Origin of the sequence: Mesorhizobium sp. B2-4-2 (assembly GCF_006442845.1) — a bacterium.
Lineage (GTDB): Bacteria > Pseudomonadota > Alphaproteobacteria > Rhizobiales > Rhizobiaceae > Mesorhizobium.
In genome coordinates, this window is record NZ_VFVM01000002.1 from 278,752 (window position 1) to 683,425 (window position 404,674).

The 404,674-nt window shown below is 63.3% G+C and carries 402 protein-coding genes, 2 tRNA genes and 10 pseudogenes (1 of these 414 cut by a window edge); 201 read left to right on the top strand and 213 right to left on the bottom strand.

Translation table 11 applies throughout. The annotated features are described in order from the left end of the window. Both FJ942_RS05035 and FJ942_RS05040 read right to left on the bottom strand, forming a co-directional pair. Positions 1–359 carry the 5' end (the start) of a histone deacetylase family protein gene (locus tag FJ942_RS05035; protein ID WP_140897300.1) on the bottom strand. Its footprint begins 673 nt before the window's first position, so 359 of the gene's 1,032 nt are visible here — the first part of the coding sequence; the start codon lies at positions 357–359; the stop codon falls past the left edge of the window. A gap of 22 nt (positions 360–381) precedes the next feature. Further along, the gene (locus tag FJ942_RS05040) at positions 382–1,035 is read right to left on the bottom strand and encodes a TetR/AcrR family transcriptional regulator (RefSeq protein ID WP_140560339.1); all 654 of its coding nucleotides are present in this window, start codon (positions 1,033–1,035) and stop codon (positions 382–384) included. Positions 1,036–1,281: 246 nt separating this feature from the next. Between FJ942_RS05040 and FJ942_RS05045 the strand changes: the two genes are divergently transcribed. The 8 genes from FJ942_RS05045 (at position 1,282) to FJ942_RS05080 (ending at position 11,896) form a co-directional block, all read left to right on the top strand. Continuing rightward, positions 1,282–2,961 carry an amidohydrolase gene (locus tag FJ942_RS05045; protein WP_140897301.1) on the top strand — a complete coding sequence of 560 codons (1,680 nt, stop codon included), beginning with the start codon at positions 1,282–1,284 and terminating at the stop codon, positions 2,959–2,961. Between the two features lie 153 nt (positions 2,962–3,114). Further along, positions 3,115–4,209: an ABC transporter ATP-binding protein gene (locus FJ942_RS05050; protein WP_140897302.1), complete on the top strand. Its 1,095-nt coding sequence runs from the start codon at positions 3,115–3,117 to the stop codon at positions 4,207–4,209. Next, complete coding sequence (locus FJ942_RS05055) at positions 4,209–5,129, top strand: ABC transporter permease (protein ID WP_140496195.1); 921 nt, start codon at positions 4,209–4,211, stop codon at positions 5,127–5,129. Before FJ942_RS05050 ends, FJ942_RS05055 begins: the two co-directional genes overlap by 1 nt. After that, positions 5,122–5,922 carry an ABC transporter permease gene (locus FJ942_RS05060; RefSeq protein WP_140496194.1) on the top strand — a complete coding sequence of 267 codons (801 nt, stop codon included), beginning with the start codon at positions 5,122–5,124 and terminating at the stop codon, positions 5,920–5,922. Before FJ942_RS05055 ends, FJ942_RS05060 begins: the two co-directional genes overlap by 8 nt. 23 nt (positions 5,923–5,945) lie before the next feature. Continuing rightward, positions 5,946–6,980, top strand: a complete 1,035-nt coding sequence (locus FJ942_RS05065; protein ID WP_140496193.1) for an extracellular solute-binding protein — start codon at positions 5,946–5,948, stop codon at positions 6,978–6,980. Between the two features lie 64 nt (positions 6,981–7,044). After that, on the top strand, positions 7,045–8,241 hold the full coding sequence (locus FJ942_RS05070; RefSeq protein ID WP_140897303.1) for a serine hydrolase: 1,197 nt from the start codon (positions 7,045–7,047) through the stop codon (positions 8,239–8,241). 33 nt (positions 8,242–8,274) lie between these two features. Continuing rightward, a complete protein-coding gene (locus FJ942_RS05075) occupies positions 8,275–9,453 on the top strand; it encodes a serine hydrolase (protein WP_140897304.1) in 1,179 nt (392 codons plus the stop codon). Positions 9,454–9,574: 121 nt separating this feature from the next. Continuing rightward, positions 9,575–11,896, top strand: coding sequence for a Tex family protein (locus tag FJ942_RS05080; protein ID WP_140897401.1), 2,322 nt, complete (start codon positions 9,575–9,577; stop codon positions 11,894–11,896). Here FJ942_RS05080 and FJ942_RS05085 read toward each other — a convergent pair whose 3' ends face one another. Next, the gene (locus FJ942_RS05085) at positions 11,897–12,808 is read right to left on the bottom strand and encodes a LysR family transcriptional regulator (protein ID WP_140496190.1); all 912 of its coding nucleotides are present in this window, start codon (positions 12,806–12,808) and stop codon (positions 11,897–11,899) included. Positions 12,809–12,912: 104 nt separating this feature from the next. Between FJ942_RS05085 and FJ942_RS05090 the strand changes: the two genes are divergently transcribed. The 8 genes from FJ942_RS05090 (at position 12,913) to FJ942_RS05125 (ending at position 25,528) form a co-directional block, all read left to right on the top strand. Next, complete coding sequence (locus FJ942_RS05090; RefSeq protein ID WP_140658530.1) at positions 12,913–14,109, top strand: acyl-CoA dehydrogenase; 1,197 nt, start codon at positions 12,913–12,915, stop codon at positions 14,107–14,109. 104 nt (positions 14,110–14,213) lie between these two features. After that, the gene (locus FJ942_RS05095) at positions 14,214–17,573 is read left to right on the top strand and encodes a transglutaminase family protein (RefSeq protein WP_140897305.1); all 3,360 of its coding nucleotides are present in this window, start codon (positions 14,214–14,216) and stop codon (positions 17,571–17,573) included. A gap of 6 nt (positions 17,574–17,579) precedes the next feature. Next, entirely contained in the window at positions 17,580–19,991 is a 2,412-nt protein-coding gene (locus tag FJ942_RS05100) for a circularly permuted type 2 ATP-grasp protein (protein ID WP_140897306.1), read from the top strand. Between the two features lie 14 nt (positions 19,992–20,005). Beyond that, positions 20,006–20,890, top strand: a complete 885-nt coding sequence (locus FJ942_RS05105; protein WP_140897307.1) for a transglutaminase family protein — start codon at positions 20,006–20,008, stop codon at positions 20,888–20,890. Between the two features lie 130 nt (positions 20,891–21,020). Then, positions 21,021–22,124 (top strand): DNA topoisomerase IB, encoded by a 1,104-nt coding sequence (locus FJ942_RS05110; RefSeq protein WP_140632602.1) that lies wholly within the window; start codon positions 21,021–21,023, stop codon positions 22,122–22,124. A gap of 84 nt (positions 22,125–22,208) precedes the next feature. After that, entirely contained in the window at positions 22,209–22,583 is a 375-nt protein-coding gene (locus FJ942_RS05115; protein WP_140513613.1) for a YciI family protein, read from the top strand. After that, positions 22,580–23,842 (top strand): RNA polymerase sigma factor, encoded by a 1,263-nt coding sequence (locus FJ942_RS05120; protein ID WP_140632605.1) that lies wholly within the window; start codon positions 22,580–22,582, stop codon positions 23,840–23,842. The genes FJ942_RS05115 and FJ942_RS05120 overlap by 4 nt, the downstream gene beginning before the upstream one ends. Positions 23,843–24,013: 171 nt before the next feature. Then, complete coding sequence (locus tag FJ942_RS05125; protein WP_140897308.1) at positions 24,014–25,528, top strand: aldehyde dehydrogenase family protein; 1,515 nt, start codon at positions 24,014–24,016, stop codon at positions 25,526–25,528. A gap of 188 nt (positions 25,529–25,716) precedes the next feature. Here FJ942_RS05125 and FJ942_RS05130 read toward each other — a convergent pair whose 3' ends face one another. From FJ942_RS05130 to FJ942_RS05210, 17 genes are all read right to left on the bottom strand, one after another. Beyond that, positions 25,717–26,571 (bottom strand): hypothetical protein, encoded by an 855-nt coding sequence (locus FJ942_RS05130; RefSeq protein WP_140496181.1) that lies wholly within the window; start codon positions 26,569–26,571, stop codon positions 25,717–25,719. A 382-nt stretch (positions 26,572–26,953) separates the two neighbouring features. After that, positions 26,954–29,845 carry a nitrate reductase gene (locus FJ942_RS05135; protein ID WP_140816684.1) on the bottom strand — a complete coding sequence of 964 codons (2,892 nt, stop codon included), beginning with the start codon at positions 29,843–29,845 and terminating at the stop codon, positions 26,954–26,956. Positions 29,846–29,848: 3 nt separating this feature from the next. Further along, the gene (gene nirD / locus FJ942_RS05140; RefSeq protein WP_140522291.1) at positions 29,849–30,178 is read right to left on the bottom strand and encodes a nitrite reductase small subunit NirD; all 330 of its coding nucleotides are present in this window, start codon (positions 30,176–30,178) and stop codon (positions 29,849–29,851) included. 211 nt (positions 30,179–30,389) lie between these two features. Beyond that, positions 30,390–32,840: a nitrite reductase large subunit NirB gene (gene nirB / locus FJ942_RS05145; RefSeq protein WP_140897309.1), complete on the bottom strand. Its 2,451-nt coding sequence runs from the start codon at positions 32,838–32,840 to the stop codon at positions 30,390–30,392. A 20-nt stretch (positions 32,841–32,860) separates the two neighbouring features. Then, positions 32,861–34,162 carry a nitrate/nitrite transporter gene (locus tag FJ942_RS05150; RefSeq protein ID WP_140556650.1) on the bottom strand — a complete coding sequence of 434 codons (1,302 nt, stop codon included), beginning with the start codon at positions 34,160–34,162 and terminating at the stop codon, positions 32,861–32,863. Positions 34,163–34,230: 68 nt separating this feature from the next. After that, positions 34,231–34,551, bottom strand: coding sequence for a hypothetical protein (locus FJ942_RS05155; protein ID WP_140496176.1), 321 nt, complete (start codon positions 34,549–34,551; stop codon positions 34,231–34,233). Positions 34,552–34,761: 210 nt separating this feature from the next. Then, the gene (locus tag FJ942_RS05160) at positions 34,762–35,988 is read right to left on the bottom strand and encodes a CmpA/NrtA family ABC transporter substrate-binding protein (protein ID WP_181169826.1); all 1,227 of its coding nucleotides are present in this window, start codon (positions 35,986–35,988) and stop codon (positions 34,762–34,764) included. Between the two features lie 2 nt (positions 35,989–35,990). Then, positions 35,991–36,593, bottom strand: a complete 603-nt coding sequence (locus tag FJ942_RS05165) for an ANTAR domain-containing response regulator (protein WP_140665783.1) — start codon at positions 36,591–36,593, stop codon at positions 35,991–35,993. A 125-nt stretch (positions 36,594–36,718) separates the two neighbouring features. After that, positions 36,719–37,051: a hypothetical protein gene (locus FJ942_RS05170; RefSeq protein WP_140496173.1), complete on the bottom strand. Its 333-nt coding sequence runs from the start codon at positions 37,049–37,051 to the stop codon at positions 36,719–36,721. A 112-nt stretch (positions 37,052–37,163) separates the two neighbouring features. After that, a complete protein-coding gene (locus FJ942_RS05175) occupies positions 37,164–37,964 on the bottom strand; it encodes an endonuclease/exonuclease/phosphatase family protein (protein ID WP_140513604.1) in 801 nt (266 codons plus the stop codon). A gap of 107 nt (positions 37,965–38,071) precedes the next feature. Continuing rightward, positions 38,072–39,535: a phosphatidylserine/phosphatidylglycerophosphate/cardiolipin synthase family protein gene (locus tag FJ942_RS05180; RefSeq protein ID WP_140897310.1), complete on the bottom strand. Its 1,464-nt coding sequence runs from the start codon at positions 39,533–39,535 to the stop codon at positions 38,072–38,074. A 120-nt stretch (positions 39,536–39,655) separates the two neighbouring features. After that, entirely contained in the window at positions 39,656–40,681 is a 1,026-nt protein-coding gene (locus FJ942_RS05185) for an ABC transporter ATP-binding protein (protein WP_140897311.1), read from the bottom strand. A 9-nt stretch (positions 40,682–40,690) separates the two neighbouring features. Then, a complete protein-coding gene (locus tag FJ942_RS05190; protein WP_140556658.1) occupies positions 40,691–41,533 on the bottom strand; it encodes a carbohydrate ABC transporter permease in 843 nt (280 codons plus the stop codon). Next, positions 41,530–42,450 (bottom strand): sugar ABC transporter permease, encoded by a 921-nt coding sequence (locus FJ942_RS05195; RefSeq protein ID WP_140496454.1) that lies wholly within the window; start codon positions 42,448–42,450, stop codon positions 41,530–41,532. The genes FJ942_RS05190 and FJ942_RS05195 overlap by 4 nt, the downstream gene beginning before the upstream one ends. A 23-nt stretch (positions 42,451–42,473) precedes the next feature. Then, positions 42,474–43,718, bottom strand: coding sequence for a sugar ABC transporter substrate-binding protein (locus FJ942_RS05200; protein WP_140496168.1), 1,245 nt, complete (start codon positions 43,716–43,718; stop codon positions 42,474–42,476). Between the two features lie 79 nt (positions 43,719–43,797). Beyond that, positions 43,798–44,586, bottom strand: coding sequence for an SDR family oxidoreductase (locus tag FJ942_RS05205; RefSeq protein ID WP_140632626.1), 789 nt, complete (start codon positions 44,584–44,586; stop codon positions 43,798–43,800). Next, positions 44,583–45,341 (bottom strand): FadR/GntR family transcriptional regulator, encoded by a 759-nt coding sequence (locus FJ942_RS05210; protein WP_140513598.1) that lies wholly within the window; start codon positions 45,339–45,341, stop codon positions 44,583–44,585. The genes FJ942_RS05205 and FJ942_RS05210 overlap by 4 nt, the downstream gene beginning before the upstream one ends. A gap of 133 nt (positions 45,342–45,474) precedes the next feature. Here FJ942_RS05210 and FJ942_RS05215 point away from each other — a divergent pair, with 133 nt between their 5' ends. The 4 genes from FJ942_RS05215 to FJ942_RS05230 are packed head-to-tail and all read left to right on the top strand — an operon-like array spanning position 45,475 to position 48,711. Next, the gene (locus tag FJ942_RS05215; RefSeq protein WP_246679665.1) at positions 45,475–46,614 is read left to right on the top strand and encodes a mandelate racemase/muconate lactonizing enzyme family protein; all 1,140 of its coding nucleotides are present in this window, start codon (positions 45,475–45,477) and stop codon (positions 46,612–46,614) included. A 52-nt stretch (positions 46,615–46,666) separates the two neighbouring features. Further along, positions 46,667–47,533, top strand: coding sequence for a DUF6772 family protein (locus tag FJ942_RS05220; RefSeq protein ID WP_140522704.1), 867 nt, complete (start codon positions 46,667–46,669; stop codon positions 47,531–47,533). Further along, positions 47,533–47,868: a hypothetical protein gene (locus tag FJ942_RS05225; RefSeq protein ID WP_140496164.1), complete on the top strand. Its 336-nt coding sequence runs from the start codon at positions 47,533–47,535 to the stop codon at positions 47,866–47,868. Before FJ942_RS05220 ends, FJ942_RS05225 begins: the two co-directional genes overlap by 1 nt. 54 nt (positions 47,869–47,922) lie before the next feature. Continuing rightward, positions 47,923–48,711 (top strand): SDR family oxidoreductase, encoded by a 789-nt coding sequence (locus FJ942_RS05230; protein ID WP_140566314.1) that lies wholly within the window; start codon positions 47,923–47,925, stop codon positions 48,709–48,711. Between the two features lie 141 nt (positions 48,712–48,852). Here FJ942_RS05230 and FJ942_RS05235 read toward each other — a convergent pair whose 3' ends face one another. The 6 genes from FJ942_RS05235 to FJ942_RS05260 form a co-directional block, all read right to left on the bottom strand. After that, a complete protein-coding gene (locus tag FJ942_RS05235) occupies positions 48,853–49,155 on the bottom strand; it encodes a DUF982 domain-containing protein (RefSeq protein ID WP_140496450.1) in 303 nt (100 codons plus the stop codon). 153 nt (positions 49,156–49,308) lie between these two features. Further along, complete coding sequence (locus FJ942_RS05240) at positions 49,309–49,776, bottom strand: hypothetical protein (RefSeq protein ID WP_140556667.1); 468 nt, start codon at positions 49,774–49,776, stop codon at positions 49,309–49,311. Positions 49,777–49,842: 66 nt separating this feature from the next. Next, positions 49,843–50,307, bottom strand: a complete 465-nt coding sequence (locus FJ942_RS05245; RefSeq protein WP_140897313.1) for an Hsp20 family protein — start codon at positions 50,305–50,307, stop codon at positions 49,843–49,845. A 354-nt stretch (positions 50,308–50,661) separates the two neighbouring features. Then, the gene (locus FJ942_RS05250) at positions 50,662–52,431 is read right to left on the bottom strand and encodes a thiamine pyrophosphate-dependent enzyme (RefSeq protein ID WP_140897314.1); all 1,770 of its coding nucleotides are present in this window, start codon (positions 52,429–52,431) and stop codon (positions 50,662–50,664) included. A gap of 49 nt (positions 52,432–52,480) precedes the next feature. Further along, the gene (locus tag FJ942_RS05255; protein WP_140496159.1) at positions 52,481–52,921 is read right to left on the bottom strand and encodes a DUF2267 domain-containing protein; all 441 of its coding nucleotides are present in this window, start codon (positions 52,919–52,921) and stop codon (positions 52,481–52,483) included. Between the two features lie 147 nt (positions 52,922–53,068). Beyond that, positions 53,069–53,671 carry an alpha-ketoglutarate-dependent dioxygenase AlkB gene (locus FJ942_RS05260; RefSeq protein ID WP_140897315.1) on the bottom strand — a complete coding sequence of 201 codons (603 nt, stop codon included), beginning with the start codon at positions 53,669–53,671 and terminating at the stop codon, positions 53,069–53,071. Between the two features lie 164 nt (positions 53,672–53,835). Here FJ942_RS05260 and FJ942_RS05265 point away from each other — a divergent pair, with 164 nt between their 5' ends. From FJ942_RS05265 to FJ942_RS05285, 5 genes are all read left to right on the top strand, one after another. Continuing rightward, complete coding sequence (locus tag FJ942_RS05265) at positions 53,836–56,223, top strand: phosphoketolase family protein (RefSeq protein ID WP_140897402.1); 2,388 nt, start codon at positions 53,836–53,838, stop codon at positions 56,221–56,223. An 18-nt stretch (positions 56,224–56,241) separates the two neighbouring features. Continuing rightward, on the top strand, positions 56,242–57,432 hold the full coding sequence (locus FJ942_RS05270) for an acetate/propionate family kinase (protein ID WP_348642130.1): 1,191 nt from the start codon (positions 56,242–56,244) through the stop codon (positions 57,430–57,432). Between the two features lie 106 nt (positions 57,433–57,538). Further along, positions 57,539–57,997, top strand: a complete 459-nt coding sequence (locus FJ942_RS05275; RefSeq protein ID WP_140496157.1) for a DUF2231 domain-containing protein — start codon at positions 57,539–57,541, stop codon at positions 57,995–57,997. Continuing rightward, positions 57,984–59,330, top strand: a complete 1,347-nt coding sequence (locus tag FJ942_RS05280; protein ID WP_140897316.1) for a sorbosone dehydrogenase family protein — start codon at positions 57,984–57,986, stop codon at positions 59,328–59,330. The genes FJ942_RS05275 and FJ942_RS05280 overlap by 14 nt, the downstream gene beginning before the upstream one ends. Positions 59,331–59,503: 173 nt before the next feature. Next, positions 59,504–59,701: a hypothetical protein gene (locus FJ942_RS05285; protein WP_140496155.1), complete on the top strand. Its 198-nt coding sequence runs from the start codon at positions 59,504–59,506 to the stop codon at positions 59,699–59,701. 99 nt (positions 59,702–59,800) lie between these two features. Here FJ942_RS05285 and FJ942_RS05290 read toward each other — a convergent pair whose 3' ends face one another. Continuing rightward, positions 59,801–61,504: an HAD family hydrolase gene (locus FJ942_RS05290; RefSeq protein ID WP_140897317.1), complete on the bottom strand. Its 1,704-nt coding sequence runs from the start codon at positions 61,502–61,504 to the stop codon at positions 59,801–59,803. 269 nt (positions 61,505–61,773) lie between these two features. Here FJ942_RS05290 and FJ942_RS05295 point away from each other — a divergent pair, with 269 nt between their 5' ends. Together FJ942_RS05295 and FJ942_RS05300 are read left to right on the top strand one after the other, a co-directional pair. After that, the gene (locus FJ942_RS05295; RefSeq protein WP_140496153.1) at positions 61,774–62,583 is read left to right on the top strand and encodes a nucleotidyltransferase family protein; all 810 of its coding nucleotides are present in this window, start codon (positions 61,774–61,776) and stop codon (positions 62,581–62,583) included. Then, a complete protein-coding gene (locus FJ942_RS05300; RefSeq protein ID WP_140496152.1) occupies positions 62,576–63,325 on the top strand; it encodes a metallophosphoesterase in 750 nt (249 codons plus the stop codon). Before FJ942_RS05295 ends, FJ942_RS05300 begins: the two co-directional genes overlap by 8 nt. Before the next feature lie 24 nt (positions 63,326–63,349). On the opposite strand, the gene FJ942_RS05305 is transcribed toward FJ942_RS05300, so the two are convergent. After that, the gene (locus FJ942_RS05305; protein WP_140496151.1) at positions 63,350–63,535 is read right to left on the bottom strand and encodes a hypothetical protein; all 186 of its coding nucleotides are present in this window, start codon (positions 63,533–63,535) and stop codon (positions 63,350–63,352) included. A 202-nt stretch (positions 63,536–63,737) separates the two neighbouring features. Between FJ942_RS05305 and FJ942_RS05310 the strand changes: the two genes are divergently transcribed. Beyond that, entirely contained in the window at positions 63,738–63,911 is a 174-nt protein-coding gene (locus FJ942_RS05310) for a hypothetical protein (RefSeq protein ID WP_140496150.1), read from the top strand. Between the two features lie 121 nt (positions 63,912–64,032). Continuing rightward, the gene (locus FJ942_RS05315; protein WP_140496149.1) at positions 64,033–64,470 is read left to right on the top strand and encodes a CBS domain-containing protein; all 438 of its coding nucleotides are present in this window, start codon (positions 64,033–64,035) and stop codon (positions 64,468–64,470) included. Positions 64,471–64,524: 54 nt separating this feature from the next. On the opposite strand, the gene FJ942_RS05320 is transcribed toward FJ942_RS05315, so the two are convergent. The 3 genes from FJ942_RS05320 to FJ942_RS05330 all read right to left on the bottom strand — a co-directional run bounded on the left by FJ942_RS05320 (position 64,525) and on the right by FJ942_RS05330 (position 67,055). Then, the gene (locus FJ942_RS05320) at positions 64,525–65,715 is read right to left on the bottom strand and encodes an NADH-quinone oxidoreductase subunit D (RefSeq protein ID WP_140556680.1); all 1,191 of its coding nucleotides are present in this window, start codon (positions 65,713–65,715) and stop codon (positions 64,525–64,527) included. A gap of 77 nt (positions 65,716–65,792) precedes the next feature. Beyond that, positions 65,793–66,179, bottom strand: coding sequence for a hypothetical protein (locus tag FJ942_RS05325; protein WP_140897318.1), 387 nt, complete (start codon positions 66,177–66,179; stop codon positions 65,793–65,795). 162 nt (positions 66,180–66,341) lie between these two features. Next, positions 66,342–67,055, bottom strand: coding sequence for an MgtC/SapB family protein (locus tag FJ942_RS05330; protein WP_348640451.1), 714 nt, complete (start codon positions 67,053–67,055; stop codon positions 66,342–66,344). Positions 67,056–67,206: 151 nt separating this feature from the next. Between FJ942_RS05330 and FJ942_RS05335 the strand changes: the two genes are divergently transcribed. Beyond that, the gene (locus FJ942_RS05335) at positions 67,207–67,824 is read left to right on the top strand and encodes an NAD(P)H-dependent oxidoreductase (protein WP_140671484.1); all 618 of its coding nucleotides are present in this window, start codon (positions 67,207–67,209) and stop codon (positions 67,822–67,824) included. Positions 67,825–67,870: 46 nt separating this feature from the next. Here the strand turns inward: FJ942_RS05335 and FJ942_RS05340 are convergent, their stop codons facing one another. Then, the gene (locus tag FJ942_RS05340; RefSeq protein ID WP_140897319.1) at positions 67,871–68,152 is read right to left on the bottom strand and encodes a hypothetical protein; all 282 of its coding nucleotides are present in this window, start codon (positions 68,150–68,152) and stop codon (positions 67,871–67,873) included. Positions 68,153–68,513: 361 nt separating this feature from the next. Here FJ942_RS05340 and FJ942_RS05345 point away from each other — a divergent pair, with 361 nt between their 5' ends. Next, a complete protein-coding gene (locus FJ942_RS05345) occupies positions 68,514–68,852 on the top strand; it encodes a DUF427 domain-containing protein (RefSeq protein WP_318012459.1) in 339 nt (112 codons plus the stop codon). Between the two features lie 77 nt (positions 68,853–68,929). Here the strand turns inward: FJ942_RS05345 and FJ942_RS05350 are convergent, their stop codons facing one another. From FJ942_RS05350 to FJ942_RS05360, 3 genes are read right to left on the bottom strand one after another with little or no spacing between them, the layout of a single operon-like run. Next, positions 68,930–69,346, bottom strand: coding sequence for an HD domain-containing protein (locus tag FJ942_RS05350; protein WP_140513578.1), 417 nt, complete (start codon positions 69,344–69,346; stop codon positions 68,930–68,932). Between the two features lie 14 nt (positions 69,347–69,360). Then, entirely contained in the window at positions 69,361–70,416 is a 1,056-nt protein-coding gene (locus FJ942_RS05355) for an ATP-dependent DNA ligase (RefSeq protein WP_140897403.1), read from the bottom strand. After that, positions 70,368–70,784, bottom strand: coding sequence for a GFA family protein (locus FJ942_RS05360; protein ID WP_140584373.1), 417 nt, complete (start codon positions 70,782–70,784; stop codon positions 70,368–70,370). The genes FJ942_RS05355 and FJ942_RS05360 overlap by 49 nt, the downstream gene beginning before the upstream one ends. A gap of 238 nt (positions 70,785–71,022) precedes the next feature. Between FJ942_RS05360 and FJ942_RS05365 the strand changes: the two genes are divergently transcribed. Then, complete coding sequence (locus FJ942_RS05365) at positions 71,023–71,631, top strand: isochorismatase family cysteine hydrolase (protein WP_140566345.1); 609 nt, start codon at positions 71,023–71,025, stop codon at positions 71,629–71,631. A 19-nt stretch (positions 71,632–71,650) separates the two neighbouring features. On the opposite strand, the gene FJ942_RS05370 is transcribed toward FJ942_RS05365, so the two are convergent. From FJ942_RS05370 to FJ942_RS05390, 5 genes are all read right to left on the bottom strand, one after another. Then, positions 71,651–72,094: a PPC domain-containing DNA-binding protein gene (locus tag FJ942_RS05370; protein WP_140897320.1), complete on the bottom strand. Its 444-nt coding sequence runs from the start codon at positions 72,092–72,094 to the stop codon at positions 71,651–71,653. A gap of 145 nt (positions 72,095–72,239) precedes the next feature. Beyond that, complete coding sequence (locus tag FJ942_RS28425) at positions 72,240–72,404, bottom strand: hypothetical protein (protein WP_181165226.1); 165 nt, start codon at positions 72,402–72,404, stop codon at positions 72,240–72,242. 101 nt (positions 72,405–72,505) lie between these two features. Beyond that, positions 72,506–74,104 (bottom strand): DHA2 family efflux MFS transporter permease subunit, encoded by a 1,599-nt coding sequence (locus FJ942_RS05375; RefSeq protein ID WP_140732230.1) that lies wholly within the window; start codon positions 74,102–74,104, stop codon positions 72,506–72,508. Then, complete coding sequence (locus FJ942_RS05380) at positions 74,101–75,267, bottom strand: HlyD family secretion protein (RefSeq protein ID WP_140556194.1); 1,167 nt, start codon at positions 75,265–75,267, stop codon at positions 74,101–74,103. The genes FJ942_RS05375 and FJ942_RS05380 overlap by 4 nt, the downstream gene beginning before the upstream one ends. Positions 75,268–75,687: 420 nt before the next feature. Further along, positions 75,688–78,156: a membrane-bound PQQ-dependent dehydrogenase, glucose/quinate/shikimate family gene (locus FJ942_RS05390; protein ID WP_140897321.1), complete on the bottom strand. Its 2,469-nt coding sequence runs from the start codon at positions 78,154–78,156 to the stop codon at positions 75,688–75,690. A gap of 195 nt (positions 78,157–78,351) precedes the next feature. Here FJ942_RS05390 and FJ942_RS05395 point away from each other — a divergent pair, with 195 nt between their 5' ends. The 12 genes from FJ942_RS05395 to FJ942_RS05450 are packed head-to-tail and all read left to right on the top strand — an operon-like array spanning position 78,352 to position 90,253. Then, positions 78,352–79,008: a cytochrome c3 family protein gene (locus FJ942_RS05395; RefSeq protein WP_140496135.1), complete on the top strand. Its 657-nt coding sequence runs from the start codon at positions 78,352–78,354 to the stop codon at positions 79,006–79,008. Further along, positions 78,992–81,967, top strand: a complete 2,976-nt coding sequence (locus tag FJ942_RS05400) for a TAT-variant-translocated molybdopterin oxidoreductase (protein ID WP_140897322.1) — start codon at positions 78,992–78,994, stop codon at positions 81,965–81,967. The genes FJ942_RS05395 and FJ942_RS05400 overlap by 17 nt, the downstream gene beginning before the upstream one ends. Next, a complete protein-coding gene (gene nrfD / locus FJ942_RS05405; RefSeq protein WP_140518004.1) occupies positions 81,960–83,333 on the top strand; it encodes an NrfD/PsrC family molybdoenzyme membrane anchor subunit in 1,374 nt (457 codons plus the stop codon). Before FJ942_RS05400 ends, nrfD begins: the two co-directional genes overlap by 8 nt. Then, complete coding sequence (locus FJ942_RS05410) at positions 83,330–83,857, top strand: DUF3341 domain-containing protein (RefSeq protein WP_140518005.1); 528 nt, start codon at positions 83,330–83,332, stop codon at positions 83,855–83,857. The genes nrfD and FJ942_RS05410 overlap by 4 nt, the downstream gene beginning before the upstream one ends. Continuing rightward, positions 83,854–84,390: a cytochrome c gene (locus tag FJ942_RS05415; protein WP_140518006.1), complete on the top strand. Its 537-nt coding sequence runs from the start codon at positions 83,854–83,856 to the stop codon at positions 84,388–84,390. Before FJ942_RS05410 ends, FJ942_RS05415 begins: the two co-directional genes overlap by 4 nt. Continuing rightward, positions 84,387–85,517 (top strand): hypothetical protein, encoded by a 1,131-nt coding sequence (locus tag FJ942_RS05420; protein ID WP_140518007.1) that lies wholly within the window; start codon positions 84,387–84,389, stop codon positions 85,515–85,517. Before FJ942_RS05415 ends, FJ942_RS05420 begins: the two co-directional genes overlap by 4 nt. Then, positions 85,510–86,010, top strand: a complete 501-nt coding sequence (locus FJ942_RS05425; RefSeq protein ID WP_140496129.1) for a hypothetical protein — start codon at positions 85,510–85,512, stop codon at positions 86,008–86,010. Before FJ942_RS05420 ends, FJ942_RS05425 begins: the two co-directional genes overlap by 8 nt. Beyond that, the gene (locus tag FJ942_RS05430; protein ID WP_140518008.1) at positions 86,007–86,759 is read left to right on the top strand and encodes an SCO family protein; all 753 of its coding nucleotides are present in this window, start codon (positions 86,007–86,009) and stop codon (positions 86,757–86,759) included. The genes FJ942_RS05425 and FJ942_RS05430 overlap by 4 nt, the downstream gene beginning before the upstream one ends. After that, positions 86,756–87,715, top strand: a complete 960-nt coding sequence (coxB, locus tag FJ942_RS05435) for a cytochrome c oxidase subunit II (RefSeq protein ID WP_140518009.1) — start codon at positions 86,756–86,758, stop codon at positions 87,713–87,715. Before FJ942_RS05430 ends, coxB begins: the two co-directional genes overlap by 4 nt. After that, a complete protein-coding gene (ctaD, locus tag FJ942_RS05440; protein WP_140518010.1) occupies positions 87,712–89,355 on the top strand; it encodes a cytochrome c oxidase subunit I in 1,644 nt (547 codons plus the stop codon). The genes coxB and ctaD overlap by 4 nt, the downstream gene beginning before the upstream one ends. Next, complete coding sequence (locus FJ942_RS05445) at positions 89,352–89,993, top strand: cytochrome c oxidase subunit 3 (RefSeq protein WP_140496125.1); 642 nt, start codon at positions 89,352–89,354, stop codon at positions 89,991–89,993. Before ctaD ends, FJ942_RS05445 begins: the two co-directional genes overlap by 4 nt. 5 nt (positions 89,994–89,998) lie before the next feature. Continuing rightward, a complete protein-coding gene (locus tag FJ942_RS05450) occupies positions 89,999–90,253 on the top strand; it encodes a cytochrome C oxidase subunit IV family protein (protein ID WP_140522223.1) in 255 nt (84 codons plus the stop codon). Positions 90,254–90,281: 28 nt separating this feature from the next. Here FJ942_RS05450 and FJ942_RS05455 read toward each other — a convergent pair whose 3' ends face one another. After that, positions 90,282–90,719, bottom strand: coding sequence for a GFA family protein (locus FJ942_RS05455; protein ID WP_140496123.1), 438 nt, complete (start codon positions 90,717–90,719; stop codon positions 90,282–90,284). 642 nt (positions 90,720–91,361) lie between these two features. Here FJ942_RS05455 and FJ942_RS05465 point away from each other — a divergent pair. The 10 genes from FJ942_RS05465 to FJ942_RS05510 all read left to right on the top strand — a co-directional run bounded on the left by FJ942_RS05465 (position 91,362) and on the right by FJ942_RS05510 (position 101,817). Next, a complete protein-coding gene (locus tag FJ942_RS05465; RefSeq protein ID WP_140897323.1) occupies positions 91,362–92,897 on the top strand; it encodes a sugar ABC transporter ATP-binding protein in 1,536 nt (511 codons plus the stop codon). Continuing rightward, positions 92,894–93,886, top strand: a complete 993-nt coding sequence (locus FJ942_RS05470; RefSeq protein ID WP_140518011.1) for an ABC transporter permease — start codon at positions 92,894–92,896, stop codon at positions 93,884–93,886. Before FJ942_RS05465 ends, FJ942_RS05470 begins: the two co-directional genes overlap by 4 nt. Beyond that, positions 93,883–94,911, top strand: a complete 1,029-nt coding sequence (locus FJ942_RS05475) for an ABC transporter permease (protein ID WP_181168393.1) — start codon at positions 93,883–93,885, stop codon at positions 94,909–94,911. Before FJ942_RS05470 ends, FJ942_RS05475 begins: the two co-directional genes overlap by 4 nt. A 102-nt stretch (positions 94,912–95,013) precedes the next feature. Next, entirely contained in the window at positions 95,014–96,234 is a 1,221-nt protein-coding gene (locus tag FJ942_RS05480; protein ID WP_224618028.1) for a sugar ABC transporter substrate-binding protein, read from the top strand. Positions 96,235–96,299: 65 nt separating this feature from the next. After that, the gene (hisD, locus tag FJ942_RS05485; protein ID WP_140518013.1) at positions 96,300–97,589 is read left to right on the top strand and encodes a histidinol dehydrogenase; all 1,290 of its coding nucleotides are present in this window, start codon (positions 96,300–96,302) and stop codon (positions 97,587–97,589) included. A 23-nt stretch (positions 97,590–97,612) separates the two neighbouring features. Next, complete coding sequence (locus FJ942_RS05490; protein WP_140624208.1) at positions 97,613–98,656, top strand: LacI family DNA-binding transcriptional regulator; 1,044 nt, start codon at positions 97,613–97,615, stop codon at positions 98,654–98,656. Further along, entirely contained in the window at positions 98,649–99,266 is a 618-nt protein-coding gene (locus FJ942_RS05495; protein ID WP_140897324.1) for a hypothetical protein, read from the top strand. Before FJ942_RS05490 ends, FJ942_RS05495 begins: the two co-directional genes overlap by 8 nt. Then, a complete protein-coding gene (locus FJ942_RS05500; RefSeq protein ID WP_140686453.1) occupies positions 99,238–100,113 on the top strand; it encodes an N-acyl homoserine lactonase family protein in 876 nt (291 codons plus the stop codon). The genes FJ942_RS05495 and FJ942_RS05500 overlap by 29 nt, the downstream gene beginning before the upstream one ends. Beyond that, a complete protein-coding gene (locus FJ942_RS05505; RefSeq protein ID WP_246679677.1) occupies positions 100,113–101,051 on the top strand; it encodes a 3-hydroxyacyl-CoA dehydrogenase in 939 nt (312 codons plus the stop codon). The genes FJ942_RS05500 and FJ942_RS05505 overlap by 1 nt, the downstream gene beginning before the upstream one ends. A gap of 16 nt (positions 101,052–101,067) precedes the next feature. Continuing rightward, complete coding sequence (locus FJ942_RS05510) at positions 101,068–101,817, top strand: SDR family oxidoreductase (RefSeq protein WP_140556170.1); 750 nt, start codon at positions 101,068–101,070, stop codon at positions 101,815–101,817. A gap of 96 nt (positions 101,818–101,913) precedes the next feature. Here the strand turns inward: FJ942_RS05510 and FJ942_RS05515 are convergent, their stop codons facing one another. The 7 genes from FJ942_RS05515 to FJ942_RS05545 form a co-directional block, all read right to left on the bottom strand. Further along, positions 101,914–103,050 carry a succinylglutamate desuccinylase/aspartoacylase family protein gene (locus FJ942_RS05515; protein WP_181168392.1) on the bottom strand — a complete coding sequence of 379 codons (1,137 nt, stop codon included), beginning with the start codon at positions 103,048–103,050 and terminating at the stop codon, positions 101,914–101,916. Then, complete coding sequence (locus FJ942_RS05520; protein WP_140818221.1) at positions 103,040–104,056, bottom strand: ABC transporter ATP-binding protein; 1,017 nt, start codon at positions 104,054–104,056, stop codon at positions 103,040–103,042. The genes FJ942_RS05515 and FJ942_RS05520 overlap by 11 nt, the downstream gene beginning before the upstream one ends. Then, positions 104,053–105,072 carry an ABC transporter ATP-binding protein gene (locus tag FJ942_RS05525; RefSeq protein WP_140582226.1) on the bottom strand — a complete coding sequence of 340 codons (1,020 nt, stop codon included), beginning with the start codon at positions 105,070–105,072 and terminating at the stop codon, positions 104,053–104,055. Before FJ942_RS05525 ends, FJ942_RS05520 begins: the two co-directional genes overlap by 4 nt. Next, the gene (locus tag FJ942_RS05530) at positions 105,069–105,962 is read right to left on the bottom strand and encodes an ABC transporter permease (RefSeq protein WP_224680319.1); all 894 of its coding nucleotides are present in this window, start codon (positions 105,960–105,962) and stop codon (positions 105,069–105,071) included. The genes FJ942_RS05525 and FJ942_RS05530 overlap by 4 nt, the downstream gene beginning before the upstream one ends. Before the next feature lies 1 nt (position 105,963). Further along, positions 105,964–106,902 carry an ABC transporter permease gene (locus tag FJ942_RS05535; RefSeq protein WP_140496109.1) on the bottom strand — a complete coding sequence of 313 codons (939 nt, stop codon included), beginning with the start codon at positions 106,900–106,902 and terminating at the stop codon, positions 105,964–105,966. A 131-nt stretch (positions 106,903–107,033) separates the two neighbouring features. Further along, the gene (locus FJ942_RS05540) at positions 107,034–108,608 is read right to left on the bottom strand and encodes an ABC transporter substrate-binding protein (protein WP_140496108.1); all 1,575 of its coding nucleotides are present in this window, start codon (positions 108,606–108,608) and stop codon (positions 107,034–107,036) included. 189 nt (positions 108,609–108,797) lie between these two features. Then, the gene (locus FJ942_RS05545; RefSeq protein WP_140686459.1) at positions 108,798–110,822 is read right to left on the bottom strand and encodes a CocE/NonD family hydrolase; all 2,025 of its coding nucleotides are present in this window, start codon (positions 110,820–110,822) and stop codon (positions 108,798–108,800) included. Between the two features lie 107 nt (positions 110,823–110,929). Here FJ942_RS05545 and FJ942_RS05550 point away from each other — a divergent pair, with 107 nt between their 5' ends. Then, positions 110,930–111,742 (top strand): helix-turn-helix transcriptional regulator, encoded by an 813-nt coding sequence (locus tag FJ942_RS05550; protein ID WP_140556161.1) that lies wholly within the window; start codon positions 110,930–110,932, stop codon positions 111,740–111,742. A gap of 120 nt (positions 111,743–111,862) precedes the next feature. Here FJ942_RS05550 and FJ942_RS05555 read toward each other — a convergent pair. Continuing rightward, a tRNA-Met gene (locus tag FJ942_RS05555) sits at positions 111,863–111,939 on the bottom strand. A 240-nt stretch (positions 111,940–112,179) separates the two neighbouring features. On the opposite strand from FJ942_RS05555, the gene FJ942_RS05560 reads away from it, so the two are divergent. After that, entirely contained in the window at positions 112,180–113,145 is a 966-nt protein-coding gene (locus FJ942_RS05560; RefSeq protein WP_140518052.1) for a Gfo/Idh/MocA family oxidoreductase, read from the top strand. A 37-nt stretch (positions 113,146–113,182) separates the two neighbouring features. On the opposite strand, the gene mnmA is transcribed toward FJ942_RS05560, so the two are convergent. Next, positions 113,183–114,373: a tRNA 2-thiouridine(34) synthase MnmA gene (mnmA, locus tag FJ942_RS05565; protein WP_140496104.1), complete on the bottom strand. Its 1,191-nt coding sequence runs from the start codon at positions 114,371–114,373 to the stop codon at positions 113,183–113,185. Positions 114,374–114,661: 288 nt separating this feature from the next. On the opposite strand from mnmA, the gene FJ942_RS05570 reads away from it, so the two are divergent. Further along, positions 114,662–114,937: a DUF1153 domain-containing protein gene (locus FJ942_RS05570; protein ID WP_006203587.1), complete on the top strand. Its 276-nt coding sequence runs from the start codon at positions 114,662–114,664 to the stop codon at positions 114,935–114,937. A gap of 67 nt (positions 114,938–115,004) precedes the next feature. Here the strand turns inward: FJ942_RS05570 and FJ942_RS05575 are convergent, their stop codons facing one another. Continuing rightward, positions 115,005–115,931: an NADP-dependent oxidoreductase gene (locus FJ942_RS05575; RefSeq protein ID WP_140897326.1), complete on the bottom strand. Its 927-nt coding sequence runs from the start codon at positions 115,929–115,931 to the stop codon at positions 115,005–115,007. Between the two features lie 89 nt (positions 115,932–116,020). On the opposite strand from FJ942_RS05575, the gene FJ942_RS05580 reads away from it, so the two are divergent. Continuing rightward, entirely contained in the window at positions 116,021–116,419 is a 399-nt protein-coding gene (locus FJ942_RS05580; protein WP_140518299.1) for a helix-turn-helix domain-containing protein, read from the top strand. A gap of 61 nt (positions 116,420–116,480) precedes the next feature. Here FJ942_RS05580 and FJ942_RS05585 read toward each other — a convergent pair whose 3' ends face one another. Next, positions 116,481–116,858, bottom strand: a complete 378-nt coding sequence (locus FJ942_RS05585; RefSeq protein WP_140496101.1) for a flagellar export protein FliJ — start codon at positions 116,856–116,858, stop codon at positions 116,481–116,483. A gap of 451 nt (positions 116,859–117,309) precedes the next feature. Here FJ942_RS05585 and ctrA point away from each other — a divergent pair, with 451 nt between their 5' ends. Then, positions 117,310–118,005 carry a cell cycle two-component system response regulator CtrA gene (gene ctrA / locus FJ942_RS05590; RefSeq protein ID WP_006203583.1) on the top strand — a complete coding sequence of 232 codons (696 nt, stop codon included), beginning with the start codon at positions 117,310–117,312 and terminating at the stop codon, positions 118,003–118,005. A 92-nt stretch (positions 118,006–118,097) separates the two neighbouring features. On the opposite strand, the gene FJ942_RS05595 is transcribed toward ctrA, so the two are convergent. Together FJ942_RS05595 and FJ942_RS05600 are read right to left on the bottom strand one after the other, a co-directional pair. Further along, entirely contained in the window at positions 118,098–118,466 is a 369-nt protein-coding gene (locus FJ942_RS05595; protein WP_140496100.1) for a response regulator, read from the bottom strand. A gap of 242 nt (positions 118,467–118,708) precedes the next feature. After that, complete coding sequence (locus FJ942_RS05600; RefSeq protein ID WP_140496099.1) at positions 118,709–119,338, bottom strand: histidine phosphotransferase family protein; 630 nt, start codon at positions 119,336–119,338, stop codon at positions 118,709–118,711. A gap of 386 nt (positions 119,339–119,724) precedes the next feature. Here FJ942_RS05600 and FJ942_RS05605 point away from each other — a divergent pair, with 386 nt between their 5' ends. Together FJ942_RS05605 and FJ942_RS05610 are read left to right on the top strand one after the other, a co-directional pair. Next, positions 119,725–120,261 (top strand): EipA family protein, encoded by a 537-nt coding sequence (locus FJ942_RS05605; RefSeq protein WP_224704666.1) that lies wholly within the window; start codon positions 119,725–119,727, stop codon positions 120,259–120,261. 187 nt (positions 120,262–120,448) lie between these two features. Continuing rightward, positions 120,449–121,597: a hypothetical protein gene (locus FJ942_RS05610; protein WP_140897327.1), complete on the top strand. Its 1,149-nt coding sequence runs from the start codon at positions 120,449–120,451 to the stop codon at positions 121,595–121,597. A 2-nt stretch (positions 121,598–121,599) separates the two neighbouring features. Here FJ942_RS05610 and FJ942_RS05615 read toward each other — a convergent pair whose 3' ends face one another. From FJ942_RS05615 to FJ942_RS05635, 5 genes are all read right to left on the bottom strand, one after another. After that, positions 121,600–122,403: an RNA methyltransferase gene (locus FJ942_RS05615; RefSeq protein WP_140524945.1), complete on the bottom strand. Its 804-nt coding sequence runs from the start codon at positions 122,401–122,403 to the stop codon at positions 121,600–121,602. Positions 122,404–122,542: 139 nt separating this feature from the next. Next, positions 122,543–122,887 carry a metalloregulator ArsR/SmtB family transcription factor gene (locus FJ942_RS05620; protein ID WP_140496438.1) on the bottom strand — a complete coding sequence of 115 codons (345 nt, stop codon included), beginning with the start codon at positions 122,885–122,887 and terminating at the stop codon, positions 122,543–122,545. A 156-nt stretch (positions 122,888–123,043) separates the two neighbouring features. Then, complete coding sequence (locus tag FJ942_RS05625) at positions 123,044–123,823, bottom strand: HugZ family protein (protein WP_140897328.1); 780 nt, start codon at positions 123,821–123,823, stop codon at positions 123,044–123,046. A 67-nt stretch (positions 123,824–123,890) separates the two neighbouring features. After that, a complete protein-coding gene (locus tag FJ942_RS05630) occupies positions 123,891–124,652 on the bottom strand; it encodes a 3-hydroxyacyl-CoA dehydrogenase (RefSeq protein ID WP_140564028.1) in 762 nt (253 codons plus the stop codon). 59 nt (positions 124,653–124,711) lie between these two features. Next, a complete protein-coding gene (locus FJ942_RS05635) occupies positions 124,712–125,248 on the bottom strand; it encodes an N-acetyltransferase (RefSeq protein ID WP_140496094.1) in 537 nt (178 codons plus the stop codon). A gap of 289 nt (positions 125,249–125,537) precedes the next feature. On the opposite strand from FJ942_RS05635, the gene FJ942_RS05640 reads away from it, so the two are divergent. Next, the gene (locus FJ942_RS05640) at positions 125,538–126,530 is read left to right on the top strand and encodes a glutathione S-transferase family protein (RefSeq protein WP_140897329.1); all 993 of its coding nucleotides are present in this window, start codon (positions 125,538–125,540) and stop codon (positions 126,528–126,530) included. Between the two features lies 1 nt (position 126,531). On the opposite strand, the gene FJ942_RS05645 is transcribed toward FJ942_RS05640, so the two are convergent. Further along, complete coding sequence (locus tag FJ942_RS05645) at positions 126,532–127,029, bottom strand: NUDIX domain-containing protein (RefSeq protein ID WP_140657048.1); 498 nt, start codon at positions 127,027–127,029, stop codon at positions 126,532–126,534. A gap of 53 nt (positions 127,030–127,082) precedes the next feature. Between FJ942_RS05645 and FJ942_RS05650 the strand changes: the two genes are divergently transcribed. Further along, positions 127,083–128,006: a metallophosphoesterase gene (locus FJ942_RS05650; protein WP_140897404.1), complete on the top strand. Its 924-nt coding sequence runs from the start codon at positions 127,083–127,085 to the stop codon at positions 128,004–128,006. On the opposite strand, the gene FJ942_RS05655 is transcribed toward FJ942_RS05650, so the two are convergent. The 4 genes from FJ942_RS05655 to leuA all read right to left on the bottom strand — a co-directional run bounded on the left by FJ942_RS05655 (position 127,990) and on the right by leuA (position 133,542). After that, a complete protein-coding gene (locus tag FJ942_RS05655) occupies positions 127,990–128,607 on the bottom strand; it encodes a hypothetical protein (protein ID WP_140897330.1) in 618 nt (205 codons plus the stop codon). The two genes, FJ942_RS05650 and FJ942_RS05655, sit on opposite strands and share 17 nt — an antisense overlap. A 110-nt stretch (positions 128,608–128,717) precedes the next feature. Further along, entirely contained in the window at positions 128,718–129,521 is an 804-nt protein-coding gene (locus tag FJ942_RS05660) for an alpha/beta fold hydrolase (RefSeq protein ID WP_140897331.1), read from the bottom strand. A 329-nt stretch (positions 129,522–129,850) separates the two neighbouring features. Then, a complete protein-coding gene (locus tag FJ942_RS05665; protein ID WP_140897332.1) occupies positions 129,851–131,626 on the bottom strand; it encodes a hypothetical protein in 1,776 nt (591 codons plus the stop codon). Between the two features lie 182 nt (positions 131,627–131,808). Next, positions 131,809–133,542, bottom strand: coding sequence for a 2-isopropylmalate synthase (gene leuA, locus FJ942_RS05670; RefSeq protein ID WP_140672482.1), 1,734 nt, complete (start codon positions 133,540–133,542; stop codon positions 131,809–131,811). Positions 133,543–134,149: 607 nt separating this feature from the next. On the opposite strand from leuA, the gene FJ942_RS05680 reads away from it, so the two are divergent. Then, positions 134,150–135,172, top strand: a complete 1,023-nt coding sequence (locus FJ942_RS05680) for a siderophore-interacting protein (protein ID WP_246679680.1) — start codon at positions 134,150–134,152, stop codon at positions 135,170–135,172. A gap of 40 nt (positions 135,173–135,212) precedes the next feature. Here the strand turns inward: FJ942_RS05680 and FJ942_RS05685 are convergent, their stop codons facing one another. The 5 genes and pseudogenes from FJ942_RS05685 to FJ942_RS05705 form a co-directional block, all read right to left on the bottom strand. Then, positions 135,213–136,316 carry an AbrB family transcriptional regulator gene (locus tag FJ942_RS05685; protein WP_140582196.1) on the bottom strand — a complete coding sequence of 368 codons (1,104 nt, stop codon included), beginning with the start codon at positions 136,314–136,316 and terminating at the stop codon, positions 135,213–135,215. Positions 136,317–136,378: 62 nt separating this feature from the next. Next, positions 136,379–136,636 (bottom strand): annotated as a pseudogene (locus tag FJ942_RS05690) (type II toxin-antitoxin system prevent-host-death family antitoxin). 5 nt (positions 136,637–136,641) lie between these two features. Further along, positions 136,642–136,950 carry a putative quinol monooxygenase gene (locus FJ942_RS05695; protein ID WP_140496083.1) on the bottom strand — a complete coding sequence of 103 codons (309 nt, stop codon included), beginning with the start codon at positions 136,948–136,950 and terminating at the stop codon, positions 136,642–136,644. Positions 136,951–137,013: 63 nt separating this feature from the next. Continuing rightward, entirely contained in the window at positions 137,014–137,805 is a 792-nt protein-coding gene (locus tag FJ942_RS05700; protein ID WP_140879191.1) for an SDR family oxidoreductase, read from the bottom strand. A gap of 67 nt (positions 137,806–137,872) precedes the next feature. Further along, on the bottom strand, positions 137,873–138,310 hold the full coding sequence (locus FJ942_RS05705) for a DsrE family protein (protein WP_140524937.1): 438 nt from the start codon (positions 138,308–138,310) through the stop codon (positions 137,873–137,875). A gap of 102 nt (positions 138,311–138,412) precedes the next feature. On the opposite strand from FJ942_RS05705, the gene FJ942_RS05710 reads away from it, so the two are divergent. The 3 genes and pseudogenes from FJ942_RS05710 to FJ942_RS28770 all read left to right on the top strand — a co-directional run bounded on the left by FJ942_RS05710 (position 138,413) and on the right by FJ942_RS28770 (position 140,196). Next, positions 138,413–139,504: a hypothetical protein gene (locus FJ942_RS05710; RefSeq protein WP_140567143.1), complete on the top strand. Its 1,092-nt coding sequence runs from the start codon at positions 138,413–138,415 to the stop codon at positions 139,502–139,504. A 66-nt stretch (positions 139,505–139,570) separates the two neighbouring features. Continuing rightward, entirely contained in the window at positions 139,571–139,816 is a 246-nt protein-coding gene (gene vapB / locus FJ942_RS05715) for a type II toxin-antitoxin system VapB family antitoxin (protein WP_140561430.1), read from the top strand. Continuing rightward, a pseudogene (locus FJ942_RS28770) lies at positions 139,813–140,196 on the top strand (type II toxin-antitoxin system VapC family toxin). The gene vapB and the pseudogene FJ942_RS28770 overlap by 4 nt, the downstream one beginning before the upstream one ends. 6 nt (positions 140,197–140,202) lie before the next feature. Here FJ942_RS28770 and FJ942_RS05725 read toward each other — a convergent pair. The 6 genes from FJ942_RS05725 to FJ942_RS05750 all read right to left on the bottom strand — a co-directional run bounded on the left by FJ942_RS05725 (position 140,203) and on the right by FJ942_RS05750 (position 147,927). Beyond that, positions 140,203–141,150 carry a cation diffusion facilitator family transporter gene (locus FJ942_RS05725; protein WP_140516968.1) on the bottom strand — a complete coding sequence of 316 codons (948 nt, stop codon included), beginning with the start codon at positions 141,148–141,150 and terminating at the stop codon, positions 140,203–140,205. 5 nt (positions 141,151–141,155) lie between these two features. Continuing rightward, positions 141,156–143,345: an anthranilate synthase gene (locus FJ942_RS05730; RefSeq protein ID WP_140516966.1), complete on the bottom strand. Its 2,190-nt coding sequence runs from the start codon at positions 143,343–143,345 to the stop codon at positions 141,156–141,158. Positions 143,346–143,567: 222 nt separating this feature from the next. Further along, positions 143,568–144,623: a succinylglutamate desuccinylase/aspartoacylase family protein gene (locus FJ942_RS05735; protein ID WP_140657054.1), complete on the bottom strand. Its 1,056-nt coding sequence runs from the start codon at positions 144,621–144,623 to the stop codon at positions 143,568–143,570. 95 nt (positions 144,624–144,718) lie between these two features. Then, on the bottom strand, positions 144,719–145,894 hold the full coding sequence (locus FJ942_RS05740) for an MFS transporter (protein ID WP_140879190.1): 1,176 nt from the start codon (positions 145,892–145,894) through the stop codon (positions 144,719–144,721). Between the two features lie 198 nt (positions 145,895–146,092). Then, positions 146,093–147,469 (bottom strand): FAD-containing oxidoreductase, encoded by a 1,377-nt coding sequence (locus tag FJ942_RS05745; RefSeq protein ID WP_140897334.1) that lies wholly within the window; start codon positions 147,467–147,469, stop codon positions 146,093–146,095. Then, positions 147,466–147,927, bottom strand: coding sequence for a DUF4126 domain-containing protein (locus FJ942_RS05750; protein WP_140516958.1), 462 nt, complete (start codon positions 147,925–147,927; stop codon positions 147,466–147,468). The genes FJ942_RS05745 and FJ942_RS05750 overlap by 4 nt, the downstream gene beginning before the upstream one ends. A gap of 133 nt (positions 147,928–148,060) precedes the next feature. Here FJ942_RS05750 and FJ942_RS05755 point away from each other — a divergent pair, with 133 nt between their 5' ends. After that, positions 148,061–148,618 carry a sugar O-acetyltransferase gene (locus tag FJ942_RS05755; protein WP_140897335.1) on the top strand — a complete coding sequence of 186 codons (558 nt, stop codon included), beginning with the start codon at positions 148,061–148,063 and terminating at the stop codon, positions 148,616–148,618. Positions 148,619–148,633: 15 nt separating this feature from the next. On the opposite strand, the gene FJ942_RS05760 is transcribed toward FJ942_RS05755, so the two are convergent. Beyond that, complete coding sequence (locus tag FJ942_RS05760) at positions 148,634–149,629, bottom strand: helix-turn-helix domain-containing protein (RefSeq protein WP_140897336.1); 996 nt, start codon at positions 149,627–149,629, stop codon at positions 148,634–148,636. Between the two features lie 132 nt (positions 149,630–149,761). Between FJ942_RS05760 and FJ942_RS05765 the strand changes: the two genes are divergently transcribed. Continuing rightward, the gene (locus FJ942_RS05765) at positions 149,762–150,406 is read left to right on the top strand and encodes a cysteine hydrolase family protein (protein ID WP_140631792.1); all 645 of its coding nucleotides are present in this window, start codon (positions 149,762–149,764) and stop codon (positions 150,404–150,406) included. A gap of 69 nt (positions 150,407–150,475) precedes the next feature. Here the strand turns inward: FJ942_RS05765 and FJ942_RS05770 are convergent, their stop codons facing one another. From FJ942_RS05770 to FJ942_RS05810, 9 genes are all read right to left on the bottom strand, one after another. After that, complete coding sequence (locus FJ942_RS05770) at positions 150,476–152,155, bottom strand: formate--tetrahydrofolate ligase (RefSeq protein ID WP_140496069.1); 1,680 nt, start codon at positions 152,153–152,155, stop codon at positions 150,476–150,478. A 392-nt stretch (positions 152,156–152,547) separates the two neighbouring features. Next, the gene (locus FJ942_RS05775) at positions 152,548–153,672 is read right to left on the bottom strand and encodes a DUF2333 family protein (RefSeq protein ID WP_140496068.1); all 1,125 of its coding nucleotides are present in this window, start codon (positions 153,670–153,672) and stop codon (positions 152,548–152,550) included. A gap of 105 nt (positions 153,673–153,777) precedes the next feature. Continuing rightward, positions 153,778–155,079, bottom strand: coding sequence for a DUF6638 family protein (locus FJ942_RS05780; protein WP_140567122.1), 1,302 nt, complete (start codon positions 155,077–155,079; stop codon positions 153,778–153,780). A gap of 109 nt (positions 155,080–155,188) precedes the next feature. Next, the gene (locus FJ942_RS05785; RefSeq protein ID WP_140524926.1) at positions 155,189–155,605 is read right to left on the bottom strand and encodes a DUF559 domain-containing protein; all 417 of its coding nucleotides are present in this window, start codon (positions 155,603–155,605) and stop codon (positions 155,189–155,191) included. A gap of 102 nt (positions 155,606–155,707) precedes the next feature. Further along, on the bottom strand, positions 155,708–157,618 hold the full coding sequence (locus FJ942_RS05790) for an ATP-binding protein (RefSeq protein WP_140897337.1): 1,911 nt from the start codon (positions 157,616–157,618) through the stop codon (positions 155,708–155,710). Positions 157,619–157,642: 24 nt separating this feature from the next. Next, a complete protein-coding gene (locus tag FJ942_RS05795) occupies positions 157,643–158,788 on the bottom strand; it encodes a hypothetical protein (RefSeq protein WP_140496065.1) in 1,146 nt (381 codons plus the stop codon). A 40-nt stretch (positions 158,789–158,828) separates the two neighbouring features. Next, positions 158,829–159,917, bottom strand: coding sequence for a hypothetical protein (locus FJ942_RS05800; protein WP_140496064.1), 1,089 nt, complete (start codon positions 159,915–159,917; stop codon positions 158,829–158,831). A gap of 324 nt (positions 159,918–160,241) precedes the next feature. Further along, the gene (locus FJ942_RS05805; RefSeq protein WP_140567119.1) at positions 160,242–160,631 is read right to left on the bottom strand and encodes a cytochrome c family protein; all 390 of its coding nucleotides are present in this window, start codon (positions 160,629–160,631) and stop codon (positions 160,242–160,244) included. 136 nt (positions 160,632–160,767) lie between these two features. Then, the gene (locus FJ942_RS05810) at positions 160,768–161,379 is read right to left on the bottom strand and encodes a thymidine kinase (RefSeq protein ID WP_140516940.1); all 612 of its coding nucleotides are present in this window, start codon (positions 161,377–161,379) and stop codon (positions 160,768–160,770) included. A 75-nt stretch (positions 161,380–161,454) separates the two neighbouring features. Here FJ942_RS05810 and FJ942_RS29000 point away from each other — a divergent pair, with 75 nt between their 5' ends. The 4 genes from FJ942_RS29000 to choV all read left to right on the top strand — a co-directional run bounded on the left by FJ942_RS29000 (position 161,455) and on the right by choV (position 164,725). After that, on the top strand, positions 161,455–161,580 hold the full coding sequence (locus tag FJ942_RS29000) for a hypothetical protein (protein ID WP_263483040.1): 126 nt from the start codon (positions 161,455–161,457) through the stop codon (positions 161,578–161,580). A 37-nt stretch (positions 161,581–161,617) separates the two neighbouring features. Continuing rightward, positions 161,618–162,553, top strand: coding sequence for a choline ABC transporter substrate-binding protein (locus FJ942_RS05815; RefSeq protein ID WP_140496061.1), 936 nt, complete (start codon positions 161,618–161,620; stop codon positions 162,551–162,553). 139 nt (positions 162,554–162,692) lie between these two features. Continuing rightward, positions 162,693–163,547 carry a choline ABC transporter permease subunit gene (choW, locus tag FJ942_RS05820; protein ID WP_140897338.1) on the top strand — a complete coding sequence of 285 codons (855 nt, stop codon included), beginning with the start codon at positions 162,693–162,695 and terminating at the stop codon, positions 163,545–163,547. Then, entirely contained in the window at positions 163,544–164,725 is a 1,182-nt protein-coding gene (gene choV / locus FJ942_RS05825) for a choline ABC transporter ATP-binding protein (RefSeq protein WP_140496059.1), read from the top strand. The genes choW and choV overlap by 4 nt, the downstream gene beginning before the upstream one ends. 15 nt (positions 164,726–164,740) lie before the next feature. Here choV and FJ942_RS05830 read toward each other — a convergent pair whose 3' ends face one another. Beyond that, the gene (locus tag FJ942_RS05830; protein ID WP_140567108.1) at positions 164,741–166,150 is read right to left on the bottom strand and encodes an ATP-binding protein; all 1,410 of its coding nucleotides are present in this window, start codon (positions 166,148–166,150) and stop codon (positions 164,741–164,743) included. Beyond that, positions 166,147–166,863, bottom strand: coding sequence for a response regulator transcription factor (locus FJ942_RS05835; RefSeq protein ID WP_140496057.1), 717 nt, complete (start codon positions 166,861–166,863; stop codon positions 166,147–166,149). Before FJ942_RS05835 ends, FJ942_RS05830 begins: the two co-directional genes overlap by 4 nt. A 280-nt stretch (positions 166,864–167,143) precedes the next feature. On the opposite strand from FJ942_RS05835, the gene FJ942_RS05840 reads away from it, so the two are divergent. The 4 genes from FJ942_RS05840 (at position 167,144) to clpS (ending at position 168,659) form a co-directional block, all read left to right on the top strand. After that, positions 167,144–167,446 carry a hypothetical protein gene (locus FJ942_RS05840; RefSeq protein WP_140556114.1) on the top strand — a complete coding sequence of 101 codons (303 nt, stop codon included), beginning with the start codon at positions 167,144–167,146 and terminating at the stop codon, positions 167,444–167,446. Positions 167,447–167,484: 38 nt separating this feature from the next. Next, positions 167,485–167,718, top strand: a complete 234-nt coding sequence (locus FJ942_RS05845) for a hypothetical protein (RefSeq protein ID WP_140496055.1) — start codon at positions 167,485–167,487, stop codon at positions 167,716–167,718. Between the two features lie 211 nt (positions 167,719–167,929). Then, positions 167,930–168,253: a hypothetical protein gene (locus FJ942_RS05850; protein ID WP_140496054.1), complete on the top strand. Its 324-nt coding sequence runs from the start codon at positions 167,930–167,932 to the stop codon at positions 168,251–168,253. Positions 168,254–168,353: 100 nt separating this feature from the next. Beyond that, positions 168,354–168,659 carry an ATP-dependent Clp protease adapter ClpS gene (gene clpS / locus FJ942_RS05855; RefSeq protein ID WP_140897339.1) on the top strand — a complete coding sequence of 102 codons (306 nt, stop codon included), beginning with the start codon at positions 168,354–168,356 and terminating at the stop codon, positions 168,657–168,659. Between the two features lie 103 nt (positions 168,660–168,762). Here clpS and FJ942_RS05860 read toward each other — a convergent pair whose 3' ends face one another. The 4 genes from FJ942_RS05860 to FJ942_RS05875 form a co-directional block, all read right to left on the bottom strand. Further along, a complete protein-coding gene (locus FJ942_RS05860) occupies positions 168,763–170,841 on the bottom strand; it encodes a hypothetical protein (protein ID WP_140897340.1) in 2,079 nt (692 codons plus the stop codon). Positions 170,842–170,904: 63 nt separating this feature from the next. Next, positions 170,905–173,727 (bottom strand): DUF4159 domain-containing protein, encoded by a 2,823-nt coding sequence (locus FJ942_RS05865; RefSeq protein ID WP_140728540.1) that lies wholly within the window; start codon positions 173,725–173,727, stop codon positions 170,905–170,907. After that, positions 173,724–174,737, bottom strand: coding sequence for a DUF58 domain-containing protein (locus FJ942_RS05870; RefSeq protein WP_140524921.1), 1,014 nt, complete (start codon positions 174,735–174,737; stop codon positions 173,724–173,726). The genes FJ942_RS05865 and FJ942_RS05870 overlap by 4 nt, the downstream gene beginning before the upstream one ends. Next, entirely contained in the window at positions 174,737–175,741 is a 1,005-nt protein-coding gene (locus FJ942_RS05875) for a MoxR family ATPase (RefSeq protein WP_140496049.1), read from the bottom strand. Before FJ942_RS05875 ends, FJ942_RS05870 begins: the two co-directional genes overlap by 1 nt. 135 nt (positions 175,742–175,876) lie before the next feature. Here FJ942_RS05875 and FJ942_RS05880 point away from each other — a divergent pair, with 135 nt between their 5' ends. The 3 genes from FJ942_RS05880 to FJ942_RS05890 are packed head-to-tail and all read left to right on the top strand — an operon-like array spanning position 175,877 to position 178,414. After that, positions 175,877–176,506 (top strand): DUF1285 domain-containing protein, encoded by a 630-nt coding sequence (locus tag FJ942_RS05880; protein WP_140517010.1) that lies wholly within the window; start codon positions 175,877–175,879, stop codon positions 176,504–176,506. 13 nt (positions 176,507–176,519) lie between these two features. Then, positions 176,520–177,152 (top strand): CoA pyrophosphatase, encoded by a 633-nt coding sequence (locus FJ942_RS05885; protein ID WP_140524963.1) that lies wholly within the window; start codon positions 176,520–176,522, stop codon positions 177,150–177,152. After that, positions 177,149–178,414: a CCA tRNA nucleotidyltransferase gene (locus FJ942_RS05890; protein WP_140567097.1), complete on the top strand. Its 1,266-nt coding sequence runs from the start codon at positions 177,149–177,151 to the stop codon at positions 178,412–178,414. The genes FJ942_RS05885 and FJ942_RS05890 overlap by 4 nt, the downstream gene beginning before the upstream one ends. Before the next feature lie 58 nt (positions 178,415–178,472). On the opposite strand, the gene FJ942_RS05895 is transcribed toward FJ942_RS05890, so the two are convergent. From FJ942_RS05895 to hemF, 3 genes are all read right to left on the bottom strand, one after another. Next, positions 178,473–178,658, bottom strand: a complete 186-nt coding sequence (locus FJ942_RS05895) for a DUF1059 domain-containing protein (protein ID WP_140496047.1) — start codon at positions 178,656–178,658, stop codon at positions 178,473–178,475. 215 nt (positions 178,659–178,873) lie between these two features. Further along, the gene (locus FJ942_RS05900; RefSeq protein WP_140567094.1) at positions 178,874–179,134 is read right to left on the bottom strand and encodes a DUF1344 domain-containing protein; all 261 of its coding nucleotides are present in this window, start codon (positions 179,132–179,134) and stop codon (positions 178,874–178,876) included. Positions 179,135–179,443: 309 nt separating this feature from the next. Next, positions 179,444–180,358, bottom strand: a complete 915-nt coding sequence (hemF, locus tag FJ942_RS05905) for an oxygen-dependent coproporphyrinogen oxidase (protein ID WP_140556107.1) — start codon at positions 180,356–180,358, stop codon at positions 179,444–179,446. A gap of 119 nt (positions 180,359–180,477) precedes the next feature. On the opposite strand from hemF, the gene FJ942_RS05910 reads away from it, so the two are divergent. Then, entirely contained in the window at positions 180,478–180,735 is a 258-nt protein-coding gene (locus FJ942_RS05910) for a hypothetical protein (protein ID WP_023770299.1), read from the top strand. A 68-nt stretch (positions 180,736–180,803) separates the two neighbouring features. Here FJ942_RS05910 and soxR read toward each other — a convergent pair whose 3' ends face one another. Both soxR and FJ942_RS05920 read right to left on the bottom strand, forming a co-directional pair. Then, a complete protein-coding gene (gene soxR / locus FJ942_RS05915) occupies positions 180,804–181,274 on the bottom strand; it encodes a redox-sensitive transcriptional activator SoxR (protein ID WP_140567091.1) in 471 nt (156 codons plus the stop codon). A 150-nt stretch (positions 181,275–181,424) separates the two neighbouring features. Further along, positions 181,425–181,898 carry a tRNA (cytidine(34)-2'-O)-methyltransferase gene (locus tag FJ942_RS05920; protein WP_140516924.1) on the bottom strand — a complete coding sequence of 158 codons (474 nt, stop codon included), beginning with the start codon at positions 181,896–181,898 and terminating at the stop codon, positions 181,425–181,427. 283 nt (positions 181,899–182,181) lie between these two features. Here FJ942_RS05920 and FJ942_RS05925 point away from each other — a divergent pair, with 283 nt between their 5' ends. From FJ942_RS05925 to FJ942_RS05945, 5 genes are read left to right on the top strand one after another with little or no spacing between them, the layout of a single operon-like run. Beyond that, the gene (locus tag FJ942_RS05925) at positions 182,182–182,703 is read left to right on the top strand and encodes a hypothetical protein (RefSeq protein ID WP_181168391.1); all 522 of its coding nucleotides are present in this window, start codon (positions 182,182–182,184) and stop codon (positions 182,701–182,703) included. A gap of 28 nt (positions 182,704–182,731) precedes the next feature. Next, complete coding sequence (locus FJ942_RS05930; RefSeq protein ID WP_140897341.1) at positions 182,732–184,633, top strand: ABC transporter ATP-binding protein; 1,902 nt, start codon at positions 182,732–182,734, stop codon at positions 184,631–184,633. Between the two features lie 13 nt (positions 184,634–184,646). Further along, entirely contained in the window at positions 184,647–186,530 is a 1,884-nt protein-coding gene (locus FJ942_RS05935) for an ABC transporter ATP-binding protein (RefSeq protein ID WP_140666157.1), read from the top strand. A gap of 4 nt (positions 186,531–186,534) precedes the next feature. Further along, positions 186,535–187,002, top strand: coding sequence for a GNAT family N-acetyltransferase (locus FJ942_RS05940; protein WP_140897342.1), 468 nt, complete (start codon positions 186,535–186,537; stop codon positions 187,000–187,002). Between the two features lie 2 nt (positions 187,003–187,004). Next, positions 187,005–187,316 (top strand): DUF6665 family protein, encoded by a 312-nt coding sequence (locus tag FJ942_RS05945; protein WP_140496039.1) that lies wholly within the window; start codon positions 187,005–187,007, stop codon positions 187,314–187,316. Here FJ942_RS05945 and FJ942_RS05950 read toward each other — a convergent pair. Continuing rightward, the gene (locus FJ942_RS05950) at positions 187,297–188,181 is read right to left on the bottom strand and encodes an alpha/beta hydrolase (protein ID WP_140897343.1); all 885 of its coding nucleotides are present in this window, start codon (positions 188,179–188,181) and stop codon (positions 187,297–187,299) included. The genes FJ942_RS05945 and FJ942_RS05950 overlap by 20 nt on opposite strands. A gap of 145 nt (positions 188,182–188,326) precedes the next feature. Further along, positions 188,327–188,671 (bottom strand): cupin domain-containing protein, encoded by a 345-nt coding sequence (locus tag FJ942_RS05955; RefSeq protein WP_140496037.1) that lies wholly within the window; start codon positions 188,669–188,671, stop codon positions 188,327–188,329. 311 nt (positions 188,672–188,982) lie between these two features. Between FJ942_RS05955 and petA the strand changes: the two genes are divergently transcribed. The 5 genes from petA (at position 188,983) to FJ942_RS05980 (ending at position 193,831) form a co-directional block, all read left to right on the top strand. Continuing rightward, a complete protein-coding gene (petA, locus tag FJ942_RS05960) occupies positions 188,983–189,543 on the top strand; it encodes a ubiquinol-cytochrome c reductase iron-sulfur subunit (RefSeq protein WP_140496036.1) in 561 nt (186 codons plus the stop codon). A 16-nt stretch (positions 189,544–189,559) separates the two neighbouring features. After that, positions 189,560–190,861 carry a cytochrome b N-terminal domain-containing protein gene (locus FJ942_RS05965; RefSeq protein WP_140496035.1) on the top strand — a complete coding sequence of 434 codons (1,302 nt, stop codon included), beginning with the start codon at positions 189,560–189,562 and terminating at the stop codon, positions 190,859–190,861. Between the two features lie 27 nt (positions 190,862–190,888). Further along, a complete protein-coding gene (locus FJ942_RS05970; RefSeq protein ID WP_140524913.1) occupies positions 190,889–191,761 on the top strand; it encodes a cytochrome c1 in 873 nt (290 codons plus the stop codon). A gap of 186 nt (positions 191,762–191,947) precedes the next feature. Further along, the gene (locus FJ942_RS05975) at positions 191,948–193,093 is read left to right on the top strand and encodes an alpha-hydroxy acid oxidase (protein WP_140897405.1); all 1,146 of its coding nucleotides are present in this window, start codon (positions 191,948–191,950) and stop codon (positions 193,091–193,093) included. 192 nt (positions 193,094–193,285) lie between these two features. Beyond that, complete coding sequence (locus FJ942_RS05980) at positions 193,286–193,831, top strand: adenine phosphoribosyltransferase (protein ID WP_140496033.1); 546 nt, start codon at positions 193,286–193,288, stop codon at positions 193,829–193,831. A 44-nt stretch (positions 193,832–193,875) separates the two neighbouring features. Here the strand turns inward: FJ942_RS05980 and FJ942_RS05985 are convergent, their stop codons facing one another. The 4 genes from FJ942_RS05985 to FJ942_RS06000 all read right to left on the bottom strand — a co-directional run bounded on the left by FJ942_RS05985 (position 193,876) and on the right by FJ942_RS06000 (position 197,506). Further along, the gene (locus FJ942_RS05985; protein ID WP_140897344.1) at positions 193,876–194,337 is read right to left on the bottom strand and encodes a MaoC family dehydratase; all 462 of its coding nucleotides are present in this window, start codon (positions 194,335–194,337) and stop codon (positions 193,876–193,878) included. Continuing rightward, complete coding sequence (locus FJ942_RS05990) at positions 194,334–194,804, bottom strand: MaoC family dehydratase (protein WP_140897345.1); 471 nt, start codon at positions 194,802–194,804, stop codon at positions 194,334–194,336. Before FJ942_RS05990 ends, FJ942_RS05985 begins: the two co-directional genes overlap by 4 nt. A gap of 124 nt (positions 194,805–194,928) precedes the next feature. Beyond that, positions 194,929–195,903: a magnesium/cobalt transporter CorA gene (gene corA, locus FJ942_RS05995; protein WP_140516906.1), complete on the bottom strand. Its 975-nt coding sequence runs from the start codon at positions 195,901–195,903 to the stop codon at positions 194,929–194,931. A gap of 268 nt (positions 195,904–196,171) precedes the next feature. Then, the gene (locus tag FJ942_RS06000) at positions 196,172–197,506 is read right to left on the bottom strand and encodes a solute carrier family 23 protein (RefSeq protein ID WP_140556094.1); all 1,335 of its coding nucleotides are present in this window, start codon (positions 197,504–197,506) and stop codon (positions 196,172–196,174) included. Positions 197,507–197,641: 135 nt separating this feature from the next. Here FJ942_RS06000 and guaD point away from each other — a divergent pair, with 135 nt between their 5' ends. After that, a complete protein-coding gene (guaD, locus tag FJ942_RS06005) occupies positions 197,642–199,006 on the top strand; it encodes a guanine deaminase (protein WP_140897346.1) in 1,365 nt (454 codons plus the stop codon). Positions 199,007–199,031: 25 nt separating this feature from the next. On the opposite strand, the gene FJ942_RS06010 is transcribed toward guaD, so the two are convergent. From FJ942_RS06010 to FJ942_RS06030, 5 genes are all read right to left on the bottom strand, one after another. Continuing rightward, on the bottom strand, positions 199,032–199,937 hold the full coding sequence (locus FJ942_RS06010; protein ID WP_140524960.1) for an EamA family transporter: 906 nt from the start codon (positions 199,935–199,937) through the stop codon (positions 199,032–199,034). 143 nt (positions 199,938–200,080) lie between these two features. Then, on the bottom strand, positions 200,081–201,184 hold the full coding sequence (ychF, locus tag FJ942_RS06015) for a redox-regulated ATPase YchF (RefSeq protein WP_140496027.1): 1,104 nt from the start codon (positions 201,182–201,184) through the stop codon (positions 200,081–200,083). A gap of 95 nt (positions 201,185–201,279) precedes the next feature. Continuing rightward, positions 201,280–201,993 carry an aminoacyl-tRNA hydrolase gene (pth, locus tag FJ942_RS06020; protein WP_140496026.1) on the bottom strand — a complete coding sequence of 238 codons (714 nt, stop codon included), beginning with the start codon at positions 201,991–201,993 and terminating at the stop codon, positions 201,280–201,282. A gap of 23 nt (positions 201,994–202,016) precedes the next feature. Further along, entirely contained in the window at positions 202,017–202,655 is a 639-nt protein-coding gene (locus FJ942_RS06025; RefSeq protein ID WP_140496025.1) for a 50S ribosomal protein L25/general stress protein Ctc, read from the bottom strand. Positions 202,656–203,034: 379 nt separating this feature from the next. Next, the gene (locus FJ942_RS06030; protein WP_140567070.1) at positions 203,035–204,069 is read right to left on the bottom strand and encodes a class I SAM-dependent methyltransferase; all 1,035 of its coding nucleotides are present in this window, start codon (positions 204,067–204,069) and stop codon (positions 203,035–203,037) included. 321 nt (positions 204,070–204,390) lie between these two features. On the opposite strand from FJ942_RS06030, the gene FJ942_RS06035 reads away from it, so the two are divergent. The 7 genes from FJ942_RS06035 (at position 204,391) to FJ942_RS06065 (ending at position 211,450) form a co-directional block, all read left to right on the top strand. Continuing rightward, entirely contained in the window at positions 204,391–206,361 is a 1,971-nt protein-coding gene (locus FJ942_RS06035; RefSeq protein ID WP_140897406.1) for an EAL domain-containing protein, read from the top strand. Positions 206,362–206,535: 174 nt separating this feature from the next. Beyond that, a complete protein-coding gene (locus tag FJ942_RS28430; RefSeq protein ID WP_181169813.1) occupies positions 206,536–206,754 on the top strand; it encodes a hypothetical protein in 219 nt (72 codons plus the stop codon). Between the two features lie 49 nt (positions 206,755–206,803). Further along, entirely contained in the window at positions 206,804–207,361 is a 558-nt protein-coding gene (gene msuE / locus FJ942_RS06045; protein WP_140649713.1) for an FMN reductase, read from the top strand. A gap of 34 nt (positions 207,362–207,395) precedes the next feature. Beyond that, positions 207,396–208,754: an LLM class flavin-dependent oxidoreductase gene (locus FJ942_RS06050; protein WP_140897347.1), complete on the top strand. Its 1,359-nt coding sequence runs from the start codon at positions 207,396–207,398 to the stop codon at positions 208,752–208,754. Positions 208,755–208,778: 24 nt separating this feature from the next. Then, the gene (locus tag FJ942_RS06055; protein WP_140897407.1) at positions 208,779–209,627 is read left to right on the top strand and encodes an ABC transporter permease; all 849 of its coding nucleotides are present in this window, start codon (positions 208,779–208,781) and stop codon (positions 209,625–209,627) included. A gap of 48 nt (positions 209,628–209,675) precedes the next feature. After that, positions 209,676–210,674: an ABC transporter substrate-binding protein gene (locus FJ942_RS06060; protein WP_140897348.1), complete on the top strand. Its 999-nt coding sequence runs from the start codon at positions 209,676–209,678 to the stop codon at positions 210,672–210,674. Positions 210,675–210,691: 17 nt separating this feature from the next. Next, the gene (locus tag FJ942_RS06065) at positions 210,692–211,450 is read left to right on the top strand and encodes an ABC transporter ATP-binding protein (RefSeq protein ID WP_140897349.1); all 759 of its coding nucleotides are present in this window, start codon (positions 210,692–210,694) and stop codon (positions 211,448–211,450) included. A 40-nt stretch (positions 211,451–211,490) separates the two neighbouring features. Here the strand turns inward: FJ942_RS06065 and FJ942_RS06070 are convergent, their stop codons facing one another. Beyond that, positions 211,491–212,714: an MFS transporter gene (locus tag FJ942_RS06070; protein WP_281406720.1), complete on the bottom strand. Its 1,224-nt coding sequence runs from the start codon at positions 212,712–212,714 to the stop codon at positions 211,491–211,493. Positions 212,715–212,865: 151 nt separating this feature from the next. On the opposite strand from FJ942_RS06070, the gene FJ942_RS06075 reads away from it, so the two are divergent. Further along, positions 212,866–213,735, top strand: a complete 870-nt coding sequence (locus tag FJ942_RS06075) for a helix-turn-helix transcriptional regulator (RefSeq protein WP_140556082.1) — start codon at positions 212,866–212,868, stop codon at positions 213,733–213,735. Between the two features lie 117 nt (positions 213,736–213,852). Here the strand turns inward: FJ942_RS06075 and FJ942_RS06080 are convergent, their stop codons facing one another. The 7 genes from FJ942_RS06080 to FJ942_RS06110 all read right to left on the bottom strand — a co-directional run bounded on the left by FJ942_RS06080 (position 213,853) and on the right by FJ942_RS06110 (position 220,326). Further along, positions 213,853–214,788 carry a ribose-phosphate pyrophosphokinase gene (locus FJ942_RS06080; RefSeq protein ID WP_019860650.1) on the bottom strand — a complete coding sequence of 312 codons (936 nt, stop codon included), beginning with the start codon at positions 214,786–214,788 and terminating at the stop codon, positions 213,853–213,855. 239 nt (positions 214,789–215,027) lie between these two features. Continuing rightward, entirely contained in the window at positions 215,028–215,657 is a 630-nt protein-coding gene (locus FJ942_RS06085; RefSeq protein WP_140897351.1) for a hypothetical protein, read from the bottom strand. Positions 215,658–215,700: 43 nt separating this feature from the next. Beyond that, positions 215,701–216,852 carry a Xaa-Pro peptidase family protein gene (locus FJ942_RS06090; protein WP_140897352.1) on the bottom strand — a complete coding sequence of 384 codons (1,152 nt, stop codon included), beginning with the start codon at positions 216,850–216,852 and terminating at the stop codon, positions 215,701–215,703. Continuing rightward, complete coding sequence (gene pgeF / locus FJ942_RS06095) at positions 216,852–217,646, bottom strand: peptidoglycan editing factor PgeF (protein ID WP_140897353.1); 795 nt, start codon at positions 217,644–217,646, stop codon at positions 216,852–216,854. The genes FJ942_RS06090 and pgeF overlap by 1 nt, the downstream gene beginning before the upstream one ends. A 354-nt stretch (positions 217,647–218,000) precedes the next feature. Further along, complete coding sequence (locus tag FJ942_RS06100) at positions 218,001–219,098, bottom strand: class I SAM-dependent methyltransferase (protein ID WP_140897354.1); 1,098 nt, start codon at positions 219,096–219,098, stop codon at positions 218,001–218,003. Beyond that, the gene (lgt, locus tag FJ942_RS06105; protein WP_140496012.1) at positions 219,095–219,955 is read right to left on the bottom strand and encodes a prolipoprotein diacylglyceryl transferase; all 861 of its coding nucleotides are present in this window, start codon (positions 219,953–219,955) and stop codon (positions 219,095–219,097) included. Before lgt ends, FJ942_RS06100 begins: the two co-directional genes overlap by 4 nt. Positions 219,956–220,086: 131 nt before the next feature. Beyond that, positions 220,087–220,326, bottom strand: coding sequence for a BrnA antitoxin family protein (locus tag FJ942_RS06110; RefSeq protein ID WP_031250360.1), 240 nt, complete (start codon positions 220,324–220,326; stop codon positions 220,087–220,089). A gap of 216 nt (positions 220,327–220,542) precedes the next feature. Here FJ942_RS06110 and FJ942_RS06115 point away from each other — a divergent pair, with 216 nt between their 5' ends. The 3 genes from FJ942_RS06115 (at position 220,543) to FJ942_RS06125 (ending at position 222,038) form a co-directional block, all read left to right on the top strand. Beyond that, positions 220,543–220,845: an accessory factor UbiK family protein gene (locus FJ942_RS06115; RefSeq protein ID WP_140516880.1), complete on the top strand. Its 303-nt coding sequence runs from the start codon at positions 220,543–220,545 to the stop codon at positions 220,843–220,845. A gap of 316 nt (positions 220,846–221,161) precedes the next feature. Then, a complete protein-coding gene (locus FJ942_RS06120) occupies positions 221,162–221,662 on the top strand; it encodes a YbjN domain-containing protein (protein ID WP_127855850.1) in 501 nt (166 codons plus the stop codon). Between the two features lie 16 nt (positions 221,663–221,678). Continuing rightward, positions 221,679–222,038, top strand: a complete 360-nt coding sequence (locus FJ942_RS06125; protein ID WP_140496010.1) for a tRNA-binding protein — start codon at positions 221,679–221,681, stop codon at positions 222,036–222,038. 13 nt (positions 222,039–222,051) lie between these two features. Here FJ942_RS06125 and FJ942_RS06130 read toward each other — a convergent pair whose 3' ends face one another. The 4 genes from FJ942_RS06130 to FJ942_RS06145 form a co-directional block, all read right to left on the bottom strand. Next, the gene (locus tag FJ942_RS06130; protein WP_140897355.1) at positions 222,052–223,074 is read right to left on the bottom strand and encodes a glycosyltransferase family 1 protein; all 1,023 of its coding nucleotides are present in this window, start codon (positions 223,072–223,074) and stop codon (positions 222,052–222,054) included. Between the two features lie 249 nt (positions 223,075–223,323). Further along, the gene (locus tag FJ942_RS06135) at positions 223,324–224,739 is read right to left on the bottom strand and encodes an ATP-binding protein (protein WP_140496008.1); all 1,416 of its coding nucleotides are present in this window, start codon (positions 224,737–224,739) and stop codon (positions 223,324–223,326) included. A gap of 48 nt (positions 224,740–224,787) precedes the next feature. Then, positions 224,788–225,507, bottom strand: coding sequence for a response regulator transcription factor (locus FJ942_RS06140; protein ID WP_140496007.1), 720 nt, complete (start codon positions 225,505–225,507; stop codon positions 224,788–224,790). Next, complete coding sequence (locus FJ942_RS06145; RefSeq protein ID WP_181165219.1) at positions 225,494–226,027, bottom strand: MarR family transcriptional regulator; 534 nt, start codon at positions 226,025–226,027, stop codon at positions 225,494–225,496. The genes FJ942_RS06140 and FJ942_RS06145 overlap by 14 nt, the downstream gene beginning before the upstream one ends. Before the next feature lie 258 nt (positions 226,028–226,285). On the opposite strand from FJ942_RS06145, the gene FJ942_RS06150 reads away from it, so the two are divergent. The 3 genes from FJ942_RS06150 to FJ942_RS06160 all read left to right on the top strand — a co-directional run bounded on the left by FJ942_RS06150 (position 226,286) and on the right by FJ942_RS06160 (position 228,449). Next, positions 226,286–227,179, top strand: a complete 894-nt coding sequence (locus FJ942_RS06150) for a branched-chain amino acid aminotransferase (RefSeq protein WP_140496006.1) — start codon at positions 226,286–226,288, stop codon at positions 227,177–227,179. Positions 227,180–227,325: 146 nt separating this feature from the next. Then, positions 227,326–227,640 carry a hypothetical protein gene (locus FJ942_RS06155; protein ID WP_140496005.1) on the top strand — a complete coding sequence of 105 codons (315 nt, stop codon included), beginning with the start codon at positions 227,326–227,328 and terminating at the stop codon, positions 227,638–227,640. A 170-nt stretch (positions 227,641–227,810) separates the two neighbouring features. After that, positions 227,811–228,449, top strand: coding sequence for an MBL fold metallo-hydrolase (locus FJ942_RS06160; protein WP_140496004.1), 639 nt, complete (start codon positions 227,811–227,813; stop codon positions 228,447–228,449). Positions 228,450–228,536: 87 nt separating this feature from the next. On the opposite strand, the gene FJ942_RS06165 is transcribed toward FJ942_RS06160, so the two are convergent. From FJ942_RS06165 to FJ942_RS06175, 3 genes are all read right to left on the bottom strand, one after another. Continuing rightward, positions 228,537–228,959 carry a BA14K family protein gene (locus tag FJ942_RS06165; protein ID WP_140516874.1) on the bottom strand — a complete coding sequence of 141 codons (423 nt, stop codon included), beginning with the start codon at positions 228,957–228,959 and terminating at the stop codon, positions 228,537–228,539. 190 nt (positions 228,960–229,149) lie between these two features. Beyond that, on the bottom strand, positions 229,150–229,362 hold the full coding sequence (locus tag FJ942_RS06170) for a cold-shock protein (protein ID WP_006202521.1): 213 nt from the start codon (positions 229,360–229,362) through the stop codon (positions 229,150–229,152). Between the two features lie 322 nt (positions 229,363–229,684). Beyond that, on the bottom strand, positions 229,685–229,897 hold the full coding sequence (locus FJ942_RS06175) for a cold-shock protein (protein ID WP_006202520.1): 213 nt from the start codon (positions 229,895–229,897) through the stop codon (positions 229,685–229,687). 581 nt (positions 229,898–230,478) lie between these two features. Between FJ942_RS06175 and FJ942_RS06180 the strand changes: the two genes are divergently transcribed. Continuing rightward, complete coding sequence (locus tag FJ942_RS06180) at positions 230,479–230,883, top strand: Kazal-type serine protease inhibitor (protein WP_140516872.1); 405 nt, start codon at positions 230,479–230,481, stop codon at positions 230,881–230,883. Positions 230,884–230,961: 78 nt separating this feature from the next. Here the strand turns inward: FJ942_RS06180 and FJ942_RS06185 are convergent, their stop codons facing one another. The 5 genes from FJ942_RS06185 to FJ942_RS06200 all read right to left on the bottom strand — a co-directional run bounded on the left by FJ942_RS06185 (position 230,962) and on the right by FJ942_RS06200 (position 232,378). Then, positions 230,962–231,186, bottom strand: a complete 225-nt coding sequence (locus FJ942_RS06185; protein ID WP_140897356.1) for a hypothetical protein — start codon at positions 231,184–231,186, stop codon at positions 230,962–230,964. Between the two features lie 89 nt (positions 231,187–231,275). Beyond that, positions 231,276–231,413 (bottom strand): hypothetical protein, encoded by a 138-nt coding sequence (locus FJ942_RS28435; RefSeq protein ID WP_181165218.1) that lies wholly within the window; start codon positions 231,411–231,413, stop codon positions 231,276–231,278. Positions 231,414–231,455: 42 nt separating this feature from the next. Then, the gene (locus tag FJ942_RS06190; RefSeq protein ID WP_140556070.1) at positions 231,456–231,737 is read right to left on the bottom strand and encodes a hypothetical protein; all 282 of its coding nucleotides are present in this window, start codon (positions 231,735–231,737) and stop codon (positions 231,456–231,458) included. Further along, positions 231,734–232,003, bottom strand: coding sequence for a hypothetical protein (locus FJ942_RS06195; RefSeq protein ID WP_140516870.1), 270 nt, complete (start codon positions 232,001–232,003; stop codon positions 231,734–231,736). The genes FJ942_RS06190 and FJ942_RS06195 overlap by 4 nt, the downstream gene beginning before the upstream one ends. Before the next feature lie 168 nt (positions 232,004–232,171). Beyond that, positions 232,172–232,378, bottom strand: coding sequence for a cold-shock protein (locus FJ942_RS06200; protein ID WP_140495998.1), 207 nt, complete (start codon positions 232,376–232,378; stop codon positions 232,172–232,174). A 322-nt stretch (positions 232,379–232,700) separates the two neighbouring features. Between FJ942_RS06200 and FJ942_RS06205 the strand changes: the two genes are divergently transcribed. Both FJ942_RS06205 and FJ942_RS06210 read left to right on the top strand, forming a co-directional pair. Continuing rightward, complete coding sequence (locus FJ942_RS06205; RefSeq protein WP_140897357.1) at positions 232,701–232,925, top strand: hypothetical protein; 225 nt, start codon at positions 232,701–232,703, stop codon at positions 232,923–232,925. 187 nt (positions 232,926–233,112) lie between these two features. After that, positions 233,113–234,747 carry a tetratricopeptide repeat-containing sulfotransferase family protein gene (locus FJ942_RS06210; protein WP_140897358.1) on the top strand — a complete coding sequence of 545 codons (1,635 nt, stop codon included), beginning with the start codon at positions 233,113–233,115 and terminating at the stop codon, positions 234,745–234,747. A gap of 51 nt (positions 234,748–234,798) precedes the next feature. On the opposite strand, the gene FJ942_RS06215 is transcribed toward FJ942_RS06210, so the two are convergent. The 9 genes from FJ942_RS06215 to FJ942_RS06255 all read right to left on the bottom strand — a co-directional run bounded on the left by FJ942_RS06215 (position 234,799) and on the right by FJ942_RS06255 (position 245,621). Further along, positions 234,799–235,152 carry a DUF1428 domain-containing protein gene (locus tag FJ942_RS06215; RefSeq protein ID WP_140495995.1) on the bottom strand — a complete coding sequence of 118 codons (354 nt, stop codon included), beginning with the start codon at positions 235,150–235,152 and terminating at the stop codon, positions 234,799–234,801. Positions 235,153–235,265: 113 nt separating this feature from the next. Further along, positions 235,266–235,691, bottom strand: coding sequence for a glyoxalase/bleomycin resistance/extradiol dioxygenase family protein (locus FJ942_RS06220; protein WP_140495994.1), 426 nt, complete (start codon positions 235,689–235,691; stop codon positions 235,266–235,268). A 153-nt stretch (positions 235,692–235,844) separates the two neighbouring features. Then, positions 235,845–236,027, bottom strand: a complete 183-nt coding sequence (locus FJ942_RS06225; RefSeq protein WP_140495993.1) for a hypothetical protein — start codon at positions 236,025–236,027, stop codon at positions 235,845–235,847. A 127-nt stretch (positions 236,028–236,154) separates the two neighbouring features. Continuing rightward, complete coding sequence (locus tag FJ942_RS06230; RefSeq protein WP_140567050.1) at positions 236,155–236,463, bottom strand: HigA family addiction module antitoxin; 309 nt, start codon at positions 236,461–236,463, stop codon at positions 236,155–236,157. Between the two features lie 27 nt (positions 236,464–236,490). Next, entirely contained in the window at positions 236,491–236,769 is a 279-nt protein-coding gene (locus FJ942_RS06235; RefSeq protein WP_140897359.1) for a type II toxin-antitoxin system RelE/ParE family toxin, read from the bottom strand. Between the two features lie 64 nt (positions 236,770–236,833). Then, entirely contained in the window at positions 236,834–238,360 is a 1,527-nt protein-coding gene (locus tag FJ942_RS06240) for an ABC-F family ATP-binding cassette domain-containing protein (RefSeq protein WP_140897360.1), read from the bottom strand. 414 nt (positions 238,361–238,774) lie between these two features. Next, positions 238,775–241,936: an excinuclease ABC subunit UvrB gene (gene uvrB, locus FJ942_RS06245; RefSeq protein WP_140897361.1), complete on the bottom strand. Its 3,162-nt coding sequence runs from the start codon at positions 241,934–241,936 to the stop codon at positions 238,775–238,777. 127 nt (positions 241,937–242,063) lie between these two features. Beyond that, entirely contained in the window at positions 242,064–243,749 is a 1,686-nt protein-coding gene (locus FJ942_RS06250) for a DUF2778 domain-containing protein (RefSeq protein WP_140897362.1), read from the bottom strand. A gap of 618 nt (positions 243,750–244,367) precedes the next feature. Then, complete coding sequence (locus tag FJ942_RS06255) at positions 244,368–245,621, bottom strand: hypothetical protein (RefSeq protein WP_140631861.1); 1,254 nt, start codon at positions 245,619–245,621, stop codon at positions 244,368–244,370. 142 nt (positions 245,622–245,763) lie between these two features. On the opposite strand from FJ942_RS06255, the gene FJ942_RS06260 reads away from it, so the two are divergent. Together FJ942_RS06260 and FJ942_RS06265 are read left to right on the top strand one after the other, a co-directional pair. Continuing rightward, entirely contained in the window at positions 245,764–246,792 is a 1,029-nt protein-coding gene (locus tag FJ942_RS06260) for a CapA family protein (protein ID WP_140897363.1), read from the top strand. 164 nt (positions 246,793–246,956) lie between these two features. Then, positions 246,957–247,925, top strand: coding sequence for a DUF3137 domain-containing protein (locus tag FJ942_RS06265; protein WP_140567164.1), 969 nt, complete (start codon positions 246,957–246,959; stop codon positions 247,923–247,925). Positions 247,926–247,941: 16 nt separating this feature from the next. Here FJ942_RS06265 and FJ942_RS06270 read toward each other — a convergent pair whose 3' ends face one another. The 3 genes from FJ942_RS06270 to FJ942_RS06280 form a co-directional block, all read right to left on the bottom strand. Then, positions 247,942–248,436, bottom strand: coding sequence for a DUF2314 domain-containing protein (locus tag FJ942_RS06270; RefSeq protein ID WP_140495986.1), 495 nt, complete (start codon positions 248,434–248,436; stop codon positions 247,942–247,944). 151 nt (positions 248,437–248,587) lie between these two features. Then, a complete protein-coding gene (locus tag FJ942_RS06275; RefSeq protein ID WP_140495985.1) occupies positions 248,588–249,103 on the bottom strand; it encodes a hypothetical protein in 516 nt (171 codons plus the stop codon). A 208-nt stretch (positions 249,104–249,311) separates the two neighbouring features. Further along, a complete protein-coding gene (locus FJ942_RS06280; RefSeq protein WP_140897364.1) occupies positions 249,312–250,442 on the bottom strand; it encodes a hypothetical protein in 1,131 nt (376 codons plus the stop codon). Positions 250,443–251,238: 796 nt separating this feature from the next. On the opposite strand from FJ942_RS06280, the gene FJ942_RS06285 reads away from it, so the two are divergent. After that, on the top strand, positions 251,239–252,177 hold the full coding sequence (locus tag FJ942_RS06285; protein ID WP_140896664.1) for a diacylglycerol kinase family protein: 939 nt from the start codon (positions 251,239–251,241) through the stop codon (positions 252,175–252,177). Between the two features lie 90 nt (positions 252,178–252,267). Here the strand turns inward: FJ942_RS06285 and FJ942_RS06290 are convergent, their stop codons facing one another. Genes FJ942_RS06290 through FJ942_RS06300 form a run of 3 tightly spaced genes read right to left on the bottom strand, consistent with a single transcriptional unit; the run spans position 252,268 to position 256,009 of the window. Continuing rightward, positions 252,268–253,185 carry an NAD(P)-dependent oxidoreductase gene (locus FJ942_RS06290; RefSeq protein ID WP_140897365.1) on the bottom strand — a complete coding sequence of 306 codons (918 nt, stop codon included), beginning with the start codon at positions 253,183–253,185 and terminating at the stop codon, positions 252,268–252,270. After that, the gene (locus FJ942_RS06295) at positions 253,182–254,396 is read right to left on the bottom strand and encodes a mandelate racemase/muconate lactonizing enzyme family protein (protein ID WP_140495981.1); all 1,215 of its coding nucleotides are present in this window, start codon (positions 254,394–254,396) and stop codon (positions 253,182–253,184) included. Before FJ942_RS06295 ends, FJ942_RS06290 begins: the two co-directional genes overlap by 4 nt. Then, positions 254,393–256,009, bottom strand: coding sequence for a GMC family oxidoreductase N-terminal domain-containing protein (locus FJ942_RS06300; protein WP_140897366.1), 1,617 nt, complete (start codon positions 256,007–256,009; stop codon positions 254,393–254,395). The genes FJ942_RS06295 and FJ942_RS06300 overlap by 4 nt, the downstream gene beginning before the upstream one ends. A gap of 206 nt (positions 256,010–256,215) precedes the next feature. Between FJ942_RS06300 and FJ942_RS06305 the strand changes: the two genes are divergently transcribed. Beyond that, a complete protein-coding gene (locus FJ942_RS06305) occupies positions 256,216–257,157 on the top strand; it encodes a phosphoribosylaminoimidazolesuccinocarboxamide synthase (protein WP_140556048.1) in 942 nt (313 codons plus the stop codon). A 128-nt stretch (positions 257,158–257,285) separates the two neighbouring features. Further along, on the top strand, positions 257,286–257,681 hold the full coding sequence (locus tag FJ942_RS06310) for an acyl-CoA thioesterase (protein ID WP_091579483.1): 396 nt from the start codon (positions 257,286–257,288) through the stop codon (positions 257,679–257,681). A 94-nt stretch (positions 257,682–257,775) separates the two neighbouring features. Here the strand turns inward: FJ942_RS06310 and FJ942_RS06315 are convergent, their stop codons facing one another. After that, positions 257,776–258,144 carry a helix-turn-helix domain-containing protein gene (locus FJ942_RS06315; RefSeq protein WP_181165214.1) on the bottom strand — a complete coding sequence of 123 codons (369 nt, stop codon included), beginning with the start codon at positions 258,142–258,144 and terminating at the stop codon, positions 257,776–257,778. 104 nt (positions 258,145–258,248) lie between these two features. Here FJ942_RS06315 and FJ942_RS06320 point away from each other — a divergent pair, with 104 nt between their 5' ends. Further along, the gene (locus FJ942_RS06320; protein WP_140495977.1) at positions 258,249–258,854 is read left to right on the top strand and encodes an NADPH-dependent FMN reductase; all 606 of its coding nucleotides are present in this window, start codon (positions 258,249–258,251) and stop codon (positions 258,852–258,854) included. A 53-nt stretch (positions 258,855–258,907) separates the two neighbouring features. Here FJ942_RS06320 and FJ942_RS06325 read toward each other — a convergent pair whose 3' ends face one another. Next, the gene (locus FJ942_RS06325; protein ID WP_140495976.1) at positions 258,908–259,309 is read right to left on the bottom strand and encodes a helix-turn-helix domain-containing protein; all 402 of its coding nucleotides are present in this window, start codon (positions 259,307–259,309) and stop codon (positions 258,908–258,910) included. A 97-nt stretch (positions 259,310–259,406) separates the two neighbouring features. Between FJ942_RS06325 and FJ942_RS06330 the strand changes: the two genes are divergently transcribed. Beyond that, on the top strand, positions 259,407–260,384 hold the full coding sequence (locus FJ942_RS06330) for a zinc-binding dehydrogenase (protein ID WP_140728563.1): 978 nt from the start codon (positions 259,407–259,409) through the stop codon (positions 260,382–260,384). A gap of 61 nt (positions 260,385–260,445) precedes the next feature. Here FJ942_RS06330 and FJ942_RS06335 read toward each other — a convergent pair whose 3' ends face one another. Further along, positions 260,446–260,967, bottom strand: coding sequence for a hypothetical protein (locus tag FJ942_RS06335; protein WP_181165213.1), 522 nt, complete (start codon positions 260,965–260,967; stop codon positions 260,446–260,448). 40 nt (positions 260,968–261,007) lie between these two features. Further along, positions 261,008–261,532, bottom strand: a complete 525-nt coding sequence (locus tag FJ942_RS06340) for a gamma-glutamylcyclotransferase family protein (protein WP_246672626.1) — start codon at positions 261,530–261,532, stop codon at positions 261,008–261,010. Between the two features lie 277 nt (positions 261,533–261,809). Between FJ942_RS06340 and FJ942_RS06345 the strand changes: the two genes are divergently transcribed. From FJ942_RS06345 to FJ942_RS06360, 4 genes are all read left to right on the top strand, one after another. Continuing rightward, entirely contained in the window at positions 261,810–262,688 is an 879-nt protein-coding gene (locus tag FJ942_RS06345; RefSeq protein ID WP_140524956.1) for a DMT family transporter, read from the top strand. A 407-nt stretch (positions 262,689–263,095) separates the two neighbouring features. After that, positions 263,096–264,520 carry a family 16 glycosylhydrolase gene (locus tag FJ942_RS06350; RefSeq protein WP_140524887.1) on the top strand — a complete coding sequence of 475 codons (1,425 nt, stop codon included), beginning with the start codon at positions 263,096–263,098 and terminating at the stop codon, positions 264,518–264,520. 45 nt (positions 264,521–264,565) lie between these two features. After that, entirely contained in the window at positions 264,566–266,308 is a 1,743-nt protein-coding gene (locus FJ942_RS06355; RefSeq protein ID WP_140556043.1) for a type I secretion system permease/ATPase, read from the top strand. A gap of 3 nt (positions 266,309–266,311) precedes the next feature. Further along, on the top strand, positions 266,312–267,628 hold the full coding sequence (locus FJ942_RS06360) for an HlyD family type I secretion periplasmic adaptor subunit (protein WP_140897367.1): 1,317 nt from the start codon (positions 266,312–266,314) through the stop codon (positions 267,626–267,628). 67 nt (positions 267,629–267,695) lie between these two features. On the opposite strand, the gene FJ942_RS06365 is transcribed toward FJ942_RS06360, so the two are convergent. Both FJ942_RS06365 and FJ942_RS06370 read right to left on the bottom strand, forming a co-directional pair. Beyond that, positions 267,696–269,006, bottom strand: a complete 1,311-nt coding sequence (locus tag FJ942_RS06365) for a hemolysin family protein (protein WP_140556040.1) — start codon at positions 269,004–269,006, stop codon at positions 267,696–267,698. Between the two features lie 81 nt (positions 269,007–269,087). Then, positions 269,088–270,002 carry a LysR family transcriptional regulator gene (locus FJ942_RS06370; protein ID WP_140556038.1) on the bottom strand — a complete coding sequence of 305 codons (915 nt, stop codon included), beginning with the start codon at positions 270,000–270,002 and terminating at the stop codon, positions 269,088–269,090. Between the two features lie 124 nt (positions 270,003–270,126). On the opposite strand from FJ942_RS06370, the gene FJ942_RS06375 reads away from it, so the two are divergent. Then, positions 270,127–271,149, top strand: a complete 1,023-nt coding sequence (locus FJ942_RS06375) for an NAD(P)-dependent alcohol dehydrogenase (RefSeq protein ID WP_140556036.1) — start codon at positions 270,127–270,129, stop codon at positions 271,147–271,149. A 9-nt stretch (positions 271,150–271,158) separates the two neighbouring features. Here FJ942_RS06375 and FJ942_RS06380 read toward each other — a convergent pair whose 3' ends face one another. The 4 genes from FJ942_RS06380 to FJ942_RS06395 form a co-directional block, all read right to left on the bottom strand. Then, entirely contained in the window at positions 271,159–271,866 is a 708-nt protein-coding gene (locus FJ942_RS06380; protein WP_140897368.1) for an LssY C-terminal domain-containing protein, read from the bottom strand. 61 nt (positions 271,867–271,927) lie between these two features. Next, complete coding sequence (locus FJ942_RS06385) at positions 271,928–272,743, bottom strand: extensin family protein (protein ID WP_140897369.1); 816 nt, start codon at positions 272,741–272,743, stop codon at positions 271,928–271,930. 109 nt (positions 272,744–272,852) lie between these two features. Next, positions 272,853–273,833 (bottom strand): extensin family protein, encoded by a 981-nt coding sequence (locus FJ942_RS06390; protein ID WP_246679698.1) that lies wholly within the window; start codon positions 273,831–273,833, stop codon positions 272,853–272,855. Between the two features lie 199 nt (positions 273,834–274,032). Then, the gene (locus tag FJ942_RS06395; protein WP_140524880.1) at positions 274,033–274,458 is read right to left on the bottom strand and encodes a DUF3775 domain-containing protein; all 426 of its coding nucleotides are present in this window, start codon (positions 274,456–274,458) and stop codon (positions 274,033–274,035) included. A gap of 150 nt (positions 274,459–274,608) precedes the next feature. Between FJ942_RS06395 and FJ942_RS06400 the strand changes: the two genes are divergently transcribed. Continuing rightward, positions 274,609–275,142 (top strand): tetratricopeptide repeat protein, encoded by a 534-nt coding sequence (locus FJ942_RS06400; protein WP_140495965.1) that lies wholly within the window; start codon positions 274,609–274,611, stop codon positions 275,140–275,142. 267 nt (positions 275,143–275,409) lie between these two features. Next, positions 275,410–275,883, top strand: coding sequence for a transcription elongation factor GreA (gene greA / locus FJ942_RS06405; protein WP_008877613.1), 474 nt, complete (start codon positions 275,410–275,412; stop codon positions 275,881–275,883). Between the two features lie 221 nt (positions 275,884–276,104). On the opposite strand, the gene waaC is transcribed toward greA, so the two are convergent. Genes waaC through rfaD form a run of 3 tightly spaced genes read right to left on the bottom strand, consistent with a single transcriptional unit; the run spans position 276,105 to position 279,021 of the window. Beyond that, the gene (waaC, locus tag FJ942_RS06410; RefSeq protein WP_140897370.1) at positions 276,105–277,094 is read right to left on the bottom strand and encodes a lipopolysaccharide heptosyltransferase I; all 990 of its coding nucleotides are present in this window, start codon (positions 277,092–277,094) and stop codon (positions 276,105–276,107) included. Further along, positions 277,091–278,098 carry a lipopolysaccharide heptosyltransferase II gene (gene waaF, locus FJ942_RS06415; RefSeq protein WP_140897371.1) on the bottom strand — a complete coding sequence of 336 codons (1,008 nt, stop codon included), beginning with the start codon at positions 278,096–278,098 and terminating at the stop codon, positions 277,091–277,093. The genes waaC and waaF overlap by 4 nt, the downstream gene beginning before the upstream one ends. Further along, positions 278,071–279,021 carry an ADP-glyceromanno-heptose 6-epimerase gene (gene rfaD / locus FJ942_RS06420; RefSeq protein WP_140495962.1) on the bottom strand — a complete coding sequence of 317 codons (951 nt, stop codon included), beginning with the start codon at positions 279,019–279,021 and terminating at the stop codon, positions 278,071–278,073. The genes waaF and rfaD overlap by 28 nt, the downstream gene beginning before the upstream one ends. Before the next feature lie 216 nt (positions 279,022–279,237). Here rfaD and FJ942_RS06425 point away from each other — a divergent pair, with 216 nt between their 5' ends. The 4 genes from FJ942_RS06425 (at position 279,238) to gmhB (ending at position 282,709) form a co-directional block, all read left to right on the top strand. After that, entirely contained in the window at positions 279,238–279,870 is a 633-nt protein-coding gene (locus FJ942_RS06425; RefSeq protein ID WP_140524876.1) for a LysE family translocator, read from the top strand. Positions 279,871–279,992: 122 nt separating this feature from the next. After that, complete coding sequence (gene rfaE1 / locus FJ942_RS06430; RefSeq protein ID WP_140495960.1) at positions 279,993–281,486, top strand: D-glycero-beta-D-manno-heptose-7-phosphate kinase; 1,494 nt, start codon at positions 279,993–279,995, stop codon at positions 281,484–281,486. Positions 281,487–281,493: 7 nt separating this feature from the next. Beyond that, positions 281,494–282,066: an SIS domain-containing protein gene (locus tag FJ942_RS06435; RefSeq protein WP_140556028.1), complete on the top strand. Its 573-nt coding sequence runs from the start codon at positions 281,494–281,496 to the stop codon at positions 282,064–282,066. Then, positions 282,059–282,709 (top strand): D-glycero-beta-D-manno-heptose 1,7-bisphosphate 7-phosphatase, encoded by a 651-nt coding sequence (gene gmhB / locus FJ942_RS06440; RefSeq protein WP_140560641.1) that lies wholly within the window; start codon positions 282,059–282,061, stop codon positions 282,707–282,709. The genes FJ942_RS06435 and gmhB overlap by 8 nt, the downstream gene beginning before the upstream one ends. Before the next feature lie 15 nt (positions 282,710–282,724). Here the strand turns inward: gmhB and FJ942_RS06445 are convergent, their stop codons facing one another. Both FJ942_RS06445 and FJ942_RS06450 read right to left on the bottom strand, forming a co-directional pair. Next, positions 282,725–283,519 (bottom strand): glycosyltransferase family 2 protein, encoded by a 795-nt coding sequence (locus tag FJ942_RS06445; RefSeq protein WP_140556025.1) that lies wholly within the window; start codon positions 283,517–283,519, stop codon positions 282,725–282,727. A 173-nt stretch (positions 283,520–283,692) separates the two neighbouring features. Further along, a complete protein-coding gene (locus FJ942_RS06450) occupies positions 283,693–284,172 on the bottom strand; it encodes an Lrp/AsnC family transcriptional regulator (protein ID WP_140495956.1) in 480 nt (159 codons plus the stop codon). A gap of 249 nt (positions 284,173–284,421) precedes the next feature. Here FJ942_RS06450 and trxB point away from each other — a divergent pair, with 249 nt between their 5' ends. Beyond that, entirely contained in the window at positions 284,422–285,396 is a 975-nt protein-coding gene (gene trxB, locus FJ942_RS06455; protein ID WP_140495955.1) for a thioredoxin-disulfide reductase, read from the top strand. 89 nt (positions 285,397–285,485) lie between these two features. Beyond that, positions 285,486–286,382 carry a LysR family transcriptional regulator gene (locus FJ942_RS06460; RefSeq protein WP_140495954.1) on the top strand — a complete coding sequence of 299 codons (897 nt, stop codon included), beginning with the start codon at positions 285,486–285,488 and terminating at the stop codon, positions 286,380–286,382. Between the two features lie 19 nt (positions 286,383–286,401). Here FJ942_RS06460 and FJ942_RS06465 read toward each other — a convergent pair whose 3' ends face one another. Then, positions 286,402–286,899 carry an isoprenylcysteine carboxylmethyltransferase family protein gene (locus tag FJ942_RS06465; RefSeq protein WP_140897372.1) on the bottom strand — a complete coding sequence of 166 codons (498 nt, stop codon included), beginning with the start codon at positions 286,897–286,899 and terminating at the stop codon, positions 286,402–286,404. Between the two features lie 873 nt (positions 286,900–287,772). Beyond that, on the bottom strand, positions 287,773–289,824 hold the full coding sequence (locus FJ942_RS06470) for an elongation factor G (RefSeq protein WP_140495952.1): 2,052 nt from the start codon (positions 289,822–289,824) through the stop codon (positions 287,773–287,775). A gap of 323 nt (positions 289,825–290,147) precedes the next feature. Here FJ942_RS06470 and FJ942_RS06475 point away from each other — a divergent pair, with 323 nt between their 5' ends. Continuing rightward, positions 290,148–290,543 (top strand): cupin domain-containing protein, encoded by a 396-nt coding sequence (locus FJ942_RS06475; RefSeq protein ID WP_140495951.1) that lies wholly within the window; start codon positions 290,148–290,150, stop codon positions 290,541–290,543. 56 nt (positions 290,544–290,599) lie between these two features. Here the strand turns inward: FJ942_RS06475 and FJ942_RS06480 are convergent, their stop codons facing one another. Then, positions 290,600–291,802 carry a pyridoxal phosphate-dependent aminotransferase gene (locus FJ942_RS06480; protein WP_140897373.1) on the bottom strand — a complete coding sequence of 401 codons (1,203 nt, stop codon included), beginning with the start codon at positions 291,800–291,802 and terminating at the stop codon, positions 290,600–290,602. 215 nt (positions 291,803–292,017) lie between these two features. On the opposite strand from FJ942_RS06480, the gene FJ942_RS06485 reads away from it, so the two are divergent. The 3 genes from FJ942_RS06485 to FJ942_RS06495 all read left to right on the top strand — a co-directional run bounded on the left by FJ942_RS06485 (position 292,018) and on the right by FJ942_RS06495 (position 294,474). Beyond that, the gene (locus FJ942_RS06485) at positions 292,018–292,908 is read left to right on the top strand and encodes an EAL domain-containing protein (RefSeq protein ID WP_140728572.1); all 891 of its coding nucleotides are present in this window, start codon (positions 292,018–292,020) and stop codon (positions 292,906–292,908) included. Then, a complete protein-coding gene (locus FJ942_RS06490; protein ID WP_140631918.1) occupies positions 292,905–293,753 on the top strand; it encodes an EAL domain-containing protein in 849 nt (282 codons plus the stop codon). Before FJ942_RS06485 ends, FJ942_RS06490 begins: the two co-directional genes overlap by 4 nt. Before the next feature lie 112 nt (positions 293,754–293,865). Then, entirely contained in the window at positions 293,866–294,474 is a 609-nt protein-coding gene (locus tag FJ942_RS06495; protein WP_140631921.1) for a glutathione S-transferase family protein, read from the top strand. Positions 294,475–294,576: 102 nt separating this feature from the next. Here the strand turns inward: FJ942_RS06495 and FJ942_RS28775 are convergent. The 3 genes and pseudogenes from FJ942_RS28775 to FJ942_RS06510 all read right to left on the bottom strand — a co-directional run bounded on the left by FJ942_RS28775 (position 294,577) and on the right by FJ942_RS06510 (position 295,507). Next, positions 294,577–294,830 (bottom strand): annotated as a pseudogene (locus tag FJ942_RS28775) (hypothetical protein). Further along, positions 294,827–295,027 (bottom strand): iron-containing alcohol dehydrogenase, encoded by a 201-nt coding sequence (locus FJ942_RS06505; protein ID WP_140556015.1) that lies wholly within the window; start codon positions 295,025–295,027, stop codon positions 294,827–294,829. Before FJ942_RS06505 ends, FJ942_RS28775 begins: the two are co-directional and overlap by 4 nt. A gap of 267 nt (positions 295,028–295,294) precedes the next feature. Further along, entirely contained in the window at positions 295,295–295,507 is a 213-nt protein-coding gene (locus FJ942_RS06510; RefSeq protein ID WP_010910991.1) for a cold-shock protein, read from the bottom strand. A gap of 275 nt (positions 295,508–295,782) precedes the next feature. On the opposite strand from FJ942_RS06510, the gene FJ942_RS06515 reads away from it, so the two are divergent. Next, positions 295,783–296,112 carry a hypothetical protein gene (locus tag FJ942_RS06515; RefSeq protein ID WP_140671223.1) on the top strand — a complete coding sequence of 110 codons (330 nt, stop codon included), beginning with the start codon at positions 295,783–295,785 and terminating at the stop codon, positions 296,110–296,112. 28 nt (positions 296,113–296,140) lie between these two features. Here the strand turns inward: FJ942_RS06515 and FJ942_RS06520 are convergent, their stop codons facing one another. Then, positions 296,141–296,710 carry a methylated-DNA--[protein]-cysteine S-methyltransferase gene (locus FJ942_RS06520; protein WP_140495944.1) on the bottom strand — a complete coding sequence of 190 codons (570 nt, stop codon included), beginning with the start codon at positions 296,708–296,710 and terminating at the stop codon, positions 296,141–296,143. Positions 296,711–296,890: 180 nt separating this feature from the next. Here FJ942_RS06520 and FJ942_RS06525 point away from each other — a divergent pair, with 180 nt between their 5' ends. The 10 genes from FJ942_RS06525 to FJ942_RS06575 all read left to right on the top strand — a co-directional run bounded on the left by FJ942_RS06525 (position 296,891) and on the right by FJ942_RS06575 (position 305,877). Then, positions 296,891–297,802, top strand: coding sequence for a lytic transglycosylase domain-containing protein (locus tag FJ942_RS06525; protein WP_140897374.1), 912 nt, complete (start codon positions 296,891–296,893; stop codon positions 297,800–297,802). Between the two features lie 5 nt (positions 297,803–297,807). Continuing rightward, on the top strand, positions 297,808–298,296 hold the full coding sequence (locus tag FJ942_RS06530) for a GNAT family N-acetyltransferase (protein WP_140516793.1): 489 nt from the start codon (positions 297,808–297,810) through the stop codon (positions 298,294–298,296). A 147-nt stretch (positions 298,297–298,443) separates the two neighbouring features. Continuing rightward, complete coding sequence (locus FJ942_RS06535; RefSeq protein ID WP_140897375.1) at positions 298,444–299,712, top strand: ABC transporter substrate-binding protein; 1,269 nt, start codon at positions 298,444–298,446, stop codon at positions 299,710–299,712. Between the two features lie 98 nt (positions 299,713–299,810). Further along, positions 299,811–300,725: a sugar ABC transporter permease gene (locus FJ942_RS06540; protein WP_140524954.1), complete on the top strand. Its 915-nt coding sequence runs from the start codon at positions 299,811–299,813 to the stop codon at positions 300,723–300,725. Between the two features lies 1 nt (position 300,726). Then, positions 300,727–301,551 carry a carbohydrate ABC transporter permease gene (locus FJ942_RS06545; RefSeq protein ID WP_140524863.1) on the top strand — a complete coding sequence of 275 codons (825 nt, stop codon included), beginning with the start codon at positions 300,727–300,729 and terminating at the stop codon, positions 301,549–301,551. Between the two features lie 93 nt (positions 301,552–301,644). Next, entirely contained in the window at positions 301,645–302,388 is a 744-nt protein-coding gene (locus tag FJ942_RS06550) for a DUF899 family protein (protein WP_140524862.1), read from the top strand. Positions 302,389–302,466: 78 nt separating this feature from the next. Beyond that, entirely contained in the window at positions 302,467–303,018 is a 552-nt protein-coding gene (locus tag FJ942_RS06555) for a DUF4142 domain-containing protein (protein WP_140495937.1), read from the top strand. A 296-nt stretch (positions 303,019–303,314) separates the two neighbouring features. Further along, positions 303,315–303,779, top strand: coding sequence for a cupin domain-containing protein (locus FJ942_RS06565; protein ID WP_140897409.1), 465 nt, complete (start codon positions 303,315–303,317; stop codon positions 303,777–303,779). Between the two features lie 143 nt (positions 303,780–303,922). Then, positions 303,923–304,315, top strand: a complete 393-nt coding sequence (locus FJ942_RS06570; RefSeq protein ID WP_140495935.1) for a RidA family protein — start codon at positions 303,923–303,925, stop codon at positions 304,313–304,315. Between the two features lie 104 nt (positions 304,316–304,419). Beyond that, a complete protein-coding gene (locus FJ942_RS06575; protein ID WP_140897376.1) occupies positions 304,420–305,877 on the top strand; it encodes a hypothetical protein in 1,458 nt (485 codons plus the stop codon). 72 nt (positions 305,878–305,949) lie between these two features. Here FJ942_RS06575 and carB read toward each other — a convergent pair whose 3' ends face one another. The 4 genes from carB to FJ942_RS06595 form a co-directional block, all read right to left on the bottom strand. Beyond that, a complete protein-coding gene (carB, locus tag FJ942_RS06580; RefSeq protein WP_140686115.1) occupies positions 305,950–309,441 on the bottom strand; it encodes a carbamoyl-phosphate synthase large subunit in 3,492 nt (1,163 codons plus the stop codon). A 263-nt stretch (positions 309,442–309,704) separates the two neighbouring features. Next, the gene (locus FJ942_RS06585) at positions 309,705–310,577 is read right to left on the bottom strand and encodes an SH3 domain-containing protein (RefSeq protein WP_246679688.1); all 873 of its coding nucleotides are present in this window, start codon (positions 310,575–310,577) and stop codon (positions 309,705–309,707) included. A 230-nt stretch (positions 310,578–310,807) separates the two neighbouring features. Then, positions 310,808–311,566, bottom strand: coding sequence for a metallophosphoesterase family protein (locus tag FJ942_RS06590; protein WP_140897377.1), 759 nt, complete (start codon positions 311,564–311,566; stop codon positions 310,808–310,810). Positions 311,567–311,637: 71 nt separating this feature from the next. After that, positions 311,638–311,994, bottom strand: coding sequence for a helix-turn-helix transcriptional regulator (locus FJ942_RS06595; protein WP_140495932.1), 357 nt, complete (start codon positions 311,992–311,994; stop codon positions 311,638–311,640). A 194-nt stretch (positions 311,995–312,188) separates the two neighbouring features. On the opposite strand from FJ942_RS06595, the gene FJ942_RS06600 reads away from it, so the two are divergent. Continuing rightward, positions 312,189–313,367 carry an MFS transporter gene (locus tag FJ942_RS06600; protein ID WP_140897378.1) on the top strand — a complete coding sequence of 393 codons (1,179 nt, stop codon included), beginning with the start codon at positions 312,189–312,191 and terminating at the stop codon, positions 313,365–313,367. Positions 313,368–313,408: 41 nt separating this feature from the next. Here FJ942_RS06600 and FJ942_RS06605 read toward each other — a convergent pair whose 3' ends face one another. Then, positions 313,409–313,873, bottom strand: a complete 465-nt coding sequence (locus tag FJ942_RS06605; RefSeq protein WP_140495930.1) for a MarR family winged helix-turn-helix transcriptional regulator — start codon at positions 313,871–313,873, stop codon at positions 313,409–313,411. Positions 313,874–314,066: 193 nt separating this feature from the next. On the opposite strand from FJ942_RS06605, the gene FJ942_RS06610 reads away from it, so the two are divergent. Further along, the gene (locus FJ942_RS06610) at positions 314,067–314,861 is read left to right on the top strand and encodes an SDR family oxidoreductase (protein WP_140897379.1); all 795 of its coding nucleotides are present in this window, start codon (positions 314,067–314,069) and stop codon (positions 314,859–314,861) included. Positions 314,862–314,923: 62 nt separating this feature from the next. Here the strand turns inward: FJ942_RS06610 and FJ942_RS06615 are convergent, their stop codons facing one another. After that, the gene (locus FJ942_RS06615; RefSeq protein ID WP_140495928.1) at positions 314,924–315,523 is read right to left on the bottom strand and encodes a LysE family translocator; all 600 of its coding nucleotides are present in this window, start codon (positions 315,521–315,523) and stop codon (positions 314,924–314,926) included. 87 nt (positions 315,524–315,610) lie between these two features. Here FJ942_RS06615 and FJ942_RS06620 point away from each other — a divergent pair, with 87 nt between their 5' ends. Continuing rightward, positions 315,611–316,489: a LysR substrate-binding domain-containing protein gene (locus FJ942_RS06620; protein ID WP_281405509.1), complete on the top strand. Its 879-nt coding sequence runs from the start codon at positions 315,611–315,613 to the stop codon at positions 316,487–316,489. A 60-nt stretch (positions 316,490–316,549) separates the two neighbouring features. On the opposite strand, the gene FJ942_RS06625 is transcribed toward FJ942_RS06620, so the two are convergent. From FJ942_RS06625 to FJ942_RS06635, 3 genes are all read right to left on the bottom strand, one after another. Continuing rightward, complete coding sequence (locus FJ942_RS06625; RefSeq protein WP_140495927.1) at positions 316,550–317,200, bottom strand: dihydrofolate reductase family protein; 651 nt, start codon at positions 317,198–317,200, stop codon at positions 316,550–316,552. Between the two features lie 102 nt (positions 317,201–317,302). Next, positions 317,303–318,145, bottom strand: a complete 843-nt coding sequence (locus FJ942_RS06630) for a protein-L-isoaspartate O-methyltransferase (protein WP_181169820.1) — start codon at positions 318,143–318,145, stop codon at positions 317,303–317,305. A gap of 46 nt (positions 318,146–318,191) precedes the next feature. Then, positions 318,192–319,556, bottom strand: a complete 1,365-nt coding sequence (locus tag FJ942_RS06635) for an Nramp family divalent metal transporter (RefSeq protein ID WP_140555994.1) — start codon at positions 319,554–319,556, stop codon at positions 318,192–318,194. 232 nt (positions 319,557–319,788) lie between these two features. On the opposite strand from FJ942_RS06635, the gene mntR reads away from it, so the two are divergent. The 3 genes from mntR (at position 319,789) to FJ942_RS06650 (ending at position 322,798) form a co-directional block, all read left to right on the top strand. Beyond that, a complete protein-coding gene (mntR, locus tag FJ942_RS06640; RefSeq protein ID WP_181165236.1) occupies positions 319,789–320,238 on the top strand; it encodes a manganese-binding transcriptional regulator MntR in 450 nt (149 codons plus the stop codon). A 204-nt stretch (positions 320,239–320,442) separates the two neighbouring features. Beyond that, positions 320,443–321,375 carry a neutral zinc metallopeptidase gene (locus tag FJ942_RS06645; protein ID WP_140555992.1) on the top strand — a complete coding sequence of 311 codons (933 nt, stop codon included), beginning with the start codon at positions 320,443–320,445 and terminating at the stop codon, positions 321,373–321,375. A 121-nt stretch (positions 321,376–321,496) separates the two neighbouring features. Continuing rightward, complete coding sequence (locus FJ942_RS06650; RefSeq protein WP_224680421.1) at positions 321,497–322,798, top strand: TCR/Tet family MFS transporter; 1,302 nt, start codon at positions 321,497–321,499, stop codon at positions 322,796–322,798. A 13-nt stretch (positions 322,799–322,811) separates the two neighbouring features. On the opposite strand, the gene carA is transcribed toward FJ942_RS06650, so the two are convergent. Then, positions 322,812–324,023 carry a glutamine-hydrolyzing carbamoyl-phosphate synthase small subunit gene (carA, locus tag FJ942_RS06655; RefSeq protein ID WP_140555988.1) on the bottom strand — a complete coding sequence of 404 codons (1,212 nt, stop codon included), beginning with the start codon at positions 324,021–324,023 and terminating at the stop codon, positions 322,812–322,814. Between the two features lie 278 nt (positions 324,024–324,301). Between carA and FJ942_RS06660 the strand changes: the two genes are divergently transcribed. Further along, positions 324,302–324,751: a GatB/YqeY domain-containing protein gene (locus FJ942_RS06660; RefSeq protein ID WP_140524847.1), complete on the top strand. Its 450-nt coding sequence runs from the start codon at positions 324,302–324,304 to the stop codon at positions 324,749–324,751. 36 nt (positions 324,752–324,787) lie between these two features. Here the strand turns inward: FJ942_RS06660 and FJ942_RS06665 are convergent, their stop codons facing one another. Continuing rightward, positions 324,788–325,714: a LysR family transcriptional regulator gene (locus FJ942_RS06665; protein WP_140686119.1), complete on the bottom strand. Its 927-nt coding sequence runs from the start codon at positions 325,712–325,714 to the stop codon at positions 324,788–324,790. A 100-nt stretch (positions 325,715–325,814) separates the two neighbouring features. On the opposite strand from FJ942_RS06665, the gene pcaD reads away from it, so the two are divergent. Next, the gene (gene pcaD, locus FJ942_RS06670) at positions 325,815–326,606 is read left to right on the top strand and encodes a 3-oxoadipate enol-lactonase (RefSeq protein ID WP_140582023.1); all 792 of its coding nucleotides are present in this window, start codon (positions 325,815–325,817) and stop codon (positions 326,604–326,606) included. Positions 326,607–326,652: 46 nt separating this feature from the next. Here the strand turns inward: pcaD and FJ942_RS06675 are convergent, their stop codons facing one another. Further along, positions 326,653–327,642, bottom strand: a complete 990-nt coding sequence (locus FJ942_RS06675) for a hypothetical protein (RefSeq protein ID WP_140897411.1) — start codon at positions 327,640–327,642, stop codon at positions 326,653–326,655. Between the two features lie 290 nt (positions 327,643–327,932). Here FJ942_RS06675 and FJ942_RS06680 point away from each other — a divergent pair, with 290 nt between their 5' ends. Both FJ942_RS06680 and FJ942_RS06685 read left to right on the top strand, forming a co-directional pair. Continuing rightward, positions 327,933–328,637, top strand: coding sequence for a DNA helicase (locus tag FJ942_RS06680; protein WP_140897380.1), 705 nt, complete (start codon positions 327,933–327,935; stop codon positions 328,635–328,637). Positions 328,638–328,689: 52 nt separating this feature from the next. Then, the gene (locus tag FJ942_RS06685) at positions 328,690–329,247 is read left to right on the top strand and encodes a GNAT family N-acetyltransferase (protein WP_140582017.1); all 558 of its coding nucleotides are present in this window, start codon (positions 328,690–328,692) and stop codon (positions 329,245–329,247) included. 114 nt (positions 329,248–329,361) lie between these two features. Here FJ942_RS06685 and FJ942_RS06690 read toward each other — a convergent pair whose 3' ends face one another. The 4 genes from FJ942_RS06690 to FJ942_RS28440 all read right to left on the bottom strand — a co-directional run bounded on the left by FJ942_RS06690 (position 329,362) and on the right by FJ942_RS28440 (position 332,901). Further along, entirely contained in the window at positions 329,362–330,546 is a 1,185-nt protein-coding gene (locus tag FJ942_RS06690) for an MFS transporter (RefSeq protein WP_140686120.1), read from the bottom strand. A 122-nt stretch (positions 330,547–330,668) separates the two neighbouring features. Then, positions 330,669–330,878, bottom strand: a complete 210-nt coding sequence (locus tag FJ942_RS06695) for a DUF2061 domain-containing protein (RefSeq protein WP_140495915.1) — start codon at positions 330,876–330,878, stop codon at positions 330,669–330,671. A gap of 218 nt (positions 330,879–331,096) precedes the next feature. Then, positions 331,097–332,758 carry a Na/Pi cotransporter family protein gene (locus tag FJ942_RS06700; protein ID WP_140495914.1) on the bottom strand — a complete coding sequence of 554 codons (1,662 nt, stop codon included), beginning with the start codon at positions 332,756–332,758 and terminating at the stop codon, positions 331,097–331,099. Then, positions 332,755–332,901, bottom strand: a complete 147-nt coding sequence (locus FJ942_RS28440; RefSeq protein WP_181165210.1) for a hypothetical protein — start codon at positions 332,899–332,901, stop codon at positions 332,755–332,757. Before FJ942_RS28440 ends, FJ942_RS06700 begins: the two co-directional genes overlap by 4 nt. A gap of 247 nt (positions 332,902–333,148) precedes the next feature. Between FJ942_RS28440 and FJ942_RS06705 the strand changes: the two genes are divergently transcribed. The 8 genes from FJ942_RS06705 to FJ942_RS06740 all read left to right on the top strand — a co-directional run bounded on the left by FJ942_RS06705 (position 333,149) and on the right by FJ942_RS06740 (position 340,684). After that, the gene (locus tag FJ942_RS06705; protein WP_140495913.1) at positions 333,149–333,544 is read left to right on the top strand and encodes an RcnB family protein; all 396 of its coding nucleotides are present in this window, start codon (positions 333,149–333,151) and stop codon (positions 333,542–333,544) included. A gap of 141 nt (positions 333,545–333,685) precedes the next feature. Next, positions 333,686–335,620 (top strand): DNA primase, encoded by a 1,935-nt coding sequence (gene dnaG, locus FJ942_RS06710; protein ID WP_140897381.1) that lies wholly within the window; start codon positions 333,686–333,688, stop codon positions 335,618–335,620. A 521-nt stretch (positions 335,621–336,141) separates the two neighbouring features. Next, positions 336,142–338,166, top strand: coding sequence for an RNA polymerase sigma factor RpoD (gene rpoD, locus FJ942_RS06715; protein ID WP_140495911.1), 2,025 nt, complete (start codon positions 336,142–336,144; stop codon positions 338,164–338,166). Positions 338,167–338,375: 209 nt separating this feature from the next. Continuing rightward, positions 338,376–338,669, top strand: a complete 294-nt coding sequence (locus FJ942_RS06720) for a GYD domain-containing protein (RefSeq protein WP_140495910.1) — start codon at positions 338,376–338,378, stop codon at positions 338,667–338,669. A gap of 106 nt (positions 338,670–338,775) precedes the next feature. Next, positions 338,776–339,045 (top strand): DUF333 domain-containing protein, encoded by a 270-nt coding sequence (locus FJ942_RS06725; RefSeq protein ID WP_140495909.1) that lies wholly within the window; start codon positions 338,776–338,778, stop codon positions 339,043–339,045. Positions 339,046–339,065: 20 nt separating this feature from the next. After that, positions 339,066–339,434: a DCC1-like thiol-disulfide oxidoreductase family protein gene (locus FJ942_RS06730; RefSeq protein ID WP_140496404.1), complete on the top strand. Its 369-nt coding sequence runs from the start codon at positions 339,066–339,068 to the stop codon at positions 339,432–339,434. 168 nt (positions 339,435–339,602) lie between these two features. Then, on the top strand, positions 339,603–340,277 hold the full coding sequence (locus FJ942_RS06735) for a PadR family transcriptional regulator (RefSeq protein WP_140897382.1): 675 nt from the start codon (positions 339,603–339,605) through the stop codon (positions 340,275–340,277). Positions 340,278–340,390: 113 nt separating this feature from the next. Next, on the top strand, positions 340,391–340,684 hold the full coding sequence (locus tag FJ942_RS06740; RefSeq protein ID WP_140495907.1) for an HlyU family transcriptional regulator: 294 nt from the start codon (positions 340,391–340,393) through the stop codon (positions 340,682–340,684). A 77-nt stretch (positions 340,685–340,761) separates the two neighbouring features. On the opposite strand, the gene FJ942_RS06745 is transcribed toward FJ942_RS06740, so the two are convergent. Continuing rightward, positions 340,762–341,964, bottom strand: a complete 1,203-nt coding sequence (locus FJ942_RS06745) for an MFS transporter (RefSeq protein ID WP_140897383.1) — start codon at positions 341,962–341,964, stop codon at positions 340,762–340,764. Positions 341,965–342,110: 146 nt separating this feature from the next. Continuing rightward, the gene (locus tag FJ942_RS06750) at positions 342,111–342,569 is read right to left on the bottom strand and encodes an Lrp/AsnC family transcriptional regulator (RefSeq protein ID WP_140897384.1); all 459 of its coding nucleotides are present in this window, start codon (positions 342,567–342,569) and stop codon (positions 342,111–342,113) included. 171 nt (positions 342,570–342,740) lie between these two features. Here FJ942_RS06750 and FJ942_RS06755 point away from each other — a divergent pair, with 171 nt between their 5' ends. Both FJ942_RS06755 and FJ942_RS06760 read left to right on the top strand, forming a co-directional pair. Beyond that, entirely contained in the window at positions 342,741–343,478 is a 738-nt protein-coding gene (locus tag FJ942_RS06755; protein WP_140555975.1) for an AzlC family ABC transporter permease, read from the top strand. Then, positions 343,475–343,774 carry an AzlD family protein gene (locus FJ942_RS06760; protein ID WP_140495903.1) on the top strand — a complete coding sequence of 100 codons (300 nt, stop codon included), beginning with the start codon at positions 343,475–343,477 and terminating at the stop codon, positions 343,772–343,774. Before FJ942_RS06755 ends, FJ942_RS06760 begins: the two co-directional genes overlap by 4 nt. A gap of 55 nt (positions 343,775–343,829) precedes the next feature. Here FJ942_RS06760 and FJ942_RS06765 read toward each other — a convergent pair whose 3' ends face one another. Continuing rightward, positions 343,830–344,465, bottom strand: a complete 636-nt coding sequence (locus FJ942_RS06765; protein WP_140495902.1) for an FMN-dependent NADH-azoreductase — start codon at positions 344,463–344,465, stop codon at positions 343,830–343,832. 108 nt (positions 344,466–344,573) lie between these two features. Here FJ942_RS06765 and FJ942_RS06770 point away from each other — a divergent pair, with 108 nt between their 5' ends. After that, positions 344,574–345,527 carry a LysR family transcriptional regulator gene (locus FJ942_RS06770; protein WP_140897385.1) on the top strand — a complete coding sequence of 318 codons (954 nt, stop codon included), beginning with the start codon at positions 344,574–344,576 and terminating at the stop codon, positions 345,525–345,527. Positions 345,528–345,569: 42 nt separating this feature from the next. Here the strand turns inward: FJ942_RS06770 and FJ942_RS06775 are convergent, their stop codons facing one another. Beyond that, positions 345,570–346,163, bottom strand: coding sequence for a TetR/AcrR family transcriptional regulator (locus tag FJ942_RS06775; RefSeq protein ID WP_140555972.1), 594 nt, complete (start codon positions 346,161–346,163; stop codon positions 345,570–345,572). A 66-nt stretch (positions 346,164–346,229) separates the two neighbouring features. On the opposite strand from FJ942_RS06775, the gene FJ942_RS06780 reads away from it, so the two are divergent. Continuing rightward, entirely contained in the window at positions 346,230–346,655 is a 426-nt protein-coding gene (locus FJ942_RS06780; RefSeq protein ID WP_140818113.1) for a VOC family protein, read from the top strand. Between the two features lie 8 nt (positions 346,656–346,663). Here the strand turns inward: FJ942_RS06780 and FJ942_RS06785 are convergent, their stop codons facing one another. Beyond that, a complete protein-coding gene (locus FJ942_RS06785) occupies positions 346,664–347,614 on the bottom strand; it encodes a trypsin-like peptidase domain-containing protein (RefSeq protein ID WP_140675495.1) in 951 nt (316 codons plus the stop codon). A gap of 168 nt (positions 347,615–347,782) precedes the next feature. Here FJ942_RS06785 and FJ942_RS06790 point away from each other — a divergent pair, with 168 nt between their 5' ends. The 3 genes from FJ942_RS06790 to FJ942_RS06800 all read left to right on the top strand — a co-directional run bounded on the left by FJ942_RS06790 (position 347,783) and on the right by FJ942_RS06800 (position 350,397). Continuing rightward, the gene (locus FJ942_RS06790) at positions 347,783–348,655 is read left to right on the top strand and encodes a S1C family serine protease (RefSeq protein WP_140686124.1); all 873 of its coding nucleotides are present in this window, start codon (positions 347,783–347,785) and stop codon (positions 348,653–348,655) included. 8 nt (positions 348,656–348,663) lie between these two features. Then, positions 348,664–349,344: a helix-turn-helix transcriptional regulator gene (locus FJ942_RS06795; RefSeq protein WP_140516725.1), complete on the top strand. Its 681-nt coding sequence runs from the start codon at positions 348,664–348,666 to the stop codon at positions 349,342–349,344. A gap of 186 nt (positions 349,345–349,530) precedes the next feature. Then, a complete protein-coding gene (locus FJ942_RS06800) occupies positions 349,531–350,397 on the top strand; it encodes an NAD(P)-dependent oxidoreductase (RefSeq protein ID WP_140897386.1) in 867 nt (288 codons plus the stop codon). 364 nt (positions 350,398–350,761) lie between these two features. Here the strand turns inward: FJ942_RS06800 and FJ942_RS06805 are convergent, their stop codons facing one another. After that, the gene (locus FJ942_RS06805) at positions 350,762–352,948 is read right to left on the bottom strand and encodes an OmpA family protein (RefSeq protein WP_140897387.1); all 2,187 of its coding nucleotides are present in this window, start codon (positions 352,946–352,948) and stop codon (positions 350,762–350,764) included. A gap of 197 nt (positions 352,949–353,145) precedes the next feature. Here FJ942_RS06805 and FJ942_RS06810 point away from each other — a divergent pair, with 197 nt between their 5' ends. Together FJ942_RS06810 and FJ942_RS06815 are read left to right on the top strand one after the other, a co-directional pair. Next, complete coding sequence (locus FJ942_RS06810) at positions 353,146–353,592, top strand: YcgN family cysteine cluster protein (RefSeq protein WP_140897412.1); 447 nt, start codon at positions 353,146–353,148, stop codon at positions 353,590–353,592. A gap of 280 nt (positions 353,593–353,872) precedes the next feature. Next, the gene (locus FJ942_RS06815) at positions 353,873–354,229 is read left to right on the top strand and encodes a hypothetical protein (protein ID WP_140897388.1); all 357 of its coding nucleotides are present in this window, start codon (positions 353,873–353,875) and stop codon (positions 354,227–354,229) included. A 56-nt stretch (positions 354,230–354,285) separates the two neighbouring features. On the opposite strand, the gene FJ942_RS06820 is transcribed toward FJ942_RS06815, so the two are convergent. After that, complete coding sequence (locus FJ942_RS06820) at positions 354,286–354,480, bottom strand: hypothetical protein (protein WP_140897389.1); 195 nt, start codon at positions 354,478–354,480, stop codon at positions 354,286–354,288. Positions 354,481–354,496: 16 nt separating this feature from the next. Next, complete coding sequence (locus tag FJ942_RS06825; protein WP_140524832.1) at positions 354,497–355,207, bottom strand: SIMPL domain-containing protein; 711 nt, start codon at positions 355,205–355,207, stop codon at positions 354,497–354,499. Positions 355,208–355,352: 145 nt separating this feature from the next. Between FJ942_RS06825 and FJ942_RS06830 the strand changes: the two genes are divergently transcribed. Further along, positions 355,353–355,428: transfer RNA gene (locus tag FJ942_RS06830), tRNA-Ile, on the top strand. Between the two features lie 191 nt (positions 355,429–355,619). Here FJ942_RS06830 and FJ942_RS29085 read toward each other — a convergent pair. The 6 genes and pseudogenes from FJ942_RS29085 to FJ942_RS06860 form a co-directional block, all read right to left on the bottom strand. Further along, positions 355,620–356,612: pseudogene (locus FJ942_RS29085) on the bottom strand (tyrosine-type recombinase/integrase); the annotation flags it as partial. 12 nt (positions 356,613–356,624) lie between these two features. Beyond that, positions 356,625–356,873: a hypothetical protein gene (locus FJ942_RS06840; RefSeq protein WP_140671369.1), complete on the bottom strand. Its 249-nt coding sequence runs from the start codon at positions 356,871–356,873 to the stop codon at positions 356,625–356,627. 795 nt (positions 356,874–357,668) lie between these two features. Then, a complete protein-coding gene (locus tag FJ942_RS06845) occupies positions 357,669–358,064 on the bottom strand; it encodes a tautomerase (RefSeq protein WP_140671252.1) in 396 nt (131 codons plus the stop codon). Positions 358,065–358,075: 11 nt separating this feature from the next. After that, complete coding sequence (locus FJ942_RS06850) at positions 358,076–359,398, bottom strand: amidase (RefSeq protein WP_140671255.1); 1,323 nt, start codon at positions 359,396–359,398, stop codon at positions 358,076–358,078. A 16-nt stretch (positions 359,399–359,414) separates the two neighbouring features. After that, positions 359,415–360,593 carry a hypothetical protein gene (locus tag FJ942_RS06855; protein ID WP_140671257.1) on the bottom strand — a complete coding sequence of 393 codons (1,179 nt, stop codon included), beginning with the start codon at positions 360,591–360,593 and terminating at the stop codon, positions 359,415–359,417. Positions 360,594–360,619: 26 nt separating this feature from the next. After that, positions 360,620–361,600 carry a nitrilase family protein gene (locus tag FJ942_RS06860; protein ID WP_224619673.1) on the bottom strand — a complete coding sequence of 327 codons (981 nt, stop codon included), beginning with the start codon at positions 361,598–361,600 and terminating at the stop codon, positions 360,620–360,622. A 57-nt stretch (positions 361,601–361,657) separates the two neighbouring features. Here FJ942_RS06860 and FJ942_RS06865 point away from each other — a divergent pair, with 57 nt between their 5' ends. Beyond that, positions 361,658–362,089: a helix-turn-helix domain-containing protein gene (locus FJ942_RS06865; RefSeq protein WP_140671372.1), complete on the top strand. Its 432-nt coding sequence runs from the start codon at positions 361,658–361,660 to the stop codon at positions 362,087–362,089. 166 nt (positions 362,090–362,255) lie between these two features. On the opposite strand, the gene FJ942_RS06870 is transcribed toward FJ942_RS06865, so the two are convergent. Both FJ942_RS06870 and FJ942_RS06875 read right to left on the bottom strand, forming a co-directional pair. Further along, complete coding sequence (locus FJ942_RS06870; RefSeq protein WP_140671259.1) at positions 362,256–362,453, bottom strand: hypothetical protein; 198 nt, start codon at positions 362,451–362,453, stop codon at positions 362,256–362,258. A gap of 100 nt (positions 362,454–362,553) precedes the next feature. Then, the gene (locus FJ942_RS06875; RefSeq protein ID WP_224619675.1) at positions 362,554–363,210 is read right to left on the bottom strand and encodes a hypothetical protein; all 657 of its coding nucleotides are present in this window, start codon (positions 363,208–363,210) and stop codon (positions 362,554–362,556) included. 661 nt (positions 363,211–363,871) lie between these two features. Here FJ942_RS06875 and FJ942_RS06880 point away from each other — a divergent pair. Genes FJ942_RS06880 through FJ942_RS06890 form a run of 3 tightly spaced genes read left to right on the top strand, consistent with a single transcriptional unit; the run spans position 363,872 to position 369,334 of the window. Further along, a complete protein-coding gene (locus FJ942_RS06880; RefSeq protein WP_140671263.1) occupies positions 363,872–364,636 on the top strand; it encodes an ImuA family protein in 765 nt (254 codons plus the stop codon). Continuing rightward, positions 364,548–366,071 carry a DUF6504 family protein gene (locus FJ942_RS06885; RefSeq protein WP_140671266.1) on the top strand — a complete coding sequence of 508 codons (1,524 nt, stop codon included), beginning with the start codon at positions 364,548–364,550 and terminating at the stop codon, positions 366,069–366,071. The genes FJ942_RS06880 and FJ942_RS06885 overlap by 89 nt, the downstream gene beginning before the upstream one ends. Beyond that, entirely contained in the window at positions 366,068–369,334 is a 3,267-nt protein-coding gene (locus FJ942_RS06890) for an error-prone DNA polymerase (protein WP_140671268.1), read from the top strand. The genes FJ942_RS06885 and FJ942_RS06890 overlap by 4 nt, the downstream gene beginning before the upstream one ends. Before the next feature lie 84 nt (positions 369,335–369,418). On the opposite strand, the gene FJ942_RS06895 is transcribed toward FJ942_RS06890, so the two are convergent. The 3 genes from FJ942_RS06895 to FJ942_RS06905 all read right to left on the bottom strand — a co-directional run bounded on the left by FJ942_RS06895 (position 369,419) and on the right by FJ942_RS06905 (position 371,730). Next, entirely contained in the window at positions 369,419–370,273 is an 855-nt protein-coding gene (locus FJ942_RS06895; protein ID WP_140671271.1) for an alpha/beta hydrolase, read from the bottom strand. 147 nt (positions 370,274–370,420) lie between these two features. After that, the gene (locus tag FJ942_RS06900) at positions 370,421–371,077 is read right to left on the bottom strand and encodes a hypothetical protein (protein WP_181169836.1); all 657 of its coding nucleotides are present in this window, start codon (positions 371,075–371,077) and stop codon (positions 370,421–370,423) included. Between the two features lie 59 nt (positions 371,078–371,136). Continuing rightward, positions 371,137–371,730 (bottom strand): SOS response-associated peptidase family protein, encoded by a 594-nt coding sequence (locus tag FJ942_RS06905; protein ID WP_140671272.1) that lies wholly within the window; start codon positions 371,728–371,730, stop codon positions 371,137–371,139. A 226-nt stretch (positions 371,731–371,956) separates the two neighbouring features. Here FJ942_RS06905 and FJ942_RS06910 point away from each other — a divergent pair, with 226 nt between their 5' ends. From FJ942_RS06910 to FJ942_RS28450, 5 genes are all read left to right on the top strand, one after another. Then, positions 371,957–373,153, top strand: coding sequence for a DUF932 domain-containing protein (locus FJ942_RS06910; RefSeq protein ID WP_140671274.1), 1,197 nt, complete (start codon positions 371,957–371,959; stop codon positions 373,151–373,153). A gap of 145 nt (positions 373,154–373,298) precedes the next feature. Beyond that, positions 373,299–375,416 carry a ParB/RepB/Spo0J family partition protein gene (locus tag FJ942_RS06915; RefSeq protein ID WP_140897390.1) on the top strand — a complete coding sequence of 706 codons (2,118 nt, stop codon included), beginning with the start codon at positions 373,299–373,301 and terminating at the stop codon, positions 375,414–375,416. A 70-nt stretch (positions 375,417–375,486) separates the two neighbouring features. Further along, on the top strand, positions 375,487–376,536 hold the full coding sequence (locus FJ942_RS06920) for a toprim domain-containing protein (RefSeq protein WP_140671278.1): 1,050 nt from the start codon (positions 375,487–375,489) through the stop codon (positions 376,534–376,536). Between the two features lie 355 nt (positions 376,537–376,891). Next, positions 376,892–377,821 carry a DUF2493 domain-containing protein gene (locus FJ942_RS06925; protein WP_140671280.1) on the top strand — a complete coding sequence of 310 codons (930 nt, stop codon included), beginning with the start codon at positions 376,892–376,894 and terminating at the stop codon, positions 377,819–377,821. A 349-nt stretch (positions 377,822–378,170) separates the two neighbouring features. Continuing rightward, the gene (locus tag FJ942_RS28450) at positions 378,171–378,338 is read left to right on the top strand and encodes a hypothetical protein (RefSeq protein WP_019863578.1); all 168 of its coding nucleotides are present in this window, start codon (positions 378,171–378,173) and stop codon (positions 378,336–378,338) included. 49 nt (positions 378,339–378,387) lie between these two features. Here the strand turns inward: FJ942_RS28450 and dinB are convergent. The 4 genes and pseudogenes from dinB to FJ942_RS06945 form a co-directional block, all read right to left on the bottom strand. After that, positions 378,388–379,472, bottom strand: a pseudogene (dinB, locus tag FJ942_RS06930) (DNA polymerase IV). A 208-nt stretch (positions 379,473–379,680) separates the two neighbouring features. Continuing rightward, complete coding sequence (locus FJ942_RS06935; protein WP_140897391.1) at positions 379,681–381,387, bottom strand: DNA polymerase/3'-5' exonuclease PolX; 1,707 nt, start codon at positions 381,385–381,387, stop codon at positions 379,681–379,683. Positions 381,388–381,492: 105 nt separating this feature from the next. Continuing rightward, a complete protein-coding gene (gene ligD / locus FJ942_RS06940) occupies positions 381,493–383,433 on the bottom strand; it encodes a DNA ligase D (RefSeq protein ID WP_140671282.1) in 1,941 nt (646 codons plus the stop codon). 14 nt (positions 383,434–383,447) lie between these two features. Further along, entirely contained in the window at positions 383,448–383,633 is a 186-nt protein-coding gene (locus FJ942_RS06945; protein ID WP_140671283.1) for a DUF3606 domain-containing protein, read from the bottom strand. A gap of 607 nt (positions 383,634–384,240) precedes the next feature. On the opposite strand from FJ942_RS06945, the gene FJ942_RS06950 reads away from it, so the two are divergent. Beyond that, the gene (locus FJ942_RS06950) at positions 384,241–384,567 is read left to right on the top strand and encodes a DUF736 domain-containing protein (RefSeq protein WP_140671285.1); all 327 of its coding nucleotides are present in this window, start codon (positions 384,241–384,243) and stop codon (positions 384,565–384,567) included. A gap of 45 nt (positions 384,568–384,612) precedes the next feature. Here the strand turns inward: FJ942_RS06950 and FJ942_RS06955 are convergent, their stop codons facing one another. After that, positions 384,613–384,888: a helix-turn-helix domain-containing protein gene (locus FJ942_RS06955; RefSeq protein ID WP_224619678.1), complete on the bottom strand. Its 276-nt coding sequence runs from the start codon at positions 384,886–384,888 to the stop codon at positions 384,613–384,615. A gap of 174 nt (positions 384,889–385,062) precedes the next feature. On the opposite strand from FJ942_RS06955, the gene FJ942_RS06960 reads away from it, so the two are divergent. From FJ942_RS06960 to FJ942_RS07000, 10 genes and pseudogenes are all read left to right on the top strand, one after another. After that, positions 385,063–385,677 (top strand): hypothetical protein, encoded by a 615-nt coding sequence (locus FJ942_RS06960; RefSeq protein ID WP_224619680.1) that lies wholly within the window; start codon positions 385,063–385,065, stop codon positions 385,675–385,677. A gap of 122 nt (positions 385,678–385,799) precedes the next feature. Beyond that, positions 385,800–386,000 carry a DUF6499 domain-containing protein gene (locus FJ942_RS06965; protein ID WP_224671764.1) on the top strand — a complete coding sequence of 67 codons (201 nt, stop codon included), beginning with the start codon at positions 385,800–385,802 and terminating at the stop codon, positions 385,998–386,000. 55 nt (positions 386,001–386,055) lie between these two features. Continuing rightward, positions 386,056–386,556 (top strand): DUF2285 domain-containing protein, encoded by a 501-nt coding sequence (locus FJ942_RS06970; RefSeq protein WP_140671287.1) that lies wholly within the window; start codon positions 386,056–386,058, stop codon positions 386,554–386,556. A 342-nt stretch (positions 386,557–386,898) separates the two neighbouring features. Further along, positions 386,899–387,741 carry a hypothetical protein gene (locus FJ942_RS06975; protein WP_140671288.1) on the top strand — a complete coding sequence of 281 codons (843 nt, stop codon included), beginning with the start codon at positions 386,899–386,901 and terminating at the stop codon, positions 387,739–387,741. 532 nt (positions 387,742–388,273) lie between these two features. Next, positions 388,274–388,600 (top strand): DUF736 domain-containing protein, encoded by a 327-nt coding sequence (locus tag FJ942_RS06980; protein ID WP_140671285.1) that lies wholly within the window; start codon positions 388,274–388,276, stop codon positions 388,598–388,600. A gap of 304 nt (positions 388,601–388,904) precedes the next feature. After that, positions 388,905–389,186, top strand: a complete 282-nt coding sequence (locus FJ942_RS06985) for a helix-turn-helix domain-containing protein (RefSeq protein ID WP_140671290.1) — start codon at positions 388,905–388,907, stop codon at positions 389,184–389,186. A gap of 17 nt (positions 389,187–389,203) precedes the next feature. Next, positions 389,204–389,743, top strand: a pseudogene (locus tag FJ942_RS06990) (replication initiator protein A); the annotation flags it as partial. Between the two features lie 33 nt (positions 389,744–389,776). Continuing rightward, positions 389,777–390,028 (top strand): TrbG/VirB9 family P-type conjugative transfer protein, encoded by a 252-nt coding sequence (locus FJ942_RS28785; RefSeq protein ID WP_246676629.1) that lies wholly within the window; start codon positions 389,777–389,779, stop codon positions 390,026–390,028. Beyond that, a complete protein-coding gene (locus FJ942_RS06995) occupies positions 390,025–391,161 on the top strand; it encodes a TrbI/VirB10 family protein (RefSeq protein ID WP_140897392.1) in 1,137 nt (378 codons plus the stop codon). Before FJ942_RS28785 ends, FJ942_RS06995 begins: the two co-directional genes overlap by 4 nt. A gap of 1 nt (position 391,162) precedes the next feature. Next, positions 391,163–391,384 (top strand): DUF2274 domain-containing protein, encoded by a 222-nt coding sequence (locus tag FJ942_RS07000; protein WP_140671343.1) that lies wholly within the window; start codon positions 391,163–391,165, stop codon positions 391,382–391,384. A gap of 193 nt (positions 391,385–391,577) precedes the next feature. Here FJ942_RS07000 and FJ942_RS07010 read toward each other — a convergent pair whose 3' ends face one another. The 3 genes and pseudogenes from FJ942_RS07010 to FJ942_RS28790 all read right to left on the bottom strand — a co-directional run bounded on the left by FJ942_RS07010 (position 391,578) and on the right by FJ942_RS28790 (position 392,894). Then, positions 391,578–391,796 carry a DUF982 domain-containing protein gene (locus tag FJ942_RS07010; RefSeq protein ID WP_140897394.1) on the bottom strand — a complete coding sequence of 73 codons (219 nt, stop codon included), beginning with the start codon at positions 391,794–391,796 and terminating at the stop codon, positions 391,578–391,580. Positions 391,797–392,238: 442 nt separating this feature from the next. Continuing rightward, positions 392,239–392,490: pseudogene (locus FJ942_RS07015) on the bottom strand (type II toxin-antitoxin system HipA family toxin); the annotation flags it as partial. A 164-nt stretch (positions 392,491–392,654) separates the two neighbouring features. Beyond that, positions 392,655–392,894 (bottom strand): DUF4142 domain-containing protein, encoded by a 240-nt coding sequence (locus FJ942_RS28790; RefSeq protein ID WP_246675685.1) that lies wholly within the window; start codon positions 392,892–392,894, stop codon positions 392,655–392,657. Here FJ942_RS28790 and FJ942_RS28795 point away from each other — a divergent pair. Further along, entirely contained in the window at positions 392,820–392,975 is a 156-nt protein-coding gene (locus tag FJ942_RS28795) for a hypothetical protein (protein WP_246675686.1), read from the top strand. The two genes, FJ942_RS28790 and FJ942_RS28795, sit on opposite strands and share 75 nt — an antisense overlap. Positions 392,976–393,191: 216 nt before the next feature. Here FJ942_RS28795 and FJ942_RS07030 read toward each other — a convergent pair whose 3' ends face one another. Next, positions 393,192–393,749 carry a DUF1003 domain-containing protein gene (locus FJ942_RS07030; RefSeq protein WP_140671349.1) on the bottom strand — a complete coding sequence of 186 codons (558 nt, stop codon included), beginning with the start codon at positions 393,747–393,749 and terminating at the stop codon, positions 393,192–393,194. A 227-nt stretch (positions 393,750–393,976) separates the two neighbouring features. After that, entirely contained in the window at positions 393,977–394,987 is a 1,011-nt protein-coding gene (locus FJ942_RS07035; RefSeq protein WP_140671351.1) for an alpha/beta hydrolase, read from the bottom strand. A 515-nt stretch (positions 394,988–395,502) separates the two neighbouring features. Between FJ942_RS07035 and FJ942_RS07040 the strand changes: the two genes are divergently transcribed. From FJ942_RS07040 to FJ942_RS07070, 6 genes and pseudogenes are all read left to right on the top strand, one after another. Then, positions 395,503–396,078 carry a hypothetical protein gene (locus FJ942_RS07040; protein ID WP_140671352.1) on the top strand — a complete coding sequence of 192 codons (576 nt, stop codon included), beginning with the start codon at positions 395,503–395,505 and terminating at the stop codon, positions 396,076–396,078. A 41-nt stretch (positions 396,079–396,119) separates the two neighbouring features. Further along, a complete protein-coding gene (locus FJ942_RS07045; RefSeq protein WP_140671354.1) occupies positions 396,120–396,515 on the top strand; it encodes a phage holin family protein in 396 nt (131 codons plus the stop codon). Then, positions 396,512–397,426 (top strand): hypothetical protein, encoded by a 915-nt coding sequence (locus tag FJ942_RS07050; RefSeq protein WP_140671356.1) that lies wholly within the window; start codon positions 396,512–396,514, stop codon positions 397,424–397,426. Before FJ942_RS07045 ends, FJ942_RS07050 begins: the two co-directional genes overlap by 4 nt. Before the next feature lie 260 nt (positions 397,427–397,686). Next, positions 397,687–398,031, top strand: a complete 345-nt coding sequence (locus FJ942_RS07055; protein WP_224620011.1) for a SemiSWEET transporter — start codon at positions 397,687–397,689, stop codon at positions 398,029–398,031. Positions 398,032–398,111: 80 nt separating this feature from the next. After that, positions 398,112–399,026, top strand: coding sequence for an NAD(P)/FAD-dependent oxidoreductase (locus tag FJ942_RS07060; RefSeq protein WP_246679689.1), 915 nt, complete (start codon positions 398,112–398,114; stop codon positions 399,024–399,026). Between the two features lie 546 nt (positions 399,027–399,572). Then, positions 399,573–400,761: pseudogene (locus FJ942_RS07070) on the top strand (IS3 family transposase). 158 nt (positions 400,762–400,919) lie between these two features. On the opposite strand, the gene FJ942_RS07075 reads toward FJ942_RS07070, so the two are convergent. Further along, positions 400,920–401,144 (bottom strand): hypothetical protein, encoded by a 225-nt coding sequence (locus FJ942_RS07075; RefSeq protein WP_140516719.1) that lies wholly within the window; start codon positions 401,142–401,144, stop codon positions 400,920–400,922. Positions 401,145–402,104: 960 nt separating this feature from the next. On the opposite strand from FJ942_RS07075, the gene FJ942_RS28680 reads away from it, so the two are divergent. Together FJ942_RS28680 and FJ942_RS07085 are read left to right on the top strand one after the other, a co-directional pair. Then, a complete protein-coding gene (locus FJ942_RS28680; RefSeq protein WP_210239747.1) occupies positions 402,105–402,299 on the top strand; it encodes a Na+/H+ antiporter NhaA in 195 nt (64 codons plus the stop codon). A 197-nt stretch (positions 402,300–402,496) separates the two neighbouring features. Then, positions 402,497–402,900 (top strand): annotated as a pseudogene (locus tag FJ942_RS07085) (host attachment protein). Between the two features lie 759 nt (positions 402,901–403,659). Here FJ942_RS07085 and FJ942_RS28800 read toward each other — a convergent pair. From FJ942_RS28800 to FJ942_RS28810, 3 genes and pseudogenes are all read right to left on the bottom strand, one after another. Further along, positions 403,660–404,115 (bottom strand): hypothetical protein, encoded by a 456-nt coding sequence (locus FJ942_RS28800; RefSeq protein WP_246679700.1) that lies wholly within the window; start codon positions 404,113–404,115, stop codon positions 403,660–403,662. Continuing rightward, on the bottom strand, positions 404,061–404,483 hold the full coding sequence (locus FJ942_RS28805; RefSeq protein WP_246679691.1) for a hypothetical protein: 423 nt from the start codon (positions 404,481–404,483) through the stop codon (positions 404,061–404,063). Before FJ942_RS28805 ends, FJ942_RS28800 begins: the two co-directional genes overlap by 55 nt. Positions 404,484–404,496: 13 nt before the next feature. Beyond that, a pseudogene (locus tag FJ942_RS28810) lies at positions 404,497–404,674 on the bottom strand (cytochrome c oxidase subunit I); the annotation flags it as partial.

The window sequence follows — 404,674 nt, forward strand, 5'->3', positions numbered from 1 at the left end:
GTGGCGCCGCCATCGAAGGAATAATAGCCAAGCAGGGCGTCGATGCGCTTCGGCGGCACGTCGCCGCGCAGGCCGCGTGTCGGCCAGGTGAAGGGCATGGCTGTGCCTGTGTGGCCCTCGGCGATCCATTGCGGCCAGACCGTCGGCAGGAAATCGACGTAGTCGGCCCTGTGGATGCGCTTGGCGGCGGCAAGATCATGCTCGGCCGGCGCGATGATCGGCCCGAGTTTCTCGCTGTTGACCCGCGCCTTGATGAACTCGGCGCGCGAGGGTTTTTCGAAACCCGGCACGATCGCCGATGTGACCAGTTCCATCTGGCCGGCGTGGCCGGCGTGAAGCGGCGAATAGACAGTCTTCATGAAATTCCTCTCGAATGCGAAATCAGTCAAGGTTGAGATAGGGGGTCACCAGAGCGAGCCACATGGTTTCGACATCGTCCTCGATGAGGTCGTATGTCCGGCGATCCCTTTTCAGGCCGACAAGACGGCAGGCGTGCCCGACCTCCATCATCAGCAGGCCGAGCCGGCTGGCGACCTTGTCTTCGAGAGCCGGGTTCACGTGCCGCAGCCATGCCGCATAGAGGGCGATGATCTGGTCGTCATATTCGTTCTGGATCGGCCTCAGGTCGGCGTTGCCTGAAATCGCCTCGATCACCGGCATCAGGCTGGCATTGTCGAGATAAAGCCTGGAGGTGTCCGTGAAAAGCCTGCGTACCTCCCGCCGAAACTCCTCCCGGTTGGTGGGCGGGTCGACCCTGATGCGCCTCGCGATCACTTCGGGAAAGGATGACAGCCAGCGCCGGGCGAGGTCCAGGAGAATGGCTTCCTTGTTGGGGAAGTACTGGTAGACCGAACCAACCGACAGGCCCGCGCGCTGCGCTATGGCGAGCGTGGTCGGCGTCCTTGTGCCTTGCTCGCGGGTCAGGATCAGCGCCGCGTCGAGGATCCGGTCCACCACCTTGCTCGACCGTTGTTGGCGCGGCTGCTTGCGCGGTTCGAGCGCTATCCTGGTTTTGCGATCGAGACTGCGCTTCACGGCTTGACGTCCTCGTTCCCCGCCCAGTCCCAACATCGGCGCAGAGTGTTGTCCACAATACATTGCAAATTCCGCATGTTGACAAACGCGAATGATTAGTCGCATTCTTTTATCCACGCTGCCTTGGGGATAACAAGGGGAATTTCGAAGACAGCGCGCCGGCATCATCTTTCTCCATCGCCCCTCCCGCGGAGCGGCAGCTCGTGGGCAGTGGTTGTCGGTCTCAGTCAAAAGCGCGGAGTCGCGATGTCGGTCACGGGTGCGGGTCACAAGGCGGATCTGATCGTCATCAATGGTCGTGTGTTGACCATGGACGATGACAATCCGACCGCCGAAGCCGTTGCCGTCAAGGATGGCGCCATCGTCGCTCTCGGCAGCCACGCCTCCATCGAAGAGTTCAAGGGCCCGGCCACCAGGGTCATCGACGCCAGGGGCGGTTCGGTGATCCCGGGTTTCATCGAAGCCCACATGCATCTGTTTTCAGGCGCGGCCGAGCTTGCCCATCTCCAGTTGTCGGGCGTCCACGGTTTCGAGGCGCTGCAAAAGGCGATCCGCGACTACGCGTCGACGCACCCCGATGCCAAGATGCTGGTCGGACAGGGCGTCGACTACACCGTGCTCGATGACGAGCGAGTGACGCGCCATCATCTCGATGCGATCCTGCCGGACCGGCCCTTCGTCATGGCCGCGCCCGATCACCATACGATGTGGGCCAACAGCAGGGCGCTGGATATGGCCGGCATCCTGAATGGGCGCGCGCTTGGCCCCGGCAATGAGATCGTCATGGGCGACGACGGCCTGGCCAATGGCGAACTGCGCGAGGGCGAGGCTTTCGGCCCGGTGCTCGATCTTGCCGGCGAGGGCCGGGTGCGGCTCGGGCTGGCGACGGGCGGCGAGCCAGACCCGATGCCATCGGCGGAAGAACGCGCCGCCGACCGCGACATCATGCGGCGCGGGCTCGCCTGGTGCGCGCGCCACGGCATCACCTCGATCCAGAACATGGACGGCAATCTCTACCAGCTCGAATTGCTGGCCGAGATCGAGGCCGAGGAGGGTCTGTCCTGCCGGGTGCAGATACCCTTCCACTACAAGAATTTCATGACGCTCGACATACTCGACAAGGCCTCGGCGATGGCCGAGCGCTACAATGGCGAGTGGCTGTCGTCAGGCATGGTCAAGGTGTTCTACGACGGCGTGCTCGATTCCTGGACGGCCGTCATGATCGAGCCCTATGCCGACCGTCCCGACTGGGTGGGTGAACCACTGTTCACGCCCCAGCAATTCATCGATCTCGCCGTCGCCGTCGACAGGCGCGGCCTGCAGATCGCCGTGCATTCGATCGGCGACGGCGCGGTGCGCGCCGTCCTCAACGGCTACGAGGCGGCGCAAAAGGCCAATGGCAGGCGCGACAGCCGGCATCGTGTCGAACATATAGAGGTCATCGGCGCATCTGATGTGCCGCGTTTCGCCGAACTCGGCGCCATCGCTTCGATGCAGCCGCCGCATCCGCCCGGCGCCATGGATTTTCCGCTGGAGCCGACTGTGTCGCGCATCGGGCCGGCGCGCTGGCCGCTGAGCTATGCCTGGCGCACCCTGAAGAATGCCGGCGCGCATGTCGTGTTCGCGTCGGACTGGCCGGTGTCGCCGATCGATCCGATCCTGGGCATCCAGGCGGCAGTGATGCGCAAACCATGGGCATCAAGCGATCCGGACCAGAGCTTCTCGCTGCGTGAATCGCTTGCCGCCTACACGGTCGAGGGCGCCTATGCCGAATTCGCCGAGCACCGCAAGGGCACGCTGAAGCCGGGCTATATGGCCGATCTGGTGGTTTTGTCGGCCGACATCGAAAAGACTATGCCGGCCGACCTGCACAAGGTGCGCCCGGTAACAACGATCTGCGGCGGCAAAGTCACCTACCAGGCCTGACATGGCATGCGGCTTGCCTGCTGAAATGGCGGACTGAAATGACCGACTGAACTGTGATTCAATGCCGGACTTGCCAACCCATCGGCCGTGTGGTCACATCCAACAGGGGAAAAGCTCCGCCAGCAAGAGCGGGGTCAACAGTGAGGCGTAATCGTGCCGGACAAACCGGATCGGAATGCGATTGAAGTAGTAAACGTCAGCAAAATTTTCGGATCGGGTGAGGGGCAGGTCGCTGCCCTCGACAAAGTCTCGGTATCCATCCGCGAAAACGAATTCTTCACACTGCTGGGACCATCCGGCTGCGGCAAGACCACCTTGCTGCGGCTGATCGCCGGCTTCGACTTTCCAACCGCCGGCGAAATCCTGCTTTACGGCCAGGACATCGCGCCATTGCCGCCCTTCAAGCGGCCGGTCAACACCGTCTTCCAGTCCTATGCGCTGTTCCCGCACATGACGGTGGCAGACAATATCGGCTTCGGCCTGGAGATGCTGGGCAAGCCCAAGGCGCAGATCAAGGCGCGCGTTGCCGAGATGCTGAAGCTGGTCAAGATGGAGGCGCTGGCGGGCCGGCGCACCGGCCAGATTTCCGGCGGCCAGCAGCAGCGCGTGGCGCTGGCCCGGGCGCTCGCGCCGCAACCGAAGGTGCTGCTGCTCGACGAACCGCTCTCCGCCCTCGACTACAAGCTGCGCAAGGAGATGCAAATCGAGTTGAAGCGGCTGCAGCACGAGACCGGCATAACCTTCATCTTCGTCACCCATGACCAGGAAGAAGCGCTGACGATGTCGGACCGCATCGCCGTGATGTCGTCGGGCAAGATCCTGCAGGTCGGCTCGCCCTGGGATATCTACGACAAGCCTGCCGAACGCTTCGTCGCCGACTTCATCGGCGAGACCAACTTTCTCACCGCGGCCATATCGGGCACCGGCAACGGCAAGGCGCGCGCGACGCTCAAATCCGGCACCACCATCGAGGCGACCGTCGCCGAAGGTTTTCAGCCGAAGGACAACGCCACCGTGGTGGTGAGGCCGGAGCATGCCAAGCTGACCAGGAGCAAGGGCGACCTGGCGGGCAGGGTCGACAACATCGTCTATTTCGGCACCGACACGCATATCCATGTCCAGCTCGACAGCGGCGAAGCCTTCACCGTGCGCCAGCAGAACACGCGCAGCGCCGGCTGCGGTTTCGAGCGCGGCGACAAGGTCGGCATCCTGATCGGCAACGACGCCGCGCAAGTGCTGAGGGACTGATGGCCACCGCCGAAGAAGTCGCCAAGGCAGCGGAGCGGCGCGACGTCCGCGACCGCTGGTTGCTGTCAGCGCCGGCGCTGCTGGTCATTCTGCTCGCCGCGACCGGCCCGTTGCTGATCGTGCTCGTCTATTCGTTCCTGACGCCCGGCGCCTATGGCGACGTGAAGTGGCAATTTTCGCCGGAAGCCTGGGTGTCGGTGTTCATGGAACGCGACATTTTCGACGACACGCTGTCGCTCGCGGCCGCCCACGTCACCATCTTCCTGCGCTCGATCAAGCTCGCGGTGGTGACGACGCTGGCGACTTTGGCGCTCGGCTTCCCGACCGCCTATTTCATGGCGACGCGCAGTGAAAAGACCAGGGATCTCTGGCTATTCCTGATCACCATTCCGTTCTGGACCAACCTCCTTATCCGTACCTTCGCGGTGCTGCAGATCATCCGCAACGAAGGCATCGTCAATACCATCCTTCTGAAGCTCGGCATCGTCTCGGCGCCGGTGCAGATCCTCTACACCGACACGGCGATCCTGATCGGCATGGCCTATGTCTACCTGCCGCTGATGGTGCTGCCGATCTATGCAAGCATGGAAAAACTCGATTTCCGGCTGGTCGAGGCTGGCTACGATCTCTACGCGACGCGCTTCAAGGTGCTGCGCAAGATCATTTTCCCGCTGGTCAAACCCGGGGTCATCGCCGGCTCCATCCTGGTCTTCATTCCGGCCCTTGGCGCCTATGTGACGCCGAGCGTGCTTGGCGGCGGCAAGAACATGATGCTGTCCAACCTGATCGAATTGCAGTTCGGACAGGGCCGCAACTGGCCGCTTGGCTCGGCGCTGTCGATCACGGTCATGATCATCGTCATGGTGGCGCTGCTGGCCTATGTGCGCAACGCCGGCAAGTCGGGGGTGCGTCATGGCTAGCAATTTCTCCATCAAGCACCAGCCTGGCTTCACCGCCATCGCGGCAACCTGTTTCGTCGTGCTCTATTTGCCGATCATCGTGCTGGTCATCTACGCCTTCAACGCGGCGAGCTCGACCTCGGAATGGGGCGGGTTTTCGCTCAAATGGTTCCAGTCGGCCTGGCAGAACACGCAGGTCATCGATGCGACGATGCGTTCCTTCCAGATCGGCGCCATAGCGGCGGCCCTTGCCACCATCTTCGCCACCATGGCCGCGCTCGCCACCACGCGCACACCGCCCTATCCCGGGCTGACCTTCAAATACGCGGCCATCAACCAGCCGCTGATGGTGCCCGAAATCGTCACCGGCGTGGCGCTGCTGATCTTCTTCTCGCGCATCAAGATCTTCACCGGCTATTCCGGCCTTGGCTACCTGATCGCCGCGCATACGGCGTTCTGCATCCCGTTTGCCTACCTGCCGATCCGGGCGCGGCTGGAGAATATGGACCTGACGCTGGAACGCGCCGCCGCCGACCTCTATGCGACGCCGTGGAAGACCTTCCGCCGCATCACGCTGCCGCTTTTGTGGCCCGGCATCCTCGCCGGCCTGATGCTGGCTTTCGTCATCTCGCTCGATGACGTCGTCATCACCGAATTCGTCAAGTCGGGCGGCCAGGACACGCTGCCCACCTACATGCTCGGCCAGATCCGCCGCGGCATCACACCCGAGATCAACGCGATATCGACCGCCTTCCTGCTGCTTTCGGTCGCGATCGTCACGTTGTTTTTCTTTGTCAGCAGGAAACGAGACTGAAACCGATAATGGGAGTTAAAACGATGAACTGGAAGACAACGGCGTCCGCCATGGGGTTGGCGTTGCTCGCTTCGACGGGCCTTGCCCGCGCCGACGGCGTGCTCAACATCTACAATTGGGGCAATTACACCAGCCCCGACGTGATCAAGAAGTTCGAAGCCAAATACAACGTCAAGGTGACCATCACCGACTACGATTCCAACGATACCGCGCTTGCCAAGGTGCGCCAGGGCGGCACCGGTTTCGACATTGCCGTGCCTTCGCAGACCTATGTACCGATCTGGATCAAGGAAGGCCTCGTTCAGGAAACCGATCCGGGCAAGATGGAGAACTTCAAAAACGTGGCGCCGGAATGGGCCAATCCTGAGTTCGATCCGGGCCGCAAATACACGGTTCCGTGGGCCTGGGGCACGATCGGCGTCGTCGTCAACACCGACGCCTACAAGGGCCCGGCCAACACGTGGGGCATCATCTTCAACACGCCCGACGAGTTGAAGGGTAAGGTCAACGTCGTACCGGAGATGGGCGACGTGATGTTCGCCGCGATCAAATATGTCGGCGGCCAGCAATGCACCAACGACAAGACGGTGCTGAAGAAAGTACGTGACCTGCTGGTGGCGGCGAAGCCGAACTGGATCGCCATGGAATACAACACCATAGAGAAGATGGGCGCCGGCGACTTCAAGGCAACCAGCGACTGGAATGGCTCGGCTTTGCGTCAGCGCCTCGCCAACCCGGCCATCCACTTCAATTATCCGAAGGAAGGCTATGGCCTGTGGAGCGACAACGTCGTCGTCCTGAAAGAGGCCAAGAACGTCGAGAACGCCAAGCTGTTCCAGAACTTCATCATGGATCCGGAAAACGCGGCCGGCCTCTCGGCCTTCCATCGTTACGCCAATGCCATCGCCGGTTCGGACAAATACATGCCGGCCGACATGAAGGACGCGCCGGAAGTCGTCATTCCGGCCGACGCCAAGCCGCTTGGCGAACTGCAGCAGATGTGCGCGCCAGAGACGCAGGAACTCTACACCAAGATCTGGACCGAACTGCAGAAGTAATCGCCGCATGACGGACCCGGCGGCACATGCCGCCGGGTCTTTTCCGTTTCCGGGAATAGCTTTCATGGACTCCTATCGCAACAGCGATCCGCGGCCGCCGATCATGCAGGGCTCGCCGCCCGCCATGGTGCCACCAAGGCTCGACTGGGACAGGCCGCCCTGGAACCGCTGGGCTTTCCAGCACATCAGGGAAATTCTGCCGACCGTCGAAGTCTGGCGCGGCAACGGCCACCGTCACCGCCTCGAACGCGCCGAGGTCGATCTCGACGGGCTGCCGGTCGAGGACAGCACGGGACGGAAGACGACGCTCGCGGGCCTGCTGGACGAGACCTATACGGATGGCTTCCTGGTGCTCAAGGACCGCAAGATAGCCTATGAGCGTTACTTCAACGGCATGGACGAGCGCACGCTGCATCTGTCGCAGTCCATGGCCAAATCGGTCACCGGCTCGGTGTTCGGCATACTGGCCGGGCGCGGGCTGGTCGATCCGACAAAACCGCTTACCGACTACCTGCCGGAGCTGAAGGCAACCGGGTGGGCCGGCGCCAGCGTCCAGCACGTGCTCGACATGACGAGCGGAGTGCGCTTTTCCGAGGAATATACCGATCGCTATTCCGATATCGGCCAGGTCGATGTCGCCACCGGCTGGAAGCCGGTGCCGCCGGGCAGCGACCCGGACTTTCGCTGGCCCGCGCACATGTTCGAGCTGATCCTAGGCTTGAAGGACATTGTTCGGCCACATGGGGCGGCATTCGAGTACCGCTCGGTCGAAACCGATGTGCTCGCGTTCATCATGGAGGGGGTGACAGGCAAGCGGCTGGCACAGCTGGTTTCGGAAGAACTCTGGCAAAAGCTCGGCGCCGATGAAAGCGCCTGCTTCACCGTCGACAGCGCGGGCTACGCACTGGCCGATGGCGGCTTCAACGCGACGCTGCGCGATTATGCCCGCTTCGGCCAGCTGATCCTCGACAATGGCGGTGGCATCGTGCCTGCCGACTGGATCGAGGCGACGCGCAGCGGCAGCCACGGGCCGGGCTTTAGTCCGAACCTGCCAGAGGGCAGCTATCGCAACCAGTTCTGGATCGAGAATCCGCATTCGCGGGCGCTGATGTGCCGGGGCGTGTTCGGGCAGATGATCCACATCGACTGGAATACGCGGATGGTCGTGGTCAAGCTTTCGAGCTGGCCGGATTTCAGCAACGTCGCCTATTCCATGGCGACGCTGAAGGCCGTGCATGCCATCGCCGCCGCGCTGAGCTGAACCCCCACAAGACACGACCTGGAAGGAAATGCCATGACCGGCAAGACCGCGTTCGAGACCCGTTACGGCTTCCGCCGCAACCAGGTGCTGCTCGCCAACTGGCGGGAAAATCCGTTCAACCGATGGTCATTCCAGAACGTCAGCGAGCTGGTGCCGAGCGCGCGTGTCGCCGCCCTGCCGGTCAACGAGGCGCCGGCCGAGGATTTCGGCGGATTGCTCGACGAAAAGGTCGCGCTGGCGAGCACGCCGGAAACCGTCGCGGCTTTTCTCAGCCGCTCGCACACGGATGCGCTGACCGTCATGAGAGGCGGCAGGATCGTCGGCGACTGGTTTGCGCCGCATATGGATTTCGGCGCCCGCCACATCATCTTTTCGATCAGCAAGTCGGTGACCGCGATCATGGCCGGCATATTGGAAGGCGAGGGCGTGTTCGATCCGGAAGCGCCGGTGACGGCCTACATACCGGAAGCCGGCGATTCGGCCTATGGCGAGGCTACCGTGCGGCATGTGCTCGATATGAGTGTCAGCCTCGATTTCGAAGAAGCCTATCTCGATCCCGAAAGCGCCTTTGCCCGCTACCGGCGCGCCACCTTGTGGAACCCCGGCGGCGGCACGGAAAGCCTGCGTGAATTCCTCCTGACGCTGCAGCGTCTCGCCGAGCCGCACGGCCAGACCTTCCGTTACCGGTCGCCCAATTCCGACCTGCTTGGCCTGCTGCTCGAACGGGCGTCTGGCCAGCGCTTCGCCGACCTGATGCGCGAGAAACTGTGGCAGCCGCTCGGCGCCGCCAGCGAAGCTTCGGTGGCGGTAGATATGGAGGGCACGGCGCGCACTGCCGGCGGCATCTCGGTGACGCCGCGCGATCTGGCGCGCGTCGGCGAGATGATGCGGCAAGGGGGCACTGCGAATGGCCGCCGCATCGTGCCCGAGGCCTGGGTGCGCGACACCACGGTAACCGGCGGCAGTTCTGAAGCCTGGCAGCGTGGCGCCATGCTGCCGCTGTTTCCCAAGGGCCGCTACCGCAACAAATGGTACCAGACAGGACATGAGAACGGGGCCTATTGCGGCATCGGGATCCATGGCCAGTGGCTCTATGTCGACCCCCGGACGGAAGTGGTGATCGCCAAGATGTCGTCGCAGCCCGAGCCGGTTGACGATCCGCTCGATCTCGAGATCGTCGCATTCTTCGAAGCGCTGAGCCGGATGGTCTGAGCGGCCGCAACATTAGGGCGCGCTTTCCTGTGGACCTCTGTCGCCGGTGAAACCGCGAAGGTTGGCGGGCAGGATAACTGCGCCTATGGTCGCCGCTCTTTTCGAGAAGAGCAGGAACGGCATGGCATCCGACATCAAGCGCATCGCAGCCATTATCGCGACCGAGATCACAGCGCGGCCCGAACAGGCCGCCGCTGCCATCGGGCTGCTCGACGAAGGCGCGACCGTGCCGTTCGTGGCGCGCTACCGCAAGGAGGTGACGGGCGGGCTCGACGACACGCAATTGCGCCTGCTGTCGGAGCGTCTTGCCTATCTGCGTGAGCTCGACGCGCGGCGTGACACCATCCTTGGCTCGATCCGGGAGCAAGGCAAGCTGACCGACGAGCTTGAAACCAAGCTCGCCTCCGCCGTCACCAAGGCCGAGCTCGAAGACATCTACCTGCCCTACAAGCCCAAGCGCCGCACCAGGGCGGAGATCGCCCGGGAGCGTGGGCTGGGGCCGCTGGCAGAAGCCATCCTGGCCGACCGCTCGCTGGTGCCGGCGGAACTCGCACTGGCCTATCTGACCGAGGACGTGGCCGACGCCAAGGCGGCACTTGAGGGCGCGCGCGACATAGTGTCGGAGCAGTTCGCCGAGAATGCCGACCTGGTCGGCAAGCTGCGAAGCTACATGAAGGAACGCGCCTTCATGCGCGCCAGGGTGGTCGACGGCAAGCAGGAGGCGGGTGCGAAATTCTCCGATTATTTCGACCATGTCGAGCGCTGGGCCACCGTTCCGAGTCACCGCGCGCTGGCGATGCTGCGCGGCCGCAACGAGGAGGTGCTGTCGCTCGACATCGAGGTCGATGCCGACGACTCTTCACCGGTGAAGCCGGTAGAGCGGATGATCGCCAATGCCTACGCCATCGGCGGCAGCCTGCCGGGCGATCGCTGGCTGATGGAGGTCGCAGGCTGGACCTGGCGCATAAAACTATCCCTGCACCTGACGCTCGATCTGATGCGCGACCTGCGCGAACGGGCCGAGGAAGAGGCGATCCACGTCTTTGCCCGCAATTTGAAGGATCTGCTGCTCGCCGCCCCCGCCGGATCGCGGCCGACGATGGGGCTCGACCCTGGCATCCGCACCGGCGTCAAGGTCGCGGTGGTCGACGGCACCGGCAAGCTGGTGGCGACGACAACGGTCTATCCGTTCCCGCCCAGGAACGATGTGCGTGGCACGCAGGCGGAGCTCGCCAAGCTCGTTCGCCTGCACAAGGTCGAGCTGATCTCGATCGGCAATGGCACCGGCAGCCGCGAAACCGAGAAGCTGGTGGCCGACATGCTGTCCGACATGCCTTCCGACGGCGGGCCGAAGCCGCTCAAGGTGATCGTCAGCGAGGCCGGCGCTTCGGTCTATTCGGCTTCGGCGACGGCGGCGGCGGAATTCCCCGGTCTCGACGTGTCATTGCGCGGTGCGGTGTCGATCGCGCGCCGCTTGCAGGATCCGCTGGCCGAACTGGTCAAGATCGAGCCGAAATCGATCGGCGTCGGCCAGTATCAGCACGATGTCGACCAGTACCGGCTTGGCCGCTCGCTGGAGGCGGTGGTCGAGGACGCCGTCAACGCGGTTGGCGTCGATCTCAACACGGCTTCGGCGCCGCTTCTGGCGCGGGTTTCAGGGCTCGGGGCGTCGCTCGCAGACGCCATCGTCGCGCATCGCGATGCCACCGGCCCGTTCGCCAGCCGCAAGGATTTGCTCAAGGTCTCCCGCCTCGGGCCGCGTGCGTTCGAGCAATGCGCCGGCTTCCTGCGCATCCCGAACGGCTCCGAGCCGCTCGACGCCTCGGCCGTGCATCCGGAAGCCTACGGCGTGGCCAAAAAGATCGTCGCCGCCTGCGGGCGCGATGTGCGTTCGCTGATGGGCGACAGTGCGGCGCTGAAGGCGCTCGATCCGCGCGTTTTCGTCGACGAGCGGTTCGGCCTGCCGACGGTGCGCGACATTTTGACCGAACTGGAAAAGCCCGGCCGCGATCCGCGCCCCGGCTTCAAGACGGCAACCTTCGCCGATGGCATCGATGACATCAAGGATCTGAAGCCCGGCATGCTGCTGGAAGGCACCGTCACCAATGTCGCCGCCTTCGGCGCCTTCGTCGACATCGGCGTCCACCAGGACGGGCTGGTGCACGTTTCGCAACTGGCCGACCGTTTCATCAAGGACGCGCATGAGGTGGTCAAGGCCGGCGACGTGGTCAAGGTGCGGGTCGTCGATGTCGACATCAAGCGCAAGCGGATCGCGCTTTCCATGCGCAGGGATGGTGGCGAGGGCGGCGCATCGCGCGGCCCGCGCGACAATGGCGGCGGCAGGCCGGCGCCACGCTCGCCCGCGCCGCAGCGCCAGCCGGAGCGACCGGCGCAGCAAGGTGCGTTCGGCGCGGCGTTGGCGGATGCGTTGAAGCGGAAGTAGCTACCACGCCAGAACAGCCGGGTCCTTTTCAACCTGGCTCGTCAGCCAATCTCGAAAACTCGCGACCGGCGGATGGCCGCGCTTGTCGTGCGGGACGACTAGATAATAGGCGCTGCGGCTGTGCATAGGCTGGCCGGGCGCGGGCACCAGCTGGCCGCGCTGCAACTCGCCTGAGATGAGGATTTGCGGCAGCAGAGCCACGCCCAGACCCGCCATGCAGGCCTGGGCGGCGGTGCCGAACTGTTCGAACTGCATACCCGGTCCGGTCGGCGCGCTCAGGCCCTGATGCTCAAACCATTCTGTCCAGGCGCCAGGCCGCGTCGCCATGTGCAGCAGCGGCAGACGGCCGATGTCGGCCGGCGTGGCGATGGAGCGCTCGGCGAGAAATTCGGGCGACACCACCGGGGCCACCACCTCCCGCACCAGCAGCGTCGAGTCTGCCTCGGGCCAGTCCGGCAGGCCATAATGGATGGCGGCGTCCAGCCGCTCTCTGGCGAAGTCGAAGCGGCCGACGCGGGTGACGAAGTTGATGGTGATGTCGGGATTGTTGTCGACGAAGTCTGGGATCATCGGCATCAGCCAGCGCGTGCCGAAGGTCGGCAGGATTGCGAGGTTCAGGATGCCGCTATGCCGATTACTCATCAATCCAAGCGCTGCGTCGCGCAATTGGCCAAGTGCCGAACGGACCACTTCGGCGTAGGTTTCGCCCGCCGCCGACAGCCGGACATTGCGGCTGTCGCGCTCGAACAGCCGGCGGCCAAACTGGTCCTCGATCAGCCTGATCTGCCGACTGACGGCGCCCTGGGTTAAATCCAGCTCCTGGGCTGCAGCGGTGAAACTGCCAAGCCGGGCCACCGCTTCGAAGGCGGCAAGCGCGTTGATGTTAGGCAAAAGACGACGTTGGACGCTCATGATCTATTCCTAACGCTCATTGATCGGTGAAGCAATTTCGTTTGATTTTTTCAGGCCGTGGGCCGATAAGCCGGGCTTCACCCGTTTTTAAGGATCGAGACGCCATGGCTGCCGACAAGAATGCATTCGTCTGGGAAGACCCGTTCCTGATCGAGGACCAGCTTTCGGAAGACGAGCGCATGGTGCGGGACGGGGCGGCGGCCTTCGCCGCCGACAAGCTCGCGCCGCGCATCGAGGAGGCCTATCTCAACGAAACCTTCGACACGGCGATTTTTCGCGAGATGGGCGAGGCCGGCCTGCTCGGCATCAACATTCCGGAAGAATTCGGCGGCCTCGGCGCCAACTATGTCACCTACGGCCTGGTCGCCCGCGAAGTGGAGCGCGTCGATTCCGGCTATCGTTCGATGATGTCGGTGCAGTCGTCGCTGGTGATGTATCCCATTTATGCCTATGGCTCGGACGAACAGCGCAGGAAGTATCTACCCAAGCTCGCCAGCGGCGAGTGGATAGGCTGTTTCGGCCTGACCGAACCGGATGCCGGCTCCGACCCCGGCGGCATGAAGACGCGCGCCGAGAAGACCGCCAATGGTTACAAGCTTACCGGCTCCAAGATGTGGATCTCCAATGCGCCCGTCGCCGACGTGTTCGTCGTCTGGGCGAAGCTGAAGGGCGAGAACGGCAAGGATGAGATCCGTGGCTTCGTCCTGGAAAAGGGCATGAAGGGGCTTTCGGCGCCGAAGATCGGCGGCAAGCTGTCGCTGCGGGCGTCGATCACCGGCGAGGTGGTTATGGAAGGCGTCGAGGTCGGCGAGGATGCTCTGCTGCCCAACGTGTCGGGGCTGAAGGGGCCGTTCGGCTGCCTCAACCGGGCTCGCTACGGCATTTCCTGGGGCTCGATGGGCGCGGCCGAAGATTGCTGGCATCGCGCGCGCCAGTATGGCCTCGACCGCAAGCAGTTCGGCAAGCCGCTGGCCAGCACGCAGCTCTACCAGAAGAAGCTCGCCGACATGCAGACCGAGATCGCGCTCGGGCTGCTGGCCTCGTTGCGCGTCGGGCGGCTGCTCGACGAAGGCAAGATGGCGCCGGAGATGATCTCGATCGTCAAGCGCAACAATTGCGGCAAGGCGCTCGACATCGCCCGCCAGGCGCGCGACATGCATGGCGGCAACGGCATCCAGATCGGCTATCACGTGATGCGCCATGCGCAGAATCTGGAGACGGTCAACACCTATGAGGGCACGCATGACGTGCACGCGCTGATCCTGGGACGGGCGCAGACGGGGATCCAAGCGTTTTTCTGAGGTTCGGTAGCCGTTTAAGTTAGGTGCAGCGCAACATCCGCTTGGAGAATGACGGCCAGATGTGTCAGGGTTCGGCCAGCTAAACGCCGATCTTCCGGGGCTCCATGGCAATTCTGGCCGCCGTCTATCACCTGACCCATTACAAATACGACCGGCCGGTGGTTCTTGGTCCCCAGGTGATCAGGCTCCAGCCGGCGCCACATTCGCGCACCAAAGTGCTCAGCCATTCGTTGAAGGTCGAGCCGGCGAACCACTTCGTCAATCTCCAGCAGGACCCCTACGGCAATTTCCTCGCCCGTTTCGTCTTTCCCGACCCGGTGAGCGAACTCAAGATCGAGGTCGACCTCGTCGCCGACATGACGGTCTACAACCCGTTCGATTTCTTCGTGGAGGAGACGGCGGAAAATTTCCCGTTCGAGTATCCGGAAGAGACACGCAACGACCTCGCCATCTATCGCACACCGGAACCGGCAGGCCCGCTGCTGTCGGCGTTCCTGAAAACCATCGATACCAGCCCGAAAAACACGGTCAATTTTCTCGTCGACCTCAATGCCCGGCTGCAGCGCGAAATCGCCTATATCGTGCGCATGGAGACCGGCGTGTTCTCGCCGGAGGAAACGCTGGCGGCCGCCAAAGGGTCGTGCCGCGATTCGAGCTGGCTGCTGGTGCAGATCCTGCGCAATCTAGGCATCGCCGCGCGCTTTGTCTCGGGCTATCTGATCCAGCTCAAGCCCGACCTCGTCGCGCTCGATGGGCCGGCCGGTACATCCGTGGATTTCACTGACCTGCACGCCTGGTGCGAGGTCTATCTTCCCGGCGCTGGCTGGATCGGTTTCGACCCGACTTCGGGTCTGCTTACCGGCGAGAGCCATGTACCGCTTGCCGCCACCCCGCATTTTCGCAATGCAGCGCCCATTTCCGGCATGGCGAGCTTTGCCAATGTCGAGTTCGGCTTCGACATGCGGGTCGACCGCATCGCGGAGCATCCGCGCATCACCAAGCCGTTCTCGGATGAAAGCTGGCATGCGCTTGATGCGCTCGGCAACAAGGTCGATGCGGCGCTGGCGGACGGGGATGTACGGCTGACCATGGGCGGCGAGCCGACCTTCGTGTCGATCGACGATTTCGAGTCCGCCGAGTGGAACACCGCCGCCGTCGGCCCGACAAAACGCGAAAAGGCCGATGCGCTGATCCGGAGGCTGCGCGAGCGCTTCGCGCCTGGCGGCTTCCTCCATTATGGCCAAGGCAAATGGTACCCCGGCGAAAGCTTACCGCGCTGGACCTTTTCGCTCTACTGGCGCACCGACGGCCAGCCGGTGTGGAGCGACCCGTCGCTGATCGCGCGGGAGAAAAGCGAAGCCAATATCGATCCGAAGCAGGCCGAGAGCCTGCTGACAGCGATCGCCGGCGAGCTCGGCATCGAAACGTCCATGGTCAGCGAAGCCTATGAGGATCCGGCCGAGTGGCTGCTCAAGGAAGGCAAGCTGCCGGAGAATGTCGATCCGTCCAATTCGAAGCTGGAGGATCCCGAAGAGCGCAGCCGCATGGCGACGGTGTTCGAACGCGGGCTAACCAAGCCGTCGGGCTATGTGCTGCCGGTGCAGCGCTGGAACAGCCAGGCGTCGGGCCAGCGCTGGCGCTCGGAAAAATGGACGACGCGGCGCGGGCGGCTGTTCCTGGTGCCGGGCGATTCACCGGTCGGCTACCGCCTGCCGCTCGGCACGCTGCCTCACGTGCCGCCGGAGCAGTTTCCCTATATCGTTCCGGTCGATCCGTCGCAGCCGCGCGGTGCGCTGCCCGTGCGGGAGGCGATCTTGCCCATGGCGGCTCCGGCCGATCCTCAGGGCGCCGATGAAATGGCACGCCGCCAGCAGGCGGCATCGTTCACGGCCGCGACCGCCCAGCAGGACCGGGTCGAGCAGGAGATCACCGAGATCGGCGGTGCGGTGCGTACCGCGCTTTCGGTCGAGCCGCGCGAGGGACGGCTCTGCGTGTTCATGCCGCCGGTCGAGGCGCTGGAAGATTATCTTGAGCTGGTGGCAGCAGCCGAGAACGCGGCCAAGGCGATCAGGTTGCCAGTGCACATCGAGGGCTACGGCCCGCCGCATGATCCGCGCCTCAACGTCATCCGCGTCGCGCCGGACCCTGGCGTCATCGAGGTCAACATCCACCCGGCTGCCAACTGGCAGGATTGCGTGGCGACGACCACGGCGATCTACGAGGAGGCGCGGCAAACGCGGCTTGGCGCGGATAAATTCATGATCGACGGCCGCCACACCGGCACCGGCGGCGGCAACCATGTTGTGGTCGGCGGCGCGACCCCCAATGACAGCCCGTTTCTGCGCCGCCCCGATCTTTTGAAGAGCCTGGTGCTGCAATGCCAGCGGCATCCCTCGCTGTCTTATCTCTTCTCCGGCCTGTTCATCGGCCCGACCAGCCAGGCGCCGCGCTTCGACGAGGCGCGCCACGATTCGCTCTACGAGCTTGAAATCGCCATGGCGCAGGTGCCGCGTCCGGACCAGGGCAGCGTGCCTTTGCCATGGCTGGTCGACCGGCTGTTCCGCAACCTTTTGACCGACGTCACAGGGAACACGCATCGCTCGGAAATCTGCATCGACAAGCTGTTTTCGCCTGATGGACCGACCGGACGGCTGGGCCTGGTGGAATTCCGCGGCTTCGAGATGCCGCCCAATGCGCGCATGAGCCTGGCGCAGCAACTGCTGGTCAGGGCGATCATCGCCCGTGCCTGGAAGAACCCGCTCGACGGCCGTTTCGTGCGCTGGGGCACGTCGCTGCACGACCGCTTCATGCTGCCGCATCATGTCTGGGCGGATTTTCTCGACGTTCTCGACGACCTCAAGCTCAACGGTTTCACGTTCCGCCCCGACTGGTTCGACGCGCAGCTCGAGTTCCGCTTTCCCTTCTGCGGCGAGGTCCAATATGCGGGCGTCAAGCTGGAACTGCGGCAGGCCCTGGAGCCGTGGCATGTCATGGGCGAGCAGGGGGCCATCGGCGGCACCGTGCGCTTCGTCGATTCCTCGGTCGAAAGGTTGCAGGTCAAGACCGAAGGGCTCAATCCGGAGCGCCATGCCGTCGTCTGCAACGGCCGCATCGTGCCGATGAAGGTTACCGACAACAGGGAAGTCGCGGTGGCGGGCGTGCGCTTCAAGGCGTGGCAACCCGCTTCGGGCCTGCATCCGGCACTGCCGATCAATACGCCGCTGGTGTTCGATATCTACGACCGTTGGTCGGGTCGGGCGGTTGGCGGCTGCGTCTATCATGTCGCGCATCCGGGCGGGCGCAGCTACGACACTTTTCCGGTCAACGGCAATGAGGCGGAAGCGCGCCGGCTCGCCCGCTTCGAGGCGCGCGGCCACACGCCGTCGGCCTATGTGCTGCGCGAAGAACAACCCACGGAAGATTTCCCCATGACGCTTGACCTTCGGCGTCCACCAAGACTCTGATCTGACATGGCAAAGGGGAATCACAAGCGGGTACGCGGCAAGGCGCAGATCCATCGCCTGCTGGAGCACTACCAGCCGATCGACGGCGTCGTCGACGAGATGGTCGACGCTTCGGGCAATCCCCGTCCGGCCTGGAAGCGTTTCATCGAGGCGCTCGACGATCTCGGCGCCGAAGAACTCGCCCAGCGTTTTGCCCGTGCCGACCAGTATCTGCGCGACGCCGGCGTCTACTATCGCGTCTACGACAAGGCCGGCGCCAACGAGCGCGAATGGCCGCTGGCGCATGTTCCGGTGCTCATCGAGGATGCCGAGTGGGCAGCGATCAGCGCCGGCCTGGTGCAGCGCGCCGAGCTGTTCGAGGAGATCATCGCCGATATATACGGGCCGAACCGGCTGGTCGAGAAGGGCATCCTGCCGGCCGGACTGATCGCGGCAAGCGCCGAATATTTGCGGCCCGTGGCCGGAACCAGGCCGGCAGAGGGGCATTTCCTTCACTTCTGCGCTTTCGAACTTGGCCGCGGGCCGGACGGCCGCTGGTGGGTGTTGGGCGATCGCACTCAGGCACCATCCGGCGCCGGCTTCGCGCTGGAGAACCGCGTCGCCACGACGCGCGCGCTGTCCGATATCTATGGCGAGATGCATGTGCATCGCCTCGCCGGTTTCTTCCGGCGTTTCCGCGACGCGCTGATCGGTATGGCCAGGGAAGCCGACGGCCGCGTCGCCATATTGACGCCTGGACCGCTCAACGAAACCTATTACGAACACGCCTATATCGCCCGCTATCTCGGCATCATGCTGCTCGAAGGCGAGGACCTGACCGTTTCCGGGGGCCGGCTGATGGTGCGCACCGTTTCCGGGCTGATGCCGATCAGCGTGCTGTGGCGGCGGCTGGACGCGGCGTTCGCCGATCCGTTGGAACTGCGCTCGGAGTCGCAGATCGGCACGCCGGGACTGGTCGAGGCGATCCGGCAAGGCAGCGTCTCGACCGTCAATGCGCTCGGCTCGGGCCTGATGGAAACGCGCGCGCTGCTTGCCTTCCTGCCCAAGATCGCGCGTGAATTGCGGGGCGAGGAACTCAAGCTGCCCACCGTCGCGACATGGTGGTGCGGTCAGGCATCCGACCGAGCGCATGTGCTCGCCAATATCGACCGCATGGTGATCGGGCCGGCGCTGTCGACGAGGCTGGCCTTCGAGGACGACGACCAGACTAGGCTTGGCTCCGCGCTGTCGGCCGGGGAGCGGGCGGACCTGGTGGCGCGCATCGAACGCGACGGCGACGCTTTCGTCGGCCAGGAAGCGGTGACGCTTTCGACGACGCCCGTCTATGTCGGCGGATGGCTGGAGCCGCGGCCGGCGAGCCTGCGTGTCTACCTGGCGCGCACGCCCGAGGGCTGGACGGTGATGCCGGGCGGGTTCGCCCGCGTCGGCCTGTCGCTCGATCCGACGGCAATCGCCATGCAGCGCGGCGGCCAGGCGGCCGACGTATGGGTGGTCAGCGATCGGCCGGTGGAGCGCGAGACGCTGCTGCCACAAGAGGGTGACAGCTTCAGCCGCACCAGGCCGGGCAGCCTGCCCAGCCGCGCAGCGGAAAACCTGACCTGGCTCGGCCGCTACATCGAACGCTCGGAAGACACGGTGCGCATCCTGCGCGCCTATCATGTGCGGCTCGCCGAAACTTCCGATCCGGATATGCCGCTGCTGGCCGACATCAGGGATCATCTCGAACCGCTCGGCATCGATGTCGAAACAGCGATCCCATCGGGGCTGATCGGCACGCTGGACAGCGCGGTCTACAGCGCCGGCCAGATCCGCGACCGTTTCTCGCCGGACGGCTGGCTGGCGCTCAAGGACTTGTCGAAGACCATCCATCAGTTCGCGACGACGGTGGCGCCGGGGGATGACGCGACGCGGGCGATGACCGTCATCCTGCGCAAGCTCGCCGGTTTTTCCGGCCTGCTGCACGAGAACATGTACCGCTTCGCGGGCTGGCGCTTCCTGGAGATCGGCCGGCGGCTGGAGCGCGGCATACAGATCGCCAGCACGCTCGCCCGGCTGACCAGTGACAAGGCGCCGGACGGCGCGCTCGACATGATGCTGGAGATCGGCGACAGCGTCATGACGCACCGGCGGCAGTACCCTGTGCAAGCCGGCCGCCGCACGGTGATCGACCTTCTTGCGCTCGATCCGCTCAACCCGCGTTCCATCCTGTTCCAGCTCGAACGGCTGAAGGCCGAGATCGGACTGCTGCCGGCGATCGGTGGCGAGGGGCACATGTCGCCTGCTGCCAAGGAAATCCTGCAGCTCAACACAGCCATCGCCATCAAGGAGCCAGCGGACATGACGGTGAAGGCGCTGAACGATCTCGCCGGCGAGATAGGCGGGCTCTACCGCAGCCTAGCCAAGGCCTATTTCGGATAAGGCGGCGCTCCGGCATGCTCTACGACATCAGGCTTCACCTTCACTATGACTACGCCGCCGTCGCCGGCGGCGGCCGTCACCAGGTGCGCGTGTTGCCGCCGACCATCGACGGCGTGCAGCGCGTCGTCGCAGCGTCGCTATCCTTCGCGCCGGCGCCAAACGAACGCTCGGATTTTTCCGATTTCTTCGGCAACAACATCACCTCGATCGCCTTCCGCGACGCGCATGACGCGCTCGACATCAGGATGAGCGCGCGCGTGGCGGTGTCGCGGCCCGAGCCCGGGCTCGACGTGTCGCCCGACCTTAGCCGGCTGCGTCAGGAGCTCGCCGCCGTGCGCTCGCTGGCGCCGGATACCCCCCACCATTTCCTGGCCGCCAGCGGTCACGCCGGCATCGATGCGGCGATTACCGCCTATGCGCGCGACAGCGTCGGCGGCTCCGCCGCCGGTACGGCGATGAACCTCTGCAATCGCATCCACCGCGATTTCACCTATGACAACGAGGCAACCACCGTCCGCACCAGGGCAGGCGATGCCTTCCGGCTGAAGCGCGGCGTGTGCCAGGATTTCTCGCATATCATGATCGCCGGCCTGCGCGGGCTTGGCATACCGGCCGGCTATGTCAGCGGCTTCCTGCGCACCATTCCGCCCAAGGGCAAGGCCAGGCTGGAGGGCGCCGACGCCATGCATGCATGGGTCAAGGTGTGGTGCGGGCGCGATGCCGGCTGGCAGGAGTTCGACCCGACCAACGGCATGCGGGCCTCCAACGATCACATCACCGTCGGCTATGGCCGTGACTATTCGGATGTCGCGCCGATCGTCGGCGTTCTCAAGACCACCGGCGGACAGGTCGGAGAGCAAGCCGTCGACGTTATTCCGGTGGTGCTGGAGAAGACCTGACGTCAGGCCTGCTTGCGCAAAGCGCCTTGCAGGGTTCCGCCCCGGCGTGGGTGGCCGCCGACTTTTCGGACAGGAATGGAACCAGTGCTCGGCCCAGAGGCTTATCTACGGGTGTTTCCGTGGGGCCAGCATGCTGCAGAAATCCGGATTGACTATCGACGGCGAGGCCGCACCAAAGAACGGCGCTCAGATCTCTGCCGAGGATGCCGCACTGATCTATGTCAGCGATACCGAGCCCGGTATCCGCCGACTGAAAGCGGGCAAGGGATTTTCCTACAGGGGACCTGACGGAAGGCCGGTCTCGGATGCCACCCGAGCGCGCATCGAGGCGATCGTTATCCCGCCGGCCTGGACGGATGTGTGGATCTCGCCCGAGGCGGACGGCCATATCCAGGCAACCGGCAGGGATCAGCGCGGGCGCAAGCAATATCGCTACCATCCGCGTTGGGCCGAGGAACGCGACAGCGCCAAATATTCGAGCCTTGTCGCTTTCGCCGAAAGCCTGCCGGAGCTTCGGCGTAGGATGGACAGCGACCTGCGCCGCCATGGCCTGCCGCTCGAACGCGTCGTCGCCGCGATCGTCTGGCTGCTCGACAACACCATGATCCGAGTCGGCAACGCCGCTTACGCCCGCGACAACAAGAGCTTCGGCCTGACGACGCTACGGGACCGCCATGTCGACATCAAGGGATCGAGCCTGCGGTTCGCCTTCAAGGGCAAATCGGGCAAGGAATGGAAATTGAAGCTGGTCGATCGCCGCATCGCGCGAATCGTGCGCGGCGCGCAGGATCTGCCGGGCCAAAAGCTGTTCCAGTATCTCGACGAGGACGGCAACAGACACCCGGTGCGCTCCGAGGACGTCAACCGCTACATCCGCGAGGCCATCGGGGATGCATTCAGCTCGAAACATTTCCGTACATGGGGCGGCACCATCCACGCCGCGTCGCTATTTGCGCAAACGGTGCTGCCCGACAGCCAGGCACAGCAGAAACGGGCGATGAACAGCGTCATCGACAGGGTCGCCGAGCGGCTGGGCAACACGCGCGCCGTCTGCCGCCAATGCTATATCCATCCGCAAGTCTTCGAAGCATGGCTGCAGGGACGGCTGCTTGCCGAAATGGCGGAAGCCAACAAGCGCAAACGATCGATAGACGGTCTCGATGACGAGGAAGCGCTCGTGCTGCGATGGCTGAAGACGCACGAAAGCGGACCCGCGGCAACCAGCGGCCGCTGAATCCGCGGCGCCTCGATTTTTTTATCGACGCCGTGTCGGGATCGGTCCTAGTGTTTCGTCCTTTGACACAGAAGAGGACAAACCATGCTCTACGCGATCTTGTGCTATGCTTCCGAAGACGTCGTCTGCTCCTGGAGCAAGGAACAGGACGACAAGGTCATGGCCAACATTCTCGATGTCCAGCAGAAATACGCGGACGCCGGCCGGCTTGGCCCGGTGGCGCGGCTTTTGCCGACGACGGCGGCGACGACGCTGAGGAAGGTCAAGGGCGAATCGATCGTCATCGACGGGCCGTTCGCCGAGACCAAGGAACAGTTCCTCGGCTTCTACACGCTCGAATGCGCCGATCTCGACGAGGCGGTGGAGTTCGCGCGCGAACTTTCCGAGGTCAATCCGAGCGGCGGCTCCTACGAAATCCGGCCGGTATCCATCTTCAATCCCACTAGGGCCGCCGTATGACCGAACTTGCCTGGATCAGCTCAGCGATCAGCGCCGCCCGCCCGCAGGCGATGGGTGCGCTGCTGCGCTATTTCCGCGACCTCGATACGGCGGAGGAAGCTTTCCAGGACGCTTGCCTCAGGGCGCTGAAGAACTGGCCGCAGAACGGTCCGCCGCGCGATCCGGCGGCCTGGCTGATCTTCGTCGGACGCAACAGCGGCATCGACGCGGTGCGCAAGCGCGCCAAGCAGGCGCCGATGCCGGAAGAGGACCAGATATCTGATCTCGAGGACGCAGAGAGCGACATCGCCGAGCGGCTCGATGGCGCGCACTACCGCGACGACATATTGCGACTGCTGTTCATCTGCTGCCATCCCGACCTGCCGGCAACGCAGCAGATCGCGGTGGCGCTGCGCATTGTCTCCGGCCTTACGGTCAAGCAGATCGCGCGCGCCTTCCTGGTCGGCGAAAGCGCCATGGAGCAGCGTATCACTCGCGCCAAGGCACGTATCGCCGACGCCGGCGTGCCGTTCGAGACGCCGGGCGCGGTGGAGCGCTCGGAGCGGCTCGCCGCGGTCGCGGCCATGGTCTACCTGATCTTCAACGAGGGCTATTCGACCAACAGCGGCGAGGCGCCGGCCCGCGCGCCGCTGTGCGAGGAGGCGATCCGGCTGGCCCGGCTGCTGCTCAGGCTGTTCCAGACCGAGCCGGAGATCATGGGGCTGACGGCGCTGCTGCTGCTCCAGCATGCGCGCGCACCGGCCCGCTTCGATGCGGACGGAGAGATCGTTCTGCTCGAGGATCAGGACCGCAGCCTGTGGAGCCGCAAGATGATCGATGAAGGGCTGGCGCTGGTCGACAAGGCACTGCGCCACCGAAAGCCCGGCCCTTACCAGGTGCAGGCGGCGATTGCCGCGCTGCATGCTCGGGCTGAAAAGGCCGAGGACACGGACTGGGTGGAGATCGACCTGCTTTACGGCCTGCTCGAACAGATGCAGCCGTCGCCCGTCGTCACCCTCAACCGTGCGGTCGCGGTTTCCAAGGTGAGCGGACCGGAGGCCGCGCTCGCCATAATCGAGCCGCTGGAGCAGAGGCTTTCCGGCTATTTCCACTTCTTCGGCCTCAAGGGCGGGCTTTTGATGCAACTCGACCGGGGCGAGGAGGCGCGGGTCGCCTTCGATCGCGCCATCGCGCTTGCCAACACCGCGGCGGAAGCGGCCCATATACGCATGCACATCGACCGGCTGATGAAGGACAGCGCAGCGCGCACCGCAAGCTGACCCTGGTTCAATGGTCTGGCCCGAGCTTGGACCATGCCGGGGTGGCGATTTTTTCCTGAAACCGCTATTGGCACGCCAAGACAGCGCCACCCTGCGCCTGACCGCATAGGGAATGCACGGCGCAATGCTTTGACCACGCCACATGAATGGCGGGATCTGAAAGGGACAGACATGACGATAGCGAAGGAAACCGCCGAGCTGCTGGCGAAACTGGGTGTTGCCAAGGAGGCGCTTGTCGGCGGCGACCTGATCGTGCGCAGCCCGGTCACGGGCGAGCAGATCGCGGCATTGAGCACGATCTCGCCGACCGATGCGGCCAGGACCATCGATGCCGCGCACAAGGCGTTTCAGGCCTGGCGGCTGGTACCGGGCCCGAAGCGCGGCGAGCTGGTGCGGCTGCTCGGCGAGGAATTGCGCGCGCACAAGGCCGAACTTGGCCGGCTGGTGTCGATCGAGGTCGGCAAGATCCCCTCGGAAGGGCTCGGCGAAGTGCAGGAGATGATCGACATCTGCGACTTCGCCGTCGGTCTTTCCAGGCAATTGTACGGACTGACCATCGCCACCGAGCGCCCAGGACACCGGATGATGGAAACCTGGCATCCGCTCGGCGTGGTCGGCGTCATCTCCGCCTTCAACTTCCCGGTCGCGGTGTGGTCGTGGAATGCGGCGCTGGCGCTGGTCTGCGGCGATGCGGTGGTATGGAAGCCTTCCGAAAAAACGCCGCTGACGGCGCTGGCCTGCGAGGCGATCTTCAAGCGCGCCGTCAAGCGCTTCGGCACTGATGCGCCGGAAGGGCTCGCGTCGGTGCTGATCGGCGACCGCGCCGTCGGCGAGATTCTGGTCGATCATCCCAAGGTGCCGCTGGTCTCCGCCACCGGCTCGACCCGCATGGGCCGCGACGTCGGCCCGCGCCTGGCCAAGCGCTTTGCACGCGCGGTGCTGGAGCTCGGCGGCAACAATGCCGGCATCGTCTGCCCGACCGCCGATCTCGACATGGCGTTGCGCGCGATTGCCTTTGGCGCGATGGGCACGGCGGGCCAGCGCTGCACGACGCTGAGGCGCCTGTTCGTGCATGACAGCATCTACGACGCCTTGGTACCGCGGCTGAAGAAGGCCTATCAGAGCGTCTCTGTCGGCAATCCGCTGGAGACGTCGGCCCTCGTTGGGCCGCTGATCGACAAGGCAGCCTACGAAGCCATGCAGAAGGCGCTGCAGGAAGCGTCCGCCCACGGCGGCAAGGTGACCGGCGGCACGCGGGTCGAGAATGGCCATCCGGACGCCTACTACGTGCATCCGGCGCTAGTCGAAATGCCCAGCCAAGTGTCGCCGGTGACCGAAGAGACGTTCGCGCCGATCCTCTATGTGATGAAGTATTCCGATTTCGACGCCGTGCTTGACGAGCACAATGCGGTGGGAGCGGGGCTGTCGTCGTCGATCTTCACCCGCGACCTGCAGGAGTCCGAGCGCTTTCTCGGCGTCGACGGCTCGGACTGCGGCATCGCCAATGTCAATATCGGCACGTCGGGCGCCGAGATCGGCGGAGCCTTCGGTGGTGAAAAGGAAACCGGCGGCGGCCGCGAGAGCGGCTCCGATGCGTGGAAAGCCTATATGCGCCGCGCCACCAACACGGTGAACTATTCCAAGGCGCTGCCGCTCGCCCAGGGTGTGTCCTTCGACATCGAGTGACATTGCGGGTTCCGGCTCGGGTGACCTTGCGCACCCGGGCCGTTCTGCGGCCTGAGGTTCACTGCTGAGGGCAGTTATGCTGTCATTCTTCGTATGGTGCTGACGTCCCGCCGCCGAGGCGGTTTTTTTGTTTCAAAGGATACACAGCGGCACGGACCGCCTTCATAGCCTGGGCAGCGGCGAGTCTCTCAGTGGTCGGTGGAAAAGCATGCTGCGAAGGCGGCATCCACGATGGCCAGCTTGGCGGCCTGGACGGTCATGTATTCCTGAAAGAAGCGGTGCGAGACCCACATCACGGAATTGCCGCGCTGGCCCAGCCAGCCGATGCTGCCGAGCGCCTCGGCATCGCGTAGTTTTCGGGCGAGGTGGGTGCGCGACAGTTTGAGCCAACTGGCGAATTCCGCCACCGAGACCACGCTGGTCGGAATCCGATCTAGGCCGGCATGGTCGGGGTCGATGCCGGACATGAGCCGATCCATGACGATGCCGCCATTGTTGAGCCAGATGAACAGGGAAAAGGTCTGGTTGGGTTCGCGCACCGGTTTGGACGAAAGCAGGCCGTCGGCCACGAGGGGCTGCAGGGCGGCGAGCATATCGGGCCGCTCCAGGTATCTCGCCAGCCGGTCCGCGCCGTCGAGTCGGTCAAGGGTCCGTAGATGTGCGTGCACCCATCCGGTGAATGTCCGCACCGTGTCCGCTGTCGGCTGCAACGGGTGGGTGCGCCCGTCTCCGCCCGCGACGTATTCGGCGATGCGGTAATTCAGCATCTCCTTGATGAAAGCGTCGGCGGTGTTGCGGCTGGCGACCTTGTGCTGATGCACGAACTCGATGAAGCGCGACACCGTCAACGCGGTGCGACGGTCGCCCGGGTCGCGCCTGAAATGCATGGCAAGGCCGACATGGCCCATCAGCCAGCGCTGCTGCGTGGCGAATATGGAAGCAAGCCGCGGGCTGGCTTCGTAGATGTGGATCAGCGCCAACGACTGCTCCTGGACGTGGCGGTGCAGATCCGGATGAGCGGCTATGTCCTCGATGTCCAGCATCCGCCTCCTTCTGGTTGGCCAAGCTTACTGCGCTCCAAGAGCGGGTCGCGTCGAAGCGGATTCATGCGACGCGCTTTTGGCTTTTTTCGTGCATGTCGTCCTCCCAAAACCGAGGTTACTTTTGGGCGACATGCATTAAGACATTTTCAGCCTTGCGCTTTTGTGTCCAGATGAGACAGCTCGGACTAAAGTCCAGTTCTGTAGCCAATGATGGCGGCGAGACGTCGGCGGCAACCCACACGGCGGCAAGTACGGCGCGCTTAGCGATCTGGACAACCGCAGCTACGCCCCGGGTGTCGTCCTGCCGCCCGGCCATGATGGGCTGACGCGGGGTCCGCCGGCGCATACGCATCGGGAGGCCGCCGATGGCGGGTTCTGCCGCCTACTCGGCCGCCTGAACGCGATGTGCCTGGATGATGGCGCGGATCTCAGAGCGGCAGGAGCCGCAATTGGTGCCTGCCTTCAGCGCGGCGCCGATGGCTTCCACGTTCGTGCAGCCGGAAGCCACCGCCGCCGTGATCTGCTTGATCCCGACGTTGAAACAGGAGCAGACGGTCGCGCCGGCATCGGGCCGTTCGGCGCCGGCGCGGCCGGCGACGATGCGGAAGCGCTCGCGTTGGCTGGCATGGGCCTCTTCGAGCTGCTGCGTTGCCCATCCGCGCGACACGGCGACCGGGCCGGGAGCGACGAACAGGGCGCCCGCGAGCTGTACGCCATCGAAGGCGGCGATGCGATGCTGGCCGGCATCGCGGTCGTGATAGGCGAGTATTTCGGCATCGGTCGAGGCGCCGAACAGGGATTGGGCAAAAGTCGTCCAGTCGATTTTGTCGTCTGCAAAGGCGAGCTCGACCCGCCAGCCATCCCTGCAGCGGGCCACGGCCCAATAGTCGCCGGCGATCGCTTCGGGCCTTTGTCGGGTCACGGCGAAGCCGAACGCCATCGCGGCGAATTTCTCGATGTGCACCGCGACGTGCTTCAGTGCCGGCTGGCCGGAAACTGGGTCGGTGAGTGGCGCGGTGAGCGTGTCGAGCCGGCCCTTGGCGGTGAACTGGTCCGTCCAGTGCATCGGCGCGAAGATGCTGCCCCGGCGCTGGCGGGACGTGATCAGCGCGCGCACGAGCACGGCGCCGCGCGGGCTGGAAACGCGCGCGATGTCGGCGTCGCCGATGCCGTATCGCGCGGCGTCGTCGGGATGAATCTCGACGAAGGGTTCGGCGATGTGCTGCGACAGACGCGGGCTTTTGCCGGTGCGTGTCATGGTGTGCCAATGGTCGCGGACACGGCCGGTGTTGAGGATGAGGGGGAATTTCTCGTCCGTGCGGGTTTCCGTGACAGGGCGGACGGCGATGAAGCGCGCCTTGCGGTCGGGCGTGTAGAAATTGCCGTCGGCGAAGAAGCGGGTGTTCGGTGGCCCTGCTTTATCGTTCTCCGGTTGGGGCTCAGCTTGAACGTTCCCCTCCGAGAGATGTCGAGCCCAGGCGCCCCCCTCTGTCCTGCCGGACATCTCCCCCTCTAGGGGGGAGATCGGCAGTTTTGTCGACGGCGCTCGTCCTGCGGTATCGGCGATTGGCGAAGGCCGTCGTGGCATCCAATCTCCCCCCTTGAGGGGGAGATGGCCGGCAGGCCAGAGGGGGGCGCCTGGGCTCGGCGCCGGCCATTGGAATGGCGCAAGCGCTTCGTAAGCTTTCTCATCGACACCGGCATACCAACCAATATCGAAATCGCGCGCGCCATCATTCTCGAAGCCCGACAGCGCCGCGTGCTCGGCGAATATCCCGGCCGGCGCGTCATAGGAAAACGCCTCGCCAAACCCCATCCGCCGCGCCACTTCCGCAATGATCCACCAATCTGGCCGCGCCTCGCCGGGCGCGGCCAGGAACGGGCGCTGGCGCGAGATGCGGCGCTCGGAATTGGTAACGGTGCCGTCCTTCTCGCCCCAGGCGGTGGCCGGCAGCCGGACATGGGCATGGCGCACCGTGTCTGTGTCGGCCTGCACGTCCGACACCACCACAAACGGGCAGGCCTTGATCGCTGCTTCGACGGCGTCGGCATCGGGCATCGAATCGACAGGATTGGTGGCGAGGATCCACAGCGCCTTGATCCGCCCGTCGGCGACCGCCCGGAACATGTCGACCGCTTTCAGGCCGGGCTTTTGCGCGATGTCAGGTGCATTCCAGAAGCGCTTCACGCGTTCGCGATGCCCCGAATTTTCAATCTCCATATGCGCGGCCAGCATGTTGGCCATGCCGCCGACCTCGCGTCCGCCCATGGCGTTGGGCTGGCCGGTGACCGAGAACGGCCCGGCGCCGGGCCTGCCGATGCGACCGGTGGCGAGGTGGCAGTTGGTGATGGCGTTGACCTTGTCGGTGCCGGACGACGACTGGTTGACGCCTTGGCTATAGACCGTGACGGTCTTGGCGGTCGCGGCGAACAGGCCGTAGAAGCGGGCGAGCTCGTCCTCGCTCAGGCCCGTGGCGGCAGCGATGCCGGCAAGGTCGAGTGCCGAGGCGGCGAAAAGGGCTTGTCCGAAGCCGGTCGTGTGAGCGGTGATGTAGGCGCGGTCGAGCGCATTGTGCTGGCCGAGCCAGGCGAGCAGGCCGGTGAACAGGGCGACGTCGCCATCCGGTGCGATCGCCAGGTGCATGTCGGCGATATCGGATGTCATGGTGCGGCGGGGGTCGACCAGGACTATCTTCATTTCCGGGCGCTTCTCACGCGCGGCAGCTATGCGCTGGTAGAGCACGGGATGGCACCAGGCGAGATTCGAGCCGACCAGCACGATGAGATCGGCAAGCTCCAGATCCTCGTAGGTTCCGGGCACCGTGTCGGAGCCGAAGGCGCGGCGATGGCCGGCGACCGAGGAGGCCATGCAGAGGCGCGAATTGGTGTCGATATTGGCCGAGCCGATGAACCCCTTCATCAATTTGTTGGCGAGATAATAGTCCTCGGTCAGCAACTGGCCGGAGACATAGAAGGCGACCGCATCCGGCCCATGTTCGGCAATGGTTTGCGAGAAGGTCGACGCGACAAGATCGAGTGCCTCATTCCAGGAGGCGCGGCGGCCGTGGATCTCGGGGTGGAGCAGCCTGCCGTCGAGGCCGATGGTCTCGGCAAGAGCAGAGCCCTTGGAGCAGAGCCGGCCGAGATTCGCGGGATGGTCGGGGTCGCCGCGGACCGACACCTGTCCGTCCGCGGCGACCTTCGCCAGCACGCCGCAGCCTACCCCGCAATAGGGGCAAGTGGTCCTCACCTCGCGTGCTTCGCCAATCTGCATGGGTCAGGCCGCGCGGCTTGCCAGCGCTTCGAGCGCGATGAACAAACGCTCGCCCTCGATCTTCACCGGAATGGTGCGCACCGCGCCCTCGTCGGCGCCGAGCGCCTTGCCGGTCTCCAGCGAGATGACCCAATTGTGCAGGGGGCAGGTGACCGCCGCGCCATGCACGATGCCCTGGCTCAGCGGCCCGCCTCTGTGCGGGCAATGATCGTCGATGGCGAAGACCTGATCCTCGGCGGTGCGGAAGATAGCGATCTTGCCCTGCGGCGTGGCAACACAGCGCGCGCCCCGGCGGGGGATGTCGGACAGGGAGCCGATCGGTGTCCAGGTCATTGGGTCGCCTTTACTTGATACGAATGCGCCCAGGCGCCCCCCTCTGTCCTGCCGGACAATTCCCCCTCAAGGGGGGAGATCGGCAGTTTTGCTGATGGCGTCCGTTCTGCGAAGTTGGCGATTGGCAAAGGCCGTTGTGGCATCCAATCTCCCCCCTTGAGGGGGAGATGGCCGGCAGGACAGAGGGGGGTGGCTCGCGCGAACATCTCCATCACTCCGCCGCCTCCGCGAACCCGACCGAGGCCATCGGCCGGAACTCGTGCTTGTCCTTGCCTGACACGCGTTCCGACCACGGATCGACCTGGGCGAATTTCTGGGAAAAGACGAAGCGGTCGTAGAAGGCCTTGCGCTTGTCGCCATCGTTCATGATCTGGCGCTTGATCTCGGCGATGCCGACGCGCTTGGCCCATTTGTAGATGCGTTCGAGATAGCGGGCCTGCTCGCGGTACATCTGCGTCAGCGCCACGATATGCTCCAGCGCTTCGTCCTCGGTCTTGACCAGGCCAAGCACTTCGGTGCCCTTGATGTCGAGGCCTGCCGCACCCGCGAAGTGGATCTCGTAGCCACTGTCGACGCAGATGACGCCGACGTCTTTGCAGGTCGCCTCGGCGCAGTTCCTCGGACAACCCGACACCGCCATCTTGACCTTGGCCGGCGTCCACGAGCCCCACATGAATTTCTCGATGCGGATGCCGAGGCCGGTGGAATCCTGCGTGCCGAAGCGGCACCAGTCGGAACCGACGCAGGTCTTCACCGTGCGCAGTCCCTTGGCATAGGCGTGGCCGGAGACGAAGCCGGCCTGGCCGAGGTCGGCCCACACCGCCGGCAGGTCTTCCTTGCGGATGCCCAGCATGTCGATGCGCTGGCCGCCGGTGACCTTGACCATCGGGATATCGAACTTATCGACGACATCGGCGATGGCGCGCAGTTCGGCGGCATTGGTGACGCCGCCCCACATGCGCGGCACCACCGAATAGGTGCCGTCCTTCTGGATGTTGGCGTGGACGCGCTCGTTGATGAAGCGTGACTGGTAGTCGTCCGCGTATTCGTCCGGCCAGTCGCAGACGAGATAATAGTTGAGTGCCGGCCGGCATTTGGCGCAGCCGCAGGAGGTTTTCCATTCCAGTTCCTGCATGATCGCGGGAATGGTCTTCAGCGCCTTGGCCTTGATCAGCCGGCGCACCTCGTCATGGCCGAGCGTCGTGCAGGAGCACATGGGCTGTACGGCGGCCGGGTTGTACTTGTCGCCGATGGTCAGCACCATAAGTTTTTCGACCAGCCCGGTGCAGGAGCCGCAGGAGGCCGACGCCTTGGTGTGCGCGCGCACGTCGTCGAGCGAAGTCAGCCCCTTGGCCGCGATCGCGCCCGTGATCTTGCCCTTGCAGACGCCGTTGCAGCCGCAGATTTCCGCATCATCCGGCAAGGCTGCAACGGCCGCCATAGGGTCCAGTGGGGCACCCCCCTGGTAGGACTGGCCGAAGATCAACGTATCGCGCATTTGCGATATGTCTGTTTGCTTCTTCTTGAGGTCGTTGAACCAGGCGCCGTCCGCGGTCTCGCCGTAGAGCACGGTGCCGATGATGCGGTCGTCCTTGAGCACGAGGCGCTTGTAGACGCCGGCCGCCGCGTCGCGCAGCACGATCTCCTGGCGGTCCTCGCCATCGGCGAAGTCGCCGAGCGAGAACAGGTCGATGCCGGTGACCTTGAGCTTGGTCGGCGTGTCCATGTGGACAAAACCGGCCGCCTCGTCGCCGGCGAGCTGGCGGGCGGCGACGCGGGCCATCTCGTATAGGGGGGCGACCAGCCCATAGATCTGGCCGTTGACCTCGGCGCATTCGCCGAGCGCGTAGATGTCCGGGTCGTTGCTGCGCATGCCGGCGTCGACGACGATGCCTCTGTTGACGGCGATGCCAGCCTCCTTCGCCAGCGCTGCGTTCGGCCGGATACCGACGGCCATCACCACCAGCGTCGCGGGGATGACGGTGCCGTCGACGAGTTCGACCTGCTCGGCCTTGCCGTTGCCCGTGATCGCCTTTGTATTGGCCTTGGTGACAACCTTGATCCCGCGCTGCTCGACGGCGCGCTGTAACAGATAGCCTGCCGCCGGATCGAGCTGGCGCTCCATCAGCGTCGGCATGACATGCAGCACGGTGACGTCCATGCCTTGCGCGTTGAGGCCCGCTGCTGCTTCCAGTCCGAGCAGTCCGCCGCCGATGACCACAGCCTTGGCGCGCGACTGGGCCGCGAGCATCATCGCCTGGACGTCGTCGAGGTCGCGATAGGTGAGAACGCCGGGCAGGTTGTGGCCGGGCACCGGGATGATGAACGGCACCGAGCCGGTGGCGATGACAAGCTTATCGTAGGGTTCGGTGACGCCGTGGTCCGACGTGACGGTCTTCGCTGCGCGGTCGATGGCGACGATCTTGTGGCCCTTGTAGAGGGTGATGTTGTTGGCGATGTACCAGCCGTCGCCATGGATGATGATTTCTTCGTAGGCCTTCTCGCCCGAGAGGACCGGCGACAGCATGATGCGGTCGTAATTGACGCGCGGTTCGGCGTTGAAGATGGTGACGCTGTAGCGGTCCGGCGCCTGTTCCAGCAGGTGCTCCAGCATGCGCCCAGGGGCCATGCCGTTGCCGATGATGATGAGTTTCTCGGTCATGTTCCTAATCCGCTCCGGTGTCACTCTGCAGCATAGGAAAGGGTCGACGCCTTGGTTGATGCGGCCCGCCCCATCCGCCTGACGCTGACATGCATCCAGGCAAAGCAGGCGACGACGAGGACGAAGAGCAGCATGAAGCAACTCGACCAGACGCCGGTGAGATCGTTCAGCGCGCCAAAGGCGATCGGCAGGATGAAGCCGCCAAGGCCGCCGATCATGCCCACGACGCCGCCAACGGCCCCGACGCTCTGCGGATAGTAAGCCGGGATATGTTTGTAGACGGCGGCCTTGCCGAGGCTCATGAAGAAGCCGAGCACGCAGGCGACGGCGATGAAGGCGAGCGGGCCGATCTCGAAATGGAAGGCGATCGGCCCGCTGATGCCGCGCACCACATAGTCTGCCGAGGGGAGAGACAGCACCAAGGTCGCGACGGCACAAACGGAGAAGGTCCAGTAGAGTACGGTACGAGCGCCGACGCGGTCGGACAGCACTCCGCCATAGGCGCGGAAGATGCTCGCGGGAATCGAATAAGCCGCGCCGATCATGCCGGCGGTCGCCAGCCCGAAGCCGTAAACGCCGATCAGGTAGCGCGGCAGCCACAGCGACAGCGCCACGAACGCACCGAAGGAGAAGAAGTAATAGAAGGCGAAGCGCCAGACCTGCGGGTTCTTGAGCGGCGCGAATTCCTGCCAGAAGCTCCTCGCAGGCGTGGTCTTGCCGGCGCGGCGCTCGCGAATCACGGGATCGTCGCCGGTCGTGAACCAGAAGATGGCGGCCATGATGACGAGTGCTGCCGCCCAGATCAGCGCGACCGATTGCCAGCCCCAGGCGAGAAGCACGAAAGGCGCCAGGAATTTGGTGACAGCGGCGCCGACATTGCCGACACCGAAGATGCCGAGCGCCGTGCCCTGCCTGCCCGCCGGGAAGAAGCGCGAGACATAGGCGACGCCAACGGCGAAGGAGCCGCCGGCAAGCCCGACGCCGAGTGCAGCGATCAGCATCTGTCCGTAAGTGTGCGCAAAAGCGAGCAGGAAGGTCGCTACCGCCGCAGCGAGCATGGTGGCGGTGTAAACCAGCCGTCCGCCATAGCGGTCGGTCCAGACGCCGAGCACCATGCGCACGAGGGAGCCGGTGAGGATCGGCGTGCCGACGAGCAGGCCGAACTCCGTCTCGTTCAGCCCAAGTTCCTGCTTTATGCGCACGCCGATGATGGAAAAGATCGTCCACACCGCAAAGCAGACTGTGAACGCGATGGTGGACATCAGGAGCGCCTGCCGGGGGGCATTGTCCTGGCTGGGCGCGGCTGGGAGGATTGCGGTCATGTCAGGCTCCGGTTTGCGATGGAGAAGCACCGCGCGTGTTTTCTTGATCGATGGTCAGCGGCGCGGCATCAGCGCGGCGAGCTTGGCGCGTTCACTTGGGCACCTTTGCCCTCGGCCACGGCGCCAACCGGGAACAGCATCTTCGCTGCGACGAACAGCGCCGCCGCCAGCGCGCTGCTGGCGACAAAATCGCGGCGCGTGAAATCCTTGAGGGTTGTTCCAGTTCCGATCCGTTTCGTCATCGTCGTCTCCGGTTGGGCGCTGCCTGGGACCAGCACCGTCGATTGCGTGTTCGGCCAAACAAAAAAGCCGCCGGCCAGGTCTTCGCGTCCGGGAATCCGGATCGCGTCTTGACCTGAGCGGCAGCTTTGCCTGTGGGCGCCCGCCATTGGACGCCTGTTCCGTGACCCACTAAGGGTCTGGTTATTTCAATGCAGGAACCGTGCCAGTCTCGCCTTAGAAAGGAATTTCGAATGAATTCAGCTGAATAGCCGATTCACGGGCAGATCCGGCCACCAGGTGACAAGGCCAAACATTGGTCAGCTATGCGATCAGTCCGCATAAATTTTGTGCAATGCACAAGAACGGCGCGGAAATGATCACCCTGGCCGCTGCGCCCCGATATAAGCGTCGATCTGGTCCGGATCGAAGATGCGGCCGTCGAAGAAACCGTCGGGGCCGAGCACCAGGCTTGCCCCGGCCGAGCCGACGGGCGTTGCGATCTTCAACGCCCCCTCGACCTTGGCATTGGCGCCCGGCAGCGCCACGCCGAGCGGCTTCAGCGCCGCCCGATAGAGGTCGGGCCGGTAGCAGTCGCGGGCGACGGCGAGGTTTTCAGGCGTGTGCGCGATATCGCCCCAGCGCACCATCTGGGTGTAGAACCACAGCGCATGGCTCTTCCAGGGAAAGTTCGCCGCCTTGTCGAACGGAACGAAGAAGTCCTCGACGTTCCGCTCGGCGCCGCTGCCGAGGCGGAGATGTCCGGTCAGGACCGGCATCTGGATCTCGGTGGACTGGCCCAGGAAGCCGGGCTGCGCCATCAATGCCGCCAGTTCGCCTCGATTGGCCGGGTCCTGGCACCAGCGGGCGGAGTGGTGCAATGCCCTGAGCAGCGCCGCCAGCGCCTCCGGCTGCGCTTCGGCCCAAGCCTTGCGCGCGCCGATTACCTTTTCGGGGCTGTTGCGCCACAGCAGCGCCTTGACGGTGACGATATGGCCGGTGCCGGCCGAGACGGAGGCGCTGTTCCAGGGCTCGCCGACGCAATAGCCGTCGATGCGGCCGGCGGCCAGCGCGTCGGCCATGAAGGGCGGCGGCACGATGACGATCTCGATCTCACCGTCGGGGTCGATGCCGCAGGCGGCGAGCCAATAGCGCAGTTCGTAATTGTGCCCGGAATGCGGATGCACGACGGCAAAGCGCAGCGGGTCGCGGCCGGCCGCCGCGCGTTCGCGGATAAACGCGCCGAGCGCCGCGCCGGCGCGGGCCGGATCGAGATCCGATACGGCGCCGTGCGCCGCCATGCCTTCCCAGACGGCGTTGGAGATGGTGACGCAATTGCCGCCGAGGCCGAGCGAATAGGGCACGATCGTCTCGGATGCCAGCGGCGTGAGCCCGAGGTTGCAGGCGAGCGGCATCGGCCCAAGCATATGGGCAAGGTCGAAATGGCCAATGGCGATGCGGTCGCGGATGTTGGCCCAGGAGGTTTCGCGGTGGAGGACGAGATCGACGCCTTCGCGCGCGGCAAAGCCCATTTCGCCGGCCGCGACCAGCACGGCGCTGTCGAACAGGGGCATGAAGCCGGCGGTGATCTGATGCGCAGCTGTCATGCTCATTCATCCTCCAGCGGCCCGAGCAGCCCGGCTGTCGTCACCAGGCTATGGGCGATGTCGCTGATCTTGCGGTTCTGGTTCATCGCCGTCTTGCGCAGCAGCGTGTAGGCCGCGTCTTCGCTCAGACCCCGCGATTTCATCAATATCCCCTTGGCGCGGTCGATGACCTTGCGGTTCTCGAGTTCGCTGCGCGCTTCCTCCAGTTCGCGTGCCATGCGCGAAAAGGCGTTGAAGCGGCTGACGGCCATGTCGAGGATCGGCTTCACGCGTTCCTGTCTGAGGCCATCGACGACATAGGCGGACACGCCGGCATCGACCGCGGCCTCGATAGAGGCCTTGTCGGAACGGTCGACGAACATGGCGATCGGGCGCTTCACCGCGCGCGACAGCTGGAACATGTTCTCCAGCATGTCGCGGTTGGGGTTTTCGAGGTCGATGACAATCACGTCGGGTTCGATCTCGGCGATGCGGCGCGCAATGCCCGCCACGTCATGGACGACGGTCACCCGCTGATGGCCGGCCTCGCGCAGTCCCGCCTCGATGATCGAGGCGCGGATACGGTTTTCGTCGATCACCAGGACGGCTAGGGAGGATAGGACCATGCCCCGCATTGTGGGCAAGGTCGCGGAATTGTGCAATGCGGCATAGCCAGTGCAGCGGAAGGGGCGTGGCCGCAGCTTACCGCATTGCAATCAGGCCACGCAGATGCACTTCAGCGATCCTCGGGTCAGGTGCAGACACGAACCTCTTCGATCACCCTGTGATGGTGGCGCCAGTGTTTCACCAACTCGATGTGGCAGCGGTGGTGACGATGGTAGCGGCGGTATTCGCGGTCGCTGTAACGAACATCGCTGTCCTCGTCGTCGTTATAGCGATTGTCGATATAACGCTGGCGATCGTGATGGCGGCGCACGACGACCTCGCCATTGTCATAGTCGTCGTCGGGCGAATACTGGGGCTCGTCGCCGGACTGGATGGTGACGCTCGCGGCCTGCGTCGGCGCAATGACGGAAGCCGAAGCGGCCAACGCCATCATCGAGGCCAGGAAAAAGCTTCTCATGTCTCGTCCTCCTGTTGTCCAAGCCATATCAACTCGCAAAAGGAGCCGCCGTTCCGATACCGCCCTACACGCTTTCCAACGCGGTCGACATCAAGGCGTTATCGGCGCGTGGCTACAGGCGGACAAAGGCGGTCAGCGGCAGATGGTCGGAGGCGACCCGCGACAACGGCGTGTCATGCGCTTCGACGGCCGCGATCATTCCGTGCCGGTTGGCCATGATGCGGTCGAGCGCCAGCAGTGGCAGATTCGAGGGGAAGGTGGGAACAGCCGGCGGCAACGGTCCAAACGTCAGATGCAGCGTGTTCAGCGCGGAGCGGTTTCCGAGGCGCCATTCGTTGAGGTCGCCGAGCAGCAGCGTCGGCTTCTCGTCGGGGCTGTTCATGATATCCAGGACGACCTGTGCCTGCTGCGACCGCGAACGGCGCAGCAGGCCCAAATGCGCCGCGATGACGCGCAGGGACTGGCTTCCGTCGAGGTCGATTTCCGCCACCAGAGCGCCACGCGGTTCCAGCCCGGGAAGCCTGATCTGATGCACGTCGCGCACGACACCCTTTTTGAAAAGCAAGACGTTGCCGTGCCAGCCATGGCCCTTGCCGGTTGCCGAAATCGGCACCGGCACCAGGCCGGTTTCCAGTTCGAGCCGGGACAGGTCGAGAAGTCCGGTCCGGTCGCCGAAACGATTGTCCGCTTCCTGCAGGGCGATGACATCCGGGTCGATCTCGCGGATGACGCGGCTGGTGCGGTCGGGATCGAATTTGCGGTCGACGCCGATGCATTTGTGGACATTGTAGGAGGCGACCAGCGTTCCGGTGGCGTCAGCCTTGTTCGTAGACGTGGCATTGGCCTTCCGCATCCGCTTGTCGCGAATGGACAAAAGCATGCTTGCCGGCAGGCTGCGCCCGTTCACCCGCATCGTTTGCCCGCCATTCCTGCTGCTTGCACCATGCACCTCAAAGAATAGAACCTTTCGGCATCTGTTCCATCATCGATTTCAAGCTATCTGGCAAACACGTCCTTTTGTTAAAGATAGGGCGAGCCCAGCCACAGGATGCGATCGAACAGACGGATGACGAATGGCCGCGCCCGCAATACTTCCAGTGTGACAGGGACGGCCGTCTCGATCGCCGCCGCGACCCGCTTTTCGACCTCGCTGGCGAAGCCGGCGTCGAGTACCTCCAGGTCGATCTCGAAATTGAGCCGTAGCGACCTGGCGTCCAGGTTGGAAGACCCGATATAGGCCCATGCACCATCGATCGAAAGCAGCTTCGAATGGTCGAAAGGTCCTTCCGTGCGCCAGACGCGGCAATAGTGCTTCAGAACCTGGTCGAACTGCGCCGTCATCGCACGGTCGACAAGGAAAAGATTGTTCACCGCCGGCACCACGATGTCGATTTCGACACCGCGTCTTGCCGCAGTCGTCAGGGCGCTGATCAGTTCGCGGTCCGGCAGGAAATAGGGCGACATGAGGCGGATCGATTTGCGCGCGACGGAGAAGGCGCCGATCAGCAGCTTGTGATTGGTCTCGACGCTGGCGTCCGGGCCGGACGCGACCGCCCGCACCAGCATGGGCGTGGCGGGCGCCGGCGACAGCGGGGCAATTCGCCAGGCATCGCCCTTCAGCGCCTCGTTGCTGGCGAAACGCCAATCTTCGGCGGCAACCGAAAAGAGGTCGGCTACCACTGGACCGGTCACGCGAAAATGCGTGTCCCTGGAACTGTTGGAGCCGGCAAACTCGGCGGAAAAGCCCTTGCGAATGTTCATGCCGCCGGTAAAGGCAACCGTACCGTCGACCACCAGGATCTTCCGGTGGGTCCTCAGATTGGCATAGGGCAGGTGCAGGCCCATGACGATGTTGCCGTTGAAGAGCCCGGCGGTGACGTCGGCGCCGCGCAGGTGGCCCAATATGCTGGGCACGGAATAGCGGGCGCCTACGGCGTCGATCAGCACGCGCACGCTGACGCCGCGCCGGACGGCCCGGGCAAGGGATTCCACGAAGAGCAGGCCGACGGGGTCATTGTCGAAAATATAGGTTTCGAGCAGGACGCTGCGTTCGGCGCCGTCGATGGCCGCGCACATCGCGGTATAGGCTTCGTCGCCTGTTTCCAGGACCGTGATGGCGTTTCCCGGATGAAGCGCGCGCCGCGCGACCCTGTCGCCCAGCGTCCTGAGGCCGATGAAGCGCGGCCCGTATCGTTCGATGATCAGGGCCTCCTCGGCGGCAATGTCGCGGTCGTGCCTGGCGGACGCCAGATCGCCGGCAAGCGAGCGCTGTGCGCTGATCGAGGCGCGACGGATGCGGTTGATGCCGGCCACGGCATAGATCAGCACCCCCAGGATCGGCGACAGCACCATCACGCCGACCCAGCCGGTGGCGGCCCGGACGTCCTCCTTGGTCATGACGGCATGGGCAATGCCAACGCTCGCGATCATCACCGAGATGATCGCCAGGATTTGAGGCCAGTGAGTCGTCAGGCTCTGCAGCATGGCCGGAACTATCCAGCGAGCGGGTACAGAAGGCAATGCGGCGGGTCATTCGCCCGTTCTCATGCTTCCGCGGGTTATCGCGTCCGCACGCCGGCTACGCGCTGGCCATTCCTGATCGCGTCAGACCGCGCGGCCCTCGCCGTCGAAGAAGTGCAGGTTCGTCGGGGCTGCGTCCAGGCCGATCTCGGCGCCGATCTCGGGCGCCGTTCCTTGATTGTGGATGACAAGACAAGTCTGGCCCGCGTCCAATTCCACGTGGATGAGCGTGACGGCGCCAGTGTATTCGGCAAGCTTTACCTTGCCGCGCAGCGTGGCGGACGAAGGCTGGGCCAGCGACAGGTGCTCGGGCCGAACGCCGATCGAGACGGCCGCCGCAGGCACGGACGCCCCGTGGGTGATTGGCCGCCCATCGGCGAGCGGCAGGATGTTCATCTTCGGGCTGCCGATGAACTGGGCGACGAAAATGGTTCGGGGGCTGTCGTAGAGCTCGCGCGGTGAGCCGACCTGTTCGATCCTTCCGTCGCGCAACACGACGATCTTGTCGGCAAGCGTCATGGCCTCGATCTGATCGTGCGTCACGTAGATCATCGTCGTCGACAGGCGCTGGTGGAGCGCCGCGATCTCGGAGCGCATGTGCACACGCAGTTCGGCGTCGAGGTTCGAAAGCGGCTCGTCGAAAAGGAAGACGTCGGGATTGGCGACGATGGCGCGGCCGATGGCCACGCGCTGGCGCTGCCCGCCCGATAGCTGACGCGGGAAACGGTCGAGCAATGGCTCGAGCTTCAGCGTCGCGGCGGCCTCCGAGACGCGCCGGGCTCGCTCGCCGGCCGGCACTTTGCGGACCTTGAGGCCGAAGCCCATATTGTCGCGGACGGTCAGGTGAGGGTAGAGCGCGTAGGACTGGAACACCATGGCCACGCCGCGCCTGGCCGCCGGAACCTCATTGACCAGACGGCCGCCAATGTGGAGTTCGCCCTCGCTGAGATGCTCGAGGCCGGAGATCAGCCGCAAGAGCGTCGACTTCCCGCATCCCGACGGGCCGACGAAGACGACGAACTCGCCATCCTCGATCTCGAGATCGACGCCACGGATGACCTCGACCGTTCCGAACCGCTTGCGGATGTCCTTGAGCAGAAGCTTTGTCATGACTCCCCCTTATCCCTTGACGCCGGAGAGGGCGAAGCTCTCGATGATCTGGCGCTGGGCGATCAGATAGATGATGAGGATGGGAACCACGGCCAGGCTGGTCGCCGCCAATTGCAGATTCCACAAGGGCAGGCCGTAGCTGTCGTTGAAGTTGGACAGCGCCAGCGGCAGCGTGAATTTTTCGAGCGAACTGAGGAAGATCAGCGGCTCGAGGAAGAGGTTCCACGAATGCAGGAAGGTGATGATAGCAACCGCGGCGAGCGCCGGCCGCGCCATGGGCAGGGCGATCTTCAACCAGACTCCGAACCGCGACAGGCCATCCATCTTGCCGGCTTCTTCGAGTTCCCTGGGCAGCGCCAGGAAGAACTGACGCATCAGGAAGGTCGCCACCACGCCCTGCGGGCCGAAGACCGGCAGAAGGATGAGCGGCCAGTGCGTGTCGATCAGGCCCATGGCGCGGATCAGGAAGAAGTTAGGGATGATGGTGACCTCTTCCGGCACCATCAGCGCCATCACCAGGAACAGCATCAACAGCCCGGCGCCGGCAAAGCGGATGCGCGCCAGCGCGTAGCCCGCGAGCGAGGCGATGGACAGGGTCAGCACCGTCACCGTCGCGGCGATGTAGAGCGAGTTTAAATACTGCCGCGCGAAGGGCTGATAGGTGAACACTTCCGCGAAGTTCTCGAAGCGCCAGACGCGGGGAATCAAGGTCGGCGCGCCGAAGATTTCGGTGGTGCTCTTGAAGCCGCCGGAAATCATCCACAGGAACGGGAACACGAAGGGCACGGCCAAAAGCAGCAGCGCCATGGTCCAGCAGATGCGATAGAGAATCTCGGTCCGGCGCTGGGTCACTCCATCTCCTTCCGCCGCAACATCACCTGCACGAGGGTGAGCGCCATCACGATGACGAACATGATCAGGGCCAGCGCGGCCGCGTAGCCGACGTTGAAGAATTTGAAGCCTTGCTGATAGATGTAGAAGGCCAGCACCAGGGTGCCGTTTTCCGGGCCGCCGCCGGTCATCTGGTAGATGTGGTCGAACACCTTGAACGAGCCGATCGTCGTCAGAACCATGATGACCAGCGTCGTCGGCGCGAGCAGCGGCCAGGTGATCATGCGAAAGACCTGCCAGCGCGAGGCGCCTTCCAGCGCCGCTGCCTCCTCGTAGTCGCGCGGTATCGATTGGAGCGCGGCGATGTAGAGGATCATGTTGAGGCCGACCATCTTGATGACTCGGGTGACGATGACGGCCGCCATCGCCCAGTTGGGCTCGCGCAACCAATTCGGGCCATCGATGCCGATCCAGGCGAGCATCTGGTTCACGGCGCCGCCTTCGCCCTGCAGCATGAATTTCCAGACGATGGCCCAGGCGATTGCCGATGTGACCACCGGCGCGAAGAAGACCGTGCGAAAGAAGACGACACCGAAGAACGGCCGCGAAAGCGCCAGCGCGAGGGAGAGCGCCAGCGCCATGTTCAGGGGAACGAGCCCCAGCGCGAAGATCACGGAATTGCGCACGACATGCCAGAAGTCGGGGTTCTCCAGCAGCGCATTCTGGAAATTGCGAAGCCCGACGAAGGTCGCCTGCTGGCTGAGCAGGTTCCACTCGGTCGTCGAATAATAGAAGATGGCGACCAGCGGCCCAAGGAAGAAGACCAGGAAGCCGATCAAGGTCGGGCTGACGAACAGCCATGCCTCCAGCATCTCCCTGGCCTTCAAGCTCAGCCACGGCGCGCTGGCAGGGCGCGCCGCATTGTCCCGGGATGCCATGCCGGCCATGAACCGAAATCCTGTCAGAGCAATGGCTGAATGGCGGCGCAGACGCCCTTCAGCGCCTCTTCGACATTGGCGTCGGCCCGCCACAGCGCGTCGACGCGCGGCGCCATCGCGGCGAATATCTGCGGCACATGCTCATGCGAAGGGTGAACGCGGCCGTTGACGATCGCTGCGGCGACGCTTTTCATCTGCTCGGGCGGGATCAGCTTGTTGGAGTTGACGAAGGCGTCGCTCTCCAGGACGCTCTTGCGGGCCGGCGGAAAGAACTGGGCCATGACAGCCACATTGTCCTTGCTGGTCATGTCGGCCACCAGTTGCGCGGCAAGCTCCTTGTTCTTGCCGGACGCAAAGACTGTCAGCGCGGCCTGGCCGATGACCGGAGCTTCGCCGGCGGGTCCCGAAGGCAAGGGGGCGATGCCCCATTTGAAGCCTGCCTCGGGCATCTTCGAGGCTCGCGAGATCTGGTTCACGGTCATCGCCGAATTGCCGGAGAAGTAGTCGCCCTGCTCTCCCGGCGGCACGATCGACCTGTCCTTGAACACCATATCATGGAGCTGCTTGATGGCAGCCACCGCTTCAGGCTTGTCGAGGCCGCACTGGCCGTCGGCCCACAGATCACCGCCGTAAGCGCGCACGGGCGGCAGCAAGGCGTGCGTCATACGCGATGCGTAACCTTCGCCATCCTTGAATTCGAAGCCCCATTTGCCGGGATTGGCCTCGGTGATCTTCTTGGCGACCTCCTGGAATTTCTGCATGTTCCACTCGCCCTTCGCGGCGAGCTGGTTGGGATCTTCGACACCTGCTTTGTCGAACATGTCCTTGTTGTAGTAGATCAGGAAAGGCGAGGTGGAGAAGGGCACGCCGTAGACCTTGCCGTCCTTCTGCCAGAGCGCCATGGCGGGCTGGGAGAAATCGTCGAAATTGTATCCCTCGGTCGCCTTGAGCGTCGGGCCGATGTCCATCAGCAGCCCGGCGTTCTCGAAGGCGGGTGCGGCATCCTCCATCATCCAGGCGATGTCGGGGGCGTTGCCCCCGGCGACCTGGAAAGTGAGCTTCTGCGTGTAGTCGGCGACCGGAACGGTCTCGAATTTCACCGTGACGCCCGGATGCTTGGCGATGAAGCCCTGGGCGATGCCGTTCAGCATCTTGAGGTGGGCCTCGCTGCCCGTCCACACGGTCACTCGGAGTTCCTGGGCCAGCGAGTGCGCCGACAGGGCGCACAGCGCCAAGGTCGATAGTGCAAGCTTGATTGCGGTCTTCATGGTTTCCTCCCGAAACGCCGATGGTCCAATCAACAACTGCGGGCGCGCAACGAACGGGCCGGCAGGCGGCGGCGACTTGTCATGCCGTTGTCCCCGGCAGCGCGCCGGGCGCGTCGCCGATCGTCCAACCGCCGTCAACGGGCAGGTCAGCCCCGGTAATGTAGCCGGCGGCGTCGCTGCACAGAAAAACGAAGGCGCCGACGAGGTCGTCGGCCTGGCCGTGGCGGCCGGCGGGAATCTTCGCGGCGACCGCTTGGCGAAAGGCGGCGTCCCGGTAGCGCTCGGCCGTTGCCTCCGTCTCGATCGCGCCGGGCGATACCACATTCATGGTGACGCCATGCGGCGCAACCTCGCGCGCCAGGGCGCGCACCGCCGTAAGTTGCGCCGCCTTCAGCGAGGCATAGACGATCGTTTCCGCGCGCGGACGCCTCGCCATCACGCTGCCGGTCGCGACCACGCGTCCCCATCCGCGCTTGGCCATGGCGGGAACGAACCGCGTGGCCAAGGTGAGCAGGGCCGTGAAGTTTGCCGCCACATGGGCCTGGATATGCGCTTCGTCGATCTCGCTCCATGCACGGCGCCGCTCGATCGCGCCGTTCGAGACGAGGATGTCGATGGGCCCGGCGCCGGCGGCTTCGTCGGTAAAGGCCGACATTGACTTGCTATCGGTGAAATCGGCCTCGAGAACCGCGGTGCCCGGGCCGATGGCGGCAGCCGTTTCGCGCGCGCCGGCGGCGTCGCCGAAGTGATGCAGCGCGACGCTGGCACCATGCTGCGCCAGGGCGATCGCAACCGCGCGCCCGATGCCGGAGCTGGCGCCGGTCACCAGCGCCCGCCGTCCGGCAAGGGAAAAACGGTCCTTGCTCACGGCGACGGCTCCCCGAGCTTGCCGGCCACCTCGAACGAGGCGATATCGGCCGCGTCGAAATGCTCGTGAATGCGCCGGTCCGCGAGATCGGTGTCGCCCGCCATGATCGCGTCGTAGATCGCCTGGTGCCGTTCGACGGTCGCCCGCCAATCCGCTTCCGTGCGGTTGGAGCGCTGGGAGAACAGTTCAGAAACCTCGCGTTGGACAGACCGCATCCCTTCCATCTGAATACGGATCATGGAGTTGCCCGTGGCCGTCGCGAGGCCGAGGTGGAACAGAATGTCGGCTTGCGTGAAATCGCCAGGCCTGCCGATGCCGGCGTGCATGTCGAGCACGGCCTGGCGCATCATTTCCAGGCCGCGCGGATCGCGGCGCTCGGCGGCCAGCCTGGCTATGCCAACCTCGATGACGCGGCGCATCTCGTTGGCTTCCTGAAGCCGCGTCAGGCTCGAACGGACCGCATAGGCGTAGATGCGCTCCATCGGCTCCCCGCTGAGTGCCTTGGCGCGGGCAACTTTTCCTTGCTGCGTCGAAACGAGGCCGGCGCTGGTCAACTGGCGCAGCGCCTCGCGTGCGATGGGCTTGGAGACGCCGAATTCCCGGGCGATCTCGCCTTCCGGCGGCAGCGCTTCGCCAGGCGCGATGCGTCCGTCGAACAACGCCGCGGCGATCGCATCCGAGACGCCGTCCGCGAGGCGGGAAGGGCTCGCGAGTTTCGCGGAGAAAATCGGCTTGCGTGCTTCGTCCAGGGGCATTCGGAATCCTTTCAGAGCTCACTAGCACGGTTTTCCCGAACATAGCAACTAAGTTTTTTGGTTGCTAAGTTTACAAGTGAAAGCTATGAAGGCGGTGCGAGAGGACCAAGGGAGAAATCTGGAGCCGATGCACGTGAGCGATCCAATCGCGGCGGGGCCGCTGAAGATTGCCGAGGTGATTGCCCATCCCCTCAGCCAGACATTGCCCCGGCCCACGGTCACGTCCTGGGGCGTCTATGAAAAGGTCTCGCTGGTCCTGGTCGAAGTGCGCACGAGCGAGGGCATTGTCGGCGTAGGCGAAACCCTGGCGCGGTTCTCGCCCAAGGCTTATGTCGAGCTGATCGAAAGCTCGCTCAAGCCGCGCCTGCTCGGCCAGGACGCGCGCAACATCGGCGCCCTATGGCAGTCCATGCGCCGCGTGCTTTCGGGCAGGGCGGGCGGCGTGCTGATCGAGGCCATCGCCGGCGTGGACATCGCGCTATGGGATATATTGGGCAAGGCGACCGGGCAGCCGATCGCGAAGCTTCTCGGCGGTGTCGGACGCGACCGCATCGACGTCTATGCCGCCGCGGTCAACTGGGTCGACGACGATGCCGCCGACGCTGAACTCGATCGTTATCTCGGCGAGGGCTTTACGCGCATCAAGGTTAAGATGGCGCGGCCCGTGCGCGAAGCCTGCAAACGGATCGAGCGCATCCGCAAGCGCGCCGGCGATGCGATCGGGCTCTGCGTCGATGCGAACTGGGCCTACAATCTGGACGAGGCGGTCGAGGTAGGTCGTGCGCTTTCGGCAAACGGCTATTTCTGGTTTGAGGAGCCGCTGCAACCGGAAAACGAGCAGGGTTATGAGGAACTGCGCCGGCGCTGCGACGTGCCGCTGGCCGCGGGCGAGAGCAATTTCACGTTGGACCAGGCGCAGCGCCTGATCGCCAACCGGACGTTGTCCGTGCTGCAGCCCGACGTGGCGCGCGCGGGCGGCATCTCCGAGACGCGTCGCATGGCCGACTACGCCGCGGCGCATGATGTCCGCTACGCGCCGCATATCGGCATGTCGGGCATCGTCTGCGAGACCGCAAGCGTCCATCTGGCAGCCGCGATGCCGAATTTCGGCGTCATGGAGTGCGAGTGCGACGCCAGCCCGTTCAAGACCAGTCTGGCCGATCTCGCGCCCGGTTGCGTCAGGCAGAAGAACGGCACGCTGGACGTCCCGCAGAAACCGGGGCTCGGCATAGAGATCGACTGGGACGCCGTCAAGAAACTGAAAGCCGGATGAGGCCGAGATGAAGAACCAGGTTCCAAACCAGGGCGCTGACCTCGCCGAGGCGATGCGGCTGGCGTTGTTGCGCGCGGACCCCGCGCTCAGCCGCTTCGACCCGCTGCCGCGGATATTGTCGTTCGACGATTTCGCGCGCGGCCATTGCGGCTGGTCGCAGCTTGTCGGCAACTATGAGGACGATCTGGACACCATGCTGCCGGGCTACGCGCAACATACCAGCGCCATGCTGTCGACGCTCGCGCACTGGGACGCCGGCTCACACGGGGGGATGGATTCATCCTATGCGTTGAAGGTTGCGACACGTCCCGCGCCGGGAGCCCGCAACGTCGCCATCAAACGCCACACATTCAGGAAGCGCGGACCGATCCGCTTCGAAATGTATTTCACCTTCAAGCCCGAAGCTAATGCGCTGAAGCTGTCCGAAACCGATGTGCGCTCCGTCGGCTTCCTCTTCGACCTGCAGGGCGGAGACCAGGATGGCAACAGCGATCGGGTCATGCCGCATCTGCGCTTTTTGAACGCGCTCGACGGCCAGCACTTGCAAAAATGGCAATACAAGCGCGAGACCGAGAAGATCATCCCGATCGGCAGCGACGACAAGACGATCAGCCACTATCACCTGTCGCCGGAGGGATGGCTCGACCTTCCCGGCGGATCGCAGCGCCTGTGCTACAACGAGATCCCCACCAAGGTGAACTGGACTTATCTGTGCTTCGATTTCGATCTGGAATCGATGACGGCGCTCGGGCTGCGCTGCAACGATCGCAGCTTCGATCTCTCGGGATTCGATTCGATCCGCATTCCGGCGATGAAGAACCTGTGGTGCATGCTCAATTTCGGCCTCTTCGCTGAAACCGACGTTGCCAAACGGGCCTTCCTCTATGTCGATTCCATCTGCATTTCCGGAGACTTCTGATGCTGCCCGAGAACATCACCGCGGTCGTCTCGCGCAACGAGCGCTGGCGCGGCGAGGCCGCCAGCGAGCCTTACGAGGCAGGATGGGCGCGCGAGGCGATCTTCTTCGTGCGCGCGTTGAAGCAACCTGTCGGCCCTGCGGCAACGGCGTGGATCGAGATCTCGCCGGATGGAATGCACTGGCTGCGCGAAGGCACCGAGTTTGTCATGCCGGCCGAGCGCGACGGCATGGCAATGGCGCGGCTTAGCCATTTTGGCAACTGGCTGCGCGTCGCGGCGCGTTTCGACAGCGGCGCGGAGTGCAGCGTGCTCGTGACGCTGCACCTGAAGGCCTGAACACGCCGTGCCAAACCTTGCCGCCGGCCAACCCTTACTGTTCACGGAGACATCATGATGGGCCCCTATGCGACGTTTGCCCAGGACAGTTTTGCTGGCAAGACCGTGCTGGTGACCGGTGCCGCGAGCGGCATGGGTTTCGAGACCGCCCGTGCCTTTCTCTCCAAGGGCGCCGAGGTCGTGATGTGCGACCGCGATACCGAGGGGTTGGCGAAGCGCCATGACGAATTGAGCGGAACGGCCGGGACACCACCGCACAAGGTGGTGGCCGACATGGGCGACCCCGACAGCATCGCGCGCATGTTCGACTATTGCGACGCCAAGCTGGCGCGGCTCGACAACGTCGTGACCTGCGCGGCGATCATTACTGCCAAGAGAATCGCGGAGCAGGATTGGGCGCACTGGCAGCGCGTCCTCGGCGTCAATCTGCTGGGCACCTTCTTCACCGTCCAGGGGGCGGTGCAGCGCATGCAAGGCAATGCCGGCGGGGGGAATATCGTGTGCGTGGCCTCCGACGCCGGTGTGCATGGCGGCGGCGGGCTCATCGCCGACACCGCCTATGCGGCGTCCAAGGCCGGCACGCTGTCGCTGGTGAAGTCGGTTGCGCGCGAATTGGCGGGAAAGAAGGTGCGCATCAACGCCCTCAATCCGGGGCCGACCGATTCGCCGATGCATTCCCATATCGACCAGGCTCTCAAGGACCGCATCGCGGCCAATTTGCCGATGCGCCGCATGGGCCGGCCCGACGACATGGCCGCCGCGATCCTATTCCTTTGCTCGGACGCCGCGAGCTTCGTCTATGGCGCGGCGCTCGACGTTGATGGCGGCTCGATGTTCCGCTGACCGGCACCGCCAAGCATGGTGACCGGCGTTAGCACCGGTCACCGCACCCTGCCGGCGGCACGACCTACGGAATTAGGCGCTCTCCATGACTTTGCTCGGAACCTGACATACTTGAAACCGAAGGTTCGGCGAACGTTCTCCTCAGGCGGAAATGCCGCCTCTGCCCGTCTTGATCCCCGCCATCCAGGGTATGGAGGTCGAGACGTCTTCAAGGATCCTGGCCGAGCGCGCAAAGCCGGCAAAAGCATCGCGTGCCAGCGAGGCTGGGACATGGCCGTCATAGGCGCGTTGACACGCGCGCAGGGCGGTTTCGAAAATCGGGCCTCTGCGGTTCCGGGGCCAATTCTGCAGAAACTCGAATGCATCTTCGAGGCACGCTACTTCCTCGATCATGAAATCCCCGTTCTTCACCAGAACAGGCTGCTCGAACATTTTGTCATTCATGAACTTCCTCCATTGGCTGGATGCTTTTGAGGGGTTGGACCCAACCCCTTCATTCGGGCAGTTCATCGTTTCACGAGACGCCGAACTGCTCTAACCGTCTGTTTCCACGTAATTTCCAGGGAAAAAGCGGTATGCGCTTTTCTCGGGATTGCTCTAGGCTGCTTCAGGTTCCGGCAGGGAAAATGCCCCGCCACCACCTGCCCTCGGCGGGATCGCCGCGCAGACCGGGCTCGGAGGTGGATCGTCATCATCGTCTTCACCTCGGATGCCCGCGATCCAGCGGGACCAACTCCCTCGACGGAAGCGGCCGAAAGAACGCCGCTGGGACCGAGACGCCGCCCTGTGCGGCGGATGCCCTTGCTCGCGCTCATCCAGTGCCTTCAGCGCGCGAAGGATCTCATCCACATTCATGACCGAGCCGTCATCCAGCCTGCGCAGCGACGGAGCGTCGTCAACCGCATGCGCGTCCGAGGCCCATGAGGCAAGCAAGGCACGCTTCGCCTCAAGGCTCATGGTTGAGCAGTTGAGAACGTCGCCGGGGTTTTTCGGCACCGGCGAGACGTCGATGCGGGTCGGTTTTCTTGTGCCGGCTTGAAGAAAGATATCAGCTTCGCTTCTCATCTCCGTTCTCCGCAATCTTGGCTTCCCGGCGTTGCCGGGAGGCGGACCGCAGGTTGTTGCGACATTCTAGGCCGCCTTGCGCGACACATCCTGGCTTATCGACTTCGTTATATTTTCAGGGTCGCGGACGCCAATCTCGATGCGACGCGGCTTGAGTTCCTCGGGCACCTCACGCACGAGCTCGATGGCGAGCAAACCGCAGTTCAGCGTCGCAGCCTTCACCCCTACGTGGTCGGCCAGCCTGAAGGCCTGTCTGAAATTACCTATCGCAAGGCCTTGGTGGAGAACTTGCCGCTGCTCTGGATCTGGCTTCTTGCGTCCGGTAACGCACAGTTCGGCGCCGTTCTGCACGAGTTCGAGCTCGTCCAGGTCGTAGCCTGCTACCGCCATGGTGATGCGGTAATTGTTCTCATTCTTCTTTTCAATGTTGTAGGGAGGCCAGTCCGAGCGAATGCTGCTGTCGAGCATGTCGAAAAGACGGTCGAAGCCGACCGTCGTGCGGTAAAGGGGTGCAAAATCCACGCTTCTCATATCCATATCCTCCGAAAAGCAACATGGGACGCCGCAGGTGTCGCGACGCCTTTTTCATCGAGCCGAAGCCTCGACGCGAAACGATCTGGGAACGGCCAGAAATCTCTTCAAGAGGGGTCCCAAAAATTTTTTGATGCTAAGTTGCCATGCAAGAACAGTGGCTTGCGGTAGTTCTGCCGCACGACCCTTTCACTCTTGCAACAGCAGGATCTGCCCCGAAGCGGTACATGGCCCGAGACTTCCGCGATGGTCGGGGCGCCGATACCGATCCCACGGACTCGGTAGAAGTATCCCTATGCAGTGTCGCCGCGCACACCGCCATCCGTCGCGGACGTGGGGCGAGATCGGCTGTGCCTACGCTTCCTCGGAAACTTCGTTCATCATGGACTTCAGCGGCTCCTCGCCGACATTGTCCTCGATCTGGTCGTGTCCAGGCGTGTCCGGCAGCGCCTTGCGGAAATTCCTCGCATAATCCGGTGGCATCCTGGGCGGCATCATTGGCTCATAGGCGTCCACGACGGCCTCGATGATCACCGGTCCCTGCGTGGCGAAGGCCGCCTCAAGCACGCCCTCGACCTCTTCCGGCCGCGAGACGCTGTAGCCGATGCCGCCCATGGCCTCGGCTGCCATGGCGAAATCGATGGGCTGCAGCTCGCAGCCGAATTGCGGATTGCCAAGGAACATCATCTGCTCCCAGGCGATCTGGTTCAGCATGCCGTTCTTGAGCACTAGGACCTTGAGCGGAATGCCGTGCCGGACCGCGGTCGAGAATTCGCCGAGTTGCATGGCCAGTCCACCATCGCCGACCACTGCGAAGATAGGGCGCCCCGGAAAGGCAATGCCGGCGGCAATCGCATAGGGAAGGCCGCAGGCCATAGAGGCGAGCGCTCCAGAAACCCCGAATGCCTGTCCGGCCTTCATGTCGATGTGCCTGGCAGCCATCTCGGTATTCTGTCCTGAATCGGCTGCCAGGATCGCGTTCTCAGGCATACGCCTGCCGAATGCCTTGACCACGAGTTGCGGCTTCAGCGGCACATCCGGCTTGGCTTCGGATAATGCCATTGCATCGCGCCAGCGGGTCATTTCCTGCCGCGCCTTTCCCAGGAAGGAGCGGTCGCTCTTGCGCTCGAGGCGTTCGTTGAGAAGACGCAAGGTTTCGGCGGCATCGCCTACGAGCCCTGCCTCGACGGGATACCGCAGGCCGATCCTCTGCGCGTCACGGTCGATCTGGACGCCGCGCGCCTTGCCGGGTTCAGGATAGTATTCGATGTAGGGGAAGGTCGATCCGATGATCAGCAGGGCGTCGCATTCGCTCAGCGCATCCTGCGAGGCGCGGGTGCCGAGAATGCCGATGCCCCCGGTCGTATTCGGATGGTCGTCGGGCAGCACGGCTTTGCCGAGCAGCGCCTTGGCGACGGGCGCCGCGAGCAGGTCCGACGCGCGTTCAAGTTCTTCGCGCGCGCCGAGTGCGCCGCGTCCGGCCAGGATAGCGACTTTTTTCGCTGCATTGAGAATCTCAACCGCCTGGTCGAGCTGGTCGGCAGCCGGAAGCCGGCTGCCTTCGAACCATCGATCGGGGGTGTGCGAGGGCCGGTTTCGCTTCGAGCGGTCCGCCTCGGGCAACTCGTTTTCCTGTACATCGCTGGCAATCGACAGATGGGCGACGCCGCGCCGGGCAAGGGCCGAGCGGCAGGCGAGACCGGCCAGGTTTTCCATATGGGCGGCATCGGAGACCTGTGCGTTGAAGATCGCTACGTCGTTGAAGGCGCGGGTCAGGTCGACGTCCTGCTGCGTAAAAGTCTCGATAAGGTCGTGGAACTGCATGCCGGTGATGGCAAGCACGGGAGCCTGGTCGAGCTTGGCGTCATAGAGCCCGGTAAGGAGGTGTGTGCCCCCCGGTCCCGAGGTGGCCAGGCAGACGCCCAGCCTGCCGGTCCATTTGGCATAGGCGCACGCCATGAAGGCGGCAGATTCCTCGTGCCTGACCTGGACGAACCGGATGCGGTCCTGACGGGTGCGCAACGCCTCCATGATGCCGTTTATGCCGTCGCCCGGCAGGCCGAAGACGACCTCCACTTTCCAGTTGATCAGCGTGTCGACGAGGATTTCGGCGGCATTGGGCATGGCGGATTTCCTTTATTGAGCACGCCGGCCTCTCGAACCGAGAGGAGGTTCAGTGTTTCGTATCGGGATCGGGACAGAGCTGCCGTACGTCCGCAGGCAGCGAGGCGCGGACCTTTCTGATCTGGCCGGGGTCGATATGATGAAAGAGGACTTTGAAGACCGATTGAACCGCAGCTTTCGGGTCGACGGGACGCGTATCGTCCATGCCCTGCTCAACGGGGCCGAGAAACTCTTCCAGGGAACGGCTCTTTTGCGGCATGCGTGACGGCTCGAACTGCTCATAGTAGGTGCCGCGCACGAGCAGCGGCAACTGCGCTCCAAGATGCGAAGCCATGTCGACCGGCAGCCGGTCCCTGACGGTGCGCAGGACGACGCCGAGCAGGTGCCAAGCGAACTGGCGATCCTGTCCGTGGTCGGCCATGATCTCGTCCAGCCAGACGTTGGTGGTTTGGGTGGTCTTGTCGAAAATCTCGAGTCCGGTAGCGCTCATCGCCGCCTCCTCAATCGAATCGCTCACCCGCAAAACCCGTCGGCAAAACCATCGGTGGCAGGGAAAGTTTCATGCCCGGCCGAAATTTCTTCGCTTCGGCAGTTTACGCGAGACGCTGCACCGGCTGTCGCAGTCGCTGTCCGACAATCACAACGGCCGGAGCGTCCGCAACGTGATCGAATAGCGATGCTCTTTCATCGGCGGTATGCTGTGCTCCCACTCGGTCCGGGAGGCGCCCGCCATCAGATATGCGGATCTCGGCTCGACCGTGACGGTTTCGCGGTCCCATTTCGCACCGTTCCTGCGGCGCAGGCGGAAACTGCAAGCAGCCAACAGCGACACTCCGGCGACAATGCCGAAGTGCGGCTTGTCGCGATGCCATCCGATGCCGGCGCCCGGTCGATATTCGTTGATCAGGACCTGCACGAAATCGGCGGCAGGCAGGCCGGAAAAGCCGGCTACCTTGTCCCTCAAGGGCAGCAAGAAACCTGGTATGGGTGGCGCCTCCATCACCTGGCGCCGCTCATAGTCGTAGCGCAGGCCGAAGCCTGCCACGCGCCTGTTGGCGAGATAGCCGTGGAAATCGAATGGCTGGAAGGACAGGCTCTCGAGCTCCCGCACCAGTTCAGCTTCCTGCGCCGGCGTGATCAGTTCGGGCCGGTAACGAAATCCTTCCGGTAAGCTGTCGGGCGCACCAAAGAGGTCGTCCTGGCGAGGGTCCGTGGGATTGCTGGATCGGGGCGATGGCATCGCCTTTAGATGGTGAAATCCGCGGCTGAGGCAAGATTTCCCCGGCCGGCTGCGTGGGGCGGCTCGCATTTGATGGGAACCTCGACTTCGCTGTCGGATTATTCAATGCGGGCGGCACGCATCGTATTTCAACCAGCTTTGCCAAGGAGAAACTCGTGCGGGCAATGCGTAGCCGGCCTGAACAAGGAGAGCTCGATCTCATCGACCGTTATTGGCGGGCGGCGAATTTTCTGTCGGTCGGACAGATCTATCTGATCGACAATCCGCTGCTGAAGGAGCCGTTGCGGCCGGAGCACATCAAACCTCGCCTGCTTGGCCACTGGGGGACCACGCCCGGGCTGAATTTCATCTACGTCCATCTCAATCGCATCATCAGGCAGCGTGATGCCGACGTGATCTACATTTGCGGCCCAGGCCATGGTGGACCGGGGATGGTCGCCAATACCTATCTCGAAGGGACCTACAGCGAAATCTATCCCGAGGTCAGTCGCGACGAGGATGGGCTGCGCAAGCTCTTTCGCCAATTCTCCTTTCCGGGCGGCATCCCGAGCCATGCCGCCGCGGAAACGCCGGGGTCGATCCATGAGGGCGGCGAACTCGGCTATGCGCTGGCTCACGCCTATGGCGCCGCGTTTGACAACCCGGACCTCGTCGTGGCCTGCGTGATCGGCGACGGCGAGGCGGAAACGGGGGCGCTGGCAGCCTCCTGGCATTCGAACAAATTCCTCAATCCGGTCCATGACGGCGCTGTCCTGCCGATCCTTCATCTCAACGGCTACAAGATCGCGAATCCGACGGTGCTCGCCCGGATCGACGCGCAGGAGTTGCGAAGCTTGCTGACTGGATATGGCTATGAACCTTTTTTCGTCGAAGGCGACGAACCGCGGGCGATGCACCGGCTGATGGCCGAAACGCTCGATACTGTCTTCGATCGGATCGATGAAATCCAGAAGGAAGCGCGCGAGACCGGCAGAGTGGATCATCGGCCCCGCTGGCCGATGATCGTGCTGAGAAGCCCGAAGGGCTGGACCGGCCCGAAGGAGCTGGATGGCAAGAAGGTCGAGGGTTTCTGGCGCGCGCACCAGGTGCCGATCACCGACCCGCGAAACGATGCAGGCCATCTCGCAGCTCTGGAAAATTGGATGCGCGGCTATCGGCCCGAGACGCTTTTCGATGAAGCGGGCAGGTTTCGAAACGAGCTACAGGCCCTGGCGCCGGACGGCGAGCGGCGCATGGGCAGCAATCCACATGCCAATGGAGGGATGCTCAAGCAGGAGTTGCGATTGCCGGATTTCCGCCACTTCGGGGTCGCGGTCCCGAAACCCGGCGGCGCAAGGGCCGAGGCGACGAAGCTCATGGGAGCGTTCATCGAGGAGGTCATACGGCTGAATGCCGATGCCCGCAATTTCAGGCTCATGGGACCGGACGAGACATCGTCCAACAGGCTGGATGCGGTCTTCGACGCGACCGAGCGCGTCTGGATGGAAAAGATCGAGCCTTATGACGAGCATCTGGCGCGCGACGGCCGCGTCATGGAGGTGCTGAGCGAACATCTTTGCCAAGGCTGGCTGGAAGGATACCTGCTGACCGGCCGGCACGGCCTCTTCTCATGCTACGAGGCGTTCATCCACATAGTCGATTCCATGTTCAACCAGCACGCCAAATGGCTGAAGGTCTCGCGTGAACTTGTCTGGCGGCGGCCGATCGCGTCGCTCAACTATCTGTTGACCTCCCATGTGTGGAGGCAGGACCACAATGGTTTCAGCCACCAGGATCCCGGCTTCGTCGATCTCGTCGCCAACAAGAAGGCGGACATCGTGCGCATCTACTTCCCGCCGGATGCCAATACGCTGCTCTGGGTCACGGATCACTGCCTGCGAACCTACAATCGGGTCAACGTGATCGTTGCCGGCAAGCAGCCGGCTTCCCAGTGGCTGCCGATGGACGACGCCATACGTCATTGCGAGGCCGGCATCGGGATCTGGGATTGGGCGGGAACCGAGCGTGGAGAAGAGGGTCCCGACGTGGTGATGGCCTGCGCGGGAGACGTGCCGACGCTGGAGACGCTCGCGGCTGTCGACCTTCTTCGCCAGGCGATACCGGATCTCGCCATACGCGTCGTCAACGTAATGGACCTGATGGCGCTGCAACCCAAGGAGCAGCACCCCCACGGCCTGGCGGACGCGGAATTCGACAGGCTGTTCACGACCGGCAGACCGGTGGTCTTCGCCTACCACGGCTATCCCTATCTCATTCACCGGCTGACCTACAAACGGGCCAATCACGACAACTTCCACGTTCGCGGCTACAAAGAAGAGGGCACGACGACCACGCCCTTCGACATGGCGGTGCTCAACGAACTGGACCGTTTTCACCTAGCCATCGAGGCGATCGACCGGGTGCCGGGGCTGAGCGCCAGGGCAGCCGATGCGAGGGCCCGATTTGCCGACGGCCTGAACGAGCACACGCGCTATGTTCGCGAACATGGCGAGGACATGCCCGAGATCCGGAACTGGGCCTGGCGCGACAAAGCGGGCGCGGCGGATGGTTAAGGCTGTGCCCGCCGGGGAGTGCCGCTCGTGACCAGCGCAATACTCGCCCTCAATGCAGGCTCGTCCAGCCTGAAGTTCGGCCTGTTCGAAGCCGGATCACAGGAGGGGCCGGTGCTCACGGTGAGCGGTGCGTTCGAAGACCTGGATGACGAGCCAAGCCTCGTCGCCAAGGACGCGTCGGGCAAATCCATCTTCAAACGCGCCGTCAAGCCCGCAAGCCCGCCCGTAGAGGTTCTCCTGCGGGACTTGTTCGATGTTCTCGATCCGTATCTTGCGCAGGCTCCGCTGAGCGCGGTCGGCCATCGCATCGTCCATGGTGGCAAGCGGTTTTCGACTCCGGTCCTGCTGACCGGCGAGATCGTCGAGGCGCTCGACGCGCTGACGCCGATGGCACCGCTCCACCAGCCGGCCGGCCTGGCGCCGGTTCGTGCGATCTCCAAACTGCTGCCCGGCCTACCCCAGATCGGTTGCTTCGACACCGCCTTTCACCGCACGCTGGAGCCGCCGGTCAACCGCTATGCGCTGCCGCGCGAGTTCGAGGAAAGCGGGATCCGCCGTTACGGCTTCCACGGCCTTTCCTACGAATTCGTCGCAGGCCAGCTGCAGGCGCTTTCGCCCGGACTCCGGGGCAAGCGTTGCGTGGTCGCGCATCTCGGCAGCGGATGCAGCCTGTGCGCCATGCGCGAAGGCAGAAGTCTCGACACCACCATGGGGTTCACCGCGCTTGACGGGTTGATGATGGCCACGCGGCCGGGCGCCATCGACCCCGGCGTGCTTCTCTACCTTCAGCAGGCGCGCGGCATGTCCGTGAAAGAGTTGGAGACCTTGCTCTATCACAAGTCCGGCCTGCTCGGCGTTTCGGGAGTGTCGGCAGATGTGCGGACCTTGCTTGGCAGCAAGGATCCTCGTGCGGCGGAGGCGATCGATCTCTTCACGTTTCGGATCGCCCGCGAGATCGCGGCGATGGGAGCCACGCTCCAGGGTATCGAGGCGCTGGTGTTCACGGGAGGGATCGGAGAGCATTCCTGGCAGATACGTGAAGCGGTTTGCGAGCGCCTGCGATGGCTGGACGTGTTGCTCGACGCGAATGCAAACCGGTCGGGAAAAGGGCGGATCACCGGCGAGGGCAGCGCGGTCGATGTTTACGCAATCGCCACTAACGAAGAATTGATCATCGCTCGCCAGGTGCTGGCGACCGTGCCGATCTGACCGCTGAACTCGGTCCGCGGCGACCCGCCGGGACCATCAGGCAGGAACCTCCGGCCTTGGGGATTGTTTATGGGCCAACCAAGAGTTGATATGGAAGGACTTCCTCATGGCAAGGGAGAATCCGGCTTCCACGGCCAGCATCGCCGGCCATCCCATCCATCCGATGCTCGTGCCCATTCCCATCGCCTGCTTCGTCGGCGCATTGCTGACGGACCTGAACTACTGGCGGACGGCGGAGATGATGTGGGCGAATTTCTCCGCCTGGCTGCTGACGGTCGGGGTGATCGTCGGCGTCCTAGCCGCCATTGCCGGCTTCACCGACTTCCTGGGCGATCGCCGGGTGCGCGCACATAAAACTGCGTGGCTGCACATGCTGGGCAATGCGCTGGCGGTCATACTCTCCTTCTTCAACATGCTCATACATACCCGTGATGCCTGGACCTCGGTCCTGCCGACAGGCCTGATCCTGTCGGCGCTGGTGGTACTCATCCTGATATTTACCGGCTGGCTGGGCTGGGCCCTTGTCTACCGCCACCACGTGGGAGTGGCCGATGAAACCGTTTGATCGATCCGGCAAGCGACGCGCTTATGGTACAGGGCTTGCGTTCCTTTGCTTTGCCACGCTCGGCGCCGCGGGCTGCAGCGACGACGCCGCCGACCCAAGCACTCAGATCGGCCCCAACCCGAATTTGCCGGAGATAAAGCAATATCTGTTCCCGCCGATGCATCTTGCATCCGTCGTCGGTTGGAAGAAGGACGAAACGCCGACGGTAGCGCAGGGCCTGCAGATCCATGCGCTGGCGACCGGGCTTCAGCATCCGCGCTCGCTCTACATCCTGCCGAACGGCGATGTGCTGGTCGTCGAATCGAAGGCCCCGCCGGAACCGCCAGCCAAACGGCCGAAGGATATCGTGATGGGCCTGATCGAATCGCTTGTCACCTCGGGCGGCGATACGGGACCGAGCAACCGCATCACCTTGCTGCGTGACAGCAATGGCGACGGCGTGCCTGACGTCCGGGATGTGTTCCTCGATCACCTGAATTCGCCCTTCGGCGTCGCCCTGGTGGGAAACGACCTCTATGTTGCCAACACCGACGCGATCATGCGCTACCCCTACAAACCAGGCGACACCAAGATCACCGCGCCGGGTGTCAGGTTGACGGAATTGCCGGGCGGTCCGATCGATCATCATTGGACCAAAAGCCTCGTCGCCAGCCCGGACGGTTCGTTGCTCTATGTCGGCGTCGGTTCGAACAGCAACATTACCGAAAACGGCATCGGCGCGGAAAAGGACCGCGCCGCGATCTGGCAGGTGGACAGGGCCACCGGACGATCGCGCATTTTTGCCAGCGGATTGCGCAATCCGAACGGCTTGAGCTTCGAGCCGCAGACCGGAGCACTCTGGACTGTCGTCAACGAGCGCGATGAACTCGGACCAAATCTAGTGCCGGACTACATGACATCGGTGAAGGACGGCGGCTTCTACGGCTGGCCGTACAGCTATTACGGCCAGCATGTCGATCCCCGGGTAATGCCGCAGCGCCCGGATCTGGTCGCCAAGGCGATCGTTCCCGATTATGCGCTGAGTTCGCATGTGGCACCGTTGGGCATGGCTTTCTACACCGGAACCAGCCTGCCGCAGATATATCGGGGCGGCGCCTTTGTCGGCGAGCACGGCAGCTGGGACCGTCCCGGGCTGAATGGCTACAAAGTCGTCTTCGTGTCGTTCAGCGGTGGCCGCCCCAGCGGCATGGCTCAAGACGTCGTCACAGGTTTCCTCAACGACCAGGAGGAGGCGCGTGGTCGGCCGGTCGGCGTTGCCATCGACAAAACCGGAGCGCTGCTGATCGCGGACGATGTCGGAAACACAGTGTGGCGCGTCACACCCTCGGGGTGATGATCGCTGCTTCAGGCATGTCGCTCTCCCGCCGGTCGGCATCAAGCTCGGTCCGCCTTCGTCCCTTTGGCAGGATGTCACGAAATATTACGTGAGGGAACGTCGGCGCCGAAATCTGCATTCTCCGGGGGAGACGACCGTCGTCTCGAAGTTGGATTGAAAGGAGAATTACCATGCCCAATCAAGGTGGTAGCCACGAGCAACATGTGAAGGCGGGCCAGCAGAGCCACAAGAACACGGAAAACAAGAACCGCCAGCAGCAACAGGCCGCAGGCAACAATGAGCGGCAACAGGGCGACGGCTCCAACATGCGGGGCGGCTCGCACGAACAACATGTAAGAGCGGGCCAACAGAGCCACAAAAACCGCTAGGCATTTCAGCCAGGCGCGCTGACGCTCGCTCCGTATCATGACATGAGAAAGGTCCATCCCGAGGAATCGGGATGGGCTTGTGTCTACCCCGGCTCAAGGTCAGTCCGCGGGAGCAGTGTAACGGCGGCCAATGGCCTCGGCGATGGCCGCGCGGCTCTCCTGCATGTCCGTGCCGGTATCCGTTTCTATGTCCGCCACCTCGTCGGCGAGGTTCTTGTCCTTGATCTTGCTGCGGAACCATTTCGAATAATCGCCGGCGCGCAGGTGATGTTCCCAGGTGCGATCGTCGATGCCTTCTGCGATGTGAAGGAACATCATCAGGTTCTGCGCTTTCAGGTTAAGCGCTCCGTCCGGCCCCCGGAAATAGAAGCTGTTGTCGCCAAGGTCGCCCTCGGCATATTTGCGCATGTGCCGCTTGCGAACCTGGCGAGGCCGTTCGACCTTGACCGTCCTGATCGGCTCGCCCGATGATCGGTTCCAAAACAGGACTTCGTCCTTTGGAGGCGGCACGGCGCCGTCGGGAACGTCGATGCCGGTAGCGGCACAGAAGCTTGCGACGATCTTGTCGGCTTCCGGTCCAAGCGCCAGAACGGTTTCGACGCCAGCCAGGACGTCGCGCGAAACCAGATCGGGGTGCACGGTGATCAGAATGGTCGCGGGGAGGCTCTTGGGCAGCGCGAAAGACGCGCCGTCACGGGCCTGGGGCAAAAGATGATGCGCCTCATCGATGATCAGCCAATGCGGTCGGCCGGTGCGCGCGCGAATGCTAGCCATGTCCGGCAGCAGCTTGGCAAAATTGCCGGGCCGTTCGGCGGTCTTCAGCCCCAGCATGTTAACAGCGACATTGTTGGTTGGCTTGGACAGAAGATCGAAGACCTCACGCGAGATCGGCGGGGTCTTGGCGTCGCCAACCACCACCACATTCTCGAGTTCCTGATAGTCGCCTTCGGGGTCGAGAACGCAAAACTGAAAACCCTTCTCGACAAAGCGCTCGGTCAACGCGGTGGCAAGCGTGGATTTGCCGATACCGGATGTGCCGGCCAGCAGCACGCCGCCGCCATGCGGTGAAAGGTGCACCTGCGCGCCCGATATGTCGGTTCCCACTTCCACATGTTGGCGAGCCGTCTCCACGAAGCCGGCATCGCGCGATATGAGCTGTTCGATCAGTTCCACCACGCCGGCACCTCGAGGGCTGGCTGTGACGAAATCCGCCGTCTCCTTAACGGTCGGCAATGCGTTGGCTACGGCGACGCCGAAGCCGACGGCGCGCAGGAATGCATGGTCGTTCTCGGCATCGCCGACACCGACGACGTTGTGGGCGGAAAACCCCAATTCCTCGAGTGCGCAGGCAAGGCCGGTGGCCTTGTTGACCCCGCTTGGCAGCACCATCACCGCGCCCTTGTTGAAGATGATCTCGAGCTCAAGTCCAAGCTCCTTGATTTCCGACAGCACGGCGGCTTCCTGTGGTTCCCAGGTGGCCACGACGCAGCGTCCGACCGACAGGGGCGCGACCCCGCGACGCTTCAGCCTGTCGACGAATTCAGCCGGGGGCGCCGGCGCCAAAAGCCGTTCCTTCTTCGAAGCGGGCGTATAGATCAACGCGCCGTTTTCGGCGACCACCCTGTCGAAGATGTCGAGTGCCGGAAAGACCCGCTCGAGATCGGCAAGCTCGCGGCCGGTCACCATGATCAGCTTGCGGCCCGTCTGCTTCAGCCGTTCGAGCGCAGCATAGGTCGCATCGGAGACGACCCCGTCTTCGGCGAGCGTGCCGTCATAGTCCGTCGCTAGGGCAAGAACATACATCCTGGATATCGTCTGCGCTTGAAACCAGACACCCCGATCGCCCGAAGGCAGCTCCGGCTGTTCGGGCTAACGATGCCGAATGGCGATGGTTCCATGCAGGGAAACGGCCCTTGCAACCATATTGAAACCCAGGACTCCGCGGGTAATTTTGCCCGTGGCGCCCGATTTCCTTCAGGCCGCAACGCGACCGTGGCGGAACCAGGCAGGGTTCCCGCTGTTAACAACGCGGGCGATCAATCGGTTGCCGATGTGTGGGAGCCATGCGTGCCATGATCAACGATCCGTTGCCGGGAACTGTTCCGGCATCCCTTCCCGCGATCGACGCAAAGGCCGCCCCGACGCTCAAGAACGCCGAGGCGGAGGTGTTCTATACCGAAGCCATTCGCGAACTCGCCGCCACCGACATTCCTTTCCTTGTCGCCGGAACCTACGCGGTAAGCGCCTACACCGGCGTCATCCGTCAGACCAAGGATCTCGATATCTTCTGCAAGGCAGGCGACTTCTCGCGCATCCTGGCCCATTTCAAGCAGCTCGGCTACGCGGTCGAAATCGAGGACGACCGGTGGCTTGGAAAGGTCTTCAAGGGCACGCATTTCTTCGACATCATATTCGCCTCGGCGAATGGAACGATGCCGGTAAGCGACCAGTGGATGGAGCATGCCCGCCAAACCGAACTGCTGGGAAGCCGGGTGAGGATCGTCGGCCCGACCGAGCTCATATGGTCCAAATGCTTCATCCAGGACCGAGGGCGTCATGACGGGGCGGACATCGCCCATACGATCCTCAAGGCGCAGGACCAGATCGACTGGCACAGGCTGCTCTCCTACCTGGAAGTCCACTGGGAAGTGCTGCTGATGCAGATTCTCAGTTTCAGATGGATCTATCCGAGCGAGCGCGACCGCATCCCCACATGGCTGCTTGACGAACTGCTCGACCGCCTTGCCAAGCAGCGCCAATTGCCTTCCCCCAGAATGAAGATCTGCCGCGGGCGCCTGCTTTCGCAGACCGACTACGAAATCGACGTCAAGGAATGGGGCTTCGCCGGCGTCGGCGGTACAGGAGAATTTCGTGATGGCTGAACGGACCGAAGACGCTCCGGCGATGGAGGGCACCGCCACGATCAAGGTGGCGGCCGTTGGCGACCTGCATGTGAAGGAGGACGCCCAGACATCGTATCGCGATCTCTTCGGCGAAATGTCGCGCGAGGCCGATATCCTCGTTCTTCCAGGCGATCTGACCAATCTGGGCAAGCCCCGCGAAGCCGAGATCCTCGCCGAAGACCTGCGCGCCTGCTCTATCCCGGTGGTCGGCGTGCTCGGCAACCATGATTATGAATCCGGCGCGGTCGAGGACGTCGCGGAAATCCTGCGTCAAGCGGGCGTCCATCTCCTCGACGGGCAGACGACCGAAATAGAGGAGGTCGGTTTTGTCGGCGTGAAAGGGTTCGTCGGGGGGTTCGGTTCACGCATGCTCGGCTCCTTCGGCGAGCCGGCCATCAAGTCGATGGTCGCCGAGAGCGTCAGCGAGGCCATGCGGCTTGAGAACGCGATGCGCCAGGTTCGCGCAAAACGCACGCTTGTCATTTTGCACTACGCTCCGATCGTCGAGACCATCGCCGGCGAACCCCTGGAGATATTTCCGTTTCTGGGCTCGTCGCGGCTGGCGGAAACGATCGACCGGTTCCAGGTCAGTGCTGTCGTGCACGGCCATGCGCATCGGGGAAGCTATGAGGGCCGCACGCCCGGCGGGGCGAGGGTCTACAACGTCGCCATGCACGTTTCCAAACCGACCGGCCGACCCTATGCCTTGCTTGAAATCTGACGGAGTCGGACGCCGTCCCGACGGTCAGCTTACCGCTTTGATAGATTTTGCCAGTTCTTCGAGCTTGTGCGGATCGTTGCCGTGACGGCGCACGAGCTCGCGTGCCTGATTGGACGGCAGATCGGCTGTCGCCACCAGTTGCCGGACCTGTTCACTGTCGACCGCGACTTGGGGCAAGTTGCTGCCGGAAATTCTCTCGTCACCAGCCATCGTCTTTCTCCTCGATCGATGCCGAGACAACGGATTGGAAAACCGTCCGGTTCCGAAAGACGGGGCTGAAGTCGACCGGCGGATCCGATCGGCAGCGCGCCGTCTCGATCCGTGGCGGCAAGGCCGGAGGCGACCGCGAATTGGCGATGGAACAAATGACGCCGGCCAGGAGTTGCGTCCCGAATGAAGGGAGGTGATCCCGATGCCAAACCCAGGAAAACCAGATCCCAATCGCGACGTGCCGATGCCGGCGCCGACCTGGAAGCCCGAACCGATCGAGGAGCCTGATCCGGAACAACTCCCGGACGAGACGCCTCTGCCCAATCCCGACGAGAACGAAGAATCGCCGATGCATGCCGGGAGCCGCGTCGTCTGAACGTGCGACGCATGAGATCCCGATCCCGTGGCAATGGAACGTCTTGGGCCGGCGCCATTGTCCCCCCATCGTGTTTCCATCGCAGCAACGGCAAGGGGCGCTTCAACCAAAGGAGAACATCATGAAAGTTGGCAACTGCATGACGCAAGGCGTTCAGGTCGCCAGTCCGGACCAGACCCTGCGGGAGGCCGCCGCCGCCATGGCCAGCCTCGATGCCGGCGCTCTGCCCGTAGGCGAGGACGACCGGCTGGTCGGAATGATCACTGATCGCGACATCGCCGTCCGTGGCGTCGCCCAGGGTAGGGGCCCGGATACGCGGATACGCGAAGTGATGAGTGCCGAGATCAGGTACTGTTACGACGACGAGGAGATCGAGGACGTGCTCCAGCAGATGGGGGACCTTCAGGTTAGACGGCTGCCGGTGATCAGCCGTGAAAAACGGCTGGTTGGCATCATCTCGCTTGGCGATCTCACGAAAAACGGCGAGGCAGCACGAGCCGGCGAAGCGCTGAACGGCATCTCACAGGCAGGCGGCGCGCATTCGCAGACGGCACACTGACCATCGATGACATTGCGAGAGCGCTGCCCGCGTCCCGCGGGCGGCGACGGCGGTTCAGCGATCGATCTCTCCAAAGACGATGTCGAGGGAGCCGATGATCGCCGAGACGTCGGCGATCATGTGCCCCCGGGACAGATAGTCCATCGCCTGCAGATGTGCGAAGGACGGCGCGCGAATCTTGCACCGGTAAGGAACATTGCCCCCATCCGAAACCAGATAGACGCCGAACTCGCCTTTCGGCGCCTCGACGGCGGCATAGACCTCGCCCTCGGGCACGTGATGGCCTTCCGTGTAAAGCTTGAAATGATGAATGGTCGCTTCCATGGAGCGTTTCATCTCCGCGCGGCGTGGCGGCGTGATCTTCCGGTTGGGAATTGCGACCGGTCCTTGGCCTTGCGGCGACCGTAGCTTGTCAAGACATTGCCTCATGATCCGGACCGACTGGCGCATCTCCTCCATTCGTACGAGGTAGCGGTCATAGCAGTCGCCGTTCTTGCCGATGGGAATATCGAAATCCATCTGCGGGTAGCATTCGTAAGGCTGCGCCTTGCGCAAATCCCATGCCGCGCCCGACCCACGCACCATTACGCCCGAAAATCCCCAAGCCCAGGCATCGTCGAGACCGATGACGCCGACGTCGACATTGCGCTGCTTGAATATGCGGTTTTCGGTGAGCAGTTCTTCGAGATTGTCGCAGACCTTGAGGAACGGATCGCAGAAATCCCAGATATCGTCCAATAGGTCCGGGGGAAGATCCTGATGTACGCCGCCGATCCTGAAATAGTTGGCATGCATGCGGGCGCCCGATGCCCGTTCATAAAACACCATCAGTTTCTCGCGTTCGGCGAAACCCCAGAGCGGCGGCGTGAGGGCGCCGATATCCATCGCCTGCGTGGTGACATTGAGCAGATGGGACAGCAGCCGGCCGATCTCGCAATACAGCACGCGAATGAGCTGGCCGCGCTGTGGAGCCGAGATCCCGAGCAGCTTCTCCGCCGCCAGGCAGAAGGCGTGCTCCTGATTCATCGGCGCCACATAGTCAAGCCTGTCGAAATAGGGCAGGGCCTGTAGGTAGTTCTTGTACTCGATCAACTTCTCCGTGCCCCGATGCAGCAGCCCGATATGCGGATCGACGCGTTCGACGACTTCGCCGTCGAGTTCGAGCACCAGCCGCAGGACGCCATGCGCCGCAGGGTGCTGCGGCCCGAAGTTTATCGTGAAATTGCGGACCGTCGCGTCAGCCATGACGCCCTCCTTCGACCGTTGCCGCCTGGCACCGGGAATGGGACATCCGCCGAAGCACCGGGTTCTGCCCCACGCCGTCAGGTCGTGGTCTGGATGATCAGCGTCAGCGTGCCGTCGCCGTCAATGTTGGCCGCCACCACTTCGGAGGCGTCAAGCCCATTCGCGGCCAGGACCGAGGAAGCTTCCGGCGATGCGCTGACCGAACGCTGCAGGACGTGAAGGTCTTCCTGGCTGGTCTGGGCAACCACGGTCTCGACCTTGGCCTTGAGGTCGGGTGGCAAGTCCGCCAATGCGACGATGGCTATGTTGGTGAATGTCTGTCCGGTGATGCCCTGGTCGGGGCCGGTCTGACCTGGCACGGCTTCCGGTGCCGGTGCGTCCGGGGGAAGGGGTGCGTTTTGGGACTGAGCATGGGCAGGCCAAGCCAGAGTGAGTGCCGCCAGGATGATGATTGCCTTGTTCATGATATCTTCCTTCCTTGTTCGAGGAGGGTCGATCGGGATGACGCGCGACAGGGACAGCAAGGCATCGCCTCGAACAGTGTTGCGTGTTCAAAGCGCGAAGTCCGGATTTGTTCCGGCTCCGATCGAATCCAAGGCAGGGACGAGGACGCATCGCTGCCCTGCCTATGGTCGGGGACCTTTATCGCTGATCGCGTCAAACCGTTCGATGTCGTAGCGCGGACTGATCCGCGCCAGTATCTCGACGGAGGGTTTGGCCGCGTCGGGCTGTTTCCAGCTCAGCTCGAAGGAGAATACGAACCGGCCGCGCTCGATGTCGTGCTGCATTCCGAGAAAGCGCCAGCGATAGCCCAGCGGTTGAACCAGCGCGTCGAGGTCAGGCGGAACGCCGTTCGCCGACGAGATCGCCAGGATCGCATGATGGGTTCGTGGGACCCACAGATCGACCTGCTTCAGCACCTGAAGCGTTATCAACGTCAAAACCGTCCCCGCTGTGCCAAGTGCCAGTTGCCCGCCGCCGAAGGCGAGGCCGATTGCGGTCATGACCCACAAGGTGGCGGCCGTGGTGACACCCGTCACGAAATCGCCGCGGCGGAGAATGGCTCCGCCGCCAATGAAACCGACACCCGTCAGCACGCCCAGCGGAAAACGCAGCACGTCCATCACACTGAACGAATCCGCATCCTTGCCACCCACCTCGAGCAGGATATTGGCCTGCATCATCGCGATCGCGGCCGCCAGGCCGACCAGAACGGTTGTTCTGAGCCCGGCGGTGTGGCCGCGGGCTTCCCTGTTCATTCCGATGATCCCGCCGGCAACAAAAGCAAGAGCCAGGCGCAGGGCTAGGTCGGTCAAGGTTGGATGAAGCGGCATGGTCATAGCGGGGACGACTCACGCAATGGGCTCGTTCTCCAACACCGCGGAGCGTTCGATGGTTCCCAAGGATGGAAGGTGAAGCTTCTTGTCGGGTTTCAGGAAACCCATGACGTCCCGCTGCGTTTGGCACAGAACTCACTCGGGAGATCTTTCCATGCCGCTCACCGCCTTTGCGCTCAATTGCACCTTGAAGGCCTCCGACGACGCCGAGAAATCGTCCACGGACCGCCTGCTGGCGGATCTGCTGGCGGCAATGGTGCCGCATGGGGTCCGCGGCGAGATTGTTCGCGCCCTCGACCATGACGTCAAACCCGGCGTGCTGTCGGACATGGGCGAGGGAGACGGTTGGCCGCAGCTCCGCAGGAAGATCCTCGACGCCGACATCTTCGTGCTGGGCCTGCCCATCTGGCTCGGCCAGCCGTCGAGTGTCGCCAAGCGCATCCTGGAGCGCATGGATGCGTTTCTATCGGAGACCGACAAACAAGGCCGGATGCCGGCCGCCGGCAAGGTCGCGATCGTGGCGATCGTCGGCAATGAAGACGGCGCTCACGCCTGTCACGCGGCGTGCTTTCAGGCGCTAAACGACGTCGGCTTCACGATTCCTGCCAATGGCGGCGTGTATTGGGTTGGGCAGGCTATGGGCGACGTCAACTATGTCGACCTGCCCGGAACGCCGAAAGCCGTGGTCGAGATGATCGAAATGACGGCTTCGAATGCGGCCCATCTGGCCAGCGTGCTGAAGGAAAGGCAGTATCCCGGCGTCGGAAAGTGAAGAGATTTTCGTGACGCACGGAGTGCCCGTGTCGGCGCCCTTGGGGTCAGGGCTCGTCAAAAGGCCCGGCTCGCCTGGCCAGATCGCGCGATATGGCACCTTCCTCTTCGTCATCGGGCAATGCCTCGTCGCTGTTCTGGTAGGCGTTGTCATCGTCCTCCTCCGGCAGGTCGCCTTCCTTCTCGACGTCGACGACGGCGTCGACATTGTCGGACACCTTGTCTGGAAGAACCCTGCCGCCCTTGATTGCATCCCAGTCCGCCTGCTGGATTGCCGGGGCTTCAGTTTCGTCCCGTTGTTCGGATCGTTGCTTCTTGCGCGGTCCCATCTCATGTCTCCGATATGAACGGGTGCCTCATGTGGCCCCTTTGTCACCAAGTGTCGCTTTCCGCCGCCAGAACTCGGCTATCCTGATGGGTCGTGGAATCGGAAAGGCTAACGGATAACCGCCGACCCGGCCCATTGTTCCTCTCAGCGGGATCGGTTGGTGTTCCGCCTTGGGCCTGGGATGCAGCATCGCGGGGTAGCCGCCGCATTCGCGCAACCAATCCCGCATTACCTCGTTTTGCCTTTGAGACCGCCCTTGAACTTTACCGATTGGAAATCTCAGAGACACTCAAATGAACCCTTCAGCCGAGCCCCGATCACCGTCGGGAAACAATCTCCATATTCAGCCTTTCCATGGAACGGTGACTGTCAGATTCTCCGACGCCATCATCGCCTCCACCGAACATGCGCTGCAGGTCCAGGAAACGGGGAGGGATCCTGTGTTCTACATCCCGTTCCAGGACATCTATTTCGACCTGCTCGAGAAAACCGATACCACCTCGATATCGCCAAAAGGCACTGCGAGCTATTGGCGCGTGCATGCCGTTGGCGGATCGGCGGATGATTTCATGTGGGCGTATGAAGAGCCCGAGGCGCCTGTCCGGGTGCTTGCTCGCCACGCTGCCTTCGATCCCGGCAAGGCTCGCATAGACGCCGATCCCGCTGAAGACGAGCGCCACACGCCTCACATAGTGGAATAGCAGGGCAGCGGCAGGATTTATCCAAGGGAACCGATTCCATTGGGTTGTCGTGCGATGACACCGGGCCCAGGTCGCCTTCACGCTGCGCGGTCTTCGTCGAGAATGCGCAGGCCCTCTTCAAATTTCGCGAGGGGAATCCCGGCCCGCCGCGCTTGCCACAGGTTGTCGGCCAGATCGGCACGCTTGACCGGCCGCGCCAGGGGATTTGACGCAGCCCGGCGCACGAAAGCGATTTCGTTCTCGCCAGGCCTCTTCGTCAGTGCATCGACTGCGGCGACAATCGAGGGACCAAAGCCTGCGGATTTCAGCCTCGTCCTTGTCCAGCCCTCCCCTTTTTCGAGGACGTCATGCAGATATGCCACGATCTTCTGGTCAAGGGTTTCGACCGTGTCGACCACGCGCCTGCAGTGTTCGATATAGGGTTGCCCGGTCTTGTCGGTCTGCGATCGATGCGCGTCCTCGGCAATCTTGGCCGCCCGGTAGAGCATGCTCATTGCCAGCCCTTTCTTCATTGGATCTGTTCAAAGCGGCATTGCCGCGGCGCCTTGTCCGGCCGCCATCGCAGCAGTTTCGTTCCATGGCGAAACCGATTGCCGGTGACATGATCGAAACGGACTTCGACCACCAGCTCCGGCCGCACGGGCTCCCACTCCCCGCTGCGTTCGGTGCTCCAGCGGCTCGGTCCGCCGGGAGCCTTGCCGGTAAAGCCGGGTCCGCCTCTCAGGTTCTCGAGCTTCGCGGTAATTTCTGCCCTGTCGTCCTTGCCGATCGTCGACGTAAACCCGACATGGTCGAGCTTGCCGTGGTCGTCATAGAGTCCGAGCAGCAGGGATCCGACCTGGCTGCTGCCCGTCAGGTAGCGGAACCCGCCGACGACACAGTCCGCGGTGCGCAGCCGCTTCACCTTGATCATGGTGCGCTCGCCCGGCCGATAAGGGTCCGTCAGCAGTTTGGCGATAACTCCATCGGTGGAGCCGTGGCCGGCCTCGCCCAGCCAGCGCCTGGCGGTGGTCACGTCGGTGGTGCGCGGCGACAACCGCAACGAGGAAACGCCCGACCTCGTGACGAAGCGCTCGATCGCGGCCCGTCGTTCCGTCAAGCTCTTGTCGAGCATGATCCCGCCGTCCGGATCGGCGAGAATATCGAACAGGACGAGATGGGCCGGGGTTTGCGCGCTCAGCATGCGAATCCTGCTTTCGGCAGGGTGAAGCCGCATCTGCAAGGCCTCGAAGGAGGGATCGCCATTCACCTCGATGACTATCTCGCCGTCGAGAATGAAAGACTGGGTATCGAGATCGCGCAACAGTGTCGTTATTTCCGGAAAATACCGGCCGAGCGGCTTGCCGGACTTGGCCCTGAGATCGACGCTTGCGCCGTCTTTGAAGGCCAGGCAGCGGAATCCGTCCCACTTCGGCTCATACTGCCAGAGACCGTCGTCGCCCGGCAGCGCGTCGGCCGCCTTGGCCTCCATGGGGCGGGTATCCAAAGGCAGCGGAAAAGCAGCGGCCACGGCCTCTACCACCGCTCTTCGGCGTCGTGGTGCGGCAGGTCCACACCGCAGCATGTCCATCCGAGCCGTTGCGCGGATCCGTAATTGTAGCGTGGCTCGAGATCGGCGGGATCGTCGAAGGTTCCGACATGCAGGGCGATCTCATCCGGCGATGCATCGTAGGCCAACGCGATGGGCGATCCGCAGTCGCGGCAGAAGCTTCTTTGTGCGATGGGTGATGACCTGCGGCAGAAAGGCTTGTTGGAAAGCCATTGCAAGCTGGCCGATGGTACCCACGCCAGGACTGCGAACGCACTGCCGGTCGAGCGTCGGCACATGTCGCAGTGGCAATAGTGAGCGCGCGGCCTGGAGATGGTGCGATAGCGGACGTTGCCGCACAGGCATCCCCCGGTTCGTTCTCTCATTTCTTGCTGCGCGACCATTGGCCGATCTCTCGAACCTCGATGCTGGTCAACGTTCCACCGATGATGTGGTTTCCGAAAGCCCAAGGGGAACGAGTTTCGCTGCCTCGCGTTTGGTCGGCACTCGAGAAACTGGGGACTAGCGCAAGGATGTCGACTTGAACGGAACCCCTATGCGGCTGGCATGTGCGTTCAGGTATCCGTCCCTGGCCGCCTTGTGCCGGCTCGACGCCGAAGACGACAAAGCGGGTCGCTGCTGATGTCGGTTCCGGGTCTGGCATATGGACCTCTGGGCGATCATTGCGCCCATCTGTGTGTCGACATGCAGCGGCTGTTCGCCGAGCCGTCGGAGTGGGCGACACCCTGGATCACCCGTGTCCTTCCCCGGATCGTCAGCCTTGCCGAAAGATATCCTTCACAAACGATCTTCACTCGCTTCCTTCCGGCGCGAAGCCCGGGGCAGGGCGCCGGCACCTGGAAGCGGTACTATGAACGCTGGGCATCGATGACCATCGACAGGATCGGCGAGGAGATGATCGAACTCCTGCCGCCGCTGGCGGCATGCTGCCCGCCGGCGATCGTTGTCGACAAGCATATCTATTCACCGTGGCCCGAAGGGCATCTGCACACGCTGCTTTCATCCCGCCGGATCGACACTCTGGTCATCACCGGCGGCGAGACCGACGTCTGCGTTCTGGCGACAGTGCTTGGCGCGATCGATATCGGCTACCGCGTGGTTCTGGTGACGGATGCCCTGTGCAGCTCTTCGGATGCAACACACGACGCGCTGATGACCGTCTATCATCAGCGGTTCGCGCAGCAGGTCGAAACGGTCGAGATGGAGACGGTTCTTTCCAACTGGACCTGATCTCGAAGCAATGTCCAGGTCAGGCGCTCAGGTCGATCAAGGCGATGCCGAGATCGGCGTGTTTCCTGCGGCGCAGATGAGCGGGGGACTCGACCAGTGTGACCTCCAGGGTCGGTCGCACGACGCCGCCCAGCAGATGTCCGCCCCGCGTCGCTCCGTCGCTCAGTCCGAGCACGGCATGCAGGTAGAGGCTGGGCTTGCCGTCATCGCCCAGGGCAATGTCGCCGATCGCGCTGAGAACCTCGCACTGCTCGTTGACCGGTATCTTGCGATAGTCCTTTGCCTCGAAATCGAACCAACCGACCGCTGCTCGCTCGAACGCGCCGAGCGCGGTCAGCGATGCGCCGTCGATCTGTTCTTCGCTGGCAAAGGCAGTGAGCACGCCAATCGCCTCTTCGCCAGGCTCGAGCACCACCACGAAGGTCCTCTGTCCCGCGACTTTCGAAACCAGTTTCGATTTCATTGCCGTTGTCCTGTGGCCAAGGTGCAGAAACCTTGGCGGTGAATTTTCAGGCCGGCCCACTTATTCGAACGAACCGTTCGCGTCCCGGTTCCATATTGCGGCAGGCGCGCGGCGTCGAAGCGACCGGCAGTATCCGCCCGAACGCCTACCCCTCAGCCTTGAAGTTCTTGGCTTCCTTTTTCACCTCTTTCCTGTCGTTGTCGTGCTTGCGGATGAGATCTTTCGCCTGCTTGGGCGAGACGTCGGTCGTTTCGGCCAGATGCACGGCTTCGCGATCTTCGTCTTGTGGCCGGATCTTTTCCTTGGCCATCGGTCTGTCTCCTTTTTTCCGTGTCATGGGACGTAACCAGACAAGCGCCGCCCGGTTCCATGAAACTGCCTTGCTCGAAGGAGCGCCTGCCTCGGTAGAAGCTATTTCGCGGAGGAACTCGACTTGGGAGAGCGCAGCAAAAGTGCGAGCGGCACGAGCAGGGCGGTCGCGATCGCGGAGTAGCGAAACAAGTCCACGTAAGCCAGAAGCGTCGCCTGCCGGCCTATCGTCTGGCCAATCCAGCCGACCGCCTGGACTTTCGCCTCGACCGCGGGCGAGCCCTGAGCGACGAAATAGTCAGTCATGCGCCGAAGCATCTGCTGATAGACAGGCGAGGACTGCGCCGTGTTGCCGATCAGATGGGTCTGATGCAGTTGTGCGTTCTGCGCCACGACGGTGTTGGAGAGCGATACGCCGACGCTGCCGCCGATATTGCGGGCGACATTGATCAGCGCCGAGGCCTGGTTGGTCTTTTGCGGCGGCAGGCCGACATAGGCGGCCGTCGAAATGGGGATGAACAGGAAGGGAAGCCCTACCGTGATGAAAATGCGGGCATAGGTGAAATAGCTGAAACCGGCATTCGGCGACAGTGAAGTCAGGTGCCACAATCCCACGGCAACCGCCGACATGCCGATCATGATCAGGTATTTCGGCTGCACGAAGCCGGAGGCGAAGCCGGAAATCGGCATCAGCATCAGCATGGCGATGCCGCCAGGCATCATCGAAAGTCCCGAAAGCGTCGCGGTGTAGTCGAAGGTGGTCTGCTGGAGCTGCGGCAATATCTGCGTGGTGCTGAACAGCACCGCGCCGACCGCCATCATCACCAGGAAAGATGTGCCGAACTGGCGGGTGAAAACCAGCCGCATGTCGACGATCGGATCGCGATGGCGAAACTCCCAGGGGATCAGGAAAAGGAACGAGACGGCCGAGATCACGGCGAACGTCGTGATGAAGCCCGACGCAAACCAGTCGTTGCGCTGGCCCTCGTCAAGGAAGATCTCAAGGGATCCGAGCGCCAGCACGACGAAGATGAAGCCGACCCAGTCGATCTTGAGGCCATCCTTCAGCCTCTCCTGGCGCTCGCGCTCCAGCACGTCTGGTTCGACCAGCAGCCATTGCACAAGGGCCAACGACATGATGCCGAAGGGCACGTTGATGAAGAAGATCCAGTGCCAGGAGAAATGGTCGGTCAGCCAGCCGCCGATGGTCGGCCCGACCGTCGGTGCAACGATGACGGCGATGCCGTAGAGCGCGAAGGCCTGCGAGCGTTTTTCGGGCGGGAAAGTATCGGCGAGGATCGACTGCTCGCTGGGTGCCATCCCACCGCCGCCCAGTCCCTGAAGGATGCGAAACAGGATCAGCATTTCCAGGTTCGGCGCGAGGCCGCAGAGCAGCGACGCGAGCGTGAAGGTAGCGACGCAGATCATGTAGTAGCGTTTGCGGCCGATCACGCCGGCGAGCCAGCCGCTGATCGGGATGATGACGGAATTGGCGACCAGATAGGTGGTGATGATCCAGGTGCTTTCGTCCATTCCGGCCGCGAGGCTGCCGGCTATGTTGCGCAGCGCCACATTGGCAATGGACGTATCGAGCACCAGCATGAAGGTGGCGATGGAGACGACGATGGCGATAAGCCAGGGATTGCGCCCGCCCGCGGCGGACCGGCTTTCGCCGGCTTGCGCGGTCGCCTGGCCGGTCATCGCACCTTGACCGTCGGCACGACGGACATGCCGGGCCCGAGCAGCAGGCCGGTCTTCTTGTCGAAGACGATCTTCACGGGCACGCGCTGCACCACCTTGACGAAATTGCCGGTCGCGTTCTCTGCGGGCAGCAGGCTGAAAGCGGTTCCGCTGCCGGCCTGGATGCTGTCGACGTGGCCCCTGAAGGTCTGCTCCGGGTAGGCGTCGATATCGATCTCGACGGGCTGGCCAGGCCGCATAAGGTCGAGTTGTGTTTCCTTGAAGTTGGCCTTCACCCACACGTCCTCGGGCACGAACATCATCAGCACTTGCCCCGGTTGGGCATATGCGCCCACGGCGGCGGATATGTTCGTCGCCCGTCCGGCCACCGGAGCGGTGATCGAGGTGCGGGAAAGCGCGGTGCGGGCCTGCTCTTCGCTGGCATGGGCCTGGTCGAGTTTTGCCGCCACGCTTTTGCGCTGGGCCTCGAGGACGGCGACTTGTCTCTGGGCCGCCACGACGTTCGCCTGCGAGCTGTCGAGCGTCGCCTGGGCCTGGCGAAGCGTCGAGGCAGCCTGTTGCGCCTGCTGCAGCGTTCCGGTTCCCTTGGCAAGCAATTCGCTGTTGCGCTGATTTTCGGCTTTCGCGAAATCAAGCGCTGCCCGGCCTTGCGACACCTGCTTCTGGGCTTGGTCCACCTTGGCCTGCTGCGCTTCGATCTGGGCTGCGATGTCAGCGGTTTCGGCGTCGGCCTGCGCCACCTGCGCCTGAACCTGCTTGAGGGATGCCTGATAATCCCTGTCATCGATGCGCAGCAGGACATCGCCGGCCTTTACGCTCTGATTGTCGGTCACCGCCACATCGGTGATGCGGCCGGCGATTTCGGCACCTATGGTTACGGTACGGGCGTCGATGAAGGCATCGTCGGTCCATTCATACTGTCGCGCCTGGAGCCACCAGATTATCGCTGCGGCCGATGCCAGCAGCAGAACAAGGATGACCGCCGCGGTGACGTAGGGGTGCCGCCTGAGCGAGCCGAACAGGCCCTCTTTGTTCCCGGCGGAAGCATCGAGGTCCTGTTTCGGTTGTGGGCGCGACGAGGCGCGCTTCGGTCGTGCATCGGGGCGACGTTTTGTTTGAGGTCTTTCGTCGACCGGTGCGACGTCTGGAGAGTTCGTGTCCACGTTAGCGGTCCGCGGTAGGGTTGGTGCGGCAAAAGCCGCGTACTGGAAGGACGTAAATCAACGGACCCGCGTCCGAAAAAGTTCCTGTTTCAGATTGAGGGTTTGTGGCCGGCCGCGCTAGGCGAAGTGCAGCAGCATCATCACCAGCACGATGCCGACAAGTCCCGCAATGAAGATGATACGGCGCGTTCGCGTTCGCAGGATAATCTCGCCTTGCCGCGCATCCTCTGCGGAAAAACAGGCCCCTCCTTGTCGGGATCGTTGCTCATGAGCTGCTCCTTCCGACGAATTTGGAGTGTCTCAGGCAGCTAAACCTGCTCATCCCGGCAAGGTTCCCCAGAAATCACGGGGGCTGACGGCCGGGGTCACGCTTTGCCAGCCGACAAGCGCAAGCCAGTCCGGGCCACGCCGGGCGCGCCATCAGTCGGCCGGCAACGCATAGGCGATCACGTCGTCGCCGACCTTCGTCTCCATGAAATGATGACCGCCGGGCGCGATGACGACATATTGCCGGCCGCCGACCTCATAGGTCATCGGGGTGGTCTGGCCGCCAGCGGGCAGATCCGTCTGCCAGACCACCTTGCCGGTCTTGATGTCGATGGCGCGCAGCTTGTCGTCCGTCGCCGCTGCGATGAAGATCAGGCCGCCGGCGGTCACGAGCGGCCCGCCATTGTTTGGCGTGCCGATATCCAGCGGCAGCATGGACGGGATGCGCCAGGGGCCATTCTCGACCGCCTCGCCGAGCGGCTTGTCCCAGAGCGTCTTGCCTGTCTTCAACTCGATGGCACGGATATGGCCGTAAGGCGGCTCGGAACAAAGCAGCCCCGTCGAGAGGCGCCAGCCCGCGTTGACGGCAATGGCGTACGGCGAACCCATCTGCGGGTCACCCATGTCCTTGGCCCTTTTCGAAGCGCCGCCCTGTTCGATCGACCTGAAGCCTATCTGGTCCGCCTTTTGGCGCGGTATCAACTGATCATAGTTGGGCATGTCGTTGTAATTGGCGACCAGGATGCCGGCGTCGGTGTCGACGGCAACGCTTCCCCAGTCGGAGCCGCCATTGTAGCCGGGATATTCGATGAAAGGCTTGTCCACCGTGGGGGGCGTATATTCGCCCTGGTAGGAAGCCTGCCGGAACTGGATGCGGCAGTAGAGCTGGTCGAGCGGACTCATGCCCCACATATCCTTCTCGGTCAGCACAGGCTGGTCGAGATGGGCATAGCCGGAATAAGGCTGCGTCCTGGACAATTTCTCTGGTTCGACGCCGCCCGACGGCACCGGCCGTTCTTCGACCGGGAACAGCGATTTTCCGGTCTTGCGGTCGAGCACGTAGATCTGGCCCTGCTTGCTGGGCACGATAATTGCGGGAACCTTTCCATTAACTGACGGAAAATCGACGAGCGTCGGCTGCGAACCGAGGTCATAGTCCCAAAGGTCATGATGAACGGTCTGAAAATGCCAGACCGGCTTGCCCGTCGTGACATCGATGGCGACGATTGAGGAATTGTATTGGTTTTCGAAGTCCTTGCGATCGACGCCGTAATAGTCGACGGCGGCGTTGCCGAGCGGCAGGAAGACATAGCCGAGCTGCGGATCGGCGGCGGCCACGGTCCACATGTTCGGCGTGCCGCGCGTGTAGGTATCGCCCTGGGGCGATGCGCCCGTGCGGTCCGGATGGCCCATGTCCCAAGCCCAGACCAGTCTCCCCGACATCACGTCATAGCCGCGCACGACGCCTGACGGCGCATCCTCGGCCTGGCCGTCCTGCACCTGGGCGCCAAGCACGGCAATGCCGCGCACGACGGTCGGAGGCGCCGTCACCGAATACCAGCCGGGCACGGTCTTGCCGAGCCCCTGGGTGAGATCGACAACGCCCTGCTGGCCGAAATCGCCACATGCCTTCCCGGTCCTGGCGTCGATGGCAATCAGCCTTGCATCGAGCGTGCCCCACAGGATGCGTGTTGCGCATGGTCGATCGGCGCTTGCGCCTGGAACGGCGTAGTAGGCGACGCCCCGGCAACTGGCGCCGTATGGGATGGCGGCGTCGGATACCTTCGGATCATAGCGCCACTCCTCCTTGCCGGTTGCCGCGTTGGCCGAGATGACGATGCCCTTGGCCGAACATGCAAACAGGTGCCCGTCCACTTCGAGGGGGGTGTTTTCCGGGGAGTATTTGTCGGTCGCCGCCTTGCTTGGCATATCGCCCGTGTGGAAATCCCAAACTTTGGTCAGCTTCGCGACGTTGTCGGCGGTGATCTGTTTGAGGGGAGAATAGCGGGTGGCAAGTTCCGAGCCGCCATAGACGGGCCAATTCGGTCCAGCCTGGTGTATCGCGACATTGGGCTGAGGGCTGACCGGAGACTGACCAGATGCGCTTCCTGCGGCGGGTGGCGTGACCGGGGCAACCGGGGATGCCTCCTGGGATTGTGCCGAGGGCGTGAAATGCTGAAGCCCGATCGCGCAGCCGACAATGAAAAGGGCAGCGGATGCGGTCGCGCAGCCGCGGTCGCGAACCCGTTTCGCGTGCCCGGCGCGAAAGGCAGGCAAGGTCAAAAGAACGAAGATCAGGATGACCGTCGGCGCGAGCACCCGGGGCATCAACCCCCAGCCGTCCATGCCGACTTCCCAATAAGCCCAGGCGAGCGTCGCGATCCAGGTCAGGACGTAGAGCCAGACTCCGGCGGCATTGCCGCTCAAAAGCAAAACACCCGACGCCAGGAGAGCCACTCCGGTGGGCAAATAGTACCAGGAGCCGCCCAGCGCGACGAGCCAGGCGCCGCCTGCGCCGATCAGCAAACCAAGTATTGCCAGCAGCACACCCACGAACATGGTCCACCAGAAGGCGACGCCGGAGCGACGCCTGTCGGCGAGATTCGGATTGGCAGAGGTCATGACAGCATTTCCATTACGACAGGCCCATGATTGTTTCGAACGCTGGCCGTCCCGCATGGTTGCGATCGGCCGCGGTTTTCGAGGGTGCTCCCAACTCACCATTTTGTGAGCATTCCGCGCCGACGGAACCTTTGTCGCTTTGCCGCCGTTAGGCGCTCGATCCAAAAGCTTGTTCCAAGCGAAAAATCGGCGAGGATGCCGCAGGTCTTTTCCAGCAACGCCAATGGGATTGCCCGCTTCTTTCTGTGGGGTGTTTGCTGTTTCGCGCTTCTGGCGGCCGTCGGCGGCACGGCGTTTTTGCGTTCAGGGTTCGTTACCGGCGTGGGGCAACCGGTGGCCCAGGCCGTTCCGTTCAGCCACAAGCATCATGTCGGCGATATCGGACTGGACTGTCGTTATTGCCACAACGGGGTCGAGACATCAGCCTCGGCGGGGCTGCCGGCGACAGAAGTGTGCATGACCTGTCATTCGCAGCTCTTCACCAATGCCGAGATGTTGGCGCCGGTGCGCGCAAGTCTCGCTTCGGGACAGCCGCTGCAATGGCAGCGGGTCAATTCGGTGCCGGATTTCGTTTACTTCAACCACTCCATCCATATCGCGAAGGGCGTCGCCTGCGAGACCTGCCATGGCGCGGTCGACGACATGCCGCTGACGCGACGGGCGCATTCATTGTCGATGGAATGGTGCCTTGGCTGCCACCGGGACCCAGGTCCCAACCTTCGCCCGCCGCGGGACGTTTTCCTGATGCACTGGAAGCCGCCTGACGACATCGAGCAGATCCGGCGTTCCCTGATCGGCGTGCTCGACATTCATCCCGAGACCATGACGGATTGCTATGTCTGCCACCGTTGACCGAAATCCGGCTTTCGATCTTGCGGCATTGCGGCTCGCCGCGGCGGGGCGCGAGCCATGGCGAAGCATGGGCGAACTGGCTGACACGGCGGAGTTCCAGCGCTTTGTGGAGGCGGAATTCCCCGCGATGGCCGATCGCCTTCAGCCTGGCTTCGACCGGCGCACCGTCCTGAAACTGATGGGTGCATCGCTGTCGCTGGCCGGACTGGCCGCCTGCAGCGAGGCCGAGAGCATCGTGCCTTATGTCCGCCAGCCGGAGAACATCATTCCCGGCCGGCCGCTCTACTACGCGACAGCCCTCTCCAGCGACGGCTACGGCATCGGAGCCGTGATCGAGAGCCATGAGGGCCGGCCGACAAAGGTCGAGGGTAACCCGGATCATCCGGCATCGCGCGGCGCCACCGATGCCGTCATGCAGGCGGCGGTGTTGTCGCTGTTCGATCCCGAGCGATCTCGCACGCCGCTCAAGCTGGGCGAGCCCGCAAGTTACGATGAGTTCCTGAAAGATATCGCCGAACTGGCTGGTGGATTCCTCGCTTCAGGCGGGCAAGGGCTGGCATTGCTGCTCGAGGCGACGACATCGCCGACGACGAAGGCGCAGATCGCGGCGCTGAGGGTGCGCTATCCCAGACTTCGCGTCTTCCGCCACGATCCGCTTGCGGCCAATTCCGGTGAACAGGCAACGGGTACATTGTTCGGCAGGCCGTTGACGGCGATCTACCGTTTCGACCGCGCCGATGTGATCGTCAGCCTGGATGCCGATTTCCTGGGCGATGGGCCGGGGCGCCTGGCCTATGCTCGTGATTTCGCGCAGCGGCGGCGGGTGCGCAAATCGACGGACACGATGAGTCGCCTCTATGTCGTCGAGACGACTCCCACCATCACGGGTGCTGCCGCCGACCATCGCCGAGCTATCAGGTCAAGCGCCGTCGCAAGCGTTGCGGCGGCGATCAAGGCCGCCCTCGATGGCGACAATGCCGCGGCCGGCTTGTCGCCGCTCGATCCGGAGTGGATAAAGGCGCTTGCCGATGATCTGCACAGTGCCGGCCGCAATGCGCTTGTGGTGGCCGGAGCGCACCAGGCACCGATCGTGCATGCCTTGGCCCTAGCGATGAATGCCAGGCTTGGTGCCCTTGGCAACACGCTGCAATTGATCGAGCCGCCTGATGCCATGCCGGTGGATGGCGATCTTGCCACGCTCTGCCGGGCCATCACGGATGGTTCGATCGACAAGACCGTCGTGCTCGGCGCCGATCCCTTGCACACGGCGCCATCGGACATCGATGCGCGGAAGGCTCTTTCGAGCCTGAAGCTTCTTGTCCACTGGGGACTCTACCGCGATGAGACGGCGTTTCTGGCTCGCTGGCATATCCCAGCCGCGCACGAGTTGGAGAGCTGGAGCGATATCCGGGCCTATGACGGTACGGTCTCGATCGTGCAGCCGCTCATAGAGCCTCTGTTCGGTGGCAAGAGCCTGCATCAGTTGCTTGCCGCGCTGGGCGGTGAATTCGGCCCCAATGCGCAGGCACCGGTGCGCCGGACGTGGGCCGCCATGGACGAGGTGGCCTGGCGCAAGGCGCTGCGCGAGGGCATCGTGCCGAACACTGCTGCTGGTCCCGCTGCCGTTTCGGCACCGCCGGATAGCGATGGCTCGGCACCCAATGCCGCCACCAAGGGGTTGGAGGTTCGCTTCGTCGCCGATCCCTGGCTTCGCGACGGCCGCCACGCCAATTCATCCTGGCTTCAGGAATTGCCCCGGCCGTTAAGCAAGCTCGTCTGGGGCAATGCGGCGCTGGTCTCGCCAGCCACCGCGCAGCGCCTGAGGCTCGAAAACGGGCAGGTGGTCAACCTGGCGCGGGACGGCAGGACGCTGGACGCACCCGTCTGGATCACGCCGGGACAGCCTGACGACACAGTGACGCTGTCGCTCGGTTTTGGACGCAAGGCCGGCTCGGTGGCGGCACTCGCGGGCGGCTACGATGCCTTCGCGATCCGGACCAGCGATGCGCCATGGTTTGCCGACGATGTCGTCCTGAGCCCGCGCGGCGGTTCGGCGCGTGTAGTCACGACCCAACATCATCAAGCGATGGAGGGCAGGGCGATCATCCGCCATGCTTCGCTCGATGCGTTCAGGGCAAATCCCCATTTCGTGCGCGACCACGCGCCCCCAGCGCCCGTGGAATCGCTCTACCCCGACTGGAGCTACGACCAGGAAGCCTGGGGCATGTCGATAGACCTGTCGGCCTGCATCGGCTGCATGGCCTGCGTGTCGGCCTGTCAGGCCGAGAACAACATCGCAACGGTGGGGCCGGACGAGGCGGCACTCGGACACGAAATGCACTGGCTGCGCGTCGACCGCTACTATGCGGGCGGGATCGACGATCCGGACATGTTCTTCCAGCCAGTGCCGTGCATGCATTGCGAGAAGGCCCCCTGCGAGGTCGTCTGTCCGGTCAATGCGACCATCCATACGCATGACGGTCTGAACGCGCAGGTGTACAACCGCTGCATCGGCACGCGCTACTGTTCGCAGAACTGTCCCTACAAGGTGCGGCGGTTCAATTTCCTGGAGTACCAGGAGTTCGACAATGACAGCGCGGGACCGGAGCAGGCCGTCCACAATCCCGATGTCACCGTGCGTTCGCGCGGCGTCATGGAAAAATGCAGCTACTGCGTACAGCGCATTTCGCAAAAACGGATCCGCGCCCAGATCGAGAACCGGGAGATCGAGGACGGTGAGATCGTCACCGCCTGCCAGCAGGCGTGCCCGACAAAAGCCATCACCTTCGGCGATCTCAACAGGAAGGATTCGCAGGTCGTCCAGGAAAAGGCCTCGCCACACAATTACGCGCTGCTCGAAGAACTGAACACAAGACCGCGCACCACCTATCTGGGCAAGGTCAGCAACCCTAACGACAGGCTCGCCGCGACATCCGGCTCGGAGGGCGGCGATGGCTGACGTGGCCGCCCGCAGGACGAGCAAAGGCATGACACCTGTGCTGCGCGGGCGTCACGATTTTCCAGAGATCAGCGGCCGTATCAGCGCGGTGGTCCTGCAAGGGAAGTTGCCGCGGTTCTTCTGGTCGGCGTTCTTCGTCTGCTTCGCATTCGTATTGCTGTTCCTCTATTCCATCACCTACCTGGTCTCGGTCGGCGTTGGCGCCTATGGGGTCAACATTCCCGTGGTCTGGGGCACGATGATCTCGAGTTTCGTGTGGTGGATCGGCATTGGCCATGCCGGTACGCTGATCTCAGCGGTGCTGCTGCTGCTGCGCCAGCCCTGGCGCGCCTCGATCAACCGCTTCGCCGAGGCGATGACGCTGTTTGCCGTGGCGATGGCCGGCCTCTACCCTATCCTGCATCTTGGCCGGCCGTGGTTCTTCTATTGGCTCCTGCCCCTGCCCAACACCCACATGCATTGGCCACAATGGCGCAGCCCGCTGGTCTGGGACTTCGCCGCGATTTCCACCTACGCCACCGTCTCGCTGCTGTTCTGGTACACGGGATTGCTGCCTGATCTCGGCGTGCTGCGCGACCGGGCGAAGTCGCGTGGCGGGCAACTTTTCTACGGCGTCCTCGCGCTGGGCTGGCGCGGCTCGGCCTATCATTGGGCGCGCTATCGGACGGTCTATTTCCTGATGGCGGCACTCGCAACACCGCTGGTCGTTTCGGTTCATTCGATCGTCGCTCTCGATTTCACCTTCGCCATCACGCCGGGCTTCCATTCGACGATCTTTCCGCCCTATTTCGTCGCCGGCGCGCTCCTCTCCGGCTTCGCCATGGTGCTGACCATAGCCATTCCCTTGCGCTGGGCATTCGCTGTGGAAGACCTGATCACGCCGCGCCACATGGACAACGCCGCCAAACTGATGATCGCGGCCGGCATGGTCGTCATTTACGGCTATGCATCGGAAGCGTTCTTCTCCTGGTATTCGGGTGAGCCTTACGAGCGCGCGATGATGGTCCAGCGCGCCGTCGGCCCTTATGCGCCGCTGTTCTGGACCATGCTCTTCTGCAATTGCGCGGTGCTGCAACTGCTTTGGTTTCGCCGTGTGCGATCCAATATGCCGCTGCTGTTTTCGATCGCTCTGGTCATCAACATCGGCATGTGGCTCGAACGCTACATCATCGTGGTGACCGGCCCGAGCCGCGACTACCTGCCGTCGTCCTGGGGCGAGCAGTCGCTGACCTGGCTCGATTTCGGCATCCTGTTCGGATCGATCGGCACCTTCTTCGCGCTGGTCTTCCTGTTTATCCGCATCCTGCCGGCGATAACCATCTTCGAGGTCGAGGAACTGGCCGAGCAGAAAGGCGGCGCGGCATGAGCGTCCATGGCGTCATCGCGGCTTTCGCCGATCCGGATGCGCTGACCAGGGCGGCGCAAGCGATGCGCGACAAGGGGTACCGGCATATGGATGCGTTCTCGCCGTTCGAGGTGCACGGCCTGACAGACATATTGGGCATGCGAAAGACACGGCTGCCATGGGTCATGCTGGCGGGTGGCGTCGCCGGCGGCGTGCTGGTGTATGCATTGATCCTTTATTCCGTCGAGATCGACTATCCGGTCAATGTCGGCGGCCGGCCGCTGCATTCCTGGCCGCCGTTCACGGTCATCGCCTTCGAAGCCGCGATCCTGGCCAGCGTGTTCGCCGGCTTCTTCGGCATGCTGGCCGAGAACCGGCTGCCGCAATATTATCACCCCGTCTTCAACGCCGAGAGCTTCACCTACGCGAGCGGCGGCAAGTTCTACCTGCTGATCGAGGCCACCGACCCGAAATACCGCAAGGGCGTCACCAAGGGGCAGCTGACACGGCTTGGCGCCGAGACGGTCGAAGAGGTGGCGATATGAACCCGCGGCTGCTTTTGCCGGTTTGCCTGCTCCTCGGCGCCTGCAAGCAGGACATGGCCGACCAGCCTCGCTACGATCCGCTCGAAACCAGCAGAGAGTTCGCCGACGGCATGTCGGCAAGGACACCGGTCGAAGGCACGGTGACGCGCGACGCCGACCTGGCGGCGACGCCGGACAAATTCCCGTACCCGATCACCATGGCGCTGCTTCAGCGTGGGCAGCAACGCTTCGATATATTCTGCTCTCCCTGCCATGGCCGCACCGGCGACGGGCACGGGATGGTGGTCAGGCGTGGTTTCCCGCCGCCTCCGACCTACCATCAAGATGCGCTGCGCAAGGCGCCGGACCGGCATTTCTACGACGTCATCACCGACGGTTACGGTGCGATGTATCCCTATGCCGCGCGTGTCGAGCCGCGGGACCGCTGGGCGATCGTGGCCTATATCCGGGCGCTGCAATATTCGCGACATGCTGCGGCCGGCACGCTGCCCGAATCCGTTCGCGCGAAACTCGATGCCGAGGCGGCACGATGAAGCGCGCCGCCCGGCCCGACGACCACCTCGTCCTGCTGCTCGCAGCCGCCGCCGCAGGGCTCTCTCTGTGCGCGGCCGGGCTGTTCGTCGCCCCGCGCGCGACACTGGCCGGCTGGCTGATGACGGCGGTGTTCCTGCTCGGATTGCCGCTTGGCGCAATGACCCTGCTCATGGTGCACGGGCTGACCGGGGGGCGCTGGGGCGACGCGTTGCGGCCGCCGCTGCGGGCCGCCGTCGCGACCTTGCCTGTCGCGCTGCTGTTGATGCTGCCGGTGCTTGCGCGGCTCGATCTGGTCTTTCCCTGGGCAGGAGCCGACCCGGCGCTGACGGAAGCGGTGCGCCAGAAAATGACCTATCTCAACGTGCCATTCTTCGTCGTTCGTTTCATCGTCTATGCTGTCGTCTGGCTGGCGCTGGCCTGGCTTGTACTTGGCTGGACGGCGCCCGGTTCGGCCGCAAGCAGGACCGGCGGCGGCTACGCCATCGGGCTCGTCGCGCACGGCTTTGCCGTGACGGTGTTTGCCATCGATTGGATGATGTCGATAGAGCCGGATTTTTCCTCCACCATCTATGCGATGCTCGAAGCGGCGGCCGAGGTCGTCGGCGTGTGCGGGCTGGCGCTGGCGGTGCTCTCGGCCGGCCGTGCGATCGAGTCGGCGCCGGGTGGCGAGGAGGACGTGGCGCTCGGCGAAGACCTCGCCAACATGATGTTCGGCTTCATGCTCATCTGGGCCTATCTGGCATTCATGCAGTGGCTGGTCGTCTGGGGCGGCGACCTGCCCGACGAAATCCATTGGTATGTCATCCGTGGTCGAAATGGCTGGCAGTATCTGCTTTGGCTGCTGATCGCGCTGCAATTTGCCTTGCCCTTCGCCGGTTTCCTGAACCGCTCCGTCAAGCGCAGCCGCGTTGGCCTGATAGGGCTCGGCGCGTTCCTGCTGGCCGGACATTTCGCCGATGTCGCCTGGCGCGTCCGGCCGGCTTTGTCCGCCCTCGGTGCAGGAGTGTCGTGGCCGGACCTCGCGGCAATGGTCGGCGCGGGCGGCATCTGGTTCGGGTGCTTCGTCTATATCTGGACCAGGCCTGATCGCATCGTCGTCTGGCGCGGGAGGCTGGCCCGTGGCTAAGGTCGTGCGTCATCCCGAAACACGCGATGTCTGGCCGAGGGCGCTCGTGCTCATTGGCCTCGGCCTGCTTGTCTTCCTGGCGCTCGCCGCGCTTGGGCTGAGACTGATTTTCGATACGGCCCCGTTCTGGCCACTTGCGGGCACGCAGATGAACGGCAGCGCCGCAGGTCCCGCCTTGCAGGATTTCCCCGGGGCCGATCTTGCCGCGTTCCGTCAGCAGGAAGATCGTGAACTCGGCATGCTTGCATGGGTCGACCGCAATGGTGGCATCGCGCGCATTCCGATCGACGACGCCATGAAGCTGATCGCCGCGCAGGGACTGCCGGAGGCGGTAACGCCCGCTGCGGCCGGTGAGGACTGCGCCTTGCTCGAAGGCCAGGTTCCGCGCGCGCCGCAGGCCGGCATTTGCCGCGCCCGAGCGGACGCGGCGCAGCCAAACGCCAGGGCGCCGCAGCAGGGCCAGGCCGCACCGGCCATGGGGGCGAGGCCATGAGGCGTTTGGTCCTGCCGCTCGTGCTCCTGGCTGCAATGACCGCCAGCGTGCGCGCGCGGCCGGTTTTCGAACCGCAGATCGGCGCGCAGCTCAGCCTCGATACAGTCTTCCGCGAGGCTTCGGGCGGACGGCAGACGCTTTCCGGCATTCTCGGCGGGCGGCCGGCGCTGCTCATCTTCGGTTACGACAAATGCCCCAACCTCTGCGGCGTGACCCAGCAGGCGGTTGCCTCGGATCTGAACAAGACCGGCCTCGATCCCGCGACCTACCACGCTCTCTTCGTCTCGATAGATGCTTCCGAGACCGTCGCGGATGCGGCGTCCATCCAAGCCGAAGTCGGGCGGTCCGCCGGTCAGGCAGGGTTGTCCGCGTGGCGCTTCCTGACCAGCGAGGATGGCGCTGGCGCCGCCCTTGCCGTGGAGGCCGGCATCACATTCGACCGGCGCGACCGGATCTCGCAATATGTCCACCCGATCGCGGTCATCGCGCTGACGCCGCAAGGCCGCATCGCGCAAGTACTTCCGGCGCTGAGTTTCGAGCCGCGAGATCTCAGGCTTGCCCTGGTCGAGGCGTCGGCCGGGCGGCTTGGCTCCATCGCCGATCACGTCTTTCTGCTGTGTGCCGGCTTCGATGCATCAAAGGGCCAGTACACGCCAGCGGTCTGGGCAGTCGTGAAGGTGACTGGCATGGCGACGCTGCTTGGCCTTGGCGCCACCATCCTCGTTCTGTCGCGAAGGAGGCCGATTTGACGTTCGGCATCCCTTTTACGCCGCCGCAGGCCTCCTCGATTGCCGGCAGTGTCGACGCCCTGTTCTACGTGCTGCTTGCCTTCACCGTCGCGCTGGGCGTCTTCCTGACCAGCCTGGTCGTTTTCTACGCCATCAAATATCGCGCCGGCTCCAAGGTGGAGCGAACGGGGGAGCGTGCGCGCAGCACGCCGCTCGAGGTGACCTGGACAGTCGCCAGCCTGCTGATCGCTTTCACCATCTTCGGATGGGGAGCCGTGCTGTTCCTGCGCCGCGAACACCCGCCCCTTGACGCACTCGAGATCGCCGGCCTTGGCAAGCAATGGATGTGGGAGTTCCGTCATCCTGGCGGCCAGCGTGAAATCAACGAACTGCATGTGCCGGTCGGCAAGGCGGTGATCGTGTCGCTGGCATCGCAGGACGTGATCCACTCATTCTTCGTACCTGCCTTCCGGGTCAAGCAGGACGCGGTGCCGGGGCGCACCACGCATGTCTGGTTCATCGCCAGCGAGCCCGGGCGGTATCATTTGTTCTGCGCGCAATATTGCGGCACCCAGCATTCGGAGATGGGCGGCTGGGTGACCGTGATGCCGCCGCAAGAATATGCGGCGTGGCTGGGCAACCAGGGCCAGGGTGAAACGCTTGCGGCCGACGGCGAAAAACTCTTCCGCGCGCTCGGCTGCTCCGGCTGCCATGGCAATTCCAGCAAGGTGAGGGCGCCGGATCTGGCTGGGGTCTTCGGACGGCCGGTGGCCTTGGACAATCAACAGACCGTCATCGCCGACGACCGCTATTTGCGCGATTCCATCCTCAATCCGAAGAAGGAGATCGCCGCCGGGTATGAACCCGTGATGCCGAGCTTTGACGGCCTTGTCGACGAGCAGGAGCTACAGATGCTGCTGGCATATCTCAAATCCCTGTCGCCGCGAGCAACCAGGGAAAGCGGGGCGACCCAATGAGCAGGCAAGCCTTGGCGCCTTCGAGCTATCTGCATGGGGAGGCCGGACCTGCCGCCTGGCTCTTGACCACCGACCACAAGCGCGTCGCCTGGCTCTACCTGATGTCGCTGACGGCGTTCTTTTTTCTTGGCGGTGCCTTTGCCGTGATGATCCGGATCGAACTCGCGTCGCCTGCGGGCGATCTGGTGTCGGACGATGTCTATAACAGGCTGTTTTCCCTGCATGGCATCATCATGGTGTGGTTCTTCCTGGTGCCGTCGATCCCCGCGACGCTCGGCAATTTCCTGCTGCCGCTGATGATCGGCGCGCGCGATCTCGCTTTTCCGCGGCTCAATCTCGCCAGCTGGTACGTGTTCATCTTCGGCAGCGCCTTTGCCCTGGCCGCGGTGCTCGCCGGCGGTGTCGACACGGGTTGGACCTTCTACACGCCGCTCTCGACGCTCTATGCCAACGGCTTCGTTTCGATGGCCGCGCTGGGTGTCTTCATCGTCGGCTTCTCGACGATCATGACCGGCATCAACTTCATCGTCACCGTCCACACGTTACGCGCGCCGGGGCTGACCTGGTTCAGACTGCCGATCTTCGTCTGGACGATGTATGCGACCGCGCTGGTCATGGTGCTGGCGACACCGGTGCTGGCCGCCTCGCTGATCCTGATCGTGCTGGAGCGTGCCTTCGGTATCGGCATCTTCAATCCCGCTCTGGGCGGCGACCCGCTGCTGTTCCAGCATCTGTTCTGGTTCTACTCACATCCCGCGGTCTACATCATGATCCTGCCCGGCATGGGCGTGGTTTCCGAAGTGCTGCCCTGCTTCAGCAAGCGCCCGCTGTTCGGCTACAAGGCGGTGGCGATGTCTTCGATGGCGATTGCCGTGTTCGGCTTCCTGGTCTGGGGTCACCATATGTTCGTATCAGGCCAGTCGGCCTATGCCGGCATCGTGTTCTCGTTCCTGTCGTTCTGCGTCGCGATCCCCTCGGCGATAAAGGTGTTCAACTGGACGCTGACGCTGCGCAAGGGCGAAATCACTTTCGAGACGCCCATGCTTTATGCGCTGTTTTTCCTGGCGCTGTTCACTTTCGGGGGGCTGGCCGGCCTGTTCCTGGCCGCTCTCGCCGTCGACGTCCACGTTCATGACACCTATTTCGTCGTGGCGCATTTCCATTACATCATGGTCGGCGGCATGGTGACGGCCTACATGGCGGGGTTGCATTTCTGGTGGCCGAAGATCACCGGCCGCGTCTATTCCGAAACCTGGGGCCGTATCGCCGCGACCGTGACCTTCCTCGGCTTCAACCTGACTTTCTTCCCGCAATTCGTGCTCGGTTTTCTCGGCATGCCGCGGCGCTATCACACCTATCCGCCGGAGTTTCAGTTCTGGCACGTATTGTCCTCGGCCGGCGCGGTCGTTCTGGCCGTCGGCTATCTTATGCCGCTGCTCTATCTCGGCTGGTCGCTGTTTCGCGGGACGCGGGCGCCGGCCAACCCGTGGGGCGCGACCGGCCTTGAATGGCAGACGGCTTCGCCGCCGCCCCCGCATAATTTCGACACCATGCCCGTGGTCAGGCGGCCGGCCTATGATTATGCCATGAAAGGCCTGAGGCACGAGACGTTCAGCCCGCACAGGGACGAAGCCTCATGAGCGGGCCGACCGAAAGCATTGCCTTCGATACACGGGCCCGCGAGAAGGCGGCCGATGCGTTCGGCATGTGGATTTTCATCGGCTCCGAGGCGATGCTGTTCGGCGCGATCGTGCTGGTGTTCCTCTACGCCCGATTGAGCTATGGCGCGGCATTCGCCGCGGCGTCGCAACATCTGTCATTGCCGCTCGGCACGCTGAATACGGCGGTTCTGATCACCAGCAGCTTCGCGATGGCGCTTGCCCATATGTTCACGGCTGCCCGGCGTTGGCGGCCCGCCTTCTGGGCCTTGATGTCCACGAGCCTGCTTGGGTGCATCTTTCTGGTGATCAAGGCCGTCGAATACAGCAAGGAATTCAGCGAGGGCCTGGCGCCGGTGCTCGGCGCGTCGTTCCGCTTCGCAGGCCCAGATCCGGCCCATGCCGAATTCTTCTTCGCGCTCTATTTCGCCATGACATCGCTGCACGCGCTGCATCTGATAGGCGGCATCGCGGTGATTGCCGGCATGCTGTTGCTCTGGCCGAGGACCGCGCAGGCGAGCCGGGCGCGCCGCGTGCAGGCGATCGGACTCTACTGGCATTTCGTCGACATCGTCTGGGTGTTCCTGTTCCCGGTCCTCTATCTGATCAACCGGGCCTGATGACGATGAGCGACCTCGCCAAGCTCACATTCGCCTATCTCGCGCTGCTCGCCTTGCTGGCGCTTACCGTCGGCTCTTCGTTTGTCGACCTCGGTGGGTTCAATTCCGCGATCAACCTTGCCGCGGCGGCTGCCAAGACAGTGGTGATCGCGCTGCTGTTCATGCATCTGGCGGGCGAGGGCATCCTCCCCAGGCTCGCGGTCGCGGCGGTGGGCCTGTGGCTGGCCATTCTCTTTGGCCTGACCCTGATCGGGCAATAGCCTGCGGGGCCTAGTGTGGCGCGCGTCATCAACGGTCACGCGGATTGCCCAAGGCTGGATCGCGGCGCCTCGTGTAGCCGTCGACGCGCGGCAAGCCGTCGGCCATTTCGATGAATGGCAGGCGCATATCCCAATAGGCCTGTGCCTGTGGCGGAAACCGCTCCGGAGCGTCCATGAAGCCGATCGAGACATAGAGTTCGTCACGCAGGCCTTCGTCGGCGTAGAAGATCGAGGTACCGCAATCGGCGCAGAAGGAGCGGACGACCCCCTTCGTCTTCGAAAAGGTCTTCGGCTTCCCGGCGGTCAGCTCGACCTGGTGCGGACGATAGCCGATCCAGATGGTCATAGGTCCGCCGATCGCCCGCCGGCAATCGTCGTCATGGTCGAAGCAGGTCCAGAAGGGCTCTCCTTCCATCACCGCCGTGACGGCACCGCAGAAACAATGTCCGCGCTCGATGCGAGCCATGTTGCTGCCCGTTGTCAGAGACTGTCGGTCGTCAGGACGGCGCTTCCGCTGCGGTCGAGCATGAATTTTCTCCGAAGCTGTTGGGGGATCTGATCCTGCGGGGTCAACGCAGCGCCGCCAAATTGGTTTCCGGCCATAGGAGCGGCGGCGGATTCAAATCTGCGCTTCCGGCCTAGCCGCTGGAACCTGCCGGTCGAACCCAGGTTAATGACTGTGCCAAAGGAGGACCGGCCATGACTGGAAGCGAAAATCGCCGCGAGACTGGTGCCACCAAATATCCGGCCAGGAGCGACGGCGATCCCGCCGATTCATTCTCCCAGGACGCCGCAGGCAACAAGCCGCCGGCGTCCGGGCAAGGCCTGACGCGCCCTTCAGGCGAGGTGAATGAGAAAACGCATCAGTCCGAGGGGCAGAATCCATCCCGGCGGGCGCCCCCCGACCAGCCGCCCAGAAAAGGCGCCGGCTCAGCCACTTCTGAGCACTCAAAAGACGGCCAAGTGCCGCCCGGAGGCCGGGAGCCTGGTGCGTTCGACAAGAAATGAACGATTCACAATTGACAAGCCGGCGGTGCTTGTGGATTAGTGAGAACGTTCTCAGAGAACGTTCTCACCGCTGCGGCGGACTTACCTTTTGGGAGGAGGTATGGGTACCGACGAGATCCGGCTGGCTGTTCGCATCGCGAATATTGCAAAATCCTACGGACCCACAGTCGCACTCGATTCCGTCTCCATTGATCTGCGGCCAGGGGAAGTCCATGCGCTGTTGGGCGAGAACGGCGCCGGCAAATCGACGCTCGTGAAAATCCTCAGCGGCGTCGTGACGCCTGACGGCGGATCCATGTCGATCTTCGGCAAGCCTTATGCGCCGCGTGGCATCATCGATGCGCGGGCGCAGGGCGTGGCGACGGCCTTTCAGGAACTCAGCCTGCTGCCGAATCTCAGCATCGCCGAGAATCTCGTGCTGCCGAAAATGCCGAAGGGAAAGCTAGGTCTCGTCTCGCGCCGCACCGCCACGGCATCAGCTGGCAAGGTTCTTAACGACTACGCTCTCTCCCACTTTGATCCTGACACGCCCGTCGGCGTGCTTTCGCTTTCGGATCGTCAGCGGCTTGAGATCGTGCGCGCCTTCAGCCATGCCTCGAAGCTCTTGATCCTCGATGAGCCGACGGCCGCGCTGGCGGACGTCGAATGGCTGTTTGAGCTCGTGCGCCGGCAGAAGAACCTGCAGACCGCCATCCTCTACATTTCCCACCGCCTCGGCGAGGTGCGCACCCTGTGTTCGCGCGCCACCATCCTGCGCAATGGCCGCAGCATCGGCACCGTCGAGTTGTCCGGCGCTTCGGACGCGAACATTTTCGAGATGATGGTCGGCCGAAGCGCGCGTGAGACGACCGCCTCGCAGCCTTTGGTCGCCGACACCGCGCCCGTCGCGCTCAGCGTTCGGGGCCTCTCCGGCGGCATTTTGCGCGACGTGTCGTTTGATGTCAGGCGAGGTGAGATCGTCGGCATCGCCGCGCTCGAGGGGCAGGGCCAGCGCGACCTGTTCAGGACGATGATCGGCCTCTCCAAGGCGAAAAGCGGCGGCATCGAGATCGACGGCGTGCCCGCCCAGATCGCTAGCCCGGGCGCCGCGCTCCATTTCGGCAACGGCCTTGCCTACCTGCCGGAGGACCGCAAGTCGGAAGGGATTTTCGCCGGCCTCAGCACCGCCAGCAACATGGTGTTGCCTATCATTTCGCGTATCGCGCAGGGTGGCGTCGTCTGGCCGGCCAGCGAGCGTCGCATTGCGAAAAAAACCGCTGAGGCGGTCGAACTGCAGGAGCGCTATCTGCAGTTCAAGATCGATGAGCTTTCCGGTGGCAACCAGCAGAAGGCGCTTCTGGCGCGCGTCATGATGACGGGTGCGCGCACTCTACTGCTTTTCGATCCGACGCGTGGAGTCGATGTCGGAACCAAGCAGTCGATCTACGAGGCGATCCGGAAGTTCGCTGCCGATGGCGGCTCGGTGCTCTTTTACTCGTCCGAACTGCCGGAACTCGTCCATCTCGCGCATCGCTGCATGGTGCTCTATGGCGGCCGCGTCTTCGCCGAATATCAGGGCGATGCCATCGATGAGCCGACTATCGTCGGCGCGCTGATCGGCCACGCTGCGGGCGCGGTGAATGGAGTGGCCGCATGACCGCGGTCCAGGCAAATCCCGCGCCCCGCCGCTCCGCGTTATGGAGGGCTGTCATCAGCGGCACCGGCATCGTGGCGATGATCTATGTCCTGCTTTATGCGCTCTACGCGTTCTGGCAACCGGATGCGCTTTCGGTCTACACCTTCACCGATCTCGTCAACAACTCGACGCCATTGGCGCTCGCGGCAGCGGGCGAGACGCTGGTCGTCATCAGCCGCGGCTTCGACTTGTCCGTCGCAGGCGTCGTCTCGCTGACCAATGTGCTGATGGCGGTCTATCCGTTCGATGGTCCGGGCGGTGCGCTGGCCAGCCTCCTGATGTGCTGTGCGATCGGCGGTGCCGTCGGGGCAATCAACGGCATTCTCGTGGCCAGGCTTGGGCTGCAGACCATCGCGGCGACGCTCGGCACGATGATCGTCTGCCAGGGGCTTGCGCTGGTTATCCTGGACGCGCCTGGCGGTATGGTTGCCGACTTCGTCACCTACACGCTGACCGACACCCTGTTCGGTATCATCCCGATCGCCGGGCTGTTTCTGGTTGCCACCATCGCGCTTTGGCTTGCCTTCCGGCGGACCAATACCGGGATCGGCCTCTATGCGATCGGCGCCGACGAGCAGTCGGCTCGCTTCTCCGGCGTGCCCGTCGCAGGGGTACGCATCACGGCCTTTGTCGGCGCCGGCATCCTCTACGGCGTCGCCGGCTTCATGCTGAGCGCCCAGACGGCGACAGGAAATCCGACAGCCGGCACGCCATTCCTGATGCTCACCTTTGCCGCGGTGGCGCTCGGCGGCACGCCGTTGAGCGGCGGCCGAGGCAGCCTCGTTGGCTCGATCCTCGGCGCCGGTACGCTGATGCTTTTGCAGAAGGTGCTTTTCTCGGGTGGGGTCTCGTCCTTCTACACCGGCATATTCCAAGGTTTCGTGCTGGTGCTTGCGATCGTGTTCGGCAGCGCCGTGGCGCGCCTGCTCAAGAAGGAAGAGATCCGGTGAACGCGCATAAGGACGTCGCAACGCGTTTCGAGGCCAATTCCGACCGGCGCGGCAGGCAAAGGCTCGACCGGGAGGTGGTGAATACGTTTGTGGTGTTTGGGCTGAGTGTCGTGCTTGTGGTGTGCTCGCGCTTCATCAGTCCGGCGCTGGGTTCCTGGGATCAGGTGCTGACGGTTCTTATCCTCGCGTCCTTCCTGATCGTTTTGTCGTTCGGGCAAGGGCTCGTCATCCTGATCGGCGGGCTCGACCTATCGGTCCCCGCCCTCATCACGCTCGGCGGCGTGTTGACGACGACTTGGATTGGTAGCGGCAACGCCGGCATCTGGTACATGCTGCCGGCCATTCTGGTCATTTGCGCGCTGGTCGGCACGATCAGCGGACTGGGAATTGTCTGGCTGAAGGTTCCTCCCTTCATCATGACCATGGCGACCTCGATCGTCGTGGCTTCGGTGGCGCTGGGCTATACCAGCGGGACGCCGCGCGGCGGTTCCCCGTCCGTCTTGCTATGGCTGATGAAGGAATGGTTCCTCGGCGTGCCGCTGGTCATCTACTTCACCGTCGTTTTCATCCTGTTCGGCTGGTTCTTGCAGAACTTCACTGCGCTCGGCCGCCGGCTCTACGCCCTTGGCACCAACAGGAACGCCGCCCTTATCGCCGGCGTCGCTGTCAATCGGCTCGAGCTCGCCCCCTATGCGATCAGTGCCACCTGCGCAGGGTTCGTCGGCATGATGCTGGTGGGCTATTCGAACGGGGCGACGCTGAGGATGGGTGACAGCTACATGCTGCCTTCCATCGCTGCCGTCGTGGTCGGCGGCTCCTCGATCCTCGGCGGCAGCGGAACTTTCATCGGGACGGTCGGCGGCGCAATTCTTCTGACGACGCTTGGCACCGTTATCTCCGCCATCGGCCTCAACGAAGGATGGCGCACCGTCATAGAGGGCGCAATCATTGTCGCCGCCCTGCTGGTGCTGCGCGGTGAATTCCTGGCCGATCTCGGAAATCGAATGCTGACGCGGAGGAAGTGACCATGCCTGTGCGTGAAATGCGTTTGTCCAATTGTGAGAACGTTCTCACAAGCTCTGGTCCGGCACCTGCAAGGGCCAAATTCCAACGGGAGGTTGATCGAAATGAGGCTGTTAAAAAGACTGGGACTGGCCGCGTCGCTGACGCTTGCCACCGCCATGGGCGTTGGGATGGTTGTCGACCATGCCCAAGCGCAGGACAAGAAGTTCAAGATATATCTGTCGCTGAGCTACAGCGGCAATTCGTGGCAGTCGGAGGCCGCGAACATCGTCAAGGCGTTGGCGCAGACGCCGCCCTACGACAAGACGGTGGAGCTGAAGGAAGTCATCTCGGGAACCGACCCCCAGGCTCAGATCTCGGCCTATGAAAGCATGATACAGGCTGGCGCCGACGGCATCATCAGCTTCCCGATCTCGTCGACGGCGCTGAACCGCACGGTCCATCGCGGCTGCCAGAAGGGCGTGCTCTTCTTCATGTACGACGCCACGGTGACCGAGCCTTGCGCCTACAATGTCAGCTATATCACCGCAGGCTTCGGCGAGAACACCGCCCAGGCCTTGGTCAATATCCTGGGAGGCAAGGGCAAGATCTTCCTGAGCCGTGGCGTCCCGGGCAACTCGGTGGATAAGCGCCACACCGACGGCGCGATGCACATTTTCAACCAGTATCCCGGCATCAAGGTCGTCGCGGAATACTACTCCTACTGGGATGACCGCACCACACAGCAGGAGACGGCCAAGGCTCTCGCTGCGCATCCCGATGTTGACGGCATCTGGGCTCAGGCAGGCGAATATGGCGCCGTTCAAGCGCTGCTCGACAAGGGCAACAAACTGGTTCCGATGACCGGCGAGAACTCGGACGGTTTTCGTCTCGGACTGGCAGACCCGAAGATGCAAGGCATGGGTCTCAAGGGTGTGTCCGCCGGTTCGCCGCCTGCTACGTCAGGCTATGCCTTCAAGCTGATGATGGAGATCCTGACCAAGAAGCGCGACCTGAAGCCGATGAACATCGAGTACCCGCTGCCTTGGGTGCCAGCGGATCAAGTAAAACCCTGCAAAGGCGATACCTTCGCCGACGGGTGCAATGTTTTCCCGTCCGACAAGGTCCCGAGTTCCTTCGTCACCGAGGTCTTCAATCCCGATTTGCTGCCGGAACTGTCGCTGCAGTCGGCGCTCGAGGGCAAGCCAACACCAGGAGCGACCATTCAGGCGTTGCCCGCGGACGTGAAGCAGGCGCCCGATGCCCCTGGCATCAACTGCTCATCGTGCAAGGCTCCGGCCGACGAATACAAGCTCACCAAGATCGAGCCGACGGTAAAACCCTGACGATCAGCAATGCAACAGGTGGACGGCATCCTGCCGCCCACCTGACTCAACATAAGGATGAGAATATGCCGACTTTTCTGAAACGGGGCAGGGATCCCGAAGCTGTCGCCCAGAGCGATGCGGCCGTCCGGACGACCGTCGAGACGATCCTTGCCGACATAGAAAAGCGAGGCGATACCGCTGTCCGGGAGTTGTCGGAGCGTTTCGACAAATGGTCGCCGCCAAGCTTCCGGCTCAGCGACAGCGAGATCGAGCAGGCGATGTCCAAGGTGTCGGCAAGCGACATCGAGGATATTCGCTTCGCCCAGGCCCAGGTTCGCAATTTCGCCGAGAAGCAGCGCGCCTGCCTCCAGGACCTCGAAGTGGAAACGCTTCCCGGCGTTGTCCTCGGCCACAAGAACATTCCCGTGGAAACAGTCGGCTGCTACGTGCCGGGCGGGAAATACCCGATGGTCGCCTCCGCGCATATGAGCGTGGTGACGGCCAAGGTCGCCGGGGTGAAGAAGATCATCGCCTGCGCGCCGCCGTTCCAGGGCGGTCCGCATCCGGCTATCGTGGCCGCGATGCACATGGCCGGCGCGGACGAGATCTACGTTCTGGGCGGTGTGCAGGCCGTCGGCGCCATGGCGCTCGGAACCGAAACCATCGGGCGCGTCGACATGCTCGTCGGTCCTGGCAATGCCTTCGTCGCTGAAGCCAAGCGGCAATTGTACGGCCGTATCGGCATCGACCTGTTCGCCGGCCCGACCGAGACGCTGGTCATTGCCGACGACAGTGTCGACGGCGAGATCTGCGCGACCGATCTGCTCGGCCAGGCCGAGCATGGTCCGACCAGTCCCGCCGTGCTTTTGACAAACTCGGAGAGGCTCGCGCGCGACACCCTGGCCGAGATCGAGCGGCAGCTGAAGATCCTGCCGACCGCCGAGATCGCCGCCAAGGCATGGGCGGACTATGGCGAAGTGATCGTCTGCGCGTCCTACGAGGAAATGGTCGCGGAGGCCGACCGGATCGCATCCGAGCACGTCCAGGTCATGACGCGCGATCCGGACTACTTCCTCGACAACATGCGCAATTACGGCGCTCTGTTTTTGGGAGCGCGTACGAATGTTGCCTATGGCGACAAGGTCATCGGCACCAACCATACGCTGCCGACCAAGAAGGCGGCCCGTTACACAGGCGGTTTGTGGGTTGGCAAGTTCATCAAGACCTGCACCTATCAGCGCGTTCTGACCGACGAAGCGAGCGCCATGATAGGCGAGTACTGTTCGCGCCTGTGTGTCCTCGAGGGATTCTATGGGCATGCCGAGCAGGCCAACATCCGGGTCCGCCGCTATGGAGGTCGCAACCAGGCCTAAGCCAGCGCGCCAACGGAGTTTTCATGTCGATCATCGCCCGCAACAAGAACAGCAAGCCCCGCCTGACCGTGAAGGATCTGGCGCGCGATCTCGGCATGTCTGTTTCGACCGTATCCAGGGCCTTTCACGCCGATGCCGTGATCGCCAAGAATACGCGGGACCTGGTGCTGAACCGTGCGAGGGAGATCGGCTATTCGCCGAACCCTTTCGCGCGCAGCCTCATCACCAAGAAGACGCGTATCGTGGGTATCGTCGTCGCGGACATCAAGAACCCGTTCTATCCGGAAGTGCTGACGCGGCTGACCACCGCCCTTCGTGCCATCGACATGAACGTGATGCTCGTCGCCGCCGACCAGTCGGGAGACGTCGACCAGGCGCTACGCCTGCTGCTCAACTACCAGCCAGATCTTGCCATCATCCTGGCGGCCACCCTGTCTTCGGCGGCCGCGCAGGAATGCCGTAGGGCCGGCACTCCGGTGATCTTTTTCAACCGACTCTCGGCCGACGACCACGCGTTCGGCATTTCCTGCGACAATATACTCGGCGGCCGCAGCATCGCCGACTATCTCGTCGATACCGGCCACCAGCGCCTGGCCTACATCGCCGCCTTGCCCGATGCCTCCACCAATGTCGCACGCCACAGGGGCTTCAGCGAACGCGCCGTCGAGCGTGGCCTCGCCGCGCCGATAGTTATCGAAGCAGGCCAGTTCAGCTATCACGCCGGCTACGAAGCGGCGCGCAAGCTGCGTGACCTGAAAGAGGTTCCCGACGGTGTCTTCTGCGCCAACGACATTCTCGCCATTGGCTTTCTCGACGGCGTGCGGCGAGAGCTGGCGCTCGGCGTGCCGGACGACATTTCGATCGTCGGCTTCGACGATATCGAGATGGCCCACTGGCCTTCGCACGGGCTGACGACCGTCCGGCAGCCCATTGACCAGATGCTCGAGGCCACGGTCAGCCTGGCGAAGGAATTGAGCACGAATTCCGGCCGGGAGCCGATCGTTCAACTAATCCCGCCCGGCGCGGTGATCGAGCGCGCGACGACGCGAAAAAGGCACCATGGCTGATATCCCGGGAAAGCGCTTCTTCGAGCGGGCGGTAAGCGTCCACCGCTATGACTGCGAGGTCGTCGCGGCGCCCCATGTCTCCGTCACCGGAAGCGAGAAACCCGTCGCGGCCGTCAACGATGCCGCGTTGGCCGACGAAGCCATCGTCCGCTACGTCGTGGCAATCCGCCCCGTCTACGAAGGCCTGCGCCGGCTGATCGGCCAACTCGCCGGCCTGCTGGTCCTGGCTCAGGCCGGCGGACGCCGCGACGTGCTCGATCTGCCTGACATTCCGGTGGCCCGCGAACGGTGGACGGAGGTGGAGCAGCGGCTGGGCGCCTTGCACGCGCCGCATGGGCTCGAAAGCCATTGCGCGCGTCTGGGGGCCGCTCATGCAACGCTGGGCGAGGTCCTGGACGATTTCGGTTCGGCCCGACTGCGGCGCGACTGGCAGCAGGAGCTCGACCGGGCCGGGGAGAGGATCAAACGCGCCTACGCCGGGCTGCAGGCGGCGTCGGAACCGCGGGCCGGTATGACGCCGGTCGATTTCAATCACGCCTGCTGCAGCTGTGCGCAGCGTTGGCGACAACAGGGAGGAAGCAATGGGCCAATATTCGATCTGGGTGCTTGAGTACAGCTATGTCAGCAACTACCACAAGAGCGGCGTGCTCTACGGCGCCCACAACCAGGGTTACGTGAAACTTCCCTACTGCTACGCGCTGATCAAGGGCAACGGTCGCGTTGCCATGGTCGATGTCGGCTACAACAACAAGGACTACGGCAAGCATCTCGCCGACAAATTTGGCGTCGAGAACTGGCACTCGCCCGACGCCGTTCTTGGCGAAATCGGCCTCTCGCCCAAGCACGTCGACACGGTTTTCGTCACGCACGCGCATTTCGACCATTTCGGCAATGTCGAGGACTTCCCGAATGCGACCTTCTACATCCAGGAGAGGGAGATCGCGAAGTGGGTCTGGGCGATGTCGCTGCCGGACCGCATGCGCTGGATGAACGTAGCCGTCGACCCCGGCGACATCGTGCGCGGCGTCGACCTGGCCCGTCAGAAGCGGTTGGTAACGATCGACGGAGCGAAACAGGACGTCCTGCCCGACATCGATCTCCATGCCGCCTTTGACAGCCATACCTACGGGTCGATGTGGGTCACCGTGCGCAACGGCAAGGACGACACCTGGGTGCTGGCTGGCGATCTGGTCTACGTCTTCGACAACATCGAGGGCTCGGGAGCTGCCGTCGATATCGAGACGCTCTACGTTCCGGTGGGGCTTGCGGTCGGCAGCCAGACCAATCTCGTTCTCGCCACCGAGGAGATGATGAAGCAGGTGGGCCACGAGGCACGGCGGGTCATTCCCATCCACGAAGAGCGGTTGAAGGACCGGTTCCCATCCCGCATCACTCAGGATGGCCTGCGGATCACCGAAATTTGCCTCGCGGACGGCGAGACGTCACGGGTGCAATGATGGATGCAATCCGCAAAGTCGCCATTGTCGGTGCCGGACTGGTCGGCCGTGGCTGGGCGATCGTCTTCGCCCGGGCCGGCCATGATGTGACCATCTATGACGGCAGCGCCGACATCCGCGCCGCGGTGCTCGACAAGATCCGGGCCAGCCTTGCCGATATGCAAGAGGCCGGGCTGGTAGATGCCGTCGATGCAGTCATGCGGCGGCTGAACGTTGTCGATACGCTGGAGGGTGCGGTAGCGGATGCCGACTACATCCAGGAGTCGGTGCTGGAAGTGCGCGACATCAAGGAGGCGGTCTGTCTGGAGATTGACCGGGCGATGCGGCCCGACGCGGTCGTAGGCAGCTCCAGCTCCGGCATTCCGGCCTCGGCCTTCACCGGGTCCTGTGCCAACCGCCGGCGTTTTCTCGTCGCTCATCCCGTCAATCCACCGCATTTGATCCCGTTGGTGGAACTGGTCCCGGCGCCCTGGACCGACGCGGAGGCCGTTGCGTGGCTGCGGGTGCAGATGGAGGCCGTAGGGCAGGCTGCCGTGATCGTGCGCAAGGAAGTCGAAGGGTTCGTCCTCAACCGGCTTCAGGGGGCATTGCTGAACGAAGCCTGGGCCCTGCTCGAGGAGGGCGTGGCAAGTACCGCCGATATCGACCTTACGGTATCGCATGGGCTCGGCTACCGGTGGTCCTTCATGGGGCCTTTCGAGACGATCGATCTGAATGCGCCCGGCGGGATCGCGGACTACGCGAGACGTCTGGGACCGCTCTACCATTCGATCGCCCTCGCCAGGCGCGATCCGGCCCCCTGGTCGGAAGGGCTGGTTGCCAAGGCCGAGGAAGCGCGCCGCGAAAAGTTGTCAGCATCCCAACTCGCCGAACGCAGCGCCTGGCGCGACCGCAATCTAATGGCGCTGGCCGCCCATAAGCGAAGCACCGGGGTTTGACACTCAGGAGACGGCCATGACAGCCACACTCACAGGCAAGGTTGCCCTGGTCACTGGAGCAACCGGCGGCATCGGCGCGCGGATCGTATCCAGGCTTGCTGCGGAAGGGGCTTCGGTTGTCATCGGCTACAACCGTTCGCGGCAGACGGCCGACGATCTGGTTTCGTCATTGGCGTACGGCGATCACTTCGTCGCCGAGGCGACCGTGACGGACAGCGATTGCCTCGCGCGCCTCGCTGGTCAGATCGAGAAAAGCTTTGGCCGGCTGGATGTCCTGGTCAATTGCGCCGGGACAACCCGCTTCGTGCCACATCCGGATCTCGACAGCCTGGACGATGAATTGATCGACCGCATCTTCAGCGTCAACGTGCGCGGTGTGATTGCTGCGACGCGGGCCATGCGGCCGCTGCTCGATCGCACCGGCAGCGGGGTTGTTGTCAACATCTCGTCGATCGCAGGGGTCACCGCCATGGGAAGCAACGTCGCCTATTGTGCGTCGAAAGCCGCTGTCGATAATCTGACCAAGTCGCTGGCGCGTGCCCTGGCCCCGAGAATCAGGGTCGTGTCGGTCTCGCCCGGCGTCGTCGACACCGACTTCATCAAGGGCCGTGACGAATCCTGGCGGGACGAACAGGCAAGCCGGACGCCGCTGGGGCGGCTGGGCACGCCCGACGATGTCGCCGAGGCGGTTTTGGCGGCTGCGACCCATCTCCGTTTCGTGACCGGCGTTATCATTCCGGTCGACGGCGGTCGGCCCCTGGCCTAGAGCCCGGGACAGGATCAGGTCGAACGGACCTCGTTTCTACGCGTGGCCGCCAATCATCGATCTGCGGTCAAGAAGTGCCCGCGCCCGCTGATCGATCTAATCCTCCAGCAGATAGCCTGTCCGGTGGGCGAGGGGCTTTTGGCCCACCACCTTGGCAATGACCTGATTGGCGGCGACAAGTTTCTTCAGCCTTCGCGTCACCACGAGCCCGTCGGTGCGCGCCCGTACCGTCACGCGCGCCTCGCGGCCCAGCGAAGAAGGCACGATGATGTCCGCGATCGGCTGTCCACAAGTGACGCGTTCACCCAGTTCGGCGCGGTAGACGATGACACCGAAAGCGGGCGTGCGAACCACATCGCACGCATCGAAGCCGGTGATCTCGCAAAGCGCGGCGGGCGGCAGGCCCGCTTGCCCCGCGACGTAGCCGCGGCGGCGAAGCACGTTGAGCAAGGCGGAAGCGTCAGCCGACGCCATCTCATCACTGATGTCGATGAAGCCGCGCAGTTCCACCGTCGCGGCGAGGCAGCCGATCGGGATCACCTTATCGGGAAGGGCAGCCGCAAGCCTGATCCAGGGCTCGACGCTTGCTTCGGCGAAGGTTGAGCCGCCCGACGAACCCTGTGAGAACACCGCCCGGCAACCGAGTTCCCGCGCAAGGTCGGACAATTCGGCCGAGATCTCGGGCCGCACGAACAGATGCATCAGTCCTTCGTCGTCGCAGTGCAGATCCAGCACAAGATCGGAATCGAAAGCCTCGCGTGCCAAGGCGGTGTAAAGGGAATCGACAGGCTGCCCTGCGCCGCGTTCGTCGAGAATTTCGCGGATCGTGTTGCGGATGAGCACCGTGTTGTCGTCGGCGCTGCTTCCGAGCCGATCGGCAAGCCGGATGGTCAATTCGCCGGCGACATCAGGCCATTTGCGGTTGAAATTCCGGCCGCTGGCCAGATCGTAACGCCCCAGATGATCGCCATTGACGAACTGCGCCAGGCCGAGCGGGTTGGCGTAGGGAACGACGACGATTTGGCCCCGGATTTCGCCGCGCGCGTCGGCGGCGTCAAGCTGCTCGACCAGATGGTGTAACACCAGCAGGCCGGGCGCTTCGTCGGCATGCAGCGCGGCATGTATATAGGCTTTCGGGCGCGCGTCGGCGGCACCATACCGGATGATGCGCACGCTGTGTTGGCTGCCCGGCGTGCCGTTGGCAAGAGGAACATCGAGGATTTCACGAGACATTGGTGGCTCCGGCGAGCGCACGTTCCGATAGCGGGAAGTGGCAATTGAAGACATGGCGGGGATCTTCCCGGTCGGCTGCCCGGGACGGGAAGACGCTTTTGCAGATGCCCTGCGCATAGCGGCAGCGGGTGTGGAACTCGCAGCCGGTTGGGCGCGTCATCAGGCTCGGCACCTCGCCGCTGAGCTCGACCCTGTCGAGCACGGCGTCCGGGTCGGGTTCCGGATTGGCCGACAGCAGCGCCTCCGTATAGGGGTGGCGCGGCTGCGCGAATATCCGCTCGGTCGAGCCGACTTCGATGAAGCGGCCGAGATACATGATCGCCATGCGATCGGTCATGTGGCGCACGACATTGAGATTATGCGTGATGATGAGAATGGCGATGCCGAGTTCGCCCTGCAAACGTCCAAGCAGATTGAGGACTTCACCCTGAACGGACACGTCCAGTCCCGCGGTCGGCTCGTCGGCGATGATAAGATCGGGTTGCAATGCAAGGGCCCGCGCCACGCCGACGCGGCGCGCCTGGCCTCCGGAAAGCTGGTGTGGATATCGCCGCCCGAAGTCGGCGGGCAGGCCGACCATGTTGAGCAGGCGTTCCGCTTCGGCGGCGGGGTCGCGGCCGGTAACGCCGTGAATGCGGAAAGGCTCCATCAGCAGTGAGCGTACAGTGAGCCGCGGCGACAGCGATCCGACCGGATCCTGGAACATCATCGCCATGCGCCGAAGATGCGGCTTGCGCTCCGTCGGGGCGAGGCCGTTCAGCACCTGACCATCGAAGCGTATCGTGCCGCCCGTCGGCGGCCGCAGGCCCATGATGGCGCGGGCGATGGTGGATTTTCCCGAACCGCTTTCACCGACGAGGCCGAGCGTTTCGCCCTTGCGGATCTCGAAGGAAACGCCGCAGACGGCGTCCACGAACGGGTTCTTAACGCCGCTGGCGAGCGCCTTCAGCGGGCCCATGGTGCGGAAGCGTACGCGAAGATCCTCGACAGAAAGCAGGGGGCTCATGCCGGCGCCACCAACGTGTCGTCGAGGCGATGGCAGCGTGCGGTGTGCGTTGCGCCGATAGCGCACTGGACAGGACTGTCATCCACGCACCGGGTAAAGGCTTGCGGGCAGCGCCGACGGAAGATGCAACCCGCCTGGGTACCGAGGAGGCTCGGCACCTCGCCTGGGATCGTCGGCAACTGGCGGGTGCGTTGCCGGATGCGTCCGGGATCACATTCGAGCAGCGCGCGCGTATAGGGATGCCCCGGTCGGCGGAAGATGTCGCGCACGGTGCCGTATTCGACCACCTCGCCCGCATACATGACCGCCACCCGGTCGCAGAGCTCGGCGACAGCGCCGAGGTGGTGAGAGACGAACAGGATCGAGCAGCCGATCTCCTTTTGCAGCTCTTTCAACAGATGGATGATCTGCACCTCCAGCGTCGCGTCGAGCGCTGTGGTCGGTTCGTCCGCGATGAGCAGCGCCGGCTTCACCAGCAGCGCCATCGCGATGCAGATACGCTGGCGCATGCCGCCGGAAAACTCGTGCGGATAGCCGCCGATGCGGCTCTCCGGGTCCGGAATGCCGACCCGATGGAGCATATCCAGCGCGCGCTGGCGCTTGGTCCGGTGCGAGCCGCCCTCGTGATGCTGGACATCGATCATCTGGCTTTCGATGCTGCGCACCGGGTTCAACGCCGTCATCGGATCCTGGAAGATCATCGACATGCGGTTGCCGAGCAAGCCGCGCCGCTCCGCCGGAGGCATGCCGAGCAGGTCGCGCCCCTCGAACAGGATGGCGCCGTTCACCATCTCCGCATTTTCCGCCAGCAGCCCCATCACGGCATAGGCGAGCGTCGATTTGCCCGAACCGCTTTCGCCGACGATGCCAACCACTTCGCCCGCCGACACGTCGATATGGATATCGCGCAGTGCATGGGCGCGACCGCGCGGCGTGCCGAAATCGAGAGACAGACCGCGGATCGCCAGAAGCGGGTCGCGGTTTGGAGAATGTCTTGCCTGAGCGCCGGTGTTCATAGGTCTTTCCGAAGCTTGGGGTCGAAAATGTCGCGCAGCGCCTCGCCGAGGAAAGTGAAGCCCAGCGTGGTTATGACGATCGGGATGCCGCCGGCGATCACCAGCCACACCGTCTTGTGGATATAGCCATAGCCGTCACTGAGGATGGTTCCCCAGTCCGGCGTCGGCGGACGGACACCCATGCCTAGGAAGCTCATGCCGGCCTCCAGCGTGATGACCAGCGGAACATCCATGCTGACCAGGATCAGCAGCGGCCCGATCACATTGGGTAGCACGTGCACGGCAAGGATGCGCACGATGCCGGCGCCCATGGCGCGCTCCGCAGTGATGAACTCGCTCTCGCGCAGTGCGTGGGCCTGCGTGCGCACCACGCGCGCATAGATCGGCACGGACGTGATCGCGACGACGAAGATGACGCTGGCAAGGCTCGGCCCGAGCAGCGTCACCACTGCCAAGGCGAAGATGATGACCGGAAAGGAGCGGATCGTGTCGAAGACCAGCAGCAGCAGATTGTCCAGCCAGCGCGGACCGAAGGCGGCGATGAGGCCGAGCACAAGCCCTGCGCTGAGCGAGGCGCCCAACGAGACGAAGGCGACGAGCAGCGCGATCCTTCCGCCCATGACGACCCGCGAGAAGACATCGCGTCCCAACTGATCGGTGCCGAGAAGAAAATGCAAAGAGGGCGGCGCCAGCCGGGGCCCAACCATGATCTTGATCGGATCGTAAGGCACGATCCAGGTGGCGAAGACCGCAGTCACCACCATCAGCACGACCAGCACGGCGCCCATCATGCCGAGCGGAGACTTGCGCAATTGCCGCAGGAACATGGCGGCCGCGCCCTGCCCGCTGCGTTCATCGACCGCCTCGCGAATGAGTTGAACTTCGGACACGCTACAAATTCTCGCGGATTCTTGGATCGAGCGCCGCGTTTACGAGGTCGGCGAGCGTCGTGGAGATGACGAACAGAACGGTGGTGACGAGGACCGTGCCCATGACGATCGGATAGTTGCGCGAATCCACCGCCTTGACGATCAGAGCGCCGATGCCGGGCCGGGCGAAGACCACCTCGACGAAAACCGCCGCCGAGAGCAGGTGCGCCATGCCGACGCCGATGATCGTCACTGTCGGCAGGATCGCGAGCGGCAGCGCGTAGCGCGCCACGATGCGCCGCTCCGAAAGGCCGAAGGAGCGCGCCATGCGAATGTGGTTCTCGCCAAGAATCTCCAGCATGGAGGCGCGCACGATGCGCGAGATGTAGCCCACCCAGCCGATACCGACGACGAAGGCTGGAAGGATGAGATGGACGAACCCGTCGCGGAAGCCTGAGCCGGCGCCGATGGCCGGCAGCCAGCGCAGGCCGACCGAGAAGATCAACAGCGCATAGATCGCCATGACGAAGGACGGGATGGCGATGGTTCCGACCGCGAATACACCCACGACCTTGTCGATCACGGAGTTGCGGCGCAGCGCCGAATAGCAGCCGAGCGGCACGCCGACGATAACGGCCCAGGCGATCGAAACCAGGATGAGTTCGATCGTGTAAGGCAATTGCTCGAAAACGATGGCCGCGACAGGGCGCTGGGTAAAGACATCGGTGCCGAGATTACCGTGCAGCAGCCCCCCGAAGAATGAGACGATCTGCACGGGCAGCGGCTTGTCGAGGCCCATTTCCTCGTGCAATTGCGCCTTCAGTTCCGGCGTCGCACGCGGTCCGAGCAGGACCGCGGCGGGATCGCCGGGAACGGCCTGGATCATCAGGAACAGCAGCGTGACGGCAACGACGACAATTGCCGCCGCCAGCACGATACGCTTGCCAAGATATAACCACATGTTTTGACTCAGCCTGTCCCAGCGACCGCGTCAGAGCGGTTCAGCGTTTGATAGAATCGCCGACCCGCTCTAACCCTTTGTTTTTTCGCAATTCCGGACGGAAAACCGCTACGCACTTTTCCTAGAATGCCCTAGGCCGATTTCGGCTCAAAGCCGAGATAGAGCGGCCGCCCGTCTGGGCGCGTCTCGGCCTCGAGTTGCGTCGTTCGGTACATGATCGGCGAGCCTTCATGGGTGAGGAACCGGTAGGAGCCGGAATCTTCCATGATGTCCTGCATCTCATAATACATCTTGGCCCGTTCCTGCGGGTCTTCGACGGTTACCGCCTTGGCGTTGAGCTCGTCGAAGCGCTCGCTGCGGAAGCGCTCCCAGTTCCACACACCGACCTGGTCGCGCACGAAAAAGGTGGTGGCGTAATAGGGATCCGGCACCATCGAGAAACGCTGCACGATCAACTGCATGTCCTTCCAACGTTCGCCTTCCGATTCCATGCCGATGGTCCAGAACGAACCGGAATCCTGAACATTGACCTCGACCGTGATGCCGATCTGCGACAGCTGCGCCTGGACCATTTCCGCGATCGTGGAGAAGGTGGTCACGTTGAGCGCGTCGATGGTGAGGCTGAGTTCGGTGATGCCGGCCTTCTCAAGATACTGCTTCGCCTTTTCGAGATCGCCCTCCGGCGGTATCAGCGCTTTTTCCCGGTGTCCCACCAAGCCCGGAGCGATAAGGCCGGTGGCGACCTGGGCCTGGCCTGAATAGGCCGCGTCCATGATCTGCGGCACATTGATGGCCCATTGAATCGCCTTGCGGACATTGACGTCCTTCAGCTTCGGATGGTCCGAGTTCATGCCGATATAGACATAGTAGAGCGAAGGCTTTTCTTCGATCTTGGTGTTTTCGGGCGGGCTGTCCTTCAACGTGGCCAGCGAATCGAGGCTGAAATCGGTGAAATCGATGTCGCCGGCCTGATAGGCGCGCTCGGCGGTCTTGATATCGCTCATCGGCAGGATATGAATTTCGTCGAAGCCCGGCCTGGGGCCTTTCCATTCGGGATTTCGGGTCAACAGGACGAGCTGGTTCGGCTTCCAGTCCGACAACACGTAGGGACCTGAATAGCAGGGCGGCTTCATGCCGAAATCGCCTCCGTCGGCAACTGCCTTCGTCACCGCTTTTTTCGAGACGATGTGGCCGCAACCATAGGGAAGAGTGATGTTCCAGAGCGGCACGAAAGGCGTCTTGAGCACGATCACGCCAGTATGGTCGTCCTCGATCTCGATGCGGTCGAGCGGACCCCAGTCGCCCTTGACCGGAGAATTGTGCTGGATGACGCGCTCGAACGAGAACTTCACGTCCTCGGCGGTCATTTCGCCAAATCCGCCAGTGAAATTGATGCCCTTCTTCAGGCGGAAGCGGATGTGCGTCGGATCGATCTGCTCGACGGATTCGGCGGCCTCGAGTTCCCAGCCCCACTCCGAACCCGGTTTATAGCGCGTAAGCTTGGTGTAGATGCAGTTCATGACGTCAACATTGTACGCGTTCTGGTAGAAGCCAGGATCGAGCTTGTCGATATCGGAATAGGCGCGGGCCTTGAGTACCTTGCCTTCGGCCGCCCATACGGCCTGCGACAAGGGCAGGCCGGAGGCGATGATCCCCGCACCGAGGCCGGCGCCTGCCTGCAGGAAATGCCTGCGATTCAATTTCATTCCATTCACGGTTTCGTTCCCCTTTCAACTGAGCGGGTTTCCCGGCGATTGCCGGGATCCCTCCTTTTTGGTACCGCGCCGCCTGATGGGGCCGCGAGTTCGGACGGCGCATTCTTCAATTCAGCCGGCAAGCCGGTCAATTTCGCTGCCGACGCAGATGTGAGCGAGATTAGCGTCAGTTCGCGAATGTCACAGCAGGCGACGCTCTATCGCCTCGGTCCATTTCTGTTCGTGGACAAGCTCGTCGCCTTCCCATGCCTCGAGATGCGCCTCGACGTGGAAGTGCGATGGCGTCGCGGTCATGGTCGTTTCGGTCACAGAACGCATGCGCCAATCAGCGCGCGAAAACTCGAACTCCCATTTCGCCTCGGCCCTGGCCGACCCGAAATCGTCGCCGCGGAAGGAATAGCGTTCGCGGCCGAGCGAGGTGATGGTTAGGTCGTTTTCGACGATGCGATAGGTGCCGGCGCCTTCGCCGATCTCAACGACAGTCGAAGCGTCTGCCAGATTCTCCGTGATCGCCCAATCCTTTTGCGGCTTCGAGATCGTCTCCACCCGTAAGGGCGACGCCCCTTCGGGTTCGGCAAAAGGTGCCGGTGCCGGATCTCCGGCGCCTCCGACGCGGACCGGAAGTTCAAGGCGGCAATCCGTCGGATGGACGGTGAGCGTGACCGGCTCGGGCGAAGGCCAAGCGATCGGGAAGTAATTTGTCGAGATGGCAAGGCGTATGCGGTGCCCCGCGCTGAAGCGCTGTGCTACGTGCTTGAAGGGGACAGAGGCGCGGTAGCGCCTTGCCGGTTCGAGCGGTTCGGGCCTCTCATGGCTATCGCGATGCGTCAGGTTCAAAAGGCCGTAGCTGACGCGCGTCGTCGCGCCATCGGGGGCGACATCCGAAAGACGGACGGCCACCATGGCGACGGGCCTGTCGCTTTCGAAGACAAGATCGAGCATTGCGTCGCCCGCGATCTCAACATCGTGCGCCAGCTCTTGCGTCTCATAGACCAGACTGCCGGCATCGTCGCCGCGCTGGTCAGCCGGCTGGTCGCCGGGCACGGCATAGGAGCACCATTTGCCGCCGCGCAGGCCAACCGACAAGGGCGAGCGGACCGTCTGCGTTCCGGCCGCATCGTCTGCCCGACGCAGGGACAGGCGCCCATTGCCGGAAAGGAAGAAGGACTGCCGCTCGATGTTCGGCGATGGCCATGCCGGCTCCGTGACCCAGCGTCCGGCGCGCGTCTCGTAGGAAGTTTGCGGCGGGGCGCTATCCTGCATGAACAGGCGCAGCATCGGCTCGTCCATGATGCCGGTGTCACGGCCCTTCAGCCATTGATCCCACCAGCGGACGCATTCCTGCAGAAAGCCGATGGCAGGACCAGGCTTGCCGATATGGGGATAAGTGTGCGCCCATGGCCCGACCAGCCCCTTGCGCGGGCCCTGCAGCTTTTCCATCAGGCGGAAGACCGAGCGGCAATAACCATCGGCCCAGCCGCTGACGGCGTAGACCGGGCAGGTGATCGCGCCGAAATCCTCGCAGACCGAACCGTGTTTCCAGAACTTGTCGCGGTGCTGGTGCTCCAGCCAGTTCTTCAGCCATAGCCCGCTTTCCTTCAATCGACTGTGCCACAAAGCGCGCCAATTGTGCGGCTTGTTGCGTGGGTCGGGCGGCAGCGTGTTGCGCCCGAACATGATCGCCGCCCAGGAGAGATTGTCGATGAGCAGCGTGCCACCCATGTGGTGGACATCGTCGGCGTAGCGGTCGTCGGTCGAGGCGCAACTGATCACCGCCTTCAGCGCAGGCGGCCGCATGGCCGCGATCTGCAATCCGTTGAAGCCGCCCCAGGAGATGCCGATCATGCCGACGTTGCCGTCGCACCAGGGCTGGGAGGCCAGCCATTCGATGACCGAGCAGCCATCGTCAAGCTCCTGCTGAAGGTACTCGTCGAGCATCAGCCCTTCGGAATCGCCGGTTCCGCGCAGGTCGACGCGCACCACTGCGTAGCCGTGGCCGGCCACGTAGGGGTGCATGACGACATCACGCGCGGCGGTCAGATCGTTCTTGCGATAGGGGATGTATTCCAGGATCGCCGGCACCGGCTTTTGTTCGGCACCCTCGGGAAGCCACATGCGCGCCGCAAGCCGGCAGCCGTCCGGCATCGGAATCTCGAAATGGTCGACCGAGCGGATCGGATGGGGGAAGTTGGACACTGTGCGCATGACGAGGCCTCTGTTGGAGAACGCCACCTTGGGCAAATCGGCGGTGCCGCACAATTTCGCGACCCTTCGCGACTTGACACTGTTCTGGCGTCAGTATGCATTAGGTCATGCAGACCGAACCGCTTCCCCAGAACCTCGCCTTCCTGTGCAGCTATTATCCGTCGATTGCCGCCGTGTGCCGGCGCCTGCAGATCAACCGCCAGCAGTTCAACAAGTATCTGAGCGGCCAGACCTGGCCGTCCCGCCGCAACATGCGCAAGATCTGCGATTTCTTCGGCGTGAGCGAAGGCGAGCTTTTGATGGACCAGCAGCGCTTTGCCGAGATCGTCGGCCTGCGCCGCCGCCCGCTCGGCGTCCATGCGCCATCGGACATGCTGGTGCATATGGAGCAGCTCTATCAGCGTTCCGGCGATCTCGGGCGCTATGTCGGCTACTATTTCCGCTATTTCTACTCGTTCGGCTATGCCGGCAAGATCATCAAATGCCTGGTCGTAATCTATGAAAAGGAAGGCCGCTATTTCTGGAAATGCATGGAAAGGCTCGTCCATTTCGGCAAATATGGCGTAAAGACCTCGAAATATTCGGCCGCCCTGCTGCTGCTCGGCGATCGCATATTCGCGCTCGAATCCGAAACCCTGCTCAAGACCAGCATCACCCAGGTGATCCTCTATCCGAGCTACCAGACGAGCGTCGCCTATCTGGTCGGCATCCAGACGGGCATGCCCCTTTTACGAGGGCGGAGACCCGCAGCCTCGGTCGTGCTTCTGGAATATCTCGGCCGCTCCGTCGACCAGCGCAAGGCGCTGCAGGCCTGCGGCCTATTCGATGAAACTGACCCCGTCATCGATGTCGGCATCCGCGCCATGATCACCAACCGCATCCCCACCGGGACGTTCGTGCTCGAGACGGAAGAGGTGTAGACGTTCCTCCCAACGCGACCCGCATCAGCGCGGGCCTGTCCAACCCGTTCAGCACGAGGTTGTCACCCATGTCTTAGGTACAGTCTGTTACCTATGTCTCCGGGCCGTACAGGTGAGAGGTGGTAGCGGGAGAGGGACTTGAACCCCCGACCCCAGGATTATGATTCCCGTGCTCTAACCAACTGAGCTACCCCGCCAGGGCGGCGAAAGGCCCGAAATCCGCCTTAAATCGCAAGGCATTTCGAGGCATTCGCCAAGGTCGCGCGGATATAAGGTTGGGAGGGTGAGCCTGTCAAGCTTCGAACCGCTCGGCAGGGGCGCTTATTCTCGCTGCCGAAAAGCTTTGCCGCGCCGATAATTGGTTGCAGCCGCCGGGGTTGAGTTCGAAGAGGCACGTCGCTATGTCTCGGCCACGAGTTTTTAGAGTTTGAGAACAGATGAAGCCGCGCATTGCAGTCCTCGGTTGCGGATACTGGGGCTCCAACCACATCCGCACCCTCAAGGCGCTCGGCGCGCTGCACGCGGTCTCCGACGCCAACCGTGCCCGCGCCGAAGGCTTTGCCAGCGAACAGGACTGCCTCGCGATCGAACCGGACCAGTTGTTCGTCCGCGATGACATCGACGCCATCGTCATGGCGCTGCCGCCGCAATTTCATGCCGAGATGGCGGTGTGCGCCACCGAAAGCGGCAAGGACGTGCTGGTGGAGAAGCCGATCGCGTTGACGGTTGCCGATGCCGAGCGCTCGGTGCAGGCGGCGAAGGACAAGGGCCGCGTCTTCATGGTCGGCCACGTCTTGCGCTTCCATCCCGCGTTCGAGACGCTGAAGGCGCTCATCGACAAGGGCGAGCTCGGCGAGGTCCGCTACATCCATTCGCACCGGCTCGGCCTCGGCAAATTCCACACCGAGAACGATGCGCTATGGGACCTGGCGCCGCATGACCTGTCGATGATCCTGGCCATCACCGGCACCGAACCGATCGAGGTGCGCGGCGAAGGGGCGGCGCTGCTCGACAATCTCAGCGACTTCGCGCATCTGCACATGCGCTTTCCCAACGGTTTGCGCAGCCATCTCTTCGCCTCGCGGCTGAACCCTTACCGCGAACGGCGGCTGACCGTGGTCGGCACCAAGGCGATGGCTGTCTTCGACGATGTCGAACCATGGGAGCGCAAGCTCGCCGTCTATCGCCACGCGGTCTGGCAGGACAGCGGCCAATGGGCGTTCACCACCAATGAGCCCTCCTATGTCGCGGTTGGCCAAGGCATGCCGCTGACGCGCGAACTCGAGCACTTCATCCATTGCATCGAAACGCGGGCCGAACCGCGCACCAGCGGCGAGGAGGCAATCCGGGTGCTGCGCATCCTGACCGCGGGTACGGTCACGCACACCAAATCCAATCCCTGAAGAAGATCGGGCCGCGTCGCGGCGGAGAGATCGTTGCCTACTCGGCGGGAACCTGCGCCGGTGACGCGGCAAGTCGGCTCAACATCGCCTCGGCCTCGGCGCCGCGCTCGGAGCGTTCGATGAAGCCGCCGCCGAACACGCGGGCCTCGTTGCCGTCGTCGGAATAGAGCACGCAAGCCTGTCCAGGCGCGATACCGGACTCGCCATCGGCCAATTCGACCGATGTGACGCCCGCCTCGTGACGCAGCATCGCCGGGCGTGGCGGCCTGGTCGAGCGGACCTTGGCGAACAGTTCCAGCCCGCCCGCGGGCATGTCGGCCAGCGCGCCGTCACCAAGCCAGTTCATGTTGCGCAGGTAGATCTTGTGCGTCTCCAGCGCCTCGCGCGGCCCGACCACGACACGGGCGCGCTCGGCGTCGAGATGGACGACATAGAGCGGCTCGCCGGAGGCCACGCCGATGCCGCGGCGCTGGCCGATGGTGTAGCGCAGAATGCCTTCATGGCGGCCGAGCACCCGGCCGTCGATATGGACGATGTCACCCGGATTGGCGGCCGTCGGCTTCAGCTTGGCAATGATGTCGGAATATTTGCCCTGGGGCACGAAGCAGATGTCCTGGCTGTCCTGCTTGGCGGCTACCGTCAGGCCCATCTCCTCGGCAATGGCGCGAACCTGCGGCTTCGGCAGGCCGCCGAGCGGAAAGCGCAGATAATCGATCTGCGCCTGCGTGGTGGCGAAGAGGAAATAGCTCTGGTCGCGATCGGCGTCGACCGGCCTATAGAGCGCGCGATGGGCGCCATTGGCGCCGGAGCGAATGTAGTGGCCCGTGGCCAGCGCGTCGGCGCCGAGATCCTTGGCGGTGGCCAGCAGATCAGCGAACTTCACCGTCTGGTTGCAGGAAACGCAAGGGATCGGCGTCTCGCCGGCGACATAGCTCTCAGCGAAGGGATCGATGACCGCCTTGCGGAAGCGCTCTTCGTAGTCGAGCACATAATGCGGAATGCCGAGCGTCTCGGAAACGCGGCGGGCGTCATCGATATCCTGCCCGGCACAGCAGGACCCGGCCCGGTGCGTCGCGGCGCCATGATCGTAAAGCTGCAAGGTGACGCCGACGACATCATAACCCTCGCGCTTCAAGAGACCCGCGACGACGGACGAATCGACGCCGCCCGACATGGCGACGACGATACGGGTGTTTTCGGGACGTCCGGGAAGATCGAGGCTGTTCATGGTTCTTTCGTTCTGCGCGGCGCTTGCATGCCAATGACGCGAATATAGGTCAAGCTTGGCGGCTGCGCCAGCTTGCGGGACCGATCGGCGGGCAACTGCCGGCCCGGTGACCGCGCAGATTTTTCGAGCGAATCCGGAACTTCCCGGCAGATATTTCAAATGTTTGCGAAAAGACTAACGCGGCGTTCATGATCATTACCTAGCTGTTAGGGTCTGCTTAGGCAATTTTTAAAGCTGTGGCGGTAACGTGGTGGGGATTGGGTCTTTGAGTTTTTTGTAGAGAGTACGATGACCGATCTGGTTAGACCGCGAGTCAAATATGTTATCGGGCCTGACGGCAGCCCTCTCACAATTGCCGATCTGCCGCCGACGAATACACGTCGCTGGGTTATCCGGCGCAAGGCGGAAGTGGTTGCAGCGGTGCGCGGCGGGCTTTTGAGCCTCGAGGAGGCATGCCAGCGCTACAAGCTGACCACCGAGGAGTTCCTGTCCTGGCAGGCCTCGATCGACGAATACGGCCTCGCCGGGCTGCGCACGACGCGCATCCAGCAATACCGGCACTGACGCTCAAGAATCTGCAAAAGGGCGCGAAGTTCGCGCCCTTTTGGTTTCTTGACAGCATTTGCGCGTTTCAGACCGTCAGCACCACCTTGCCGACCGGCTTGCTGGCGAGGAAAGCGTGCGCGGCGCCGGCCTGTTCTAGCGGGAAGGTCTTTGCCACATGCACGGTGAGCTTTCCCGCATCGACGAGCCTGCCAAGTTCCAGAAGGCCTTCACGGTCGGGAACAACGGACATGTGTTCGACGCGGATGTTTCGCGCCTTGGCATCCGCCCTGGTCTTGTCGCTGACGTCGAGCAGTGACACCAGCACGCCGCCGTCCCTGAGCACCTTCAACGATTGATGGGCGTGCTCGCCGCCCACCGTCTCGAGCACCAGGTCGATGTCCTTCGCCTTGTCGGTAAAATCATTCTTGGTGTAGTCGATGACCTCGTCGGCGCCGAGCTTGTGGACGAAATCCAATTTTTCCGTGCTGGCGGTGGCGGCAACCCAGGCGCCGCCCGCCTTGGCGACCTGCACCGCCAGATGGCCGACGCCGCCGGCCCCGGCGTGGACCAGCACGCGCTGGCCGGCTTTCATCGCGCCATGACGCACGAGGCCTTGCCAGGCGGTGAGGCCGGCCAGCGGCAATGCGCCTGCCTGGACGTAATCGGCGTGCGCGGGCTTGCGCGCGATTTCATCGGCGGGCACGGCAGCCAGTTCGGCATAGGCTGCCGCCTGCTTTGGGAAGCGCGGCATGCCGAACACCGCGTCACCTGGATTCAGGCCGCTGACACCGGGCCCCAGCGCCTCGACGGTTCCCGAAAGGTCCCAGCCGAGGATGAAGGGTGGTTCGCCGAGCAGCGGGTAATAGCCGGCGCGCACGGCGCCATCGACCGGATTGATCCCGGCCGCCTTGATGCGGACCAGCACTTCGCCGGCGTTGGGCGAGGGCGCCGGGCGCTCGGCGATGACAAGGACATCGGGTCCGCCGACGGAATTCTGGATAATGGCACGCATAAGATTTCTCCTGATTGACCGGTCCCACTATCATTTGGAGAGTAATGGTCTCTTGTCCAGTATATACCGTTTTGATATATAGGCACCGTATGGATAGTGATCTCGACTCCCCCTACGGCTTTGATGCGTTCCGGCGGACCTGTCCCTCGCACACGGTGCTGGAGACGCTGGCCAGCAAGTGGGTTTACCTGGTTGTTTGTGCGCTGCGCCAAGGCCGGCAGCGCAATGGCGAGCTTGCCCGCAAGCTCGAAGGCATTACGCCGAAGATGCTGACGCAGACGTTGCGCGTGCTCGAGCGCGACGGCCTGGTGCGGCGCGAGGTGTTCGCGGTGGTCCCGCCTCGGGTCGAATATGAATTGACCGAACTTGGCCAGAATCTGGCGGGATTGCTCAACCAGATCAGATCCTGGTCGGAACAACACGTTCCCGACATCAAGGAGGCCCGGGCGCGAGCTGCGGCCGTGAATGAAGGGGAGTGGGCCGTTTAGCGCTCGCCCAATGCGTTGCGCGCCCGCTTGGACGTGCTCAAAGACGCGGATATCGGGCGGTTCAGCCGATCATCGCGCTACGACCGCCAGTTTCGGCCTCGCGAATCTTGGTGTCGCGCGATTCGAGCATTTCCGCCTTGGAAAGCTCCGCTTCAGCTTCGCCGAGTAATGATTCGGCGGCGCTTCGCTGCTGGGCGAGGTCGCCTTGCGAATTTCTGAGGTTGTCGCGGCGCAAACGGGCCGCCTTGGCGAAGGTCGGATAGGCGAAATGATTGATGTCGGTGATACCGGCCTTCTTTTCCTCGGCGCTGATCTGAAGCTCCAGCTCGGCGGCCATGCGTTCGAATTCGGCGATCATCATGTCGAGCTGCAGCAGCTGCCGCCGCTTCTCATTCACCTGAAACTGTTTCAGCCGAACGAGGTTTTCACGTGACTTCATGATTCGGTACTCCCGGAAACGCACACCTGCACATATCGTCCAAACCACTTGGAAAGGCCCAAGCGCTGCCCGTGTCCACCGGCTTTCCCCGCACTATGGGAAACAAAACCCTAAAGTTTTTTGCCGACGGTAACCATTCGTTTACGGGCATTGTTAATCATACGGGTCAGGACTTAAGGCCGGGTAAAAATCCGGCTGGCGACGTGGAAGCGATGTCGATGAGTCCCTGGAGTCACTTAGTCCAGGTTTTTAATGTGTTGCATTAGCGGTTTGGTCCTGTGATTCGGTATTAAATTCAAGAGGGTGTAGAAAGTGGTTAAAAAATCTGGTACCGTCATCGACGCGGAATTAGGTTTTGTTAACCATTCCATGGCAGCCTCTGCACCAGGCAATCACTGCTCCGGTCCCGGATGGGTCGCAAGATGGTCCGGCAGCAGAAAAGGGGAATGAAATGCGTGTTCTGCTGATAGAAGATGACAGTGCAACCGCACAAAGCATCGAGCTGATGCTGAAATCGGAAAGCTTTAATGTCTATACGACCGACCTCGGCGAAGAGGGTGTCGATCTGGGCAAGCTCTACGACTATGATATCATCCTTCTCGACCTCAACCTGCCCGATATGTCCGGCTATGAGGTCTTGAGAACGCTTCGTCTTTCCAAGGTGAAGACGCCGATCCTCATCCTTTCCGGCATGGCCGGCATCGAGGACAAGGTGCGCGGCCTCGGCTTCGGCGCAGACGATTACATGACCAAGCCGTTCCACAAGGACGAGCTGGTGGCGCGCATCCACGCCATCGTGCGCCGTTCGAAGGGACATGCCCAATCGGTCATCACCACCGGCGACCTGGTGGTCAATCTCGATGCCAAGACCGTCGAAGTCGGCGGCCAGCGCGTGCACCTTACCGGCAAGGAATACCAGATGCTGGAGCTGCTCTCGCTGCGCAAGGGCACCACGCTCACCAAGGAAATGTTCCTCAACCACCTCTATGGCGGCATGGACGAGCCGGAACTGAAGATCATCGACGTCTTCATCTGCAAGCTGCGCAAGAAGCTCGATGCGGCGTCCGGCGGCCAGAATTACATCGAGACGGTCTGGGGCCGCGGCTATGTGCTGCGCGAACCGGAAGACATCCGCGTCAGCGCCTGAGCGACGGCCGCCCGATCGAAATTCCAAACAAAAAACCCGGCGTCAGCCGGGTTTTTTGCGTCATAGACCGGTGGTAACCGCGGTCCGATGGATCAGGCAGCGATCTTCAGGGTGCGAAAACGCTCGAGTAGCTGCGGGCGGTTGAACGGCTTCAACAGATAGCCTTGGGCGCCGGCGCGTTTGGCTCGCATGATCGAGGCGATGTCCAGTTCGACCAGCGAGATCAGGATCTGCGGCTTGGTCGGGCTTTCCATGGCGCGCACGCGCCGGATCAGGTCGACCGCCTGTACATCCGGCAGTGCACCGTCGACGACGATGATATCAGGCATATCGGCGGCGCACATCTCCAGCGCATCAAGCCCGCTGGCGGCTTCGATGACCATCATGTCGGAACCGCCCAGGATGCGCTTCGCAACTTTCCTGATGACGCTAGAATCGTCGACGAACATGCAGCGTTTCATTTCCGGGTCCTCTTTGCCTTGTGGCAATCCGGTCGCGTCGGGGTATCTGCGGCACAGCATAGGCCGATCTGGTAAAGAAGCCGAAAAGCCATTAGGTAAAATTTTTGCAAAGATGCCAGTTTGCAAGGTTTTTCTTGCAGATGCTTTGACCCGCGCTGTCAGACGAAGTTCATCTTTCGTCCGCAGGTCCATTCAACCAATATTACAGCGCTGAAATACTTTGCTGCTGGTCTGCGCGGATCTCAGGCCGCCGAAAGCACGATCTCTTCCGCGGTCGCATGGATCGATATCGTCATGTTGGCCTCCCGCGCCAGAAGCAGCGTATAGTAAGGCTGCACCGAATGCGCGTCGATCGGTTCCTCCGGCTTGTGGCCGGAATGCAGTTCGAGGAATTTCGGCGGCACCCGCAACATGGGGCCACTCGCCGAAAGCGCGAAGCGAGGCTCGGTCTCGAGATTCTCCAGCGTCACCGAAAGCTTGCCGCCACGTGGAATGGCAGCGTTGGCGACCAGGATCAGGTTGAGCAGCAGCTTGACCTTGTTCTTGGGCAACAGTGCACGGCTTCCATTCCAGGTGAGTTCCGGCTTCTCGTTCTTGAGGAAGGCGATAGCGACGGCTTCGGCATCGCCGGTGTCGATCTGCATGCCGGCGGAACCCGCCGCGCCGAAGGCGATGCGGGCGAACTGCAGGCGCGCCGAGGCGTTGCGGGCGCTCTGGCGGATCAGCTTCATGGCGTCCTCGTCGGCGCCGCCTTCATCGAGCAGTTCAAGCCCGTTGTTGATCGCGCCGACAGGCGAGATGATGTCGTGGCAGACCCGGCTGCACAAAAGTGCCGCCAGATCGGGTGCGGAGAGGGTGAAAAGATCGGACATCGGCGAAAATCCCTGCAAAATCCCATAAATCATGGCCGCGCGATCGATCGTCGCCTGCCCATACGAATCACGCTCTCTTCCCAGGCTTTCTGAATACACAGCGCCCGTGCGTGCAGCAACAAACCCAAAATCGCCGTTGGGGCCTGTGGCGCGTTCACGCAGGCTGCTTGCCTGTATGAACGACCCCAACAGCCTTCGAACCGCCATCTTCATGTGCGAGTTTAATGGTTGAAAAAGGATTACGGCATAGTTTGCCCCTAACAGCCATCCTTAACGGCCGCCTAAAGAGCCGTACGGGTGCGAGGCGTCGGCGAAAGTGCTCCCTGACGGAGATTGGAAGCATGTTTTCCCGATTCTACGGCCGGAGTTTTCTCCGTGTCCTCTCAATGGCGATCACGCTCCTGGGCGTTCTCGTCTTCTCGACATCGGCCCTGCGGGCCCAGGAGTACACCGCTCAGGAGATCGTCGATTCCGGTCACAAGTTCTTCGGCGCGACATCGGGCGGCCTTGCCACAGTCGTGGAGAAGATTTTTGCTTCCTATGGCTTGCCCAATGGCTATCTGCTTGGCGAGGAGGGATCCGGCGCGCTGATCGGCGGCCTGACCTATGGCGAAGGCACGCTCTACACCAAGAATGCCGGCGACCATAAAGTGTTCTGGCAAGGCCCGTCGCTCGGCTGGGATTTCGGCGGCGAGGGATCGCGGGTGATGATGCTCGTCTATAATCTCGATGACGTCGGCAATCTCTACAACCGTTATGGCGGCGTCGCCGGCTCGGCCTATGTGGTGGCGGGCGTCGGATTCAATGTGCTGAAGAACAACAATGTGCTGCTGGTGCCGATCCGCACCGGCGTCGGCGCCCGGCTCGGCGTCAATCTCGGCTACCTGAAGCTTACCGAACGGGCGACGTGGAATCCGTTCTGACCCGAGGTCACGACCGGAATGTGTATACGCTTTCGATGAGAATCCAGATCCGATGACCCATATGCGCCGCGGCGAGCCCTTGCCGCAGCGCCTGATTTCCGTCATGCCAACAGAGTAACGGTCAAAAGTCGCGACGGCTTTTGATCCTCGTATTGTTGCATGTCGGCGCGCGATAACGGATAGTCACTTGGTTCAGTCGGTCCTGTTCTTTGCTCTCGGCTTTCTCTGCGCCGGCTTTCTGGCGCTGATGGTGGCTCCGGCCATCTGGCGGCGGGCGGTCGCTCTGACGCGCAAACGCATCGAAGCCTCGATCCCGCTGACGCAAGCCGAAATTGGGGCCGACAAGGACCGGATCCGGGCGGAGTTCGCCATGGCGACGCGCCGCCTCGAGATGAACGTCAAGGCGCTGCGCGAGAAGTCGACCGAGCAGCTCATCGAGATCAATCGCGGCCGCGAGGCCCTGAAGGGGCTGGCGATGGAGCGCATGGACAAGAACCAGGTGCTCGATGAACTGGCTGCCAAGAACGCGGCGCTGCACCAGCGCGAGGATGAACTGCACCGGTTGTCCGAGCGGCTCAAGGAGACCGAACGCAAACTGGAGAAACGCGCGCTTGAGCTTGAGAAGCTGGAACGCATGTATGACGACGCCAGCTTCTCCTCCAGCAGCCGCCAGATCGAACTTGTGGCGCGCGAATCCGAGTTGCAGAAGCTCGCCAGCGATATCGCGCTGCTGCGCGGCCAGCGCAAGGAGGCGGACAGGCGCAACCAGGAGATCGCGGCCGAAAGCAAGGCCGCGCGTGAGGCGCTGAAGGCCGAGAGGAAAAAAACCGCCGAACTGGACAAGAAAGTCGAACGGTTGCTCGCCGCGCTTGCCGACCGAGAGGAGAAGCTCGAACGGCGCGAGAAAGATCTGGCGCGGCAGCGCGAAAAAGCGAAGGCCGGGGACGGCGCCTCGGCCTTGCGGTTGATCGGCGGGCAGGTACAGGCGGACAGGCGCGACGACGTCGAAACGGCGATCGCCAGGCTCGACGCCGACCGTGAGCGGCTGGAGGCCAGACTGACGGCACTGGCACGCGAGAACAAGCGGCTGAAGGCGGATCTGTCCGCCGCCGAGGCCGCCGGCCCGCAGGGCGATACACGCCACGCAAGTTCCATGTTGCGCGAACAGATGAATGACCTGGCGGCGGAAGTCGTCAACTTGACAGCCAAGCTCGAAGGGCCGGGGTCGCCGATCGCCAAGGCGCTGGAGGCGCAGCAGGATGCGCGTCCGAACAGCGGCGGCCGCAGCCTTGCCGACCGCGTGCGGGCGTTGCAGAAGGCGGCTGCGGCAGATTGAAGTCAGGCACCGCCGGCGCAGAAATGATGCAGGGCGATGGCGGATGCCGCCGCGACGTTCAGGCTGTCGAAGCCTTCCGACATGTTGATCCGAACAGTATTGAGACGGGCGAGCAAGCTTTCGGGCAGGCCTTGGCCCTCAGTCCCGAGGTAGAGTGCCAGGCGTTCGGCCGGTTTTGCATCGCGTATGTCTGATGTCCCGCGCGGCGACAGCGCAAATTGGGTAAAGCCACGCCGGTCGAGCGTCGCGGCGAACCGCGCGGTGTCGCTGAACGAGGCGAACGGGACCTTCAAGGCCGCGCCGACCGAAACGCGGATCGCCTTGCGATAGAGCGGATCGCAGCAGGTCGCATCCAAAAGGATCGCGTTGGCGCCGAACGCGGCGGCGTTGCGGAAAATCGAGCCCATGTTGTCATGGTTGGCGATGCCCACGAGCACCACGATCAATGCTCGGGCAGGCAAGCCGTCCAGCAGGGCCTCGGCCAGCTGGGGCGTCTCCTTGCGACCAATGGCAAGAATGCCGCGATGCATGTGAAACCCGGCAATGGCATCCATCACAGCCCCGGCGGCGACATAGACCGGCAGGTCAGGAGATGCCTTGTGCAGGATTTCTTCGAGGCCGGCCAAGCGGTTCTCCAGAACCAGCGCCGATTCGGCACGGAAGCGAGCGGCCGACAGTAGCATGTCGAGCACGACCTTGCCCTCGGCAATGAAGCGGCCCTGTCGGCCGGCGAGGTCACGCTCGCGGATGTCGAGATAGGCGGCGACGCGCGGATCCCGCGGATCGTCGATGTGGACAAGGATCATCTGAGCCTCGGCTGACAATCGGAATCGGTTGCCAAGAACACGATGCACGGAGGCAGTGTCAAAGTGTATTTTGCGCGCCCAGGATGGACGCACATTGCCGAAGGCCGCTGGTGGCGTAAACGTTTACGCGACCAGCCGTTCAAGTTCCGGCGCGGCGCAGCCTTTGTGCCATCTGGGACAGATCATCCTTGCCGCTGCCGAAAATGCCGTCGAGCGTGGCAAGCAGTTCGCGCACGGCGTCGGATTTGCAGGAATAGTAGATCATCTGGCGGTCGCGGCGGGTGTCCACAAGGTCCAGCGCCCGCAACTTTGCCAAATGCTGCGACAGGGCGGACTGGCTGAGCATCACCTTCTCGGCGATGGCTCCGACCGACATTTCACCGTCGATCAGATAACTCATGATCAAAAGCCGTTTTTCATTGCCCATCAGCATCAGAAATTCGGCCGCCGATCCGGCGTTGGCGATTAGCTTTGTCGAGATCATCGATCCCCCATGCTCTTTGCTCATCGAGGCACCATGGGGGCAATGGTGCCTGAATCCATAAACTCAGTTGTGAATGGTCGCCAACGAGTCAGCGCCACAGCCAAAGGGTAGAACATTTCATTCAAATCTCAAGCGTTGCTTTTGATCAAACGTAATTTAAGTGCGGTTATTTGGCGACGTTGCCGCCCGGCTGCTCTTGGCCATGTCGACCAAGACGTGCCTCAACTCATGCGCTGTGACCAAGGGCTGCGGAAAGAAGACCCTGCCGGCATCGTCGCCAGAGGCCAGATCCATGCCGTCGGCATCGAATCCGGCGATGACCCAGCCGTCGCCGGATGCCCGGGCAAAATGATGCGCGTAGAGGGCGACGGCGTCGAGATGGTCCGCATTCATGTGGTCGATCGCGGATTGCTCGCTGGCTGCCAGTTCCTCGACGATCGGCCCGTCGGTGATGAGATCGGTGCGATCAAGCAGGTAGGCCTTGCCGAAGCCGCCGTTCAGGCTGGCGCGCTGCGGTTCGAGACGAAAGATCGAAAAGTCGCCGAGGCCGGCATAGAGGCTGGCCTTCGGATTGTGGTTGAGATAGCGGCGTTCGGCGCGTGCATGCGCGTCCGATCCGCGCTCGATCCGCGCTGCCCGGCAGATCAGCGTCAACCGGGGATGCGCGAGCGGGTCGCCCTTGCCCGGCTCGCCGAGCAGCAGCGAACAGCGCGGGTCCGCAAGTATGGCGGGCGTATGGGCCGAAAGCTGCGACACCAGGATCAGCGGCGTGCCGTCGATGTCGGTGGCGACGCCGACCCGACTCGCCAGCGGCGAACCCGTTTGCGGCTCCAACACCGCCAAGGCGCCGAAGCGGGCGCGGCGCATGAGTGTCTTGGCCCGCCGGATCGCCTCGGCGTCGGTCTCGCGGATCACGTCCTTCGTTCGATCGGCCAAAATGCTCGCCCTGCTAAGTTGATTTGGCTATTCCACTTATCAGACGATGGCGCCAGGCTGGCAAGTGCTACTTCGGAGCCATGCGAATGGCGCCATCGAGACGAATGGTCTCGCCGTTGAGCATCTGGTTCTCGATGATGTGCAAGGCAAGGGCCGCATATTCCGACGGCTCGCCGAGGCGCGAGGGGAAGGGCACCGCGGCGCCCAGCGAATCCTGCACCTCCTGCGGCATGCCGGCCATCATCGGCGTCCTGAATATGCCGGGTGCGATGGTGCAGACCCGGATGCCGGAACGGGCAAGATCGCGCGCCACCGGCAGCGTCATGCCGACGACCCCGCCCTTTGATGCCGAATACGCGGCCTGGCCGATCTGGCCGTCATAGGCGGCGACGGATGCGGTGTTGACGACGACGCCGCGCTCGCCGCCCTGCAGCGGGTCGAGCTTTGCGGCGCGGTCGGCGACGAGGCGGATCATGTTGAAAGTGCCGATCAGATTGACTTCGATCACCTTGCGGTACTGATCGAGCGGATGGGGACCATCCTTGCCGATCGTCTTCACGCCGATGGCAATGCCGGCGCAATTGACCAGGATGCGCGGTTCGCCCAGCTTGGCCGCGACCTCGGCAAGCGCGGCAACACCGCTGTCGGCGCTGCCGACATCGCATTGGACGGCGATGCCGCCGATCTCGGCCGCCACCTTGGCCGCCCGATCGACGCCGACATCCAAGATGGCGACGCGGGCGCCCCTGGCGGCCAGCGCGCGCGCCGTCGCCTCGCCAAGGCCGGAGCCGCCGCCGGTAACAACCGCGACCTCACCGTTTGGATTCATGGCGTCATCCTTTCACATGAGAGTCAGGCGTGGATCAGGCGCGCAATCGGCGCGAATGGTCAAGCCATCGCGGCAAAGTGCTCGGCGACCCTGGCCTGGTCGGCATGGCAGACCTCGCCCGTGAGCCTTGCAACCGCGCCCGGCATGATCTCGTGCGACAGCAGCCTGTCGAGATCGACGGGGCGTGGCATCGATATCTGGCCGCGCGGGATACGCTTGAAGCCGAGCGGTCCATAATAGGGCTCGTCGCCGACCAGCATGACGGCGGGCGCTCGGGCCTTGGCGGCCGCTTCCAGCGCGATCGCCACCAGCCGGCGGCCGATGCCGAGATTCTTGAAGGCCGGCCGCACCGCGAGCGGCCCGAGCATCAGCGCACGTCCGGCGCCTGCGGCGATGCGGGTCATGCGAACTGATGCGACCACGAGATCGCCGTCCATGGCGACGAAGGACAGCGCGCGTTCATGCCCGCCGGCCTCGCGGATCTTGTAGGCGGCCAGCACAAAACGGCCGGGCCCGAAGGCTTCGTCATTGATGGCTTCGATCTGAGGGTCATGCGCCGGAGTTTCCGGCAGGTATTCTACGTCGGCAAGGCTCATGGTCTTTGCGTTCCGGTACAGGAGGAAAGGTTTGCTGCAAACGGCAGCATTCGCCAATCAGCGCTTTATCAAGCGTGGGCGCCCTTTCATCGTCGGTCGAACCGGATCAAAGCAAAATCGAACATGCGGAGTGTCCGCTAGCATCAATTTCCCGCCGCTGCAATCGGCGGTTTTGCAGGTAGAGAGAGCAACGGGCGCCGCGACGTGCTTGACGATCTGTTCAGCGCCCGGCGATTCCATGCAACGACTTGGAGCCCTACATGATGTGCTAGACAGGAAAGGACAAGCGATGGGATTGCTGGTCGAAGGCAAATGGCAGGACCGCTGGTACGACACCAAAGGCAGCGGCGGCAAATTCGTGCGGGCGCAGTCGCAATGGCGCGACTGGATCACTCGTGACGGGGCGCCTGCCGAAGGCCGCGGCCGCGGCTTCAAGGCGGAGCCCGGTCGCTATCACCTCTATGTCTCGCTTGCCTGTCCCTGGGCGCACCGAACGCTGATCTTTCGGGCGCTGAAGAAGCTTGAAGGCATCATCTCCGTGTCGGTCGTCCATCATTTCATGGGCGCCGATGGCTGGACGTTCCTGGCGCAGGACGGAGCCACAGGTGACACGCTCTATAGCCTGGACTTCCTGCACCAGATCTACACCAGGGCCGACCCTAACTATTCCGGCCGGGTCACGGTGCCGGTGCTGTGGGATAAAAGGGATGAGACCATCGTCTCCAACGAATCCTCCGAAATCATCCGGATGCTGAATTCAGTTTTCGACGCTTGGGGTGACGCCAACCTCGACTTCTATCCGCAGGCGCTACGCGGCGAGATCGACGCGGTCAATGCGCTGGTCTATCCCGCCATCAACAACGGCGTCTATCGCGCTGGCTTCGCCACCACGCAGGCCGCCTACGAGCAAGCGTTCGGGGAGTTGTTCGCCGCGCTCGACACGCTGGAGCATCGGCTGTCGAATCAGCGCTATCTCGTCGGCGAGCGGATCACCGAAGCCGACTGGCGGCTGTTCACCACGCTGGTGCGCTTCGACCCGGTCTATGTCGGCCATTTCAAATGCAATCGGCGCCGCATCGCCGACTATCCCAACCTGTCGAACTATCTGCGCGATCTTTACCAGGTGCCTGGCGTAGCCGGCACGGTGAACCTCAATCATATCAAGTCGCACTATTACGGCAGCCACGAAACGATCAACCCGACGCGTATAGTGCCTGTGGGGCCGGAAATTGACTACGGCGCGGGGCATGACAGGGCACGGTTCGCCAAGGCGGCTGCCTGAACTACCAATAGGGTGACGGCGGCTTCCCGCCAAAAACCTCGGCGATGCGCCGCAGCGTTGCCGGGGTCGTACCCTGGGGCAAACGGTCGAGCGGAAAGAAACCGGCCTCGGCGATCTCGCGGTCCGGCAGTTTCGGGGCCGTCTGGCTGAATTTTTCGATCAGGTACAGGCCGACATGGTCGCGGCGGCTGGCGCGGCGGTTGAAATGCATCGAGCGCAGCACCGGCGGAGCGGTCAGCGTGATATTGCCCTCTTCCGCCAGTTCGCGCGCCAGCGCTTCGGCCATCGTCTCGCCGATCTCGACCCCGCCACCGGGAAGCTGCCAGCCCGGCACATAGGTGTGGCGGATAAGGAAGAGGGAGTTGGATGCCGTTTCGTGGATGAGCCCGCGCACGCCAAGCGTCATTGGCCGCCGCAGCACGAAGTAGAGATGGAACAGCCTGGCTCGCAGCCCCGGCCAGCCGGTCTGGCGCAAAGTGCTCTCGGGATCGGTCGCCATCAGTCGCGAAACCGTGGGTGGAAAGCCGCGTGCGCGTCGCCTATGAAGGAGAAATGTTCAGGCTCGCGCATATTTCCGATATCCATTTGGGGCCACTCCCTGAAGTAACCTATCGCGATCTCGCCTCCAAGCGGGTGCTGGGCTACGTCAACTGGCAGCGCAACCGCCGCCGGCACATGCACGATGCCGTCATCGACACCATCGTGGGCGATATCAAGGCCAGCGCGCCCGATCACCTCGCGGTCACCGGGGACCTCGTCAACCTGGCACTCGACGGCGAGATCGAGATGGCCAAGCACTGGCTGGAGACGCTCGGCTCGCCGCATGACGTGTCGGTGGTGCCGGGAAATCATGACGCCTATGTGCCTGGCGCCTTCGACAAGGTGTGCCGGTCCTGGGCGGCATGGATGACGGGCGACGGCGTCAACAGTCCGGTCGATCGCAATTCGTTTCCCTATCTGCGCGTGCGCGGCAATGTCGCGTTGATCGGCATCACCACGGCGCGTGCGACGGCACCCTTCATGGCCAACGGCTTCTTCATGGAAGGCCAGGCCGAGCGGCTGCGCAAAATACTCGATGCGACGGCGAAGCAAGGATTGTTCCGTGCGATCATGATCCATCATCCGCCGGTGCGGGGCGCCGTCCCGCAGCACAAGCGGCTGTTCGGCATCGCCCGCTTCCACAAAATCATTCGCCGGCACGGTGCCGAGCTCGTCCTGCATGGCCATTCACATCTGCCGTCGCTGTTTCAGATCGGCCCGCGCGACGCCAAGGTCCCGGTGGTTGGCGTCGCCGCGGCCGGCCAGGCTCCCGGCGGCAAGCCTCCGGCGGCGCAGTACAATCTGTTCGACATAGACGGTGAAAAAGGCGATTGGCGCATCCGCCTGACGCGGCGCGGCTTGACGGGGCCGGCGATACCACCTTCGGATCTGCAGACGCTGGAGCTCGGGGCGCAACCGGCTATGGCCGCAAGCTGAGCCCCAGCGCCACGATACGGTCCCAGAACAGTACGATCGAAACCGCCAGTCCCACCAGCGCGCCTGCGGCGATCAGGCCAAGGCCGGACAGGACGGCCGACCAGCCCTTGCTGCGCGGCGGCGATCGCAAAGGCGGCTCGGCTTCCGGCACCACGTGCCGCTTCATCCCGGGAACGGCAGCCTCGACGCCACCCTCCATCATTCTCTGACGTTCGACGATCCGCTCGGCGACATAGCGCGTCACGGAATCGGCAACCGGCTTCATCTCGCTCGATTCGGCCAGCACCACACGGCCGATGCGGGTGTCCTTCAGGAATCGGTAGGTGCGGCGATCGCGGCCCATGGCGACATGGCTGACGGCGTCGATCCACAGGCGCGGCTGCAGACCGGACGAGACGACGAAGTCGAAACTGTCCACGTCGGCGGGAACGTCGGCAAAAACGGGCGCGAGTTCGGTGGCAAGAAGGTCGAGCCGCATGCGATGCGCCTCGCGCATGTCAACGACGACGTCGTCGCGATCGGCAAAGGCATTCTTTACATCGCGAATGGCATCGGACAATTTTCTCGACGGGTCGATGATCTTTTCGCCTGCATCCTTCATGGGCGTGGCCTCGCGGGTTTGGTTAACATGGAGTTAACACAGCCGCCGGCAAAATGCACTGGCGAGATCAATGCATCAAGGGTCGCCGTTGGCGGCGCAGACGGAAGAAGTCAGCTGGCCGCGGCGGACAGTTTCACCCGTTGCGGTCCGACGCGGCGATTGCTGTTGCGGCGAATGATCTCGGCGATCAGGTCGGGCGCTTCCTCGGCCAGCATATGGCCGGCCTCCAGCACATGGTGCACATGGAAGCGCTCCGGCGGGTTATCCACTTGGGTAAAGGGTAGAACGGTGTCATCCGATCCCCACGCCACCATCACCGGCATGTTCAGCGCATCGAGCCGCTCGCGCGGGATGACGCCCTGTCGATCGCTCCTGGTCATGGCGGCCGCGATCTCGACGAGCTTTTCGGTTTGTCCGGGGCGGCCGCGCATTTCGCAAAGCAATTCGGCCATGCGACGCGAGGGCGCGGCTCGAGGGCCGGACATTTCGGCGAGGCAGGCCTGGACTTCGGCCAGGTCCTGCGCGCGGGCAAAGCGGCGCAACAACGGTCCATTGATTTCGGGGCCAAAACCGCCCGGCGCCAGGAGCGTCAGCGAGGCGACTTTTGCCGGCTCCGCCAACGCCATCAGCGCGGCAACCGCGCCGCCCATCGAATGGCCGACGAGGTGGACGCGCTTGATCGCGCGTGCGGAGAGGTCGGCAAGGATGGCGTTTGCCGCGACCTTGGCCGGTCCGGCCGACGGAAAGTCGAGCGACAGGCCGTGTCCCGGCAGATCATAGGCCAATGTGCGTACGGAAGGCGGCAGCAAGGAGATCACCTCGCGCCAGACATCGTGGCTGCCGCCAAAACCATGCAGCAGGACGATGGTCTTCGAACCCACACCCCGTTCGTCGGCATAAAGTGATGAAGTCATGAAAGATTGAGGCTTTATTCGAGAAGGCGCGATGGAAATGTGGCTGAATTGCTCCTAGTCCAGAGCATTCGCCAGTAAAATTTTCGCGATTAGGCGATTGGCCGAACAGCGAGCCGGCTGCTGGTGGATGCCGCTCCCAAAAGCGACCTCGATTTGGGCGAACGACACGCACGAGCAAAAAGACCTAAGGCGTGTCGCATGAATCCGTTTTGACGCGAAACGCTTTTGGGCCTTTCACTATTCGATGGACTCGCTGTCCGCTTTAAGTCCTCATTTTCACGCAACTCCGGAAGGGAACCCGGCACTAACTGCCCTGGAATGGCTCACATCTAGCTCGCGTTGAAGAGCCCGGCGGCACGCAAGGCGTCGACCAGCCGCTCGGTCAGATCGGCGGGATATTTTCTGTCGATGAAGGTTGCGCGCGGATTGGCGGCGAATTTCGGAAATTCGGTTATCAACTCATCAAGCAGCCTGCGTGCCTGGTTGTCCCGACCGGCGATCTTGGCGCCGATCAGACGGGCGGCGAGATAGTGCGATTTCGCCGCAGTGGTTCTCAGAGCGCTGCTGGCTATCGCTGCCTTGCTGGTATCGCCCAGCATTAATTCTCCGGCGAAAAGCCCAAAGTCCCACCAGGTCGGGTGGCCGCTCGAGGCATCCACGGCATGCGCCAGAAGAGGTGTTCCTTCGGCGTACCGGCCGGCGAAAACCAGCCCGTAGCCATAGGCGGCGGCCATGGCGAGATCGTAGGGGTTAAGATCATGGGCCTTCCGCATCCATCGCAGGGCCTCGTCGGCATTGCCGAGGCGCGAATTGATGTAGCCGTAGGAGCGATGTGCGTACGGGCTGGTCGGCCCCATCTGCACGGCGCGATGGGCAAACGTCATCGCCTTCTCGATCGTTGCGTCCGGCGGGTAGGCGTAGTGGTCGGTCACGGCCTCCAAATGCAATGAGGCGAGTTCCGAATAAACCAGTGACGATTTCGCGCCACTGTTGGCAAGGGCTTCGAGGCAACGATAGGCGGTCTCGTGAGTCCTGGCGTTCTGGTCGAGATAGTATTTGTCGTTGAGCAGCAGGCACTGCGTCAGGCCGGTCTCCGCGCCGGACTGCTCGATGTAATTGTAGATGGTGCCAGAAGCGGGAAGTGCCGCACTGAGAATGCCGGATATGCGATCCTCGACTACGGTTGGTGCGCTGTCGGCGGCGGTCAGGTTGCGCGACAACAGCACCCGTCCGGACGCCAAGCTTTGCAGTTCGATGGTAACGTCGCCCGCGTCTGGTCCAGGCAGGATATCGAAAATGAAACTCGTCGCATCGGCGACCGGATCGGCTTTGTTGACGGTGTTGCGACCGATGAAGTCGATCGTATCAAAGCCGCTCAGGCCGGCACGCAGCGATGCGGCGACGCGACTGGCATTGGGAGTGTTGGCCCTGAGGGCGATGTAGACGAGCGGCAGCGCTTCGACCATGGGCGACGGCGTGATGCTGCCGGTTTCGCCGGCGGTCTCGAACGTTGCCGGGATGTCGCCTCCCGCCAGCAAGGCACCGCCGCCCTGGCGCAGGATCAGAACGCCCAACATGGCGATAACCACGGCGATCGCGATCCAGAAGAACCTGAGATGGCGCGTCACCGAGAGGCCCGCCGCAGGAACCTGGCCGAGCAAGGCCGCCATGGGTGCGGCATCATCGGCGGCACCGGACTGTTCGGGCAGGCTGGCTATCGGCTCTGCGTGACTGGCGGCTTCCGCTGCTTGCGGCAGGCGGATGGCATTGAGTTCGTAGGCCGGGACGTAACCGCCGCGCGGAATGGCTATGCGGACCGGCTCGGCAATGCCTTCATTGGCGAAATAATGTTGCAGCAGTTCGCGCAGGCGGCCCGCCTGCACCCGCACGACGGCATCGGTGGACGGATCGAAATCGCCGTCCTTGCCGAAAACATCCATAGCGATGGAAAAGCCCTTGAGCCTGTCGGCTTCCCCGGCCTGCTCGCGCTCGACGAGATAGCGAAGCAATTTGCGCGCGCGCTCGGATCTCCCGAACGTTTCGCTGGCAAGCAGTCGCTCCAGTGTCTCGCGCACTGCGGGGGCGGCAGGCGTGGCATGCTGCAAGTGTCGATCCTCTCGAAGTCGGCACAGGTTGAGGCGCGATCATATCGTTACCGCACCACCGTACAAGCATACACGTATTATGCGATCGCGTACCACACCGGATAATTTCCCGGTGGTTAATGACACAAAAGTCGGGACCAATCGCTAAACGACGATGGTCCCGAATTCGTTCCAGGCCTGTATCAACCGGCTCTTTTGCCGATAATCCGGTTGGCGGCGGACACCACGGCCTCCAGCGAGGCAGCGACGATGTTGGTGTTGATGCCTGCGCCGAACAGCTTGCCGTCAGGATGTTCCATCTCGACATAGGAAATGGCCGAGGCGTTCGAACCGCGCTGCATCGAGTGCTCGGAATAGTCGAGCACCGACATATCGACGCCGACATGGCGCGACAGCGCATCGACGAAGCCGTCGATCGGGCCTGTGCCTGTGCCTGATATCGTCATCTCCTTGCCGTCGTCGATAATGACCGCCTCGACAACGCGCCGGCCCTTTACCTCGGTGTCCGGATAGGTGTGGTGATCGAGGAATTTCAGCCTGGCGCCCGGCTGGTCGACATAGGTATCGAGGAAGCGCTCATAGATGCGCCTGGCCGGCACTTCCTTGCCTTCGGCATCGGTGATCGCCTGGATTGCCTGGCTAAACTCGATCTGCAGGTTGCGCGGCAGGTTGAGCCCGTAATCCGCCTGCAGCACATAGGCGATGCCGCCCTTGCCGGACTGCGAGTTGATGCGGATGATGGCTTCGTAGCTGCGGCCGACGTCGGCCGGGTCAATCGGCAGATAGGGAACCTCCCACACTGGCGTGTTGGCCTTCTTCAGCGCCTTCATACCCTTGTTGATGGCATCCTGGTGCGAGCCGGAAAAGGCGGTGTAGACGAGTTCGCCCACATAGGGATGGCGCTCGGGAATCTTCAGCTGGTTCGAATATTCGTAGACATCCTTCATCCGGTTGATGTCGGAGCAGTCCAGCTTCGGATCGACGCCTTGCGTGTACATGTTGAGCGCCAACGTGACGATGTCGACATTGCCGGTGCGCTCGCCATTGCCGAACAGCGTGCCTTCGACGCGATCGGCGCCGGCCATCAGGCCGAGCTCGGTGGTGGCGACGCCGGTGCCACGGTCATTATGCGGGTGCAGCGAAATGATCAGGTTCTCGCGCCTGTCGAGATTGCGGCACATCCACTCGATGCGGTCGGCATAGATATTGGGCGTCGACATCTCGACGGTCGACGGCAGGTTGATGATGAGTTTGTTGTCAGGCGTCGGCTTCACGATCTCGGTGACCGCGTTGCAGATCTCCAGCGCGACTTCGAGCTCGGTGCCGGTGAAGCTTTCGGGCGAGTATTCGAAACGGTAGCCGCCGCCGGCACCCGCTGCCATGTCGGTGATCATCTTGGCGGCATCGGTGGCGATGCGCTTGATGCCGGCAACGTTCTTCTCGAAGACGACGCGGCGCTGCAACTCGCTGGTCGAATTGTAGAAATGCACGATCGGGTTGGTGGCGCCTCTGAGCGCTTCGAAGGTGCGGGTGATCAGTTCGGGCCGGCACTGCACCAGCACCTGCAGCGAAACGTCGGCCGGTACGCCCTCTTCGATGCACCAGCGGGCGAAGTCGAAATCGGTCTGCGAGGCCGAAGGGAAACCGATCTCGATCTCCTTGAAACCCATGTCGAGCAGCAGCGCGAACATGCGCGCCTTGCGTTCGTGGCCCATCGGGTCGATCAGCGCCTGGTTGCCGTCGCGCAGGTCGACCGAGCACCAGATTGGCGCCTTGTCGATCACTTTCGAGGGCCAGGTCCGGTCGGTGAGGCCCACGATTGGGTAGGGTTGGTACTTGCGGGCGGCGTCCGGCATGCCGCCGTTCTGCTGGCCCGCCGGGGCCTCGCTTACGCGGATTTCTTCTCGTGCGTTCATCGTCGTTTCTCCCGGCGACCCTCGAATCCGCCTTCAGGCGGATGGGTGGCGAGTGGCGCCTTTACCAGTTTTTCGTTCGCTTGATGTGACTGCCAAGGAGCATGCGCTTGCGCGGCGGCTCGACCGCCGGGCGCTCCTTCAGCGAACCCGGCGATCGCCGATAAGGCCGAGAAGAAGCAGCGTCGAGGCAAGCGCGCGCACGGTCTCGCCGGCAAAGCCGGTCTGACGGGAAGCGGTGGTGGCGCGCGTGTTCATGGCGGTTTTCATACAGGAGCGGCCAGCCGGAGGCAAGCCGTACCGAAAGCCGTACCGAAAGCCGTGCCGACAGCCGGGCGCGTGCCGGGCCACGTTCCGTCTAACGTCGTCGCCGACGTGCGTGCCCTTCCAACAGGCCGAGGCCGGACCTGGCCGCCAACGGGACGTAGCGGTTCAATATATAAGATGAGCTATGTGTTCAAGTTTCCGTGGAAACTTCGGAACGTCTATGGCATGCCGCTGCCGGCGCGGCCCTCCTGCGGCCGATTGCTTCAAACCGTTTCGAAAGACGCGAACGATGGACCAACTGCGAGCGCAAACCCGGATCAGCGATGCGGCGATCAGGTCGGTGATGGACCGGCTGCGCACCGAGCACAGCGAATTCGAGGTCGAGACCGGTGTTGCCGATCGATGGGAACTTCGCCTGTACTACGGTTCGCTGAGCGCGGCACTCGAGGGCGACTCCATGCTGATCCGCGTCTCGGCCGTAGACGAAACCTGCCTGTCCTACATGAAGATGACGGTCGCCGGCCACGTCGCGCAGCACCTTGGAACGACGAGCGGACTGCGCTGGCAAGGCGACGGCAGCGACACCGGCACCCCAATCTTCTTCCGCGAAATCACGGTTGTGTCGTCAACGCGGATTTCTCCGCATATGCAGCGCCTGCGCTGTGCAGGCGATGATCTTGGCCGGTTTACTCATGGCGGCCTGCACATCCGGCTGCTGCTGCCGCCGCGGGGCAGGCCGCCCGTTTGGCCCTCGATAGGCGCCGACGGCCTGCTTGTGTGGCCTGCCGGTGAGGATGCGCTCACCGTCCGCATCTACACGATCCGGGCGGTGGATCCGACAAGCGGTTGGCTCGATGTCGATTTCGTGCTGCACCCCGGCCATGACACGCCCGCCGCCACATTCGCGCAGAACGCGGTGGCGGGAGACGTCATCGGCATGATCGGGCCAAGCGGCGGCGAGACGCCGACGGCGCCGACCCTGCTGCTGGTCGGCGACGACACAGCGCTGCCGGCAATTGGCCGGATTCTGGGGGAACTGCGGCCGTCAACCCGCGTCGAGGCGCTCATCGAGGTCGATGGCCCGGACGACCGCATCGCGCTGGCGCAAGGCGACAACATCGAAATCACCTGGCTTTACCGGCACGACCGCGCGGCCGGCACCGCCGGCCTGCTGGCGGCCGCCCTGCGCGAGCGCAGCCACATGGCGCTTGCCGATAACCTCTACGTCTGGGCCGGATGCGAGTTCACGGACTTCCGCGAGATCCGCAAGATCGTGCGCAAGGAGTGGGGCCTGGGCCGCGACCGGCACCTGGTAACGGCCTATTGGCGTCGCGACGCGCAGGCCGAGGGCGACGACGAGGATTAGGATCGATCCATAAGTATGCCGGCAGCCGGGGCGGAGCAGCCTATTCCTTCACCGCGCGCGCTACCAGCCGCGCGATGCTCGGGCCGACAAGCAGCACGATCAGGAAACGCGCCGACTGGAGCGCCATGATGAAGGAGATGTCGACGTTCTGGGCGGCGGCGGCGATGATGGCGACGCTGTCCATGCCGCCGGGGCTGGTCGCGAGATAGGCGGTCAGCGGATCGATGCCGAGCAGATGGCTGATCATGAAGGCGAGGCCGCCGCAAAAGGCGATCAGAGCCACGATCGAAGCGACGATCTGCGGCAGGGCCCGTGTCGCATGGCGCAGGATCGGCCTGGTGAAGTTCAGCCCGATCGACCATCCGACCATGGCGTAACTGACAGCCAGCAGCCAGGGCGGCAATTGCATCGGCACGCCGAGGCCAAGGTGGATCAACGCGCCGAAGATGAAGGTGCCCAGAAAGGAGGGCGAAGGCAGCCGGCAAAGCTTTCCCGCCAGCCCGCCGACCAGCGCGATGCCAATGGTTGCTGCTAAGGCTTGAGCATCGATCGGCGGAAACCAGATAATCGGCGGGATTTCGACGCCTGACGTTTCGACCCACATCTTGGCGACAATGGCCGCCGTCATCGAGACGAAGATGACACGCAGATACTGCATGAAGGCGACGAGGCGCTGGTCGGCGCCAAAGGCGCCGGCCATCAGCACCATTGCGGTGGCCGCGCCTGGGGAGGATCCCCAGACGGCGGTCGTGCCGGGCAAGATGCGCCACCGGCTGATCAGCCAGCCGAGCAGGCTGGACGCCGCGACGGTGGCTGTCACTGCGCCGAGGAACAGCGGCCATTCGGCGTAGAAGACGCGAAAAATGTCGGCCGAGATCGAAGCGGCGATGAGGCAGCCGACGATCGCCTGGGCGGAGCCGAACAGAAGCCGCGGCACGCGCACGGTGGCGCCGTTGGTGCCGGCGACGATGGCCGCCAGCATCGGCCCGATGAGCAGCGCCGCCGGCAGCGCGGCCAGTTCGAGCGCACCGGCAAACAGCACGGAAATGACGAGGAGGGCCAGCCATTGCCAAGGCTTGCGCATGCGCGCCATGCGCTCGACGGCCGGCTGGCCAGGAGACGGCTGCTTGGGCGAGGAATCCATGTTCTGGTCTTAGACTGAGCGGTAAGGGATGCGAACCCCCGCTGCATCGAAAAGCGGTCGCCTCAGATGTCTGTGCCGAACAGTTGCTCGATTTCTCCACCGCTCATGCGATCGAAACGGTCGGACACCGAAAACTGACCAGCCATAAAGCCAACCCGTCGCGATTATACCGGCTCCGATTGATCCATAGGAATGACCTTGACCAATGACTTGCCAGCCTTGGCGATCATGAAAGGTTCGCCGTTGGCGGCTCGCTGAACGAGACGTGAAAGATTGGCCTTCGCATCGCTAATGTTTACGATCTGCGTCGAGTCGTCCACCCGGATCAGCCCGTCTTGTCGTCAGCCAATCCAAAGCCGCCGACGGGGTTGGTTTCCACCTGGAACTCGAAGCCGGCGATGAAGGGCCTCGCTTTGGCGATGGCCGCCTGGACTTCGGGAAGCTGCAGCGAGGCTTTGTGGCTTGCCTGGTCAGTCCACACTTCTGTGACCCAGATGGCATCGGCATCGGCCGGGTCGGTGGCAACGATATAGCTCAGGCAGCCGGGCAGGGCGCCGGTGCTGGCGCGCAGGACGTCCATGACAGCGTCGCGCTGGCCGCGGGCCGCCCGCATCTTGCCGATCAGACCGTACATCCCTTCGTCTCCCTTCAGCGTTTTCGACAAGAGTATACCGTTCGTCAGTATGCAGGTCGCGGCTCAAGGCATCAACTGGCCACCATTCACCTCGATCACCTGGCCGGTGATGTAGCCGCTCAACAGATCGGAGGAGAGGAACAGATAAGCACCGACGCAATCTTCAGCCGTGCCGGCGCGCCCCTGCGGAATGGTGGCAACCATGCCCCTGATCTGCTCTTCGGTCGAGTAGCGTTCGTGGAACGGCGTGAGAATGGTGCCGGGTGCCACCGCGTTGACGCGAATGCCGAAGCCGATCAGTTCCTTGGCCATGCCGCGCGTGACGTTGGAGACGAAAGCCTTGGCCGAGCCGTAAAGCCCGGCGCCACCGCCGGCGCCGTTGCGGGCGGCGATCGAGGAGGTGTTGACGATGAAGCCGCCTTGTCTCTTCAACCACGGCATCGCCTTGCGCGAGGCGGTCAGCACCGAACGCGCGTTGAGATCCATCACCGCGTCGTAATGCGCCTCTGTCTGCTCGGCGTAGGGCACGCGGCCGAGCATCCCGCCGGCATTGTTGACCAGCCCGTCGAGGCGGCCGAAATGCTGCGCGCTGTCCTCGACGACGCGTTCGACGTCGGCGGCCAGGGAAAAATCGCCCTGGACGAGAAGCACCTCGCCGCCATTGTCGCGAATGGCCTTGCCAAGTTTCTCGGCGGCGTCACGGCTGGAATTGTAGTGCAGTGCGACCAGACATTTCTGCGCCGCATAAGCCAAGGCGAGCGCCGCGCCGATGCCGGTCGAGGCGCCGGTGACCAGCACCGCCTTGCCGGCGAGATCGGGAATGACAAGCCCGAGGGGAGTGGTTGTCGCTGGCACTGTCGTTTCTCCGGGATTTCGCGGTTCTTAGCTGGTCTTGCTACCCTTGCATTCAGTCCATGCAGCTTCAAGGCCTGAGATAGGCATAGCCCTGGCTTTGCAGTTCGGCGAGCTTGACGACGCCGCCACTGTCGGCCGCATGAAAACCGTCGAGCAGGTCGGCGAGCGAAATATCCATGCCGTGCATGGTGTTGGCGCAGGCATGCGGATCGAGCCCTTGCTGGACGAGACCGGTGAAACGACCGGAGATCGCCGCCGATATGCCCTTCGACTTGAAACCGGCAAGAGCCGGACCATGGACGACCAGCGCGATATCGACATTGCCGCCGGTGCCTTCGTAATGGTTCTTGATGTTGCCCAGCACGAAATTGACCTTGTCGAGGTCACTGAGATGATAGGCGACCTTCAATCTCGTGGCCTCGGTGGCCGCGGCTTGCGCCACCCGCAGTCCAATCAGCGTGCCGGCTCCGACGAGAATCGCGCGGAACATGTCGCGTCGACGCATGGCGATGGTTCCCCCCGGGTTGACAGATGGCCGCGAATTGCGTGGCCGCGACGCCGAGTGTAGCATAAATCGGCGTCGCGTCCTGCCGATGCGGAGGGTCACATGGCGTTCGAACAGAGACTGGCAAGCGTCCTGTCCGGAGCGGCCTTGTTGAGCCTGCTGGGCGCGACGGCTTTCGCCGACGAGGCGGCCAAGCTCACCGAACTCAGTCCCAACGGTCAGGACGCCTGTTTCGGCCGCATCTACGATGCCAACCACCTCAAGGCGCATCCGGAGCAGAAGGTGGCCCGGATCTTCTTCTACTACGGCCATGATCCGGTCAGCAGGCCGAACGAGGAACCGGCCGCGAATGCCGGCACGTCCTACAATGGCTTCGTCACCACCACGGTGCGTGGCGCCAAGGCTCCGGAATGGGCCGGCGGCTGGTGTAGTCACCAATCCGAGGATGGCGCATCAAACCCGATCCATTGCGGCATGGAATGCGACCGCACGCTGGCGTCGCTGAAAGTCGACCACAAGGGCCGGCTGATCCTTTCGGACCTGCAGCCCGATGTCTATCTCGATGCCGGTTCCGAGGAGGAACTCGGCACGACTGAATACAACAGGCAGGCGCTGGGGTCGCGGGACGACAATTTCCGTCTCGACCCGATGCCGGCAGCGACCTGCAAGGCGGAGTTCGCCCGCATCGACCCGATCGACCCAGCGATGGGTCCGCCGCTGCGCGACCGGCTGAAGCCCGACCAGGCCTTCTGCTACGGACGCGACTACGATGCCGCGCATTTCGGTTCGCATCCCGACCAACTGACGCAGTCGATCCGCGTGTTCCGTGGGCCGGTCGAACTGGCTTCATTCGCGGCGGGCGGCGACCTTGCCAATTGGCCTGACGGCGCCGACATCGCCGTTTCGGTCACGACGCGGCAACAGTCGGGCAAGGTCACGCAGGTCTATTCCTGCCAGGGCGAGGCCGACCAGTGGCGCTGCGCGGCGAGTTCGAAGATGAGCGATTTCTCCTGCGATATCACGCAGAAGGAGATTTTCCTCAAGCGCGGCGCCAATGGCATGATGATGCTGGCCAATCCCAACAACAGCCTGGCGATCGTCGATTTCTGTTCACAGGCAGCCGACGGCAAGACGAAGTCGGACGATAAGATCTACCGGCTGGAACCGATGCCGCAATCGGCTTGCGCGCCTTGAGCGGAGCCCTGTTTAGGTCAGCGCGAAGGGATATATCTTTGCTATATCTCATTTGAGGATAGCACGATGGACAAAGCAAAAGTGTTCTGGTCAGGCAGGTCCCAAGCCGTGCGCCTGCCGAAGGAGTTCCGTTTCGACACAGAGGAGGTCTCGATACGCCGTCACGGGCAAACCGTCATCTTGGAACCGCTTGCGCAGGACTGGGCGTGGCTCGACCAAGTGATTGGACCGCTTGATAATGATTTCGCAGAGGCAGCGCTGGAACGTCAGGACGGGCAGGATCGAGCTGCCTTGGGCGACGTCTTCAAGTGATCTACCTGCTCGACACCAATGCCGTCATCGCGGTCATGAAGGGCGATGAGGGTCTGCTTGCCTGCTGAAACGGCATAGGCCGCAGGACTTTGCCGTCTCGCCTATCGTCGTGCACGAACTGTACTATGGTGCTGAAAAGAGCTAGCGACGGGTCGAAAATTTGGCGCGTATCGAGGCTCTGCAGTTTCCTGTGCTCGAATTCGATCGGGAAGACGCGAGACATGCCGGAGAAATTCGGGCAACGCTTGCCACATTGGGAACTCCAATTGGTCCCTACGATGCGTTGATTGGTGGGCAGGCGCGCGCGCGATCTTACGCTGATGACCCGCAATATCCAGGACTTCGAGCGGATCAAAGCTCTGTCAGTCGAGACGTGGTGAACTGCCTCACGCGAACGGCACCGCCGTCGTGCCCTTCGGCAGCTTGGCCTCATCATCGGGCTCGACATGGATGGTGACGCGCACGGAAGGGATTTCCGCCTGCAGCGCATCCTCGATGCGGTCGCAGATGACATGGCTGGCGCCGACCGACATGTCGGCATCGACGACGAGATGGAATTCGATGAAGGTGGCGCGGCCGGCGATGCGTGTCTTGAGGTCGTGCACTTCGAGCGCGCCTTTGCAATTGGCCGAAATGATGTCGCGGATGCGCATATGCTCCTGGGTGTCGACGGCGCGGTCCATCAGCCCGTTCATCGACGAGCCGATAACATGCCAGCCCTGCCAAAGAATGTTGAGCGCGACGATCACGGCCAGCGCCGGATCGAGGATCTGCCATCCGGTCAGCACCGCGCCGACAAGGCCGGCGAAGACGCCGACCGAGGTCACGACGTCGGTCATGATGTGTTGGCCGTCGGCGACCAGTGCCGGCGATCTTGCGTTGCGCCCTGTACGGATCAGCGCCCAGGCCCAGAAGGCGTTGATGACCGTCGCCACACCGTTGACGGCAAGCCCTTCCCAAGGCTGCTGGAGCGGGACGGGGTGGAGCCAGGATTGCCAGACCTCGTTCAGGATCAGGAGTGCCGCGACCACGATCAGCACGCCTTCCAGGACGGCCGAGAAATACTCGGCCTTGTGGTGGCCGAACGGATGGTCCTGGTCGGCAGGCTTGTAGCTGACCTGGATCGCCCAGAACGCGGCGGCCGAGGCGATGACGTTGACGATCGATTCCAGCGCGTCCGAATAGAGTGCGACGGAACCGGTGATGTACCAGGCGGCAAGCTTGAGTGCGAGCACCACACAAGCGACGACGATCGACCAGAAGGCAAGCCTTGCGACCTTGCGCCTGGTCGCGGCCTTCGCCGCGACCGCCGTCGTGTCCCGCGTTTCGACCATCGTCTCTAGGCGGCCTTGTCCTTGGCCTTGCGCGGCAGGTGGGCGACGATGTTCTCGATGATGCGCATGCCGGCATTGTGGCCGAGCGTCATGATCGATTCCGGATGGAATTGTACCGCGGCGATCGGCTCCTTGCGGTGCTCGAAGGCCATGATGACGCCGTCTTCGGTCTCGGCGGTGACCACGAAATCGTCGGGTAGCCGCACCGGATCGGCGAAGATCGAATGGTAACGGCCGACGGTGACTTCCTTGGGCAGACCGGAGAAGATGATGCCGGGCTTGGAGACGCGAATGCGCGACGGCTTGCCGTGCATCGGCACATGCAGCTGCCGCAATTCGCCGCCATAGGCCTCGGCCAGCGCCTGCAGGCCGAGGCAGACGCCGAAGATCGGCAGCTCGCGGGCGCGCGCTCGTCCGATGGTGGCGGCGCAGTCGAAATCCTTGGGCGTGCCGGGACCAGGCGACAGCACGACGAGATCCGGCTTCAGCCGGTCGAAAACTTCTTCCGGCACGGGGGTGCGCACGGTCGAGACATTGGCGCCGGTCTGACGGAAGTAATTGGCCAGCGTGTGGACGAAGCTGTCTTCATGGTCGACGAGCAGGATGTTGACGCCGTCGCCGACGCGCGCGGTGGTGCGCTCGGTGCTGGCGGCATTGCCCGTCTTGGCGTCGCGGATGGCGGAGAGCATGGCGGAGGCCTTCAGTTCGGTTTCGGCTTCTTCTTCCTCGGGAATGCTGTCGAACAGTAATGTGGCGCCAGCACGCACCTCGGCAATGCCGTCCTTGATGCGGATGGTGCGCAGTGTCAGGCCGGTGTTCATATCACCGTTGAAATTGACCATGCCGATGGCGCCGCCATACCAGGCGCGCGGGCTCTTCTCGTTCTGCTCGATGAAGCGCATGGCCCATAGTTTCGGCGCGCCGGTGACGGTCACCGCCCACGCGTGCGAGAGAAACGCGTCGAAGGCGTCCATGCCTTCGCGCAGCCTGCCCTCGATATGGTCAACCGTATGGATAAGCCGCGAATACATCTCGATCTGGCGGCGGCCGATGACGCGCACCGAACCCGGCTCGCAGACGCGCGACTTGTCGTTGCGGTCGACATCCGAGCACATTGTGAGCTCGGATTCATCCTTCTTGGAATTGAGCAGCTTCAGGATTTGCTCTGAGTCGGAAATGGCGTCGTCGCCACGCTTGATCGTGCCCGAGATCGGGCAGGTCTCGACACGGCGGCCGTTGACGCGCACGAACATTTCGGGCGAAGCGCCGATCAGGTATTCGCCTTCACCCAGATTAATGAAGAAGGAATAGGGCGAGGGGTTGATTGACTTCAGCTTGCGCGAAATCTCGGAGGGTTGGGTCTCGCAGCGTTCGTAGAACATCTGCCCGGGTACGACCTCGAACAGGTCACCGCGCTTGAAGCTGTCCATCGCGCGGCGCACAAGATTGGCGTATTCGCCGGGTTCATGGTCGCCGCGCGGCGGGATACGGTCGGCGGTCTTGAACGGCTCGGCGATCTCGTCGCGCGGCAGGCCTTCGGTCGAAAAACCCTTGCCGGCGTAGTCATATCGATCGGTCCAGGCCTTGGCCGAATAATGATCGACGACCAGGATCTCGTCGGGCAGGAACAGCACGAGATCGCGCTGGCTTGGCTTGCGTTCGAGCTTGTAGTCGACCGGATCGAACTGGAAGGCGAGGTCGTAGCCGAAGGCGCCGTAAAGGCCGAGATTGGCGTCTTCGGCGGTCTTGAACAAGGCGGTGATGGCGCGCAGAACCGTGAAGACGGAAGGAACGCGGCTGCGTTCTTCTTCGGTGAAGACGCGGCCCGGCTTGGCGACGTCGAGGCGGATCAGCTTTTTCGACGCCTCGGCGATCGTGATCTCGGCGATATCGCCGAGCGTCTTGACGATGACCGGCAGAAGCACCTCGCCCCGCCGGTTCAGCGCCTCGATGCGGATGGACCGGCCACGCGCCGAGATCACCAAAGGCGGGTCGATGATGGCGGTGTCCCAACGCGTATAGCGGCCGGGATATTCATAGTTCGAAGAGAACACCGCGCCCCGGCGCGCATTCAGCCCGTCGACATAGGCGTCGATGGCGCCTTCATAGGGCCGGTCGTGGCGCTCGCGGGTGATGGTGATGCCACCCCCGGTCACAAAACTCTCTGCGCCGTTGTCCAGAACCTTCATCGTCATTGCCGTCTCCATCAGCTTCTTGGGCAACGGACCCGGGAATGGCTTGGAAAAAACAAATGGCCGCCCGGACATTCCGCTGCGGCCACCCTCTCTTTTCACGCGCACGCGTTCGAACAGGCCGCTGTCAGCAGGCCCACCACCAAACGGTCTTGATCGAACGCATGTTCATGGCGATTCCCATAGCGGCGATTGAGCGACCGCGCAACTGGATTCGGTGGAGGCTCAATCTTCCAGTGTGCCGGACCTTGCGTCGGCGCTCTTCCTGTCGCCCACCAGTTTCAACAGATCCTCGCCGGCGCGGATGATACGGCGCGAGCGCCGGGTCAGGACGATGCCGGCCTGCGGCGCGAACACCTCGGTGCGGCCATCGGCTTCGCCCGGTGCGTGGACGATGACGGCAAGCCGCGTATCCTTGGCCACGCGGTCGCCGGGCTCCACGTCGTAAAGCACGGCACCTGCCCGGGGCGCCGGCATCATGTCGATGTTTTCGAGCGGTGCGACAACCCCGGTGAAGGCACCGGGTGAGGGCAGGGCCGGGTCGGCGACCACGCCGCGCGCCACCAGCAGCCGGTAGAGCCCCGCGGCGTCCGACGCCGCGAACGCGCCATCGACATCGAGGATGCCGCGATATTCGACCGTCGTGACGACGCGCCGGCCGAGCTTCGCCACATCGGCGGGAACGTTCTGATAGGGCATGATCGAGGCGCCCTCGAAAGTGCCGTCCGTGTCTTCACTCCACAGCACCACCGCCTCGACGCCCATGGCGGCGGCGCAGTCGGCCATTGCCGGCCACAGGCTGGTGTGGACATACAGGTAGGAAAGACCCTCGTCGTCGCAATGCAGGTCGAGCACGATGTCGTGGCCGAGTGAAAGCTGCACCAGTCTCGTCTTCAGCCGCTGGTCGGGCGTGCCGTGCGCGGTGTCGGGCAGGAGTGCCGTGTCGGGCGCGGCGAGCAGCGGAAAACCGCGGTTGAAGTTGGTGCGCGTGCCCAGATGAAAACGGCCCTGATGTTCGCCGAAATGATACTGGGCGCGGCCGATCGGATTGGCCCAGGGCACGATGGTGATGTCGCCCTTGATGCGCCCCTCCGCCTCGGCCCTGGCCAGCATCGGCATCAGTGCATCAATGGCGACGACTCCGGGCAGTTCGCCGGCATGGAGTGCTGCCTGCAGATAGGCCGAAGGCGCGGATTTGTCGGTTCCAGCGAAGCGAAACAGCGGGAATTCATAGGAAACGCCCTCGCTGTCGCCGGCTATGCGTTCGATCGATTTCTGCATGGTCTTTTCTCCGTCGAGAGGCGAGAAGGACATGCCTCTTCGATCGTGCGCTTGTCGATTGGTCCAGGCTGTCGCGCTATGGGCGCAAGCAGCTACTACGCGGCAGGCTGAAGAGCGACGGCCGGAGCGCGCCGGTCCAGTGCCTGCGAGGCAACGGCCACGGCGACCGCCAGCAGAGCGAGTGCCGCGCCCACCAGCGGCAGGTTGGCATAGGAAACGCCCCAGGAGAGCGCCACGCCGCCGATCCAGGCGCCGCTGGCGTTGCCGACATTGAAGGCGCCCTGGTTCAGCGTGGCGGCAAGGTTCGGTCCCTCGGAAGCGGCTTCCACGACACGGATCTGCAACGGCGGCACGACGACGAAGACGAGCATGCCCCACAGGAAGACGATGCCTATGGCGACACTGGCGATAGCGCCGAACTGCATGAAGCCGACAAACAGGACCGCCAGCAGCAGCAGCGTGCCGATGACCGTCGGCATCAGCTTCCAGTCGGCCAGCCGGCCGCCGATGATGTTGCCGATGGTCATGCCGGCGCCGAACAGCAAGAGCACCCAGGTGACCGCTGAAGTCGAGAGGCCGGACACGTCGGTGAGATAGGGTTTGATGTAGGTGAAGACGGCAAACAGGCTGGCTGAGGCGAGCGCCGCGATCAGCATGGCCAGCCACACCTGCAGCTTGCCGAGCACGCGCAATTCGCCGCGCAAGCCGTCGCCGCTTGGTTCAGTGACATCCGGCGGCACTAGCCAAGCGATCGCCGCGACCGAGATCAGCCCGATGCCGACCACCGCCAGGAAGGTGGCGCGCCAGCCGAAGGCTTCGCCAAGCGCCGTTCCGGCGGGAACGCCGAGGATGTTAGCCAGCGTCAGGCCGGCGAACATCAGCGCGATGGCGCTGGCACGCTTGTTGCGGGGCACCAGGCTGGCGGCGACGACCGAACCGATGCCGAAGAAGGCGCCGTGGCCGAAGGCGGTGAAGACGCGCGCGCCCATCAGCATCCAGTAATTGGGCGCGATGGCGCAGAGCAGGTTGCCGACGACGAACAGTGCGGCCAGTCCGACCAGCACCGGCTTGCGCGGCAGATGCGCGGTGGCCATCGCCACGATTGGCGCGCCGAAGACCACGCCCAGCGCATAGCCCGTGACCAGCAGCCCGGCCGCGGGAATGGTCACGCTAAGGTCGGCGGCGACCTCCGGCAGCAGACCCATGATGACGAATTCGGTGGTGCCGATGCAGAAGGACGCAATGGCAAGCGCAAGGATCGGCAAAGGCATGGGAGGTCCAGACTGAATCGGTTCAAATGGAAACTGCGCGAGCGCCCCATGGCGCACAAGCGCCATTGCAGCAATGCAGCAATGCAGAAAGCGGAGAGCAAAGAGGCACTGGCAGCGGTGCTTGTGCCGTGCCCTGCCGGGCTAGACGACCCTGACCGAACCCGGCCGAGCGGCCGAACCGACCGGCTGAGCCGGAGTTCAGACCAGCGGCTTCAACTCCTGGGCGATGGTAGGCAGCAGTTCCGAGACATTGGGGTGGATGTGCATGGCGCGCGCCAGCGTGTCCACAGGTGCCTTGGCATACATCAGATCAAGCACGCAATGCACGGCTTCATCGCCGCCGGGGCCAAGCACGCAGCAGCCGAGGATTTCCCTTGTGTCGGCGTCGACGAGGATCTTCATGAAGCCTTGCGTCTCGCCTTTCTCGATGGCACGGCCGACACGGGTCATCGGCCGCTGGCCGACCAGCGCGCGGCGTCCCGACTTCTTCACCGACGCCTCGGTCATGCCGCAGCGGCCGAGCGGCGGATCGATGTACAGAGCGTAGGCCTCGATGCGGTCGGTGACCTTGCGCGGATCATTGTCGAGCAAATTGGCCGCAACGATCTCGTAATCGTTGTAGGACGTGTGGGTGAAGGCGCCCTTGCCATTGCAGTCGCCCATCGCCCAGATGCCGGGCACGCTGGTGCGCAACTGGTCGTCGACGGTGATGAAGCCGCGTTTGTCGACCTCGATGCCGGCCTGGTCGAGGCCGAGATCGTCGGTATTGGGCGTTCGCCCCAGAGCCAGGAGCACATGCGAGCCGGCGGCCGGCGGCTTGCCGGCGGAGAAGGCAACAGCAATATCCTCGCCCTGCCTGGCGAAGCTTATGGCGTCGGCGCCGAGATGGACCGCGATGCCTTCGTTTTCGAGGATCAACAGGATGGCGTCGGACACATCCTCGTCTTCGCGGCCGATCAGCCGCGAGCCCTTTTCGACAATCGTGACCTCCGCGCCGAAGCGGCGGAACATCTGCGCGAATTCGAGCGAGATGTAGCTGCCGCCGACCACCACGAGGTGGCGCGGCAACACGTCGAGGTCCATCATCGAAGAGTTGGTGAGAAAGTCGATGTCGTGAATGCCGGGCAGATCCGGTACCGATGCGCGGCCGCCGGTGTTGAGAAAGATCTTGCCGGCGGTCAGGAGATCATCGCCGACGCGCACCGTGTTGGCGGATTCGAAACGCGCATGGCCGCGATAGAGCGTGCATTTATCCATGTCGGCGATCCAGGTTTCCAGATTGCCGCGGGCGTCGTTCGACACCTTGTCCTTGCGCGCCTTGACCCTGGCATAGTCGACGCCGACCGGGCCGGAGAGGGTCACGCCATAGTCCGCGGCGCGCCGCGCCAGATGCGCGGCATAGGCGCTGGCGACCATGGCCTTGGTCGGCATGCAGCCGGTGTTGACGCAGGTGCCGCCGACCAGCTTGCGCTCGATCAGCGCCACGCTCATGCCGGCCGCGGTCAGCCGGCCGGCCAGCGAAGGGCCGGCCTGGCCGGCACCGATGACGATGGCATCGAAGGTTTTCGCCGTCATGCCACCGCCGCCACGATCAAGAGGCCGCCGACGATTGCGACCGCATCCTCAATGAAGGCCGCGGGCTGGTCCTTGCCGAAGGCGGCCGCCAGCCGGCCGCGCGCCTCCGCGCCGCCGAGCGTGCCGATGACGGCCCCTATGGCGCCGGCGATCAGGCAGACGATGGTGGCGCCGCCAGTGGCGCCGATCACGGCGCCGCTGAAGGCGCCGAGCAGGATGCGGGCGCCGAATTGCTGCGGCACCTTGCGGCTCGGCGTCGACGGCAACTGATCGGTGACCAGCTCGACGATGGCCAGGATAGTGAAAATGCCGACAGCGGCCCAGTGGCTCATGAAGCTTGCCCAGGTGCCGGCAACCGGCAGCCAGCCGAGCCAGGCGCCCCAGGCGACGGCGGCCGGCGCGGTCATGGCGCGCAGGCCGGCAATGACCCCGATCAGAAGTGCAAGAATGTAAAGCATGTTGATCCCCCTCGATCCCGGGCCGGGATAGCCCTGAAAAGGCAGGCTACCATAGGTCCGGTATTTGGCCAGTACTTGCATAGGCGCTCTCTTACGCCGCAACGGTGCGTGGCAATGATGACGGAGGCACCGCATGGCTGAGAGCGAACGCGCAAAAATGGCGGCGGGCGAGTGGTATACGTGCATGGATGACGAACTGGAGGCGCTGCGCGGCGTGGCTGCGGGCGCCGTATTCGAGCACAATTCGCTTGCGCCCCGTCAGCGCGGCAACATCGGGCCTGCCTTGCAGGATCTGCTCGGCGGCGCGGGCGAGGGCGCCCGCATCGAGGCGCCGTTCCACTGTGCCTATGGCTTCAACATCTTTCTCGGGGACGGCGTCTTTCTCAATGCCGGCTGCATCATTCTCGACACGGCAAGCGTGCGCATCGGCAAGGGAACGCTGCTCGGCCCCAATGTGCAGATCTATTGCGCCGAGCATCACAGGGAGGCCGCGGGGCGACAAGCCGGGCTGGAAATCGCCAGGCGGGTCGAGATCGGTGCCGATGCCTGGATCGGCGGCAGTGCCGTCATCCTCGGCGGGATCAGCATCGGCGAGGGCGCCATCGTCGGCGCCGGCGCCGTGGTGACGCGCGACGTGCCCGCGAACATGACGGTGGTCGGCAATCCGGCGCTGGCGGTCAAACGCGGTTGAGTGCTCGGCGGGCGCTCAGTGCGAAAGCGCGTGCGGCGACCGGTCACCTTGGTCGGCCCGCCTGGAAAATTCACGCCGGTATTGCGCCGGTGAGGTCCTGAGACGCGCCGAAAAATGCTGGCGCAGCGAGGTGGCGCTGCCGAAGCCGGCCTCGAAGGCCACGACGTCCATCGATTTTTCCGTCGCCTCGAGCAGACGCTGCGCCAGTTCAAGCCGTTGCTCGATCAGCCAATCGCCGAAACTGGTGCCGATCGATTTCTGGAAGCGGCGGGTGAAGGTGCGCCGGGTCAGGCCGGCGGCTTCGGCGACGCGGTCCAGGCTGTGCGCTTCGCCGAGTGTCGCGCGCACGGTGTCGAGTGCTTGTGTGAACCTGTCGGTATCGGCGCTCCTCGCCAGCGGACGCTCGATGAACTGCGCCTGTCCGCCTTGCCGGTGCGGGGAGAGCACGATCTGCCGCGCGAGCCGCAGTGCTGCCTCGGCGCCGTAGCGGGCGCGAACGATATGGAGGCAGCAGTCGAGCCCGGCCGCGACGCCGGCCGACGTCACCACGTCGCCATTGTCGACATAGAGCACCTCGGCATCCACCGCGATGTCGGGATGAAGCTTCTGAAGCCGCTCGGCATAGGCCCAATGCGTGGCCGCACGCCGACCGCCAAGCAGTCCGGCAGCAGCGACTGCGAATGTTCCCAGGCAAAGGCCGACGATCAGGGCACCATTGCGGTGGGCCCGCCGCAATGCTTGGCTCAGCGGTTCCGGCAGCGGATCTTCGAGATCCCGCCAGCTCGGCACGATGATGATGTCGGCGCCATCGAGGCCCTCTAGCCCATGGGGCGCGGCGACGCTCAGCCCGGCCTCGGTGTGGACGGGACCGGCCTCGATCGCGCAGATGCGGAAGTCGAAGCGCGGCAGGCCGAACGATGTGCGATCTTCGCCGAACACCAGGCAAGGCACGGAGAGATGGAACGGGCTGATGCCGTCGAAGGCGAGGACGGCGACGATCTGGTGGGTCATGTCTTCCGGGGATTTCTGCGCGGGGTTATGCGGATTGTCCCAATTCTTTCGAATGATGTCAATCGGGCCACTTTCGCCCGATGGTGGCGGACCTATGCTCGGGCATCACATCAAGCCTGAAAGGAATGCATCATGTCCGAACCAGCCAGCAAGACGCCGCGCCGCGCGCTCGTCGTCGTGGACGTCCAGAATGACTATGACGGCGGCAATCTCGCCATCCAGCATCCGCCGTTCCGCGACAGCGTCGTCAACGTGGCGCGCGCCATGGACGCGGCAGCCGCGGCCGGCATCAAGGTGGTGGTCGTCAAGCAGATGGCGCCGGAGACGTCGCCAATCTTCGCCAAGGGCAGCCATGGCGCGGAATTGCATCCCGAGATATCGAGGCGGCCACGCGACCACTATGTCGAGAAGACGCTGCCTTCCGCCTTCACCGGCACCGATCTCGAAGAGTGGCTGCGCGCCAACGCTGTCGAGACGATCGTGGTGGTCGGCTACATGACGCATAATTGCGACCTGTCGACCATCATCCATGCCGTGCATATGGGCTTTGCCGTCGAGTTCCTGTCCGACGCGACCGGCTCGGTGCCTTACGCCAACAGCGCCGGCTATGCCTCGGCCGAGGAGATCCACCGCGTGGTGACAATCATCCTGCAGTCGCGCTTCGCCGCCGTGCTCAAGACCGCCGAATGGATCGAGTGCCTGAAGACCGGCACCTTGCCGGAACGCGACACGATCTTCGGCTCCAACCAGCGGGCGCTGGCTCGCAACGCTGCGTAGTCGTCTGCGGAAATACAAAGGGCGTCGCATCGCTGCGGCGCCCTTTGCACTTTTTGGAATTGAGGATTTCTAGAACAGACCTTCGATCTGGCCGGCTTCGTTGAGGAAGATCTTTTCCGACGACGGCGCCCTGGGCAGGCCGGGCATGGTCATGACCTCGCCGCAGATGATGACGACGAAGCCGGCACCCGCCGAAAGCCTGACCTCGCGCACCGGTACGGTGTGACCGGTCGGCGCGCCGCGCAGGTTCGGGTCGGTCGAGAAGGAATACTGCGTCTTGGCCATGCAGACCGGCAAGTGGCCGTAGCCGGCCTGCTCCCAGGCGTGCAACTGGTCGCGCACCGACTTGTCGGCGATCGCTTCCGAGCCGCGATAGATGCGCTGGACAATGGTGTTGATCTTCTCGAACAGCGGCATGGCGTCGGGATAGAGCGGCGCGAACTGCGAGGCACCGGATTCGGCCAGCGCCACCACTTTCTTGGCGAGATCCTCGATGCCGGCCGAGCCGTTGGCCCAGTGCTTGCACAGGATCGCCTCTTCGCCCATCGAGGCGACATAATCCTTCATCGCCTGGATTTCGCCATCCGTGTCGGAGTAGAAGTGGTTGATGGCGACTACCGCCGGCACGCCGAACTGCCTGATGTTCTCGATGTGGCGGCCGAGATTGGCGCAGCCCTTCTTCACCGCCTCGATGTTTTCCTTGCCGAGGTCTTCCTTCTTGACGCCGCCATTCATTTTCATGGCGCGTACGGTGGCGACGATGACCGCCGCCGCCGGCTTCAGCCCGGCCTTGCGGCACTTGATGTCGAAGAATTTTTCCGCGCCGAGGTCGGCGCCGAAGCCGGCTTCCGTGACGACGTAGTCGGCAAGCTTGAGCGCCGTCGTGGTGGCGACCACCGAGTTGCAGCCATGCGCGATGTTGGCGAACGGGCCGCCATGCACGAAGGCCGGATTGTTCTCCAGCGTCTGCACCAGATTCGGCTGCATGGCGTCCTTGAGCAGCACGGCCATGGCGCCGTCGGCCTTGAGGTCGCGGGCATAGACCGGCGACTTGTCGCGGCGATAGGCGACGATGATGTCGCCCAGGCGCTTCTCCAGGTCCTTCAGGTCGGTGGCGAGGCACAGGATGGCCATGACCTCCGAGGCGACGGTGATGTCGAACCCGGCCTCGCGCGGATAGCCGTTGGCGACGCCGCCGAGCGAGCAGATGATCTCGCGCAGCGCCCGGTCGTTCATGTCCATGACGCGACGCCAGGCGACGCGGCGGGTGTCGATGCCGAGCTCATTGCCCCAGTAGATGTGGTTGTCGATCAACGCCGACAGAAGGTTGTGCGCCGTGGTGATGGCATGAAAGTCGCCGGTGAAATGGAGGTTCATGTCCTCCATCGGCACGACCTGCGCGTAGCCGCCGCCGGCCGCACCGCCCTTGACGCCGAAATTCGGACCGAGCGAGGCTTCGCGAATGCAGATGATCGCTTTCTTGCCGATGCGGTTCAGGCCGTCGCCGAGGCCGACGGTGGTGGTCGTCTTGCCTTCGCCGGCCGGGGTCGGGTTGATGGCGGTGACCAGGATCAGCTTGCCGTCCTTATTGCCCTTCACCGATTTGATGAATTCGGCGGAGACCTTCGCCTTGTCATGGCCATAGGGCAAAAGGTGTTCGGTCGGGATGCCGATCTTGGCGCCGATCTCCTGGATCTGTTTTTTCTTCGCACCGCGGGCGATCTCGATGTCGGACTTCACTTCTGCCATGACGGCTTTCCTCTGGATTGGACGGTGGAGGGGACGGGTTGATCACTGGTGCATGTTCGATACGCCGCGCGGGCAAGGGCATGTTCTAGCCCTCTCGCTGCCGTGGCGTCAACTTTCATGCAACTATGTTTCCTATGAAGAAAATTCCTCTGCGGCGGGCCGACCTGCCTCCGGTTCTTTCTGGCTCCGCTTGCCGCGCCGTATAGAAGCCAGAGCGGTGACGCGTCCGCCGTCTCAAAACAGCCGCGCAATGCACGGAATGCGACAGACACGGCGGCGCAAATCCGCCATCGCCGGCCTAAAGCGCATCGCGCTTCAGGCATTTGTTTCCATGCATATCGTTCTTCCCAGGCCGGACCACTTTTGGGTGACATGCATTGGGCCGACCAGCCCTACTGCGTCAGCACGTTGCTGATTTCGACCATGTTGGAACGCACCCTGAGCACATAGAAACCCATGGTCGTCAGATGCGTGGGCAGCAGCCAGCCGTCCTCGCGGCCATTGGCGATGATGAAGGGCTGGATGCGCAGCGCCGAGACGAACTGCGCGTCCATCGTATCCCACAGGCTCTGCAGGTGCTTTTCCTTGATGACGTCCTCGAAGTCGGCCTGCGCGCCCTTCATCAGTCCGTAATAGGCGTAGAGCTGGCCATAGGCGAACCAGTAGCGGTCGTCGGCGCGGAAATCGAACCAGCCATTGTTATGGTTTTCGGCACGCTCCTTGAGGATGGCCGAGGTCGAGCCGATATCGCTGGCGATACGGTCGATATATTGCTTCAGATTGTCGGCACGGGCATCGAAGGTGGCCTGGCAGGTGGCGAGACGGGCGTTGAAGGAGCGCAGCTTGCGCACGGCGTCGCGATAATAGCTCGGGGTCGGCGTCTTCGGGCCGAACGGGCTTACACCGAAATACCAGGTGTACTCGTCGAACTGCAGATTGCCGCGCGCATCCTGCAGGTCGGCGTCGATCTGCGATGTCGTGCGCACACGGCCGAGATTGTCGGCGAGCTCGGTCGCGGTGCGGCGCACCGCCTGGTTGATGCCGCGCTGGAATGAGGCCTTGTTGTCCATCCACGGCGTGTTGTCCCAGCTGATGCCGAACAGGCCGAGCTTGTAGAGGATCATCGACGAGATCCAGGCATTCTGGTTAACGTTGAAGTCGGTCAAATCGGCGGCAATCTGGGCGATGCCGGAGTTGCCGCAGGTCCTGGCAGTGTCGGCACCGGCACCGGCGGCTACCTGTTCGCCCGCCGAGATGTTGCGCTTCTCGAACGTGTAGGTGTCGGGATAGCTCGGGTTGAAATTGTTCCACCACTGGGTGGCGTAGAAGAAATTGGCATAGAGGCCGAGCAGCACGAGCAAGGCGAGGCCGACCAGGGCCTTGAGGATCCAACCGCGCTGCGTATACCAGCGCCCGGCCCAGATGAACGGCCACAAGATGACGCCGATCAGGAGCCCGATGCCGCGGCCGATCCATTGGAAAATCCTGACGAAGAAGTTCACGATCGGATCGAGCATGGCTGTGTCACCCCTCAAAGCACGATGCCAAAAAGCTACAGACTTTTCTGGATAACATCATGCGCCAATACAACAAGTTAGAACGAAATGACGGCCGGTTTCGTTCTAGTCAGTCAGGCCGTAAAGGCGCGTGCGGAACGCCACCTTGTCCTTCAGATATGTGGTTTTCAGAATGTCCACAACATGCGATCGCCAGGCGTCGCTGAAGCCCTCATAGTCCTTGTAGAAGCCCTGCTTGTTGAAGACGTAGCGCGAGACGAAGTCCGACGGCACGAAATCCGAGATCAGCCGGTTGGTCAGCCAGGCGTCGGGATGGTCGGGCTTGGCGCGGACCACCAGGAAGCGCTGCTGCGGGAACACATCCTCGATCTTGAGATGGCCGAGCTGGGCAATCTCGCGCTTGGCGGCGTTGAGGAAGGGGAAATTGCCGTCCCTGGTGATCAGGTCGGCATGACCCTGGATCCAGGTCTGCAGCCAGACCTTGTCGACGTCGGTCAGATTGCGATCCGGCTCGGCGTCGCGGATCAGCGCGCGCACCACCATCTCGGCGCGGTGCTCGAGATAGCCCGAGGCTTCGATCCAGGAGGCGCGCGGCAGTTCGATGCGGCCGGTGGCGGCGAGGAACTTGAACACCTTGTCGGCGTCCTTGATCGAGAGATAGCTTACCTGCCACGGCCGCGAGCGGCGGAACCCGGGGGCCGCCGGATCGCTGATGACGGTCGTCATGTCGGGGTCGACGAACACGTAGAGCCCGCCGAAATGGCTGGTCCAGTAGGCGTTGTGGCGGAAGATTACCTGGTCGGGCACCAGCGCGTTCTCGCGGATGTCGCCGCAGATCTTGGCCAGTTCCACCATGCGGGTGAGCATGGCGTTGTCGCGCCAGGCGTCAGGCTCCTGTTTCAGGCGGTCGACGAGCTTGCCGAGCTCCGCGGCCTTGCCCAGCACATCTTCGGCCGACAGCACCTTGAATTCGACTTGGTTGATCGACAGCAGATCCTCGATATCGTTGACCTTGGGAATGGAATCCTCGATCTCGCCGTAGATGACATCCTTGATGGTCAGCGCGTCTATGGCGCGCTGATTCCTGGACATGAACTCGAACATCAGCTGCGAGGTGTTGGAGAAGGCGGTGTGCACCACCGGCAGGTCGATCTGCGACGGCGTCAGGATGATGAAGCGGCGGTTGACCTCATTGGGATCGAGGTAGCCGTAGTTGCCGCATTCCTCCGCCACTTCCGGCGAAAAACCGGTGCGGTCGATCTGGAAGCTCTTCAGCTTGGTGGGCTCGAGGCCAAAGGCGGCAAGCGCCTTGTTGTAGCGCTCGATGAGATGCGGCTCGTCGACGACGAGCAGCCGGCCGTAAATGAGCTCGTTGTCGCGCAGGAGATCGGGTTTGCGGGCGTTCATGTCGAAGAGCCCAAGAGGCTTTGCTTGGTAAGGCGAAGCGCCAACGCTGACGCCCCCCTCTCCCCGTCCTTCACGGGGAGAGGGTAAGGGTGAGGGGCGGCGCTGACGGTCAAGGACATGTCTCCCCATAGCCTTTGGCGGCGATAAATCGAAGATTGTTCGTCTCGATATGGCGATCGAGGCGCCGTTCGATAGCCGCCAATATAGTCTCGAGCACCGCGTCTCGTTCCTTTAATACGTCCGCGTTCCAAAAGCGGAGTACAGACCAATCATTTGAAACCATGAATTGGTCACGGACCCGATCATATTTGTTGTCAGCGTGTTGACTGCCGTCCACTTCGACAACCAGCTGGCATTCTCTGCAGGCAAAATCAGCAAAGTAGCTGCCTATCGGAAACTGTCGCACGAATTTGTACCCGTTCAGTCTGCGGTCGCGCAATTCCATCCAAAGCGCATCTTCGGCGTCATTGTCCGACTGACCCAATCGTCTTGCTCGCTTGGTCGTCTCGATTAATGGTCCACGCATGCGCTGCCCCTCACCCTTACCCTCTCCCCGTGAAGGACGGGGAGAGGGGGGGCGTCAGCGCTAGCGCCAAACCTTTCAGCACCTGCTGGCTTCGAAGGAAGCTCAAGCATTCCACAGCCCCTTTTTCTTCATCTCCTCCATCTCACGCGCTGCCCGTTCGCGCAGCCGCGCGTCGCGCAGCAGCTTTTCCACGGCGGAGTCGTCGGACTTGTCGGAGTAGCGGAACTCGCTGTCGGCGTAGCGGTTGATCTCCTGCATGACCATGTCCATCGAGAACGGGCCGCGCAGTTGCTCGATCATCGCTTTCTTCTCGTCATAGCTCTTGTGCATGAAAACCTCTGGTTTTTCGAACCAGTCGTCGGGAAGCTCGATGTCCATGGCGCGCATCTTGATGGCGTCGGTGACGTTCTTGATGGCGCGGCCGGTGAAGCGCGGCTCGGCCTGCTTGATCAGGTGCAGATAGGTGCCGATGTCGGCCATGGTCTTGGGCGCGCCATTCTCCTTCATGTAGCGCTCATGGACCCGGATCAGCCCGTCCTCCCGCGGCTTCTTGTGCTCCTCATAGGCTTCGGCCACGGCGCGCTGGATCTCCTGCGCGGCGTAGAGTTCGTGGTCGCCGAGCGGGATCTTGTGGTTCTTGCCGGCGAGCAGCACGAAAATGTCGATGTAATCGTCACGCGTCTGCGGCCCGTCGACCAGCCAGCGGGCGCCGGCGCGCTGGCGCAGCGCATCGTCGACATTTTCGGGATAGTTGGAGAACATGCCGAACGAGCAGTTGCCGCGCACCACTGTGGCGGCACCGGCGAAGGCGTCCATCAGCACGCCGGTGATCTCCTGCTGGCCGGCCGAGGCGCGGTCGTCGGAACGGCGCGCCGCCACCTGGTCGACGTCGTCGATGGTGCCGAAACCGATGACGCGCGGGTTCAACACATTGTTGATGAACTGGCGGCAGTTCTGGCCGGACTTGCCCTGATAGGACGAGATCTGGTCGACGCCGAAATTCTCGTAGGCGAAGGGATAACCGGCGACCTGGCAGTAACCATTGACGAGACCGGCAATCATCTGGATCAGCGTCGTCTTGCCGGTGCCCGGCGCGCCGTCGCCGATGAAGGTGAACAGGAAGCCGCCGAGCTCGACGAACGGGTTCAGCTCGCGCTCGAAATCATAGGCCATCAACATCTTGGCGAGCTTGACCGACTGATATTTGGCGATGTGGTTGCCGACGACCTCTTCCGGTTTCTTGAAGGTCATCACCAGCGGCCTGGAACGCTTGCCCGGCGCGACGTCGAAGCCGTCGAGCGTGAAATCGTCGGCATCGATGCGGATATGCGCGTTCTCGAACGGGCCGATACCGTCGAAGCGGCCCTTTCGCGACAGCAGCCCATCGATGGCGACGCGGGCGAAGGCGCGCGCCCTGGTCATCAGGTCGGCATCGTCGGATGCACCCGAAATCGCCTTGTCGAGACCGGCCAGGATCGACTTCACCGCGTCCTGCGGCGTGTCGAAGAGGAAATCCGGCTCGGGAATGTCGTTGGGCGCCTCGCCATCGCTGTCGATGAGCTGGAACAGGTAGGAGGACAGGCTGAAGGCGGAAATGTAAGCCGAGGCCGACAGAAGCTTCTTGAAGGTGATGGCCTCGTCGCCTTCGAGGGGAGCGCGGGTGTTCCTGGCCTGCAGGCTTTCGAGATCCGAGCCTTCGGCGAAAACATCCGATATGGCGAGCGCGAGCGCCGTGCCGCGCCGGGCACGAAACAAAAGTGTGTGCTGCGGGATGGTCAGCAACTGGTCGTCGGGGTGAACGGCGCCGACGGTCTTCGCCAGCTCGACCTCGCGCGTGCGGCGCACCGAACCGACAGAGACGGTGGAGACGAAGCGGCGATTGGTGCCGGCAAGCGCGGTGCCGGAGGAGCTGGACGGGTCTTCCAGCACGACGATGCGGGTGATGAAGCTCTGCGCGGTGGCGCGGTGCTTCTCGATCGCCGCTTCCGGGATGGTGGTCAGGCCGGTATCCATGAAGGTTGCTCCGTGGTGTGACGGTCAGACGTCCGAGATGACCTGCCCATTCGACAGGATGTGAACCTTGTAGCCGGAAAAGATCTTCTGCGCTTCGCCGGCGGCATAGAGCGCCTGGTAGGCCTCGTGCGGGATCAATGCGTGGTTCTCGTAGCTCGACACGCCCTGGCGCGCGGCCTCGAGGTCGTCGGTGTTGATGAAGAACTCCTGCGTCGTCTTCTCGCTTGAAAACAGCCCCCTGCGGCCGGGTTTTTCGCCCTTGGAGTAAACCTCCTGGATGGTCCAGGTCAGCAGCCAGGCGTTCTCCGGCTTGCGCACCTTGGCCAGAACCTCGGTCACCGTAGAATTGTTGTCGGTGATCCCGGCCGAATAGAAGGGGCCGAGCACGACGCGCCGAAGCTGCTTGGGGTGCAGCGGCTCGAAATCCTTGTCGAGGTTGACGGCGATCGTTGCCGGCGACAGCGTATAGGCCGAGTTCTTCTCGGTGAAATCGTCGAAGCGATGGGCAAGCTCGGGATTGAGCAGGCCATCGACTGGCAATGGAATGTCGATCTGGTCGTTGAGCTTGCCATTGCGGTCGACGAGCTGGCGGATCATGTCTTCGGAGGAATCTTCCACCGTCACCATGTAGACCAGCGGCAGGTTGGCGCTGCCGTCGAAGGTCGCCCAATGGACGAGGTAGTAGGGCCGCGCCGTCTTCGGATTGACGGAAACCTTGGCCGTCTGCGCCAAGGTGAAGGGGCCGAAGGTCTGCTCGCTCTTGACGTCCTCGAGATAAAGCCTCTCGGCCATCGACTTCTGCAGCGCTTGGGGGAATTCCTTGTGGCGCAGGATGAAGTCGGCCATCTCCTCGCGCAATTCGTCGGCCAGCGGGATGTTGGCGAGCCGCGTGTCAGCCTGGCGGCGGTCGTTTTCGAGCTCAAGCAGGTTCTGGAACACCGGGAATCCGCTTTCGGCGCGCGAAATGCGGAACGTGTCCATGAAGCCCAGCCGGTTGCGCCAGCAGGAGAACGACTTGTCGAGCCGGGCGATGTATTCCGCGACGATCTTGGCGACGATGCCGTGCCGGTAGAGCGGCGAGCGATCGTCGCGCATGAACACTTCCAGCCCGCTGAGCGCTGCCGTGATTGCCGAGAAATACCGCGCCGCCGCGTCGTTTTCGGAGGTCATGCTATTGGCCATGGCATTGTCGCACCGGTGCGGGCGGCAATTACGACTGCACGTAATTGGCCGAATTGTGCTTCTTCAGCACTTCGTCGAAACGGCGGGCGAAGGCGTCGTCGGCCAGCTTCTTGCGGCGCTGGATGTCGGCGGTGGCAACCATATTCTTCTCGTGCATCTCGAGCAGGTCGCCAATGTGCTTCTGCGAGGCGGCGCCGATGCCGGCCATGGTCTCCTCGGCGGTGTTGTCGACCTGGCTGCCCAGCGTGTTGATCTTGTGGGCCACATCCTGCTGGGCGGCGGTCTTCAGCGAATCCTCCAGTGCCTTGTAGAGGACGATGCGCTGCTCGGTGTCGATGGTCAGCTTGTTGATCAGGGTCGACTGTGCGGCGATCTGGTTGTTGAGCGAATCGACGAAGGTCTGGAACATCGAGGTGTAGCGCTCCAGCGTCTGGCTCTCGGCCAGCAACTCCTGTTCCTTGGCCTGCTTCTCATTGTATTCCGTGGCGAGCTTGGAACGTTCGCCTTCGAGCTGCGTGCGTTCCTTCTGGCTGGTGGAGGCCGCGATCTTGTTTTCGATGTCGAGCAGCATCGGATTGAGCTCCTCGATGCGCTTCTGCACGGTTTCCAGGTTGGACATGGTGGCCTTGCGGCGCTCGATAACCTGCGACAGGCTGGTCTCGGAGGTTTTGTAGCGCTGGTCGAGGACTTCTTTCTGCGCCTTCAATATGCCGACGATGGTGTCGGACTTGGCCAGCAGTTCCTGCAGGTTGCCCGCCAGTGACATGTTGCGGACGCGGTCGGTGCGCAGACGCTGCTTGCGCTGGCTGGAGAAGATGCCGATGAAGTTTTCCCAGCCGGTGTAGTTCTTCATGCTCTCGAACTCGGCGCCGAAAACGTTGGTGGCGTCCTCCAGCCCGATGATCAGGTCGGCGATGTTGCCTTCCATCACCTTCTGCTGCTTCAGCACGTCTTCGATGCGGGCGTTCTCGATGTCGAAATTGGCGTCGCCGATCTTCTTGTCGGCGGTGGCAAGTTTGTCGAGCACGGCGCCGGACTGGTCTATCTTGGTGCGCATGTCCTGGACGACCTGCTTGGTCCTGGCAATTTCAGCATCGAAATTCTGCAATGTCGCCATAAGGGCCTCCCGCTCCGGCATCAGGTCGCTGATTGCGAACAGCGGCGAATATATGTGGGGCTTCAGGGGATTGAAAGACGTGAAGACACGGGCGCTTCGAAAACAAAAACCTTGCCCGCGCCCTTGAAACGCAATCGATCGGCGATCATGGCGAAAGGATCGTTTCGAATGCGCGTGGTTCAACTGTCGTTGAACTTCAACGTCGGCGGATGACGGCCAGGCATTCAATCCCCGCTGCCACGAATGCCTGAAATCCGACAGAGCATTGAGCGCGGTGAGGACGGTGGCAGCTCGGCGTCCGTCGCGGGACGGAATAATCCTGGCTCAGGGCTTGGGATCGGCCTTCAGATAAGCGATGACGTTGGCGATGTCGTCATCGCTGCTCAGGCCGGCAAAGGCCATCTTGTTGCCGGGCACTTTTTGCCGCGGCGCCTTCAGATACTCGGCGAGGTTGGCCTCGTCCCAGACGAGACCGGCGGCGCCTGCACTCTTCATCGCTTCGGAGTAATGGCCGAGGAAGCTCTCGGCACTGCCGGCGGCGCGGCCGACGACACCCATCAGATGCGGGCCGACCTTGTCGCGGTCGCTCGCTGCTTCATGGCAGGCAAGGCATCGGTTGAAGACCCTCTTGCCCAGTGCCGGATCGCCGCCGGCATGGGCGGCAAGGACGCCGGCAAGCAGAAAGGCTGCGGCAGACGAAGCGGCTCGAAACATGGCTATCCCCGACGAGTTCTGGCTGGAACGAGAGGACGCAGAATAGGACCGGGGCCTTAACAAACGCTGCATCGTGGCGGGATCGCGAAAGCCGATCGATGGCGGCAAGTGTGGCGGCCGTGATGCCACAGCCCGGTCAAGGCGCGACAAAGCCGATGAAATCGTCGGGGGCGGCGCGACCCATTTCTTCTTCCCAATGGCGACGGCAGAGCGAGACATAGACGTCCTTGCCGATCGCCACCTGTTCGCCCTGCCGAGCGACCTTGCCGTCGGGGCCGAGGCGCACCACCATCGTCGCCTTGCGGCCGCAGCGGCAGATGGTGCGCACTTCGCGCAGCTCATCGGCTATGGCCAGCAACGCGCGCGAGCCGGAAAACAGCTTGCCCTGGAAATCCGTGCGCAGGCCATAGCACATGACCGGAATGTCGAGCCGGTCGGCGATCCGGGCGAGCTGCCAGACCTGCTCCTCCTCGAGGAACTGCGCCTCGTCGACGAAGACGCAATGCACGGCACCGTGCTGATGATGTTCGGCGACGCGGGCGAACAGGTCGTCGCCGTCACGAAACATCTCGGCTTCCGTTTCCAGTCCGATGCGTGACGAAATCAGGCCGGTGTCGCCCTTGCGGTAGTGGCCGGCGACGAACAGCATCGTCGTCATGCCGCGCTCGCGGTAATTGTACGACGCCTGCAGGAGCATCGTCGTCTTGCCCGCATTCATCGTCGCGTAGTGGAAATACAGTTTGGCCATGGCGCCCTTTTAAGCCCACTTGGCCGGGCCCGGGGAAGGCCCCTGGCAGGCCTTCCACCAAAAAAGCCGGCTCGCATGGAAAAAGCGGCTGACGTGTCGCTGATCGGCCAGCCAGCGCCGTTGATCGTGATTGCCTTAATGCTTGAAACCGCACGAGAATGGTGTTTGGCTGACGAAACAAGGCGGGCACAAAAACCGTGACTTCGCCTCGCCAAAGAATCGAAATGGGAGAAAGTTCATGTCGCGTATGAATTCCTTCGTCGCAGGCCTCGGCCTTGCGGCTTTCTTGTCGACGAGCGCTGCCTTCGCCGGGGATCCGGCTAGCTGCAAGGCGGTACGCCTTTCCGATGTCGGATGGACCGATATCCAGGCGACGACCGGCATCGCCTCGGTGCTGCTCACGGCGCTCGGCTACGAGCCGCAGGTAATCCAGCTGTCGGTGCCGGTGACGATGGCGTCGCTGAAGAACAAGGACCTCGATGTCTTCCTGGGCAACTGGATGCCGTCGATGACCAACGACATCAAGGACTACACGGCCGACGGTTCGGTGGAGACCATCAGCACGAACCTGACCGGCGCCGGCTACGGCATCGTCGTGCCGACCTATGTGGCGGATGCCGGCGTCAAGACACTCACCGACCTCGGCAAGTTCAAGGACAAGTTCGACGGCAAGATCTACGGCATCGAGGCCGGCAATGACGGCAACCGCATCATCCTCGACATGATCAAGAACCCGAAGGACAATCTCGAAGGCTTCGAACTGGTCGAATCCTCGGAGGCCGGCATGCTGACGCAGGCCGAGCAGTCGATGAAGAACAATGAGTGGATCGCCTTCCTCGGCTGGACGCCGCACCCGGTGATGGGCGCCATGAAGATCACCTATCTCGACGGCATGGGCGACAGCGGCTTCGGTGCCGCCACCGTCCACACCAATGTGCGCAAGGGCTACACCACCGAGTGCCCGAACGCCGGCAAGCTCATCGCCAACCTCAAGTTCAACCTGGACATGGAGGGCCAGTTGATGGACGCCATTCTCAAGGGTGGCGACGCCCAGACCGTCGCCACCGACTGGCTGAAGAAAAATCCGGATGCCGTGACACCCTGGATCGCCGGCGTGACCACCTTCGACGGCGGCGACGCGGCAGCGGCCATCAAGACCGCACTGGGAAGCTGAGCCGACTGACTTCGGCATGCGCGCGTGAGAACAAAAGGGCAGCCACTGGAAAAGGCTGCCCTTTTTCATATGCTGTGAGAAGATGACGTGACGACAGCGGACACCGCGGCAAAGCGATGCCGGTAGGAGAGGGGGCAAGATGGATCCGATTTCCAAATTCCTGGTCAGCTACAAGATTCCCATCGGCCCATGGGGCAAGGCGTTCTTCGGGTTTCTCACCGACAATTTCGACACCGTCTTCAGGGCCTTTTCCAACGGCCTGAACTTCATTCTCGACAGCCTGGTCGACCTCCTGCTGGTCGTGCCGCCGGTGCTGCTGGCGCTCATCATCGCCATCTTCGCCTGGTTGCTGCAGCGTTCGCGCCCGCTCGCCATCGGCGTCTTCCTCGGCCTGATCTTCATCATCAACCAGAACCTGTGGAAGCAGACGGTGCAGACGCTGGTGCTGGTCGTGGCCGCCGCCGCCATGGCGATGGCCATCGGCGTGCCGCTCGGCATCTGGGCGGCGCACAAGCCGAAGGTCTACCGCTTCATGCTGCCGGTGCTCGACCTGATGCAGACGCTGCCGACCTTCGTCTACCTGATCCCGGTGCTGACTCTGTTCGGCCTTGGCAACGCGCCCGGCCTCATCGTCACCATCATCTTCGTCATCCCGACCGCGGTCCGGCTCACGCATCTCGGCGTCGTCTCCGTGCCCAAATCGATCATCGAGGCCGGCGAGGCGTTCGGCGCCACCAGGAGCCAGCTGCTGTGGAAGGTCGAACTGCCCTCGGCGCTGCCCACCATCATGGCGGGCCTGACCCAGTCGATCATGCTGTCGCTGTCGATGGTGGTGTTCGCAGCGCTGATCGGCGCCGGCGGGCTCGGCACCGAGATCAACCGCGCGCTCGGTTCGCGCCGCATCGATCTCGGCCTCGAGGCCGGGCTCGCCATTGTCGTGCTCGCCATCGTGCTCGACCGCATGACCCGCATTGGCGTTGGAGGCAAGAAATGACCGTCGCCGTCGATTTCAGGAACGTCGATATCGTCTTCGGCGCCGACCAGGCGGGTTCGCTGGCGCTCATCGACAAGGGCGCGACGCGCGCCGAGATCCTCGAGCAGACCGGCAATGTGCTCGGTTGTGCCGGCGCCAGCCTTACCGTGCATGAGGGCGAGATTTCCGTCCTCATGGGTCTGTCCGGCTCGGGCAAGTCGACACTGCTGAGAGCGGTCAATCGCCTGAACGTCGTCTCGCGCGGCCAGGTTCTGGTCAAGGATGGCGACCGCACCGTCGATGTCGTCACCTGCGACGAGGCTACCTTGCGGCGCCTGCGGCAGAAGCAGGTTGCGATGGTGTTCCAGCAGTTCGGCCTGCTGCCGTGGCGGACGGTGGAAGAGAATGTCGGGCTTGGCCTCGAACTTGCCGGCGTGCCGGATGCCGAGCGCAAGGAGCGCGTCCACAGGCAGCTCAAGCTGGTCAATCTCGAGCAGTGGTCGAAGAAATACGCGCATGAGCTTTCGGGTGGCATGCAGCAGCGCGTCGGGTTGGCGCGCGCCTTCGCCACCGAGGCGCCGATCCTTCTGATGGACGAGCCGTTCTCGGCGCTCGACCCGCTGATCCGCACCAAGCTGCAAGACGAGTTGCTGCAGCTGCAGGCCGAACTGAAGAAGACCATCATCTTCGTCAGCCACGACCTCGAGGAAGCGCTGAAGATCGGCAGCCACATCACAATCATGGAGGGCGGACGCATCGTGCAGACCGGCGCGGCGGAGGACATCGTGCTCAAGCCCGCTAACGATTATGTCCGCGACTTCATCGCCAATGTGAATCCGCTGTCGGTGCTCACCGCCTGGAACGTGATGCGCGACCGCCGCGATCTCGAACAGGGCAAGGACGGCTGGGTGTGGCTCGACCGGCGCAAGACGACGCGCTTCAAGATCGACGACCATGGCCTCGTGGCGGCGGCTGAGCGTGACGGCAAGCCGGCGGTATGGGTGTCCTGCGCCGAGGTCGAAGGCCAGCCCGAGGAAGCGGCCCAGGTGTTCTGGGCCAATCCCGGAACGTCGCTGAAGACCGTGATGCTGGCCATGCACCGGTCGCAGACTGCGCCCGTGGCGCTGTTCGATGACCAGTCGCGCTTCGTCGGCGCGATCGGCATCAGGGACGTGCTGAGCGCGGTGCTGCGGCGGTAATCCCTCAGTCGCGTCTCAAGTCGCCAGCGGCAGACGCAGCTCCGTCAGCAGGCCGCCGTCCGGATGGTTGGACAGGCGGATCTCGCCGCCGGCGGCACGCGCGATGTTGCGGGCGATGGTGAGGCCGAGGCCGAGGCCGCCGGTCTGGCGGTTGCGGGACTGTTCCAGGCGCACGAAAGATCCGAACACGGCGTCGATCTGGGCTTGCGGAATGCCCGGCCCTTCGTCGCGTATGGCCAGCGTGATCATGTCGCCCGACCGGTACAGGCAGAGATGCGCCTTCTTGCCGTAGGTGACGGCATTCTGGACAAGGTTGGTGATGCAGCGCTTGAGCGCGACCGGCCGCGCCATGCAGATCAGGCCGCGCGAGCGCGTATCGTCATTGTCGAAGGAGACCTCGGTGTAGCCGTCGGCGATCGATTCCACCAGCGACCAGAAGTCGATGCGCTCGCTCTTTTCCTCGTTCACCTCGAAAGTGGCGAAGTCGATGACCGAACTGGCGATGCTTTCGACATCGGCGAGATCGTGCGCCAGCGCCTCGCGAACCGCCGACTTGCGCAACAGTTCCAGGCGCAGCCGCATCCTGGTCATCGGCGTGCGCAGGTCGTGCGCCAGCGCGGCGGCCAGGTGCTCACGGTCCTCGACATATTCACGCAGTCTCGCCTGCATGGCGTTGATCGCCTTGGCGGCGGCGCGCACCTCGCGGCTGCCGCTTTCGGCGATCGGCGGGCTCTTGAGGTCATTGCCGATCCGGTTCACGGCGGTTTCCATCATTCGGTAGGGCGCGGTCAGCCGGCGCAGCGACCAGATCGACATGATCACCACCAGCCCCGCAATCAGCGAATAGAGCGGCAGGCTGTCGAAGCTCAGGATCGGGCCGACCGGCGTGATCGGCTCGGTGAAGTTCAGCCATTGGCCGTCGGCGAAGCGCAGCGAGGCGGTCAGCTTGTCACTCTGGGCGAAATTCGCCGCCAGCACCAGGAGATCGCGTTCCACCTGGCCGACGTCCCTGTTCATGACCTCGCCACCGGGGCTGTCGGATTCCTGCGTCGCCGGATCGCGCCGGACGCGCGCGTCGGTGACGCCGAACTTCGACAGCCGTCCAACGAGAATGTCTTCCAGCTCGGCGAGTTCATCGTCGCCGGCGATCGACGAGGTGACCGCGGGGGTGTCTGAAACCGTGAGAGCGTAGGTGGCGTTGAACAGGCCGGATGCGGTCGCCTTGCGCTCCTCGGGCGTGGCGGCATGCATCAGCTGCACCAGCGAATAGGCGCGGTCGTTGAGGCGGTAGAGATCGACCACGTCATTGGCGGCCGCGCGGTCGCGCGACACGATGTAGAGCGTCGCGACCTGACTGATCAACAGGCCGGCAATGACGATCAGCAGCACCCACACAGGCAGGGTCTGCGGCAGGAAACGTCTCATTCGGAAGTCGTTTCGGGGAGGAACTGATAGCCGCCGCTGCGCACCGTCAGGATCAGCTTGGGCGTCTTGGGGTCATCTTCCATCTTGCGCCGCAGCCGGCTGACCAGGATGTCGATGCTGCGGTCGAAGGAATAATCGCTATCGCCGCCGGAGAGTTCGATGAGCTGGTCGCGGGTCAGCACGCGCTGTGCGCTCTTGACGAAGGTCTGCAACAGATTGAACTCCGCCATGGTCAGTTCGACCCTGACATCGTCGGGCGCGGTCAGCCGGCGCCGCGAACAATCCATCGTCCAGCCGGCGAAGCGGTAGATCTGCTTCGATGTGACGCGTTTGGGCTCGGGGGCACCGTTGCGCCGCAGCACGGCGCGTATGCGGGCCAGCAATTCGCGGGGGTCGAAAGGTTTGGGCACATAGTCGTCGGCGCCCATCTCGAGGCCAACCACGCGGTCTGTCGTCTCGGTGACGGCGGTCAACATGATGATCGGCGTCGAATACTGGGCCCGGACGTCACGGCACAGTTCCAGCCCGCTCCTGCCGGGCAGCATGACGTCGAGCACGATGAGATCGACCTGTGCACGGCGCAGGATCGTTTCCATCTCGGTGCCGTCGGCGGCAACCGATGTGTGCAGGCCGCGCTTCTGGAAGAACTCCTGCAGCAGGTCGCGAATGCCCTTGTCGTCGTCGACGATCAGTATGTGTGCGTCGGATTTCACGGGGATCCTGTCTTCGTTGACCTGCCAAGCCGGCAGGCGGCCACCCACACGATAGAATTCGGGCCATATGTTGGCCAGTGCCTTGGATTTCAAGGCAAGGTAAATCTGGCAATCTCCACACCGAATGCGCTGGAGGCCTCCCGCCGGGGCGCACAGACACAATCCAGAAACAAAATTCTATAATCGGGAAAAACTCCTGAAAAACTAGGCCGGCATAACGGTGCCGTGGCGGTCAGGTCATTTGGCCGCGACGCAAGTCTCCGGGTTCACGGATTAACCGATGCCAAGGTTGTCGATCAGTTTGTTGGGTGCGTTGATGGGCATTTCGCTCGTCACAGCCGCTGCTGGACAATCGGATGCAAAAGTGACGCCCACCACCCGGACCGAGCGGTGTGCCAATCTCAGCCACCAATTCGATGAAGCCCTCGAAACCCATGCCACGGCAACGCAGGTCACCGCGGCAAAGGCACTTCAGAGAAAGGGCAACCGGTACTGCGCCGCCAAGAAACAGGCACAGGGTATCCGGATGCTCGCCAACGCTTTGAAGTTGCTGGGGGTGACACCGAACGACCCGGTTCAGTGACACTCGAAACCCGACCCGCATGAAAAGGAAATGAAGCCATGAAAAAGTCCATCCTCTCCGCCACCGGTCTCGCCGTTGCTCTCGCCTTCGCCATGCCGGCTCTCGGCAACGCCGCTGCCACCACGACCGCCGCTCCGGCTGCTTCCTCGACGACCACCGCTCCGGCGACCACGACCGCCAAGCCTCCGGTGAAGAAGGTCGTTGCCAAGAAGCACAAGAAGGCGAAGAAGACTGTCAAGAAGACCGACAAGAAGGTCGCTCCGAAGGCTTAATCCAGGTCGGGCACACTGCCTGCCTTATGACAAGGCCGCTCCAGTCGCGTTTTGCTGGAGCGGCCTTCTTCCTGTCCGAAAAAGCCGAAGGCCGTGTATCGGCAGTGAAGCGAACGGACAGGTCCGAACGATGTGGCCGAAGCCGGCGCCGGCGGCTTTGTCTCGATCGGCCTTAACCCGATTGCAAGGCCGGCGCCGTAGGACAATCCGCATGAAGAGGCGGCTTTCGTCCATTCTGCGCTCGATCGTGTTCGGCAGCCTGGTCGCCACCGGCGCCGCCCGGCTTATGATCCTGTTCACCGCCAGTCCCGTGCCGGATCCGGCCAGCGGCCGCACCGAGCCGTCACTGTTCGCGCCTGTGATTTCCACCGACTGGGATTACATCACGCCCGCGCAGACCTGGCTGCTCATCGCACTTGCCAGCGTGACGCTGATCTGCGTCGTCGCCTGGCCGGTCGCATCCTGGATGGAACGCCGGTCGGATGCTGCCGGAAACTTGCCCTCCCGGAGCGGCTTCGGCCGCCAGGGCCGTTGAACCGCGGGCCGCACTTCCCACATAGCTCTGTGATTGGACGCTCGCTTTCGCCCGTGCGAAAATAGGGGCGTAGCCGAGGCTCGCGCAATTGCCGGTTCCCATGCCTGAAATCACGACAAAACCCCGTACGCAGACCCTACCCAAGACCGAGCGGCCGAAGCTCTACAAGGTCATCCTGCTCAATGACGATTTCACGCCGCGTGAATTCGTGGTGACGGTGCTGAAGGGCGAGTTCAAGCTCAGCGAAGACCAGGCGCATCGGGTGATGATCACGGCGCATCGGCGCGGCGTCTGCGTCGTCGCCGTCTTCACCAGGGACGTCGCCGAGACAAAAGCGACACGGGCCACCGACGCCGGCAAGGCCAAGGGCTATCCGCTGATGTTCACGACGGAGCCGGAGGAGTAGAGCAGGGCTCCTTCATAGCCTTGGCTCCCTTCGCAACGCCGATAATTGGCGAAACCATCCGCGACAGCGTCCTTCTCCCCGTATAGTGACGGGGAGAAGGAAGCTACCGCCCTTCGCGGTACCACATCGAACCCATCGCCAGCAGCAGCAGGCCGAGACCGAGGAAGCCGCCGAACAGCGGCACGCGCGAGACCGCCTTGAGTACGCTGTCGTCGGTGGTGCGCAGGCCGATCCAGTCGGCGCCGGACGCTTCGCCCGAGGACCGTATGGGGACGATCGAGGGCAAGGTCACGTCGCCGCCTCCAAGGGTCGATCCCGCAAGCCTGCGAACGCTGCCGCCGGTGGCTTCGGCGGGAGCCTTCAGCCGGTCCTGCGTGGAAACGACGTCGGCGAATTCGGGTGCGTTGACCGGCCCGACATGGGCGAGCGCGGTAAGGTCGCCATTGCCGACCTGGTAAAGGCCGATCTCGGAGGTCTGGGCGCTGCCCAGGAAGACACCGGGTTCGGATTTCTCGAGCTTGACGGTGATGGTCTTGCCGGAGGGCGTAATGATCTGGGCCGGGCCGGGGTCGTCGGCCATGGTCTGGCGGCGAATTTCCAGCACCATGCCGCGCCCGTCGGCGGTCAGCCGTTCCTCCTCGAGTTCTGGCTCCTTCATCAGCCAGTGGGCGATTCGGCGGTAGAGCTGGACATGCGGGCCGCCGCCTTCGAAGCCGCGCGCCCACAGCCAGCCCTGGTCGGACAGAAGCATGCCGACGCGACCTTCTCCCTTGCGGTCGAGCAGGAGCAGCGGCCGGTTTTCGGCTCCCTTCATCACCACCTCGCCTTCGGGATTCTGCACCCCGATGGTGCGGAACCAGCGGCTCCAGTGCGGCGGCTCGCTGGCAGAGCCGTCGAGACCGCGCGTCACCGGATGGCGCTGGCCGATGTCGGTGAGGCGAGGATAGAACGCCTTGTCGACGACCTCGCCGGTCGGCATCGCCGGCAGCGCCGACATCAGCGGCGTGCGCGCGATCGAGCTTTCACCGGCATATTCGGGTCCGGCCGCAATCAGCAGCGCGCCGCCTTTTTCGACATATTCGGAGATGTAGTCGTAATAGAGGATCGGCAGCACGTCGCGGTGCTGGTAGCGGTCGAAGATGATCAGGTCGAAATCCTTGATCTTCTCGACGAACAGTTCCCGCGTCGGGAAGGCGATCAGCGACAATTCGTTGATCGGCGTGCCGTCCTGCTTCTCCGGTGGCCGCAGGATGGTGAAATGGACGAGATCGACCGAGGCGTCGGATTTCAACAGATTGCGCCAGGTGCGCTCGCCCGCATGCGGCTCGCCGGAGACGAGCAGCACGCGCAGGTTCTCGCGAATGCCGTCGACCAGCGCGATGGCACGGTTGTTGGTGTCGGTGAGCTCGCCCGGCTCGCGATCGATGGCGAGTTCGATGATGTTGCGCCCGGCGCTGGGAATGGTCACCTGCAGCGGCATGGCCTGGCCGACGGTGGCATGCTCGACCGCGACCTGCTCGCCATTGACCGAAACGCGCACATCGACCGGCCCGGTCTCGTTGCTGGTTGAAATGACGCGATAGGTCATATCGAGCGGCTTGCCGACGAGGGCGAAGCGGGGCGCGTTCTCGAAACGTATGCGGCGATCCTTCTCGTGGTCGTTGCCGGTGATCAAGGCGTGCAGCGGGGCATTGAAATCAGGCGCGCCGGCGGGTGCGTCATGCACTTCGCCATCGGTGATCATGACGGCGCCGCCGATGCGCGAGGGCGGCACGTCGCGGAAGGCGTTTTCGAGCGCGCCGAACAGCCGCGTTTCCGTGCGTTCCTCGGCGGCTTCCGACTTGCCGGCCTCGACCACGCGGACGTCGAACTGCTTGAAGCGGCCGAGGCGCTGCTCAAGCCCGGCCAGCGCCTCGTCGGTCTGTTTGGTCCGTTCACCGATGTCCTGGCTCTGGCTCCGGTCGACGATCAGGGCAACCACGCTTTGCTGCGGCTCGCGCTCCTCGTTGAGGAACACCGGATTGAAGAGAGCGGCGGCGAGCGCCAGCAATGCGACGAGGCGCAGGACCGCGCCGCGCTGGCGAAACCACAGGCCGACGGCCGCGAGCAGGGCCAGCGGCACCAGCACAAGGGCCAGCAGCGACCAGGAGATCAGCGGTTCGAAGGAGATCGACCAGTTCATGCCTTACCCTCCCCCTTGCAGGGAGGGCTGATCCGGGGAGCGAGCGCAAGAAGGAGCGTCATCTTACTGGCCCAACCGTTCAAGCAATATGGGCACGTGCACCTGGTCGGATTTGTAGTTGCCGGTCAGCATGTACATCATGATGTTGACCCCGGCGCGCAACGCATAGATGCGCTGCATCGGGTCGTTGGGCACGGTCGGCAGCAGCGGGTCGCCATTCTCGTCGACGGCCCAGGCGCCGGCAAAATCATTGGCGGTGATCATGATCGGCGAGACGCCGTCACCGGTACGCACCGGCCGGTTTTCGGCATTGCTGGCGTCGAGCGATGCCTCGACCCAGAGCGGGCTGCCGGCGAAGCGGCCGGGGAATTCGGGCAGGATAAAGAAGGATTTGGTCAGCACATGATCCGACGGCACCGGCTCCAGCGGCGGCACGTTGAGGTTGCCGAGGATGTCGCGCAGCCGCTCGGTGGCGGGGCTGGTCGAGTCGGCGCCGATGCCGTTGGCGAACTGGTCGCGCGTGTCGAACAGCACGGTGCCGCCCTGCTGCATATAGGCATCGATACGGGCAATCGCGGCCTGGCTGGGCATGGCTGCGGCCGGATCGATCGGCCAATAGATGAGGGGAAAGAACGAAAGCTCGTCCTTGGAGATGTCGACGCCGGCCGGCGCGCCCGGCTCGAGCGCGGTCTTCTCAATGAGGAAGCGGGTCAGGCCCTCGAGCCCGGCGCGACTGATCGAATCGTCGCCGGGCACGCCAGTCAGCACATAGGCTATCCGGGTCTTGGAGATGTCCTCTATCGCGGCGGTGTCGCCAGGCTTGGCATCGTCGGCGCGCGCGGGGCCGACATGGCCGAACAGCGCGCCGAGCCCGATCAGAATGGCCGCCATGGTGGTTACGGCCGCAGCGCGGCGCGGCCTGCGCGTCAACAGGCCGCCCATCCAGAACACCGCCAGCGTATCGAGCACCATCAGCGCCAGCGCGGCGGCCACCAGCGCGCCCTTCAAATTACGCGATTCGTCAAAGGCATACTGAATTGTGGTGACCGGGACAGTGATTTGCGGGCGCGCCAGCGGCGCAAGCGTGCTTGTCGCATCGAGCAAATTGTGGGCGAAAACGCCGGCTTCCGAGCCATAGAGGCCGGGCGGGTTTTCGAAGGTCACCGGCAGTGTACCGGCGCCCGGCACCAGCGGGCGCGCATCCGGCGTCGGCGGCACCAGCATTCCGTCGGCCGCTATCATGCGGTAGGGCGCCAGCGAGGTGGCGGCGGCTTCGGCATTGGCGATGGCGGCTCCCTGGTTGCGCGACAGCTGCACGATGCGGCGCAGCATCTCGACGAAGCTGCCTGAGATCGGCAGGTTCGACCAGGTTGCTTCGGGCGTGACGTGGAACAGCACGAGCGTGCCCTTGCCCTTCTTCAGGCCGGTGACCAGAGGCGTGCCGTCGGCAAGCGCTGCCCAGGTGCGCTCGACGATATCGGGCGTCGGTTCGGCCAGCACCTGCCTGGAAACGGTCACCTCGGTCGGCGGCGCCAGATCGGCGAAGGGGCCAGCCTTGGGGAATTCGGTGACCGGCTGCGGCGTGGTCCATGACAATGCGCCGCCGAGCGAGCGTTCGCCGGTGCGCAGACGCACCGGCAGCAGGTCGTCGTCATTGCCGGCGGCGGCCAGCCGCGACCCGGCGAAACGCACCAGGGTGCCGCCCTTTTCAACCCAGTCGACGAGCCTTGGCCTGATCTGTGCGGGAATGGTACCGATATCGGCCATGACGATCATCGCCGGCTTCTGGTCGAGGATCTGCGGAATGGCGTCGGCCAGGTCGGCGCTGGAAGGTTCGACCAGGTCGGCGAAGGGCTGCAGCGCGCGCCTGATGTAGTAGAGCGGCGACAGCAGCGGCTGCGCCTGGTCGGCCTCGGCCTGCGACAGGAGTCCGACGCGGCGGCGCTTGGAGCTTTCGTCCAGCACGCGCACCGCGCCCGCCTGACGCTCGCCATCGAGCGCGATCGAAGCGAAATCATTGCGCAGCTCGAACGGCACCGCCATGGTGCCGGTGGCGGTGGATTGGCCGGGTGCGAAAGTCAGCGTCGCATCGGCGATGCGGCGGCCCTTGTCGTCGAAGGCGCCGGCGGTGACTTGCGCCGGGGCCGCATCGCCGGGCGGCCGGATGGCGGTGAGGGCAAAACCGTCGACCTCGTTCTCGGCGCCCGTCAGGCCGGTCAGCGGCATCCGGTCGGCGACGGCCCACACGACCCGGGCAGCGTTTTTGGACAGAAGCGTGTTGAAGGCGGCCTCGTCGCCCTTCGCCGCCAGGCCGTCGGCCAGCACGGCGACGCTGGCGCCCGGCAGGCGCTCCAGGGCGGCTGCGACGCGCGCGTAGACCGCCGGTCGGTCGGTCGGGATCGGCCGGGGCTTTGCCGCGCGCAGGCGGTCGAGCGCCGCGGCCGCATCGAAGGGGCCGATCTCGGCATTGGGTTTTTCGGCGGTGAAGGCGATGATGATCGGCACGCCGTTCGAACCGGCGTCGGCGATCAGCCGCTCGGCGGTTGCGATGCGCTTGTTCCAGTCGGCGGCGCTTGCCCAGCCATTGTCGACGACCAGCGCCAGGGCCGCGCCCTCGGCCGGCAGTTTCTCGCGCGGATTGAAGACCGGTTCGGCAAGGGCGGCGACGATGAGCGCCGCCATCAGCAGCCTGAGCAGCGTCAGCCACCAGGGGCTCTGCTGCGGGGTTTCCTCGCGCTTCAGCACGCGCGCCAGGATCTTCAGCGGCGGAAACACCTCGGTCTGCGGCCTGGGCGGGGTCAGCCTGAGCAGCCACCAGATCACCGGCAGCGCCAAAAGACCCCACAGCAGCATGGGCGCGCCAAAGGAAAGCGGCAGCCAGCTCATGCGACGGCCTTTCCTGGCTGATCGCCACTAGCGATCATGCCGCCGCGATCGCCAGCGATCGGCCTGGGCTGATCGCCACCAGCGATCATGCCGGCGCGGCCAACAGCGGTCAGCCCGGGCTGACCGCCATCGGTCATCGCCATGTGCAGGCGTACCAGGGCGTCGGAAGCCAGCCGATCGGTGTGGTTGACGGTGAAGCTCCAGCCGAGCCGCTTGCACCAGCTGGCCAGTTCCTGGCGTCGGGCGCCATAGAGCAGGCGATACTCATCGGCCAGCATCTCGGCGCGGCCGGCGGTCAGCTTCTCGCCGCTCTCCGGGTCGGTGAATTCGGTGCGGCCGGCATAGGGGAATGTCTCCTCGGCCGGGTCGGCGACCTCGATCAGATGCGCGCGCACGCCATGGCGGGCGAGCACGTCGAGCCAGGCCATGGTTTCCTCGACCGGGTCGAGGAAATCACTGGCGATGACGATGTCGCAGAAGCGGCGGATGCCGGAGAGATCGGGCTTGGCCGGCAAGTCGCCGGCATGCATGAGCTGGGCGGCGATGCGCTCGGCGCCGTTGCGGGCGGTGAACGGATCGGTAAGGCCGGGCCAGGCGATGCGCTCACCGCTACGGGACAGCAGCTCGGCCATGGCCAGCGCCAGCACCAGGCCGCGCGATTGCTTGGAAACGGCGGCACCGGTCGATTTGTAGAGCATGGACGGCGAGGGGTCGGCCCACAGCCACACCGTATGGGCCGCTTCCCATTCGCGGTCGCGCACATAGGTGTGGTCGTCGCGGGCCGAGCGGCGCCAGTCGATGCGCGAGGAATCGCCTTCGACATAGGGCCGGAACTGCCAGAAATTCTCGCCGATGCCGCGCTTGCGGCGGCCATGCCAGCCGGCGATCACGGTGTTGACGATGCGGCGCGCCTCGACCAGCAAGTCGGGCACGAGCGAAGCCCGCAACCGGCCGCGGGCGAGCGCGTCGCGCGTCGCTGCCGGAGCCTGGAGCTCGCCGATGCGCGCCATCAAATCCCTTTCACGAGCTTGGCCACCACATCGCGCACGCTGGTGCCTTCGGCGCGGGCGGCGAAGGTCAGCGCCATGCGGTGCTGGAGCACCGGCTCGGCCAGAGCCCGCACATCGTCGACCGACGGCGCCAGCCGCCCATCATAGAGCGCGCGCGCCCTCGTGCACAGCATCAGTGCCTGGCTGGCGCGGGGACCCGGGCCCCAGGCGACATGCCTGTCGGTTTCGGCGTTGCCCTGGCCGGGGCGCGCCGAGCGCACCAGGGCCAGGATTGCCTCGACCACGCTTTCAGGCACCGGCATGCGGCGGATCAGCGTCTGGATATCCCTCAGCCGCGCCGGCTGCAGCACATTCTGTGCCTTCGCGTCCTCGACCCCAGTGGTTTCCAAAAGGATGCGGCGCTCGGCCTCGAGTTCGGGATAGAGGATGTCGACCTGCATCAAAAAACGGTCGAGCTGTGCCTCGGGCAGCGGATAGGTGCCTTCCTGTTCCAGCGGGTTTTGCGTCGCGAGCACATGGAAAGGCGAGGGCAGGTCGTGGCGGGCACCGGCAATGGTGACGTGATACTCCTGCATGGCCTGCAGCAGCGCCGACTGGGTGCGCGGCGAGGCGCGGTTGATCTCGTCGGCCATCAGCAACTGCGCGAAGATCGGCCCGGAAATGAAGCGGAAGGAGCGCTTGCCGAATTCGTCCTGCTCCATCACCTCGGAGCCGAGAATGTCCGAGGGCATCAGGTCGGGGGTGAATTGGATGCGGCGCGAATCGAGGCCGAGCACGATGCCCAGCGTCTCGACCAGCTTGGTCTTGGCGAGGCCCGGCACGCCGACCAGCAGCGCGTGGCCGCCGGCCAGAAGCGCCACCAGAGCGCGTTCGACGACACTTTCCTGGCCGAAGATGATGCGACCGACCCCGTCGCGGACCCTAGAAATGTCGGCCAGCGCCTTCTCGGCCTCGGCGATCATGTCTTTTTCGCTGATCGGGCTTTCCTTGACCATCACGCTCATGCAGCATCGATCCTTGTGGTTGGAAATACCAGCTTGACGCAGAATGCCGCGATTCGGCTCCGTCTGGCGCCTGCCTTCAAATTTAAATCACAGAGTTAGGCTGACAAGCGCAACAACAGTGACTATTTCGTGACGATGGCAGAGGGCTCCGAACAAAGACAGCAAAGCCTGGCGGCCGCGACCGAGGCGCGCGGCCTCGAGGCGCTGATCTCGCGTGCGGCCCGCGCCGGCAAGGGGCCGGCCCCGGTGGAGCGCTGGAATCCCGACTTCTGCGGCGATTTGGATATGGAAATCAAGGCTGACGGCACCTGGTTCTATCTCGGCACGCCGATCGGCCGCATGCCGCTGGTACAGCTTTTTTCCTCGGTGCTGCGCAAGGACGCGGACGGCAGGACCTATCTGGTGACGCCGGTGGAAAAGGTCGGCATCCGCGTCGCCGACGCACCCTTCATCGCCGTCGAGATGGATGTCTCGGGCAGCGGCGAGGGCCAGATCATCACGTTCCGCACCAATGTCGGCGACGTCGTCGAGGCCGGACCGGAGCGGCCGCTGCGCTTCGTCGACGAGCACGAGACCGGCGGGCTGAAGCCTTATGTGCTGGTGCGCGGGCGGCTGGAGGCGCTGGTGGCGCGGCCGGTGATGTACGAACTGGTCGAGCATGGCGAGGAGATCGAGATCGGCGGCAGGTTGATGTTTGCCGTTCGTTCGAAAGGCCAGGCCTATCCGATCATGCCGGCCGACAGGCTGAGGCAGCTGAGCGCGTGACGGACAGTTCATGATGGACCAGGTGACGCCGACGCCCTTTTCCATTGCCGATTTGCGCGCGCGCTTTGCCGCGCAGCCGCAGGCGCATGCCGGCGACGACTATGGCGATCATCGCTTCAATCCAGGCCATCCGCGCCTCCACCGGGCGAAACCGCTGCGCGAAGCGGCGGTGCTGATCCCGATCGTCGATCACCAGGACGATGCCACGGTTCTTTTGACCAAGCGGGCCGAGACGCTGCGCAACCATTCCGGGCAGGTGGCCTTTCCCGGCGGGACGATCGATCCGACCGACGCCAGTCCGGAAGCGGCGGCGCTGCGCGAGGCTTTCGAGGAAATCGGCCTTGGCCGGGACCATATCGAGGTCATCGGCCGCATGCCCGATTATGTCGCGGGCAGCGGTTACAGGATCGCGCCGGTGCTGGGCATCGTGCGGCCGCCTTTCCAGTTGACACTCAATGCCGAGGAGGTCGACTTGGCCTTCGAAGTGCCGCTGCGCTTCCTCATGGATCCGGCCAACCACATCAGGGACAGCCGCATTTGGAACGATCTCGAATGGTTCTTCTACGATATGCCCTATGGCGACCGGCGCATCTGGGGCGTCACCGCCGGCATCATCCGCACGCTCTATGAAAGGCTCTATGGGTGAAGGTCTCGATCGCTGACAGGGCCGACTGGCTCGGCGACAAGCATCTGCAGCGCCTGCTTGCCATTCTGGCGAGCGGCGGCGAGGCAGCGCGGGTCGCCGGCGGCGCGGTGCGTAACACGCTGATCGGCCAGCCCGTCGCCGACATCGACATCGCCACCACCTGCCTACCGCAGGAGACAATCCGCCGCGCCGAGGCGGCGAGGTTCAAGACGGTTCCGACCGGCATCGAGCACGGCACGATCACCGTGATTGCCGGCGGCAAGCCTTATGAAATCACCACGCTGCGCGCGGATATCGAGACCGACGGCCGCCGCGCCAAGGTGTCGTTCGGGCGAGACTGGAAGCTTGATGCCGAACGGCGCGACTTCACCATCAATGCGCTCTACGCGGAAGCCGACGGCACGGTCGTCGATCTGGTCGGCGGCGTCGCCGACATAGAGGGGCGCCGGCTGCGCTTCATCGGCGATCCGGAAGCGCGTATCCGCGAGGACTATCTGCGTATCCTGCGCTTTTTCCGCTTCTTCGCCTGGTATGGCGAAGGCCGGCCGGACGCCGAGGGGCTGAAGGCTTGCGCCCGGCTGAAGGGAGGGCTCGTGCAGCTCTCGGCCGAGCGCGTCTGGTCCGAACTCAAGAAACTGTTGTCGGCGGCCGATCCGTCCCGCGCGCTGTTGTGGATGCGGCAGGCGAGCGTTTTGACCAGCGTGCTGCCGGAAAGCGAGAAATGGGGCATCGACGCGATCCACGGCCTGGCCAGAGCCGAGAAGGATCTGGGCTGGACCGCGGACCCGCTGCTCAGGCTGGAGGCGATCGTGCCGCCGGATGCGGCGCGCATGAAGACGCTGGTCGAGCGGCTGAGACTGTCGACGGCGGAAGCAAACCGTTTGCGCGACTGGGCGCTTACGCCGGGGATCGCGCCGAAAACGACCGAAGGCGAACTGGCCAAGACGCTCTACCGCGGCGACCGGCAGGGGGTCGTCGACCGGCTTCGCCTGTCACTCGCAGCGGCACGGGTGCGCGCGGTGGACCAGACCGATGCGCTCATCGAGGCAGGCGGCTTTTCCCGACTTCTCGCCTTCGCATTGAGATGGGAAAGGCCCGTGTTTCCGCTCAAGGGCGCCGATCTGACGGCGATCGGGGGGATGCCCGGGCCAAAACTCGGCGCGATCCTCAGGAATCTCGAAGCGGAATGGGTCGATGCCGGGTTTGGGCCCGATCGCGACGCGCTGCTCAAGCGCGCCGCGCAGGCCCTGAAGGCCGGATAAAGCATCAGTCAACGCAATCCGGGCGGAAATCGCCGCGATTTCCGGAACTTGCTCCAAATCAGGCCGCGTCGCGGACCTTCTCGATGCGCGAGCGGATCGCTTCGATCATCGTTTCGCGGATGATCGTCTCGCCATGCGTCTCGCGCATATGTTCGACGGCACGGCGCATGACCTCGGCTTCCTCCTCGGCGCGCGTGTGCCATTCACAACCTGGAACGAGCGAGCCGCAGTGGAATTCCTTCATGGGATTTCTCCTTTTCCTCCATGGAGTCCGGTCGACCGTCCTGCAAAAGGCGGCAGGGACTCCGCATCTTCTTGGCGCGTTGTCCGACCTTGAGACTGGTTGGACCACGAGCGGGTGAAACCATAACACAGATGGGGTGGCATTGATTGCCGTCAACGACAAAAAGGCGGAGCAGCGCTGCTCCGCCCTCTTACGCCAGCCCTATGGGCAGGTCATCACTTCATGATCTTGACTGCCTCGGCAACCTTATCCTTGCCGCTCATGTCCCATGAAACTCTGACCTTCTCGCCGACCTTCAGGCCAGGATCCTTGAAGGTCCGGGGAAGCGTAAAAGACGATCCATTGTCGAGAACCAGGCTTTTGGACGCCGTATCAAAGGTCTTGATCGTGCCGGTGGTGTGCTTGACGGCGGCGAATGCCACCGAACCGGAAGCAAGAATGGCAGCCGCTGCGGCCGAAACAATGATCTTGCGCATTGCGAAGTACTCCTGGAAAGCGCGGGCACCCTTTTGGCAGAGGTGTCCCGCATCGTCCTGGGCCGTCCGGTTGCGTCGAGTCGCGATCCGCTTCGTTCTGACGCAATTCCGAACGGAGAACCGCTCTGCACTCCTGGAATTGCGCAGGCGAACCGCCGGCGCTTCCCGACCCGTCCCGACAAATAGCCTAGTCTTTTCCGATGCCTATTAGACGAAAAAGAAACTTTGCGACGGCTCCCGCGCCACATTCGGTGCCCATTTCGCAGCGAATGGGACATCAATGCGGCTCACGGCGCGCTCACCATCTTTTTACGGCCAGCGAGCCTCCGGCGGCAGGCTGGAGAGGATCGAGGCGACGTTTCCGCCGGTTTTCAGGCCGAAGATGGTGCCGCGATCGTGAAGCAGGTTGAACTCGACGTAACGGCCGCGACGGATGAGCTGTTCGTCGCGGTCGCCATCGGTCCAGTTCTCGTTAAAATTACCCCGCACCAGATGGCCGTAGACCACGAGAAAAGCGCGCCCGACATCCTGGACGAAGTTGAAATCGGCATTCCAGCCGCCTTTGTCCTCGCCCGAATGCAGCCAGTCGAAAAAGATGCCGCCGGTGCCGCGCGGCTCGTTGCGATGCGGAAGGAAGAAATACTCGTCGCACCAGGCCTTGAATTTCGCATGGTCGGCGATGCCGGCGTTCTTCTCGCAGGCGAACTGCATGGCGCGGTGGAAGGCCATTGTGTCAGGGTCGTCCTGTGTGCGGCGTCGGTCGAGCACCGGGGTGAGGTCGGCGCCGCCGCCGAACCAGTGGCGCGAGGTGACGACCATGCGCGTATTCATGTGCACGGCCGGAACGTTGGGGTTCCAAGGGTGCGCGATCAGCGAAATGCCGGATGCCCAGAAGCGCGGGTCCTCCTCGGCGCCGGGCATCTGCTTCCTGAATTCGGGCGAGAATTCGCCGTAAACCGTCGAGGTGTGGACGCCAACCTTCTCGAAGACTCGGCCGTGCATCATCGACATGGTTCCGCCACCGCCCTTGCCGGAGTCACGCTCCCACGGCGTCCTTTCGAACCGGCCCGGCGACCATGAAGCGAGCGGGCCCTGGAGATCCTGCTCGATCTGCTCGAAGGCGCCGCAGATGCGTTCTCGCAGCGCCTCGAACCACAGCCGTGCCTTCATCTTCTTTTCTTCGATGTCGGCGGGCAGGCCAACCGGTATTTCAGGTCGTTCCAAGTGCTGTCTCCGGTTTCGGGGCGGCCGGCCCCTACAAATGACTCGTCTTTTGCCGGCGCGATCCCTAATCTCTTAGGGGAAAGGGTCAAGTCTGATCTGATCGGAGCAAGGAGACCTTCGTGCGCACCCCGGCAAGACCGCCGTTGGATGGCCTGAAGAAAAGGCTCGATCAAAGCCGGGCTGAACGCGCGCGCATGCCGCGCGACGGATTTTTGCGCGAAACCTTCGTCCTGCCGCGTTCGGACGCTCGCCTCAAGGCAAAGGAATGGTTCGAGCGCTTCCCCAAGCAGGCTTACTGGACCGAGATCGAAAGCTGGTTCGAACGGCCGGGCGATTTGATCGAATTCACCATAAGGCGCCTGCCGGCGGCGGATTAGAATTCCTCGCCCTGTTTACGGGGACAACCCAATACAGGCGTCGCCCCTTGTATCCGCCTTCACTACGCTCAGGCACCTTCTCTCCGTGAACCGAGAGAAGGAAGAACCAGCCTTCTCGCCCCTGTTCCTTCCCTGGCCAGCCGGTCATCCTTGTTGCGGAGCGGACATTTGTCGATCGACATGCAGCCGCAGCCGATGCAGTCGGTCAGCCCGTCGCGCAATTTCTTCAATTGACCGATCTTGCGGTCGAGCCCGTCGCGCCAGGCGGTCGACAGCAGGCTCCAGTCGTCGCGCGTCGGGGTGCGGCCCTCGGGCAGGGATTGAAGCGCCGTCGCTATCTCGGCCAGCGAAATGCCGACCTCCTGCGCGATCTTGATGATGGCCACGCGCCTTAGTACGTCGCGGCCGTAGCGGCGCTGGTTGCCTGCCGTGCGGTGGCTGCGGATCAGGCCGCGAGCTTCGTAGAAATGCAGCGCCGACACCGCGACACCGCTGCGCGCGGCCACTTGGCCAACCGTTAATTCCGCTGCTGGCGCCATCTCGCACTTTTCCGCTTGACCTCAAGTTAAGTTGAGCTTGTAGCGAAGAAGCCATCGACATGCAAACGACAGGAGATGGCGATGTGCGCCTGGGTGAGAATGACGGGCGAGGGCCGTGTCGCGGGCGCCGGCGGGACCGTGGCCGCCGCTTCAGCGGATGGCGTTCTGGCCCAGTTGTCGCGTGGCTTCGCCGGCCACCATGGCGGCGGAGAGCGCCACATTGATGCTGCGCGCGCCGGCCTGCATCGGGATCGTCAGCCGCGCGTCCGCCGCCTGATGGACCGGATCCGGCACGCCTGCGGATTCACGGCCGAACAAAAGGATATCGCCAGTGGCGAAGTTGAAGCTGGTGTATGGGGTCGCGGCCTTGGTCGACAGCAGCACCAGCCGGCGCGCGCGGGCCTTGCGCCACTCCTCGAAGGCGTGCCAGTCGACATGCCGGGTCAGGGCAGCCATTTCGAGGTAATCCATGCCGGCGCGCCTGAGCGCTTTATCGGAGAGCGGAAAGCCGGTCGGTTCGATGATGTCGACGCCGATCCCGAGGCAGGCGGCGAAGCGCAGGATTGTGCCGGTGTTGCCGGCGATGTCAGGCTGGTACAGGGCGATGCGGAGACGGTCGTTCATTTCCGCATCCTTCTATTAAGTGGCAAATCGGCCACAGCGGCTTCGCGGTTTTGGAAATTGCTGGACCTGCGGGTGGCCATTTTCTGCGAAGTCGGGTATACAGCGTACATTGTCAACCCGAACCGAAGGAGGGGTAATTCATGATGACCATGCACATCCAGCACCCTCTCCGTGGGCTTACATGCCCGCTGGCGGTTTCGGTACGACGGTTCTCCTGATCTCTTAGACGCTTCCGCACCGATTTCCGCCGAAACCATTCCCTGGTCTTCGAAGGAATCCTGCGATGTTTTTCAAGCTGCCGAAGGGGCCGATGGCCCCGCCCCAACGCGTCTCGACTGATCAGCCGCCGATCCCGCGGCAGGACGTCGAACACCCTTTTTATCTCTATTTTCACACGGAGGACGGACCGATGTTCGATCCCTACAGAATACCGGGCTCGAGGAGCCTGCATATCCACCGGCTGCCGACCTGGGCGCTGCTGATCGGCGAAACGTATTCGTCGGCGGTCCACGCCGAGGTTCGCCGGCGTCCGCATCGCGGCATGCTGCCCGATGTCGATTTCTCGCGCGCGGTTCCCGACCCGAGCCGGCCCTCGTTGGTGCGCCGTATCATCCGGGCGATCCGGCCGGGCGCGAAGATCCGCCTTGTCGACACCGCACCGTCAGGATCAACAAAAGAGCCTGTCGGCGAAAAGCCCGCGAACCCCTATATAGCGCGAAGCAAGGCCGACGGTCCGGATGATTCCGGACCGTCGGCCCTCGGCGCCATGCGGTCCGAGGACTTCGTACGTTCACGCGCCGCGTGAGCGGAAACAGATTTCATGAGCATGACCTATGTTGTTGTTTAGCTGGTTTGAAAAAAAGCTCGATCCGTTCCCGGGCGCGGAGCCGGTCGAGCCGCCCAAGACGCTGGCTGCCTTCTGCCTGCATTACACGCGCGGCGCATGGCCCTATATCCTGGTCGATGCGGTGCTGGTGGCGGCAATCGCCATCGCGGAAGTGTGGATGTTCGGCTTCCTCGGCCGCATCGTCGACTGGCTTTCGGCGCAGAACCGCGAAACCTTCCTGCAGACGGAGGGCTGGAAGCTCGCCAGCATGGCCTTCATCGTGCTGTTCGCGCTGCCTGGCACGGTATGGCTGCATTCGCTGCTCAACCAGCAGACGCTGATGGGCAACTATCCCATGCGTATCCGCTGGCAGGTGCATCGCTATCTGCTCAAGCAGTCGATGAGCTTCTACCAGGACGAATTCGCCGGCCGCATCGCCACCAAGCTGATGCAGACGGCGCTCGCCGTGCGCGAATGCGTGATCAAGGTGATCGACGTCCTGAACTACGTCATCGTCTATTTCCTCGGCATGCTGCTCATCGTCGGCTCGGCCGACTGGCGGCTGGCCGCACCGCTCGGCGTGTGGATGGTCGGCTACATCCTTCTGCTGCGCTATTTCATTCCTCGGCTGGGCAAGGTCGGCGAGGAACAGGCCAATGCGCGCTCGGTCATGACCGGCCGCGTTGTCGACAGCTACTCCAACATCCAGACGGTCAAACTGTTCAGCCATGCCCGCCGCGAGGCCTCCTTCGCCAAGGAGGGCATGATGGGCTTCCTCGACACGGTCTACCGGTCGATGCGGCTGGTGACGGTGCTGTTCGGCTCGCTCTACATCCTGAATGCGCTTCTCCTGTTCTCGGTTACCGCCATCTCGTTGTGGCTGTGGCTGGGCCAGGCGGTGACGATCGGCGCGGTCGCCGTGGTCATCGGCCTGGTTCTGCGGATGTGGGGCATGTCGCAGTGGATCATGTGGGAAATGTCGGGCCTGTTCGAGAATATCGGCACGGTGCAGGACGGCATCGCCTCGATTTCGCTGCCGCGCCTTGTCGAGGACAGGCCCGGTGCGAAGGAGATCACGGTCTCCAAAGGCGAGATACGCTTCGAGGACATCCGCTTCCACTATGGCAAGCAGAAGGGCGTCATCGAGAACCTGTCGCTGGCGGTGAAGCCGGGCGAGAAGGTTGGCATTGTCGGCCGCTCCGGCGCCGGCAAGTCGACGCTGGTCAATCTTCTGCTGCGGTTCTACGACCTCGAAGCCGGCCGTATCCTGATCGACGGCCAGGAGATCGCAGCGGTGAAACAGGATTCGCTGCGCGCCCAGATCGGCATGGTCACGCAGGACACCTCGTTGCTGCATCGTTCGGTGCGCGAAAACATCCTCTATGGCCGGCCCGACGCCAGCGACGACATGCTTGTCGAGGCTGCGCGGCGCGCCGAGGCGCTGGACTTCATCGCCGGGCTTTCGGACCATAGCGGCCGCAAGGGATTCGACGCCTATGTCGGCGACCGCGGCGTCAAACTGTCCGGCGGCCAGCGGCAACGCATCGCCATCGCTCGCGTTATGTTGAAGGACGCGCCCATACTTATCCTTGACGAGGCGACGTCGGCGCTGGATTCCGAGGCGGAAGCGGCCATCCAGGAGAACCTCTACAAGCTCATGCAAGGCAAGACCGTCATCGCCATCGCCCACCGGCTGTCGACCATCGCGGCGATGGACAGGCTTGTGGTGATGGACCAGGGCCGCGTCATCGAGGAAGGTTCGCACGAGGAATTGGTGGCCAAGGGCGGGCTCTACGCGCAGCTCTGGCAGCGCCAGTCGGGCGGTTTCCTGCTGGATGACGGCCCGATCGGTGTCGCAAGCGACGTTGTTGCCAATGACGTTGGCGCAAAGGGACAAGCCGCTGAATGATGGCCGCCGCCGCATGATGACAGCCGTCTATCGCTGGTTCGAGAACTGGGTCTATCCGTTCAGGGAGCCCACGAATCTTCGGCCGCCGTCCGGCGTCGCCGGTTTTCTCTGGCACTATGTTGGCCAGGCCAAGTTCGCCTTCTTCGCCATGCTGGTCATCGGCGGCATCGCGCCGCTGGTCGAGGCCGGGCTGTTCTACTTTGTCGGGCGGCTGGTCGACATCCTTGACCAGCTTCCCGGCGAACGCAGCTGGCATGCGCTGTGGACGGCCGCCGGGCCGGAACTTGTGTTCATGATCGTCGTGGTGCTGGTCGTCCGCACCATCGTCGTCGGCCTGTCGGCCCTGGTCGACGAGCAGACGATCACGCCTGGCTTCTACAATCTGGTGCGTTGGCAGGCGCACCGGCACGTGTCGCGCCAGTCCTACTCCTTCTTCCAGAACGATTTCGCCGGCCGCATCGCGACAAAAGTCTGGCAGGCCGGGCAAGCGACCGGCGACCTGATGGAAAGCTTCATCGAGGTCGTCTGGTTCATGATCGTCTATACGGTGACGACGCTGGCGCTGGTCGCGGGGCTCGATATCAGGCTCGCAGTGCTGGTGGTGATCTGGATCGCCGCCTTCGCCTGGCTGGCCAGGCTCTATCTGCCGGCAATCCGCAAACATGCCGAGGCGACCGCCGAGGCGGGGTCGATGATCACCGGCCGCATCGTCGATTCCTACTCCAACGTACAGACGCTGAAACTGTTCTCCGCCGATGGCGACGACCGCTACATCAGGAGCGGCTTCGACATCTATCTCGACGCGTTGCGCCCGTTCACGCGCCGGCTGACCGGCGTGCGCATGGCGCTGACGACGCTGTCGGGCATCATGATCACGGCGATCGGCTGCTTTGCCGTCTATCTCTGGGTCGAGGGCTCGATTACCGTCGGCGCGGTCGCCTTCACGCTATCGCTGGTGCTGCGGCTCAACATGCTGCTTGGCCGGCTGATGATGCAGCTCAACAGCATCCTGCGCAATCTCGGCGTGCTGGAGAATTCCAAGGCGCTGATCTCGCAGCCGCTCGGTTTGGTCGACGCACCCGACGCCCGGGAACTGGTCGTGGCCGGCGGGCGCATCGAGGTGAAGAATGTCGAGTTCCACTACGGCAAGGGGTTCGGCGTGCTCAACGGCATCGATCTCGTGGTGCGGCCGGGCGAGAAGGTCGGGCTGGTCGGGCCGTCCGGCGCCGGCAAGACCACGCTCGCCAACCTTATCCTGCGGCTGTACGAACTCGAAGGCGGAAAGATCGCCATCGACGGCCAGGATGTCTCGCAGGTGACGCAAAATTCGCTGCGCGCCAATATCGGCGTCGTCAGTCAGGACACAGCGCTTTTCCACCGTTCGCTGCGCGACAATATCAAACTCGGCATGCCCGACGCCACCGACGCGCAGGTGATCGCGGCGGCCAGGAAAGCCGAGGCGCATGATTTCATCCTGACCTTGCGCGACAATCGCGACCGACAGGGCTACGAGGCCTATGTGGGCGAGCGCGGCGTCAAACTGTCGGGCGGCCAGCGCCAGCGCGTGGCGATCGCGCGTGTCTTCCTCAAGGACGCACCGATCCTGATATTGGACGAGGCGACCTCGGCACTCGATTCCGACATCGAGGCGGCGATCCAGGAAAACCTGGCGCGGCTGATGGAAGGCAAGACGGTCATAGCCATCGCCCACCGGCTGTCGACGATCGCCGCGCTTGACCGCCTCGTCGTGCTCGACGGCGGCCGCATTGTCGAACAAGGCACGCATGATGAACTGGTGGCGCTCGACGGGCTCTACGCGCGGCTGTGGAAGCGTCAGTCCGGCGGCTTCCTCTATCATGAGGAAGCCGTGCTGGAAGAGACGCGGCCGGCGGAGTAGCGGCATGGGCGCGACGCATGAGACCGACTATCTGCTGAAACGGCTGCGGCCGACGACACCGGCCTTCGATGCGCTGATGGAAGAGAGCCGGCGGGAAGGCTACTGGATGCTGGTGCGGCTTCGCGACGGCTGGACAAGCGGCCGCAACAAGTTCCTGAAACACGGCCAGGCACTGTTCGGAGCATGGCACGGCGGCGAACTCGCCGGCGTGTGCGGGCTGAACATCGATCCCTATTTCGAGGGCAGGAACCATGGCCGGGTCCGGCATCTGTTCGTCGGCGCGCGCCATCGGCGCACCGGCCTTGGCCGCATGCTGGTTGAGACCGTTGTCGACAGGGCACGCCACTATTTCACCGTGCTCAACACCCGTGCGCCGCAGGAAGCCTTCGGCTTCTATGAGCGGCTTGGCTTCGCGCCGGTGGCGGGCGAAGAATTCGTCACGCACCGGATGATCTTCGAGAAAGGAGGTTGAAAATGTCCCTGCGCCCGCCGTCCCGTCTGACCAGCGCCTCGGCCGCCGAAGCCGCCTTCGACGCGCTCGGCCATGAAGTCCTTGCCGAGAAGGCGGCGGCACTCGGCCGCGCCGGACAACGCGTCGAAGAAACGCTGGCCCGACTGCGCAACAATGGCGACGAGCAGTTGCGTCCCCGGCTGCTCAAGGAGGCGGCGGTGGCGGTGCATGGTTACTTCATCCAGCGCGAACTGTGCGGTCTTCGAAAGCACGATGCCGTCATCCGCGAATACAACATCCCGAAGGCGGTGCTGGTCAGGCTCGGCGCCATGTAGGGTTGGCGCTTGCCGCGCCGATTTCCCTGTGGAATCTCGCCAGGCGGCTGGCGAGCGCTTCGGGGTTCTCATCGGGGACGAAGTGCCCGCTGTCGGCAATGATGTCGCCCTCGACATTCGAAAGCCCGGCGGCCCTAAGGCCCTCGACATAGTCGCCGATATCGCCGGACTCGGCCGAGCCCCTGAGATACAGCACCGGAATCGCTGTAGGCGTCGCGGGCCGTGCAGCATTGGCTTTGGCATCTTCGGGGAAGGCGCGATACCAATCGAAACCGGCCTGGAGGCTTTCAGGCCGGGAATAGGCTCTCGCATAGATTTCCCTGGCCTGCGCCGGGATCGATGTCCGATCCTTCGAAAGCACATTGAAGAAGAAGTCGAAATAGGTGCTTTGGTGGCCGCTCACCAGCGTTTCCGGTAGCGCCGGGACGGCATGGAAGGCAAAGTGCCAGATCCGCGGATTGCGAATGACCTCTTCCCATGGCCCGACACCTGGAACAGCGACATTCATGATCGCCGCGCCGGAAAGGATCTCGGGATGGTCGCGCAGCAGGGCGAACACGATCTGGCCGCCGACATCGTGACCGGCCGCCACGAGGTGCCGCAGCTCGCAGGCCTCGGCAACGCCTCTCATCAGCCTCGCCAGGGTTCTCTTGTCGCCCGCCTCAGGCATGCCTTGCGAGCCGCCGATGCAGGGCAGGTCGGGTGCGACGACCCGGTAATCGGTAGCCAGCCGGCCGATCACCCCTTCGAACGCATAGGAGCTTTGCGGCCACCCATGCAGCAGCAGGAATGCAGGCGCTTCAGCCGGACCTGCCTCGCGGATCGCTATGCTCAGCCCTTCGATTTCGATGTTCGAGGTTTGCATGTCCTGGCCCTGCCGGCTGCCTATGCCATAGATCTAGGCGGCGATCGGAAGACCGACAGGGCTGGATTGTTTGACCCGCTTGCGGACGGAAACCGCTTCATACTTTTCCAGGAATTGCTCTTTTCCAGGAAACACCTGGCCTGGATCACTCCAGCCATTGGGTAATGAAAGTGCCGTTCTCGTGGATGTCGGTCGTTTCCAGCGGGCCGGGGCCGAGATTGGTGAATTTGTGCGGCGTGCCGGGCGGCACGATGACGATCTGGCCGGCGGAGGCCTCGATCTCCTCACCGCCGACCGTGAACAGGCCGATGCCCTGGCGGATGATGAAGATCTCGGCGTAGGGATGGGAATGCAGGCGCGGTCCGCCGCCGGTCTCCGGCAGGTAGTTGAAGATCAGGCAGGAGTTGGAACCGTAGGGGGCACATTGCAACTCGCCCTTCCAGCGGTCGGGGCGAACAGCCCATTCCTCGCGGTCTATGACATGCGCCATGGGGGCAGGATAGACCCCCCGGAGCCAGGTGTCGAGGCGAAGCTGACCCCCGGATTCGCTACTGTTCCCCGCTGTTTGGCGGTGTTTCACGGTCATCCGCCGTCTTGTCGCGGGGTGCCGGATTTCGTCCCCGCGACAATCTGCCCTTGTGCCTTCACCCGTCTGGACAAAAACGGGCTTCACGCATAAACCGAAGTCCAAATGCCGGAGGAATTCGCTAGCCTGTTCGCCATGCGCTGTCGGGTTGGCGTGAATGAGCGGGGAACAAGGCTCGCCCACCGGCACGGAAGAGGCGAAAGGATCAGGCACCCGTGAGCGCAACCGACACACAGGATCCCAACCGTCGAGATTTTCTCTACGTCGCCACGGGCATGGCCGCCGTGGTCGGCGCGGGCGCCGTCGCGTGGCCGTTCATCGACCAGATGCGCCCCGATGCCTCGACGCTGGCGCTCGCCTCGGTCGAGGTCGACGTCTCCTCGCTGACGCCGGGCATGTCGCTGATCGTCAAGTGGCGCGGCAAGCCGGTCGTGGTGCGCAACCGCACCGAAAAGGAGATGAAGGACGGCGAGGCCGTCAATCTCGCCGATCTCAAGGATCCGATCGCCCGCAACGCCAACCTGCCGGCCGACGCGCCGGCGACCGACGCCAACCGCACCACGCCCGGCAAGGAAGCCTGGATGGTGATGGTTCAGGTCTGCACGCATCTGGGCTGCATTCCGCTGGGTCAGGAAGGCGATTTCGGCGGCTGGTTCTGCCCTTGCCACGGTTCGCAATACGACACCGCCGGCCGCATCCGCAAAGGCCCGGCGCCCGAGAACATGGCTGTGCCGGTATTCAAGTTCATTTCCGATACCAAGATCCTTATCGGTTGAGGCAGGGGATATTTCGATGAGCGAGGGACACTCGACCTACACGCCCAAGACCGGTATCGAGCGCTGGTTCGATGCGCGCATGCCTCTGCCGCGGCTGATCTATGACAGCTTCGTCGCCTATCCGGTGCCGCGCAACCTCAACTATGCCTGGACCTTCGGCGGCATCCTGTCGATCATGCTGGTGGCGCAGATCCTGACCGGCATCGTGCTGGCCATGCACTACACGTCCGACACAAATCTGGCTTTCGATTCGGTCGAAAAGATCATGCGCGACGTGAATTCCGGCTGGCTGCTGCGCTACATGCATGCCAACGGCGCGTCGTTCTTCTTCGTCGCGGTCTACATCCATATCTTCCGCGGCCTCTATTACGGCTCCTACAAGGCGCCACGCGAGCTGCTGTGGATCCTCGGCTGCATCATCTACCTCCTGATGATGGCGACCGGCTTCATGGGCTATGTGCTGCCGTGGGGCCAGATGAGCTTCTGGGGCGCCACCGTCATCACCGGCTTCTTCAGCGCCATTCCACTAGTCGGCGACTGGATCCAGCAGCTTTTGCTCGGCGGTTTCGCGGTCGACAATCCGACCCTCAATCGCTTCTTCGCGCTGCATTACCTGCTGCCGTTCATGATCGCCGGCGTGGTCGTGCTGCACATCTGGGCGCTGCATGTCGTGGGCCAGTCGAACCCGACCGGCATCGAGGTGAAGTCGAAGACCGACACCGTCGCCTTCACCCCTTACGCGACCATCAAGGACGCGTTCGGCATGATCGTGTTCCTGTTCTTCTTCGCCTATTTCGTCTTCTACCTGCCGAACTATCTCGGCCACCCCGACAACTACACGGTCGCCAACCCGCTGAAGACGCCGGCCCACATCGTTCCGGAATGGTACTTCCTGCCGTTCTACGCGATCCTGCGCGCCATTACCTTCAACATCGGGCCGATCAACTCCAAGCTCGGCGGCGTGCTGTGCATGTTCGGCGCCATCGCCATGCTGTTCCTGGTGCCGTGGCTAGACACCTCCAAGGTGCGCTCGGCGGTCTACCGGCCCTGGTACAAGCTGTTCTTCTGGCTGTTCGTGGCCGATGCCATCCTGCTTGGCTGGCTGGGCTCGCAGCCGGCGGAAGGCAGCTACGTGTTCATGGCGCAGATGGCGACGCTGTTCTACTTCGCCTTCTTCCTGATCATCATGCCGGTGCTCGGCCTGATCGAGACGCCACGCAGGCTGCCGAACTCGATCACCGAGGCGGTGCTCGAGAAGAACAAGGGCGGCAGTGGGCATCCGGCGGGCGCCACGGCCGCACCTGAGACCAAGGGCTGAGCGGTAGAGAATCTAAGGGGATTTGGCATGAAAAAGATTCTCACCTCGCTTGCGCTGATCGGCCTTGTGGCCGCCGGCCTTGGGGCTACGGGCACCTGGGCGACCGCGGCCGAAGAGGCGCATAACGCGGCGGCGCCGACGCATTTCCCGATCAACGAACCGAAGGAAATGGACTGGAGCTTCACCGGCCCGTTCGGCACCTACGACAAGGCGCAGCTGCAGCGCGGCCTCAAGGTCTACAAGGAAGTCTGCTCGGCCTGCCATTCGATGAACCTGGTGGCATTCCGCACGCTTTCGGACCTCGGCTATTCCGACGCACAGATCAAGACGCTGGCGGCCGAGTACACCATCCATGACGGCCCCAACGACGCCGGCGACATGTTCGACCGTCCCGGCAAGCCGTCGGACCATTTCCCGGCGCCGTTCGCCAATGAGGAAGCCGCGGCAGCCTCGAATGGCGGCGCAGCCCCGCCCGACATGTCGCTGCTGGCCAAGGCGCGGGGCGTGGAGCGCGGCTTTCCGCAGTTCGTCTTCGACATCTTCACCCAGTATGATGCCGGCGGCCCTGACTACATCCACTCGCTGCTGACCGGCTACGACCAGACGCCTCCGGCTGGAATGGTCATCCCGGAAGGCACGCACTACAATCCGTACTTCATGTCCGGCGTGTCGCTGAAGATGCCCAAGCCGCTTTCCGACGGCCAGGTGACTTATGACGACGGCGCGCCGCAGACCGTCGACCAGTACTCCCGCGACGTCGCCGCTTTCCTGGCGTGGGCGGCTGAGCCGCATATGGAAGCCCGCAAGAAAACCGGCTTCCGGGTGCTGGTGTTCCTGCTCCTGTTCGGCGCACTGGTCTACATGACCAAGCGCAAGGTTTGGGAAGCAGTCGCGCACTAAGCCGCGCGGCCGGAGATTGAAGAAAGGGCGCCCGCGAAGCGCCCTTTTTGCTTGCCGAAGAGGCTGGCGCGTGAGGTGATCGCTTTGTTGTCGAACAAGCCGGTTGGCAGCGCGGCAGGCGATTGCTATTCGACGCCCCGACGGCGGCGAAAGCTTTGCCGCCTATAGGGCGTTTGGGGTTCCATGATGCGGCTCAGCGACTGCCACAACTTCTCCGATTTCCGCCGCATGGCGCAGCGGCGGCTGCCGGGCCCGATCTTCAACTACATCGACGGCGCGGCGGACGACGAGGTCACCTATCGCCGCAACACCGAGAGCTTCGAGACCTGCGATCTCGTTCCCAACGTGCTGCGCGGGGTGAGCGAGGTCGACATGTCGGTGACCGTCATGGGCCAGAAGCTGGCGATGCCGTTCTACTGTTCGCCGACCGCTCTCCAGCGGCTGTTCCACCATCACGGCGAACGGGCGGTCGCCAGGGCCGCTGCAAAATACGGCACCATGTTCGGAGTTTCCTCGCTCGGCACGGTCAGCCTCGAGGAAGTCCGAAAAATCAGCAGCGGCCCGCAGGTCTATCAGTTCTACTTCCATCGCGATCGCGGCCTCAACCGGGCGATGATGCAGCGGGCACGGGAGATCGGCGTCGAAGTGATGATGCTGACCGTCGACAGCATCACCGGGGGAAACCGCGAGCGCGACAAGCGCACCGGTTTTGCGATTCCCTTCAAGCTCAACCTGGCGGGACTGGCGCAGTTCGCGATGAAACCTGCCTGGGCGATCAACTATTTCACGCATGAGGCGTTCAAGCTGCCGCAGCTGGACGAGCATGTCGACATGGGCGGCGGCACGATGTCGATCAGCCGCTACTTCACCGAAATGCTCGATCCGTCGATGACATGGGACGACGTCGCCGAGATGGTGAGGCTTTGGCCGGGACCGTTCTGCCTCAAGGGCGTCATGTCGGTGGAGGATGCCAGGCGCGCCGTCGAGATCGGCTGCAAGGGCATCGTGCTGTCGAACCATGGCGGCCGGCAGCTGGATGGTTCGCGCGCGGCTTTCGACCAGCTCGCCGAGATCGTCGATGCGGTCGGCGACCAGATCGACGTCATCATGGATGGCGGCGTGCAGCGCGGCACGCATGTGCTCAAGGCGCTGTCGCTCGGCGCCAAGGCCGTCGGCGTCGGACGCTACTATTTGTTTCCGCTGGCGGCGGCGGGCCAGCCTGGCGTCGAACGGGCGCTCGAACAGATGCGCATCGAGATCGAACGCGGCATGAACCTGATGGGGTGCAGCTCGATCGAACAGTTGACCCGCCGGAATTTGCGTTTTCGGTAGATGGCCATTGCTTCGATGCGAAAGATCGCAGCGCAGGCAGAGGCAAGCCCTTGGACCTATATGCTCCTTTCGCCGGATGCGCTTGTCTCGGCCGCCACATCGCGCTAGCCGTTGTCGGTCGCGCCGGGTTAGGATTTGGCGCTGCGCCATTTCACGCCTTTCCGCCGAAACTGGACCACCCGGAGCCGCCTCATGAAACCTTCGCTCGAAGACACGCTGCTGGCGGCCATCCGCACCATTCCGGACTATCCCAAGCCCGGCATATTGTTCCGCGACATCACCACGCTGCTTGGCAATGCGCGCGCTTTCCGCCGCGCCATCGATGAGCTGGTGCATCCCTATGCCGGCGAGAAGATCGACAAGATCGCCGGCATCGAAGCGCGCGGCTTCATCCTCGGCGGCGCCGTCGCCCATCAGCTCTCCGCCGGTTTCGTGCCGATCCGCAAGAAAGGCAAGCTGCCTTATGAGACAGTGCGCGTCGCCTACAGCCTGGAATACGGGCTGGACGAGATGGAGATGCACAAGGACGGCGTGTCGCCGGGCGAGAAAGTGATCCTGGTCGACGATCTGATCGCCACCGGCGGCACGGCGGAGGCGGCGGTGAATCTCCTGCGCCAGATCGGCGCCGATATCCTTGCCGCCTGCTTCGTCATCGACTTGCCGGATCTCGGCGGCCGCGCCAAGCTGGAAGCGCTCGGCGTGCCGGTGCGGACGCTGATCGGGTTCGAGGGGCATTGAGAGAGCAGTTCTTCCTTCTCCCCCTGGGGAGAAGGAAGAGGCGCCTACTCCACCTTGACCAGCACGGCGCTCTCGAACTCCAGTACCTTGTCGCCGGTCGAATCGAAGGCTTCCGAGCGCAAGGTCAGCACCCGCCAGCCCGGACGTGAGGCGATCGCGCGGTGGGAAAGGGCGGTGCGGGTGAAGGTCACGGTCTGTCCGGCATAGACCGGCTTCAACCATTTCAGGTTCTTGAAGCCGGGCGAGGGGCCGAATTCGGGCGTCGGGCCGGGGCCGCTCCATTCGGCGCCCATGCGGGTTTCGAGGTTGAGCTTCATCCAGGTGGCGGCGGTGTGCCAGCCGGATGCACAAAGCCCGCCCAACACGCTCTTCTTCGCGGCGTCCTCATCGACGTGGAAGACCTGGGGGTCGTATTTGCGGGCGAAGGCCTTGATCGCCTCGGCTTCGAACGTATGCGAGCCCAGCGTAACGGTGGTGCCGACGCGGAAGAATTCGTCCAGCGTCATGCAAGGCTCCCCGCGGCATTGCGCATGAGGAACATGACGGAATTCTCGAGCTCGAACACGCTCTCGCCGCGCTGGTTGACCAGTTCGCTGCGCATGGTCACGAAGCCGAGCTGCGGCTTCGATTTCGAAGGGCGCTTGGCGAGGACGACGAGGCTGCCCTTGAGCGTGTCGCCGGCCAGCACCGGCTTCTTCCATTTGACCTGATCGACGCCGGGCGCGCCCTGGCAGGTCGAGTCCAGCAGGAAGGCATCGCACAGCATGCGCATGAACATGGCGCAGGTATGCCAGCCCGAGGCCGAGAGGCCGCCCAGGATGCTTGCCTTGCCGGCCTCCTCGTCGAGATGCATCGGCTGGGCATCGAATTCGCTGGCGAACTCGATGATCTCGGCCGCGCTCACCTGTTTGGTGCCGAGGTCGAACGAGGCTCCTTCGACGAAGTCCTCATAGGCCCATGTCTTTCCAGTCATGGCGTGGAATCCGGTTGCAGAACGCGCGATCCACATGGATCGGCAAACCCGGATGCAGGCCGGACGGCGTTTGGTCAAGCCCTTTCTGGTGAGCCAGCCGCGGGCGCCCGGCCGGCCGTTGCGATCATAACCAGCCGCGGCGGCGGAAATACCAGAAGGGCAGGATCGCCGACAGAACCATCATGGCGATCGCGAACGGATAGCCGAGCTCCCATTTGAGCTCGGGGATGACGTCGAAATTCATGCCGTAGATCGAGGCGACCAGCGTTGGCGGCAGAAAGATGACGGCGGCGACCGAGAAGATCTTGATGATGGCGTTCTGCTCGATCGAGATCATGCCGAGCGTGGCGTCGAGCAGGAAGGAGATCTTCTGCGACAGGAAGGTGGCGTGGTCGGCAAGAGAAAGCACGTCGCGCGACAAGGTCTTGATGCGGGCGCGGACGTCCTTGCTCATCTTGGCCTGGGTCGCGACATGGGCGAGGAAGCCGGCCAGCCGCTGCAAGGAGATCAGGCTGTCGCGCACGGAGGAAGCGATGTCCTCCTTGCGGCCGATGCCCTTCAAGAGTTCCTGGAAATCACGGTTGCGCTTCGACACCTTGGTCGATCGCGCCTCGAAAATATCGCGCGAGATCGCTTCGACGTCACGGCCGGCGCGCTCGAGGATGTCGGCGAGCCGGTCAACGATCGCTTCCAGCAGGCCGATCAGGATGGTGTCGCCGCTGGTGCAGCCGGTCGCCACCTTCTCGGCGCGCAAAGGGAAGGTCTTGAACGCTTTCGGTTCGTGATAGCGCACGGTGACCAGCCTGTTGCCGGCGAGTGCGAAGGTAACCGGCGAGATCAGGGGATCGTCGACGTCGGTCTGGGCGGGCAAGGTGGCGGTCATGAAGTAGGCGCCGTCCTCGATATAGAGGCGGCTGGAAATCTCGATCTCCTCCATCTCCTCGCGGGTCGGAATGGCGATGCCGAGCCAATTCTCGATTGTTGCCTCTTCGTCCTTGGTCGGATTGAAGAGATCGGCCCAGACGACCTTGTCGCCATTGGCCAGGAGATCGTCCGTGAGACGCAGGCGATCATTGTCCACGACGAAAGCCTTGATCATCGCCAGATCTCCCTGCCGGAAAGCGCGTTCGGATTGCTGCGTCGTATCGGATCGCACTAGCCTTCGTGCGCCGAGCCTGTGCCCGCCGCTTAGACTTGCGGCATGACAAAATCAAGACACGCCGGACTTGGGGCCGACACCAGGGGCGCTCAGAAAATTCGTCGAGCAGCCGGCAGCATGAAAGCTTCGACGGGTCGGGTCATCGACCGCGCTTCGGGCTTATCGTGGAGAGCAGGCCGGACCCGCGGGGGTCGGCCTGCGAATGTCCCTATCGGGCGCTCGGCAGGATCTGGTGCAGCACGATGGCCCAGACGGCGCCAAAGGCGATGGACGAGCCCAGAATGTACTGCACGATATCGGGAAGCGTCTTGACGAAATCCGGCGGCGCAAGCGTAGCAAACAGGGCCATCAGGATCGGCAGGCCGACGACCAGCATGTTCCTTTCCGTCAGCGGCGTGCCGCGCACGACGCGGAACCCGTTCATGGCGATGACGACGCAGAGCACGCCGAACACGCCGCCGATGACCGGGCCCGGGATCGAGGCGATCACCGCCGACAGTTTGCCGATCAGTCCGAACAGGACCAGGAAGATGCCTGCCGCGGCGAAAGCGGCGCGGCTGGCGATGCCGGTGATGGCGATGATGCCGGCATTCGACGAATAGCCGGTGACCGGCGTGCTGCAAAGCAGTGCGCTGACCAGGCAGCCGAGGCCTTCGCCGGTGGCGCCCCTGTCGAGCTGTTCATTCGACAGCGGCTTGTCGATAACGGCGCCGACCGCGAACCAGGTGCCGGTGGTTTCGGCGAGGACCACGATATAGACGATGAGCATCGTGAGCGTCGCCGAGAGCGAGAACGTCACGTCGAGGTTGAGGAAGGCGACGCGCGGCATCGAAAACCAGGTCGCCTCGGAGACCGCTCCCATGTTGAGTTGGCTCATGGAGGCGGCGGCCACGCAGCCGGCCACAAGTGCGATGATTACGGAGAGCAGGCGCAGCCAGGCGCCCTTTGCGCCGAGCGCCATGCCGGTCAGCATGCAGCCGACGAGCACCGCCGCCGCAACAAAGGCAAGGATGATATTGCCGCCGACGGTGGCAGTGCCGTGGACCGCGAACACGCTTTCGCGGAGTGCGACCGGCATCAGCGCGATGCCGACGACGATGATGATGGCGCCGCCGACGATGGGCGGGACAAAGCGGTCTACCAAGCGATGGAAGATTCCCGTGGGCGAACCGAGCAGCATGACCAGTATGGCGCCGGGAATGAGCGCTCCGATCACCGCGGAAAGACCGGCAATGCCGCCGCCGGCGCCGAAGGCGATAGCCAGCACCGCGCCGATCGGCACAAAGGACGGCCCCTGCACCACCGGCAGGCGCATCAGAAGCTGCGACTGGATCAGGGTGGCGATGCCCGCCGCGACGAAAGCCGACTGGATGAAGGCGCCGGCATCGCCCGCGCTGAAGGCCAGGACCGATGCGATGATGAACGGCACGATGTAAACATCCATCGCCAGCACGTGCTGGAGGCCGAGCAGGGCGGCCTTGCCCAGTGGCAGCGGATCGTCCGGCTGAGCAATCAAAGTGATTTCCGGTGCAGTGCGTTCCATGATGTCCCCTCTGGAATTTCCCGGCCGATCATGGGATCAGTCGGCGCCAAAGGACAGCGGCGCAAAGGTTTGCGAACTGTTTTCTTGCGCGCCATGCAATAACGGCCACACGCGCCAGCGCAACCGGAGCGATCCATGACAAGAGAGGCCTTCACGCTGCTTGGCACCGCCTTCCACACGCCGGAGCGCGGCCGGCTGGAGGTGCTGAAGGACCATCTGTTCAGCATCGATGCACAGGGACGGATCGCGGAGATTCTCGCACCCGGCCATCCCGAATACGCGGCGAGGAAGAGCGATGCCCGCCAGGCGGGCAGCCTAGTGGAGCTCGGCGAAGGCCAGTTCCTGCTGCCCGGCCTGATCGACCTGCACATCCACGCGCCGCAATGGCCCCAAATGGGCAAGGCACTGGACGTGCCGCTCGAGGTCTGGCTGCAAAAATATACGTTTCCGCTCGAGGCGCGCTATGCCGACACCGGCTACGCCCGCGAGGTCTATGCCGACCTGGTCGACAATCTTCTCGCCAACGGCACCACCACGGCGCTCTATTTTGCCACCGTCCATGTCGAGGCCAGCTTGGCGCTTGCCGAGATATGCCTCGAAAAGGGCCAGCGCGCTTTGGTCGGCAAGGTGGCGATGGACGATCCCGAGCAGTGCCCGTCTTTCTATCGCGATGCCGACGCGGCAAGCGCCATTTCCGACACCAGACGCTTCATCGAGGCGGTCAGATCGTTGGATACCGGCGAAAGACCGCTGGTCCGGCCGGTGATCACGCCGCGCTTCATCCCCAGCTGCACGGATGCGGCGCTGCAAGGCCTGGGCGAACTCGCAACGGAATTTAGCTGCCACGTGCAGACACATTGCTCGGAGAGCGATTGGGCAAGGCAATTCGTCGAGACGCGCTTTGGCTGCACCGACGCGGCGAGCCTCGACGGTTTCGGCCTGCTGACGCGCCACACCATCCTGGCGCATTCGAACTTCATCGACGGGCGGGATATGGACCTCATCAAGGGGAAGGGGGCTGGGGTTGCGCATTGCCCGCTGTCCAACTTCTATTTCGCCAATGCGGTGTTTCCGCTGCGCGACGCGCTTGACCGGCACATGCATGTCGGGCTCGGGACGGACATTTCCGGCGGCTACAGCCCGTCGCTCTTCGACGGCTGCCGGCATGCGCTGTCAGCCTCGAGGACGCTGCAGAGCGGCGTCCATGCCGGCATGGACGCAGCGCAGCGCGGCGCGCCCGGCGCGCCGATCACGCATCAGGAGGCGTTCTGGCTGGCCACCGCCGGCGGTGCCGAAGCGCTCGACCTGCCGACGGGCAGCTTTCGCGTCGGCCATGAATTCGACGCGCTGCTGATCGACACGACGGCGAAGGCCTCGAACATTCATGTCAGCATGGCGGACGACACGCTCGACGATGTCTTCCAGAAGATCGTGCTCAACGCGGCACGCGCCAACATCGCCGCTGTCTGGGTGAGTGGACGGGCGGTGGTGGGGCAGTAGCCACGTCGCAGTCTCAGATCGGGCCCTATGCGCGCGATGGTTCCTCGGTAAGAGATTGTTTTTGCACCTTCAGCAACATGTCCTTGGCAGCGATCACCGCGCCGACCGTGATCAGGACGCAAGCGAGCGCAACAGACCAGTGAAAGATACCGAATCCGGCCAGCAGCAGCACGATCACCGAGAACAGCGGCGCGGCATAGGAAAGCGCGCCCAGGATCATGATGTCTCCATGCTTGCAGCCATAGTCCCATGCGTAGAAGCCGGCGCCGAGCGGTATCACGCCTAGAATGACGATAGCGCTCCATTGCGTCATTGTCTGCGGCCAGACAGTGATCTCGAGCGCGAGATGGAGAGTGAAGGCCACGGCCGCGGTGATCAGGCAGTACACCGCCACCACATCGGTCGGCACCTGGCCGAAACGGCGCGACAGGACGGAATAACCGGACCAGACGAAGGCGCAGAACAGGGCAATGACGTGGCCCGGCTTCACGCCGTCAGCAAGGCCCACGCTGCCGCCTTTGGTGATGACGACGATGGCACCCGCCAGGCCGAGCATCACACCGGCTATGTGGTGAGACCTCAGCCGCTCTCCCGGCAGGAAAGCGGCGAAGACGACGATCAGCAATGGCCAGAGATAAGCAATCAGGCTCACCTCGACCGGCGGGGCGGACTGGATGGCGAAAAAGTACGCGCAGTGATAGATGCACAGCCCTGCCGTGCCGATTGCCCAGACCTGCCATGGCTGCCGCAGCGACTTGAGCGCCGACGGGCGGACAATCCAGCTGGCCGCCCCGACTGAGCCTCCCAGCAGAAACGTCATTGCCGCCAATTGAAAGGGCGGGATCGGCCCCGCGGCGGTCGAAAGCAGCGCGAGGAACGACCAGGTCAGAATGGCCGAGAAACCGATCAGGGTCGGGATGGTCCTTTTCATATGGTCCCCTTCCGCGTTCACTGAGCCAATAGCGGAAAGGCCTAGCGAGGGCAGCCCGTGCACGGCCTTACCCTGTCGGGAATGCGACCCGGCCTGGTCTGTTCACGCTCCGGTCTGTGGTCCCTGCGGAGATGACCGAAGGATCACGTATTAAACTTGAACAGCATGATGTCGCCGTCCTGGACGACATACTCCTTGCCTTCGTCGCGCGCCTTGCCGGCTTCCTTGGCCGCTACTTCGCCGCCCAGCGTGACGAAATCATTGTAGGCGATGGTCTGGGCGCGGATGAAGCCGCGCTCGAAATCGGTGTGGATGACGCCGGCGGCCTGCGGCGCCTTGGCGCCCTTGTGCACAGTCCAGGCGCGCGTCTCCTTCGGCCCGACGGTGAAATAGGTGATGAGCTGCAACAATTCGTAGCCGGCGCGGATCACCTTGTTCAGGCCGGGCTCGTCGAGGCCGAGCGAGGACAGGAATTCCATCTCTTCCTCGTCGGAGAGCTGCGCAACCTCGGCTTCGATCGCGGCCGAAATAACGACGGTGCGTGCGCCCTGCGCGGCGGCCATCTGCTCCACGGCCCTGGTGTGCTCGTTGCCGGTGGCCGCGTCAGCCTCGGCGACGTTGCAGACGTAGAGCACGGGATGCGAGGTCAGAAGGTTCAAGCCTTGCAGAATGCGCAGGTCTTCCGCCGAGATGCCGTTGAGCAGGATGCGGGTCGGCTTGCCTGCCTGCAGAAGCTCAAGCGCTGCCTCCATCATCGGCAGCACGGTCAAGGCTTCCTTGTCCTTGCCGGACGCGCGCTTGCGGAATTGCGCGATGCGGCGTTCGAGGCTCTCGAGGTCGGCGAGCATCAGCTCGGTCTCGACCGTCTCGGCGTCGGCGACCGGGTCGATGCGGCCCTCGACATGGGTGATGTCGTCATCCTCGAAGCAGCGCAGCACATGCACGATGGCATCGACCTCGCGGATGTTGGCGAGGAACTGGTTGCCCAGGCCTTCGCCCTTCGAGGCGCCGCGCACCAGGCCGGCGATGTCGACAAAGGAGATGCGGGTCGGGATGATCTCCTTCGACTTGCCGATCGCGGCGATCTTCTGCAGGCGCGGATCGGGCACCGCCACCTCGCCGGTGTTCGGTTCGATGGTGCAGAACGGGTAGTTGGCGGCCTGCGCGGCGGCCGTCCTCGTCAGCGCGTTGAAAAGCGTCGACTTGCCGACATTGGGCAAGCCAACGATGCCGCATTTGAAACCCATTTTGTCCGGTCCTATCGGGAATTTGAGATTTGGTGAGGGCTATGGGCGATAGGGGTGATGAACGTCAAGCCCTGTAACGCCGTATGGACCCGAGCTCAGTCCTTGTTGCCGAACAGCTTCTTCAGCATGGCGGCCATCGGGCCGCTCTCCGGCAGCTTGGCGGGCGCCTGTTGCGGCCGTGCCTGGCGGATGTGGCTTTGCTGCTTGGGCGCCGGCTTTTCCGGTTCCACGCCGGCCTTGCCCTGAAGGGCGAGGGCGGCCTTGTTCATGAAGCCGGATTCGTCGCCCTTGACGATCATCGCCGCGTTGTCGGCGACCGCGTCGAGCAGCGGGTCCAGCCAGTCGCGGTCGGTCTTGCCGAAATCGCCGAGTACATGATGCTGCACCATCTCCTTGACGCCGGGATGGCCGACACCGATGCGCACACGCCGATACGCGTTGCCGACATGGCCGTCGATCGAGCGGATGCCGTTGTGGCCGCCGGCGCCGCCGCCGGTCTTGATGCGCAGCTTACCTTCGGCAAGGTCGATCTCGTCGTAGAAGACGGTCAGCGCCCCGGGGCCGAGCTTGTAGAAGCGCAGCGCTTCGCCGACCGACTGGCCGGACAGGTTCATGAAGGTCTGCGGCTTGATCAGGATGATCTTTTCACCGCCGAGCGTGCCCTCGGCGATCAATCCCTGGAATTTCTTAGACCAGGGCGAAAAGGAGTGGCGGCGGGCGATCGCGTCCACCGCCATGAAGCCGACATTGTGCCGGTTGGCGGCATATTTCGCGCCCGGATTGCCGAGGCCTGCAAAGACAAGCGGCATCGTCAGCTCCGGGCGTGAAAAAGTTACTTCTCTTCGGCGGCGGGAGCCGCCTCAGGTGCAGCCTCGACCGTCTCTTCCGTCTCCGGCTTCATCGCCGACGAACCGGCGACGGTCGCGATGGTGAAGTCGCGGTCGGAGATGACGGGCTTGACGCCGGCCGGCAGCTTGACCGACGAGATATGGATCGAATCGCCTATGTCGGCGCCGGTGAGATCGACGGTAATGAATTCCGGGATCGCATTGGCCGGGCAGTGGAACTCGACCTCGTGACGCACGATGTTGAGCACGCCGCCGCGCTTGATGCCGGGCGACTTGTCCTCGTTGATGAAGTGGACAGGCACGTCGACATTGACCTCGGTGTCCTTGCCGATGCGCAAGAAGTCGACATGGACAGGGAAATCCTTGACGGGGTCGAGTTGGAAGTCCTTCGGCAGGACCTGGATCTTCTTGCCGTCGACATCGATCGTGGCGATCGTGGTCAGGAACCCGCCGCCGTGGATCTTGTAGTAGATGTCCTTGTAGGTGAGAGCGATCGCCAGGGGAGGCTGCTTGTCACCGTAAATTACTGCAGGCACTTTACCGTTGCGGCGAACTGCACGGGCGGACCCCTTACCGACCTGTTCGCGCGCTTCGGCCTTGAGCTCGTAAGTATCGTGGCTCATGGCACTTCCTTTCGCGTTGTTCTGGAGCGTTTGCGGTTGGCAATGGGCCTGGACCGTAAACGTCGAAAGCCGCCGGGTGAGGCGGCCTTCCGCCGCGTTGCCTCCAAGGGTGTCTACGCGGGTGGCGGCTCTATAGCGGAAGGCGGCCGGAGGTGCAAGCCAAAGGCAGTCATCCAAAGGCAACGGTCCAGGACGGGACGCCTCGCCCGGCCGAAAGCGCTCGAGGCTTCACGCCGGCGCCGGTCCAAGGTTGTCACTGGAGCGGTTCAGCGTCGATAGGATCGCCGACCCGCTCCAGTTCTTTGTCTTAGGCAATTGCCCGGGAAGGCGCTACGCACTTTCTCCGGGAAAACCGCTGCACATTTTTCCTGGAATTGCCCTATCCGCGCTTTTCGATGACGCCATACAGCACGTTGCGGTTTTCGCCAAAGAACACCTGCGCCTCGACGGTGTTGCGGTCGACGCTGGCATTGATGATGTTCCACATGTCGGCCTCGGAGCGCAGCAGCAGCACCCAGTCCATGAACGTTTCCCGATAGCCGGCGTCGGGATTGCCCTCGGCGTAGTTGGCAAAAAGGAACCTGCCGTTCGGCTTGAGCATCTGCAGGCAAGTCTTCGTGAGTTTCACGGCGACGTTGTGCTGGAGGTAGTCGTAAAGGCCGGAGGCGTAGATGAGGTCGAACTTGCCCAGCTTGTGGCCCCTGGTGAGCACGGTCCGCACCGAGCCGTCGACGGCCTCGACCGCGGTGCCCTGGAAGTCTCGCGCGATCAATCCAACGCTCTGGGGATCCTGATCGAGCGCAACCCAACGCTTGAGGCGGCCCTCAGCCAAGGCGGTCGAACGATTGGCCTCGCGCAGATGACCGGCGGCGATCGCCAGGACCTCGGCTTGCGGTCCGCTCTTGTCCGCCGTCTCGTCGACATACCGGGTCAAGAGATCGCGCCGTTCCCGCGCCGCCACGCAGGACGGTACGTCCTTGGTATGGCTGTAGAGTGCCTTCCCTGTGTCCGAGGCACCGGCCACGCTTTCGGCCACGTGCGGATCACAATAGATGTAGTCAAGCAACTGCGCGTCGCCGGAATAGCCCCTGGGCTTGGTGAATGACCACCGGGTGAGCGGGTCCTGGAGAAAGTAGTCAAGGATCGGATGGTTTTGCGCCACCGGTATCAACGACTGCCAAACGTCGGGGTGAACCTTGGCCCGCAGGGCGTTGAGATAGGACAGCAGGCGACGAACGATCTCGGCAGGGTCTTTCTCTTCCTCGACCTGCTGGTGTGTCGCGTGGAGAATGAGCGCGAGTTCCGCGCGGGCGGTTTCGAACGCCTCGCCGTGATGCTCCGGCTTTCTCCGAGGAAAACTGCCGGCAATCATCTCGGCAGTAATCAGGCTTTTGCCATCAAAGACACTTTGCACTCGAGCACTCCATAGTTAACAGTCAGTTAACTTATTGCGTACAATGCTCGATTTGCCAATGTCGTCCCGAACGCATTTTAACGGTATGCTTAATTTCCCGCCAACCATGTTCGCGCGTTAAAACCTGCCGCATTGGATTCCCGGCCTGAATTAACCGAAATTTGTTTCGCGCCGTTGCATTGTTGTGCGAGGTGCGCAGTCGCCGTCGCGTCCAAGGAGTTGGCCCGCGTGGGGGCAGAAGCCAAAAAAGAACTTGGAACGCAAAATCCCCTTCAACCAGGATTTGTCGAGAGCGAACGCGTGTCATCCAGACTGGCCGACATGGCGCATGTAGAGCCGTACGAAGCCCGCTACGAGCAGGGGCCCGACGAGCTCCGCGTCCTTTACCGAAGGGAAGCCCAGGCGAAGCGAAGACTGGAAGCCCGGCCTGGGCTTTGGATCGCCGTGGCCATCTATCTCCTGTTTTCGGCAACGGATCTGCTGCTAATCCCGGACGTGGCGGCCTATACGATCATGGCGCGCTTCGCCGTCGGCGTGACCGCACTGTCGATCCTGGAGGCGCAACTTCGCCGGGGAGTGGCCACGGAATGGCTCGACGTGACTTGCGCCGGGGCCATCATTTTCGGCTATATCGGCTGGTTGTTCCCGGCCTTTATGAGCGCGGACAAGGAAAGCGTCGCCTACTATATGGTATTCGGCACCATCTTCATGATGAGTGCAAATCTATTCTTCACATTCAGTTTCAATCTATCGATCGTGACATCAACCATCATCATGTGTGTCTTGTATGCCGTGAATTACTTTGTGCCCGCCACGGTAACATACAAGATGGTATTTGGCGCCTTCTACGTTTCATGTTTCACATTCACGTCCTATGTGAACTGGAAGCTGAACGAGGAGCGTTACAACGTCTTCCTGAACGCGCTGGAAGCCAAAATCCAGCACAAGGAAGCCACCGAACGCGGCAAGGCCCTGCTGCGGCTGTCGCGGACCGATCCGCTTACGGGTCTGGAGAATCGACGGGCGATCGATGAAAAGCTCAGGGACTACTGGGGGGAGTGGCAAAGGGTCGGTACCAGTTTCGTGGCGATGCTCATCGACGTGGACTTCTTCAAGAAGTTCAATGACTGCTACGGCCACCAGGAAGGCGACCGTTGCCTTATCCATGTCGCCAATGCCCTCCGGGATATGATCAGGGAATACAATGGCTCGATCGGCCGCTACGGCGGTGAAGAATTCATCGTCCTGGCCCGCATGGAGAACAAGGATCAGATCATAGATATCGCGGAAGCCATTTGCCGCACCGTCGAGAACCTGGCGCTTACCCACGAATTGCGGCGCGACGGTATCTCGGTTGTGACGGTAAGCGTTGGCGCTGCATTCACCAGGACGCAGACCGGTGCCAAGCTGGAGAAGATCATCCACGAGGCCGATCGCGCACTCTATCTCGCAAAGGCAGGCGGTCGAAACTGTGCCCGGCTGTTCGACCCAACCGATCCCCAGAGCAGCGACGAGAGCGAGAACATTGCGGCTTTGCTGAAGATCGCGATCGGCCAGGATCTCGTTTCACTCGTTTATCAACCTATCCAGGATGTCGCGACGGACCGGGTGGAAGCGGTGGAGGCCCTGATGCGCCTCAAAATGCTGGACGGCACATCGGTTCCGCCGAGCCTGTTCATTCCCGTAGCGGAGCGAACCGGCGCCATCCTGGAACTCGGGCGCTGGGCCATCAGGACTGTTTGCGCCGAGCTCCTGGCGCACGATCATGTGCGCGTGGTCAGCGTCAACGTCTCTCCGATCCAGCTCAAGACGCCCGGCTTCGCGGCGTCGGTCGCGACCATCCTGGGCGAGACCGGCGTCACCGGCAACAGGCTGGCCTTCGAGATCACCGAGGGGCTGGAGATGGAGATGCATTCGGACATTCTTCGCTGCATCAGCGACCTGAAGCTGCTGGGGATCAAGATCTGGCTTGATGATTTCGGCACCGGCTTCGCTGGCCTCTCGTGGCTTCGCCTGATCGATTTCGATACGGTGAAGATCGACCGCTCCTTCCTTCACGACTGCGCCACCCCGAACGGCAAGGCAATGCTCCAGGACATTGTCGCCCTGGTCCGAAACCGCGGCCACAAAATCCTGGTCGAAGGGGTGGAAACGGACGAGCAGATGGCTCTCATGCGCGAATTCGGCATCGACAAGGTCCAGGGTTTTCATGTCGGCCGTCCCGCTCCGGCCGGGAGTTTCCAGGTTAAACGGACCGTCAAGCGCCCATTCACCGTGCTGAAATCCGCCTGATCAGTCTTGGCTCAGGTCCCGCCGACCCGCACGGCGGGTCGTCGATTTGATCCTCGCCCCGCACAATCCACCGTCGGAACGGCTGCCAGGCGCGGGTGTGGCCAACGATCGCTCGTCAACGCCGCGCACAGCGCCTGGATCTCTCGGTTCAGGGCATCGAGTTCGGCCAGCGTCATGCCCGAGCGTTCGGTCGGGGTCTCATTCGGGCGTTGCAGTGGACGGGCAGCTTGCGGCGGCGGTCGGGTCGACCTGGATCTGTCGCTCGTCGGCCTGGCGTCCGAGAATGGCGACGCCCTTGGCCGGAACCGCGCATCTGCCGAACCACTGAAGGGCGCCGCGGCGCAAACTCAATCTCTCTATTCCGCCAGTTTTGAAATCTTCTCGCTCATTTAATTCTACAAAATCGGTAGTCTTAATGAATAAGGACCGCGAGGAGAGCCCGATGACGAACAAGCTGGTGGTGGGAATATCCGGCAACCTGACCCGCCCATCGAAGACCAAGGCCTTTATCAGCCATATCGCCGGCGAGACGGCGAACCGCATCGGGGCGACCTCGGCTATATACGACATTGAAAATCTCGGTCCGTCGCTGCCCGCGGCTCGGCGCCTCGGCGATCTCGATCCGGCGGCCCGCGCCATCATCGAACAACTGGTCGGCGCCGACGTGCTGGTCGCGGGGTCGCCGACCTTCAAAGGCAGCTATACCGGGCTCTTCAAGCATTTGTTCGATCTGCTCGATCCGTCGTCGCTGCGCGGAAAACCGGTCATCCTTGCCGCGACGGGCGGCGGCGAACGCCACTCGCTGATCGTCGAACATCAGCTGCGGCCGCTGTTCGGTTTTTTCGAGGCGCTGACCGTGCCGACCGCGATCTACGCATCGGACAGGGATTTCGCCGACGGCGTCCTGGTGTCGGAGGCCATCCATGCCCGCGCCCGGCAGGCGGTTGCCGAGGTTTCCCGCGTCGTCGGGTCGGCACGCAGCGTCGGCCTCGCCGCCTGAACTCCAAATGGTTTTCGAACAGAGGGACCCAGCCATGACCATCAAATCAAGACAGATCAAGCTCGGCGCCTTTCTACCCGGTGGCGGCCAGCATGTCGCCGCGTGGCGCCATCCCGACGCTCCGGCCGACGGCGCGACCAATTTCGAGTTTCACAAGCAGCTCGCGCTGACTGCCGAACGCGGCTTGTTCGATGCCTATTTCCTCGCCGACAACCTGACGGTCGGGCTTGGCGCCCGTGAAGGCGGCAACGCCAAGATCGCGGGTTTCGAACCGGTGACGTTGTTTGCGGCGCTGGCGCCGCTGACGACGCATCTCGGATTCATCGCCACGGCCTCGACCACCTATGAGGAGCCCTACACGCTTGCCCGCAAATTCGCCTCGCTCGACCTCTTGTCGAATGGCCGGGCCGGCTGGAACGTCGTCACCTCGGCGGGCGACGACACGGCGCGCAACTTCAACCGCGACATCCAGCCCAACCATGCCGAGCGCTACGCACGAGCGCATGAGCATGTCGAGACGGTCAAGGCGCTGTGGGACAGCTGGGAGGACGACGCCTTTATCCGCGACAAGAAAACGGGCCGCTTCTACGACAAGGACAAGCTTCACGACATCGACCACAAGGGTGAGCATTTCAGTGTCAAAGGGCCGCTCAACGTGCCCCGCCCGGTGCAGGGCCACCCCGTGGTCGTGCAGGCGGGCCAGTCCGAGGATGGGCGCAAGCTCGCGGCCGCCTCGGCCGAGGTCATCTTCACCGCGCATCAGAACCTTGCCTCCGCGCAGGAATTCTATCGCGACATCAAGGCCCGCGTGGCGGCGGCCGGCCGCGATCCCGAACAGGTGCTGATCATGCCGGGCGTGGCGCCCTTTGTCGGCCGCACCGAAGAAGAGGCGCGAGCCAAGTATCAGCAATTGAACGACCTGATCCTGCCCGAGGACGGCGTCGCGCTGCTCAACGGACTTGCCGGGCAGACGCTCGATCTCAGGGGCTATCCGCTCGACGGACCGCTGCCGCCGAGCCGCGAAACCGAAGGCATGAAGAGCCGCCAGGCGCTGATCCGCCAGATCGCCGACGAGCACAACTTCTCCATCCGCCAGCTCTATCAATGGGTCGCGACCGCACGAGGCCACTACACCGTGATCGGCAGCCCCACCCAGGTCGCCGACCAGCTGGAGGAATGGTTCAGCAACGAAGCCGCCGACGGGTTCAACATCCTGCCGCCATGGCTGCCCGGCGCGCTAGACGATTTCGTCGACCTGGTGGTCCCCGAATTACAGCGGCGCGGCCTGTTTCGTACCGCTTACGAGGGCAGGACGCTGCGCGAGAATCTTGGCCTCAAGCGGCCGCAGAACCCCTGGACGGTTGCCCGTTCGACCGTGCTCGCCGCCGAATGATGCGTTGAAGCGAAAGGCATGACGATGACTTTGCAGCACATTGAACGGCCGACCGGCATCGGCGCGCATGAAAACGGCAACGGGCTCGGCGCCGATATTCTGAGCCTGGCTGGCCGAACCCTGGCGCGTCTGCTGTCGCGCTATGGCGTGCTTCTGGGTTTCCTGGCGCTCTGGCAGGCGGCGGCGAGTGGCGGCTGGGTCAATGCCGCGGTGTTGCCGCCGATCGACATGATCGTCGTAGCGCTCTGGAAGGGCCTCGCCGGGGGCAGCCTGCTCGGCGACATCGCCGTCAGCCTGCAGCGCGCCGGCCTCGCCTTCGCCGCGGCGGCTACGGTCGCCATCCCGCTCGGCCTCGTCATGGGTCAGGTCCGCAGCGTCGAGACGGCGCTCGATCCGATCCTGCAACTGTTCCGGCAGACCTCGGCACTGGCGCTCTATCCCGTCTTCATCCTGCTCCTGGGGCTAGGCGAAGCCTCCAAAGTGTTCGTCATCTTCTGGGCGACGCTGTTTCCGCTGCTGCTCAACACGATCAGCGGCGTCAAGGAGGTCGATCCGAAGCTGCTCGAAATGGCGCGCGTCTACGGCGCCCGGCGGCTGACCATATTCCGCCGCGTCGTGCTGCCGGGCGCCGTGCCTTCGATCTTCGTCGGGTTGAGGCTCGGCGCGACCACCGCGCTGCTGTTGCTGATCGCCTCGGAAATGATCGGCGCCAACAAAGGCATCGGCTTCCAGGTGATGAACGCGCAGTACAATTTCCAGATCCCGCTGATGTTCGCGTCCATCGTCATCCTGGCCGCGCTCGGCCTGATCGCGAACCAGGTGCTGGTCAGCCTGCAGCGGCGGCTTTGCCGCTGGAGCAGTTCCGCCGGCTGAACAGCCGCCCCCATCATCGTCATTTTTTGAAAAGTGAAAGGCCGGATCATGACCATCACACGCCGCTCCCTGCTTCTGCGCGCTCCTCTTGCCGCCGGCATCATCGCCGTCGGGCTACCGTCGATCGCGCGCTCGCAGGCCGCTTCCGTCAAGATACGCTATCTCGCCAGCCGCGGCAGCATCTCTCCGCATGAGCTCGCCGACCAACTCGGCTACTTCAAGGGCCTCGGCATCGAGCTCGAGAATGTCGGCTATGCCGGCGGCGGCCCGGAATCGCTGTTCGCGCTCGCCTCCGGCAGCGTCGACCTGGGTTCGGCCGCCACGCCGGCCGTGATCAACTCGATCGCCGGCGGCAACGACTTCGTCGCCGCCTATCCGAGCAACGGCATCAACAGCCAGGTCAAAAGCGTCTTCTATGTGCTGGAGGACAGCCCGATCAGATCGATCGCGGACGTCGCCGGCAAGACGATTTCGGTCAACACGCTCGGCGCCCATCTCGATTACGCGGTGCGTGAGGCGCTGCACAGCGTCGGCCTGCCGCCGGACGTCGCCAAGCTCGTCGTGGTGCCCGGGCCGCAACTCGAACAGACGTTGCGCTCGCATCAGGTCGATGTCGCCGGGCTCGGCTACTGGCAGGCGACTTTCGCGGGCGCCCTTGTGGCTAATGGCGGTGTGCGCGGCGTGTTCAACGACGCCGACGTGCTGGGCGAGATCGCGGGCGGCTTCGTCGTGCTGCGGCGGGATTTCATCGCCGCCAATCGCGACGCCGCCAAGAACTTCGTCGAACAGTCCGCGCGTGCGGCCGACTGGTCGCGGCAGAATCCCGACGAGGCCCGCGAGGTGCTGGCCGAAATCCTCGACAAACGCGGCGAGAACGGCGAACTGGCGCGCTACTGGACGGGTTTCGGCCTGCGCGAAAAGGCGGTGGCGACCGACCGCGACATCGACTTCTGGGTGGCTGTGCTCGAGCGCGACGGCCGCCTGCCGAGAGGCAAGCTCAAGGCTGCCGACATCCTCTACCGGCCAGGCGAAAGCAAGACCAATTGAGCAAGGAGGCACCCAGCATGGCCACAGCACGCGGCGAGGTCACGATCCGCGACCTGTCGAAGTCCTTTGCGCTCGGCGGGCGCTCGCTCGCCGTGCTGCGTTCGCTCAATCTCGACATCCGCTCCGGCGAGTGCCTGGTCATTGTCGGCGCCAGCGGATCGGGCAAGACGACATTGCTGCGCATCCTTGCCGGGTTGGAAACCGCCGACCAAGGCGCCGTTGCGATCGACGGCAAGCAAATCGAGGGCGTCGGCGCGGAGCGGGCGGTGATCTTCCAGGAACCGCGCTTGCTGCCCTGGCTGAGCGTGCTTGGCAATGTCGCCTTCGGCCTCGAAGTTCGCGGCGTGCCCAAGGCGCAGGCCGAGCAGAGGGCGCGCTTCTACATAGCGCTGGTCGGTCTTGCCGAGTTCAGCGATGCTTACCCGCGGCAGCTTTCGGGCGGCATGGCGCAACGCGTCGGCATCGCCCGGGCTCTGACGGTGCAGCCCGAGATCCTGCTGCTCGATGAGCCGCTCGGCGCCCTCGACGCCATGACCAAGATCTCCATGCAGGAGGAACTGGCGCGCATCTGGAGCGAGGAAAACGTCACCATGGTCATGGTCACCCACGATCTGGAGGAGGCGATCTATCTGGCCGACAGAGTGCTGATCCTGCCCAAGGAGAAGGGCGGCGCGGCGCGTCTGATCACCGTCGACCTGCCGCGCCCCCGTGATCGCAGCGAAAGCCGCTTCGTGCGCCACCGTGAAGAGTTGCTGCGCGAATTCGGCCTGCACTGAGGCCTCGACGCGCTCGCACGTGTCGAGACGCTTTCCCAGGCTAGGCCTTTCGTGCTTCCTTCATATTGGGCAGGAACACCGTCAACAGGCCCAGGAACGGCAAATACGAGCAGATCTGGAAGACGAAGTCGATGCCCTTCATGTCGGCCACGATGCCGAGCACGGCTGCCGCTATGCCGCCGACGCCGAAGGCGAAGCCGAAGAAGATGCCGGCGATCATGCCGACGCGGCCCGGCACCAGTTCCTGCGCGAAGACGACGATGTTGGAGAAGGCCGACGACAGGATCAGGCCGATCAGCACCGTCAGCACCATCGTCCATTCCATGTTGGCGTAGGGCAGCGCCAGCGTGAAGGGCAGCACGCCGACGATGGAAAACCAGATCATCGCCTTCTGTCCGTAGCGGTCGCCGAAGGGACCGCCGAGCAGGATGCCCAGCGCCGAGGCGCCGAGGAACAGGAACAGCATGACCTGCGACATCTGCACCGAGACGCCGAACTTATGGATGGCGTAGAAGGTGTAGTAGCTGGAGAGGCTGGCGATGTAGGCGTTCTTGGTCAGCACCAGCAGCGTCAGCACGGCCAGGGCCCCCATCACCTTGCGGCGCGCGAAGGGCGAGACGAAACTGGACGTCTTGCGGTTCGCCTGCGTGGCGCGCAAGCGGCTGTACCAGCCGCCGACCTGCCACAACACGACGATGCCGATCAGCGAGCCGACGGCGAACCATGAAATGCTGGTCTGGCCGAAAGGCACGACGATAAATGCCGCCAGCAGCGGTCCCATGGACTGGCCGAAATTGCCACCGACCTGGAACAGCGACTGCGCCAGGCCGAAGCGGCCGCCTGAGGCGAAGCGGGCGATGCGCGAGGATTCCGGATGGAAGATCGCCGAGCCGATACCGATCAGCGAAGCGCCGATCAGGAGCAGCGTGTAGTGGCCGGCATAGGCAAGCACGATCAGGCCGATCAGCGAGGAGGCCATGCCGTAGGGCAGGGAATAGGGCATTGGCCGCTTGTCGGTGATCATGCCGATCACCGGCTGCAGCAGCGACGCGGTCACCTGGAAGGTGAAGGTGAGAAGGCCGATCTGCCAGAAATCGAGGCCGTAATTCTCCTTCAACAGGGGATAGATGGCCGATAGCAGCGACTGCATGATGTCGTTGATGCAATGGCAAAAACTCACCGCCAGGATGACGGTGAAGGCCGTCGCCTGGGCTGAAGCATGGCTGGCGGTCGCGGGAGGGGCGACGGCTGTCGTATCGGTCAAGGTAGGCTCCGTAGTCTTTTTGGCGGGCATACCCGCGGGCAAGCTGGCGGACGCTCCTGCGGCCGCCTTGGGAACGGATGGCTTATAGGCTGCTTGCGGGACGACTTCTTTCGTGGTTTGGTCCAATAGTTTCGCAAGTGGGCCATAGCTTATGCCGCACGGCAGGGAAATTTTTCACGCTGGTAGTGCCGACCTCGAGCAGTTGCACGAGCGCCGCTGGCTATGGCTGGAGCAAGTGGCCGGGCCGGCGGTGGCGTTGCCGACCGAATATCCCGACGGCTACCATGTGCCGCGGCACCGCCACAGCCGCAGCCAGTTGCTGCATGCGCTGGTCGGTGTCGTGCTGGTGACGACGCGGCACGGGCGCTGGATGGTGCCGCCCGATCACGCCATGTGGATTCCCGCGGGCACCGAGCATTCCGTCGAGATGCTGGGCGATGTCTCGATGCGCTCGGTCTATGTCATGCCGGGAGCGATCCCCGGACTGCCGGAAGGCTTGCGCGTCGTCGGCGTCACCGACCTGATGCACAGCCTGATCGTTGAATCGGAAAAACTGCCGCAAGGCGGCGTGCTGGAAGGGCGTGGCGGGCTGATCATGAATCTCCTGCTGCACGAAATTCCGACTTTGCCGGAGCGGCCGCTTGGCCTGCCGTTCCCCTCCGATCCCAGGCTGGCGGCGCTGTGCCGGCGTTTCGTGGCGGCACCGTCGCCGCGCGCGACGATCGACGAGTGGGCGGACGCCGCCGGCATGAGCCGACGCTCCTTCACGCGCGCCTTTCATCGCCAGACCGGACTGTCGCTGTCGACATGGCGCCAGCAAGCATGCCTGTTCGCGGCGCTGCCGAGGCTCGCCGATGGCGAGCCGATCACCCGGGTGGCGCTCGATCTCGGCTATGACAGCGTGCCGGCCTTCATCACCATGTTCAAGCGCATGCTGGGTGCCTCGCCGCGCGGCTATATGCGCGGCGCGCGAGATGCCGGCGAAAACCCGCGGCGCATAGGCGGTCCGATCGCCGCTTGAGGCATGCCGATGGCATCAAGCTGATGCGCCAACCTTCGGTCTAAGGTCCATTTGCAGGAGCACTGATTGCACGTTGTAATCGGTTTTGCTGCGCTACGCGCCCGCCGGGATCGACAACTAGTCGAACAGGCTCGACACCGATTCCTCGGTTGCCGTGCGCGAGATGGCTTCGCCCATCAGGTCGGCGATCGAGATGACGCGGATATTGGGGGCGTCGAGCACGCCCTGGGTCGGCTGGATGGAATCGGTGATCACCAGTTCCTGCAGCTTGGAGCCGCTGATGCGGGCGACCGCGCCGCCCGACAGCACGCCATGAGTGATATAGGCGGTGACGCTGGTGGCGCCGTTGGCCAGCAGCGCATCGGCGGCGTTGCACAGCGTGCCGCCGGAATCGACGATGTCGTCGATCAGCAGGCAGTCCTTGCCGGCGACCGCGCCGATGATGTTCATGACCTCCGATTCGCCGGGACGCTCGCGGCGTTTGTCGACGATGGCGAGCTGTGCGTCGAAGCGCTTGGCCAGCGCGCGTGCACGCACCACGCCGCCAATGTCGGGCGACACCACGACGACGTTGCCGAGCTGCTTGTATTTCGCTTTCACATCGCGGGCCATGACCGGCACCGAGAACAGATTGTCGGTCGGAATATCGAAGAAGCCCTGGATCTGGCCGGCGTGGAGGTCGAGCGTGAGCACGCGGTCGACCCCGGCGCGGGTGATCATGTTGGCGACCAGCTTGGCCGAGATCGGCGTGCGGCCGGAGGCGCGGCGGTCCTGCCTGGCATAGCCGAAATAGGGGATCACCGCCGTGATGCGCTTGGCCGACGAGCGCATGAAGGCGTCGATCATGATGAGCAGTTCCATCAGGTGATCGTTGGTCGGAAAGGAAGTCGACTGCAGGATGAAGACATCCTCGCCGCGCACGTTTTCCTGGATCTCGACGAAGATTTCCTGGTCGGCGAAGCGCCTGACGCTGGCCTTGCCCAGCGGGATGTTGAGATAGCGGGCGACCGCCTCGGCCAGCACCCTGTTGGAATTGCCCGCGAAGAGTTTCATGCACCGTTCCTGGTGGAGGATGGAGAGCCCCAACAGACTCGCCTACGCCCTTTAACCGGGCTTTTAGCGGCCCGCGCGGCTATTGCAAGCACCGTGATTGGAAATCCGCCGGCTAATCCTGGGAAATGTTCGCGCCATCGCGTATGGGCAACACCGGGCAGCGGACCCGGCGCCGCTGCTCCTTCCCCTTGTTCAAGCATCGGATTTCCCCGCGGCCGTTTCCATTCGGGTCCGATGGTCTAGCCCGCCTTGCCGCCGAGCCATGCCGCGAACTGGTCGATGGTCTGGTCGGCGATCGCCTGCATGGTGGCTGGCGCCACCGCTTTCCAACTGTCGCCGCCCGCGCTGGCGCCGGAATTGGCCGAAGCCGCCTTCTGCTGGCCGTTGATGCGATGCAGGCGGTTGCCCGAGGGATCGTAGACGTCCCACACATAGATGACGGTGGTGTCCTTGCCTTCGGAGATCACCGAGAAATAGCCTTTGAGCACATGGGTCGCGGTCTGGTCGGCGCTGCCGGCCAGCGTGATGCCGCGCTGCCTAGCGCGCGTCTGCAACTCCGCCGTCAGCGGCGTCGCCGCTTCCACCGAAGCGCCGACGATCGGCGCGATCTGCAGGCGCGTCCTGGCAAGGATTGCGGCTGTCTGTGCGGGCGTGGCTGACGTCGTGGTCGTTGCTGGAGCGCCCGCCGCGGTCGTGGCAGGGCCAGCGGGCGCCGGGGTGGCGGCGCTGCCCTGGGCTGCCGGCGTGGCCGGCGCCGCGGCCGTGGGCGGGGTGATGGCGGAGGGTTCGAGGACGTCTTTTGCGTTGGTGCAGGCGGCGAGCGCCAGGACCACGAGCAATGACACGGTCGTCAGCTGCGATCGTCTCATTTGCCTTCTAACTCCTTGGCGAAGAACGCCTCCCATCGTGGATTCACTGTACGATCAAGTCGAGATCATGGCGGGAAAGCGGCTTCGGCTGTGATTCGGTCGTGAGATAGGTGCGGCCAAGCGTCATCGCCGTCTCGGTTTCGGAATCCATGATGATCATGTGGGCGAACAACGTCATGTTCGGCGCGATCGGCTCGGGATTGCCCTGGTAGAACATCGGCATGTCCATCCAGGACGGGGTGAAGCGGGCGCCGACCGAGTAGCCGCAGGCATTCAGCCGATGCTTGGTCAGTCCACGCGCCTCCATGACACGGGCATGCGCGTCGAACACGTCGCCGAAACTGTTGCCCGGCGTCATCGCCTTCTCGACCGCCAGCAGCGCGGCACGGGCCGCGTCGAACAAGTCCTGGTGACGCTTCGAGGCCTTGCCGGTCAGCACCGTGCGCATCATCGGCGCATGATAGTGATGAAAGACTCCCGCCCATTCGAGCGTCAACTGGTCGTTCTTGGTGAGCTTGCGGCGGCCGGCCTTGTAGCGGCACAGCAGTGCGTCGACGCCGGAGCCGATGATGAATTCGTTGGCCGGATAGTCGCCGCCGCCGGCAAAGATCGCGCCTTGCATGGCGGCAAGGATCCGCGCCTCGTCACCGCCCTGCTTGATCAGCGGCAAGGCCGCATCCAGCGCGTCGTCGGCCAGGTTCGCCGCCTTCTCGGCCTTGGCGATCTCGGCCGGGCTCTTGAACAGGCGCAGCCGACCGACGATGCCGGACGCATCGGCGATCTGGCCGAAGGTCTGCAGCTGCTCGTCGAGGCGGCGGCCATTATAGGCGGTCAGCCCATGAGTGTCGTATTCGACCCCGATGCGGGCGCCGAGCAGGTCGAGCTCGTTCAGCAGATTGCGCAGGTCGACGGCCGGATTGGCGCCATCGCGATCGGTCCACAGCACGATGTTGTCGATGATTGAGGTGTGGCGCGCCTGACGCAGGTCGGCCGAGCGGGTCAGCAACACCATGGACCCGTCGGCTTTCACCACCAAGCACTGGAAGAAGCAGAAACCGAACGTGTCGTAGCCGGTCAGCCAATACATGCTTTCCTGCGCGAAGAGCAGGATGGCGTCGAGCTTCTTCTCGGCCATCTCGATCACCAGCCGGTCGCGGCGCGCGTCGAATTCGGATCGTTCAAAATGCAGCGCCATTATTCACTCTCCAAAACGATTGCCGATATCTGCCGGCCGTAATCGGGTTCCTTGCGGTGCGTCGTGCGCCGGTAGGAGTAAAACAGATCTTCCTCGGCATAGGTGCAGCGGCCGAGACCTTGCGCGATCACACCCGCCCTGTCGAGCCGGTCCACCGTGTAGCGGTTGAGGTCGAACATCGAATGACCGGGATTCGCCGAAGGCGCGAAATATCTGTCATTTTCGCCATCGGCCTCGACGAAGCGGGCGACGAATTCAGGCCCGACCTCGTAGTTTTCCGGGCCGATCGAGGGGCCGAGCACGGCGACGATGTTTTCACGGCGAGCGCCGAGACTTTCCATGGCGGCAATGGTGTTTTCGAGCACCCCCGTGAAGGCGCCTTTCCAGCCGGCATGCGCCGCGCCGATGATGCGCGCCCCGGCATCCGCGAACAGCACAGGGCCGCAATCGGCGGTCGAGGCGCCGATGGCGATGCCCGGCCGGTCGGTGACGATGGCGTCGGCCTTGGGACGCTCGCCTGCAAAGGGTCCCCTGGCGACGACGACATCAGGCGAATGGATTTGCCAGGCGGTCAGGAGATGGTCCGCCGGCACGCCCATCCAGGCGGCGACACGGCGGCGGTTCTCGGCGACCAGCGCCTGGTCGTCGTCCGAGCCAGTGCCGACGTTGAGGCCCTGATAGATGCCGGTCGAGACGCCGCCGACGCGGGTGAAATAGCCGTGGCGGATCCCTTGTGCCTGCGCCTGGTCCAGCAGCGGCGACCGCACGGGATCCGGTTTGGTCTGATTCAGCATGTGGGCGTTGTTGTCCGTGTGGGCGGTTTCGTCAAGAAAAAGTCCGAAGCGAGACGGCCGGCGTTCAGCCGCTCTTTTACCGGACGGGAGATTGGGAGGGGTGACGGTGAAAAGTCAATCCGGCGTGGCGAAGGGGCAACGCAACGAATCCGGGGTAACGGTTCCTTCGCCGCTGCGCGGTTGAGGGAGCATTGAACGGAAAAACCCGCCTGTGCGGCGGGTCCCTGGCGCAACTCAGCACCATAACCAAATATTTACCATAGTTGCCTTCACCCCGTCAAGAAAAAATTCCTATCGTGAGTTGCCGGCCATGAAAATATACCGGCACAACGGACTGGCCGTCGTCACGCCTTGTCAATCCGAGCTCGGAGCCTGGGCAAAGGGGCGAACGGCAACGCCGCGCGGCACTATGGCAAGCACCTTGAACAGGTCGCCCATGGCCTGCGGCCCGGCGAGGCGTTCGACATCGCCAGCGATCTTGTCGCGTGCCGCCTGGCTGGCATCGGCGCCAAGCCGGCCGGCGCGCTCCAGAATGCCCAGGCCGAGCAGGAAATCGCCCTGCGTCGACAGATGGGCGTCGAGACCACGCGCGCGCACCACCCCGGCAAGGGCGGCGAAATCGACATGGGAGGTGAGATCGGCTTCGCCGGGATTGGCCAGCACATCTTCGTGATCATGACGGCGCAAGGCCTGCAACGTGTCGCCGACACCCGGCCGCAGGTGGCCATAGTCGACAAACAGGCCGGAGCCGCCATGAGCGGCCATGCGCTCGGCGATGGTCGCCATCAGGGCGCTGCGCGCCGGCGCCACTTCGACGATCGCGCCTTGCGGTGCCTCGCCGGCATCGGCGGGCAGCAGCGTCGGGTCGAGCGAGCCGGCGCCGGCGAAGAAGGTAAGATTGTCAGCGCCGTCGAGACCGACCACGCGCTCGCGCCAGCCGGTGCCGGCGCGGACGAACTGGCGGATGGGGATGGCGTCGAACAATTCGTTGCCGACGATGAGGAGCGGCTGTGGCGGCAGCGTGTCGATGGTCTCGTGCCAGCGAATCGAGAACGGTGTGGCGCCGAGCGTCTGTTTCTGCACTTCGGTCAGGCGAGGGCTGGTCTCGATCATGGCGAAGGCAGCGTCGTTGGCCAGTGCCGGTTCGAGCCGCGACAGGGTGCGCAGCATGTCCTTCATCAGCGTGCCGCGGCCGGGGCCGATCTCGCCGATGGTGACCGGCGTCGGCCGGCCGACCGCTAGCCAGGCCTGGTAGAGCCAGACGGCGACGAGCTCGCCGAACATCTGGCTGATCTCCGGCGCGGTGATAAAATCGCCGGCGGCGCCGAACGGTTCGCGCGTGGTGTAGTAGCCCGCCTCGGGTTCGAACAGGCACAATGCCATGTATTCGTTGACGGGGATCGGCCCCGTCGCCTCGATCAGATCGACGATGCGTGCCTTCAGCCGCGTCATGTCGCCTGCGGCCGTGACTGTGGCACCGGCTTGGCTGTCGTCATCGCCCAAATGCCGGCCAGCACCATCGGCGAGGACAGGATCATACCCATGGTGAGCCAGTTGGTGCCAAGGAGATAGCCGAGCTGCTGGTCGGGCTCGCGGAAGAATTCGACTGCTATGCGCGACAGGCCATAGCCGCAGATGAAGGCGCCGCCGACGAAGCGCGGCGTCTTCAGCTTGAGGCGCGAATGGGTGAGGAAGCGCAGCACGAGAAAGAGCACCAGGCCTTCAAGCAGGGCCTCGTAAAGCTGGCTCGGATGGCGGGTAAACGGCCCGCCATTGGGAAACTCGATCGCCCATGGCACGTCGGTTGGCCGGCCCCAGAGCTCGGAGTTGATGAAGTTGGCGACGCGCACGAGGCCAAGACCGACCGGCACGCCGGCGGCCACGACGTCGAACAGCGACCAGGTGCGGATGCCGCGCTTGATCGAAAACAGCGTCATGGCGAGGATGACTCCGAGCAGGCCGCCATGGAACGACATGCCGCCCTGCCAGACGGCGAAGATGTCGAGCGGATGCGCGATATAGCGCGGCAGGTCATAGAACAGCACGTAGCCGGTGCGCCCGCCCAGCACGACGCCGATGGCCGCCCAGATGATGAAATCATCGAGGTCCTCCGGCTTCATCGGCAGGATGCCGTCGGGCCAGAGTTTCGGATTGGCGGCGAGCCGCTTGGCGTACCACCAGGCGAACAGGATGCCGACGATGTAGCCGACGCCGTACCAGTGCACCGCCAGCGGCCCGATCTGAATCAGCACCGGGTCGATGTTGGGAAAGGGCAACGAGGCCAGCGGCAGCAGGAAATATTCGTTCAACGGGGAGCTCTCGGTTGCGTTTGGCGCGGACCATGCGGCAGGGTTTTGGCGGGGTCAAGGCAAGGTGGTCGGCCTCAAAGATCGGATCGGATCACCGCTTGCAGGCCCATCGCGCCGTGCGGGCGGTGAGCTCAATCCCTTGGCTTGGCGGCCACCAACTGCCGCAACGCGTCGTTGATCCTGTCCTGCCAGCCGGGGCCATCTTCCTGGAAATGATCGAGCACGGCCCGGTCGATCCGGATCGAAACAAGCTCGCGGACGTTCGGCGCGGCCGAAGCTTCGCGAATTGGCGGTGCCGGCTTCTTCACCGGTTTGAAGGCAGCTTCGGCGGCTGCCATCGGATTGGTCGGTCGGCGCGGAGGGGTTGCCATTGGTGACCCTGACTGAAGTGTGCTTGAGGCAATGCGAGACGAGAACACAATAGGCGAGCTGGCGCCCTCAAGTACAGCTCTGGCGCCCGTCTGAGAGCTTCTTACAGGAATGCTACGGCCATGCGCCATAGCAACGCAGACAGCGCGGCAACCCTCAACGTTCTTGCATTCGGCGCGCGGCACTACTAACTCAATTCCAGCAACCGAGGATTTGCCATGTCGACCGGACCGAACCGCATTCTCGATGAATTCGCCAAGCTGATGACCGATGCCGCGGGCGCCGCGCAGGGCGTGCGGCGTGAGGTGGAGACCGCCTTCAAGGGACAGGCCGAACGCATCCTGAATTCGATGGACGTGGTGCAGCGCGAGGAATTCGAGGCCGCGCGCGAAATGGCCGCCAAGGCCAGGGAAGAGAATGCTCGCCTTGTCGACCGCATCGAGGCGCTCGAGGCCAGGCTTGCCGAACTGACCGGGCAGGCCACACCTGCGGCTTCCGCAAAGCCCAGGCCGAAAAAATAATTCGTTAAACTTTTCCACAAAGCACCAGCCTGAAAAGCGCTTTGCCGTGAATCGCTTACCGGCATTGCGTGACTCTGTGTGACAGCGCCTTTCCACATGCGAATGACGCAGCGCGAAAAATTGGGCTGTTCACGCGACTCCCGATCAATAGACTGAATTTGTTGCATGATTCGGAGCAGGGTCATGCGCCGGGCGGTGGGGTCCGGTCTGGGGTCTTTGCGTCGAGAAGTCCTGGCCGTCCGAGTTCTAGATCAGATTGTTCGTCGTGTGTGCCCCGCGGAGCGTGTGGCGCTCCCCTGAACACAGGAAGCATTCCATGGAACTTCTCGAACTCGAATTCTCCCGCGAAATCCATCCGGTGGATGTCATTGAGCAGGTGGCCCACAACAATGACTGGTCCTTCGAACGGGCCGGCGACGACGAAATCTCGATCTCGGTCGCCGGAAGCTGGACCGACTATCACGTCTCCTTCTCGTGGATGGAGGATTTCGAGGCGCTGCATCTGGCCTGTGCCTTCGACATCAAGGTGCCGGAGGCGCGCGCGCTGGAAGTGATGCGGCTGTTGTCGCTGATCAACGAACAGATGCTGTTCGGCCATTTCGACCTGTGGGAGCAGGAAGGCGCGATCATGTTCCGCCAGTCGCTGCTTCTGGCGGGCGGGGTCGAGCCTTCGAGCCAGCAGGTGGAGGTGCTGCTGTCGTCGGCGCTGGAGGCCTGCGAATGCTACTTCCAGGCGTTCCAGTTCGTCGTCTGGTCCGGCACATCGGCCAAGGACGCGCTGGCCGGGGTGCTGTTCGAGACTTTCGGCAACGCCTGACCAAGATGTTTTCGACATGAGTTCAAGCAGCGAGCGCAAGCCCGAGATCAGTTTCGCCGATTTCGATCGTGTCGACATCCGTGCCGGCACGATCATCGAGGCCGAACCGTTTCCGCAGGCGCGCAAGCCGGCGTTCAAGCTCAAGATCGATTTCGGCCCCGAGATCGGGGTGAAGAAATCGTCGGCGCAGATCACCAAATATTATACGCCCGAGACGCTGATCGGCCGGCAGGTGTTCGCGGTGGTCAATTTTCCGCCGCGCCAGATCGGGCCATTCATGTCGGAAGTGCTGACGCTCGGCTTTCCCGACGAGGAGGGCGCCGTGGTGCTCGGCGCCATCGAGCGCAAGGTGCCGGACGGCGGGCGGCTGTTTTAGCCGAGAGGGAGCGTCAGGCGGCCAGCTTCCGCGTCGTGCCCAGCGCCTCCTGGACCGTATCGAGAAACATTTCCGCACAGGCTTTCCAGCTGTAGCGCATGGCGCGTTCTCGCGCCTGGGCGCGGTCGACATCGAGGGCGGCGAGCGATGCCGCGCGCAGGTCGCTGGAGACCGCGCCGCCGAAGCCGTCGCCGACGATGTCGATCGGTCCCGTGACCGGAAAGGCAGCGACCGGCGTGCCGCTGGCCAGCGCTTCGATGATGACGTTGCCGAAAGTGTCGGTGCGGCTCGGAAAGACGAAGACGTCGGCCGAGGCGTAGATTTCGGCCAGTTCGTCGTTGGGGCGGTGGCCAAGGAAATGCGCGGCGGGGTAGCGCCCCTTGAGTTTCGCCAGTTCCGGGCCCTCGCCGACAATCACCTTGCTGCCGGGCAGGTCGAGATCGAGGAAGGCGGAGAGGTTCTTCTCGATGGCGACGCGGCCGACACAGAGGAACAACGGGCCGGGGAAGCCGAGATTTTTCCTCTTGTCAGGCCGGAAATGATCGGTATCGACGCCGCGCGTCCATGGCCTCAGCTTGTTGAAACCGCGCGCTGCAAGATCATCCGCCAGCGACTGCGTCGCGACCAGCGTGCCTTGGCCGGAATTGTGGAAATCGCGCAGCCAGCGATAGGCCCAGCTTTCCGGCACCGGCAGCCGGGCGCTGAGATATTCGGGAAAGCGTGTGTGGTAGCTGGTGGTAAACGGCCGGCCGGCATTGCGGCAGTAGCGCCGCGCCATGATGCCGAGCGGACCTTCGGTGACGATGTGGATGTGGTCTGCCTTGCAGGCCTCGATCAGGCGCGCGACGTGACCTGGCGTGGTCAGCGCCAGGCGGATATCGGGATAGGTCGGCAAGGGCAAAGTGTGAAAGATGTTGGGCGTCAGGAAATCCACCGCGACATCGAACGATTTCAGCGTTTCGGTGAGCCGCTCCAGCGTGTGGACGACGCCGTTGACCTGCGGGCGCCAGGCGTCGGTGACCATCAATATGCGCATGGCGGGCCTTTGCTCGAAAGGTCGGCGGTTGCCTCGGTACGATGCCGGGACGGCGACCAGCCTGCGGCTCTCGCTTCGCTCCAGCGTACCCGGGCGGGCACGGGATCGAAGTGAGGCGGCGGGCTCGAATCAAGTGAGGTCGCGCGCTTCATGCGCGCTCTTCAGCATGGTTTCATGACGGGCCAATGAAATCGGCCGAGCATGACCTCGTCCGGAAACGGTTTCCGCTTCCCGCGATCAAAATCCCTGTCAGGCCGGAACCTTGATCACGGCGCGCAAGCCGCCGAGCGGGCTGACATCGAGCGTGATGTCGCCGCCATGGCTGCGGGCGATGTCGCGGGCGATCGACAGGCCGAGGCCAGTGCCGCTGGCATCGAGATTGCGGGCCTCGTCGAGCCGCATGAAGGGTTTGAACACCTCTTCGCGCTTTTCGGCCGGAATGCCCGGACCGTCATCGTCGATGGTGACCACAAGCGAGCCGCGGCCATGATTGGCGGCCACCTCCACCGTCTTGGCGTAGCGGAAGGCGTTGCCGATGACATTCGACATCAGCCTGGCGAAGGCGTTCGGCCGCACATGCACGGTCGGATCGCCGGAAAGCGTCGTCGACAATTTGCATTTGCGCAACCGAGCTTCCTCGCTCAGCTTCTGGAAATAGGCTTCGAGATCGAAGCGCCCGGTGTCTTCCGAGGCCTCGCCGCGGGCGAAGGCAAGATAGCCTTCGAGCATCGACTGCATGTCGTCGATGTCCTGGTTGAGCGCGGCCTTCGTCTCGGCCTTGCCGCCCGCCAGCGCCAGCTGCAGCTTGAAGCGGGTGAGGATGGTTCTGAGGTCATGGCTGACGCCGGTGAGCATGGCGGTGCGCTGTTCGATCTGGCGCTCGATGCGCTCGCGCATCTGGATGAAGGCAAAGCCGGCGCGGCGGACCTCCTCCGCGCCGCGCGGGCGGAAATCACGCGGCATCGGCCGCCCCTTGCCGAAGCTTTCGGCGGCTTCGGCCAGCGTCAGGATCGGCCGGATCTGGTTGCGCAGGAAGGGAATGGCGATCATCAGCAGCACCAGCGAGGTACCGACCATCCAGATCAGGAAGATGTGCGTGTTCGAAGCATAGGCCTGGCTGCGGCGCACGAAGACGCGCAACACCTTGCCTTCGAGCTGGACGCGGACCTCGATGATGTTGGAGTTGCCGACCGTATCAATCCAGAACGGCCGGTTGATCTGGCGGGTGATCTCGGCGGAGAGAACGTCGTCGAGGATGGAGAAGAACGGCTTTGGCCCAGGCGGCGGCAGCGGGTCGGGCGGCAGGAGGTCGACCTTCAACTGCATACGGTCCTGGGCGATGCGGATGATGTTGGCGTAGTCGGCGTCGTGCGGATAGGTCTCGATCAGGTCGATGATGGCGGCGATGTCGCGCACGGTCGCCTGCGACAGGCGCTGCGTCACGGTCGCCCAATGCCGCTCCATGAAGACGAAGGCGACCACCGATTGCAGCAGGATCATCGGCGCGATGACGATGATCAGCGAGCGCGCGTAGAGGCGCTTGGGCATGTAGAGCGAAACGAGGCGCCAGAACCGGTTCCAGACGCGCGGACCCCTCTTGAGCAGCCGTGTGGAGCGGGTGCTCAAGCCGTCAGATTCCGGCTGTTCCAGTTCCGTGGTCGCCATTCACCTTTCGCTCGCTCCGTGGCCGTCAGGCAGGCCGAAGGCGGTAGTCTATTCGACGCTGAGCCGATACCCAATACCGCGGACCGTCTGCAGCCAGACCGGATTGGAGGGATCGCGCTCGATCTTGCGGCGCAGCCGATTGATCTGGACGTCGATGGTGCGTTCGCCGACATCCGATTCGTCGCCGACCAGTTCGTGGCGTGGAATGGTTTCGCCGGCGCGCGCGGCGAATATCGCCAGGATCTCCTGCTCGCGATCGGTCAGCTTCAGCGCCTCGCCGCCACGCTTCAATTCGCGCCTGGCGATCTGGAATGTGTAGGGACCGAAGACGAGCTGCTCCACCTTGGGCGTGGTCGCAGGGCCGCCGCGGCGCAGGATGTTGTTGATGCGCAGGATCAATTCGCGCGGATCGAAAGGCTTTGGCAGGTAATCGTCGGCGCCGGCCTCCAGGCCGGTGATGCGGCTATCGGTCTCCGATAGCGCCGTCAGCATCAGGATCGGCACGTTCTTCTCGGCCCGCAGCGCCTTGGTCAGATCGACGCCGTTTTCGCCGGGCATCATCACGTCCAGCACAAGAAGATCGAAGTCGAGACCGGCGAGCTTGCGCCGGGCTTCGCCCGAATTGCCGGCGACGGTGACGCGAAAACCGTTTTCGGTCAGATATTGCTTGAGCAGGTTGCGGATGCGGGTGTCGTCATCGACCACAAGCAAATGCGGCGCATCGTCGTCCGGTGCGGCCGCGTGATCAGCGCGTTCAGTGCTCTCCATGGCTTTTCCCTGACATTTTTGCGGACCCAACGTCGATCTGGGCTCTCAGTTCCGGATTGACCATTGCTTCGAGGAAGCGTTCCACCTGGGTCCGTTCGGCGGCTCCGGAATCTTCCAATGCAGCATGGATGCGGCGCGACTGTGGCCGTGCCAGCGCCAGCGCCAGCGCGCGGCCCTTGGCGGTCGGATACAGTTCGCGCTGGCGACGATCGCGCGGCCCTTGCAACTGCACGACATGGTCGGTGTCGATCAGCTGCTTCAGCACGCGCGCCAGGCTCTGCTTGGTGATCTTCAAGACATCGAGCAGTTCGGCGACCGTCAGGCCCGGCCTGCGGTTGACGAAATGCAGCACCCTGTGGTGGGCGCGGCCGAAGCCATAGTCGGCCAGGATCTGATCGGGATCCGAGGTGAAATCGCGATAGGCGAAGAAAAACAGCTCGATGAGGGCGAAATCAATGCCATCCTCGATTGACATCGCGGTCCTGATCGGTGTCCCGGCTGCTCGGCTTCGATCCGTCATCTTTTCTCCATGGGCAGGGAAGATTATGTCAGTACTATTGACGTAATTTCTCTGCAATGGTAATTTTTGACAAGGTTTTGGGCGGATTGCGAACGAAAAGGCAAGACAGGCCGGGTTTTCCGGAACTTCCTGAGTTTGCCAGAGCACGATTATCCGCCTACCTTTCCAGACAGCGGCAGGCGCCCCAACCAGTTGGCGCGGCCGACAAGAGCACGCAACGAACAACGATATGCGGGCTGCCGCCCGCGGGAGGTTACCATGGCATCCGTTCCCTTTGATCAACTGGACGGCTTCATCTGGATGAATGGCGAGTTCGTGCAATGGGGCGAGGCCAAGATCCATGTGCTGACCCACGGCCTGCACTATGCCAGCGCGGTGTTCGAGGGCGAGCGCGCCTATGGCGGCGAGATCTTCAAGCTCAACGAGCATACCGAGCGCCTGCATGAATCGGCGCGGCTGCTCGGCTTCAAGATCCCCTATTCGGTGGCCGAGCTCAACGACGCCTCCAGCACCCTGCTGAAGAAGCAGGGCTTCAAGGATGCCTATGTCAGGCCGATCGCCTGGCGCGGCAGCGAGCAGATGGGCGTTTCGGCGCAGAACAACCGCATCAATTGCGCCATCGCCATCTGGCAGTGGCCTAGCTACTTCGATCCGGCGCAGAAGCTGAAAGGCATACGTCTCGATATGGCTGAGTGGCGCCGGCCCGACCCGCGCACGGCGCCGTCCAAATCGAAGGCTGCAGGCCTCTATATGATCTGCACCATGTCCAAGCACGCCGCCGAGGCCAAGGGCTATGCCGACGCCATGATGCTCGACTGGCGCGGCCAGGTCGCGGAAGCCACCGGCGCCAACATCTTCTTCGTCAAGGACGGCAGGATCCACACGCCAAAGCCGGACTGCTTCCTCGACGGCATCACCCGCCGCACGGTCATCGGCCTCGCCAAGGACCGCGGCCTGGAGGTGGTGGAGCGCGCCATCATGCCGGAAGAACTCGAGGGCTTCGAGCAGTGCTTCCTGACTGGAACGGCAGCGGAAGTGACCCCGGTTTCGGAGATCGGGCCGTACCGATTCGAGGTCGGCGAGATCGCCAAGACTCTGATGAATGACTATTCTGCGGCCGTTCAGCCGAAGCACGCGATCGCCGCAGAATAACGAAAGTCACAGCTTTTCACGCAAGCAGGGGCGGTTTTCGGGCCGCCCCTTTTATTTCAGCGTTTCTGCATTTGACTTTCGCCGAATTCAGCGTCTCCATGATGGTGTCGGCCCGGGAGGCTGGCAGCTATGGAGGGACTGGTAAGATGGACATGAATACGCTTCTTCCGATCATCGTTCAGATCATTACAGGCATCATCGGTGGTCAGGCGGTCGGCGCGGCGATCAAGACGGCGGCGCTGGGGCAGCTTCCCAAGATCCTGGGCGGCGCCATTGGCGGCGTCGGCGGCGCGGCGATCCTCGGCAGCCTGCTCGGCGGCACAGTCGATCCGGCAGCGGCTGCGGCAGCGACGAGTGGTCTGGGCAGCGCGCTCAACCTGCAGAACATCGTCGGCGGCGCCGGCGGCGGCGCGATCCTGACCGGCATTATCGGCGCGGTCATGGGCGCCATGAAGAAGTAAGCCTGCGATCTCGGGCTGGCCAAATGGGCGGCTTCGGCCGCCCATTTCTGTTTCCAGAGCGCGCCGCATGAATGCGTTTCGACGCGACGCGCTTTGGAACGACCGATCCCAAGGGTGGACGCCCTTCGCTCGCGCCTCTACATCACGGCGTGAACATCGAAAGGACGATCATGGGTCAGCTCAATGCCGGCATCGTGCCGGTCACGCCTTTCCAGCAGAATTGCACGATCCTGTTCGACATGGACGACAAGCACGGTGTCGTCGTCGATCCGGGCGGCGATATCGACAAGGTGCTGGCGGCGCTGAAGGACAATGCGATATCGGCCGGCGCGATCTGGATCACGCATGGTCATATCGACCATGCCGGCGGCGCGATGGAGTTGAAGGAAGCGCTCGGTGTCGAGATCATCGGCCCGCACGAGGCCGACAGGATGTTGCTCGACAATCTTGAGAACCAGGGCGAGCGCTATGGCATTGCCGGCGTGCGCAACTGCGTGCCCGACCGGTTTCTCACCGAAGGCGAGACGGTCTCGTTCGGCTCGCATCTCTTCGAGGTGCTGCATTGCCCCGGCCACGCGCCCGGCCATGTCGTCTATTACAACCGCGCGGCCAAATTCGCCCATGTCGGGGACGTGCTGTTTCGCGGCTCGATCGGGCGCACCGACCTGCCGGGCGGCGATCATGCGGCACTCATCGCCTCGATCAAGGACAAGCTTTTGCCGCTCGGCGACGACATCGGCTTCATCTGCGGCCACGGTCCGGGCGGGCGTTTCGGCGAGGAGCGGCGGAGCAATCCGTTTTTGACGTGAAGCGCGTCGCGCCGAAGCCGGTGCCGGCTTGACAAAAAAGCGCCGGCCTTGCGGTCAGCGCTTTTGTTGAGGCAGGGAAGCCCTTGATCAGTTAGCGGTGCAGAAATGCTGCTCGCCGTCATTGCCGGTGAAGGTGCCGGTGCGGGCGTTGAAGGTGCGGTACCGGTCGGAGCAATAGTCGTACCAGCCGCGCGTCCACGGTTCGGCATAGCGGTCGGCGTAGACCACTTGCGGTTCGGCATAGTAGCGGCGGACCGGCGCCGGGCGAATCCGCACATCGCGATCGTAATAGCCATCATCGTAGTAGTCGCGGGGCGGCGGCTGCTGGTTGGCCAACGCACCGCCGATCAGCGCGCCGGCCGCGAGGCCGAGGACGCCGGCGGCAATGGCATCGCCATGGTCATGATGGTGGCGGTGACGCCAATCGCCCGCATTGGCCGCGGGCAAGGCCGCGAACGTGGTGGCAACCACTGCGGCGGACAGCACGGCTGTCTTGAAAATTCGGTTCATGTCGATCTCCTTCGTGCCGGCCCGTAAGAATTCCGGGGATGCGGTCCGGCTTTACGAAAGATTAATATGAGACCGTGGCTGAACGGGGGCTGAACGAATTTTTGCCTGACCGGAGGGCACGGGCATCAACTATCGAACGCTCCAGGGAGCGAAGCTGTCCTGCCAGAACAGCCGCCGTTCCGGAGCAGGCTCAGCCGATCGACAGGTTGACGGCCTTGGGACCCTTGCCGCGCTTGTCAGGCTCGGTGTCGAATGTCACTTTCTGCCCATCCTCAAGACCGGGAAGACCCGACGCCTGCACGGCCGAAATATGAACGAAGACATCCTTCGCGCCATCATCCGGTGTGATGAAGCCGAACCCTTTGGCATGGTTGAAGAATTTGACGGTGCCGGTCTGCGGCATGGGAAGCTCCTTTGATCCCATAAACTCCAGTCTCGGGCCGGCAAATGCCCGAATGGAAATTTGTCCTTTATTTTAGCGTCATCGGCAAGAGAAAGTTTTGCGGGCACTTAAAGCGCGTCGCGCTTTAAGTTTTCATTATGATGCATGTCGTTGACCCGACACCGGATCCACTTTGGGGCGACAGCATTTTTGCTGCGCTGCGACATGAAAAAGGCGCGACGAAAATCGCCGCGCCTTCAAAATTCGTTTGCCTCTTCCGAAGTCATTCAAGCTTCGGAGCCTCAGTCGCACGGCCAGGAAGGGCGTGCTGCTGGCCGATGGCTCAGGCGGCGCGGAGGTTGACGGCCTTGGGGCCTTTGCCCATCCGATCCGGCTCGACGTCGAAGGTGACCTTCTGGCCGTCGACGAGCGTGCGCAGGCCCGAGGCCTCGATCGCGGAAATGTGGACGAATACGTCCTTGGCGCCACCGTCGGGCGTGATGAAACCGAAGCCTTTGGTCGCGTTGAAGAATTTAACGGTGCCGGTCTGGGCCATTGGGGAAACTCCTTCACCCGTTCAGTCTTGATGGTCCTGCCCGCCACCTCGCGTCGAGGGCAGTTCCCGGTGGTAGCTTTCGGCAGTCATGCATTGGCGCATGGTCAAACCCCCCGCCGAAAAACGGGGCCGTCAGAGATTCACAGTATCGGGGAAAGGTCGTCCAAAACGTTCCGCTCTCCGGGTCGCAAATGCCCGAACACGGAATTTATCGCACGGAAAAGTGAAGGTTGCAAGATAGCGCCGCGGGCCGCCCCCGATGGGCGCGTCCCGACGCATGAATCGACCAATCCGAGCATCGACGCGCCGCAAATAGGCCTCGTTGCCTGAGGGGTCATCGGCCACAGCCCCGTCACGCATGGGCCAGCGGCGGCGACGGCTGGCGGTGCGAGGCGCCGGGATAATCCAGGCGACGTTCTTTTTAGCAGCCGGCTGCAAACGAGGGTTGCAATCGGCGATGGAATGCGGAGGATCGCAACAGCGCGACTGGTTTGAGCCTTTGCTTCGTGAATATCATTGTCCCGAACAGCTGCGTATTTGGAGCGGCACGCAGCGAGGCGAGGATCGAGGGAGAGACGATCATGAGGTTTCTTGCGGCAATCTTCTCGCGACAGGGTTTTGTCGTCCTGTTCCTGTCGGCTGTTCTTGCCGCCTGTACAGTGGTCGTCGACGACGGCCCGGGACCGCGGCCACGGCCGCCGCGGCCGGGACCGCAATTCTGCACCAAACAGTACGAGCCCGTCTGCGCCCGGCGCGGTGGCGACCGCCAGACCTTCGCCAATGCCTGTCTTGCCGACCGGGCGGGTTATCGCATCGTGCGCGACGGTCCCTGCCGTGACGGCGGCGAGGGTGGCGGCGAGCAGACTTTCTGCACCCGCGAATACGCGCCGGTCTGCGCCCGGCGCGGCGGAGAGTTGCGAACCTTCCCCAACGCCTGCGAGGCACGCGCCGCCGACTACCGCATCGTTGGCGGGGGCCGCTGCTGAAAGGCCGGGTGTTCGTCTTTTCCGCACCTTGGGAAAACGCGGATGCCGTCTAAAACAAATTTCGGGGACGTGTGACGGTCACAACGCGGATGGATAGGCGCCGTCGGCCGGCCCGGAGTAAAGCTTGCTGCCGTGCTCATCGCAGATGCGCACGCGGTCGGGGATTTGCGGCATTGCGAGCGTATGGAAGAGCGCGGTGGCGCCCTGCCAGGCTGCGCGCAGGGTAGGGGCTTCCAGCGACACCTTGTCGAGCGTCGCTTCCTCGGCTTCGCGCGATCGGTAAAACTCGATGACGAAATTCAAGGACGCCTCCATGATGCGTTGTTCCGCCAGGGAGATTCTCCGGCAGGAGATTCTGCGGCAGGGATGGGCGCGGAAGAAGTCGTCCGCGATCAGCTCTTCGATTTAGGCTTCAGGCCGCTCTCGGCCTGCTTGACCGACGAGCCGAACGGGGAGGCGGGCTTGGCCACCACCTTGTCCTTCTTGGGCTTTCGTGTTTCGCGGTTGCTGCGCTGTTGACCCTTGGCCATCTTGTCTGCTCCTCGTGCTGGTGGTCTGGCGGCGCGGGGGTCTCAGACCGCCGGATTGTTGCCAACAGTCGGATTGTCACCAATCGGATTGTCGGCTGGTTCGAGATTGTCTTCCGTGGTGACCCGCTCGTGGGTCTCCTGCTCGCTGCGGATGCGGTACTGCGGGGAGCCGTCCTTGACCGGCAGCCTGCTCTTGATCTCGAACAGCTCCGCAGTCTTGTTGAGGAGCCCTGTGCGGCTCTTCATGCGCACGGTCTGGCCGACGGCGAAGAGATGCGAGGGCGTGTCGGTGCGCGGACGCGCATTCTGCTGGAAACGGATCATGCTGCATTCTCCCTGTCGCGCTTCAGCGCTGTTTCGAGGTCCAGGTAATCGATGGCGACGAGTTGACTGGTGGTCGGGTTTTTCACCGCCCTTGCCGGCAAATGGATGAAGGTGGCGACGCGGCGCCAGGCAAGCCGCGACATGCCCTCGATCAGCTCTTCGTCGTGATCGATGTCGTAGTCGCCCGCCGGCAGTTGCCCTTCCAGCCCGCCGAGTACGAAAGGAGCCATGAAATGTGCGACGGAATGGGTCGTGCGGTCCGGCATTGTCCTGCCTTGATGTTTTAAGCCCTGTGGCGACATGCGAGGCGGAGAGCCTCAAAGCAAAAAAGCGGGGACGAGCCCCGCTTTCCTATTTCCGGCAATCGCTGGAAATAAGCCATTTTCGAGAGCTGCCAGTACATCCGTGGTCAGCGGTCATCGAATTCGGCCGGATCAGATCAGTTGCAAATTGGCGGCCGACTCGCGGCCCTTGGCATCACGCTCCAACTCGAATTGCAGCTTCTGGCCTTCGGCGAGGCCAGGAAAGCCCGCGCGTTCCAATGCGCTGACGTGGACGAAAACGTCCTTGCCGCCGTCGGTTGGTTGAATGAAGCCAAAACCCTTCTGGCCATTGTAGAATTTCACGGTTCCGGTGTTCATGGGTATCTTTCGAAGAATGAGAACGGTCGCGGAGCAAATGCGCCGCGCTGCCGATATCGATGATTTGGAGTGAGATTGGCGGGTCGAGAACCTCTGACGCCGCGAAATGCCAATTCTGGCCCAAACGCTCGTATATATGTAGCTCGACTTTGCATGGTTTTCAAGAAGATTTGGAAAAATAAGTAGCCAAAGGAAAAAGATTGCTGCGTTTTTTTGAAAAACTCTGCTATGGTTTGATGATATTTTCCAAAAATTCTCAAAAAATCATTTTGGGGTCCACTCCCGAAATTTGCGTTTTATTTCTCCAAAAAGGACAAAAACCATGGTTTCTGCGAGAAGCTCAAAAGGCAATACCACAGCGATCAACCCGCCCATCAGGCCGGCCACCGCATATGCCGTCGCCATCGGGCGTACCGGCAAACCTATGATCGTCAAGTCGGCGCGGCTGACCGTCAGGAGCGACGAGGCTGAAAGGCGGACGATCGCCGATACTGACGGAACGGTTCGGCGCGCCAGGCAGACGGCCGAGACCAACCGGCTGATTTGATCTTGTCCGCGCCGATGGCAAGCGCAAGAAATCAAGCAAAGCCTTGAACCCGCCGCGCCAATGGCCTAGATCGCGGCAGGCGGACAAACACGGCAGGTTTCCCATTAACAGAGATCAGAGACGAGCGGCGGGTGCTGGCGCCAACTCCGGCTCGGGCGGACAGCCGCCGTCGAGTCTCGACCAGCATGTGCAGAGGGCGCTGCAACTGCATCAGGCGGGGCGGCGGCAAGAGGCCGAGGCGCTCTATCGGCAAGTGCTGACGCACAAGGTCAACCATGCGGCGGCTGCGCATTTTCTCGGTCTTTTGCTGCACCAGACCGGGCGCAGCGCCGAGGGGCTCGGTCTCCTCGAGCAATCGGTGCGCTTGCAGCCGAAGAATCCGGATTTCCTCAACAACCTCGGCACGGTGATGCGCGATCTCGGCCGTGTCGCGGCGGCCGCCGACTTCTTCCGCGGCGCGGTGGCGCTGCGGCCGGACCAGCTCGCGGCGCGCGACAATCTCGGCTCGTCACTGAAACAGCTTGGGCAGTTCGAGGGCGCCGAGGAGATCTATCGCGGCACGGTCGCGCGCAATCCCTTCCATTTCCGCGCCCGCATCGGGCTTGCCGAAACCTTGCAGGAAGCGGGGCGCCTGGACGAGGCGCTGGCCGTCTTTCGCGAGGCGCTGTCGATCCGTCCGAAGGACGCCGAACTGCTGCACGGGCTGGGCGTCGGGTTGATGGAAAAAGGCGAGCTCGACGAGGCGGCCGACCTGTTCCGGCAGGCGCTGGCGGCCGATCCCGGCATGGCGCGCGCCTGGCTGATGCTGACGCAGGTCAAGCGTCAGAAGGAGCGCGATGCCGAATTGACCGGGATGGAGGCCCAGCACGCCAAGGCGCTGCCGGACAGCCTGGCGCGCATGCAGCTTGCCTTCGGCCTCGGCAAGGTCAACGACGATCTGAAGGATTATAACAGAGCCTTCGACTATTTCGCCGAAGGCAATGCCATCCGCCGCAAGGGCATCGACTACGACGCGGAAAAGACACGCGCCGAATTCGAGGCTATGAAAACGGTGTTCGACAGGGATTTCTTCCAGAAGCACAGGCCGAGCCCGATCTCCGACGACACGCCGATCTTCGTCGTCGGCATGCCTCGTTCCGGCACGACGCTGGTCGAGCAGATCATCGCCAGCCATCCGCAGGTCTACGGGGCCGGCGAGCTCGGTATCCTGAAGACGGCGGTCGGCAGGCAGTTCCCGGCGACCATGCCCGGCGGCTTCCCCTGGGGCGTTTCGGATGCGCCCGATACGGATTTTGCCGAGGCGGGACGCGCCTATCTCGACATGCTGCATGCCCGCTATCCGCACATGCGCCACGTCACCGACAAGATGCCGGGCAACTTCCTGCTTGTCGGCTTCATCCACATGATAATGCCAAAGGCCAGGATCATCCATTGCGCCCGCGATGCGGCGGCAACCTGCCTTTCGATCTACAAGGTGCATTTCCGCGGCGACAGCCACCGCTACGGCTATGATCTGGGCGAACTCGCCGATTTCCACAATCTCTACACGGACATCATGGCGCATTGGCACAAGGTGCTGCCTGGCGTCGTGCACGATGTGCGCTACGAGGATTTCGTCGCCGACCAGGAAGGCCAGAGCCGGGCGCTGATCAACTATCTCGGGCTGCCATGGGACGATGCCGTGCTGTCGTTCCACCAGACCGACCGGCCGGTGCGCACGGCTTCCGCCGCGCAGGTGCGCCAGCCGATGTATCAAGGCTCGGTCGACCTGTGGAAGCGCTACGGCGACAGGCTGAAGCCTCTGCTGGACAGACTGGCTTAATGCGGCTCGGCATTTCCGGCGGAGCGCTCCCGCTCCGCCCAAGTGCGTTGCCTACAATTCCATGAACGTCTGGAATCCGCCGAAGATCATGCGCTTGCCGTCGAACGGCATTGTCGACATATCCGGCTGCAATCGTGGATCGGCCATCACCTTGGCCATGACCGCGTCGCGGTCCTGCCTGGATTTGTAGACGATCCAGGAAAAGATGACGACTTCGTCGTCCTTGGCCTGCACGGCGCGTGGAAACGACGTGACCTCGCCATAAGGCACATCGTCGCCGACGCACTCGACATAGGCGAGCGCGCCGTGTTCCTTCCAGACGGCGCCGGCGGTGTTGGCCAGCTTCTTGTAATCGTCGAGTTTTGCCTTTGGCACGGCAAGCACGAAACCGTCGACATAGGACATGGCAATCTCCTTGTTTGCTGCATCCGGCGCCGGGCCGGCAGGGATGCGACCCGGGGCAGGTGGGCGCGCACTTCTCGCCGAGAGTGCTGACGCCCGCTATCGAATTGCGACGGTTATTGCTCCACTGGAGCGTTCATCGCCCATGCGACTCCGAAAGGGTCCTTCACCTGGCCCCAGCGGTCGCCCCAGAACATCACCTGCAGCGGCGTCACGATCTCGCAGCCGGCGTCGACCGCGCGCTGCCACCAGCCGTCGATCTCGTCGCTGCCGAGATGAAGCTGGAGCGTATAGCCCTGCGGCGCCTGGTGCGGGTGGCCGTGCTCGGGATAGGCGTCACCCAACATCAGCGTCGAGCCGTTGATGTGGAGGTGGACATGCATCGTGCGGCCTTTTTCGTCCGCGGGGTAGGCAAAGACCTGTTCGGCGCCGAACGCCTTCTGGTAGAATTCGGCAGCCTTGAAGGCGCCGTCCACCTGCAGATAGGGGGTCAATCCGCCGAGCACTTTCGCCTTGGGCTGAACAGGGGTCTGGTCGGTCATTGCGTGTTCCTCTTCACGTTTGATTTGGCCTTGCGGACATAGGACGCGTGAGGTGACGGCGGTCCTACATGGGCTTGAAATTTTTCTCGTGGGCCGGGCCCGGACTGGCCGGGCGACCGGCGAACTCCAGCAATAGACGCATGGCTCGGCCGTTCATATGACCCTGGCCGGGACGGCGGCTGAGCGGCGGCTGTTCTGCGCGTCGAAGAGTTCTGGAAAGCCGATGTCCTTGCGCAGTTCGACGGGCAGCGAAAGCAGGATGCGCTCGCTGCGATGGCGGGCACGCGCCGCCGCATATCGGGTTGCGATGCGGCCGATGGAGGAAAGGACGGACATGATGCATTCTCCCTGGGTTGGCGCCGGCATCATCGTGTCGGCATCCCAAGGACGAGGCAGGTTCAGGCGATCCGACAGGTCGTCGATTTTTCTCGCAGCGTTTAATTTCTCATTCGAGCGCCACCGCCTACGCGACCTTGAGCGTCGGAATAGCCGAAACATCCACCTCACGTTCGGCATGCCAGGCATCGAAAGCTGCCTGCATGCGAAGCCAGATCGCGGCCCCGTCGCCGAACAGCTTCCCAAGGCGGGCGGCTACAGCCGGTGAAACCGGCTTCTTTTCGCGGATGATGTCATAGAGCTGCTGCCGGGAGATGCCGAGCAGGTTTGCAATTTCCACCTTGGTCTTTCCAGTTGCCGGGATAATGTCCTCAAGCAGCGCTCCCGGGTGGGAGGGACAGCGCTCGATAGGACGCGTCGGCTCGTGCACGCTCATAGGTCGAACTTCTCCAATCTGGCCGCCTCAGTGGTATTGCTCGAAATCGACGCGGGCGGCGTCTTTGCCGTCGAATTCAAACGTGATGCACCACGGGCCGTTGACGTGGACCGTGTAACGGATGGGATCGAAGCCTCTCAGCGCATGGAAGGCAAAGCCAGGAAGGTTCATCTCCTCGGGCTTTTCTGAAGCTTCCAGGCGGTCAAGCCGGACAAGAACGCGCTTGTGCATCTTGGCGTCGATCTTGCCGGTTTTCCCGGCTTGAAAGAGCTCTGACAGGGCCTTGTTCCTGAAAGACTTGATCATGACGTATGTAAACAGATCGCTTACAAGATTCAAGGACCTGTAAGCGGATAACTTACAATCCGATCTATCCCGCCCCTTCAGCCACTGAGCGGAAGAACTCCTCGGGATCGTCGACTTCGGTCAGCCGCCGCCTCTCGATCAGCCAGAAGCGGTTGCCGATGGCACGGATGAAGGAGCGATCGTGCGAGGCGAGCACGCAACTTGCCTGGTGCTTGAGCAATTCCTCCTCCAGCGCTTCCTGGCCGTCGATGTCGAGATGGTTGGTCGGCTCGTCGAGCAGGTAGAAGTTGGGGTTGGCGAGCCTGAGCGCCAGCATCATCAGCCGAGCTTTCTGCCCGCCGGACAAGACGCCGATCTTTCTCTCCTGCATCTCGATGCCGACGCCGGCGCCAGCGAGCAGCGAGCGGGCGCGCTGTTCGCCGACATCGTAACGGCGCGACACCATGGCCAGTGGCGTATCGTCGCCGCCGATGCCGGACAGCGCCTGGTCGCTGTGGCCGAGCACCGTCGACGGCGTCACCTTCACGTTCTGAACCGTGTCGGGTTCGATAATGGCGTTGCGGATCAGCGTGACGAAGCGCGACTTGCCAACGCCGTTGCGGCCAAGCAGCACGATGCGGTCGCCCTGGCAGATGTGGCGCTTGCCGGTCCTGAACAAGAGCGTGCCGTCAGGCGTTTCCACCGCCGCGTCGTCGAGCGTGATCAGCACCTTGGCGTGCGTGCCGCGATTGGCCAGCCGGATCGCCCCCGCCGATTTCTCGTGATGCGCCGGGGCCGCCGCGTCCTCAAGTCGCTCCGCGCGCTGCTTGAGCTGCTTGGTCTTGACCGTGAGAAGGTCGCTGCCCGAATTGATGCCGATATTGTTGAGCTTGGCGGCCTGGCGTCGCAAGTGCTGCGCCACCTTCATGTCGCGCTGGAATTTTCGCTCGGTCGAGGCATCGACCTCATCGAGGGCCTGCCGGGCGCGGGAGTAGGGAAGGGAAAACACCGGCGACTGGTCCGGGCGCAGGAACAACGTGCGGTTGGTGGCGGCGTCGAGAAAGGCGCGGTCGTGGCTGGCGATCACCACCGGCACCTCTCGCGGTAGCGCGTTCAGCCAAGTTTCGAGCTGGCTGATGCGGGCAAGGTCGAGATGGTTAGTCGGTTCGTCGAGCAGCAGCATGTCGGGATCGGTGACCCAGACACGCGCGATCAGTGCCAGCCTCTGCCAGCCGCCGCTCAGCGCCTGCATCTCTCGCTCGCGCATCGCCTCAGGAACGTCGAGCGAATCCAGCACCACATTGACACGCCATAGTTCGCTTTCGGCTTGCTCGGGCGGCAAAGCGTCAGCCACCACCTGATGAAAGCTGCGGCCAAGCAGGGCAGCAGGAACGGACTGCTCGACATGGCCGACGCGCAAGCCGCGCGTGCGGGTAATGTCGCCGGAGGTCGGCTCCATCTCGCCGGCCAGGCATTTGAGCAAGGTCGACTTGCCGCGACCGTTGGCGGCAACGATGCCGAGCCGGTCGCCGCTGCCGATGGTGAGGTCGAGATTGGAAAAGAGCGGCGCACTCATCGTGACGCCGAGGGATTTGAGGCTGATCAGGGCCATGTCGATTTCTCTGGTCTATCCGGAAAGTCCGGCTCAATGCACTTTGTCAGTGCGCAAGCGGCCATCAGGCTCGGCAATGCGCACCACGAAGGGCAGACCAAAAAATCGAAGCGGGAAAAACCCGGACCGTCCCTGGTCAGCCCTGCAAGCAAGCTCGCAGGGCGGAAATCGGGCCACGCTGACGATGGTGATCGATAAACACGCAGCCCTCCTTTCAAGACGTTTGGGTGTGGGGACTGAGTACACCAAAGGTCATGCGCTGGGCAAGAGGAGGGTAGTGTCGAGCGGGGCGCTGAAGCTGCCAATCTCCCCACTCGTGGGAGATGTCCGGTCCACCCTCCGCAGCTGCAGCGCAGCTGCTGCGGAGGACGGGCAGGACAGAGGGGGCGCCGTCCCGCCGGCCTTTCGAACGAACTACTTTCCGGGCCGTCCTGTCTTCGCGGGCCGGCGCTTTTCGCGGCGGGCGTCGCCGGGGTCTTCATAAGAACCAATGCCGGCGCGTTGGCGCACGACGGGTTTGTCCTCGCGTTCCTTCGCGCCCCCGTCTGTCCTGCCGGCCCCAACAACGGGAGAGATCGGCTGAGGCTTCGCCGGCACTTTTCCCTCGACCGGTTTCTCGGTGCGGCGCACGGTCATCTCGTCGAGAGAGTTTTTCTTGAACAGCGGTTTGGTCGGCTCGCCGGGAATGCCGAAATCCGAGCCGTGTGCTTCGGACGCCGATTGTTTCTTGAACAGCGAGCGCGACACCGCACCGGCCGGCGTCGGCATGTCGGTGCCGGGACCCATATCGTCGATCGACGGTTTGGCGAACAGCGGCTTCTTCACCGGCACCGCGCCATCGGCACCCATCTCGTCGAGATCGGGCTTGCGGAAGAGGTTGGGCCGGGCAGCCTTGGCTGCCTCTTCGGCGGCGCGTGCTTCGTCGAGCCTGCGGAAACGCTCCTGTTCCTCCGATGTACGATGCCTGGCCACGCCCTTGTTGTGCTTGCCTTTTTCGCGGCCCGAGACCGGGCTTTCCATATCGGCGTATTTGGCCAGCGGATCGTCGGAGATCGACATCTCCATCTCACGCAGCCGCTTGATCTCGTCGCGAATGCGGGCCGCCTTCTCGAAATCGAGGTTGGCGGCGGCGTCGCGCATCTGCTTCTCCAGCGCGTCCAGATGGGCCTTGAGGTTGTTGCCCATCATGGCGCCGGCGCTGTCGGTGAACTGCGAGATATCGGCGCGGACATGGTCCTTCTCGTAGACCGAATCCAGAATGTCGGAGATGCGCGACTTGACCGATTCCGGCGTGATGCCGTTGGCGGCATTCCACTCCATCTGCTTTTCGCGGCGGCGGTTGGTTTCGGCCATGGCGCGTTCCATCGAGCCGGTGACCTGGTCGGCATAGAGAATGACCTTGCCGTCGACATTGCGGGCGGCGCGGCCGATGGTCTGGATCAGCGACGTCTCCGAGCGCAAAAAACCTTCCTTGTCGGCGTCGAGTATGGCGACGAAGCCACATTCGGGAATGTCGAGGCCTTCGCGCAAAAGGTTGATGCCGACCAGCACGTCGAAGGCGCCGAGGCGCAAATCGCGCAGGATTTCGATACGCTCCAGCGTGTCGATGTCGGAGTGCATGTAGCGCACGCGCACGCCTTGCTCGTGCAGATATTCGGTGAGGTCCTCGGCCATGCGCTTGGTCAGCACGGTGACCAGCGTGCGGTAGCCGGCCTTGGTCGTCTCCCGGATCTCCCCGACGACGTCGTCGACCTGGGTCTTGGCCGGGCGCACCTCGACCGGCGGGTCGATCAGGCCGGTCGGTCGGATGACCTGCTCGGCGAACACGCCGCCGGACTGCTCCATCTCCCAGCCGCCGGGGGTTGCCGAGACAGCGACCGAGAGCGGGCGCATGGCGTCCCATTCCTCGAAGCGCAGCGGCCGGTTGTCCATGCAGGAAGGCAGGCGGAAGCCGTATTCGGCAAGCGTCGCCTTGCGCCTGAAGTCGCCGCGATACATGCCGCCGATCTGCGGCACGGTGACGTGGCTTTCGTCGATGAAGACCAGCGCGTTGTCGGGAATATATTCGAACAGGGTCGGCGGCGGATCGCCCGGCTGGCGGCCGGTGAGATAGCGCGAATAGTTCTCGATACCGGCGCAGGAGCCGGTGGCTTCCAGCATTTCCAGGTCGAAGCGGGTGCGCTGTTCCAGACGCTGCGCCTCCAGCAGGCGGCCGGCGCGCTCGAGCTCGACCAGACGGTGCTTGAGCTCTTCCTTGATCGACTTGATGGCCTGGTTCAGCGTCGGGCGCGGCGTCACATAATGCGAATTGGCGTAGATCTTGACGCTTTTCAGCTCGCCCGTCTTCTGGCCGGTCAGCGGGTCGAATTCGGTGATCGCCTCGATTTCGTCGCCGAACATGGAGATGCGCCAGGCGCGATCCTCAAGGTGGGCCGGGAAGATCTCGATCGTGTCGCCGCGCACGCGGAACGAGCCGCGCACGAAATTGATGTCCTGGCGCTTGTATTGCTGGGCGACGAGGTCGGCGAGCAGAGCGCGCTGGTCGAGCCGGTCGCCGATCTGCATCTGGAAGGTCATAGCCGTATAGGTCTCGACCGAGCCGATACCGTAGATGCAGGAGACCGAAGCGACGATGATGACGTCGTCGCGTTCGAGCAGCGAGCGCGTCGCCGAGTGGCGCATGCGGTCGATCTGCTCGTTGATGGAGGATTCCTTCTCGATGAAGGTGTCGGTGCGCGGAACGTAGGCTTCCGGCTGGTAATAGTCGTAGTAGGAGACGAAATACTCCACCGCATTGTCCGGGAAGAATTTCTTGAACTCGGAATAAAGCTGCGCCGCCAGCGTCTTGTTCGGCGCCAGGATCAAGGCGGGACGCTGCGTCTCCTCGATCACCTTGGCCATGGTGAAGGTCTTGCCCGAGCCGGTGACGCCGAGCAGCACCTGCGTGCGGTCGTTGTTTTGGACGCCCTCGACCAAGTCCTTGATGGCGGTCGGCTGGTCGCCGGCCGGCTCGAAATCCGACACCATCTTGATGATGATCCCGCCCTCGGACTTTTCCGGCCGGGCAGGCCGGTGCGGCGTCCACAGCACGCCGTCCTTGTGCAGCGGATTGCCGGATTCAATCAATGCCGAGAGAGCCGCCACCGTCGCGGTGACGCCGCTCGACGTCATCGTCTCGGCTTCCTCGAGCGAGACGTCGAGGCCGGCGACGGGATTGAGGCCGGCCGCCGCGCGCTCGCGGGCTGTCGCCGCGCCGCCCATCGAGGTGCCACGCGCCGTGCGCCCGGGCGCCGCGGAGCGCTCGGGGATCTTCTTCGACGGCTTCGGCGACTTGCCGCCGTCCTTGCCGGCCTGGCGCCCTTCGCGTTCGGCTTCCTGCTCGATCTGCTCGGCCCAGTCCGCGACCGAACCGGTGAGCGGTGTGCCGGACAGTTCGGGCTGCGGCATCTCGGCGAAGCCGCCTTTGTGCAGCGGTTCCGAGGCGTCGAGGAAATCGGTCAGCGGGCTGCGCCGCTTAGGCGCGGCGCGGTCGTCATTCGCCGTCGACGGCGTTCTCTTTTCGGTGGATTTGGCCATGGCCGGAATATGGGAGGTCTTGGCGAAAATGGAAAGAGCGCGATCAGCCGAGGCGCACCACCAGATGCGGCTCCTGACAGAAGGCTGTCAGGAGGAGGCAAGTGCCGGTGATGCCTGCCTATTGCGGTCAGGCGCCGCGTGCGTTGTCCGCCACGCGTGTCGGCGATCCGTTCAGGCGCGGCACCACGACGAGGCGCTTGATTTTGCCCTTCTTGAAGGCGGCGAGGAAGCGCGCATAGTCCTTGAAGGCGACGCATCCACTGGACTGTGCGTAGCGGCCCCGAAGCAGGTAGGTGTGGGCCAGCAGCCCGTCGCGGTTGTATTTATTGCGGCCATCGACGGGTGTCAGACGCAAAGCCTCGACACCATGAAAGCGCGACTCGCGCAAGGACAGATTGTAGGTGTTGGGCGGTGTCGGTCCGCGGTTCTTCTGATCGGCATAGCGCGGCTGGTCCGCCATGGCGCCGATGCCCGAATGCGCTTCGAGCCTCGAACCGTCGGGCATGTAGACGGTCTTGGCGCTGATGTCATAGATGGCGACACCGCTGCCGGCTCCGCTCCTGGAGCCGCCCGGCGCGTTGAACAGGTTCCTGAACGCCTGACCGAGGCCGCCCGAAGGCGTGTCTGGCTTTGCATAGGCCAACGCGTCGCCGCCATCCGCCGGCCGGCCCTGCCGGGCCGGCTTTGCCGGCTGGGCTTGCTGGATCGGCTTTGCCGGCTGGGCTTGCTGGATCGGCTTTGCCGGCTGGGCTTGCTGGACCGGCTTTGTCTGAGGTGCCGGCTTCTGCTGCACGACCTTGGGCTGTTGAGTCGGCTTTTCCTGCTCCACGGACTTCAACGGCTCCGGCGCGTCGAATTGCGGCCGACGGGTCGGCAGCGGCACGTCATCGGTGAGCGCGTCGGGCAAGGCCGCGGCGTCGCCCGGCTGTTCCTGCTGGGTTTCAACAGGCGAAACCGCGACATCGGCCGAAGACTCCGTCATCGGCAATGGCGAGGCGAATGCCTCGTCCTCGACCGGCAGCGAGCGGGCGAGCGCGAGGGCCAGTTGCGAATTGTCCGGCGTGCCGGCATCCGGCTGGGCAAAATGCATCGGCTGCGGCGCTGTCTGAACAACCACCGAGCCGGTGTCGATCCGGGCGAAGCGCTCCGCCGCGGGTGCCGGCAAGTCTTCAGACAGGCTGGCGATGAGCTTGGCGCCCGGCACCAGCGATGCCTTGGCGACCTGTGGAGCGGAGGTCGAGATGATAGGACGGGCGGGTGCGCCGGCCGTGGCCACGGGCTTGGCCGCGTTGGCGAAGGCGGCGGCGAGCTTGCTTGGCGAGAGAGATGCTTCCATGCGCTCGAAGCGCTCCTGCGAGGTCGTCTTGGCGACCGGGACAGGGTGTGCCGTGGACGCGGCCACGAGGCGCGCCGACTTTTCCGCCCGAGGAGCGAGCGCGGCCAGCCTGAAGCATCCGGAGCCGCATTGCACGGCGTGGTTCTGCAGCGCCTGCGTGCCGCCATCGGCGTTGGCCAGTGCGAATGGCGCAGCGGGCATCAGGAAATGCTGTTTCAGCGGATCGGCAAGAGCGAGCGAGCCCGGCATGGCCAGCCTCTGCGGCAGGACACTCGACGTCGACCACAGCGAAGCGCCGACTGAGCTCAGACCAGCCATTGTCCCGACCAGCCACAGGCCAACGGCAGCGCTGACGCCGGGCACGGCGACCCAGCGGACGATCCGCTTAGAGTTGAAGGATGAGGCACGTGACGCGTTGTCGGCAGCTTCGCCGTCCCAACGCCTGTCCCCGACAATTTTCTTACTCAAGAACGCCATTCAACCAATCTTGCTCCAATCGGCTCCCACGTCCGCGGCTGTGATAGCCGCGACGACCATTCTGTGAGTGATCCCAGGTGGTCCCCGACGCGTTTGCCGCGCCTGTCTTTGGTTGCCGATTGCTTCAAAATATGGACAAAGTTGGTTAACCAATCCCTCTCAAAACCAACCGAGAGACGTGGACTTTGTGCCAAAAAAGGCTCGTCCACGACCATGAACGCGGTATTGCAGCCCTTCCAAGAGTATTTTGCTGCCTGCTTTTAACGGCCGAGTCAAGCAAAACAGCTCTCGCTAATTGAAGCGAATGGCCGTTTCAGCGGGGCCGCGACGGTGGCGCGTGTCATTCCGTACTCCCGAGAAGGCCCAGCGCGTCGCCCCAAAACTGCTACCCGCCCGCCGCAGATAACCGGCCCGTACCGCGGTTTCGCGGCGACCATTGATCGGCCACCGTGTTGGCGCGGCGGTTCGCGCCGGAGGAGGCGGAAGCGGTGCTGTACCAAGGCGCGATTTTCTAGGGTTTGCAATGGAGCTTCTACCTCCCCCTTGTGGGGAGGTTGGACCGCAGGTCCGGGTGGGGGGCTGGCGCTGACCGCCCAGGAACGCAGCCCTCTTGGGCCCTCAGTTGAACCACAGCGCAAACGTCAGGAAGCCACCGCCGCCGAACTCGCTCTGGATCTGGTCGAAATCGTCGCTGGTCAGGATCCTGCCGCTTTCGAGATAGGGCGCGATGGCCGGGCCGGTGATCGACAGCACCAGGTCGAAGGGTTTCGGCTCGTCGAAGAAGCGCTTCATGTTGATGCCCTTGCCGGTGATGCGGAAATGCGGCAGCAGCACGCGGCCTTCGAGCAGGTCCTCGGCCATGGTCAAGGTGGCGAGCCAGGCCGCGACCTGCTGCTCTCCGACTTCGAGGCCGGTGAGCGGGTTTTCGCCCTTCTGTTGCGGTCCCGGCAGCCATTCGCGGTCATTGTCGGTCTCGGCGCGGATCGCCTTCCAGTCCTCGCGCGACAGCCGGATCATCTCCAGCAGGTGACGGCGCGCCGCCTGCCGCCGCTCGGGCTCGACCACCGGCCAGTTGACAAGATGCACCAGCGAGATGAAATCGGCGATGCGCCATTCCGAGGAGAAGATGCTGCTGCCCATGTCGCCAGCCGGCGGAACGAGGATGTCCTGCAACGGCAGTTTTGCGCGCGGGAAGAGCATGTGGAAGGAACCGTCGAACGTGCTCCTGAAATCATGCGCCAGCCAGAAATCGGCCTGCGCCATCAGGAACTCGGCATAGCCCTGCAGCCAATAACCGTCGGCGCGGTCGAAGCGGAAGGTGAGCGCAGGCGCGGCATCGTCGGGCGCCACGCCGCGCGACAGCGAGGCCATTATGGCGGCAATGCTTTCGTCCGGCGCGATCGTGCCGTCCTCGTCGAGGTCGATGCCGACCTGGGTGAGGTCGATGACAATGCCGATATCGGCATCGGCAGGCACCGAGCCCAGCGTGGCTGCGGATTTCTCGAGCCGGTTGCGGAAGGCGACCAATATGGCGCGGAACTGTTCGTAGGTCAGCGGTTCGGGGTTCGGGTTTTCCGGCACAGGCAGCCGCATCAGCGGCAGCATGAAGGATCGCGGGCTCTCGAAGCCGTGGCGGTGCAGGCCGCTGGCCAGCAATTCCAGCGCGGTGAAGAATTCGCCGGCGCCGGCGGCATAGGCGGATGCCGGGTCGGTGGATGCGGCTGCCTCCAGCGTCGAGAGCGCCGTGTCGCGCGCGACCACGGTTTTGGCCTCGAACAGAGCGGCCGCGGTTTCGGGCATGGCGGCCTGCGCCGAAGACATCGGCAGAACCAGAGCAAGTGCCAATGCCAGCAGACTTGCCAGTGGTGTCATTTTCCCCCTCCCATGCGCGTCGTGCCGGCAATCATACACGCATTTGCAATGCCGCGTCTGCCGGCCCTGACGCATGATTGTCATTGGCTGGCTTCAACGCGCCCGGCGGACGGTCTACACAGGGCAAACGATTGGACATCGCGTGTCGAACTATCCGCTCTCCTACAAACTGTCGTGGCTGCCGCGATTCCTGAAACCGTCGCTGGCCGGCGACGCACAGGGCTTCGCGGCGATGGCCGGGACAATCATGGATCCGGCACTGAGGCAGACGGTGCGGCTCGCCTTCGTCGGTGACATTTCGGCGGTGGCCAACCGCAGCGCGCCCGACTGTGATCCGGTGATCAAAACGCTGCTTGGCGCGGCCGACCTGGTGATCGGCAATTGCGAAAGCCCGATCGTGGACAAGCCAAGCGCCGTGCTCGGCACCAGGCTCGGCACCCATCACGCGATGAGCGAGCGCTTTCTCGGCGACGCGTTGGCGGCAGTCGGCATCTCGCGTGAAAGACTGGTGCTGTCGCTGGCCAACAACCATGTGCTCGACCAGGGCGTCGCCGGTTTCGATGAGACCGTGGCGGCGCTGAAGCGGCTCGGTATCGGCACTATTGGCCTCGCCGGCAACGGCCCGGTACAGCCTGTCGAAGTCGGACCGCTGACTGTCGGGTTCGCCGCCTTCACGTTGTGGCGCAATGCGGGCGAGGACCTGTTCGCCGGCCGCGTTTCGATGGAAAGCGATATTGCCCGCCGACGAGGTGACGGGTTCGATCTCCTCTGCGCCGTGCCGCATTGGGATTGGGAGTTCCGCCACTTTCCGCGCGCCGAAACGCGGAGACTGGCGAGGCGCCTGGCAGGGCAGGGCGTCGGGCTGATCGTCGGCCACCACGCCCATGTCGTGCAGCCGGTGGAGCGGATCGGCAATACGATCGTCGCCTATGGACTTGGCGATTTCCTCGGAACCGCCCTTGTCCGCCAGCCTTGGCCGGGACGCATTGGCGGGATCCTTGTCGCCGATATCAGCGCCGATGCGGAAACGCGGGGGTCTGTCGTTTCCTACCGAATGCATCCGTTTGTGCGGCTGCGCGCCGGGGATCATGAGCGGCTGGCGCCGGTGGAGGGATTGGAGGGCCGCATGCGTGACAAGGTGGAGAGGCGGTTGAGCGCGGTCTTTCCGTAACCACAGGTGGTGGACATTGGCCAAAATCGCCATGTCGGCGCTTTTCCAAGCGCTGATGATTGGCGAAATGAGGGGCGGCGCAAGCATCTGTTGAAGAGGCGCCACAGTCGATACTTCAGACAAAACCGGCTATCATGAACCGGTCCAGGCAAGCGGGGGTGGCGGTGGAAACAGCGGATTTCATGCCCGGCGACGCCGTGGTTGCCGGCATCCGGAAAAACATCGAGGCTTATGAAGCGGCGCGGGCCTCCGTGGTGCGGCAGGTACGCTGGCGGGTGCCGCTGTTCGTCGGTTTGGTGCTGGCGACGGTGGTGCTGATCGCCTGGCTGTTCAACAAGGTCGCCGATCCCAACGAGCAATGGTTCTCGACGCCGCATGTGTTCCTCTATGTCGTCGGTTTCGCAGCTTCGATCCTGCTTTATTTCCAGGCGATGAAGCCGGCGACGCGGCTGCAGCAATCATTTCGCAAAACACTGCTGCCCATCATCTTCGGCTTCATCCGCGACGTGCGCTACGCGCATGGCGGGCGGCCAAATTCCTTCGACCGGCTGCCGCGCGAGGCGGTCGGGCCGTTCAACCGGCAGTCGTTCGACGATGTCGTTTCCGGCCGCTACGAAGAGTTTTCGTTCGAGCTCTACGAAGCGGAACTGCGGGAAGGGACAGGCAAGGGCTCATCGACGGCTTTCAAAGGCGTGATCGTCGCCTTCGAAGCCATCGAACCGTTGCCGGGAATCCTGGTGGCGACGCGGCGGACCAATGCCGTCGTCGGCTTCTTCCGTGGCATGTTCGCCAGCAAGATGCAGGAACTGTCATCCGGCGTGCCGGAACTCGATGCCGCCTATGAGTTCCGCACCGACAATGCCGAGGCGGCGCAGCCATTGGTGAGCGGCCGGTTGGCGCAAGCGCTGAAATGGCTGGGCGAAACCTGGCCGGAGGAACCGGCGCGCGTGGCCCTCAACGGCAGCGACGGTTTTCTGCTCCTGCCGCAGGCGAAGAATTTCTTCGAATTGCCCGCCATTTCGGTGCCACTGGACTACCAGACCCATGTCGCGCCGATGATATCGGATATGGGCGCGATGCTGGCGACGGCAGCGCTGGTGCGCAAGATCGGCGCCAGGGACGAAGCGGCTTGATCAGCCGGCGTTCCCGTCAGCAATCGAAGCCGTACTTTTCGCGCATGTTGTCCGCCTCTTCTTTCGACATTCGCTTGAACATCACGCAGATCGTGAAGCTGCCGACCTGATGGCCGTCCCGCGTATATCCCCAGTCGGAAATGTCGTCCCTGGTGAATTCTATGTTCTGGCCGAGCACGACGTTGTGCACTGCCTCCGGCTCATTGGCCAATATGCCGACAAACCCTGTCCCGGCACGGCGGAACGGTATGACCCAGAAGTGCTCGGTGACATGCCCATCCCGCACCTTGACCTTCAACTTGAACCTACCTGTGCCGGAGGGAGGCATTTCGGACAGTGCCAGGAATTCATCGAGGCCGGCGAGCGCCTGCGCGGTCGCCGCCGCCATGTCGGGATCGCCCGGAGCGAAGATGATCCCCTTGTCGTCACCCGGATCCACGCCTTGCGCGCCGACCGATCCCGGAGCAAGCGCCAGCATCAAGGCTGCCGCAGTTCGAACCGCTGGTTTCATGGAAGGCCCCCCTTCATCGTTGCGGTCGACACAATGCTGCATCCCCATCCGGTTTGCAACCTTTGCGCGAGTCTTGTCTCTTCAGGTCCAAGGTGGCGGCGACCGTTGATGACAGACCGGGATGGTGACGCCGGTGAAGAAAGTTTCGTCCCTACAGCTTGCTCGGCACCAGGCCAGCCAGCCAGTTGGCTGACCGCTTGGCCATGTCGGCGGTCGCCGATACAGCGCGGCCAAGATCGGTCTTGACGACGGCATAGCCGTTTTTCGTACGATAGAGCACGCCGGTGCCGCCATCGACCACCTGTTCATAGGCGACCGGCCGCGCGGCGGCCGCTTCCATCGCCGTCGTCGGCGAGCCGACCGGGACCGTCGGCCTGTGGCTCAGCTCGGGCGGCAGCGTCGGTTCAACGGCGCGGCTGGCGGGCCTCAGCTCCGGGCGCGAAGCGGTCGCGGCCAGTTGCGAGGAGGACGCGGAACCTTTCGCGCGGCAGATGCCAGAGACGAGCGGATAGTTGAAATTGCGCTCGTGCAGCATCTGGCTCTTCATCGCCGCTTCGCACTCGGCGATGGTCGACCACTTGGCCGGCGTCTCGCCGATATATTCGCAAAGCTTGGCGTCGCAGTCGCAGCCGACGATGGTCATGGCGACAAGGGCGGTCTTGATCACGGTCTCGTCCCCTCGATGTGCCCCTCGGCAGCCCATTCAGGTGCATGTCGCTGTCCAAACCGGTCCCTGAGCGGAGCCCGCGGGCACGCTTTGGGCGACATGCGACAGTCCATCGCGCGCGAACAAGGCGGGATTTGGCTGCGATTGTGAAATGAGCGTGGCGTGGCGCTCGACACGGCCGTTCTCCGCGCAGCGTGGCCGAAAGGCCTCAGTAGTCGTAGACGTGCTCCAGCCTGGCGCCTGACTTGATCAGCGCCGGCAATACCAGATGCAGCCTGGGTACGGCTACGACCATGCCGGTGCGGCGTGTCGATGGATCGGCCGGCAGCGGATAGCTGAACAGGATGCGCATGCCTTCGGGGACGGCGATCGAATCCGTGGAGAGCACGGTGATCATGATCTCGTCGTTGCCGCCGATCTCGACGAATGAGACGCCCTTGTCGATCAGGCGCGGAATCATGTCGGTGAACATCTGGTAGCGCTTGGTGACGAAAACGGTGCCGTCGGGGCCGTAGTCGCGTTCGAGCAAGGTGTCGGCTTCGTTGCGCGTCGCTTCGCCGACCGGCCCCTTGGCCCAGACATGGACGTCGAGCAAGGCCGGATCGGATGTTGCCGCGAGCGCCGGCCTGATCAGGCCGGCGTAGAACTGCTTGATAGTGTCGGCGAGGCCGAAGGCAAGCTTGCGTTCGCTGGTGCGCACGGCGCTGTCGCCCGGCGCCGGCTGCACCGCGAAAAGCCCGGCGCGCTTCTCGGCATACGGAAACTGGTACCACGGCCCCTGGTCGAGGAAGGCGGCGTGTTCGGCCGCCACCTTGCCCTGGTAGATGTCAGTCGCCGTGCGCCTGCCCGCAATCGCCTCGGTGATGCGGCCGATCGTGTTTTCATAAGCCCATTGCACGGCATGCTCGATCGTGTGGCTGGTGCCGATGACGACCGGCATCTGGTGGTTGGCGTAGTTGAACTTGTAGGCGGAGCTGGCGCGGATCACCATGGCGTAGTCCTGCCAGAAGCGGCCGACATAGGCGAAATAGGGAAAGCCGCTCGGCTGGTCCTTGGCGACGAAGCCGGCATATTCGCGCGCGGCATAGACGATGGCCCATTCCGGGTAGGTGAGGAAGGTCGATTCCTCAGGTCGCTGGTAGCCGGGGATTTCGGCGCGCACCCTGGCGGCGAGCGCCGGCGGCGGTGCACCTTCGGCGATACCCGGCAACGGTGTCTTGTCCAGCGACGGCGTCGTCAGGAAACCGTAGGCCAGCCCGGCGATCGGGATCAGGACAATGATGACGATCAGCCAGAGGATCGTCCTGATGATACGCTTCAGCAAGCGGAACAGGACCATGGCCGGTCAGGCCAGGGCGGCGGCAAGCTTCTGGATCAATGTCATGAAGTATCCCCCTTCAGCGAATCCGCCAGCAAACGCAAACGGACTCTGACAGGGCAATACTAACCGATTTTGGCGCGCGGTGAAGCGGCGCCCGCAACTTCGCCGGGAAGGCGCTCGAGCGGGAGGGAAAAAGACAGTCGGCGCCGGGATTTCTCCCAGCGCCTCCCTGTCAGACCAGGACACGGTCACGGCAGCAACTCCCCTAAAGTCGTCGCACCAAGCCGGCCTTGATTTTGACGGTCCTGCCAGTCGCCGCCCGAAGGCCGCGCCCGTTCCAGACCACGCCGGTCTCCACCCTTGCGGGCTTTGCCCTGCGGCCATCGAAGGTTTTTGCCGTCCTTCATGGCAGCATCGGTCCGCCGTCGGCGTTGGCACGCTTTCCGCGGCCCCGTAGGTCTCGGCTTCCGTCCCTCGAAGCAGGCGAGCCTGCTCTCGCTTCGGGCCGTACGGGCCTCAGGAAATCCGCCTTTCAGCTTCGCCTTTCGGCTGGGCGATCGGTAGCCGCCTGAGATGGGTTAAACTTACGCCGGCCAAGGATGTTGGGGAATGCCCGCGGGCCTGTGGATAGCGGGATTATCGGGGACCATTGCCAGCAGCCTCGGAATTTCAGGCACCAAGGCCTTAGACAGCCTGCCCTGCTTTTTCGGCACGCGAACCGAGAGCGCCTATTGCTCCGCCAACGGGCGCGGGCTTCAATGTCGGCAAAGGATCGGGCAGTGCGTGCCCGGCGCCTTGCGGGGAGGGATGCGCATTGAAGGTCGGGGTGGTGCTCAATCCGATTGCCGGCGGCGGCTGGCTGAAACGGCACTGGTCCGAGGTCGCCGCCTCGTTGAACAATCACTTCGGCGATTTCGAACTGCGCGAAACGCAGGCCGAAGGCGATGCCGAAAGGCTGGCGCTCGACCTCGCGGCAAACGGGTTCGACCTGGTGATCGCGGCCGGTGGCGACGGCACGGCCAGCGAGGTGGCCGACGGCCTGTTGCAGGCGTCCAAGGAAAACGGCCGCGCGTCCGAACTCGGTCTGCTGCCGTGCGGCACGGGTATCGATTTCGCGCGCGGGCTCGGCCTGCCGAAGGAGGTGGACGCGACGCTGAAGCGGATCGCCGGGGCCAAGGGCAGGGCGGTCGATGCAGGGCGCATCTGCTATATCGACGACCATGGCGCGCTGGCCAGCCGGCACTTCGTCAACATTGCGAGCCTGGGCCTCTCGGGCGCTACCGATCGCGCCGTCAACGCCGACAAGCGTAAAGGCAAGGTTGCGGCCAAGACGTTGTTCCTGTGTCGCACCGTGGTCGAATTCGCCCGCTACCGGTTCCAGGATGTAACGATTTCAGTCGATGACGGCGCGCCGGTCGAGGCGCGCATGGCGCTGGTCGCGGTAGCCAATGGCAAATTCTTCGGCGGCGGCATGATGATCGCGCCGGACGCCGAACTGACCGACGGCCAATTCGACATCGTCATCCTGCGCGCGGCCAGCAAGCTGAAGCTGATCTGGGATATCCGCCTGCTCTATGGCGGCAGGCATCGCAACCATCCGGCCATCACCATCCTGCGCGGTAAGAAAGTGGTTGTCGAACCGCTCGGCGACGTGGAAAAGAACGGCGCGCTGGTCGATATCGACGGCGAGTCGCCCGGGCGCATACCTGCGACCTTCGAGATCCTGCCCGGCGCTCTGACGCTCAGATATTGATTCAAGACGTTGCGGCTTTGATTCAGGTCGCTCCGGTCCTGATTCCAGATGAGCGCTCAACCTTTTGAAACCGCTTCAAGTTTCCCGGATTCAGATTTCCAGTTTGGACGGAAAACCGGGCGCGCGCAGGTCGGCGCCGACGGCGTCCTCGAGCAATTTGACGATCTGGGTCGACCAGGCGCCGCCGCCGTAAACCGCCTTGCCCTGCTCGAAAATCGCGTTGACACGCGATGCCAGTTCCAGCGGAACGCCGAAATCCCGACCCATGCCGAGCGCGAAGCCGAGGTCCTTCAGCGCCAGGTCCATGGTGAAGCCGATGTCGTAGGAGCCGTTCAGGATGAGTTGGGTTTCGGTTTCGTGGACGAAGCTGTTGCCGGAGGAGGCAACGATGGCGTGATAGGCTTGGGCGAGGTCGAGCCCGCCTTGCCTGGCCAGCATCAGCGCCTCACCGGCGGCGACGAGATGGATGAAGGCCAGCATGTTGGTGATGACCTTGATCATCGCCGCCGAGCCGATCGGGCCCATCAGGAACGACTTCGCGCACATCGCATCGATGGCAGGGCGATGTCGCCCGTAAAGATCGGCATCGCCACCGACCAGCGCGGTGATTTTCCCGGCCGCCGCCAGATGCACGCCACCGGTGACTGGGCATTCCAAGGTCTCGATTCCCCTAGCCGAGGCAAGGCCCGCGAGGCGCACGATCTCCTCGCGGCCGTTGGTCGACATCTCGATCCATGTGCCGCCGGCGGGGAGGCCGTTGAGCAGTCCATCAGGACCGGCGAGTACCGCCTCGCTGACCTTCGGTGACGGCAGGCAAGTTATGGCATTGCCCGCCCGCTCAGCCGCCTCGGCGGGGCTGCCGGCAGCAATAGCGCCGAGCGCCACGAGGCGCTGGACGGCGGTGGGCTCCCGGTCGAAGACGGTGACGGCAAAACCGTTGCGCACCAGGCTGGCGGCAAGCTTGCCGCCGAGATGGCCAAGGCCGATGAAGGCGTAGCGTTCGCTCACGGCATCAGCGGCGTTTGCATCATCTGCAAATGCAGGTCCTTGCCGGTGTAGGGGTGAGCGTCGCAGACGTCTTCGTTGAGTTCGACGCCGAGGCCGGGCTCCTTTGACGGGATGACATTGCCGTCCTGCCACTCGATCTTCTTCTTGAGCAGCGTCGCGTGAAAACCGTCCCACTGCTTCAGCGATTCCAGGATCAGGAAGTTGGGTAGCGTTACCGCCAGCTGGATGTTGGCGGCGCCGACGATCGGGCCGCAATAGCAGTGCGGCGCGATCTGGATGTGGTAGGCCTCGGCCATGGCGGCAATCTTCTTGGTTTCCAGAATCCCGCCGGAGCGGCCGAGGTCCGGCTGCAATATGGTCGCGGCGCGGTTCTCGATGACGCGGGCGAATTCGAACTTGGTCGTCAGCCGTTCGCCGGTGGCGATCGGGATGGAAGTCGCGCGGGCGACCTGCGCCATGACTTCGGGCATATCGGGCGGCACCGGCTCCTCGAACCACAAGGGGTCATAGGGCTCGATGGCACGGGCAAGGCGCAGGGCGCCGGAGGCGGTGAACTGGCCGTGCGTGCCGAACAATATGTCGGCACGCGTGCCGACCGCCTCGCGGATCGCCTTGATCATGCGGGTCGAGACGTCGATGTCGAGCAGGCGCGGCTGGTGGCCGTCAAAGGCGGTGTAGGGACCGGCCGGGTCGAGCTTGACGGCATTGAAGCCCTGCTCGACATATTCGAGCGCGCAGGCCGCCGCCATTTCGGGGTCGTTGTAGACATTCCTGCCGTCCGGGGCGTCCTCGGAATGGACGCTGCCGGTATGCGGATAGAGGTAAGTGTAGGAGCGCAGCGTCTCGTGCACCTGGCCCCCGAGCAGCTTGTAGACGGGTTTGTCCGCTTCCTTGCCAATAATGTCCCAGCAGGCCATTTCCAGCGCCGAGAAGCAGCCCATGCCGGACACGTCTGGCCGCTGCGTGAAGCCGGAGGAATAGGCGCGGCGAAAGAAATTCTCGATGTCGTGCGGATCGCGGCCGACGAGATAGCGCTCGGCCATGTCCTCGACCATCCTTGCCGTGACATGGGCGGAGAAGGTGGCGTTGTAGGCCTCGCCGTAACCCACCACACCGCCATCGGTGGTAAGCTTGACGAAGATGAAATACTTGCCGCCGATGCCGGGCGGCGGATTGCCGACAACCCAGGTCTTGACGTCGGTGATCTTCATTCTTGGTCCTCCAGAACCAGTTCGGCGCCTTTCCATCCGGTCAGGATCGAGGCGGCGTTGGTGTTGCCGGTGATGTTGTCGGGAAAGATCGAGGCGTCGATCACGCGCAAGCCTTCCAGCCCATGTACCTTGAGCCGCGGATCGACCACGGCGCGCGCGGGATCGGGTCCCATGCGGCAGGTCGAAACCGGATGATAGACGGTGCCGGAGCGTTTCCTGAAATCCGTGATCAGGTCGGCGTCCGAAGTGATTGATGGGCCTGGCAAAACCTCCTCCGCGATGATCTCGGCCATAGCCGGCATCGAGGCGATCTTGCGTACGAATTTCACCGCCGCCAGCATCTCCTCGACATCGGCATTGGTCGAATAGGCGTTGGCGACGATCTTGGGATGGTCCAACGGATTGCTGGAGCGGATCATAATCTCGCCGCGGCTCGACGGGCGGCAGTTGGACAAGCCGATGGAGAAGCCAGGCCAAGGGTCCGGCGTCAGGATCGGGCGCTCGCCACTCTTCGGGATGACGGTCGAAAACGCCTGGAAATAGAGCTGCATGTTGGGGCGCGAAAAGGCCGGGTCGGTGCGGAAGAAGCCACCGCCGTGGTTCATCGACAGCGACAGCGGGCCAGAACGCGTCAGGATGTATTGCATGCCGACCATGAGCTTGCCCCACCAGGGACGCAGGATCTGGTTCAGCGTCGGCAGCCTGCCCTTGAAGGTGTAGTTGATGCCGACATGGTCCTGCAGATTGGCGCCGACATTCTCGTTGGCGTGAATGACCGGGATGCCAAACCCGTTGAGCAGCGCCGCCGGGCCAATGCCGGAGAGCTGCAAAAGCTGCGGCGAGTTGATCGAGCCGGCGGACAGGATAATTTCGCGGCCGGCGCGGGCCGTCTTCGTCTGGCCCTTCTGCAGATATTCGATGCCGACCGCACGCTTGCCTTCGAAAAGGATGCGGCTTGCCAGCGCGTTGGTCTCGACACGAACGTTTGCGCGGTTCATCGCCGGGCGCAGGAAGGCGCGCGCGGCCGACATGCGGCGGCCGTTGCGGGTCGAGATCTGGTAGACGCCGACGCCTTCCTGGGCAGCGCCATTGAAATCGGAGTTGAACGGCAGTCCGGCCTGCTGGCCGGCGGCGAGGTAGCGCTTCGTCAGCGGGTGGACGGCATCAGACGTATCGCTGATGTGCAGCGGGCCACCTCTGCCACGCCATCTGTCGGCCCCGGCTTCATTGTCCTCCAGCGCCTTGAAGGCCGGCAGCAGGTCGTCATAGCCCCAGCCGGGATTGCCCGCGTCGCGCCAGTCGTCGAAATCCTCGCGCGCGCCGCGGATCCACACCATGGCATTGATCGAGCTGGACCCGCCAAGCAGCTTGCCGCGCGGCCAGTGGTCGACATTGCCGCCAAGGCCGGGATCCGGCTCGGTCTTGTAGTTCCAGTTGACCGTGGGATCGAAGAAGGTCTTGCCGTAGCCGAGGGGCATCTGCACGTAGAAGCGGCGGTCGCTGCCGCCGGCCTCGAGCACCAGCACCGAAAAGCGGCCCGAGGCCGACAATTTATCGGCGAGCACCGAACCGGCCGAGCCGGAGCCGACGATGATGAAGTCGTAGGTCTGCATGATGGGTATGGCCGGCTCCGGAAATCTGGCCGCAGCCTAGACGGGGCGGGCTTGCCGCGTCGCTGGGCCTTCCGGCATGCGTTGTGAAAAAAGCGACCGCGATGCCGGATCCAGTTGCGGGGAACCCTTAACAATCCCGCTTGATACGCATGGGGTCGACAGCTTATGCGAGGACATCGGCCAATCTGCGCAAGGCAGGAGATCCCATGCGTGTCCTGTCGGATGCTTTCATTCCCGAACTGCCGGGTCACTACAAGGGCAAGGTCCGCGAGAATTACGACCTCCCGGACGGGAGGCGCATCATCATCGCCACAGACCGCCTCAGCGCCTTCGACACCATCCTGACCTCGATCCCGTTCAAGGGCGAGGTCCTGACGCAGACGGCGCGGTACTGGTTCGAGGAAACCGCCGATATCTGCCCGAACCATGTTCTCGAATATCCCGACCCGAATGTCGTCGTCGGCACCAGGCTCGACATCCTGCCGGTCGAGATCGTCGTGCGCGGCTATCTGGCGGGCACCACCAGCACCTCGATCCTGACCCGCTATCGTCGCGGCGAACGGGACATGTATGGCATGCGGCTGCCGGACGGCCTGCGCGACAATGAGAAGCTGGCCGAACCGATCATCACGCCGACCAGCAAGGCCGCGCATGGCGGCCATGACGAGCCGCTGTCCAGGACCGAGATCATCGAACAGGGCCTGCTCACCCAGGCGCAGTGGGACACCGTCTCGGATTACGCCTTGAACCTGTTCGCCCGCGGCCAGGCGCGTGCCGCCGAACGCGGCCTGATCCTCGCCGACACGAAATACGAATTCGGCATCGACCAAAACAGGACGATCATCCTGGCCGACGAAATCCACACGCCCGACAGCAGCCGGTACTGGATCGCCGGGAGTTACGAACAGGCCCTGGCGAACGGCACTCGGCCGGAAAGTTTCGACAAGGATTTCATCCGATCGTGGGTGACGGCGCGCTGCGATCCCTACAGGGAGCCTATTCCGGAAATCCCGGATGAGATCGTCGAACAGGCCTCCAAAGTCTATGCGCAGGCTTACGAGGCCATCACCGGCAAGACGTTCGTCCCCGACGTTTCCGGGCATACTGTTCTCGATCGCATTCGAGCGAACCTCGAGCGCTATTTCTAGAAGGCCGCGAGCCCTTGCGGGGGGACTCGAAATGAAGGTCCGAGCCGTGGATCGCGATCGTCTCGCGTTGACGCGTTGGCGCCTTGACGGTACGGGATCAGGGCAGTCAATCTCTGGGGATAACTCGCATGGTGCATTACGCGGACGGGCGGCCGATCGGCGATCTGACGCTGCGCACGCTGGCCATGCCTTCGGACGCCAATGCCGCCGGCGACATTTTCGGCGGCTGGGTGATGGCGCAGATGGACCTGGCCTGCGGCATCCGCGCCGCCGAGCGCGCCAAGGGCCGCGTGGTGACGGCGGCGGTCAAGGAGATGTCCTTCGCCAAGCCGATGAAGATCGGCGATACGCTGTGCATCTACACCCATGTCGAGCGCGTCGGCCGCACCTCGATGACGCTCAAGGTCGAGGCCTGGGCGCAGCGCTATCTCTCCGACCTGATGGAAAAGGTCACGCACGCCGATTTCGTCATGGTGGCGCTGGACGGCGAGGGCAAGCCGAAGGCCGTTCCGGCCGAAAGCTAAAGCCTGGGACCGCTGTGAAACTGTCTTTCAGCCCTGCGGCGGCGGTGCGGACACGAAGACAATCAGTCAATGATTGCTGAACGACTGTAGAATTTCAGCCATGCAGGCCATCGAATTTCGCACGCGCGGCCCGCACGCGCGTGGTATTCCTGCGCGCCCATTCGCCGAGCGCGCTGACGGGGACCAGCAGTTCATGGCCGAGTTCGGTCAGCTCGTAGTCGACGCGCGGCGGAATGGTCGGGAACACGGTGCGGGTGACGAAACCGTCGCGTTCCAGCCCTCGCAAGGTGGTGGTCAGCATCTTCTGCGAGATGCCGCCGACAGCCGCGCGCAGCTCATTGAAGCGCAGCGGTCCGTCGCCGAGCTTGCCGACGACGAGCACGGTCCACTTGTCGCCGACGCGCTGCAGGATTTCCGAAACGGCACGACAGTCTTCGGTGTTGTGCGGGTTCCTCAGTAACAAAAAGGTGCCTCCTTGCGCATGAAGTTGACAGGAACTCATATAGCCCCGGTATCCAAACGATACCAGTCTTACCTGCCCAGGAATTGCTTACCAGGAGAGCCCCTATGTCCAAACCCAAGATCGCCATCATCGTCGGTTCGACACGCGCCGCGCGCTTCGCCGACGTGCCCACCCAATGGATCGCCAAGATCGCCAAATCGCATGCCGATATCGAGGTCGATGTCGTTGACCTGCGCGATTTCCCGATGCCCTTCTTCGACGAGGTCGCATCCTCCGCCTGGGTGCCATCGACCAACGAGGTGGCGCAGCGCTGGCAGAAGAAGGTCGCCGAATATGACGGCTTCATCTTCACCGCCGCCGAGTACAATCACGGCCCGACGGCCGTGCTGAAGAACGCCATCGACTACGCCGCCAATGAATGGAACAAGAAGCCGGCCGGCTTCGTCGGCTATGGCAGCGTCGGCGGTGCCCGCGCTGTCGAGCAGCTGCGCCTCCACGCGGTCGAATTGCAGATGGCGCCGGTCAAGTCGGCCGTCCATATCGCCTGGGGCGATTTCCTCGCGGTGCGCCAGGGCGAGAAGAAGCTCGAGGAGATCGAGCACCTGAACCAGGCCGCGACCGCGCTCGTCAACGACGTCGCCTGGTGGGCCAAGGCGCTCAAGACCGCGCGCCAGGCCGACGCCATAGACGAGGAAATCAAGGCGGCCTGACCGCCTCGAAATCATCCTCCCAAGGATGTGGGGCGGCGCTTGCGCCGCCCTTTTCAATTGCGAAAGGCTGCTTGCTCGTCCCGCCCTGGTCGTGGCCGGATGACGCAGTCGGCAAGGCGATGCTTTTCGTTCAGTTCGTCGGCGTGGTGCTGGCCCCATTGGCACAGCGCCAGCAGGATGGGCTCGAGGCTGAGGCCGAGCGGCGTGGCGGAATATTCGACGCGCGACGGAACTTCGGCGAAGATTTCGCGGCTGACGAGACCGTGCTCCTCCATTTCGCGGAGCTGCTGGATCAGCACTTTCTGGGTGATGCCCGGCATCAGCGCCTTGAGTGCGGTCAGCCGCCTTGGGCCGTCGAAGAGATGGTAGAGGATGACCGCCTTCCAGCGCCCTGCGATCACTTTCAGGGCGCGCTCCGCCGGCAGCATCGGCAGTCTCTTGGTTATTCCCGCCATGGTCACCACCTGGTCAGCAGGGGACAAATGAGTGTGTAGTCGAGGTCTCGCAGATAGTGGCAAACCGCGGCCGATGCCATAGCGATCGGAGTTTGCCATGAAAGCCGCACAATTCAGCCGTTTCGGCGGCCCCGAGGTGCTGGAGACTGTCGACCTGCCGACACCGGAGCCGCAGGCCGGCGAGGTGCTGATCCGCGTTCATGCCGCCGGCATCAACTTCTTCGAGGTGCTGATGCGCGCGGATCGTTATGCGGTCACGCCGCAATTGCCGATGGTTCCCGGCGTCGAGGCGGCGGGGGTCGTGGAGGCCGTCGGGCAAGGGGCGGACGATACGCTGGTCGGGACCCGGATCGCGGCGCCTTTGTTCGCCTCGACACGCCCCTTTGGCGGCTATGCCGAGTATGTGACGATCGACGCAGGCTTGGCAGTGCCCCTGCCGGATCCGCTTTCGTTCGAGGAGGCGACGGCGTTGATGGTGCAGGGGCTGACCGCCTTTCATCTGTTGCGGCAAAGTCCGCCGGCGAACAGGACGGTTTTGGTTCCCGCCGCCGCGGGCGGGGTCGGTTCGCTGCTCGTCCAGTTGGCGAAGCGCCAAGGCGCGCGCCGGGTCATTGGGCTCGCCGGCGGCAAGGCCAAGCTCGACGTCGCCATGTCGCATGGTGCCGACATCGCCATCGATCGTCATTCCGGAGACTGGGTGGCCGAAACCAGAGACGCCGCGCAGGGTGGTCTCGATACGATCTATGACACCGTCGGCGGAGCGATGACCGGGGACTTCCTCGATATCCTGGCGCCCGGTGGCGAGCTCGTGTTTGCAGCACTTGGCCGCTATGCGCTTGGCGTTGCCCGGCTTGAGGCGATGATCGGCAGGAATCAGTCGTTGAAGGGCTTCGCGCTGCTCCCGCTGCTGTCCCCTGGAGTGCTGAGAGCGAGCCTTTCGGAGCTTTTCGATCTGGCTGCCAGCGGCGACATTGTCGTCACGACTGGCGGGCGCTTTCCGCTCGACCAAGCCGGCGAGGCGCATCGCCTGCTCGAAGAGCACCGCTCGATCGGCAAGGTCGTGCTGATGCCTTAGTGTCGGGCTGCCGGGCAATCCGCTGGGGATGGAAATAGCCTTCGGCCCAAAATCGTGCGTGTCAAACGCCGGCGACGGCGAAAAGCCAGGCGAGGATATCGAACAACAAAAGAACCAGCGCGATCTGCAATGCTACCCGAAGCCGCTGGATGATGCGCCAGTTGCTGGCCATGTCCGCCTTGATGCGAAGGGCAAGCGCGCGCTGCATGGCCGATATCTTCAGCGGCCTGTCGCCATCTACATAGTGATGGAGCAGCTCTTCCGGATCGAAGCGGAACGTGTATTTGTGATAGGGCCAAAGCAGGAAGACGATCAGTCCGCCGATGCCGAACAGCAGGGCCACTGCGATCCAATCCCAGAGCCCGAGCCCGTCGGAAAGCGCCCTTGCGCCAAGCAACGAGTTTACAAACGCGGTGGCGAAGATGAGGCTGCCCGCGCGCGCGTTCATGTTCTCGACGAGATTCTGCTGATGATTGAGGCCTCGCACTGCCTCCTGATAGATAAATGCCAGGCGAGGATCGTCGTCGGCAGGATCGCTTGCGACTGCCGTGTTGCTGCCTCCGGCGCCGGTACGTTCAGTCATGAGAATGCTCTATGCCGCATCGGTGATGCGTCACCTTAGCTCAAAATCCCTTGGCGCTAAAACGTGCCGGAGCATCAGTGGCGAGGTGAAACCACTTGGCGTCGCAGAAAAGCCGAACCAGGCGGGAAACGCCATGCACGTTTCCTGGAGTTGTTCTAGCCACCCCATGAAAGCGCGAAGCGCCGATCATTGTAGTCTTTGAGATATCGGGAGTGGATCGGCGCGGCGAGATGCCGGGATTTCTGTAGACATACGCCGAGACAGGCGGCCCGCCATCGACAGGCTCTGCTTCGATCAGCACGCGCAAATTTCCGGGCTTGCCAACGGATTCGATCCTGTCGAGGTTTGCCAAGGCGCGATCGTCCACGGCGTAGAGTTCGCCGCCGACCTGGAAGCCGACGCCTGGTTCATTGAACATCATCGGAGCGAAGCGAGGTCCAGCGATCAGCATCGGGAAGCGCTCTCGCGTCCTGTAGGCGCCCAGAAATGCGGCTTCGGACAAACCCTCGCCGTGAAGGGGAAAGCCTTTCTTCAAGGTACCAAACACGAAGAGTTTCCGCATCATGCGCGGGGAACGCCGGCCAAGCTTGGAAGTTCATCTGTTTTCATCGGCGTTCGGGGCAGCGGAAGTGAGCAGGACAGCGGATTCAGCATCGTATCTGGGCTGAGGCGTGGAGCTGTGAAGGTTGCTTTCGCGCGATGCCGGACCGATACGGGTTGGCCCTCCATATGGGCGGAGCTGCCATCTGGCTCGGCCGTTCTGCCCTGATATATCCGGCCGCGATCCATCACATGAGCAAAGCCCCGTGAAGTCATCCAGCCTGGCAGGCGTCGTTTCCCCCATGATCCCGGTGCTGGTGTGCGCGCTCGGCATCTTCCTTCTGTCGGGGATGGATGCGGCGATGAAGGTTCTGGTCATTGCCGTGGGCGTCTACAACACGGTGCTATGGCGCAGCATGCTGGCGACCGTGGTCGCGGGCGCCGGCTGGTCGGCAGGGTCGCGTTCATTTCCCGCCCTTTCCGTGTTGAGGCTGCATGCGCTGCGTGCCGTTGTTGTCGGCATTGTCTTGCTGTCGTTCTTCTGGGGGCTTGCCAGGCTGCCGCTGGCGGAGGCGATCGGCCTCAGTTTCGTGGCGCCGCTGTTTGCGCTCCTGCTGGCCGCACTGTTGCTGGGCGAACGGATACAGCGACAGGCGATCTGGGCATCGCTGGCCGGCATTGCCGGCGTCGCAATCATAATAGCCGGACAGTTCGGGCATGCGACCTATGCCGAGGATGCCCTGCTCGGCACGGCCGCCGTGCTGGTATCGACGGTGTTCTACGCCTACAACCTGATCCTCGCGCGGCAACAGGCGTTGCTGGCCAAGCCGATCGAAATCATGCTGTTCCAGAACCTTTGCGTTGCCGTCATCCTCGGTCTCGCCGCACCCTGGCTTGCCATTGCGCTGCCAAGCGAGTTCTGGCTTCCTCTCGCCGGGGTGACGGCGCTTTCGCTCGCCGGCCAATTCCTGATGAGCTGGGCCTACGCGCGCGCCGAAGCGCAATATCTGATCCCGACCGAATACTCCGCCTTCATCTGGGCGATTGCGCTTGGGTGGTTCTTCTTCGACGAGGCGGTGACCTGGACCACGCTGGCGGGAGCGGGCCTCATCGTGGCCAGTTGCCTGATCGCCTCGCGCTCGAACCCGAAGCTTTCCGAACCGATCGAAGCCGCGGTTTGACGGTGTTCCCCTGCGACAAATAGCAGGCACTGCGCCGCCGGCCCGAGGCCTGTTCCCTCGCTCGATGCGCCAGCCCTCGAATTCGCCCATCGCTCCAGAGCGGCAATGTTACGGCCCGCCAGAAAGCCGGAATCGCTTTTTTGTGACCTACGCCAGGCGTGGCAGCAAGTATATCGCCGTTTTCTCGGTATAAGCGAAAATTTTATTAAAAGTTTTACTGACTTCATTACGATTTATAGACCATTTCTTGGCCTCTAGTGCTTTCGTTTCGAAAAATGTCACCCAACAGTCGATGTAATGCTGAACTGTGTGGCAAGCTCCTGGAACGACATCGTGCATGGCAACGTTGCTCCGTAAGCGGTTGCCGTTTCGAATGACCTGAACAGGCGCGAGGAAAGGATTTCCTGATGAGCACCGTCGTGAACGCCAAAGGCATCCCTCTCCCCTACACGGGCACGTCCACCCATTGGTTCTCGGCGACCGGATCCGGGCCGGAATTGCACGGCACCTCCGGCAACGACTCCTTCTGGGGGGACGCCAGCGTCAACGTCACCATCTATGGCGGCGCGGGCGATGACTACTATCACCTCTATTCCACCAACAACAAGGTGGTGGAGGATCCCGGGGCTGGCATCGACACGATCGACACATGGATGAGCTACAAGCTCCCCGACAATTTCGAGAATCTCGTCGTCACCGGCAACAATCGCTATGCGTTCGGAAATGCGTTGGACAACATCATCAAGGGTGGCTCGGGCCATCAGACGCTGGATGGCGGTCAGGGCAACGACGTGCTGATCGGCGGCAGCGGCGCCGACACTTTCATCATCACCAAGGGCAATGGAAGCGACCTGATCACCGATTTCGGCGCGGACGACACGGTCCGCCTCAATGGCTACGACTTCATGTCTTTCGACGACGTCAAGGCACATATGACCCAGGCAGGATCGAACCTTCTGCTGAACCTCGGATCCGACGAGGTGCTGGTGTTCAACAACACGACGGTGGACAAGCTGGCGCCCAGCCAGTTCGAACTGCCGATCGACAAGTCCGGAATGGCGCTGTCCTTTTCCGACGACTTCAACACGCTCAGCCTTTGGAACGGCCATGATGGCACCTGGAATTCCAACTTCTGGTGGGGAGCGCCGAACGGAAGCACGTTGAGCAGCAATGGGGAGCTGCAATGGTACATCGACGCCAATTACGGCCCGACCAGCTCAGTCCACCCGTTCAGCGTGGAAAACGGGGTGCTCACCATCACCGCGGCGCAAGCGCCCGAAGACATCAAGCCACTGATCAACAATTACGAATACACCTCGGGCATCCTGACGACCCACGAAAGCTTCTCGCAAACCTACGGCTATTTCGAAATGCGGGCGGACCTGCCCGAAACGGCCGGAGCCTGGCCGGCCTTCTGGCTGCTGCCGGAAGACGGCTCGTGGCCGCCGGAACTGGACGTCCTGGAAGCGCGCGGGCAGGATCCGAACACGCTCATCATGACGGCGCACACGAACGAGACGGGACAGCACACCAAGGTCTCTTCCTCGGTGAATGTTTCGGACACCGACGGCTTCCATACCTATGGCCTGCTGTGGACACCGGATACGCTCGTCTGGACCTATGACGGCGTAAAGGTCGCCGAAGCCGCGACGCCGTCCGACATGCACACGCCCATGTACATGCTGGCCGATCTCGCCATCGGCGGTTTTGCCGGCGCGCCTCCCGACCATCTCGCCACGCCGGCGGAGATGAAGATCGACTATATCCGCGCCTATACGCTGGATGACCTGCAGCACCACCCCCTGGACGTCGCGGGCGACCACTCGGTCTGAGCGCCGATGTCTCGGGACATGAGCCGCCAAGGGAGCGCGGGAACGATGGGACAGTCAGGTCTGCGGGCGGTCTTGTGGCGCGCCATCGCCGATGTCGGCGTTTTCTCGTTGCTGATCAACGTCCTGCTGCTGGTGATCCCGCTCTATCTGTTGCAGGTGTATGATCGGGTCCTGCCTTCCTCCAATGTCGAGACGCTTGTCTACCTGTCGGTCATCGCGGTTCTCGCGCTGGTCTTTCTGGGCTTTCTGGACGCGGTGCGCTCCATTTACACGCAGCGCGTCGCGGCCAGCATCGACAGCAAGCTCGGGGCGGAGACGTTCGCCGCTTCGCTTGGCGCCGACCACGCCTCCGCAGGCCTGTCGCCATTGCGTGATCTCGCCTCGGTATGCGCCTTCATCAGGTCGCGCGGCGTGGCGGTCCTGTTCGACCTGCCGTTTGCTCCGTTCTTCCTCGGACTGCTCTACCTGATCCATCCCGTGCTGTTCTGGCTCACCCTGGCTGGCGTGGCGATGCTGCTTGCACTGGTCCTGGCAACCCAGCTTGCCATCGGCAGGAACGACGCCTTGTTTTCACGACGTTCGGCGGTCGCCAGCCAGTCGGAGCAGGCCTTTGCCCGCGACGCCGAGACGCTGCGCGCCATGGGCATGGTCCAGAACGCCGCGCGGGCGTGGGGAAAGCACGTCGCCGAAGCGCTGATCGTTCACGACCGCGCGTCGACGGCTAATGCGATCTTCAGCGGAACGTCGCGGGCGGTGCGGATGATGCTGCAGCTGGCGATACTGGGCGTGGGTGCGTGGCTGGTCCTGCAAGGCAAGATGACGGCCGGGATGATCTTCGCGTCTTCCCTGGTATCGTCGCGCGCGCTGCAGCCGCTCGACCAACTGATCGGCTCGTGGCGGCAGATCGTCGACGCCAGACGATCGTGGAAACGGCTGGAGGCAACCCTTTCGGCACGTCCGTCCGCGGTGCAAAAACTGGCCTTGCCTGATCCGTCAGGCGCGATTTCGGCGCAGGATCTGATCTACGTCGCGCCGAATACGCCCGGCGGTCCGCCCATCGTCAAGAGGCTGAATTTCCACATCGGGGCCTGCGAGGCGGTGGCGATCGTCGGCCCGAGCGGAGCCGGCAAATCGACGCTCGCCAGATTGCTTGTCGGTGCGCTCCAACCGGTCAGCGGCTCGGTCAGGATCGACGGTGCCGATCTCAGGACCTGGGACGAAAAGCAGCTTGGAAGGCATATCGGCTATCTCGCGCAGGAGGTGGAACTGTTCCCGGGATCGATCGCGGAGAACGTCGGCCGCTTCGACCCCGACGCGGATGACGCCTCGATCGTCGAGGCGGCAAAGCGTGCCCAGGCCCATGAACTGATTTTGACGCAGCGCGACGGCTACCAGACGATGATCGGTCTCTCTGACAGGGCGCTGTCGGGCGGCGAGCGCCAAAGGATCGGGCTGGCGCGCGCCCTGTACGGCAACCCCAGAATTCTCGTCCTGGACGAGCCCAACGCTCATCTCGACGGCGCCGGCGAGGCGGCGCTCGAAGCGGTGCTCTCGGCTGCGCGCGCGGCAGGGACTACCTTGATCGTGATCACGCACCGCCCTTCGATCGCGGCGGCCTGCGACCGCGTGATGCTGCTGCGCGACGGCGTGATCGAAGCCTTCGGCCCGAGCGGCGATTTGCTGCGACAGCCGCTCGCCGGCAATTCTCCCCAGCAGAATACGGTGGTGACGGGGTCGTTCGCCACGACGATCCGCAGTGCCCCGCAAAAAACCCGCTTTGGATCGTAGATGATGGCAGTGCACAGCCTCGCCGGGGAACGCAGCCCGCGCACCGACACAGGGCGCGTGGCATTGGCCGGCTATGCGGCGATAGCGATATTTGCAGGTTGCTTCGGTTATTGGGCGGCCTATGCCCCCTTGTCCGGTGCGGTGATCACGCAAGGCACGATCTCGGCGATGGGCGGGAACATCCTCATCCAGCACCCCGAGGGCGGCATCGTCCAAGAGTTGCTGGTCCACGAAGGCGATCGCGTGCGGCAGGCGCAGGATCTGATCGTGCTGGATCCAACCGCCGCGCAGGCCGAGCTCAACCGGCTGACGAGGCAGTCGATCGCGCTCAGGGCAAGTGCGGCGCGGCTGGAGGCGGAGCGGGACGGGCTGGACAGGCTGGCGCCGATCACAACAGCGGCGCCGGCGCCGCTTCAGCACGATTTCGAAATGCTGGTTCGCGAACAGCAGAAGGAGTTCGACGCCAGGCTCGCCCGGTTCCGGTCGGAACGATCGATCCTCCAGCAGCGGGTCGTCATGCATCGGCAGTCCGTCGTGGGATTGGACGCCCAGAAACAAGCCATCCAGCAGCAGGTCGAGGTAGTGAAGAAGGAGCTCGGCATCAAGACCAGCCTTTTGGACAAAGGCCTGACCAACCGCACCGAATACTCCCAGCTTCTGCGCAGCGAAGCCGACCTCGTCGGCCAGGCGGGAGCGCTGGAGGCCAGTCTTGCATCGGCCAGCACCCAGATCGTCGAGGCGCAGGAGCAGACCGAGCGCTTGACCACGCAACGGGTGGAGGAGGCGCTGACGAAGCTGGACGAGGTTCGCTCCAACCTGGCCGACGTCGAGGAACAGATCAGGGCGGCCGCGGCGGTGCTGCGGCGCACGACAATCAAGGCGCCGGCAGCGGGCATCGTGGTGTCGTCGACCTACAATTCCAAGGGCAGCGTAGTTGCCCCGGGCGAAAAGATCATGGAGATCCTGCCGACGGCATCGGGATTGGTCGTCGACGCGAAGCTGCGGCCGAAGGACATCGATCAGGTGCGCGTCGGCCAGCCGGCGAAACTGCGATTGTCCGCCTTGAACACGCGGCTCACGCCCGAGGTTCCAGCCACCGTGACACAGATTTCCGCGGATCGGCTGATCGACGAGGCTACGCGTGAACCCTATTTCCGGGCGAAGCTGAAGATCGACGCCCTGCCATCCCGCGTGAAGCCCGAACAGCTCTATCCCGGGACGCCGGTCGAGGCGTTCATCAGCACTGGCGACCGGACTTTCCTGGAATATCTCGCGCGGCCGATGCTCGATTCGTTCGCCCGCGCCTTCACGGAGCAGTAGGCGCGGACCGGTAGATCGATCGGCCGATGCCCATGGCCGCTCTTGGCCCGAGGCAACGTTGGAAAAGTCAGCGCACCACTTCGCGGTGGCCGCTGGGCAGGCGCGTGGCGATCAGCTTGTCGATGCGGCGGCCGTCGAGATCGACCACCTCGAAGCGCCACCCTTGCGCGTCGACGCATTCGCCGGTCGCCGGCAGATGGTGCATGTGTGACAGCACATAGCCGGCGACGGTCTCGTAGTCGCGGTTTTCCGGCAGGTCGATGCCCAGCACCTCGGCCATCTCGTCGGCCTGCATATAGCCGGCAAGCAGCCATGAGCCGTCGTCGCGCTTGACGGCATTCTCCTCCTCGCCGGCTTCGAGGTCGGAACGGAAGACACCGGTGATGGCCTCCAGGATGTCGGCGGGGGTGACGATGCCTTCGAAATGGCCGTATTCGTCGTGCACCAGCGCCATCGGCACGTCGGATTCCTTCAGCGTCTGCAGCACGTCGAGCGCGTCGGCCTGATCGTGCACGATGGGCGCGGTGCGCACGTGCCGACGCGGGTCGAGCGCGCGGCCGCCCAGCAATGCCGCCAGCACATCACGTGTCTGGACGACACCGATCATGGCGTCGACGCCGCCGTCGCCGGCGGGCAAGCGCGAATGCTGCGTATCCATCAGGAGCTTGCGGATGGTGGCATCGTCGGACTGGAGGTTCATCCAGTCGACCTCGGTGCGCGGCGTCATGACGGCGCGCACGGCGCGGTCGCCAAGCCGCATGACGCCGGCGATCATGCGGCGCTCGTCGGATTCGATGGTGCCGTGATGCTCGGCCTCGGCGACCAGCATCTTGATCTCCTCGTCGGTGACCTTCTCCTCGCTTTCGCCGCGCTGGCCGAGCAACCAAAGCACGGCCCGGCCCGAAATATCGAGCAGGAAGACCAGCGGCGCCGAGACGGTGGCGAGGACGGTCATGGCCGGGGCAGCCCGCACGGCGACCCGCTCGGGATCGCGCAGTGCGATCTGCTTGGGCACGAGCTCACCGATGATCAGCGAGGCATAGGTGATGACGGCCACGACGATGCCGACGCCGAGCGGATCGGCGATGTTTTCGCGGATGCCGTTCGAGGCCAGGAACTGCGCCAGCCTTTCGCCGAGCGTGGCGCCGGAAAAGGCGCCGGACAGCACGCCGACCAGGGTGATGCCGATCTGCACCGAGGACAGGAACTTGCCGGGGTTGGAGCCAAGCGCAAGCGCCCGGCCGGCGCCCTTGACCTCGCGATCGATCATTGCCTTGAGGCGGGCCGGCCGCGACGAGACGATGGCAAGCTCGGACATTGCCAGAAGGCCGTTCACGCAGATGAGGACGACCACGGTGGCGATTTCAACATATAGCATCAGGGGTCAATAGCATTGCCGTGCTGGATTGGAAAATAGTCAGCAGCCGTTTTCAGGAAGATGACAGCGCATGCGGCCCCGTCAGGCGGCATCCCAGGGCGGCGCCGAAAAATGCTCGACCAGCGCATCGACGACGACGCGGACCTTCGGCGTCACTGCTCGCGTCACCGGCCAAACGGCGTGGACGGCAATGTTTTCGACGAGGCGGTCCGACAGCACCATTTCGAGCGCACCGCTCCTGAGGCTGTCCGCCGCCAACCATGTCGGCAGGAAGGTGATGCCACAGCCGGCAAGGGCGGCGTCGAGCATCGGCTCGCCATTGTCGAGGACCAGCCTTGCCCGCGGTGTGAACTTTCCGATTTGGCCGTCGGCGTGCCTTATGGTCCAGGGATGGGCGACGCCGTTACGGGTGTAGCCGATCAGCTTATGAGCGGCGAGCTCCTCGATCGTTCGCGGCCTGCCGTGCTCCTCGAGGTAGGCGGGGGCGGCCAATACGCACGAGCGTTGGACATAGAGCCGCCGCGCCGCGAGCGACAGGCTGTCGTCGAGCTCGCCCATGCGAACTGCCAGGTCGATGCCTTCTTCGATGAGATCGACGCGACGGTCGTTGAAGGAGATCTCCATCGCCAGATCGGGGAAGCGCTTGGAAATGTCGAACAAAACTGGGGCAACGCAGCGCTGGCCGAAGGCCGACGGCAAATCGACCCGAAGCCGGCCCGAGGGCACCTGCCGGTGCGAGGCAAGCAGCGACTGGGCGGCTTCGATTTCGGACAGCGCCCTGACGCAGGCTTCGTAGTAGCTGAGGCCTTCGCTTGTCGGGCTCAGGCTGCGGGTGGTGCGATTGAGCAGACGCACCCCAAGCCGATGCTCCAGCTGTGCGATCGATTTGCCGACCGCCGATTTCGTCACGCGCAGCCGTTCTCCCGCACTGGTGAAGCTGCCGGCTTCGATCGTTTGAACGAAGGCGACAATGCCCTGCAGATCGGCGGATTCCATGGCTGTGCCCCTATTGTAGAATAATGATCTTCAATTCGTTTCCAATTATGCCGCATAGAAGCACTTTTTTCCATAGTGGAATGACGTAAAGATCTCGCCAGCAACTCAATCCGGAGCAGACGAGATGAACAGAGACATCAACAGATCCTGGCAAATGACCGGTTTTGGCCTGTCCAAGCTGCAACCGGCGCAGGGAAAGGTACCCGCCCCCAGGCCTCATGAGCTGCTGGTGCGGATCAAGGCCATATCGCTGAATTACAAGGATCGAATGATCCTAGACGGGGTGCTGATCCCGGACCTCGTCTTTCCCTTCGTGCCGACATCGGATGCGGTGGGCGAGGTCGTGGCGGTCGGCGGCGGCGTCAGCCGCTTCCAGGCCGGGCAACGCGTGCTGGGCCAAGTGATCGCCGACTGGCCTGACGGCGATGCGCCGCCGGTGCTTCACCAGCACACGCTGGGATTGTCACTGCCCGGCACCTTGTCCGATTACGTGCTGCTTCACGAGGATGCCGTCGTGCTGGCGCCGCCTTCGCTCAGCGACGCCGAGGCCTCGACGCTGCCGATCGCGGCGCTGACGGCGTGGTTTGCCTTGGCGGAGGCGACGAAGCCGGTGCCCGGCCAGACCATTCTTATCCAGGGTACCGGCGGCGTGTCGCTGTTTGCACTGCAATTCGCGGCCGCTTTCGGCCTGCGCGCCATCGTCACCTCGAGCAGCGACGACAAGCTCGAACGGGCCAGGAAACTCGGCGCCTGGCAAGTGATCAACTACCGCACCCAGCCGGCATGGGACGAAGCCGCGCGTGACCTGACGGGTGGAACCGGCGTCAACCATATCCTGGAGATGGTCGGCGGCGACAATGCGCGGCGATCGCTCGATGCCCTGGCCGCCGACGGCCGCCTGTCGGTCATCGGCCTGCTGGGCTCGATGGAACTCAGCTTTCCGATCGTGCCGTTCCTGCGCAATCGCATCGTCGTGCAAGGGATATCGATCGGTCATCGCCGCGCCTTCGAGCGGATGAACCAGGCGATCGAGGTGCTCGGTATCCGGCCGGTGGTCGACAAGGTCTTCGGCTTCGAGGAGGTGGAGCAGGCCTTCCAGCATCTGGAGAAGGGACCGTTCGGCAAGGTCGTGGTCGCCACGAGCTGACTTCAGGCATCACGGCAGTTGCTTCAGCACGCCGAGCACGGCCTTGCCGTCGGTGAAATAGGGGTCGCCGCCGCCATTGCGCCCGTGCGTGGTGGCGCCGATGCCTTCCAGGTCGCTGGTTGAGATCAGCATTCCGGCGGCGGTCAAATCCTGCATAAGAAAGTCGCGTTCGGCGTCGATGTCGGGGCCGATATGATGGGTGATGGCGCCGGTGTCGTGGCTCAGGCCCACGCCACGGTCGAAACTGGCCGAGCCCAGCCATAGCGGACGGCCATCGTCGCCCGTGGCATCGGTCTGCCAGAAGCGCACATGATGACGGCGGTCGGCGCTGCCGCCGACCGGCTTCTCGAAAGCAAGATCCTGGGCGCGGCCTTCGAACAGCAGCCGGCTGACGGGCGCATCGGGGTAGGGGCGCGAGAACAGCACGCTTTCGCCGATGTCGATCGCTGTCCTCAATGTGATGGCGTCGGCCGTATCCCAGCCGGCGACGGCGAAGGCGTGGACAACCTCTTTTTGCGTGCCGATCAGGCCGATATTGATGGGGTCGCCCGGAATGCCTTGCGGCGTGTGCGTCACCATCTCGAAGCTTTGGCTGCGAAAGCCGCGATCGTGAAACGTCCAGAATTCCGGCGCGGCGACATAGGCGAGCCCCAGATAGGTCGCCATGAGCAACACCAGCCAGGTCGCAGCGCGTCGTCGGAAGCTTCGTTGGCTCATCGATGCCGCTCGAGTTCTACGACGTCACTGTACGCGGCGAAGCCGCCGCCAGGCAAAGGGATCAGCGGCAGGCGCGATAGCCGCTCTTGCGGTTCTTGATGTCGAAGTGGAAATGGTTGCGGTGGTCGTAGTTGTAGCCGGGGCCGAGCACGGTGGTGAAATACTGGCAGCCATCGGCGCGCACATTGTTGAGGAAGCCGCGGGTGCGGAAGGCAAACAGGCCGGGCTTGCGCACGTCGATGTCGTCGCCATTGTTGAGTTCGATGCTCATCACGTCGAGCGCGTTGCCCTTGCCGTGTTCCGACAGCACGCCTTCGCCGGCGATGTTGCGGCAGGAATAGCTGGAACCCTGGTGGATGGTCCTGACGCCGGAAAAGTAGCGCCAGCGGGCGGAAGGAACGAGCTCGTTCTTCGTCCACGCGGCGAAGCTGGCGGCCATGTCGCAGGTCAGCGTCGCTGCGGGCTTCATCTGGATGCTGCCGATGGCAGTGACCTTGACCGGATAGTCAATGCCGCACTGGCCTTCATGGATCGGCGCCAAGTCGGTGAAGGTGACGCCGAGGCGCCTCAGCTGCTGACGGCAGTCGGTCTCGCTGGCCGGCATCTGCTCGACCGGCGACATCGGCTCGTCCATGCGTGGATAGGCGGCCTGCGTCATGTAGGGATTGGAAGGAACCAGCCGCTGCATGCCTGAATATTGCGGCACGGCCGCGGTCTGCGCGCCGACATCGACGGCTGGCTCCAGTGCCAGCACGTTGCCGGTGTTGCAGGCCGACACCGCGGCCAGCGCAAGCAGGGCGGCCAGCCCGCCGGCAGCGGCGCGCGCGCGTTTCGATTGCCGCGCAAGCGCCAGCGCGGCACGAAATATCCCGTCCATCGGCAGTCCCTTTCCCGATAGGCGGGATTTTAACGATCAACGGTAAAGGAAAAATCAGCGCCGGCGTTCATGCCTGCGGCCGAATTGCGGCATCGCTTCTGAGCCGGCCCTACTGGCAGAAGGTACCGCCGTGGCGGCGCGGCTCGAGGTCGAGGTGCAAATGCAGCGAATGATCGGCATCGCTGCCCGGGCCCAGCACGGTCTTGAACGGCCCGCAGGCGGCCTTGCGCACCGCGTCGAGGAATTTGGCGTCCTTGTCCGGTGGCGCCGGGCCGACCTCGATCGTCCTGCCGTCCGCAAGTGTGAAGCTGGCGATATCGAGCGCATTGCCGAAGGCATGTTCGGACAGTTTGCGCGTGCCGTTGCGTGGCCGGCACACAAAGGCCGATGCCTGGCCGATCGATTTCAGGTCGGTGCCGAATTCGGCTTTCGCCGCCGGCTGGATGACGTTGCCGGCAAAGCGTGCCGCCGCCTCGGCCATTGCGCAATTGAGCTCGGCGCCCGGGGCAATGGCGATCGACTTGCCAAGGATCTTCAGCACCAGGGGATAGGGGATCGAACAGCCGATATCGCGATCGCTTTCAGCCTTGTGCTCCTCGAATTCGACACCGAGACCCCTCAGCCGCTCGCGGCAGGCGACTTCCTCGGCAGGCATTTTCGCGTCTGGCAGGTCAGCCGAACGCGGATCGGGAAGCATCTCCTTTTTGTCCGCGTCCGCCGGCTTTGGCGGCGGTGGCGGGGCAATGGCCGGCGGCTCAACCTCCGGTTCCGCAGTCTCAGGCCTTTGTGTCGGCGTCGGCGCCACGGCTGGCGGCTCCGGTTCGCCTTTCGCATCGGCTGGCGGCTCGGGCTGCGCTTGTTGCTTCTGAGGGGATGCTTCGTCCTGGAACCGGTCGGATGTTGCGGCTGGATTTTGCGTGTTCGGTTCTGTCGCCTCTGGCGCGTCAGCGGGGCGCGGTTCAGGCACTGGGACATCCGCACGTACCGGCTTCGGATTTTGCGTCCTCTGCCGTGCCGGCTTCGGCTTGCGATGCCTTTCGCCGCGCGGTTTCAGCGGCCGGTCAACCCGCGGCGTCAGTGGCTGTTCCACCCGTGGTGAAAGCGGCTCGTGATGCCTGTGACGATGCCTGGCATCGGCCGGCGTCACCAGCAGTGCTGTCACGACCACGACCAATGCAATCCTGTATTTTCGGGAAAAGCTCAGTGTTGCCATCGCCTCGAAACGGTGCCGGGATGCTCGAAGTTGCCTGGAAGGCGCTTAGGCCCGATCACAATCGATTACCGGCGCGTTACGCACCGATCGCTTCTAGCCCTTCCTCCAGCCAATCGGCGAGCAACGGCAAGCCGAGCAGGTATTTGGCCGTGTGCTTGTTGGCGCGCTCGCGCGCGGCGGCGACGGCGTCGGCCCATTCCGAGGCATCGTAGTCGCCACGGCCGACCCAAGCGAGCGCGACGAGCTCGGCCGCCTCGTCGACATTGAGGTCGTTGATCAGCTCGCGCAGTTCCTCTTCGGTCAGGTTTTCCGAGCTTTCCTCGGCGAGTCCGTCATGATGATGATTGTCACGGGTGTTTCCATCGAACTCGATTTCGTGTTCGGCGCCGTCGGCATAGTCTTCATTGATCGCGGCGCTCAACGCCTTGCATTTGAGGATGAACAGCCGCACGGTGTCGGGCCCGATCGTCAAATCCCAGTTCTTTTCAAGCCGTCGCTGCACTGGCGGTCTCCGCTGGCTCAGCTTTCATCGCCGCCGATGATAGCGGATTTCGAGCATCCGTCACCTCATGTTAGCCCCTTGCTTTTTTCCGGGATGAAACCGCCGACACGCTGCGTTAGTGTTGCATTCTCACCCCTCCAGGAGGCTCCGATGCATAAAAGAGTGCTGATCCAGGCGGCGAGCGCGCTTCTCGCTCTGCAGTTCCTTGCCGTTCCGGTGTTTGCCGCAGGCAGCGGTGACGACACCAGTACGACCACCAAATGCAAGAAAGGCATGGTCTGGGACAAGAAGAAGAACAAGTGCGTCGCACCCCAGGAAGGCATGCTGGACGACGACAGCATCTATGATGCCGGGCATGACCTGGCGATGGCCGGCCGCTATGACGAGGCGATCGCCGTGCTCAGCCTCGCCGCCAACAAGCAGGACCCGCGCATCCTCAACTATCTCGGCTATTCGCACCGCCATTCCGGCCGCGTCGCCGTTGGCCTCGGCTATTACGAGGAAGCGCTGCGCATCGATCCCAACTACACGCTGGTGCGCGAATATCTCGGCGAAGCCCATCTCCAGATCGGCGACCTGGCCGGCGCCCAGCAACAGCTGATGGAGATCGAAAAGCGAACCGGCAAGGGTTCACGCGAATACGGCATGCTGGCCGAACAGATCGACCATTTCATGAGGAGCTGACCCCCTCAATGCCTTTTCGAACCGGCCGCGAGCAATCACGGCCGGTTTTTTGTTGCCATGCCGGCTCCTGCGACGGCGCGCGCGAAAACGGTGATGATTTCTTCAGAAACCGATTTTTGGGCGTGAAAAGCCCGCAAAGATTGCTATATTCAGGGAAATTGCGGTGAACGGTTCCGTTAGCCCGAGGCTGCCGGACCGTTTTCTTTTTGCACCATCGATAAGGCTTTCCCCGAAATGCGGGGGTGGCGGCAGGAAAGGTCAGGTATCATGAACAAGGTCCCGATGACAGGCGAGGGGTTCGCGTCATTGAAGGAAGAACTGCGCTGGCGCCAGCAGGAGGAGCGGCCGCGCATCATCGAGGCGATCTCCGAAGCGCGCTCGCACGGCGACCTATCCGAAAATGCCGAATACCATGCCGCCAAAGAGGCGCAGAGCCTCAATGAGGGCCGTGTCAACGAGCTCGAGGATCTCATCGCCCGGGCCGAAGTCATCGATGTCACCAAGCTCAGCGGCGACAAGGTCAAGTTCGGCGCCACCGTGGTGCTGGTCGACGAGGACACCGAGGAGAAGAAGACCTACCAGATCGTCGGCGATCAGGAGGCGGACGTGAAGTCCGGCCGCATCTCGATCTCCTCGCCGATCGCGCGGGCGCTCATCGGCAAGGAAGTCGGCGACGCCATCGAGGTCAACGCGCCGGGTGGTGCAAGGGGATACGAGATCGTCCAGGTGCAGTTTATCTAAGGGGTTCGAGGGGAGCTGATCTGCGCGTTTTTAGCCAAGGTTGGCGCCGCCCCTCATCCGCCTGCCGGCACCTTCTCCCCGTATAGTGACGGGGAGAAGACGGCTGAACGCGAAGTCGGCGTCTATTCTGCAAACGCTTAAAATTGGCGCAGTCATCGGTGAAGGTGTCCTTCTCCCCGGCAGGGCGATGAGGGGCAGCGCCAGCTTTCCGATTGAATAGATCAGTTCTTGCCAGCGCCGGCCTGACCATGCGTCTGGTGCTCCAGCAGCCTCTCAGCCTCAGCCACCACCCTCGCGGGCGACACTCGCTCAGCGGGCGCGGCCTGCAGCGTCGATGCATAGGGGCCGCGCGGACCGGTCAAACCCGGCTCCGTGGCCAAAAACACCGCGACCGTCGGCAGGCCGAAGGCGCTGGCGAGATGCGTGAGCCCCGTATCGGCGCCGATTACCAGCCTCGAGCTGCCCAGGATCGCCGCGATGTCGGCCAATGGTGATTTTGGCACGATGCTCGTCGATGGAACTGCCCGGGCGATCGCTTCAGCCACCGCCTGTTCGCGCTCGTCCGACCAGGTCGTGACCGGCGTCATGCCGCGCTCAACCAGCAGGCGGCCGGTTTCGATCCAGTCTTCAACAGGCCACTTCTTGTCCTCGCGGCTGGTGCCGTGCAGCAGGAAGGCCGTGTTGCCGGCTATGCCGGTCAGATTGCCGGGCGGCGGCACAATGCCCGAATCCAGCATCGAAAGATCGGGCCGGTAGCCCAATGCCAGCCCGAAAAGCCGCCGCGTCCGTTCGATGGCGTGGAGGTTGCGAGGGACGGCGTGGCCGACGTCGTAAAGCAGCGTTGCCGAAGGCTCGCGCGCGCTTGAGCGGTCGAAGCCGGCGATCGGCGCTTTCGCCTGCCTGGCCACCAGCGCCGACTTCAACAGGCCTTGCGCATCGATGACCAGATCATAGCGGCACGCACGCAAGGCGCGTCGCAAGGCGGTCGCCTCGCGCCAGGTGGCCTTGTCGAAGAGATGTTTTCGCCAACGCCGGATGGCGACCGTGTGGATGGTTCCGACTGCGGGGTGCAGCGCGACGATGCCGGCGAAAGCCTCCTCGACGCACCAGTCGAAAGCAATATCGGGCCGTGCGCGGCGCGCATCCTGGAGCGCCGGAAAGGTGTGGACGACGTCGCCCATCGACGATGTCTTGACGATCAGCACCCTCATGCGGCGGCCGGGATGTCCAGCAGCCGGTCCGCCGCCGCCATGACCCGTGCGACCTCGAGCGTCTTCAGGCAATTGAGGTGGCCGAGCGGACAGATCTTGCGGTGGCAGGGCGAGCAGGACAGGCCGAGCCAGACCAGTTCGCGCCGTTCGGCCAGCGGCGGCGTGTTCTGTGGCGAGGTCGAACCATAGACGGCGACAACCGGCGTGCCGACCGCCGCCGCAACATGCATCAGCCCGCTGTCGTTGGAGACCGCCAGCCGCGCGGCCGCGATCAGGTCGATGGCGTCCTCCAGCCGCGTCTGGCCGGCCAAGTCGACCACGCCAGGAGCGAGGGCTGCGATCTCCGCTGTCACCTCGCAGTCGTTCTTCGACCCGAACAGCGCGACCTTGAACCTTCTGGCCATGAACTCCCGGGCAAGGCCGGCATAGTGTTCGCTCGGCCAGCGCTTGGCCGGGCCGAACTCAGCACCCGGCATCAGCGCCACGAATTTCTGCGGCCCCAGGCCGAAACGGTCGAGCAGGGTGGCCTGGTTTTTGGCGTCCACCGTCAGATGAGGCGCCCGAAAATCGCCACCCCGTGCAAGGCCGAAATAGGCCTGCGCGGTGCGCCGTTTCACGGCCTCCGGCAGCGGAACGATATCGGTCAACAGGCCGTAGCGCATTTCCCTGAAATGGCCGAAACGGCGTGGAATGCGGGCAAAGAACGGGATCAGCGCCGACTTCCAACTGCCTGGCAGGATATAGGCGCTGTCATAACGGCCGCGCAGCAGGCGGCCGAAGCGGCGGCGGTGTGCGAATTCGAGCGCGCCGGGTTTCAGCGGGAAATCGATCTGCTGGCGGACCTCAGGCATGCGCTTGACCAAAGGGGCCGCCCAGGCCGGCGCCAGCACGTCGATGGCTGCATTTGGATGAAGCCCCTTCAGCGCCGAGAACAGGCACTGCGCCATCACCATATCGCCCACCCAGCGTGGGCCGATCACGAGGATCGCTGGGCTTTCAGCCATTCGACATAGTCTCTGACGCCGGTTTCGACGCTGCGGAATTGCCCATTGTAACCGGCGGCGCGCAGACGCGACATATCAGCTTGCGTGAAGCTCTGGTAGCTGCCCTTGAGGTGGTCGGGAAAGGGGATGTACTCGATCTCGCCCTTGCCCAGCGTGTCGATGACGGTTTCGGCAATGGCGCGGAAGGGTTGCGCCCGGCCGGTGCCGCAGTTGAAGATGCCGCTCGCGCCGCGCTTCCACAGCCACAGATTGACATCGGCGACGTCGCCGACATGGATGAAGTCGCGGCTCTGCTCGCCGGGGCCAAAGCCGTCATGGGCGCCGAACAGCTTTGGATTCTCGCCACGCCCGACCTGGTTGAACAGATGAAAGGCGACCGAGGCCATGGCGTCCTTGTGCGCCTCGCGCGGCCCATAGACGTTGAAGTAGCGCAGGCCCGCGACCTGCGAATGATCGGTATCGAAGACATTGCGCCTGACATAGTCATCGAACAGCTTTTTTGAATAGGCGTAGACGTTGAGCGGCCGCTCAAGCTCCGCGTCCTCGCGGAACTCGGAGCCGCCGCCATAGACCGATGCCGAGGAGGCGTAGAGGAAGGGCACGCGCAGCGCCAAGCAGGCATGCAGCAGCCGCTTCGAATAGGCGTAGTTCACCTCCATCATGAACTTGCCGTTCCATTCGGTGGTGGTCGAGCAGGCGCCCTGATGGAAGACGGCCTCGATGCGGCCGAGCCCGCCGTCCTCGAGGCGGGCCAGGAAATCGTCCTTGTCGAGATAGTCGGCGATCCGCAAGTCAGCAAGGTTGGCGATCTTGTGGCCATCGCTCAGGTCGTCGACGACCAAAATGTCGTCGTGGCCCTCCGAATTGAGCGCGGCGACGATGTTGGAGCCGATCATGCCGGCGCCGCCCGTGACGATGATCATGAACGCCTCTGGTTGCTTGCGATTCCGGCCCTTATAAGGGAGGCTTGCGAAGCTGTCGACAAAGCAGCGTTGCCGGGCGGCACTGGGATCCGCAAGAACAATCGAGGGGTGGACCCGTCCGCGATTGCCCTGCGCGGGGCAGCGCGCCACAGTGGCGCCGCAAAGCTGCCGCTTCAGTCGGCTCGCGCCGCCGGGCGCGATCATGAGGGACCAGGAATGCCGTCGACAGAGCTGCTCGTCGCGTTTTTCGCCACCACGGCGATCTTCGCCTATATTCCAGGCCCGGCCATGCTCTATGCCGCCGCGCAGACGATGGCGCGCGGCCGCTGGTCCGGCCTGACTGCGGCGCTCGGCATTCATCTGGGCGGCTATGTTCACGTCTTTGCCGCTGCCGCCGGCCTGTCCGTGCTTTTCCACGCCGTGCCGCCGCTCTACATGGCGGTCAAGCTCGTCGGCGCGCTCTACCTGATCTGGCTCGGTGTGGCGCTGTTCCGCAAGCGCGCGGAAGGCGACATGGCACTGCCGGCGATAGAGCGGAAATCGGCTTGCCGCGCCTTTTTCGAGAGCATCGCCGTCGAGGTGCTCAATCCGAAGACCGCGATCTTCTTCATGGCCTTCCTGCCCCAGTTCATCGATGCCTCTGCCGCATTCCCGGTCTGGCTGCAATTCGTCGTGCTGGGCACGACAGTCAACCTGATGTTCTCCTCGGCCGATATCGTCTGCGTGTTCCTGGCTGGTGCCGTGATCGGCAGGCTGCGCCGCTCCAGCAGCGCCCAGCGCATGATGCAGCGAGCCGGCGGCGCGGTGCTGGTCGGGCTTGGCGTCCATGTCGCCTTGCAGAAGAGTTGACGAGGCCAGCCGGCGTTGCGCTGGCTCGAATTGCGGTATATCGGCATCGCCATGAACGACCGATCCCGGCCAATTTGTCCTCCATGCATCTTCAAAACCGGTTTTTGCGCGTTGCCAGTGACATGACCAAGCACGACCCACTTTCCCCCGAGCCCTTGCACCGCGCCATCGCGCACTTCGGCCAGGCCACCGTGCTGGTGGTCGGCGATCTCATCCTTGACCGGTTCGTCAACGGCATCATCGAGCGGATTTCGCCTGAAGCGCCGATCCCGGTGCTCCATGGGCGCGGCGAGAGCCTGGCGATGGGCGGCGCCGGCAATGTCGTGGCCAACATCATCTCGCTCGGCGCCGCCGCCATTCCGGTCTCGGTGATCGGCTCTGATACGGCAGGCGACAGCCTGGTGCGCATGCTCGGCGAGCTTGGCGCCGACACGACAGGCCTGGCGCGGGAGCGCGGCCGCATGACGTCGTCCAAGAGCCGCTTCAGCGCGCTCAACCAGCAGGTGCTGCGCTTCGACGAGGAAGAGATCAAGCCGCTCGGCGCGGCGGAGCGCGCGGCGCTGGTCCGGCATTTCCGCGCCGCGCTGGCGCACGCCGACATCGTCATCCTGTCGGATTACGGCAAGGGCATCCTGCTCGACGGCGTCGCCGGCGAATTGATCGCGATCTGCCGCGAGGCGGGAAAGCCGGTGCTGGTCGATCCGAAGGGCCGGGATTATGCACGCTATGCCGGCGCGACCGCCATCACGCCCAACCGCAAGGAACTCGGCGAAGCGGTCGAACGGCCGGTGTTCAGCGATGACGAGATCGTGGCCGCGGCGCGCGAGCTGCTTGCGGCGCATGGCTTCGACTTCGTCGTCGCCACGCGCAGCGAAAAGGGCATGAGCGTCGTCGGTCCGACGGAGGCGCGCCACATCGCCACGCAGGCGCGCGAAGTGTTCGATGTGTCGGGCGCCGGCGATACGGTGATCGCGACCTTCGCGCTGGCGCTTGCCGCCGGCGCCGATCCGGCCGCGGCCGCCTCGATCGCCAATGCAGCCGGCGGCGTTGTGGTGGGCAAGCGAGGCACGGCGCGGCTGACGGTCGAGGAACTCAACGGCGCGCTGTTTCGATCGCACGGTCCGAGCGTCCACAGGGATGCCATCCTCGACGCCAAATCGGCCGCACGGCTGGTGGCGGCGTGGAAGGAGGAAGGCCTCAGCGTCGGCTTCACCAATGGCTGTTTCGACATCCTTCATGCCGGCCATGTCAGCCTGCTGCACGCGGCGCGCAGCCAGTGCGACCGGCTGGTGCTCGGCCTCAACAGCGATGCCTCGGTGCGCCGGCTGAAGGGGCCGGAACGGCCCGTCAACGACCAGCACGACCGCGCCTGCGTGCTGGCGGCGCTCGCGTCGGTCGACGCGGTGGTGGTCTTCGACGAGGACACGCCGCTGGCGCTGATCGAGGCGCTTCTGCCCGACATACTCGTCAAGGGCGCCGACTACACGGTCGACACCGTGGTCGGCGCGGACGTGGTGCAGAAAGCGGGCGGGCGCGTGGTCCTGGTCGATCTCGTCGCCGGCAAGAGCACGACCGGCACCATCGGCAGGTTGCGCTCGGCCGGCAACAAGAATTGAGGGTTTCATGTCCGAACTGAACGATTACCTGGTCCGCTCGGCGGCCGCGATCACGGCGCTGGTCGAGCGCGATCTCACAGGCGCGATGGAACGTGCGGCGAGCGCGATCGTCGCCGCCCTTTCGTCGGGCAAGGCGCTGCTGATCTGCGGCAATGGCGGTTCGGCCAGCGACGCCATTCACATCGCCGGCGAACTGGTCGGCCGCTTTCTCAAGGAGCGCAAGGGCTACAATGTCATCGCGCTGCCGGCCAACGCCGCGGTGCTGACCGCCTGGGGTAATGATTACGGCTTCGACACCGTTTTTTCGCGCCAGGTCGAGGCGCATGGCGCTGCCGGCGGCGTGCTTCTGGCGATCTCGACCAGCGGCAATTCGCCGAGCATCCTGGCGGCCGCCGAACAGGCACGGACCATGGGCATGACGGTGATCAGCCTGACAGGCGACACAGGCGGCAAGCTCGCGCCGCTCACCGACATCCTGCTCAACGTGCCCTCGACCTCGACGCCGATCATCCAGCAGGGGCATCTGTGCCTCTACCATCACCTGTGCGAGGTGGTGGAAGCGCGCCTCAGCAATGGCTGACAAGGCGCCGCACCCGTTGGCCGAGCCGGGCCTGTGGGTGGAGCGGATAGGCGGCAGGGTTTTTCCCGCCGGCCAGCCGGCGCTGTTCCTCGATCGCGACGGCACCATCAATGTCGATACCGACTATCCCAGCGATCCGGCCGAGATCGAGCTCCGGCCGCAGATGCTGCCGGCGATCGCCGCCGCCAACAATGCCGGCATCCCGGTCGTGGTGGTGACCAACCAGTCCGGCATCGCGCGCGGCTATTTCGGCTGGAGTGCCTTCGCTGATGTGAACCGCCGCGTGCTCGAGCTGTTGCGCGATCAGGGCGTTGTCGTGGACATGGTGCTGGCCTGCGCCTACCACGAAGCTGGCGTGGGGCCGCTGGGCATATCGGATCACCCGATGCGCAAACCCAATCCCGGCATGCTCTTCGAGGCGGCGAAACGCCTCGATCTCGATCTCCGGCGGTCGGTGATCGTCGGCGACAAGCTGGCCGACATGGAGGCAGGCCTGGGCGCCGGCCTGCCGCAGGGCTGGCTCGTCGGCGGCGAGGCGCAGCTTCGCTCCGGCTTCGTCATCAGGCCCTTGCGGGACAGCAGCGACCTCGACGGTCTCATCGCCGCCATAGGGCGGCTCGATGGCCGGGATAAGCGGTCTTGATCCGGGCCTGACCGCTCACGCCGGTTCGCTGCCTTGCGAGGCCTCATACAGTTTGGCCTCGGTGGCGAAGGAATAGATCATCACCGACATCGAATAGACGAAGCCGTGCCGGCCGCACAGGAAGTAGCGCTTGGCCAGGTAGAATTTCAGGAAGTTGCCGAGCGGCGAAAGCACCAGCCGCACCAGGCCCGGCTTCTTGCCTTTCTCGACCAGGGTGGCCGCCTTGAGGCTGGAATAGGCATTTGCCCGGGCCAGATCCTCCTCGACCGATATTTCGCGGCGATGCAGCAGCACGCCGCTTTCGATCGTGCTGGTCTCGCCGGAAACGCCGAAGGATTCATGGACCCGCGCGGTCACGTCCATGGTCGCACCTTCCCGGCGGAAAAGCCGCAACAGCCTGTTGTGCAGCACCCAGCGATGGGCATAGCCGTAGCCCTTCAGCCAGTCGCGGCGGCGGATGTACCATCCGCTGATACCGGCGTTCGCCGTCTCGACTGCCGCCACGATCGACTGCCGCAGCCGGTCGTCGACGCGTTCGTCCGGGTCGATCGAAAGACACCAGGGCTGCGTGGCGTGGTCGAGCGCGAATTGCCGCTGATGCGGAAAACCCGGCCAGCCATTGTGCAGCAGCTTTATCGGATAGCCCTCAGCGACAAACTGCCGAACGATGTCCAACGTGGCGTCGGTGGAGCCTGAATCGACGATGACGATCTCGGCGCAAAAATCGATGCTTTCGAGGCACGGGCCGATCATATCGGCCTCGTTCATGCAGATGATGAGCGCCGAAATCGGGCTTGCAAACCTGGTCATGGTCCCTTCCACGGCGGATCGTCCTTGGAACTTACGCTGCTTGGGCAAGGAAACCAATCAGGCGCCAAATCGCACAGGACGATCCGGCTGCCTGCGCCTGTCCGTTATCAACGCGGCGGCGATGTGGCGAAATTCCGGAATTCGCTTTGGCCGGGCGCCGCAATCGATCGGCGTCACGGCCGCTCGAACGAGACCAACCCTTCATCCTTGACCCGGCGGATGGTGAGGGCTGTGCGCACCGTGTCGACGTTCGGCGTGGAGGTCAGTTCCTCGATGACAAAGGTCTGGAAGGCGCCGAGGTCGCTTGCCACGCAGTGCAGGAGGAAATCGGATTCGCCCGACACCATCCAGGCATCGCGTACGACCGGCCAGCCGCGCGTGCGCTCAGCGAAGATGCGAAGCTCGGCATCGGCCTGATGGTGCAGGCCGACCAGGCAGAAGGCGACCACGTCGAGACCGAGCGCCGGCGCGTTGAGCAGCGCCCGATAGCCGCGAATGATGCCGGCTTCCTCCAGTCGCTTGACGCGGCGCAGGCAAGGTGGTGCCGAAATGCCGACGCGGTTCGACAGTTCGACATTGGTCATGCGTCCATCTGCCTGCAATTCGCGCAGGATCTTCCAGTCGATTGCGTCGAGGTCGGCCTTGAGCGGCATTTCGGGGCTTTCGATGATTGCGGGTGGCGAAAGAATCTTGCGGGATTTTGTAATTAAACGACTTTGCTGTCCACGCCATCCCCACGGGGAAATCCGCGCCGCACCAGAGCGGTTCGCCCGGTGCGACAAAGCTTTCCGGGGACGAGCGCCAACTTGCCTTGCTGGTGTCGTGGGCAACACTTACATTACGCGCGACATCGACGAGTTTTCCATGCCGCAAACGCCGGCAGCCCTCCGCAGAGGCTTTTCATGACCACCAAGCACGCGCCTGTCCTCATCATCGGTTCCGGCCCGGCCGGTTATACCGCGGCGATCTATGCCGCCCGCGCCATGCTGAAGCCGATGCTGGTCGCCGGCCTGCAGCAGGGGGGCCAGCTGATGATCACCACCGACGTCGAGAACTATCCCGGTTTCGGCGAACCCATCCAGGGTCCGTGGCTGATGAGCGAGATGCTCAGGCAGGCCGAGCATGTCGGCACCGACATCATCGCCGACATCATCACCGAGGTCGATCTCAACGTGCGGCCGTTCCGCGCAACCGGCGATTCCGGCACCGTCTACACGGCCGATGCCCTGATCATCGCCACCGGCGCGCAGGCCAAATGGCTTGGCATTCCGACCGAACAGACGTTCATGGGCTTCGGCGTATCGGCTTGCGCCACCTGCGACGGCTTCTTCTACCGCGGCAAGGATGTCGCGGTGGTCGGCGGCGGCAATTCGGCGGTGGAAGAAGCACTCTATCTGTCGAACCTCGCCAAGAGCGTGACGGTCATCCACAGGCGCTCGGACTTCCGCGCCGAACGCATCCTGCGCGAGCGGCTCTTGAAGAAGGACAATGTCCGCGTCATCTGGGACACGGTTGTCGACGAGATCACCGGCCGTCCGGGCAAGACGCCACTGCCGCCTTCGGTCGAAGGGTTGAAGCTGCGCAACGTGGTGACGGGTGTCGAGACGCAGCTCGAGGTCGACGGCGTGTTCGTCGCGATCGGCCATGCGCCGGCGGTCGAGCTGTTCGTCGGCAAGCTGAAGCAGAAGCCGAACGGCTATCTGTGGACGGCGCCGGATTCGACCCGCACCGACGTGCCCGGCGTGTTCGCCGCCGGCGACGTGACCGACGATATATACCGCCAGGCGGTGACTGCGGCGGGGCTGGGCTGCATGGCGGCGCTCGAGGCGGAGAAGTACCTGGCCGGCATCGAGGTGCATCGCGAGGCGGCCGAATAGCGGTTCGCAAACTGTTGAAAGAACGGCTTAGAAACGCCGTGTAAAAGCCTGATTTTTCATTCAGACGCCAAACAGGAACGAGGGGAATCATGGCGTTGGACTGGGACAAGCTACGCGTGTTTCACGCTGCGGCGGAAGCGGGGTCGTTTACACATGCGGCCGAGACGCTGCATCTGTCGCAATCGGCGATTTCGCGCCAGGTCAGCGCGCTCGAGCACGATGTCGGCGTGCCGCTGTTCAACCGTCACGCCCGCGGCCTGGTGCTGACCGAACAGGGCGAGATGCTGTTCCGCACGGCGCATGACGTGCTGATGAAGCTCGAGACCATCAAGTCGCGGCTGACCGAGACCAAGGACCGCCCCTCCGGCGTGCTCAGGGTCACGACCACGGTCGGGCTCGGCGCCGGCTGGCTGACCGAGCGCGTGCAGGAGTTCATCGAGCTCTATCCTGAAATCAGCCTGCAACTGATCCTCGCCAACGAGGAGCTCGACCTCACCATGCGCCAGGCCGATTGCGCCATCCGGCTGCGCCAGCCGCAGCAGCCGGACCTTATCCAGCGCCGCCTGTTCACGGTGCATTTCCACCTCTATGCTTCGCCAGGCTATATCGCCAAGCATGGCAGGCCGGCTTCGGTGGCCGAGCTCAAGGCGCATCGCATCGTCACTTTCGGCGTGCCGGTGCCCGCGCATCTGTCGGAGCTGAACTGGCTGGAAACGGTCGGCGATTTCGAGGGCGGCCAGCGCGTGCCGACGCTGCAGATCAACGACATATTGTCGATCAAGCGCGCGGTGCAGGGCGGCGCCGGCATCGCCATGCTGCCCGACTATGTCATCTCCAAGGATTCCGGCCTGGTGCAGCTCCTGCCGGAAACGGAGGTGCCTTCCTTCGACACCTATTTCGCCTACCCGGACGCGATGAAGAACCAGGCGAAGCTGCACGTATTTCGCGACTTCATCATCGCCAAGGCGCGGAGCTGGTCGTATTGACCGGAGATCGTGCAGACCCTCACCCCCGCCAGCGCGTCAGGCGGGGCAGCCAGGCGGGCACGTTGCGGCGGTAGGTTTGGTATTCATCGCCATAGCGGCGTGCGAGCGTCGGCTCCTCGTACAGCTTGACGAAGGTGGCCATGGCCGCGGCTGCCATGGCGGCGTAGGCGACAAGCGTCCAGCTTGAAAACAGCAGTGCCTGGCCGATGATGATCGACAGCACCGCCACATACATCGGATTGCGGACATGGCGGTAGAGCCCGCCGACCACCAGTCTCTCGGTCGGAGCGACCGGAGCAGGCGTGCCGAGGCCTTCAAGCGCAAAGCAGGCGAATGCATGCAGCAGCGCCGCCACGGCGACCGCGATGAGGATCCAGCCAAGAGGGGCAAGACCCGGCAGGCTCGACCATGGCCGGTCCCAGCGATCCGTCAGCAGCCACGGCACGAGGCCGGCGACGATACAGGGTGCCGCGATGAAGAACGCAGCACTGCCGGCGATCGCCGAAAAGGTCCGCATTGCTTGTCTCCCGCCTGAAGCATGTCACGCCCAAACCGATTCCCGCGACGCGCTCAAGTCTTTGTTGTTCACGTCGCTGCCGAACCGAGGACACTTTGCGCGACATGCATTAGTTGCCTCGGAAATAAACGCCTGCTGCCTCATTCCACGCCATTGCGCATTTTTGACATTTCGGGATGAAAACCGAGCGTGATTCGCGATTCCGCCGTGACAATTGTCTCATTGCGGGTTCCGCTTCGGTGATTCTGCTGGTCCTATTGGGTCCAGAAATGGCTTAGACCACAGCCTGCGTCTTTTTGCATGCGTGTGTTGCAAAATAGATGCTTGTTTCTTGGGCATGATGAGCACATATATAGTTCATCTCCTGGGCGCGTTCTCCTCCCATTAGCGCCCTCGAGTGTTCCCCTCTGGAGGTTAGCCTTAACAGGCACTTCCAATCAAACTCAGCCGGATCTTCATTGATCCGGCTTTTTTGTTGCCCGGAGGCTGCCGGAAGGGCGGGAAAATCCACCGAAATAGCCACGTAACAGTGACATGTAACCTCTGGTAACATGTCAAAGGCGTTCGGCTCCTGCTAAGCAGACCATAGGACGCGGTGTGGTCGGACGGGAGATGGGGGCATCACTCGGACGATCCGGGCTCAGGCGGCTACCGCGTCCGAACCTTCTTCCGCCGAAGCGGCGACTTCAAGATGCGGCGGACCTGCCGTTTCTCCTCCCAAGAAAACGGTCCGCAAACAAAACGGCGTCCGGCCCCCCGGGCGTCGTTTTTTGTTTGCGCCCCCTCGAACAAGGTTCGAGAGGGCACTCACCCAAATCTTTGTGGATGTCGATGTCCCAAAGCCGAGATCACTTTAGACGACATGCATCAGAATCAGGCTGCCTTGCCGTTGGCATTCATCGCTTCGTCGGCGAGCCGGCCGGTGAGTTCGGCCATGTGGTCGAAGACGGCGCGGTAGCTGGCGACGCCTGAGGTGGCCGAGCGCAGCTCGATGATCAGATCGCCGATCTCGGATTGCGGCATGGTCGCCTCGACGACATCCCATCCTGGCCAGCCGGGTCGCGCGTCGTAGCCGAGGATCTGGCCGCGCCGCTGCGGGATCAGGGCGATGATCTTCGAGGTCGCATCGGAGGGCGTCACGATCTCGACCTTCATCACTGGCTCCAGGAGCACGGGCGAACAGCCCGCCATGCCTTCCTTCATGGCAAGCTTGGCCGCCATCTGGAAGGCCATGTCGGAGGAATCGACCGCGTGGTAGGAGCCGTCCGACAGGTTGACGGCGACGTCGACGACGGGAAAGCCGAGCGGGCCCGACTTCAGGTAATCGCGTATGCCGCTTTCGACCGACTGGATGTAGGTCTTGGGCACCACGCCGCCGGTGATGGTATCGGTGAACTGGAAACCTGCGCCGCGCGGCAGCGGCTTTATCTCGATCACCACATCGCCGAACTGGCCGTGGCCGCCGGACTGCTTCTTGTGGCGGCCGCGCTGCTGCGCCGATTTGCGGATAGTCTCGCGGTAGGGCACCGCCGGCGGATGGCCTTCGACCGGAATCTGGTTCTTGCCCTCGAGCCGTTCGCGTACGACGCGCAGGTGCATTTCTCCATGGCCCGACAGCACGGTCTCGGCCGAGTCCTGGTTATGATGCAGGCTGAGCGAGGGATCTTCTTCGGCCAGCCGTTGGATGGCGGCCGACATCTTCACCTCGTCCTTGCGCTCCTTCGGCCGCAAGGCGAAAGCGAAGACAGGCTGCGGCGGCTCGAACTGGAGCAGCGGCTTCATGCCGCCCTTGGCCGAGGTCAGCGTCTGGCCGGTCTTGACCGCGTCCAGCTTGCCGAGCGCGACCGTGTCGCCGGTCTTCGCCGCGGTGAGCTTCGACTGGTCCTTGCCAAGCATCCTGTAGATGCCGGACACCTTTGCCATGTCGCCGCCGGGCAGCCAGAGCTCGGAGCCATCGGCGACCTGTCCCGAAAGGATGCGCGACACCGACAATTTGCCTCCATGCGGCGTATGGATGGTCTTCATCACCTGAACCACGGTTGCGTTGCCTTCGGGGGCGCCGAGCCGTTTGCGGGTCGCGTCGATGTCGGGCGCATCATGGCGGATCGCCTTCAGGAGACGCAGCACGCCATTGCCTTTCTCTGCGGTGCCGATCAGCACCGGCGTGACGGCGCCGTCGCGCAGATCCGCGGCAAGATCGTCGAAGACCGCGTCCTTGGGCGGCTCGATCTCCTCGAGCAGCTGTTCCATCAACTGGTCGTCATGGTCGGCCAGCCGTTCCAGCATCGAAAAACGGGCTTCCAGCTCACGCGCCTTTTCGTCGCCGGGGATCTGGGCCACCTCGCTCTCGGCATATTCGCGGTAGATGTAGGCGCGTTCCAGCGCCAGGTCGATCGAGCCGATGACGACGCCGTCCTTGCGCAGCGGTATCTGGCGCAGAAGCAACGGCACCGCACTTGCCGGCTGCAGCATCTTCAGCGTGTCGCGCACGCCCGCGATCGCCTTGTCGACCTTGTTGAGAAACAGGATGCGCGGCACGCCGAGATCGTCGAGCTTGCGCATGATGAGCTGGAGGGCGGGGATCTTCTTCTCGTCGGCCTCGGCGACGACCACCGCGAGGTCGCAGGCGGCCAGTACCGGTTCGGCCTCGAAGGAGAATTCGATCGATCCGGGACAGTCGACGAAGGTGAACTGCTCGCCCATGAATTCCGTGGTGGCGAAGGTCGCCTCGACGCTCATGGCGTGGGCGCGCGCCTCGGGCGAATGATCTGAAACGGTGTTTCCCGAGGAAACCGGGTTCTGGCGGGGAATGGCGCCCGTGCGGGCCAATATGGCTTCGAGAAGTGTCGTCTTACCGCTTGCGAAGGGACCGACTATGGCAATGCATTTCGGTCCCGTGCGTCTTCCTCCGGCGCGATTACCCATGACTGACCTCCACTCAGGCGTTTCCCTGGAGACCGACTGGCATTCATGGTTCAGGCCAAGGTCAGTCGGTCCTGAGCGGCGGCCGGCCTGTTCGACCGTCGCGGGCGGGCTTGTCTTCAACCGGCCCAAAGGTATCGTCCCACTTGTTTGCCGGCAGGGCAAGGAAAATAGGTAGCCTCAAGGGCCGAGCGCGGTGCGGTTGCCGCTGATTTGCAAGCCGAACAGACCGGTTGCGTCGACGGCCATATCGGCCGAAACTAGGGTCTCGAAAGAAGAGCGGCGTCGCCGCCGCCCGCATCGCCACCAGTTCCAGGGATCGAACGATGAAGATCATTGCTTGCGGCAGCACGCCGACCGTCATCGCGCCGGAAAAGTACTTCACCGGCCGGGTGCTGCAGACGCCGATCATCGAGAAGGAGGCTCCGGCACGGCTGCGGGCGACATTGGTCAGCTTCGAACCGGGCGCGCGGACCCACTGGCACACGCATCCGCTTGGCCAGACGCTGTACGTCACGTCGGGCGCCGGCCTCGCCCAGACCTGGGGCGGTCTCATCCAGGAGATCAGGGCAGGGGACGTCATCTCGTTCGCGCCAGGCGAAAAGCACTGGCATGGGGCCGGGCCGAAAACGGCGATGACGCATATAGCGATGCAGGAAGCGCTCGAGGGCGTGCATGCCGACTGGCTGGAAGCGGTGACGCCGGCCCAATATGGCGGCTGAGTACCGTGTCGAGCCGATCTAAAAACCCGGCGTTTGGCCGGGTTTTGTTTTCACGATCAGGTCAGTGATGCCGTAAAGCGCTGGATGCGCGTGCACGCCTCCTCCAGCAGCGTCTCCGACGTGGCGTAGGAGATGCGGAAGTTCGGACCGAGGCCGAAGGCCGAACCGAATACCACCGCCACGCCCTCGGCCTCGAGCAGCTCCGAGCAGAAGGCCTCGTCGGTGTCGATCACCTTGCCGGCCTTGGTCTTCTTGCCGATCAGCTGGGCGCAGGACGGATAGACGTAGAAGGCGCCTTCCGGCGACGGACAAGAGATGCCGCGCGCCTGGTTGAGCATCGAGACGACGAGATCGCGGCGCCCCTGGAAGATCGCCTTGTTCTTGGCGATGAAGTCCTGCGGGCCGTTCAGCGCTTCGACCGAGGCCCATTGCGCGATGGTGCAGGCGCCCGACGTCTGCTGGCCCTGGATCATGTCCATCGCCTTGATCAGCTGGACGGGACCCGCGGCGTAGCCAATGCGCCAGCCGGTCATGGCATAGGTTTTCGACACGCCGTTCATGGTCAGCGTGCGCTCATAGAGCTTCGGCTCGACCTCGGCGATGGTCTTGAAGACGAAGTCGCCGTAGGTCAGATGCTCGTACATGTCGTCGGTCAGCGTCCAGACATGCGGATGCCTGAGCAGCACGTCGGCGAGCGACCGAAGCTCGGCCTCGGTGTAGGCGGCGCCCGACGGGTTCGACGGCGAGTTCATCAGCAGCCACTTTGTGCGCGGCGTGATCGCCTTTTCCAGCACTTCTGCCGTCAACTTGAAGCCGTTGTCGATCGAAGTGTCGGCGAACACCGAGGTGCCGCCGCAGATCGCCACCATCTCGGGATAGCTGACCCAATAGGGCCGGGGGATGATGACCTCGTCGCCAGGGTTCAGCGTCGCCATGAAGGCGTTGAACAGGATCTGCTTGCCGCCAGTGCCGACGATGGTCTGCTCCGGCTTGTAGTCGAGATTGTTCTCGCGCTTGAATTTCTTCGCGATCGCTTCGCGCAGCGGCGCGATGCCCGACACCGGCGGATATTTGGTCTCACCACGGCGGATGGCCTCGATCGCCGCATTCTTGATGTTGTCGGGCGTATCGAAATCCGGTTCGCCGGCACCCAAGCCAATGACGTCGCGGCCGGCATTTTTCAGCTCGCGGGCTTTCTGCGTCACCGCGATGGTGGCGGAAGGCTTCACGCGGGAAAGGGTGTCGGCAAGGAAGGCCATGACCTTTTTCTCTCCAGAAAGGATCAGCGCGGCCAGGAGCGGCCGCGGCGCTTCTCATGTCGCATCATTCCCGTGAGTGCAAGCATTGTCGGCTGGGCCAGTGCCGCAAGGAGGTCAATGAGCCGTGATCGGCAACAGAAAGTTCATTAACGGGCGGTAGAGGCTTGCGTGGCAGGATCGTAACCCAATTGCGCCAGTTCGCGGAGCGAGGAACCTTGTCGCGCAGCATCGGGCTTGCCCATATCATCCGTCATGATGACGGCACCTCGTCAGGTGTCTGGGGCATTTATACGCTGCAAAGCGCCTTCCAGCCGATCTTCGCCTTCAGGGAAGGCAAGCTGTCGGTTGCCGCCTTCGAGGGCTTGATCCGGCCGTTCCGCGACGGCGAGCCGCAATCGCCAATGAGCTTCTTCAGCACCTGCCCGGCCGCCGACCGGCTTCATGTCGAGGCGCTGACCAGGACGCTGCATCTGCTGAATGCCGGCGCCTGCCTGCCGCAGGAAGCGTCGATCTTCGTCAATTTCGATCCATCGGTGTTCACCGAGCGCGCCGTTGCCGACAATGCCTTGCGCGAAATGCGCCTGGTGCTGCACGAGGCCGGCATCGATCCGGGCCGTGTCGTGTGCGAGGTGACCGAGCAGCGTCCAGCCTCGCAGGAGACCCTGCACGGTTTCGTCGCGGCGTTGAAGGGCAACGGCTTTCGCATTGCCGTCGATGACTATGGCGCCGACGATTCCGACATCAACCGCATCAAGGAGTTGAAACCCGACATCGTCAAGTTCGATGCCCACTGGATCACGCAGTTGATGGAGTCCGGCGCCGGCTTTGCGCTGCTGACGTCCATGGTGAAAAGCTTTGAGGCGCAAGGCATCCGCACCGTGTTCGAGGGCATCGAGGAAGGCTGGCAGTTGGAGCTGGCCGAGAAATCCGGGGCTTCGATGGTCCAGGGTTTCGTGCTGGCGCGGCCGGAGCTGGCGCCGACCAGCTTCCGCGTCTTCGGCGAGGACGGGCCGTCGCCTGTCGCCGACAGTGCATCTTCCGTCCCGGCCGCCGCGCCGCATACCGCGCGGGCGGCGAAAGCCTTTGGGCGCAGGGGCACACGATGAGGCCCGAGCGGCGGCGAGATGTCGGCGATGCGATCTTCATGGACGAGGTCGGTATCGAATATGGCGTTTATGGCGACTTCCGCCTGCGCAGCGCCTACCAGCCGATCTTCGCGCCGCGCGGCCGCTTCCTGCACGCAATCGCCGTCGAGGGCCTGATAGAGCCGCATCGCGCCGGCCGGCCGGGCGCCGCACGGGCGTTCTTCGAAGGCGTCGCGGCCCAGGACCGGCTGTTCGTCGAAACCATGTGCCGGGTGCTGCATCTCAGGAATTTCCGCAACATCGGCGTCGATGGGCTCGATCTGTTCTTCAACTACAATCCATTGGTCAACGCCCGTCGGGGCCGGGCCTTGGCCGAAATCCGGCTGATGAGCAGGCATCTCGGCGAGCTCGGCCTGGCCCCCGGCATGCTGGTCTGCGAAATCACCGAACAGGCGGCCGACGACACGCTGCTGGCCAGGCTGGTACGCGAGATGCGCCGCGACGGCATCCGCATCGCCATCGACGACTTCGGCACCGGCCACTCGACCGAGGAGCGGGTCAGCCTGCTCAAGCCCGATATCGTCAAGATCGACGGTGGCTGGTTCGCGCAATTCTGCCGCCACGCCGCCGCCGAGCGGTTCTTCCGCCCGCTGGTCTCCAGCCTGCACGACCGCGGCGCCAAGGTCCTGGTCGAGGGCATCGAACAGCCCACCCATCTGCGCGTCGCGCTCGATGGCGGCGTCGACCTGCTGCAAGGTTTTCTACTCGCCCGGCCGGCGCTGGCCGGGGTGATCTTCGACGAGCGACCGCTCGCCATCGACGCGCTGCTGGGCAGGGACAGCAAGGTGGTGCCGCTGTTCGGGTAGCGCCGTGTGCTACACATCAGCGGCGCTGATCGTCGCGCCAAAACTAATCATTGGTGAGGACGGCGCGGCTACGATAATCGCGTCTGCACATGGCAGCGCTCGGGGACCAGCGATGATACTTTACAGCATGATCGACAGCGGCAACTGCTACAAGCCGCGCCTGCTGATGGCCAAGCTCGGCCTCCCTTTCACCACTGTCGAGGTGAGTTCGCACACGGGCGATACGCGAAAAGCGGATTTCGTCGCCAAGAATCCGAACGCCATGGTGCCGCTGCTGGAGCTCGACGACGGAAGGCGGATCGCTGAATCCAACGCCATCCTGCTCTACCTCGCGGAGGGCACGCGCTTCCTGCCCGCGGACAAGTATGAGCGCGGGCTCGCCTATCAATGGCTGTTCTTCGAACAGTACAGCCACGAGCCCTATATCGCCGTGCGCAAGGCGCTGCTGACCTTTCCCGAAAGGGCCAAGGACGCGACGCCCGAGCGGCTGGCGGTGACACTGGAGCGCGGCAACAAGGCGCTCGGTGTCATGAATAAATACCTGGAGAACAACGCGTTCTTCGCCGGAAACGCCTACAGCATCGCCGACATCGCGCTTTACGCTTATACGCATACGGCGGAGCAGGGCGGCTTCCAGCTCGACGCCTATCCGGCGGTGGCTGCGTGGCTTGACCGCGTGGTGGCGGATCCGGGGCACGTCTCTATGGAGTGGGTAGGGTAATTTTATCCTCAACCTCGCCACCGCCCCGCGGCTCTTTGGGGGCGAGGCGCGCCAAACAGGCGCGAGGCCCGGCCACCCATCGTCCGAGAAGCTGCGCGGGAGCTATTTCAACAAATGGTCGTAGTAGGCATGGGTGCCGATCCAGAACCAGATCACATCTTCATTGTTGCGTATGGCAACAGCCCGGTAGTTTCGTCGACCCGCGCCGACCAATAGCAACCGACCTGCTTGAAATGTAAGGAGGGATGAAAAGGATCGGAACGCAGTATGACAAAACGCCTGTCCGCCTTTGCTTTGATCGACGACGACAGTTTTTCATAAGCCTTCCAGAATGATGGAGAGGCGCCGTGATTCACAGAGGCCGAGTCCGGCCGGCGCGATGGTCAGCCAATGCCTGTTCGGCAAGCTTGTCCAATCGCCCCGCCCTCACGTCGGTCTCGATCTGCCGATCCCACAGGTCCGCCTGGAGCGCCTCGAACCATGCGGCAAACGCCTTCAGCTCCTCGGGGCTCAGTTCGGTGATGGACTTTTCGATTTGCTCAAGCTTGGTCATGGCCGGATAATACCACTCTAGTGATACCACAGGTGGGACTCCAGGTTCGGCTTTACATGCCTGGAATCCAGGCAAATAAAAAGGCGGGACAATGCCCGCCTTCCCATTTCGGTAGCCTGATCGGGAGCGTCCGGTCCGGGCTGGCAGCTATCTGCTGATCCGGCTTGTCGGGTCTTTCCGCTCCGGCGCGCTTCTCGCGCGACCGTCAGTACATCCGTGACTTGCCGCGTGCCCCGGGCTGTCGCCCGGCGCGCGCCATTTTCAAAATCAGGCTGCCTTGCTCAGAGATCCAGCCGACGACTTGCCAGTGCGGCGGTCCTGCTCGATCTCGAAGTTGATCTTCTGGCCTTCGACCAGGGTCGACAGTCCAGCGCGCTCGACAGCGGAGATGTGGACGAAAACGTCCGCGCCGCCCGCGTCAGGCTGGATGAAGCCGAAGCCCTTGGTGGCGTTGAACCACTTGACCGTTCCAGTTGCCATAAAAATAGTCCTTCACATTTGCTTTGGTTTGACCGAACCGAGGTCCAGCCGGTGTGCATCGAGATTTTGGAGATAGACGTCAGCAAACGCGAAGATCGCGAGGCCCGGATCGATCGGCCGAAATATCAATGGGGCTGATATAGGCTGCTTTCGCACGAAATACAAGACTGCGTGAGAAAGCCGTGATCGAGGGACCGCCCAACGGCCGCCCCAATCCGGTGAAACCGTTGCGTCAGATGGCGCTGTCCGTGGGCCGCGCATCAGGGGAGAGGACCATGAAGACCGTTGTTCTGGCAGCATGCCTGACGCTGGTTGCCGCCAAGGCCCAGGCGATCTCGCGCTACGATCCGACGCGGATGGAGTGTGGCCGCGTACAGGCGACGATCGCGCGGCAGGGCGCCGTCATCCTGCGTTACCAGTCGAGGCGGGTACCGGGACTGCCACTCTACGACCGCTATGTGCAGAGCCAGCAATTCTGCACCATGGGCGAGGTGAGGACACGCGCCTATGTGCCGAGCGCCGATACGAAATCCTGCCCGGTCTACAATTGCAAGCGACCGGACAACGACCGGCGTTTCCGCCGGCGGTTTTTTCATAACGACTAGGCCATAGCCTGGCGCGGCTGTTATCGCGTCAAAATCCGAACGAGACCTGCGCGGGCGGCGGCGGGCCGACGCGCACGCCTTCCATGGCCAGCATCTTTTCCTTGGTGGTCGAACCGCCGGGCGCCGAAAAGCCGCCGATCTTGCCGCCGGCCGCGAGGATACGGTGGCAGGGAATGACCAGCGGCACCGGATTGGCGCCAAGCGCGGCACCGGTTTCGCGCGGCAGGCCGGCATGGCCGGCGCGCTTGGCCAGTTCTCCATAGGTGGTGGTTTCGCCATAGGCTAGCTTTCGCGCCGCGCCATAGATGGCGAGGCGGAAATCGTCGATGCCGTCGAGATCGACCGGCACGCCGGAGAAATCGATATCCTCGCCCGCCGCATAGGCCTTGATCGAGGCGATCAGCTCGACCACCCACGGCGGCTGCACGGTAGCGGCCGAAACGCCGGCGTGGCGCATCAGCCGCCGCTCGACCGCCTCGCGGCTGCGTTCGGGCAGGCAGAGCCGGATCAGGCCCTTTTCGCTCCAGGCAATCCCCATGAAGCCGATCACTGTTTCTAACACTGCGTGGCCGGCTGTGATCTGCGACGGCGTTTGCATGGCGTGCTCCTTTCGCAAAATGGCCAGAAACCGGCATTCATGCCGGTACATATCAGGAACAATATGGCATTTCGGCCCGAGTCTCGCCACCCGAAAACCACCTGAGCGCCCCGATTGCTCGCCAGGAATCGCTGGTGTAAGGGATTTCTTAACATCCGACGAACCGGACCCGAACGCGGCTTGCCAGCAAAACAAACCCTTATCGCGCTCGGCGTGATCGCGGCCATGGCCTTCGTCAGCGGTTGCACGTCGACATCGCAGATGAAATCCGCGTCTTCCCTGACCGAAACAGCGACCGTCGCCGGCACCGATGCCGGCTTCACCATACCGTTGCCGGAGACGGTTTCGGTGCTGCCGGAACCGTCGGGGATTACGCCCGTTCAAACCGCTGAGTTGCCCGCCGGCCCGACCACACAGGCGGCCGCGGCAACCGCGGCCTTTGCCGGAGCGACCCCAACCGCACCGGCCGTGCCGGCGGTGATGACCGCCAATGCCTGGCAGGCGCCGCCGCCGGCTGGCGCCGGCGCACCAATCAAGGCGGCAGCCACCTACGCCACCGCCGGGCTCATCGTGCCGGCGATCGCCAGGAACGATCAGAAAGCCATGCCCGGCGTGCAGCAGGCGGCCTATGTTGTGCCGCAGAATCCGGCTGCCCTCGTCCAGTTTCCTGCCGCTCCGGTGCAGGAAGAGCATGCGACCGGCGTGCGCGGCGATATCGACCGGCTGATCGTAAAATACGCCGCGTTTTATCAGGTGCCGGTCGACCTTGTGCGCCATGTCGTCAACCGCGAAAGCACCTTCAATCCCAAAGCCTACAACAACGGCCATTGGGGGCTGATGCAGATCAAGCACGCGACGGCGCGCGGCATGGGCTATGACGGACCGGCCAGGGGCCTGTTCGATGCCGAAACCAACCTGAAATACGCCGTCAAATACCTGCGTGGCGCCTGGCTGGTGTCGGACGGCAACGCCAAGCGCGCCGACTGGCTCTACCAGACCGGCTACTATTTCGACGCCAAGCGCAAGGGCCTGCTCGAGGCGACCGGCCTCGGCGTCGACCGCAAGCGGCGCCGCCTGCTGCCCGACGCCTGAGCGAAATGCCCGAACCGCGCCCGCCGGCTCCGAACGACATCCGGCTGCGCAAGATCCTCGACGAGACGCTGGTTCCCGCGCACTGGTCGGATGGCTTTGTCATGCGCACCCTCGAGCCCGGCGATGCGCCGGCCTTGCATGCGCTGCTGACCGAAGTGTTCGACGATGGCGCCGACGGCCCGTTCGACGAATGGTGGCCACGCATCTCAGGCGACCCCGAATTCGATTCTGCGCTCTGTTTCCTCGTCATCGACGCCAAGGGCCTGCTGGTGGCGGCGGCGCTGTGCTGGACGAGCGCCTTCGTCAGGGATCTCGCCGTGCATCCGCAGGCGCGCGGCAGGGGCATCGGCGAGGCGCTGATGTGGCACGCCTTCGCCGTCTTTCGCGAACGCGGCGCAGACCATGTCGACCTCAAGACCAACACGGTGGAAAACGCCGCCGCTGTCAGGCTCTATCAGCGGCTTGGGATGAGCCCTGTCGCCTGGGAAGGCTGAAGCCGCGGCCCGGCCCACCGCCGCTCGCGGGCATCGCTCGGGAACCCAGAGCGCCGCTCCGCATTCAAAGAATGGTGGAGGGGTCCGACGAGCTTCCGGAGCCTCGAAGGCTTGCGTCGCCGTTCCGAAAGGAGATCCTCCGCCGCCATGAGGCTCTTTCACGCATTTGCCACGTTGGTCGCTGCCGCGATGATTGCGGCTGTGCCTGCGCGAGCCGTCGAATTGTCGATCGTATCGGGCGACACAGGAATCGGCATCAAGGTGCTGCGTGAAATCCTCGACCGCTATGAGAAGGACAGCGGCAACAAGGTCAGCATCGTCGTCATGCCGGCATCCGGGACCGACCAGTTCGGCCAGTACAGGCTGTGGCTTGCCGCCGGCAATAGCGATATCGACGTCTACCAGACCGATGTGATCTGGGCGCCGCAGCTCGCCAGCCAGCTCGTCGACCTGACCGCGGCGACCAAGGATGTCGTCGGCGCCCATTTCCCCTCGATCATCCAGTCGCAGACCGTCAACGGCAGGCTGGTGGCGCTGCCGATCTTCACCGATGCGCCGGCGCTCTACTACCGCAAGGACCTGCTCGACAAATACGGCGCCAAGGTGCCTGCCACCTGGAAGGAGCTGGCCGACACCGCCAGGCTGGTCATGGACAAGGAACGGGCTGCCGGCAACAAGGACATCTGGGGCTTCGTCTTCCAGGGCAATGCCTATGAGGGGCTGACCTGCGACGCGCTGGAATGGGTGATGTCGAACGGCGGCGGCCAGATCATCGAGCCGGACGGCACCATCTCGATCAACAATCCAAAAGCGGCGGCAGCGCTCGACACGGCCAAAGGCTGGGTCGGAACCATCGCGCCACCCGGCGTGCTGGCCTATCAGGAAGAGGAATCGCGCGGCGTGTGGCAGACCGGCAATGCGGTCTTCATGCGCAACTGGCCCTACGCCTATGCACTAGGCAATTCCGAAGGCTCGCCGATCAAGGGCAAGTTCGACGTAGCGCCGCTGCCGGCCGGCACCGGCGAAGGCGCGCGTCCGGCGGCGGTGCTGGGTGGCTGGAATCTTGCCGTGTCCAAATATTCCAAGCACCCGGACGCTGCGATCGGGCTCGTCAAATTCATCGCCTCGCCCGCGATGCAGAAATACCGCGCGCTGAGGAACTCCAGCCTGCCGACCATCCAGGCGCTCTATGACGATACCGACATCGCCAGACAACAGCCGATCGTTCCGCGCTGGAAGCAGATCTTCCTCAATGCGGTGCCGCGTCCCTCGGCCGCGGCCAGGATCAAGTACAACGAGGCGTCGAGCCAATTCTGGAACGCCGTCCACAAGACGCTGTCGGGCGATGGCACCGCGGGCGACAATCTGGCCGACCTCGAAGCCATGCTGACCAGGCTGAAGGGGCGTGGCTGGTGACGCCACAACGCGCCTCCATGTCCCGCCCGGCGCGAGGGATGACAGAAGCGGAGCCGAGGCCTGAAGCCGTGGCGACCCACCGCCCGCGCTCGCGGCTGATGCGCCAGCGCGTGCGTTCGGCCTGGCTGTTCCTGGCGCCGATGCTCCTGGTGCTCGCCGCCGCTGCCGGCTGGCCGCTCGCCCGCACGGTCTATTTCAGTTTCACCGACGCTTCGCTGGCCGATCTCGACGCCCGCCAGTGGGCAGGTTTCGCCAATTACTTCTCGGTGCTGCGCATGCCGAGCGGCCGGGTGCTCTATGATGGTGTGCTGGCCGATCCGATCTGGTGGAGCGCCGTCTGGAACACGGTGCGCTTCGCGGTGATTTCGGTGACTTGCGAGACGATCCTCGGCATCGTCGTCGCGCTGGTGCTCAATGCCGAATTCCCGGGCCGCGGCATCGTCAGGGCGGCGATCCTCATCCCCTGGGCGATCCCGACCATCGTCTCGGCCAAGATGTGGCAGTGGATGCTCAACGACCAGTTCGGCATCATCAATGTGGTTCTGCTCAATCTCGGCCTGATCGACACCAAGATCGCCTGGACGGCCAACGCCGACACGGCGATGGCGGCCGTGCTGGTCGTCGACATCTGGAAGACGACGCCGTTCATGGCGCTGCTCATCCTTGCCGCGCTGCAGATGCTGCCGCGCGAGATCATCGAGGTCGCCAGGCTCGACGGCGCCAATCCGTGGCAGATATTCTGGCGGGTGACCTTGCCGCTGATCCGGCCTGCGGTGATGGTGGCGGTGATCTTCCGCGCGCTCGACGCGCTGCGCATCTTCGACCTCATCTATGTGCTGACGCCCAACAATGTGCACACCAAGTCGATGTCGGTGTTCACCCGCGAGAACCTGTTCGAGTTCGACAAATTCGCCTACGGCTCGGCCGCCTCGACGCTGCTGTTCCTCATTCTTGCCCTTCTCACCATGGCCTATATCCGGATCGGCCGGATCAGCCTCGAGGGGGGCCGCTGAGATGTGGATCCTGAAGCGGACGGCTTTCTACCTGCTGGTCGCGGTCATCGTGCTGGTCGCGGTATTCCCCTTCTATTACGCCATCGTCACCAGCCTGAAATCGGGGACCGAACTGTTCCAGGCCGACCTCTGGCCGAAGACGTTCAGCCTCGGAAATTACAGGAATGTGCTGACAGAAGGCGCTTTCGTGCGCAATCTCATCAACTCGCTGGTGGTCTCCGGCGCGGTCGTTGCGCTCTCGCTGTTGCTCGGTGTCACTGCGGCTTACGCGCTGGCGCGCGTGCGCTTCCGCGGCCGCTCGGCGCTGATGCTTACCATCCTGTCGGTGTCGATGTTTCCGCAGGTGGCGGTGCTGGCCGGGCTGTTCGAACTGGTGCGGATGTTCGGCCTCTACAATTCGCTTGTCGCGCTGATCTTCTCCTACATGATCTTCACCTTGCCGTTCACCGTCTGGGTGCTGACCGCCTTCGTGCGCGACCTGCCGGTCGAGGTCGAGGAGGCGGCGATCCTTGACGGCGCGACGCCGTGGATCATCATCACGCGCATCTTCCTGCCGTTGATGTGGCCGGCGCTGGCGACCACCGGGCTTTTGGCGTTCATCAGCGCGTGGAACGAGTTCCTGTTTGCGCTGACATTCACCTCCAACAACGCGCAGCGGACCGTGCCGGTGGCGATCGCGCTGCTGTCGGGCAATTCGCAGTTCGAGATTCCATGGGGCAACATCATGGCCGCATCGGTGATCGTCACCGTGCCGCTGGTGGTGCTGGTGCTGATCTTCCAGCGCAAGATCGTTTCGGGCCTCACCGCCGGCGGCGTGAAGGGGTGAGGGGAAAATTGTCGGAACCGGCCGCAGCGGCGCGTCCTTAGGTCTTAGAGCAACCGCGCCGGGACGCCGGCGCTGTGACCCAAGGAGCCGATCATGATCACCTTCCCCAACGAATCCGCCAGATACCGCGCCGCCCGCGAAAAGCTGCTGAAGAAGGAAATCGCGCTGCGCCGCGCCATGGAGGATGTGGCCGTGGCGCGCCGCGCGTTGCCGCCGGGCGGGCTGGTGCCACAGGATTACGTGTTCGATGGGCTGGATGCCGAGGGCAGGGCGGCTGAGATAAAGCTGTCGGAACTGTTCGCACCCGGCAAGGACACGCTGATCCTCTACCAGATGATGTTTCCGCGCCATCCGCAGGAGACGCGCGACGTGGCAATGACGGGCGGCACGGCGAAGCTGGCACGGCCGGACCAGCCATGCCCGTCCTGCACGGCGCTGCTCGACCAGTTCGACGGCGCCGTCGGCCATCTCCAGGCGGCCGGGTTCAACTTCGCCGTGGTGGCGAAAACCGCGCTCGAAAACCTCGTCACGCTCGGCCGCGACCGTGGCTGGAAGAACATGCGGCTGGTGTCGTCGGCCAACAACAGCTTCAAGCGCGACTACAATGCCGAGGATGCAGACCGCGCGCAGATCCCGCTTTTGTCGGTGTTCAACCGCGACGCTGACGGCATCAGGCATTTCTGGTCGTCAGAGCTGGGCTTCGCGCCGCCCGAACCCGGCCAGGACCCGCGCGCCATCGGCACCTGCGAGATCCTGTGGAACCTGATGGATTTCACCCCGGAGGGCCGGCCGAACTGGCACGAGCAGCTGCAATATGGCGAGGCATGCTGCCATTGACGGCAAGGCGCCCGGCGCAACTTCCGTGCATCTGCGGCGTTGGAATCCCGAGGGAACCATTCCGATCGGAGATTGCAGATGAAAACGCTTCTGACCATGACCGCCGCGGCCTTGCTCGCCGCCGCGCCCGCCGCGCTTGCCCAATCCACCGCCCAAACGACGCCGTTGGCGGCCGACAGCAAGGTCGACACGCAGACCTTCATCAAGACGGTGCCCGGCGCCAACGAGTTCGAGATCCAGTCGAGCAAGCTCGCCGAGCAGAAATCGGCGTCGGCCGACGTCAAGGCCTTCGCCAAACAGATGATCAAGGATCACACCAAGGCCGGCGAGGACTTCAAGGCGGCACTCGCGCAGGGCCAGACCACCGCCTCGACCAAGCCGGCCGGCCCGGCGCTTCAGCCGAAAGAACAGGGCCAGCTCGACGAACTCAAGGCCGCCAGCGGCAAGGACTTCGACACCAAATACATCATGATGCAGACAGCCGCCCACAAGGACGCCGTCGCGCTCTTCAGCACCTACGCCCAATCGGGCGATGATCCGGCGATGAAGGAATTCGCCAAGAAGACGCTGCCGACGCTGAAGATGCACGAGAAGCACGTGAAGGAACTGGGGGCCGCGCATCAGGGGTGAGGGCGGTCGAGAGGGAGCTGAACCGCAGACGATAGCACTCTACGGCGCCCCCCTCTGTCCTGCCGGACATCTCCCCCACAGGTGGAGAGATTGGCTGTCGCGAATGCTTTCGCTAGTCTTCAGCGCTGGAAGAAAGAGCGCCGGGGCTGAAGCTGCCGATCTCCCCCCTCGTGGGGGAGATGTCCGGCAGGACAGAGGGGGGCGCCGTGGAACGCGACGACTCACATCCTCGCAACAGGGGTTCTTCCCATGCTTACCTGGGACTACAGTGCCGCACCACCACCCTGAGAGCACCCATGCCCAAACTCGACCTCGCATCGCTGCCCGTCCGCAAGGGCTCGGGCTATCCCGCGCCCTTCGATGGCCCTTGCGCCGGCCGCACGCGCCGCCGGCTTGGCGATGCCGGCGGACTGACCGATTTCGGCGTCAACCTGATGACATTGCCGCCCGGCGGGTGGTCCAGCCAGCGCCATTGGCACAGCCACGAGGACGAGTTCGTCTATGTGCTGGAGGGCGAGTTGACGTTGGTCGAAGATGGCGGCGAGACGCTGCTGAGCGCCGGCGACTGCGCCACCTTCGCCAAGAACAGCGGCAATGGCCACCATTTGATCAACCGCTCGTCCACGCCGGCGCTCTATCTCGAGGTCGGCTCGCGCAACCCGGACGATGTCATCACCTGCTCCGACATCGACATGATGAGCCCGAGTTCGGATGGACGCTTCCTGCACAAGGATGGCACGCCCTATCCGGGGCAGGGGTGAAGCGCTGGACAACGCGTCGGCGCCAGGGGGAGCGCCCTACGAGATTTCGCAGGCGAGGGACGAGTTCCGGCTCTGGACTGCGGGTCGGCGCTGGCGTTCCCCGGCCGGCACTATAAGCTCCCCCAAACCCAGGGAGCGTCGCCATGAAGAAAGAAATCATCGAAGTGCCGGTCATGTCGGACAAGGTGCGGGCGCTCGGCCTGCCCTGTTCGACGGCGGTCAAGGCCAACGGCTTCGTGTTCATCTCGGCGACACCGCCGGTGGACATGGTGACCGGCGAGATGGTGCGGGGCGACATCGAGGTGCAGACCGAGGCGTCGCTGAAGGCGCTGAAACACTGCCTGGAAGCGGCCGGCACCTCGCTGGACAATGTCGTGATGGTGCGCATCTACGCCGTCAATTCCGGCTTCTACAACGCGATCAACCGGGTCTATGCCAGGTATTTCTCGACCAACCCGCCGGCGCGGAGCTTTGTGCCGGTGGCTTCTTGGCCGATGGAGTTTGACATCGAGATTGAGTGTGTGGCGGTGGGGTGAGGTAAGAAATAGTTGGGAGAATTGTTTTGTCTACCGGAGCGAGCCTTGCGATTTCTGACAAACAAATTACGTTAGTCTCCTGAATTCAAAGTCGGATAGAATTTATGCAAAGCCCCACGATATCGTTGCGAGAATTTGATACCTTTGGTGATGTCGCTGCGGAAGACGACCCAGTTCTGGAATATTTCCTATCCACGAATGCCGTTGAGAGTATCAGAAAGAACGAATCATTTTTGGTTCTGGGGAGAAAAGGAACCGGAAAAACAGCGATTGTTCGGCATTTTACGGAAACTGGAGGGTCAACTTCAAAGGCTTTGAGCTTGCGAGGATATCCTTGGAATGTACACGCTCAACGCATCGACGGCGGAGCTTCCGATATTGAGGCTTACGTCTCGTCTTGGCGCTATCTAATAGCCGTCGAATTGGCCTCTCTAGTCTTGAAGCAAGAGGGTGCTTGGCAGAGCGGTCTAGTAGGTAGTTTAGATAATTTTCTGAAGGAAAATTATGGCGGCTCAAGCCCAAAATTGGAAGACATACTAAGGCCTAAGAGACTTAAATTGAACAAGATTTCCTTCATGCCGTCGGTTATGGGCAATCAGTTAGGCGGCGTTGATCTTGAACGGAATTCAAGCGACCATCAGTTCGGTTTGGAATTGAACGCCTTGACCTCGGCGATAATGGATGCCGTTCGCGATGCATTGTCATGGTCAAAAGCAGAGAGTTTAAGCCTGCATTTTGACGAATTGGATCAAGGTATTACGGTACTTGATGACAGCAGAGAGCGTATGATTATTGGCCTCATTATAGCGGCCCGTGAAATTAAAAGAGAAAGCGAGAAGTCAGGAAAGCCTATTAATCCTGTCGTGTATCTTCGCTCGGACATTTGGGAAGAGCTAAATTTTTCCGACAAAAATAAGATTAGTCAGACTTTAACACATATACTTGAGTGGAATTCAGGAACCCTACTTGATCTAATTGAGACGCGTATCAGGGCTAAGCTTGGCCCTTCGGCTAGTTGGGACAAAATAATTGAACCGGAGTTGATGCGCGGCTCTCAGCCGAAGTGGAATCACATTTTGAGTCGTACATTTTTGCGCCCCAGAGATGTTATCCGATTTTTGAATGGTGCGCTTAAGGAGGCGAAGAAGCGAGGTGTGGAGCCAATTTTGCTAAGCAATAAGGACATAGTTGGCTCCAGAGAGGATTATTCCTCCTATCTCAAAGCTGAGCTTGACGATGAAATAAGGCCGCACTGGCAGCATTGGGGAGAGGCGCTGCAGGCGTGCTCAGCAATAAGTACAATCACTTTCGAAAAGAATGATTTTGAACGTGAATATAAAGCGAGAACGAGTAGAGGAAACAAAATAAACACTGAGGAGGCGTTAAGCTTACTGTATCGGTTTTCAGTTATTGCTTACCCTACTCGAAGCGGATATGGAGGGTCGGGTTGGGTGTTCCAGTATATTGACCAACATTCGGGTTGGGACAGCGGTGCAAAGAATTTTAAGGTTCACCTTGGTCTGAAAGAGTACGCCAAGCTTAGAGAGGCTCGTTCTACATAGGCAAAAACAACACGTGGCGTGACAAACAACTTGTGTCGATACAAGCCACGAAGCCTTGACTAGAGCGCTCCCTCAAGCAAAATACTCCTGCAGCGGCCGCACCTCCAGGCTCCCCGCCTTCAACGCCGCAATCGCTTCCGCCACCGCGGCGGCACCCGACAGCGTCGTATAATACGGCACCTTCTGCATCAGCGTTGCCCTGCGCAGCGACTTGGAGTCCGATACCGCCTTCTGCCCGTCCGTCGTGTTGAAGACGATCTGGACCTGGCGGTTGCGGATGGCGTCCTCGATGTGGGGGCGGCCTTCGAGCACCTTGTTTATCTTTTCGGCGACGACGCCGTTTTCGGCGAGGAAGCGGGCGGTGCCTGAGGTGGCCATCACCTTGAAGCCGAGGCCGGCGAGGCGCTTGACCGCGGGCAATATGCCCTTCTTGTCCTCGTCGCGCACCGAGACGAACAGCGTGCCGGAGCGCGGCAGGTCGACGCCGGCCCCCAGCTGGCTCTTGGCGAAGGCGAGGGCGAAGTCGCGGTCGAGGCCCATGACCTCGCCCGTCGAGCGCATTTCCGGGCCGAGCAGGATGTCGACGCCGGGGAAACGGGCGAAGGGGAAGACGGCTTCCTTGACCGCGATGTGGCCAGGGTTCCTGGGGTCGGGCATGGCGCCATAATGGGCGAAGGCGTCTTCCAGGCTCTCGCCGGCCATGATGCGGGCGGCGATCTTGGCGATGGGGCGGCCGATGGTCTTGGCGACGAAGGGCACCGTGCGCGATGCGCGCGGGTTGACCTCCAGCACATAGACCGTGCCGTCCTTGATCGCGTACTGCACGTTCATCAACCCGCCGACATTGAGCGCGCGGGCAAGGGCCGCCGTCTGGCGCTCCAACTCGTCGACCAGCTCCGAGGGCAGCGAGTGAACGGGGAGCGAGCAGGCCGAGTCGCCGGAATGGATGCCGGCCTCCTCGATGTGCTCCAATATGCCCGACACGAAGGTTGCCTTGCCGTCGCAGAGGCAGTCGACATCGACCTCGATGGCGCCCGAGAGATAGGTGTCGAACAAAAGCGGGTTCTTGCCCAGCAGCGTGTTGATCTGGCCGGTCTTGTCGTTGGGGTATTTCTGCTTGATGTCCTCCGGCACCAGGCCGGGCACGGTGTCGAGCAAATAGGATTGCAGCATGCCCTCGTCATGGATGATCTGCATGGCGCGGCCGCCAAGCACATAGGAGGGGCGCACCACCAGCGGGAAGCCGAGCTCGCCGGCGACGAGGCGGGCCTGCTCGACCGAATAGGCGATGCCGTTCTTCGGCTGGCTGAGGTTGAGCTTGTGCAGCAGCTTCTGGAAGCGGTCGCGGTCCTCCGCCAGGTCGATCATGTCGGGCGAGGTGCCGAGGATCGGGATCCCAGCCTTCTCCAGCGCGTCGGCGAGCTTCAGCGGCGTCTGGCCGCCGAACTGGACGATGACGCCGACCAGCTCGCCCGAGGCCTGTTCGGCGCGCAGGATCTCCAGCACGTCCTCCGCCGTCAGCGGATCGAAGTAGAGCCGGTCCGACGTGTCGTAGTCGGTCGAGACGGTCTCGGGGTTGCAGTTGATCATGATCGCTTCATAGCCGGCGTCGCGCAGTGCGAAGGCCGCATGGCAGCAGCAATAGTCGAACTCGATGCCCTGGCCGATGCGGTTCGGCCCGCCGCCGAGGATGACCACCTTCTTGCGTGACGAGACCTGCGCCTCGTTGGCGAGCGCGCCGGCGAAGGGCACTTCATAAGTGGAGTACATGTAGGCGGTGGGCGAGGCGAACTCGGCCGCGCAGGTGTCGATGCGCTTATAAACCGGATGAACGTCCAGCTTTTCACGAATCTTCTGAACGACTTCCACGTCGCTCTTTGTCAATGAGGCGAGGCGGGCGTCCGAAAAACCCATGGCCTTCAGCATGCGCAGATTGGCGGCATCCTCAGGCAGGCCATGCTCGCGGATGCGGGCTTCCATGGCCAGGATGCCGGCGATCTGCTCGAGGAACCACGGATCGATCTTGCACATGGCGTGCACGTCTTCCAGCGAGGTGCCCATGCGGATCGCCTGTGCCACCATGCGCAGCCGGTCGGGCGTTGGGGTGCCCAAGGCGGCGCGGATCGCATTGCGGTCGTCGGCGCTGTTGGCGGAACCGAGGCCGGGGATCTCGATCTCGTCGAGGCCGGTGAGGCCGGTCTCCAGGCCACGCAGGGCCTTCTGCAGGGATTCCTGGAAGGTGCGGCCGATGGCCATGACTTCGCCGACGGACTTCATGGCGGTGGTCAGCACCGGCTCGGCGCCGGGAAATTTTTCGAAGGCAAAGCGCGGGATTTTCGTCACCACGTAATCGATGCTCGGTTCGAACGAGGCGGGCGTGGCGCCGCCGGTGATATCGTTCTCGAGCTCGTCCAGCGTGTAGCCGACGGCAAGCTTGGCGGCGATCTTGGCGATGGGGAAACCGGTCGCCTTGGAGGCCAGCGCCGAGGAGCGGGAGACGCGCGGGTTCATTTCGATCACCACCAACCGGCCATCGGCCGGGTTGACGGCGAACTGCACGTTGGAACCGCCGGTCTCGACGCCGATCTCGCGCAGCACCGCGATCGAGGCGTTGCGCATCATCTGGTATTCCTTGTCGGTCAAGGTCAGCGCCGGCGCGACGGTGATCGAATCGCCCGTGTGCACGCCCATCGGATCGATGTTCTCGATCGAGCAGACGATGATGCAATTGTCCGCTCTGTCGCGGACGACCTCCATCTCGTATTCCTTCCAGCCGAGCACGCTCTCCTCGATCAGCACTTCGGTGGTCGGCGAGGCGTCGAGGCCGGACTGAACGATGTCGAAGAATTCGGCCCTGTTGTAGGCGATGCCGCCGCCGGTGCCGCCCATGGTGAAGGAGGGGCGGATGATGGCGGGCAGGCCGACATGGTCGAGCGCCTGGGCGGCGATCGCCATGGCATGGCTGATGTAGCGCTGCTTGCGGTCGCCTTCGCCGAGGTTCCAGCTTGTCTCCAGCGCGTCGAGCGCGGCGTCGAGGTTGTCGGGCTTTTCGGCCTTCAGTGCCGCGCGCTCGGCCTCATGCGTCTTGCGGTCGGCGTTCTTGACGTCGGTGGCGTTGGCCAGCATCGACTTCGGCGTTTCCAGGCCGATCTTCTTCATCGCCTCGCGGAACAGCGCCCGGTCCTCGGCCTTGTCGATGGCCGTGGCGTCGGCGCCGATCATCTCGACATTGTAGCGCTCCAGCACGCCCATGCGGCGCAGCGAGAGAGCGGTGTTGAGCGCGGTCTGGCCGCCCATGGTCGGCAGCAGCGCGTCGGGCCGCTCCTTGGCGATGATCTTGGCCACGACTTCGGGGGTGATCGGCTCGATATAGGTGGCGTCGGCCAGTTCCGGGTCGGTCATGATGGTGGCCGGGTTGGAATTGACCAGGATGACGCGGAAACCCTCTTCCTTCAGCGCCTTGCAGGCCTGGGTGCCGGAATAGTCGAACTCGCAGGCCTGGCCGATGACGATGGGGCCGGCCCCGATGATCAGGATCGACTTGATGTCGGTGCGTCTTGGCATCTTTATGAATTCCGTTCGGCGAGCGGCTTGCACGAAAAACCGGGACGGGAGACCCGGCCGGTTGTGCTTGCGATTCTGGTATCAGGCTAGGAGGGCCTTATAGGGAAGAGTTTTGCCGGATGTAACCCCGAAAATGAGGGCAGTAGGGCAGTAGGGCAGTAGGGCAGTAGGGCAGTAGGGCAGTAGGGCAGTAGGGCAGTAGGGCAGTCACTCCAGGCACTTCACATATTGCCTTACTGCCCTACTGCCCTACTGCCTTCCAACTAATGCCCAAACGCCACCGCGTCCGTAATCTCGAATCGTTCGGAGACGCCGACGCGGATCATGCTGAGGCTGCCTTCGCGGGTGAAGCGGAAATCGCTGTCGCCGTCGGAACCTGCGGGCAGTCCGCCGTAGAAGGAGATGACGCGGCTGCCGCCGTCGGGCCAGGTCACGGTGACGTCGGCCTTGTCGCTGCCCTTGTGCTCGACGCTTGCCGCGCAAAGGGTCATCGGCTGGCCAACATTGCGCGCGCAGGGAATTTCAATGGCGGCGCCTCCGGCGGTGGCCTCCGCCTGTGCCGGATTCTCCCCAGTGCGCGGTTCATTCGCCACCAGCGCCAGGCCGTAAGCATCCTGCATGGCGATCACCGCGGCGGATTTCGGCGTGGTTGCGGGGGCAGCCGCATTGTCGGCTCCGCCTAGCCGCGCCGTCAGGTCGGGCGGCTGAGCGGCCGCGGGGTTGGCGGCGCCGAGCGCCTGGCCTGCATTGTTGGTCGCGGCAGCGGCCGCATCCGCCTGATCCGGATCGGGCGGCGAAGCCGGATTGACGGGGTTCAGGTAGCGGGCAGGCGTCCAGCCGCTGATTTTCGGGTTCTCGGCCTCGACCTTGCACCATTGCCGGCCGTCTACGTCGATGCAGCCGAGATTGTTCACGCTGGCGCCATTGGCCAGACGCGCCTCGGTCTTGCCGATCGGCGATGGCTGGGCGCGGACGTTGAGGAGATCGTCGGGGGCGAGGCCGGTTACGATGGAGATGAACGGCCCATCCTCGGCATGGGCCACCGTCAGAAGCACAGGAGCGGCGATCAGCGCGAAGAGCGTCGTTCGGAACGTAGACCGGCGCTTCATCGCTTCGCCGTGGCCGATAGATTGCATTACCAAAGGCACCGCCAGATACGAAAACGCCGCCACACGCGAAGCCGATTTTATAGGCGACGACGCTGCGCCATGTCCAGAAGCGAGATTTTGTTCCGGCAGGGACGGAGCTGCGTCAAGGCGATGATCGGAGGAGCGGGGGAGCGAGCAGCCTGGCGGCATGAATGCGAAGAGCATTCAGCCGGGAATGCAAAGAGCATTCAGCCTGGCGGCATGAATGCAAAAAGCATTCAGCCGGGCATGAAGCCGGTTCGCAGCGCATGGGCCCATTCGGGCCGTCCCGCCTGTTCGGCCTGGCCGGCGGCCGCCTCGTGATCATAGTCGACGGCGATGGCCTCGAAACGGTCGGGCCGGCCGGGCTCGCCTGAAGTGACGATGCCGTAGCGCGCATGCGGCGCGCCCTGCTCGGAGGAATGCGCCGGCCGCGTCGAGTCTTCATAGGCGGGACAGCCGACGCTGCCCGGGTTGAAGATCACCGGACCGCCGGGCAAGCGGATCAGTTCGGCCCGGTGGCTATGGCCGCACAGGGCCAGGCGGCAGGCCGGATCGAGCGCCTTCAACCGCCGCCGGATCGCCGCCAGCGGCGCACGCACCAGCCGGCCATCGGTGATCGCATCGAGCAGGTATTTCTCGTCATGATCGGGCCTGGCATGGAAAGCGATCACGCCGGGCGCGATCTCCAGCGTCAGAGGCTGGGCGAACAGCACCTCGCGCTGCGCCCCGGTCAGCCGTTCCCGCGCGTAGATGTCGGAGGCCCACATGGTCTCATCGGCCGGATCGGCGGCGACGCGGCGGTCATGATTGCCGCGCACGGTCCGCAGGTCCAGCGCTTCCAGCCGCGCAAACGTCTCGCGCGGCCAGAGCGGACCCGAAACGCTGTCGCCGAGATTGACCGTGATATCCGCGCCGCCGCGCCGCTCGAGGTCGGCGAGCACGGCGTCAAGCGCCAGCACATTGCCATGGATATCGGCGAGGACAGCGATGCGCATGGGGAGCTCCGGTTGTGAGGCAGCGTTTCCTCTCCCCACTTCCGTGGGGGCGAGAACCCAGATCCCGCGAGTCAGGCCGTCACTTCGATATCATGGCCGCCGACCGCCGGCAGCGCCGGATCGTCGCCTGCGGCGGCAATAATGCTGTCGAGCAGGCCGGGGAAGCGGGCATCGAGATCGGCGCGGCGCAGCGTGATCATGCGGTTGGTGCCGGCCACTTCTGCGCGAGTCACGCCGGCCTCGCGCAGCTTTGCCAGGTGGTAGCTCAGATTGGTCTTCGAGGCGAGATCGAGGAATTTGCTGCAGTTCAGCGGCACGCCTTCCTTGCTGGCGAGATAACGCACGATCGCCAGCCGCGTCGGGTCGCCGAGCACGGCGAGCACGATCGGCAGGCTGATCTGGTCCGTATTGGGATGTGGCAGGCTCATGGCTGCAACCTAAGCACAGTTCCGGCCGATTTCAACGCACCCGCTCCGCGTCTGCCGTGCACCCCGCTCTCCCTTTCACGACCGTGCTGACACAGGGCTGTCAGGATGGTTGTGCTATTTTTCCCTGGCTTCATTGACATCCTGCCGGGCTATGTCCAATTGTTCAATAACTTTTGAACTAAGGACACATCGCCATGGACAAGCGGATTTTCTGGCTTGCGCTCGGATCGTTTGCGATCTCGACCGAAGGCTTCGTCATCTCCAGCCTTCTGCCCGACATCGCCAGGGATGCCGGCATCTCCGTTCCGCTCGCCGGCACGCTGATCACCGCCTTCGCGCTCGCCTATGCGGTCGGCACGCCGATCCTGGCGACGCTGACCGGCGAATGGGACCGGCGCCGCGTCATCCTGTGGACGCTGGTGTTCTTCGTCATTGGCAACGTTGCCGCGGCCTTGAGCTCCTCCTTCGAAGTGCTGCTCGCCGCGCGCATCATCATGGCGCTGTCGTCTGGCCTGTTCGCGGCGACCGCGCAAGGCACGGCGGTGGCGCTGGTCGATGACCATCACCGGGCCCGCGCCATTGCCGTCGTCGTCGGCGGTACCACGGTGGCGGTGGCGGTGGGCGCCCCGCTCGGTGCGCTGGTCGCGGCGATCGCCGGCTGGCGCGGAACGTTCTATGCCATCGCAGGCCTCGGCGCGCTCGCCGGCGCCATCCTCTGGTACCGGCTGCCGCGCGGCATCATCGGCACCAAGCTGCCGCTGAAGCGCCGGCTGGCGGCGGCAATGCGTCCCGGCGTGATGCCGATCCTGGTCACGACCACGCTTGCCCTCATCGGCGCCTTCACCGTCTTCAGCTTTATCGCGCCGCTGGCCATCGAAGCCAGCGGGCTCTCCCCGATAGCGCTGCCCGGCATGCTGCTCGCCTTCGGTGTCGGCGCCGTCATCGGCAACATCGCCGGCGGCCAGGCCGCGGACCGGTTTGGCGCCACGCGCACCGTCGGCTGGTCGCTGGCGCTGAGCGCTGCCATGCTTGTCACCTTCTCGCTGATCCCGGCCTTCCTGCCACATCATCTCGCCGGGCCGGCGCTGATGGGCATGATGGTGCCATGGGGCATCGTCGGTTGGGCCTTCCCGCCGGCGCAGGCGAGCCGCATCATCAAGCTCGCCCCGGACGCTGCCCCGATCGTGCTGTCGCTCAACGCCTCCGCGCTCTATCTCGGCGTGGCGCTCGGCGCGGTGGTTGGCGGCGCCGTGCTGCGCTATGGCGGGCCGGCCGATCTCGGCCTCATCGCGGCCGTCTTCCCGGTCATCGGGCTCGGCATCGTGCTGGCCGGCCGGATGCTGGCGCGGCCGGTCGCCATGCCGGCGGAGTAGAGGGCGCCGAGCTTTTCGTCACTGGTTCTTACGCGGCCGCTTCAACTGGAGGGAGCGGCCGCCGGCGTTTCGAGGTCCAGAGAGGCCACATCATCCAGCGTCGCACGCAGCTTCGCGGCTTGCTCCGCGCCGATCATCTCCTCGAAGCGCTGCTGGGCGACACTCCACAGCCTGATCGCCTCTTCGAGCTTGGCCTGGCCGTGCGGCGTCAGCCGGACGCGCTTGACGCGGCGATCGTCCTTGTCGGGGAAGGTTTCGACATAGCCGTCGCGGACCAGCGGCTTCAGCGTATGGCCGAGCGCCGAGAGATCCATGATCAGCGCCTCGGCAACGGTCCCCATCGCCGGTTCGCTGCTGGCACTGATCTGAAAGAGCAGGCCAAATTGCGTGCCTTTCAACCCAGAAGGCGCAAGCGCGTCGTCGTAGAAGCGGCCGAGCCTGCGCGCGGTGCGCCGCAAGGTGGCATTGTTGCATCGGCTGAATCCCGGCTGCTGAAGGTCGGTCATGTCAACTCCTCGCCGGCAAAGCCTGTGCCAGCCTGCCGCCAGAAATAGTTTTCGCGACCGCCGTTGACAAGATAGTGGCATATACCTACTTCGCCAAAGGTGGCATATGCCACCAATTGACGATCGAGAAGCTCGGCAGCCGGCGCATCCGTCGAAGCCGACTAGAGCGCAGAGCGCAAAAAGGAACAGGACAATGAGCAAGAATGAGAATAAGGGCACGGCCGTCATCACCGGCGCTTCCTCCGGCATCGGCGCTGTCTATGCCGACCGGCTGGCGGGGCAGGGCTATGACCTGGTGCTGGTGGCGCGCCGCGCGGACCGGCTCGAGGAATTGGCTGAAAGGCTGCGCTATGCCTACAGCCGCAAGGTCAGCGTGATTAGTGCCGATCTGGCCAACGACGATGATGTGCGGCGGGTGGAGCGGACGGTGTCGACGGATGACAGCGTCACGCTGTTGGTCAACAATGCCGGGCTTGGTGGTGCGCAGGTGGTTGCGACGGCGGACGCCGATGCGGCTGAACGCATGATCAAGGTCAATGTGATCGCCCTGACGCGGTTGACGCGTGCTGTGCTGCCGGGATTTCTCGCGCGCAACCGCGGCGCTATCGTCAACATCGCCTCGGTGCTGGCCTTTGACACCTCGTTCGGCGGCATCTACAGCGGCACCAAGGCCTATGTCGTCAACTTCACCGAAGCCCTGCAGCGCGAGGTTGCCGGCACCGACGTCCAGGCGCAGGTGGTGCTGCCGGGGGCGACCCGGACCGATTTCTGGGAAGTCGCGGGAAGCGATATCGACCAGCTTCCGAAGGAAATCATCATGACCGCCGACGATATGGTCGATGCTGCCCTTGTCGGCCTGGCCAGGGGCGAAGCCGTCACCGTGCCCGCGCTTGCCGATACGGCCAAGCTGGACGCCTTCCTTGGCGCCCGGCAGACCTTCTACGGCAGCCTGCACGCCGACAAGCCAGCCGCACGCTACGCGGCTTGACAGGATTCGGGTTCCTCGCCTCGCCTTGCGGGGGCGAGGAACCCAGGTTCTGCAGGCCCATCTTACGCCTGCCGCCACATCGGAATGATCGATGCCGCCAGCACCAGGCCGAGCAGGATATTGAGCGCGCGCCATTGCTGCTCGGTCTTCAGCAGCCGGGCGAGCAGCATGCCGGCCACACACCATAGCGACAGCGAGAAGGCGGCGGTGAGGCCGAAGGTGGAGCCGAGCAGCAGGGCCAGCCGCGCCGGCCCGTCGGCGAGTGCGGCGAAGGATGCCGCGGCTCCAAGCCCCATCGCCCAGCCCTTGGGGTTCAGCCACTGAATGCCGGCACCGCCGAGAAAACTGTTCGGTTTGATCATCGTCACATCGAGCTTGGGCGCCCCCGCACGGCCAATCTTGAGCGCCAGCCAGACGAGGTAGAGCGAGCCGGCGATCTTCATGGCAAGCTGCAAGGACGGCATGGCGAGAAGCAGGCCGGCCAGTCCGGCGGCCGCCGCCCCGGTGACTGTGGCCAGGCCGGCCGCGCTGCCAACCACCAGCGGGATGGAGCGGCGAAAGCCGAACTGCGCGCCCGACGCCGTTGACAAGGTGGTGGCGATGCCGGGCGTGCTGGTCGCCACCAGGGCGAACAGGATCAGCGGGATGACGGGTTGGAGCATGCGGCGTCCTCTGTCGGAGGCCTCATGTTAGATGCAGCCGCATATCAGTAAATGCAATGTTTACGATGACAAGCATTAGCATCTATAATGCAGGACATGATCCGCAACCTCGATACGACGCTCATGCGCACCTTTGTCACCGTCGCCGACAAGGCCAGCATGACGGCGGCGGCCAATGCGCTGCACCTGACGCAAGGCGCCGTCAGCCAGCAAGTCCGGCGGCTGGAGGAGGCGCTCGGCCGCAGCCTGTTCGAGCGCGACCGGCGCGGCTTGCGGCTGACCTCTGCCGGCGAGCGGCTGTTCGGCAAGGCAAAGCGGCTGCTCAGCCTCAACGACGAGATCTGGGCCGAAATGGCTGCCAATGCCGTGGCCGGCCAGGTGCGGTTCGGCGTGCCTTACGACCTCGTCGGCACGACGCTGGCGCCGGTGCTGAAGGCCTATGCGCAAACCTATCCGCAGGTCGAGATATCGCTGGTCTGCGCCTCCTCGCCGGAACTGGCCGCGGCGCTCGCGGCCGGCACCATCGACCTGGCGGTCATCGAGGAACGGGTGGGGGCGTCGGATGGCGAGTGCCTCGCCATCGATCGGCTGGTGTGGGTCGGCGCCAAGGGCGGTCTCGCGCGCGCCAAGCGCCCCCTGCCGGTCTCGATGGTCGCCGACAGCTGCGCCTTCCGGCCGGTGGTGCTTTCGGCGCTCCACGAGCATGGGCTGGAATGGCGCACCGTGTTCGAGAACGGCAATATTGACGCGACGACCGCAACGGTGCGTTCCGATCTGGCCGTCACAACCTGGCTGGCCTCCACGGTGCCGGCCGATCTCGACATATTGCCGTCCGAATCCGGCCTGCCGCCGCTGCCGAATTTCTCGATCAACCTGCATCTGCCGAGGCACGGCGTCGGCCCGGCGGCGCAAGCGTTCGCACGGCACATACGCGACGGGCTGGCGCGCCGGCCGCAGGCGGCTTGAGGGACTTCTCAGAACCTGGTTCCTCTCCTCCACGAACGTGGAGGAGAGGAAAAGAAGCGTTTACTTCCAGGTCCTGCGCCGCTCGAGCTCGGCGTCGGATGGCTCCCCCGTGACAAAGGAACCGGTCTTGATTTCGCCGGCGCGCTCGTAGATCGCCATGATGACGCCGGTGCTGGAAGTCTGCGAGCGGGTCAGCTTGAAGGCAGCCGGCATCGCGTCATCGCCGAACAGCCGCTTGCCCTTGCCCAGCAACAGCGGGAAGATCATCAGCCGAATCTCGTCGATCAGCCCGTTGGCGAGCAAGGTCTGGATCAGATTGGCCGATCCCTGGATGAGCAGGTCAGGTCCATCTTCCTGTTTGAGGCGGCGCAACGCCGGGACGATATCAGGCCCAAGCGATTGCGTGTTCTGCCAGGTGAGCGAATCCGGACGATGCGTCGCCACATATTTGTTCGCAGGGTTGAAGGCATCCGCGATCGGATCTTTCTGATACGGCCAGTACGCGGCGAATATGTCGTAGGTTCTGCGGCCGAGCAAGAGGGCGAAGGGCTTGGAGAATAGTTCATCCATCGCCGCGCCCGCCACTTCGTCAAAATAGTGGAACGTCCAGCCGCCGAACTTGAAGCCGCCGACGGGATCCTCCTCCGGGCCGCCCGGCGCTTGCATGACGCCGTCGAGGCTGACGAATGTCGCCGCTATGATCTTTCTCATGGGATGCTCCTCCTGTTTCGATCCATGCCGTCAGGGCCGGACTTCAGTCCAAGGACGGATGACTGGCTGGCCGTCCGACAGGCCCTGCCGAATTTCGGTTCGTCAGCCCCGAGGCCGCGCATCGAGGCTGCGTGACGAAAACCAGACATGCTCAAAGATCGCGGTGGCGGTGCGGTCCGGCAACTTGTCCGCCGTCAGCCAGATCGAGCGGCTGCGCGCGGCCTGGTCGCGCGTCGGGATTTTTGCCGCGGGGCTTGCAATCGACGCGCCGGAGCAAGGGATGAACCAGGAGCGCATGAAAGGGTCGCAGGCAAAACCTTTTTCGGTGCGGGTCACCAGAACGGCCAGGGGAACGCGCTCGGCCGGGCGCCACGGGAAGATCATGCGGCCGTCCGGCTTCAGCGCCTTGAGCCAGCCGGGTGGAGGTGCCGCGACGCCGGCATTGACATAGATGGCATCCGATGGCGGCAAGTCCGATGTGACGGCATCGCCAGGAATGACAGTGACATTCTCGTAGGCCGCAAGGTTTGCCTTTGCCCGCGAGGCAAGATCGGCGTCCAGTTCGAAGGCGGCAACGGTGCCACCAGGTGAAACCAACCTGGCCAGCAAAGCGGTGTAGTAGCCGGTGCCGGCGCCGATGTGAGTGACAGCCTCGCCGGGCCTGGGCGCGAGTTTCCCGATCCACATGGCGTGCAGGAACGGCTCGCCATTGTTGATGCCCTTGTCGGCATCGAGCACCACCAGCACGTTCTGGTAGATGAAGCGCGGGTCGGCGCTCGGCGTCTCGATAACGCCTTTGCCGGCGACGATCGTCCATGGGCCGGGACCGAGAAACGCCTCGCGCGGCACGGCCGCGAACACCTCTTCAAGACGCGGATCGGCGGAATGCGCCTGGGCAGCCATCAGCTTGGCATAGAAGCTTCGGGATTGGGCTATCGTCGTCATGACAGACCGAAAAATAGCGCGGGTCGCGTCTTTGTCGCGGCCGATCTCAGCCGATCCCGAATAGCGTGTCGTAGAGCAGCTTGAAGTTGAGCACCAGGATGATGGCGGCGACCACCCAGGCGAGCGCCGCAACGCCGCGCGGAATGGCGAGATTGCCCATCTTCTTCCCGTCGGAGACGAACTGGACCAGCGGGATCACCGCGAAGGGCAGCTGCATCGACAGGATCACCTGGCTGAACACCAGCAACTGGCCAGTGCCCTTTTCGCCGTAGAGCGCGGTGACGACCACGACGGGGATGATGGCGAGGCCGCGCGTCAGCAGGCGCCGCGCCCATTGCGGGATGCGCAGGCGCAGGAAGCCTTCCATGATGATCTGGCCGGCAAGCGTGGCGGTCACCGTCGAGTTCAGGCCGGAGGCAAGCAGCGCCACGGCAAACAGGATCGAGGCGATGCTCAGGCCGAGCAGCGGCGACAGCAGTTCGAAAGCCTGGCCGATCTCGGCGACGTCGTGGTGGCCGGTGTTGTGGAAGGCGACCGCCGACACGATCAGGATCGAGGCGTTGACGAAGAGGGCCAGCATCAGGGCGATGGTCGAGTCCGTCGTTGCCCATTTGATGGCGTCGCGCTTGCCCTTGTCGGTGCGTTCATAGGCGCGGGTCTGCACGATCGAGGAGTGCAGATAGAGATTGTGCGGCATGACGGTTGCGCCGATGATGCCGATGGCAATGTAGAGCATCGCCGGATTGGTGACGATTTCGGATGACGGCACGAACATCGAATGCAGGATCGTGCCGGCCGGCGGCGCGGCGACGAAGATCTGGATGGCAAAGCAGCTGAAGATGATGATCAGAAGCGCGATGACGAAGGCTTCGAGATAGCGGAAGCCCTTGTTCATCAACAAAAGCACCAGGAAGGCGTCGAGCGCGGTGAGCATGGCGCCGCCGATCAGCGGAATGCCGAACAGGAGCTGCAGCGCGATCGCGGTGCCGATCACTTCGGCGAGGTCGCAGGCGATGATGGCGAGCTCGCAGGCGATCCACAGCACGAAGTTCACCGGACGCGGGTAGTAGGCGCGGCAGGCCTGGGCGAGGTCGCGGTCAGTGGCGATGCCGAGACGCGCGGCCAGCGCCTGCAGCAGGATCGCCATCAGGTTGGACAGCATGATGATGAACAGCAGCGTGTAGCCGAACTGGGCGCCGCCGGCGAGGTCTGTCGCCCAGTTGCCCGGGTCCATATAGCCGACCGAGACCATGTAGCCCGGCCCCATGAAGGCAAACAGGCGACGGAACCAGACGCCCGAATTCGGCACGGCGATCGAGGAATTGACCTCGCGCAGACTCGGCTGCTCGTCGCCTGGCCTGTCGAACCGCCACGCGGGTCTGGCTATGGCGGTGGCGTCGGTTTCGGACATGGCGAATTCCGCTTGATGCAATGGATGATGTCTCCTATCTATGTCGCGGCTCAACATTATGCAATATGCTATATTTCATTGATCATGCTTTTGTGATGTGATCGATCGTGCTCCGACGCGGCGGCGATGCGGTTGCGCCTGGGCCCGAATGCAAATAAACGCCAGGATTGTGGGGGCCCGTGCTATGAATGCGGGCCGATTCAATCTTCGGGCAGCCAAGGAGGAGCGCATATTGGCGCTGAAGAACAGACCGGTCCCGCGTGAGCCGCTGCCCGATGCCGATGTCCATTCGGAAGGGTTCCGGCAGACGCGCGAAGCGCGCCGCAGCGCGCTGGTCGAGGACTATGTCGAGTTGATCGCCGACCTGATCGAGGACGGCAACGAGGCTCGCCAGGTCGACATCGCGGCCAGGCTGGGGGTCGCCCAACCGACAGTGGCCAAGATGCTGACCAGGCTGTGTGCCGACGGGCTGGTCTCCAGAAAGCCTTATCGCGGCGTGTTCTTGACCGAAGCAGGTCGCAAGGTCGCGGAAGAGAGCCGCATTCGCCACCAGACGGTGGAGGCTTTTTTGCGTTCGCTCGGCGTCAGCGCCGAGACGGCGCGCATCGATGCCGAGGGCATAGAGCACCATGTCAGTGCCGAGACACTGGAAGCGTTCCGCAAGGCGATGACGGCGGGCTAGGGACTTTGCCAAGCCGTTGGCTCGTTTCGCCGGCGATGCCATAGACATTCCACAGTCGCGGCCAGAGCAGCGGAGCCAACATGCCAGCACGGCCACGGCTGCGAAAAATGCTGTGACTTGGCGCAACCATTGAGATAATTGTTTATGAGGTGGAGCCGGCCTCGCGCCGGATCGACCAGTAAATTCGCAGCGCGGGGAGTTGCCATGCTCTGGAGAGGCCGTCGTCAGAGTGACAATGTCGAGGACCAGCGCAGCAGCGGCGGCGGCGGATTTGGTGGCGGCGGACCCGGCCAGTTCCGCATTCCGATCGGCGGCAGCAGCGGCGGCGGCATGTCGATCTCGACCATCATCATCCTCGTCGTGCTCTATTTCGGCCTGAAAGCCTTCGGCATCGATCCGATCCAGGTGCTGAGCGGCGGCGGTGGAGGCCTGCTGCCTGGCGGCGGCGAGATAACGGACAACAGCGGCAGCCAGGGCGGGGGCACCGGTGCGCCGGCTTCCGACGAGATGAAGCAGTTCGTGGCAACCGTGCTGGCCGAGACCGAGGACACATGGACAGGCATTTTCAAGGCCAACGGACTGACCTATGAGGACCCCAAGCTGGTGCTGTTCAGCGGGCAGATCCGCTCGGCCTGCGGCTTCGCCTCGTCGGCGGCCGGACCGTTCTATTGCCCCGGCGACCACAAGGTCTATCTCGACATGACATTCTTCCAGCAGCTGGACCAGCAGTTCGGCGCCTCGGGCGAGTTCGCGCGGGCCTATGTGATCGCGCATGAGGTCGGCCATCACGTGCAGAATCTGACCGGCATCATGTCCAAATTCAACCAGATGCGGCAAAGCATGGGCGAGGCCGAAGCCAATCAAATGTCGGTGCGCGTCGAGCTTCAGGCCGACTGCTTCGCCGGCGTCTGGGCGCATTACACGGCGCAGAAGGGCATATTGGAGCAAGGCGATATGGAAAGCGCGCTCAATGCCGCCAGGCAGATCGGCGACGATACGCTGCAGAAGAAGATGCAGGGCTACGTAGTGCCGGAAAGCTTCAACCACGGCACGTCGGCGCAGCGGCAGACCTGGCTGGCGCGCGGCTACAAGAGCGGCAAGCTTTCCGACTGCGATACGTTCAACAACCCGATCTGAGCATCCGGTTCTTTCACGGGTGACCTGACGGCAAGGATGTCGTCAGGGGGTGTCAGGATGCGAACGTCCTGCTTGTTCCCTCATTGTTCCTGACGGCCTGCTCGCCTATAAGTGCCTCCGCCTGCGCGCCAGGCGCCGGGAAGGAGCAGACGAAACCATGATCGATCCCAAAACCGCCAAGCGGGGGCTTGCGCTCGTCTTCACGACGCTGCTCCTCGACATCATCGGATTCGGCATCATCATGCCGGTGCTGCCGGCCTACCTGCAAGAATTGACCGGCGTCGGCGTCTCGGAGGCGGCGATCGAGGGCGGATGGCTGTTCTTCGTCTATGCGGCCATGCAGTTCTTCTTCGCGCCCGTCATGGGCGGGTTGAGCGACCGGTTCGGCCGGCGGCCGATCCTTCTCGCCTCCGTGCTGACGTTTTCCATCGACAATCTGATCTGCGCCATAGCCTGGTCCTACCCGATGCTGTTCATCGGGCGCGTGCTGGCCGGCATTTCGGGCGCCAGCTATTCGACCACATCAGCCTTCATCGCCGACATCTCGAACGATGAGAACCGGGCCAAGAATTTCGGCCTGCTCGGCATCGCCTTCGGCGTCGGCTTCGTCATCGGGCCCGTCCTTGGCGGACTGCTCGGCACCTTCGGGCCGCGCGTGCCGTTCTATTTCGCCGCCGGACTTGCCTTGGTGAACTTCCTGATCGCGCTGTTCCTGCTGCCCGAAACGCTCGATGAAAAGCACCGCCGCCGCTTCGAGTGGAAGCGCGCCAACCCAGTCGGCACGCTTCTGCAGATGCGCCAATATCAAGGCATTGGCTGGATCGGGCTCGTCTTCTTCCTGATGACGCTCGGCCACATGATGTATCCGGCGGTCTGGTCGTTCGTCTCCAACTATCGCTATGGCTGGAACGAGCAGCAGATCGGTTTTTCGCTCGGCGCTTTCGGCCTGTGCGGAGCCATCGTCATGGCAACGGTGCTGCCACGCATCATTCCCAGGCTTGGCGAGTGGAGGACGGCGGTGATCGGTCTGGCGTTCACGGCGCTCAGTGCTTTCGGCTACGCCTTCGCGACGCAGGGTTGGATGATTTATGCGGTGATCGTCGTCGGCTGCCTGGAAGCGCTGGCCGACCCGCCGCTCAGGAGCCTCGCCGCCGCCAAGGTGCCGCCTTCGGCGCAGGGTGAATTACAAGGCGCGATGACGTCGATCTTCTCGATCACATCGATCGTCACGCCGCTGCTCTATACCGCGATCTTTTCCTGGTTCACCGGGCCAAGCGCGCCAGTGACCTTCGGCGGTGCGCCTTACCTGGTTGGCGCGGTTTTCCTAGTGCTGGCGCTCGTTGTCTTCGTTACGAAAGTGGCGAGGCCTGCGGCACTCGGAACCGTCACCAAAGGCGTCGCGGAAGATGGGGCACGAATATGAGGATCTGTCGGAACTAAGCCCGTTCGGCCAGCAGTTCCTCGCCGCGCTTTTCGCGGATCAGGTTGACGAAGCGGCGGAACAGATAATGCGAATCCTGCGGGCCGGGCGAGGCCTCGGGGTGGTGCTGGACCGAGAATACCGGCCGGCCTGTCAGCGCGATGCCGCAATTCGAGCCGTCGAACAGCGAGACATGGGTTTCCTCGACGCCTGACGGCAGCGAGTCGGCGTCGACGGCAAAGCCGTGGTTCATCGAGACGATCTCGACCTTGCCTGTAGTGTGGTCCTTGACCGGATGGTTGGCGCCGTGATGGCCCTGATGCATCTTGGCGGTCTTGCCGCCCAGCGCCAGCGCCAGCATCTGGTGGCCGAGGCAGATACCGAACACCGGAATCTCGGTCCTGAGCAGGTCCTGGATGACCGGCACGGCGTAGGCGCCGGTGGCTTCAGGGTCGCCGGGGCCGTTGGACAGGAAGATGCCGTCCGGCTGCATGGCGAGGATTTCCTCGGCGCCGGTCTTGGCCGGAACCACGGTCACCTTGGCACCAAGCCCCGCAAGCAGGCGCAGGATGTTGCGCTTGACGCCATAGTCGATGGCGACGACATGCATGGAGGGCTCGTCCTGTTCGCCAAAGCCCTCGTCCCACACCCAAGGCGTCTCGCGCCACACCGAGGACTGGCCTGACGTGACCTCCTTGGCGAGGTCGAGGCCGATCAGGCCGGACCACGCGGCGGCGCGGCGTTTCAGGTCGTCAAGATCGAAGACGCCGTCGGGCGCATGCGCGATAACGGCGTTGGGCATGCCCTTTTCGCGGATCAACGCGGTCAACGCGCGGGTGTCGATGCCCGAGAGGGCGACGATGCCGCGCTTCTTCAGCCATTGATCGAGATGGCCGGCAGCGCGGTAGTTGGAGGGATTGGTGACATCGGCCTTGAACACGGCGCCGACGGCACCGGCGCGAGCAGCCGGATTGAGGTCCTCGATGTCTTCGCCGTTGGTGCCGATATTACCGACATGCGGGAAGGTGAAGGTGACGATCTGGCCGGCATAGGACGGATCGGTCAGGATCTCCTGATAGCCGGTAAGCGCGGTGTTGAAGCAGACCTCGGCGACCGCCGAACCCGTTGCGCCGAGACCGCGACCCTCAATGACGGTGCCGTCGGCCAGCACCAGCAATGCCGTCGGTTTCTCGGTGGCCCAAGCGGGGGTGGACGCGGTGTCGGCCATGGCGGCACTCCTATCAGGCCGCGCGCTTCAAACAGGCCCGGCGGGCTATTTGCGCGGCAAACGGCGCGGAGCGGCGAATTCGCTGCCTCCACGCACTCAAGCTTCAGTTCATGCAAGGCCCAGTACATAGGGGAAGGGAGCAGGTCGGTCAATGATGATGGGAAATGCCGCTACGATTTATTTCATTGAGCAATATCATAGGCTTGCCTCGACATATCAGGGTTTGCGTTGGTCCGCACCGGGCGCTATTGTCCGCGCCGACCGAAGGAGAGAGCACGATGCGCGCAAAAATCGCCGAATCCCTGAAGAGCGCGATGAAGGCGCAGGACAAGCACCGGCTGCCGACATTGCGGCTGATCCAAGCCGCCATCCACGATCGCGATATCGCCAATCGCGGTGCCGGCAAGGAACCGGCCAGCGACGAGGCGATCCTGCAGATCCTGGCCAAGATGGTGAAGCAGCGCGAAGAATCGGCCAAGGCCTTCGAAGACGGCAAGCGTCCGGAACTGGCCGCGCAGGAGCGCAGCGAGATGGAGATCATCCGCGATTTCCTGCCGACGCAGCTCGACGATGCCGCCATCACCGCCGCGGCGCGCGAGGCGATCGCGGCGACCGGTGCCGCCAGCCAGAAGGACATGGGCAAGGTGATCGCGGCACTGAAGCAGAAATATGCCGGCCAGATGGATTTCGGCAAGGCAAGCGGCATCATCAAGGGGCTTTTGCAATAGTCGGCGCGTCGAGCGCGAGCGCCAGCGCTCGCCTGCCTATAAAACAACCTTCTGGGGCTCCAACGCGTGGCGCAATGCTGGCGCCTCCTGCTGGATATGATCCCACAAACGGTTGGCGACCGGCCCGTGGGGACGGTCGCGGCGACGCGCAACCACCAGTTCGTCGGTGCGGCCCGGCATATGAGGGCCGGCGATGGACCGCAGGCGTCCATCACGCAGCTCCTCCTCGATCAGGAAGCGTGGCAGGTGGCCCCAGCCGAGGCCCTGCAGGATGATCTCCTTCTTCATGCCCTGGTCGGCGACCAGGCATTGCGGCGCGCCTTCGACCATGAAGTAGTCTTGTTGCGGTGAATGGCGGGCAGTGTCGCGCATCACGCATTGGGTGAGCGCCTGCATCTGGTCGGGTGTGATCGGCGGCTCGATGCGCTCCGGCAGAAAGCCCGGTGCCACCACGGGAATGAACGGCACCTTGCACAAATCGATCCATTCCACCCGCGCATCGCCCTTGTCGATCCAGTGCAGGACCAGATCGGCCTCGTCGTCGAAAAGGCGTTCCCAAGGGCCGCCGACGGCCTCGAAGTGCAGGTGCAGACGCGTGCCGGGACATTGCGCGAAGAACCGCCCGAGCAGGCCCAGCACCTGCGGTCGTGGGCATAGGTCGCCGATCACCACATGGATTTCGCTTTCTTCGCCCATCGAGAGCTGGGCGGCATGCACGCGCAGGCCTTCCAGTTCGCGCAGCAGCGATTGCGCCCGGCGGTGGAACGACAGCCCGGCCTCGGTCGGGCGCCCGCGATAGCCGCTGCGGTCCAGGAGAACGAGGTCGAGCTGCCGTTCCAGCTTGGCGACAGCGGCGAATACAGCCGGGTGTGAACGATGCAACAGGGCCGCCGCCGGCTGAAAGCCGCCGGTGCGGATCACGGCGTCGAAGCACTGCAGGTCGTGCAAGGTGAATTCAGCCATGTCAGCTTTGATTACAGAGATTGTCCTGACTTTGTAATATCAACAAACCAACGATCTGACTACGCTCTGTCATTCAACCCTTCCAGAAGGATCTTTCATCATGAGTGAGCTGAATTTTGTGACTGTTGGCGACGGCACGCGCATCGCCTACCGTTTCGACGGCGATGCGCGAAAGCCGGTTCTGATGCTGTCGAACTCCATCGGCACCACGCTGCATATGTGGGATGGACAGGTCGGCGAGTTGTCCAGGCATTTCCATCTTCTGCGCTATGATTTTCGCGGCCATGGCGGATCGAGCGTGCCGGCCGGCGCCTATTCGCTCGATCGGCTCGGCGGCGACGTGATCGAACTGCTCGACGCGCTCGGCCTTGGCCGCGTGCATTTCCTCGGCCTGTCGCTGGGCGGCTTCGTCGGGCAATGGCTCGGCATCCACGCGCCGGAGCGGATCGACCGGCTGATCCTGAGCAACACCTCGTCGCATCTCGGACCGGCAAGCTATTTCGACGAGCGCATTGCCGCCGTCCGGCAGGCGCCCGACATGGCCGAAACCGCCGAAACGTTCCTCAACAATTGGTTCCCGGCAAAAATGGTGGCGGCCAACGAGCCCGTCATCGAGGAATTTCGCGCCATGCTGCTCGCCATCGACCGGCAAGGCCTGGCGGGCCTCTTTGCGGCGGTGCGCGACGCCGACCTTCGCCGCACCGTGGCGCTGATCTCGCGGCCGACGCTGGTGATCGCCGGCGAGCACGACACGGTGACGGCGGCCAGCCACAGCGAACTGATCGCCGCGGCGGTGCCCGGCGCGAAACTGGTCGTCCTGCCGGCGGTTCACCTGTCGAATGTCGAATATCCATCCGGTTTCATGCAGGCGGTGTTCGATTTTCTGCGCTGAGGGATGCGATCCCGTAGACCCCGCATCCCCGGAGCCGGGACGGACCTCACGGCTCCTTGCAGATCGGCACCGGCTGCGGCGGCGGTGCCGGGTGGTCCTTCCTGTATTGGGCAATGATCGGCTCGAGCGTCTTTCGCGGCCAGAATTTCGGCGTGCCGATTTCCTTCAGGCAGGATGCGTTCCAATAGAGGCCAGCGTCCGACAGCGAACGGCCCGCCGCCACGATTTGCGCAACGGCGGCGATGTCGCGCGATTCAGGGTAGATGTAGAGCGTAGTCGGATTGTCCTTCACCATCGGGATGATCTGCTGCGCATCCGCCGCCGACCAACTGGTGCAGCCATTGCTGCGGCCGCCGGCATAATCCACCAGTTTGCCGAACGGCACGTAGCCGTCATGGTCGGCATGCGAGCTGGCCGGGTCTTTGCGAAGACACATTCCCTTCAGCACTTCCGCCGGATGCCCGCCGATCACGCGCTGCCTGGCGTTCGCGGCCTCGCCCTCGCCATCGAACTGCACGAAGGTACGCATGAAAGCCACGTCCTGCTTCGCTGCGGTGCGATAATAGCCCTTGAACGAGGTTTTCGCCTCGCCGGTCATATAGGCGCCGCCGGCGGTCAGTGACGAATCCAGCGCATTGCCGAAGTTCTTCGCGCAGCGCTTGCCATTGGCGAAATCTGCGACGCCCTTCAGATTCCGGCCGCTGCCGTGGCCCGCCGAAACGGCGCGAAACGCCTGGCTGGCCTCGCAGATGATGTAATAACGGTGACCCAGTTTGTTGTTGCCCAGATCGCTAGGGCGCGTCGCATCCATGGCGAAGTAGCAGGGATTGTTAACGGCTCCTGCGCCGACTTTCTTCAGGTAAAGCGCTCGGGCCCGCTCCAGGACCACAGCTGAGATCTGGCCATCACCTTCGCCGACATGGGCCTGCAGCCAGGCCGGAATGGCCGAGGGCGCGGCAAAGGACCGTGCCGTCAAAGCGACGACAACGAGGAAGAGGCTGGCGACGACACCCAGCGGGATAGATCTCAACCGCACCAGACCCGTTCTCCTGTCGAAGCGTTTGTGTTTTGGCGGTGAATCACCCCCGGCACGATCATAAATCGGCTTATGCCGGCCGGCGAAACACATCTTGTTCAGCATTCCCGGCACGTATGCGCGTTTTCGACCGGTCAGCATTGGGGTATTGTCTGATTCCGGCGCGCCCACGCCTCCTCCCTCCGTCGGGAAAGCATCATTCATGCGGGGCAATCCGATCATCGAACCGACTGTTCGAGCACCAAGCATAAGGAGGGGTTGCGAAGACTGCTCGCACCAGGAGGTTTGCGATGATTGCGCCCATTTACCATCTGAAGCGTCAAGCCAGGCTGTTGTCCCGCAAGGAGAAGATTCCGCTCCATCAGGCGCTTGACCGTGTTGCAGCCCGCGAAGGTTTTGCGAGTTGGAGTCTGCTTGCGGCCAAGGCAGCCGAGACGACGGCCGCCGGCAGGCTGTTCTCGCGGCTGATGCCCGGCGACCTGGTTCTGGTCGGTGCGCGACCAGGCCACGGCAAGACGCTGATGAGCCTCGAGCTCGCGGTCGAAGCCATGAAGCGTGGCCATCGCAGCGTGTTCTTCTCGTTGGAATACACGCATCGCGATGTGCTGGACCGGTTTCGCGCCATCGGGGCGGACCCCGCCCAGTTCGACCGATTGTTCGCGTCCGACACTTCCGAAGCCATCAGCGCCGACTACATCGTCGAGGTGTTGGGATCGGCGGCGCGCGGGACGCTCGCTATCATCGACTATCTGCAACTGCTCGACCAGAAACGGGACAATCCGGAGCTGATGGATCAGGTGCGCACGCTGAAGGCTTTTGCGCGTGACACGGGCGTGATCCTGGTCTTCATCTCGCAGATCGACCGCTCCTACGATCCGTCGACGAAGCCGTTTCCCGATATCAGCGACGTTCGGCTACCGAACCCGCTGGATCTGTCGCTGTTCAGCAAAGCGTGTTTCCTCAACAAGGGCGCGATCCGCTTCCAGCCCGCTTGAGCGTTCCAGTGGCTATCGCTATGCCTGCTTGGCCTGCGAAGGAGCATGGATCATGATCGAAATTGTCAAGCCCGGGCTCAAGCATCTGGCGTCCTACAAGGCTGCGCTCGAGCGCGGCTGGTCGCCCGACAATGTACGGCTCATGGAGGCAGCTCGCGAGCAGCTTGCCGCAATCGAGGAGGATCCGGCGGCGTTCCTGGCCAGCCTCGATGATCCCGAGGCCAAGGGGCCGCCGATCACCTTGCCTGACGGCAGACAGGTCCCGCGCCTGCCGGGCTTCAGGCGCTGGATGTGGGACGGCGAGACGTCAGGCTCGATCGGCCTGCGCTGGCAGAAGGGCACGTCGGCGCTGCCGCCGCACGTGCTTGGCCATATCGGCTACGCCGTGGTGCCGTGGAAACAGCGACGCGGCTACGCGACGGAAGCGCTGCGGCTTATGCTGGATGAGGCGAGGGCGGTCGGCCTGGCTCATGTCGACATCACCGCAAAACCTGGCAATCCGGCCTCGCACAAAGTGATCCTGGCCAACGGCGGCAGACTGGTCGAACGTTTCCTCGAAGATGCCGCCTATGGCGGAGCGGAGAGCCTGCGGTTCCGCATCGATCTGTAATGCGTTGGAGCTGCGCAGCCGCCGGGCGAGACATGACTGTTCATCGCGTCGTGCTTGCGCCGGTGGACGCCCGGATCAGGCATGATCGGTGGTGGATGTCCTGACGCGGATAATCTACTCAGCCGCTGCCGTCAGCGGTGGCGTGGCGTTGCTGCGCCACTCCCAGATGTGCGAGGCGAGCGCCACCGCGACTGCGACGAGCATCGCCACAGCGCCAAGCAGCGGCAGGCTGCGATAACCGTAACCGCCATTGAGCATGGCGGCACCGAGCGATGCCGCGAGCGCTATACCGACATTGAAGCCGGATGGGATCAGCGAGGAGGCCAGGTTCGAGGCATCCGCAGTCCAGGACAGGATGCGGGTCTGAATCGGCGTACCGATGGCGAAGTTGAGGCCGCCCCAGATGACGATCGCCACGATCATCGGCACGGGATAGGGGCTGACGGCATAGATCACCGCAAGCGTCACCGCCTGCAGGGCCAGCATGGTGATCAGCGAGGGCATCAGCTTCCAGTCGGCTAGCCTGCCGCCGAGGAAGACGCCAAGCGTGGCGCCGACGCCGTTGAGCAAGAGCACCCAGGGCACCAGGTTCTCGTCGAGGCCGGTGATCTCGATCAATGTCGGGGTGATGTAGGTGAACAGGCCGAACTGGCCGATCATCAGCATCAGCATCAGGATCAGCGAGGTCCAGACCTGCTGGCGGGCAAGCACGCGGACCTCGCGGGCGAGGCCGGCGGGTTTGGCCTGATAACCTGTGGTGCGCGGCAAAAGGGCTGCCATGGCAAGCGTGGCCGCCACGCCCAATGCGCACATAACCCAGAAGGTCGCGCGCCAGCCCCAGATGTTGCCGATGGCAGTGCCCGCCGGCACGCCGATCACGTTGGAGACGGTGAGGCCCGACAGGATGACGGCCACCGCCATGCCGCGCTGGTCCCCGCGCACCAGCCCGACCGCAACCACCATGGCGACGCCGAAATAAGCGCCATGCGCGACTGCGACGGCAATGCGCAGAAGCAGCATCGAGGTGAAGTCGGGCGCCAGCGCGCAGGCCGCCTGACCGATGGTGAAGGCGACCGCCAGGCCGAGCAGCAAGGTTTTGCGCGGCAAGGACTTGGTGGCAAGTGCCAGAAGCGGACCGCCGATGGCGATGCCGCAGGCATAGCCGGAGACGAGATAGCCCGATGTCGGAACCGAAACGCCAAGCCCTTGCGCCACCTGCGGCAGCACGCCGGCGATGACGAATTCGGTGGTGCCGAAAGCGAAGGCAGCGATGAACAGGGCGATGAGCGGAAGCGACATGGCGGGAATTAAATCCTCGAATGCAGGCCTCAAACCACGGATGCGCGCTGCCGGCAATCCAGAAATCTTTGTCGCCGCTTTAGCTTTTCTTGATCTCCGGGTTCAAAATCTTGACCCCGGGTTCAGAACGGGGTCTTGCGTCCATAAGGAACCTTCAACCATGCCCGCTCATGAAAATAATAGAGCAGCGACTTGGTGAAGACTTCTGTCACGCCGATGGCGGCCGCCAGCTTGACGCTTCCGGTCACCACCAGCGAGATGATCATCGTATCGATGGTGCCGGTCACGCGCCACGAAAGCGCCTTGGCGAAACTGCGCGAATGGGTGTCCATCGATCTCCTCCGAAAGCTTTGGCTGATATGCCTAGCCCGAGCGATGGAAACGCGGCAATGGCAATTTTGCCGCCGAAGGACCGACGCCATGCAATTCTGCCGCAATACAATTTTTTCGACAGAGTGCGGCGCTCTTCCTTCTGCCCTTGTTTGTTGGGAGGTGGCGTCGCAAAGCGAGGTGGGATGAGGTGTCTCAAAGAAGGGAGAGATGTCGTTGATCAGCTCGCCTTCAACCTGGATCCGCCGAGGAGGCCGCGTTCTTCCAGCACGGGATAGGCCATCGATGCCAGCAGCGAGTTGATCTGTTTGAGATCGCGGATGGTGTCGAGGTGGATCGAACTGGTCTCGACGCTTTTGGCAGTGCCTTCGCGCAGCCGCAGGAAATGGCTGGCGCTGGTCTCTTTTTCGGCGTCGCGCAGCCGTTCCTTCTCCAGCACCAATTGGCGAGCCGTCTCGGCATCGCGCGACACCAGCACGTTGAAGGCAAGCCGCGCATTGGCGAGCACCGAAGCGTGGAAGGCGCACAGCTCGCTCCAACCCTCGTCGGTGAATTCCAGTCCACGGTCGAACTTCTTCTTCACATGTACCAGCATGTTGCGCACGATGATGTCGCCGACCTGCTCCAGCTTGACGCAGGCGCCGATCAGTTCCTGGCAGCGCAACGCCTCGTCCTCGGTCAGCGGGTTCTTGGTGACCTTGGCGAGGTAGAGCTTGATCGCCGCGTGCTTGCGGTCGACGCGGTCGTCAAGGGCGGCCAGCGCCTTGATCTTGTCGGCATCGGCGCTCTCGTAGAGCTCGATGATGCGCTTGAGCATGATCTCGACCGTCTCGCAGACCCGCACCACCTCGCGGGTGGCATTGGCCAGCGCCTGGCTCGGCACGTCGAGCGCGCTTTCGTTGAGCGCCGAGAGTTCGACGACGTCGAGCGTGGCGGCTGGCGTCTTGGTGCCGAGCGCCACGATCTTCTCCGAGGCGCGGTAGACGAGACCCGCCAGCGGCAGGCCGGCGAGCAGGATCAGCACATTGAACAGGATGTGGGCATTGACGATCTGGTCCGCTGCCGTCGCGCCAAGGAACGCGAAATGCGGCCTGAAGATCATGACCAGGATCAGCATGACCAGCGAGCCAAGCCCGCGCATCAAGAGGTTGCCGATCGGCACGACGCGCACTTCGGGGCCGGAGGAGCGGGTCAGCATGGGCGCGATGATCGACGAACCGAGATTGACGCCCAGGATGAGGACGACGCCGAGTTCGGGCGTGATCAGGCCGCGGCCCGCCAGCGTCGCCATCAACAGGACCGCGGCGATGCTCGATTGGAACAGCCAGGTGATCAGCGCCGCCAGCAGATAGGCGGTGATGGAATCGCCGGAGAAGTAATTGATGATGACCGGCATCAACTGGCTGTTGCGCAGCGGCTCGGATGCCTGACCGATCATTTCCAGCGACAGGATCAAAAGGCCGATGCCGACCAGGATGCGACCGGTCTGGCGCCAGTCGCGCCGCTCGGTGGCCATGAACATGACCGTGCCGGTGATCAGGCAGAGCGGCACCAGCAGCGTGAGATCGAAGGTGAGCAGCTTGACCACCAGAGCCGAACCGATCTCGGCGCCGCGTACGGCCAGTTGCCCGGCCGCGCCCGAGACGATGCCGGAGCCGGCGAAGGAGCCGACCAGCAGCGTGACGGCGGTGGAGCTCTGCAGCGCTATAGCGAGGCCGGTGCCGGCCAGCACCGCCATGACAGGATTGCGCATGGTGGCGCGCAGCTTGTGGCGCAGCACGTCGCCATAGGCGCGCTCGACGCCGGTCTTCACCATGCGCGTGGCAAACAACATCAGCGCCACGGCCCCGGCCAGATGCAGAAGAACCACGGAGCCGCTCATTGCGGCGCGCCGATACGGACAAGGCCGGCGACACGGGCAGCGCGGCGGTCGGGAGAAAGAGGAGGGGTGCGAATCATGATCATGACGTTGGCCGATAATAGCTCGAATATTTTAGCCGGATAATAAAAATTTGTCGATTTCAAGGGCTCTCCGCGCGCGACGGGCCGTGTCGGAGAATGGACGGATGCCGAAATGGTTGCATGAGCCCCGCCGCCCTGACGCAGCGGATCGGCCGATGTTGCCCCCCGCCCTTCGCCCGGAATTTGCGAGGATGTTCAACCAATCGGTCTAAAGCTTCGGATTTATTACGGAATTGTAATGCTCATGTTCAGTTTCGGTTCATTCTTCGACGGCTATTTCTGCGGCATTGACAACCAAGGAGATTCCTTCATGAAGCGCATTGTTCTTTCCGGTCTTGCTTTCTCGATGTTGGCCGCCACGTCCCTGACGGGCCAGGCCGCACCGCTCAATGCGCCGGTCGCGCCGCAGTCGAACTATACCAATGTCGATTGGCAGAAGCCCACCAACCGGGATGTCAGGAAGCGCGTCATCCAGAAGCGCGTTATCCAGAAGCGTATCATTCAAAAGAAGGTCGTCGTGAAGCGGAACAACTGGCGCAATGGCCAGAAATATTCCGGCTGGCGGCAGCATCAGCCGGTCCGCGACTATGGTCGCTACGGCCTGCATCGCCCGGGCCGTGGCCAGGAATGGATCCGCGTCGGCAACGACTATGTGCTGGTCGGCGCCCTCTCCGGCATCATCTTTGGCGCCATCGCCGCGCAGTAAAGTCCCGATAGTGCCAGACTGGAGGAAGGGCGGCCCGCAACGGCCGCCTTTCCTTTTGCCCTGTGGAAACCGGGCATCGTCAGCATTAGGGGTCGCCGGACTTCGCGGGCATGATTATATGGGGGATAAACGAGTTCCCCGATGCGCTTTCCGCCCGCCTTCCTCGACGAGATACGCGACCGCGTGCCGATTTCGCAGGTCATCGGCCAGCGCGTCGCCTGGGATCGCAAGAAGACCAATGCGTCACGCGGCGATTATTGGGCCTGCTGCCCGTTTCATGGCGAGAAGAGCCCATCCTTCCATTGCGAGGACAAGAAGGGCCGCTACCATTGTTTCGGCTGCTCGGTCTCGGGCGATCACTTCAAGTTCCTGACCGAACTTGACGGACTGAGCTTTCCCGAGGCGGTCGAGAAGATCGCAGACATGGCCGGCGTGCCGATGCCGGTTCGCGACGTGCAGGAGGAGCGGCGCGAGAAGGAACGCGCCAGCCTTACCGACGTCATGGAAATGGCGACTGCCTTTTTCCAGGAGCGGCTACAGGGCGCGGAGGGCGCCAAAGCCCGTGCGTATCTGCGCGACCGCGGACTGACGCCTGCGACGCAGCATGCGTTCCGGCTGGGCTATGCGCCCGACAGCCGCAATGCGCTGAAGGAGCATCTGGCCGCAAAGGGCGTGCCGAAGGCCGATATCGAGGCCTGTGGGCTGGTGCGCCATGGCGACGACATTCCGGTTTCCTATGACTGGTTCCGCGACCGCATCATGTTCCCGATTCCGGATTCGCGCGGCAAGATCATCGCTTTCGGCGGGCGAGCGCTGGCGCCGGATGCGCTCGCCAAATATATGAACTCGCCCGATACCGAGCTCTTCCACAAGGGCAACGTACTCTACAATTTCGCCCGCGCGCGAAAAGCGCTGGCCAAGGGCGGCACGGTCATCGCCGTCGAAGGCTATATGGATGTCATCGCATTGGCGCAGGCCGGCTTCGAGAATGTCGTGGCGCCACTCGGCACGGCGCTTACCGAAAACCAACTCGAACTGTTGTGGCGTATGGCCGCCGAGCCGGTGCTGTGCTTCGACGGCGACAAGGCCGGGCTGAAGGCGGCATGGCGGGCCGCCGACATGGTGCTGCCCGTAGTCCAGGCGGGGCGCACCGCACGCTTCGCGCTGCTGCCGGAAGGCAAGGATCCCGACGACCTGGTCAAGGCGGAGGGGCCGGATGCCTTCCGCGCCGTGCTGGCGGAAGCGCGTCCTCTTGCCGATCTGTTATGGATGCGCGAGACGGCGGGCGGCGTCTTCGACACGCCGGAGCGCCGGGCCGAACTGGAGAAGCGGCTGCGCGAACTGACCAGCCGCATCCGTGATGAAAGCCTGCGATATCACTACCAGCAGGAGATGCGCGAGCGCGTGCTGAGCTTCTTCGGTTCTCAGCGCGGAACGCGGCAAGGTCGTCCGGACTGGAAACCGGGGCAGGGCAAGGCGCCCGCTCCCGGCGGACAATTCGCCAAGGCCGGCGGTGGTCGCATCGCCATCACGGAAAGCCTCGGCCAGTCGGCACTGGTCAAGCGCGGCAGCGAAGGCATGTCGGTGCGCGAGGCGACGATCATCGTCGCACTGGTCAACCACCCGGCGCTGATCGACGAGAATTTCGCCCATGTCGAGTTCCTCGATCTCGCCAATTCCGAGCTGAAGCGGCTGCACGGCGCCATCCTCGACGCGATGGCACATGACATGGCCAATGACCGCCACGCCGTGGTGGCGACGATCGAACGCGCCGGCTGCGCCAAGATCTGGGAGCGTGCCGTCGGCCTGATCAGGCGAGCGCGGCAGTGGCCGGCGCTGGAGACGGCAGCGCTCGAGGACGCCCGCGACGCTCTGAACCAGGCGCTGCACTTGCAGCGTAGCGCGCGCACCTTACATAAGGAGCTGAAACAGGCGGAAGCGGCGATGGATGCGGATCCGTCGGACGAGAATTTCCGCCATCTGATCGAAATTCAAGCGCAATTTCGGGATGTACAAGCGACGGAAGCGCTGATCGAAGGTTTCGGTGTTTCGTCGGGCAGGGCTGGTCGGGCCTGAAGCATGGTTCCGAAAAGCGGGACCCGGTTTTCGGGAACGATCATACTCCAGCAGAAGAAAGGCGGAGCTCATTTCGGCCCGAGGGTTGGGACGGGCTCATGCCAGCAAGTGCAGGAATGACGGCGTTGTCATGGATCTTCTAGAGCCGGACCGCGCTAAGTCGGGTAATTGATTCGCTTTTTTCATGCGAATCATGCGAGAGGCGCTTGACCTTCCGGCAGAATGGCGGAATCAGGACGATTCGAAACGTTAACCCGCACCCGCGTCGACGGGAAAAGCAGCGATGTGAGGTCTTGGTCACTGGACAGGCAGCCAGCCTGCCACAGATATCAGGGTTAATCTGGACTTAATGCATGTCGCCCAAAAATGGAAACCGGTTTTGGGCGACGACAGGGCACCAACAAAGAGATGATGCAGTTATTGGCCCGGTGAAGCGCGTTGCAAAAGCGAGCCCAGCCGATTTGACCGGTCCGACAGCTTGCGCGGCCTCGATGTCGGGCCGCTAGGAGAAGATAAAGACTATGGCGACAAAGGAAAAGGAAGAGGTCGAGACCGAACGCGAAGGCGCCACCGATGGCCCTCTGCTCGACCTTTCCGATGATGCTGTCAAGAAGATGATCAAGGCCGCCAAGAAGCGCGGCTATGTCACCATGGACGAGCTGAATTCGGTGCTGCCCTCCGAGGAAGTGACCTCCGAGCAGATCGAGGACACGATGGCGATGCTGTCCGACATGGGCATCAACGTCGTCGAGGACGACGAGCAGGGCGAAGAGGCCGAGGCCGGCGACACCGCGGCGGATGCCGAGGAAGACGCCAACGAGCTGGCCGAGCAGACCGGCACCGCCGTCGCCGCCACAACCACGAAGAAAGAGCCGACCGACCGCACCGACGATCCGGTGCGCATGTACCTGCGCGAAATGGGTTCGGTCGAGTTGTTGTCGCGCGAGGGCGAAATCGCCATCGCCAAGCGCATCGAGGCCGGCCGCGAGACGATGATCGCGGGCCTGTGCGAAAGCCCGCTGACCTTCCAGGCCATCATCATCTGGCGCGACGAGCTCAACGAATCCAAGATCCTGCTGCGTGAGATCATCGACCTCGAAGCCACCTATGCCGGCCCCGAGGCCAAGCAGGCGCCGGTGGTGGAGCGCGTCGAGGAAGCGCCCAAGGTCGAGGAAAAGCCGCGCCGCGGACGCGACGATGAAGACGACATCACCAATGTCGGCGCCGACACGCGCGGCATCGGAGATGACGACGAGGAGGACGAGGACGAGGCCAGCCTGTCGCTGGCGGCAATGGAAGCCGAGCTGCGCCCGCAGGTCATGGAAACGCTCGACGTCATCGCCGACACCTACAAGAAGCTGCGCAAGCTGCAGGATCAGCAGGTCGAGAACCGGCTGGCCGCGGCCGGCACGCTGTCGCCCAGCCAGGACCGCCGCTTGAAGGAGCTGAAGGATCAGCTCATCAAGGCGGTGAAGTCGCTGTCGCTCAACACGGCGCGCATCGAGGCGCTGGTCGAGCAGCTCTACGACATCAACAAGCGCCTGGTGCAGAACGAGGGCAAGCTTCTGCGTCTCGCCGAAAGCTATGGCGTGCGCCGCGAGGAGTTCCTGAAGGAATATCAGGGCTCCGAACTCGACCCGAACTGGACGCGCTCAATTGCCAATCTGACCTCGCGCGGCTGGAAGGAGTTCACCAAGAACGAGAAGGACGCGATCAGGGACCTGCGCGCCGAGATCCAGAATCTGGCCACGGAAACGGCCATCTCGATCCTGGAATTCCGCAAGATCGTCAACCAGGTGCAGAAGGGCGAGCGCGAAGCGGCTATCGCCAAGAAGGAAATGGTCGAGGCCAATCTGCGCCTCGTAATCTCCATCGCCAAGAAATACACCAATCGCGGCCTGCAGTTCCTTGACCTGATCCAGGAAGGCAATATCGGCCTTATGAAGGCCGTCGACAAATTCGAGTATCGCCGCGGCTACAAGTTCTCGACCTACGCGACATGGTGGATCAGGCAGGCGATCACGCGTTCGATCGCCGACCAGGCGCGCACCATCCGCATTCCGGTGCACATGATCGAGACGATCAACAAGATCGTGCGCACCTCGCGCCAGATGCTGCACGAGATCGGCCGCGAGCCGACGCCGGAGGAACTGGCCGAGAAGCTCGCAATGCCGCTCGAAAAAGTGCGCAAGGTGCTGAAGATCGCCAAGGAGCCGATCTCGCTCGAAACGCCGGTCGGCGACGAGGAGGATTCGCATCTGGGCGACTTCATCGAGGACAAGATGGCGATCCTGCCGATCGACGCGGCGATCCAGGCCAATCTGCGCGAGACCACCACGCGCGTGCTCGCCTCGCTGACGCCGCGCGAGGAGCGTGTGCTGCGCATGCGCTTCGGCATCGGCATGAACACCGACCATACGCTCGAGGAAGTCGGCCAGCAGTTCTCGGTCACCCGCGAGCGTATCCGCCAGATCGAAGCCAAGGCGTTGCGCAAGCTCAAGCACCCGAGCCGCTCGCGCAAGCTTAGAAGCTTCCTGGATAGCTGAGGCCTACCGATTGTGAAGAGATCAAGGGCGCCCATCGTGGCGCCCTTTTTCTTTGGCGCTCGCCATTGCGGCACGCGCCCTTAGGGAGGATAATTTCGTGTCGGATGCATTTTTCTGGGCGACAGCCCGGGAAGCCCGCCCCGGTCGAGGCCGTGTCGACATCGCCATGGCCTGAGCACCGTGCTCCGTGGCCCCGGAGGAGGCGTGCCATGACGACTTACATCATGCTGATGAACTGGACCGAGCAGGGCGCGAAGAACGTGCGCGAATCCCCCAAGCGCCTCGATGCCGCCAAGACGCAACTGGGCGAGATGGGGGGATCGTTCAAGTCGTTCTACCTGACCATGGGGGAATTCGACATGGTGGCGGTGGTCGAAGCGCCCGACGATGCGGTGCTGGCGCGTTTCGCGCTGATGCTGGCCGCGGGCGGCAACGTCAAGTCACGGACCCTGAAGGCTTTCCCGGAGCTTGCTTACCGCGAGATCATCTCGTCGCTTGGATGATGCAAATCGGGACGTTCCGGAGCCGATGAGCAGGTGCCGGCTCGACGGCGCCTTGCGGCAAGACAGTGCGCTTCATCGTGATAGAATGCAGCCAGCGGAGATCGCGATGAAGAAAGTTTCGATATTGGCTATCAGCCTTGCCGCGTGGTCGTCGATGCCGATCGATGCCCACACTGCCCCGCAAAAACCGGTCGGCATGTCCAATCCCGCATCGGTCCATTGCGGAGAGATCGGCGGGCGCCTGGTGATCAAGAAGGACAAGGCTGGCAATGAATATGGATTTTGCCGCTTGCCCAATCGGCGGCTGTGCGAAGAGTGGGAGCTGTTTCGCGACAACAAATGCGTCGGGCCGAAGACGGTGATGGGCCTGAAGTGATCGACAGCAGAACCAGGCCCTTGCTGACCGTCTGGTACAACACGCGCTGCCCGGTCTGTGATGCCGGAATTGCCAGGCAGAAGCGGCGGCTGATCGAGGCGATCAAGGCCGGGCGGATCGAATTTCGCGACATCAATCATGAACCGGAAGCCTTGGCCGGATTTGGCGCTTCGCTGGAAGACATCCGCCGCCGGCTGCACGCGACCGATGCTCAGGGCAGGCTGCTGGTCGGCGCCGATGTCGCCATCGCCGTGTGGGCGCTGACGCCGGGCGAGGGCTGGCTGGCAAAGCTGCTCGGCAACGCCCTTACGCTACCGCTCGCTCGCTTCGGCTACGACCGCTTCGCCGACCTGCTCTATGCCTGGAACCGGCGCAACGGCCGCTGGTAGCGCCGGCTACTCCAATCATGATGAACGCATGTTCGCGCGCGACCGACGGGTCGGCGTCCGACAGATGCTGTTCGCTTCCGGCCCGATACATCGTAAGATATATCTTGACTCCACGCTGGCGTGTGCCTAGCTAAGATATGTCGTAAGATATAACTCAAGGAGCAATCAATGCACGGACACAATCATTTTGGCGATCGCGCCGAGCGCGTCTTCATGCACATGGCCGGCAAATTTGGCGGCAGAGGCGGGGGCGGCGGCTTTGGCCCGTTCGGCCATGGCAGGGGCGGCGGACGCGGCGGCCCGGGCGACATGCTCCGCGCCGGGCGCATGCTGGCCGACGGCGACCTCAAGCTGATCACGCTGTCGCTGCTGGCCGAGGCGCCACGCCATGGCTATGACATCATCAAGGCCTTGGAGGAGCGCACCAGCGGCATCTACAGCCCGAGCCCGGGCGTGGTCTACCCGACGCTGACCTTCCTGGAAGAGGCAGGCTATGCCGTGTCCTCGAGCGAAGGCAACAAGAAGGTGTTTTCGATCACCGAGGCCGGGCAGGCGCATCTTGCCGACAACCGTGAGATGATCGACGGCGTTCTAGACCATCTCGAGCGCTTCGGCCGCAAGATGGCCAAGGCGCGCGACTGGTTCGGCTGGAACGACGATAGCGAGGATCGGCGCGACGGCCGAGGCGGCCGTTCGGAAAAGCGCGACGAATTCCGTGCGCTGCGCCACCGGCTGCGCGCCGCGCTGAGCGACATCGTCGATGCGCCGGCGGACAAGCAGGCCGAGGCGATGAGCATCCTCGAAGACGCCGCCGCGGCGCTCGAAGCGCTGTCGCGCAAATAACCCGGCTTCGGTCCAACCGGCACGGCCCTTGCCCGTCCGAGCAAGGAGCGATAGTGAAATTCATCCTGCGCCACATTATGTGGTGCGGGATGAATGCTGTTGGAGGAAGCCCGATGTCTTTTCTGAAGCGTCTTTTCGGCGGTGGCGGTGATGAAGCGGCCGAGCCAAAGAGCGCCGCACCGGCCAAGCAGGTGGAGCACAAGGGTTTCACGATCAGCGCCACGCCCTACAAGGCCGATGGCCAGTACCAGACCTGCGGCGTCGTCTCCAAGGACGTCGACGGCGTCCTGAAGGAACACAGATTCATCCGCGCCGATCGCTTCGCCGGGTTGGACGACGCCGTCGACATCTCGATCAAGAAGGGCATCCAGCTCGTCGACGAGCAGGGCGAGCGGATGTTCGGGTAGACCGCCGACGAACGGCTCAAGAATTCCAGAGATCCGAGGGCCGGTCCAGATATGGGCCGGCCCTTTCGTTTGCTCCGCTATGCCGGCTGCAGCGCTCTGCGCGGCAGTGGCGGGAAGGCGATGGCGATGCCCGCCGCACCCAGCCCGATGAGGGCCGAACCGATGAACAGCCATTGGTAGTTGGCGTAGGCGTCGAACACCATGCCGCCGGCGAGCGGGCCGAGCGCCATGCCGAGGCTGGACAGCATGGTGGCGGCGCCGAACACGGTGCCCAGGATGCGCTGGCCGAAATATTCGCGCGCCAGCACTGCGTAGAGGGGCATGACGCCGCCATAGGTGGCGCCGAAGACGACGGCCAGCATGTAGAACTGGTCGAGCTGGCTGATCGAGAGATAGGCGGCGATCACCACGGCCTGGATCAACAAGCCGGCGATCAGCACCGGCTTGACGCCAAGCCTGTCGGCGAGCACGCCATAGAGCAGACGCCCGCCAAGCCCGGCAAGGCCCTCGACGCTGTAGATCGAGACGGCGGCCATGGGCGCCACGCCGCACAGCATGGCATAGCTGACCATGTGGAAAATCGGCCCCGAATGCGCCGCGCAGCAGGCGAAGAAGGTCAGCCCCAAGACGATGAATTGCGGCGAGCGCAGCGCTTGGCCGACGCTCAGGCCGGCGCCCTCGGCAACCGGCGAGGAGCCGGTGTCGGTCACGACAGGCTTCGGTGGCTGGCGCACCAGAAGCACCGCCGGCAGGAGCAGCACCCAAGCCATGATGCCGATGTCGAACATGGCGGTGCGCCATTCATAGGCCGAGATCAGCCAGCGGGCGAAGGGCGAGATCGTCATCGGCGCGACGCCCATGCCGGCCGAGACCAGCGACACGGCAAGGCCGCGATTGGTGTCGAACCAGCCTGTTGTAAGCGCGATCATCGGTGCGAAGAAGGCGCTGGCCGCGAGCCCGACGAGCACGCCAAAGGTGATCTGGAAGGTGATAAGCGAGCCCGCGCGGCTGGCCAGCACCAAGGCCAGGCCGAGAAGCAACGCGCCGATCGTGACGACGATGCGGGCGCCGAAGCGGTCCGACAGCGCGCCCCAGGCGAAGCCGCCAAGGCCCATGACCAGGAAATTGAGCGTCATCGCGCTCGATATGCCGGCGCGTGACCAACCGGTATCGAGCGCAATCGGCTCGAGGAAGATCGCCAGCGAAAACATGGTGCCGATGGCGACACAGGACATCAGCGCGCCGGCCGCGACAATGACCCAACGATAGGAAAGGTTCATGGTTTTCTCCCATGCCGTAAGGCATTTGTTGTGCGGCACGGCCTGACTTGGCCTGCCGCTTGCGTCCGAAGGACGCCGGCGCCGGCACCAATCCTACAATCCGGTTGCATTTTTTATCCAGTCCGGGATGGGCCATTCCCCGGCGCCTAGATCGGCAGTTCCGATGTGTATTTGATGGTCTGGCTGGGAACGTCGGTCTTGACGTTCTGCACGCCCCTGATGCGGCTGAGATGTTCCGACTGGAAGCGGCGGTAGTCGTCGATGCCGGCCGCCACCACGCGCACCATGGCGTCGCAGTCGCCGAGCATCAGATAACATTCCATCACCTGCGGCAGCTTGGCCACTTCGGTGGCGAAATGCTCGATCGTGTCTTCGTCCTGCGCTTTCAGCCAGATGCGGGTGAAGAAGGTCAGGCCCTTGCCGATGCGGGCCGGATTGAGCACTGCGACGTAGCGGTCGATGACGCCGGCCTCCTCCAGGAGCTTGACGCGACGCAGGCACGGCGACGGCGACAGGCCGACTTCAGCGGCCAGTTCATTGTTGGCCATGCGCCCGTCGCGCTGCAGTGCCCGCAGGATGCGCTTGTCGATCTCGTCAAGTTTCATGGCTCTAAATTCCGTTTATCTGTTGATTCATGGCATAAGATGCCAAAATCTGGTAAAAGACAACAATCTTCGCAACCAAATTGCGAGGCCTGGCGGCTATGGTTGCCCTGACATCAGCGGCATCCAACGGAACCGGCAGAGGCGGCCGCGCGGCGCGGCCGGAGGAAGATCATGAGCATTGCAGAGACCAGATCGGCGGCGGGCGGCGGACTGAACTCCGAGTTCCGGCGGGGCGTGGCCTCCTGCGCGCCCGTGCTGTTCGGCACCATCCCTTATGCGCTGGTGCTTGGTGCACAGGCCACACAAAGGGGGCTCAGCACCGCAGAACTGTCGCTGCTGACGGGACTGAACTTCGCCGGCGGCTCGGAATTCGCGGCGATCCAGCTGTGGACGTCGCCGCCGCATGTCCTGCTCATCGTCGCCATTACCTTCCTGGTCAACAGCCGCCATCTCCTGATGGGGGCGGCACTGGCGCCGTTCCTGCGCGACCTGCCGCGGCGCAAGGCGTTTTCCGCGCTGTTCTTCATGTGCGACGAAAGCTGGGCGCTCGGCCTGGCCGACGCCAAACGGCGCGCCGCCGACGGCGTCGCGCCAGCCTTCAGCCCGCGCTACTATATGGGCGCGGCAGTGGCGATGTACCTGACCTGGGTGGCCTTCACCACAATTGGCGCCTTGCTCGGGCCGGTGCTGGGCGAAGCCGAGACCTACGGCTTCGACATGGCGTTCGCGGCCGTCTTCCTGGTACTGCTGCGCGGCATGTGGAAGGATGTTGCCGCTGCGCGGCCGTGGCTGGTCAGTCTGATCATCGCGGCGCTGACCTACCTTTTCGTTCCCGGCGCCTGGTATGTAGCGGCGGGCGCGCTGGCGGGGCTGGTCTCGGCCTGGCTGTTGTGGAGGGATGAGGCATGATCGACGCGCAGACGCTTCTCACCATCGTGCTGATGGCCGGTGTCACGTACCTCAGCCGCGTCGGCGGCTATGTCGTGCTGCGCAATCGGGTGCTCAGCGCGCGGGCAACGGCCGTGATGGAGGCGGCGCCCGGCTGCGTGCTGATCTCGGTGATCGCGCCTGCCTTCGTCTCGAAAAACCCGGCCGATCTTCTGGCTCTGGCCGTCACGCTGATTGCCGCCACGCGATTTTCAATGCTGCCGACCGTGCTGATCGGGGTCGCTTCGGCGGGACTGCTGCGGCACATCATTGGATAGGCCAAAAAAGGCAGGCGCGGGCGCCTGCCTTCGATCTGGTTGGCAATCAGAGCTTTTACGCGGCTGCCGCGACATCCCGGCTGGCAGCCACCACGGCGTCGACCTTGGCGGTTGCCTTGGCGAGCGCTTCGCTTACTGCATCAGGACCCTTGGCGACGCCTTCGATGCGGATGACGTCGACGTCGGTCATGCCGATGAAGCCGAGCACCGAGCGCAGATAGGGAACGGCGTGATCGAACTGCACGGCCGCGCCTTCCGAGTAGATGCCGCCGGATGCCAGCACGATATAGACCTTCTTGCCGGTGACGAGGCCTTTGGGGCCATTTTCGCCGTAAGCAAAGGTTTTGCCGGAACGGGCGACATGGTCGACCCAGGACTTCAGCGTCGAGGAGATGTTGAAGTTGATGAAGCCTGTCGCCAGGATCACCGTGTCGGCGGCAAACAGTTCGTCGAGCACGGCATCCGAGACTCCGACCACTTCGGCCTGACGCGGCGTGCGGGCTTCGGCAGGCGTATATATGCCGGTCGCATAGTCGGTATCGATATGCGGCAGCGGATTGGCGACAAGGTCGCGCACGACAAGCGTGTTCGACGGGTCGGCTGCGAGCAGCTTCTGAGCGAATTCGGTGGCGATACGGGTCGAGTGCGAGGCAGCGCCGCGCGGGCTCGACGTGACGAGAAGAATGGACATGTTGGGTCTCTCCAGTGGAATTGGACTGTCCCGCTACATATGGGCTATTAACCCATCAGATAAACCGGTATATTTTATATATGATCCATCCATTAATTAGATACGATGATGCAGCCTAATCCGACACTCGACCAGCTTCAGATCCTCGTGGCCGTTGCCGACACCGGCAGTTTTTCCGCCGCCGGCCGCAAGCTCAACCGGGCGCAATCCGTCATCAGCTACGGCATCGCCAATCTCGAGGCGCAACTCGGGCTGAAGCTGTTCGAGCGCGAGGGCACGCGAGAGCCGCAGCTGACCGAGATCGGTCGGGCGATGCTGGAAGACGCGCGGCGGATGATCAGCGTGCTGCACCGCATACGCTCGCGCGTCGATGGTCACCATCGGGGGCTGGAGGCGGAAGTCGCGCTGTCGGTGGATGCGGCGCTGCCTTCGCCAGTGCTGGTGCGGGTGCTCAAGGCGTTCGAGGCGCAATTTCCGACCGTGATGCTGCGCCTGCACATCGGCACACTCGGCCTAATCCCCGACCACGTTGTCGGTGGCCAGGCCGATCTCGGTATTGGCGGCCTGCTGGGCGATGTCGACGTCCATCTGGTGGGTATAGGCTTCATGTCGATAGTGCTGGCAGCCGCGCCCACCCACCCGCTGGCGCTGCTGCCCAAACCGGTCGCGATCGAGGACGCGCGCGAACACACACAACTCGTCGTCACCGACCAGTCCGAGCGTACCAAGGGGCGCGATTTTGGCGTCTTCGCCTACCGAACCTGGCGACTGACGGACCTGCGCACCAAACATATGTTGATGCGTGAGGGGCTGGGCTGGGGCGGGCTGCCGCGTTGGCTGATCGCTGACGATCTGGCTACCGGCCGTCTCGTGGAACTCGACCTCGAGCCTTTCAGGGAGGTGCGTTCGCCGCTCTATGCCATGCACCGCGCCGACCGCAGCCCGAAGCCGGCGGCGGCCTGGCTGATCGACCAGTTCAAGCGCCAACTTGGCTGCTTCAACGAGTTCGAGCCGGGCGAGGTGCCCGACGAAGAGCCGGAAATTTCCAGCGCACAGATTTGATTCCAACCTTTGCCCTGGATCTCATCGGCGGGAAGCCTCGGATCACGCGCGGGACAACCCATCGATCAGTGCCGTGAGAACGGTGCGGTAGTCTTCGGCCGAACCGCCCGCCTCAATGGCAAGTGCCGCGCGGTCGAAGGCGGCGGCGAGCAGGGCGGTCGTCGCTTCGGCCGGAAGCTTCTTTATGGTCCGCGCCCGCATCGCCGCGACCAGCCCTTCGCGCAGCGAGCGATTGCCATGGCGGTTGTCGATGGCGTCCATTTCGGCGCGGCCGAGCACGGCCGGGCCGTCGAGCAGCAGGAGCCGCGTGCGGCCGGGCGCGCGCATGGCGGCAAGATAGGCGTCGGAGCCGGCAATGAGCGCGTCGCGGGCATTGAGCGAAGGCGGCGCTGCGCCCTCGATCTCCCGCGCCACGGCCTCTGCCTCCTGCTCGACGACGGCGCCGAACAGCGCCTGCTTGTCGGAGAAGTGGTGGTAGAGCGCGCCGCGCGTCACGCCGGCCGCGGCGACGATCTCTGGTGTGCCGGTCTCGGCGTAGGATTTTTCGATGAACAGTTTTCGCGCCGCGGCGATCAGATCGGCGCGTGTCGCCTCGGTGCGGTCACGGTTGGAACGGCGCGCTGATCTCTGTTGCATACATGCAGCCTGTATGTTAATTCAATTTACATGCAGACTGTATGTTGCTTGACGGGAGAAGGAAAGATGAAGACGACCAGCTATTATCCGGTGCTGATGACCGGGGACGTTGCCGGCACAGCGGCGTTCTATGTCGAACATTTCGCCTTCCGGCCGCTGTTTACGAGCGACTGGTACGTGCATCTGCAATCGGTGGAGAGCAAGCGCGTCAATCTCGGTATCGTGCGAGGCGACCATGAGACGATCCCGGAAGAGGGACGGGGTCGGAGCTCGGGCCTGCTGATCAACTTCGAAGTCCGTGATCCCGATGCGGTCTATGAGCGGATCACAGCCGCCGGCCTGCCCATCCTTCGGTCCCTGCGCGACGAGCCTTTTGGTCAGCGCCATTTCATCACCAGGGATCCCAACGGCGTCCTGATCGATGTCATCAAGCCGATCCCGCCAAGCGAGGAATTCCTGGCACAGTATGCGCAGGGTGCAGTGAGCGCCTGAGTGGAAACTCAACCAGCCCTTGCCACTGGCGTCACTGTCACCTGGCTGACACCGGTGCGGCGCACCACCGTGCACCGCGTCTCGCGGCCGATCCGCTCGGCGTCGAGCAAACGCACCAGGTCGTCGACGCCGGTGACCGGTCGGCCGTCTATCGCGGCGACGATATCGCCTTCCCTGAGGCCGGCCCTGGCCGCAGGGCCCTCCTTCTCGACGCCGCGCAGCCGAACCGCGGTCTTGCTCGATACTTGTGACAGAAGGGCCGCGCGACGGGGCAGGTTGACGGTGTCGGCCGACACCCCGATGAAGGCGCGACGGACGCGGCCGAAACGGATGATCTCCGAAATGACGAAATTGGCGGTGTTGGAGGCGACGGCAAAGGCAATGCCTTGCGCACCATGGATCATGGCGGTGTTGACGCCGATCACCTCGCCCGCCGAGGATACCAACGGTCCGCCGGAATTGCCGGGGTTGAGCGCGGCGTCGGTCTGGATGACATCGTCGATCAGCCGGCCGGTGGAAGCGCGCATCGAGCGGCCGAGCGCCGAGACGACGCCCGAGGTGACGGTCCATTCGAAGCCGAGCGGGTTGCCGATGGCTATGGCGATCTGGCCGCGCCGCAGGCGCTTGGAATCGCCCAGCGGAGCGACATCGGCAAAGCTGCCGTCGGCGCGCACCAGCGCGATGTCGGTGTCGGCGTCGCGGCCGAGCACGCGGCCTTCGCTGGAGGCGCCGTCGGGCATCGATACGCGCACCGTTCTGGCATCGCCGACGACGTGGAAGTTGGTGACGACGAGCCCATCATGCGCAATGACGAAGCCCGACCCATGCCCGCCCTGGCCACCGATGCGCTCGATGCGGCAGACAGCCGGGCCGATGCGGTCGACAGCATCGGCCACCGTCGTCGAGTAGGCGTCGAGCAGCGCGTCGTCGGATTGGAATTTGGCGGCAGCAACGGCCATTGGCAGGCTCCATGTTTTCAGGCGCAACGATGACTATATGTGCGGAGCGGCTTCATCCGCCGCGACCTGACCAGATGGCCAGTCGCCCGGCCGACTAGCCGTCAGGCGAGTATCTCCAAGCGCGCTGCCGCGCGATATCTGGGGCATGGATGAACCCAGGAGACTGCTATGAGCGAATTCAATCTAAGTGCCTTTTCGGAAGCCATTGCCGATCTGGCAGCCAAGGCGGCACCGGCGACCGCGAGCTTCACCACCCACAATCATCGCACAGCGAGCGCTTTCCATTGGCGCGACGGCTACTTCGTTGCCGCCGAGGAAGCCGTCGAGGCCGGCGAGGAGATCGAGCTGACGCTGGCTTCGGGCGAGACGGTGAAGGCCGATCTTGTCGGCCGCGATCCCTCGACCGGCGTCGCCCTGCTCAAGCCGGCCGGTGCTACCAATGCCGAGCCGTTGGCCAAAGCGGATGCGGTGCGGCCCGGCAATATTGCCGTCGCCATCGGCAACAGCCGGGGTTCGGCGTTGGCAGTTTCAGGCTCGGTCGGCGAAGTCGGCCCGGCCTGGCGCTCAATGCGCGGCGGCACCATCGACCGGCGCATCAACCTGGCGGTGGGCGCCGGCGGCCGTTTCGAGGGCGGCCCGGTGCTCGATGCCAAGGGCGCGCTGATCGGCATGCTGTTGTTCGGGCCGCGCGGCCGCGCGCTGGTCATGCCTTACGAGACGATCGAGCGAGCGGTCGCAACGCTGCGCGAAAAAGGCCATGTCGCCCGCGGCTATCTCGGCGCCGGTCTGCATCCGATCCGTGACGGCGAGGCCCGCGGCGCCATCGTCATGAGCCTTGATGACAACGGTCCGGCCAAGGCCGCCGGCCTTTCCCTCGGCGACATCATCGTCGCCTGGAACGGCGAGGCGGTGAGCGGCCCGCGCGAGCTGATCCGCAGGCTCGGCCCCGACAGTGCCGGAGCTTCGGTTACGCTCGGTGTCGTGCGCGGCGGAGAACAGCGCGACGTGGCGCTGACGGTCGGCGAAAAGCCGCTCAGCTGAGAGGATTAATGGACGCGATCGCGACAGGCGAGATGACGCAAAGCAGCACCGGCGAGCGGCAGCTGGTCGTGCTGGTCGCGCTCGGTGATGCCGCGCGCGCCGAGCGGCTGTCCGCGTCGCTTGCCGCGACCGACGATCTGCTGCCGGTGACGCCGGGCAGCAGCGAAGCGGTTGATGTCGCCATCGTCGACGAGACCGCCGGCCCCACGGGTGCGGGAACAGGGAAGGGCGACGCCGTTCCCGCCGCGACCGCGCGGGTGCTGTTGTCTTCGCAGGCCGGCCTGGCACGGCCGCAGGGGCAGGTGTTCGCCGTGCTGCCGACGGCGGCGGATGCAATGCTGATTGCGGCCGCCGCCAGGCTGGCGGCGGCCGGCTACCGCGTCTTTGGCGACAGCGGATCCGTTCCTGGCCGCCGCGATGATTTCCACGGCGGCGATATTGGCGGCGACGGCCTTTTCGACGAGGAGCATCCCGACGAGCATGCCGCCCGCCCGGCGCTGTCGCCGCGAGAAGCGGAAGTGCTGGCGCTGCTGGCCGAGGGCGCCCCCAACAAGGTAATCGCGCGGCGGCTCGACATTTCCGTGCATACGGCGAAGTTCCACGTCGCAGCGATCCTGATCAAGCTCGGCGCCGCCAACCGAACGGATGCCATCGCCATTGCGATGCGGCAGGGGCTGGTGCTGGTCTAGGGTGACGTCTCAGCCAGGATTTGACGATCATCGTCAAAGTCAGCGCTGCCCCTATAGCTCCAGATCATTTACAGCGGCAAGGAACGGACCCTCCGCAGCGTCACCGTCAGCCGCTGCCGCAAGCTCTTGTATCCGGGGACCGCCACAGGCAAGGATCGCGCTACGAGACAAGCAAGCGGAGGAAAAATGTCGCTCAAGGGAAAGACGCTGTTCATCTCCGGCGGGTCGCGCGGCATCGGGCTGGCGATCGCCTTGCGCGCCGCGCGCGACGGCGCCAATGTGACGATCGCGGCCAAGACCGCTGAGCCACATCCGAAGCTGCCGGGCACGATCTACACCGCCGCTGAAGAGATCGAGCAAGCCGGCGGCAAGGCGCTGCCGGTCCTGTGCGACATTCGCGAGGAGGCGCAAGTAGCCGAAGCGGTGTCGACGACGGTCGAAAAATTCGGCGGCATCGATATCTGTGTCAACAATGCCAGCGCTATCCAGCTCACCGGGACCCTGGAAACCGACATGAAGCGTTACGACCTGATGCACCAGATCAACACGCGCGGCACGTTTCTCGTTTCCAAAATGTGCATTCCGCACCTAAAGTTGGCCGGGAATCCTCATATCCTGAATCTGGCGCCGCCGCTCGACATGAAGGCCAAGTGGTTCAAGAATCATGTCGCCTACACCATGGCCAAGTTCGGCATGTCCATGTGCACGCTGGGCATGAGCGCGGAGTTCGTCAAGGACGGCATCGCGGTCAATTCGCTGTGGCCGATCTCGACCATCGATACCGCGGCGGTGCGCAATCTTCTGGGCGGCGCGACGGTGGCCGCGATGAGCCGTTCGCCCGAAATCATGGCCGATGCCGCGCATGCCATCTTCATGCGGCCATCACGCGAAGCGACCGGCAATTTCTACATCGACGAGGAAGTGCTGCGCGCCGAGGGGATCAGCGATTTCTCGGTGTATGCGCCGGGTGCGGCCGGGCCGCTGGCCGGCGACTTTTTTGTCCCGGACGAGGTGTTTGCCAATTCCGACACGAAGATCAGGACGGCTTTCTAAAGATGTATCGAGGCGCAATTCCGGATGGAACTCGGTTTCAGACTTTCCTGCAGTTGCTCTGAGCAAAAAGCCCCGCCGGAGGGGGCCGGCGGGGCTCAGTGCGTCCCGCTGGAGTCGGGACGGGGCAGGGAACGCCCGATCCTGAATCTGGGGTAGGCAAACTCGCGATTCAATGAGCGGGATCTAACACCAGGACAATTCTTGTTGAACTTGGGCCGTTGCCCGCGATCTCGCCCATCCCGGTTCAGCCGGGATGGGCCTTTTGCCGATCTGATTCCAGAAGCCTGCTCAAGCGGCTGGAAATGCAGACATTTGATCGACCATGATCTTTTCCGAAAGCCGGTTTCCGGCTCCCGGATCCTGGTCAGTTGTTGCTCGCCACCGGCGCCACCAGCGAGGTGATGCGACGGATGGCGACACGCCGGTTCTCGCGGTTGGGGCCTGAGGTGTCGACCTTCAGATATTCCTCGCCATAGCCCTGCGTGGTCAGGTTTTCAGGCGGTATGCCGAAGGCGTTGGTCAGCGCTTCGGCCACCGCTTCGGCGCGGCGGTCCGACAGAGCGAGGTTCGCCTCCGGTGTGCCGACAGCGTCGGTGTGGCCCTCGATCAGGAAGGTCTCGGCCGGGTTCTTCTTCAACAGCTTCTCCATGGCCGTGGCGACACCCTCGAGCTTCTGCACCTCGGCATCGGAGATCGAGGAAGAGCCGAATTCGAAGTTCAGCGTGTCAAGATCGATGCGTCGGGCAATGTCGCGCACCCGCGCGGAACGCTTGACCTCGTTGATCGAATAGAGGCGCTGCACCTTCTCCACCGGCGGCTGCTCGAGGAAGGTATAGTAGTCGTCCGGGCTTTCGACCTCTTCGGAGTCAAGGATGTAGTCCCGGCGCGGAATGGTCAGCCGCATCGGTGGTAGGTCGTCGCCCGGATCGCGCCAATCATTATCGTCGTCGTAGCTTCGTTCGTCGACATAGCTCAACACATACTCATGACCGTCGGGCATGATGCGCGACCGCTGGATGATGTCGCCGTAGCGGTTGCGGATAGTGACGATCTGTACGCCGTTGTCGCGCTCGACTGTCTCGCGCGTGCGGCCTTGCGACAGATCCTCATAGTAGACATCCTTGGCGCCGCGGGTCAGGCGCGGGCGGTCACTGCTCTGAACGTATGTCTGATCGTTGAGCTGGATGATGACGCGATCGCCGATCTCCTTGAGCACGTCGACACCCTTGGGGCGGCGGCGGTCGCGGATGTTCTCGTCCGGTGCGCGCTCGAGGCGTTTGCCCTTCTCCTCGGTAACCGGGACGATTTTTTCCGGTTTGATCTCCTGCTGAGCAGCTCTATCGTCGGTCGGAGGCGGACCCTGGTCGACGGGAGCGACCGCGGGCTGGCGGCCCTGAGCACCGCCCTGCCGGGCGTTTTGCCCACCATTCTGCTGCTCGCCATTTTGCTGCTCGCCATTCTGGTTGGCGGGGTTCCTGCTGGCCTGACCGTTCTCGCCGCGGCCGCGGCGTCGGGCATCCTTCTGGCTGTCGAGAATGGGGGCAGCGTTCTTGTCAGCGGGCGTCTCGGCCTGCTCGGGGTTTTGCCCCTGGACAGGCGCGGCCTTGCCGGCACTGGGCTGTTCACCCGTGGCCGGCTGCTCGCCCGTTGCAGGCTGCCTGCCGGTTTGCTGTTGTTCGCCATTGGCCGGCTGCTCGCTAGCCGGTTGTCTGGCGTTCTTTTTCCTCTTGTCCTGGTGTTGTTCGCCCTGGGCTGCCGGCCGCTCGCCTGAGGGTGCCGGTTCTGCCTTGGGTGCTTCTGCGGCAGGTGCTTCCTTCGGTGTCGGCACGGCGCTGGGCTCGGCCTGCTGCTCCTGTTTGCGCTTCTTGCGCTGGTTGTCGTTGGCAGGTTCCGTTTGGCCCGCCGGTGCCTGTTCGGTCTGCTGTTGTTGGTCGCGCTTCTTCCTGCGCGGCTGCTGTTCCTCGGTGGCGGGTGCTGCCTCACCGGCTGGCGCCTGCTCGGTCTGCTGCTGCTGGTCGCGCTTCTTCCTGCGCGGCTGCTGTTCCTCGACAGCGGGCGCGGCTTCACCGGCGGGCGCCTGCTCGACCTGCTGCTGGTCGCGCTTCTTCCTGCGTGGCTGTTGTTCCTCGGCAGCTGGTGCGGCCTGCTGCGCGGGGGCCTGTTCGGTCTGCTGTTGCTGATCGCGCTTCTTCCTGCGCGGTTGTTGTTCCTCGACAGCGGGCGCGGCTTCACCAGCCGGCGCCTGCTCGACCTGCTGCTGATCGCGCTTCTTCCTGCGTGGCTGTTGTTCCTCGGCGGCTGGCGCGGACTGCTGTGCGGGTGCCTGTTCGGTCTGCTGTTGTTGCTGATCGCGCTTCTTCTTGCGTAGCAGTTCCTGGTCGCTCTGCTGTGCATCGTCAGTCTGGGTGTCCTGGGCCAGGACCAGCGGCATTGCGCTGTCTCGCATGGGGCCGAACGCGGCACTTCCCTGAAGCGGGGATGCGCCCAACGGCGCGGATGCTATCAGCAGGCCGAGTGCGGTGCCTGCCAGAATCCGTGGTTGGCGTTTCATCGAAATTCTCCTTGTGGGGTCCCATCCTTGCCGAAACCGATTTTAACGAAATTGGTTCCGGCGGCTCATGGTTAGGGACCGTACGGGGCGATTGGCCGGCCTTTTGAAGGCAACTTCATGTCTTTCGACGGGGGTGCCGCCCCATTCCAGCCTTTGCCCTGCTTGACCTTCGCGGCGGCTGGGGCCACATGCCGGAGATGGAAACGCCGTTCTGGAAAACAAAGACGCTGGAAGCAATGAGCCCGGCCGAGTGGGAATCGCTCTGCGACGGCTGCGGCAAATGCTGCCTGTCGAAGCTCGAGGACGAGGATACTGGCGACATCTACTGGACCAGCGTCGGCTGCCGCCTGTTCGACGCGCAGACATGCCGCTGTTCGGACTATCACAACCGGCTGGCGCGCGTTCCCGATTGCGTCGGGCTGACGCCGCAAAACGTACGCACCATCAGTTGGCTGCCCAGCACCTGCGCCTACCGGCTGGTCGCGGAGGGGCGCGATCTCTACTGGTGGCACTGTCTGGTGTCGGGCAGTGCCGAGACGGTGCATGAGGCCGGCATGTCGATGCGCGGCCGGGTCAAGGCCAGCGAGACGGACCTGGCCGAGCCGGAGGATTATTTCGACTATATGCTCGATGACGAGCCATAGCTCGCATCGGGATGACGAGCCATAGCGCGCATCGATATGCGGAGCCTGGCTCGCATCGGTATGCCGAGCCCTGAGGCCGGTGTCCGCAAGGGCGCGCAGGAACCAGGAACCATGCGAGACGTTTGGGGCACATTGTTGGAAAACCGGCAGAAGCTTCCTTTTTCCGCCACATGAACCGCGGATGAACGGCGGGTTCGTAAATAGTTCAGACAGGCGGGTGCATTCTCCCATCATCGATTTCAAGAGGACGGGCGAGAGCCCGCAACAAGGAGAGAAGACCATGTTCAACACGGTGAAAACGGCAGCACTTTCGGCCCTCGTCGGCCTCGGTACGCTGGCGGCCGTTCCCGCCCATGCCGACAGCCTTTACCTGGGCTTCGGCAACAACAACGATCCGCGCTTCGGCGTCTATGCCGGCGATGACGGCTATCGCCACCGCCGCGATGAACGCCGCGACGACTGGCGCCGCGGCTGTTCGCCCGACTGGGCCCTGAACAAGGCCGAACGCATGGGGCTGCGCCGTGCCCGCGTCGTCGACGTCAGCCGCCGCACGGTCAAGGTGATGGGCCGCCAGTATGGCGACCGCGTCGTCATCGTGTTCGCCAATGAGCGTGGTTGCCCGATCATCAACCGCTGAGCCTCTTAAGGCGCGACCTTCTGCGAGGGTTGGTAGCGGCATGATCTTCTGCGGGGTCAGTCGCAGACACCACCCTCTGCGAAGATCGATCCTGTCAGGATCAGTCTGGAGACACGACCTTCTGCGAAGGTCGGTCTGGAGTAGTGGAGCCGCTTTCCTTCGGGAAGAATGCGGCTCAAAAAACCCGCGGGAGCGATCCCGCGGGTTTTTTCATGCACCACGGCGGACGGTTCAGGGTCGGGCTCGGCCATGGACCATCGAAGACGCTTATTTCAGTTCGAAGGTAACGGTGACCTGGACATTGTAGGCGTTCTCGCCGGCCTGCACCGGAGCAGCACCGACGGCCGCGTCGAAGGCCTTGGCGTTGATCGGCATCGGTGGCGGCGCGATGTTCTGGTCAGTGATTTCGATCACCCGGCCTATACTGACGCCGGCTGCTTCCGCCAGCGTCTTGGCCTTGGCCATGGCATCGGCCACCGCCTTTTTGCGCGCTTCGGTGACGGTGGCAGCCGGATTGTCGTTGGTGAAGACGATGCCGCCGCCCTGGTTGACGCCCAGCGACACCGCCTTGTCGAGGATCTCACCGGTCTTGTCGACGTCGCGCACGCGCACCGACAGTGTGTTGGTTACCTGGTAAGCAATCAATTCGGCCTCCTGGCCGCCGTCGGGCTTGTTTGTGTAGTTATAGCGCGGATTGATCTGGATGCCCGCGGTCTGGAGGTCGCGGTCCTTGATGCCGGCCGACTTCATCGCGGCGATCACGGCCGCCATGGCGTCGTTGTTGGCATCCAGTGCGGCGCGCGCCGTCTTGGCTTCGCGCATGACGCTGAGCGTCAGGACCGCCAGGTCGGGCGCTACAGTCGCCGCCCCTTCGCCCGAAACCACGATACGGGGCGGTGTCGGCGACTCAGCGGCCGCGGCCAGCGCCGGAAAGGCGATGGCGGCGGCGAGTGCGAGGGGCAAAAGAGGTCTGGTCATGAAATCTCCTCGGGTAAGCATATCCGCGCCCAGCGGGCGCACGCGGCTCCTTATGGCGCGATTATGGGCTGATTTGGACGATTGTGACCAGCGGTCCCGGAAAGCCTTGTGCCGCGATGCGAAAAACATTAATCCAGCCCGCGTGGGGCCTGTAGCTCAATGGTTAGAGCCGGCGGCTCATAACCGCTTGGTTGGGGGTTCGAGTCCCTCCGGGCCCACCATTTTCGTTATTTATCAACGTTTTATAGGGTGGTTCGCCACGAGGTTCGCCAACAGGTTCGCCAAGCATCGGCTTGCGCGTGACCAGCCGCACGACTCGATCCATGCCCTGAACCGCCAACCGTACCTGCGATGCCTCGCGCGAATAGAGCTCCGCATGATCGATATCCTCGTGCCCGAGCACGTCCATCATCTGCCTGGTCGAGGCCTCGGCCTCCGCCAGATACACACCGAGCGATTTCCTCAAACCATGCAGGGTAAGGCCCTTCGGAAGACCGGCAAGGTTGCACCAATGCGCCATCATTCCAGTCAAGGACTTGGCGGAGAAGGGCTGACCATAGGCGTTGACCAGGACGGTCTCGCCGCGCCTGTCAGCCGCATCCAGAATCTCGGACAGCATCGGTGTGATCGGCACGAACAGGCGTTTGCCGCCTGTTCGTCCCTTGTTCTTGCCCTGAACGATATCAAACCCGTCGAAGTGACGCTCGACGCCATCGATGAAGACACGGCGGGTGACCCTCTGGTCCCAGCGCAGGCCCGCAACGTCGCCGCGGCGGTTGCCCAGCCAAAGCGCCAGTCCGTAGCACGTGCGTGCCGCAGTGCCGAGCTGCCAACGTTTTTCAAATTGCGCCATCGCCTCGCGCGACCAGGCTTTCCAACCCGCATAGGCCGGGCGCCACTCGACTGCCGCAGTGGGGTCGATTTCAATCCAATCTTGCCGCAGTGCGACATAGACCAGCTTGCGTATGCCCACCAGCAGGTGCTTGGCCTTATGGGGTGTGGCTATGAAGCGCCCAAGAAGCTCCTCAATATGGATACGTCTAAGGTTCTTAACCGGTACGTCGCGCCAGATAAGGGGGTGATCTGGGACCACCCGCAGTTCTAGAAATTCTTCAATCAGCCGCATGTTCTTGCGTTTGCTGGCTTCGTCAAGCGCCAACCACTTGACCGAAACCTTCAATCGTTGAAAGGCCGCTCCAAACGTGCCGGGCAGGGCGGCTCCAGGCATTTGGACGACAGGGGCCTTGGGGACTTTCCGGCCTTCGACCGCTGCCTGATATGCGTCCTTGAATCCCGGCTGGTTGGGAGCAGGCAGACCAACCACACGCTCCTTCGTCCGATAGCGCCAGCGTAGTTTTCCGTGGCGATCGGTGTAGGAGGACAGGCCGGGATATTTGTCGGTCATAGCGGAGTGAATCTATTCCCTGCGGTGATTCCCTTGCAACAGGAAGTCGACGATATTCTCATGATCGTCTCCAGGTAGTTCGGCAAACGCCGCTTCGAGTTTAAGGCGATCCCAAATCACGCGGCCGTCAACTTTCTTCGGCTTCGGCATGCGGCGGTCAGCAACCATCTGGTCAAATTTGGTTATGCCCACGCCAACATATCGAGCCGCTTCTTCGCGTGAGAGACCCCGAGGAGGATAGGAAAGGGTGTCGCTTTTCATGATCTCGCTGTTGGCATGCGCCCGTGCTTGTGCGTGGGCTTCCATTCAGAGATCAAGATCTGGATTGTATCAGCCAGCGCCGGAAGGGATCCGATCAGACTGTGCGTTGAATGGCGGTCAGGGCGTATAAATAGGATGGTTGTGCGAGTTCGGGGGGCGGTCCAGAGAGCTCTACCGCCTTTCCCCCCACTCAGCCTCGCCGCATTTTGCACTTCGTTGCCGCCCGTAGGCTTAGTCACTTGGCTCACAGCTGGCATCATGTGACGGCGCTTCGTCGCGTCATCCAGGACGACGCTCCTGTCTAGGTGATTATTGACGTCCTAGAAATGTGCCCGCCATGTTGGAAGGTCACAATCCGAGCGATGCAGGCGCAGAAGCGACACCGCCATCGAAAGCTTGGGACAGCTTGCGGCGTGGCCCGTCAGTCCAGTTTGGGTCCTCTCTTCTTTCGACTGTCGGTGATGAATTCCTCGGCCGCGATGGAGTATTTCCCAGGCCTTCTGCGGATCGGCTTCGATCAGTCCAGGAAAGACCTTGCGCATGCTGCCTGAGCGCCTGCGGTCGAGGTCATGCCTTCGCTTCTTCTTCTTGCGATTTCGACACGGTCCGATTGGCGCTCGTGAGTTCGACGACAATGCTCAGCATCAACCTTGTGCCTTGAGCCATTTCGGTCTCGGCTTCCGGGAAAGCCTTGTTGTTGCAGCGACCATCACCTGGACCGTCGGCGAACTCGGCGCGTAGCGGGTGCAGATAGACCGCCGCTATCGGCCCGTCACGTCGTCCCAACGGCGTGTATCAGCTACTGGCTTCGTTCTCGGACCAGTCATCGCTGACACCGCCGAGCATCGGGTGGTACATTTCGTCCCCCGCATGCTGCGTGAACTCGACATTGACTTCGTTGATCATCAGCTTGAGGCTCTCCATGCAGGCGCGGACTAGAGCCTCCGCGAGCATGGCACGCTGCTCGGCCGGGCGTCCGCGACGGATGTCACACATGAGCAAAGCGGCGGGGTAGGGCTCCTCTCCGGTGCATCGCCATAGTCCGCCCTCGCCCAATTCGCGAATCGCGATCGAAATGCGCCGCACGTCGGCCTGCATGATGCGGCTATAAATCTCGCCCAATTGACGTGCGAGTTCACGTTTGACGTCGGTCGGGTAAGCCCGTGAGACATCGAGTTGTAGATAGGGCATCGGGTTTCTCCTTATGTGCGAAGCGCGGCTTCTATGGCGCGTGCGATGTCAATGAGCTGAGCATCACGCCCGGGCGGTGCTGCGAGCATGAGGCCGACCGGCAGTTCGCCCGGGTCCTGGATTGGCAGGGTGACGGCGCAGGCGTCGAGGACGTTGAAGGGCGCCGTGTTCCTCAGGAGTCGGATGCGAACGCCGTCTTCATCCGACTCGCATTCGGTGAAGCGGGGCGCCACAACCGGCACAGTCGGCAAGATGAGGGCGTCGACCTCCGCCATGTCCGCCATGAATGCTGCCATGAGCCCGGAGCGTATCCGGATCGCGCGGACATAGTCCGCAGCTGAAACTTCTCGCCCCTGAAGGATGCGGGCACGGATGCGGGGATCATAATCCCCGCCGCGGCGGGCTAGCAGCGCTTCGTGCGTGGTAAAGGCTTCAACGGATTGTATTGTGCGCGCTAGAGAGCCGTCGGCTGCTGCTTCCAGGGCTTCGAAGGTTTGATCGCGGATGAGGGCGCCGGCCGCACTCAGTCGCCGACAGGCTCGTTCGAAGGCACCCGATACCGTCGTGTCAAGGCTTTCAAGGAAGCGGCCGCCGGGGAGAGCTAGGCGGACACCCTCGACATTCGTTCGCTGCCATAACTGCAATTGGCCTCCGGAGATCACAGCCAACACCCTTGCGCAATCCTCGACCGTTCGTGCGAGCGGACCAATGCTGTCGAGCGTCGTGGACAGCGGGAAGGCGCCATCCAGGGGTACGGCGCGTTGCGTTGGTTTCACCCCTACGACCCCGCAAAGTGCCGCCGGCACGCGAATAGAGCCGACCGTGTCGGAACCGATCGCCGCTGCGGTCATGCCGGTCGCAACCGACACCGCAGCGCCGGAGGAGGAGCCACCAGGGGTTCGGGTCCTATCAACCGGGTTGCCTGGCGTCCCGAAATGACCGTTGAGGCCGACGACGGAGTAAGCGAACGGGGTCATATTCGTGCGACCTATCAGGATCGCGCCAGCCTGCTTGAGGCGTGCCACCACTGGTGCGTCTTCACGCGCCGGCAACGTGTCGTCGAGAGGACGCGCTGCCGCGCGCGTGACCTCGCCCTTTACGTCGAGCAGATCCTTGATGGAGACCGGCAGGCCATCGAGCGCAGAACGGTAGCCGGCATCGTTTAACCTATCGAGGCTTTCGGCTGCAATCCGAGCTTCCTCATTCCAGACTGTGAGAAAGGCTTTCGAACCTTCACCGGCAGGATCGGCGATGCGCGCGAGGCATTGGCCTACCCGGTCACGATGCGAGAAAGCTGGACCGGTGTTGGATGACGGGCGTGGTGAATGGGTCATGCTTCAGGCCTCATACTCATGACGCGGTGAAGCGCAGGCCGAGCGCCGGGATGATGGCGACGGTGCTGATGGCCATTGATGCCACATTGCCGATGAAGGGATGGAAGCCCTCTGGCAGCCGGGCCGAAATCGCGGCGGCAAGCGGCGCCCCGATGATGGCGCCAAGCACGGCGCTGCCCAGCACCGGCATGGTCGCCCCTCCAAACGCCAGCGTTGCCGCAGGCACCACGGAGACGATTGGTACGAACGTTGGATAAAAGCCGCTCTGAGTCCATTTGCGATGCCAGAGCGTCATACCGATCATAGCCGCGATACCTTGCCCAGTCAGCACCATGGGCAATAGCCCACTGCCATAGACAGGCACGCCGGGCGCGACGACGTACGCCAGCACAGCCCCCAGGATCAGGCCGATACTTGCCCATTCATTGCCAAAGAACTGTGCCTCGGAGAAATCAGCGAGCATCCGGCGGAGCGCCCAAGCAAGGCCGCGATCAGGCGCCTTTACCTCTTGTGCCTTTGCTCCGCCGGTCTGCACGGAATAGGAGGACAGCCAAGGCAGGAAATGGCAGACCGCAAATGAAAGGAACGCGCCGATCGCCATGCCTCCGGTCACACCCGCGACAAGCGGCAATCCGAGCGGGCGGCAAACGAGATGCGTGGCCGCGATGGACAATGGTGCGACGAGGACGGCGGATAGCACCGCTCCAGTCAGCGCTGGTCTCCAGCCCGCTCCATAAGTGAGTACGATGGTCGGCGCGACCGACACTACAGCCACGAAGGTAGGCTGCCACGTGCCGGTGTCGCGGAGTGTCCAACCCCAGGCGATATTGCTGAAAACGAGACCAAGCAGGGAGCTAGCCACCGTCCATGGCCATAGGCCCGAGCCACAGGCTAGGCCGATGCCCCGCCAAGGAGATCGGGCCGCCTCCAGATAGTAGGCAAATATCGCTCCGATGAGCAGCCCCGCTCCGGCGAACGCGCACGTATAGAACGCCGGCTCAGTCCACGCCGAGAGGAGCCATCTGGCGAGGTCACCAATTGGAGCGGCTTCGCCGCTCCAAGGGGTGTAGCTACCTTTGTCCGGCCATAACAGAGCGATCGTGAGGACGACGATGCCGGAACCGGTGGCCACTGGCATACGCAAGGCGATTGCTGGCAAACGAGGCCTGCGCCCGCCAATTGAGGGCGTCTCCATTTTGTCTTTCCTCCCATTATTGTTTTTCAGCGGGGGTGCGGATTGCCGCCCCGATAGCCCAGCATCTGGTCGTAAAGATCGACGCGCCGATCGCGATGTAGATCGTTGAGCTGGTTCCAGATGGGCGCCGTGCGGCTTTCGACGAGGTCGATATCGGCGTAGAGGATTGTGTCCTCATCCGGTCCGGCGATGCGGCCAACTGGCCAGCCGTTGGTTGCGGCAATGAGCGAATTGCCCATGAAGCCGGAGGTGCGTTCTACACCAATGCGGTCGGCGGTCGCGATGAAAACGTTATTGGCATGCGCTGCCGTCATGGTGAGATAGGCGGCCATGCAGGTGCCGCTCGCATCGTAGAGGGGCGGAGGCGTCCATACCCAACCGGTAGGAATGCAAATGATGTCGGCGCCTTGCTGCGCGACGATGCGAGCTGTCTCGGGAAACCAGATGTCCCAGCAGACGAGAAGACCGATACGGCCGATCCGCGTGTCGAACACGGGATAGCCTAGATCTCCAGGAGTGAAGAACAGCTTTTCCTCATTCCACAGATGGGTCTTGCGGTATTTCCCGATGTAGCCCTCCGGTCCCACCAGAACGGCAGTATCGTAGAGCTTGGCTCCGTCCAACTCGGGCAAGCAGCCAACGATGTAAACGCCTTTGGCTTTGGCGAGCTCTTCCCATCCCCGGACCGTGGTGCCGGACGGAACAGGTTCGGAATGGGCAAACGCCTCTTCGCGCGAGAAGAAGGTATAGCCGGTCGTGGCAAGCTCCGGCAGGACGATGAGATCTGCTCCTTCTGCTGCGGCTGTTTCGAGGCGCTGCTGGACGGCGGCAAGATTGGCCTTGCGATTTTCCAATCCAACCTGGGGATTGAATTGAACCACTGCTACCCGTACCGGGCTGTTGCGGCGCGGTTCGACCGCCTTCCCAATCTCGTCTTGATGTTTGGACATAAGAGACCCTTTCTGCTGGTGGTTCCATGATAGAACCATTTGCAAAAAAGATGTCAAGTACTATTATAGAACCACATTTGGGTGATTTGGAGAAGCCGCGTGAAGCGCAAGAGCATGGAGAAGGCCGAATGCCCGGTGGCTCGGGCTCTGGATGTCATCGGCGACTGGTGGAGCCTGTTGATCGTGCGTGACGCATTTGATGGCATGCGCCGCTTTGGGGAGTTCCAACGCAACCTGGGGATATCGAAGGGTATTCTTGCAGCCCGGCTAAAGGCGCTTGAAGAGGCCGACATCTTACGCTCAGAAAAGCCAAAAGACGGTGGGGCGCACAGCGACTATGTGCTGACTGAAAAGGGGCGTGGTCTATTCGCCGTGGTGGTGGGACTGAGGCAGTGGGGAGAGGCTCATTGCTTCAACCCTGGCGAAGCGCATTCAGTGCTCGTGGAAAAGGCTAGCGGCCAACCAGTCGCCCCCCTAATTCTTCGCAATGCCGAAGGGCGCCCGGTTGATGCGTCCTCGACCGAGGTGCGCAAGGTTGGTGCTTAGACACCGAGATGGTTTGAAGCCAGCGCCTTTGCCGTGCGGATCGCCGGTCCTCGCTTTGCTGGTCGGTCGGGCCGTATGCGGTGAACCGGTCGCCATCGTCGCCGCGGTCCTATGCCACGACAAGGATCAGCTTCGGCTTTTTCTGATCTGGCACATCGTCGGACACTCAGTGCGTCCGGCCGGAGCGGAGATGCATCTCGATCTTATTGATTGCCTTCGTGAGGACATCGACTGCCTGCAGATTGACGGCGAAGTCGAAGTTACCTTGCGCTGTTTCGAATATCAGAACGCCGACCTTGATCTCGTCGTCGCTCATCATGCCCATTCCAATGCCGGTCGGCATATAGGGTGGTTTTTCTGACATCGTCTCTCTCCTCAGACGCGGTGTGGCCTCGTCAGCCGCTCGGCCGGAGTGCCAAAGCACGATCGATAGACGATCGCGGTCATGTCATTGCCGTTCACCATTATTCGAAATGCATGGATTGGCCGCGCATCATTGCTAGGGTCAGCGCGATTGCAGGATTTGCAGGCGGCTTCTCCATAAGCAAGGAGCCGTCGAAATCGCGCCACGCCGCCATGCGCAATTCGTCACCATCATCGGCGGCTGCAGGGTCGAAAACGTGGGCATCATAGGGATCTCGGTCAATCTCGATCTTCCAGTCCTTGAGCGCCTTGCGGGCCATTTCCTCAACCTGGGCAAGGTCGCTGGTGAAGAAGGGGATACGGTCGCCATCTTCCGAAAGCGGCTCGACCCGATCCAGCGTCGGCCGCTCGGGCACCCAACCAAGAACGAAGGCAATATCGAAATCGATCTGGCGGTCCGGGCCAGCTGCAACCTCCAGCCGTTTGACGACGTCAGGATAAAGCTGCCTGCGCGCCGGCCACGTGTCCGGAAGCGCCTCGGATTGCAACCGCGTTCGGGGAACGTCGATCAATTCCATGATCTGATGGCTTGGAACTTTATCCTCCGGCCAGCCCGCACAACATGCAGCTGTCGCAGCCTCGTCGGCTTCCATCCAGACTGAAGCAGCCTGGTCCTCGTCCTCGGTTGGCTGGTCGTCTTCCGGAAAGCCTTTGATATCCCAGCCTTCCAACGCGAACAAACCTTCCGCGCCTTGCAAAGCCGTAATGCCGGCGCGCGCGAAGACTGCTTCGGCTGCCGCGACCCCGCGTGCCAGTTCCTCGGGCGTTGCACCTTCAATGTTCAAGCGAAGTTCCATGGTTCGCCTCCTGTGTCAATCCTCCCAACAGTGAACAAAATAAGAACAAAGGTGTCAATAGACTCCTGATGGTTGGAAAATAGGCTCGTTTTTCAATGGGATAGTCACACTGGCAATCGGTTGAGGCTCCGTGCTCAATTTCCAAGGCAACTGCATTCATGGGTCGATGCTGCACGCGGACCACCGCGGACGGGGACAGTCGGTCCCGCGTCCCGTCCTGCGGCCGGCGCTATGCTGACGCTCCTACGGCTGTCCTGTTAACCGCCCCCGGCGGAGGCGAATTTCCTTCGTCCCGCGCGCGACAATCATCCGCTGCTGCGGACGCGCGCCGGACTGCGGTTTATGCGCCGTTTTCCTTTGGGCGCCGGCAGTCGCCGGCGCGACGTCCAGCGCAGCATCGTGGCCTCGACGTATCGTCCTGTCGGCAAACAACTCTGTCGGTGTCACCAGGCGGTCGCGCCAAACATTTCTTCCGCAGCGCCACCTCGCCGTACCATTGACTCTTCATTAGGAAGAGAACAAATGAGGAACATATTATCAGCATTTCGCGTTCAGGGGACAGATGAGTGCATCGGCGCCAAACGCTGCCATTTCCGACCTTCGAAATCGCATTGCGCGTCTCGAAGGCGGCAATACGCGCGAACGAGCGGTGCTTCCCTTCGGCGTCGCTGCCATCGACAGTCATCTGCCAGGGGGCGGTGTGGCGCTTGGCGCACTTCATGAGGTTGCCGGCGGCGGCAATGGAGCGATCGATGGCGCCGCAGCGTCGCTATTTGCAGCCGGGATTGCAGCGAGGACGCAAGGCAAGGTGCTGTGGTGCGTGACGCGCCAGGATCTGTTTGCGCCGGCAATCGCCCAGGTCGGGCTGCATCCCGATCGGGTTATCTACGTCGAAGCCGGTGACGACAAATCCTTGCTCGCCTGCTTCGAGGAAGGTCTGCGGCATGTCGGGCTTGGAGCTGTGGTCGCGGAAGTGGCGCGTCTGTCCATGACTGCCTCGCGCCGGTTGCAACTGGCATCGGAAGGCTCCGGCGCGATCGGCATCGCCATCCGCCGCTGGCGCCGGCAGACCGAAGCTGCCGATTTCGGACAGCCGACGGCGTCTGTCACCCGCTGGCGGGTTTCCGTGCTGCCATCGCGGCCGCTGCCTGTACCCGGCGTTGGCCGGGCGCGATGGCAACTTGAACTGATCCGGTCTCGTGGAGGGGAAACACTGGATATCGAAGTGGAGGCTTGTGATGCAAAGGGTCGTCTCGCTCTTCCTTCCAAGCTGGTCGACCGACCGGCTCAGAAGGAAATTGGGCGACGTCTCGCCGCCACCGGATAAGCCTTTGGTGCTGGTCGGGCGGCAAGGCAATCGCCGCTTGGTGGTTGCGGCCGATCGCGCGGCACTGGAAGCGGGCCTGCGCGTGGGAATGCCGGCAACGAAGGCGCAGGCGCTCGTGAAGGGGCTGGCGGTCATGGAGTCCGAACCCGATGCCGACGCGAAGGCATTGGAGCGGTTGGCCCTGTGGGCCTTGCGGCGGTACGCGCCGATCGTCGCCGCGGATCCTCCGGACGGATTGGTCATGGACACCACGGGCGCCGATCACCTCCATGGCGGTGAACGGTTGATGCTGACTGACATGGTCGACCGCCTCGGCCAGGCCGGCATTTCGGCACGGGCCGCTTTAGCTGATAGCTGGGGTGCCGCCCACGCCGTCGCGCGCTACGTCAACCAGACCGTCAGCGTGGTCGCCGTCAACGCAAGCTGCGATGCAATCCTTCCTCTGCCCATCGCGGCACTGCGATTGCCCGATGCAATCGTCGGCGGTCTGCGGGTTTTGGGCTTCGAAAGGGTAGGCGAGCTTCTGAGGCAGCCACGTGCGCCACTGACGCTGCGCTTCGGACCGGAACTCGGCCGCCGCCTTGACCAGGCCGCTGGGCGCCTTGCCGAACCGATAGAGCCCGTGCGGCCAGCCGATGTGGTCGAGGTGAAACGTGCCTTTGGCGAGTCCATCGGCGCGGCCGAGACGATCGCGCGCTATGTCGGCAGGCTTGTTCAAGCGCTGTGTGTCGAGCTCGAGACCAAAGGGCTCGGCGCCCGGCGGCTTGACCTGCTACTCTACCGCGTCGACGACCGCGTCGAAGCCATTCGCGTCGGCACGGCCTTGCCGGTTCTCGATGTGAAGCGGCTGACGCGGCTGCTCTGCGACAAGATCGAGACGGTCGATCCGGGCTTCGGCATCGAGCTGATGAGGTTGTCCGCGCCGTTGGCAGAATCACTGATGCCCAGGCAGACGGTTTCGTCGCTGATCGAGCAACGGGACGCAGACATCTCGGATTTGATCGACACACTCAGCAATCGTGTCGGTGAGGAAAAGCTCTATCGGTTTACCCCGGTTGCCAGCGATGTACCCGAGCGATCTTTCCGGCGCGTAGCCGCCGGATCCGCTGAGACCGGCGACGCATGGCCAGACCATTGGCCGCGTCCGGCTCGCTTGTTTACCGTGCCGGAGCCGATCGAGGCCATCGCGCTGCTGCCGGATCATCCGCCAGCAAGCTTTACCTGGAGAGGCATCCGTCGACGGGTCAAGCGCGCCGATGGACCTGAGCGGGTTTTCGGCGAATGGTGGAAGCGCGACGCCGAGCTCGCTGCCGTGCGCGACTATTTCCAGGTCGAGGACGAAGCCGGCGAGCGGTTCTGGATTTATCGCGCAGGCGACGGCGAGGATGCCGCGACCGGCTCGCATCGCTGGTTCCTGCATGGCATCTTCGGATGAACGCGTGCTATGTCGAGCTGCAATGCACCTCGCATTTTTCCTTTCTGCGGGGCGCGAGTTCCTGTGAGGAACTGTTCGCGCAAGCAGCCAGCATGGGAATGCTCGCCCTTGCCATCTGTGATCGCAACAGTCTGGCCGGCATTGTCCGCGCGCACGAGGCTGCAAAGGCAACCGGCGTCAGGCTGATCGTCGGCTGCCGGCTGGACCTCGCGGAAGAGATTTCCATCCTGGTCTACCCGACCGATCGCCCGGCCTACTCGCGCCTTTGCCGCTTGCTGTCGCTGGGCAAGAAGCGTGGCGGCAAGGCGAAATGCGTGCTGCATTGGGCTGACGTTGTCGCCTATGGCGAGGGCCTCCTTGCAGTACTCGTGCCCGACCAGGCAGATGACACATGCTCACTCTGGCTGCGCCGGGTGCGCGACGCATTTAGCGATCGCGCCTTTATGGCGCTGACCTTGCGGCGCCGTCCCAACGAGGCGCTGCGCCTGCACGATCTGGCCAACCTTGCCGGACAGGCCCACGTGCCAACGGTTGTCACCAATGATGTCCTGTTCCACGAACCGTCACGGCGCATCCTGCAGGATGTCGTCACTTGCATCCGGCACAATGTCACGATCGACGATGCCGGGTTTCGGCGTGAGCGCCACGCCGACCGCTATCTGAAACCGCCGGAAGAAATGGCGCGGGTTTTTGGCCGCTATCCGGAAGCGCTCGCGCGGACCACCGAGATTGCCGAGCGCTGCCGGTTCTCCCTCGACGAACTTGCCTATCAATATCCCGAAGAGCGCATGCTGCCGGGCCTGACACCGCAGCAGGCCTTGGAGAAACTGACCTGGGAAGGCGCGACGGAGCGCTTTCCCGAGGGCGTGCCGGACAAGGTTATCGGCACGCTCCGACATGAGCTGCAGCTCATCGAGAAGCTGCAATACGCGCCATATTTTTTGACGGTCAACTCGATCGTTCGGTTTGCGCGCAGCCAGGACATTCTCTGCCAGGGCAGGGGGTCGGCGGCCAACAGCGCCGTCTGCTATGTGCTCGGCATCACCTCGATCGATCCCGACCGCAATGACCTCTTGTTCGAACGCTTCGTCTCCGAAGAGCGCCGGGAGCCCCCTGATATCGATGTCGATTTCGAGCATGAGCGGCGAGAAATCGTCATGCAATGGGTGTTCGGAACCTATGGCCTCGAGCACGCGGCCTTGTGCTCGACCGTCATCCGCTATCGCTCGAAAGGCGCCTTGCGCGACGTCGGCAAGGCGCTTGGCCTGCCCGAAGACCTGATCAAGATGCTGTCATCGCAGGTCTGGGGCTGGTCGGACGAAGGTGTCCAGCCAAAACATGCCGAAGAGCTGAACCTCAATCTCGGCGACCGCCGTCTGCGCCTGGCTTTGGATTTGGCCAAGCAATTGATAGGCGCGCCGCGGCATTTGTCGCAACATCCCGGCGGTTTCGTCCTGACGCGTGACAGGCTGGACGATCTGGTGCCGATCGAACCCGCCGCGATGAAGGATCGTCAGGTCATCGAATGGGACAAGGATGACATCGATGCGCTGAAGTTCATGAAGGTCGATGTACTGGCGCTCGGCATGCTGTCCTGCATGAAGCGCGGCTTCGATCTCTTGGCCGAACACAAGGGCATCAATCTCAATCTCGCGACGATTCCGGCTGAGGATCCGCGCACCTACGCGATGATCCGCAAGGCCGATACGCTGGGCACCTTCCAGATTGAATCCCGCGCCCAGATGTCAATGCTGCCGCGCATCAAGCCGCGGACCTTCTATGACCTGGTCATCGAGGTCGCGATCGTGCGGCCAGGCCCCATCCAGGGCGACATGGTGCATCCATATTTGCGCCGGCGCGAAGGCAAGGAAGAGGTGGTCTATCCCAAGCCTGAACTGGAGAAAGTTCTTGGAAAAACGCTGGGCGTACCGCTGTTCCAGGAGCAAGCCATGCGCGTGGCGATCGAATGCGCCGGCTTCACGCCGGGCGAAGCCGATCAACTTCGCCGCGCCATGGCGACCTTCAAACACACCGGCGGCGTTTCCAGCTTCGGCGCCAAGCTGATCGGCGGTATGGTGAAGCACGGCTATGAGCGCGGGTTTGCCGAGAAGACGTTCAGGCAGCTCGAAGGCTTCGGCAGCTATGGCTTTCCCGAGAGCCATGCGGCGAGCTTCGCGCTGATCGCCTACGCCTCGTCCTGGCTGAAATGTCATCACCCCGACGTCTTCTGCGCCGCCCTCCTCAACGCCCAGCCGATGGGGTTCTACGCCCCGGCGCAGATCGTTCGCGATGCCCGCAACCACGGTGTCGAAGTGCGTCCAGTCTGCGTCAACGCCTCGCGCTGGGACTGCACGCTCGAACCCACTGGGGACGAGGATCGCTTTGCCGTTCGGCTTGGCATGCGGATGGTTCGCGGCCTTGCCAATGCCGACGCGGCTTCCATCATCACTGTGCGCGCTGACCAGGCATTTGGCTCCGTCGACGACCTCTGGCATCGCGCCGGCGTGCCCGCTGCTTCTCTGGTCGAGCTCGCCCAGGCCGATGCGTTTCAGCCGTCACTGTCGCTGGCGAGGAGGGAGGCACTGTGGGCGATCAAGGCGCTGCGCGACGAGCCGCTGCCGCTGTTTGCAGCCGCATCTGCCCGTGAACAGCGGACGGCGCCGGAGATCCAGGAGCCGGGCGTGACATTGCGTGCCATGACCGCCGGCGGTGAGGTGGTTGAGGACTACGGGCATGTCGGACTGACCCTGCGCGACCATCCGCTTTCCTTCCTGCGGGCAGACCTGCGTCGCAAGCGTATCGTCTCGTGCCGGGAGGCCATGCAGGCGCGCGACGGACAATGGCTGGAAGCGGCTGGTCTCGTGCTGGTCCGCCAACGGCCGGGCTCGGCCAAGGGCGTGATGTTCATCACGATCGAGGACGAGACCGGCATCGCCAATCTGGTGGTGTGGGTGAAGATCTTCGAAAAATATCGAAGGGTGGTGCTGGGCGCCGGCATGATTGGCGTCTATGGGCGCATCCAGAGGGAAGGCGATGTGGTCCATCTCGTGGCACACCGACTCAGCGATCTCTCGTCTGATCTGGCCAGCGTTGGTGATCGGGACACTGCCTTCCCGCTGCCGCATGGGCGGGGCGACGAGTTTCATTATGGCAGTCCGACGCCCGACCCGCGCGGCATGCCGAAGGGGCCGAGGCCGAGGAATATCATTGATCCCTATCTGCACATCGACCAGATCAAGGTGAAGACGCGGGATTTCAAATAGGGCGTCGCAAGAACGGGTCTGCCGAACAATGGCTGGGTTCGTCGATACGCATGGGCGATCGCTCAATCGCTGCTCTGTCATTTTTCAGAGAAAGGCGTTGAACGCTGCTGCGAGAGCGGCTGGATTTTCTTCGGCGACGTGGTGCCCACTCTTGATCCCGTAGCCGCTCACGTCATCCGCCCAGAGCTTCCAGATCGCAACCGGGTTGCCATAGATCTGCTCCAGGTCGTCGTCGAGCGACCAAAGGCAGAGCATCGGACAGCCCACCTTCCGGCCGGCATCGCGATCCTCACGGTCATGGCGATGGTCGATCCTGATACCTGCGCGGTAGTCTTCGACCATCCCATGGACGATAGTGGGATCGTGGATGAACGAAACCAACTCGTCATAGGCTTCGCGTCCCATCTCATCTGGCCGCAACGCGCTATACCAGGCCAACGGGTCTGCCAGGATCGCCCGTTCCGGCTTATCGGGTTGAGCGAAGAAGAACCAGTGGTACCAATCGCGGGCAAATTTCCAGTCGGCACGCTCCAGATGCTCGATAACTGGCAATCCATCCACGGCAATCAGTTTTCGCACCAGGTCGGTATGGTCCATCGCCATTCTGAAAGCGACCAGGCTGCCACGGTCATGCCCGGCGACGAAGAAAGTGTGGTGGCCCAACCTTTCCATCACCTCCACCAGCGCCGAAGCCTTTGCTCGCTTGGACGAGAACCTGCTCTCTGGGTCGTCGCCCGGTATGTAGGAGCGCCCGAAGCCCGGAAGGTCGGGGCACACGATCCTGAAATGTGCTGACAGCAAGTCCGCGACCTGGCCCCACGTCATATGCGAGCGAGGATGGCCATGGATCAGAAGCAGCGGCGGTCCAGATCCGCCATGCCGCAGCCGTATCGGCCCGTCCTCGGTTTCCATCATTTCAAGCACGAAGTTTTCGAACATCGGCCATCCTTAAAAATGGGCGGTTGTCAGCTTGAAGAACTCTTTGAATATGGAATGGTTCAGGACGGGCAATCGCGACTGCAGCGTGGCTTCCGGGAAGCTTTCGCTTAGGGCCACTTCTCGACGCGAATTGGCTCCAAGACGGATCTAACGGAGAAGTCCCTCATCGTCGAACGCATCCCAGCCCTTCAACTTGGGCCGGGGCGCGTCCTCTCTGGGGTCATTCCCGGCACCGTGAACCTTGCCGCTACTCTTTCCCGCCCGCGTCAGGGCGGCCTTGCCGGCGCCGCGTCGCCTGTTCTCCGTAACTTGCTGCGCGTCCTCTTCGCGCCAAAGGCTTGGCAGATCGCGATCAAGGATCTCCTCGATGTGCTTGGGATCGAAAACGTGGAAGGTGACGGCCTTGGATCGACCGCGCATCTTCACGGTGCGCGTGCCGATGCTTAGCAGCCGTCCGTCCTTGAGCCACTTGTGACGCTCCCGCGAAGAGATTGTGAGGATGTCCTCGGCTTCGCGCGGCAGGACCGGCAACACTTCGATGGTTTCCAGCATCTTGGCGATCTTGCTCGAGGCGGCCTCGAACTCTTCTGCATCGTCTTCGCCCATCCGCAGTATGATGCGACCAGTCTCGGCCTTGGCGTACTTCCTCACCGCCCAGGGCAGGTGAGCCCGTATTTCACGCTCGATTCCTTTCGTGCGCACCGACGAGCCAAGCGTCGCCGATGGCGGAAGTGGCCACTCGGCAACCAGGGGCAACGAAGCGCCCGCGCTTTGGCGAGAGCTGCGATCTCGTGGGGCAACCATTGCCGCAGCGATGCCATTGAGGATCTCCCGGGGTCGCGCAAAGCGCACAGGCATCTGATCTAGTCGCTCCCTTGTCGCACGGTTTCCACCGCCAATGACCCGGCAGGCAAGGCCTTCAATAGCTCCGCCTCGGGCTTGGTGAGGTGGATCCAGGCCGCCCAATCCTGCGGAGGCAGCACCACAATCTGGCGATTGTGGATGGGCGCCACGTCAGGCCCGGGTTCAGTCGTCAGCATGGCGAATGTTGGCGGCTTGTTGCCTTCGCCATCGCGCCACAGGCCTGCGATCGCCATGAACGAAGCACCGTTGAGCGTGAAGCGATGCTTCGCCTTCGGTGACTTCTTTCCGGTGAATTCGAAAAAGGCTGATGCCGGGATGAGACAGCGCTTGCTGTTGGAGAAATTCCGACCCTCGGAGCGGAAGTTGAAGACAGGCCCGCCTTTGGGACCGGAAGGCGGAAAGGCAAAGGTCATGCGTGTGAGTTCGATCGTGTCGCCGGCGGCGCGCATGATCGGAGCGGGGTCACTGATGCGAATGTCATCCGCCTGTGGCAAATCCAGTTCGGTCTGATGGCTAGGAATGTCGAGCGCCAGCGATTGCATCATCCGGCAATATTCGGCCCAGGCGATATGCTGCTCGTAATCATTGCACATGGGTTGATCCTCGCGCAGCCGAAATCACGGCCCATTGTTACCTAAAGCCTGAAGCTGAAAGGAAAAGGCCTGACACTTCGCCAGAGCCCGGTGTTTCTCTCGATCCGTCGCTTCCGCGACCCGAACGTCGCGGCAGGCTCGGGTAGAGTGAGAGGGCTGTCTTCTTGGCTGTGACGGATTGAAGATCGGGAGAGAGGCTTCCGGCGGTCTGTCATGGAGATCAGCCATGAGTAATGTTGAAGTTCTGGATGCAGTGCGGGACGCTAGCGGCGGCTACAAAGTCGATGTGGCCCGGGGGCACCGGATCGGTCGCGTGTCGTCGGAATGGTTTTCTCGACCCGATGACGAGCGGTTCCTTTCGTTGTCAGATCTGTTCGCGTCCGTCCACACCCGCAGCCAACACAGCAGGACGCGCACCGTCGAGACCACGACTGTTCGCGTTGAAGCCAGCCGAGACAACGCCGAACGCCTATCACTGGTTCTTCCTGGTCCGGTCGAGCCAATTGCACCGACCCACTGGAGCTTTGGACAACTCGCGGGCCTGATCGGCGCGCCGGCGACATACCTTCGCCAACTCCCCGCTTCGCTGGCCGGAATCAATCTGCAATATGGCTTGGCCAGACACCGCGGCGAGCATATCAAGACGCTTGAGACAGGCGATGGACGCGTGGAATTGCGCGCTGTTACCGGGCCTGACTATGGCCGGATCTACGATCATGAGCTGGTCGCTGCAGTTCAGCGAATCGCCGGCGACGGCACCGGCGACACGCGCTGGAAGGTGCCCGGCGTGCTGAACTGGTCGACTGGACTCTACAATCCCCGTGTCGACGTGAGCAAAGACACGACGACTCTTTACGCGAGCGATCGTGATGTCTTCCTGTTCCTCGTGGATGATCTTAATCCGATCGAGGCTGGACGATTGCCTGACGGTTCGCCGGATCTCTACTTTCGCGGCTTTTATTGCTGGAATTCGGAGGTTGGTGCGAGGACTCTCGGGATGGCGTCCTTCTATCTCCGCGCCGTTTGCCAGAATCGCAATCTGTGGGGCGTCGAGGATTTTGAGGAGATCGTAATCCGTCACTCGAAATATGCCGCGTCACGCTTCGCCCACGAGGCGGCACCAGCGCTCGCACGGTTCGCCAATTCCAGCCCGGTGCCCTTCGTCAATGGTATCAAGGCGGCCCGCGAGCGGATCGTGGCGAGATCTGACGAAGACCGCACCGACTTCCTGCGCAAGCGCGGCTTCAGCAAAGCCGAGGCCACAAAGATCATAGAGACCGTGCTAGGCGAGGAGGGCCACAAGCCGGAGAGCGTTTTCGACTTTGTCCAGGGCATCACCGCGATGGCACGGGACAAGACGCATCAGGACGCGCGCCTCGACCTGGAAGCCAAGGCGAAGCGGCTACTCGACCGCGCCACCTGACAACCACTTGGGCTCTGCGGATTCGCATTTTTCCTGCCGTCCGGATCTATGGCTCGCCTCTCAGAGTGAGAGGTGGGCCGTAGCTTCATGACGGGTTGGAGGTCGAGAGAGAGGCTTTCGGCCGCCCGTCGCGGAGTGCATCTCAATGGCTACTGCTGCGAAGAAAATCACCCTGTCGTCCTCGCGCGACATCCCCTTCAATCAGCTCGTCATTTCCCAGGCGAACGTACGGCTGATCAAAGCCGGCGTGTCGATCGAGGACCTGGCGGAGGACATCGCCCGGCGAACCTTGCTACAGAGCATCACCGTCAGGCCTGTGCGCGATGCGGACGGCAACGAGACCGGCATGTTCGAGATTCCCGCTGGCGGGCGCCGCTATCGCGCACTCGAACTTCTTGTCAAGCAGAAGCGACTTGCCAAGAACGCACCTGTGCCGTGCGTCATACGCGAAGGCGGTCTGGCCGAGGAAGATTCGCTCGCTGAGAATATACAGCGCGCGCCGCTTCATCCGCTGGACCAGTTCCGCGCCTTCCTGACCTTTCGTGAGAAGGGCATGTCTGAAGAGGAAATCGCCGCCAACCAATTCGTCTCCGCGTCCGTCGTCAAGCAGCGGCTTCGTCTTGCGTCGGTGTCGCCCAAACTCCTTGATGTCTATGCCGAAGACGGCATGACCCTTGATCAGCTCATGGCGTTCACCGTCAATGGCGACCATGAACGACAAGAGCAGGTCTTCGAGCGTCTCGCTCAGAGCTACAACAAAGAATCACATACCATCCGCCGCATGCTGACCGAGGCAGCGGTTCGCGTTTCCGACAAGCGTGCACAATTCGTCGGCCTCGACGCCTATGCCGAGGCTGGTGGCGTCATTCTGCGTGACCTGTTCCAAGGCGACGACGGCGGTTGGCTGCAGGATGTCAACTTCCTGGAAAGACTGGTTGCGGACAAGCTGCGGGTGCAGTCCGATGCAATTTCGGCTGAGGGCTGGAAGTGGATCGATGTCGCCCCCGATTTTCCCTATGGGCACACTTACGGCCTCCGCCGCCTTCGTGGCGAACAGCCCGCTCTCACCGAGCAGGAGCAAGTCACACGCGACGCACTCGAGGCCGAGTTGAACGGGCTTGAGGAGGCTTACCGCGATTCCGACGAACTACCCGAGGAGGTCGACGAACGGCTCGGCGAGATCGAAACTGCGATCAGTGCGATTGACGAAAGGCCGGAGATCTTCAACCCCGATGAGATCGGGTGCGCGGGCGCCTTTGTCAGCATTGATGCATCAGGTAACCTCAAGGTCGAGCGTGGATATGTTCGCCCCGAAGACGAACGGCCGGTTGAAGCGGGGGTCGATGACGAGACCGCGGCTGATGCCGGCGCGGCGCGAGCGGAGCGCCTGCTCAATGGCTCTACCGCCGGCCCAGAGACCACGATCGAGCAGGACGAAGACAACGGCCTGAAGCCGATACCGGATCGCTTGATGACCGAGCTGACTGCCCATCGAACGCTTGCCTTGCGCCATGCGCTCGGCGAGCAGCCTGATGTCGCATTCCTCGCTGCGCTTCATGCGCTCACGCTCCGGGCTTTCTATCGCTACGGCTCGGATACGTGCCTGGAACTCGATCTGAAAATCATCAGTTTCGGCGCCCAGACACCGAGCTTGAATGACAGCCGCATGGCAGACGCAGTCGATGCTCGTCATCAGTCATGGGTGGCGGTGCTCCCGAAAGAACCTGAGGATCTGTGGGAAGCTTTGCAGACGTTCGAAATCGACAGCCGTCAGGCGCTGTTCGCGCATTGTGTGTCCCTCTCGGTCAACGCGATCTACGAGGCGTATAATCGTCGACCGAGTGCGCTATCCCACGCTGACCGGCTCGCACAGGCCGTTGATCTCGACATGGTGGCGGCCGGATGGGTGCCAACGGTCGACACCTATCTCGGCCGTGTCACCAAGGCGCGTATTCTCGCGTCTGTTCGCGAGGCAAAGGGCACACGAGCCGGCGATCGGATCGAGCATCTGAAGAAGGACGACATGGCGGAGACGGCGCAGCAACTGCTCGCGGATACCGGATGGTTGCCGGAGCCACTGCGCACACCCGGCCGACCAGGCGTTACGGTCGCTGAACCCTCGTCGACCGCGATCGATGGCTCCATCGAACAGCGGGTCGGGGAAACGGCGGAAGGCGGCGGCGAATTGGCTGTCGCGGAAGCAGAGTTGCAGACCGACAATGAAGCAGCCGCAGTCGATACACAGGCGGTCGCGGCCGAATAGCTGAAGGAGCAACACGTAACCCGAGGGCCCGTCGGCAACGACGGGCCCATTTTTCGTTTTGGAGTCCGCAATGCACCATGCCACCGAGCTTGCGCGAAGGCTTGCCGCAAATGCTGAGGCAGTATGCCGTCGCTATCTTTCCAATGGTCAACGCCAGGGCCGGTACTGGCTGGTTGGCGATGTTCGCAATTCGCCTGGGCGGTCAATGTTTGTCCGCCTTGAGGGGCCGGATGCCGGCAAAGGCGCGGCAGGCAAGTGGACCGACGCCGCAACCGGCGAACATGGCGACCTTCTGGACGTCATTCGGGAATCGCTTGGCCTTGTCGATTTCAAGGAGGTCTGCGACGAGGCGCGCAGCTTTCTGTCCATGCCGCGCACGGACGAACTAAAGGGCCGGTGGGAACAAGCCGCTCCCGCTGCCGGCGGTTCCACTGAAGCGGCGCGGCGGCTGGTTTCCATGTCGCAGCCGATATGGGGAACACTTGTGGAGACGTATTTGCGCGCACGCGCGATCACAGCCTTGCATGAGACCGGGAGCCTGCGGTTTCATCCCCGCTGCTACTACCGTCCAGACCACGGCCCGACTGAAGCATGGCCGGCAATGATCGCGACGGTCACCGACCTCAAAGGCCAGCTTACCGGGGTGCACCGCACCTGGCTCGATCCGGGCGGCTTTAGCGAAGCCCATCTCGGCCGCGCTCCGCTCGAGACACCGAGACGGGCCATGGGCGAACTGCTCGGGCACGCCGTCCGCTTCGGCGGCAGCTGCGATGTCATGGCCGCCGGCGAAGGCATCGAGACCATGCTGTCGCAACGCACTGTCCTGCCCGCCATGCCGGCACTCGCAGCCTTGTCGGCGGCACATCTGTCGGCAATCCTGTTTCCTGACACATTGCGGCGCCTTTACATCGTCCGCGACAATGATCCGGCAGGCGACGCAGCAGTGGCAACCCTCATTGAACGCACCAGCGCGGCCGGTATCGAGGCTATGGTTCTGACGCCGAAACTTGGTGACTTCAACGAGGATCTGCGTCTGCTCGGCGCCGATGCGCTGAGGGGCATCCTGCGGGTTCAGATCGCGCCACAGGATGTCGAGCGCTTCATGAAGCTGGCGGCCTGACCTGGAAGGGAAGGAGGGGGGCGTGCCAGCGATGCGTGGCTCGGGTCGCAGGTGAACCTTCGCTGGGGTGAGGGCCGGCCCACGGCCTTCCAGAGGGCGATCGGGCGCCGGCCGGTCCGGACAGGCAATGGCTGCGCCCGGCTATTTTCCGGCGGCCCTGCCACCCCGTACGGCGAGGCGCGCGGGACCCCGTCTTCGGGCCTTTCCATCGCGAACCAAAATAGCCGGGCGCAGCCATCCTTCACTTTCGTTTCGGCCCTGCGCTCGCGCTTAGGGTGCAAGTCCGGATCGTCCGTCGCCTTCGTCGCCATGAAGGCCGCGATGGGCGCGGCCGGTACCACGAAGGCAAGCCGTCATGAGCACCGAGCACGATACCGACTTCGAGCCGCAACCCGCATCATCTCCCATCGACCATGTCCTTCAGGAGCTTCAGCTCTATGGCTACCGTCCCTTCGACGACGAACCCGATCCGCGCCCGCTTCCCGAAGGCCGGGTGGTCGCGGCCAGCATCGCCGACATCTTCGACGCTCTCCTGGTGGCGATGGCCGACACACGCCTGGAACCCGATCTCGAAGAGTTGCTATGGGGTACGGTCAACCTGTTCCATCGCGCGACCAAGCGGATCGAACGCGAGCTCGATGAAAACGAGGTTGGCCAGCAGCGGCTGCAGCGCGAACAGGATGGATCCGAGGTCAAGTCGGTCGAACTCGAGCGCCTCATCGCCCAAGGTCAGACGCTGCTCGAACGCCGCAACGCCTTCGAATTGATGCGCGACCAGGCCGGCGAGCATTACGAGCGTCACACACACTCGATCTGGCGCCCGCGTTCGGGCTCTGTCGTCAACCATCGCAACCTGACCGCGGCAATGATTGACAGCCGGGACTTCATTGCCGCGAGGAAGCATGCAGACAGCCAGCTGCTGTTGCCACCCGGACCGAAAGTCGCCTTCACCGGCGGTCTCGACTTCGACGATCACCGGCTGATCTGGGCAAAACTCGATCAGGTCCATGGCAAACATCCGGACATGGTCCTGCTACACGGCGGATCACCAAAAGGTGCCGAGTTGATCGCGGCCAAATGGGCTCACAGCCGCAACGTGCCGCAGATTGCCTTCAAGCCGGACTGGACCAGGCATGCCAAGGCCGCGCCCTTCAAGCGCAACGACGCCATGCTCGACACTTTGCCGATTGGCGTCATTCATTTCCCCGGCTCCGGCATTCAGGACAATCTCGCCGACAAGGCCCGCAGGCTCGGCATTCCGGTCATGAAGTTCGGCGCGACGTGAAGGGCCACCAGTCCACCCGCCTCAAGTCATTCGCGCCGATTTCCGTCGTTCTCAGCGCGTTGATTGGACGATCGCTCCTGACGATTTGGCGTCAATGAATGCGAAGTGGCGAAACACGAGGTTCATCCCGTCCTGGAATGGAGAACAGGGAAACCTATCCCCGCGTTGGTCGGCGCAATTCCTTGGTCCGGTCCGAGGGCCTGATGCCATCAACCCAAAAAGGGTCGGACTACGCAAAGCGTGCCGCCGTTTCGCCCTTGCCTTCACGGTGATCGCGGCCCTCGGCCGGACACATCGGGCGCCTGTCACGCGGGGATCGCTCCCCGCTTCAAGAACAGGAGCCGGAAAAATGTCCCTCGTAGAAGCCAACGCCTTCGCCTTCAGCCTCGCCACCAGCCTGATGGTCAGCATCGTCATCTTCCGCGCCGGCGACGGAACGCTCACAGTCGTGCGGGCAGACGAATATGAAGGAGAGGTCTCCCAGATCGTGCGCGAGATCGATCCACACGAGCGATGATCCGGACAAGTTGCGGCCGGTGGTCCTTGGGTTCGGCCCCAGGGCCGCGCTACAGCTCGAACCGCATCTGCCGTTGATCGGGCGGCAACACATCGCCTAGCGACGAAAGCGTGACGCCCAACAGGCGGATTCCCTTGTGCACTGGAAACACCGATTCAAGGAGGTCGGCTGCGAGATGTTCGAAATCGGAAAGTTCGATCGGCATCGCCACCGTGCGGCTGCGCGTGATCTGCTGGAAGTCGGCGAACTTGACCTTCAGCGTGACGGTCCTTCCCCGGATGCCTTTCCCTTCACAGTATCCCCACACTTTGGCAACCAGCGGCTTGATTTCAGCCAGCGATGCATCGAGGTCGAAGATGTCGGCTGCGAACGTGTCTTCGGCCCCGATTGATTTGCGCGGCCGATCTGGTTCGACCGCTCTTTCGTCGATGGCGCGCGAAATCTGATAGTACCAGAGCCCCGACTTTCCAAAATGCTGCTGCAGGAATGCAAGCGACTTGCTCTTGAGATCGGCGCCGGTCTCGATTCCGAGCGCCTCCATCTTCGCGGCTGTCGCAGGACCGACACCGTGAAATTTTTGATCGGCAAAGCCTCCACGAAGGCAGGCCCATGGCGTGGCGTGATGACGAACTGGCCGTTCGGCTTGTTCTGGTCGGAGGCCATCTTTGCGAGAAATTTGTTGTATGAGATTCCCGCGGAAGCGGTGAGACCGGTCACCCTCAGGATCTCTGCCCTGATCATCTCGGCGATGGTCGTGGCCGACGAAATGTTGAGCCGGTTCTGGGTCACATCGAGATAGGCCTCGTCCAGCGAGAGCGGTTCGATGAGATCGGTATGTTCGGCGAACACGTCGCGGATCTGACCCGAGACCCCGCGGTAGACGTCGAAGCGGGGCGGCACGAAGATCAATTCGGGGCATTTGCGTTTTGCCGTCACCGAAGGCATGGCGGAGTGAACGCCGTGGGCGCGGGCCTCGTAGCTTGCAGCCGCCACCACCCCGCGGGCGGCCGCTCCGCCGACTGCAAGCGGTTTGCCGCGGAGTTCTGGGTTGTCGCGCTGTTCGACCGACGCGTAGAATGCATCCATGTCGACATGGATGATCTTGCGCCGGTCAGCGCCGCGTTCAGAGACCATTTGCCTGCAATGTCATTCCGCCAGGATATAAGCTTCGTGCTGCCGGATACTACAATCTTCAGTTCCGGAGATCGATGGATCGGGCCGTTGCAGGCAGGAACATTGTCGGTCGGGCACGTCGGTTAGCTGGGATTGTTGCTCCATTCCAATAGCAAACGCGGAAACGCGCACCTGTTGGAATAGAGCCGCACCAGGCCAGCCAATTGGATCACAGCATGGCTTCCCTCGCCGTCGCGCGTGGTCGGCCGATTCTCTTCGATGGGCGCTTGCGCTTTGCCAGATAGGAAAGCAGAGCCGGCAGGCGCATCGCGTTGAGGACTCGCTTCGCAGGGACGCCGCCCTTTCGCGCCATCTCAACGCCCCAGTGCATGTAGTCGAGCTCGCGAATTGAATGAGCATCCGGATTGATACTAAAGATGCAGCCGTAGTCGAGCGCCTCCTGATGCCCGCGCCAGTCGAGATCGAGACGCCATGGATGTGCGTTGACTTCGACGGCGACGCCAAATTTGGCGCAGGCTCGCAGAACTTTGGCGATGTCGAGATCATAGCCTGGGCGCCGCAACAGCTGGCGGCCTGTCATATGGCCGATGATCGTCGTTCGGGGATTGCCGATCGCCTCGATGAGCCGATCGGTCTGCTCCTTCTTGGGCAGTCTGAAGCGGCTGTGCACGCTGGCGACCACGAAGTCGAACTGCTCCAGGACATCATCCGGATAGTCGAGCGAGCCGTCCGCCAGAATGTCAGCCTCAATGCCTTTCACGATGCGGAATTTCTCACCATACCGCCGGTTCAACCGGTCGGCCTCGCGATGCTGTTCGGTTATTTCCTGCAGCGAAAGGCCACCCGCATAGTGAGCGGACTGCGAATGATCAGCGACACCAAAATAGTCGAACCCGCGCTTGCGCGTGGCTTCGGCCATCGCTTCGAGCGTCTCGGTGCCGTCGGACGCTGTCGTATGGGAGTGCAGGATGCCCCGCAGGTCCTGGTCGCGAACAAGTGCGGGCAGCTCGTGGATGGCCGCCCGTCTGATCTCATCCCTGCCTTCGCGCAGTTCGGGCTCGATGAACTGCAGGCCCAAGGTGTCGTAGATTTCGTCTTCTGTCGCTGAGGCGACCAGCTTTCGGCCGCGATAGAGACCGTCATCCTTCAGCACAAATCCCTTGTCGGTCGCGACCGCCTTCAGCTGCTTGAGGTGATCTGCCGAACCGGTCGCGTCGAGGAGTCTGGCGCCAAAATGTTTCTTGTCGGTGATGACAACCCGCAGGGTCGCATCACCGACCTCGGCCGGCTCCTTGCCTTGCGCTACCAGCGCGAAGGCGGAAACGAGCTCGCACCCGCGCCGGAATTCACCGGCGATCTCGACGCGGGAGAACTCCGGATGTTCTTGCTGCAACGATGCCATTGCATGCTCAAGGAGAGCAGCGGCCTTATGGAGATGAAGCTGTGTCTGACCGCTTCGCGCGATAGCCAGGTTCTCCAGGATCTTCGTCTGAAGCGCGGCGCCAAGCCCCTTGACCGGCCTGATGCGATCTTCCTTCGCCGCGGTTTCGAGCTCCGCCAGCGAACTCACGCCGAGCGCCTCATGAAGCTTCAATATCTTGTCGGGCCGAAGACCAGGAACGGCAAACAGTTCCATCACGCCTGCCGGCACCTCTTCCCGCAATTTATCGAGGCTTGGGTGCGTGCCGGTCTGATGGAGCTTCGTGACGATGTCCGCGATGGCGTCCCCGATCCCCGGGATACTGGTGAGCGCGCCGGCGGCGATGATGCGATCAAGCGGTTGGGAGAGTGCCGTCAGGCTGTCAGCGGCACGTAGATACGCCTTTGTGCGATAGGGATTACCGCCACGCAGGGATGTCCTATGCGCGTATTCCCTCAGTAGATTGGCGATGGTCCTCGTGTCGGTGTTTGCCATTGCTTCAGGCAAACGAGGCCGGTCTTGGCAAGTTCCAAAGAATCCTTGGCCCCGATGGCGCGGCGTTGGCAAAACGGGCGTGGGTTCTCCGCGGCCCGCGGGGCGCTACAGATGTGGCAGGGATTGGTCAGCGCGCCCCCAGCCCGCCAGAGCCTTGGAAGCCGCTCGTTTCTTCAATTCCGGAGCGTCGCCGATATGGAAATGCGAGGGTGCATCGATGGTCTTCATCTCCGCCCAGGTGATCGGCGCCGCCACGGGAGCACCCGGCCGGGTTCTCGCGCTGTACGGCATGATCGCGGTCGCCCCGCGCTGGTTGCGCAGATAGTCGACGAAGATGCGACCCTTGCGGCGGGCCTTCGACAACACCGCCGTGAAATGGGCGGGATCGCTCTGGGCGACCGCCTGAGCCAGGCGAGACGCGAAATCCTTTACCTCCGGCCATTCTGCCTGGGGGGTCAGCGGAGCGATCACATGCACCCCCTTGCCGCCCGTCAGCATCGGGAAAGTCGTCAGTCCCAGCGATTTGAGGATGTCGCGGAATTGAAAGGCAGCGGCGCGCACGGCTTCAAAATCCAAGCCCTCATCCGGGTCCAGATCGAACACCAACCGGTCGGCTTTTTCGACGTCCTCGATGCGGGCTCCCCATCCATGCAGCTCAATCGTTCCCATCTGGACGCAGGTCATCAGGCCGTCGGCGTCGTCCAGATAAAGGTACGGCTCCTCGTGTCCGTCCTTCTCGGTGATCCCGACGTGGTGGACCTTGTCGCCAAAGCTGCCGGCGTCGTGTTTTTGGAAAAAGCACTTCTTCGCGCGGCCCTGCGGGCAGCGGACCAGACTGATCGGCCTGTTGCCGACCCACGGAAGCATGATCTCGGCGAGCTCGGCGTAATGATCGGCTAGCTGTCCCTTGGTGATGTTGGATTCCGGGTAGATGACGCGGCCGCGATTGCTGATCGCGATCGTGCTGGTTGCCGGCGACGTCAGGGTTGCCGTGCGGTGTTCCGTCTCGAGCACGACGGCCCCCGGCCTCTTGTCCTCGCGCAGGCCAAGATAGCTTGGATGACGCAGCGTTCCTTCATTGGTCATTTCGGTGAACGCGATCTCGGCGACAAGCTTGGGACGCAGCCAGTGGGCGCCGCGAACCTCCGCGCGCGGCGCATCGACCGTGGCGGCTTTCTGCTCGAGCGACGCCATGGTCTTCATCAGCCGGGCCATCTCGGCGGTATCGAAACCGGTTCCGACCTTGCCGGCATAGCGCAGCTTTCCGCCATCTTGGACGCCGAGAATCAGGGATCGAAACGGGCGATCCTTGTCCGACGGCGTCCAGCCGACGAGCACGAATTCCTGACGTTTGATGCACTTGATCTTCAGCCAGCTGCCGTCTCGGGCTCCGACATAGTCCGAATCCGCGAGCTTGGAGATTACCCCTTCCAGGCCGGCGTCGCAGAAGCGGTTCAGCAATTCTTCTCCACGCCCCTGGATATGATCGGAGTAGCGAAAGATAGGGTTTCCGGCCGGCAGAATTGCCTCCAGTTTCTCCTTCCGCTCCAGGAGCGGAAGCCTCGAAAGGTCTTCGCCGTCGAGTTCGACCAGATCGAATGCGAAATAGTCAATGCTCGCCGGAGCACCCTTCAATGCGTTCTGAAGCGCCTGGAAACTGGATCGTCCCTCGGCGTCGGTTACGACGGCCTCTCCATCGATGAGCGCGGAGCGGACGTTGAGCTTGCGTGCCTCGGACAGGATCGAGGGAAAGCGGTCGGACCAGTCCAGACCGGAGCGCGTATAGGCGCGCGCCTCTCCGCCACCCACCGCGACGAGAATGCGGTAGCCGTCGTATTTCATCTCGTGAATCCAGCGATCGCCAGGGGGAACCGTGTCCACCAGTTTTGCGAGCTGGACAGGCCGGAAGGCAGGTGGCGCGAGTTTGGCCGCGCCCCGCGACGCTGGCTTCCTAGGGGGAGTTAAAGATCCTCCAATTGTGAGGCGACGCGACGCTGACTTGCTCACTGAATTGACTCTCGCCAAGACGAATGTCCGAAGCGCCATTCGCGGCGCGCGGCCTATTTCTTCAGGTTCTGCGCGGCGGCATTGAGCTTGTCTCGATCGTTGCCGACCCGCTTGATGAGCGCCTCGGCCTGATCTTTGCCAATGCCGTGCTTGCGGGCGAAGTAATTGACCTCGTAGCCTTCACCGCCGGAGACTTGCCGCCGGTCGGCGGCGCCTCGCTTCGATTTGTTGTCGGCCATTGTCGACTCCTTGTTTCCATAGCTGCGACGTCACGACGTTCGACCTCTAACGTTTTGGGTCGTCTTGCGATCCTGAGCCGGCAAGAAATTCAGCGGCGCGCCGGAGAACCAGCGTCCTCACTTCATGTTGTCGATGTGCAGATCCGGAATGTAGAGGTCGCGGCGGCCCAACTTGGTTAGCTCGCGCGGATCGGGCGCCGAGCCACCATTGCGGGCCAGGTGGCGGTCGCCTCATGCCGACGTGATAAGGGCTTGCTACAGCCTCTGCAAAGCGACATCGAAAGACATCTTGGAGACCCGGTGCTTGGTCTCTAATCGCATGTACCGCCATTTCCTTCCTCTACCAGTTCGCGGACTGCACCAACGACCTCTCGAACGGGCTGATCTGGCCGAAGGACGCTGAAGCCTCGACCGCCTATGCCGCAATGGCGCGGCGCGCGTTTCTTCCCCTGGGCGAAGCCCTTCCTCGCGGAACCAAGAAACGCGCGCCTGCGCCATCCTCCGCTTTGCTGCGGTCGCAAGCGATGCGGCGGCGGTCGCCTTCGGCCCAACGATCGCCATCGAGGTCGCATGGTGCGGGCTCGGAAACGAAGAACGGAGATTGAAAATGGCTACCATCGGCACTTTCAAGAAGACCAATGCGAACGAGTTCACCGGCGAGATCGTCACCCTCAGCGTCCACGCCAAGGGCGTGCGCATCGTCCCCGACACAAGGGCCAGCGGCGAGAACGCTCCAAGCCACCGCGTGGTGGTCGGCAAGGCCGAAATCGGCGCCGCCTGGTCCAAGCGCTCCACCGAGGGCCGCGACTATCTCGGCCTCAAGCTCGACGATCCGAGCTTCACCGCTCCGATCTACGCCAACCTCTTCGCCGACGAGGAAGGCGAGGGCCACAGCCTCATCTGGTCGCGCCCCAACCGCCGCAACGGCGAGTGAACTGGCCAACGCCTCGCCCGGCAAATCGCGCCGGGCGAGAGTTGTCTAGGTCTGATCAGACCTTCGCGCAAATCGCAGGCCGGCACCACCGCCGTTCTCCGCAAGGAATTCTATACCCGCGGCCTCAAACGCACGGCGGATCGCCGCAAGATTGTTTCGATGGGGAATACGAATACTCCTTTCGAAGTCTACTATCGTAGTCCTCGAAACAGCAGCTGCCTCGGCCAGGTCGCCCTGGCTCCATCCAAGCATAGCTCTTGCAGCACGACACTGCTGAACAGAAATCGCTTCGCTCTCAAAATCGTTCTTTTTGGTTGACATAGGTCAAAAAAGCCGCTTTTAGTATGCAACCCTACGGAAGTCATTGATGAGGTCTGGCGTAATAGCTCGCTCGGCCCCACCTGCACGACGTCGTCGATAGCTCAGAATCTTTGCTGATTCTGACAATAGACACGACTTGTCCTTTCGTCACGAGTGAGAAAGGGTGCTACGAAAGTGAGTGGGAACCAGCCGTCTTCACAAATCTCATCAATCGTCGACAACCAGCTGACGGAGGACCCGGTCGTGGCTCTATCCCTTGCTTGGATCGATGCTCACGTTGAGATGCTGGCCTCCTGTGTCCGGCAGCAGCAGGCGGAGGAGGGGCCCTTAGAACGTGGCGCGAATTTGCATGCCGGCGAAATCATTGGATACGGCGAGGGGACCAGCGTCGCCCGCTATCTCGATGCCCGGACGGTGGAGCAGGATGATTCCGAGAGGGCCGACGCCTTGCTGGCCGATATTGCGGCGACGCCTGCACAATCGTTGGTGGGTGTCGTGGCTAAACTCGCCGTCATCCTTCGGGAGGCAAGTGACAACACAGACCTCTGCGAATTTCCGCTGCCGCACATCCGCTCTGCCTTGGCCGATCTGCAACGGCTCACGCATGAAGCGATAAGCGACCAGCCTGCCGGCTGGCCCGCCGGCAATCAGTCGATCTGCGTGTTGTTCGAGCAGCCTGCATCATCTTTCGCCGCCTGGCGCGCCTTCAGCGCGTGGAGCCAGGGTGATGATGATGCTTGTCGTGCCTGGACGGACACATTCAAGACACTGCAAGGCGCGAGCCAGTAGGCACCGCAAGTCTCGGCCTGACTGCTCTGCGCCGAGATCGCTCCTTGCTCAATCGTCAATGACGGAATCCAAGGATTTCGCTCAACGCTGCATCCCCCTATCAAATCCTTGAGAAGGGAAGGATGCGGATGAAGCCAGATACATCGCAGTGGCGTGACCCACAGGCATATGCGTTCGTCAAAGGGGCCGCCGCCGATGCGATTGCCTGGGAGTTCCTGCGGCGCAATCCCAAATATCAGCAGGACTTCGCGTCCTCTCGCTCGGCCAAGGCGATGCACGCATTGCGCAAGCGCTGGGGTTTGCAGTTTCGCCGCCAGGCCTGACCAAACTGCATTCGAGCAGCCCGTCTATTGGGCGCCTCAGATCGACCCTGGGGTCGTGAACCTAGTCGAGGTTCCGCCGAATCTGCGAGCGCGGGAGGGCAGCGCCCTCGACGTTCCGCTGACCGCTGGCCAGCGTGACGAAGTGGGCCATCACGTGCGCTCCGCGCCGGACGGCACGCAACTGGCGCTTCTCGAAGACGCGCAGCTAGGCGAACCGCTGGCTGCCATCATTCCACTCGACGACATGGCGTACGACAGGCTCCAGGCGATCAAACGGTTCATCCGCTCGACCCACAGGCAACACCTTCCCGATGCCCGCTTGACCGCGGCCCAGCGCCGGCGCATTGGCCACATGCTGCGATGCCTCGATGGTCGGGAGGAGCAGGCATCCCATCTTGAAGTCGCGACCGCCTTATTCGGCCGGCGGCTGGTCAGTGCCGCCGACTGGCACGACTCAGCTTTTCGCTATCAGACACATCGCCTCGTGCACGACGGCCTGAAGATGGTCGAGCGCGGCTACCGCCAATTGCTGCGCGCGCGGCGGCGTCATCTCTGACAAGTGCCGGTCGAGTTGTCCGCCTACTTGCGCTGTTGGCGAGCCGACTTCTACTCTCAATCCTGAAAAGGATGGCGGCTTTGCGCCGCATTCCGGTCGTTCGAAGTGCGCCGGGGATTTCTCGAGCGGACATGAGACCTGAGAGTCGGCTTGAAAAGCGAGCTGGCCGCTGGGTACGTCTTGGCTGAACGAAGTCGCGTCAGAATGTGGTAGTGGGGCGGCGGATGGCGGCCAAACCATGGTCTTCCCCGCAGCTTCAAGCTTGGGCTGGGCTGTGGCGACGTCTGCCGCCCCTTTTGCTAAACCAGGCTCACAATGCTGCCGCCGTGCCAGAGGGTCCAGATGAAGAAGACACCGCTAGCGAGCCGCTTTCTCAAGCAGCTCATATGCGTCAACGATCAGATTTGCTTTTCCGCGCTTCAGCAGTGGGATTTCGCCAATCGCCTCGCGCCAATGGTCAATGCAATTCCAAAGGAGTTCTCAACCGCGGCATTTCCCAATAACCCGTACGCAGCTTCTATCTTTCGATCAGTTTCGGATCTCGCCACCTTCGCAGGTGAGGCCGAGCTGGTTGCTCTTCAAATGGGTGTGGTGGCATCCGTAGAACATCTACTTGCCTACATGTCCGACGTGCAACACCTGAGAGAGAGCCTCGTCACGACATCTGGCGACCCGATATTTGATGATGCCGAAGAAGAGCAACTGCGCCTCAAGGTCTGTCGGTGGAAGGGCTCTGATCCAGCATCCGGGTACTTCAAAACCCTTGGTTACTTCAGACATCTCCGCAACCACTTTGCCCATGTGAACGCCAAACCAACATCTGCTTTTGCGACCTACATTCGGTCCCACGGGACCCCGCTCAACAAATTCTGGAACAATGGACGTACCGATCTTCATGGGGTCGACTTCCGAAGCCTTGCCGGCATCCAGCTAACGCCCGATTTGGCCTTAGGGGTAATGAACCTGCTCAGAGTGTGTCTCCGGCACGTAGACGATATCGTGGCAGACACGCTCTCGCTTGAGGACGCAGTCCATTGGATCGTCCGGGACATTCGCAGCGCGCCTCGCAATAACGGAATTGACGCGGGGCAGCTAGAATCGAAGGTAACAGCGCGCCTGGAAATGGAGTGGGGCGTAAAAGCGGACGTGCTAGCCATTCATAAGGCAGTCGAGGCCATGCTTTGATAGCGTTGTCAACGGGGTGAAGGCATCGACAAAATCAGGGAGATCCTAACCGCGTGATGGGTTGGCGTATGACGGCTTCGTCGGGTTCGCACCTCAAAGCGATCAGTCCGCTGCCGGTCTCAAGCAGAACATTCATAGCGTTCCGTCGTGAGCGCTTGGTAACGGATGGGCAAAGACTTTGATGCAGGGTAAGCCATTGTGGGCTGACATCCTGGCGAACCAGTCCGCTTTCTCTCTGAGCCACTGATGCCGCAATCGCCTCCCTTCTTCATTTCACAGAGCGCACCAACGACCTCTCGAACGGGCTGATCTGGCCGAAGGACGCTGAAGCCTCGACCGCCTATGCCGCAATGGCGCGGCGCGCGTTTCTTCCCCTGGGCGAAGCCCTTCCTCGCGGAACCAAGAAACGCGCGCCTGCGCCATCCTCCGCTTTGCTGCGGTCGCAAGCGATGCGGCGGCGGTCGCCTTCGGCCCAACGATCGCCATCGAGGTCGCATGGTGCGGGCTCGGAAACGAAGAACGGAGATTGAAAATGGCTACCATCGGCACTTTCAAGAAGACCAATGCGAACGAGTTCACCGGCGAGATCGTCACCCTCAGCGTCCACGCCAAGGGCGTGCGCATTGTCCCCGACACAAGGGCCAGCGGCGAGAACGCTCCAAGCCACCGCGTGGTGGTCGGCAAGGCCGAAATCGGCGCCGCCTGGTCCAAGCGCTCCACCGAGGGCCGCGACTATCTCGGCCTCAAGCTCGACGATCCGAGCTTCACCGCTCCGATCTACGCCAACCTCTTCGCCGACGAGGAAGGCGAGGGCCACAGCCTCATCTGGTCGCGCCCCAACCGCCGCAACGGCGAGTGAACTGGCCAACGCCTCGCCCGGTATCGGGCGAGGCGTCTTCTGCCGGTGACCCGCGGAGGCTTTCCGCACCGCCGGCCGCCATCACCGGCCTTCCTGTCATCGGATGCCTTGCTTGATACGCGATGGCGCGATGATGGTTGAGCACTGCTACCGCCCAGTGGTGCGCGTGCGATGGCGCCACTCCTGAATGCTCTTGGTGGTGCGAAATAGCGCCCCTCAATTGCGCACCTGATCACCGTCCCCACGCTCCTCCATCCTGGCCATCGATCGCCGTTCAATCGCGACGACGCCAAGGAGACACCCGATGAACACCGACGCAGCGCCATTGCCGCCGCGCTACCTGCGCACTTCGGAAGCAGCGCATTTCCTCAGTCTTTCCGCGCGTACGCTGGAGAAACACCGCACCTACGGCACCGGGCCTGCCTATCGAAAACTCGGCGGCCGCGTCGTCTACGCCGTCGACGACCTCCAGGCCTGGGTCCAGCGCGGCGCAATGACGTCGACATCGGACCCGCAAGGCTCTGTGCTGCCCGCCAAGCCTCAAGCCGCCCGCCTGATCGCCTATGCCGGGCGCGAAAGGCGTTGACCCGGCTGATCTCCCCTATGTCTGCAGGACCACGCCTGCCGTCGGAACGTGGACAGCTTGATCTGTTCCACGCTCTGCCCGGTGTCGTCGCGCCACGCGATGCGCAGGACCTCATGGCCTATCCCTTCTTCTCGCTTGCCAAATCCAGGCGCATCGCGCCGATCGATTTTCGCGCTAGCGATATCGCTATCCGTGTCGAAGCCATGCCCGACCACGGCATGGCGACGATCTGGGATGCCGATATCCTGATCTGGGCCGCAAGCCAGATCGTCAACGCGCGGGACGCTGGATTGCGCACGTCGCGCCTGATGGCCGCGACGCCATACGAAATGCTCACCTTCGTCGGCCGCGGTGTCTCGAAGCGAGACTATTTGCGCCTCAAGGCGGCGCTCGACCGCCTGCAGTCGACAAGCGTCGTCACCTCCATCCGCCAGCCCGCCGAAGGCCGGCGGCATCGCTTCTCGTGGATCAATGAATGGCAGGAGCGTTTCGATCGAAACGGCCGCCCGCTTGGCGTCGAATTGATTTTGCCGGATTGGTTCTATCGCGCCGTCATGGTCGAGTTTCCGCGCGGCATCGTGCAGGGCGAGATGCCGCCGATTTTTGTCATCGGTCCGGACGGCGAGGCTGAAATCACCAACAGCCGCGTCTATCAAAACGTCCTGATTGTCGACCGCCTTTTCGGCGCGGCCGAACTGCGTCTTGGGGCAGGCAAGCGGCAGCAGAGGGTAAGGATCGTCCGCACGGACAGAGGAAGAACCGCTGGGTTATGGCGCAGGCTAGATGACAGCGCCGCGGCGAAGCTGCCGAACTCAATGCAGAAGGGAGCGCTGCAGCCATGAGCGAAAAGGATATGGCCGTCGAGCCCATGCAACTTCGCGCCGACCTGCCACGCGTGATGCGTCTGTCGCGTAAGATGCTCGCAGGCATCGGCTTCTTAGCCTCGCTCGCTGTTGGTTGCGCGCTGATATACGCTCTGCGGGACGCGAATACGATCAAGCATGACGAAGAGCTCTACCCTACCTCCAATCGCCCACCCGCTGACGGGCTGGCAAATCTGCCGCGCGACTATGCAGGTCCGATCCTTGGGCCGCCCCTGCCTGGCGATCTTGGTAGGCCGATCCTCGATTCCCAAAACAAGGGACAGGCCGTTGTTCCTCCCTCAATCGCACGCCCCGCGATTGACGAAGCCGAGCAGCGCCGACGGGCTGAGGAGGAAGCGGCAAGAACCTCGCGCGTCTTCTTCCAGACAGGGCAAGAAGACGCCAGGACTGCCGAAGCGTCCGCACGTCCCACGAATGACCTTGCCAGTCAGATCGGCCAGCCAAATGCACAGGATCGCCAGCTTTCCTTCCTGTCAGGCGCCGCTGACCGGCGTACACTCGCGCCAGATCGCGTCACGCCTCCGGCGTCACCCTATGTGCTTCAGGCCGGCGCGGTGATTCCGGCCGCGCTCATTACGGGTATCCGGTCGGACCTGCCCGGCCAGATCAGCGCTCAGGTAACCGAAAACGTCTATGACAGTCCCACCGGCCGCTCGCTGCTCATCCCGCAAGGCACTCGTATAATCGGGCAGTACGACAATGGCATTGGTTCGGGTCAGAGTCGCGTGCTGCTTGTCTGGAACAGGCTGATCTTTCCCGACGGACGTTCCATCGTTTTGGAGCGTCAGCCAGGCGCGGATGCTCAGGGTTTTGCCGGCCTCGAGGACGAAGTCGACTATCACTGGGGCGACTTGTTCAAGGCTGCGGTATTGTCGACGGTTCTGAGCGTCGGCGCGCAGGCCGGTTCGTCAGATCAAGACAGCGACATCGTGCGTGCCCTGCGTAGCGGCGCTTCCGATAGTGTCAGCCAGGTAGGCCAGCAGGTGGTTCAGCGGCAACTCGGTATCGCGCCGACGCTTACGATCCGACCGGGGTTTCCCGTCCGCGTGCTCGTTACCCACGATCTTGCGCTCGAGCCATACGGAGGTTGACATGGCCAAGTTGAAGCTCGCCACGATCGCCGACGACAAACCGGTCAAGATTACGGTGGAGCTGCCAGCGCCGCTACATAGCGACCTGATCAGGTACGCGGAGATCCTTGGCAGGGAAATAGGGCAGTCATCTGTCGATCCGGCGCGCCTCATCGCGCCGATGGTTGCGCGGTTCATCGCGACCGACCGAGGCTTCGCGAAAGCAAAAAAGGAGAAGCTGTAGATAGCCGGCCACCTCATCGTGTGCGTTTAAGCCGGCGGGCAAAGATCGCGGCTATTGGTGCGCTTTTAGGATCCTGGCCTCACCCAGCAACGACGACCGGTCAGTTCCCATCATATTGATCAAGTTGCGGGCCTGCTTCTCGGTGATGCCCGTTTCGCGAGCCAGGAACCGAACCAAAAACTCTTCCTCTTCCTCAATCCGCGCCCGGTTCTTGCGCCTTGCATCTGCTGGGCGGGGTATCGCCTTCACCGCAGGTTGCGGCATCCAGAACGACCAAACCGGCCTCTTTCGCCGCAGCGAGAAAAGCTTGGCGTGCGATTTCAACCTGCTGCGGCATAGGGAGGCGGCCGGTACATGCTTGAAGTGCCGCCTTGTAGCGCTCGCCATGTTCCTCAGGCCAGCTGTCCATCATAAAAATTGCGCCTCGGATACGCTGATCAAAGTGCGATAAGCGCCTGGTCTTTTCGTCTCGATGATCACCGGCTCTTGAAAGAATGGATCCTGCAAATGGTCTGCCCGTGCGTTGCCAAAGCGAACGAGGGAAAGATGGTTTCGTTCCGAAGCGGCCTCGGCCGGGCAAAACGCAATGGTGTCTATAAGGGTGGCTACCCGCGCTTATGCCTGAGATTTCCACACTGTCTTCCCGGACGGCCACACGCCAGGCCAGGCGACTTCGCTGACTTGCGTGCACGGCGTGACAAGGTCGACGCGTCGGTCTTCTTCCTCCAGGAGGTGACAAGCCCCGCCGGGCTGTGGCCATTCGACAGGCACTGGTAGAGTAGACCCGCCGCTCCATTTGCGAAGCGACGGGCTCTCGCCCACCCCATACCTGTCAGAGCAATTTAGATGCCAAGCAATAGCCGGCCGAGTTCGATGAGGGCAGGAACGCCGTCAGACGTCGGCGCCTGGTAAACCTTTGTGCCGACCAGCCGGAAACGTAGCGCGCCAAGCCTTGTCTGGTCGGCGACGCCGAGAAGGTAATGGCTCGGCAAGGGTGCGAACAGCACGTTTCTCACGATGCGCGAGATGCCGTTCGGACCGCTGCATGAGGCGTCGTCCCAGCTGTCGGGCGCGGAGTCGCCAATAGAGCCGAAGGTCGCAACCCCTTCCATTCAGCGTCAGGCATAGCTCAGAATAGGAACACATTCCTCCTTCAATCAATTCGCACTTGACAGTTTTGTTCTTTTTTTGTTCACTTTCCGTACAGGAAATTTGGGGGCGTTCAGATGGATCGCGTTGTGTCACTCGACAGCCGGCAAGAGGCTGCCCTTCAAGCCGTCGCCGACAAGTTCGTTGCCATCCACAAAGGGATGTGATGAAGGCCCTCAAGGAAATGATCGTCCTCAATGGTCACCTTCAGGATCGCCTTGACGCGCTCTCGGCACCACGCCGCGCGACACGCTAGGGCGGACCCGCAATGGATATCCGAGGCGAAATGCTGGACGTCCGGATCCTGGCCGGAGCCGATCTCCCCTTCAAGGAGTTGCACAGTCTTCTGATGGTCGACGATCTGGCCGCTGATGTAAGCGAGATCGAATTCGACGCCTGTAAGCTTCTGCCGGCAATGGCAGCGGCGAAGGGAGGCCACTGATAAAGGTGTGCCGTGTGGAATACCGAATGGATCCGACGAGACACATGCCGTCGCAGGTATAGGGTCTGCGACCCCGGGAGCCATGTCGGAGGGGGCAAGTGTTTGAAGGGATCGTCTTCGTCTGCGGCTACTTTGTACCCGCCAACCCTGCTGACAGGACAACGAGCGTTCATCGACACGTTTCGCCTATCGGTGAGATAGTGGCGACACTTCCCCCTACTTCTCTGCCTCCACAATCTTATCGAGAACAGCTTCAGGTGCCACGTCGCGCTTCAGTTCCTTCAATTCATCGTCCGCTTCCGTGGGAACATTCATGCACCTGGCAATCTCCTCGACCATTTTGATGAGCTTGGTCGTCTCGTGTTCGTTGAGCAGACTGACCTGAAGATCGAGGTCTGCTCTCGCATCGTCCTCAGCGGCCATCCGGTTCTGGTTGATGAGCACGAACGTGGACAAAAAGATCGCCTCCACGGATGCAATCATCGCCAGGATAACCAAGGATGGGTCCCAAGGCTGAACAAAGCCGACGGGCTTGATGTTGAGGACGATCCAGCCCCCAAAGAAAACAAGATGGATATAGACGAACATCATGCTGCCTGCGAACTGGCTGATTGCCCCCGCGGCGCGTTGCTCCGCAGTGGCAGCGTTCGCATCGCGCTTCCGTCGTTGAACGATTGCTTCGATGTTGCGGGCCAAGGCAGGAGCGAGGCCGTCCGCGGGTGGTGTGGTTGGGGTGGCGTATCCCATGTCATTGCCTGAGGTGTTCGGGCGCATAGCTCTCTCCGTGTCTGCACCTGACCCACTTAACTGGTCGGTTGGCGTTTCGATCCATGCAGCCTCAGGAGCGCTGACGGTCCTTCATCACGAATGGCTCACCCAATGAGACAGACCTATAAAGGCGGACGCAAATCGGCATAATCGCGGCATCTGGCTGTCTGCTTTCTTCGAACTATGACAAAACGACTCTGTGCCGGGATCCGAAAAGATGGCTTCCGCCCGAGTCATTCGCGCGGTGCAGGAGCATTGTAAGAAGCTTTTTCAGGTGAGGGGGGTCCGGCCGCCGCGATGCTGTCCACCATCTTCAGCACAAGGTGCGGCGCAGCATGATGCACCATGTGACCGGCGCCCGCGACGATGCGTATCATCGAGCCCGGTAGGACTGCGTGCAAACGTTGGGAATGATAGTTGGTATCGAGCAGGCTGTCCGCGTCCCCGGCCATGATACCTATCGGCGCGTTTGTCCTCCCTGCGGTCTTGGGAGCTAATGCGGCAACGGGGATCAGCAGACCAGATTCCGCAGCGGTCGTTCGCAAGTGCGACGGTGCGCTGACCAGATTTCGCAACGCATTTGAAAACTCTGGCGGGACAAGTTGCGGCCCGAACAGGCGGCGCATCAACACGGGCCAGATCAGCCTAACGACAGGCGGCAGGATGGTGTGGCAAAGGATGGTTCCCACGATCGGCAGTGCCGGCAGGGCGGCAAGCAGGGCATCGAGCCTTGGGGAAGGGAAATGATAGCCGGAGAGGAGAACCGCGCCACCAATCTCGTCAGGATACCGGGCCGCCCACTGGAGCGCGACCGATGCCCCCCAGGAATGGCCAAGAACGATAGGATTGTCTGCCCCGATCCTCTGCGTGGCGCTCTGGAGCAGATCTGCCTGGGCCGCGGCGGTCCATAGGCGACCGCGCGGTCGTGTACTGCCGCCAAACCCGGGACGGTCGAAGACAATAACGCGATAACGCTTGGCTGCTTTGTCGACTAGACCGCTGGTTTGGAAGTCCTCAGCGGCGGAACCGTTCCCGTGCAGGAGAACTAGGTCCCTGCCGCTTCCAGCCTCGATATATCGTAGGCGGACACCGTCGACCTCTATGGTCCTTCCTTTCGCGCGGACGGAAAGCGCTTGCTTGGTCGCTGCTCGATTGTTCAACGCTAGCAAGGCCACCGCCGCAATCAGGCCGCCGACCCAGACGCGTGATGATCGTTTCAGTGAGAATTGGAACCGGAAAGACATGCTGCCGTGCTCCTTGCGTAGGTTGAGGCGACTGGCGAATCGCCGCTGGGACGTCGCACCCCAAAGGCTCACCGTTTTTCGCCATCCGAACCGAGACGCCACATGGTTGTTCCGGCGCCTGATCGCCTGACCTTCGAACGAGGCTACGGGCTTACCTCGGCCCAGGGCTCCTCGAGATTGAGCCCGCGGAAGGTCAAATGACAGCCGGAAGATGCGTTAGTCTTACCAGCCGTTTCCATAGACTGGATAGCCAAAAGAGCGCCGGTGACGAGTAACCCTTGGGCTCCAAACATGGCGACGTGCTCGCGTTTAACTCGCACGGTCTACCCACGCAGGGGGTCTGTAAATCTAAGATAGCTAAAAAAGTTTTGGCTAATGGAACATCGCGCGGTTCAGCGTGTTTGCTTTCGACGAAAATGGAGAAATCAGGCCGTGAACAGCGTCATTTATCTCATAGGCCTCGTTGTCGTCGTGCTGGCAATTCTCTCCTTCCTCGGTTTTCACTAGGAGCCATCATGCAACGCGAAGGCGATCAGGGACGTCCAGCGCCCGATTTCGATAAAGCAAAGAGCGAGCTGTCCGAGCGGCTCCAGGAAGAGACCCAAAGTGCCACCCGATTGATTCACGACGCCAGTGACGAAGTCGTCAACAAAGCTCGCAAGTACGCGTCGGAAGCGCAGGAGGCGTTGTCAGGGAAGGCGCAGGAAACGCAGCGTGATATGAGCGCGAGCTTAGCCGCTTTTGGGGGCGCGCTGCGGGCAGCAAGTGAGCATCTGGCCAACTGCGATCAAGCCACCGTTTCGAAGGTCGTGCTTACTGCCGCTGGTGGGCTGGAGCGCCTCTCGTCCTCTTTGCGGGAAAAACCAGTCGAACAAGTCTTAGGCGAGGTCAGGTCCTTCGGGCGCGAAAACTCTGGAGTGCTTTTCGCCGGGTCGGTTCTCGCCGGTTTGGCTCTGGGACGTTTCATCAAAAGCTCGCCACCCGCTGATTCGAGCGAAGCGGACGGTCGGCTGAAAAGCAGTGGCGCCCCAAAGACTGTAAGGCGCCCGAAGACCACAGGCAGCTCTCCACGGGACGACCTCACGTCATAACGAATGCAGCCACTTTCTTGGCCGAGCACGGAGCATGACCGATGAACAACGATCAGGACGGCCGCAGTCTCGCGAGCCTTGTGAGCGACCTTACACAGCAAGTGACGACCCTGCTACAGACCGAAACAAGGCTTCTGCGGGCCGAGATATCCGAAAACGTCAGCAAAGCTGGGCGCGGCGCGGTCGAAGTCATAGGTGGTGCCGTGTGCTTGCTGGCATCGCTGGTGGTACTGCTCCAAGCCCTCGTGATCGCTTTGGCTAAGGCGGGTCTGGGGGCAGGGTGGTCCTCGCTGCTTGTCGGTGTCGTCGTGGCGGTCCTGGGAGTGATTCTCCTGCGCACGGGAATGGCCAGCATAGCGCCTTCGGAATTGGCTCCTGACCGCACACAAGAACAACTCAAGAGCGATGCGCGTGTAATCAAAGGACAAATGAGATGAGCGAGAAATCGGCAGCCGAACTCGAACGCGAAGCCGAGATTGCCCGCGCAGCGGTCGTCGATACCGCCGAATCCATCCGCAGCAAAATGACACCCGGTCAGTTGATCGATGAGTTCACCGGGTTGTTTGCCGGCGGCGCAGGGACCGCCGCCCTCGGCAGGCTCCAGACCCAAGTCAGCGACAACCCTTTGGCCCTGATGCTGGTTGGGACCGGCCTAGCTTGGCTGATGCTTGGCAGCGGTGCTTCGGCGGGTGAGTCTCCGGCAACACAGGCTGCAAACAATCAGCCAGAACCCGACAGGGGGGCGTTCGGGGGCAGCGATATGAAAGGGGCTGCGGAAGGGCTGAGTTCTGGGCGGGAGATCCCCGGCGGACGACCGTCAGCCGGAGAGATGCTCTCGGATGCCGGCGATGCCGTTGCCTCTGTTGCAAGCAACGCAAGCGAAGCGGCGTCAACAGCGGCTGGCGAGACCAAGGATAAGCTTGTAAACACCATGGGGCAGCTTGGCTCCAGTGCGGGTGATATGGCTGCGCAGGCGAGTCGAACCTGGCAGGAACTATTTGAGCGCGAACCACTGGCACTTGCCGTCCTCGGCCTGGCGGCGGGTACGGCTATCGGTGTGCTTCTGCCTCGCACAGCTTTGGAAGACGAGCAACTCGGCGGCTATCGCGACAAACTACTTGGCAGCGCCAACAGTGCTTTAGAGGAAAGCGTGGAGCAAGCGAAAGAGATCGCTGCCGAAGCTTACGAGACAGTCAAGAGCGAGGCGGACCGGCAGGGCTCGAGCGGCGCCGCCGACACGGTAGCCGGTAAGATCGGTCAGGTCGTCAACGCCACCGCAAAGACTACCGAAAAGGCTGTTCGACATCGACTTCCCGAATCGGATCAGTCCTCCACGACCAAGTCTTAAAGTGTCTGCACAGGCGAAACACCGGCTAGCTGCTCAGACAAGCTTTTCATGCGTCGGCATCGTGTAAGATTAAGATTCAGAAAATCGTCTTGAGGTTCTCATCCCACACCGGTTTCTCGTTTCTTTTCGTTGATCGTTTGGCAAGCCTCGACAGGGCTCAGTCAGCCTGCCGCCGCCAGGCGTATTCAGTTGCTGATTTCCTCGCAGGGAGTTGAATGGGACGTCAGTCAGCGGTCAAATTGAACTTGGAGTCGCCTGTCGTGAACAAAACCGCGCGCCGACGGTTTGATTGCATGGAAACTGAAACATTCGTCGGCTATGTCGCGGCACTATGCTCGATGGTGAGCTTTGCGCCGCAGGCCTGGAAGATCATAAAGACGCGGGACACGGGCAGTATCTCCGCGCCGATGTATGCGATTACTGTGGTGGGCTTCGCGTTTTGGCTCATCTTCGGATTCATGAAAGGCGAGTGGCCAATCAATATTACAAACGCCGCCTGCTTCTCTCTCTCGGCATTCATTCTTCTGATGACCGTCCTTCCCCGCGCAAAGAAGGACGCAGTCGCGGACGTGCTGGATGCCGCTGCCACAAGGAATGAGCGGTGATTTTCCTTTGGTTGCGTTGTGAGATTTGTGAGGCGCTCAGGTGGCAGCAGGAATAACGCCTTGATGTCGGGAGTTCTCTTGTGGTTCGAGACGAAATCCGTCCTGGCGAATTATACGACTGCCTGGTCATCGGCGCGGGACCGGCCGGCCTGACCGCCGCGACCTACCTGGGGCGGTTCCGGCGCCGCGTCATCGTTGTGGACGCCGGCCAAAGCCGCGCAAAGTTGATACCGACAACGCACAACTGTCCCGGTTTTCCTGACGGTATTTCCGGGGTGGAGTTGCTTGACCGTCTGCGGCAGCAGGCCCTGCTGAGCGAAGTCGAACTCCTGGACGATACGGTCCACGAAATAAGGCGGGGTGGGACCGATTTCATCGCCACGGCATCGGTTCCCATTCGGGCGCGCGCGGTGCTCATGGCCACCGGTATTGTCGATACGCTTCCAGACACGCCCGACGCCGCCGATATGATCAAGGCCGGGACGTTGCGGCTGTGCCCGATCTGTGACGCCTACGAGGTCATCGACGGACGGGTTGCGGTGATGGGCCCGGCAGATCACGCAATGAAGAAGGCTTTGTTCATGCGAAGCTACACAAGCGACGTTACCATGCTGGTCGAGACGGGAACTCGATCCGACCCCGCCGCGGACGCTTTGCTAAGAGAGGCGGGAATCAATGTCGAGGAGTGCATCCCAAACTCAATCAGCTCTGCCGGCAATCACGCGACCGTCAGGCTCGTTGCCGGGAACACAGTTTCTTTCGATACCATTTATCCCGCATTGGGCTGCACGATACGATCGAAGCTCGCGACCGATCTCGGCGCGGAATGTGACGAAGTCGGCAACCTTGTTGTGGATTCGCGCCAGCGCACCGCAATTGCAGGCCTCTATGCCGCAGGCGATGTGGTTGACGAGATCAATCAGATCGCGGTCGCGTTCGGACACGCGGCGATCGCCGCAACCGATATGCACAGCTATCTCGCGCATAACGAGTGAACATACATTCGGCCCGGTTTATGGCGGCGGGCACGTTCCCGCCGGCGAAGTCATAGGTACGGAAATCTTCCGCGTTCCGTATTGTTGATAGAGCGATTTAGGATCCGGTGAATGACAGACCACAATGGCGCGCATTGAGGGAGCTCGGTGAAAAGAAAGACGTTGGGCCCGCCGAGGGGCAGAAATGACAGAGATGGTCTTCGGGCAGCGAAAGCTGCGGACATAGCTGGCATCAGCTTGGATGAAATATCTGAAGAGGTCGGGAGTGTCTTCGAGGTGATTTCGGAGGCCATGCAGCATCGCGATGGCGGCTCGCCTGACTAATTTTAATTAGAGCAGTTCACCGTTTCACGGAAGCGGCGAACCGCTCCGACTCTTTGTTTGGGGTCGCTGGCTCCGTCGACGTTCACGACGCAGTAGGGCGAGGGCGCTGCGATTTCTCCCGTTGAACTAGGGCCCTGTGAGCCAGTCTCGATCTTTTGACCTGCCACTGAGTTTTTCCTCCATCTGAGATTAGAGTCCGGCCCTTGATCGAAGGACGGACTGATGAAGAGAAAGCTTTTTACGGAAGAACAGATCCTCGCGGTTTTGCGCGAGCATGAAGCAGGTGCGAAGGCGGGCGATCTGGCCCGCAAGCACGGGGTCTCGGAGGCGACGCTGTATAACTGGAAGGCCAAGTATGGCGGGATGGAGGTCTCCGACGCCAAGCGGCTGAAGGCTCTGGAAGACGAGAATGCCAAGCTGAAGAAGCTGCTCGCCGACCAGATGCTGGAAGCCTCGGCATTGCGCGAGCTTCTGTCAAAAAAATGGTAGGGCCCGCCGCCAAGCGCGAAGCCGTAGCGCATCTGCGGGCCGTTATGGGCCTATCGGAGCGTCGGGCCTGTTCCTTTGTGGGCGCTGATCGCAAGATGGTCCGTTACCGGTCTCGGCGTCCGCCCGAGACGGAGTTGCGCACCAGGTTGCGTGACCTTGCCAACGAGCGCCGGCGCTTCGGCTACCGGCGGCTGTTCATCTTGCTCAGGCGCGAGGGCGAGGCATCTGGGGTCAACCGCATCTACCGGCTCTACCGCGAGGAGAGCCTGACGGTGCGCAAGCGTCGGGCAAGACGGCGAGCGGTCGGCACGCGGGCGCCGATCCTGGTCGAGGCAAAGCCGAACGCGCGCTGGTCGGTGGATTTCGTCCATGACCAGTTCGCCAGCGGGCGGCGCTTCCGCGTGCTCAACATCGTCGACGACGTGACGCGCGAATGCCTGGCGGCGATCCCCGACACATCGATCTCCGGCCGCCGCGTCGCTCGCGAACTGACCGATCTGTCGGCCGACGCGGCAAGCCGGCAATGATCGTTTCCGACCACGGCACGGAGTTCACCTCGAACGCCATCCTCGCATGGTCGAAGGATCATCGGGTGGAATGGCACTACATCGCCCCGGGCAAGCCGATGCAGAACGGTTATGTCGAGAGTTTCAACGGCCGGATGCGCGACGAGCTGTTCAACGAGAGCCTGTTCTTCGGCCTCGACCACGCCCGAAACGCCATCGCCGAATAGCGGGAGGACTTCAACACCGCGAGGCGGCATTCCTCGCTCGGCTACCAGACCCCGGCGGCCTATGCCGGGGTCATCACCGCAACCGGCTCCGACGCTGCGCTGATCGAAGGCTCCGCGCCTCCGCCGGTTGCTTCCCCCGCGCCCCATGGCGTAACAGAAACTGCCGAGGCTCTAATCGCCGCTGGATGACAGTTCAGTGGCAGGTCGCTTTTCCTTGGTGTCAGGATCACGGATCGGCGCAATGATAGCTTCGACTTTGTTGTCCCAAAGCCTAAACCTTTCGCACACCCTGCCTGGCGTACACCGGCCCGCGAAGATGCCCATTATGTGGGGGCAGAAAAGGGGACCTAACCCACCATTTGAAGCGGCATAGTGCGACGAGAAATGATGCGTTCGAGTTCGCCTTCGTCCTCGATGCCGGCCTGGAACAGTGCCATCAGCTCACATGCTGCGTCATGGGCCGTGTTGGAATCAAGGCTGCACCGCCTGTCTGAGCAATATCGGATAAGAACCCGCTGCAGCATTTCGAGATCGTTTGGGTAAATGGCGATGTCGGCCGGATGCAACCGCATGCTGTAGTCCCTTTCAAGCCAATGCTTTCATTGAGCAGCTCAGGGAGCCGCTGACGACCTTCAATCGCACTTCGCTCCGGCTCCGTCATTTAACAATGATATCCCCGCCCCAGTCTGCCGCAGCCAGCCACGCCGTGGCCCCCTTTACCGATTTTGCTCGTTGGAACCAATAACTCGGCTAGAACGCATGGAAGACAGCTGACGCGGGCTCGTCCATTGACAACAACAGCCCCGTGAGTTGGACGTCATTTGTGTCGACAAATCGAGAGGTAGTCTGGTCAAGTGCTATGATCGTTACAAACAACAAAGGGAGGCAAATCAAAATGAATATTCCTGGATTTGCTGCAGAAGCCGCTCGCTTACAAGAAAGAACCGGGCGCTGCCTCATGCGATTTCCGATTCAAGCAAGGCCAATGGCGCCGAGTCATGAAGGACGTTGGAGCAAGCTGGTGAATCCCCAAGCGCTGAGTTGGGGAGGAAGTCGACCGGGGAGCTGTGTGGACGGTTGTTTGGCGTCGTGCCCAAGGCACTCCGTTGGTGGAATTGCGGCCGCGTGTGCCCTCAACTGCCTTTGGATCTGCTTCGGATCTCGAGTTCTTGGGTGTGCTTGCCACCTAAGTGCCCGTGCTCATAAACTCAGTCCCGAAATGTAGGTCATTCGATCTCGTCAGTGGCATTCAGCACTGCAAGCACGGGAACAACCTGGTGCGTCCGAAGTGGCGCACGCGCTTCGCCCGGGAATCTCGAGCACGGCTTCTCAAACGATATTGACGTGCCGCATTACCTGGCCATTGCTCTCCAGTATGTGTGCTTTTTTGCAATCAAAGGATCGTCCATAGCCGGTTGGTTGACCTGGCGACCGTGGTGGCGATCTTCTTGATGAACTCGCCGATCGGGCCGGCGTTCGAGGCGCTCTGGCGCCAGGAGCTCGGCATGAGCTAGGGCAACGCATCCTTTCGGATGTCCATCCTCCATTGGGTCGATGACGGCCTGCTGACGGTGTTCTTCCTCGTCGTGGGAATGGAAGTGAAGCGCGAGATGACAGTCGGTCACCTCGCAAGCCGCCGCTCCGCCGCGCCTCCGATCGCGGCTGCGCTCGGCGGCATGGTCGTGCCCGCGCTTCTCTATGCGCTCGTCGTCCCGGCGGGACCGTAGTCGCGCGGGTGGGGCGTTCCGATGGCGACCAACACTGCGTTTGCAATTGCTTGATCGCCGTGATGGGTGCTCGCGTCCCCGTCGAGCTGCGCATCTTCCTCACAGCAGCCGCTATCGTCGAGGCGCCGCAAAGCGCTGGCACGCAAATATCATAGCCCGCTGACGTTTATGTGGGGTCTTGAACATGAGGTTTTTGGATGGTTCTACCTACCGGCACGACAGTAGCAGTTGCTGACGGCGAGAGGGTCCGCCTGTTCCACAATACGGGCGTGAAATCTGGGGCGCATTTGGCCGAGATCACGGCGGCTTCGCCAACGTCCGCCCATCCGGGTTCCGGCGTGCGCCACCACACCGGCTCCGCCAACCCGGACAGTAGACAACTCGTGGAGGACGACTTCGCGGCAGCGACGGCGGCGTTCCTCAACAAGCTCAGTCTGGACGGGACCATAGAGCACCTGGTCCTTGTCTCCGACCCCGGACCTTGGGGGAGATGCGCAAGCATTTTGACCGCGACCTGAAGGGCAAGATCATTGGCGAGCTCGCGGAGGACTTCACCCGGCGTCCGCTCGAGGACATCGCCTGTTTGATCGCCGATGCCTGACGCACCTCTGGAAACGGCTGCTCATGCAACTCCGTGCAGGCATAACCTGCGCGAAGTCAAAGTTGCCGACGACGACTGCTCTTGGAGGTCCGACAGGTCTTCTCCATCCGCCGCCAGTTCTCTCCGGCGGTAGCGCACTTCGCCGAATTCCTGCGCCAGAGGCAACGACAATATCGCCACGCTTCCAAACAATCCGCTTGCGCCTTCTGGTGATCGTAACCTGACAGATGGCGGCCCTAAGGAGAGGCGGCTCAACTCGCAACCCGGCGGCGCAGCACTCAAAGTGTCTAAAAGCCTGCTGCCATGATTATTGAATTTGCAACAAAAAAATGCCTAGTGGGGCGATGACGGTACCTTCACGTTGGTGTGGTCACGCCGTCGAATGCCGCAAAATATGAAAAATCGTCCGACTGGTCCCGATAGTTAGTGAAACCTCGAAATTTTTTTCGCAATAGTTTTCCTTTTAAAATCAATAGCGTAACTTTTTGACGGTTCTTGAGTCGGATTCTATGCGGTTGCAGGAAATATTTGACAGCAATTTCAATGGGTTAAATGTTGTTTAAACAATCGGGTGGGAAATCATGCCCGCGAAGGGCATTTATCTCACACCGAGTGGCAGCTTTGCGCCCAAACTCCGTCCTAGAGTTGCGCTTTGCCGTTGACCCAAAGCTGCCGTTCGTCGGATCATGAAATTAGAAGGCGGCGTGGCCAAGACCGTGCCCTGTTCTTCTCACGCTAAAACTGCGCAGAGGTTCAGCCTCATCGTTCGAGGCAGATCGCCACGCCCTGGCCGCCGCCGATGCAGAGTGAGGCCAGGCCTTTGCGGGCGTTGCGCCTCGTCATCTCGTGGAGCAGCGTCACCACGATGCGGCAGCCGGATCCGGCCAGCGAATGGCCGAGCGCGATGGCGCCGCCACTGATGTTGATGATCTCCTCGTTCCAGCCCATCTCGCGGTTGACCGCGATCGCCTGCGCGGCGAAGGCTTCGTTGATCTCCATAACGTCGAGGGCGGACGGCCGCCAGCCGGCCTTCTGCAGCGCAAGGCGTGACGCCGCGACGGGACCCCGCCCCATATCCATCGGCTCGACACCCGCCGAAGCATAGGACGCGATCCGGGCGAGGGGCTTCAGCCCGAGTTCGTTCATCCGTGTCTCCGCCATCACCAGCACGGCGGCGGCACCATCGTTGAGGCCGGAGGAGTTGCCGGCGGTGATTGTCCCCGCCGGGTTGAAGACCGCTTAAGCCGGCCAAGCCCTTCGAGGGTGGTCGAGGGGTTTGGATGCTCGTCCCGGTCGACGACGGCATCGCCTTGCCTGGTCTTTACGGAGACAGGCACAACCTCATCGTCGAACCTTGCCGAGCGGATGGCTGCGCCGGCTTTCTCCTGTGACCGAAGCGCGAAACGGTCCTGCTCATCGCGCGTGATCTGGTAGCGCAGCGCCAGCGACTCGACCGTGACGCCCATGTGGACTTGATGGAATGCATCCCACAGCCCGTCGGTGATCATCGAATCCTTGACGGCCTGGTCGCCCATGCGCACGCCGCCGCGAACGCCTGGAAGGAAGTGCGGCGCCGATGTCATCGAGTCCTGTCCGCCGGATGCGCGGCAGCTTCTCCCATTGATGGAAGGGCGGCGGCGATGACAGTTGCCATTCCAGCGTGGTCGCCCCTTCGCCCCAAGGATTGGCGCTTGCTGGGCGTCTTCGGCTGAAGGCCTCGGCAACCGCGATGAAGAAGACGACAAGCCCGGCCGTTGAGATGTAGGAACCGATC

Coding starts and splice junctions, on each gene's coding strand:
- FJ942_RS05410 (WP_140518005.1), top strand. CDS start 83,330: ATGAGCGTCCATGGCGTCATCGCGGCTTTCGCCGATCCGGATGCGCTG.
- FJ942_RS28785 (WP_246676629.1), top strand. CDS start 389,777: ATGCCGCCGATTTTTGTCATCGGTCCGGACGGCGAGGCTGAAATCACC.
- FJ942_RS06810 (WP_140897412.1), top strand. CDS start 353,146: ATGGAAACGCCGTTCTGGAAAACAAAGACGCTGGAAGCAATGAGCCCG.
- FJ942_RS05160 (WP_181169826.1), bottom strand. CDS start 35,988: ATGACAGCTGCGCATCAGATCACCGCCGGCTTCATGCCCCTGTTCGAC.
- nirB (WP_140897309.1), bottom strand. CDS start 32,840: ATGACCGAGAAACTCATCATCATCGGCAACGGCATGGCCCCTGGGCGC.
- FJ942_RS06330 (WP_140728563.1), top strand. CDS start 259,407: ATGAAAGCCGCACAATTCAGCCGTTTCGGCGGCCCCGAGGTGCTGGAG.
- FJ942_RS06255 (WP_140631861.1), bottom strand. CDS start 245,621: ATGACACCACTGGCAAGTCTGCTGGCATTGGCACTTGCTCTGGTTCTG.
- FJ942_RS06120 (WP_127855850.1), top strand. CDS start 221,162: ATGGAACTTCTCGAACTCGAATTCTCCCGCGAAATCCATCCGGTGGAT.
- FJ942_RS05300 (WP_140496152.1), top strand. CDS start 62,576: ATGGCTGAACGGACCGAAGACGCTCCGGCGATGGAGGGCACCGCCACG.
- FJ942_RS06055 (WP_140897407.1), top strand. CDS start 208,779: ATGACTTTGCAGCACATTGAACGGCCGACCGGCATCGGCGCGCATGAA.
- FJ942_RS06310 (WP_091579483.1), top strand. CDS start 257,286: ATGGTGCATTACGCGGACGGGCGGCCGATCGGCGATCTGACGCTGCGC.
- FJ942_RS05085 (WP_140496190.1), bottom strand. CDS start 12,808: ATGAGCGTCCAACGTCGTCTTTTGCCTAACATCAACGCGCTTGCCGCC.
- FJ942_RS05650 (WP_140897404.1), top strand. CDS start 127,083: ATGTTCAGGCTCGCGCATATTTCCGATATCCATTTGGGGCCACTCCCT.
- FJ942_RS05815 (WP_140496061.1), top strand. CDS start 161,618: ATGTCGCGTATGAATTCCTTCGTCGCAGGCCTCGGCCTTGCGGCTTTC.
- FJ942_RS05210 (WP_140513598.1), bottom strand. CDS start 45,341: ATGCCCCTGGACGAAGCACGCAAGCCGATTTTCTCCGCGAAACTCGCG.
- FJ942_RS28795 (WP_246675686.1), top strand. CDS start 392,820: ATGCTGGACGTCCGGATCCTGGCCGGAGCCGATCTCCCCTTCAAGGAG.
- FJ942_RS05790 (WP_140897337.1), bottom strand. CDS start 157,618: ATGGATACCGGCCTGACCACCATCCCGGAAGCGGCGATCGAGAAGCAC.
- FJ942_RS05480 (WP_224618028.1), top strand. CDS start 95,014: ATGAGGCTGTTAAAAAGACTGGGACTGGCCGCGTCGCTGACGCTTGCC.
- FJ942_RS05080 (WP_140897401.1), top strand. CDS start 9,575: ATGGCATCCGACATCAAGCGCATCGCAGCCATTATCGCGACCGAGATC.
- FJ942_RS06565 (WP_140897409.1), top strand. CDS start 303,315: ATGCCCAAACTCGACCTCGCATCGCTGCCCGTCCGCAAGGGCTCGGGC.
- FJ942_RS05220 (WP_140522704.1), top strand. CDS start 46,667: ATGCGGCTGGCGTTGTTGCGCGCGGACCCCGCGCTCAGCCGCTTCGAC.
- FJ942_RS05260 (WP_140897315.1), bottom strand. CDS start 53,671: ATGCCATCGCCCCGATCCAGCAATCCCACGGACCCTCGCCAGGACGAC.
- FJ942_RS05500 (WP_140686453.1), top strand. CDS start 99,238: ATGGGCCAATATTCGATCTGGGTGCTTGAGTACAGCTATGTCAGCAAC.
- FJ942_RS05105 (WP_140897307.1), top strand. CDS start 20,006: ATGCTCTACGACATCAGGCTTCACCTTCACTATGACTACGCCGCCGTC.
- FJ942_RS28435 (WP_181165218.1), bottom strand. CDS start 231,413: ATGGCCAAGGGTCAACAGCGCAGCAACCGCGAAACACGAAAGCCCAAG.
- FJ942_RS05545 (WP_140686459.1), bottom strand. CDS start 110,822: ATGCGCACAGTGTCCAACTTCCCCCATCCGATCCGCTCGGTCGACCAT.
- FJ942_RS06140 (WP_140496007.1), bottom strand. CDS start 225,507: ATGGAGAGCACTGAACGCGCTGATCACGCGGCCGCACCGGACGACGAT.
- FJ942_RS05360 (WP_140584373.1), bottom strand. CDS start 70,784: ATGGTCGCGCAGCAAGAAATGAGAGAACGAACCGGGGGATGCCTGTGC.
- nirD (WP_140522291.1), bottom strand. CDS start 30,178: ATGACCTGGACACCGATCGGCTCCCTGTCCGACATCCCCCGCCGGGGC.
- FJ942_RS05660 (WP_140897331.1), bottom strand. CDS start 129,521: ATGACTTCATCACTTTATGCCGACGAACGGGGTGTGGGTTCGAAGACC.
- FJ942_RS06170 (WP_006202521.1), bottom strand. CDS start 229,362: ATGCCGCAGACCGGCACCGTCAAATTCTTCAACCATGCCAAAGGGTTC.
- FJ942_RS06370 (WP_140556038.1), bottom strand. CDS start 270,002: ATGGAATCCGCCGATCTGCAGGGCATTGTCGCCTTCGTTCAAACGATC.
- FJ942_RS05170 (WP_140496173.1), bottom strand. CDS start 37,051: ATGAGAAGCTTTTTCCTGGCCTCGATGATGGCGTTGGCCGCTTCGGCT.
- FJ942_RS05795 (WP_140496065.1), bottom strand. CDS start 158,788: ATGACCTCCGAAAACGACGCGGCGGCGCGGTATTTCTCGGCAATCACG.
- FJ942_RS06985 (WP_140671290.1), top strand. CDS start 388,905: ATGAACACCGACGCAGCGCCATTGCCGCCGCGCTACCTGCGCACTTCG.
- FJ942_RS06595 (WP_140495932.1), bottom strand. CDS start 311,994: ATGAGCCTGCCACATCCCAATACGGACCAGATCAGCCTGCCGATCGTG.
- FJ942_RS06755 (WP_140555975.1), top strand. CDS start 342,741: ATGAGCATTGCAGAGACCAGATCGGCGGCGGGCGGCGGACTGAACTCC.
- FJ942_RS06280 (WP_140897364.1), bottom strand. CDS start 250,442: ATGGTCCTGTTCCGCTTGCTGAAGCGTATCATCAGGACGATCCTCTGG.
- FJ942_RS05245 (WP_140897313.1), bottom strand. CDS start 50,307: ATGAGAAGCGTGGATTTTGCACCCCTTTACCGCACGACGGTCGGCTTC.
- FJ942_RS05930 (WP_140897341.1), top strand. CDS start 182,732: ATGTTGTTGTTTAGCTGGTTTGAAAAAAAGCTCGATCCGTTCCCGGGC.
- guaD (WP_140897346.1), top strand. CDS start 197,642: ATGACAAGAGAGGCCTTCACGCTGCTTGGCACCGCCTTCCACACGCCG.
- FJ942_RS07040 (WP_140671352.1), top strand. CDS start 395,503: ATGCAACGCGAAGGCGATCAGGGACGTCCAGCGCCCGATTTCGATAAA.
- FJ942_RS05620 (WP_140496438.1), bottom strand. CDS start 122,887: ATGATCTCGACAAAGCTAATCGCCAACGCCGGATCGGCGGCCGAATTT.
- choW (WP_140897338.1), top strand. CDS start 162,693: ATGGATCCGATTTCCAAATTCCTGGTCAGCTACAAGATTCCCATCGGC.
- FJ942_RS05320 (WP_140556680.1), bottom strand. CDS start 65,715: ATGGCTGACGCGACGGTCCGCAATTTCACGATAAACTTCGGGCCGCAG.
- ligD (WP_140671282.1), bottom strand. CDS start 383,433: ATGGCGCTTCGGACATTCGTCTTGGCGAGAGTCAATTCAGTGAGCAAG.
- FJ942_RS06130 (WP_140897355.1), bottom strand. CDS start 223,074: ATGCGCATATTGATGGTCACCGACGCCTGGCGCCCGCAGGTCAACGGC.
- FJ942_RS05875 (WP_140496049.1), bottom strand. CDS start 175,741: ATGAGCGTGATGGTCAAGGAAAGCCCGATCAGCGAAAAAGACATGATC.
- FJ942_RS05155 (WP_140496176.1), bottom strand. CDS start 34,551: ATGGCGGGCGCCCACAGGCAAAGCTGCCGCTCAGGTCAAGACGCGATC.
- FJ942_RS05375 (WP_140732230.1), bottom strand. CDS start 74,104: ATGACCGGCCAGGCGACCGCGCAAGCCGGCGAAAGCCGGTCCGCCGCG.
- FJ942_RS06490 (WP_140631918.1), top strand. CDS start 292,905: ATGAGGCCCGAGCGGCGGCGAGATGTCGGCGATGCGATCTTCATGGAC.
- hisD (WP_140518013.1), top strand. CDS start 96,300: ATGCCGACTTTTCTGAAACGGGGCAGGGATCCCGAAGCTGTCGCCCAG.
- FJ942_RS05830 (WP_140567108.1), bottom strand. CDS start 166,150: ATGAGACGTTTCCTGCCGCAGACCCTGCCTGTGTGGGTGCTGCTGATC.
- FJ942_RS05355 (WP_140897403.1), bottom strand. CDS start 70,416: ATGCTGCGGTGTGGACCTGCCGCACCACGACGCCGAAGAGCGGTGGTA.
- FJ942_RS06895 (WP_140671271.1), bottom strand. CDS start 370,273: ATGTTCGAAAACTTCGTGCTTGAAATGATGGAAACCGAGGACGGGCCG.
- FJ942_RS05965 (WP_140496035.1), top strand. CDS start 189,560: ATGAGCGAGGGACACTCGACCTACACGCCCAAGACCGGTATCGAGCGC.
- FJ942_RS06475 (WP_140495951.1), top strand. CDS start 290,148: ATGAAGATCATTGCTTGCGGCAGCACGCCGACCGTCATCGCGCCGGAA.
- soxR (WP_140567091.1), bottom strand. CDS start 181,274: ATGGCGCCAGCAGCGGAATTAACGGTTGGCCAAGTGGCCGCGCGCAGC.
- FJ942_RS06945 (WP_140671283.1), bottom strand. CDS start 383,633: ATGGCCGACAACAAATCGAAGCGAGGCGCCGCCGACCGGCGGCAAGTC.
- FJ942_RS05955 (WP_140496037.1), bottom strand. CDS start 188,671: ATGGCGCATGTCATAGACCGCGAGGAATGGGCTGTTCGCCCCGACCGC.
- FJ942_RS28425 (WP_181165226.1), bottom strand. CDS start 72,404: ATGGCCAAGGAAAAGATCCGGCCACAAGACGAAGATCGCGAAGCCGTG.
- FJ942_RS05280 (WP_140897316.1), top strand. CDS start 57,984: ATGAAACCGTTTGATCGATCCGGCAAGCGACGCGCTTATGGTACAGGG.
- FJ942_RS05865 (WP_140728540.1), bottom strand. CDS start 173,727: ATGAGCTGGCTGCCGCTTTCCTTTGGCGCGCCCATGCTGCTGTGGGGT.
- FJ942_RS05980 (WP_140496033.1), top strand. CDS start 193,286: ATGAAACCTTCGCTCGAAGACACGCTGCTGGCGGCCATCCGCACCATT.
- FJ942_RS05950 (WP_140897343.1), bottom strand. CDS start 188,181: ATGCAAACCTCGAACATCGAAATCGAAGGGCTGAGCATAGCGATCCGC.
- FJ942_RS05230 (WP_140566314.1), top strand. CDS start 47,923: ATGATGGGCCCCTATGCGACGTTTGCCCAGGACAGTTTTGCTGGCAAG.
- FJ942_RS06235 (WP_140897359.1), bottom strand. CDS start 236,769: ATGATCAAGTCTTTCAGGAACAAGGCCCTGTCAGAGCTCTTTCAAGCC.
- FJ942_RS06160 (WP_140496004.1), top strand. CDS start 227,811: ATGGGTCAGCTCAATGCCGGCATCGTGCCGGTCACGCCTTTCCAGCAG.
- FJ942_RS06540 (WP_140524954.1), top strand. CDS start 299,811: ATGCGCCAGCGCGTGCGTTCGGCCTGGCTGTTCCTGGCGCCGATGCTC.
- FJ942_RS07075 (WP_140516719.1), bottom strand. CDS start 401,144: ATGCGGTTGCATCCGGCCGACATCGCCATTTACCCAAACGATCTCGAA.
- FJ942_RS05265 (WP_140897402.1), top strand. CDS start 53,836: ATGCGTAGCCGGCCTGAACAAGGAGAGCTCGATCTCATCGACCGTTAT.
- FJ942_RS06690 (WP_140686120.1), bottom strand. CDS start 330,546: ATGTCGCTTCCGCTCATCGCCCTGTTCATCGCTGCCTTCGCTTTCGGC.
- FJ942_RS06335 (WP_181165213.1), bottom strand. CDS start 260,967: ATGACTGAACGTACCGGCGCCGGAGGCAGCAACACGGCAGTCGCAAGC.
- FJ942_RS06145 (WP_181165219.1), bottom strand. CDS start 226,027: ATGACGGATCGAAGCCGAGCAGCCGGGACACCGATCAGGACCGCGATG.
- FJ942_RS05695 (WP_140496083.1), bottom strand. CDS start 136,950: ATGTACGGTCTGATCGGCAAGATGCGGGCGGCCCGCGGCCAGCGCGAC.
- FJ942_RS05940 (WP_140897342.1), top strand. CDS start 186,535: ATGGGCGCGACGCATGAGACCGACTATCTGCTGAAACGGCTGCGGCCG.
- FJ942_RS06825 (WP_140524832.1), bottom strand. CDS start 355,207: ATGACCAGACCTCTTTTGCCCCTCGCACTCGCCGCCGCCATCGCCTTT.
- FJ942_RS06705 (WP_140495913.1), top strand. CDS start 333,149: ATGAAGCGCATTGTTCTTTCCGGTCTTGCTTTCTCGATGTTGGCCGCC.
- FJ942_RS05180 (WP_140897310.1), bottom strand. CDS start 39,535: ATGCTGCAGAGCCTGACGACTCACTGGCCTCAAATCCTGGCGATCATC.
- FJ942_RS06250 (WP_140897362.1), bottom strand. CDS start 243,749: ATGGCGTTCTTGAGTAAGAAAATTGTCGGGGACAGGCGTTGGGACGGC.
- FJ942_RS05370 (WP_140897320.1), bottom strand. CDS start 72,094: ATGAAATCGAAACTGGTTTCGAAAGTCGCGGGACAGAGGACCTTCGTG.
- rpoD (WP_140495911.1), top strand. CDS start 336,142: ATGGCGACAAAGGAAAAGGAAGAGGTCGAGACCGAACGCGAAGGCGCC.
- FJ942_RS05745 (WP_140897334.1), bottom strand. CDS start 147,469: ATGACGGCGAAAACCTTCGATGCCATCGTCATCGGTGCCGGCCAGGCC.
- FJ942_RS06205 (WP_140897357.1), top strand. CDS start 232,701: ATGGTTTCTGCGAGAAGCTCAAAAGGCAATACCACAGCGATCAACCCG.
- FJ942_RS05515 (WP_181168392.1), bottom strand. CDS start 103,050: ATGTCTCGTGAAATCCTCGATGTTCCTCTTGCCAACGGCACGCCGGGC.
- FJ942_RS05640 (WP_140897329.1), top strand. CDS start 125,538: ATGGGATTGCTGGTCGAAGGCAAATGGCAGGACCGCTGGTACGACACC.
- FJ942_RS05760 (WP_140897336.1), bottom strand. CDS start 149,629: ATGACCCACCAGATCGTCGCCGTCCTCGCCTTCGACGGCATCAGCCCG.
- gmhB (WP_140560641.1), top strand. CDS start 282,059: ATGGCTGACAAGGCGCCGCACCCGTTGGCCGAGCCGGGCCTGTGGGTG.
- FJ942_RS06190 (WP_140556070.1), bottom strand. CDS start 231,737: ATGATCCGTTTCCAGCAGAATGCGCGTCCGCGCACCGACACGCCCTCG.
- FJ942_RS06700 (WP_140495914.1), bottom strand. CDS start 332,758: ATGAGCGGCTCCGTGGTTCTTCTGCATCTGGCCGGGGCCGTGGCGCTG.
- waaF (WP_140897371.1), bottom strand. CDS start 278,098: ATGGCTGAAAGCCCAGCGATCCTCGTGATCGGCCCACGCTGGGTGGGC.
- FJ942_RS07030 (WP_140671349.1), bottom strand. CDS start 393,749: ATGCGCCCGAACACCTCAGGCAATGACATGGGATACGCCACCCCAACC.
- clpS (WP_140897339.1), top strand. CDS start 168,354: ATGCCTGAAATCACGACAAAACCCCGTACGCAGACCCTACCCAAGACC.
- FJ942_RS06495 (WP_140631921.1), top strand. CDS start 293,866: ATGATACTTTACAGCATGATCGACAGCGGCAACTGCTACAAGCCGCGC.
- FJ942_RS05805 (WP_140567119.1), bottom strand. CDS start 160,631: ATGTTTCGAGCCGCTTCGTCTGCCGCAGCCTTTCTGCTTGCCGGCGTC.
- FJ942_RS05495 (WP_140897324.1), top strand. CDS start 98,649: ATGGCTGATATCCCGGGAAAGCGCTTCTTCGAGCGGGCGGTAAGCGTC.
- FJ942_RS06575 (WP_140897376.1), top strand. CDS start 304,420: ATGCAAAGCCCCACGATATCGTTGCGAGAATTTGATACCTTTGGTGAT.
- nrfD (WP_140518004.1), top strand. CDS start 81,960: ATGGCTGACGTGGCCGCCCGCAGGACGAGCAAAGGCATGACACCTGTG.
- FJ942_RS05655 (WP_140897330.1), bottom strand. CDS start 128,607: ATGAAGGATGCAGGCGAAAAGATCATCGACCCGTCGAGAAAATTGTCC.
- FJ942_RS05970 (WP_140524913.1), top strand. CDS start 190,889: ATGAAAAAGATTCTCACCTCGCTTGCGCTGATCGGCCTTGTGGCCGCC.
- FJ942_RS05680 (WP_246679680.1), top strand. CDS start 134,150: ATGGACCGGCTGCGCACCGAGCACAGCGAATTCGAGGTCGAGACCGGT.
- FJ942_RS06385 (WP_140897369.1), bottom strand. CDS start 272,743: ATGGACGGGATATTTCGTGCCGCGCTGGCGCTTGCGCGGCAATCGAAA.
- FJ942_RS06300 (WP_140897366.1), bottom strand. CDS start 256,009: ATGCAGACCTACGACTTCATCATCGTCGGCTCCGGCTCGGCCGGTTCG.
- FJ942_RS06000 (WP_140556094.1), bottom strand. CDS start 197,506: ATGGAACGCACTGCACCGGAAATCACTTTGATTGCTCAGCCGGACGAT.
- dnaG (WP_140897381.1), top strand. CDS start 333,686: ATGCGCTTTCCGCCCGCCTTCCTCGACGAGATACGCGACCGCGTGCCG.
- FJ942_RS05520 (WP_140818221.1), bottom strand. CDS start 104,056: ATGAGCCCCCTGCTTTCTGTCGAGGATCTTCGCGTACGCTTCCGCACC.
- FJ942_RS06515 (WP_140671223.1), top strand. CDS start 295,783: ATGAAGACCGTTGTTCTGGCAGCATGCCTGACGCTGGTTGCCGCCAAG.
- FJ942_RS05510 (WP_140556170.1), top strand. CDS start 101,068: ATGACAGCCACACTCACAGGCAAGGTTGCCCTGGTCACTGGAGCAACC.
- FJ942_RS06840 (WP_140671369.1), bottom strand. CDS start 356,873: ATGAAAAGCGACACCCTTTCCTATCCTCCTCGGGGTCTCTCACGCGAA.
- FJ942_RS06375 (WP_140556036.1), top strand. CDS start 270,127: ATGAACAGAGACATCAACAGATCCTGGCAAATGACCGGTTTTGGCCTG.
- FJ942_RS06795 (WP_140516725.1), top strand. CDS start 348,664: ATGGACGCGATCGCGACAGGCGAGATGACGCAAAGCAGCACCGGCGAG.
- FJ942_RS06135 (WP_140496008.1), bottom strand. CDS start 224,739: ATGGCGACCACGGAACTGGAACAGCCGGAATCTGACGGCTTGAGCACC.
- FJ942_RS05920 (WP_140516924.1), bottom strand. CDS start 181,898: ATGAACGACCGTCTCCGCATCGCCCTGTACCAGCCTGACATCGCCGGC.
- FJ942_RS06915 (WP_140897390.1), top strand. CDS start 373,299: ATGGCTACTGCTGCGAAGAAAATCACCCTGTCGTCCTCGCGCGACATC.
- FJ942_RS05195 (WP_140496454.1), bottom strand. CDS start 42,450: ATGGCATCCCGGGACAATGCGGCGCGCCCTGCCAGCGCGCCGTGGCTG.
- FJ942_RS06165 (WP_140516874.1), bottom strand. CDS start 228,959: ATGAACCGAATTTTCAAGACAGCCGTGCTGTCCGCCGCAGTGGTTGCC.
- leuA (WP_140672482.1), bottom strand. CDS start 133,542: ATGAACGCACGAGAAGAAATCCGCGTAAGCGAGGCCCCGGCGGGCCAG.
- FJ942_RS05070 (WP_140897303.1), top strand. CDS start 7,045: ATGGACTCCTATCGCAACAGCGATCCGCGGCCGCCGATCATGCAGGGC.
- FJ942_RS06760 (WP_140495903.1), top strand. CDS start 343,475: ATGATCGACGCGCAGACGCTTCTCACCATCGTGCTGATGGCCGGTGTC.
- FJ942_RS06950 (WP_140671285.1), top strand. CDS start 384,241: ATGGCTACCATCGGCACTTTCAAGAAGACCAATGCGAACGAGTTCACC.
- FJ942_RS06400 (WP_140495965.1), top strand. CDS start 274,609: ATGCATAAAAGAGTGCTGATCCAGGCGGCGAGCGCGCTTCTCGCTCTG.
- pgeF (WP_140897353.1), bottom strand. CDS start 217,646: ATGCTGAATCAGACCAAACCGGATCCCGTGCGGTCGCCGCTGCTGGAC.
- FJ942_RS06220 (WP_140495994.1), bottom strand. CDS start 235,691: ATGACCGACCAGACCCCTGTTCAGCCCAAGGCGAAAGTGCTCGGCGGA.
- FJ942_RS06775 (WP_140555972.1), bottom strand. CDS start 346,163: ATGCAACAGAGATCAGCGCGCCGTTCCAACCGTGACCGCACCGAGGCG.
- FJ942_RS06460 (WP_140495954.1), top strand. CDS start 285,486: ATGGCGTTGGACTGGGACAAGCTACGCGTGTTTCACGCTGCGGCGGAA.
- FJ942_RS06320 (WP_140495977.1), top strand. CDS start 258,249: ATGTCCAAACCCAAGATCGCCATCATCGTCGGTTCGACACGCGCCGCG.
- FJ942_RS06900 (WP_181169836.1), bottom strand. CDS start 371,077: ATGGTTGCCCCACGAGATCGCAGCTCTCGCCAAAGCGCGGGCGCTTCG.
- FJ942_RS05200 (WP_140496168.1), bottom strand. CDS start 43,718: ATGAAGACCGCAATCAAGCTTGCACTATCGACCTTGGCGCTGTGCGCC.
- FJ942_RS06035 (WP_140897406.1), top strand. CDS start 204,391: ATGGCGCATGTAGAGCCGTACGAAGCCCGCTACGAGCAGGGGCCCGAC.
- FJ942_RS05580 (WP_140518299.1), top strand. CDS start 116,021: ATGGATAGTGATCTCGACTCCCCCTACGGCTTTGATGCGTTCCGGCGG.
- FJ942_RS06180 (WP_140516872.1), top strand. CDS start 230,479: ATGAGGTTTCTTGCGGCAATCTTCTCGCGACAGGGTTTTGTCGTCCTG.
- FJ942_RS05810 (WP_140516940.1), bottom strand. CDS start 161,379: ATGGCCAAACTGTATTTCCACTACGCGACGATGAATGCGGGCAAGACG.
- ctrA (WP_006203583.1), top strand. CDS start 117,310: ATGCGTGTTCTGCTGATAGAAGATGACAGTGCAACCGCACAAAGCATC.
- FJ942_RS05860 (WP_140897340.1), bottom strand. CDS start 170,841: ATGAACTGGTCGATCTCCTTCGAACCGCTGATCTCCTGGTCGCTGCTG.
- FJ942_RS06530 (WP_140516793.1), top strand. CDS start 297,808: ATGCCCGAACCGCGCCCGCCGGCTCCGAACGACATCCGGCTGCGCAAG.
- FJ942_RS07035 (WP_140671351.1), bottom strand. CDS start 394,987: ATGTCTTTCCGGTTCCAATTCTCACTGAAACGATCATCACGCGTCTGG.
- FJ942_RS05550 (WP_140556161.1), top strand. CDS start 110,930: ATGCAGACCGAACCGCTTCCCCAGAACCTCGCCTTCCTGTGCAGCTAT.
- FJ942_RS05505 (WP_246679677.1), top strand. CDS start 100,113: ATGGATGCAATCCGCAAAGTCGCCATTGTCGGTGCCGGACTGGTCGGC.
- FJ942_RS06340 (WP_246672626.1), bottom strand. CDS start 261,532: ATGATGCGGAAACTCTTCGTGTTTGGTACCTTGAAGAAAGGCTTTCCC.
- FJ942_RS05445 (WP_140496125.1), top strand. CDS start 89,352: ATGAGCGGGCCGACCGAAAGCATTGCCTTCGATACACGGGCCCGCGAG.
- FJ942_RS06200 (WP_140495998.1), bottom strand. CDS start 232,378: ATGAACACCGGAACCGTGAAATTCTACAATGGCCAGAAGGGTTTTGGC.
- FJ942_RS06765 (WP_140495902.1), bottom strand. CDS start 344,465: ATGTCCATTCTTCTCGTCACGTCGAGCCCGCGCGGCGCTGCCTCGCAC.
- FJ942_RS06510 (WP_010910991.1), bottom strand. CDS start 295,507: ATGGCAACTGGAACGGTCAAGTGGTTCAACGCCACCAAGGGCTTCGGC.
- FJ942_RS06550 (WP_140524862.1), top strand. CDS start 301,645: ATGATCACCTTCCCCAACGAATCCGCCAGATACCGCGCCGCCCGCGAA.
- mnmA (WP_140496104.1), bottom strand. CDS start 114,373: ATGAACAGCCTCGATCTTCCCGGACGTCCCGAAAACACCCGTATCGTC.
- FJ942_RS05600 (WP_140496099.1), bottom strand. CDS start 119,338: ATGTCCGATCTTTTCACCCTCTCCGCACCCGATCTGGCGGCACTTTTG.
- FJ942_RS05850 (WP_140496054.1), top strand. CDS start 167,930: ATGAAGAGGCGGCTTTCGTCCATTCTGCGCTCGATCGTGTTCGGCAGC.
- FJ942_RS05455 (WP_140496123.1), bottom strand. CDS start 90,719: ATGGCTCGCATCGAGCGCGGACATTGTTTCTGCGGTGCCGTCACGGCG.
- FJ942_RS05605 (WP_224704666.1), top strand. CDS start 119,725: ATGGCGATCACGCTCCTGGGCGTTCTCGTCTTCTCGACATCGGCCCTG.
- FJ942_RS05570 (WP_006203587.1), top strand. CDS start 114,662: ATGACCGATCTGGTTAGACCGCGAGTCAAATATGTTATCGGGCCTGAC.
- FJ942_RS05330 (WP_348640451.1), bottom strand. CDS start 67,055: ATGACCATGCCGCTTCATCCAACCTTGACCGACCTAGCCCTGCGCCTG.
- FJ942_RS05095 (WP_140897305.1), top strand. CDS start 14,214: ATGGCAATTCTGGCCGCCGTCTATCACCTGACCCATTACAAATACGAC.
- FJ942_RS05870 (WP_140524921.1), bottom strand. CDS start 174,737: ATGGCGCGCATCGGCGAGCTCCAGGCTCCGGCAGCGACGCGCGACGCG.
- FJ942_RS05150 (WP_140556650.1), bottom strand. CDS start 34,162: ATGACCGCAATCCTCCCAGCCGCGCCCAGCCAGGACAATGCCCCCCGG.
- FJ942_RS05115 (WP_140513613.1), top strand. CDS start 22,209: ATGCTCTACGCGATCTTGTGCTATGCTTCCGAAGACGTCGTCTGCTCC.
- FJ942_RS05755 (WP_140897335.1), top strand. CDS start 148,061: ATGGCTGAGAGCGAACGCGCAAAAATGGCGGCGGGCGAGTGGTATACG.
- FJ942_RS06380 (WP_140897368.1), bottom strand. CDS start 271,866: ATGAGCCAACGAAGCTTCCGACGACGCGCTGCGACCTGGCTGGTGTTG.
- FJ942_RS05290 (WP_140897317.1), bottom strand. CDS start 61,504: ATGTATGTTCTTGCCCTAGCGACGGACTATGACGGCACGCTCGCCGAA.
- FJ942_RS06215 (WP_140495995.1), bottom strand. CDS start 235,152: ATGTCCTATGTCGACGGTTTCGTGCTTGCCGTGCCAAAGGCAAAACTC.
- FJ942_RS06720 (WP_140495910.1), top strand. CDS start 338,376: ATGACGACTTACATCATGCTGATGAACTGGACCGAGCAGGGCGCGAAG.
- FJ942_RS05045 (WP_140897301.1), top strand. CDS start 1,282: ATGTCGGTCACGGGTGCGGGTCACAAGGCGGATCTGATCGTCATCAAT.
- FJ942_RS06665 (WP_140686119.1), bottom strand. CDS start 325,714: ATGGCTGAATTCACCTTGCACGACCTGCAGTGCTTCGACGCCGTGATC.
- choV (WP_140496059.1), top strand. CDS start 163,544: ATGACCGTCGCCGTCGATTTCAGGAACGTCGATATCGTCTTCGGCGCC.
- FJ942_RS06695 (WP_140495915.1), bottom strand. CDS start 330,878: ATGGACACCCATTCGCGCAGTTTCGCCAAGGCGCTTTCGTGGCGCGTG.
- FJ942_RS06800 (WP_140897386.1), top strand. CDS start 349,531: ATGTCGCTCAAGGGAAAGACGCTGTTCATCTCCGGCGGGTCGCGCGGC.
- FJ942_RS05925 (WP_181168391.1), top strand. CDS start 182,182: ATGTTTTTCAAGCTGCCGAAGGGGCCGATGGCCCCGCCCCAACGCGTC.
- FJ942_RS06725 (WP_140495909.1), top strand. CDS start 338,776: ATGAAGAAAGTTTCGATATTGGCTATCAGCCTTGCCGCGTGGTCGTCG.
- FJ942_RS06905 (WP_140671272.1), bottom strand. CDS start 371,730: ATGTGCAATGATTACGAGCAGCATATCGCCTGGGCCGAATATTGCCGG.
- FJ942_RS05775 (WP_140496068.1), bottom strand. CDS start 153,672: ATGCTCGATCCGATCGTGAACTTCTTCGTCAGGATTTTCCAATGGATC.
- FJ942_RS06305 (WP_140556048.1), top strand. CDS start 256,216: ATGCGTGTCCTGTCGGATGCTTTCATTCCCGAACTGCCGGGTCACTAC.
- FJ942_RS06820 (WP_140897389.1), bottom strand. CDS start 354,480: ATGGCCGAGCCCGACCCTGAACCGTCCGCCGTGGTGCATGAAAAAACC.
- FJ942_RS06880 (WP_140671263.1), top strand. CDS start 363,872: ATGAGTGCATCGGCGCCAAACGCTGCCATTTCCGACCTTCGAAATCGC.
- FJ942_RS05535 (WP_140496109.1), bottom strand. CDS start 106,902: ATGTGGTTATATCTTGGCAAGCGTATCGTGCTGGCGGCGGCAATTGTC.
- FJ942_RS05250 (WP_140897314.1), bottom strand. CDS start 52,431: ATGCCCAATGCCGCCGAAATCCTCGTCGACACGCTGATCAACTGGAAA.
- FJ942_RS05100 (WP_140897306.1), top strand. CDS start 17,580: ATGGCAAAGGGGAATCACAAGCGGGTACGCGGCAAGGCGCAGATCCAT.
- FJ942_RS05465 (WP_140897323.1), top strand. CDS start 91,362: ATGGGTACCGACGAGATCCGGCTGGCTGTTCGCATCGCGAATATTGCA.
- FJ942_RS05340 (WP_140897319.1), bottom strand. CDS start 68,152: ATGGGACCGCGCAAGAAGCAACGATCCGAACAACGGGACGAAACTGAA.
- FJ942_RS06910 (WP_140671274.1), top strand. CDS start 371,957: ATGAGTAATGTTGAAGTTCTGGATGCAGTGCGGGACGCTAGCGGCGGC.
- ctaD (WP_140518010.1), top strand. CDS start 87,712: ATGAGCAGGCAAGCCTTGGCGCCTTCGAGCTATCTGCATGGGGAGGCC.
- FJ942_RS06435 (WP_140556028.1), top strand. CDS start 281,494: ATGTCCGAACTGAACGATTACCTGGTCCGCTCGGCGGCCGCGATCACG.
- FJ942_RS05540 (WP_140496108.1), bottom strand. CDS start 108,608: ATGAAATTGAATCGCAGGCATTTCCTGCAGGCAGGCGCCGGCCTCGGT.
- FJ942_RS06685 (WP_140582017.1), top strand. CDS start 328,690: ATGATCGAAATTGTCAAGCCCGGGCTCAAGCATCTGGCGTCCTACAAG.
- FJ942_RS05315 (WP_140496149.1), top strand. CDS start 64,033: ATGAAAGTTGGCAACTGCATGACGCAAGGCGTTCAGGTCGCCAGTCCG.
- FJ942_RS05630 (WP_140564028.1), bottom strand. CDS start 124,652: ATGAATCCAAACGGTGAGGTCGCGGTTGTTACCGGCGGCGGCTCCGGC.
- rfaE1 (WP_140495960.1), top strand. CDS start 279,993: ATGACCAAGCACGACCCACTTTCCCCCGAGCCCTTGCACCGCGCCATC.
- FJ942_RS06480 (WP_140897373.1), bottom strand. CDS start 291,802: ATGGCCTTCCTTGCCGACACCCTTTCCCGCGTGAAGCCTTCCGCCACC.
- FJ942_RS06935 (WP_140897391.1), bottom strand. CDS start 381,387: ATGGCAAACACCGACACGAGGACCATCGCCAATCTACTGAGGGAATAC.
- FJ942_RS06750 (WP_140897384.1), bottom strand. CDS start 342,569: ATGAAACTTGACGAGATCGACAAGCGCATCCTGCGGGCACTGCAGCGC.
- FJ942_RS06865 (WP_140671372.1), top strand. CDS start 361,658: ATGGAGAAGGCCGAATGCCCGGTGGCTCGGGCTCTGGATGTCATCGGC.
- carA (WP_140555988.1), bottom strand. CDS start 324,023: ATGGCCGACACCGCGTCCACCCCCGCTTGGGCCACCGAGAAACCGACG.
- FJ942_RS06995 (WP_140897392.1), top strand. CDS start 390,025: ATGAGCGAAAAGGATATGGCCGTCGAGCCCATGCAACTTCGCGCCGAC.
- FJ942_RS06085 (WP_140897351.1), bottom strand. CDS start 215,657: ATGAGACGATCGCAGCTGACGACCGTGTCATTGCTCGTGGTCCTGGCG.
- FJ942_RS06090 (WP_140897352.1), bottom strand. CDS start 216,852: ATGGCGCTGCATTTTGAACGATCCGAATTCGACGCGCGCCGCGACCGG.
- FJ942_RS06470 (WP_140495952.1), bottom strand. CDS start 289,824: ATGGGTAATCGCGCCGGAGGAAGACGCACGGGACCGAAATGCATTGCC.
- FJ942_RS06360 (WP_140897367.1), top strand. CDS start 266,312: ATGGCAGTGCACAGCCTCGCCGGGGAACGCAGCCCGCGCACCGACACA.
- FJ942_RS05490 (WP_140624208.1), top strand. CDS start 97,613: ATGTCGATCATCGCCCGCAACAAGAACAGCAAGCCCCGCCTGACCGTG.
- FJ942_RS05235 (WP_140496450.1), bottom strand. CDS start 49,155: ATGAATGACAAAATGTTCGAGCAGCCTGTTCTGGTGAAGAACGGGGAT.
- FJ942_RS06570 (WP_140495935.1), top strand. CDS start 303,923: ATGAAGAAAGAAATCATCGAAGTGCCGGTCATGTCGGACAAGGTGCGG.
- FJ942_RS05945 (WP_140496039.1), top strand. CDS start 187,005: ATGTCCCTGCGCCCGCCGTCCCGTCTGACCAGCGCCTCGGCCGCCGAA.
- FJ942_RS06155 (WP_140496005.1), top strand. CDS start 227,326: ATGGACATGAATACGCTTCTTCCGATCATCGTTCAGATCATTACAGGC.
- FJ942_RS06050 (WP_140897347.1), top strand. CDS start 207,396: ATGACCATCAAATCAAGACAGATCAAGCTCGGCGCCTTTCTACCCGGT.
- FJ942_RS06630 (WP_181169820.1), bottom strand. CDS start 318,145: ATGACGACGATAGCCCAATCCCGAAGCTTCTATGCCAAGCTGATGGCT.
- FJ942_RS06805 (WP_140897387.1), bottom strand. CDS start 352,948: ATGAAACGCCAACCACGGATTCTGGCAGGCACCGCACTCGGCCTGCTG.
- FJ942_RS05730 (WP_140516966.1), bottom strand. CDS start 143,345: ATGACGATGAAGGTTCTGGACAACGGCGCAGAGAGTTTTGTGACCGGG.
- FJ942_RS06025 (WP_140496025.1), bottom strand. CDS start 202,655: ATGAGCCACGATACTTACGAGCTCAAGGCCGAAGCGCGCGAACAGGTC.
- FJ942_RS06660 (WP_140524847.1), top strand. CDS start 324,302: ATGCGCGCAAAAATCGCCGAATCCCTGAAGAGCGCGATGAAGGCGCAG.
- FJ942_RS05770 (WP_140496069.1), bottom strand. CDS start 152,155: ATGGCAGAAGTGAAGTCCGACATCGAGATCGCCCGCGGTGCGAAGAAA.
- FJ942_RS05420 (WP_140518007.1), top strand. CDS start 84,387: ATGAAGCGCGCCGCCCGGCCCGACGACCACCTCGTCCTGCTGCTCGCA.
- FJ942_RS05295 (WP_140496153.1), top strand. CDS start 61,774: ATGATCAACGATCCGTTGCCGGGAACTGTTCCGGCATCCCTTCCCGCG.
- FJ942_RS06610 (WP_140897379.1), top strand. CDS start 314,067: ATGAGCAAGAATGAGAATAAGGGCACGGCCGTCATCACCGGCGCTTCC.
- FJ942_RS05740 (WP_140879190.1), bottom strand. CDS start 145,894: ATGCCTTTGCCGATCCTTGCGCTTGCCATTGCGTCCTTCTGCATCGGC.
- trxB (WP_140495955.1), top strand. CDS start 284,422: ATGACCACCAAGCACGCGCCTGTCCTCATCATCGGTTCCGGCCCGGCC.
- FJ942_RS06080 (WP_019860650.1), bottom strand. CDS start 214,788: ATGAAACTCTTCGCGGGCAATTCCAACAGGGTGCTGGCCGAGGCGGTC.
- FJ942_RS05635 (WP_140496094.1), bottom strand. CDS start 125,248: ATGAGCCTTGCCGACGTAGAATACCTGCCGGAAACTCCGGCGCATGAC.
- FJ942_RS06115 (WP_140516880.1), top strand. CDS start 220,543: ATGTCGACCGGACCGAACCGCATTCTCGATGAATTCGCCAAGCTGATG.
- FJ942_RS05595 (WP_140496100.1), bottom strand. CDS start 118,466: ATGAAACGCTGCATGTTCGTCGACGATTCTAGCGTCATCAGGAAAGTT.
- FJ942_RS06635 (WP_140555994.1), bottom strand. CDS start 319,556: ATGTCCGAAACCGACGCCACCGCCATAGCCAGACCCGCGTGGCGGTTC.
- FJ942_RS06620 (WP_281405509.1), top strand. CDS start 315,611: ATGCAGGACATGATCCGCAACCTCGATACGACGCTCATGCGCACCTTT.
- FJ942_RS06535 (WP_140897375.1), top strand. CDS start 298,444: ATGAGGCTCTTTCACGCATTTGCCACGTTGGTCGCTGCCGCGATGATT.
- FJ942_RS05090 (WP_140658530.1), top strand. CDS start 12,913: ATGGCTGCCGACAAGAATGCATTCGTCTGGGAAGACCCGTTCCTGATC.
- ychF (WP_140496027.1), bottom strand. CDS start 201,184: ATGGGTTTCAAATGCGGCATCGTTGGCTTGCCCAATGTCGGCAAGTCG.
- FJ942_RS06350 (WP_140524887.1), top strand. CDS start 263,096: ATGAGCACCGTCGTGAACGCCAAAGGCATCCCTCTCCCCTACACGGGC.
- FJ942_RS06785 (WP_140675495.1), bottom strand. CDS start 347,614: ATGGCCGTTGCTGCCGCCAAATTCCAATCCGACGACGCGCTGCTCGAC.
- FJ942_RS05975 (WP_140897405.1), top strand. CDS start 191,948: ATGCGGCTCAGCGACTGCCACAACTTCTCCGATTTCCGCCGCATGGCG.
- FJ942_RS05125 (WP_140897308.1), top strand. CDS start 24,014: ATGACGATAGCGAAGGAAACCGCCGAGCTGCTGGCGAAACTGGGTGTT.
- FJ942_RS06585 (WP_246679688.1), bottom strand. CDS start 310,577: ATGCAATCTATCGGCCACGGCGAAGCGATGAAGCGCCGGTCTACGTTC.
- FJ942_RS05130 (WP_140496181.1), bottom strand. CDS start 26,571: ATGCTGGACATCGAGGACATAGCCGCTCATCCGGATCTGCACCGCCAC.
- FJ942_RS06365 (WP_140556040.1), bottom strand. CDS start 269,006: ATGCTATATGTTGAAATCGCCACCGTGGTCGTCCTCATCTGCGTGAAC.
- FJ942_RS05285 (WP_140496155.1), top strand. CDS start 59,504: ATGCCCAATCAAGGTGGTAGCCACGAGCAACATGTGAAGGCGGGCCAG.
- FJ942_RS06955 (WP_224619678.1), bottom strand. CDS start 384,888: ATGTCAACCAAAAAGAACGATTTTGAGAGCGAAGCGATTTCTGTTCAG.
- FJ942_RS05525 (WP_140582226.1), bottom strand. CDS start 105,072: ATGAACACCGGCGCTCAGGCAAGACATTCTCCAAACCGCGACCCGCTT.
- FJ942_RS06445 (WP_140556025.1), bottom strand. CDS start 283,519: ATGACCAGGTTTGCAAGCCCGATTTCGGCGCTCATCATCTGCATGAAC.
- carB (WP_140686115.1), bottom strand. CDS start 309,441: ATGCCAAGACGCACCGACATCAAGTCGATCCTGATCATCGGGGCCGGC.
- FJ942_RS06230 (WP_140567050.1), bottom strand. CDS start 236,463: ATGAGCGTGCACGAGCCGACGCGTCCTATCGAGCGCTGTCCCTCCCAC.
- FJ942_RS05335 (WP_140671484.1), top strand. CDS start 67,207: ATGCCGCTCACCGCCTTTGCGCTCAATTGCACCTTGAAGGCCTCCGAC.
- FJ942_RS06075 (WP_140556082.1), top strand. CDS start 212,866: ATGCCGCACGGCAGGGAAATTTTTCACGCTGGTAGTGCCGACCTCGAG.
- FJ942_RS05895 (WP_140496047.1), bottom strand. CDS start 178,658: ATGAAGGAATTCCACTGCGGCTCGCTCGTTCCAGGTTGTGAATGGCAC.
- FJ942_RS06965 (WP_224671764.1), top strand. CDS start 385,800: ATGCGGATGAAGCCAGATACATCGCAGTGGCGTGACCCACAGGCATAT.
- FJ942_RS05400 (WP_140897322.1), top strand. CDS start 78,992: ATGTCTGCCACCGTTGACCGAAATCCGGCTTTCGATCTTGCGGCATTG.
- FJ942_RS07045 (WP_140671354.1), top strand. CDS start 396,120: ATGAACAACGATCAGGACGGCCGCAGTCTCGCGAGCCTTGTGAGCGAC.
- FJ942_RS06815 (WP_140897388.1), top strand. CDS start 353,873: ATGTTCAACACGGTGAAAACGGCAGCACTTTCGGCCCTCGTCGGCCTC.
- FJ942_RS06555 (WP_140495937.1), top strand. CDS start 302,467: ATGAAAACGCTTCTGACCATGACCGCCGCGGCCTTGCTCGCCGCCGCG.
- FJ942_RS06520 (WP_140495944.1), bottom strand. CDS start 296,710: ATGCAAACGCCGTCGCAGATCACAGCCGGCCACGCAGTGTTAGAAACA.
- FJ942_RS06505 (WP_140556015.1), bottom strand. CDS start 295,027: ATGACCAAGCTTGAGCAAATCGAAAAGTCCATCACCGAACTGAGCCCC.
- FJ942_RS06240 (WP_140897360.1), bottom strand. CDS start 238,360: ATGGCCCTGATCAGCCTCAAATCCCTCGGCGTCACGATGAGTGCGCCG.
- FJ942_RS06450 (WP_140495956.1), bottom strand. CDS start 284,172: ATGCCGCTCAAGGCCGACCTCGACGCAATCGACTGGAAGATCCTGCGC.
- FJ942_RS06645 (WP_140555992.1), top strand. CDS start 320,443: ATGCTCTGGAGAGGCCGTCGTCAGAGTGACAATGTCGAGGACCAGCGC.
- corA (WP_140516906.1), bottom strand. CDS start 195,903: ATGATCAAGGCTTTCGTCGTGGACAATGATCGCCTGCGTCTCACGGAC.
- FJ942_RS06890 (WP_140671268.1), top strand. CDS start 366,068: ATGAACGCGTGCTATGTCGAGCTGCAATGCACCTCGCATTTTTCCTTT.
- FJ942_RS05615 (WP_140524945.1), bottom strand. CDS start 122,403: ATGATCCTTGTCCACATCGACGATCCGCGGGATCCGCGCGTCGCCGCC.
- FJ942_RS06925 (WP_140671280.1), top strand. CDS start 376,892: ATGAGCACCGAGCACGATACCGACTTCGAGCCGCAACCCGCATCATCT.
- FJ942_RS05365 (WP_140566345.1), top strand. CDS start 71,023: ATGTCGGTTCCGGGTCTGGCATATGGACCTCTGGGCGATCATTGCGCC.
- FJ942_RS06680 (WP_140897380.1), top strand. CDS start 327,933: ATGATTGCGCCCATTTACCATCTGAAGCGTCAAGCCAGGCTGTTGTCC.
- FJ942_RS05470 (WP_140518011.1), top strand. CDS start 92,894: ATGACCGCGGTCCAGGCAAATCCCGCGCCCCGCCGCTCCGCGTTATGG.
- FJ942_RS06855 (WP_140671257.1), bottom strand. CDS start 360,593: ATGGAGACGCCCTCAATTGGCGGGCGCAGGCCTCGTTTGCCAGCAATC.
- FJ942_RS06465 (WP_140897372.1), bottom strand. CDS start 286,899: ATGCGGACCTTTTCGGCGATCGCCGGCAGTGCTGCGTTCTTCATCGCG.
- FJ942_RS06065 (WP_140897349.1), top strand. CDS start 210,692: ATGGCCACAGCACGCGGCGAGGTCACGATCCGCGACCTGTCGAAGTCC.
- FJ942_RS06780 (WP_140818113.1), top strand. CDS start 346,230: ATGAAGACGACCAGCTATTATCCGGTGCTGATGACCGGGGACGTTGCC.
- FJ942_RS06885 (WP_140671266.1), top strand. CDS start 364,548: ATGCAAAGGGTCGTCTCGCTCTTCCTTCCAAGCTGGTCGACCGACCGG.
- FJ942_RS05725 (WP_140516968.1), bottom strand. CDS start 141,150: ATGGTCGAAACGCGGGACACGACGGCGGTCGCGGCGAAGGCCGCGACC.
- FJ942_RS05110 (WP_140632602.1), top strand. CDS start 21,021: ATGCTGCAGAAATCCGGATTGACTATCGACGGCGAGGCCGCACCAAAG.
- FJ942_RS06605 (WP_140495930.1), bottom strand. CDS start 313,873: ATGACCGACCTTCAGCAGCCGGGATTCAGCCGATGCAACAATGCCACC.
- FJ942_RS06790 (WP_140686124.1), top strand. CDS start 347,783: ATGAGCGAATTCAATCTAAGTGCCTTTTCGGAAGCCATTGCCGATCTG.
- FJ942_RS06845 (WP_140671252.1), bottom strand. CDS start 358,064: ATGCCCTATCTACAACTCGATGTCTCACGGGCTTACCCGACCGACGTC.
- FJ942_RS05780 (WP_140567122.1), bottom strand. CDS start 155,079: ATGAACGCCCGCAAACCCGATCTCCTGCGCGACAACGAGCTCATTTAC.
- FJ942_RS05935 (WP_140666157.1), top strand. CDS start 184,647: ATGATGACAGCCGTCTATCGCTGGTTCGAGAACTGGGTCTATCCGTTC.
- FJ942_RS06980 (WP_140671285.1), top strand. CDS start 388,274: ATGGCTACCATCGGCACTTTCAAGAAGACCAATGCGAACGAGTTCACC.
- FJ942_RS05900 (WP_140567094.1), bottom strand. CDS start 179,134: ATGCGCAAGATCATTGTTTCGGCCGCAGCGGCTGCCATTCTTGCTTCC.
- FJ942_RS06425 (WP_140524876.1), top strand. CDS start 279,238: ATGCCGTCGACAGAGCTGCTCGTCGCGTTTTTCGCCACCACGGCGATC.
- FJ942_RS05990 (WP_140897345.1), bottom strand. CDS start 194,804: ATGACTGGAAAGACATGGGCCTATGAGGACTTCGTCGAAGGAGCCTCG.
- FJ942_RS05275 (WP_140496157.1), top strand. CDS start 57,539: ATGGCAAGGGAGAATCCGGCTTCCACGGCCAGCATCGCCGGCCATCCC.
- FJ942_RS06545 (WP_140524863.1), top strand. CDS start 300,727: ATGTGGATCCTGAAGCGGACGGCTTTCTACCTGCTGGTCGCGGTCATC.
- FJ942_RS06740 (WP_140495907.1), top strand. CDS start 340,391: ATGTCTTTTCTGAAGCGTCTTTTCGGCGGTGGCGGTGATGAAGCGGCC.
- FJ942_RS05710 (WP_140567143.1), top strand. CDS start 138,413: ATGGCGTTCGAACAGAGACTGGCAAGCGTCCTGTCCGGAGCGGCCTTG.
- FJ942_RS06345 (WP_140524956.1), top strand. CDS start 261,810: ATGATCCCGGTGCTGGTGTGCGCGCTCGGCATCTTCCTTCTGTCGGGG.
- FJ942_RS05225 (WP_140496164.1), top strand. CDS start 47,533: ATGCTGCCCGAGAACATCACCGCGGTCGTCTCGCGCAACGAGCGCTGG.
- FJ942_RS05450 (WP_140522223.1), top strand. CDS start 89,999: ATGAGCGACCTCGCCAAGCTCACATTCGCCTATCTCGCGCTGCTCGCC.
- FJ942_RS05750 (WP_140516958.1), bottom strand. CDS start 147,927: ATGCTTTACATTCTTGCACTTCTGATCGGGGTCATTGCCGGCCTGCGC.
- pcaD (WP_140582023.1), top strand. CDS start 325,815: ATGAGTGAGCTGAATTTTGTGACTGTTGGCGACGGCACGCGCATCGCC.
- FJ942_RS05735 (WP_140657054.1), bottom strand. CDS start 144,623: ATGCAGAAATCGATCGAACGCATAGCCGGCGACAGCGAGGGCGTTTCC.
- FJ942_RS05685 (WP_140582196.1), bottom strand. CDS start 136,316: ATGGATTCCTCGCCCAAGCAGCCGTCTCCTGGCCAGCCGGCCGTCGAG.
- vapB (WP_140561430.1), top strand. CDS start 139,571: ATGGACAAAGCAAAAGTGTTCTGGTCAGGCAGGTCCCAAGCCGTGCGC.
- FJ942_RS05415 (WP_140518006.1), top strand. CDS start 83,854: ATGAACCCGCGGCTGCTTTTGCCGGTTTGCCTGCTCCTCGGCGCCTGC.
- FJ942_RS05845 (WP_140496055.1), top strand. CDS start 167,485: ATGAAAAAGTCCATCCTCTCCGCCACCGGTCTCGCCGTTGCTCTCGCC.
- FJ942_RS06770 (WP_140897385.1), top strand. CDS start 344,574: ATGCAGCCTAATCCGACACTCGACCAGCTTCAGATCCTCGTGGCCGTT.
- msuE (WP_140649713.1), top strand. CDS start 206,804: ATGACGAACAAGCTGGTGGTGGGAATATCCGGCAACCTGACCCGCCCA.
- FJ942_RS05585 (WP_140496101.1), bottom strand. CDS start 116,858: ATGAAGTCACGTGAAAACCTCGTTCGGCTGAAACAGTTTCAGGTGAAT.
- FJ942_RS06325 (WP_140495976.1), bottom strand. CDS start 259,309: ATGGCGGGAATAACCAAGAGACTGCCGATGCTGCCGGCGGAGCGCGCC.
- FJ942_RS06195 (WP_140516870.1), bottom strand. CDS start 232,003: ATGCCGGACCGCACGACCCATTCCGTCGCACATTTCATGGCTCCTTTC.
- FJ942_RS07000 (WP_140671343.1), top strand. CDS start 391,163: ATGGCCAAGTTGAAGCTCGCCACGATCGCCGACGACAAACCGGTCAAG.
- FJ942_RS29000 (WP_263483040.1), top strand. CDS start 161,455: ATGGAAAAAGCGGCTGACGTGTCGCTGATCGGCCAGCCAGCGCCGTTG.
- FJ942_RS05185 (WP_140897311.1), bottom strand. CDS start 40,681: ATGACAAAGCTTCTGCTCAAGGACATCCGCAAGCGGTTCGGAACGGTC.
- FJ942_RS05430 (WP_140518008.1), top strand. CDS start 86,007: ATGAGGCGTTTGGTCCTGCCGCTCGTGCTCCTGGCTGCAATGACCGCC.
- FJ942_RS05885 (WP_140524963.1), top strand. CDS start 176,520: ATGGACCAGGTGACGCCGACGCCCTTTTCCATTGCCGATTTGCGCGCG.
- FJ942_RS06615 (WP_140495928.1), bottom strand. CDS start 315,523: ATGCTCCAACCCGTCATCCCGCTGATCCTGTTCGCCCTGGTGGCGACC.
- waaC (WP_140897370.1), bottom strand. CDS start 277,094: ATGAGGGTGCTGATCGTCAAGACATCGTCGATGGGCGACGTCGTCCAC.
- FJ942_RS05705 (WP_140524937.1), bottom strand. CDS start 138,310: ATGCGTCGACGCGACATGTTCCGCGCGATTCTCGTCGGAGCCGGCACG.
- FJ942_RS06110 (WP_031250360.1), bottom strand. CDS start 220,326: ATGGCAACCCCTCCGCGCCGACCGACCAATCCGATGGCAGCCGCCGAA.
- FJ942_RS05135 (WP_140816684.1), bottom strand. CDS start 29,845: ATGCAGATTGGCGAAGCACGCGAGGTGAGGACCACTTGCCCCTATTGC.
- FJ942_RS06270 (WP_140495986.1), bottom strand. CDS start 248,436: ATGAAACCAGCGGTTCGAACTGCGGCAGCCTTGATGCTGGCGCTTGCT.
- FJ942_RS05985 (WP_140897344.1), bottom strand. CDS start 194,337: ATGACGCTGGACGAATTCTTCCGCGTCGGCACCACCGTTACGCTGGGC.
- FJ942_RS05840 (WP_140556114.1), top strand. CDS start 167,144: ATGCCAAGGTTGTCGATCAGTTTGTTGGGTGCGTTGATGGGCATTTCG.
- FJ942_RS06010 (WP_140524960.1), bottom strand. CDS start 199,937: ATGAAAAGGACCATCCCGACCCTGATCGGTTTCTCGGCCATTCTGACC.
- FJ942_RS05065 (WP_140496193.1), top strand. CDS start 5,946: ATGAACTGGAAGACAACGGCGTCCGCCATGGGGTTGGCGTTGCTCGCT.
- FJ942_RS05240 (WP_140556667.1), bottom strand. CDS start 49,776: ATGAGAAGCGAAGCTGATATCTTTCTTCAAGCCGGCACAAGAAAACCG.
- FJ942_RS05305 (WP_140496151.1), bottom strand. CDS start 63,535: ATGGCTGGTGACGAGAGAATTTCCGGCAGCAACTTGCCCCAAGTCGCG.
- FJ942_RS06060 (WP_140897348.1), top strand. CDS start 209,676: ATGACCATCACACGCCGCTCCCTGCTTCTGCGCGCTCCTCTTGCCGCC.
- FJ942_RS05175 (WP_140513604.1), bottom strand. CDS start 37,964: ATGCGGGTGAACGGGCGCAGCCTGCCGGCAAGCATGCTTTTGTCCATT.
- FJ942_RS05560 (WP_140518052.1), top strand. CDS start 112,180: ATGAAGCCGCGCATTGCAGTCCTCGGTTGCGGATACTGGGGCTCCAAC.
- FJ942_RS05310 (WP_140496150.1), top strand. CDS start 63,738: ATGCCAAACCCAGGAAAACCAGATCCCAATCGCGACGTGCCGATGCCG.
- FJ942_RS06295 (WP_140495981.1), bottom strand. CDS start 254,396: ATGAAGATCACCGACGTCAAGACCTGGGTTGTCGGCAATCCGCCGCCC.
- FJ942_RS05390 (WP_140897321.1), bottom strand. CDS start 78,156: ATGACCTCTGCCAATCCGAATCTCGCCGACAGGCGTCGCTCCGGCGTC.
- FJ942_RS05765 (WP_140631792.1), top strand. CDS start 149,762: ATGTCCGAACCAGCCAGCAAGACGCCGCGCCGCGCGCTCGTCGTCGTG.
- FJ942_RS05060 (WP_140496194.1), top strand. CDS start 5,122: ATGGCTAGCAATTTCTCCATCAAGCACCAGCCTGGCTTCACCGCCATC.
- FJ942_RS06590 (WP_140897377.1), bottom strand. CDS start 311,566: ATGCGCATCGCTGTCCTCGCCGATATCCATGGCAATGTGCTGGCGCTT.
- FJ942_RS05395 (WP_140496135.1), top strand. CDS start 78,352: ATGCCGCAGGTCTTTTCCAGCAACGCCAATGGGATTGCCCGCTTCTTT.
- uvrB (WP_140897361.1), bottom strand. CDS start 241,936: ATGGCCAAATCCACCGAAAAGAGAACGCCGTCGACGGCGAATGACGAC.
- rfaD (WP_140495962.1), bottom strand. CDS start 279,021: ATGATCATCGTCACGGGCGGCGCCGGCATGATCGGCTCCAACATCGTC.
- FJ942_RS06920 (WP_140671278.1), top strand. CDS start 375,487: ATGCACCATGCCACCGAGCTTGCGCGAAGGCTTGCCGCAAATGCTGAG.
- FJ942_RS06745 (WP_140897383.1), bottom strand. CDS start 341,964: ATGAACCTTTCCTATCGTTGGGTCATTGTCGCGGCCGGCGCGCTGATG.
- FJ942_RS06870 (WP_140671259.1), bottom strand. CDS start 362,453: ATGTCAGAAAAACCACCCTATATGCCGACCGGCATTGGAATGGGCATG.
- FJ942_RS28680 (WP_210239747.1), top strand. CDS start 402,105: ATGTCCATCCTCCATTGGGTCGATGACGGCCTGCTGACGGTGTTCTTC.
- FJ942_RS05255 (WP_140496159.1), bottom strand. CDS start 52,921: ATGAGCGCTACCGGACTCGAGATTTTCGACAAGACCACCCAAACCACC.
- FJ942_RS05055 (WP_140496195.1), top strand. CDS start 4,209: ATGGCCACCGCCGAAGAAGTCGCCAAGGCAGCGGAGCGGCGCGACGTC.
- FJ942_RS05800 (WP_140496064.1), bottom strand. CDS start 159,917: ATGGCGACATTGCAGAATTTCGATGCTGAAATTGCCAGGACCAAGCAG.
- FJ942_RS06225 (WP_140495993.1), bottom strand. CDS start 236,027: ATGTCCGTCCTTTCCTCCATCGGCCGCATCGCAACCCGATATGCGGCG.
- FJ942_RS05165 (WP_140665783.1), bottom strand. CDS start 36,593: ATGGTCCTATCCTCCCTAGCCGTCCTGGTGATCGACGAAAACCGTATC.
- greA (WP_008877613.1), top strand. CDS start 275,410: ATGAACAAGGTCCCGATGACAGGCGAGGGGTTCGCGTCATTGAAGGAA.
- FJ942_RS06600 (WP_140897378.1), top strand. CDS start 312,189: ATGGACAAGCGGATTTTCTGGCTTGCGCTCGGATCGTTTGCGATCTCG.
- FJ942_RS06850 (WP_140671255.1), bottom strand. CDS start 359,398: ATGACCCATTCACCACGCCCGTCATCCAACACCGGTCCAGCTTTCTCG.
- FJ942_RS05120 (WP_140632605.1), top strand. CDS start 22,580: ATGACCGAACTTGCCTGGATCAGCTCAGCGATCAGCGCCGCCCGCCCG.
- FJ942_RS05880 (WP_140517010.1), top strand. CDS start 175,877: ATGGCAGAGGGCTCCGAACAAAGACAGCAAAGCCTGGCGGCCGCGACC.
- FJ942_RS06355 (WP_140556043.1), top strand. CDS start 264,566: ATGGGACAGTCAGGTCTGCGGGCGGTCTTGTGGCGCGCCATCGCCGAT.
- FJ942_RS28450 (WP_019863578.1), top strand. CDS start 378,171: ATGTCCCTCGTAGAAGCCAACGCCTTCGCCTTCAGCCTCGCCACCAGC.
- FJ942_RS06625 (WP_140495927.1), bottom strand. CDS start 317,200: ATGAGAAAGATCATAGCGGCGACATTCGTCAGCCTCGACGGCGTCATG.
- FJ942_RS06150 (WP_140496006.1), top strand. CDS start 226,286: ATGGCATCCGTTCCCTTTGATCAACTGGACGGCTTCATCTGGATGAAT.
- FJ942_RS28430 (WP_181169813.1), top strand. CDS start 206,536: ATGCCCGAGCGTTCGGTCGGGGTCTCATTCGGGCGTTGCAGTGGACGG.
- FJ942_RS05575 (WP_140897326.1), bottom strand. CDS start 115,931: ATGCGTGCCATTATCCAGAATTCCGTCGGCGGACCCGATGTCCTTGTC.
- FJ942_RS06175 (WP_006202520.1), bottom strand. CDS start 229,897: ATGGCCCAGACCGGCACCGTTAAATTCTTCAACGCGACCAAAGGCTTC.
- FJ942_RS07050 (WP_140671356.1), top strand. CDS start 396,512: ATGAGCGAGAAATCGGCAGCCGAACTCGAACGCGAAGCCGAGATTGCC.
- FJ942_RS05350 (WP_140513578.1), bottom strand. CDS start 69,346: ATGAGCATGCTCTACCGGGCGGCCAAGATTGCCGAGGACGCGCATCGA.
- FJ942_RS05075 (WP_140897304.1), top strand. CDS start 8,275: ATGACCGGCAAGACCGCGTTCGAGACCCGTTACGGCTTCCGCCGCAAC.
- FJ942_RS05645 (WP_140657048.1), bottom strand. CDS start 127,029: ATGGCGACCGATCCCGAGAGCACTTTGCGCCAGACCGGCTGGCCGGGG.
- FJ942_RS05325 (WP_140897318.1), bottom strand. CDS start 66,179: ATGAACAAGGCAATCATCATCCTGGCGGCACTCACTCTGGCTTGGCCT.
- FJ942_RS06100 (WP_140897354.1), bottom strand. CDS start 219,098: ATGACGCGGCTGAAGGCACGCATCGTCGATCTGATCGAGGCGACGGGG.
- FJ942_RS07010 (WP_140897394.1), bottom strand. CDS start 391,796: ATGATGGACAGCTGGCCTGAGGAACATGGCGAGCGCTACAAGGCGGCA.
- FJ942_RS28805 (WP_246679691.1), bottom strand. CDS start 404,483: ATGACATCGGCGCCGCACTTCCTTCCAGGCGTTCGCGGCGGCGTGCGC.
- pth (WP_140496026.1), bottom strand. CDS start 201,993: ATGCCGCTTGTCTTTGCAGGCCTCGGCAATCCGGGCGCGAAATATGCC.
- FJ942_RS06975 (WP_140671288.1), top strand. CDS start 386,899: ATGAAGAAGACACCGCTAGCGAGCCGCTTTCTCAAGCAGCTCATATGC.
- FJ942_RS05785 (WP_140524926.1), bottom strand. CDS start 155,605: ATGCGTGGACCATTAATCGAGACGACCAAGCGAGCAAGACGATTGGGT.
- FJ942_RS06735 (WP_140897382.1), top strand. CDS start 339,603: ATGCACGGACACAATCATTTTGGCGATCGCGCCGAGCGCGTCTTCATG.
- FJ942_RS06125 (WP_140496010.1), top strand. CDS start 221,679: ATGAGTTCAAGCAGCGAGCGCAAGCCCGAGATCAGTTTCGCCGATTTC.